Raw genomic sequence first — 458934 nt, forward strand, 5'->3', positions numbered from 1 at the left:
GCGGGAGCTGCACCCGGCCGCCGGGGCCCGACCCACCGCCGTGGCGACCACCGCACCGGGCGGGGCCGGGCGGACGCCGGCCGATCCCACCGGGGAGCGACACTCCGACCGCAGCGGGGGCATCATGACCGAAGTTCCGGCGCAGCGCGGCCCGGCCCGCAGCGGTTCGTCCGGCCCGCAGGTCGCCGACCGGCCGCCGCTGCCGCACCGCCGGCCGCAACAGCACCTCGCCCCCGAGTTGCGCGACGAGGGCCTGCCCGCGCAGAAGCCCGACGCCGCGCCGGCTCCCGCCCGGTCACCCGAGGAGGCCCGGGACCGGTTCAGCAGATACCAGAAGGCCTGGGCCGCCGGCCGGGCGGCGAAAAACGGGGACTCCGCCAGCAGAGACGACCAAGGCAGGAACGTATGACCCACTCGGCATCGCAGAACGATCTGACCTGGATCCTCGACGATCTGGTGGAGGTCCCTGACGTGGTCTACGCGGTCGTCCTGTCCACCGACGGGCTGATCGTGCAGAAGTCCACGTCGCTCCCGCAGGACGCCGGGGAACTGTTGGCCGCCGGCGCGTCTTCCCTGCACAGCATCGCCGCGGGGATGGGCCGCCGGTTCGACAGCGGCCCGGTCCAACAGGTCATCATCGAGTACGAGGGACGGACCCTGTTCGTCGCCGCCGCCGGCCAGAACGCGCGGCTGGCGGTGCTCTGTGAACAGTCCGTCGACATGGGCACCGTCGCGTACGAGATGAGCCGCCTGGTGACCCGCATCGGTGACTATCTCGGCTCCGAGGCCCGCCTCGACGGTCCGCTACTCACCGACCGACCCGGGTCGAAACCATGAGTCACGACATGTGGGACGGCGACGACGAGGCGGAGGCCGGCCGGCTGGTGCCGTTGTACATCCTCGTCAACGGGCGGACGAGCCCCCGCAACACCAGCCTCGACCTGGCCACCCAGGTCATCGCCCTGCCGGCCGACCAGAGTCGGCTGGAACTGGAGTACCGGGAGATCCTGCACCAGTGCACGGGGTGGATCTCCATCGCCGAGATCGGCGCCTACCTGCACCGGCCGCTCGCCATCACCAAGGTGATGGTCGACGTGCTCCACGAGCAGGGGTTTCTGGACATCGGCTCACCGGCGCAGGAGAAGATCGCCGACCGGTGGCTGCTGGAAACGGTTCTCGCCGGCCTGCAGCGGATATAGAAGAGGGACTGATACGCGTGGATCGGAAATCGGTGAAGGTCGTCGTGGCGGGCGGCTTCGGCACCGGCAAGACCACCCTGGTCGGCTCGGTCAGCGAGATCCCGCCACTGGTCACCGAGGAGGTCCTGACCCAGGCCAGCGTCGGCGTGGACGACCTCACCGGCGTGGAGGACAAGTCCAGCACGACCGTCGCCCTGGACTTCGGGCGGATCACCATCAGCAACGACGTGGTGCTCTACCTGTTCGGCACCCCGGGTCAGGACCGGTTCTGGTTCATCTGGGACGAGTTGGCCCAGGGGGCGGTGGGGGCGATCGTGCTGGTCGACACCCGCCGGCTCGGCACCAGTTTCCCGGCCGTCGACTACTTCGAACGGCGGGGCATCCCGTTCGTCGCCGCCGTCAACCGGTTCTTCGGTGAGTGCCCCTACACCGAGGCGGAGATCCGCGCCGCACTGGAACTGGACGAGACCGTGCCGCTGCTGTGGTGCGACGCCCGGGACCGGGCCTCCAGCAAGCAGGCGCTGATCGCGTTGGTGCGGCACGCCCTGTCCCGGCTGCCCACCACCGCCTGAGCGACCCGGCGGGTCCCGTCCCACCGGCTCCGGCCGCGCTGACCGGAGCCGGGCGTACCGGGTTCAGTCGGTGCCGCCGCCCGCCGTCGGAAGCTGCGCCAACCGCACCTTGAAGTGGCGGAGCAGGGGCGGTGACGAGACCACCCGGTAGCCGGGGACCCGACCGGGTTCCTTGGCGATGTCGGCGAGCACGGCGGCCACGTACTCGAAATGGGTGTCGGTGTAGACGCGGCGCGGGATGGCCAGGCGCACCAGTTCGAAGGGGGCCGGGGTGACCAACCGGTGCCGGTCGTCCATCCCGCCGAGGTAGAGCGAGCCCAGCTCGGCACAGCGGATGCCGCCGTCGAGGTAGAGCTGGCAGCCGAGGGCGTGCCCGGGGAACTCCGCCGGGGACAGGTGGGGCAGCAACCGGCCGGCGTTGAGGTAGAGGGCGTGGATGCCGGCGGGTTGCACGGTGTCCACCCCGGCCTCGTTGACCAGCCGGGCCAGCCGGGCGGTGGAGGCGGCCCGCGCCCGCAGGTACGCGGGGTCGACCACCTCGCGCAGCCCCTGGGCGAGCCGTTCGAGGTCGTGGCCGGCCAGCCCGCCGTAGGTGGAGAACCCCTCGGTGGCGATCAGGTTGGCCTCGCACCTGGCGAACAGGTCGTCGTCGCGCAATCCGATGAGCCCGCCGATGGCCGACAGGCCGTCCTTCTTGAGGCTCACCACGCAGCCGTCGGCGAGCCCGAAGGCGTGGCTGGCGATCTGCCGGGGTGTCCAGTCCCGGTAGCCTGGCTCGCGCTGCCCGACCAGCCAGGCGTTCTCGGCGAACCGTGCCGCGTCCAGGAAGAACGGCACCCCGTGCGCGCGGCACAGGTCGCGGACGGCGGTGAGGTTGGCCATCGACACCGGCTGCCCGCCGAGGCCGTTGTTGGTGATCGTGACGAGGACCAGCCCGACCCGGTCGCGTTCCGGCCCGGTGAGCGTGGCGGCCAACGCGTCGAGGTCGATGTCGCCCTTGAACGGGTCCGCGCTGTCGAGGTCGAACGCGGCCGGGCAGGGCAGGTCCCGGGCCTCCGCGCCGGCCAACGTGACGTTGGCCCGGGTGGTGTCGAAGTGGGTGTTGCTGAGGCAGAGCTGGCCCGGTTCAAGCAGGCTGGTGAAGAGCACGCGTTCGCCGGCCCGCCCCTGGTGCACGGGGAGCAGGTGCGGATAGCCGGTGAGGTCGCGTACCTCGTCGCGGAACCGGAACCAGGAGCGCGCGCCCGCGTAGGACTCGTCGCCGAGCGCGGCGGCGGCCTCCTGCGCGGCCGAGGTGGCCCCGGTGCCGGAGTCCGACAGCAGGTCGATGGTGATCTGGTCGGCGCGCAGCTCGAACGGGTTGTATCCGGCGTCCGCGAGGGCCTGCCGCCGCTGCTGCGGGTCGAGGAAGGGGATCGGTTCGACCACCTTGATCCGGTACGGGGGCAGCATCGCGTAGGCGTCGACGGGCACTGTTCGCTCCTCGGTGGACAGTCAGGGGTGTCCCGCGCCGGCCCGGCCGGTCGGGGTGGCCAGCGCCGTGCCGTCGACGGCCAACGGGCGGCGTACCGGTGGGGTCACCCGGTACGCCTCGGCGGACAGGTAGACGGTCACTCCCGGCCGGGGCGCGCCCAGCCGCAACGACAGGTGCGGGATCAACCCGACCCCGTCGCGCAGCGGCCGTCGGGCCACCGCGGCGAGTGCCCGGTCCAGCACGGCGTGACCGAAGCCGTAGCGGTCCAGCACGGTCACCACCCGGTCGTACGCCTCCTCGTCGTCGTCGACGTAGCCGCGGATCGGCACGTAGAGGCTGTAGCCGACCGGCCGGTCGATTCCCTCGACCAGGGTGTAGCTGCCCACCAGGGGAAGACCGGCGAACCGGGTCCGGCCGCCACCGGCCAACTCGACGAACTCGGCGAGCCGGGTCGCGTCCACGTCGTGGACGATCCCGGCGGCCCGGACGACGTCACGCACCTCGGCGTCGTGGTGGGTCAGGTAGAGCTTGACCCGGGCCTGGGCGTCGTCGTGCAGGTCGAGGGCGAAGAACGTCAGCCGGTCCCGGCGGCCCAGTTCGCCCGGCCGGATGCCGTGGTCGAGCATCGCCCGGTGGGACCTGCCGAGCCCGAGTCGGCGCAGCGCCTCGGAGATCAGGCCGGGTGCCCGGTCGACCCCCCGCAGCTCCGGGTTGAGGTAGACCTTGAACTCGGGCCGCCGGCCGTTGCGGAACACCAGTGAGCACCAGAGCGCGAAGGCGCCCTGCGGGTCGTCGGTGGTGAACAGGTCACGGACCGAATCCAGCCGGGACGTGGACAGGCCGGCACGGTGCGCCTGCCGGTCGAGGAACCGTCGGGTGGCGACCATGTTGGCCGACCGGCCGGGTGGTGCGCCCAGGGTCTCGCCGAGAATGCGCACGGTCGGCGGTTCGGTGGCGCTGAAGGCGATGGAGAACTCCACCGGGGTGTGGTCGTCGGCGACGTCGGACGGCCACTGTGGTGGAGCCGACAACGGCTGTGCACCGGCTGGTCCGAGTAGGTCTTCCAGCAGTTCCACCGGTTCTGCCGCAGCGATTCCGCCGGCCTCGCACAAACGCCTCAGCTGGTCGCCCAGACGATCGGAAAGGGACACCTCGTCCATCAATTCCCTCTCCCGATCAGGCTGCCGATCAAAAGAGACCTTAGGAAGCATTTCACGACAAGGTCAAGATTGATCACAACTTGCAATGACATAACGGGAGCGAGACCGGCAAATCACCTCTGACAATCACCCAGAGTTGCGTACAGGATACGTCACACGGAGTTGATGAACGCCGGGGGTCTTCGTTTTCCCGCGTCCCACCCCGGTCGCCGCCGCCGGGTCGGGTGACAACGCCCCACACATCCATGTGCGACACTGGCCGTCACGGTACGAAACCGGTCACACACCGAACGGAAGGGTGGGCGATGGCCACCGCGGCGGCACCATCAGTGCTGATCGACGCGGTCGTCCGCGTCATGAGGAACCTGGCGATCCACCCGCTCGCCCTGGAGATCGACAGCACCGGGGCGTACGTGCTGGCCGCCATGCCCGCGAATGCGCTGCGGACCCGTAGCCGGGGCCCGTACCGGCCGGACGACCTGCCCCCCGAAGCCCTGGAGATGATCGACTGGCTCAGCCTGAAGCTGTCCGTCGATCCCCAGCCGGTCGACGTCACCGTCGAGGGCGGCGGACCCTGGCCCCGCCTGCTGCTGGAGCTGCCCGCCAAGCGGGTCACCGTGCGGTTCGTGGTGCCCGAGGACGCCCCACCCGGATACCAGCCGGAGTCCAACAACATCACGTTGTCGGGTGACGTGAACATCGCCCTGGAGTTCCTGGCCGGTTCCCTGCGCGCCCTGGGCGGTCGGCTGCGCGGCGAGCCACCGATCACCCTGACGCTGAGCTACCCCGACGATCCCCACTACGAACGCAACACCGCCGGGCTGCCGGCGGAGTTCCGGTATCTCGTCCCGCCGGTCGTGGCCGACCTCGCGGTCGACCGCAGCCGGTTCTCCCGCAAGCAGCGGGCCGCCCACGACGACGCGTTGCGCGCGGCGGCGTACGACGACCAGCCGATGGAGCCCGCGACAGGCCGCTGGCTCAGCACCGGGCTCAGCACCCGGCTCGGCTCGGCCCGGTTGCGGGTCAGCCCGTGAAGTCGTAGTCCCAGTCCAGCTCCCACCGCCGGATCGCCGGTCGGAGGTCCATCGACACCAGGCTCCGGCCGTCCGCCGTGAACGCCACGGACGTCACCGGCTCCGGATGACCGTCGCACGTGTGCACGCGTCGTCCCGTCCGCACGTCCCAGATGCGCAGCGTACGGTCCGCGTCGGCGGTCACCGCGTGTCGCCCGTCCGGGCTCACGTCGCACACCTTCGCCTCGGAGGCCAGTTCGCACAGCACCCGCCCGGTCGACGTCTCCCACACCGACACCACCCGCCGGTACGACCCGTCGTGCGCGGGGACGAGCCCGACCCGTCCGTCCCGGCTCAACGCCATCGTGTCGTCCCGGCTCGGCAGGGCGTACCGCCGCCGGCCGGTGTGCACGTCCCACGCGGTCAGCTCACCCGCCGAGTTGACCAGGAGTTGCCGTCCGTCCGGAGTGAACCGCAGCGTTGCCCGCCCGAACCCGACGGGGACCGTGAGCACCGGGCTGCCGGTGCCCGTACGCCACAGCCGGCACGTCCGGTCCTCCGCGCCGACCGATGCGGCGTACCGACCGTCGTCGCTGAGTCGGACCGACACCACCGGCCCCCGGTGCGCCACCATCGTGCGGCTCAGGTGGAACCGGTACAGGCTCCACAGGCACAGGTTCCCGTCGGCGTCACCGACGATCGCGTACCGGCCCGCGCCGTCCAGGTCGACCGCCCGCACCGCGCCGTGGTCGCCGTGCAGTTCCGCCTGCCGCCGGCCGGCCGTCAGGTCCCACAGGTGGGCGGTCCCGGCCCAGTCCGCGCTGACCGCGAGCCGGGCATCGGTGGACAGCACGAGGGTGTGCGCCTTGCCCGTCCGCTCCGGGAAGGTGTGCCGTTGCCGGCCGGTCGGCAGCTCCCACACCCGGATCAGGCCGTCGGCACCGCCGGTCACCGCCAGCTCGCCGTCGACGCTGAGCGCCGGCGCCAGCCCGGCCACGAAGGTGAATTCGCCGCCGCGCAGCTCGTAGCGCTGCCAGATGCCCAGTGGCGCGGTCCGCCGGCCCGCCGTCCGCCCCAACCGTTCCCACAGGTCCCGCAGCTCCGGGTGACGCTCGAACCCGACCAGGTCGCGGGCGGCCCGCAGTTCCCCGGCGGCGTCGGCCGTCCGGCCCTCCCGGTCGAGCGCCTCCGCACGGACGATCCGTTGCCGGACCTGTGCCTCGGCCGCCAGCACCGCCCGCGCCGCCAGCGGCCGCTCGTAGTTCCAGGGGGCACGCAGGTCGGGACGGGCCAGCCGGTGGAGCTGCAGCCCCCCGTACTCGTCCCCGGCCACGACCAGCGCGCCGTCGCCGCTGATCGCCACGCAGCTGAGCGAGAGGAGACCGGCGAACTCCGGACGCAGCCCGTCGGTACGCGTGGCGACGGTACGCAGGCAGCGGCCGGAAGCCGTCTCCCAGACCCGTAGCGGCTGGTCGGCGCTGCCGTACCCGATGGAGACCGCCCGTTCGCCGTCCCCGCTGAGCACGATCGCCGAGTGCCGGTTCACGTTGTTCGGCACCGGCCCCCGCACCCGGTTGGGCCTCGTCTCCCACAGGTGCGCCACCCGGGTCTGGTGCCCGATCAGCAGGGCGTACCTGCCGGACCCGCCCAACGCCACCTGGTCGACGCCGGTCATCCGCATGTCGGCGGACTTGACCAGGCGGTGCAGCCAACGCCCGGTGTCGACCTCCCAGACCACCACACTGCCGTCCCCGGGTGCCGCCGACACCGCCACCGCGCCGTCCTCGCTCAGACCCAGCACGGTGACCTCGGCGGGCTTCTCGTGGATCTCCGGCAGGATCCGGCCCGTCGCCGGGTCCAGCCGCTGGTAGGTGTCCGGCGGATGTTCCAGGGTTCGGCGCAGCCGCCCGTCCACCGTGTCCCGTATCTCGATCCGGCCGTCGTCGTACCCGATGGCGGCCGTGCCCGAGGCGGTGAGTGCCAGTGCGGTCACCGCCGCCCCCCGGTGGGAAGGCACCCGGACGCATCCGCCCCGCGCCAGGTCCCAGCACTCGACCCCGCCCCCCTTGCGGGCGGCGAGCGCGGCCCGGCCGTCCCGGTCGACCGTCAGGGCCGTGACCTCGGCACCGGCTGCGCCCGCACCGAGTTCGGTGCCCACCGGCGGCCCGGTCAGCGACCACGTCCGGAGGACGCCGTCCACGCCGCCGGTGACCGCCACCCGGCCGTTCCCGTCGACGGCGACGGCGGTCACCCGGCCGCGGTGGCCGGGCAGCCGCTGCGACCCGGGCTGCGTCCCGCGCCGGGCCAGGGCGGCGGTCACCTCGGTGACCTCGGGGCCGGCGGGCGCGGCGGCCAGCAGCGGCCGGGCCGCCTCGCCGTCCCCCCGTTCGGCGTGGACGAACCCCAGCAGGTGGTCGGCCCGCCAGTTCTCCCCGGCGATCTCCCGCGCCGCCAGCAGCTCCGCCAACACCTGTTCGTCGGTGATCCGGCCCTGCCGCCACCGGTACAGCGCCCAGTTGTAGACCGCGCCGGGATGGTGCGGGTCGAGGTCGACGGCGGAGCGCCACAGGTGTTCCGACTCCGCCGGCCGGTCGAGGTCGAGCAGTGAGAGCGCCTGGTTGGACAGGCTGCCGGCGAGCAGGCCCGCCGCCGACGGCGGCACCCGTGGATAGCGGACGCCGAGGACGTCGGCGTACGTCCCGGTGACCTCGGTGGCCAGGTCGGCGAGGCTGTGCGGGCGGGTCGACGGGTCGACGTCGAAGCACCGCCGGAGCAGGTCGACGATCCCCGGCGGCATCGGCTGCGCCCCCGGGCCGGTCTCCCCCGTCGCCAGGTATCCGGCGAAGGCCTCTCCCGCCGCCTGACCGTAGCGGCAGGGGCGGCGACCGGCGAACATCTCCCACACGCACAGCGCCCACGACCAGACGTCGGTGGCCCGGGTGAGGGTGACCCGTGCGCCGGCCGCCGCCTCGGCCTGCTCGGGCGAGCAGTAGGCGGGGGTCATGCCACCGAAACTCGCGGCCAGGCTGGCGTCCGTCCCGGTGCCGTCGGCCCCGTCGACTGCGGCGCGGGCCCCGGCCAGCCCGAAGTCGGTGACCTTCGCGGTCCAGTCGCCGTCGAGCCCGACCATGATGTTCGCGGGCTTGACGTCCTGGTGGACGAGGCCCTGCCGGTGGGCGTGGTCGATGCCCCACGCCGACTGCACCGCGAGGTCGAGCGCCCGGGCCAGGAACCCGCCGTCGGGGCCGTCCGGTCCCTCGTGCAGCCGCCCGCTGCGGACCAGGTGGTCCAGTGACCCGCCGGTGACCCACTCGGCGAACACGCAGGGCAGCCCGTCGACCCGGCGCACGTACGCGCAGCTGACCACGTGGGGGTGCAGGCCCAGCCCGACCCAGGTGCCCGCCTCGGATTCGAAGCGGGCCCGCCGCGCCTCGGTGGACAGTTGCTCGGGGCGCGGCACCTTGACGGCGAGTTCGGTGTCCCAGCCGGGGTGCCGCACCCGGTAGACCAGACCCATGCCACCGGCGAGGGGCGCGTCGAGCACTTCGTAGAGATCCAGAATCCGGTCCCCGGGACGCCACGGCATGGTTCGAGCCTGGCACCCCCCGGCACGCGGGACAACCATCGGTTGGTCGCGGACGGTAACCTCGGGGGTCGGGCCGCGTCGTCAGGGAGTGACCGTGAGTTTTCGTTACTACCTCTACGTCAGCGACGCCAAGGTGGACATGCTGCTGTCCCAGATCGACCCGGGTCACCAGCGCAGGCGGGCCGCCGAGTTCAGCGTGAACCTCACCGTCGTCGGGGTGAAGCGCAGCGTCGAGAACCCCGGCACCGACCGGTTGGCCCGCCTGGAACGGGTCACCCGCTACCTGGACGAGCACGCCGACGTCGGTTCCGTGGACGAGCCGGGGCAGTTCTTCCGGGGGTTGCTGCCGATGCGGTGGGGCATCGTCCCGACCACGGGCGAGCTGTCACTCGTCTACTTCGGTGGCCGCACCGACGACACCATCGTCGGCCTCGGCGGGTCACCGTTCCACCTCATCGGCGCGGCCCCGGCGGCCGAGTCCACCGTACGCGGGCTCGTGGGTTCGTCCACGATGCCGGCGCTGCTCGCCGGGCTCGTCGACGAGGAGGCCGAGCCGGTGGCAGGCCCCCCACCCGCCGGGGTGGATGACCCGGACGCGGCCGAGGTGGCGGCGCTGGCCTCGGTGCACCAGGCCGGCACCCGCCTGCGTGGGCCCACGCAGAACGTCGAGTTCATCGCCAAGCGGCTGCTCCACGGGCCCAGCCCGTACCCGGAACTCGACGGGCGGCCCGGCATGACCGTGCTGCTGGGCAGCCCGTTGTACGTGGCGCTGGTCGACTGACCGGGCGGCCGGGCGTGGGCACCGACGACCCCGGGGCCGGGCGACCCGCCGGGGCGGTGCCGGCTCCACCGACCGTCACGGTGACCGTCCGGGTCGGGTCCACCGTCGACACGTACGTCTTCGACCACCGCACCTCGGTCGTGGTGGGGCGGGCCGCCGACTGCGGGATCCGGGTCGACGACGGGCACCGACGGGTCTCCCGCCGGCACTGCCGGCTCGACATCGATCCGCCGCAGGTGTGGGTACGCGACCTCGGCAGCCGGCACGGCACCTGGCTCGACGGCCGGCCCGTCGACGACGGGCGGCTCCTGTCGGCCGGTGACGAGGTGTGGATCGGACGCGCGACGGTACGCGTCACCCTTTCCCACGACGGGACGCGGGCGTCCGCGGCGACCGGACCGGACCGGGGTCGGGCCCTACCGGCGATGGCGGCGGCCCCCGCGCCCGGGGTCCCCGGCCTCGACGGCTTCGCCGACCACCGGGTGCTGCGCGAGCTCGGGCGGGGCGGCCACGGTGTCGTCTACCTGGCCCGCCACGAGCCGTCCGGCCGGCTCGTCGCCCTGAAGACGCTGCTCGCCGACCGGGCGGTGGACCCTGCCGCGCGGGACGCCTTCCGCCGTGAGATCGCCTGCACCCGGGGGCTGCGGCACCCCAACATCGTCGCCCTGCACGGCAGCGGTACGGCCGCCGGCGCGTTCTTCCTCACCTGCGAGTACTGCCCGGGTGGCAGCGTCGCCGAGTTGGTGGCCCGACGCGGCGGCCGGCTCACGGTCGACGAGGCGCTACCGATCACGCTCGACGCGTTGGACGCGCTGGCCTACGCCCACCGGGCGGAACTCGCGGTCGTGCTGGCCGACGGCCGGACCCGGACCGCCCACGGCCTGGTGCACCGGGACGTCACCCCGCACAACCTCCTGCTCACCACCGGGCCCGCGGGGGAGGTCGTCACCAAGGTCGCCGACTTCGGGCTGGCGAAGGCGTTCGAGAAGGCGGGCCTGTCCGGGCACACCGGGACCGGTGCGACCGGCGGCAGCCTGGCCTTCCAGCCCCGCGCCCAACTCATCGACTACCGGTACGCCCGTCCGGAGGTGGACCTCTGGGCGGTCACCGCCTGTCTCTACTGGATGCTGACCGGGGCGACGCCCCGGGACTTCCCCGCCGGGGCCGACCCGGTCGCGGTGGTCCTGCGTACCCGGCCGGTGCCCGTGCGGCAGCGGGCCGGATCCGTGCCGCCACGGCTGGCCGGGGTGATCGACGCGATGCTCGTCGACCAGCCCCGGGTCACCGCGACGACGGCCACGGAACTGGCCGACGCGCTCCGGCAGGCTCGCTGAGGGCGGGCCGCGCCGGGGACCGGGCCCGTGACGGCCTGTCCCGCCGGCACCGGGCCACCCGGTCCGGCGGACGGCGGACGACCCGGTCCGGCGGACGGCGGGCGGGTGGGTCCGGGTCACTGCCGGGTCCGGGGCGGTGAGCTGCCCGGACGGGGCAGGCTAGCCTCTGCCGGCATGTCAGCATTCGGCAACTCGCCCAACGTCCTGTTCGCGACGACCGTGACGGCGACCCGGCGACTGTCGCCCGGGTTCGTCCGGGTGACGCTCGGCGACGAGCGGCTGCGGGAGATGGCCCCGTACCAGCTCGACCAGCGGATCAAGATCATGCTACCGGTCGACGGCGGCTACCCGGCCGAACTGCGGGCGGGGCTGCCCGAACAGACGTGGCGACGCGAGTGGCGGGCCATTCACGGCGGTGTGCGCCCGAGGCTGCGCAGCTACACCGCGTACCGGACCCGGCCGACGGCGGGCGAGCTGGACCTGGACTTCTACCTGCACCAGCCGCACGGCCCGGCGAGCGGCTGGGCGGCGGCGGCCCGGCCGGGTGACCGGCTGCTCCTGTCGGGCCCGCACGTGGCGGCCGGCCAACCCGGGTACGGCGTGCAGTGGGAACCGGGGCCGGCGACGCGGGTGCTGATCGCGGCGGACGAGACGGCGTACCCGGCGGTGCGCGGCATCCTGTCCGGCCTCGGCCCGGGGGTGCGGGCGACGGTCCTGCTGGAGGCGGGCGACGCGGCGGATGCCGCCCCCCTCGACGACGTGACCGCCGGCCACCGGGTCGAGGTCCGGCTGCGGGGCGATGCCCGGGGCGGGACGACACTGACCGGGCTGGTGGCCGACTGGCTGGCCGGCCACGGCCGGGCGGCGGCGACCGCGGGGACGGACTTCTACGCCTGGACAGCTACGGAGAGTAGTCAGATTGCCATGGTGCGTCGGCTCTTCACCGAGGCGAACGTTGATCTACAGCAGGTGCACACCCAGGGCTACTGGCACGACCGGCCGGCCCGTGACGAGATCGATGATTAGGTAATGCTAACCTAAACATCGCCGTGAGTAATCACTGTCAGTAGCCAGACGGGAACCTGCACCATGCGCACGCCGACCCCTCGAACAATCCGCCGACGACTCCTCGCCCTCACCGTCGCCTCGGCGGCGGTGCTCGCCGTGGCCGCCTGCGGCTCCGACGACTCCGACCCGGCGGGCAGCGTCGGCGACACCAGAACCGTCGAGCACGCACGCGGCAAGACCGCCGTGCCCAACAAGCCGACCCGGGTCGTCGTCCTCGAACCGGTCCAGCTCGACACCGCCATCGCCCTGGAGATCACCCCGGTCGGCGCGGCCGTGCTCAACGAGGCCGCCGGCGTGCCCAGGTACCTCGGCGACAAGGCCGCCGGCATCACCACCGTCGGCACCGTCCAGGAACCCAACGTGCAGAAGATCGCGGCCCTCAAGCCCGACCTGATCATCGGCACCGAGTCCCGGCACTCCGCGCTCTACCAGCAGCTCACCGACGTCGCCCCGACCGTGTTCATGGCGTCCCAGGCCGACCCGTGGCAGGACAACGTGAAGTTCACCGCCACCACGCTCGGCGGCGCGGACTCCGCCGACAAGCTCCTCACCGGCTTCCAGCAGCGGTGCGCGGACATCGCCAGGAAGTTCGGCACCGCCGGGAAGACCGCGCAGCTCATCCGCCCCCGCGACGGCGTCCTCACCCTCTACGGGCCCACCTCGTTCGCCGGCAGCGCCCTGGAGTGCGTCGGCTTCACCACCCCCGAGCGCGACTGGGAGGACTCCATCTCGGTCGACGTCTCCCCGGAACGGGTGCTGGAGGCCAAGGCCGACCACGTCTTCGTCACCACCGTCGACGTCAACGACCGCAGCACCATCCCCGCCTCGGTCACCGCCAACGCCGCCGCCTTCCCCCGCCTGCACCTCGTCGACCAGTCGTTCTGGATCACCGGGGTCGGCACGGTCGGCGGGAAGGTCGTCCTCGACGACCTCGAACGCATCCTCACCGCGTCGAGTTGACCGCCACCACACCCGCCCGCGCGGTACGGCCGGACACCGGCCGTACCGCGCGTCGCCGTACCACCCGGCGGTGGCTGGCCGGCGCGGTCGTCGTACTCGTGGGGTCGCTGGTGTTGTCGGTCTTCGTGGGCGCGAACCCGGTGCCCCCGGCGGACGTCTGGGCGGCGCTGCGGGGCACGGGCAGCGACACCGCGCAGTACGTCGTCTGGGGGCAGCGCCTGCCGCGTACCCTCGCCGGGCTGCTCGTCGGGGCCGGGCTCGGCGTCGCGGGCGCGCTGATGCAGGCGTTCACCCGCAACGCGCTCGCGGAACCGGGCATCCTCGGCGTCAACGCCGGAGCCGCCGCGTTCGTCGCCGCCGGCATCGCCTTCTTCGGGATCACCTCGCCGGCCGGCTACATGTGGCTCGCCCTGCTCGGCGCGCTCCTGGTCGCCGTCGCCGTGTACGCCGTCGGCGGCGCCGCCGACCTGCGGGCCACCCCGACCCGGCTGCTGGTGACCGGGGTGGCGACCGGTGCCGTGCTCGCCGGCCTGACCACCGGGATCACCCTCACCCACCCCGACACCTTCGACCGGATGCGCGGCTGGAACGCCGGCAGCCTGCTCGAACGCGACACCGCCGTGGTGCTGCCGGTGCTGCCGCTGATTGTGGCCGGGCTGCTCGCCGCGCTGGTCGCGGCCCGCAGCCTCAACGCGCTCGCGCTCGGCCCCGACCTGGCCGCCGCCCAGGGCGTCAGCCTGGTCCGGACCCGACTGCTCGTGCTCGGCGCGGTGACCCTGCTCGCCGGTGGGGCGAGCGCCATCGCCGGCCCCATCTCGTTCGTCGGGCTCGTGGTGCCGCACCTGGTGCGCTGGGGCGTCGGCACCGACCAGCGCCGCATCCTCGCCGGGTCGCTGCTGGCCGGCGGGATGCTGGTGCTGCTGGCCGACGTGCTCGGCCGGATCGCCGTGCTGCCCAGCGAGATGCCCGTCGGCATCGTCACCGCGTTCGTCGGCGCGCCCATGCTGATCGCGCTGGCCCGACGCCGACGGGCAACCGCGCTGTGAACCGGCCGGTCCGCCGCACCGCCGGGGGTCGCCGGCTGATGCTCGGCACCGACCACCGGCACGTGACCGTCGGCGTACGCGAAGCCGCCGTCTGCGCCGCCGCCGCGCTCGTCGTCGCGGCGCTGGCGGTGACCGGCCTTTGGCTGGGTGACTTCCCGCTGCGCCTCGACGAGGTGCTCGGCGTGCTCGGCGGCCGGATCGACGGGCTGACCCGCACCGTCGTGCTGGAGTGGCGGCTGCCCCGCATCGCCGCCGCCGTCGTCTTCGGCGCGGCCCTCGGCGTCGCCGGGGCGATCTTCCAGACCATCACCCGCAACCCGCTGGCCAGCCCGGACATCATCGGCCTGGCGAACGGCTCGTTCACCGGCATGTTGATCGCCCTGCTGCTGCTCGGCGGCGGCTGGCACCTGCTGATGCTCGGCTCGCTCGCCGGTGGCCTGCTCGCGGCGCTGGCGATCTACCTGCTCGCCTACCGGGACGGGCTCTCCGGGTTCCGGTTCATCGTCGTCGGGGTCGGCGTCTCGTCGATGCTCGCCGCCACCAACACCTGGCTGCTGCTGCGCGCCGACCTGGAGACGGCGCTGTTCGCCGCCGCCTGGGGCGCCGGCTCGCTCAACACCGCCACCGCCGACGTGGTCTGGCCGGCCGCCGCGATCATCCTGGTGCTGCTGGCCGTTACCCCACTGTGGGCGGCGGCCCTGGCCCAGCTCGAACTGGGCGACGACGTCGCCGCCGCCAGCGGAGTCGCGGTCGACCGCGACCGCGCCGTCCTCGTGGTCATCGCGGTCGTCCTGGTCAGCGCCGTCACCACCGTCGCCGGCCCGATCTCCTTCGTCGCCCTGGCCGCCCCGCAGATCGCCCGCCGGCTCGTCCGGGCGCCGGGCCTGCCGCTCGCCGCCACCGCCGGGGTCGGGGCGCTGCTGCTGCTCGGCGCCGACCTGATCGCCCAGCACGTGATCCCGCTGACCGTGCCGGTGGGGGTGGTCACGGTCACCCTCGGCGGCGCGTACCTGCTCTGGCTGCTCGTCCACGAGATCAGGAGGACCCGATGGTCGACCAGCTGACCGCGCGGCTGCGGGCCGAGAACGTCACCCTCCGGTACGACCAGCGCACCGTCAGCGCCGACCTGTCGTTCGCCGTGCCCGACGGCTCGTTCACCGTGCTCATCGGGCCCAACGCGTGCGGCAAGTCGACGCTGCTGCGGGCGCTGTCCGGGCTGCTCCGCCCCGCCGGGGGCCGGGTCACGCTCGACGGAGCGGACCTGGTCGACCTGCCGGCGAAGGAACGCGCCCGCCGGCTCGCGCTGCTGCCGCAGACCATGACCGCGCCCGAGGGGATCACCGTGCGCGAACTGGTCGGCCGGGGCCGTTACGCCCACCAGCGGGTGCTGCGCCGCTTCTCCCACGCCGACGAGGAGGCCGTCGAGTCGGCGCTCGACTCCACCGGCACCACCGACCTGGCCGACCGGCGGGTCGACGAACTCTCCGGCGGGCAACGCCAGCGCGCCTGGATCGCCATGGTGCTCGCCCAGGAGACGCCGCTCGTCCTGCTCGACGAACCCACCACCTACCTGGACGTGGCACACCAGATCGACGTGCTCAACGTGCTGCACCGCCTGGTCACCCGGGGACGCACCGTGGTGGCCGTGCTGCACGACCTCAACCACGCCGCCCGGTACGCCACCCACCTGGTGGCGATGCGCGACGGCCGGATCGTGGCCGAGGGCGACCCCGCCTCGACGGTCGACGCCGGGCTCGTCGCCGAGGTGTTCGGGATGTCGAACCAGGTCGTCCCCGACCCGGTCACCGGGGCGCCGATGGTCGTACCGGCCGACACCCGGGAACCGGCCGCCGGGTGAGGTGGGCGACGGGAGCCCGGCCGTCGGGGCCGCCCGCAGGCGTACCCGACCGGGAGGGCGTGGTCGGGTAACCTGTGGGCGAACGGGCCGCTAGCTCAATGGCAGAGCTGAGGACTTTTAATCCTTAGGTTCAGGGTTCGAGTCCCTGGCGGCCCACCGACCGATGTTATCCAACCCTCGACCTGCGCTTCTCGGTTCGCATGCCGCCTCAAGGTATAGCCTGAGCTATAGTTGGCTCATGCCTCACGGCCCCGCCCATCGCTGGGCGATCAGAACGACAGGCGATGTCCGCGACTGGTTGCGCTCGCTTCGTCAGACCGATCCGGCAACGTACCGGTCGGTCAACGTAGCGATCGACATGCTCGCGGAGACCGGTCCGGGCCTGGGGCGTCCGTTGGTCGACACACTCAGAGGTTCGAACATCGGCAATCTGAAGGAGCTGCGACCAAGGTCCGGGCGGGACGTCGCCATCCGGGTTCTGTTCGTCTTCGATCCCTGGTCGCAGGCGGTGCTGTTGGTGGCCGGCAACAAGGCCGGCGACTGGTCTCGATGGTATGAGGAAGCGATCCCGGTCGCCGAGGTCGCGTACGAGGGCTGGCTCGCCTTTGAGAGGAAGCGGAGGGAGGGCTGATGAGCGACTTCCATAACTGGGACGACATCCGTGCCGACTTGCACGACGGGGACGACGACGCGCTCGATGTGGAGCGCGCCCGCACCGAGGCGTGGGTCAGCGCGTTCCACCTGGCCGAGGAGCGCAAGCGTCTCGGGCTCACCCAGCGGGAGGTTGCCGAGTTGATGGGGGTCACGCCCGGTCGGGTCAGCCAGATCGAGAACGGCGACTTGGAGGCCAACGAGGTCGCGACCCTGAGCCGGTACGCGCGGGCGCTAGGCGCCCGGATGAGGATCATCTTTGACTACGGCAGCGATCTCCGTCAGATCGCCTGATCCTGCGCCGCCGGGCCGACGAGCCGCGCTCCCGACCTGCGCACCCGCAGCGGCAACGGGTCACCGGCGATGGTCGCCGGTTGGTTCGCATGGTGGTACCTCCGGCCCACCGAAACGGATACCGATCGAAGGGGCCGATACACGGAATTGCGGGCCACGACGGCTAAGCAACCGGTGCCCCTCGGAATTGGGGGCGACCAGTGGACGAGTTGCCTGGGCCTGTCGCGGGTAGCAGGCGTGGACCGAGCTGTCCGGTCACACCGTGAGGACGTCGACGTCGTACAGCGCTATCGATGCGTCGCGGGATGCGAGGGTCAGCCCTTCGGTTATCGCCTGTGCCACCAGCATGCGGTCGAAGGGATCGCGGTGATGCGATGGCAGGCGGCCGGCGGTAACGGCGTGGGCGTGGGTCACCGGGAGCTCCCGGAAGCCCATGTCCCTCACCCGCTCTGCAAGGTCAGGCGGTCCGGCGAGTTTCCCGGTGCTCTGTTTGATGGTGATCTCCCACAGGGTGACCGGGGAGAGAAAAATGTCCGGCTCGTGGCGTAGTTGGTCGAGCAACTCGGCGCTGAGGGTCGAGTCGCCGGTGATGGCCCAGAGCGCGACGTGAGTGTCCAGCAGCAGGTTCATGCGCCGATGCCGAAGTCGTCGGCGATCTCCGCGTTGGTCTGTGGTGAGTCCCAGTCGCCGGAGAGGTCCAGTTGGCCGGCGAGGGAGCCGATTGCGGTGCGGTCAGCCCGCCGGACCAGCGGTACGACCTTCGCCACCGGGGTGCCGGCCCGGTCGATGATGATCTCCTCGCCGTGTTCCACCCGTTCGATGATGCGCGACAGATGGGTCTTGGCGTCGTGCATGTTGTAATGCACCGCCTCAGCCGCCATGGCGCAACCTCCCCCTTAGCTAAGTAGTTAGTTTAGCGCGCCCGGCCCCATGCATCAGCAACCTCGGGTGCCCAGGACCGCCGGTCGCCGGACGCCGTCCGGGTCCCGTGCCGGGGAGAGGTGAGCGTGGCGTCCCACTCGCTTCCGGTGCTGTGGACGGGTCACCCGCATGGGTTTCCAGGCGGCCCGCCACGAGTGGCGGGTGTCGCCCGCGCGCTCACTGCGGCACCGAGCTGCGGTGGACCGGGCAGCCCCCACCGCCCGAAGTGTGAGTTCAGGCGCGGCTGAGCCGCCACCGGGTGGGATGCCCGGTGAGCCGCACCGGCTCCCGCAGCCGGGGTGTCGCTGTTGACTCGGAACGGGTGACATGGTGTGCTCCCTGCGTTAGCGCTAACGACAACCATAATCATTATGAGCATGAGGAGCACCCATGTCTCTCACCGTGCCATCCGCCCTGCTGGAAGCCGCCGAGGCGGGCCCCGTCGACGACCGGGACTTCGTCGCCTGCGTCCGGGAATCGCTGCCGTACGCCTGGCAGACCGTGAGCCGGGTCGTCGCCGACCTGGAGTCGTCCGGTGCCGACCGGGCGGACAACGTCGTACCTCCGCCCGGTGACGCCGAGCGGGGGCAGTTGCTGCGCGCGATGGCCAGCGACGCCATCCGGGCCAGCCTGGAACGCCACTTCGGGGTGAAGCTGGCCTTCCAGAACTGCCACCGGGTCGCCGCGTTCCGTCCGGCGGCGGTCGATTCGGAGTCCTACCGCCGGTTCGTCTCCACCCGGGGCCAGCTCCTGAACCAGTCACCCGAGCTGCGCAACTGCTGACCCGCCGCCCGGGTGCGCCGGACCGGGAACAACCGTCCCGGTCCGGCGCACCCGGTGGCCCTGGTCGTCAGCGGGCGCAATCCGCGCAGGTGCCGAAGATCTCGAAGGTGTGCCCGACCTCGGTGAAACCGTGCTGGGCGGCGACCTGGTCGGCCCACCGCTCGACCGCCGGCCCGGCCACCTCGACGGTGCTGCCGCACCGCCGGCAGACCAGGTGGTGGTGGTGCCGGCTCTGACTGCACCGGCGGAACAACTGCTCGCCGCCGGGCAGCCGGGTGGAGTCGATCTCCTGGGCATCGACGAGCAGTTGCAGGGTGCGGTAGACCGTGGTCAACCCGACCCGGGCCTTGCGGGCCACCAGCATCTGGTGCAGCTGCTGCGCGGTGTGGAAACCGTCGACCTCGCGCAGCAGCGCCAGCACCTCGCCGCGCTGACGGGTGTTCCGGGTCACGTTCGGCATCGCCTGGGTCACCGTACCGCCGTCTCCGCTCGTCGCCCCGGCCCCGCCCGGCGGCCGTCGCTGCATCCCGCCCCCACCGGTCCACGCGGAGGCCGTACCCATTATGCGCTGCGGGTACGGGCACCCCACCGCCCGTGGTGGGCCCGGGACGACGACCGCCGGGGGCGGGTCAGGCCACCGCCGCGACCGGGGCCAGGGACGCGTGCCGCGACCGAGCGACCACCGCCAGCTCGGTGGCCGGCACCAGCTCGTACCCGGGCACTCCGGCGCGCAGCACGGTGAGCAGCTTCTGCCCGGTCACCGTGCAGGTCCTGCCCCGCGCCGCGAGCAGCGCCGGCACGTCCGCGAACGAGCCGGTCACCACCACCGCGCCGGCCACCCGGAGCGTGGTCAGGCCCTCGGCGGCGAGCACCGCCTCGACGGCGTCCGGGTCGTCTCCGGTGAGCACCACGGAACGGGCGTCGGCCACCACCGCGTACGCCGGGTCACCGGTCGGGCCGATCACCGAACCGACCCGGAAGTCACCGGTGTTCAGCCGGCAGGTGACCGTCACGCCGTGCCGGGCGGCCAGCTCCACGGCCCCGGAGTGCAGCACCTTCGCGCCGGCCCGCGCCATGGTCACCACGTCGGCGTACGCCAGGGTCGGCAGCAGTCGCGCCGCCGGGACCTGCCGGGGGTCGGCGTCGTACACACCCTCCACGTCGGAGTGGATGTCGCAGCCCGGCAGCCGCAGCGCGGCGGCGACCGCGACTGCGGACAGGTCGGAGCTGTTCTTACCCAGCCAGGTGGGGCGCTGGTGGGCGTCGGCCGCCTGACCGCCGGGCAGCACCAGCGCGTCGGCGGCGGCCAGGTGCCCGTGCAGGTAGACCGGGTCGACACCGGTGAGGGCTGCGGCCTGCCCACCCGCCGGGCTGCTGGCCAGGCCGGTGTGGTGCGGCGGCAGCAGTTCGACGCGCAGACCGGCGCGTTCCAACGCGATCCGCAGCAGGGCCGCACCGACCGTGTCGGCCAACGGCAGCAGGCCGAGCAGGGCCGGGCTGCTGACCTCGGGGTGCAGTTCGGTGGCGAGGCGACGCAGTTCCTCGGTGGCCCCGGGCATCCCACTGGTGACGACCACCAGCTTCTCGCCGTCGCGCACCCGCCCGGCGAGGTGGGCGGCGACGGTGTGGAAGTGCTCCGGCCCGGCGAAGCTGGAACCGCCGAACTTGACCACCCGTACCCGGCTCACCGGATCCCCCTCGCCACCAGCGCCTCCGCGATCTGCACCGCGTTCAGCGCGGCGCCGATCCGCAGGTTGTCCGCCACCAACCAGAACGCCACCCGGTTCGGGTGCTCCGGGTCGACCCGGATCCGCCCGACGTGCACCAGGTCGGCGTCGTCGAGGGTGCGTGGGGTCGGCGGCCGGTCGGCCCACACCCGGACCTCGGGCTCACCGGCCAGCAGCGCGGCCAGATCCCCGGCGTCGACCGGCGCGTCGCAGTCCACCACCACGGTCTCGCTGTGCCCGTTGAGCACCGGCACCCGGACGCAGGTGGCCGTCACGTCCAGCGTCGGGTCGCGGAGGATCTTGCGGCTCTCCTGCCGCATCTTCTGCTCCTCCAGCGTGAACCCGTCGGCGAGCAGCGTGTCGATCAGCGGGATCACGTTGTACGCCAGCGGCACCCCGAACGCCTCGACCGGGCCGGTCCGGGTCGGGTCGTCGGTCGCGGCGGCGGCCTGGGCACGCAGTTCCGCCATTCCCCGGTTACCCCGGCCGGAGGCCGCCTGGTAGGTGCTGACGGTGACCCGGCGCAGGCCGTACCGCTGACGCAGCGGAGCCAGCAGGCGCACCAGCGGAATGGTGGAGCAGTTCGGGTTGGCGATGATGCCGCTGTCCGGCCGCCGGTCCAGCACGTCCGGGTTGACCTGCGGCACCACCAGCGGCACGTCCGCCGCCATCCGGAACGCGTTGGTGTTGTCGATGACCAGGGCGCCCTGGGCGGCGGCTCGACGGGCGTGCCGTTCGCTGACCCCGGTGCCGGCGGAGAAGAACGCCAGCGCCACGTCGGAGAAGTCGTACCGGTCGAGGTCGTGGACGGTCGCGGTGCCGCCCGGCACGTCGATACGGTGCCCGGCGGAGCGCGCCGACGCCACCGGCACGCACTGGCCGACCGGGAAACCCCGTTGGACGAGCAGGTCGATCAGGGTACGACCCACCGCGCCGGTGGCCCCGACGACGGCGACCGGCAACGCGGCGCCGGTGGCGGCCCGCAGGTCGGTCTCGGGAAGAGCGGGGGTGTCGGTGGAGGATGTCACGTCAGCCCTGCTTTCGAAGGACGGAGTGGGGTGACCCGGCCTCGTCGACGGTCACCAGAGGAGTGGGTGCCCCGGTCGCCACCGGCACCTCGGCCGGTACGGGCACCTCGGGCCCGGTCGACGCGTCGCCGGGCCCGGCGTTCGGCCCGCGGGCGGCCAGCGGTTGCCAGCGCAGCGTCACCCCGAGGCTGGACAGCACGATCAGCACGATGCCGACGATCTCGGCGAGGGTGGGCCGGTGGGCGTAGACGACGACGTCGCAGACGATCGCCACCGCCGGATTCACGAACGCCACCACCGCGATGGTGGAGCTGGGCAGGTGCGGAACGGCGGAGTAGAGCAGGTGGTAGAGCACGCCGGTGTGGAACACCCCGAGCACCGCCAGCCAGATCCAACTGCTCGCACCCGGTGCCGGCAGCGCGGCGAAGCGGACGAACGGCAGCAGCAGCGGGATGCCGATCAGCACCTGGATCAGTGCGGTGATCTGCGGCCGTACCCCCTTGAGCTGCTTTGCGGCGATGGTGGCCAAGGCGTAGAGGACGGCGGCGGCCAGCGCGTTGAGGATGCCCAGGAGCTGCCGGGAGTCCAGTCCTCCGCCGCGCAGCGCCGTCCACAGTTCGGTGGTCAGTACCAGCCCGACGAAGGCCAGCACCACCCAGCCGACGTTGGCCCGGGTGAGCCGTTCCTTGAACAGCAGCGCACCGAGGAACAGCACGTAGAACGGCTGGGTGTGGTAGACGACGGTGGTGATGGTGATCGACGTCTGCTCGAACGAGGAGAACAGGAACACCCAGTTGAACACCAGGCAGACCCCGCCACCGGCGGCGAGCAGCAGGTTGCGCCGGGTCAGCCCGGTGTCGCGGAAGTAGCCGCCGACCAGGCAGGCCACGGCGAGGGCGACCGCGCCCAGCACGCACCGGGCGAAGACCACGTTGAACGCCGGCTGCCCGGATTCGAGGACGAACACCCCGATCGTGCCCCAGCCCGCCATCGCGACGATGATCTGGACCATCGGTGTCCTGCTGCTGCGGTGGTTCTCCATCGTGTCCCTTCCGGTTGCGGTCGCCGCCCCCTCGGCTGCGGCCGTGCTCAGGCGAACGGCGGGGCGTACATCAGGCCGCCGCGCGTCCACAGGTCGTTGAGGCCGCGGGGCACGTCGAGACCGCTGGCCGCGCCGAAGCTGCGGTCGTACACCTCGCCGTAGTTGCCGACCTGACCGACGGCGTCGCCGATCCAGGTCCGCGGCAGGCCGAGCGTGTCGCCGAGGCTGGCCTGCGCCTCCAGCAGCGCCGACGCCGCGCCCTGGCCGACGGTGGCCGAGGTCAGGCCCTCCTCCTCGGCGGCGATCAGCGCGAAGATGATCCAGCGGACCGTCTTGAGCCAGTGCGAGTCACCGTCGGCGACCGCCGGGCCCATCGGCTCGCGGGAGATCAGCTCGGGCAGGACGACGTGGGCGTCGGGGTCCGGCAGCCGGGTCTTCTCGGCCGCCAGCACCACCCCGTCGCAGACGTACGCGTCGACCGCGCCGTCGCGGTACCCGACGAGGGCGTCCGCCGCGTCCGGGTACGGCACCACCTCGACCTCGGCGTTCAACGGCGCGTAGTAGCGGGCGAGGCTGGCGGCGCTGCTGGTGCCGCCGAGCACCCCGATCCGGCGTCCGGCGAGCTGCGCGGCGGCGGTGACACCGGACGCCCGGGGCACCAGGAACGCCCCGCCGTCATAGCAGGTGGTGGCGACGAAGGTGGCCCCGAAGCCGGCCTCCCGGCTCACCGTCCAGGTGGCGTTGCAGGTGAGCAGGTCGATGTCGTCGCCGGCCAGGGCGGGCATCCGCTGGTCCGGGGTCAGCGGCACGAACTCGACCGCGTTGGCGTCACCGAGCACGGCGGCGGCCACCGCACGGGCCGTGTCCACGTCCAGGCCCTGCCACCGGCCGTCGGTGTCGGGGGCGGACAGGCCACGGATGCCGGTGCTCACCCCGGCGCGCACCGCGCCGTGGCGGCGGACCCGGTCGAGGCGGGCGGTCGTGCTGGTCAGGACCGAGGTCATCGGGTCTCCCTGTCAACGGGCCGGGCTCAGGGCCGGCGTGGTCGGCTCGGTGGTCGGGGTGTCGAAGCGGCGCTGGTTGAAGGCGAGCATGTCGATCAGTTCGGCCGAGCCGAGGTCGGCGGCGTGGCCGGTGGCGGGTCGCAGCGGCATCCGGCCGGTCCGGGTCCAGCGCAGCGTCCCGTCGGGTTCGACCCGGCTGCGGGCCTGGTTCGCGTTCTCCGGGTGCAGGCAGAACGGCACGTCGAGCAGGCCGGTGCCGAACGCCGCGGCGAGGGCGGCACCGGGCTCCGGGTGCAGGTCGAGGACGGCCTCGACGAGCAGCCGGGCCTCCGCGTACGCCGGGGAGGCGGCCGGGTCGAAGGACTGCCGGGTCGGTACGGCGCAGCGGGCCGCCTGGGCGGCGGCGAACTCCAGGGCGGCGACGTTCTCCGCGACGGTGGGGATGCGGAACGCCTCGGCCGAGGTCTTGACGATCAGCCGGGCGGCCCCACCGGTCACGGCGAGCCGGACGCTCTCCGCCAGGATCTCGGCGGCACCGGCCGGTGTGCGGGGGAACAGCCCCATGAACGTGTAGACCACCAGGTGTACGTCGCAGTCCGGCAGGAACTCGGCGGCCAGGTGCCGCAGGGCCAGCAGCGCGTCCAGGTCCTGCCCGGGGTTGGTCTGCTGGGCGAAGCTGAGCGACAGGCTGCGCACCCCGTGCCGGCGGAAGAACAGACCCTCCAGGATGCCCAGCGCGACGAGCAGGGACGGCGGGCAGAGCTGGCCGAGCATGCAGCCGGCGAAGCTCTCCAGGTGGGCGCCCCGCCCGTCGCCCACGGTGGCGAGCAGTTCGCAGCAGGCCGCCCACTCGTCGACCGCCGCCCGCAACGGCACCCGGCTGTAGGGCAGGCAGTACGAGACGGGCCCGCCCTCGGTGGCGTCGAGGCCGGCGTCGAGCAGGGCGTGGAAGATGCCCAGCGGCAGCGCCGACCCGTGTCGTACCTGGACCGGGAAGTCGTCGGCGGTGATGTCCTCCAGCATCGCCCGGGTCATCACCGCCCCGTGCGCGACCAGCGGATAGCCGTTGAGGTCGTGGCCGTGCACCAGGGCACGGGCGGCGCTGGCGTGGTCGCCGACCCGGGTGAAGCTGTCCAGGGTGAGGGTGCCGGCGGTGGTGGCCCGGGCGGCGCGGACGGCGAGCAGGCCGCCGCGCATCTGTTCGGTGGTGGCGAAGCCCATCCGGGGCTGCACCACCAACCGACCGGCGGCCTGGTTGTCGGCCACGTACGACGCGAACCGTCCCCGGGTCACACCGGACTCGCGGCCAGGTGCGGACGGGCGTGCAGGGTGTGCAGGTGGGCGCGGAAGTCGTCGACGGCCCGGTCACCGACGAAGACGCCGGTGTACCCGGCGTCGAGCAGGGCGGGCACGTGCCGTTCGTCGGCGGACCCGGCCACGCCGAGGTTGCCGCCGATCACGACGGGGGTGGTGTGGTCGTGCCGGCGCAGCCGGCGGATCAGGTGCCCGCCCTCGACCGCGCCGTGGCCGTTGACGGTGCTGACCACGACCAGGTCGGGCGTGTGCCGCAGGTGGGCGGCGACGAGTTCGTCGGTCGGCGTGCAGGCGCCGAGGTTGACCACCCGGAAGCCGTGCTCCTCCAGCAGCAGGTGGAGGTAGACCAGGTTCCAGGTGTGCGAGTCGGAAGGAATGGTGGACAGGACAGCGACCGGTGCGTTGGCCGTTGAGAGGCGCATGCCGAACTCCAGGACACTTCGCTAGCGGAAAATCGTCACGGAAAATGGGCACGGCTGATCCGCCGCGGCCTCCGGTCGGAAGCACGGCGAAAGGTGCCGTTCCATGGTCAGAAAGATGATCTGGCTAGCTCAGGCCCGCCATTGCATTGAACACCGCAACTCCCCGTAAGTGGGTGTCTCACACATCTGTCGGTCGCCGAGTCTAGGACGCGACCAGAACCCTGACAAGCAATGTCCCGGTTCACTTCCGGCGGGTCGCCATCTATGGACACGGACGGTAGCCAAATCGCCACCGCCGATGCGCGCGCGGCCCACCCGCGCCACCTGCGGGCCGCTTCCCACCAGCGCCGCCCGGCGGGCCGGCCGCGACCCGCAGTAACGCATGGTGACCGAAGCAATCCATCCCTCCGTTCCGCATCCTGAGATCGGGTCGGCCGCGCCCCCCGCCGCACCCGACGACCACCCGCCACGGAGTGACCCACATCATTCCCGTCACCGGTCGCTTCCCCGCCGCTCACCCGGGGGCCCGGAGCGCCGATCCGACACGTGTTCGGCCCGGCCGGATACGCCCGAGCGAGCCGGCGAACCGGCCGCCGCGGATCACCATTCCCGAATTGCGGGACACTTGAACAGGTCAACTGATGACTGCGGGTCACGGATGACACCCCGCCGATGGCCAGGGAATAGATAAGGCGCGATGGGCTGCGACGCACGGTGACGAGCCGACCCGGGGCGAAGAGACGCATTGCACGGCCTCCGCAACCGACCTATGGTCTACCCGCACGCCTGATCGACAGTGATCATTGCGGCACTCATAGTCACCGGCGCCGTCGCGTCACGGGGGTTCCCCGCACCGCGCGCAGCCGACGAACATCCGGTCGTCGTCGACCGTCCCCGTGCCGTCGCCGCCATTGCGCGGTGACCCGGCACGCCCTCAGGAGGAGGTTTCCGTGTTGGGTGCGAAAGGCCGTCGCGAATTGTTCGCGGTGCACGGTGAAATCGAGGTGAACGCCACCGGTCAGCACATCTACGAGGTGGTCAGCGACCTGGCGGGAAGCGGCCGGTGGAGCCCGGAGTGCCGGGGCGGGAAATGGATCTACGGCACTCCCGGAGCGGTCGGTGCGGTGTTCCGGGGCGACAACGTGCGCAGCGACGACGTGGTGCCCTGGGCACCGGTGGTCCGGGGCAGGTGGCAGACCACCGCCGAGGTGGTACGCGCCGAACCCGGCCGGGTGTTCGCCTGGGCGATGCGCAACAGCGCCGGCGAACGGCAGGACAGCGTCTGGTCGTTCGAGATCGACGCCGCCCCCGGCGGCAGCCTGCTCACCCACCGGTTCCGGATGGGCGAGGCGACCGAGGGCATCCGGGGCATCACCGCCGGCCTCGACACCGAGGCGACCGAGCGGTTCTTCACCCAGTGGACCGAGAAGCTGCGCGGCGACATCGGGCTGACCCTCGCGCGGCTGAAGACCTACCTCGAACAGCCCTCCGGAGGACGGTAGCCATGCTGCTGCAACGCATCGCCAACCAGGGAATCCGACTCGGCACGGTGTTCGACCGGGCACTCGCCCGGCACCCCGCCAACCTGCTCATCCTCGACCACGACCTGGACGTCGCCCCGGAACTCGGCCGCCGGATCGCCATGGCCGAGCTCGCGGACCTCGTCGACGACCTCGCCTCCCGGCTCTGGGCGGCGCGCATCCGCCCCGGCGACCGGGTGGTCGTCTACAAGTCGGACGGGTTCGACATCCCGCTGCTCGCCGTCGCCGTCGCCCGCATCGGCGCGGTACCGGTGCTGCTCTCCCCCAAGCTGGACGGCGCGACGGTCGCCGAACTGCTGCGCCGGGCCGCCCCGGCGTACCTGCTCACCGACGGGACGAAGTTGACCGGCACCCTGCCCGAGGGCGTCGGGGAGCTGGCCGACGGGGTGCTGCTCGCCGCCGGCACCCACCCGGCGGGCACCGCGCTGGCGGAGCTTGCCGGCGTACCCCGGGTCGCGCCGGTGACCATGCCCGCCGACCACCCGTCGCTGGTCACCCACACCTCCGGCACCACCGGCATCCCCAAGATGGCGGTGCACACCGGCCGGTCGCTCCAGGCCCGGTACCGGCCGCAGGCCACCATCGCCGCGCTGGTCCGCCGCCGCGAACCGCTGCTGCTGCACGTGTCGTTCGTGCACTCCCGGGCGATCAGCGCGATGACGCTGGCGCTGTCGCGCGGCGTACCGCTGATCGTGCTCGCCGACGACGACCCGGCGCGCGCCGCCGAAATGCTCACCCGGTTCCGGCCCGGTGTGATCGAGGCGCACCCCAACTCGTTCCTGCGCTGGGAGGAACTGGCCGACGACCCCCGCCGGCCGCTGGCCAGCGTCCGCTACTTCAGCAGCACGTTCGACGCGATCCACCCGCGCACCATCCGCCGGATGCTCGCCGCCTCCGAGCACCGCAACCCGAAGTTCGCCCAGCTCTACGGCCAGAGCGAGACCGGCCCGGTGGTCGGTCGGACGTACAGCAGGCGGTGGGAGCCGGAGCACGACGGGCGCTGCGTCGGCGTGCCGTTCCCCGGCATGACCGACATCCGGGTGGTGTCGGTCGACGGCCGACCCCCGACCCGGGAGTCGCCGGGTCGGATCGAGGCCCGTAGCGACGGACGGGCGGTCACCTTCCTCGGCGAGCCGGAACGCTACGCGGCCCAGGTCGACGGCGGCTGGTGGAAGATGGGCGACGTCGGCTACCGCACCCGGTGGGGCTGCCTGCACCTGCTCGACCGCGAGGTCGACGTGGTGCCCGGTTTCGGCAGCACGCTGGTCGCCGAGGACCACCTGCTGGCCCGGATGACCGACCTCACCGAGGTGATCATCGTGGGCACCGGGGGCCGGCCGGTGCCGGTGGTCTGCACCCGCGACGACAAGCCCCTCGACCTCGACGCCTGGCACGCGGCGGCCCGAGGGCTGCCGCCGATGGCCGACCCGGTGCACCGCCGGCTGGCCGACCTGCCGCACACCGCCACCACCAAGATCAAGCGGCTGGAGCTGGCCCGGGCACTCGTCGCCGAAGGGGTCGGTCGGTGAGCACCGTCGGCGCGGCCCTGGTCACCGGCGCGGCCGGCGGGATCGGCGCCGAGGTGGCGCGGGCGCTGGCCCGGCGCGGCACCCCGGTCGCCGCCGTCGACAGCGACGCCGACCGGCTGCGGGCAACCGTGGACGAGGCCCGTTCCGCCGGGCTGCCGCTGACCGCGTACCCGGCCGACGTCCGCTCGGGTGCTGCGGTACGCGACCTGGTGGACACCGTCGAACGGACGCTCGGACCGATCGACGCCCTGGTCAACGCCGCCGGGGTGCTGCGCCCGGGCGAGGCCCGCACGCTGACCGAGGAGGACTGGCAGCTCACCTTCGCGGTCAACGCGACAGGGGTGTTCCACACCTGCCGGGCGGTGGCCGACCGGATGGTGCCCCGCCGGCGCGGCACCATCGTCACCGTCGCCTCCAACGCCGCCGGCACCGCCCGCGCCGGCATGTCCGCGTACGGCGCGTCCAAGGCGGCGGCCACCGCGTTCACCAAGGCGCTCGGGCTGGAACTCGCCAGGTACGGCATCCGGTGCAACGTGGTGGCCCCCGGCTCCACCGACACCCCGATGCTGGCCGCGCTGCTGCCCGACGACGCCGCCCGGCGCTCCACCATCGGCGGGGTGCCGGAGGCGTACCGGGTGGGCATTCCGCTCGGCCGGATCGCCGACCCGGCTGACATCGCCGCCGCCGTGCTGTTCCTCATCTCCGACGACGCCCGGCACATCACCATGCAGCACCTGACCGTCGACGGCGGCGCCACGCTCGGCGTCTGAGCCCGACCGAGGAGGCAACCGTGGGCATCCCGGACACCATCCGGTACGACCTGCCCGACCTGCCCGGCAACACCGTCGGCTGGGTGCCCGACCCGGCCCGCGCGGTGCTGCTCGTCCACGACATGCAGGGCTACTTCCTGCGCCCGTTCCCGCCCGACGCGCAGCCGGGCCGGGCCCTGCGGCACAACGCGGCCCGGCTGCGCGCCCGCTGTGCCGAGCTGGGGGTTCCGGTGGCGTACACCGCGCAGCCGGGCTCGATGACCCCCCTCCAGCGGGGCCTGCTCGCCGACTTCTGGGGGCCGGGGATGACCGCCGAGCCGCAGCAGCGCCGGGTCGACCCGGCGCTGGCCCCCGCCGTCGGGGACTGGGTGTTCACCAAGTGGCGCTACAGCGCCTTCCACCGCACCGACCTGCTGGACCGTATCCGCGCCGCCGGCCGCGACCAGCTCGTCGTCTGCGGCGTGTACGCGCACGTCGGCGTGCTGGCCACCGCCTGCGACGCGTTCTCGCACGACATCGAGACGTTCGTGGCCGCCGACGCGGTGGCCGACTTCACCGCCGAGGACCACCGGATGGCCCTGACCTACGCGGCGAACCGGTGCGCCGTGGTCGCCGACACCGACACCCTGCTCGCCGCGCTGTCCGTCACCACCGCCGCCCACGCCTGACCACGGGCCGGACCGCACCCACCGTCGCATCCCCGACCGGCCGGAACCCCGCACCGGCCGGTCGGCCACCCAACCACCACGAGAGGAGGCGGCCGATGTCCACCCAGCACCGACCACCGTCGTCCGACCCGGTCCCGCTGCCACCCGCCGACCGCGCCGGGTGCCACGGACCGTTCGCCCTGCTGCACCGGCCGTACGCGCACGAGTACGGCTGGGTCGACGTGCTCGCCGGGCCGGTCGCCCCGGTCGACCGGCTGGCCGAACTGCCCCTGCCCGATCCCGCCGGTTCCCCGGCCGGCGAGGACCTGCTGGTGCTGATCCCCTACCGGCAGCTCGCCGAGCGGGGGTTCGCCGCCCCCGACGACGGCACCCCGCTGCTGGCGATGCGGGTCGAGCAGCAGGAGGTGCTGCCGCTGGCCGAGGTGCTGCGGCGCATCCCCGACGGCGAGATCCCGGTCGGCCCCGGCGACTACGACCTGTCCGACGCCGCGTACGCAGGGCTGGTGCGCGCGGTGCTCGACGCCGAGATCGGCAGCGGCCAGGGGGCCAACTTCGTCCTCAAGCGCACCTGGATCGCCGACCTGGGCGGGGACCCGCTGACCGCCGCGCTGCGGTTGTTCCGCCGGCTGCTCGCGGCGGAGAACGGCGCGTACTGGACGTTCCTGGTGCACACCGGCGACCGGACGCTGGTCGGGGCGAGCCCGGAACGGCACGTCAGCCTGACCGGCGGGCGGGCGGTGATGAACCCGATCAGCGGCACCTACCGGTACCCGGAGTCGGGGCCGACCCTGCCCGGCGTGCTCGACTTCCTCGCCACCTCCAAGGAGACGGCCGAGCTGTTCATGGTCGTCGACGAGGAACTGAAGATGATGGCCCGGCTCTGCCCGGACGGCGCCCGGGTCCGGGGGCCGTACCTGCGGGAGATGGCCCGGCTCGCGCACACCGAGTACCTGGTCGAGGGGGAAACCGGCGCGGACGTGCGGGACGTGCTGCGGGAGACGATGTTCGCCCCGACGGTGGTCGGCAGCCCGTTGCAGAACGCGACCCGGGTGATCGGCCGGTACGAGCCGACGGGCCGCGCCTACTACAGCGGCGCGCTGGCCCTGATCGGCCATGACGGGGACGGCCGCCGGACGTTGGACTCGACGATCGTGATCCGTACCGCCGACATCGACTCCGGTGGGCGGCTGCGCCTGTCGGTCGGTGCCACGCTGGTGCGCGACTCGGACCCGGTGGCGGAGGCGGCGGAGACCCGGGCGAAGGCCGCCGGACTGCTGACCGCCCTGCACGCCCAACCAGTCGGCCGGCTGGCCGGGCATCCGGGGGTGCGGCGGGCGCTGCGGCGACGCAACGAGCGGGTCGGCCGGTTCTGGTTGGCCTCCGACCAGCCCGGCACGGGGGGCCCACACCGGGCCGGCGACGCCGATCCGCCGCTCGACGGCCGGCGGGTGCTGGTGGTCGACGCCGAGGACACCTTCGCCGTCATGCTCGGCCACCAACTGCGCTCGCTGGGGCTGGACGTGACGGTACGCCGGCACGACGAGCCGTTCACCGTCGACGGGTACGACCTGGTGGTGCTGGGGCCCGGTCCGGGTGACCCGCGCGACGACGCCGACCCGAGGGTGCGGCTGCTGCGGGAGACGATCGGCTCGTTGCTGGCCGGTCGCCGTCCGTTCCTCGCCGTGTGCCTGAGCCACCAGGTGCTGTGCGACCTGCTGGGTATCCCGCTGCACCGGCTGCCGGTGCCCAACCAGGGGGTGCAGAAGGAGATCCGGCTGTTCGGCGTGCCGCACCGGGTCGCCTTCTACAACACCTTCACCGGCCGCTGCCCCACCTCGCTGCTGCCGTTGGGCCGGTACGCCGAGACGGTGCAGGTGAGCCGGGATCCGGCGACCGGTGACGTGTACGCGTTGCGGGCGGCCGGGTTCGCCTCGGTGCAGTTCCATCCGGAGTCGATCCTGACCGAGGACGGGGTGGGCATCCTGCGGGAACTGCTGCGGGTCCTGCCGAAGCCGGGCGCGGCGCGGATGCTCTCGGCCGTCGGCGTCGACTTCCGAAGCTAACCAGGACGTGTATTATCCAGGTTGTGCGGATGAGCGAGCAGGTCGAGTGGGGGCTGCACTGCTGCCTCACGCTCGCCTGGATCGGCGGCGAACACCCGATGCCCGCCGTCCGGCTCGCCGAGTGGTTCGAGCTGCCCCCGGCGTACCTCACCAAGTGCCTCCAGGCCCTGACCAGGGCCGGCATCCTCCAGTCGGTGCCCGGCGCGCGCGGCGGGTTCCGGCTCGCCCGCCGACCGGCGGACGTGACCGTGATGGACGTGACGGTGGCGATCGAGGGGGCCGACAACCCGTTCCGGTGCACCGAGATCCGCCAGCGCGGCGCGGGGGTCGACCCCTCCGCGCCGGAGTTCCGCACCCCGTGCGCCATCAGCACCGTCATGCACCGCGCCGACCTGGCCTGGCGACGCGAGCTGGCCGGCCACACCCTGGCCGACCTGCTCGCCTCGGCACCGGCGGAAGCGGCCGAACGCACCCGTCGCCGCTACGCGCTGCTGCGCGGCTGACGCCCCGCCCGCGACCGCCGGGGAATCGTCGGCCCGCGCACCCGCCGGCCACCGGTCCACCCGCGACCGCAGCACCGGTCGCCGGGCCGGACGGGCCCCGCCGCCGGCCAACTGGTCGTCCACACCCGACTCCCGTGCCCGGCGCGCTCCGCCGCGCCGCCGCATGCCGTCCCGCATCCGGAGACCCCATGTCCCACCTGCACACCCGCACCGGCCCGGGGCCGGCCACCACCGCCGGGCCCGGTCGGGGCCTGCGCTTCACCCTGATCCTCGCGGCCGGCACCTTCGCCGTCGGCACCGACGCGTTCGTGGTCGCCGGGCTGCTCCCCGACATGGCCGCCGCGCTACGCGTCTCCACCGCCGCCGCCGGGCAGTCGGTGACGGTCTTCGCCATCTCGTACGCGGTCCTCGCCCCGGTGCTGTCCACGCTGACCGCCCGGCTGCCGCGCCGTACCCTGCTCGTCACCGCGTTGCTGGTGCTCGCCGCCGGCAACCTGGTCTCGGCCGCCGCCGACACGCTGCCGGTGCTGATCGTCGGCCGGATCGTCGCCGCGGCCGGTGCCGCCGGGTACACCCCGAACGCGGGTGCGGCAGGCGCCTCCCTGGTCCCCCCGGCGCTGCGCGGGCGGGCGCTGGCCGTGGTGATCGGCGGGCTCACCGTCGCCACCGCGCTGGGCGTCCCGCTGGGCGGGCTCACCGGCCGGTGGCTCGGCTGGCGGGCCGCGCTCGTCGCGGTGGCCCTGCTCGCGCTGGCCGTCGCGGCGGCCGTCCGGCTGGCGATGCCCGCGCTGCCCGGCGCGGCGGCGGTGCCGCTGCGCGCCCGGTTGACCGCACTGCGCCAACCGGGCGTGCTCGCCGTGCTGCCACTCACCGTGATCGGCATGGCCGCCGCCTACACGGTGTACGCCTTCGCGGTGCCCACCCTCGGCGCACTCGGCGTCGACGCCTACCAGGTCAACCTGATGCTGCTGGTCTACGGGGCGGGTGCGGTCGTCGGCAACGTCGCCTCCGGCTACGCCACCGACCGGTGGGGCGCGGTGCCGGTGCTGGTGGCCGGCTACGCCGCGATGGCCGTCGCACTGGGCGTGCTCGGCGCGCTCAGCACCGTCGGGTCCGCGCCGGTCCTCCCGGTCGCACTGCTCGTCGGCGCGTGGGGTGCGGCGAGCTGGTGTCAGACCCCGGCGCAGCAGCACCGCCTGATCGCCGCCGCGCCGCAGCAGGCCCCGCTGGTGGTGTCACTGAACTCGTCGGCCATCTACCTCGGCATCGGCCTGGGCACCACCGTCGGCGGGGCGACCCTCACCTCCGGCGTGCCCACCATGTACGCCCTCGGTGCGGCCGGAGCGGTGCTGGCCCTGCTCGTGCTCCACCTCGGACAGCGGATCGCCAGGCGTACCCCGGCGGTGACGTCGTGACCGGCGCCACCGGGCCCGGCCGGGGTCCCGCCAGCCGACCGACGCCGGGCGTGGGCAGGTCGGTCGTGCCGGTGTCCCGGGTGGACCGGCCCGGCGCGACGGACACCACGACCGCCGCGTACGTGGACCGCACCGGGCCCGCCGGGACGATCCGGGTCGGCCCGCTGCCCGCACCCGAACCGACGCCGACCGAGGTGCTGGTCAGGGTCGAGGCGAGCCCGGTGAACCGGGTGGACGCCTTCGTCCGCTCCGGCGCGTTCCGCACCCCGCTGACCTTCCCGTTCGTCATCGGGCGGGACCTGGCCGGCACGGTGCTGCGGGTCGGCGCGGCCGTCACCGGTTTCGCCCCGGGTGACCGGGTGTGGTGCAACAGCATGGGTCACGCCGGCCGGCCCGGTGCCGCCGCCGGGCGGGTGGCGGTGCCCGCCGACCGGCTCTACCCGGTGCCCGCCGGGGTGGACCCGTTGACCGCGGTGGCGGTGGCGCACCCGGCGGCCACCGCCTACCTCGGTCTGGTCACCCACGCCCGGGTCCGGCCGGGTGAGACGGTGCTGGTGATCGGCGCGGGCGGCAACGTGGGCAGCGCCGCGGTCACCCTGGCCCGTGCCGCCGGGGCCCGGGTGGTGGCCACCGCGCACCCCCGCGACGCCAACCACTGCGCCGGCCTCGGCGCGGAACCGGTGGTCGACTACCGGGACACCGACTGGGCCGCGCAGGTCCGCCGGGCCTGCCCGTCCGGGGTGGACGTGGTGCTCGACGCGGCCGGGGTCAACGACCTGACCAGCACCGTCGGCCTGCTCGCACCCCGGGGCCGGGTGCTGGTGCTGGCCGGCCTGGGCACCACCCCGACGCTGCCCGCCGGTGAGCTGTACCTGCGCGACGGCGCGGTGCTGGGCTTCGTGATCTCACACGCCACCGTCGCCGAACTGGCCGACGCGGCACGGGCGATCAACGCGTTGCTGGCCGACGGCCGGCTGCGGGCCCGCACCGTCGAGACGCTCCCGCTGACCGCCGCCGCCGAGGCGCACCGCCGCGCCGAGGACGGCCTGCACGGGGTACGCACCCTCCTGCTGCCCACCCCACCCTGACCACCACCGGAGGGCCGGGCGGGGCGGCAGCCCGGCCCGGCCGGGCGTCGTGCGGAGCGGCCGGTGGTCAGCGGCGCAGGCCCATCCCGGCGTAGCCGTGGGAGATCCGCTCCCGGGGTTCCCCGTCGGGTCGCCACTCGGCCACCCGGACCAGCCCCGGATCGACCAGATCGTAGCCGTCGAAGAAGCGCAGCACGTCGGCGTGCGGACGGGGCACCAGCGGGGCGCTGCTGCGTTGGTAGACCGCCCGCCCCTGCCGGGTGGGCAGCGGCGGGGCACCGTCGGCGGTGAGGTGGGAGACGACCAGCGGGCTACCGGGGACGGTCGCGTCCCGCAGCCGGGCGACCGAGGCCCACGGCTGCTCGGCGTCGGTGACGAAGTGCAGCACCGCCACCAGCAGCACGGCCACCGGGCGGTCGAAGTCGATCGCCGCCCGCACGCCGGGATGGGCCAGCAGTTCGTCCGGCCGGCGCAGGTCGCCGTGGACGACGGTGGTCCGCCCGTCGGCCGGCAGCAGCCGCCGGGCGTGCGTGACGGCGACCTCGTCGTAGTCGACGTAGACCACCGTCGAGGCGGGGGCGACCTGACGGACGATCTCGTGCACGTTGCCCTGGGTGGGCAGCCCGGCACCGATGTCGAGGAACTGGCGTACGCCAAGCTCGGCGGCGTGCCGGACGGCCCGGCGCAGGAAGTGCCGGTTTGCCTGGGCGGCGATCCCGGTGTCCGGGAAGATCCGCAGGATCTGCTCGGCGGCGGCCCGGTCGGCGGCGAAGTTGTGGCACCCGCCGAGGTAGTAGTCATACATCCGGGCCACGTTCGGCCCCTGCTCGGCGTCGGTCGGCGCGGTCACCGGCCCTCTCCCTCCACTCGCGGCGTTGCTGCGGGACGACCCACCGCCGGGCGGCGGGCACCCCGCGCCCTGATGTCTAGCACCCGGGGCGACGACATGTTGACCCCGCGTGTCGGCGAGCCGGCAGCGCGCGACGGTCACCTGCCGGTATGACGGTGACACCGACTGTCGGCGAGGAGGCATCCGATGAACACTGCCCGGGAGACCGTGGAGGTGGACCCGGCCCTGTTCCGGGCCGTGTACGACTCACCCGCCTCGCTGCCGGGGCGGCACCGCTGGACCACCCCGGAACACGACGTACGCCGGTTGGAGAAGCTGCTCGGGATGCCGGCGCAGAGCATCGGCGCGCCCCTGTGGGTCAGCGGCGACGAGCCGGACTGCCCCAAGTGCGGACGCCGGGCCACCTGGCTGGACATCGTCGCCTCGGCCCTCAAGGGGGTGCACGACCCACTGATGATCGCCACGGTGATCCTCGGCGACCGCCGGTACGTCAACACCGAGATCCCGGACGCGATCGCCGGGGTGCACTGCCTCGACTGCCACACCCCGGTCACCGGCCTACGCAGCTTCAAGTGCCACAACTGGGCGTACGCGTTCGAGGAGCTGGCGGTGGTGCGGGAGCGGATGCGGGCCGGGTCAGGCCCGCCGGGCGGGCCGCCGACCGTGCGGTGACGGCGGTTCCGGCCCCGGGTCGGGCACCTGCGGCAGGGGCCGGGTGACCGCCGCCGCGCCGGTGACCGTGACGGGCTCCCCGGCGTGCCGCAGGTCGACCGTCGTCTCCGGGTCGGCGTCGGGCAGCTCGTAGCGGGCCCCGTCGCGGGTCAGCGTGACCCGCAGCCGCTGCCCGTGCCAGCGCAGGTGGAAGGCGAGCCGGTCGATCCGGGCCGGCAGCCGGGGGTCGAACGAGAGCACGCCGGTGTCGTCGCGCAGCCCGCCGAAGCCCTCCACCACGGCCGTCCACGCCCCGGCCAGGGCCGCCAGGTGCAGCCCGTCGCCGGTCTTGTCGCCGAGGTCGGCGAGGTCGTGCAGCGCCGCCTCGGCGAACAGGTCGTAGGCCAGGTCGAGGTGGCCCAGTTCGGCGGCGAGCACCGCCTGGGAGCCGGCGGACAGCGACGAGTCGCGGACGGTGCGGGCCTGGTAGTAGGCGAAGTTGCGGGCCTTGTCCTCGGCGGTGAACTCCCCCGGGCAACGTTGCATGGCGAGCACCAGGTCGGCCTGCTTGACCACCTGCCGCCGGTACAGCTCCAGGTAGGGGTAGTGCAGCAGCAGCGGGTAGTCGTCGTCGGTCGTCGCCGCGAAGTCCCACTCGGGCTGCTCGGTGAAACCGGCCGCCTGCTGGTGCACCCCGAGCTTGCGGTCGTAGGGCAGGTGCACCGCGTCGGCGGCGGCCCGCCAGCCGGCGATCTCCGCCGGGTCGACGCCGAGCGCGGCGGCCCGCTCCGGGTGCCGTCCGGCGGCGTCGGCGGCACCCCGCAGGTTGCGCCGGACCATCAGGTTGGTGAAGACGTTGTCGTCGACCAGGGCGGCGTACTCGTCGGGGCCGGTGATCCCGGTGACGTGGAACGCGCCGTCGTCGGACCAGTGGCCGTAGCCGGCCCACAGCCGGGCCGTCTCCACCAGCAGTTCCAGCCCGGTGTCGGCGAGGAACTCCTGGTCGCCGGTGACCGTGACGTAGCGCAGCACCGCGTCGGCGATGTCGGCGTTGACGTGCAGGGCGGCGGTGCCGGCGGGCCAGTAGCCGGAGCACTCCCGGCCGCCGATGGTCCGCCAGGGGAAGGTCGCCCCGGTCAACCGCAGCTCGGCGGCCCGCTCCCGGGCCTGCGGCAGGTGGGCGTGCCGCCAGCGCAGCGCGCTGCGGGCCACCCCGGGCAGCAGGTACGTCAGCACCGGCAGCACGTAGCTCTCGGTGTCCCACAGCACGTGCCCGTCGTAGCCGTTGCCGGTGAGTCCCTTCGCCGCGATGGTCCGGTCGCCGTCGACCCGGCCCGCCTGGAGAAGGTGGAACACCGAGAACCGGACGGCCTGCTGGAGTTCCGGGTCACCGTCGATCTCCACGTCGGCGGTGCGCCACCGCTCGTCCAGGGTGGCCCGCTGGTCGGCCAGGAGCGCGTCGAACCCGTGCCGGTGGGCGGCGGCGGCCTCGGCGGTGACCAGGTCGGCCAACTCGCCGGGGGTGCCGCCGTCGACCGGGGCGCATTCGTACGCGGCGTACTTGGTCAGGCGGAGCCGGTCACCCGGGGCGAGCCGTCCTTCGATGGTCGTGCGCAGCCGGTCCGGGGTGTGGTCGTCGCCGTCGGTGAACCCCGCCGGCACGTCCGTGTCGTGGGTGACCGCGACGGCGACCCGTTGGGCGCTGCGGTCGGTGCGGTGCACCAGCACGCCCCGGTGGCCGTCGGGGCGGTGCAGTTCGGCGTCGAGCGGGTCGGGCACGACGGAGGCGGCGCGGGGGTCGTCGGCGCGTTCGGGCACCCGCTCGTTGGCGAGCACGTCCGAGCAGACCCGAATCTCGACCGGCCGGTCGTCGAGCGGTTCGACCTCGTAGCGGACGGCGGCGACGGCGCGTCGGGGCAGGGAGACCAGCCGGGTGCTGCGGACCCGTACCCCGTGCCCGCCCGGTGAGATCCACTCGGTGCACCGGCGTACCACGCCGGCCCGCAGGTCGAGGGTGCGCTCGTGGGCGCGGACGGTCCCGGTGCGCAGGTCGAGAGGTTCGCCGGCCACCCAGAGCCGGATCAGGGCGGCGTTGGGCGCGCTGATCACGGTGTCGCTCTCCTGCGGGAAGGCGTACCCGTCCTCGGGGTAGCTCTGTCGCCGCCGTTCGTGGAACCCGTTGAGGTAGCTGCCCGGCATGCCGTAGGGCTGGCCCTCGTCGAGGGTGCCCCGCCAGCCCACCCAGCCGTTGGACAGGGCGAAGACCGACTCGGTCTCGCCGAGTCGGTCCAGGTCGGTGGCGGTCCGCCGGATCTGCCAGGTCTGGTCCGTCTGCACGGCGGGGAGGTACCCGGTGGCGGTGGGCGGCCAATCGCGGGGACCGCTGTGAACTCGCTGTGACGGGGGCGAGGATCCGCCCCGGCATCGCGCACCATGTGACCGTTAAACCCGGTTTCCACACCTCGACAGAACTAAATGAGGTATGACACTTTGGTGAGGTGAGCAATGATTCAGACGATTACCACAGGTATTCCTGATATCAGCGAGGAGTGGTACCGCGACGTCGTCGACGTTGCCGGTGCCGTCCCGGCCCCGGTGCAGTGGTTCGCGGTGCACTTCACCGAGGCGGTGATCCTGCTGCTCGGCCTGATGCTGGTGGCCGTCGCCGTGCCCCGGCTGCGCCGACCCGACCCGTGGGGCCGGGCCCTCGCCCTGGTCGCGCCGGCCACCGTCGTCCTGGCGTACGGGTGCAGCGAACTGCTCAAGTCGCTGATCGACGAGGAGCGACCCTGTCGGGGGGCGGTCACCATCCTGGCCGCACCCTGCCCGCCGGCCGGTGACTGGTCATTCCCGAGCAACCACGCCACGATCGCCGGGGCGCTGGCCACCGCAGTCCTGCTGCTGTCCCCCCGGTGGGGTCTGCTGGCCGCCCCGTTGGCGCTGCTCGCCGCGTTCTCCCGGGTCTTCGTGGGCGTGCACTACCCGCACGACGTCCTCGCCGGCCTGCTGCTCGGACTGGCGGTGACCCTGCTGGTCGGCCTCCCGGCGGCCCGACCCCTCGCCGAACTGCTGCGCCGGCACCCCGGACCGGCCACCCGGGGGGTCGACCAGGGTCAGCGGGTCGGCTGAGCGGGGTCAGCCCGCCAGCAGGAGCGTCGCGCAGGTGCCGACGACCAGGAACGGCCCGAACGGCAGGTGGCTCGACCACCCGACCCGGCGGCTGGCCAGCAGCACCACCCCGACCAGCGCCGACAGCAGGAAGGTCAGCACCAGCCCGGTCACCACCGCCCCCCACCCCTGCCAGCCGAGCAACGCCCCCACCCCGAGCGCCAGCTTGGCATCGCCGAGGCCGAAGCCCCGCCGACCGAGCAGCAGTGTGGTGGTGGCGAAGGCCAGGCCGAGCGCCACCCCGGCGGTCACCGCCCGCAGCCACGCCCCGGCACCCGCCCCGGTCGCCGCCGCCACCCCGAGCAACGCCCAGGTGCCGACGGCGGCGGGCCAGGTAAGCCGGTCCGGCAGCCGGTGCACCGCCAGATCCACCAGCACGAGCGGGACCGCACAGCCGAGCCACCAGGCCAGCGCGACCCGCCCGGCCACCGGGCCGTCGACCAGCGCCAGCACCGCCACGGCCACCACCAGCAGCGCCTCGACCGCGAACGGCGCGGCACCGACCCGGCCCGCGCAGGCCGGACAGCGGGCCGTCGGCCCGAGCGCCGGCAGCGGCCGGTCCAGCCCGACCGCAGCGCCGCAGCCGTCGCACCCGGCCCGGTCGGCCACCCCCGGGGGTACGGAGTACCGGGCGACCGCGAGCCGCAGCACCGGTACGACCGCAAGCATCCCGGCCAGCCGCCGGACAACAGACACGGAGCGTGACGTCCGGACGGGGTCGACGTAACGGTCCGGTATCAGCTCGGCGTCCGCAGTGCAGGCCTGCACGTCCCCCGTCCCGTCGGGCGCTTCCGGTGCATCGACGGCTGCCTTCGGGAAGCGGATCGGACCAGCCTGCTCGACCCGTCCCCCATCCTCCGGCGACGCAGGCGGTTCGCCGGCCGGGCCGACCCCTTCGGCGGGTAACGACCCGCGATCGGCGGGCACCGGTGACACCGGTCGGACACCCTGGACATCGCCCACCTTCGGTCACTCCTGCCCATCACGGTGAGTGCTCGGATGAATTGCCTCTGTTGCATCGGCGCACGTCAGCCTATGCTCGCCCCTTGAGTGCGACGCAACCCCGAGCAGCCGCGTCGGACGCCACGACCACCCATTCACACAAGATCCACACAGGTAAATGCCGCAGCACCCGGAATTGTCCGATCGACATCATCCCGGAGTACCGCCGCATGCCCGGAGGCCGCCACGATCGTCGCCACCGGGCGCCACCGAGGAGGGCACGGCAATGCGTACAGGGCGATCCCGCCACTGGACCAGCTGCCTGGTCGTCGCCGTGGTGGCCGCCCTCGCCGGCTGCGCCGACCCGCCGGAGACGACCTCCGCCCCCGCCACCCGACCGGCCGGCGACGGCCGCCCGTCCACCGAGGCGGAGCAGGCGGCCGAGCGGGCCGCGCTGGCCGCGTACGCCGGATATCTGGAAGCCTCCCGGGAGGCGAGCCGGGACAGCGACCCCCGCCATCCGAAGCTGACCCGGTTCCTGGGCGACCCGCTGCTCACCCGGGTCCGGGTGGCGATCGACGACGCCCGCCGGCACGGCGCGGTCCGCACCGGGACGTTGACGTCGGAGCCCTCCGTCACCTCGGTCAGCCTTGACAGCGACCCGCCGACCGTGGAGATCCAGGACTGCCTGGACGCCACCGACTACCGGCTGGTCTACCGAAAGGACAAACGGGTGGTGCCCGGTTCGGCCGGCACCCGGCACCTGGCGACCGCCACCGCGACCCGCTACCCGGACGGCCGCTGGCTGATCAACTCCGGGGCCGCCCACGAGGACCAGCCATGTTGACCCGGGAAGGAACGCCCGTGCCGACCCACGCCGCCACCGTGTCCCCCACCGTCCCGGCCGCCCCCGCGCCCGCCGCGCGCCGTCCGCTCCCATCCGGCCTGCCCCGTCGGGTGCTGGCCGGTCTGCTGCTGGCCGTACTGGTGGCCGTGGCCGCGCCACCCGCCCCGGCGCAGGCCGCCGGCCCGGGGGTGGAGTGCCCGCCGGGCCAGAACGACTGCAGCATCTGGGACGACGACCCGGGCACCCCCGGCGACCCGGGCGGTGACACCGGGCCGGGCAGCCCGAACAGCCCCGGCGCGGCCCCGAAGTGCCAGTGGAACGGCAAGCCGCTGCCCTGCTACAACCCGAACCTCGGCTGGTTCGACAACTCCAGCGGCTGCTACTACAAGGTCGCCGAGCCGCAGGAGGAGGCCCCCGAGGGTCAGGTGTGGTACGTCCGGACCTGCAACGGCGGGGACCTGGGCGACCAGTCGATGGTGCTGCTCGACGGGCCGCCGCCCGGGTTCGGCACCCCGCCCGACCCGGAGGAGCTGGCCCGCCGGGCGCTCGCCTCGATCAGCCTGCTGCCGCCCCGCGCGTCGGTCGCCCCCCGGCGCAGCCTCGGCCCCGGCCTGGTCGGCCTGCCGGTCTGGATGTGGGCCAGCAGCGGCGAGAACTACTTCGGCCCGCTCAGCGCCTCGGCCAGCGACCGGGGCCTGACCGTACGGATCACCGCGCGGGTCCAGCGGATCGTGTGGGACATGGGCAACGGCAGGAAGATCACCTGTAGGGGCCCCGGCACGCCGTACAAGTCGACCGGCCCGAACGCCGGCAAGAAGTCGCCGACCTGCGGCTACGACGGCTATCCCAGGGTCGGCAACTACCGGGTCAGCGCCACCACGTTCTGGAACGTGCACTGGGTCGGCGGTGGCCGCAGCGGCGACATCGCGCAGACCCGCACCAGCGGCGTCGTCGACATCCAGATCAAGGAACTCCAGGTGGTGACCCGATGAGCACCCCGCACGCCACGGTTCTGCGAGCCCCGCAGTCGCGAACGGAGATCGTCCAGTGAGCGCGAGGAGTGAGCCGGTTTTGCGAGCCCCGCAGTCGCGAACGGAGATCGTCCAGTGAGTCTGGCCACCCGCGATGGAGTTCCGGTGGATGCGCCGATCGCCCCGCCCAAGGTGGTCCGGCAGCGCCGTACCCGACCCGGCCTGCTCGGTCTCGCCGTGCTGCTGATCGCGCTGGGTGGCCTCGGCGCGGCCTTCGCGGTCACCTCGGTACGGGCCACCGGCAGCTACCTGGCGATCGCCCGCCCGGTCGAGGTGGGTCGCATCCTGACCGCCGACGACCTGGTCAGCGTGCAGGTCTCCGGGGGTGCCGGGCTCTCCCCGGTGCCGGCGAAGAAGCGCGACGAGGTGGTCGGCAAGCGGGCCGCCGTGTCGCTGGTCCCCGGGTCGCTGCTCACCATGGCGCAGCTCACCGACGCCCCGCTGCTCGGTCAGGGGCAGCAGCAGATCGCGCTGGGCCTGGAGCCGAGCAGGGTGCCGGCCCGCAAGCTGCACCCCGGCGACAAGGTGCTGCTGGTCAGCACCCCGGACGAGGACTCCGACAACGCGCCGTCGTCCACCCGGTTCACCGCCACGGTGATCGACACCCTCACCCCGGAGAACGACGACGTGGTGATCTACCTGGCGCTCGCCGTCCGGGACGTCCCGGCGGTGGTGGTGCTGGCCGCGCAGGAGCGGATCGCCCTCGTGCTGACCGAGGCGGCCTGACCATGGCCATCATCGCGCTGGTCTCGGCGAAGGGGTCGCCCGGCGTCACCACCACGGCGCTGGCCTGCACCCTGAGCTGGCACCGGCGGCTGGTGCTCGCCGAGTGCGACCCGGCCGGCGGCTCGGTGCTCGCCGGGTACCTGGGCGGCCAGCTCGACGGGCCGCGCGGCATCGGCGAGCTGGCCGTGGGTGAGCTGCGCGACGGCAGCCTGGAGTCGACGTTCTGGTCGCAACTGGTCGACCTGGACGCGCCGCGGCGGGAACGGCTGCTGCTGCCCGGTGTGGTGGACCCGGCGCAGGCCGGCAGCGTAGCCCCGCTGTGGCAACGGTTCGCCGACTTCTTCCGCACCCTGGAGAAGGGCCGTCCCGGCTACGACGTGATCGTCGACTGTGGACGTCTACAGGTCTTCGGGCCGCCCTGGCCGCTGCTGCGCGCCGCCGACGTGGTGCTGCTGGTGACCCGGGCGCAGCTTCCCGGGCTCTCCGGCACCCGGTCGATGATCCGGGCCATCGAACGGGACTTCACCCACCACCGGGTGCCCCCGGGCACGCTGCGGCTGGTGGTCGTCGGCGACGGGCACGGCAAGGCCGAGATCGGCAAGGCGTTGGGGGTACCGGTGATCGCCCGGTTGCCGGAGGACCCGCGTACCGCGCAGGCGCTCAGCTTCGGCGGCACCGTCCGCGCCGGACGGCCGCTGATGCGCGCGGCGGCCGGGTTGGAGGCCCCGGTACGGGAGCTGCTGGAGCAACGGCGGGCCCGGTTGGCCTGGCCGGCCCCGGCGCAGGGGGTGCCGGATGCGGTTTGAGCCGGTCTCCCACGACCCGCGTACCCCGCCGCCGGGAGTCACCTCGACGATGCCGCCGCTGGCCCCGGTGAACGGCCGGCGCCACACCCCCGCGCCACCGCCGGCCGCCGCCCCGCCGCCGGCCCCACCTACCGCGCCACCCCGGCCGAAGGTGGACTTCGCGGTGGTCCGCGAGCTGCGCCGGGAGCTGAGCGAACGGCTCACCCAGTGGCAGCGCGGCCGGGAGTTCGACGCCGACGCCGAGGAGGTCGAGCGGGCCCGGCTCGCCGTCGCCGTGGTCTCCGGCTACGCCGACGCGGTACGCCGGGCCGGCACCCCGCTCAGCGCCGACGAGGAACGCACCCTGCTCGACCAGGTGACCGCCGAACTGGTCGGGCTGGGCCGGCTACAGACCCTGCTGGTCGACGACACCATCGAGGAGGTGCACATCCTCGGCTGTGACCAGGTGCGCATCACCCGGCACGGCGGCGGCGTCGACTGGGGTGAGCCGATCGCCGACAGCGACGACGAGCTGGTGGAGATCCTCCAGGCGGCGGCCCGCCGGGCCGGGGCCACCGAGCGGTCGCTGTCCACCTCGAAGCCGACGCTGGACCTGCAACTGCCCGACGGCAGCCGGTTGGCGGCGGTGTTCCTGGTCAGCCACCGCCCGTACGCGGTGATCCGTAAGCACAACACGCTCGACGTCAGCCTCGACGACCTGGCCGGCAGCCGCCCCGACCTGGACGAGATGATCGACCCGCTGCTGCGCGACTTCCTCCGGGCGTCCATGCGGGCCGGGTTGAACATCATGGTCGCCGGGCTGGCCGGGGCCGGCAAGACCACGGTCATCCGGGCGTTGATGGACGAGATCCCGCCCGACGAGCCGTACGTGCTGCTGGAGGAGAGCCGGGAACTGCTGCCGGCCCGCCGCGGCGACAAGCACCGGGCGGTGATGAGCTTCGAGGCCCGGGAGGGGCACGGCGAACGCGGCCTGGACGGTCGGCCCGCCGGCGAGGTGAGCATCGCCGACCTGATCCCGCTGTCGCTGCGGATGGGCGTGCTGCGGATCATCGTCGGTGAGGTCCGGTCCCGGGAGATCGTGCCGATGCTCCAGGCGATGACCACCAGCCGTGGGTCGATGTGCACCATCCACGCCCGTACCCCGGCCGGGGTGAGCGAACGGATCATCGAGCTGGCCCTGGCGCACGGCCGGGAGATGACCGTCGACCAGGCCCGCCGGATGGCCGGCAACGCCCTCGACCTGATCGTCTACGTCACCGTCGAGGACGAGACCGCGATCGGCGGACGCAAGCACCGGTTCGTCTCCCACGTGGAGGAGGTGATCGGGGTCGGCGACGCCAACCGGATCACCACCACCACCGTCTTCGGGCCCGGCCCCGACGGTCGGGCAGTCCCCCGCCACCTGCCGGAACGGGTCCGTGGTCAACTGCTGCGGGTCGGCTACGACGCCCGGCTGCTGTCCCGCTTCATCGAGGCCGGCGCGGGCGCGTGGCGTAGGCCCCGGCACAGCCGCCTCGCCCCGGCGGTACGCCGATGAGCACCATCGAACTGCTCGCGGTGGTCTCCGGCGCGGCCTGCGTCGGCGGGATCGTGCTGGCCGTGGTGGCGCTGTTCGGCACCACCAAGCCGACCCGACCGGCCCGGAGTTCGACCACCGGGCTGCGCCGGCTCTGGCTCGGCTCCGGCACCAACCGGCGGGACCAGCGGGCGCACCAGATGACCCTGGGCGCGGCGGCGGTGGCGGGGGCGCTGGCGTTCCTGCTGACCGGGCTGCCGGTGGTGGGGCTGATCGTGGCGGTGGCGGTGCCGGGCGTGCCCTGGCTGTTCGCGGTGGGCCGGGCCGAACAGCGGGCGATCACCCGGATCGAGGCGGTCGGCGAGTGGACCCGCCGGCTCAAGGACGTCTCCAACACCGGGCAGGGCCTCCAGCAGGCGATCGTCACCACCATCGCCACCGTCCCGGAGGAGATCCAGGAGGAGGTACGGCTGCTCGCCGCCCGCCTCCAGGCCGGCTGGACGGCCCGGTCCGCCCTGCTGGCGTTCGCCGACGAGATCGGTGACCCGGTCTGCGACCAGGTGGTCGCCGCGCTGATCCTGCACCTGACCGACCGGGGCGAGCGCCTCGGCGACGTGCTCGGTTCCATCGCGTCGGCCGCCTCCGCCGAGGTGGCCACCCGGCGCGAGGTGGAGGCCAAACGCACCCAGCCCCGGTTCGCGGTCCGCTTCCTCACCGGGATGACCCTGGCCGTGCTGGCGTACGGGCTGGTCAACACCGAGTACGTCAGGCCGTACGGGACGTTCTTCGGTCAGGTGCTGATGGCGGTGCTCGCCACGGCGTTCATCGCCCTGCTGGCCTGGGTACGCGCGATGAGCCAGCCCCCGCCGCCGCCCCGGTTCCTGCCGAGGCCCGACCCGGCGGAGGTGGTCGCGTGACGCTCAACTGGCAGCTCACCATCGCGGTGCTCGGCGGGGCGGCCATCGGGCTCGGCCTGTTCCTGCTGGTCCGGGAGGCGTTGCCGGCCTCCCCGGCGCTCGGCCCGGCGCTGCGCCGGCTGCACCAGCCACCGGGCACCGCCGTCGCCGCCGGACGCGGACCGGACTGGTTGGGGGGCTTCGCCCGCTGGCTGCGCCCGCCGCACCGGCAGCTCGCCCTGCTCGACCAGACCCCCGAGCAGTACACGATGTCGATCCTGCTCTCCGCGCTGGTCGGGTTGGCCACCCCGACGGTGGCGGGGGCGCTGCTCTTCCTGGCCGGGGTGAGCATGCCGGTGGTCGTACCGGTGCTGGGCAGTCTGGGGTTCGCGCTGGTCTGCGCGCTGCTCGCGCACCGGTCGGTGCTGGCCAAGGCGGACACCGCCCGGGAGGAGTTCCGCGCCGCGGTCTGCACCTACCTGGACCTGGTGGCGTTGCAGCTGTCGGCGGCACACGGCCCGGTGCAGTCGCTGGAACGCGCGGCGGCGGTCTGCGACGGCTGGGTCTTCGCCCGCATCCGGGAGTCGTTGCGGATCGCCCAGATGCAGATGCACTCGCCCTGGGACGAGTTGCAGGAGCTGGCCGAGAAGATCGGCATTCCGGAGCTGGGTGACGTCGGGGCGATCATGCGGTCCTCCGGCAGCGAGGGTGCCCAGGTGCACGAGACGCTGCGCAGCCGCGCCGAGTCGCTCCGGGACCAGATCCGCACCGACAACCTGGCCCGCGCCGAGGGCGTCACCAGCCGGCTGGACATTCCCGGCTCGCTGCTCGTCTTCGTACTGCTGGCCTTCGTCCTCTATCCGTTCATCGCCCGCCTCTGATCAAACCCTCCCCAAGGAGTCCCGCCATGCACCTCGTCACCTTCCTCTACGCGGCCACCGTGGCCCGGCTGGCCGAGCTACGCCGCGAGGCGGATCGGGGCGACAGCCCCGTCCCGACCGCCGTGATCATCGCCGGTCTGGTCGCCGCCGGCATCGCCGTCACCGGCATCGTGTTGACCAAGGCCGAGGGCTGGATGAACGGCATCCCGACCAAGTGACCCGCGTCCCCCTGGTCGGCTCGCGCCGGGACCGGACGGCCCCCACCGCCCGGTCCCGGCGCGCACCCAGGCGCGCACCCGACGCCGGGCGTGCCGTGCCGGCCCGGCTCCGCGCCGCCGGCCGGTCCGCCCGCCGCCGGCTCACCGACGGGGGTACGGACCGGGGGGCCAACCCCGTGGAACTGGCCGTGGTGATGCCGGCGGTGCTGGTGCTGCTCTTCGGCTCCGTCCAGATCGCCGCCTGGTTCGTGGCCCGGTCGACGGCGATGCACGCCGCCCAGAGCGGGGTGAACGCGCAGCGGGTCCTGGAGGCGCCGGCCGGGGCGGGTGAGGCCCGCGCCAAACACTTCCTGGGTGCCGCCGGGGACTGGCTGGTCGGCGCGAAGACCACCTGCGCCACCACCGCGACCGAGGTGACCTGCACGGTCACCGGGAAGTCCCTGAGCGTCATCCCGGCCGTCCGGTTCGACGTCCGGCAGACCGCCCACGGCACCGTCGAACGGTGGACCACCCCGTGACCGCCCACCCGCCCCGGCGCACCGGGCGAACCCGGCGTGGCCTGCTGACCCGCCCCGCCCGGGGGGAACGGGCCGTCACCCCCGCCCCGCGATCCGGCTGCCCCGCCGAGGTGGTCGTGCACGCCGCCGGGCGCACCCCGGGCGACGTGCCGGTGGACCGGGCTGCGGGGCGTACCCGGGGGTCGGTGTCGGTGGAGGTGGCGGTGCTGGCCCCGGCGTTCCTGGCGCTGCTGATGCTGGCCGGGGTGGCCGGCCGGGTCGCCGTCGCCGACGAGGCGGTGGAGGCGGCGGCCCACGACGCCGCGCGGGCCGCCTCGATCGCCCGCGACGCCGGCACGGCGGAGAGCGCCGCGCGGTCGGCCGCCCGCCGGCAGCTCGACTGGCGGGGCCTCAACTGCGCCAGCGCACCCCAGGTCACGGTCTGGGGTTCCACCCGCAACTCCGACCACACGTCGCTGAGCGCGGCGTTCCGGCAGCAACTCGGCGAGCCGGCGAGCGTCTGGGTCCGGGTGAGCTGCACGGTCTCGTTCGCCGGGATGCGCTTCCCCGGGCTGCCGATGGGCGACAAGCGGGTCGAGGCCACGTTCGGCTCCCCGCTGGACCGTTACCGGAGCCGGCAGTGACCGCCCGACCCACCGGTGACGAGGGCCGGATCAGCCTGTTCCTGGCCGTCGCCATGATCGGCGTGCTGGCGGTCATCGGTGTCGCGTACGACGGCGCGGGTCAGCTGCGTACCCTGCAACGCGCCGACGACCTGGCCGCCGAGGCGGCCCGCAGCGGCGGGCAGGTGATCGACCGGGCCGCCGCGATCGAGGGCCGGCCCAAGGTGATCGACGAGCCGGGTGCCCGCGCGGCCGTCGCGCAGTACCTGCGGGGCAACTCCGACGTGACCGGGCAGCAGGTCAGCTTCCCGGTGGTGGCCGGCGAGAAGCAGATCCGGGTACGCGTCACCGTCGTCTACCGCCGGCACCTGCTCGGCCTCATCGGCATGGACCGCACCGTCACCGTGGCCGGCGAGGCGACCGCCCGCACCCTCACCGACCGACCATGAACCCGCTGGCCCGGCGGACCCGTCGGCCCACGCACCCGGTGCCCCCGCACCGGCAGACCGTAGGAAGGAGGGCAGCATGACCACACCGCGTGGTTCCACCGCCCGACGAACCGGCCAGTTGCTCACCGGCTTCGGGTCGCTGGTGGTCCTGATGGCGTTGCTGGTCGGCGCACCGGTGGCGCTGCTCGCCTTCGCCGGCAACCCGCTGCCCGACCACCTGCCCACCCTCGGCGAGGTCGGCACCGTGCTGACCAGCCGGGACGACGGGCAGCTCTTCATCCGGGCGCTCGCGCTGGTGGGCTGGTTCGGCTGGGCGACGTTCGCGTTCTCGGTGCTGGTGGAGATCGGGGCCCAGGTGACCCGCCGGCAGACGCCCCGGCTGCCCGGTATGCGCCGGCAGCAGCGGGCGGCGGCGGCCCTGTTGGGCTCGGTCGCGCTGATCATCGCGGCCAGTCCGGCGGCGAGCGCGGCGGTGACCCTGACCCAGCCGATGCCGGCCGCCGCCGGCACCGGGGTGGCGACGACGTTGGACGCCTCCCGTACCGGCCTGGGGGCCGCCCCCAGCGCCGGCCTCGGTGGCGCCGCCCTCGGTGCCGCCCCCGGCACCGGTCTCGGTCCCGTCCCCGGTGCCGAGAAGCCGGTCTACCGGGTGGCCCGGGGCGACTACCTGGGCGAGGTGGCCGAACGCTACCTGGACGACTTCGACCGCTACCCCGAGGTGGCCCGGCTCAACGACCTGCGCGACGCCGACCGGATCAAGCCGGGCCAGCTCATCAGGCTCCCCGCCGAGGCCGACGACACCGGTGCCCGACGGCACGCCAGCGGCCGTCTCGTCCCGGGTACGCCCCGCAAGCCGTCCCCGCGCCCGCCCGCCACCACCCCCGGCGGCCAGGCCGACCCGCAGCACCAGGGTGCGCCTTCCACCCCGGGCAAGCCGACCGGGCCCGCCGCCTCGAAGCCGACCGGTCCGGCCACCCCGAAGCCGGGGAAGATCGGGCCGGCCGCCCCGCAGACTGCCACCCCGCAGACCGCCCAACCGCCCGCCGAGCGGCCGGTCGGCGTGCCACCGGCGATGGCCGCCGGGGCGTCCCGGGGCACCCCGGACGACCCGATCAACCGGCCGCTGGCCGTGTCGGCGGTACTGGCCGTGGCGAGCATCGTCGGCGCGCAGATCGGTGCGGTGCTCGGCCTGCGTCGCCGCCCCGTCCGGGTGACCGCCGGCCGTACCTCGGCCGCCCGGATCGCCGCCGCCCGGATGTCCACCACCGGTCGCACCCCGGGCCGCTCGATGGGCAGCCGCGCCTCCGCCGCCCGGGACCTGGTCACCGGCCGCCACCGCCGCGACTGACCCGATTCCCCTTCGCCCGTTACCCCCCAACTCGCCCAACCCCGGGCCGCCCCAGCGGGGTCGCCCCAGCGGGGTCGCCCCGGTGATCAAGAAGTTTGCGTCAAGTGATCAAGAGGTTTGCGTCAAGTTGAAGATCGACTTTGACGCAAACCTCTTGATCGACCTCTGAAAGCGAGAGCGGGGCGGGGCGGGGTGGAGGCGGGAGCGGGGTGGGGGTCAGGGGAGGCGGGTCTGTAGGGTGCCGTCGACCACGCGGGTGGGGAGGATCTGCTGGTCGGTGGCGGAGGGGCCGTGGACGACCTCGCCGCCGTTGAGCCGGAACGCCGAACCGTGCCAGGGGCAGACCACACAGGCGTGCCCGTCGATCTCCTGCACCTCGCCCTCGCCGAGCGGGCCGCTCTGGTGCGGGCAGCGCTCCAGCATGACGGTGACCTCGTCGCCGTGCCGGTAGAGGATCACCGAGACGTCGTCCACCTCGCGGGTCACCAGCTCGCGCTGCGGCAGCCCGGCCAGGTCGGCCACCGGCCGCCACCCGTCGCCCATCCGGTGCAGCTCGGAGACGCTCTGACTGACCTGCGCCCCCTGCTTGTACGCCAGGTGCCCACCGAGGTACGCCCCGGCGCTCGCCGCGCCCAGCCCCAGGTAGGCCAGGGCCCGCCCGACGCCGTGCCGGCCGGTCAACCGGGCCGCGAGGGAGCCGGCGTACAGGGTCAGGCCGACGGTGTTGGCGGCGGCGTGCACCAGCCCCACCCGGCGCTGGTCCCGGGAGAGTTCCGCCCAGTCGTTGAGCCCGGCCACGGCGGCGGGAACCGCGCTCACGGTGCCCAGCGCGACCAGCGTGGTGGCCGCGCGACGCTGCCCGGGGAGCAGGTCGACCACTGCGGCGCTGATCCAGGCCCCCACCGGCACCTGCACCATCGCCGGGTGCAGCGGGTGGCCCAGGAAGACGCCGTGCAGCAGGTCGCGTACCCGCTGCGGGCGCAGGGTCGCCTGGACGGCACGCTGCAACCGGTCGCCGGTGCGGTCCAGCGCGGTGGCCTGTTCGAGTTTCGTCAGCAACGCTCGCACCCCGTCCGACTTCCCGCCTGACCGGGTCGCAAACCGGGCGACCGGCACCAATCCGGTGTTCCCGGCTCGATCGACCCAACGGCGGCCAGGTAGCGGTACCGACGCCTCCCGGACACCGCACCATCGCCCCACCAGCGTCGCGCCGACGGACGGCCCCGGCGAGGCCGCGCCAGCGGACGGGGTCAGGATGATCCCCGCGCTCGGGCCCAGCCGAGAAATCGGGCCGTCAGGTTCTCGGGGACGACGTGCCCGTTGAGCTGGGAGAGTTGTGCACCTGCCTCCGCCATCAGGGTGCTCAGGTAGACGAGCAGGCCGGTCCGGTCCTCGCGGTACTCCACCAGCAGGGCGAGCCGGGCGGGTTGGCACGGCCACTCCGCGCCGCAGCCCCGGCACCGCCACAGCGGGCGCATCGGCAGGTGCGGTCGGCCCGCCCGGCTCACGCCGACACCCCACACCGCAGGCCCAGCCGGAACAGCCGCAGGCCCCGCCGGAACAGCCGCCACCAGGACGGAAACCACCCGGACGGGTCCAGGCAGGACGGAGGCCGTCCGGACGGGCAACGGCGACGTGTCGGGGCGCCCGGGCGGCGGTGTGGTCGGCTGTGGTGCGGGCAGCGGTGTCGCACTGTGCGTCTCCTTCCGGGTGGATCGGGGCCGCCCCATCCGTCCTCGGCGGGGCGGCCCCGGGCTGGACGTCGACCGCCGGGTTCCCTCACCTCCACCGGTCGCGCCGCCCTCCGCCACAGCCTGCCTCTTCGTGGTCGGACAGATACACCGCGTAGGCGTATGGTAAGCGGAAATCTGAGACGTCCAATGGAGGAGTCGTGAACGATGCGCTGCGCGCGGCACTCAACGAAACCGGCTACACCGCCGAATCTCTCGCTGAGCGGGTCGGTGTCGATCCCAAGACGGTGGGTCGCTGGCTGAGTGAGGGGCGGATACCACATGCCCGGCACCGGGTGGCCGCAGCGGAGGCGCTCCGGCGGGACATCGTGGACATCTGGCCGGACACTTCAAGACGTCGTGAGCCGGTGTGGTTCCGTCCCTGGCAGGAGATCGAACGCGACGCGCTGTCGCTACGCTCATTCGAGTCCACCGTGGTCCCCGGCCTGCTCCAGACCGAGGCGTACGCCCGAGCCGTCCTGCTCGGGGCCGGCACCCTGCCCCGGGGCGACGTCGACAGGCACCTCGCGGCCCGACTCGCCCGCCAGTCCATCCTGAAGCGCGACGATCCGCCGCAGCTCACGGTGGTGCTCGACGAGACGGTCCTGCGCCGGCCGGTCGGCGGCCGGCAGACCATGCACGGGCAACTGCTCGCCCTCGCCACGGCCTGCGACCAACCGCACGTCCGGGTGCACGTCGTGCCGGCCACCGTCGGCGAGTACGCCGGCCTGAACGGGCCCTTCGTGATCGCCACCAGCCCGGATCACCGGATGGCGGGCTACCTCGACAACCAGCTACAGGGGCAGGTGATTAGCGATCTCGATGACCTCGCCGCCATGATGACAGCGTGGGAGAACGTGCGCGGCGAGGCGTTGTCCCACCGGCAGTCCGTCGATCTGATCACGAAGGTGGCCCAGACATGGAACTGAACCACGCCCGCTGGCGCAAGAGCACCCGCAGCAGCGGCAACGGCGGAAACTGCGTCGAGGTGGCCGACAACCTGCCCGGGGTGATCGCCGTACGCGACTCCAAGGACCCCGCCGGCCCCGCCCTGACCTTCACCCCCACCGCCTGGCGCTCGTTCCTCACCCGGGTCACCGACCGCCCCTGACCCACCCCGTCCCGCCCCCACCGTCGCGCCCGTCGCCCGGTCACGGAGATCCACTCAACGGCGGCCAGGTAGCGGCATCACCCTGCCCCGGACACCGCAACATCGCCCCACCAGCGCCAGCCCCACGCCGGCCCCCACGCGCCCCGCGCGTGCGGGATGCTGGGGGGATGGCGGTGCATGTTGTCCGGGACGGGGCGGTGACCACGGTGATCCTCGACCGGGCGGCGTCCCGTAACGCCGTCGACGGGCCGACCGCGCGGGCGCTCGCCGACGCGTTCCGCGGGTTCGAGGCCGACCCGGACGCCCGGGTCGCGGTGCTCTGGGGTGCGGGCGGCACGTTCTGCTCGGGTGCCGACCTCAAGGCCATCGGCACGCCGAGCGGCAACCGGGTCGAGCCCGACGGCGACGGCCCGATGGGCCCGACCCGGATGGCACTGTCCAAGCCGGTCATCGCGGCGATCTCCGGGTACGCGGTGGCGGGCGGCCTGGAGCTGGCGCTCTGGTGCGATCTGCGGGTCGCCGAGTCGGACGCGGTGCTCGGGGTGTTCTGCCGACGGTGGGGGGTGCCGCTGATCGACGGTGGCACCGTGCGGCTGCCCCGGCTGATCGGCCAGAGCCGGGCGATGGACCTGATCCTCACCGGCCGTCCGGTGCCCGCCGACGAGGCGTACGCGATGGGGCTGGTGAACCGGGTGGTCGCGCCGGGTGAGGCACGGGCGGCGGCCGAGCGGCTGGCCGCCGAGATCGCCCGGCACCCGCAGACCTGCCTGCGCAACGACCGGGCGGCGGTGCTGGCCGGGGCCGACCGGCCCGAGCCGGAGGCGCTCGCCACCGAACTCGCCTACGGGATGGACTCGCTCGCGGCCGACGCGCGGGCCGGCGCGGCCCGGTTCGCCGCCGGGGCCGGCCGCCACGGCGCGTGACCCGGCCCGCACCGCAACCACCCGCCACCCGGCCCGCACCGACCGGAAGCGCCAGCCGGCCTGCACCGGCCGGGAGCGCCGCCCGGCCGGAACCGGGCGGCGCGGTGGCTCAGCCCAGGTCGTCCAGGGCGCTCTGGATGGCCCGGTGGAACGTCGGGTACGCGTAGATCATGTGCCGGAGCTGACTGACCGGTACGGCCGCGTGCACCGCCACCACCAGCGCCGAGAGCACCTCGCCGCCGGCCGGGCCGACCGAGGTCGCCCCGATCAGCACCCCCTGGTCGGCGTCGGCGATCACCTTGATGAAGCCGCCCGGTTCGCTCTTGTGGATCCAGCCCCGGGTGGACGACGACAGCTCGGTGAACCCGACCTGCACGTTGATGCCCCGCTCACGGGCCTGCCGTTCGGTGAGCCCGACCGCGCCCACCTCGGGGTCGGTGAAGGTGACCCGGGGCAGCGCCCGGTAGTCGGCCCTGGGCACCGTGCCGGCGGCGCCGCTGGGACCGGCCGCGCCCATCGAGCCTCCGACCGCACTGGCCGCGCCCATCGCGCCACCGACCACGCTGGCGGTGCCGCTGGCGTCGGGGCCGGCCTGGGCCCGCCGGACCCGGTCGAGCACGTCGGCGACCACGATCGACGCCTGGTACATGGCGATGTGGGTGAACGCGCCCTCGCCGGTGACGTCGCCGACCGCCCAGATCCCGTCGGTGACGTGCATCCGGTCGTCCACCGGCAGGTAGCGCTGCCCGGCGTCGATCCCGACGGTGTCCAGCCCCAGCTCGTCCAGGTGGGCCCGGCGGCCGGTGACCACCAGGAGCTGGTCGGCGCTGAACGACCGCTCACCGGCGTGCACGGTGAACGTGTCGCCGTCGTGGTCGATCCGCTCGGCCTTCACGTCGGTGGCGATCTCCACCCCGTCGGCGCGCAGCGCGGCGGCGGCCACCTCGGACGACTCCGGTTCCTCTAGGGCGAGGATCCGTCCGGACGCCTCCAGCACGGTCACCCGGACCCCGAACCGGGCGAAGACCTGCGCCAGTTCCGCCCCGATCGCCCCACCACCGAGGACCAGCAGGCTCGCCGGCAGCTCCGCCACCTCGATCGCCTGGTGGTTCGTCCAGTACGGGGTGTCGGCCAGCCCGTCGATCGGTGCTATCGAGGGGCGGGTGCCGGTGCCGAGGACGATGCCGTGCCGGGCCTGGAACACCCGGTCACCGACCCGGACCCGGCCGGGGCCGTCCAGCCGGCCGCTGCCGCGCAGGAACCGGCCGCCCTTGCCGGTGAACCGGTCCACGGCGGCCCGGTCGTTCCAGTCGTCGGTGGCCTCCTCCCGGATGCGTTTCGCCACCGCCGTCCAGTCGGCCCGGACCTGCGCCGAGCCGGCCAGCCCGTCGACCCGACGGGCCTCGGCCAGGGCGTTCGCCGCCCGGATCATCATCTTGCTGGGGACGCAGCCCCAGTACGGGCACTCCCCGCCGACCAGGTCCCGTTCGACGCCGACGACGCTCAGGCCGGCCTCGGCGAGTCGCCCGGCCACCTCCTCGCCGCCCACGCCGAGCCCGACCACGACCACGTCCACCAGTTCCGGCTCTGCCATCCCGCCAGCATTGCGCACCGTCCGGGCTCCGGCCACCGCTCCACCCCGGAATTCCCGCCCCGGTGCGCGAGCCGGACCGGGCCGGCGAAACGGAACGGGCTCAGCGCAGCCAGACCGGATCGGCGCCGGGCACCTCCAGCGGTGGCGGGTAGTCGAGGGTGCGGCGGACCTCGGGGGGCAGCCGCCACGGTTGGTGTACGGCCTTGCCGGCGACCGTCGCCAGCTCGGGCACCCAGCGGCGCACGTACCCGCCGTCGGGGTCGTAGCGTTCAGCCTGGCGGACGGGGTTGAGCCCCCGGTAGGGGCGGCTGTCGTTGCCGGTGCCGGCCACCCACTGCCAGTTTCCGGAGTTGTCGGGCACGTCGCCGTCGAGCAGCCAGCGGGAGAAGACCGCGAGTCCGGGCCGCCAGTCGAGGCCGAGCACCTTGGTCAGGTAGCCGGCGGTGATCAGCCGGGCCCGGTTGTGCATCCAGCCTTCGGCGTGCAGTTGGCGCATGCCGGCGTCCACGATCGGCATCCCGGTGCGGCCGTCGGTCCAGGCGTCGAGTGCCGCCGCGTCGTACCGCCAGTCCTCGGTGGCCCCGCGCCGGTACGCCTTCGCCGCGATCTCCGGGAAGGCGGCGGTGACCTGGTGGTAGAAGTCCCGCCAGCAGAGCTGCCGGACGAACGGGTGCCCCCGGTCGGCGGCCCGGTTCGCCACGGTCAGCGGGGACAGGCAGCCGAACCGCAGGTACGGGCTGAGCCGGGAGGTCTCGTCGGCGGCCAGGTCATCGTGGATGTCGTCGTACCGGGCAAGGGTGGGCAACCACCGCGTGAGCCGGTGCCGCCCGACGGACTCGCCGCCGACCGCGGCGTCCGGCGACTCCCCTTTCGGTGCCGCCGGAAGCCGGCCGACGGCGATCCCGGTGGGCAGGGTGACCCGCCGGGGCGCGGCCAGTTCCTCCCGCCACCGCGCCCCCGACCAGACCCGGTGGTACGGGGTGAACACCCGGTAGTGGTCGCCGCCGCCGGGCCGCAGCTCCCCCGGTTCGACGACGGTCACCCCGGGGAACAGCCGCAGGAACATCCGGTGCCTGTCGCACTCGGCGCGCAGTCGACGTTCCCGGCGGTGGGCGTAGCGGCTGACGTCGGCGGACAGCCCGATGCCTTCGGCGTCGACCTCACGGGCGAGCCGGATCGTCTCGGCCACCGGGTCGCCCCGGCGGATCACCAGGTCGCCGCCGAGGGTGCGCAGGGTGTCCCGCAGTTCGACGAGGCACTGGTGCAGGAAACGGTTGCGGTTGGGCGAGTGGCCGGCCAGCGCCGGGTCGAGGACGTACAGCGGCACCACCCGGTCGAAGGCGGCGCAGGCCGTCGCCAGGGCCGGGTGGTCGTGCACCCGCAGGTCGCGGGTGAACAGCACGACCGCCGTACGGCCGCTCACGACACCGCCGGGCCGGGCACCACGACCGGGGTGCCGGTACGGGTGAGCAGCGCCTTCGCCGCCACCGCGAGTCGTCGCCGCTGGGGCACCACGGCCCGCCTGGCGAACACGTCGTAGTCCTGGGCGGCGACCTCGTCGAGGATGCCGCCGTAGAGGGCGTAGGCGGTGCGCATACATGCCTGGGAGGCGGGGGCGAGCAGGGTGATGCCGGGCGCGGCGGCGGCGTAGTGGGCCTGGGCGCGGGTCACCTCGTACTCGATGAGGTCGCGGATGCGGTCGGTGCTGTGGCCGGCGGCCCGCGCGGCGAGCAGGTCCTCGCGGGTGACGTTGAACTTGGCCAGGTCCTCGTCGGGCAGGTAGGTGCGGCCCCGGTCGAGGTCCTCCGCGACGTCCCGGATGAAGTTGGTGAGCTGGAAGGCGAAGCCGAGTTGCCGGGCCGGCTCGCGGGCGGCGACCGGGTCGGAGCTGCCGAGGATGGGCAGCATCATGGTGCCGATGACCGCCGCCGAGCCTTCCATGTAGTCGAGCAGGTCGTCGTAGGTCGGGTAGGTCATGACGGTCAGGTCCATCGCCATGCTGCGTAGGAACGACGCGAAGTCGGCGCGGTCCAGGTCGAACACGGCGATGGTGTGCAGCACCGCCGGTAGCAGCGGGTCGTCGACCGGTTCGCCGTGCAGTCCGGCGACGAAGCGGGCACCCCAGGCGTCCAGGCGGGCGGCGCGTTCGGCGGGCGGCAGGTCCTCGGTGCGGTCGACGATCTCGTCGGCGTAGCGGGTGAATCCGTACAGGGCGTGCACGTGCCGCCGTTTCCATGCGGGCAGCAGCCGGGTGGCGAGATAGTAGGTGCGGCCGTGGTGTTTGTGCAGCTCCTGGGAGCGGGCATAGGCAGCGGTGAGATCGGTGTCCACCCGGGCCTCCTCGGATTCGACGCAGCAATCGACGCAACTCGTAACCCTAGGGTACGCTCCCCCACATGGCCAACGACGCAGTTGCGGGTAATGCGCTCCGCGTCGCACCGGCACAGCCGGGAGCGACGGACGATCCGGTCCGCGGCGTACTGGCCGCTTACGCCCGTGACCTGGTCAACGGGGTCGACGAGACGTTGTCGGCGTTCCTCGCCCGCGAGGTCGACGCGCTGACCGAGATCGACGCAGCGATGGGCGGTTTCGCCGCGACGGCACGCGACTGCGTGCTGGCCGGCGGCAAGCGGGTGCGCCCGACCTTCGCCTACTGGGGCTGGCGGGGGGTGGTGGGCGGCGACGAGCCGTTGCCCACGGTGCTGCCCGCGCTCGCCGCACTGGAACTCCTGCACACCTTCGCCCTGGTGCACGACGACGTGATGGACGCCTCCGACACCCGGCGCGGCCTACCGACCGCACACCGGGCCGCCGCCGAGCGGCACGTCACCGCCGGCCACACCGGTGACCCGCACCGGTTCGGCGAGTCGGTCGCCGTCCTCATCGGCGACCTCTGCCTGGTCTGGGCCGACCGGCTGCTCGCCCACGCCGCCCTGCCGCCGTCCCGGCTCATGGAGGTGCGGCGCTGCTACGACCAGATGCGGGTCGAGACCATCGCCGGGCAGTACCTCGACGTGCTCGGCGAGAACGACGCGGCGAACTGGTCGGTGGACCGGGCGCTGCGGGTGGCCCGCTACAAGACGGCCAGCTACACCGTGCAGCGTCCGCTGCTCTTCGGTGCCTGCCTGGCCGGCACCGACGCCGACGCGCCGCTGATCGCCGCGTACACCCGGTACGGGCTGGCGGTCGGTGAGGCGTTCCAGCTCCGCGACGACCTGCTCGGCGTCTACGGCGACCCGGCCACCACCGGCAAGCCGGCCGGCGACGACCTGCGCACCGGCAAGCCGACCACGCTGCTGATGCTCGCCCGGCAGCTCGCCACCGGCGGACAGCGGCGGGCGTTGGAGCGGGCCGGCAGCCTCACCGGCGCCCGGGAGGTGGCCCGGCTGGCCGACCTCGTCGCCGACACCGGGGCGGTCGCCCGGGTGGAACACATGATCTCCGACCGGGTCGCCGACGCGCTGGCCGCGCTGGAGACCGCGTCGATCGACGAGACCGCGCGCACCGCGCTGACCGGTCTCGCCACCGCCGCCACCACGCGGCGGGCTTGATGGGCAACTTCATGAAGGAGGTGGTCGCGTGCGGACCGTGACGGGACGTACGGACCGGGTGGTGGTCGTGGGCGCGGGCCTGGGCGGGCTGGCGTGCGCGCTGCACCTGGCCGGCAGCGGCCGGCAGGTGACCGTGCTGGAACGCGAACCGGTGCCGGGCGGGCGGGCCGGTCGGCTCAGCGTCGACGGGTACGAGTTCGACACCGGCCCCACCGTGCTCACCATGCCCGACCTGATCGCCGAGGCGCTGGGTGCGGTCGGCGAGGAGCTGCACGACTGGCTCGACCTGACCCCGCTGGACCCCGCCTACCGGGCCTACTACCCGGACGGCTCCACCCTGGACGTGATCACCGACACCACCCGGATGGCGGCCGAGATCTCCCGGGTCTGCGGCCCCCGCGAGGCCGACGGGTACCTGCGGTTCGTCGACTACGCCCGCAACCTGTGGAACTGGGAGCGGGCCGACTTCATCGACCGCAACCTGGACGCCCCGACCGACCTGCTCACCGGCAACCTGCTGAAGCTGCTGGCGAACGGGGCGTTCCGCCGGCTCCAGACCAAGATCAACCAGTTCTTCTCCGACCCGCGCACCCAGCGGATCTTCTCCTTCCAGGCGATGTACGCCGGGCTCGCGCCGCACGACGCGCTGGCCATCTACAGCGTCATCGCTTACCTCGACTCGGTCGCCGGGGTCTACTTCCCGCGCGGCGGCATCCACGCCGTCTCCAAGGGGATGGCCGGCGCGGCCGAGAAGCACGGCGTCCAGATCCGCTACGACACCACGGTCACCCGGGTGGAGACCGCCAACGGCCGGGCCACCGGCGTGGTCACCGCCGACGGCGAGCTGATCGGAGCCGACGTGGTGGTGCTCAACCCGGACCTGCCGGTCGCCTACCGCGACCTGCTGCCCGAGGGTCGGCAGCGGAAGCTGACCTACTCGCCGTCGTGCGTCGTCCTGCACGTCGGATCGACGCAGGGGTATGGGAAGATCGCTCATCACAACATCCACTTCGGACGGTCGTGGAAGGGCACCTTCGACGAGGTGATCGGGCGCGGCGAGCTGATGACCGACCCGTCGCTGCTGGTCACCAACCCGAGCCGGACCGACCCGTCGGTCGCCCCGGCCGGCCGGCACACCTACTACGTGCTGGCCCCGGTGCCCAACCTCGACCGGGCCCCGTTCGACTGGCGGGGTGACCTGAGCCGGCGCTACGCCGACCAGCTCGTCACCACCCTGGAGGAACGCGGGTACGTCGGGTTCGGCGCCGGCATCGAGGTGTTGCGTACGATCACCCCCGCCGAGTGGGAGGAGCAGGGAATGGCCGCCGGTACGCCGTTCGCCGCCGCGCACAGCCTCTTCCAGACCGGGCCGTTCCGCCCGTCCAACCTGCACCGCAGCCTGTCCAACGTCGTCTTCACCGGTTCCGGCACCCAGCCCGGCGTGGGCGTGCCGATGGTGCTGATCTCCGGCAAGCTGGCCGCCAACCGCATCACCGGCGCGGGTCGGTGACCGCGTGAAATCCCGGGAGGGCCATCTCGTCGAGCTGGTCGACGACACCGGCCAGGTGCTCGGCGAGGCCACCGTCGCCGCCGCCCACCAGGCACCCGGGCGGCTGCACCGGGCCTTCTCGGTGCTGCTGGTCGACCCGGACGGCCGGGTGCTCCTGCAACAACGGGCCCGGATCAAGACCCGGTTCCCGCTGCGCTGGGCCAACTCCTGCTGCGGGCACCCGCTGCCGGGCGAGTCCCTGGCCGAGGCGGCCAACCGCCGGCTCGCCGAGGAGCTGGGCACCGGACCGGTGTCGCTGACCGAGGTCGGCGTCTACCTCTACTACGCCGAGGACCCGGTCACCGGTCGGGTCGAGTTCGAGTACGACCACGTGCTCCGGGCCGACGTGCCGGCCGACCTCCCCCTCGGGCCCGACCCGGACGAGGTGGCCGAGCTGCGCTGGGCCGACCCGACCCGGTTGCTGGCCGAGATCGACGCCGACCCGCGCACGTACTCCCCCTGGCTCGGCGGGGTGCTGAGCCGGCTGCTCCACCCGGCCCCGAGCGGTCCCGACGCCCCCACCGGCGGTCCCCGGGCCGCCTCCGCCACCCCGTCCGGCCACCGGGTGGACCACGCGTCGGAGCGGTCGGGTGGTCGATGAGCCGCTGAGCGCGGGGGCCGTGGCACGCCGGCTGGGTGTGGCGGTCACCACGCTGCGCACCTGGCACCAGCGCTACGGCCTCGGCCCCAGCCAGCACGTCCCGGGCCACCACCGGCGCTACACGCCTGCCGACCTGGCCCGCCTGGAGATCATGCGCAAGCTCACCGCCGAGGGGGTCACCCCGGCGGAGGCGGCCCGCTGGGCGAAACAGAGTCCGGTCGTCCCCGGCCCCGGGGTCGCCCCCCGGTTGCGGGCGGGAACGGCCCGCGACGGCGGCGGGCAGACCATCCCGGTCGGCCGGGCCGGCCCGGCGGCCCGGGGACTCGCCCGCGCCGCCATGCGGCTCGACGCGGCGGTGATCAGCGACACGATCTCGCACGCCCTGGCCACCGACGGGGTCGTCGCCACCTGGGAAGGGCTGCTCCGGCCGGTGCTGGCCGGTATCGGGGAGCGGCACGTCGCCACCGCCGGCGGTCTGATCGACGTGGAACACCTGGTGTCCCGGTGCGTCTCCGAGGCGTTCGCGGCCGTCGCCCGGTCCGGCCGGGCCACCGGGCCGGCCCGCATCCTGCTCTCCTGCGCCGACGAGGAGCAGCACACCCTGCCGCTGGAGGCGCTCGCCGCGGCGCTGGCCGAGGCGGGGGTGAGCTACCGGATGCTCGGGGCCCGGGTGCCGGCGGCGGCGCTCGTCGAGGCGGTCAACCGGACCGGGCCGGCGGCCGTGGTGGTCTGGTCGCACACCCGGCCGACCGCGGACCCGGCGCAGCTGTCCGCACTGCTCGCGGTGCCCCGCCGGCCGCTGCTGGTGCTCGCCGCCGGGCCTGGCTGGCGGGCCGACACGCTGCCCGCCGGGGTGGTCCGCCCGGTCGACCTGGCCGAGGCGGTCTCGCTCGCACTGGCCGTACGGGACTCGCTGGACCAGTCGACGGGCGCCGACCGGGCCTGACACATTTCGCTTTCGTGAACTACCGTCGGGGCCGTCCGCGTACCCCATCCCCCGGAGTGACGATGCGTTCACGCCCCGTCCTGGCGGTCGTCCTCGGCCTGCTCCTGCTGGTCGCCGGCTGCGGCGACCAGCACCGGAACGTCCGGCCGGCAGCGGCGCCCGCCCCGACCACGACCGCACCGGAGCCGGCACACAGCCCGGCCCCGAAGCCGGCGCCCACCACCAAGCCGAAGCCCCGGCTCCGGCCGAAGCCCAAGACGCTCCCCGCCGGCCTGCGCAAGGCGACCGGGGTACGCGCCGTGGCGTTGACCTTCGACGACGGCCCCGACCCGACCTGGACGCCCCGGGTGCTCAACCAGCTCCGGGCGAACAAGGTGAAGGCGACGTTCTGCGTGGTCGGCACCCAGGTACGCAAGCACCCTGAGCTGGTGGCCCGGATCGTCCGCGAGGGGCACCAGCTCTGCAACCACAGCTGGCACCACGACGTCGACCTGGGCCGCCGGCCGGTCGCCGACATCCGGGCCGACCTGGTGCGCACCAACCAGGCCATCACCAGGGCGGTCCCGGGCGCGAAGGTGCCGTTCTACCGGCAGCCCGGCGGGCGGTGGACGCCCGAGGTGGTGCAGGTCGCCAAGGAACTCGGCATGCGGTCGCTGCACTGGACCGTCGACCCCCAGGACTGGGCGAAGCCCACTTCCGGGGTGATCTCCGGGCGGATCAGGAGTGCCTCCCGCCCCGGTGCGGTGGTGCTGATGCACGACGGCGGGGGAGACCGGAGCCGCACCCTGGGCGCCGTTCCGAAGGTCATCGGCGACCTCAAGCGCCGTTTCGGCATCGCACCACCCCGCTGACCTGCTACTTTGCCGGGCCGCACCCCGGCGGGCATACCGGTTTGGTCGACCGCCGGGGCATGGCATATGCTTCTCATGCCTCCGGCGGGGCCGGATGGGAGCAAGTCCGCTTGAAGTTGCGAGTGTGCAATGATGGCGGGGCCGCCCTCATCGTCTAGCGGCCCAGGACGCCGCCCTTTCAAGGCGGTAGCACGGGTTCGAATCCCGTTGGGGGCACGGTCCGGCTCAGCCGGAGGCAACAGAGCAAGGTCCTGTGGAGCAGTTGGAGTGCTCGCCGCCCTGTCAAGGCGGAGGTCGCGGGTTCAAGTCCCGTCAGGACCGCCAGCGCCGACGCCGCGTGCACCAATGCGCGGCGTTCTGCGTATCGGGACGCGGCACCCTGTCGGCGGAGAACCCGCCATCCGGGTACCATGTCCCGAAGTACCAGGCCAGGTAGCTCAGTTGGTACGAGCGTCCGACTGAAAATCGGAAGGTCGGCGGTTCGACCCCGCCCCTGGCCACATAGCCTTTCGCCGGGCTACAGAGAGCGGTGACCTGCGGAAACGCGGTCACCGTTTTCGTGTTTCCGGGCCCTGTCCGGCATCGACCACCGCCGTGGGCAGCCCACCTGGGACATTCAGGGGCCTCGCTGCCCACTGGCCGGAAGAGCCGGTAGGCGGCGCTGCGCAGCGCACCCCCAGCCGGTATGGTCCGGGCCTATGGGACAGCAGAAGCCAGATCCGGAGGGCGTCCATCAGGACGTCGACCGGTACTCGCTGCGCTGCACCCTCCTCGTCCCCGCCCCGGCGGAGCAGGCGTTCGCGGTCTTCACCGGCTCGCTGGCCGACTGGTGGGTCCGCGAGTACACCTGGTCCGGGCCGGCGGCGCTCGCCGAACTGGGGATGGAGCCCCGGGCCGGCGGCATGCTCTACGAGATCGGCCCGTACGGCTTCCGGGGCGACTGGGGGCGGGTGCTCACCTGGGACCCGCCGCGGCGGCTCGTGTTCACCTGGCAGCTCGGCCCCGACCGGGTGCCGGTGCCCGATCCGGCGCGGGCCAGCGAGGTGGAGGTGCTGTTCCTGCCGGACGAGTCCGGGCGGACCCGCATCGAGTTGGAGCACCGCCACTTCGACCGGCACGGTGAGGCGGCCGAGGGCTACCGGGCGGCGTTGACCGCCGGCTGGTACGAACTGCTCGGCCGCTACCTGGACACCGTCACCCGGACCGCCCCCGACCCGCACTGAGGGCGGGCGCACGCGGCCGGGGTCCGCCAGCGCCATGCGGGAGGAGGACCGGGCCGGTCAGCGGGGCGGGCCACGCAGGGGCGTCCGGCCGGTCGGGCGGCCGACCGGATCGGGGCCGCCGAGGTCGGCCCGGTGGCCGGCCGCCGCGCCCGCGCCGAATCCGGAGCCGGCGAGCCGGCGGGTCGGCGCGGTACGCAGCCGGGGGTAGACCTCGGCGACCCGACGGGCCACCCGGTCCGAGCGGTCGGCCAGCACCAGCGCCACCGACGGGGTGCCGCGCTCCGCCGCCGCGCCCGCCTCGGCGGCCCGCAGCCGCTCGGCGACCACCCGGGCGAAACCGGCCAGCCAGGAGCGGCGGAAGGCGGCCGGCTGCTCACCGGGCGGCACGGTGGTGTCGGCGAGGCCGTGTGCGGCCTGCACGAGCAGCGAGGTGAACAGCAGTTCGACCCGTTCCAGGTCGCTGGCGAAGCCGAACAGGTGCAGCGTGAACCCGCTGCCGTCCGGTCGGCGGACGCAGCGGCAGCGCAGCGGGTCGGCCACCGCCGCGAGCAGGCCGGCCTTGTCCCGGGCGTACGGGGCGACGACGTCGACCACCCGGTCGCCGACCGGGTCGGTGGTCGGGTCGCGGGCGGCCAGCAGTGCCCGGTCGACGCCGTACCGGGCGATCAGCTCGGCGGCCTTGGCGGTGAACGCGGCCGACTCGGCGGGGGTGCAGGCCGGGTCCTCGGCCTGGGCCAGGAGCTTGCGCACCTTGCTGAGCATCGCCTCGGACATGCGTCACTGGTACCACAGCGGGTTCACGGTTCTGTCACAGCGGAATCGGAGATCGACAGATATCATCGCCACTCACCGCACCCTGTCCGCGACTCAGGGTCCCCCTCTTCCCCTGGAGGCACCACCATGACATCCCGGCCCGCCCGACTGACCGCGCTCGTCGCCACCCTGCCCCTGTTCTGGTTCGGCACCCCCGCCCACGCCGCCCCGGAGACGAACCTCTCCGCGTCGGCCGCCACCTGCTACGGCGGGGCGGTCCGCTCGTACTTCCAGGTCGGCGGGTGGGGCGGGGACGCCGGGCCGTACAAGGCGAGCACCCGCTGCAAGGACGTCAACGTCAAGAACAGCAGCGAGTTCGGCACCGAGGCGTGCGTGGTCTTCATCGACAAGACCAACAAGTGCAACTACCTGACCTACCTGCCGGCGAAGTCGGACTGGATCACCGTCGCCACCAACGTGCGCGACGGCGCGAACTTCAAGGTCCGCTTCACCAACCTGCGCTACGAGTACGAGCCGCTGGTGGCCTACCACGCGTACTGAGCCGCGCCGCCGGCCCTGCCGCCGACGGGCGGTGGGGCCGGGCGGGTCAGCCGGCCCGGCTGCGCAGTGTCGCCACCGCCGAGCCGGCGAGGGTGAGCAGGCAGTCCGGCAGTTGCCCGTCGGCGACCGCCGCCCCGAACAGCGCCTCGCCGGTGTCGGCGTCGTGATTGGCGTACGCGCTGACGAACCGGGCCACCCAGCGGGTGTCGTACCCCGCCTCGTCGATGCCCGGGAAGTCCAGCGCGCAGGCACCGGGAGGCGGCGGGTCACCGACCATCGTCGCGGCCAGGGTCCAGGCGACCGTGTACGCCCCGGCGAGCCCCGACCGGTCCACCACCGCGTCGAATGTGCCGACCACGGCGGCGCCGTCCCCGGTCAGCGCCGAATGGAGTACGGCGGTAGCGTCGGCGAGCGTCTGATCCGGTACGTCGGTCACCTGCGGCACAGTAGGACGCCAGGTCAAGGGGTCGGGCACCGGAAACGGTGACCACCTGCCGGGACGACGTGACGCAGCGTGCGTTGCACTGTCGGGCCGACGACGAGGGCCGCCTCCCTGGTCCCACGGCCCCCGCCGGCACGCTATGGTGCGCACCGGACCTGCGCCGGAGGAAGGACCACCATGCTCGTAACCCGCGGCCCGCGCGCGGCCATCCTGGCGGCCTGTGCGTCGTTGCTGCTCGCCGTCAGCGCGTGCGGGACGACCGACGACAAGCCCGAGGAGGCGGACACCCCGCAGGTGCGCCTGTACGGCACCGACGGCAACATGCTCAACTCCTTCGCCGCCGAGCTGAAGGACCGGGCCGACCTCGTCGACGGCATGAAGGGCACCACCCCGCTCACGCCGCTCAGTGACGACTTCAAGCAGCGGCTAAGCTCCATCGACCCGAAGTTGACCGACTACCTCTATGCGGCGGAGTCGTACGACGCGGTCATGATCAGCGCGCTGGCCGCCCAGCTCGCGGGCAGCACCGACCCGGCCGACATCGCCAAGCAGATCGTCGGGGTGACCACCAACGGCCAGCGCTGCACGGACGCGGCGGGCTGCCTGGCCCTGGCCCGGGACGGTCAGGACATCGAGTACCGTGGCCCGTCGCTGAACCGGGCCGGGTTCACCGATCTCGGCGAGCCGGCCACCGCCAGCTACGCGACCCTGCACTTCGACAACCAGAAGATCAACGACGCGAAGACCGAGTTCGTCGGTGCGGGCGACGAGTCCGGGGTGAGCACCAAGGCCGCGCCGAAGCCGAAGAAGCAGCGGGGTGGGCGCAACGACCGCAGCGACGGCTCCCCGCTGATCCTCGGTGGCCTGCTGCCCAAGACCGGTGACCTGGCCCTGGCGAATCCACCGCTGGCGGCCGGTGTGGCGCTGGCGATCAAGGAGATCAACGCCGCGGGTGGGGTGCTCGGCGACCCGGTGACCTGGTTCGACGGTGACGACGGCACCAACCCGGCCGTCGCCAGGGCCACCGTGGCCTCGCACGTCAGGAACAAGGTCCAGGTCATCATCGGGGCCGCCGCGTCGGGGATCTCCGCCGCCGTGCTGCCGGACGTGGTGGCGGCCGGCAAGATCCTGTTCTCGCCGTCCAACACCGACGCGGGGTTGAGCCAGGCCGACGACAAGGGCCTCTACTTCCGGACCGCCCCGCCGGACAGCCTCCAGGGCCGGGCGCTGGCCGACGTGATTCTCCGCGACGGCCCGCACAGGATCGTGGTGGTGGCCCGCAAGGACTCCTACGGCGAGGGCCTCCAGGAGACCGTCCGTGCCGAGCTGGAGCGGGCCGGCTTCGGCACCGACCGGGTGAAGCTGCTCACCTACGAGCCGCCGGCCGACGCCAAGGCCCCGCCCGTCGACTTCGGCAGCCTGGCCGGCGAGGTCAAGAACTACAAGCCGGAGGCGGTGCTGGTCATCGGCTTCGGCGAGTCCGCCGGACTGATCAGGGCGCTGGCCGACGCGGGCGTGCCGATCCGGCACTGACGCGACGTCGGCGGGGGGCGGCACCGGGTGAGGTGCCGCCCCCCGCCGACGTTCAGCGGGGCCGGCGACGTTCCAGGAAGTCGGTCATCCGGCGGTGCTTCTCCTCGTCCTCGAAGAGCACCGCCTGGCTGACCAGGTCGAGCTGCGGGTGGGCACCGGGCGGGGCGTCCACCGCGAGCTTGGTCAGCCGCAACGCCAGCGCGGAACCCTTCGCCATCTCGTCGAGCAGCCCGTGCGCGGTGGGCAGCAGTTCCGCCGGCTCGGCCACCACCCGGTTGACCAGGCCGATCCGCAGCGCCTCGTCGGCGTCGACCCGGCGGCCGGTGAAGAGCAGTTCCTTGGCCCGGCCCTCGCCGACCAGGGCCGGCAACCGGTGGGTCGCCCCCGCGCCGGCCAGGATGCCCAACCGCACCTCCGGCTGGCCGAAGACCGCCCGTGCCGTACACACCCGCAGGTCGCAGGCGTACGCCAGCTCCGCGCCACCGCCCAGCGCGGGGCCGTCCACCGCCGCCACGCTCGGCATCGGCAGCGCCCGGAGCCGGGCGAAGGCCGCCGAGTTGATCGCGGCGAGCGCGTCCAGCCGGCCCCGCTCGCGGAGTTGACCGATGTCGGCCCCGCCGGCGAAGAGCCCGTCGGTGCCGCCGGTGAGCAGCAGCAGCCGGGGCCGGGCCTCCAGCGCGGCGCAGACGTCGTGCAGGGCGCCGATCAGATCGGCGTCGATGGCGTTGCGTTTCTCCGGCCGGTCCAGCGTCACCACCACCCGGTCGGGCAGCTCCTCCACCCGTAGCCCGCTCACTGCCGGCGACCGTCCTTCCACGTGTAGAAGCCCTGGCCGGACTTCTTGCCGAGCTTCCCGTCGGCGACCATCTCGACCAGCAGCGGCGGCGGGGCGAACCGGTCACCGTAGGCGGCCTGGAGGGTACGGGCGATGTCCAGCCGCACGTCCAGCCCGACGAGGTCGGTCAGCTCCAACGGGCCGACCGGGTGCCGGTAGCCGAGCACCATCGCCTTGTCCACGTCGGCCGGTGCGGCCACCCCGTCGGCGACCATCCGGATCGCCTCCAGGCCGAGGGTCACCCCGAGCCGGGAGGTGGCGAAGCCGGGCAGGTCGCGTACGACGACGGGGTCCTTGCCCAACCGGCCGGCGAGCGCGACGGCCGCCGCGGTGGTCTCCGGTGCGGTGGCCGCGCCGACCACCACCTCCAGCAGGGTCATCGCCCAGACCGGGTTGAAGAAGTGCAGCCCGAGGAAGGACTCCGGCCGGGACAACCCCCCGGCCAGCTCGCCGATGGGGATGCTGGAGGTGTTGCTGCCCAGCAGCGCCGGGTGCAGCCGTTCGGCCTCGGCGAGCACCGAGCGTTTCAGGTCGGCCCGCTCGGGCACCGCCTCGACGATCACCTCCGGTGCCGGGGCGACCTCGGCGAGCGCCTCCCGCAGGGTGACCCGGTCCCGTTGCGCGGCGGCGGCGTCGGCGTCGAGCTTCCCGCGCTGCACCGCCCGTGCGCACAGCTCGTCGAGGCGGATGGCGGCGGCCTCGGCCCGCCCCCGGTCCACCTCGACCAGTTCGACCGCGTAGCCCGCGCCGGCCGCCACGTAGGCGATGCCGAGCCCCATCGTGCCGGCCCCGACGACGACAAGACGACTCATGGACGCTCCCTCACTGCGCACGGTGACGTGCGGGGTCTCCGGCACGCCTGACCGCTCGCTCCGCTGGCTCATGGGTGCGACCCTATGCAGCACCGTTCCCGGCGGCATGCGTGGGGGACCGCCGCACCGGGTACTGACGGCCCCAACGCCAAGGGAAGGAACCAGTCGACATGAGCCAGGCACCGGAGACCGTGGACAGCGGCACCACCGACGGCACGGCGGTCGTGGAGACGCGCGGCGACGAGCGCGTCGACCTGCTCCGCGCCGACACCAACAACGACGGCAAGACCGACGTGTGGGTGGTGGACACCGACGGCGACGGCCGGGCGGACCTGTTCCAGTTCGACACCGACGGCGACGGCAAGGTCGACATCACCATGGTCGACATCGACGAGGACGGCACCCCGGACGAGGTGGTCGACGGCGACGGCGGCCTCCCCCCGGAGCCGCTCCCGCCGACCGTCCAGGTCTGACGCGGGCGCGGGGGCCCGACCGGGCCCCCGCTCACCCGCCGGTCAGGCGCAGGGTGGCCAGGTAGTACGGGGCGTCGCGGTCGTCCACGTCGGTCAGCCGCCACCCGGTGCCCCGGACCAGTTCGGCCAGTTCCTCGGCGGAGCAGACCAGGTAGTCGAACCACTGCGTGCCGAGTTCCCGGTAGCGCAGCCGCAGCCGCAGTTGCCCGCCGAGCCGCCCCCGCTGCCGGTTGCGCTCGTGGTAGCCGGTGTGCACCGGGTCGGTGGTGCCGTAGGGGTCGGTGCCGTGCGCGATGACCTGCGCGCCGGGCCGGGCCAGGGCGGCCAGCGCGGCGAGGAAGGCCGGTGCCCGTTCCCGCCCCTCGAACAGTCCCAGGTTGTTGCCGAGCAGCAGGAACGTGTCGTAGCGCCGGCCGTCGGCGACGTGTTCGTCGACGGTGCCGAGGACGAGGTCCCGCACGCCCCGGTGCCGGCTGACCCGCAGCGCGCCGGGCGAGGTGTCCAGCCCGGTGACGGGGATGCCGCGTTCCTGGAGCACCAGCGCGATCCGCCCGGCCCCGACGCCGACGTCCAGGGTGGCGCCCCGGGCCCGGTCCACGGCCCGGTGGTCGTACGGCTGCCAGTGTTCCGGCCCGTCCAGGTAGTGCGCGGCGGGGGCCCCGTTGACCAGTCCGTCGTCCCGTTCGATGATCTCGATGACCGGTCGGGGCAGCCGCCCGCCGACCAGCGGCCGGGGGCCGATTCCGGTGTGCACCGCGTACGCGTCACGCAGCAGTTCGCCGAACACGTCGCCGAGTCGAGGTTCTCCGGTCACGACCTGCACGGTATCCGGGTCCGTCCGCCGTATCCTGGGCGGCGTGACCGACCTGGACCGCCTGGCGGCGGAGAAGTACGTCCTGTTGACGACGTTCCGCAAGGACGGCCGTGCGGTGGCCACCCCGGTCTGGGCGGTCCGCGACGACGACACGCTGGCGGTCTGGACGGTCGCCGACTCGGGCAAGGTCAAGCGGATCAGGCGGGACGGCACGGTGACGGTGGCCCCGTGCGACGTGCGCGGCCGTCCGCTGGGTGAGGCGGTGCCGGGGCACGCGGTGCTCTGCGGCCCGCAGGAGAGCAGCCGGGTACGCGACCTGCTCAAGCGCAAGTACCGGCTGCTGGGGCGGTTGACCCTGCTCGGCAGTCGGTTGCGCCGGGGCGAGGCGGGCACCGTCGGCATCCGGATCAGCCTGACCGGCCCGCCGGGGTGACCGGGCCCGGCGGGCGGGCTCGCGCGGCGGGCGATCCGAGGGTGGAGACGACTCAGGGGCGGTGTACGTCGCTGCTGCGACGTCCGCCCGCCCCTGAGGTCGTAAACGTTCTGACCGGGTCAGTCCCCCTGGCGCTGCTGGGGGATCTGGCCCTGTAGCAACGCCCGCACCTCCGACTCACGATACCGACGGTGTCCGCCCAGGGTTCGGATCGCGCTGAGCTTCCCCGCCTTGGCCCACCGGGTCACCGTCTTCGGGTCGACACGGAACATCGACGCCACCTCGGCCGGCGTGAGTAGCGGCTCTGGTTCGTGCGTTCGCGATGCCATCGGTCACTCCTCCACATGGATAGACATCGGCCGGGGTCCCGCCGGCCGACGCGTCTCCCATGGTCCGGCTAGTCCCCGATGTCCGACATGGGCCGAACGGCCGAAGGTCCCTAGACGGACGGATGAACCATGCCCGATTTATCTGACTTTTACACGGCAGAAAGTACCTTATTCGGACTCATGATCACGGTTCGTGATGCGTCAACTACGAGCGTGACTCATAATTGACAGAACGAATGGGCGGTATCTGGTCAATTGCACCGCTCCAGCAACTGGATCGCTCGCCACCGCGCCACCAACCGGTCGTACGCCGCCGACGCCTCGTCCGTCTCACCCCGGGAGAGCCCGGCCAGGCCGCCCGCCACCAGCTCCGGCGAGTCGTCCGAGGCCAGTGTCTCGTCGGAGAGCAGCTGCACCAGGCCGCCGTAGTCCAACTCGACCACCGACCGGGGGTGGAACTCCTCCAGCCACCGGGCGGCCTCCTCGACCGCCTCGGTGATCGGCGCGGCACCTATCGACTTCCTGAGCACTGCCAGCGCCCGCGAGGCCCGCCGGCGGGCCTTGGAGATCTCCGTGCGGTAGCGCAGCGCCCGCCGGTCCGGTCGGGTGACCAGCTCCCGCTCGCCCGCCTCGACCAGCACGAACCACCGCAGTGGCACGCCCCAGGTGGCGATCTGCTCGTGCAGCCGGGGCACCCCGTGCTCCAGCACCCGGGCACCGCTGCGCCAGTCCTCGACCACGGTCTTGGCCTGCCCGGCCAGGACCGGCGGGACGAACGCGTCGGCGATCACCGACGGCACCCCTTCCCGGGCGCTCAGGGCCGCCTCGGCCACCCGGACCCGCAGGTTCCACGGGCAGATCAGCAGCGCGTCGTCGACCTCCAGCACGTACGCCTCGTCGGGCAGGTCGGGCAGTCGCGTCCAGCCCGCGCCGAGCGCCGCGATGACCGCGCTCCGTTGCCGGCCCGGCCCCTCCAACGGGGCCACCGCCCGCCCCTCCCGCACGTAACGCCGCCAGTACGACTGACGGTCCCGGTCGAAGGCGGTCAGCGGCTCGTACACGCGCAGGTAAGAAGCGAAGAGCGACGGCACCGCGCGATCCTCCCACGAAACCTCTCACCGGTGCCGCCGCCGTCGGACGCGGCCGGGACACCACCGACGGGCGATGCCCCGGAGCGGACCGGCGGGCGATGCCCGCACGACGGGATCCCGCGCGACGTGGACGGCGGCACGGTTCCCGACCGATATTAGGCTGACCAGCGCCGGCAGCATCCCCGCCGGCCGAGAAGGTCCGCGCCCCACAAGGGCGCACACCGACACCAGGAGCGAGCCATGGGCGTATTCGTGAGCACCGACGACCCCGGACCGGCCGGTCACGAGCAGGTCGTCTTCTGCCAGGACAGGCAGAGCGGCCTCAAGGCGATCATCGGGATCTACTCGACCGCCCTGGGGCCCGCGCTGGGCGGCACCCGGTTCTACCCGTACGCCAGCGAGGAGGCGGCGCTGGCCGACGTGCTGGACCTCTCGCGCGGGATGGCGTACAAGAACGCGCTGGCGGGGCTGGACCTGGGCGGCGGCAAGGCGGTCATCTGGGGAGATCCGGACCAGGTCAAGAGCGAGTCGCTGCTGCGCGCGTACGGACGGTTCGTGCAGTCCCTGGGCGGGCGCTACTACACCGCCTGCGACGTGGGCACCTACGTGGCAGACATGGACGTGATCGCGCGGGAGACCCGGTACGTCACCGGCCGCAGCGTGGAGCACGGCGGGGCGGGGGACTCCTCGGTCCTCACCGCCTGGGGCGTCTTCCAGGGGATGCGGGCCGCCGCCGAGCACGTCTGGGGCAGCCCCAGCCTGCGCGGACGCCGGGTCGGGGTGGCCGGGCTGGGCAAGGTCGGCAGGCACCTGACCGGGCACCTGGTCGACGACGGGGCCGAGGTGGTGGCGACCGACGTCGACCCGCGGGCACTGGAGTGGGCGCGGACCAACCACCCCGGGGTCGCCCTGGTCGCCGACACCTCCGCGCTGGTCGCCGCCGACATCGACGTGTACGCCCCGTGCGCGCTGGGCGGTGCCCTGAACGACGACTCCGTGCCGGCCCTGCGGGCCCGGGTCGTCGCCGGCGCGGCCAACAACCAGCTCGCCCATCCCGGCATCGAGAAGCTCCTCGCCGACCGGGGCATCCTCTACGCCCCCGACTACGTGGTCAACGCCGGCGGGGTCATCCAGGTCGCGGACGAGATCGAGGGTTTCAACTTCGACCGGGCCAAGCTGCGGGCCACCCGGATCTTCGACACCACCCGGCAGATCCTCCGGCTGGCCGACGAGGAGGGGGTACCCCCGGCGGTGGCCGCCGACCGGCTGGCCGAGCGCCGGATGGCCGACGTGGGTCGGCTGCGCGCCATCCACCTGGGCTGAGTGTCCGTCCCGGGCGTGGGAACGGTCCGCGCCCGGGACGGCCACGCCGGTCCGGTTCGGTGCGGCTGTCGGCACCGACGGGCGGGGCACGGGGTAACATGACTTTAAGCGGCTTTTATGATGTTTTGACCGGTGTCACGGGCGGTTCGGCACTCACCCCTTACCGGGTACACTCGGTGACTGCCGGGTGACTGCGACGCGCAGGGCCGGCAGACGGTAACCCGAGGTGCCGAACGGTGGCATCCCCATGTACCGTAAGAGCCACGAGAGATGCCTGACGTCATCGGGGCCCGCCTTCGGGCTGCCCCGCATTCTGTGCGAGGGGGTCGAGCCATGGGGCGCGGCCGTGCTAAGGCCAAGCAGACGAAGGTGGCGCGGGAGTTGAAGTACCACTCCCCGAACACCGACCTCACCGCCTTGCAGCGCGAACTGGCGGGTGCTGGTGGGAAGTCTGAGCAGCACTTCGACGACGACTACAAAGAGTATGTCGACGACGACGATGAGGATCATGCGGACGACGACCCGGACCCCTGGGCTCCTCCGACCCGCTGACCTCCGGTCACACTGAGCACGCGGCAACTCTCCGCGTGCTCACGCATGTGCCCGACCGAAGCAGCGTCACCACCGGCGATCAGGGACCCCGCCAGCCCGGAGCACACTCCGGCCGACCGGCGCGGTCCCTGATCGGTGTGGCCGTGACCCGTCGTCGCACGGCGAGGCCGGGTGTCCCTGCTCAGCGCGGCCGGTTGTTCCAGTTGTAGAACGTCGGGATGTTCTCGAAGTGGTTCCAGGCGCAGACCGCGCCGGCACCCTCCGTACCAGACACCTCCGCGCGCGAACGACGGGCGACCTCGGCCTCGTGGAGCAGGGCGGAGAGTCCCCCAGCGGCCTCCCGCACCCGGTCGGCGACCTGGTCCGGGCCGGCCCCGACCCGCTCAGCGGGCCGGTGACTCGTGGTCTCGGGCATGCTCCAACACTCCCTCCAATAGGCGGATCTTGCTGTTGCGGCAGTGCTCGGTCTCCGTACCGTCGAACCGCCCCTGCTCGAAGTAGCGGTTGGCCGCGTGGCCGCCGCCGCAGAAGCCGAAGTACGGGCAGGACGACCGGCACGCCTCGACGCCGGTGAGGAACTCACCCACCCAGCCCGTGTTCGCCGCTCCGGCCAGGATCTCGGCCAGCGGGGTGGCCAGCACGTTGCCGCTGCTGAAGTCGCCGTAGCGGGCGTCGGAGAAGCCGGCCAGCTCGGGGGAGAGCACGGTCACCGAGCCGTCGTACCCGATCGTCGGAATCGGGTCGAGCTGCCGGGGCAGCAGGTCACCCTCCGCGCCGTCCAGCACCGCCGCCGCATACCGCAGCGACCACTCGACCTCCCGCAGGTGCACCCGGGGCGCCCGCCGCCAGGCCGCCACCAGCTCCGCCCAGAACGCGGTCACCGCCGCCGCGTCGTGCGCGTTGCTGCGGGTGTTGACCCCCTCGGTCTCCTCGATGTTCAGCCCGAGCACGTCACAGCCCAGGTCGAGGAAGTAGTCGTACAGCTCGGTGGCGAGCCCCGGCGTCGGCCGGCTCACCACCGCCAGCGCCGAGAACGGCAGGCCGTGCCGGCGCAGTGCCGCGACCCCCCGGACGATCCGGTCGTACGCCGGCCGGCCGGCCCGGGTCACCCGGTCGCCGTTACGGGCGGCCGGGCCGTCCACGCTCACGCTCACCCGCACCCCGTGCGCGGCGAAGAACGCGCACCAGGCGTCGTCGATCAGGGTGGCGTTGGTCTGCACGTGGTGTTCCACCCCGGCGGGGAACGCGGCGATCAGCGCCGCCAGGTGCTCCCGGCCGGCGGCGAGCGGCTCACCGCCGTGCCAGACCACCGAGAAACGGCCCCGCGCGGCCCACGGGGTCACCGCGGCGGCGACCGCCTCGGCCACCGCCACCGGCATCCGCCGGTCGGCTGCCCGGTGCGGCAGATAGCAGTACGCGCAGTCGAGATTGCACAGCGTCGTCGGCTGCATCACCACGTACGACGGGACCGCCGCGATCCCCCGCATGCCCGTCACGGACCGGCACCGAGCAGCCATCGACCCTCCTCCCCCGTGCCCGAAGTGTCCTTCAGGCTAGGCGGCGACGGCCGCTCGGGTGAACCCCCGACCAGGCAGCCGGCCGAGCGGCCACGCCGCTCAGCCCCGGGTGTGCTGGCCGATCATCTGCACGTTGCCGGTGCCCTCGATGATCTCGCCGGCCTGCCAGGCGTCCACGCCCCGGCCGGCGAGGGTGGCCAGCGCGCGGTCGGCGTCCTCGGCGGAGACGATGGCGAACATGCCGACGCCCATGTTGAACGTCGACTCCATCTCCGGGTCCTCGATCCGGCCCTTGGACTGGATCAGGTCGAAGATCGGCTGCGGCTTCCAGGTTGCCCGGTTGACCACCGCGTCGACGTGTTCGGGCAGCACCCGGACCAGGTTGCCGGGGATGCCGCCGCCGGTGACGTGGGCGATCGAGCGCACCTCCGCCTCGGTGATCAGCTTCAGGCAGTCCTGCGCGTAGATCTTGGTCGGGGTGAGCAGCTCCTCGCCGAGGGTGCGCTGCCGGCCAAAGTCGTCGATCACCACGTCCAGCCGCATCCGGCCGGCACCGAGCAGCACGTGCCGGACCAGCGAGTAGCCGTTGGAGTGCAGGCCGGACGAGCGCATCGCGATCACCACGTCGCCCACCTCGACCCGGTCCGGGCTGAGGATCTCGCTCTCCTCGACCACGCCGACCCCGGTGGCGGAGACGTCGTACTCGTCGGGACGCAGCACACCCGGGTGCTCGGCGGTCTCGCCACCGAGCAGCGCGCAGCCGGCGTAGCGGCAGCCGTCGGCGATGCCCGCGCCGATCTCGGCGACCCGGTCCGGCACGACCTCGCCGGTGGCGATGTAGTCGAGCAGGAACAGCGGCTCGGCCCCGCACGCCACCAGGTCGTCGACGACCATCGCGACCAGGTCGATGCCGATCGTGTCGTGGATGTCGAGCTGCTGGGCGATGACCAGCTTGGTGCCCACCCCGTCGGTGGAGGACGCCAGGATCGGGTTCTTGTACTTCTTGGTGTCCAGCCGGAACAGGCCGGCGAAGCCGCCCAGGTCACCCATGACCTCCGGCCGCCGGGTCTCCTTCACCTTCGACTTGAGCAGCTCGACCGCCCGGTCGCCCGCCTCGATCGACACCCCGGCGTCGGCGTACGAGACCGAGCGTTTGCGGGTGGTGCGGCCGGTCCCCGCCGTCCACGGCTGGCGGTCGCCACCGGCACCGTTCGGGCTGCTTCCTGCGCCGCTGCGCTCGGACACGTAGGTCACGGTTCTCCCCTTTGTGGTTCTCGGTGCCGCGCCGACGGTGGCCGGGCGACCCCGGTGTGCTACGGGCGGTGGGCGGTCGCGCCGCCCGGAGTGGCGACGAGCGGTGTGTGGTGCTCGGAGGAGGCGTCCGGGGCGTCGGCGACCCGCCGGCCCACCCCTTCGAGCACGTGCTTGCCGATCAGGTTCCCGGCCGGCAGGTCGATCGGGTACTCCCCGTCGAAACAGGCCCGGCAGAGCCTGCTCCTGGGCTGTTCGGTCGCGGCGATGAGACCGGGGAGCGAAACGTAACCGAGAGTGTCGGCGCCGATCGAGCGCCGGATGCCCTCGTTGTCCAGCCCGTTGGCCAGCAGTTCGGCCCGGGTGGCGAAGTCGATGCCGTAGAAGCACGGCCAGTTCACCGGCGGGGAGGAGATCCGGACGTGGACCTCCAGCGCGCCCGCCTCGCGGAGCATCCGGACGATCGCCCGCTGGGTGTTGCCGCGCACGATCGAGTCGTCGACCACGACCAGCCGCTTGCCCCGCACGTTCTCCCGCAGCGGGTTGAGCTTGAGTCGCACGCCGAGCTGGCGGAGGGTCTGCGACGGCTGGATGAAGGTCCGCCCGACGTACGGGTTCTTCATCAGGCCGGCGCCGTAGGTGATGCCGGACGCCTCGGCGTACCCGATGGCGGCCGGCGTGCCCGACTCGGGCACCGGGATCACCAGGTCGGCCTCGACCGGGTGCTCCTTGGCGAGTTGCCGGCCGATCTGCACCCGGGCGGCGTGCACGTTGCGGCCGGCGATGGTGGCGTCCGGGCGGGCGATGTAGACGTACTCGAAGAGGCAGCCCTTGGGCTCCGGCGCGGCGAACCGGCTGGACCGCAGGCCCTCCTCGTCGATCGCGATCAGCTCGCCCGGCTCGACCTCGCGGACCACGCTCGCGCCGACGATGTCCAGCGCGGCGGTCTCGCTGGCCACCACCCAGCCGCGTTCCAGCCGGCCGAGCACCAGCGGGCGGACGCCGTGCGGGTCGCGGGCGGCGTAGAGGGTCGTCTCGTCCATGAAGACGAAGCTGAACGCGCCGCGTAGCTGCGGCAGCACCTCCAGCGCGGCGGCCTCCACCGACAGGTCGGGGCGGCTGGCCAGCAGCATGGTCACCAGGGAGGTGTCGTTGGTGGCCCCGTCGTCGAGCAGGCCGCGCTCGGCGACCTCCTTCTGCAACTCGGCGGTGTTGACCAGGTTGCCGTTGTGCGCCAGGGCGATCGTGGTGCCGGAGGTGGTCGACCGGATGGTCGGCTGGGCATTTTCCCAGGTCGAGCCGCCGGTGGTGGAGTAACGCGCGTGCCCGATCGCCAGGTGGCCGCGCAGACTCTTCAGGGTCGGCTCGTCGAACACCTGGGCCACCAGGCCCAGGTCCTTGTAGACCACCACACCCGAGCCGTCGCTCACGGCGATGCCGGCGGCCTCCTGGCCCCGGTGCTGGAGTGCGTAGAGTCCGAAATAGGTGAGGTTGGCGACCTCTTCACCCGGGGCCCAGACGCCGAAGACGCCGCAGGCGTCCTGGGGGCCGGGTCGCTGGGGGTCAAGGTCGTGGCTCAGCCGGCCATCGCCTCGGGGCACTGCCGCTCCCTCATGCTGGTCTGGACTGGCCTGGCGGAGCCGGGGGCTGCTCCGCACCTTTCGGCCCTGGACCACTGTCGTCGCCTGACAGTGTACGCGAACACGAGTCGATACAGAAAGTCACGATCCGCCTCCAACCCGTCACGCCGGCGGGCGGAACGGTGCAGCTAGAGCGGCAGATGGTCAGTGAGATCCGCCCGGTTTCCGCTCACCTGTACGCGACCGTCCGTGACCGCCCGCGCCCACGACAGTCGTCCGGTGGCGAGCGCCAACCAGGTGTCCGGCGCCATCTCCACCACGTTCGGCGGGGTACCCCGGGTGTGTCGGGGACCGGGTACGCATTGAACTGCACCGTAAGGTGGGACACGCACCTCCACCGATCGGCCGGGGGCACGCTCCGCGAGGGCGGTCAGAAGGGTACGGACCGCCTCGCGGTACACCTGCCGGTCGGGCGTACGCCCCTCATCGAGCGCCGTCAGCGCCGCCAGCACCACGGCGGACTTAATGTGCGGAGAGGACACGACGGGACGATACGACCCCTCGCCGCGGAGTGCCACGCTGGCCCCTGGGTCGCGCCGATCCGGTCAGACAAGGCATAGTTGCCGACGGCGTATTCGTACCGTGATGATCCCCGGCCCCCGCCGGGGAGGTCAGACCGGAAGGCGGTGGACGTGTCAACACACCGACGTGCCTGGACGCAGCGGGCCGGTGTGGTCGTAGCGCTGGTGGCCGGTGCCCTGCTCACCGCCCCCGCCACACCCGCCCTGGCAGCCAGTGCCTCCGTCCAGCCCGGGTCGGTGACCGTCAACGCCGGCAGTGACACCACGGTGACCGTTCAGGTCACTCCCGGTGACGGTGACCAGAACGCACAGATCAGTCTGACCGGCCTGCCCTCCGGCGTGAGCTGCTCCGGGTGCGGCCAGCTCAACTTCAACGGCAGCCAGTCGAAGTCCCAGCTGCTGACCCTGCGCGCCAACGACAACGCCGGCGACGCCAGCACCACGGTCACCGTCCAGGTCCGCCCCGACCAGTCCGACCCGGCGACCGCCACCTTCCAGCTCAGCGTCAAGGGCAAGGCCGCGCCGCAGACCACCCCGCCGCAGGACAAGCCGACCGTCAAGTCGATCTCCGGCAAGGTGGTCGTGGCGGCCACCGGCGACGCGGTGCCCAACGCGGTGGTGGGCCTGGAGGACTCGACCGGCAAGCAGTTCAACACCACCAGCGACGGCAGTGGCAACTTCCGGATCACCGGGTCGAGTTCCAATCCGATCGCGCCCGGCTCGATGGTGCTCGGGGCCAGCAAGGACGGCGTCGTCGCCACCAAGCCGATCAGCGCGGGGGCCGGGCAGAGCCTGAGCAACCAGCGGATCAGCCTGGCGTTGAAGGTCGAGGTGAGCCCGAGCGCCACCCCGTCGACCACCGTCGAGGCGACCCCTTCGGAGGAGACGACCGAGGAGACCACCGAGGAGACCACCGAACCGACAGGCGGGCAGCAGCAGGCCGCGTCGCAGGACGACGACAGCGGATTCGGCTCCTTCCTGATCATCCTGCTCGGCGGGCTGCTGGTGGCGGCCGGCGTCGGCACCATCGTGCTGCTCTGGATCCGCCGCAGGAACGCCGACGACGACGGCAACGGACCGGCCGGCGCCGCTGCGGCGGGCGACGTCCCCGGCCCCCGGAGCCCACGCGGCACCGACGACCAGACCCGGGTGGTCAACCGGGTCGGTGCCGGCCCCGACCCGACGATGGTCGGCAGTTCCGCGCTGAGCGACGCGCCGACGATGTTGCAGCGACCGGTCGTCGACGACGTCCCGCCGGACCCGTACGGCGCGCCACCGCAGCCCTACGGCGCACCCCAGGACAACTGGGCCGGCGCCGGCGGCTACGGCGACGAGCCCGGTGGCCAGGGCGGCTACGGCGGCCAGCCGGGCGGCTACGGGGCCGCACCCGCCTCCGGCGGCGGCTACGGCGCGGCCGGAGCGGCGGGTGCCGCCGCAGGCGCGTACGGCGCGGCGAACCCGGCCGGTGGCGGTTACGGCAACGCACCGTCCTCCGGGGGTGGCTACGGCAACGCCCCCGCGTCGAGCGGCGGTTACGGCAACGCGCCCGCCTCCGGCGGCGGTTACGGCGGTCGGGACTACGGGGCGACGGCCGGTGCCGGCTACCCGGCACAGGAGCAGGCCGGCGGCTACGGCGGCGAGCAGCGCTACGACGAGCCCACCGGCCGGTACACCGGCGACAGCACCTCGTACGCGCCGGCTGCCGACCCGTACCCGACGAGCACCTACCAGCCGGAGCCCGACGCGTACGGCCAGCCGGGCGCGGGTGGTGGCTACGGCCAATCCGAGCAGGGCGGCTACGGGCGGGGTGCCGAACCGACAGGTGGTTACCCCGGCGGCGGCTACGGTCAGCAGGCCGGTTACGACGCCGGCCCGGCCCAGGGTTACGGCGGCGGCCAGCGCGGCGGCTACGACCAGCCGACCGGTGCCCACCAGGGCGGCCAGCACGGTGGCTACGACCAGCCGACCGGGTACGACCAGCCGACGGGCGCCCACCAGGGTGGCTACGACCAGCGCGGCGGCGGGTACGACCAGCGCGGCGGCGCCCACCAGGGCGGGTACGACCAGCAGGGCGGCTACGACCAGCGCGGCGGGGGCTACGACCAGCAGGCCGGCTATGGCTCCCCGCAGGGCGGCGGCTACGGCCAGGCCGGCGGCTACGGTGCCGAGCAGCAGCAGGGCGGCTACGGCCAGGAACCCCCGCAGCAGCGCGGCGGCGGGTACGACCAGCAGGGCTACGACCAGCAGGCCGGCTACTACGGCGAGCAGGGCCAGCCGGGTCGTGACCAGCCGCCGTCAGGTCGGGCCCGGCCGGACGGCCCGCCCCCGGAGCGGGGCGGACGCCGCCTCGACTGGCTGGACGACTGACCCACAGGCGACAACGACGACAGTGGGCCGCCCCGATCCGTGTCGGGGCGGCCCACTGTCGTTTCCGGTCGGGGTCAGCCGGCCGAGAAGACACCCTGGCGGAGCACCGGCACCACGGTCGAGACATCCTGCTGCACGGCCGCCTCGACGTCCCCGGCGAAGCCGCTCTCGATCAACTCCCGGCCGGAGACGCAGCCACGTACCGCCGCCGGCACGTCCGGGGTGCTGGCCAGGGCGGCGAGCGTCATCGCCGCCTCCACGGACAGCCCACCGGGCACCCTGGAGACGGCATCCAGCACACTGGCCGCGCCCAGCAGGTCCTCCACCGAGGGACGCAGGGTGCCGTCGGGCCAGCGTTCACCGGCGGCGATCACCCCGACCGGGGCGTCCGTCGTGCCGTACCCCTGGTGGTGCAGCCACCGTCCGACGGCGCGGGCGTTGCGCAGGCAGGCCGCGACCACCGGTCGGCCGGTGGCGCTGGCGGCGGCGCTGATCGCGGAGCCGTTCGGCGACGGCAGCACCAGGTCGGCGACGGCGGGCGCGCTACCCAGGGCCGCCGGGGACAGCGACCACGGGTGCGCGGTGGTGGTCTGCCGACGGCCCACCGCCGCCACCGCACCGACCCGTCGCGCGTAGTCGGCCGCCTGCTCGCCCCAGGGGAACGGGTGGACCCGCACCCCCCGGGCGACCGCGACCTCGACGGCGGTGGTGAACGACAGGACGTCCACCACCACCAGTACGGCACAGACCCGGCCGAGTTCCGCCGCCCCGGTCAGCCCCCAGTCGAAGCGGGCACCCGACCCGGGTTGGACGTGGACGGCCGAGGCCACCGCCTCAGCGCTGATCGGGCGTCGGGCGCTGCCCGTCGCCGGCCTCGGAGGTCGCCGCGTCGGCCTGCGGGGTGGACCCGGTCGTCGGGGCGGCGGGAGCATCCGACGTCGGCGCGGTGCCCGCCGGGGCGTCCGGGGACGGCGCGGAGCCTGCGGCGTCGTCCGCCACGGTGGCGCGGGCCGCCGGATCGTCCGGCACCGGGACGGTCGACGTCGGCCCGCCCGACACCGGTGCGTCGGTCGTCGGAGCGGCCACCACCTCGGCGGCCGGGTCGTCCGCGTCCGCCGGCTGCTGCCGCTGCGGCACGTCCACCGGCTGCGTGGCGGTGGCCGGCGCGATCGTGGTGGTACCCGTGCGGACCGCCTCGACCTGCACCTGGGCCGCCTCCGGGCCGCCGAAGAGCCGGGGCAGGGTCGCGGTGTGCGCGGCCCGCAGCTCGTCCAGGCCGATCCGGAACTGGCCGTGCACGTCCAGGACACCGCTCGCCGGGTCGGTCACGCCGATCTGCTCCCACGGCACGCCCCGCTCGTCGCAGAGGGCGGTGAACGCCTTCTCGTGCCCCCGGGGCACGGTCACCAGCGCCCGACCGGCCGACTCGCTGAACAGGAAGACGAACGGCAGCGAACCGTCGGCGAACCGCTCCGGCACGCCGATCCGGACCCCGACGCCCCGACGCAGGCTCGACTCGACCAGGCTCTGGGCCAGGCCGCCGTCGGACAGGTCGTGCGCGGAGCTGAGGTGACCCACCCGCGCCGCCTCGGCCATCAGCTCGGCGAGCTGGCGCTCCCGGCCCAGGTCGACCTGCGGCGGCATGCCGCCGAGGTGCTCGTGCGTCACCCAGGCCCACTCCGAGCCGGACAGCTCCACGTGGGTGTCGCCGAGCAGGTAGACCTGGTCGTGGTCGCCGTTGGCGCGGGGGACGAAGCCCATCGGCACCCGGTCGGCCACGTTGTCCAGCACGCCCAGCACGCCGACCACCGGGGTCGGGTGGATCGCGGCGGCACCGGTCTGGTTGTAGAAGCTGACGTTGCCGCCGGTCACCGGGATGCCCAGTTCCAGGCAGCCGTCCGCCAGGCCACGGACGGCTTCGGCGAACTGCCACATCACGCCCGGGTCCTCCGGCGAGCCGAAGTTGAGGCAGTTGGTCACGGCGATCGGCTTCGCGCCGGTCACCGCCACGTTCCGGTACGCCTCGGCGAGCGCCAGCTTCGTCCCCTGGTAGGGGTCGAGGCGGGCGTACCGGCCGTTGCCGTCGACGGAGAGGGCGACCCCGAGGCCGCTCTGCTCGTCGATCCGGATCACGCCGGAGTCCTCCGGCTGGGCCAGTACGGTGTTGCCCAGCACGTACCTGTCGTACTGCTCGGTGACCCAGGTCTTGTCGGCCAGGTTCGGCGAGGCGATCATGCGCAGCAGGGTCTCCCGCAGCGCCGCCGGGTTGCTCGGCCGGGGCAGCGTCTCGGCCCGGTCGGCCTGGAGCAGGATCAGGTCGGCCGGCTCCCGCATCGGGCGGGCGTAGACCGGCCCGTCGTCGACCAGCGAGCCCGGCGGCACGTCGACGACCACGTGGTCGTTCCAGGTGACCAGCAGTCGGCCCGGGCGGCCGTCGGGCGCGGGCGGGGTGACCTCACCGATCGCGGTGGCCAGCACGCCCCACTTCTCGGCGGTCTTGAGCACCGCCTCCAGCTTGTCCGGGGTGACGACCAGCAGCATCCGCTCCTGGGACTCGCTGGCCAGGATCTCGTGCGGCTCCATCGACGGCTCGCGCAGCGGGACCCGCTCCAGCCAGACCCGCATCCCGGTGCCGGCGGACGCGGCCGTCTCGGTGAGCGCGCAGGTCAGACCCGCGCCGCCGAGGTCCTGGATGCCGACGACCAGCTCGGCGTCGTACAGCTCCAGGCACGCCTCGATCAGCAGCTTCTCGATGAACGGGTCACCGACCTGCACCGACGGGCGGCGCTGCTCGCTGCCCTCGTCGAAGGTGGCGCTGGCCAGCACCGACACGCCGCCGATGCCGTCCCGGCCGGTCTTCGCGCCGAGCAGCACCACGACGTTGCCGGGGCCGGCGGCGTCCTTCTTCTGCAACCGGTCCACCGGCAGCACGCCGAGGCAGAGCGCGTTGAGCAGCGGGTTGCCCTGGTAGCAGGGGTCGAAGACCAGCTCACCGCCGATGTTGGGCAGGCCGAGGCAGTTGCCGTAGCCGCCGACGCCGGCCACCACGCCGGGCAGCACCCGGGCGGTGTCCGGGTGGTCGGCCGCACCGAACCGCAGCGGGTCCATCACCGCGACCGGGCGGGCGCCCATCGCCAGGATGTCCCGGACGATGCCACCGACACCGGTCGCCGCGCCCTGGTAGGGCTCGACGAAGCTCGGGTGGTTGTGCGACTCGACCTTGAAGGTGACGGCCAGCGTGTCGGAGACCCGGACGACGCCCGCGTTCTCCCCGATGCCGGCGAGCAGCCGGTCGCTGGGCGGGGCCTTCTCGCCGAACTGGCGCAGGTGCACCTTGCTCGACTTGTACGAGCAGTGCTCGCTCCACATGATCGAGTACATGGCCAGCTCGGCCTGGGTGGGGCGGCGGCCGAGGATGTGCCGGATCCGGTCGTACTCGTCGTCACGCAGGCCCAGCTCGGCGTACGGCTGGAGTTCGTCGCCGGTGCCGGCGGCCCGCTGCACGGTGTCCACGCCGTCGGCCCAGTCGGTGGCCGGCGTCGGACCGCTGTGCCGGTCGGCGTCGGCCGGCGGCGCGACGGCCGCGTGCGGTTCCGCCGGGGCGACGCCCGCGGCTGCCCGAACGGCCGGGTCCTGGTGGGTGGTCATGACCTCTCCTCGCTGCGCTCGTACCCGCCGGTGGGGCGGTGGAGCCGACCGATGTTGCCGCCGCGCACCGTCACGCCGGCGTCCCCACCAGGTGCTTGAGCACCGAGGTGAAGAAGCCGAGGCCGTCCAGGGAGGGGCCGGTGAGCGCCTCGACCGCGTGCTCGGGGTGGGGCATGATGCCGACCACGTTGCCGGCGGCGTTGGTGATCGCGGCGATGTCCCGCTGCGAGCCGTTCGGGTTGCCGCCGACGTAGCGGGCGACGACCCGCCCCTCGGCCTCCAGGGCGTCGAGGGTGGCGGTGTCGGCCACGTAGCAGCCCTCGCCGTTCTTGACCGGGATGAGGATCTCCTGGCCGGGCTGGAAGGTGTTCGTCCAGGCGGTGCCGACCGACTCGATGCGCAGGACCTGGTCGCGGTTGCGGAAGTGCAGGTGCTGGTTGCGGGTGAGCGCGCCGGGCAGCAGGTGGGCCTCGCAGAGGATCTGGAAGCCGTTGCAGATGCCGAGCACCGGCAGGCCGCCCCGGGCGGCGTCGACCAGGGTCTCCATCACCGGGGCGAACCGGGCGATGGCCCCGCAGCGCAGGTAGTCGCCGTAGGAGAAGCCACCGGGGAGGACGACGGCGTCGACCCCGTGCAGCTCCGGGTCACCGTGCCAGAGCCGGACCGGCTCCGCGCCGGCGATCCGCACGGCGCGGGCGGCGTCCCCGTCGTCCAGCGAGCCGGGGAAGGTCACCACTCCGACGCGGGCGGTCACGAGTTCGCGTCCGCGGTCTCGTCGGCCTCGACCCGGACCGTGAAGTCCTCGATGACGGGGTTGGCGAGCAGCTTGTCGGCGATCTCCCGGGCCCGGTCCAGGTCCGGTTCGCCGGTGAACTCGATCTCGATCCGCCTGCCGATGCGGACGGAGGCGACGTCACCGACGCCGAGCCGCGGCAGCGCGTTTGCGACGGCCTGGCCCTGAGGATCGAGGATCTCGGGCTTGAGCATGACGTCGACGACGACGCGAGGCACTGGGCACTCCTGACTGTGTACGCAGTTGGGTGCCGGCCCACTACGGGCGAGCGCAGCCAGCGTACCTGGCAGATTCCGGTCCGGACGCACCGGCCGGGCGCAGTTCAGGCAGTGATCGACGTTACCGGTCGCCGGGACGTGTGGTCGAGATCCGTTCGTTGCCGCTCTGATACGGATTTGTTGCCGACCGTCGTCGCGTCGCTCCGACACACCCTACCTGAGCAGGCAATACGCGGCTCAACGCCAGATTTGCGACCGGTATCCGACAAACAGGGACGAGCACCTCCGGGGTCATTCCTGTCACATTGGTTGATCTCGATGACAGCCTTGTGAAGCCGCTCACCGCCCCCTAGCCTCAATCGTCAGTTGTCGATGCCTGGTCGGCGTCCCCGAAAGGCCACCCCCGCCCCGACGTCCGACCCCGCCCGGCCACCCCGGGCCACACCCGAAGGAGTCCCCCCGATGCGCCTCCGCTCCACGCTCGCGGTACTCACCACCGCCCTCGCCGGTGTCCTCGTCGCCGCCTCCGGGGCCACCGCCGCCCCGGCCGGCCCGCAGCCGATCATCGGCGGCAGCACCGTCTCCTCCGCCCCCTGGGCCGCCGCGGTCTTCAGCAACGGGTCGTTCACCTGCTCCGGCAGCGTCATCTCCGCCCAGTGGGTGCTCACCGCCCGGCACTGCGTCAGCGGCACCATGTCCGTCCGGGTCGGCAGCGTCTACTACGCCTCGGGCGGCACCACCCGCACCGTGAGCGCCTCCTACACCCGCTACGACCTCGCCCTGCTGCGGCTGTCCAGCACCGTCAGCAACACCCCGGTCAGCCTGGCCAGCAGCAACCCGCCCGTCGGTTCCACCAACACCATCTACGGCTGGGGCATGACCTGCTACAGCGGCTGCGGGGCCTCCAGCCAGCTCAAGACCGCCTCGGTGCAGGTGACCAGCACCAACGCCACCGACGCGTACGGCGGCCAGGCGATCCGCAGCACCCGGATCAACGGCAACGCGTGGCGCGGCGACTCGGGCGGCCCGCAGTTCTACAACGGCCGGCAGGTCGGGGTCGCCTCCACCGCCGACGGATCGAGCATCCAGAACTACGGCAGCGTCGCGTACAACCGGGCCTGGATCACCTCGACGGCCGGTGTCTGACGGTTACCACCACGGGCGGTGCGGATGGCCGGTCGCGTGCCGGCCGTCCGCGCCGCCTGGTTTTGCAGCATCCGACCAGGTGCGTACGGCACGCTTCGACGCCGTAGCGCTACTGACAGCATCGGAACCGTGCTGGTCGTGACGACGGATCAACTGCCCGGCTACGAGATCCGCCAGATTCTCGGCGAAGTGGTGTCGTCGATGGCGCGGACCCGGAACCCGTACCGCGAGGGGGTCAAGAACCTGCGCGGCGGCGCGTACGACCCGATGGCCCCGGACAACCTCACCCGCTGGCGCACCGACTCGGTGGCCCGGCTCGGCGAGGAGGCCCTGCGCATCGGCGCCAACGCCGTGGTGGGGATGCGCTTCGACAGCCGGGACTGCGGCGAGATGTGGATGGAGATCTGCGCCTACGGCACGGCGGTGATCGTGGTACCCAAGGTCCCCGACGTCATGCCGCACGACCAGCCCCTGGTCGCCGCCGAGACCGCCCACGACCCCGGGTTCGCCGAGTCGCCCGGCGGCATCGCCGAACCGGCGAGCGCCCCCGACCTCTCCTCCGCCGCCGAAACCCCCACCCGGGACTCCTGACCCACCCCACCCCGCTTCCGTCCGCCCCGGGACCCACCCGGCTCCCCGGACCCCACCCGGCCCGCCCCGGGACCCACCCGGCCCGCCCCGATGATCCGACGCCCGACCGGGCCTGGCGGGCGTGATCAAGAGGTTTGGGACAAGTTGATCTCGACAGCTGACGCAAACCTCTTGATCACGAGGGAGGGCCTACGCCGGGCCGGCCTTCACCGGGCGTGATCAAGAGGTTTGGGGCTGGTTGATCTTCATCGGTGACGTAAAGCTCTTGATCACCGGGGAAGCCGGGGGCGGGGAGAGCCCGGGGGCGGGGACAGGATCAGAGGATGGGGGGTGGGGAGTAGGTGGCGGCTTCGGGGTGGGCCGTGACGACCGTGGTGATGCGGCGGGTGATCGCGTCCACCTGGGCCTGGGCGGCGCCGGTGAAGGTGGCGGGGTCGGCGACCAGGGTGTCGATCTCGCTGCGGGTGAGGCCGAGGCGGGAGTCGGCGGCCAGCCGGTCGAACAGGTCGTTGTCGGGGGCGCCCTTCTCCCGCATCGCGAGGGCCACGGCGACCGCGTGCTCCTTGATCACCTCGTGGGCGACCTCCCGGCCGACGCCCCGGCGCACCGCCGCGACCAGGATCCTGGTGGTGGCCAGGAAGGGCAGGAAGCGCTCCAGCTCCCGGCTGATCACCGCCGGGTACGCCCCGAACTCGTCGAGCACGGTGAGGAAGGTCTGGAACAACCCGTCGGCGGCGAAGAAGGCGTCCGGCAGGGCCACCCGGCGGACCACCGAGCAGGAGACGTCCCCCTCGTTCCACTGGTCGCCGGCCAGCTCGCCGACCATCGACAGGTAACCCCGGATGATCACCGCGAAGCCGTTCACCCGCTCCGACGAGCGGGTGTTCATCTTGTGCGGCATCGCGCTGGAGCCGACCTGGCCGGGCTTGAAACCCTCGGTGGCCAGCTCCTGACCGACCATCAGCCGGATCGTGGTGGCCAGCGACGACGGCGCGGCGGCCACCTGCGCCAGCGCGGAGAGCACGTCGAAGTCCAGCGAACGCGGGTAGACCTGCCCGACGCTGTCCAGCACCCGGGCGAACCCGAGGTGACCGGCGACCCGACGCTCCAGCTCGGCCACCTTCTCCGCGTCCCCGTCGAAGAGGTCGAGCTGGTCGGCGGCGGTGCCCACCGGGCCCTTGATGCCGCGCAGCGGGTAGCGGCCGATCAGGTCTTCCAGCCGCTCGTACGCGATGAGCAGTTCCTCCGCCGCCGAGGCGAAGCGCTTGCCCAGCGTGGTGGCCTGTGCGGCGACGTTGTGCGAACGGCCGGTCAGCACCAGGCCGGAGTGCTCGTGGGCGAGCCAGGCCAGCCGGGCCAGCGCGGCCACCACCCGGTCGCGGATCAGCTCCAGCGAGGCGCGCACCTGGAGCTGCTCGACGTTCTCGGTGAGGTCGCGGGAGGTCATCCCCTTGTGCACGTGCTCGTGCCCGGCGAGCGCGCTGAACTCCTCGATCCGGGCCTTCACGTCGTGCCGGGTGACCCGCTCCCGCTCGGCGATCGAGGCCAGGTCGACCTGGTCGACCACCCGCTCGTACGCCTCGACCACGCCGTCGGGCACCGCCACGCCGAGGTCCCGCTGGGCGCGGAGCACGGCGAGCCAGAGCCGCCGCTCCATCCGGACCTTCTCCTCCGGGGACCAGAGGGCGACCAGTTCGGGTGAGGCGTACCGGTGGGCGAGCACGTTCGGGATCGTCGTCACGTACCTCATTGTCTCCTACCCGACGACCGTCGACCTGGGCGGGCCGACCAGGGGCGAAGCAGGCCCGCCCGGCGGGGGTCGGCCGGACCGCTCGGGCCACGGAGTTCGGCGTCAGACCTTCGGGATGTCGTGCACCGGGGCGGTGACCACGATCGTCTTCGTCTGCTTGCCGTGCGCGTTGCGCGCCGTCAACGTGTACGTGTGCCGCTGGACGTCACCGTCGCCACCCGAGCACGGGAAGGTGAGCTCCTCACTGCCGGTCGACGGGTAGTCGTCGCGGTAGACGCCGGGGCCGTCGACCGACAGGGCCACCGAGGTCGCGTTGCCGACCTGCCACTCCATCCGCACTCCGCTACCGGGGATCGGGTTGACGGTGGTGCCGGCCGGACAGCTCGGCTTGCGGGTGACCCGGAAGGAGCTGATGGTGGGGCCGTTCGCCTTCGTACCGGATTTGTCCCCGCCGCTGTCCCCGCCACCACCGGCCGTGGGGCTGCCGGTGGGGTCGGCCTCCTGGATCCCCACGCCCGGGGCCCCGCCGTCGGTGACCGTGCCGGTGTCGCCGGAGCCGGTCCTCGCGTGGCCGGACCCCGCCGGACCGCCAGCCGTCCCGACCCCCGGGGGTCCCTCGACGCGCGGCGTGGTGGCGGCGCAACCGCCGGCCGCGAGCACGCCGGCAAGGGCAACGGCAGCGGTACGCAGCAGGGCACGACCAGGCATGACACTCCTCCACGGGGCACCGCCACCGGGACGTCCGGGCGGGCTGACACCACCGTAGGAAGCCCCGGCAACACCGCCCTGAGCTGCGCGAGCGCCGAGTGTCCGACCACAGTGGTCAGCAGACGCACGGGCCCTGCGCACGTACCCCGGCGAGTATCGAGGACCGTCAGATACGGAACCCGTAACGAAGCTCGTGCAGATGACTTCCCTTGATCAGCACCGACGCCTCGACGGGCTGTGTGGTCGCGGTACGGACCACCCGCAGTTGGCGCAACACAGGTACGTACGGCGGCAGCGCCAGCCTCTCCACTTCCTCGGAGGTCGGCATGCGGGCCGACACGTGATCGACCACCTCGTACTCCGGATGGCCGAGGTCCGCCAGGACCCGGGCGGCTCCACCGCTGATCTTGCGGCGTTCGGCGAGTTCGGTGCCCCGCGCGATCGAGGCCGGATAGTACGACCAGCACAACTCCGTCGGCTCCCCGCCGTGCAGCATCAGCCGCTGTCGGAGCACCACCGTGTCGTCGCTGCCCAGCGCCAGTAGCCGCGCCACCTCCGGGGAGGGCTCCACCTCCTCGACGGCGAGCAGACGGTAGTTGATCCCGCTCGGCCGCGGCACCAGGTACGCCGAAGCCTCCATGACAAGAGGCTGGCGGTCACGTACGTAGACGCCTCTGCCCATCTCACTGCGCACCGATCCCTCCGCCTTCAATGCGGCAAGCGCCCGTTGGACAGTTGCCGTGGCAGCGGCATACCGCGTCGTCAAGGTGGGGATCGACGGCAGTTGAGAGCCGGCAGGAAGATCGCCAGACATGATGCGGGCCCGAAGGTCGGCCGCGATCTGTTCATGCCGAGGACGGCCGTCGCCTTCGCTGGCCATGTGCCGCTCCCTCGATCCGCTATTCGACGATCAGTTCGTACCGTAGGCGCCGGCCCTGCGGCACCATCGTCATGACGCTCAACTCGACAGGCACGCCCTCGGCGGTGCTGAGTAGCCGGGTCAGCCCGAGCACCCACTCTCCGGACGCCAGCCCGAGGGCGCTCCGCTGGGATTCGGTGGGCTGCCGGGTGTAGACGTCCTCTGTGACCCGCCCGGGACGATAGCCCAGCTCGGCGAGCAGGCTGACCGCTCCTCCCCGAATTTTGCGGGGCTCGCTCAAGGCAGTGCCACGAGCGATCGAGGCCGGGTAGTAAGAGTCGGTCAACTCGACGGGTTGCCCGTCGAACATCATGAGCCGCCGTCGAACGATGACCGGCGTGTCGGCATCCACCAGCAGCGCTTCCGCCACTTCAGCCGCTGGCGGCATCTCCGCCACCTCCAGCAGTTTCTGGGTGCCGAGCCCGCCCTGCTGCGCCGCCTCGGCAGCCCACGCGTCCCCACCTTCGCGCGATCGAGGCGTCACGTAGGGCATCGAGACACTGATCCACTCGGGGTGACTCACCTTCGGCTCCTCTGCACCAGCACTGGCCAAGGGTAGTTCAGCAGAAACGATCCACCCACCCATCCTTGATGCCTTATTGGATAGGCAGTAAGGTTGTCGACGCCAGTGAAGCTGCCCTGCGTGCATCCGCGAACGACGGGAGTGGAAGTTGGGCGTCTATCGGTCGACGAACAGCCACGTGTGGCACCGAGACGAGGCGGCGGCGGTTGCCGCACACCACATCCTCGACAGCCACGTGCCCGATCCGGACGAACACCTCTGCCTGGTCTGCCTGGTACCAGGGCCGTGTCAACCGGCGAATGCGGCGGCGAACCGTCTGGTCGAGCTGGGGCGGCCGGTGCTGTCGCCCGATCAGCCTCGTCGGCGAGCCGGCTGGCGGGGCTGGTTCGGGCCACCGCGACAGGGCACGCCCCGGCAGGCACCACTACTGACCTTCGCCTGGGTGCTCCGCCTGTACGCAGCCGCCAATGGACCGCACTGCTCGGTGTCATCATGACCGCCCGGCCGGTGGTCCCGTTCGGGATCGGCGACGTGGTGACGGTGGCCGAGCAGCACTACTGCTACGGGCTCGGCACCCTGACCCTACGGATCGTGGAGGTGGGCCGCCGGGAAGAACACAGCGACGGCCTGTGGATCCGACTGCGTGGCGTCGAACTACGTCATCCGTCCGGGGCACGGCAGCGGCGGGTGCTCGCCCGCCTGGGGGCGATCCGGATCCTGCCGGTGCCCGCACTGGGTGCTCACGTACCGGCCCGTCCCAGCTGGCAGTGCACCGGATGCGGCGAGCCCTGGCCCTGCCGGGTCCGGCGCGACCGGCTACTCGGCGAGTACGCGGACGATCGCGCCGCCCTCGGCGTCTACCTCGGCCTGCAACTGGTCGAGGCGTTGACGGACCTGAGCCGGCAGCCGGCGGGCGACCTGCACACCCGATTCCTCGGCTGGCTGCGAACGAGGTGAGCCGGTACGGCAGCGGGCAGCGCCCACTCAGCGTTCCAGGATGGCGGTGACGCCCTGCCCGCCGGCCGCGCAGATCGAGATCAACCCCCGGCCGCTGCCCTTCTCGGCGAGCAGCTTCGCCAGGGTCGCCACGATCCGGCCACCCGTGGCGGCGAACGGGTGCCCGGCGGCCAGCGACGAGCCGGTGACGTTGAGCCGGTCCCGGTCGATCGCGCCCAGCGGGGCGTCCCGCCCCAACCGGTCCTTACCGAACTCCGGCGACTCCCAGGCCGCCAGGGTGGCCAGCACCTGCGAGGCGAACGCCTCGTGGATCTCGTAGAAGTCGAAGTCCTGGAGGGTCAGCCCGGCCCGGTCCAGCATCCGGGGCACCGCGTACGCGGGGGCCATCAGCAGCCCCTCGTCGCCGTGCACGAAGTCCACCGCCGCCGTCTCCGACCAGGAGAACCAGGCCAGCACGGGCAACTGGTGCTCGCGTGCCCACTGCTCGGAGGCGAGCAGCACGGTGGACGCGCCGTCGGTCAGCGGGGACGAGTTGCCGGCGGTCATGGTGGCCTGCCCGGCGTCCGGGCCCCGGGTACCGAAGACCGGCCGGAGCGCGCCGAGCTTTTCCAGGCTGGTGTCGGGGCGGAGGTTCTGGTCCCGGGTCAGCCCCAGGTACGGCGTCATCAGGTCGTCGAAGAACCCCCGCTCGTACGCGGCGGCGAGGCGCTGGTGCGAGCGCAGCGCCAGCTCGTCCTGTGCCCGCCGGTCGATCTGCCAGCGCAGCGCCGTCCGGGCGGCGTGCTCGCCCATGGACAGTCCGGTTCGGGGTTCGGCGTTACGCGGCAACTCGGGCCGGAACGGCTGGTGCGGGCGGAGCTTCGCGGCGATCTTCAGCCGCTCGCCGAGGGTCCGGGCACTGTTGAGCTTCAGCAGGGTGCGGCGCATGTCCTCGTTGATCGCCAGCGGCGCGTCGGAGGTGGTGTCGACGCCACCGGCGATGCCCACGTCGAGCTGCCCGAGGGCGATCTTGTTGGCGACCAGGATCGCCGCTTCCAGACCGGTGCCGCACGCCTGCTGGATGTCGTACGCGGGGGTGTGCGGGTCCAGCTTCGAGCCGAGCACCACCTCCCGGGTCAGGTTGAAGTCCTTCGAGTGCTTGAGCACCGCCCCGGCGACCACCTCGCCGACCCGCTGCCCGGCCAGTCCGAACCGGGCGACCAGCCCGTCCAGCGCCGCGCCGAGCAGGTCGGCGTTGGACGCGCTGGCGTACCGGGAGTTGGACCGGGCGAAGGGGATGCGGTTGCCGCCGATGACCGCGACCCGCCGGATGCTCTGCACGATCCCGCCTCCGTTTCAGGACTTGCCCACAACCTACTGGCCAGTAGGCTACGCCTATGACCGACAGGTACGCGAGCTTCGTCCAATCGGGGGCCGGCCGCGCGCTGGTCAAGCGCCTCGGGCTGCCCGACCCACCGCGACTGCGCCGGTACGCCGTCGGCGATCCGCTGCTGCCCGGCCCGGTCCTGCTCGGGGCGGCCGACGGATCGAGGCTGGCGGTGCAGGTGGGCCGGCTGCTCCTGGACGCCGGGATCGAGCTGCGCGACACCCCGGCGGGCAGCGCCCCGGACCCGGCCACCGGCCAGCCGCCGAAGAACGGGGCACTGGTCTACGACGCCACCGGCATCACCGACTCCACCGGCCTGCGTCAGCTCTACGACTTCTTCCACCCGCAGGCCCGCTCGGTGCTGCCCAGCGGTCGGGTGATCGTGCTGGGCACCCCGCCCGCCGAGTGCGGCTCACCCCGGGAGGCCACCGCCCAGCGGGCCCTGGAGGGGCTGACCCGCAGCATCGGCAAGGAGTTCGGTCGCGGCGTCACCGCCCAACTGGTGTACGTCACCCCGGACGGGGACGCCGGCACCCCGACCAGCCTGGAGGCGACCCTGCGGTTCCTGCTCTCCGGCCGTTCCGCGTACGTCTCGGGGCAGGTGGTCCGGGTCGGCACCGGGCCGGCCGCCGTACCGGCGGACTGGGACCGGCCGCTGGCCGGGCAGGTGGTGCTGGTCACCGGCGCAGCCCGGGGCATCGGCGCGGCGGTGGCCCGGGTGCTGGCCCGCGACGGCGCGCAGGTCGTCGCGCTGGACGTCCCGGCGGCCGGCGACGCCCTCGCGGCGGTCGCCAACGAGATCGGCGGCACCGCCGTACAGCTCGACCTGACCGGCGCGGACGCCCCCACCCGGCTCGCCGACCACCTGGCCGACCGGCACGGCCGGGTCGACGTGGTGGTGCACAACGCCGGCATCACCCGGGACCGGACGCTGGGTCGGATGGACGCCGACCGGTGGGACGCGGTGCTCGACGTCAACCTCTCCAGCCAGGAACGGATCAACGACGTGCTGCTGGAGCGGGGGCTGATCCCCGGGGGCGGACGGCTGGTCGCCGTCTCGTCGATCGCCGGGATCGCCGGTAACCGGGGGCAGACCAACTACGCGACCAGCAAGGCCGGGGTGATCGGCCTGGTCGACGCGCTCGCCCCGGCGCTGGCCGGGCGGGGAATCAGCGTCAACGCGGTCGCCCCCGGGTTCATCGAGACCCGGCTGACCGCCCGCATTCCGCTGGTGATCCGGGAGGCGGGCCGCCGGATGAACAGCCTCGCGCAGGGCGGCCTGCCGGTGGACGTCGCCGAGACGATCGGCTGGTTGGCCTGGCCGGCCTCGGCGGCGGTCAGCGGTAACGTGGTCCGGGTTTGCGGCCAGAGTCTGCTGGGGGCGTGATGGCACGGCGCAGGAACCGACCCGAGGAGGCCGGCGACGGCGAACTGTCGGTCGGCGACCTGATCGAGGGGCCGACCGAGGTCATCTCACCGGCTGCGCTGGCCGCCGCCCGCGCCGCCGGCCCGGCACCGGACGCGGGCGTCGACGAGACCCACGACCTGTCGGCGTACGCCACCCGGGACCTGACACCGGACCTGGCGGCGGCCGGCACCGAGGACCTGACGGGCCGGCCGGGCGGCCACGACGGCGGGCCGGCGGCCCGACCCCGGGTGGTGCTGCCGGGGCTGCCCCGACCGGGCGCGCTCTACCGGCGGGCGCTGCGCGACGCGGTGCCCGGCATCGGCCGGTCCCGCCGGCCGGACGCCGCACCCCCGGTCGAGCTGGCCGTCGCCGGGGTCACCGTGGACCGGGCCCACCTCGCGGAGTACGACCGGGTGTGCGGCTTCCGGTTGGCCGACACGCTGCCGGCGACCTACCCGCACGTGCTGGGGTTCCCGCTGGCGCTGCGGTTGATGACCCTGCCGGAGTTCCCGTTCCCGCTGGCCGGGGTGGTGCACGTGGGCAACCGGATCACCGTCCACCGGCCGGTCCCGGCCGACATGCCGTGGGACTTCGTGGCGTACGCCGGGAATCTCCGGCCGCACACCCGGGGGCGGCAGGTCGACGTCGTCCTGGTCGGCTCGGTCGACGGCGAGGAGGTGTGGCGCGGGGTGTCGACGTACCTGGGCCGGGAGCGCGGGGCCGGCGGGGGTGCCGGGCGCGACCCCGGTGAGCGGCCCGCGCCGCCGGCCGCCACCGCGCACTGGCGGCTCACCCCCCGGGTGGGTACGGACTACGCCCGGGTCTCCGGGGACCACAACCCGATCCACACCTCCCGGTTGGGGGCGCGGCTGTTCGGTTTCCCCCGGCCGATCGCGCACGGCATGTGGAGCAAGGCCCGTTGCCTGGCCGCGCTGGAGGGCCGGCTGCCGGAGGCGTACACGGTGGAGGTGGCGTTCAAGCTGCCGGTGCCGTTGCCCTCGACGGTGGCGTTCAGCGCCGTCCCGGGTTGGGACTTCGCCCTGCACGACGCCCGGACCGGCCGCCCGCACCTGGTGGGCACCGTCCGCTGAACGACGCACGGCGGTTGCCCACCGCCACTTCGTCAGCTAAGTTGTTCTCAGATCGAGTAATTCTCAACCTGAGAGGGATGCCGTGAACGAGCAGGACTTCCTCGCCGGGTACGACCCCAGCGCCTACCCCGCGACCGCGGTCACCGTGGACGTGGTGGCGCTGACCATCCGCGAGGGCGCGCTGCACCTGCTGCTGATCCGGCGTGGCCAGCCCCCGTACCAGGGGCACTGGGCGCTGCCCGGCGGGTTCGTCCAGCCCGACGAGGACCTCGCCACCGGGGCCCGCCGCGAACTCGCCGAGGAGACCGGCCTCGGCGGCGACCGGCTGTGCCGCGTCCACCTGGAACAACTCGCCAGCTACGGCGCGCCGGAGCGGGACCCCCGGATGCGGATCGTCTCCGTCGCCCACCTCGCCTTCGCCCCCGACCTGCCGGACCCGGTCGCCGACAGCGACGCCGACGAGGCCGGGTGGCTGCCGGTCACCGCCCTGCCCAGCCGGCAGCTCGCCTTCGACCACGCCCGGATCGTCGACGACGGGCTGGAGCGGGCCCGCTCCAAGCTGGAGTACACCCCGCTGGCCACCCGCTTCCTCGGCCCCGAGTTCACCATCGCCGAGCTGCGCGGCGTCTACGAGACGGTCTGGGGACACCCGCTGCACGCCGGCAACTTCCACCGCAAGGTGCTCTCCGTCCCCGGCTTCGTCGAGAGCACCGGCGGCAACACCGAACGCGGCGGTGCCCGGGGCGGTCCCCGGGCCCGGCTCTACCGGTCCGGCGACGCCCGGCTGCTGCACCCGGCGCTGCTGCGCCCCGCCCGGGAGGAGACCGTCCGGTGAGAACCGACGAGGCGATCCGGCTGGTCGCGGCGGCCCGCACCGACGCCGACCTGTTCGGCGTCGACACCCCGGCCCGGCGCTACCGCGAGCTGGTCGCGGCCCTGCACCCCGACCGGCTGGGCGCGCTCGACGCCCGGGTACGCGCCGCCGCCACCGACGCCTTCGTCCAGGTCACCACCCGCTGGCAGGCGACCGGCACCCCCGACCCGGCGACGGTCGTGCTCGGCGGGTACCGGCTCGGGGCGCCCGCCCACGCCGGTGACCTCGCCGACCTCTACGACGTCGGCGCGGACCGGCTGCTCAAGCTTCCCCGCGACCCGGCCGACAACGACCTGATGGCCCGCGAGGCGTACGCGCTGCGGCAGATCGAGGACCGCGGCGACCCGCGCCACCTGCCGTACGTGCCCCGGTTGGTGGACAGCTTCCGGCACCGTGACGCCGCCAGCGGGGCGGAACGCCGGATCAGCGTGCTCGCCGCCGTACCCGGGCTGCACGACCTCGATGCGGTACGCCGGGCGTACCCCGACGGGCTGGACGCCCGGGACGCGGCCTGGATGTGGCGACGGCTGCTGGTCGCCCTCGGCCTGGCCCACCGGGCCGGCGTGGTGCACGGCGCGGTGCTCCCCCGGCACGTGCTGATCGAGCCGGACGCGCACGGCGTGGTGCTCGTCGACTGGTGCTTCTCCGCCGTCGACGGCGGCACCGTCCCGGCGCTGGTCCCCGGCCACGAGGACTGGTACCCGCCGGAGGTCACCGCGCGGCGGCCCGCCGGCCCCGGCACCGACCTGGCGATGGCCGCGACGTGCATGAGCTGGCTGATGGGCGACCGCGCCCCCCGTGAACTGCGCGCCTTCGCCGACGGCTGCCGCCGCCCGGCGCTGGCCGCCCGACCCGACGACGCCTGGCGACTGCTCGGCGAACTCGACGAGGTGCTCGACCGGCTCTACGGGCCGCGCACCTTCCGACCGTTCACCCTCAACCCCTAGGGAGGCTGCCATGGGCAGCGGAATCTGGTCCACCGACGTGTACGACGCCGCCGACCGCTACCGGAAGAAGAAGGGCACCAGCGCCTTCTCCTACAGCGACAGCGGAGCCCGCACCGTGCACCCGGCGCTCGACCCGCGCGGCGCGGTCCGGGAGAGCCGGGACTCCGCCGAGCACCCGCAGTCGACACCCATCGCGGTGCTGTTCGACGTGACCGGCTCGATGGGGCACGTGCCCCGCACCCTCCAGGCCAAGCTGCCGCAACTGCTCGGGCTGCTGCTGCGCCAGGGCTACGCCCGCGACCCGCAGGTGCTGTTCGGCGCGATCGGCGACGCCACCTGCGACCGGGTGCCGTTGCAGGTGGGGCAGTTCGAGTCGGACAACCGGATGGACGACGACCTCGGCCGGATCGTGCTGGAGGGTGGCGGCGGCGGTCAGATGACCGAGTCGTACGAGCTGGCGATGTACTTCATGGCCCGGCACACGGTCACCGACAGCTGGGAGAAGCGGGGCCGGCGCGGCTACCTGTTCATCATCGGCGACGAGCTGGCGTACCCCCGGGTGAACCGGCGGGAGGTGGGCCGGCTGATCGGCGACGACCTCGGCGAGGACGTGCCGCTGCGGCAGATCGTCGACGAGGTGACCCGGCGCTGGGACACCTACTACCTGCTCCCCGCCGGCAGCCACTACGCCGGCAACGCCAAGATGCTCGACTTCTGGCGGGACCTGCTCGGGCAGCGCGCCGTCATCCTCGACGACCTGGACGCGGTCTGCGAGACCATCGCGCTCACCGTCGGCCTCGGCGAGCAGGCCATCGACCTCGACGAGGGGCTGCGCGACCTGGACCGGGCCGGCTCCACCGCCGGCCGCACCGTGTCCAAGGCGCTGGCCCCGCTGGGCGGCGGCCGCCGCGCCGAGGTCTCCACGCTGCCGGCCACGTCGCGCCGGGCCGGTGGGGTGACCCGGCTGTGACCGCCCTCCCCGACCCCGGACAGCCCGGCCGGCACGTGATCGTGGTCGACCTCGGTTACGGCGACGCCGGCAAGGGCACCGTCGTGGACTGGCTCTGCGCGACCCGCCACGTGCACACCGTGGTGCGGTTCAACGGGGGTGCGCAGGCCGCCCACAACGTGCTGCTGCCCGACGGCAGGCACCACACGTTCGCCCAGTTCGGGGCGGGGACGTTCCGCCCGGGGGTGCGTACCCACCTGGCCCGGCAGCAGGTGGTGGACCCGCTGGCGTTGGCCGCCGAGGCCGACCACCTCGCCTCGGTCGGGGTGCCCGACGCCCTCGACCGGCTCACCGTCGACGGGGAGGCGCTGCTGGCCACGCCGTACCACCGGGCGGCGAACCGGCTCCGGGAGATCGCCCGGGGGGCCGCCCGGCACGGCTCCTGCGGGCTGGGGGTGGGCGAGTCCGTCCGGTACGGGCTCGCCCACCCCGACGAGGCGCCCCGGGTGGCCGACTGCCGGGACCCGGAACTGCTGCGCCGCCGGCTCACCGCGCTGCGGGACCGGCTGACCGCCGAACTCGGCCCGCTGGACGCCCCGCCGGTGTCGGACTGCCTGCCGGCGTTCACCGCCTTCGCTGACCGGGTGGCGATCGTCGACCGGTCGTACCTGGCCGGGGTGCTGCGGGCGGGGACCTGCGTCTTCGAGGGGGCGCAGGGGGTGCTGCTGGACGAGTGGCACGGCTTCCACCCGTACACCACGTGGAGCACCACCACCTTCGCCAACGCCGAGACGCTGCTCGCCGAGGCGGGGGCGGCCGGGTCGGCGTACCGGCTGGGGGTGGTGCGGACGGTGACCACCCGGCACGGGCCCGGTCCGCTGGTCACCGAGGACCGGTCGCTGCCGTTGACCGACCCGCGCAACCCGACCAACCCGTGGCAGGGCCGGTTCCGGTTCGGTCACTTCGACGCCGTCGCCCACCGGTACGCCCTGGACGTGGCCGGCGGGGTGGACGGCCTCGCTCTCACCCACCTCGACCTGACCCGCCCCGACCCGGCCCGCCCGGCGCTGAGGCTGTGCCGCCGCTACGACGGGACCGACCGGTTGCCGCCCGGCCCGCCCGGTGACCTGGAGCGGCAGGCGGCCCTCACCGCCCGCCTGCTGACCACCCGCCCGGTGTACGACGCCCCGCCGACCGACTGGCCGGCGGCGGTGTCCGAAGCGCTGGCCGCCCCGGTGGTGCTCACCTCGCACGGCCCCACCGCCGCCGACAAGCGGGAACACGGCAGCTCCGCCGCCGATCCGCTGCCGGTTCCCCAGCCGGCGGCCTGATCCGGCGACTGGGCCCCCGGCCGGGGGCCCAGCGTCGAGCATGAGGGCATGCAGTCGGTGCTCGACCTGCTCCACCACACCGTCACCTCACCCTGGGTGTACCTGGTGATCTTCGTGGTGACCGCGGTCGACGCGTTCTTCCCGGCGGTGCCCGGCGAGACCGTCCTGATCACCGCCGGGGTGTTCGCGGCAAGCGGCGAGCCGAACCTGGTGGCCGTGATCGCGGTGGCGGCCCTCGGCGCGCTCGTCGGCGACCACGTGTCGTACGGCATCGGTCGGGGCGGCGGCGCGGCGCGGCTGGCCCGGCTGCCCGACGGCAGCCGCCGCCGCAGCGGCTCGGACTGGGCCCGTCGGGCGGTGGACCGGCGGGGCGGCTCGATCCTCACCACCTCCCGCTTCGTGCCCGGCGGCCGGACCGCCGTCACCCTGACCATGGGTGCCGTCCGGTATCCGCTCCTGCGCTTCCTGGTGTTCGACGCCGTCGCCGCCACCGTCTGGAGCCTGTACTGCGGGCTGCTCGGCTACTTCGGTGGGCTGGCCTTCGAACGCGATCCGCTGCGGGGGCTGCTCGTCGGCGTCGGGCTCTCGCTGGCCGTCACCGGGTTGTTGGAGCTGGTCCGTTGGATGCGCCTGCGGGCCCGCCGTCGCGCCGCCGCCCACCGCTGACCCCGTTGCGCCGGGACCGGCGGGGCCACGGGCGGAGCCGGGACCGGCGGGCGGGGGCGGTCAGTCCGCCGGGGGACGCCAGGTGACGCCGTCGAGGAGCTGGGCCGCGCCGAGCCAGGCGACGTTCATCATCCGGGTGGCGGTCTTCTCCGGCTCGGCCTCCGGGTGGTCGGCGAGCCAGTCGGCCAGCGACTCGCTCGCGCCGACCAGGGCGTACGCGACGACCTCCAGCTCGGTCGCGGCGACCTCCCGGCCCCGGACGCGCAGCGCGTGGTCGAGCATCCCGGCGACCACGTCGACCAGCCGGGCGCGCATCGCGGCCAGCTCGGCGGCGAACGGCTGGGAGCCGCGGGCCTGCCGGTAGAGCACGGCCCAGCCGTCGCGGTGCGCCCCGACGAAGCCGAAGAAGGCCCGCAGGCCGCGCCAGAGCCGCTGGTCGGGCGGCAGGTCGGGGGCGGCGGCACCGGCGATCGCCAGCATCATCCGGGCGGTCTCCCGGTGCAGGCAGGCGATGAAGAGTTCCTCCTTGGTGCCGAGGTAGGCGTAGACCATCGGCTTGGAGATGCCCGCGTCCTCGGCGATCTCGTCCATGCTGGCGGCGTGGAAGCCGCGCCGGGAGAAGACCTTGACGGCCGCGTCGAGCATCTGCTGCTCGCGTACGGCCCGGGGGAGGCGCTTGAAGCTCGGCGTGCTGGACACCCTTGCGAGCATACCTACTCGTGCGTAAGGTTACGCGGGAGTAACCAGAACCGGTCCGCCCCGAGAGGTGCAACTTCCATGACTGACTTCGACCCGGCCAACTTCGCCAACTTCGGCCCGAAGGAGTTCGCCCAGCTGGTCAAGTCCACCCCGGACGACAAGATCGCCGAGGTGATGTCCGGCGACCTGCGCGGCAAGGTGCTCAGCGAGGTCTTCGGCCGGATGCCGCAGATCTTCCGCGCCGACCGTGCCGGTGCCACCAACGCGGTCATCCACTGGAACATCACCGGCCGCCCCGACGGTGGCGCCGACACCTACGAGATCGTCATCGAGAACGGCACCTGCACCGTCTCGGAGACCCCCACCCGCGACCCGAAGCTCACCCTCAGCATGGGCCCGGTCGAGTTCCTGCGGATCGTCTCCGGCGGAGCCAACCCGGTGATGATGTTCATGACCGGCAAGCTGAAGGCCAAGGGCGACCTGGGCCTGGCCGCCAACATCGCCAACCTGTTCGACATCCCCAAGGCCTGACGATGGCCGAGTTCTCGCTCGACCTGAACGAGGAACAGCGGGACCTGCGGGACTGGGTGCACGGCTTCGCCGCCGAGGTCGTGCGCCCGGCCGCCGCCGAGTGGGACGCCCGGGAGGAGACCCCCTGGCCGATCATCCGGGAAGCGGCGAAGATCGGCCTGTACGGCTTCGAGTTCCTCGCCACCTGCTGGGCCGACCCCACCGGGTTGTCCCTGCCGATCGCCAGTGAGGAACTCTTCTGGGGCGACGCCGGCATCGGGCTGAGCATCTTCGGCAGCTCGCTCGCCGTCGCCGCCATCTACGGCACCGGCACCCCCGACCAGATGGTCGAATGGGTGCCGCAGTGCTTCGGCACGGTTGACGAACCCGCCGTCGCCGCGTTCTGCACCACCGAACCGGAGGCCGGCTCCGACGTCGCGGCCATGCGCAGCAGAGCCGTCCACGACGAGGCCACCGACGAGTGGGTGCTGAGCGGGCAGAAGGCGTACGCCACCAACGGCGGGATCGCCGGGGTGCACGTGGTCACCGCCTCCGTCGCGCCCGACCTGGGCTCGCGCGGGCAGGCCGCGTTCGTCGTACCGCCGGGGACGGCCGGGCTGCACGCGACCCGCAAGCTCAAGAAGCTGGGGCTGCGCGCCTCGCACACCGCCGACGTCTTCCTCGACGACGTCCGGGTGCCCGGCCGCTGCCTGCTCGGCGGGAAGGACGCGCTGGACGAGCGGCTGGCCCGCGCCCGGTCCGGCCATCGGGCCAGCGGCCAGGCCGCGATGCGCACCTTCGAGCTGTCCCGGCCGGCCGTCGGCGCGCAGGCGCTCGGTGTCGCCCGCGCCGCCTACGAGTACGCCCTCGACTACGCGAGGGACCGGGTCCAGTTCGGCCGGCCGATCATCGAAAACCAGGCCGTCGCGTTCGCCCTGGCCGACATGAAGACGGAGATCGACGCCGCCCGGCTGCTGGTCTGGCGGGCGGCCTGGATGGGCCGGAACAACCGGCCGTTCACCGCCGGCGAGGGCTCGATGTCCAAGCTCAAGGCGGGCGAGGTGGCCGTCTCGGTGACCGACAAGGCGGTGCAGCTCCTCGGCGGGGCCGGCTTCCTGCGTGACCACCCGGTCGAACGCTGGTACCGGGACGCCAAGATCTACACCATCTTCGAGGGCACCTCCGAGATCCAACGGCTGGTCATCTCCCGGGCCATCTCCGGCGTCCAGATCCGCTGACCGTCGCCACCGGTCGACCGCCCGGTCACCGCCCGTCCACCACGGGCGACGCCGACTGGGCGGTCGGCCGTCAACGACGCATGATCGGAAAGGAATCCCTGGTGAGGGCCCCGGCCGGCCCCACGTCGCACCCCGAAGGAGGTCGCCGGATGGACCTGCCGTTCATCGTGGCCACACTGACCAGGCGGGGACTGCTCACCCCCGGGCACCCCGTCCGGGTCGCCTCACAACTCGCCGCGCTGCGCCAGTGGGGCTGGGGCATGGCCGGCGAACTGCGGCAGGCCGCCGCCCGCGACCCGGGCCGGGTCGCCGTCGTCGACGAGCACGGCCACGAACTCACCTACCGGGAACTGCTCGACCGGGCCGAACGGCTCGCCCGGTCGATGCGCAGCGTGCTCGGCGTACAGGCCGGGGACCGGGTCGGGCTGCTGTGCCGCAACCACCACGGGCTGATCGAGGGCATCGTCGCCGCCACCCTGCTCGGCGCGGACGCGGTGCTGGTCAACACCGGACTGTCCGCCGCGCAGCTCGCCACCGTCGCCGAGGAGCAACGGCTGCGGTTGCTGGTGCACGACACCGAGTTCGCCGAGCGGGTCCTGGGTGTCCCCGCCGAGGTGCACCGGGTCGACGAACCCGGCCTCGACGCCCTGGTCGCCGCCGCGCTCCCCGCCGACCGGCTCGCCCCGCCCGCCCACGACGGCCGGACCATCGTGCTGACCTCCGGCACCACCGGCACACCCAAGGGTGCCCGCCGGCCCGTCCCGAACGGCTTCGGCCCGCTGGTGTCCATCATCGACCGCATCCCGCTGCACACCCACGACACCGTGCTGATCGCCGCCCCGATCTTCCACACCTGGGGGTACGCGGCCCTCCAGGTCGCCTTCGCGCTGCGCGCCACGATCGTGCTGCACCGCCGGTTCGACCCGGCCGCCACGCTGGACGCACTCGTGACCCACCGGTGTCAGGCGCTGTTCGCCGTACCGGTGATGGTGCAGCGCCTGCTCGACGTGCCGCCACCGGAGCCCCGGCCGGCGCTGAAGGTGGTCGCGGTCAGCGGCTCGGCGCTGCCCGGCGGCCTCACCACCCGGTTCATGGAGACCTACGGCGACGTCCTCTACAACCTGTACGGCTCCACGGAGGTCTCCTGGGCCGCCATCGCCGGCCCCGCCGAGCTGCGCCGGGCCCCCACCACCGCCGGTCGCCCCCCGCACGGCACCCGCCTGGAGATCGTCAACGACGACGGGAAACCGGTGCCGGCCGGGCGGGTCGGCCGGATCCTCGTCGGCAACGAGATGCTGTTCGAGGGCTACACCTCGGGGGCCCGCCGGGAGATCCACGACGGGCTGCTCGACACCGGTGACCTCGGCCGGGTCAACGCCGACGGGCTGCTCTTCGTCGACGGCCGTGCCGACGACATGATCGTCTCCGGCGGGGAGAACGTGTTCCCGTCCGAGCTGGAGGACCTGCTCACCCGGCTGCCGCAGGTCCGTGAGGCCGCCGTACTCGGCGTACCGGACCCGCAGTACGGGCAGCGGCTGGCCGCGTTCCTCGCCCTGCACCCCGGCGAGACCCTGGACCCCGAGGCGGTACGCGAGTACGTCCGGCGCTACCTGGCCCGGTTCTCCGTACCCCGGGACGTGATCTTCGTGAAGTACCTGCCCCGCAACGCCACCGGCAAGGTGCTCACCCGGGAACTCCGCCGCTACTACGGCTGATCCTCCCCGGGTGGTCCCCCGAGCCGACGATCGGGGTGCGGCGGGGGACTCTCCCCGATGTCGCCGCTCCCCGTGACCGGCAGGCTCGACGCCATGAAGATCATGAATCGACGGGCCGTGCTCGTCGCCTCGACGCTCGGTGCCCTGCTCGCCGTCGCAGCCCCGGGGACGCTCGCCGTCGCAGCCCCCTCTCCCGTCTCCGCCGGTGACCGGCGCGGGGCTGCGGGCTGCCGGCCCGGCACCCTCGACCCGACCCCGGTCCGGCAGGCGATAGCCGGGTTACCCGACGCCGACGCGACCAGCGCCCAGGTCCGGATCACCACGCCCGACGGCTGCTGGACCGGCACCACCGGCGTGCGGGACCTGCGCGGCCGGACCCCCGTACCGCCGCACGCCCGGTTCCGGGTGGGCAGCGTCACCAAGGCGTTCACCGCCGCCATCGTGCTGCAACTCGCGGCCGAGGACCGGATCGACCTCGACGCGTCGGTGCAGCGGCTCCTGCCCGGTCTGCTTCCCGCCGACTACCCGCCGGTCAGCGTCCGGCAACTGCTCGACCACACCAGCGGCCTGCCCAGCCCCCGCGTGCCGGACGACATCGAATGGCAGCTCGCCCACCGGTACGACAGATGGACCCCACGACAGCTGGTCCGGCTCGGGCTGGAGAACCCCCGCGAGTTCGACCCCGGCACGAGGCAGCACTACACCAACATGGGTTACATCGTCGCCGGGCTGCTCATCGAGAAGGTCACCGGTCACCCGTTCGCGACGGAACTGGACCGGCGCATCGCCCGGCCGCTCGGCCTGAAGGACACGTACGCGCCGGGCGACGACCCGCGCCTCCGGGGCCCGCACGCCCACGGGTACCAGGCGGTCGTCCGCGACGGTCGGACCGAACTGGTCGACGTCACCACCTGGAGCCAGACCTTCACCCCGGCCGCCGGCAACGTCATCTCCAGCCTGACCGACCTGGACACCTTCCTCACCGCGCTGTTCGCCGGCCGGGTCGTGCCGCCGGCCCAGCTCGGCACGATGTTCACCCTGCCGGGCGTGCCGGACGTCGGTGGCGGGCCGGCCCGCTACAGCGCCGGGCTCACCGCGTTCCCACTGCCCGACGGCGAAACCCTGTGGATCAAGACCGGCTCCCGGTACGGCTACCTCGCCGGGGTCGCCTCCACCCGGGACGGCCGGTTCCGGGTGGAATACTCGATCACCAGCACCGACGCCAAGGGCGAGGAACTCAGCGCCACCGCCCAACGGGTCATCGCCGCCGCCCTGTCCCTGCTCTGACCGCCGACCCGACGGGGCACGACCCGACCGGGGCCGGCACTGCGGGCCGTTGATCGCGGTGGTGGTCGGGCCGGGAGGGTGGCCGGCCGCTCCCGTGTCGTGCCACGCCCGGCGTCGGGCGGGCGCTCCGGCAGTCGCCCCGGCTGTGGTCAGTCCGGAACGGTGATCCGGCCGTCGATCGCGGTGGCGGCGATGTCGGTGCGGTGGTGCGAGCCGGCCAGCTCAATGCCGCGTACCAGGGCGTAGGCGGCGTCCCGGGCGGCGGTCAGGTCCGGCCCGGTGGCCGTACCGCAGAGGACCCGGCCGCCGGCGGAGAGCAACGCGCCGTCGGCGGCCCGGCGGGCGGTACCGGCGTGGATGACGCCCGGGTGGTCGGCGCCGGTGATCACGTCACCGGTACGCGGGGTCGCCGGGTAACCCTCGGCGGCCACCACCACCGTGACGGCCGCACCGTCCCGCCACCGCAGCGGCGGGTGCGCGGCCAGCGTTCCCGTCGCCGCAGCGTGCAGCAGCCCGCCCAGCGGGGTCTCCAGCAGCGCCAGCACCACCTGCGTCTCCGGGTCGCCGAAGCGGGCGTTGAACTCGATCACCCGGGGGCCGGCGGCGGTGAGCGCCAGCCCGACGTAGAGCAGCCCGGCGAACGGGGTGCCCCGGCGGCGCATCTCGGCCAGCGTCGGGTGGACCACGTCGGCCAGCACCTCGTCGACCAGGCCCGGCGGTGCCCACGGCAGCGGCGCGTACGCCCCCATGCCGCCGGTGTTCGGGCCGGTGTCGCCGTCACCGACCCGCTTGAAGTCCTGCGCCGGCAGCAGCGGCAGGGCCGCCTCACCGTCGGTCACCACGAACAGGGAGACCTCGGGGCCGGACAGGTACTCCTCGATCACCACCCGACCGCACTCCTGCGCGTGCCGCAGCGCGACGTCCCGGTCGTCGGTGACCACCACGCCCTTGCCGGCGGCCAGCCCGTCGTTCTTCACCACGTACGGCGTGCCGAACTCGTCAAGCGCCCGCCCGACGCTCTGTGCGTCCGTGCAGGTGTACGCGCGGGCGGTCGGCACCCCGGCCGCCGTCATGACCTCCTTGGCGAAGGTCTTGGAGCCCTCCAACCGGGCCGCCTCGGCCGACGGACCGAAGACGGGGACACCCTTGGCGCGTACCGCGTCGGCGACCCCGGCGACCAGCGGGGCCTCCGGCCCGATCACCACCAGGTCGGCACCGACCTCCACGGCCAGCGCCGCCACCGCGGCGGGATCGGCCGGATCGACCTGCCGTAGCTCCGCCACCCCCGCGATCCCCGGGTTACCGGGTGCCGCGAACAGGACCTCGACCGCCGGATCCCCGACCAACCCCAGCGCGAGCGCATGCTCCCGCCCGCCACCACCCAGAAGAAGTACGCGCACGGCGACGAATCCTACCCACCACCCCCACCCTCCCCTCCCCCCTGCCCCGCACCCCCGCCCCGCCCCCGCCCCGCCTCTCCCGCCCCGCCCCGGCTTTCCCCGGCTTTCCCCGGCTTTCCCCGGTGATCAAGAGGTTTGCGTCACGTTGAAGATCGACTTTGACGCAAACCTCTTGGTCAACTGACGCGGAGCTCTTGATCACCGAACGAGGGGGCGGGCCGGGTGTGGGGTGAGCCGGGCGTGGCGCTCGACGAGCTAGGGGCGGGAACGGGTGAGGGCCATGGCCTGGCGAACGGTGTGCGGGATGTAGTCCGGGCGCAGCGCGTCGGACCAGGTGAACCGGAGCACCCGCCAACCGGCGTTGACCAGGCGGTTCTGTCGGCGACGGTCGGCGAACAGGGCCTCCGGGGTGCCGTGTGGGCCCGCCCCGTCGGCCTCGGCGATCAACCGCGCCGCCCGCCACCCGAGGTCACCGATGCCGAGCAGGTGACCGTCCCTGTCCCGGACCTCCTGTTGCAGCACGTCGGGCGGGACTCCGCCGTCGACGCAGCGCAGCCGCGACCAGGTCTCCAGTGGTGACTGGGCGCGGCCGTCCACCTCGGCGAGGTGGCCACGGGCGGCTGTGGCACCCCGGCGAGCCCGGACGAGTGCCGGCGCGGTGGCCAGGTCCTCCGGGGTGACGAGCCCCCGGTTCAGCGCCGAGTCGAGTACGGACACCGCCGGGTACCGGTCGAGCCGGAGAATCATGTCCGTCACCGTGCGCAGCGGCGAGGTGGTGGGAATGCCGGCCACGTCGACGACGTCGCCCGGGGCCACGGTGAACTGGTGGACGACGAGCACGGGTTCGGTGTGCCGTTGCGGCCGGGGCCGGTCCACCGGCACCGACACATGGACGGCGGATCGGCGTGGCCCGGCGATGTCGTGCAGCGCGAGGGCACTGTCGAGGACGGCGAAGGCTCCGGGGCCGAGGCTCGTCACCGCCGCCCGGATGCGGGCCCGCCAAGCGACCGCGTCCGGTGGCTGCCCGGCGGGGGCGTAACAACCACGGGACAGCCGCGTCCACCGCCCGGAGCGGCAGAGTTGCCGGACATGGTCGCGGGTCAGCCCGGCCGCGAGGGCCTGCGACGCGGTGACCATGCCGTCCTGCCCGAGGGCGACCCGACGGAGAATTTCGAGCGGCATCACCCTGCCACCCTCACGCCCTACCCGCCCCCACTTCCACCCCTGTGGATAACCCTGTGGACAACCCCCGGGTTTCCACAGGTGATCAAGAGGTTTGCGTCACCGGAAGGCGAATCCGTGACGCAAACCTCTTGATCATCGGGGCACAGCGGGACCGGGCACAGCGGGGCCGCGCGCAGAGCGGGGAGGGGAAGCGGGGAGGGTCAGGGGAGGAGAGGGTGGCGGACGACGTTCTCCTCGCGGCCGGGGCCCACGCCCACCACGCTGACCCGGGTGCCGGTGATCTCCTCGATGCGGGCGATGTAGCGGCGGGCGTTCTCCGGCAGCTCGTCCTCGGTGCGCGCCTTGCTGATGTCCTCCCACCACCCGTCGTGCTCTTCGTAGATCGGGGTGGCGTGGTGGAAGTCGGTCTGCGTCATCGGCATGTCGTCGAAGCGCTCACCGTTGATCTCGTACCCGACGCAGAGCGGGACCTTGGACAGACCGGTGAGCACGTCCAGCTTCGTGACGACCAGGTCGGTGACGCCGTTGAGGCGGCACGCGTACCGGGCCACGACGGCGTCGAACCAGCCGCACCGGCGTTCCCGGCCGGTGGTGGTGCCGTACTCGTGGCCGACCTTGCGCAGGTGCTGGCCGTTGTCGTCGAACAGCTCGGTCGGGAACGGTCCGGACCCCACCCGCGTGGTGTACGCCTTGCTCACCGCGATCACCCTGTTGATCGCGGTGGGCGGGATGCCGGCACCCACGCACGCCCCACCGGCCGTCGGGTTCGACGAGGTCACGAAGGGGTACGTGCCGTGATCCATGTCGAGCATGGTGGCCTGGGCACCCTCCAGCAGCACCGTCTCGCCCCGGTCCAGGGCGTCCCAGAGCATCACCCGGGTCTCGGCGATGTACGGCCGCAGCCGCTCGGCGTACCGCAGGTACTCCTCGACGGTCTCGTCGACGTCGATCGCCTTGCGGTTGTAGACCTTGAACAGCAGCTGGTTCTTCTCGCGCAGCGCGAGTTCCAGCTTCTTGCGCAGGATGCCCGGGTCGAGCAGGTCCTGGAGCCGGATGCCCATCCGGGCGACCTTGTCGCCGTACGCCGGGCCGATGCCGCGCCCGGTGGTGCCGATCCGGGCCGAGCCGAGGTAGCGCTCCACCACCCGGTCCAGCGCGCGGTGGTGCGGCATGATCAGGTGCGCGTCGCCGGAGATCCGCAGCCGGGACACGTCCACCCCACGCTCGGCGAGCCCGTCGATCTCGGCGAGCAGCACCTTCGGGTCGACCACCACCCCGTTGCCGATGACGATCATCGCGCTCGGGGAGAGCGCGCCTGACGGCATCAGGTGCAGTGCGTACTTCTGCCCGTCCGGCGTGATCACCGTGTGGCCGGCGTTGTTGCCGCCGGAGTAGCGCACGACGTAGTCGACCCGCTCACCCAGCAGGTCGGTAACCTTGCCCTTGCCCTCGTCGCCCCACTGAGCACCGATGAGCACGATCGCTGGCATCTTTTCCGCCTCCAGAAGGCTCGGGTGCCAGGTGGCGACCGGTTGGCGAGCCCGGGGTGTCAGGCTAACAAGTAGAAACGGCGTGGCCGGCAGGGGTTCACGTCGCGAGGCAGGAGGCCCGCAGTGTACGACGTGGTGCTGCTCACCCTCGGCTCCGAGCGGGACGCTCCCGGCGGGGGCTGCGGCAGCGGCGACGCCTGCTGCGGCGGTGCTGCCGAGGCCACCGGGAAACCGGCCGGGCCGCCGGAGGGAGAGCGCTGCGAGACGCCACGCGTACCGGTGCTGGCCTGCGCGGACGCGTTGACCGCGCGGGGTGCCCGGGTGGAGACCGTCGTCGCCCGCTCCGACGCCGGGGTCGACGAGGTGCTGGCCCGGCTGGACGCCCCGGCCCGCCCCGACGGCCTCACCTGGCCCGACCCGGACAGCAAGGTCCGGCTGGTCGTCGCCGTCGCCAGCGACGCCCAGTTGCGCGCCGTCGTGCGTCGGCTCGTCCGCCGGTACGCCCCACCGCCCAGCCGCCGGCCCGCCGAGCTGGCCGGCAACCGTACGGTGCCCGACCTGCCGCCGATCGGCGTACTTCCGCTCGATCCTGCCCGGGGTGGCCCGCACCGTGACCTGGCCGCGCAGCTCGGCCTGCCCCGGGACCCGGCGGCGGTGGCGGCGGCCGTGCTCGACGGCGGGGTACGCCGGCTCGACCTGCTGCGCAACGACGGCGGTTCGGTGACCCTGGACGGGGCACTGCTCGGTGCCGCCGACGAGGCGGGCCGGCCGCTGCACTGGCGGGGTCGGGTGGAGGTGGACGACGCGGTGCTCTCCGACGGCGCGGACCCCATCCTGGCCTGCGCGATCGGCAACGCCGGCGGCTACGCCACCCTCGACTCGCTGCCGCTGCTCACCGCCCCCGATCCGGCCGACGGCCGGGTGGAGGTCGCGGTGGCCGTTCCCGTGCCCACGCGCCCGAGGTTGGGTAGGAAGAAGAAGATCCGGTACGAGGTCCGGCGGGCCCGGGGCCGGGCGGTGGCGGTGATCCCCCGGGACGAGCGGGTGCCCTTCCTCGACGACGGGGTCGAGGGTGAGCTGAGTCGCAAGCGGTCCTGGTGGACCGAGCCCGGGGCCTGGGCGGTCTTCACCGGCTGACCGTTCCCCGCGTCCGTCACCCGGCGTAACGGGAACGGGACGGCCTATCCTCGGCGGGAGGAGTGGGGAGGATCCGTGGTGGACGACAACGCCGACCGGGCCGGACAGCCCGGCCAGCAGCCGGGGCCGGAGCGGGACATCGAACCCCTCTGGCCGCCCGACCCCGTCGAGCCGGTGCCGCACTGGGCCGCCGAGCCCACGCCGGTCTACCCGCCGACGGCGTACCCGTCACTGGCGGCGGAGGTCGCGCCCCTGCCGACCGACGGCGGCTGGGCCCCACCCGGCGACGGCTGGGTGCCCGACCTGCCGGAGCCGACCCCCTCGACCCGCCTTCCCCCGAGCTACGACGACTCCCCCGGCTACGACCCCCCACCCGGGTACGACCCTGCCGGGCACGCCGCCCCGGCGGATCGTGCCGGTGCGGGCCGGGTGACCGCACCGGCCGGTGGGGCGGGTCCGGGCCGGACCGGGCGGGTGGATCTCGACCTGCCCTTCACGTTGGACCCGTCGCTCGGCGGTCCCCCGGCACCGCCGGCCCCCGTCGCTCCGCCGCCCGGGTCCCGGCCCGGACCCGGCGCGTCCACGGCTGCCGCGCCGGTCGGGCCGGGACCGTCGACGCCGGCCGTTCCACCCGCCGGGCCAGGTCACGAGCCCGGACCGTCGACGGCGGCTGCTCCGACGCCCCCGCCGAACAGTTCATCCCGTCCCGTCCCGCCATCGCCGCCGCGCAACGGGAGCGTCGTGGCCCACGGAGATGACCCGACCGAGTTGAATCTCGGAAGGTTCGGACCCCCGACGGGGCCGACATCCTCCAAGATCCAGCAGGCCGGTCCGGCGGTCGCGGCGGCGGTGCCGGCACAGGCCACGGGGCGGGGCGAGTCACCGTGGGCATTGCCGCCCCAGCGGCTCTCCACCGGGGCCGACGAGCCCGACCGGGCCACCGGTCCGGCCACCGCACCGGTACGCGGGCCCGACCACCCGCAGGCGCCGACCACAGCCGGCGGAACGCCCCATCCGGCACCTGCCGGGCCGCCGTCGCTCCCACCGACCGCACTGCCGCCGGTCGCCGGCCCCGGAGGGTTCCGAGCCACCCCCGGCGACGCCGGCCGGGATGATCCGGAACCGGGCCGGCCCGAGCCGGGCGGGCCGACGCCACCGGGCCAGCCCGAGCAGCCGGCACCCGGCCTGTCGCTGCCCGAGCAGCCGGCACCCGGTTACCCGACGCCCGGACAGCGACCCGGACCGGAACAGCCGGCCGCCGGACCGTCGCAGCCGCCAGGGCAACAGGCCGGACCACAGCAGGCAGCGGGGCAGTCGGCTCCGGGACCGCAACCGGCGGAACAGCCCGGACCGGGGCAGCAGGTGACGGGCGGGTGGTACCGGCCGTCCTGGCCGGAGCCGTCGACCTCGGGCGGGACACCTCCGGCGTCCCCGTCCGCGCCGGTCTATCCCGATCCGCTCGCCCCGGTCAGCTATCCCGAGATGGGGTGGTCGCCGGAGAGCGGGATCGCGCCGACCGCCGAGGACTTCGCCCGCCGCCGGCAGATCCGGCCGGCCGAGCCGGTCGCCACGATGGGCGTCCGGGCCATGGTCAACAGGATCGGCCTGGTGAAGCTCCCCCCGGGGCAGCACGAGCAGGAGGTGAAGCGGGACATCGAGATGGTGCGCCGCAACTTCGGCGGGCTGCGCCAGGTGACCGTGGTCAATCCCAAGGGTGGGGCCGGCAAGACGGTGGCCATCCTGCTGCTCGCGATGACCTTCGGGCAGAAGCGCGGGGGTTACGTGCTGGCCTGGGACAACAACGAGACCCAGGGCACCCTGGGGATGCGGGCGCAGCAGGACTTCCACTCCCGTACGGTGCGCGACATGCTGCGGGACCTCGGGCAGTTCCAGGGGCCGCACGGCCGGATCGGCGACCTGTCGCAGTATGTCCGCTCGCAGGGCGAGGGGATGTTCGACGTGCTCGCCTCGGACGAGTCGGCCACCGGGGGCGAGATGCTGACGGCGGCGGCGTTCGCCGAGATCCGCGAGGTGGTGAGCCGGTTCTACAAGTTGATCTTCGTGGACACCGGGAACAACGTCCGGGCGCAGAACTGGCAGGCCGCGATGGACGCCACCGACCAGTTGGTGGTCACCATGTCGGCCCGTAACGACTCGGCGGAGACGGCCGCCCGGATGCTCGACCACCTGGAGCAGAGCGGCCGGCACCGGCTGGTCCGGCAGGCGGTGACGGTGGTGTCGATGCCCCCGTCACGTAAGGAGATCGACCTGCCGGCCATCCAGGAGCACTTCGCCGCCCGGACGAGGGCGGTACTGCTCGCGCCGTACGAGCGGCTGATCGACACCGGCGAGCCGATCCGGTACGGCGGGCTCTCCTCGGCCACCCGGGACGCCTGGCTGAAGATCGCGGCGGCGGTGGCCGAGGGCCTCTGACCCTGCTCGGCCGGTCCGCCCCGACGGTCGTCGGGGCGGACCGGAGACGGGCCGGTCAGGTGCTGGCGAGGGCGTCCCCGGCGGCCGGGTCGCAGTCGCGGAGGAACTGGGCACAGCGGGCGGCCTCGTCCGCCTCGCCGATCTCCCCGGCGGCCCGGGACAGCACGTAGAGGCAGCGCAGGAATCCCCGGTTCGGGGTGTGCGACCAGGGGACCGGGCCGTGCCCCTTCCAGCCGCTGCGCCGCAACTGGTCCAGGCCACGGTGGTAGCCGGTGCGGGCGTACGCGTACGCCGCGACCACCTGGCCGGCGTCCAGGGCCCGGGTGGCCAGCGCCGCCCAGGCCGCACTGTGCGTCGGGAAGCGGGCCGCGACCTCGGCGTACGCCTCGTCGGTGCCCTGCTGTGCGGCGGCGGCCAGCGCGGCGTCCGCATCGTCGTGCGCGGGCAGGAGAGTGGCCGGAGGCTCAGGCAACAGGTTCTGCATCGCCCCATTCAACCCGCTTCGCCCTGCGGGGCGCGAGGGGGTCGGGTGGGTACGCTGGCTGAACGGTGGAGGTCTACGTCACGTCGGGACCCTACCGGGTGAACCGTCGGCCCCGTCGGGTGCACCCTCGGCCGACCGTACCGGCCCTGCGGCCCATGCCACCCGAAGATATTTTCCACTACAACTATTGGTCCGGAGCCTCCCCAGGACCCGGTTACGCAGGAGCCCGGCGGCCTCGGTCGCCGGGCTCCTGTCGTCGGTACCCCTGCCCCGGTGCGCGGTGGCGGGGTGGGGGCAGGATGGCGGGGTGCCCACCCCACCTCCCGCGGACGTCATCGCGCCGCACGACACCAGTCATGACGAGATCGAGACCCGTGCCGAGTTCGACAGGCACCTCGCCGCCGACAGCCTCGCCGGGCTGACCGTGCAGGGTCTCCGCCTCGACCTCGACCCCGTCCCCGACCTGACCGCCACCGACGTGGCCGGCACCCTCTTCGTCGGCTGCCGGTTCGCCGGCCGGGAGGTCGGCGCGGACCTGGTCCGGCGCGGCGCGAACGTGGTGCCGCCCTTCTCCGGCCTGCCGTACCCGACCCAGCCGGCCCATCTCTACACCCCGACCGACCTGGCCGAGGGGTTCGCCGATGCCGGGTTCGCCGGGATGTACGACACCCGGGTCTACGACCACTTCCGCACCCACGGTGGCGCGCTGCCGGACGTGAAGGAGGCGCTCGGCCAGCGGTTGCACGACCACGGCGTGGACAACGCCCTGGCCGACGCGACCCGGACCTGGCTCGCCACCCACGGGCCGCAGTCGGTGGTGGGGGTGATGGGCGGGCACGCGGTGCCGCGCGGCAGTGTGCCGTACCGGATGGCGGCGGTGCTGGGCTGGGAGCTGGCGCGGGCCGACCGGCTGGTGGTGACCGGCGGCGGTCCCGGGGTGATGGAGGCGGCCAACCTGGGCGCGTTCCTGTCGGCCTGGCCGGCGCAGGAGCTGAACACGGCGATCGACCTGCTGGCGGTGGCCCCCGACTTCACCGACCACGACCGGTACACGGCCGCCGCGCTGGCCGTGCGGGACCGCTACGCGGCGACCGTGCCGCAGCAGCGCGGCCCCGGGCTGGACTGGGCCCGTTCCGGCGGACTGGCCATCCCCACCTGGCTGTACGGGCACGAACCGGCGAACCTGTTCGCCGGGCGGATCGCCAAGTACTTCTCCAACGCCATCCGGGAGGACACCATCCTGCGGCTGGCCCGGGGCGGGATCGTCTTCGCGCCCGGCCGGGCCGGCACCGTGCAGGAGGTGTTCCAGGCGGCCACGAAGACGTACTACGGCACGGACGGGGCGAGCGGGGCGTACGTCTTCCTCGACCGGGCGTACTGGACCCGGGAGTTGCCGATCGAGTCGTTGCTGCGGCCGTTGTTCGCCGGGTCGCCCTTCGGTGACCTGTCCGGCAGCCTCCACCTCACCGACGACGTGCGGGAGGCCGTCCGGGTGCTCACCGCGACCGCCTGACGCCGACGGCCGGCCCCCCGCGCGGGGGGCCGGCCGTCGGTCGGGTACGTCAGGTCACTTCATCCGGGTGCCGGTGGAGCGCAGGTGCTCGCACGCCTCGACGACCCGGGCGGCGAGACCGGCCTCGGCCAGCTTGCCCCAGGTACGCGGGTCGTACTGCTTCTTGTTGCCGACCTCGCCGTCGATCTTGAGTACGCCGTCGTAGTTGCGGAACATGTGGTCCGCGACGGGCCGGGTGAAGGCGTACTGCGTGTCGGTGTCGATGTTCATCTTCACCACGCCGTAGTCGAGCGCCTCCCGGATCTCCTCCAGCAGCGAGCCGGAGCCGCCGTGGAAGACCAGGCTGAGCGGCTTGTCCTTGCCGTACTTGGCGCCGACCGCCTCCTGGATCTGGTTGAGGATCTCCGGCCGGAGCTTGACGTTGCCCGGCTTGTAGACGCCGTGCACGTTGCCGAAGGTCAGCGCCGCCATGTAGCGGCCCTTCTCGCCCAGGCCGAGCGCCTCGACCATGGCCAGGCCGTCCTCGACGGTGGTGTAGAGCTTGTCGTTGATGGCGTTCTCGACGCCGTCCTCCTCGCCACCGACGACGCCGACCTCGATCTCCAGGACGATCTTGCCCTTGGCGGCCTCGTCGAGGAGCTGGGCGGCGATCTCCAGGTTCTCCGCCACCGGCACGGCCGAGCCGTCCCACATGTGCGACTGGAACAGCGGCTCCTGGCCGCCCTTCACCCGCTCCTGGGAGATCGCCATCAGCGGCCGGACGAACCCGTCCAGCTTGTCCTTCGGGCAGTGGTCGGTGTGCAGCGCGATGTTGACCGGGTACTTCTTGGCCACCTCGTGCGCGTACGCGGCGAACGCCACCGCGCCGGTCACCATGTCCTTGACCGACGGGCCGGACAGGTACTCCGCGCCACCGGTGGACACCTGGATGATGCCGTCGCTCTCCGCGTCGGCGAAGCCCTTCAGCGCCGCGTTCAGGGTCTGCGACGAGGTCACGTTGATCGCGGGGTACGCGTACCGGCCGGCCTTGGCCCGGTCCAGCATCTCCGCGTAAGCCTCGGGGGAAGCGATGGGCATGTGAAACGCTCCTTACTTACCGCTCTCGGCCGCGCTGGCCGCTGTCTTCCGTCGGTGCGCCGGACCGCGCTGTCCACCGTCGGCAGTATCCCGTAGGAGGCCGCGGCGGACACAACCGCCCCGGTGACCGTCCACCGCCCGGCCTCACCGGGTCTCCCGGCCGTCCGGCACGGCGACGCTGATCAGCCAGGTCACCACGGCCATCACGATGGCACCCCAGAAGGCCGGCCAGAAACCGTCCACCCGGAACGACAGGTCCACCGCGCGCGCGATCCGGTCGGTCAGCAGGAACAGCAGGGCGTTCACCACCAGCGCGAACAGCCCGAGGGTGAGCAGGTAGAACACGCAACCGACCACCTTGATCACCGGCTTGAGCACCGCGTTGACCACACCGAAGATCAGCGCCACCACCAGCAGGGTGAACGCGGTGTTCGCGCCGTTGCGCCCGGAGACGTCGACCCCCGGCACGATCAGCGTGGTGACCCACAGCGCGATCGCCGTGATCACCAACCGGATCAGGAAGCCCACCGGCCCATCCTGACACCGCCCGGCGTCGCCGGTGGGACGTTCCCGCGTTCCCGCGCCCACCGGGCGACCTCAGCCGCCAACCCGTACGGTGGGGTGGACAGGCCGCCGCAACCAGGGAGGGACGATGGGTCAGCCCGACGAGGACTTCACCCCGAGCGACCACCTCGACCCGCAGGAACGCGACCTGGAGGCAGAGCCGGCCGACGCGGTCGAGCAGGCCGCCGTGATCGGCCCGGACGAGACCGACGCCGAGCCGCACCGGGGCCTGGAGGTCGCGGACTGGGACGCCATGGAACAGGCCCGGGTGGTCACCGCCGACGAGGACGACTACCGCTGACGGTGCGGGCCGGCCCCCGGCGGTGGGCCGCCACGGGAAATGCGGACGACGCCGGATCGGCCCCGCTGGGATCATGGGCGCGTGCTGCTCACCCTGACCACCACCCACCAGCCGGCGACCGATCTCGGTTACCTGCTGGTCAAGCACCCCGACCGGGTGCAGGAGTTCGACCTGCCGGCGGGCACCGCGCACGTCTTCTACCCGGAGGCGACGGCGCAGCGGTGCACGGCCGCCCTGCTGGTCGAGGTCGATCCGCAGCGCCTCGGGGTGGGTCGGCGGCGGGCGGCGTCCACCCCGGAGAGTTTCACCCTCGGGCAGTACGTCAACGACCGCGCCTACGCCGCGTCCAGTCTGCTCTCCTCGGCGCTGTCGACGGTGTTCCGCTCCGCGCTGCGCGGGGTGTCCCGGGAGCGCCCGGAGCTGGCCGGCGCGGCGATCCCGCTGAGCATCCGGGTGCCGGTGCTGCGCTGCCGGGGCGGCGCGGAGCTGGCGGTACGGCTGTTCGCCCCACTCGGCTGGACGGTCACCGCAGCCCCGCTCCCGCTCGACGAGCAGCACCCCGGATGGGGTGACAGCCGGTACGTCGACCTCTGCCTGTCCGGCACGGTCCGGCTCGCCGACGCCCTCAACCACCTGTACGTCCTGCTGCCGGTGCTGGACGACGCCAAGCACTACTGGGTCGCCCCGGACGAGATCGACAAGCTTCTGCGGGCCGGGGCGGGCTGGTTGGCCGACCACCCGGAGCGGACGTTGATCACCCGGCGTTACCTGGCGCACCGGCGGGCGTTGGCCGGGCGGGCGATGGCCCGGCTGGCCGAGTCGCGGCTGGCCGACGTACCCGTGCCGGACGACAGTGTCGACGCGGCCACCGGCCCGGCGGACGGCGCGTCGACGGTCGCCGATCCCCGGCGGGCGTCCCTGGCGGCGCGACGGCGCGAGGCGGTGCTCGCCGCGCTGGCGGCCAGCGGTGCGACCCGGGTGGTGGACCTGGGGTGTGGCGGCGGTGCGCTGCTCACCGGGCTGCTCGCCGACCGGCGCTACACCGAGGTGGTGGGGGTGGACGTCTCCACCCAGGCGCTGGCCGTGGCCGCCCGCCGGCTGCGGCTGGACCGGCTGCCCCAGCGGCAGCAGGACCGCATCCGGCTGTGGCAGTCGGCGTTGACCTACCGGGACGACCGGTTGCGCGGCTACGACGCGGCGGTGCTGATGGAGGTCGTCGAGCACCTGGACCCGGCCCGGCTGCCCGCGTTGGAGGACGCCGTGCTGGGTCACGCCCGGCCGGGCACACTCGTGGTGACCACCCCGAACGCGGAGTACAACGTGCGGTACGAGGGGCTGCCGGCGGGCCGGTTCCGGCACCCCGACCACCGGTTCGAGTGGACCCGTGCCGAGTTCGCGGCATGGGTGGACCGGGTGGCCGCCGAGCACGGCTACACGGCCACGATCAGCGGGATCGGTGACCGGGACCCCGAGCTGGGTCACCCCACCCAGCTCGCCGTCCTCACCGCCGTGGCCGGCCGGGAGACGACCCGATGAGCACTCTCGACATTCCCGAACTCGCCCTGGTGGCGCTGGTCGGCGTCTCCGGCTCGGGCAAGTCCACCTTCGCGGCGCGGCACTTCGCGCCCAGTCAGGTGCTCGCCTCGGACGCGTTCCGGGCGATGGTCGCCGACGACGAGAACGACCAGTCCGCCTCCGCCGACGCGTTCGGGGCGCTGCACCATGTGGCGGGGGTCCGGCTGCGGCGGGGCCGGCTCACCGTGGTCGACGCGACGAACCTCCAGCCGCACGCCCGCGCCGGGTTGGTCAGGGTGGCCCGGGACCACGACGTGCTCCCGGTGGCGATCGTGCTGGACGTGCCGGAGGCGTTGGCCTGGGAGCGGACCCTGTCCCGTGCCGACCGGACGCACGGCCGGCAGGTGCTGGCCCGGATGCAGCGGGACCTGCGCCGGTCGTACGGGCAACTGGCCCGGGAGGGGTTCCGCAGGGTGCACGTGCTGCGCGGGGTACAGGAGATCGACGCCGCGCGGATCCGGCTGGAGAAGCTGTTCAACGACCGGCGGGAGCTGACCGGGCCGTTCGACATCGTCGGTGACGTGCACGGCTGCCGGGCGGAGCTGGAGGCGCTGCTGACGCGGCTGGGCTTCGTGCTGCACCGCGACGACGCGGGTCGTCCGGTGGACGCGGTGCACCCGGCTGGTCGTACCGCCGTCTTCGTGGGTGACCTGGTGGACCGCGGCCCGGACTCGCCCGGCGTGCTGCGCCTGGTGATGGGCATGGTCGCGGCCGGGCACGCGATCTGCGTGCCGGGCAACCACGAGCACAAGCTGCTGCGCAAGCTGCGTGGCCAGGACGTCAGGCTCACCCACGGCCTGGCCGAGACGATGGACCAGCTCGCCGCCGAGGACCCGGCGTTCGTGGCCGGGGTGGCGACCTTCATCGACGGCCTGGTCAGCCACTTCGTGCTGGACGGCGGCCGGCTGGTGGTGGCGCACGCCGGCCTGAAGGAGGCCTATCACGGCCGCGCGTCGGGCCGGGTCCGCTCGTTCGCGCTCTGGGGCGAGACCACCGGCGAGACCGACGAGTACGGCCTGCCGGTGCGCTACCCGTGGGCGCGCGACTACCGGGGTGCGGCGACGGTCGTGTACGGGCACACCCCCACCCCGACCCCGGAATGGATCAACAACACGATCTGCGTCGACACCGGTTGCGTCTTCGGCGGGAAGCTCACCGCGCTGCGCTACCCGGAGCGGGAGCTGGTCGCGGTCGACGCCCAGCGGGAGTGGTACGCCCCGGCGCGGCCGCTGTTCGCCCCGACCCGCCCGGACACGGTGCTCGACCTGGCCGACGTGACCGGGCGCCGCCGCCTGGAACACGCCTACGGCACGCTGACCGTGCCGGCGGAGAACGCCGCCGCGGCGCTGGAGGTGATGAGCCGGTTCGCGGTGGACCCGGGTCGGCTGGTCTGGTTGCCGCCGACGATGGCGCCCTGCTCGACGTCGACCGTGCCGGGGTTCCTGGAGCACCCGACGCAGGCGTTCGAGGACTACCGGTCGGCCGGCGTGCAGCGGGTGGTGTGCCAGGAGAAGCACATGGGCTCCCGGGCGGTGGTGCTGGTCGAGCGGGAACCCGGCCGGTTCGGCGGTGGGGTGGTGCACACCCGTACCGGTCGGCCGTTCTTCGGTCCGCCGCTGGACGGGGAGCTGCTGGACCGGGTCCGGGCGGCGGTCGGGGCGGCCGGGTTGTGGGACGAGCTGGGCACCGACCGGCTGTTGCTGGACTGTGAGCTGCTGCCCTGGTCGGCGAAGGCGGCCGGGCTGATCCGTGAGCAGTACGCCGGGGTCGGGGCGGCCGGACGGGCGGCGCTGCCGGCGGCGCTCGCCGCGCTGGACTCGGCGGCGGCCCGGGGACTGCCGGTGGCCGCGCTGCGGGACCGGATGGCGGCCCGGCGGGCGGAGGTCGACGGCTACTCGGCGGCCTACCGCGCGTACGTGGCACCCACCGACGGGTTGCGCGGGGTGACGCTGGCGCCGTTCGCGGTGCTGGCCGGGGCGACGGTGACCTTCACCGACCGGGACCACGGGTGGCACCTGGCGTTGGCCGACCGGCTCTGTGCGGCCGACCCGGAGTTCTTCACGCCGACCCGACGCCAGGTGGTGGAGCTGGACGACGAGGCGGCGGTGGCGGCGGCCACCGGGTGGTGGTCGACGCTGACCGCGGCCGGCGGTGAGGGGATGGTGGTCAAGCCGTACGCCGGTCCGGCCGCCCGGTCGGCGCGCGGTTCGCTGCTCCAGCCGGGGATCAAGTGCCGGGGCCGGGAGTACCTGCGGATCATCTACGGTCCGGGCTACACCGATCCGGCCCAGCTCACCGCGCTGCGTCGCCGTTCGCTGGGACGCAAGCGGGGTCTGGCGCTGCGCGAGCACGCGCTCGGCCTGGCCGCCCTGGACGCCTACGCCGCCGATGCGCCGCTGTGGCGTCGGCACGAGTTGGTCTTCGCGATCCTCGCCTGCGAGTCGGAGCCGGTCGACCCCCGGCTCTGACCGCCCGTCCACGCCGGGACGGGCGGGCGGGGGTGGACCTTCGGGGTGGATCCGCCGGCCGTTCGGCCCATTCTGCCGCCACCCGTCGGCGTGGGACGCCCGGCCGGGGACGAACTCCTTAGGCTGCGGCGACCGCCGTAGCACCTCCTCAGGACAGGATCCGCTGATGCGCAAGCACGCGACGCGTCGATGGCTGGCCGGACTTGCGGTGGTGGGTGCGTGCGTCGTCGCCTCCGCCGCTCCCGCCCCGGCCGCCCCCGCCAGCCCCGGAGCTTCCCCCGACGTGGCCGCGGTGGCCGGGTTCGCCACCTCCGCCAACAACGTCACCCTGGCTCCCGCCGGGCCCGACAGGACGGTGGTCCTGCGGGCGCTGGGCGAGAAACTCCAGGACAGCTACACCATCACCGTCGACTACGGCGCGGTCGACGCCTTCGCCGAGGTGAGCGGTTCCGCCGCCTCGGCCTGCACCCGTACCGGCACCGTGCTGACCTGCCTGGCCTACCAGGAGGATGCACCGGACCTGCTCTCGTTGTCGGTACGCCCGCGCGCGGGTGCCCCGGTGGGTCGACAGGGCCTGCTCCGGTTCACCGTGGCCACCGGCAGGTCGGGTACGAGCACCACCACGTCGACCGTCCTCGTCGGCGAGGGGGTCGACCTGGTGGCGGGTCCCGCGGTGACGCTGACCGGTGGTCCCGGTGCCCGGCTGCCGGTGGGGCTGTCGGTCGGCAACCAGGGGGCCGAGACCGCCCGGGGCGCGGTGCTGCTCGTGTCGGCGATGTACGGCCTCACCCCGTCGCAGCGCTACCGGAACTGCCGCTACGGCAGCAGAGGCGGCCTGACCAACTTCACGCCGAACCTGTTCGTGTGCACCTTCGACGACGAGATCGCGCCGGGCCGGGTGTTCCGGGTCGGCGGCGGATTCGGGGTCACCGTGCCCGGCGACGTCTCGGCACCGAACACCCAGACCGGTACCGCCACCTGGCTCACCCCGCAGGACTGGGCGGACCAGCAGCCCCGGTACACGCTCGACCAGCAGGGCACGGGTGAGGTGCTGCGACTGGAGCAGGTCGGCACCCGGCTGCCCGACGGCGCGTCCCGGGCAGCGCAGACCGACGTCGACCCGGCCGACAACGACACCGCCATCGCGTTGACCGTCACCGGCAACCAGCGGGCCGATCTGGCGGCTGACGAGGTGCGGATCACCGCCAGGGTGGGCCAGACCGTGCCGGTCACGATCGGTTACACCAACCGGGGACCGGCCTCGTCGTCCAACGGCGGCCGCGACTTCTACACGATCGTCAAGATGACCGTGCCGAAGGGTGTCACGGCCGTGAAGGCCCCCGGGAACTGCCTCGACGCCGACATCCAGGACGAGCAGGGTGGCCGGCCGGGTGCCCGCGCCTACCTCTGCTACCAGTACGACGTCATCCGCAAGGGCGGGAAGGTGGCCCTGCCGTTCTCGTTCCGCATCGACCGGGCGGGTGCCCTGACCGGCAGCACGGAGCTGCTCTACGGCCCGACGACCACGACGGACCTCGACCCGCGCAACGACACCGCGAAGATCCTGGTGAACGCCGGCTCGGGTGGGCAGGGCGGGGACGACGGCACGCTGCCGATCACCGGTTCCCCGACCGCCCTCGTCGCCGGGGTCGGCGGGGTGCTGCTGCTGGCCGGGGTGGGCAGCTACCTGGCGGCGCGGCGTCGCCGGGCGCGCTTCGTGGCCTGACCGGGCGGGTGGCGGCGATATCCCGGCCGGAGGGGCGCGTGCCGCGACCGGCGGTTCGCGGGCTCGGTATGGTGTGTGGCCGTGGACACAGGTGAGAAGACGCGGGTGGTAGCCGAGACGGTCGCGCTGAACCCGCTCGACCCCAAGGATCTGCTCCAGACCTTCGGACTGATCGGCGTGTGGGTGATCCTCTTCGCCGAGACCGGTCTGTTGGTGGGGTTCTTCTTCCCCGGTGACTCACTGCTCTTCCTGGCCGGGGTCGCCGCCTCGCCGGTGGCCGACGCGATCTTCGGCGGCGGCACCCGGCTCTCGCTGGCCGGGCTGCTGATCGGTGGGCCGATCTGCGCGATCGTCGGGGCCCAACTCGGGCACTGGCTCGGTGCCCGCTACGGCCGGCGGATGTTCGACCGCCCCAACTCCCGCCTCTTCAAGAAGGAGTACGTGGAGAAGGCGGAGTACTACTTCCAGAAGTTCGGCCCGGCCAAGGCTGTCGTGCTGGCCCGGTTCATTCCGATCGTGCGGACGTTCCTCAACCCGGTGGCCGGGGTGCTCGGCATGCCGGCGAGGCAGTTCCTCCTCTGGAACGTCGTCGGCGCGATCCTCTGGGTGGACGGCATCCTGCTGATCGGCTACCTGCTCGCCGATCAGATCTACAACGCCATCGGCGACAAGATCGACAGGTACATCCTGCCGGTCGTCGCGCTGATCATCCTGCTCTCGGTGCTGCCGATCTTCTTCGAGTTCCTCCGCGACCGCCGGGCGCGTCGACGCGGTGAGGCCGTGGCCGTGATCACCGCCGCGACCGCGGTCGGCACGATGGAGGCCGTCCGGGACGCCGTCGAGCACCACCACCACGACCAGCCCCGGCAGCCGCACCCCGGGCAGCCCTCCGGCGGCTCGCAGCCGTACGGCCAGCAGCCCGGCCACGACCAGCGGTTCCCGCCGCAGACCTACGGGCAGCGCCCGCCGCGCGACGGTGGGCGGTACCCGGACCAGGGGCAGGGCCACTGAACGGCGAACGGCCGGCCCTCGGGGAGAGGACCGGCCGTTCGCGTACGCGTACGCCACCGCGGGCACGGTGGTTCGATCAGCGAACTGACCGGTGACGGACAGCCGTCACCACCCGATGACGCCACCCCTGGTCCGCCATCGGACGTCGCCCCTGGACGGGACGAACGGGTGCAGTCAGCGGGCCTTCTTGGTGGCCCGCTTGCGCGGCGGCGTGAGGAGGTCGGCGATCGTGGCGATCGCCGACGGCACCAGCCGGTAGTAGGCCCACACACCACGCTTCTCCCGCTCCAGCAAGCCGGCCTCGGTGAGGATGCGGAGGTGGTGGCTGACCGTCGGCTGCGAGAGGCCGAGCGGCGCGGTGAGGTCACACACGCACGCTTCGCCCTCGGGCGCCGACTGGATCAGGCTGAGCAGCCGCAGCCGGGCGGGGTCGGCGAGGGCCTTGAGGACCCCCGCCAGCCGCTCGGCGTCGGCACGTTCGATCGGCTCGCCGGCAAGCGGCGAGATCTGAGGCATGGTCATTTCAGCCAACGCAGTTCCCACGTATTCCATCCTTCCACCAGCAGCATCGATCCGCCTGCATATCAGCAGATACGAATCGGCAAATTTTTACGCCACAAGGCCGAGGTCAGCCAACGTATAGGCCGCCCGATACGGCAGTCCGGCGGCGCGTACGACGTCGCTGGCGCCACGATCGACGATCACCGCCACGCCCACGACCTCCGCCCCGGCCTCGCGTAGAGCTTCGACGGCCGTCAACACGCTGCCGCCCGTCGTCGAGGTGTCCTCCACCGCCAGTACCCGCCGGCCGGCCACCTCAGGACCCTCGATCCGCCGTTGGAGACCGTGCGCCTTGCCGGCCTTGCGGACGACGAAGGCGTCCAGGGGTCGATCGGTCTCCGCGGCGGCGTGCAACATCGAGATGCCGATCGGATCGGCACCCAGGGTCAACCCACCGACCGCGTCGTAATTCCAGTCGGCGGTCAGCTCCCGCATCACCCGACCGACCAGGGGAGCGGCCCGGTGATGGAGAGTCACGCGACGCAGATCGACGTACCACTCCGCCTCCCGCCCCGAGGAGAGCACGACCCGGCCATGGACCACAGCCAGGTCAGTGATGAATTTACGCAGGTCGTCGTGGTCCCCCATGGCGATAGAGGGTACTGCTCAAGTCTGTGGGTGGTGTGTGCGGCCCACCCGGACCGACCGTGCGAGCCCTCGATGACTGGCGATGGACAGCTACGCTGCGCGACCGCACCGGCAGAGTTGCGCTGCCACGCCGAGGGTACCGACGCGTCGACCGGCACCGCCCGCAGCTCACTGCCCGGCCGGGTCGACCTGTCCGCGCCGGTCCCGGAAGGCACCGCGCAGCAGCCGCCGCGGCACGTGCCGCAGACTCGCCACGGCCAGCTTGTACTTCCAGTCGGGAACGCTTACGGTTTTGCCTTTTCGCAGGTCACGCAGGGCTTCGGCGACCACATCGTCGGCCTTGAGCCAGATCCACCGCGGCATGCCGGACATGTCGATGCCGGTGCGTTCGTGGTAGCCGGTGCGGGTGTAGCCGGGGCAGAGCGCCATCACGTGCACCCCCGCCGCGCGGGTCGACTGCCCGATCGATTCGCTGAAACCGGTGACCCATGCCTTGCTGGCCGGATAGGTGGAGCCCGGCATCACCGGGCCGAAGCCGGCAACCGAAGAGACATTTATCACTGTCCCATTACCGCGCCTCGTCATGGGCCCGAGCGCCGCGTGGGTCAGCCGTAGTACCGCGTGCACGTTCAATCGGAGCAGCCGCGTCTCGTCGGCGACGGTGGACCGCAGAAACGGCTGGTTCAGGCTCAATCCGGCATTGTTGACCAGCAGGTCCACCGGGTCGCCGGTGGCCAGTCGCCGTTCCACCCGGGCGCATCCGTCGTCGGTGGACAGATCGGCGGAGATGACCTCCACCCGGTTGCCGTACCGCCCGGTCAGCTCGGCGGCGGTGGCGTCGAGCCGGGTGGTGTCCCGGGCCACCAGGACCAGGTCCCAGCCCTCCGCGGCGAGTTGCCCGGCGAACGCCGCGCCGATCCCTGCGGTGGCACCGGTGATCAGCGCGCACCGGCCGGGCACGGTTCGGTCGACGGTCACGGTTGCTCCTCGGCGGGACGGTGGACCACATCAGGCCCGGGGGACGGGTAGGGCGCGGCGGTGAACGAGGAAGGCCCCGATCCGGGTCGCGCCGGCCACCGGCCACTGAACCAGGTGTTCGCCGGCCGCAGGGCCAGCAGCACGGCCACCACGAGGTAGCCGAGGGCCTGGGCCACCGAGACGCCCGCGTTCACCGGCACCCACCACGAGGGGTAGGCGTCGTCGAGGGTCGTGAAGAGGTCGGCCACCCCCTGGTCCCCGCTACCCAGCCGCACCGGCCTGACCCGCTGGCCGACCAGCACGGCCAGGGCACACCCTCCGGCGAGCAGGCCCAGCCCGCAGACCACCCAGACGCCGACCCGGGCCGCCCGTCGCCGGGCGAGCAGCCCACCGGCGAGGCCGACCAGCAGCAGCGCCACCAGCACCGTCAACACCGCCGCGGCGACCGTGCCGAGCCGCAGCAGCCGGACCAGCCCGTCGACGTCGCCCGGGTCGGCGTCGGTGCCGGCGGCGGCGCTCCGGAACCGGTCGATCGTGCCACCCAGGGCGAGCAGGCTGGTGACGGCGTAGACCCCGGCGGCGAGCGCCATCAACCCGAGCAGCGCCGCCGCCCCGGTGACCACCGGCGGGCGACGGTCCGGCACCTGATCCGGGTACAACACGACGATTCCCTCCGGTAGGCGTCGGTGTGCAACCTACTCGGAGGGAATCGTCGGTGTCGCTGTTACGCGCCCGTCAACTGCCGGCGGGGCGCTGCGGGTCGTCCGGGCCGCTGTCTCCGGTGGGCCGGTCAGGCTCCCCACCCGACGGCGGCGACCAGGACGGGCCGTCGGACGACTGCGGCTGGTCCGGTACGCCGGGGGTGGCCGGCGACGGGCCGGGGGCACCGGGCTGGCCGGGCGTACCGGGCTGCGGGTAGTCCGGCGTCGCCGGGTAGCCGGGGGTGGGCGGGTAGCCGGGCGCGGCCGGGTAGGTGGCACCCGGGACCGGCGGCTCCCAGCCCGCCTTGGGCTTGCGGAAGAACTCGTTGGACTGCGGCAGAGCGAGCAGGATCAGCGCCGCCAGCAGGGCGAGCAGGCTGACCACCCCGAGCAGGGTGCTGACCGGGTTGTACCAGGACGGCAGCACGGCGCTCATGCTGCGTTCCAGTTCCTCGGCGCTCGGCGCGTCCCCGGAGGTGGAGCCGGTGGAGCCGCTGAAACCCGCGGCGCCGTTGACCAGCCCACCGCCGACGCAGCAGACCATGATGCCGCCGACCACCCAGGTGGCGATCCGGCTGCCGTTCTTCCCCCGGTTGTTGAAGATCGCCAGGACGACGAGGGCGAGCGCGATCAGCAGCAGGACGGCGGACGCGGCGACGGCGAAGACCACGACGGCGGTGCCGAGGCCGTCGACCTCGCTCGCGGTCCCCTCGAAGGCGTCCTCGAACGCCTGGCGCAGCTTCCCGCTGATCGCCAGGGTCAGGATCAGCCCGATCAGTTGGAGCACCGCGAAGAACATCAGCAGGTAGCTGGAGAGCGTCACCAGACCCGGACGGGTCCGGGCGGGCGTGCTGTGGGAATCGACCATGATTCTCCTTCCTAGATCACCGCACCACGGTAACGTCCGCAGTCCCGTCGCACCGGGTACGACGGAGCCGTACCCGCTGGTCGAACCGCCGAACCACGGCTGTCGGGCACCGACCGGGACCGGCCGGGGCCGTCGGGGTCACGACTGGCGGACCAGTCGGCGGTGCTCGGCGGTCACCACGGCGAGCAGGAGCAGGTCCACCGCGAGCCCGGTCACCGCGCCGAACTGGTTGACCGTGAAGTTGAAGATCTGCCCGAACAGCAGGTCGACCAGGAGTGCCAGTTTGAACAGCCGGAACGCGGCCCGCCGGTCGTTGCGGAGCAGGAACGCGGCCCGGATGCTCAGCACCCCGGCGACCACCGCCGACGCGGACACCCCCAGCACCGCGCCCCACTCGCCGAGTTGGTCCAGCTCGCCGGTGACGCCCTCGGTGACCACCGCCACCACCGTCGCCACCGGCTCGACGACCAGGTAGGCCACCACCAGCAGGACCACCCAACGTTGGGCGGTCAGCCGGATCAGCGCGGCACGCAGCCGGTCCACCCAGGGCTGCCAGAACCGCCGCGGCGGTGGTTCCCGGCGCGGCACCACGTCCAGCAGCGCGGACACCCCCGACTCCACCTCCGGGCCGGCACCCCGGACCAGCCGCAGGGTGGCCGCCCGCTGCCGGTCGGTGAGCCCCCGGCCGACGCCGCCTACGATCACGTCCAACGCGTTGGCCACCCGTTCGCCGGGGGTCGGGCGCAGCCGTTCGCGCAACGCCTGGGTGATCACCACCAGCAGGGCGAAGACGGCGTAGATGATCCCGGCGGCCGGCCGGTAGAAGTAGTCGGTGCCGGCGGTGACGAACTTGCCGACCTCGTCGATGAACAGGCCGAAGCCGATCCCGGCGAGCACCGCCCCGGTCATCCGGGCGGGCCCGCCGAGGAAGACCAGCGCGACGCCCAGGCCGACGGTCATCAGCAGGCCACCCCAGAGCACATGCGCGATGTGCAGGCCGCCGCCGCCGAGCTGCGGGTAGCCGGTCGCCCGCAGGAACGCCCGGGTGACCAGCACCGTCGCCACCCCGGACAGCACGAACGCCTGGAGGTACGCCGCGGCGTCCACCGCACGCGGTGGCAGCCGGCGGCGCAACGACGGTGACATCATTTCCGAGGCTAGTAGCCGCGCCACTCGCTGCGGGCGTAGTCGAGCACCCTGGGGCGCAACAGGGTGGAGGCGGGCACGTCGAGGCGGCCCCGGTCGGCGGGGAAGGCCGCCGCCGCCCGCAGCACCGCCGGGTCGAGGAAACGCAGCCGGGGCGCGTCGGCCGGCAGTTCCAGCGGCGGCGGGGTGCCGCCCGGGGCGGCGAGCACGAACCCCCAGTCACCGAACGACGGCACGTCGACGTGGTACGGCACGGTGGCGAAACCGGCCGCCCGGATCGACGCCTCGATCGACCAGTACGACCGGGGCGCGAAGTACGGCGACCCGGACTGCACCACCAGCCGGGCGCCCTCGGCGAGCACCGAACGGATCAGGGCGTAGAACTCGACGGTGTAGAGCTTGGCGGTGGCCGTCTCGTCCGGGTCGGGCAGGTCGGCGACGACCACGTCGAAGCGTTCGCCGGCGGTACGCAGCCAGTTGAACGCATCGGTGTTGAGCACCCGCACCCGGGGGTCGTCGAGGGAGCCGCCGTTGAGCGCGCGTAACTGCGGCTCGGAGCGGGCCAGCGCGACCACCGCCGGGTCGAGGTCGACCACGGTCACCCGGCGTACGTCCGGGTAGCGCAGGATCTCGCGGACGGCGAGCCCGTCGCCGGCACCGAGGACCAGCACCTCGCCGCGCGGGCCGCGCATCGCCGGGTGCACCAGCGCCTCGTGGTAGCGGTACTCGTCGATCGAGCTGAACTGGAGGTCGCCGTTGAGGAACAGCCGCAGGTCGGTGTCGGGGTGGCCGACCTCGCGCACCGAACGGGTCAGCACGATCTCCTGGTAGCGGGAGCGTTCGGCGTGCACCACCGGGTCCCGGTAGAGCTGCTGGCGGCTGGTCACCTCGAAGTCGGCGGCGGTGACCCAGGCGTACCCCAGGCAGAGGGCGACCACGACGGAGCCGGTGCCCAGCACGAGCCGGGCCCGGCGGCTCAGCTCGGCGCGGAACACCGTGCAGACCAGGGCCAGGCCGGCGACCGCGTTCACCGCGCCGACCACCAATGCGCCCTTGAGCTGGCCGAAGACCGGGATCAGCAGGAACGGGAAGGCGAGCCCGCCGAGCAGCGCGCCGACGTAGTCGGCGGCGAACAGGTCGGCGACCGCGCTGCCGGCGGCCTGCTCGCGGATGCGTTGCAGCATCACCATCAGCAGCGGGATCTCCGCGCCGATCAGCAGGCCCAGCACGAACGCGGTGCCGACCAGCGCCGGGCCGTACAGGTCGAGCCAGGCGAACGCGGCGTAGAGGCCGAGCACCGACAGGCCGCCGAGCAGGGCCAGGGTCAGCTCGATCACCGCGAACGCGGCGGCGGCCCGGGGTTGCAACGGCTTGGCGACCAGCGCGCCGACCCCCATCGCGAAGACCATCACGCCGAGCACGATCGACGCCTGCCCGACCGTGTCGCCGATCAGGTAGCTGCCGAGCGCGACCAGGGCCAACTCGTACACCAGGCCGCAGGCGGCGCAGACGAAGACGGCGAGCAGCACCGCCGCGCGGGCCAGCCGCCAGCGCGGCCGGACCGCCGGGGTGTCGTCGACCGTGGTCACCGCGTCCCCCGGGGACGCCCGGCCGACGCCGCCGCCCGCTGCCGGCCGCGCTGGACGAACCCGACGGTGATCAGCAGCGCGGCGACCAGCAGCAGGCCGGCGGTGGCGAGCAGCCAACCCCAGCGGTCCCGCAGGAAGTCGCTCCCGGCGTCCGGCAGCGCGCCGGCCGGCGCGGCCGGGTCGGCGGTCGGGGTGGCGGCGGGCGGGGCGACACCGGCCTCGGCGACCAGCAGCGGCAGCGTCACCGCGGCCCGGCAGATCGCCCAGCCGGGATCGTCGACGAACGTGTCGGTGTCCAGCCCGAACCGGCCCAGCCCGCTCTCCACCGCCCACAGGTCGGCCCGGTCGAGGTCGTCGGAGCCGGAGACGGTGACCGTCGCCCAGTCGTTGCTCTCGCTGCTGGACGAGGTGTACATGATCCGGGCCCGGACCTCCACCCAGCGCGGGCAGCGGGCGTCCCCGGTCACCGGTACCCCGTCGCCGAGGTTGGAGCCGACGCTGACCTCCGCGCCGGACGACCGCTCCAGCCGCCAGCCGTAGCAGATGCCCTGGCTGTCGGCCGCCTGCACGAGCAGCGGCACGGTGTCGGCGCGCTCGTCGGCCGCCGGACCGGGCACGGTGGTGCCCCCGGAGTCCCGGTTGAGGACGCTGCTGCCCACGCAGACCAGCGCCATCACGCCGAGGACGAGCCAGACGACCCAGGCGCCCGTGTTCTGCTTCGCCTTCGCCGGCTGCTTCGCCGTGGTCCGCTGAGCCGGCTGCTTCGCCGTGGTCATCAGCTGATGGCGGCGGCGATGATCGCGCCGGTGGCGAGGTGCACCATCGCCGACACCCAGACCGCCGGGTGCGGCTGCTGGTCGACCAGCAGCGTGCCCAGCTTGCCCGGGGTCAACGCGTCGAGCAGCACGAACGCCAGGGCCATGATGACCAGCCCGACGATCCCGTACGCGGCGGCACCGACCAGGCCGAGCAGGAAGTCGTCCTCGCTGGCGGCGATCGCGGCCACCACGATGATGCCGACGCCGGCCAGGTTCGAGGTGAGCAGCAGCGCGGCGTTACGGTTGCGTTCGGTCCAGATCAGCTCGTGGAGCTTGCCCGGGGTGGCCACGTCGACCAGCACGTAGCCGACGGCCATCAGGACGACACCGACCACCCCGTAGGCGAGGGTGACCAGCAGGTCGGTGACCAGGTTCTGCACAGCGTGCTCCAGGGGTTCGTTCGGTCGGGATCGGTACGCGTCACTTGCCGGAGCCGGGGCCGCCACCACGTACCGTGCTGCCCCGCCCCCAACCCCAGTGGTTGCCCACCGTCGAGTGGTAGCGCGGGTACGCGGTGCGCATCCGCTCCAGCAGGATCACCGAGCCGGCGGCGATCGGCAGGATCACCAGCGAGTCGTCGTCGTAGCGCAGGTAGACGCCGCTGCCGTCGACGTACTGGTCGGCCGGCTTCCAGGCGTCGGTGACGTCCTTGGCCACCTGGCTCGGGGTCCGGTTCGAGGTGTACGCGATGGCGTCCCGCCCGATGTCCCGGCTCGCCGCCCGGGTGTAGCGGTCCTCGATGTAGCCCCGGGGCGAGAAGTTGCCGTAGAAGATCGCGAAGGCGGCGACCAACGCGCCGACGACCGCGAAGGCCACCCCCACCACGAACCAGCGTCGGTACGTCACGGTGTCTCCTCCGTTCGCGACTGCGGGGCTCGCAAAACCGGCTCACTCCTCGCGCTCACGGTGTCTCCTCCGTTCGCGACTGCGGGGCTCGCAAAACCGGCTCACTCCTCGCGCTCACGGTGCCTCCTCCGTTCGCGACTGCGGGGCTCGCCGATCGTGCGGGAGCGTCACCGCCGTCTCGGTCAGGACAAGTTCGTTGGTCTGGGGGTACGCGTGCCAGGTGCGCCAGGCCACCGTCCCGTCCGGCGCGTCGGGGCGTACGGCCAGCGCGGTCACCGCGTCCGGGTCCCCGGGAAAGACCCCGACCAGGGCGTACGGGTCGTCGGCCAGGTCGGCGCGGAGCGCGGCGATCCGGGTGTGCAGTTCCCCCTCGGCGGGGCGCAGCACGGTGGCGGTGAACCGGTAGCCGCCCGCCTCGTCGTGCAGGTCGCCGGGCAGGTGCGGGGGTCGACCGGGCAGGCAGGCGACCGTCTCGACCAGCGCACCCGTCCCGACGGACCGGCCGGGGGCGGTCGCCGCGGCATCGGAGTCCGGGACGCTCAGGACGACCTGGTGGGAGGCGCCGAGCAGGCGCAGCCGCAGCCGGACGTCACCGGGCAGGGTCAGGTCACGGACGTGCAGGGCGGGGCGTTCCGGGCCACCGAGCGCCAGGCTCAGGTCGGCCGCGCACGTGTCGACGTACGGAGTGTCCAGGCTGACCAGCACGATCAGGACCCCTCCGGGCCGGACTGCGGGTACACCATCACGTCCGCGCGGTGCAGCCGCTCACCCCGGCCCACCTCCCAGCCGGCCTCCCCGTACGCCTCGAAGGAGAGCCGCTCGCCGCCCTGACCCCGGTAGTCCTGGTAGCGGACGGTGCCGTACGGGTCGAGGCCGGTGCTGCCGGTGGCCGAGTAGCGGGCCTGACCGGACTCCTCCCAGGAGTAGCGGCGGCCGGCGAAGTCGAGGGTCGGTGCGCCCGGGGTGATCGTCGCGGCCGGCTCGGCCGTCCAGAGCACCAGCTCCAGGTCCGGGTCCTCCTCGACGGAGAGCCAGCGCTTGTCGCCCTCGACGGTGTCCAGCAGGTGCTCGGCCCAGCTCCAGCCGCCCTCGACCAGGTGTACCGAGCCCCGGACCGCGTAGGACACGCCACGGATCTCGACGATGTCGCCGGGCTTGAGCTTGCGGGGGTCACCGCGCAACGCGTCGGAGTCGGTGTCGCGGAACGGGTCCTTCGCCGGTGTCGGGCGGGCCGGTTTGCGGCTCCGGCTGTAGGCCACCGCCGCCACCACGATCCCGGCGACCCCGATCAGACATCCCAACGCCGCCACGACGTACGCGACCGAACCGTTCACCCCGACCACCTCCCCAAGTGCATCGGCGGAGACGGTAACAACCCCGCGCACCCCGCGCACCTGGGGAAACTCAGCGAATTCTGAGTGAGCGGTCAGCTACTCATTGTCCCTGTCGGGAGGTGGGCCGGCCAGCCGGTCGGCCGCGTACCCACGCAGCGTGGTGGTGCCCATCGTGCAGCCGGTGAAGGTGGTGAACTCGGCGTCGTCGTCGCCCAGCGCCGTCCAGGCCGCCCGGGCCGCCGCCGGGTCCACCCGCTCCAGCAGCGTCGCCGCGTACGCCCGCCCGGCCGGCGACCCGTGCCGCAGCAGCCAGTCGACCTGCTCGCGGGCCTGCCGGGGGCGCTGCGCGAACGCCTCCCCGACCCGCCGGTACGCCTCGGTCGCCGGCAGCAGCGTGCCGGCGAACCCCACCCCGCCGAAGGCGACGGTGTCCGCCCCGGCGAGTTCCCGCACGGCGGCATCCAACTCCGGATCGCCGCTCTTCTTCCGCATCCCGAACATGCCCCCTTCCTTTCCCCGCCCCGGCACCGGCCACCCCACACCCGCACTACCCCACCCACCCCACCGCGCCCCGCACTCAGCCCCGCCCAACCGCAGTGATCAAGAGGTTTGCGTCACCGGAGAGCGCTCCGGATGACGCAAACCTCTTGATCGTCGGGGCGGAAGGGCCGGGGCAGAGGGCGATCAAGAGGTTGGCGTCAGGGGAAGGCGCTCTCGTGACGCGAATCTCTTGATCACCGGGGCGGTCGGCGGGGAGGGAGGCGAGGCGGGAGAGAGGGCTGCGGTGGACGGGCCGACCCCGCCGGGATGGCGGGGCCGGGCCGGTGGGTTCGGGGTCAGGCGGCGGTGACGGTGAGGCCGTCCTTGTCGTCGGACAGGTCGACCCGCACCGTGTCGCCGTCCCGGACCGCGCCACCCAGCAGCGCCTTGGCGAGCTGGTCGCCGATGGCCGACTGGACCAGGCGACGCAGCGGCCGGGCACCGTAGATCGGGTCGTACCCGTGCTCGGCGAGCCAGGTCCGGGCGGCTTCGCTGACGTCCAGCGTCAACCGGCGGTCGGCGAGCCGGCGGCGCAGCCGGTCGAGCTGGATGTCGACGATCGACCGCAGGTCGTCCCCGCGCAGCGCGGCGAAGACCACGATGTCGTCGAGCCGGTTGAGGAACTCCGGCTTGAAGTGCGAGCGGACCACCGCGAGCACCCCCTCCCGGCGCTGCTCGTCGGCGAGCGTCAGGTCGCTGATCACCGACGACCCCAGGTTGGAGGTGAGGATCAGGATCGCGTTGCGGAAGTCGACCGTACGACCCTGACCGTCGGTGAGCCGGCCGTCGTCGAGCACCTGGAGCAGGATGTCGAAAACGTCCGGGTGGGCCTTCTCCACCTCGTCCAGCAGGATCACCGAGTACGGCCGGCGGCGCACCGCCTCGGTGAGCTGGCCGCCCTCCTCGTAGCCGACGTAGCCGGGCGGGGCACCGACCAGGCGGGCCACGGAGTGCTTCTCGCCGTACTCGCTCATGTCGATGCGGACCATGGCCCGCTCGTCGTCGAACAGGAACTCGGCGAGCGCCTTGGCCAGTTCGGTCTTGCCGACGCCGGTCGGACCGAGGAACAGGAAGCTGCCGGTGGGGCGGTCCGGATCGGCGACGCCGGCCCGTGCCCGGCGTACCGCGTCGGAGACGGCACCGACGGCCTCGGCCTGACCGACGACGCGGCTGCCCAGCGAATCCTCCATCCGCAGCAGCTTGGCGGTCTCGCCCTCCAGCAGCCGGCCGGCGGGGATGCCGGTCCAGGAGGCGACCACGGCGGCGATGTCGTCCGCGCCGACCTCCTCCTTGAGCATCGCGCCGTCGGCCTGGAGCCGGGCCAGTTCCTCCTCCGCCCTGGCCAGGTCGGCCTTGAGCGCGGGGATCCGGCCGTAGCGCAGCTCGGCGGCGCGTTCCAACTCGCCGTCGCGTTCGGCCCGCTCGGCCTCGCCGCCGAGGCGTTCCAGCTCCTCCTTGGCGGTGGACAGCTTGGTGATGTGGCTCTTCTCGGTCTGCCAGCGCTCGGACAGGGCGGTGAGCTGCTCGCGCTTGTCGGCCAGCTCCTTGCGCAGCCGGTCCAGCCGCTCGGCCGAGGCGGCGTCGGGCTCCTTGGCCAGCGCCATCTCCTCGATCTCCAGCCGGCGGACCGCCCGCTCGATCTCGTCCACCTCGACCGGCCGGGAGTCGATCTCCATTCGGAGCCGGGACGCGGACTCGTCGACGAGGTCGATCGCCTTGTCCGGCAGGAACCGGTCGGTGATGTAGCGGTCGGACAGCGACGCGGCGGCGACCAGGGCGGCGTCGGTGATCCGGACGCCGTGGTGCACCTCGTAGCGCTCCTTGAGGCCGCGCAGGATGCCGATGGTGTCCTCGATGGTCGGCTCGCCGACCAGCACCGGCTGGAACCGGCGTTCCAGGGCCGGGTCCTTCTCGATGTGCTCGCGGTACTCGTCGAGGGTGGTCGCGCCGACCATCCGCAGCTCGCCGCGCGCCAGCATCGGCTTGAGCATGTTGCCGGCGTCCATCGAGCCCTCGCCCTTGCCCGCGCCGACTACCGTGTGCAGCTCGTCGAGGAAGGTGATGACCTGCCCGTTCGAGTTCTTGATCTCCTCCAGGACCGACTTGAGCCGCTCCTCGAACTGGCCCCGGTACTGCGCACCGGCGACCATCGCGCCGAGGTCGAGCGAGACCAGCTTCTTGTCCCGCAGCGACTCCGGCACGTCGCCGGCCACGATCCGCTGGGCCAGGCCCTCGACGATCGCGGTCTTGCCGACGCCGGGCTCGCCGATCAGCACCGGGTTGTTCTTGGTACGCCGGGACAGCACCTGGATCACCCGACGGATCTCGGAATCCCGCCCGATCACCGGGTCGATCTTGCCGTCCCGGGCGCTGGCGGTGAGGTCGACGCCGTACTTGGCCAGCGCCTGGTAGGTCTGCTCCGGGTCGGCGGTGGTGACCCGCCGGTCCCCGCCGCGCACCGTCGGGAATGCGGCGACCAGGTTCTCCTCGGTGGCCCCGGCGGACTTCAGCGCATTCGACACCGCGCCGCCCACCCGGGCCAGGCCGGCGAGCAGGTGCTCGGTGGAGGTGTACTCGTCGCCGAGCGGCCGGGCGATCTGCTCGGCGGCGCCGATGGCGTTGACGAACTCGCGGGCCAGGGTGGGTTCGGCGATGCTGGACCCGCGGGCGGCGGGCAGCGCGTCGACCGAGCGCTGTGCGACCCGGCGCAGCTCGGCGGGGTCGGCACCCACGGCGCGCAGCAGGCCGGCGGCGGTGGAGCCGTCGGTGTCGAGCAGGGCCAGCAGCAGGTGCCAGGGTTCCACGGTGGCGTGACCACGCTGGTTGGCCAGCGCGACCGCACCGGTGATGGTTTCGCGGCTCTTGGTGGTGAGTCGTTCCGTGTTCATGGGCTCCCCCGGGATCGGCGTGTCCACTAGTAAGAGACACCACCAGAGTTGAGCCTATTCCGCTCAACTCTGCCAACGTGACATGGGTCACACTGCCGACCGGTCGGAGTGGGCCGAGGTGGGATCAACGGGACAGGCGGGTGGCGTTCGGTGGCCGGCCGGGCAGGCGGGAGGTGCACGGGGTTTCATGGTCGGCCCGGAGCACACACCGGCGACCGGTCCCCAGCCGGTTGTCGCAGAAGACGCGGTGGCGTACCCCCTGATCGTCCTCGGCGGAGACGGTGGTCTCGCCGGGGTCGACGTGAGCGAGGAAGGCCAGCGAGCGGGCCGCCGTCCGGGCCAGCACCTTGGCCCGCGCCAGATCGGGGGCGACGACCGGCAGGTGTACGACGTACCGCCCGGTCACGCCTCCCCACCCGCCCGACCCTGCTCAATGTCGCTCCAATGGCGGTGTCGCGATGGCTCGGACACCGCAATATCGCCCCAACTGAGTTGACCAAGGTCGAGGTTCGGCGGTGGGTGCGGTGACTCGTACCCCATGACGCTCCCTTGCTGGACAGTTAGGTGTCGCGGTACTGAAAGGGCAGCCCGGCCGGACTGCCCACCCTGCCGTCGCAGCCCACACCTCGGCGGTACGACGACAGGGCCGACGGCGTGGTCGGGACGGGCCACGGGGGATGCCCGCCCCGACCGCCTGAGCGCCCCGAGTGCCATCCGGGGGCGGTCACCTCGAACCTACAATTGGTACCGGTTGTAGGTAAACGACCCACCCACAATTGCTTGAGGTTGGAGGTGCGAGCGTGATCAGATAGGCGTGCCATCCGGGGAGTGACGCATGCCCAAGCAGCAGTACCAGGTGCTCGCAGACGAGCTGAAGAACAAGATCGATTCGGGAGAGTGGCCGCCCGGCACCAAGTTGCCGAGCAGGTCGCAGTTGTGCACGGAATACGGCGTGTCGGACACCGTGGTCGGCAAGGCCATGATGATCCTGCGCGCCACCGGCCTGACCGAAACCCTGGAAGGGGTCGGGGTCTTCGTCGCCGCACCCGCTGAGGCCTGACCCTGAACGGGCCGCCCGGCCCCGCAGGGTTACCGACCGGCGAGCCGGCGACCACAGCCGGTGCCGGGCCGTAGAACGCTCGCGAGCAGGGCAGACGTCCGACAGGCCGAGGTGGAGGGCAGGGTATAGCCTCTCGTCCGTGCGAGTACGTGTCGAACAGACCGCCCTACCGGGAATCGGCGTCCGTCATGATCTGATGACGGAGTCCGGCCGCCGGCTCGGTGTGGTCTCCCACCGCAATGGCCGCCGCGACCTGGTCCTCTACGACCCGGACGATCCCGACTCCTGTCAGCACGACATCCCGCTGACCGACGACGAGGCCGAGGCACTTGCCGACATCCTCGGCGCGTCGCTGATGCTGGGTCAGCTCTCCGGTCTGCGCGAGCAGGCGGCCGGGCTGCTCACCGAGCAGATCGCCATCCCGGCCGGGTCGAAGTACGTCAACAAGCGGCTCGGTGACACCAAGGCACGCACCCGCACCAGCGCCTCGATCGTGGCGGTGCTCCGCCACGGCGAGGTCAACGTCTCGCCCGATCCCACCTTCCGCTTCGCGGCCGGTGACGTGGTGGTCGTGGTCGGCACCCGGCAGGGTCTCGACGGGGTGACCGCCATCCTCGCCGACAGTGACCCGGACGGCTGAGGCGGATGCACGAAACCACAACCCTACTGGTCGAGGTCGGCGCCCTCCTCCTGCTGCTCGGGCTGCTCGGTCGGCTCAGCCGCCGGTTCGGCGTCTCCCCCATCCCGCTCTACCTGCTCGCCGGCCTCGCGTTCGGCCACGGCGGTCTGCTGCCGCTGGCCGCCAGCGAGGAGTTCTTCGCCGTCGGCGCCGAGATCGGCGTCATCCTGCTGCTGGTCATGCTCGGCCTGGAATACAGCGCAAACGAGTTGGTCGGCAACCTGCGCTCGGCGGCGCCGGCCGGGCTGATCGACGCGGTCCTCAACGCCCTGCCCGGGTTCGGCTTCGCGCTGCTGCTCGGTTGGGGCTGGGTGGCGGCGGTGGTGCTCGGCGGCATCACCTGGATCTCGTCCTCCGGCGTGATCGCCAAGGTGCTCGGCGACCTCGGCCGGGTCGGTAACCGGGAAACCCCGGTCATCCTGTCCGTGCTCGTCATCGAGGACCTGGCCATGGCGCTCTACCTGCCGCTGGTGACCGCGCTGCTGGCCGGCGTGGGCCTGGTCAAGGGCGGGATGGCACTCGGCATCGCGGTGCTCACCGTGGTGGTCGTGCTGGTCGTCGCCATCCGCTTCGGCCATCTGATCTCCGCCGCCCTGTCGGCGAAGGATCCGGAGGCGCTGCTGCTCGGGGTGCTCGGCCTGACCCTGCTGGTGGCCGGGATCGCCGCCCGGCTCCAGGTCTCCGCCGCCGTCGGGGCGTTCCTGGTCGGCATCGCCCTGTCCGGGCCGGTGGCGCACCACGCCACCGAACTGCTCTCCCCGCTGCGGGACCTCTTCGCCGCCGTCTTCTTCGTCTTCTTCGGCCTGGTCACCGACCCCCGGGACATGCCGCCGGTACTCCTGCCCGCGATCGTGCTGGCCGTGGTCACCATGGGGACGAAGCTGGCCACCGGCTACCTGGCGGCCCGGCGGGCCGGGATCGCCGAGCCCGGCCGGTGGCGGGCAGGTTTCGCCCTGATGCCGCGCGGTGAGTTCTCGATCGTCATCGCCGGTCTCGCGGTCGCCGCCGGCACCGTCGAACCCAGGCTGGCCGCGCTCGCCACGGCGTACGTGCTGATCACCGTGATCACCGGCCCGATGCTCGCCCGGCTGCCCGACATGCGCTGGTTCAAGCAGCGGCTGCGTCGGCGGATCGCCGCCCAGCACCCCCGACCGGTACCCGCCACCGATTGAGTTTCGCCTGGCCAGGCCGACCGCACGGGTCGGCCTGGCCAGGGCATTCGTTGCCGAATTGCTTCCCGGCAGGTCTTCCGCCGGCCGGGTGACGACGGCTAGCGTTGCGCCCCAGCAGGCCAGGGTCTCGCGGGCGGACGGAGACATCCCGCGGGCGTGAGCGGGAAGGTTGCCGGTGAGCGCGCACGGTCCGACGTTCCGCGGCTTCGCCAACCCCGTCGACCCGTCGCCCGCGGAGTTGCGGGCCTGGGCGTACCAACCCGACTCGGTGCCGTTGACCTCGCTGCCCCAGGACTGGGACCTGCTGGTGGCGGGTGACCACCTGGTGCTCACCCTCTTCGATCTGGCCCGGGACCCGGCCTGCCCGGCCCGCCGGTTCGCCCTGCACTGCCTCTACATCTACGCCGCCGACGGCATCCGGACGAAGTTCCGCGCCCACCCCCGGCGTCGGTTCCGCAAGCTGGTGGAGCAGGCCGAGCGTGACGGTGACGAGTTGCTGCGCAACTGGGCGCACAACAGCCGGATGCTGCTGGCCCGGCAGGAACTCTTCACCTACCACGACTGGTGCGAGGGTGGCCTGGTGCGGGACAACCGCCGCCTCGGCTGACGTCGCGCTCGGCCGGACCCGCCCCACCACGCCCGGACGGCGAACGGGCCGGGACCCCCCGTGGGTCCCGGCCCGCACGTCGGCGGATCGTCAGCGTTGCGGTTCGCCCTGGTTGCCGCGTTTCGGCTCGGCCTGCCCCCGGTTCGCCCTCCGGGCGTCCCGGTCGGCGAACCTGCCGTCCTTCACCGTGTCGGAGAACGTGCGCCGGGTGACCCGGTCGAACTTCTTCCGGACGTTCTCGGCCACCTGGTTGAGCCGCTCCTCCGCCTGCCGGGCCACCTTCTTCGCCGATTCCGCCACGGTTCCCCCCGCTGTCGGAGTCCGGATTGGTCCGCTTGCGCCTGATTCACAGGTTAACGGGACAGCCCTGCTCCCGGCGGCGGAATGCCTGAACCCCGCCGGCCGGATCACTCCGGATACGCCGAATAGCGGCATCCCGTCCAGGGGATGCCGCTATCCGCGCCCAGAGGCGTTGATCATGCCGGGCCCGTACGGCGACGGTGCCGGACCACCCGCCCAAGTATCGATCATGCCGGGCCGCTGCGGCGGGGACGCCAGACCACCAGCGCCGTCGAGGTGCGGCTGGTCGGCACCAGATCGCCCCGGGAGAAGCCACTGGCCAGCGTCTCCAACTCGGCGATCCGCCGGTACGCGGCGTCCAGCTCCGCCTCCAGCCGGGCCACCCGCTGCTGGGCCTGCTCCACCAGGCGTTCCAGCCCGATGATCCGCTTCACCCCGGCCAGGTTGACACCCTCGTCCTGGCTGAGCCGCTGCACCTCGCGCAGCAGGACGACGTCCCGCACGCTGTAGCGTCGGCCGCCACCGGCCGCCCGGCCGGCCTGCACCAGGCCGAGCCGGTCGTACTGGCGCAGCGTCTGCGGGTGCATGCCCGCCATCCGTGCCGCTACCGAGATCATCAGCACCTTGGCCTCGTAGGCAGGGTCACCCGAACCGACGAACCCGTCCGACATCCCACTCACCTCCGCACCCGTCCACCGGTCAACCGACCCGACGCACCCGCGCGTCGAGATGTTCCCGGGCCGCCGGTGGCGTCGCGTCGGCGAACGACTCCAGCGCCGCCCGCGCCTCGTCCGACACCGTCGCCGGCACCACCACGTCCAGCGTGACCAGCAGGTCGCCGGCCCGCCCGTCCCGTCGTACGACACCCTTGCCCCGGGCCCGCAGCACCCGCCCGGACGGGGTGCCCGGCGGCACGCGCAGGGTCACCGCGCCGTCCAGCGTGGGCACCCGCAGGTCGGTGCCGAGCACCGCCTCGGCGAAGGTGATCGGCACGGCCAGTGTCAGGTCGTCACCGGTACGCCCGAACAGGTCGTCCGGGCGCACCTTCACCTGCACGAACAGGTCACCCGCCGGCCCACCACGCTGCCCCGGCTCGCCCCGACCGGCCAGCCTGATCCGCTGCCCGTCGGCCACCCCGGCGGGGAACCGGACGTTGAGCGTGCGGGTCTTGGTGACCCCGCCGGTGCCCTGGCACTCGGGGCACTTCTCCTCGACGACCGTCCCGACGCCCTGGCAGTTGCGGCACGGCTCGGAGAAGCTGAACGACCCCTGGTCCCGGGTGGTCACCCCGGCACCGTGGCAGACCGGGCAGGCCGTCGGCTGGGTGCCCGGCTTCGCGCCGTTGCCGTGGCAGGTGTCGCAGACCCCGGGGGCGCGCAACGTCAACGGCAGGGTGACGCCCCGGACGGCGTCGCCGAAGTCGAGCGCGACCTCGGCCTCCACGTCCCGGCCCCGGGCCGGGCCACGCGCCCGGGTCGGGCCGGTGCCCCCGCCGCCGGAGAAGATCGAACTGAACAGGTCGGTGAAGCCGCCGCCACCGAACCGGCTGTCCCCGCCGCCACCGCCGCCGAACAGGTCGGAGACGTCGAACGGGACCCCGCCGGGCTGACCCGCACCACGGGCGCCCCGACGGAACGCGCCCGAGCCGAACAGCGAACGCATCTCGTCGTACTCGCGGCGTTTGGCGTCGTCACCGAGCACCGCGTACGCCTCGGAGACGGCCTTGAACCGCTCCTCGGCCTTCGGGTCACCGGGGTTGTGGTCCGGGTGCGACTCCCGGGCCAGTTTCCGGTACGACTTCTTGATCTCGTCCGAGGAGGCGGACTTCTCCACGCCCAACGTGGCGTAGAAGTCCTTCTCGATCCAGTCCTTGGAACTCACCGGTCCACCCCCTTCCGTGAGATGTGGCCCGGTCGCCCCGCCCGCCTTCCGAGGCGGGCGGGGCGACCGGATGGCCGTGCACTATTCCGGGTCGGCGACCGCGACCATCGCCGGCCGCAGCAGCCGCTCGCCGAGCAGGTAACCCCGACGCATCACCTGCACGCAGGTGGGCTCGTCGACGTCCGGTGAGGTCTGGTGCGCGACCGCCTCGTGCCGGGTCGGGTCGAACGGGTCGCCCTGCTCACCGAAGGGCGTCAGGCCGAACTTGCCCAGCGCCGTGGTGAGCTGCTCGGCCACGGTGCCGAACGGCCCGACCAGGTCGCCGTGTTCCCGGGCCCGGTCCAGGTCGTCCAGGATCGGCAGCAGCGCGGCGAGCACCGAGCCGGTCGCCTGCTCCTGGACCACGCCCCGGTCCCGGTCCACCCGCTTGCGGTAGTTGGCGTACTCCGCCGACACCCGCTGCAGGTCCCGGGTCCGCTCGTCCAGCTCGGCCCGGAGGGCTTCCAGCTCGGCACCGAGCGGGGAGCCCGGGGTGCTGCCGTCGACCGGCTGCGCGGGGGCGTCCACCACCGGCGGACCGGTCGGTGCGGGGCCGTCGAGGGCGGTGGCCTCGGCCTCGATCTCGTCGACCACCACCTCGGACTCCTCGACCAGCCCCTCGGCCGGGACGTCGGCCCCGGCATCGGCGGCGGCAGGCGTCTCCTCGGTCTTGCCGAGCTTGCGGTTGTCCCGGATGACGACCCGCGGCCCGTCGTCGGCGGGCGCGGAGCCACCCGGCGTCGACCCGGAGGTGTCCGGGTCGGCGGCTCGTGGCTTCTCCGTCATGCGACTACCTCGTTCCCTGTGCGGTGGCGCGGACCGTCACTTCTTGTCCTCGTCGACGATCTCCGCGTCGACCACGTCGTCCGGGCCGCCCGCCTTCGGGGCACCGGCGGCACCGGCGGCACCCGCGCCGGCTCCGGCACCCGCGCCGGCCGCGCCCGGTTGCTCACCCTGCTCGGCCTGCTGCGAGTAGAGCAGCGAACCGGCCTGCTGGGAGACCTGGGCGAGCCGCTCGTGGGCCGCCTTGATCTTCTCGATGTCCTGGCCGCCGAGCGCGCCGCGCAGCTCGCCGAGGGCCTCGTTGAGCTGCTCCCGGTTCTCCGTGGGCAGCTTGTCACCGCTCTCGGCGAGGAACTTCTCGGTCTGCCACTGGAGCGCCTCGGCCACGTTGCGGGTCTCGGCCTCCTCCCGGCGACGCTTGTCGTCGTCGGCGTGCTCCTCGGCGTCCCGGCGCATCCGCTCGATGTCGTCCTTCGGCAGCGACGAGCCGCCGGTGATCGTCATCTTCTGTTCCTTGCCGGTGCCCAGGTCCTTGGCGTGCACGTTGACGATGCCATTGGCGTCGATGTCGAAGGTGACCTCGATCTGCGGCACGCCGCGCGGCGCCGGCGGGAGGCCGGTCAGCTCGAAGGTGCCGAGCTTCTTGTTGTACGCCGCGATCTCGCGCTCGCCCTGGAACACCTGGATCAGCACCGACGGCTGGTTGTCGTCGGCCGTGGTGAAGACCTCGGAGCGCTTGGTCGGGATGGTGGTGTTGCGCTCGATGAGCTTGGTGAAGATGCCGCCCTTGGTCTCGATGCCCAGGCTCAGCGGGGTCACGTCGAGCAGCAGGACGTCCTTGACCTCGCCCTTGAGCACACCGGCCTGCAGGGCCGCGCCGACGGCGACGACCTCGTCCGGGTTGACGCCCTTGTTCGGGTCGCGGCCGGTGAGCTGCTTGACCAGGTCGGTCACGGCCGGCATCCGGGTGGAGCCGCCGACCAGGATCACGTGGTCGACGTCGGCGATCTTGATGCCGGCGTCCTTCACGGCCTGCTCGAACGGGCCCTTGCAGCGGTCCAGCAGGTCCTGCGTCATCCGCTGGAACTCGGCGCGGCTGAGCGTCACGTCCAGGTGCAGCGGGCCGGCCGACCCGGCGGTGATGTACGGCAGGTTGATGTTGGTGGTGGTCGCCGCCGACAGCTCGATCTTGGCCTTCTCGGCCGCCTCGCGGAGCCGCTGCAGCGCCATCTTGTCCTGGCCGAGGTCGATGCCGTGCTCGCCCCGGAACGTCTTCACCAGGTGGTCGATGATCCGCTGGTCCCAGTCGTCGCCGCCGAGCTGGTTGTCACCGCTGGTCGACTTGACCTCGACGACGCCCTCGGCCAGCTCCAGCAGGGACACGTCGAAGGTGCCGCCACCGAGGTCGAAGACCAGGACGGTCTGCTCCTTGGAGCCCTTGTCCAGCCCGTACGCCAGGGCCGCCGCGGTCGGCTCGTTGACGATCCGCAGCACGTTGAAGCCGGCGATCTCGCCGGCCTCCTTGGTGGCCTGGCGCTGGCCGTCGTTGAAGTAGGCCGGGACGGTGATCACCGCGTCGGTGATCTGCTCGCCCAGGTAGGCCTCGGCGTCCCGCTTGAGCTTCATCAGCGTGCGCGCCGAGATCTCCTGCGGAGTGTACTTCTTGCCGTCGATGTCGACGGTCCAGTTGGTGCCGATCTCCCGCTTGACCGAGCGGATGGTCCGGTCCGGGTTGGTCACCGCCTGGCGCTTGGCGACCTCACCGACGAGCACCTCGCCGTTGCGGGCGAACGCGACGATCGACGGGGTCGTCCGCGAGCCCTCAGCGTTGGCGATGACGGTGGGCTCACCGCCCTCGAGAACGCTGACGCAGGAGTTCGTCGTGCCGAGGTCGATACCGACCGCACGTGCCATCTTCGCTTCCTCGCTTCGTAACGGGTGGGCAGGTCAGAGGGCCTACCCGGCGGGTCGCCCGGAGCGACCGCACCACAAGTTGAGTGAACTTGACTCAATAGTGCCACGCGATCGCCAAAGTGCAAGTCGAGTTGAGCCGACCCGACGCAACCTGACCGTTACTACCCTCCGGTTGTCTCTGTTGCATCGGTCGGGCACGCTTTAGCGGTGACGACGCACGGCGATCCCGCCACCCGGTCCGGCGCGCCCACCGTCGCCGCCCGCACCGGGCCGTCGGAGACCGACGAGACGCCGCCCGGCCCCACCGGAGACGGCCTGCCCGCCGCCCTCACCGGCCTGCGGGCCGCGATCGGCGCGGCCCGGTTCCCGCTGGCGCTGCCCTCGGCCGAGCCTGCCCGGCACACCGGCCGGGCGCTGACCGACCAGCTCGACGACTACCTGCTGCCCCGGCTGGCCCGGCTCGACGCCCCGCTGCTCGTGGTCGTCGGCGGCTCCACCGGCGCGGGCAAGTCCACACTGGTCAACAGCCTGGTCCAGGCCCGGGTGAGCGCCGCCGGGGTGCTGCGCCCCACCACCCGCTCCCCGGTGCTGGTCTGCAACCCCGCCGACGCCGCCTGGTTCCGCCAGGGCGACCTGCTGCCCGGCCTGACCCGCACCAACGAGCCCAGCGAGGACCCAGGCACCCTGCACCTGGTCACCGCCCCCGCGCTCGCGCCGGGGCTGGCCTTCCTCGACGCCCCCGACATCGACTCGGTGGTCGACGCCAACCGCGCCCTCGCCGGTCAACTGCTCGCCGCCGCCGATCTCTGGCTCTTCGTCACCACCGCCGCCCGGTACGCCGACGCCGTCCCGTGGGAGCTGCTGCGCGCCGCCCGCTCCCGGGGGGCGTCGATCGCCATGGTGCTCGACCGGGTGCCCCCCGAGGCCGCCGACGAGATCGCAGCCCACCTGTCCGAGATGCTCGCCGCCCAGGATCTGGGCGCGGCGCCGCTGTTCGTCCTGCCCGAGACCTGGGTCGACGGCCAGGGGCTGCTGCCCGACCGGGTGACCGCGCCGCTCGGTGGCTGGTTCGCCCGGCTCGCCGCCGATGCCGAGGCCCGCGCCGCCGTGGTCCGGCAGACCCTGGACGGCGCGCTCGCCTCGCTGCACCCCACGGTGGAGGCGCTCGCCGACGCCGCCGACGAGCAGGTGGCCGCCGCCGACGCGCTGGACGACCGGGTCCGGGCCGCCTACCAGGGCGCGCACCGCACCGTGACCGAGGGGCTGAAGGACGGCCGGCTGCTGCGCGGCGAGGTGCTCGCCCGCTGGCAGGAGTTCGTCGGCACCGGGGAGTTCTTCCGGACGCTGGAGGCCCGGATCGGCCGGCTGCGCGACCGGCTCGTCGCCGCGGTCACCGGCCGGCCCGCCACCCCCGCCACCGACCTGCGCAACGCCATCGAGTCGCAACTGGTCATCCTGCTGCGCGGGGTCGCCGCCGAGGCGGCGGAGCACACGTACACCGCCTGGAAGGCGCACCCCGCCGGGGCCGCACTGCTGGAGCCGTCGCTGGCGCACGCCTCGGCCGACCTGCCCGAACGGGCCGAACGGCTGGTCCGTGACTGGCAGCGGGCCGTGCTGGAACTGGTCCGGGACGAGGGCGGCGACCGGCGGTTCGTGGCCCGTACGGCCGCGTACGCGGTCAACGCCACCGGGCTGGCCGTGATGATCGCCGTCTTCGCCTCCACCGCGTTCATCCCCACCGGCCTGGAGGTGGCGACCGGGGCGGGCACCACGGTCGCCGCGCAGGCCGTGCTCCAGGCGATCTTCGGCGACCAGGCGGTGCGTACCCTCGCCGCGAAGGCCCGGGGCGACCTGCTGGAGCGGGTCCGCGCGCTGCTCGACGAGGAGGCGGCCCGCTACCTGGCCCGCACCGACGCCGCCCGGCCCGGCCCGGAGGCCGCCGCCGGCCTGCGCCGGGCCGCCGCCCGGGTCGAGGTTGCCCGGCACCGCAGCGGCCTCGCCGACCAGACCGGCCCGGCGCTACCGACCCCGACCCCGACCCCCGAGGACGGCATCCGGTGACCAACATCGTCGGCCGGATGCGCGAGGCGCTCCGGGGTGACCAGCGTGTCGACGCCGATGCCCTGGTGGCCCGGCTCGACGCGGTGCGCCGCTTCCTCGACGCGGTCGACGGCGAGGTGCCCGACACCCGGCTGGTCGGCGCGCACACCCTGGTCGAGCGGGCCGGCACCCGGTTGTCGCTGTCCCGGGACCACACCGTGGTGGCGCTGGCCGGGGCCACCGGCAGCGGCAAGTCCAGCCTGTTCAACGCCCTGGCCCAGCTGGAACTCTCCCCGGTCGGGGTGCGCCGGCCCACCACCGGTGTCGCGCACGCCTGCGTGTGGGGGCCGCTGGACGGCGGCAACCGGCTGCTGGACTGGGTGGGCGTGCTGCCCCGGCACCGGTTCGTCCGGGAGAGCGCGCTGGACGGCGACGACGAGTCCGCCCTGCACGGGTTGATCCTGCTAGACCTGCCCGACTTCGACTCGGTGCAGCGGTCCCACCGGCTGGAGGTGGACCGCCTGCTCGGCCTGGTCGACCTGGTCGTCTGGGTGGTCGACCCGCAGAAGTACGCCGACCGGGTGATCCACACGAGCTACCTGCGCGAGTTCCACCGGCACCGGGACGTGACGGTGGTGGTGCTCAACCAGGCCGACCGGTTGCCCCCGGCCGAGCTGCCCCGGGTGCTGGCCGACCTGCGCCGGCTGCTCGACGTCGACGGGCTCGACGGGGTGCCCCTGCTGGCCACCACGGCGGTCGAGCCGGACGGGATGACCGGGCTGCGGGAGGCGCTGGAGCGGGCGGTGTCGGACCGGCAGGCCGCGCTGCGCCGGCTCTGGGGCGATGCCGACACGGTGACGGCCGCGCTGGGGGAACTGGTCGCCGTCGAGGCCCCCGGGCACACCCCGGACGCGGAGACGATCCGCACCCTGGACCGGGCGCTGGCCGACGCGGCCGGGGTGCCCACGGTGACGGGGGCGGTCGAGGGGGCGTACCGGCAGCGGGCCGGTGCCGCGACCGGCTGGCCGCTGGTCCGCGGCTGGCGGCGGCTACGCCCCGACCCGCTGCGCCGGCTGCACCTGCCCGGCCCGGCGACCGACCCGCAGCAGCCGGCGCAGGCCCCGCTCGCGGCGACCTCGGTGCCCGAACCGACGGCCGCCCAGCAGTCCGCCCTCGGGCTGGCCATCCGCGCCGTCGGCGACCGTTCCGGCGCGGGCCTGCCCGCCCCCTGGCCGGCAGCGGTGACCGCCGCCGCCCGGTCCCGCCTGGCCGACCTGCCGGACGCGCTGGACGCGGCGGTCGCCGGCACCGACCTGGGCATGGAACGCCGGCCGCTGTGGTGGCGGCTGGTGGGCGGTGTCCAGTGGCTGGTCACCCTCGCCGCCGTGGTCGGGCTGGGCTGGCTGGTGCTCGGGTACGCGCTGCGCGCCCTCGGGCTGCCGGCGCTGGAGTACCCCCGGGTGGGCGAGACGCCGCTACCCACCGTGCTGCTGCTCGGCGGGTTGCTCGCCGGTCTGCTGGTGGCGGCGGTGACCGGGCCGGTGATCCGGTGGGCGGCCCGGCGGGCCCGGCAGCGGGCCGAGGGGCGGCTCACCGAGGAGGTCGCCCGGGTCGGCGCGGAGTACGTCCTCACCCCCGTACGCGACCTCGTCGACCGGTACGCCCTCGCCCGCCGCGCCTGGCAGGACGCCGCCGGCTGACCGTCCGGCGGGGAACACCCCGGCCCGGCGTCCATCGACGGACACCGACCACCGGCCGGCGAACGCGGACGTCGGCACGGGTGTCCGGGGCGGCGCGGCGGCGTAGGGTCGTGCCATGGCCACGCCACAGACCCCCTACGACGCGGTGCTGTCCGCCGCCCGCGACGTGACCAGGCTGGACTGCGCGCTCGACGCCGAGATGCTCGGCACGGCGCTGCTGGGCAGCGTCTACGCGATCGCCGAGACCGACCGGGAGACGGCGGTCCGGGAATTCGTCTCCGGTTTCCTCGCCGCCACCTCCCGCCGCCGTACGGCCGCCGCCACCACCATCCGGCAGGTCTTCGCCGCGCTGGTCCCGACCGCCGAGGGCGCGGCGAAGGTCCGCCCCGGCGCGCAGGCGCCGGCCTGGGCCGGCCAGCTCGGCCGGGTCCACCTCACCGGCACCTGGTCCTACGGCGACGTGTACGGCGACCAGACCTCCTACCTGGCCACCTTCGCCTACGACGACGAGTCGGGCGGCCCGGAGCACGCCCTGGTCGCGCTGATCGACCACAACATCGGCATCACCAAGGACGTCTTCGTCGGTGGTCCCGCCGAACGCATCCTCGCGCAGGTCCGGCAGATGTGCGCCGACGACGACCTGACCTGGTTCCGGGAGGAGGACCCGGCCCGGATGCACGGCGAGGTGGGCCGCCACCTGGAGATCACCGACGACCTCGGCGACCTGCCCGCCGAAGGTTCGCTCGCCACCGACCGGGCGCTGGTCGGGGCACGGTTGGCGGTGTTGCCGCAGGCGAGCGCCGACACCGCCGGCTGGCCCACCGAGCCGCTCTCCGGCGACGAACGCACCGCGCTGGTCCGGGCCTTCCTGGCCGCCCCCGAGGCGGCCCGGTACGGGCTGAACACCCTCGACGGCGACGCCGAGCTGGCCTCGCTGCACTTCTGCCTCGGCCTGCTCTTCGACCACGCGGCGAGCTTCCCGGACGCCGATCCGTTGCGCTGGAGCCCGGCGGTGGCCGGGCTGTTCCTGCTCGACTGGGTGCACCGGCGGGCCGTGCTGGACATGGACGACGCGGCGATGCTGCCCCGGGTGCTGCGCGCCTGGACGGCGTTCGCGGCCCGGCGACGCGGGCTGCCCGAGCGGGCCGTCACCCAGACCGACGAGGCGATCGAGGAACTGGTGCCGGAGTTCGCCCGGCTCTATTCGACAGGCGAGCGGCGTAGCCCGGCGACGGCGGCGGTGGCCCAGTTGATGGCCGACGGCGTCGACCCGGACGACCCGGTCGCGCTGGACGCCTGGATCGAGGCCAACCGGCAGCGCCTCGGCGACGACACCCCCTGACCGGCCGACCGCCGGTCAGGGCTCGACCAGGGCCAGCCGGCCGGGGGCGACGTCGAGGCGGACGCGCTGGCCCCAGCGCAGCGTCAACCGGTCGGTCTCCAGGCCGTCGGCGAAGGCCACCAGGCCGTCGGACTCGGCGGTCAGCTCCAGCGTGTCGGTGCCGTCGAGGCGGCCGGCGACCAGGTCGGCCCCGGTGACCGGGGACGGCCACGCCTCCCGGACGAACCAGCACAGCGCCGGCTCCTGCGGGGCGGGGAGCGCGACGGTGGTCGGTCGACCCCGGGCGATCGAGGCGCACCAGCCGGTGGCCCCGGTGCCGGTGCCGACGACCACCCCGGAGGACGACTGCCGCTCCCGGCGGGGTCGGCCGTCGGAGGTGACGTCGAGCAGGTAGCGGGCCGACTGGTGGGAGGGGTGCCCGACGTACACCTCGTTGAGGCCGACCAGTTCCTGGCCGTCGTCGAGGGTGGCCCGGACCATGGCCCGGTGCCGCAGCGGCGCGGTCCCGGCCACCACCGCCGGCAGCAGGGCGGCCACCTGGTCGCCGGTGCACCGGACCAGCACCCCGGCGTTGCGGCCCGGCTCCGGGTCGACGCCGACGACGGGTTGCCCGCTGAGGTACTTCGCCACGTTGGCGACCAGTCCGTCCGGCCCGACGGCGACCACGACGTCCTCCGGCCCGAACAGGAACCGGGGCAGGTCGTCCCGGTTCACCGTGCCGCGTCGCCAGTCGGCGGGGACGGCGGCCCCGACGGCGGTCAGCGCCGCCTGGAGTGCCTCGTGCCGGTCCACCACCTCGGCCAGGTCCCGCCCCCGGGCGCGCAGGTACCACTGGGCCGCCGCCCGGGTGCCGTGCCGGGCGAGCAGTTCGTCCAGCTCGCTGGGGCGACGGACGACCACCACCCGGGGGGCCAGGGTGGCGCTCACCGGTCGACCGTCCCGGTCGGGCCGGTGAGCGTCCCGGTCGGGCCGGTGAGCCGGCCGAGCAGGTCGGCGAGCAGGTCCGGGGTGACCGTGAGTTGGCCGATCGGGGGGAGCTGACCGGCGAGTTCCCGGACGGTGAGGGCCTGGAGGACCGCCGGCGGCAGTTCGGCGTACGTGGCCAGTTTCGCCGCCTCCGCCTCGGCCTCGGCGGCGCCGACGGCGCGTACCGTCTCGGCCTTGGCCAGGGCGAGCGTCCGTTCCTTGTCGGCGGTGCCGGCGGCGAGCAGGCGCTCCTTCTCCGCCTCGGCGGTGGCGAGCACCCGGGCCCGCTCGGCGGCGGCGGTGTTGGCGACCTGTTCCCGTTCCGCCTTGCCGTGGGCGGCGGCCAGCTCGGCGGCGGCGTCGAGTTCGGCCCGGCGGCGGGCGTTCGCCCCGTGCTGCTCGACGAGCTGCTGCTCCCGACGGGCCAGTTCGATCTTGTTCTGGAGTTCGTTCTCGGCGATGCCGCGTTCCTGCTCGACGGCCTGGGCCCGGCGGGCGTACGTGGCCCGGTCGGCCTGCACCTGCACGGCCTCCCGGGTGGGGGTCTGCAGGGCGCGTTCCAGTTCCGGTTCGGGCCGGACGGCGACGACCCGGGCGCTGACCACGGCGACGCCGATGTCGGCGAGCCGGGGCTCGGTGCCGAGCGCGGCGGAGACCGCCTCCCGTACGGGTGCCACGGTGGTCAGCGCCTCGGCCAGCGGGACCCGGGCGAGCAGGTCGAGGGCGGGCTGCTGGGCCAGCTCGGCCAGCAGCGTGGCCACCTGGTCGAGGGGGCGGGAGCGGGCCCGGCCGGTGCGCGGGTCGACCGAGAAGTCGAGCCGGGCGGCGGCCAGCGCCGGGTCGGCCACCCGGTAGGTCACGGTGGCCTGGACGGTGATGTCGGCGAAGTCGCCGGTACGGGCGTGGAAGAGCAGCGGCAACTCCCGGTCGTCCACCGGCACCTCGCTCAGCACGGCGGTCAGCGGCCGGTACCAGAACGACTGGCCGGTGCCCTCCCGCCTGACCCGCCCGGCGACGTGCAGCCGGACCCAGTTGGTCGGTGTCCCGCGCAGGTGGCGCAGGAAGAGTCGTCGCGTCACGTCGGCCATGGCTTCACCCTCCCTTTTTCGTCTCCACGACGATAACCATCCTGATAGGTTATCGTCAAGGTGGTGATAAAACGATGACCGACTACCCGCCCTTCGCCGTGACCGTCGACCTGGTGGTGCTCACCGTGCGCGCCGACGCGTTGCACCTGCTGCTCGTCCGCCGGGGCATCCCGCCGGACCAGGGCCGGTGGGCGCTGCCGGGCGGCTTCGTCGGCATCGACGAGGACCTGCCCGACGCCGCCGCCCGGGAACTGACCGAGGAGACCGGGCTACCGGAGCCGGTCGGCCACCTGGAACAGCTCGGCACGTACGGCCGACCCGGCCGCGACCCGCGCGGACGGGTGGTCACCGTGGCCTGGCTGGCGCTGCTGCCCGACCTGCCCACCCCGGTCGCCGGCTCGGACGCCGCCTCGGCCGAGTGGATGCCGGTCAGCCGGCTCGCCCCCGGCCAGCTCGCCTTCGACCACGACCTGATCGTCGCCGACGGCCTGGAACGGGCCCGCGCGAAGCTGGAGTACACCCCACTGGCCGGTGCCTTCTGCCCGCCCGAGTTCACCGTGGCCCAACTACGGGCGGTCTACGAGACGGTCTGGGGCACCCGGCTGGACCCGCGCAACTTCCACCGCAAGGTCACCGGCACCCCCGGCTTCGTCAGCCCCGTCGGCCGTGCCACCGAAGGCGACCGGGGACGGCCCGCCCAACTCTTCCGCCGGGGCCCGGCGACCCGGCTCCACCCACCCATGCTCCGCCCCGAACCCTGACGGCCCCGCGTGCCGACCGCCCGGCGGCGGGACGCTCAGGACAGCGTCGCGAAGACCAGCCCGGCGACCAGGGCGCCCACCAGCCCGCCGGTCACGACCTGCGCGACGGTGTGGTCGCGCAACCGCACCCGGGACCAGCCGACCAGGCCGAGCAGCGGAACCGCCGGCAGCAGCCGGGGGCCGAAGGTGAGCACCAGCACCACCAGCGTGCCGGCGGCCACCGCCGAGTGGATCGACATCTTCCACCGGTGACTGGCCGACACCGCCACCACCAGACCGACCACCCCGGTCGCGACCAGGGCCAGCACCGGGCGCGGTGCACCGAGCGCCGCGAGCAGGGCCAGCCCGGCGGCGGCCGACACCAGGCCGAACAGCAGCGGCACCCGGCGTTGCTCACGCCGACCGATGTGGTGGTCGGTGAGCCGGCCCCGCCGCACCCCGTTGAGGACGTACGCGAACGGGATGCCGGCGGCGAAGACCGTGGCGAGCAGCCCCCAGGCCAACCCCCGGACGCCACCCGCGCCGTGCCAACCGATCACCAGGGTCAGCCCGGTGACGAGCACGGCCGGCGCGGTCACCTCGGTCACCCACCGGGCCACCCGGACCGCTGCTCCCACCGACCCGACGGGGGCCCGACCGGGGACGGACGGAACGTCGCGGGCCGGGGGTGGTCCGGGGTCGCCCGCCGGCCGGTCACCCCCCTCGTCGCGCGTACTCAGCGTTCCGCCCCCGCATGTCGTGCCGGCTGGTCCGTCGCGCCGGGTGGCCGGCGGCGTGCGCACCGTGGACGGTTCAGCCGGCGTCGTTCGTCACCGTACCGTCCGGGTCGGTGCCGTCGTGGCTGGTCGGCGCGGGTATCGCGGGCGTCTGCGGCGTGGGGGCCGGGGTGGCCGGAGGGCGGTCGACCGGGGTCGACGCACCCGTCGGTGGCGTGCCGGTACGCGGCACGCGACGGACCTCGTCCCGCGGCTGGACGGGACGGGGGGCCCGGGTCGGGATGGCCGTCACGGTGGGCCGGGGACGCGGGGTGGGGACCACGGTGACCGTGACGGTGGGACACGGTCCGGCCGTCGGCCCCGGGGTCGGATCGGGTTCCAGGGTCGAGGTCGGGCCGGGCGTGGGTACCGGCGTGGGGGTGTCGGAGGGGGCCGAGGTCGGCGACGGGTCCGGGGGCGGTTCGGAGAACGTGGTCGTCGGCTCGGCGCTCGGTTCCGCGCTCGGGCCCGGTTCCGCGCTCGGGCCCGGTTCCGTACTCGGGCCCGGTTCCGCGCTCGGGCTCGGTGCGGTACTCGGGCTCGGTGCGGTGGGGGTGGGGTGGGCAGGGGCCGGGGCCGGGGCGTGCGTCCGGGGGACGGGACGGGGGGTCGCGGCGGGGACCGCCGGGGGCGGCGCGGGACGGTGGGTGCCGCCGGTGCCGTCGGTGCCCGGGACGGCGGCCGGCGTGGGTGGTGGGGGCGTGCCGGCCGGGCCGGTCGGCGGCAGGGCCGGCTGGCCGGTGGCGGGCACCGGGACGACGACCGGCCCGACCGACGGGGTGGGCAGGAACGGGGTGCCGTTGTCCGGCAACGCGGTGCTGCCCACGGTGGCGGAGCCGGCGCTGATCGCGGCGAGGACGGGCATGGAGGCGGCCCCGGCGAGCAGGGCGACGGTGAACAGGTAGCCCCGGTGAGGTGCGCCCAGGCCCGGGGCCCGGTGGACGCCGATCATCCGCCGGTAGCTGCCGCCGCCGGCCCGGTGCCGCCCGAGGAGGGGGATCGGAGGACCGTCACCTGGCTCGGACACCGCACACTCCCTCGTCGACCTGGACGTGTTCGCCGGCGGGCAGCACGGATCAGAACGGACATTATTCGCCAAACGCCCACCAGTACCGGTCAGCTTGACCCAGTGACGCCCAGTTCACCAGGCACCACAGCGTGTCGACACACAAAAAGTCCGTCACCCGACCGGCACGGTCACGGCGGCACGGCCGCGCCACGACAAAAAAGTCCACGGGTCACCAAGCGGACATGTCACCACCGGCGGGAGGGCCATACTGTGGGGCCGCTCACCTCCTCTGCAATCATTCAGGCACGACGGCAACGCAGCCGCCCCTCCGCGTACCCCGTGGCAGGCACGGCTGGTGGCCGACGCTCCCGAACCGGGTTCGACCCATGGATCCGGCTCAGGTCGTGCGGCAACCCCCACCGGGGCCAGGCACGACCGCCAGGAACCAGTCCGGCAACAGCCGGGCCGGCGCACGTTGTGCGCGGACGGGTGACCCCCCGGCTCGGGCACAGACACGACAGGGAGAGACGGATGGCAAAGGGCGACCCTGCGGTCTCCAGCCGCGGCCGGCGAGCCGCACCCCGGTCCCGGCGGGCCACGACCGGCGAGCCGGAACTCGTACAGCTGCTCACCCCGGCCGGCGAGCGGATCGAGAGCGCGACCGGCCCGGACGGCACCGAGTACCGCGTCGACTTCACCGACGACGAGTACCGCGGCCTCTACCGCGACCTGGTGCTGGTACGCAAGCTCGACGCCGAGGCGACCGCGTTGCAGCGGCAGGGCGAGCTGGGCCTGTGGGCCTCGCTGCTCGGCCAGGAGGCCGCCCAGGTCGGCTCCGGACGGGCGCTGCGCAGCCAGGACATGGCCTTCCCGACCTACCGGGAGCACGGCGTCCTCTACTGCCGGGGCATCGACCCGATCATGCCGCTCGGCCTGTTCCGCGGCGTCGACCAGGGCGGCTGGGACCCGAACGAGTTCAAGTTCAACATGTACACGATCGTCATCGGGGCGCAGACCCTGCACGCCACCGGGTACGCCATGGGCGTCCACATGGACGGCCGGACCGGCACCGAGGACGGCGAGGCGGTGATCGCCTACTTCGGCGACGGCGCCACCAGCCAGGGCGACGTCAACGAGGCGTTCGTCTGGGCCAGCGTCTTCAACGCCCCCCTGGTGTTCTTCTGCCAGAACAACCAGTACGCCATCTCCGAGCCGCTGGAACGCCAGACCCGGGTCCCGCTCTACCGGCGGGCCGGCGGCTTCGGCTTCCCCGGTGTCCGGGTCGACGGCAACGACGTGCTCGCCTCGTACGCGGTGACCCGGCACGCGCTGGACAACGCCCGGCTCGGCCAGGGGCCCAGCCTGATCGAGGCGTACACCTACCGGATGGGCGCGCACACCACCTCCGACGACCCGACCCGTTACCGGATCGCCAGCGAGGTCGAGGCCTGGCAGGCCAAGGACCCGATCGCCCGGATGAAGGCGTTCCTCGACAAGCAGCAGCTCGCCGACGCCGACTTCTTCGCCGAGGTCGACGAACAGGCCCGCACCGAGGCGGTGCACCTGCGCGAACGGGTGCTCGACCTGCCCGACCCGCAACCGGTCAGCATGTTCGACCACGTCTACCCGCACGGCTCGCCCGAGTTGGACGCCCAGCGGGCCCAGTTCAGCAGGTACCTGGAGTCGTTCGAGGGGAGCGCGCACTGATGGCCACGGAGACCCTCACCCTGGGCAAGGCCCTCAACACCGGTCTGCGCCGCGCCCTGGAGAACGACCCGAAGGTCGTCATCATGGGCGAGGACGTCGGCAAGCTCGGCGGCGTCTTCCGGATCACCGACGGCCTCCAGAAGGACTTCGGCGACCAGCGGGTGATCGACACCCCGCTGGCCGAGTCCGGCATCATCGGCACCGCCGTCGGCCTGGCCATCCGGGGCTTCCGGCCGATCTGCGAGATCCAGTTCGACGGCTTCGTCTACCCGGCGTACGACCAGATCGTGTCGCAGGTGGCCAAGATGCACTACCGCTCGCAGGGCAAGGTCACCATCCCGATGGTGATCCGGATCCCCTACGGCGGCGGCATCGGCGCGGTCGAGCACCACTCCGAGTCACCGGAGGCGTACTTCGCGCACACCGCCGGGCTGAAGGTGGTGACCTGCGCCAACCCGCAGGACGCGTACGTGATGATCCAGCAGGCCATCGCCTCGGACGACCCGATCGTCTTCCTGGAGCCCAAGCGCCGCTACTGGGAGAAGGGGCCGGTCGACCTGGACGCCCCGCTGTCCGGGGCGTACCCGCTGCACGCCGCCCGGGTGGTGCGGCCGGGCACCGACGCCACCGTGCTGGCGTACGGCCCGATGGTGCGCACCGCGCTGGACGCGGCGACCGCCGCCGCCGAGGACGGCCGGGAGCTGGAGGTCGTCGACCTGCGTACGCTCTCCCCGCTGGACCTGACCGCCGCGTACGAGTCGGTGCGGCGCACCGGCCGGTGCGTGGTCGTCCACGAGGCCCCGGGCAACCTGGGGCTGGGTTCGGAGATCGCGGCCCGGATCACCGAGGAGTGCTTCTACTCCCTGGAGTCCCCGGTGCTGCGGGTCACCGGCTTCGACACCCCCTACCCGGCCAGCCGGGTGGAGGAGGAGTACCTGCCCGACCTCGACCGGGTGCTCGACGCCGTCGACCGCACCTTCGGCTGGTGAGCGCGGTGTCCCGGATCAAGGAGTTCAACCTGCCCGACCTGGGCGAGGGGCTGACCGAGGGCGAGATCCTCGCCTGGCTGGTCAAGGTGGGCGACGTCATCGAGCTGAACCAGCCGATCGTCGAGGTGGAGACGGCCAAGGCGGCCGTGGAGATCCCGGCGAAGTGGGCCGGTGAGGTGCGCTCGATCTTCCACCCGGAGGGGAGCACGGTCGAGGTCGGCACCCCGATCATCGCGATCGACACCGACCCGGGTGCCGGCCCGGTCGAGGAGTCGACGACCACCGCCGCCGGCTCGGACCTGCCCACCCCCTCGGCCGCCTCCCTGGCCGCGGTCCAGGTCGCCCCGGCCGAGGGCATGGTCGAGCCCGGCCTGATCGGCGGCGTGGCCCCGGGTGGCCGAACGGCCGTCCTGGTCGGCTACGGCCCCCGCACCACCCCCGCCAAACGCCGCCCCCGCCGTCCCCCCACCCCCACTCGCGCCGATCATGGAGTTGTGGTGGGGGACAAAAGCGTCCCTGTAACCGCAGAACCGGCACCACGAGTCCATGATCGACGGAGCGTGGGTGGTGCGGTGCTGGCGAAGCCGCCGGTGCGCAAGCTCGCCAAGGATCTCGGGGTCGATCTCGCCGCGCTGGTGGGGTCGGGGCCGCTGGGGTCGATCACGCGGGAGGACGTCCGGCGGGCGGTGGCGGGGAGCACGGCGATGGCCGAGCCGGCGGCGGTAACGTCACCGACCACCTCGGCCGCGAGCTTCGGCGCGGACCGTGAGCAGCGCATCCCGGTCAAGGGGGTACGCAAGCTCACCGCCGAGAACATGTCCCGTTCGGCGTTCACCGCCCCGCACGTCACGGAGTTCCTGACCGTGGACGTGACCCGGACGATGAAGGCGCTGGACCGGCTGCGCGGGCGGCGGGACTGGCGCGACGTGCGGGTCTCGCCGTTGCTGCTGGTCGCCAAGGCGGTGCTGCTGGCGGTCCGGCGGCACCCGATGGTCAACTCGACCTGGGCCGGCGACGAGATCGTCGTCAAGGAGTACGTCAACCTGGGCATCGCGGCGGCCACCGAGCGCGGGCTGATCGTGCCGAACATCAAGGACGCCGGCCGGCTCACGCTGCGTGAGCTGGCGGATGCGTTGACGGGTCTGGTGCAGACGGCCAAGGCGGGGAAGACCTCCCCGGCGGACATGTCCGGCGGCACCCTGACGATCACCAACGTCGGGGTGTTCGGGGTGGACACCGGCACCCCGATCCTGCCGCCGGGCGAGTCGGCGATCCTGGCCTTCGGCGCGGTCCGTGAGCTGCCGTGGGTCCACAAGGGCAAGGTCAAGCCGCGCCAGGTGACCACGCTGGGGCTCTCCTTCGACCACCGGATCATCGACGGCGAGTTGGGGTCGAAGTTCCTGCGGGACATCGGGGACTTCCTCGCCGACCCGGAGGCGGCGCTGCTCGCCTGGACCTGACCGGCGACGTTCCGGCCACGGCCGGTGTGCACAGGGTGAACGCCCGGCACACCGGCCGTTGTCGTTGAGGGAAGAAATAGTGGCCAGATCGCTCTCTGGCCTACGATCCTTAGGCCCGTGTTGCAGCTCACCTAATAATCGATGGCAACCACCGCCCGATGGGTGTTCAATGGAGTCATCAAGGGGCTGACAACCGAATAGCCGGAGGAGAGACCACCATGAGCATGATCGAGCGAATCCGCACCCGTCGTGACGCCAACCGTCGGGCCCGTGCCATCGAGCACGCGCTGCGCTCCGCCAACTCGCCGGCGGTCCGCGAGGAGATCCTCGCGATCGCCCAGCGTCACATGAGCTGACCCGGCACCGACTTTCCTCTCCCTCCTCCAGACCGATGACCCGCCCGGGCTCCGGGCGGGTCATCGGCGTTCCGGACCCGTTGAGACCGGGATTCCACCTCGCCACGATGCCCGGTACGGTGGTTCCGGTCGCCACCCGCCGACCCGGACACCGATCGCGACGGATGGAAGCCGATCGACACCGTCCGGCGACGCGGAGTGACGGCCGGTGCTGCATGGGGGCCGCGCGCGCGTACCGGATACCGTGCGGGGAGACCGCACGGCCGAACCGCCGGGCACCGGCGACCCGGCCGACCGGACGGACGGCATCGGCGGCCGACATGTGATGGAGGAGGCGCACCCATGACGTCCGAGGGCCAGCACCGTCCCGGCCAGGAGCCGGGCGAGGCGCCGCCGGGCTCCGGTGGACCGGCGCCGTACGGCGACCGGCAGCCCCAGCAGGACCCGGGGTACGGCGTCCCCGCCACCCCCGACCTCGGCTGGGCCCCACCACCCCCCACCGGCCGGGCCAACCCGCCCGCTCCGTCCTGGCCGGCACCCGACCAGCCGGCGGCCTGGGGCGGCGCGCAGGTTCCACAGCAGTCCGAGCCGACCGAGGCGTGGACCCCACCGCCCGGCGGGGCACCGCCCACCGAGGCGTGGACCCCACCGGCCGGCCCGCCGCAGCCCGCCTGGGCGGGGCAGCCCGAGCAGCCCGCCTGGGCCGCCGCGCCCGCACCTGCCGCCGGAAAACCCGACTCCTCCCCGCAGCCCGGTTGGGCACCGTCGCACGAACCCGGCTGGGCGCAGGCCGAGCAGCCCGCACCGGCCTGGGCGCAGCCGGAGACCGGTGCCCGGGGTGCCGCCCGGGTGCCGCAGCCGGACAACCCGGCCGGCGGTGGCTGGTCCCCGCCGGCCGACCCCGCCCCCACCTCTCCCGCCGGCTGGTCCGGTCAGGACACCCCCGCGCGGGAAGCGACCCCGGGTACCAACGGCTGGGGCACCGCCCCCGCACCGCAGCAGGACGACCCGGCCCGCTCCGGCGGCTGGCCGGCCGACGACCGCGCCGACGCCGACCGCGCCGGGGCCGAGCCGGCGCGCGGTGGCTGGCCGGCGGGACCGCAGGACGGGCCCGGCAACTCCGGCGGGTGGGCCACCACCCGTGGACCGTCCCGCCCCGACGAGGCGCACCGCCCCGCCGGCCGGGCCTCGGTGCCCGTACCGGCCCCGGCGGAGCCCACGAACCAGACGGCGGCCTGGCCGCAGCCGGAGGCCGGCGCGCAGGCGGCGGGCAACGCCGCGGGTGCCGACAGCCGGTCCACCGAGGACGATCCGGCCCGCTCGGGTGGCTGGGCCGCGAACCGGCCCGGCCCGGACGACGCCGGCCGCCCCGGTGACTGGCCGAACGGCACGCGGGACGACCGGCAGCCGTCGTGGGGTGCACCGGCCGAGCCCGCCACGGCCCGGTGGGAGGGTCAGCGGGAGGAGTCCACCCCCGACGGCTGGCCGGGCGGCGTTCCCGCCCGCGCCGACCAGTCGCGTCAGGACGACCCGGCGTCGGGTCAGGAGTGGCCGGCACCGGTCGCGCAGCGGGGTGCGGCCTCCGTACCGTCGCCGGAGCGCCCGGAGTCCGGGGCCGCTTGGGCGGCACCGGAGCAGCCCGCACGCGCGTCCGCCCCGGTCTCGGCACCGGACGGACCGCCCGCCTGGGCCGGCAACGACCACCAGCAGCCGCCGTGGCCCGGGGCCGAACGCCCGGTCGTGCCGGAGGGCGAGCCGTGGGCACCCGAGCAGGCGTGGGGTCGCGCCGAGCCCGCCGGCCAGCCGGCCGACGGCGGTTGGGAGCCCCGCCGTGGCGACGACCAGCCGATCTACCAGCCGGGGCCGGCTCCCGGCATCTCCCCGGCCAACAAGGTGCCGCTCCCTCCGCAGGAGCAGCGCGTGCCAGGTGCCAGCCTGGCCGCCGCGCCGCCGGCCGACTACGTGCCGCCGGCCCCGTTCGGGGGACCCGACCAGCAGCCGCAGGGCCGCGAGGCGGCCGGTTGGGGCGCGCCGGAGCAGCCGCAGTTGCCGGCCGGCCCGGCCCTGCCCGCGCAGCGGCTTTCGCCCGAGTCCGAGGGTGCCGGCCGCGCCCCGGCGCCGACGGCCGACGCCGGGGAGCCCGGTGCGGTCGGCCGCGCCTCGGCCAGCGCCTCCGTGCCGACGGCCAGCCGGGTCGCACCCCCGAGCGACCAGGCGGCACACCCGGCCGGCCCGGTCGTTCCACAACCCCGGGTGTACGGCCGGCCGGCCCGCCCGGAGCCGCCGGAGGAGGCCGACGAGCACGACCCCCGCCGGCCCGAGCAGCACGATGCCCGGTTCGCCGACCAGGACCGCACCCGGTTCGACGGCCCCGAGCAGCCCCGCTTCGACGACCAGGACCGGACCCGGTTCGACGGTCCCCGCTTCGACGAGCCGGAACGGCAGCACGGCTTCGGCGGTGACGCGCCGTCGTCCGCGCCGCCGGCTGCCCCGCCCGCGTTCGGTGGCGGCATCCCCGCCTTCGCCGACCCGGCGGGCAGCAACCGGCCGATGAACGGCACCCGTCCGCACGGGCCGGCGGACCGGCCGGCCGAGCCGTTCGGGGCCGGCCCGACCAGCGGCGCACCGGCCGGTGCCGCACCCGTGCCGGGGTACGGCCACCCGGCGCACGACCCGGCCCACGGTGGGTACGCCTCCCCGTTCCCGCCCGCCGGGCAGCAGTTCGGGCCGGCTGGGCAGCCGTCCGGCGCCACGGGTTGGCCGGGTGAGCCGGAGCAGGGGCAGGGGCGTTTCGACGCGTTCAAGCCGGAAGCCGAGCCGGAGCAGAAGGCCGAGCAGCCGACGCCGAAGGTACGCAACGGGCGGGTGCTCGCCCTGGTGCTGATCGTGGCGGTGCTGATCCTGGCCGTCCCGCTGGGCCTGCTGATGCTGCTCGGCAAGATCGGTTCGGACGACGACAAGCCGGCCCCGTTCAACCCGGCCGTCGGTTCCTGCGTCAAGCAGTCCGGCACCGGCGCGAGCGCGGCGAACTGCGACGAGCAGGGTGCCTTCACGGTCGTCTCCAAGGTGGACGCCAAGGAGAAGTGCACCGACCCGACCCAGCCGCACGTGGTGCTGCAGGGTGGCGGGGTCGACCGGGTGCTCTGCCTCAAGCCGGCCGGCCAGTAACGGCGTACCGACGGCGGGGGCCCGGCTGGACCGGGTCCCCGCCGTCGGTGTTTCGGGCCGTGCGGAGTGGGCAGTCTAAGAGGACATTGACGTAGCCCGAGGAGGTCACCCCATGGCAGGCAACGAGAACGAGGTCAACCGCAGCGCTCGCAGCGGCCGCTTCGTCACGGAGGGCACCACCGAGCGGGACCCCCGGCACACGACCACGGAGCAGGTCGGCAACGGCGGGGAGCAGGAGGTCCACCGCAGCGCGAGCACCGGCCGGTTCGTCACGGGGACCACCGCCGAGCTGCACCCGTCGACGACCGAGACCCAGCACGTCTGACCGACCGGCCCACCACTGCCCTCCGCACCGGCGCGGGGGGCAGTGTCATGTCCGGGCACCGAGCTGCACGCACGGGGTGCGCGCGCTGGCCAGGACGCTGCGGTTGTCGGCTGCCGTGATGTCGACGGTGACCGACACGCAGCCCTTCGTGGTCCGCAGCACGTTGCCGAACACGCTGTACACCTGACTCTTGATCATGAACGGATAGTCGAACCGGCTGGATGCGCCGTCGGCGGGGCGGGTGGCCGCCAGCCGGATGGTCGCCCCGGTCGGCACCCGCTCGGTGGAGACGAACAGTGGCCAGGCCGCCTGGCAGCGCGGGGAGTAGCGCAGGGTGAGACTGCCGTAGTTCGGCCGGGTCGGGTCGGGGTCGGGCACCGGGACGGTCTCCCTGCTGACCGCGTCCACCTGGCAGCGCTCCTCCTGCGGGTCCGCCCCGTCAGGGGCCGGCGTGCCGCCGGCGGCTGCGGCGTCGGTGGGTGCCGGGCCGGAGGCGTCGACCGCCCGGTCCGCCGGACGGTTCGTCCGGGTTTCCCGGTCGGCGATCATCGGTACGACCGAGCCGGCGACGAGCACGGTGAGCCCGGCCGCCGCGACCAGTGCCCACCGGGGCACGGGTGTGCGAGGGGCCGCCGTCCGTGGTGGCGACGGCGGTGACGCCGACACCGACTCATCCGACGGTCCGTCGGCTGCCGGCCCGACGGGGGCTGGCCTTTCGGGGGCCGGTCCGCCGGGCCGGTCCAGTGCGGCCTCCCGGTGCCACCGGGCCCGCCAGGCCGCCTCGTCGCCACCGCAGGCCCGGACGAAGGCCAGGGTCAGCTCCAGCGACGGCAGGCGGGTGCCGGAGAGTACCCCCGCCAGCGCGGTGTGCGAGTAGTGGGCGGTGACCGACATCCTGCGCAGTGACGGCTGCCCGGCATCGCGCCGGAGCCGGGCGAGATCAGCGACGAACTGGTGGTGCCGGACTTCGTCGGCAACCTGATCGCCGACTCGTCCGCTTCGACCCGTCATGGACCCTCCCCTGCATGTAAACCCTGGTGTCAACGCACGTCAAGCCAGTGCTTTACAGGCGGGTGCCACGACAGGATCGACCCCGGAGCAGCCACCCGCCGGATAGGTGCCGGTAAATATGATCTCACGGCGAGTGTCGGGCCTGACACGCATCCGTTCGGCTCGAAATCGACGTTCGCCCCGGGGATACCGCATCGCACGGACCACCGTCCGACGGGTACGCCGCACCACCTCCGGTGCGGCGCCGACCTCTCGACAGGAGAACCGCGTGTACCAGCCGAACGGCTCGAACCCCCCGGGCCGCACATCCCGCCGAGCACTGCCGAGGTTCGTCATACGGGTCCTCGCCGCCTGCGGCGTCACGGCGATGGTCCTGGTGGGCACGGCCGCACCGTCGTTCGCCGGCATCTCCGGCTACAGCGTCGCCGGCACGGGCGGCGCCGGCCTGATGGTGCGCACCAGCCCCTACGACGCCAACGCCGGCTCGGTGGCGCTCCTTGCCGACGGCACCGGGTTCGTCGCCGAGTGCGCGGTACGCGGGCGCAACATCTCCGGCAACTCGGTCTGGCACCGGATCAGCTCCCCGGCCAGCGGCTGGATCAGCGACTACTACACCAACACGCCCGGGTTCAACCAGTACCTGCCCGGTGAGCCGGAGTGCTCCACCACCCCGCCGCCGACCGGCACCCGCGAGGACCGGGCGATGGCCTGGGCCCGGTCGGTCATCGGCCAGGCGTACACCAACGGGGACCTGGGCGACTCCAACCACCCGTGGGACGGTTGGTGCGACAACTTCGTCGGGCACGCCTACGGTCGGGCCGCCAGCGGTTACGCGTCGGCGATCGTGCACTACAACGCGCTGCTCTCGCGCGGCATGATCCGCACCACGGGCACCCCGCCGTCCGGCGCGCTGGTCTTCTACGCCGCCGCGTCGATCAACGGGTACTACGGCCACGTGATGCTCTCCGAGGGCAACGGCAACTACATCACCTCGGCGGCCACCGTCCGCCGCGTCTCGCAGAGCTGGCCCGGTGCGCCGTACCTCGGCTGGTCCTACGCCGACCCGGAGTGGACCGGGCGCTGACGCCCCCACCCCACCCGGCTCCCCTTCCGGTCGTCCGCTGAAAGGATCCTGATGCGTCTCCCCCTTCCCACCCGCGCGGCCCGGCGTGCCCTGCGCCTGGCCCTCGGCCTGACGCTGGTCGCCGCCGTCGGCGTCGGTGTCATGCCCACCCCCGCCACCGCAGCACCCGCCGCCACCGGCCCGGCCGCCCAGGCCGCGCCCGCCCCCCGCCCGGCCGACCAGGCCAAGCCGGCCAGCGTCGGTGGCCCCGCCATCGGCGCGAAGGCGAACCGGGTGGGCGTCAACGCGGTCGGTATCGACCTGTGCGCCCAGGTGGCGTACGCCGCCGGCTTCCGGAACAACCCGCTGGTCACCGCCGTTGCCGTGGCGATGGCCGAGTCCTCCTGCAACCCGTCGGCGGTCGGCAGCAACGGCCCCACCGCCGGTTGCCCCAACGGTTCGCTGGACCGGGGGCTGTGGCAGATCAACAACTGCTACCACCCCACCGTCACCGACAGCTGCGCCTACAACTCCCAGTGCAACGCCAACGCCGCCTACAACATCTCCAGCGGCGGCAGCAACTGGCAGCCCTGGTCGACGTACAACAACGGGGCGTACGCCGGCTACCTGTCCGCCGCGCAGGCGGCTGTGGCCCGCCTGGGTGGCACCGGCGACCCGCCGGCCGTGACGGGCACGATCCTGGCCAACCCGTCGCTCAACATCCGCACCGGGCCGGGCACCACCTACAGCATCGCCGGTTCCGTCAACTACGGCGCCACCGTGCGGATCGCCTGCTACACCTTCGGCGAGTACGTCAGCGGCGGCTACTGGCCGTCGTCCACCTGGGACCGGATCACCAACCCGGCGACGGGCGTGACCGGCTACGTGGCCGACACCTGGGTCAACACCACCTACGACGTGAAGACGATGGTCGGTCGCTGCTGACCGTTCCCGTCCGGGGCCGCGCGGGTGAGGTTCGTACCCTGCCCGCGCGGCTCAGCCGTGACCGCCCTCTTGCCCTTCCCGCTGGCGCGGCGGCCGCACCCCGCCGGGCGCGGCGGCGGCGACCCATGCCTCACCTGGAGACCGGTATTCCTGACAGGCATAAATATGACTGACAGGCATAACGGTGTACGCCGGTATCACTCCCCCCCTGCGGCGGCCGGCAATCGCGGCCCGCACTCACGTTCGGCGGGACCGGGCAGTGTTACGGTCGGCGTGAAGCTTTCATGTCGACCGATGGAGGCCCGAATGGGTCGCGGATCGTTTCCCTCGGGACTGGCGCGGTCGTTCAACGCGCGGATCATGGCGCTGCGGTCGTCGCCACGCTGGGGGCGGTTCCTCCGGCGGCACCTGGCCGTGGTCACCTACACCGGTCGCCGTTCCGGGCGGACGTTCAGCACGCCCGTCGCGTACCGGCAGACCGGCGACACGGTGGTCATCCAGGTCGCGATGCCCGACGCCAAGCAGTGGTGGCGGAACTTCCTGGGCGAGGGCGGCCTGATCTCGCTGAACCTCGACGGGGTCGACCGGGCCGGGCACGCGGTGGCCCGCCGCGACGACCGGGGCCGCGTCACCGTCACCGTCGACCTGACCCGCTGACGCTGGCGGCCGTCGTCCGGGTCACGATGCCCGGTCGGTCCAGGGCGACGGGTGGCCGGTCGATCAGACCCGATCAGGGACTCGGGCGACGAATGCCCGCCAAGCTTCGGGAGTGAAGGCGAGAGCAGGGCCGTTCGGGTCCTTGCTGTCCCGTACGCCGACCACAACGCGCAGATTGTCGGCCACCTCGACGCAGTTGCCGCCGTTGGTGCCGGACCTCGTGGACTTGCGCCATCGCGCGCCGGTCATGTCCATTTCTCCGCCATTTCCTTGATCAGACTCAGAGACGGCCTACGGGGAAGCGCATCCCGCAGAACCGCCTCCCAGGTCTTCTGGAGCGTAGCAATCTCGGTTGTTCCGCTGACGGTCTGCGATCTCACCTGATGATCGATGTGGCCGACGGTGGTCTCATCAGGCATCGTGGCGAGGATGAAGCCGCCTTGCAAGCCAGGGTAGAGCCCGGCATCGTCCGCGACGATGTGAATTTGGACGTGCGGGAGTTCGGCGACAGAAGCAAGGTGATTAACTTGCTCGCGCATCAGGGGCCGGTCGCCGTTGACCGTCCGGCGAAGCACAGCCACGTCAAGAACGACCACCACGTGCGGCGGGTCCTCCCTACTCAGGATCGACTGGCGCTCCATCCTGGACCGGACTCGGTGAGAGACTTCCTCAGCGCCGAGTAGGCCGCTGGCCCGAAGCGTCGCCTGCGCGTACGTCTCCGTCTGAAGGATGCCGGGGACGAAGGCTGGCTCGTACCATCGCAGGGCCTTGGCCTGATCTTCGAAGTTGATCCACTCACGTAGCCATACCGGAGCCATGTCGAGCGCTGCGAGTCTTTCCAGAAGTCGCCCGAACATGCCGCCCGTCCTGAGCGCCTTGTCGATCGCCGCCACGTAGTGCTCTGTGGGCGGACGAGTGCCCGTCTCTACCGCGCTGACGTGTGTGCCTGAGTAGCGGATGAACTTGCCGAACTCACCTTGGTTCATTCCCCGCGACGTCCGAGCATGGCGCAACTCGTCGAGCAGGATCTCCGCCGCCGACATGCTCACATTCCCCAAGCCTCCCCCAATACCCGACGGACTTACGTCAATCGGCCTTCAGCAGCGGTATCGCATCCTGTCGGCGGCTCTCCATGTTGGCCGATTTGCTTCCGAGACTAGGGCTTCGCCGACGAGAGTTCCACCAACGAAACCGCTGTTGACGCCCGCTGCGACGGAACGGTTTCGGCGGAGGGGGCACTGGCCTCCTCCCATTGACATCGGACAGAGGGGACCACCGTGCCGACGGACGACAAGCCGAAGCCCGCTCCGAAGCCCCAACCCGAGGATCATCTCACCCAGCTCGACAGCGGCCGGTCGAACAACCTCACCGACCGCTTCCTGTCCTGGGCACAGCCACCCGACCGCTGAGCCCTTCGTGCGACCCGTCGGCAGGCGGTGCGGCACGATGGGGGCATGAGCGCACGGGTACGGGCACCAGAGCTGCGGGGTCGGGGCTGGTTGAACACCGGTGGGCGGGAGCTGAAGCTCGCCGACCTACGGGGAAAGATCATTCTGCTCGACTTCTGGACCTTCTGCTGCATCAACTGCCTGCACGTGCTCGACGAGTTGCGCCCGCTGGAGGAGAAGTACGCCGACGTGCTGGTCGTCGTCGGGGTGCACTCGCCGAAGTTCGAGCACGAGAAGGACCCGGCCGCGTTGGCTGCCGCCGTCGAGCGGTACGGCGTGCACCACCCGGTGCTCGACGACCCCGAGCTGGACATGTGGCAGCAGTACGCGGCGAAGGCGTGGCCCACCCTGGCGGTGGTCGATCCGGAGGGTTACGTGGTCGCCACGATGGCCGGCGAGGGCCACGCCGAGGGGCTGGTCCGGCTGGTCGACGACCTGATCGCCACCCACGAGGCCAAGGGCACCCTGCACCGGGGCGACGGGCCGTACGTGCCGCCGACGCCGCCGGAGACGACGCTGCGCTTCCCCGGCAAGGCCGTGCTGCTCGACGGCGGCAACCTGCTGGTCTCCGACTCGGCCCGGCACAGCCTGGTCGAGCTGGCCCCGGACGGCGAGACGCTGATCCGGCGGATCGGCTCCGGTGAACGGGGTCGGGTCGACGGGCCGGCCGCCTCGGCGGGCTTCGCCGAGCCGCAGGGGCTCTGCCTGCTGCCCGCGCACGTCGCCGAGGTCGCCGGCTACGACCTGCTGGTCGCCGACACGGTCAACCACCTGCTGCGCGGCGTACGCCTGGACACCGGCGAGGTGACCACGGTGGCCGGCACCGGCCGGCAGTGGCGCTCCACTGTCGACGACCACGCCCACGACGCGCTCTCCGTCGACCTGTCCTCCCCGTGGGACCTGGCCTGGTACGACGACCGGGTCATCGTGGCGATGGCCGGCATCCACCAGCTCTGGTGGTTCGACCCGATCAAGCGGACCGCCGGCATGTGGGCGGGCACCACCGTTGAGGCGCTGCGTGACGGCCCACTGGCCGAGGCGTGGCTGGCCCAGCCGTCCGGCCTGTCCGTCTCGGCCGACGGCGCGCGGCTGTGGGTGGCCGACAGCGAGACCAGCGCCATCCGCTACGCGCAGAACGGCGTGCTCGGCACCGCCGTCGGGCAGGGGCTGTTCGACTTCGGGCACGTGGACGGGCCGGCCGACCTGGCGTTGCTCCAGCATCCACTGGGGGTGTGCGCGCTGCCCGACTCCTCGGTGCTGATCGCCGACACCTACAACGGCGCGGTACGCCGCTTCGACCCGGCGACCGGCCTGGTCGCCACGGTGGCCGACGGGCTGGCCGAGCCGAGTGACCTGGTGCTCACCGCCGACGGCGGGGTGCTGGTGGTGGAGTCGGCCGCGCACCGGTTGACCCGGCTCGCCCCGGGCGCGTTGACCGCCGCCGGGGCGGACACCGTGGACGGTCCCCGGCACCGGCTGGAGCGCAAACCCACCGACGTCGCGGCCGGCGAGGTGACCCTGGAGGTGATCTTCACGCCGGCGCCGGGGCAGAAGCTGGACGAGACGTACGGGCCGTCGACCCGGCTGGTCGTCTCGGCCTCACCGCCGGAACTGCTGGTCGACGGGGCGGGCACCGGCACCGAGCTGTCCCGCCGACTGGTGGTCGACCCGGCCGTGCCGCAGGGGGTGCTCCAGGTGACCGCCCAGGCCGCCACCTGCGACGCCGACGTCGAGCACGCCGCCTGCCACCTGACCCGGCAGGACTGGGGCGTCCCGGTGCGGGTGGTCGACGACGGCGCGACCCGGGTCCCGCTGGTGCTGCGCGGCCTGGACACCTGACGCGAGCGGTCAGGCGAACGGGGTGGGGGTGACCCCGGCGTCGATCAGCGCGGCCCGCACCAGGGCCGCCGAGGCGACCGCGCCGGGGCTGTCCCCGTGCAGGCAGATCGAGGCGACCGGGCACGGCACCACGGTCCCGTCGACCGCCACCACCGTGTGCTCGGTGGCCATCCGGACCGCCCGGACGGCCACCTCCTCCGGGTCGGTGACCAGCGCGCCCGGCGCGGTACGCGGCACCAGCGCCCCGGTGGGCAGGTAACCCCGGTCGGCGAATCCCTCGGCGACCACCCGCAGTCCCGCGCCGACGGCGAGCTGGGCGAGGGTGGAGCCGGGGGCGCACAGGATCGGCAGCTCGTGGTCGTACCCGGTGACGGCGGCGACCACGGCGGCGGCCTGCACCTCGTCGGTGGCCGCCGCGTGGTAGAGCGCGCCGTGCGGTTTGAGGTAGCGGACCCGGGTGCGGTACGGCCGGCAGAACGCGTCGAGCGCCCCGAGCTGGTAGGTGACGTCGTCGCGCAGTTCGTCGAAGCCGTACGCGATGTGCCGGCGGCCGAAACCGGCCAGGTCCCGGTAGCCGACCTGCGCGCCGACCGCGACGCCACGTTCGGCGGCGGCGGCGCAGACCCGCCGCATGGTCGACGGGTCGCCGCCGTGGAAGCCGCACGCCACGTTGGCGGAGGTGACCAGGTCGAGCAGCGCCTCGTCGTCGCCGAGCCGCCAGATGCCGAATCCCTCGCCGAGGTCAGCGTTGAGGTCCATGGAACCTCACCGTAGTCCCCGGCCGGGCCTGCGCGAGCCCGGTCACGTCGTCCACCACGCCGATCACCGGGTAGCCGCCGGTGGTCGGATGGTCGGCCAGGAAGATCAACGGTTGGCCGTCGGCGGGCACCTGCACCGCCCCGAGCACCACGCCCTCGCTGGGCAGTTCCCCGGCCACCGCGCGGGGCAGCACCGCGCCGACCAGTCGCGCGCCGACCCGGTCACTGACCGGGCTCACCGTGTACGCCGTGCCGAGCAGCAGCGCCATCGCCCCGGCGGTGAACCAGTCGGCGCGGGGGCCGGGGCGCAGGGTCAACCACAGCTCGTCCGGCACCGGCCGGCCGACGGTGAAGTCCACCGGGGCGGGCGGCCCGCCCGGTCGTCCGAGCGGGAGCAGGTCGCCGTCGCGGACCGGGGGCGGGCCGAGGCCGGCGAGGGTGTCGGTTGACCGGCTGCCGAGCACGGGCGCGACGGCGATCCCCCCGTCGACCGCGAGCCAGTTGCGCAGCCCGTGCCGGGGCGTGCCGATCCGCAGCACCGCGCCCGCCGGCACCGCCAGCGGCCGGCCTACGTCGCCGGGCCGCCGGTCGACCCGGACGTCGACGTCGGCCCCGGTCACCGCCACCGTGCCGGCCCGGGTCAGCCGCAGCTCGCACCCGCCGAGGGTCAACTCCAGACCGGCGGCGTCCGCCGGGTTGCCGACCAGCCGGTTCGCCAGCGCCAGCGCCGCCGGGTCGAGCGCCCCCGACCGGGGTACGCCGAGATGCGCCCACCCGGGCCGCCCCAGGTCCTGCACGGTGGTACGCGGTCCCGCCCGCCGTACCTCGATCGCGCCTGCGGTTGCCTGCGGTGCGGTCATCCGGTCACCAGCCGGACCCGGGTGCCGGGGGTGAGGGTGGCGGGTGGGTCGGCGGACACGTCGAACAGGGTCAGCGTGGTCCGCCCCACCAGCAGCCAGCCGCCCGGCGACGCGCCCGGGTAGATCCCCGCGTACGGCCCGGCCAGGGCCACCGAGCCGGCCGGCACCCGGGGGCGCGGGGTGGGCAGTCGGGGCACCGCGTACTGCGGGGGCAGCCCGGTCAGGTAGGCGAAGCCGGGGGCGAACCCGCAGAACGCCACCCGGAACTCGGTGCCCGCCAGGCGGTGCACCACCTCGGGTACGGTCACCCGCCAGTGCGCGGCGACCCGGGGCAGGTCCTCCCCGTCGTACACGGTGGGCACCTCGACGGTGGTGACGTCGGCGGCGACGGTGGCCGGGCCGGGGGTCCAGCGGGCGATCCGGGCAGCCGTCGACTCCGGGTCGGGCACCCCGTCGAGCAGGACGGTGCCGGCGGCCGGGACGATCTCGGCGGCGGTCAGCTCGCCGGCTTCCCGGCGTCGCCACAGCTCGGTCCGCCACTGCTCCACCTGGGCAGGGTCGTCGCAGTCGAGCAGGAGGGCGTGCCGGCCCACGGGTCGGATCCGCATTCCGCCATACTCTCCGATCGATGCGCCGTCCAGGGCAGGTGGACCCGATCCGGGCCGTGACGGGTCGCACTACCTAGAAGTAACCTACGGTGCCGTAACCTGTTTGCGTGACCACCTCCGCACCGCTTCGACTCAAGCCTGTCGACATCGGTAAGCCCCGGATGCGCGGCTGGCTGCACACCTACGCGTTCTTCGTCGCGCTCGTCTGCGGCATCGTGCTCAGTGCGATCGCGGCCACCCGGCCAGGCTGGACACCCCTGGTCAGCTGCCTGATCTACAGCGTGACAGTCTGCGGCCTGTTCGGCACCAGCGCCCTCTACCACCGCCGGGTGTGGTCGGAGCGCGGCTACCAGATCATGCGCCGGATGGACCACTCGATGATCTTCGTGTTCATCGCCGGGACGTACACCCCGCTCTGCGTCCTGCTGCTCGACCGGTCGACGGCCGTCCTGATGCTCGGCCTGGTCTGGGGCGGGGCGTTGGCGGGTGTCGCCGTCAAGCTGATCTGGCCGCACGCCCCGCGCTGGGTCTCCGCGCCGCTCTACCTGGCCCTCGGCTGGGTGTCGGTGGCGATCCTCCCGCAGATCCTGCGCCAGGGCGGGGTCACCGTGCTGGTGCTGCTCGCCGTCGGCGGGGCGATCTACAGCATCGGTGCCGTCTTCTACGCGCTGCGCCGGCCGAACCCGTGGCCCACCGTCTTCGGCCACCACGAGTTCTTCCACGCCTGCACCCTGATCGCCGCCCTCTGTCACCACATCGCGATCTACTTCGCCCTCTTCGCCTGACCCCACCTGATCTCAAGAAAGAACCGCAGACAGTTCGAGGGCCCCGCGCCGTTGCGGGGCCCTCGAGTTCGTGGGGTGCGGGACGGTCAGACCGGGTAACCCGAGCCGCGCGTCTCGCGGTACTCCTCGCGCACCACCTGGCCGCCCTGCACCGGCACGACCCGGTCGGCGACGACCTGGTCCTGCCGCACCGCAGTGGTGACGACGGCCCGGCGGCGGCTGTTCCAGAAGTAGAGGGTGGTCAGCAGCCCGACGACGCCGGCGAGCATCAGCACCCAGCCGACCACGTCGAGGTTGAGCCATCCCAGATTGGCGTCGACGGCGAACGCGAAGATCGCGCCCACCGCGATGAGGAAGATGCTGGCACCGATGCCCATGACGTCGCCTCCTTGGCTGTCAGCTGGCGTTACCCACCCGCCACGGCCATCGAGGGCATCGATGAGCGAGTGGCATCCATCGACTTACCCAGGCGACACCCGCGCCAATCAGGCAAGCTGGTGCAATGACCGACGGCGAGGCCGAGACACGGACACTGGTGCTGCTCCGGCACGCCAAGGCCGAACAGCCCACGACCGGCCCCGACGTGGAGCGCAGGCTCACCGCACGCGGTCACGCCGACGCCGCCGCCGCCGGGGCCTGGCTGGCCCGGCAGGGTCTGCTCCCCGACGTGGTGATCTGTTCGGCGGCCCGCCGCACCAGGCAGACCTGGCACGACGTGGCGCTGGGCATGACCGGGTCCGAGGGTGGCCCGGCGGGGACGGCTCCGGTGGTGCGGTACGCCGCCGCCGCGTACGAGGCACACCCGGACGACCTGCTCGACCTGGTGCGGACGGTCGAACCGGAGGCGGGCACGGTGCTGCTCGTCGCACACAATCCGGGCGTCTCGCTGCTCTCGGCGCTGCTCGACCCGGAACGGGCCGACCGGGAGGGGCTACGGACCAGCGACCTGGTGGTGCACCGCACCGGGAAGCCGTGGACGGAGCTGACCCCCGGCGGCGCCCCGATCGTCGACCGGCACACCGCCCGCGGCTGACCGGGCGGGCCAGCGACCTTGCCGGGACCGGCCCGGTCGTCCCCCGGCACCTCCCGTCGGGCCGGCGGATCGCGCGCGGTGAGGAGGGGTCGGGCGCGGTCAGGACGGGGGCGCGGTGGGCGGCGGCGGGTCGGGCGGCGGCGGCATCATCGCGGTCGGGTGGGAGAGCCGGTTCTCCTCGACGATGAGCGTGCGGGCCCGCTTGCGCCGGTCCTGCCAGAACCACAGCGTGGTGAGCAGTACGGCCAGCCCGGCCAGGATGAACACCCAGCCGACCGCGCGCAGGTCGATCCACCAGACGTTGGCCCGGATGGCGAACGTCATGATCGCGCCGAGCGCGATGAGAAAGATGCCGCTACCAATACCCATGTGCGCTGCACTCCCCCGTGCGGTGGCCGTTGGGCGTGCCCTGACGACGTGGTCCGCGCGGCTTACCCGCCCAGCCTCCCGCCTACCGGGGTTGGGGCGGGAAATCCGGGTGTGGTCAAAACAAAGGGGCCGATACTGCGGTATCCCGACGATCGGATACCGCAGTATCGGCCCCTTTGCGTATCACCCGCGCGCCGGCGGGTCGGGCGGCGGAACGGTCAGGCCGGGATCAGAACGCCTCCTCCGGGAGGTCCATGATGTCCAGGTCGGCACCCTCGATGATCCGGCGGTCCGCCCCGATGCGGGGGAGCACCTCGCGGGCGAAGAACCGGGCGGCGGCCACCTTGCCGGTGTAGAACGCCCGGTCGGTGGCGGAGACCTCGCCGGCCAGCGCCTTCAGCGCCACGTCCGCCTGCTTCTGGAGCAGCCAGCCGACCACCAGGTCGCCGAGGGCGAGCAGGAAGCGGCGGCTGCTCAGACCCACCTTGTAGAGGCTGCGGGCGTCACCGCCCTGGGCCTCGCCCAGCCAGCCGGTCAGCACGCCGAGGATGTTCTGGATCTCGCCGAGCGCCCGGCCGAGCGCCAGCCGCTCCTCCTTGAGCTGCCCGTTTCCGGCCTCGGTGGTGATGAACTCCTGGATCTCACCGGCGACTGCGGTGAGCGCCCGGCCGTTGTCCCGGACGATCTTCCGGAAGATCAGGTCGAGGCTCTGGATCGCGGTGGTGCCCTCGTACAGGGTGTCGATCTTGGCGTCCCGGACGTACTGCTCCAGGGGGTAGTCCTGGAGGAAGCCCGAACCGCCGTAGGTCTGGAGCGCCTCGTGGCCGAGCAGCTCGTACGCCCGCTCCGAGCCGACGCCCTTGACCAGCGGCAGGAGCAGGTCGTTGACCCGCTTGGCCAGCTTGGTCGCCTTCTCGTCGCCGGCCGCCTCGGCGATCGCGACCTTGTCCTGCCAGCCGGCGGTGTAGCAGACCAGCGCCCGCAGGCCCTCGGCGTACGACTTCTGCATCAGCAGCGAACGGCGCACGTCCGGGTGGTGGGTGATGGTGACCCGGGGGGCGGTCTTGTCGGCCTGCTGGATCAGGTCGGCGCCCTGCACCCGGTTCTTCGCGTACTCCAGGGCGTTGAGGTAGCCGGTGGACAGGGTGGCGATCGCCTTGGTGCCGACCATCATCCGGGCGTACTCGATGATCATGAACATCTGCCGGATGCCGTCGTGCTTGTCGCCCAGCAGCCAGCCCTTGGCCGGTACGCCGTGCTCGCCGAAGGTCACCTCGCAGGTGTTGGAGACCTTGATGCCCATCTTGTGCTCGACGTTGGTGGCGAAGACGCCGTTGCGCTCACCCAGCTCACCGGTCTCGGCGTCGAAGTGGAACTTCGGCACGACGAACAGCGACAGCCCCTTGGTGCCCGGCCCGCCGACGCCCTCCACACCGACCGGACGGGCCAGCACGTAGTGCACGATGTTGTCGCTCAGGTCGTGCTCACCGGAGGTGATGAACCGCTTCACGCCCTCGATGTGCCAGGAGCCGTCGGGCTGCTGGACGGCGCGGGTGCGCCCGGCGCCGACGTCCGAGCCGGCGTCCGGCTCGGTCAGCACCATCGTGGAGCCCCACTGCTTGTCGATGAAGAGCTTGGCCCACTTCTGCTGCTCCTCGGTGCCCTCGACGTGCAGCACGTGCGCGAAGGAGGGGCCGGAGGCGTACATCCAGACCGGGGCGTTGGCGCCGAGCACGAGTTCGGCGAGCGACCACCAGAGCGCGCGCGGGGCGCTACTGCCGCCCAGGGACTCGGGGAGGTCCAGCCGCCAGAACTCGGAGTCCATGAACGCCTGGTACGACTTCTTGAACGACTCCGGCAGCGGCGCGGTGTGCGTGGCGGGGTCGAAGACCGGCGGGTTGCGGTCGCTGTCGGTGTAGCTGGCCGCAAGGTCCTCGCGGGCCAGGCGGTCGACCTCGGAGAGGAAGCTGCGGGCGGTGTCGACGTCCAGGTCCGTGTACGGCGCCTGGCCGAACGTCTGGTCCGCCCCGAAGACCTCGAACAGGTTGAACTCAAGGTCCCGAAGGTTGCTCTTGTAGTGGGTCATGTTCGCTGGCCCCGCTTCCGGACAGGTGTTACCGATCAGTAACCCCCACTGTATTACTCACGGGTAGGCAGCGACAACCCGGCGCCGGAAGTGACGGCGGTAACACACCCGGTGGTTCAGCTCTCGGCCGCGCCGACCTCCCACGAGGGCACCGCCACCGTCACCCCGCTCCGGGGGCCGGTGTACTCCATCAGGACCAGGGCGATGTCGTCGTCGAGCCGGCCGTGCACCCATTCGACAAGCGCGGTCTCCAGGGAGGCCAGGCCGTCGCCGACCGTGCCGTGACCGAGCAGCCGCCAGGCCCGGTCGGCGGTCGGGAAGAACTCGCCGTCGCGCCGCGCCTCGCCGAGGCCGTCGGTGAACAGCAGCAGCCGGTCCCCCGGCTCCAGCCGCTCGACCCGGGGCCGGACCACCGGCATGAACCCCAGCGGCGGGGCGGGGGCGGGCGGCTCCAGCGGGATCACCGCACCCCGGCGCAACAGCAGCGGCGCCGGGTGGCCGCAGTTGACGATGGTCAGCGTCCCGCCGCGCTCCTCGACCACGGCGGCGGTGACGAAATCCTCGTCCCCCACGTTGCGGGCCACCGCCCGGTCCAGGTCGGCCACCACCGCCCGCAGGTCGGGCCGCTCGTACGCGACGTGCCGGTAGGAACCGAGCACGATGCTGGCGAGCCGGACCGCGTCCAACCCCTTGCCCCGCACGTCCCCGATGATCATCCGGACGCCGTACGGGGTGTCGATCGCCTCGTACAGGTCGCCGCCGATCTCGGCGGTGGCCGTGGGGGAGATGTACCGCGCCGCCACCGCCAGGGTGCCCACCTGCGGGCCGAGCGGACGCAGCACGGCCTGCTGGGCCACCGAGGCCAACCTGGACAACTCGCCGATCCGCTCCACCTGCCCCTGCCGGACCGCCGCCACGCTCGCCGCCACCACCGTGGCGACGGCGATCCCGACCAGGGACACCGCCGTGGGCAGTTCCATCGCCGGATCGGCCACCGCGAAACCCGCCCCGACCAGCAGCGCGAGGAAACCCACCCCGGCCACCGCACGCCACGAGGCGAAGCCGGCGGCCAGGATCGGCGCCACCGTCATCAGCGCCACGTAGTGCACCGCGCGGCCGTCGGCCGACTCGATCGCCGAGACGAGCGCGAGCAGGCCGACGGCCGCGCCGACGCCGGCGCGGGACCCGGGACTCAGTGGGCCTCGGCCCAACTGGAAGGCATGTTTACGTACGTGGGACAGCATGCCTGATGGAACCGGACCGGAGAATGAACCTAGCCCCACGATTGAGGGTGTTCTACCCGGCCGGCCCGCTGCTGCCACCGTTCGCCGTCAGCCCAGCACCTCGTACCTGACGGTCAGCGCACCCACGTCGACCGAGGCGATCGCGGCGAAGGCGGCCCGGGACAGGTCGATGCAACGTCCGTCGATGAACGGGCCACGGTCGTTGATCCGTACGGTGACGGACTTGCCGTTGGCCGGGTTGGTCACCCGGACCTTGGTGTTGAACGGCAGGGTCTTGTGGGCGGCGGTCATCGCGCCCGGGTCGAAGTTCTCCCCGTTGGCGGTCAACTGACCCTCGTCGTAGAAGGACGCGCCGCAGGATCCGCTGTCGACCACGGTGCTCTTCGGCGTCGCCTTCTTCGTGGTGGCGGACGGCTTGGGCGCGGCCGTGCGCGGCTTGCTCCGGGAGGCGGCCTGGGTCCGGGTGGCCTTCGGGCTGGCGGTGACCGTGGGCGACGGGCTGGCGCTCGGGGAGGCGGTGACACTCGGGGACGGGCTCGGTGTCGGCGCGTCGGTGGTGGCGGGGGTGCTGGGGACGACCGGGTCCACGACCACGGTGGCCGGCGCGTCGTCGGCGGTCAGCTGCACCGCGCCGACGGTGCCGCCGACGGCGAGCGCGACACCGAGCGCGGCGGTGGCGGCGATGCCGGCGGGCGAGGAGAAGATCCGGGTACGGGAGTGCCTGCCGACCACCGGCTCGGTCCTTTCGTATGCCTGCATGACGGGTCGGACCGTAACGAGAGAAGCACTTCCGAAGTCAACGTGATCATGGTGGTATGCCCTGAATTACAGTGATACGTGTGACCGATCAGCCGAGGACCGCTGGGCCGCACGGGCCAGAATGCCACCGATGGCATTCACCACCGAGGATGTGCGCATGACCGCCACGCTGCGTGCCCGCCTCGCCGAACTGTTCGCCTGGATCGATCCGGGGCCGGGCAGCAGCCACCTGGTCAGCGACGTGTCGCGTTGGTGGCGGGACCCACAGGTACTGGTCGCACTCGGTCCGGCCCTGGTCGAGCTGTTCCGCACCGACCGGCCCACCGTGGTCGTCGCCCCCGCGGTGACCGGGCTGATGCTCGGGCCGCTCGCCGCGACCGCCCTGGGCGTCGGTTTCGTCCCGGCCCACAAGCCCGGCGACGGACGCCTCCCCGCCGGCCCGCTGACCTGGGCGCAGAGCCCACCCGACTTCCGGGGCCGGCAGGTCGACCTCGCGGTACGCGACGACCGGCTCGGCGCGGACGACCGGGTGCTCATGGTCGACGACTGGGTCGCCACCGGCGCCCAGGTGCGGGCCGTACGGGACCTCTGCGCCGCCCGGGGCGCGCACTGGGTCGGCGTCGCCGCCGTGGTCGTCGACCTGCCCGGACCGGTCGCCGCCGAACTGGGCGTACGCGGGCTGCTCACCCCCGCCGACCTGCCCTGAGCAGCGGCGGGGTCAGCCCGGCCAGGTGGACCGCACGAACTCGTCGACCGCCGTGCAGACCTGCCCGAGCACCTCGGCCGAGCGGGCCAGCGGGCCGGGCACCAGCAGACCGTGGTCGGCGCCCGGCACCTCCAGCACGTGCGGGGTGAGCCGCCGCGCCACCGCCCCGTTCCACGCACCGTCGGCCGTACCGCCGACCAGCAGGAACGGCGCGGACGCCCGGTCCAGCGCCGCCACCACCTCGGGCCGGTGCAGCAGCGGCGTCAACCAGATCGCGGCCAGCCCACGGTCGGCGGCGAGCGGCGCGGCCAGGGTGCCGAGCGACTTGGCGACCAGCAGATCCGTCGGTGTCTCCAGGGTCGGGGCGACCTGCCCGGCGACCCAGTCCATCGCCACCGACGGGGGCGCGCCGTCCGTCCCGATCCCCTCCGGCGGCTGCCAGCCGATCTCGTGGACGTCGAAGCCCGCCCGGCGCAGGCCCTCACCCGGGTAGGCGAACAGCGGATAGTGGGTGTCGTAGCCCCGGCCGGGGACGAGCACCGCGCGTCGGCCCATGGTTCCTCCCGTCGTCGGACCCACCGTAGCGACGACGGAGCCGGCCGTGGGGGCGTCGAAACCGGGCGACGGACGATCGGCACGGCGGTAACCTCGGCCGCATGTGGCCACGGATCGGCGGACTCCGCGCGCTCGCCCTCGGCACCCCCGGCGAGCTGCGCACCACGCTCAACACGCTGGTGCTGGCCGGGGTGAAGACGGCCACCGCCGGCCTGCTCACCGAGTACGCCGACGAGAACGAGGAATTGGAGCACGTCGGCGAACGGCTGGCCCTGGTCGACGACCGGGACGCCCTCGTCGGGGTGGTCGAGGTGACCGGGATCGAGGTCGTCCCCTTCGCCGGGGTCTCCTGGGACTTCGCCCGCTCGGAGGGGGAGGGGGACCGGTCCATCGAGGACTGGCGGGCCGGGCACGCCGGCTACTGGGCGCGGGTCGGCACCCCGGTCACCGACGACACCGAGATCGTCTGTATCCGGTTCCGGCTGGTCTCGGCCGGCGACGGCGGAACAGCCACCGGCGACCTCGGCACCTGAACCGTCCCCCGGGGTGACACCCGTCAGGCCGTCCGCAGCTCCGGCAGCAGCCGGGTGGCGACGTCGGCCAGGACCGCCTCGTCGCCCGCGTACCAGCTGCTGGCCCGGGGCCAGTGGGTGATCACATCGGTGAAGCCGAGCGCCGCCGCCCGCGCCACCTGCTCGGCGAAGAAGTCGGCGCTGCGCAGCGAGAAGACCGGTGCCGAGTCCAGGGAGAGGTAGCGGGGCAGGCCGGCCGGGTCCCGGCCGACCTCGTCGAGGGTACGGTCCATCCGGGCGCAGAGCGTCGCCACACCGTCCCACCAGGCCGTCAGATCCTCCTCACCGGTACCGGTGGTGACCCAGCCCTGACCGAACCGGACGGCCAACCGCATCGACCGGGGCCCGTTGGCGGCCATCACGAACGGCACCCGGGGCTGCTGCACGCAGCCCGGGTTGTTGCGGGCGTCCACCGCGCTGAACCAGTCGCCCTGCCAGGTGGTGCCGTCCTCCCGCAGGATCAGGTCCAGCAGTTCGGTGAACTCGCCGAACCGGTCCACCCGTGGCCGGGGCGGCAGCGTCTCCCCACCCAGCACCGCCGAGTCGAAGCCGATGCCACCCGCGCCGAGGCCCAGCAGCAGCCGCCCACCGGAAATGTCGTCGAGGGTGGTGACCTGCCGGGCGAACGCCGCCGGATGCCGGAAGTTGGGCGAGGCGACCAGGGTGCCCAGCCGGACCCGTTCGGTGACCATGGCGGCGGCGGTCAGCGTCGACATCGAGTCGAACCAGGGACCGTCGACCAGGTCCCGCCAACCCAGGTGGTCGTACGTCCAGGCGTGGTCGAAACCCCACTCGTCCACCTGCTGCCAGCGCCGACGCGCCTCCGGCCAGCGCTGGTCGGGAAGGATCACGATGCCAATCCGCATGATCGCCAGCGTACGTCCCGCCCCCGGCCCCGCCGTTCCCGCGCTGCCCGCTCCCTTTCCGCGCCGGGTGCCCGCGCGCACGCGGGTCAGTCAGGCCGGACCTGCTCCCCGGTCTGCGGCCACGGGGTGGCCTGCAGCGCGATCGGCCGGTAGGCCAGCGCGCGGTCGACGACCTCGGCGGCCGTCAACTCCGGGGTGGTCGTGAAGATCAGATCGGAGACGTCCGGGCAGGCGAGGTCGCGTCCGAGTCTGTCCAGCCAGTCGTTCAGCTCGCCGTCGTCGGCATAGTCGAGCCGCCTGATCCGCCCGACGAGGGCGACGGCCTCGTCCCGGGTCAGCTTCGCCGGCACGGCGACCTCCTCGGAGCATGGTCGATGGCACCCCACATGATCCTCGGCGGGGAAGTGTCGAGGTTTTCCGCCGTGGCCGTCATCCAGGTCGGCCCGGGAGCGCGGGTCGGGTGGTCCTGGCGCGTCCTTTCGAGCTGATGTCGTCAACGGATCGGGCGCGGTGAGTGGGGCGTGACAGGTGGCCCGGCGGATGGCAGGCGACGAACGGCGTGCTGTGCTGACGTCGACACCGCTTCGGCCGTCGGTGTGAATCGTTCACGTCATCAGGTCTAAAGGACCCGCACGTGTGTATCCGCTCCCCCCGCAATACTGGCCCCGACGGCTTCAGGCCGCCGGGGTCACCGCCTGGGTGGCGTCAGCCCTGACAACTCGCCGGCCGGAGCCACTTCACGCGGGTGTCCAGTTCCGGTGCGGTGTGTGGGGGTGCGATACCGCTCCGCCGGATCACGAGCCCTGGTGGAGGTCGGTCGGGCATGTCATCATTCAGTGAGCGAAACGTGACTCGATATGGGGTTCCCTCGTCAGTGCCCGACCACCGGGCCTGAAGCGAGGGCGCTCCATATCGGCGCCACGTAGCGCTGACGAAAAATGGGCCAGAGGAGCGAAGGGAGACGTAGCCGCGACTTCAGGGTCGCACGCGGTACCCCGGGCACCTGCCCCTGCGTCCCGCATGCCCGCTCGTCAGTACAGCTACGTAAAGGATCAACGCCTTGAACTCGGAGACGATCCACGCCTTTGGCGTGCTTTTGCTCCTACTCGCCGGGATCATCTTCCTTTCGTTCGTCGCCTGGCTCACCTTCTGCTACGCGATCGCCCGCCTGCCCAACGGAGAGGTGCTCGTTCGGCAAACCCCGAAGGTCATCGAGGCATTCGACATCAGGAGCTGGGGAGATGTGCTGCTGCCCTGGCGGATCATCACGCGCGGCCTTCACGGGATCGCCGTGTTGGCAGCCAGAGACCCCGGTGGTGTGAGCGGCGAACCGCAAAGCCAGCAGGCGAAAGTGGCTGCCGGCCCCACCGACCAAGGGCCGTCGCCACCACCGCTGACCGGCCCGTAAGCGCCTGCCATCGGCACGGTGCGCCCTGATTAGCCACTGAACATCGAAGGCCCTGACTCGGATTCGCATCCTGGTCAGGGCCTTCGTGGTGGAGCGGGTGACGGGAATCGAACCCGCACTGTCAGCTTGGGAAGCTGATGTTCTGCCATTGAACTACACCCGCAAGCGGCACCACTGTACCTGAGGTGACCACGCCCGCGCACCCGGGCACCCCCGCGCGTCGCCGACCACCAATCGTGATCATCGAGACACTCAGGGTGCAAAGGAAACGGTCAGATGTTTCACACAAGCAGCTTGGGGACGTTCTCAAACGTGTCGATCAGTTGTAACGTCACCCCCACGTTCACGACCTCGGTGCGACATACCCCCTGTCGCGCCGCCAGAAAGAGGTGGGCCCATGGGACTGCGTCCCAACCTGCTGACCCGGCGTGCTGCCGGTGTCGCATCGACGACCTTCGCGCTGCTGTTGAGCACCGCTGCGGTGGGCGTCGTACCTGCGGCTTCCGCGTACTCCGCAGCCCCCGACAACACGTCCTGCGCGGAGCCGGCCGACGCCCACGCCGACGTCCACTCCGACGCCCGCGTCCGTGGCGGCAGCAAGGCCGCCCACAAGCGGCACGACCCGAACGAGCTGACCGCCCAGCAGGTCCAGGATCGGGAGGCGGAGTTCGCCGCCGCCCTGCGCAACGCGAAGCTGCGGTCGAAGTCCAGCTACCGCACCGGATCGACCGAGGGCACGACGGTGGCGCTGGCCGCGATCAACGTCCCGGTCGTCGTGCACGTCATCCAGCGGGACAGCACCCGGGCCGGGGGCAACATCCCCGACTCGATGATCAACTCGCAGATCAGCGTGCTCAACCAGGCGTACAGCGGTGCGACCGGTGGGGCCGCCACGGGTTTCACCTTCCAGCTCCAGAAGATCAACCGGGTCACCAACGCGTCGTGGTACCCGATCGTGCAGGGTTCCTCGGCCGAGCGGGCGATGAAGACCTCGCTGCGCACCGGCGGCAAGAACACCCTCAACATGTACCTGGGTGAGCTGAGCGACGACCTGCTCGGCTGGGCGACCTTCCCCAAGCGCACCCTGGACGTGATGGACGGCGTCGTGGTGCTCGGCGAGTCGTTGCCGAACGGCACCGCCACCAACTACAACCTGGGCGACACCGGCACCCACGAGGTCGGCCACTGGCTGAACCTCTACCACACCTTCCAGGGTGGCTGCTCGGGCTCGGGCGACGGCGTCTCGGACACCCCGGCCGAGCGCGAGCCGGCCTACCAGTGCCCGACCGGTCGGGACACCTGCACCGCGACCGGCAAGGACCCGATCACCAACTTCATGGACTACACCTACGACTCGTGCATGTACCAGTTCACCGCTGGGCAGGCGAGCCGCATGGTGAACGCCTGGAGCGCGTACCGCGCGTCGGCCTGACCCGGGCTGGCACGACACAGCGTCAGGTGCCGGCTCCGTCCCTCAGGGACGGGGCCGGCACCGTCGTTTCCGGGTCAGGCGGCGGTGCGGCGGGTGTCGAACCCGTGCCGGCCACGCCGCGACGGTCGCTGGTCGGGCAGGCCGGCGACACCCTGCCGACCGGGCACCGGGTCGAGCCAGACCTGCACGGCGGGACGCCCGGCGTCGCCGCTGAACGGGCCGCCGTGCTCGCGCCGGGTGAGCATGGCGACGTCGACACTGAACTCGAAGAGCCGCCAGTCGACCTGGGGCGCGGCCCGACCGATCTCGGCCACCAGCGCCACCCGGGCCGGATCGGTCACCGGCTCGGCGCGACCGGCGACGTACGCCTCGTCGTCGCTCTCCTCCGGCGGAAACGAGTGGAGCGCGTAGCGGCCGTCGCGTTCGAGGTCACGCCGCTTGGGCGAGTCGACGACGAAGCAGAACAACCCGCCGTCGGTGACCAGCGGGCAGACCGGGTGCACCCGGGGACCGCCGTCGGCGCGGACGGTGGCCAGGTAGCCGAAACCCGACCCGTACTGCTGGAGGAGAAGGCGGATCCCGTCGGCGAGGCGGGGCTCGTCGGCGGCGAATGCGGACCAGGATGCCATGCGGTCATCCTATCGAACAGGCGTTCGAAAATCAGTCCGACACGCAGGTCGAACGGCCCGACGTACGCCTCGGGGCCGGCGACGACGCCGGCCGGTGGGGCGGCCCGGTGGGCGGGTCCGGCCGGGGCGCTGGATATGGTGTCCCGATGCTGCTCTCCGACCGGGACCTCGTCTCCGAGATCAAGGCGGGCGCGCTGGCGCTGGAGCCGTTCGAACCGAGTCTGGTGCAGCCCTCCAGCATCGACGTGCGCCTCGACAAGCTGTTCCGGGTGTTCAACAACCACCTCTACACCCACATCGACCCGTCGGTGCAGCAGGACGACCTGACGTCGATGGTGGAGGTGCCGGCGGGCGAACCGTTCGTGCTGCACCCGGGCGAGTTCGTGCTCGCCTCCACGCTCGAGGTCATCTCGCTCGGCGACCAGCTCGCCGGCCGGTTGGAGGGCAAGTCGAGCCTCGGCCGGCTGGGCCTGCTCACCCACTCGACCGCCGGTTTCATCGACCCGGGCTTCTCCGGCCACGTCACGCTGGAGCTGTCGAACGTGGCCAACCTGCCGATCACCCTCTGGCCGGGCATGAAGATCGGCCAGCTCTGCATCTTCCGGCTCTCCTCGCCGGCCGAGCACCCGTACGGCTCCGCCGTGTACGGGTCGCGCTACCAGGGCCAGCGGGGGCCGACCCCCAGCCGCTCCTGGCAGAACTGGCGCACCTGGCCCATCGGCTGACGCGGCGTGCCGTGTCCGGGCCCCTGAGCCGGGGCCCGGACGTGGTGGCTCAGCCGGGTCGGCCGTAGCTGTTGACCGGCCCGTCGTCGACCCGCTTCATCGTGATCGGTTTGCCGGCCTGGGAGGCGTGCACGACCCAGCCGCCCCCGACGTACATCCCGACGTGGTGCAGGTCGGAGTAGTAGAAGACCAGGTCGCCGGGGCGCAGGTCGGCCCGGCTCACCCGGTCGGTGACCTGGCGCTGCTGCCGGGCGTTGTGCGGCAACGACACCCCGGCCTTCGCCCAGGCCGCCATGGTCAGCCCGGAACAGTCGTAGTTGTTCGGGCCGGCCGCACCCCACACGTACAGCTTGCCGATCTGGGCGCAGGCGAACTTGACCGCCGTACCGGCCGGGCCGCCGGGGTAGCCGGCGGGGCACGGGGCCGGGCGCAGCTTGCCGCCGCCACCGTTGCCGTAGACCTTGAGCCGCAGTTTCTGCAACCTGTCGATCTCGGTGTTGATCTGCTTCTTGCGGGCCGCGAGCTGCGCTTCGGTACGGGTGAGCTGGGCGACCATCTCATCCAACGGCGCCTTGGTCGCGGCGAGTTCGTCGCGTAGCCGGGCGACCTCCTGCACCTCGCGCTGCTGGCGGCTGGCGAACCGGTCCAGCAGCCCCAACTGCTCGACCACCTGGCTCGGGCTGCGGCTGCCCAGCAGGGCGTTGACGGTGGAGACGTTCTCGCCCTTGTACGCCTGCACGGCGAGGCCGCTGACCTGGTTCATCGCCTGGTCGACGCGGCGTTGCAGAGGGGCGATCCGCTTGCCGAGCGCGTCGGCCTGCCGGCGCTTGGCGGCGAGGTCGATGCGGGTGGCGTTGTGCTGTTCGATGAGCGGTTCGAGCTTGTTCCAGTCCTGGTCGATCTGCCGTTCGATCTCGGCGACCGAGGGGTCGGCGTGCGCCGCCGTGGGGCCACCGGTCAACACGACAGCGGCGGCGGCCAGGGTGGCGAGGGTGGTGGTGAAACGGGACCAGCGTGGGCGCGGCACCGTCGTGTCCCGGGCGACCTGGGTCGACCGGTGCGACGGTGGCCGCGGGGCATGGTGTGCCACCGGGCTCCGGGCTCCTTCTTCCTCGACCGCCTACCGGGTTAGCTGACGGGTTCGGGCGGGAAGGGAGCGCCCTACCGCGGTGGTCGCGGATTCACCCCGGCGTACCTGGGTCCCCGGCTCGCCCGGAGGCGACTCGGCGGTGTCGGCCGACGCCACCCCGGGCGGGGCGGACCTGGTGCCGACCGACGATTGACCAGAGTAGAGACGGTCGTTATCGATCCGCAACCCGCCGTGCCGGCACACTCCGTGACCGGAAAACACGCACCCCCCGGCCCGATGGGCCGGGGGGTGGCGTCTGCGCTGGTCAGGGGCGGCGGAAGCCGGCCACCGGCATGTAGTTGATGCTGGTCACCTGGACCGGCTTACCGGTCCGGGGCGCGTGCACCATCATGTCGTTGCCCAGGTAGAGCCCGACGTGGTGCAGGTCGCTGAAAAAGAACACCAGGTCCCCGGGGCGGGCCTCGGAGCGCGGGATGGCCTTGCCCTCGTTCCACTGCGCACCGGTGAAGTGGGTCAACGAGATGCCGGCCGCCTTGTACGCGAACTGGGTGAGCCCGGAGCAGTCGAACGAGTTCGGCCCGGTGGCGCCCCAGACGTACGGGTCACCGACCTGCGCGCAGGCGGTCGCGATCGCCGTCCGGGCGGCGGAGCTGACCACACCGTTGATCGTGGGGCAGCCGTTCACCTTCACCGTGGTCTTCGGCATCGCCGCCTGCAACCGCTTGATCTCGGCGTTGATCTGCGTCTTCTTGGCCGCGAGATCCTTCTCCTGCTTCACCTCGGCGGCGATCAGGGCGTCGAGCTTCTGCTTCTCGGCGTCGTACTTGCGGCGCACCACGAGCACGGCCTCGACCTCCCGGCGCTGCTCGGCGGCGAGCCGGTCCAGGATGGTCAGCTGCGCGGCGAGGGTGCCCGGCTTGGTGGTGGTGAGCAGCGCGCTCAGCTCCTGCGAGGGGCCGGACTTGTAGTAGCGGGAGGCGAGGTCACCGACCCGGCCCAGGGCGAGTTCGCTCTGCAGGGCCAGCGGCTCGATCTTCTTCTGGAGGTCGGCCGACTTCTTGCGGTTGACCTTGAGCTGGGCGCGGACCTTGTTGTAGTCCTCGATGGTCGGTTCGAGCTGCTCCCACTGCTTGTCGAGGGCCGCCTCGATCTCCTCGGGCGACGGCGCGGCGTGGGCCGGCGCAGCGAGCATCCCGGCACCGACGGCGACCGCCGCGACCAGGGTGAGCAGGCGGCGGGCGACCCGCCGGAGGGCTGCCGGCCGGGCGGGCGGCTGGCCCTGGACGTGACGGTGAGGGGGCATGGTTGCCACCGGCGTCGACTCCTTTGCAACCGACCGCCGGGCGCCTCGCTAAGGGGAAGAAGGAGGCAGACGTCCCACAGCGGCCGGTGCAACATTAGGGGCAGTCGCGGTGGGGAATCAAGGCGGGTGGTCACTCCATCACATCAGTGCAATCGCTTGCACACAAAGGGTGTCCATTCAATTTCCAACGATGGCAGTCAATACGTCGTCGAGCGTGACCACGCCCAGCGGGCGGCGACCGTCGCTGACGAGCACCATGTGCCGCCGCTCGCGTCGCATCGCCAGCAGCAGATCGGCCAGCGTACGGTCCGGCGGGACCACCGCCAGCGGGCGGTAGACCTCGGCCGGCACCGGCGCACGACGGGCCACCCCGGCGTATCCGAGGACGTCCTTGACGTGCACGAACCCCAGCACCCGGCGGGTGGAACGCTGCACCACCGGGAACCGGGACCGGCCGGTGCTGGTGGCCAGCACCTCCAGCGAGGCCGGTGAGACGTCCTCGGCCACCGTGGTCACCGTGGACCAGGGCTGCAACGCGTCGGCCGCCGTCCGGTCGTGCAACGCCAGCGCCCCGGTGATCCGGGCGTGCTCCTCGGCGTCGAGCAGGCCCTCGGTACGGGCCTGGGCGACCAGCCCGGACAGCTCCTCGGCGGTGAAGACCGTCTTGACCGCGTCGGTCGCCTCCACTGCCCACAGCCGCAGCACCTGCCGCGCCGCCCACTTCATCGCCAGCAGCAACGGCTTGGTGGCCAGGCAGAACGCCAGCATCGCCGGCCCCAGCCAGAGCGCCGACGGCTCCGGCCCGGCCAGGGTGATGTTCTTGGGCACCATCTCGCCCACCACGGTGTGCAGGAACACCACCACGGCCAGGGCGATCAGGAAGGAGACCGGGTGCACCGCGCCCGCCGGCAGCAGCACCGCGTGGAACACCGGCTCCAGCAGGTGGGCCAGGGCCGGCTCGGCGATCGCCCCCAACCCGAGCGAGCAGACGGTGATACCGAGCTGCGCCCCGGCGATCATCAGCGGGATCTGGTTCATCGCCGACAACGCCCACCGGGCCCGCTGCGAGGTGGCGGCCAACGGCTCCACCACCGTACGACGCGACGCGATCAGCGCGAACTCGCTGCCCACGAAGAACGCGTTGCCGAGCAGCAGCACCACCGCGACCAGCAGCTCAGTCATCGGCGTCCGGCTCCTCGGGACGGACCACCCGCACCTGTTCGATCCGGTGCCGCTCCACCTCGACGACGGTGAACGCGTAGCCGTCCGCCCGGGTCGTCTCGCCCGGCAGCGGGATGTGCCCCAACCGGGCCATCAGGAAGCCTGCCAACGTCTCGTACGGGCCCTCGGGGAGCCGGAAGCCGGTCTGCTCGAACAACTCGTCCCCGCGCAGCACCCCGTCGACCAGGACCGTCCGTTCCCCGCCCGGCACGGTCAACCCGGTGTCGTGGGCGTCGTCCACGGTGGCCGGGTCGAACTCGTCGGCGATCTCCCCGACCAACTCCTCGACCAGGTCCTCCACGGTCACCACCCCGTCGGTGCCGCCGTACTCGTCGACGACGATGGCCAGGTCGGACCCGGCGGCCTTCAGCGCCGCCAGCACGCCGTCGAGGTCCAGGCTCTCCGGGACGTACACCGGCTCGCGGGCGACCGAGGCGACGGTGGTGCGGGCCCGCGCGGCCAGCGGCACCCCGAGCGCGTCCGGCACGGCCGCGACCCCGGTGACCAGGTCGAGGGTCTCCTCGAAGACGGGGAACCGGGTGCGGCCGGTCCGCCGGGACAGGTCCAGCAGCTCGGCGACGGTGGCGGTGGCCCGCAACGCGATCACGTCCACCCGGGGGGTCATCGCCTCGGCGGCCCGCTTGTCGCCGAAGCGGATGGTCCGGCGCAGCAGCATCGCGGTGTCCGGCGGCAGCGCGCCCGCGCGGGCCGAGATGGCCGCCAGCAGCCCGAGTTCCTCCGGGGAGCGGGCGCTGGCCAGTTCCTCCTGCGGTTCCACCCCGAGCTGGCGGACCAGCCGGTTGGCCGAGTTGTTCAGCCCTCTGATCAGCCAGCCGAAGGCCCGGGAGAAGGCCCGCATCGGCCCGGCGGTGGCCAGCGCCGCCGGCATCGGCCGGGCCAGCGCCAGGTTCTTCGGCACCAGCTCACCGAAGAGCATCGAGATCAAAGTGGCCAGCGCCAGAGCGAGCAGCGGGCCGAACCGGTCGGCACCGCCCAGCGGGGCCAGCAGCGGGGCGAACAACCGGGACAGCGCAGGCTCGGCCAGGTAGCCGGTGAGCAGCGCGGTGAGGGTGATGCCGAGCTGCGCCCCGGAGAGCTGGAAGGACAGTTCGCGCAGCGCCCGGCGTACCGTCCCGGCGGTGGCGTCGCCGGCCTCGGCCCGCCTGTCGATCTCCGCCCGGTCGACGGTGACCAGGGCGAACTCGGCCGCGACGAAGAACGCGTTGCCGGCGGTCAGCAGCACGAAGCCGGCCAGGGGCAGCAGCGTGCCGAGCAGCAGTGAGTCGATGGGTGTGATTGTTTCAGATCCGCCCCCGGCGGTCACCGAGGCGTGGCACACGGTCACCGGTGTCGCCGCCGGGCCGCTCCCGGGCAGGGTTCGCGCTGCGGGGTTAGCGTGGACGGCATGGCGCCGCTCACCCTCGCTGACGAACTGGTCCTGCTCGCCTACGACGACAACGGCGTGAACCGGCTCGGCCGGCCGCACCTCGACTACGGGCTGTCCGGCGCGGTGCTGCTCGAACTGGCGCTCGCCGGTCGGGTCGAGGTGACCGACGACCGGCTGGTGGTGACCGATCCGACGCCGGTCGGCCACCCGGTGCTCGACGACGCCCTCGCCCGGGTGGCCGCCGACGGCAAGCGCCGCCGGCCCAAGGACTGGATCAGCCGGCTGGCCAAGGGGCTGCCCGACCGGGTGCTGTCGGGCCTGGTCGACGCGGGGGTGCTGCGCCGGGATTCCGACCGGGTGCTGCTGGTCTTCCCGCGTACCCGCTACCCGTCGCCGACCGGCGCACAGCCGGCGGCGGAGACGGCGGCCCGGCAGCGGATGGTCGACGCGCTGCTCGCCGACGGCCCGGTGGAGGCCCGGACGGCCGCGTTGCTCGGTCTGACCCGCGCGGTGGGGCTGGACCGCAAGCTCTTCCGGGAGTTGCCGAAGGAGCGGCTGAAGGCCCGTACCGCGGAGATCGCCGACGGGGACTGGGCGTCCGCAGCGACGAAGAAGGCGATCGAGGAGACCCAGATGGCGATCATGACGGCGACCACGGCCGCCACCACCGCCGCCATCATCACCACCACGACGTCCTGACCGTCGCCACGGCGGTGGCACCGGTGGGTGCCGCCGCCGTCGTGCGTCCGGCCACAGCGGCGGTACGGCCTCAGCCGGTGGTCGGCGCGGTCTCCTTCTCGCCCGGTGCGGTGTCCGGTTTGACCGAGCGCAGCAGCACGCTGGCCACGTCGACCACCTCGACCTGCTCACCGGCACCCTTGCCGTTGACGCCGTCGTTGAGCATCGTCGAGCAGAACGGGCAGCCGACGGCGACCGTCCGCGCCCCCGTGGACATGGCCTCCTCGACCCGGTCCACGTTGATCCGCTTGCCGATCTTCTCCTCCATCCACATCCGGGCACCGCCGGCACCGCAGCAGAAGGAGCGCTCGCTGTTGCGCGGCATCTCGGTCAGGGTGCCGACGGTGCCGCCACCGCCGCCGATGGCGCTGCCGAGCACCTCGCGCGGGGCGGCGAAGACCCGGTTGTGCCGGCCCAGGTAGCAGGGGTCGTGGTAGGTGACGCCGCCGTCGACCGGCTGCACCGGGGTGAGCCTGCCGGTGCTGACCAGGTGGGCCAGGAGCTGGGTGTGGTGTACCACCTCGAACTCGCCGCCGAGCTGGCCGTACTCGTTGCCGAGGGTGTTGAAGCAGTGCGGACAGGTGGCGACGATCTTGCGCTTGGCCGGCTCGCGACCCTCGAACGCTTCGTTGAGGGTCTCGACGTTCTGCTGGGCGAGCATCTGGAAGACGAACTCGTTACCGATCCGGCGGGCCGGGTCACCGGAGCAGGTTTCGCCCTCGCCCAGGATGGCGAACGAGACCCCCGCCTCGTTGAGCAGGGTGGCCACCGCGCGGGTGGTCTTCTTGGCCCGGTCCTCGAACGCGCCGGCACAGCCCACCCAGAAGAGGTACTCGAAGTCGTCGACCTCGCCGACCCGGGGCACCTCGAAGCCCAGCCCCTTGGTCCAGTCCTCGCGGGTGTTCTGCGGGGCGCCCCACGGGTTGCCCTTGTTCTCCAGGTTGCGCAGCATCACGCCGGCCTCGGACGGGAAGCTCGACTCGATCAACACCTGGTAGCGCCGCATGTCGACGATGTGGTCGACGTGCTCGATGTCGACCGGGCACTGCTCGACGCAGGCCCCGCAGGTGGTGCAGGACCACAGCACGTCCGGGTCGATGACGCCACCGGCCTCGGCGTCGCCGATCAGCGGCTTGTCGGCCTCGGCGAGGGTCAGCACGTCGAGGTGGGCGAGCTGCGCCGCGGTGGCCTTCTCCTCGCCGGTGAGGTCCTTGCCGCCACCGGCCAGCAGGTAGGGCGCCTTGGCGTACGCGTGGTCGCGGAGGCTGAGCACGAGCAGCTTGGGCGACAGCGGCTTGCCGGTGTTCCAGGCCGGGCACTGCGACTGGCAGCGCCCGCACTCGGTGCAGGTGCTGAAGTCGAGCAGGCCCTTCCAGGTGAACTGCTCGACCTGGGCGACGCCGAACTGGTCTTTCTCCGGGTCGGCCTCCTCGAAGTCGAGCGGCTTGCCGTTGCTCGTCATCGGGCGCAGCGGGCCGAGCCCGGAGCCGGCCGGCCGGGCCGGCTCGCGCTTGAAGAAGATGTTGAAGAACGCCAGGAAACGGTGCCAGGCGACGCCCATCGTCACGTTCAGCGCGATGACGATCAGCCAGGTCATCGAGATGGCGATCTTGATGAGGGCGGCAACGCTGACGCCGGCCGGCCAGGCGGGCAGCAGCGCGCCGAGGGCGTGGCTGACCGGGGTGGCCCAGAGCGGGTACTCGAAGTGGTCGGTGGCGACCTTGAAGCCACGGATCACGAACCCCATGACCAGCACGGCGAGGACGACCGCCTCGACGAAGTAGCCCTGCCACATGGTGGAGCCGGTGAACCGGGAGCGCCCGCCCGGCCGGGTCGGCCGGTTGCGGACCCGGATCGCGATCAGTACCAGGATGCCGACCGTGCCGAGCACCGCGATCACCTCGGTGACCAGGCCGTAGACGGCGAGGCCACCGATCAGCGGCAGGCCGCCGGTCGGTGAGACGACCTCGAAGTACGCCTCCAGCACGAGCAGCGACAGCACGATGAAGCCGACCATCACGAACCAGTGCGCGGCCCCCACCACGCCCCAGCGGAGCATCCGGGTGTGGCCGGCCGTCTCGACAAGCATCGTCTTCGCCCGGGTGCCCTTGTCGGCGAACCGCTCCGGCGCGGGTTGCCCCAGCCGGATGACGGCCACCATCTTCAGCACCGCGCGTACCGCGAGCCACACCGCCACGGCGGTGATGGCGGCGGCGAGGACCGTGGTGACGATCTGGACGCTGCCCATCGAGTTGGCCTCCCGGTCTGCTGCCTGTCGAGCGGCTCGGCGACCGGGGGCCGGCTCAGGGGGTGGCCGGCGTGCCGCCGCCGCGCCCCCGACCGGACCGGTCGATGACCTCGCTCCGCTCGGTCATGCAGTGCAGCCTACGCGAAAGTTACCCGACGGTAACGTGAGTCTTCTCGCACCAGGCCACGCCGCCCTGCGGACACCATAGGGCTCCCGACGCCGAAGCGCCGGGTTGGGGCCGTCCGGGGTGACCTGGGCCGTGTCGCGGGAAGCGCCGGAGCGCCGCGCTCAACGCCAGCGGGAGAGCAGGACCAGCGAGCCCACCATCGCGCCGAAGCCGACCGCGAGGTTCCAGTAGCCCCACGAGGCGACCGGGTACTCCTGCTCGGAGAGGTAGTAGACCACCAGCCAGCCGATGCCGCCGACGATCAGCGCGACCGCGATCGCCGGCAGCCACACCGGGCTAGGCTTGCGCGTCGCCGCCGTCGTCGTCGGACGAACGTCCGTCGGCGGGGTGTACACCTTCTTCTTACGGACCTGAGACTTGGGCACGACGCTCTCCAGAGGGGTGACGACCTCGTCCGGCCTGACAACCGGGCGCGGGGGCGACGGTCCATGGCCAATAATGTTCGACAGCTAGCGTAGTCCGGAAGGCCGCTCCAGGCCATGAATGGGGTCGATCCGGTGCACGCGGTGACCGGTTTCGGGCGCTCGACGCGACGCCGGTGACCGCCCCGGGGTCGTGACGGGCGTCACCACACGACGGGAGAGGAACGCTCGGTGGAGTACACATCCGGTGCGGCGTCCTGGCAGAAGGCCATGCGCCGGGCGGTCGCCGCCTTCCTGCCCCGCCGCCCCCGGCAGCGTCGGCCGGGCTGGTCGGTCGGCGTGCCGCTGATCGCCGCCGCGGCCGGGCTGCTCTTCACCACCACGGCGACCACCGCCGGCGGCACCGCCCTGCGCGAGGACCGCCGGCCCCAGCTCACCCAGCTCATCGAGGACCGCCGGGAACAGGTGGCCGAAAGCGAACTGCGGGCCGCCCGGCTGCGCGCCGACGTGGAGGGCGAGACCGCCGCCCTGGCCGACACCGACGAACCGATCAAGGAGCAGCGCGACCGCGCCCGGGCGCTCCAGCAGGCGGCCGGCTTCACCGCGCTCGCCGGGCCCGGGGTGACCGTCGAGCTGAACGACGCCCCCCGGCGCAGCGACGGCACCCTGCCCAAGGGGGCCACCAACGACGACCTGGTCGTCCACCAGGGTGACGTGCAGGCGGTGGTCAACGCGCTGTGGGCCGGAGGTGCGGAGGCCATGTCCATCATGAACGTCCGCGTGCTCTCCACCAGCGCGGTACGCTGCGTCGGTAACACCCTGCTGCTGCACGGCCGGGTGTACTCGCCACCATTCAAGATCGTAGCAATCGGCGATCCCGCTGCCCTCCAGCAGGCCCTCGCCGGCTCTCAGGGAGTCGGGTTGTTCAAGCAGGCGGTCGACCACTACCAGCTCGGTTACTCCGAGAACGTCGGCTCCGTCACCGTGCCCGCGTTCGAGGACTCGACGGCGCTGCGATCGGCGACGGTGCCGCGATGACCCCGCAGGGCGGGGGCCCGCGCCCCGGCGACCAGCACGACGGGCCGACCGCCTTCCTCCCCCCGGTCGACCGGTCCACGCCGCCGGCCACCGCCCGCCCGACGCGCGCCCACCCGCAGCCTGCCGGCCCCTGGCCCGCCCCGGTGCTGCCCACCCGCCAGCCGCCGCCCGCCTGGCCGGGCCGACCCTCCCGGCCGACGTCCGACGACCGGCAGCAGCCGCCGGGCGGGCCCGGTCGCCCCGCCCCGCCCGCGCCCCCCGGTCAGCAGCCGGGCCGTACGGTCGACCCGGCGGCGACGGCGCTGCTCCCGGTGCTGCCGGCCCGGCCTACCGCACCGGCGATGGACTCCACCGCCCTGATGGGCGCGGTGCCCCCCGCCCCCGAACCCGACGGGTCCGGCGACCCCGTCCCACCTCCGCCCCCGCCCCGCCGGGGTGAACGGGTGGTGCAGCTACGCCCGGAACAGACCGGGGAGGGCTACAAGAGCGTCTACTCGGAGCTGACCCGGCCCACCTTCGCCTCCCGGCTGCGCACCGGCGTCCGGGTCAGCGGCGAAGTGCTGATCACCTTCGGCCTGGTGGTGCTCCTCTTCGCCGGGTACGAGATCTGGGGGAAGTCCGCCCTGGTCGACGCCCACCAGAGCAAGCTCAACCAGCAGCTCGCCCAGGCATGGGGCCCGACCGGCGACCCCACGGTCAGCCCCGGGCCGACCAAGGCGGTCGCCCCGCCCGAGGGCCAGCCGATCGCCGGGCTCCACATCCCCAGCCTCGACAAGAACTGGGTCGTCGTCGAGGGCGTCACCCAGGAGGACATCCGGTACGCCCCGGGCCACTACCCGAAGAGCGCGCTCCCCGGCGAGGTCGGCAACTTCTCCGTCGCCGGGCACCGCAACCGGGCCACCTTCTGGCGGCTGGACGAGCTGAAGCCCGGCGACGCGATCCTCCTGGAGGGCAAGCAGGACTGGTACGTCTACAAGGTGTACCAGTCCCGGATCGTCCGCCCCGACCAGGTCGAGGTGGTCGCCCCGGTGCCCGGCGAGCCGAACGCGAAACCCACCCGCAGGCTGCTCACCCTCACCACCTGCAACCCGAAGTTCGACAACTACCAGCGGCTGATCGTCCACGCCGAGCTCGACCGTACGCAGCCCAAGTCGCAGGGCCCGCCGCCGGAGCTGGAGGGCTGACGATGTACTCCTGGATCTGGCGCAAGCTGCCCTTCGGGTTGCCCGGCAAGCTGGCCGGCTCGGTGCTGCTCGCCACCGCGACGGTGGCGCTGCTCTGGTACGTGGTGTTCCCCTGGGCCGAGCCGCTGCTGCCCTTCGACGACGTGCAGGTCACCCAGGACTCCGGCAACCCGGGTGGTGACTCCGCGGTCGACCCGGACGCGCCGGCCGGCGACGGGCACGACCTGCCGTACGACACCGACCGGAACAACACCCCGCCCGCCCCCTCCCCAAGCCGGTGAGCCCATGCGCATCCTCGTGATCGACAACTACGACTCCTTCGTCTTCAACCTCGTGCAGTACCTCGGCCAGCTCGGGGTGGAGTGCGAGGTCCGGCGCAACGACGAGATCGACGTCGCCGAGGTCGGCCGGGTCGGCGCGGCGGGCATCCTGCTCTCGCCGGGGCCGGGCAGCCCGGACCGCGCCGGCATCTGCCTCGACGTCATCCACCGGTACGCCGGCGAGCTGCCGATCTTCGGCGTCTGCCTGGGTCACCAGGCGATCGGGGAGGCGTTCGGCGGCACCGTCACCCGGGCACCGGAGCTGCTGCACGGCAAGACCTCCGAGGTGCGGCACCACTCGGTCGGGGTGCTGGCCGGCCTGCCCGACCCGTTCACCGCCACCCGCTACCACTCGCTGGCGGTGCTGCCCGAGACGCTGCCCGACGAGCTGGAGGTCACCGGCTGGACGGCCTCCGGCGTGGTGATGGCGATGCGGCACCGGACGCTGCCGATCGAGGGGGTGCAGTTCCACCCCGAGTCGGTGCTCACCGAGGGCGGCCACCTGATGCTGGCCAACTGGGTCGCCGCCTGCGGCCACCCGGAGGCCCTGGAGCGCGCGCCGGAGCTGGTCGCCGAGGTCGATGCCCGCCGCCGGGCCGCCTTCGCCACCCTCTGACGGACCGCCGCACCGACCCTCGTCCACCCGCCCGTCCCGGATCGGCCCGGCAGGCCCCGCGCCGGCCGTGACCCCCGACAGGCTCGGCCCGGTCACTGCGGACCGGGCCGGCTGAGCGGGGGTACGGGTCAGTCGCCGTCGTTGCGGAACGGTGGGGTGGGTAGCGGGAACCCGCCACCCGTGCCGTCGCCGGGCGGCGTGGTGGTCGGCGCCGGCGTGGTCGGCGTCGGCGGCGTCGGCGACTCGGTAACCTCCGGCACGCTCACCACGATGGTGACCGTGCTCCCCTTGGCCTTCTTGGTGCCGGCCTTCGGGTTCTGGCTCTGCACCTTGCCGGCCTCGTCCGCCGGCACCTCCGAGCCGAGTTCCGGGTTGACCTTGAACCCGGCGTTCTGCAGGGTCCGGGTGGCCTCCGCCTGGCTGAGGTCCTCGACGTCCGGCACCTCCCGGACGTTGCCCCGGGAGACGGTGAGGGTCACCTCGGTGCCCTCCGCCACCTTTTCGCCCTCGGGCGGGGATACGTCGAGGACGATGCCCTCGCTCTCCTCGCTGTCCTTCGGCACGACCTTGACCTTGAACTTGTCGTCCTTGAGCCGGGTCTCGGCGCTCTCGACCTTGCTGCCCTTGAGGCCGTTGGGGATGCTGACCTCGGGCTTGCCGCCGCACAGGCTCACCGTCACCTGGCCGTTCTCCTCCAGCGCGGTGCCGGCCGGCGGGTCCTGCCTGACCACGGTGCCCACCTTGCAGGTGCTGTCGAAGACCTGGTCACCGGTCGCCGGCACCAGACCGGAGTTGCGGATCTCGGCGAACGCGACGTCCTGCGTCTTGCCTGCCAGATCGGGCACCGGGCTCTTCTTCGGCTCCTGACCGTTCATCAGCAGCGCCGCGACCAGGGCGATCACCGCCAGGACACCGACCGCCGCGAACGCCGCGATCACCCACGCCGAACTCTTGCGCCGCTGCGGGTCACCGACCCGGGCCGGGATCTGCCGGGTCTGCTGGCCGACCACCTGCGTCGGGTAACCGCTCGCCGCCGCGGCCATCGGGGTCGTCTCGTCCTGGCTCAGGACGGGGGTGGCCATCACCGGGCGGCCGGCGGCGGCGCGGAGCAGGTCGGCCCGCATCTCACCGGCGCTCTGGTAACGGTTGAGCGGGTTCTTCGACAGCGCCTTGAGCACGATCGCGTCGATCGCCGGGGTGACGTCCGGGTTGATGTCGCTCGGCGTCGGCGGGGCCTCCCGCACGTGCTGGTACGCCACGCTGACCGGGCTGTCACCGACGAACGGCGGGTGGCCGCAGACCAGCTCGAACAGCACGCAGCCGGCGGCGTACACGTCGGAGCGGGCGTCGACGGCCTCGCCGCGCGCCTGCTCGGGGGAGAGGTACTGGGCCGTGCCGATCACCGCGCTGGTCTGCGTCATCGTGGTGGCGCCGCTGGCCAGCGCGCGGGCGATGCCGAAGTCCATCACCTTGACCTGGCCGGTCTGGGTCAGCATCACGTTGCCGGGCTTGATGTCCCGGTGGATGATCCCGTGCCGGTGGCTGAACTCCAGGGCCGCGCACATGTCGGCGCAGATCTCCAGCGCCCGGCGCGGCTGGAGCCGCCCCTCGACGCCGAGGACCTCCTTGAGGGTCCGCCCGTTCACGAACTCCATCACGATGAACGGCAGGGTCTCCCCGGTCGGGGCGGTCTCCTCGCCGGTGTCGTAGACGGCGACGATCGCCGGGTGGTTCAGCGAGGCGGCGTTCTGCGCCTCCCGCCGGAACCGCATCTGGAAGGTCGCGTCCCGGGCCAGGTCCGTCCGGAGCATCTTGATCGCGACGTCCCGACCGAGCCGGAGGTCCCGACCGCGGTGCACCTCGGCCATGCCGCCGTAACCGAGCAGCTCGCCGACCTGGTACCTGCCACCGAGCAGGCGGGCCTGGGCTGTCATCGCGTTCGTCGTCCTTCGCTCGTCGTCGTCTCGCCGGCACCCGGTCCGAGCCGTACCACCCGACGGTACGACGTCCCGGCCGGATCGTCGCGTCCGAGGGCACTCAGCGCGCCGGACGTCGTACCCGGCGCACCTGGGTCGGTGGCCAGGTTGCCCTGCCGGCTCGCGTACGCGAGCACACCGGAGCAGACCAGCACCAGCACCGCCAGCAGGATCGCCAGGGTCACCATGCCGGACCGTGAACGGGCAGGTGGGGCGGGGGGCGGGAGGGGCTGTCGGGCGTACCCGGGCCGGTCGGCACGCAACTGGGCGGGCGGCACGGAAGCCGCCCCACGGGGCTGCTGCGGGTAGGGCCGGGTCATCGGGGTGGCCTGGACCGGCGGACGCTGCGGGGTCACCGGCGGCGGCTGCGGGTGCCGGGCCGCGACCGGCGGCCGGGCCTGTCCCCCCATCGGCGGTCGGGCCTGCCCGCTGATCGGGGGCCGCGCCTGCCCGCTGACCGCCGGCCGGTGCGGGTGGACCGGCGCGCCGGGCTGCTGCCGGGGTACGGCGGGCACCTGGGCGCGGGCCATCGGGCCGGCCGGGGAGGCCGGCGCCCCGGAGACCGGGCCACCGGAGACCGGGCCGGGGTGTCCGCCACCGGCGCGGGCCTGCTGGGACAGGGCCTGCTTGGCCTGCCGGGCGACGGAGGCCAGGGCGGCGGCACTGGGCCAGCGGTGGCCGGGCTCCTTGGCCATCGCCCGCTCCACGATCGCCTTGACCTGGGGCGGGATGTCCCCGGGCAGCGGCCGGGGAGTGTCCCGCACGTGCTTCATCGCGATTTCGAGCGGGTTGTCACCCTCGAAGGGCCGCCGGCCGGCGAGACACTGGTAGGCCACCACACCGAGGGCGTAGACGTCGGAGGCGGGCGTGGCGACCGCGCCGGTGGCCTGCTCGGGGGAGATGTACGAGGCGGTGCCGAGCACCGACCCGGCGGCAGTGAGCTGGCCGACCAGCTCGGACCGGGCGATGCCGAAGTCGGTCAGCACCAGCGTGCCGTTCGGCCGGACGAGCAGGTTGCCCGGCTTGACGTCGCGGTGCACGATGCCCTTCTCGTGGGCGGCGTGCAGCGCGTCGGCGGCCTGGGCCAGCAGGGCCATCGTCCGGGCCGGGGTGAGCCGGCCGACCCGACTGAGCGTCGCCGACAGGGCGTCACCCTCGACGTACTCCATCACCAGGAAGGCGATCTCCTGGTCGCTGCCGAAGTCGTAGACGTCGACCACGCCGGGGTGGTTGATGGTGGCCATGGTGCGCGCCTCGCCGCGGAACCGTTCGGCGAAGCCGGGCTCGTCGAGCAGTGCCGGGAGCAGGCTCTTCACCGCGACCGTACGGCCCAGCACCTGGTCGGTGCCGCGCCACACGTCGCCCATGCCGCCGCTGGCGATCCGCTCGTCGAGACGGTAGCGGTTGCCGAGCTGCACCCCGGGGCTGAGCATGTCAGCGGCCCCCCGCATCGGCGATGGCCGCCTGCATGATCTTGCCACCGATCCGGGCCGCCTCGGCGCTGCCGCCGCTGCCGGCCTGCTCCAGCTCCACACAGACCGCGGAGACGGCGTTGCCGTTCTTGTCCAGGGCGAAGCCGATGAACCAGCCGTGGTCGGGGCGGTCCGGCGCGGACTGGGCGGTGCCGGTCTTGCCGCCGACGGTGTAGCCGTCGATGGCCGCCGAGCTGCCGGTGCCGTTCTTCACCACGCTGACCATCATGTCCCGCAGGTCGTCGGCGACCTGGCCGCTGACCGGCTGGCGCAGCTCCCGGGGCTGGGCGTTGTAGTAGCTGGTGGTGCGGTCCGGCCCGAGGAGCTGCTTGACCAGGTAGGGGCGCATCTGCCGACCCTTGTTGGCGACCGAGCCGGCGATCAGCGCCCCCTGCAACGGGGTCATCCGGACGTTGTTCTGGCCGATCGATGACTGCGCCAGCGCGGCGGGGTCGGTGCCGCCGTCGGGGTTCTGCATGTCGCCGGTCCGGCTGGCCGCCACCGGCAGGCCCCCCTCGCCGAGTTGCCCGACGGTGAGGTCGTCCTGCTCGAAGCCGAACTGCCGGGCCTTCTCCTTCACCGTGTCCGCACCGAGCCGGACGCCGAGCTGGGCGAAGCCGGTGTTGCACGACTCGGTGACCGCGTCGATCAGGGTGACCTGCGCCTCCGGGCAGATCGACGCGGCGGCGTTGCGGATCTCCGTGCCCGACGTCGGCGGGGTCCAGCTCGGCCCGGCCGGGATCTCGGTGTCCTTGCCGACCCCGTTCTCCAGCGCGGCGGCGGCGATCACGATCTTGAAGGTGGAGCCGGGTGGCAGGGTCTCCGACAGCGCCCGGTTCTTCAGCGGGCCGTCCGGGTCCTGCTCGTACTTGTTGTAGGCCGCCGAAGCCACGTTGGTGTCGTGGTCGACCAGCGGGTTCGGGTCGAAGCTGGGCATCGAGACCAGCGCCTGCACCGCACCGGTACGCGGGTCGATGGCGATCGCCGCGCCCTTCTTCACCCCGTTGCGGTTGTTGCGCAACTGCTCGTACGCGGTGTCCTGGGCGCGTTTGGAGATGCTCAGCAGCACGTTGCCGCCGCCGCTCTCGTCGCCGGTGAACATGTCCTTGATCCGGTTGCCGAGCAGGGCGTCGCTGGTGCCGGCGAGGAAGTCGTTCTCCAGCCGTTCGATGCCGGTGTCGGCCAGGTTGACCGGCTTGTAACCGAGCACGTGCGCGTACTTCGTCCCCGCCGGGTAGCTGCGCTGGAACCGCAGCTTGCCGCCGGTTTCCTTGCTGGTGGCCACGGCGGTGCCGCCGGCCTCGATGTTGCCCCGCCGACGCTCGTACTCGGCCACCTGGACCCGGCCGTTGTAGTCGCTGTTGCGGTATTCGTCCGCCTTGTAGGCCTGGATCCAGTTCAGGTTGGCGAAGAGCAGCCCGAACAGGACCATGACGACGACGCCGACGCGGCGCAGGGGCGCGTTCACGGGCGGATCACCTCCGTGGGAGCACCGTGCAGCTGTTCCGGCGGCCCGCCACCGGGTCGGCCCGCCGGGCCGCCGCCCTGGGCCACCGGCCGCCGGGCGGCGTCGGAGATGCGCAGCAGCACCGCGATGAGCAGCCAGTTCGCCATCAACGACGAACCACCGGCGGACAGGAACGGGGTGGTCTGACCGGTCAGCGGGATGAGCTTGCTGATCCCGCCGACGATCACGAACACCTGTAGGCCCAGGGTGAAGGCGAGACCACCGGCGACCAGCTTGCCGAACGAGTCCCGCACCGCCAGCCCGGCCCGCAGCCCCCGCTCGACGATGAGCAGGTAGACCACCAGCAGGGCGGTCAACCCGAACAGGCCGATCTCCTCACCGATGCCGGCGAAGATGAAGTCGTTCTGCACCTCGGGGATCTCCAGCGGCTCCCCGGCACCCGGCCCGGAGCCGAACAGGCCACCACTGCCCAGGCCGAGCAGCCCCTGCACCAGTTGGTAGCCCCGGTCGTACGGCTCGGCGAACGGGTCGAGCCAGATTTCGGCACGGGTGTAGAAGTTGGCGAACGGGCCACCCACCGTGCCGCCCAGCACGTAGGCGAGGTAGGCGCCGCCGAAGAACAGGACCAGACCGATCAGCAGCCAACTGACCCGTTCGGTGGCGATGTAGAGGGTCACCACGAACATGCCGAAGTACAGCAGCGAGGTGCCGAGGTCCTTCTCGAAGACCAGGACCAGCAGACTGATCAGCCACACCCCGAGCACCGGGCCGAGATCCCGACCGCGCGGGAAGTCGATGCCGAGGATGCGGCGGCTGGCCAGTGACAGCACCTCACGCTTGCGGACCAGGTAGTAGGCGAAGAAGACCAGCAGCGCCAGCTTGGCGAACTCACCGGGCTGGATGCTGAACCCACCCACCCTGATCCACAGCTTCGCGCCGTTGATCTCGGAGAACCGGCCGGGCAGCACCGCCGGGATCATCACCAGCACGATGCCGGCCAGCCCCAGCGTGTACGCGTACCGGGAGACCGCCCGGTGGTCGCGCATCAACACCAGCAGGCCGGCGGCGAGGATCACCGCGGCCAGCGTCCAGGCGAGCTGCCGCCCGCCGGTGCCGGCGAAGATGGCCAGCGTCTCCCGCTCGGCCGGGGCCGCCTTGCCGAGGTCGAGCCGGCGCAGGAAACCCACCCCGATGCCGTTGAGCAGGGCGACCGCCGGCAACAGGGCCGGATCGGCGAACGGCGCGAGCCACCGGATCACCAGGTGCATGCCGAGGAAGACCAGCCCGAGCGCGGCGGCCGGCATCCAGAAGTCGCGGGTGACGGTGTCGAGCAGGTTCGCCTCGACGATCGCCCCGTACGCGGCCACCAGCACCATCGCCAGCACCAGCAGGGACAGTTCGGCGTTACGCCGGGACCGCGCCAGACGTACGCCGGGCCGCTCGCCCGTCGTGGCGGGCGAGACTACCGGGTGGGCCGCTGCGGTCAAGGAGGTGTCCCTCGGATCTCAGCCGACGGTCACTCGGGCGACCGGCAGCCCGCCGGGTCTCCGGCCGGCGGAACCGCGTCGGAGACCGAGGCGTCGGGTGTGGTGGGCGGCGTGGGAGTGCCGGTGGCGCCCGGGACCCCGGTCACGCCGGGGCTGGGTGAGCCCGGGACGGCCGGTGCCGACGGGTTCGCCGGCACGGGTGAGCCGGTGACCAGCGAGGGTACCGGCGGGCAGACCGGCTTCAGGTTCGGGTTGGTCGGGTCGTCACTGGTCAGTTCGGCCAGCCGGCGCAGCGCGTCCGGTCGGCTCTTGGCCTGGATGCCCTGCTTGACCTGCTCCTGGGCGGCCAGGGTGAGATCGTCGAGCTTGGCCTGGCTGGTCGAGTGCACGCTGGACAGGTCGAGGCCGGCCACCTGGCCGGGGACCCCGCGGAAGACCGCGAGCTGCCCGCTGTCGGTCGCCCCGACGTAGTACTGCCGCTGGGTGTAGCTCCAGCCGGCGAAGAGGCCGCCGCCGAGGATGACCAGCAGGGCCGCCAGCATCGCCGCGGTACGCAGCGGCCGGCGCGGGCGTTCCGGGTCGTCGTCCCGGTTGGCCGCCGGCTCCTCCGGCGCGGGCGGGCGCGGCGCGGACAGCGCCGAGGCGCGGGCGGCCGGGGTCGAGTCGTCGGCGGCGGTGGCCATGCCCCGGTCCCGGGCCGCGGCCCCGCCGACGATCGGGCTCGCCTCGACGATGTCCTGGTCGGTGGCGTCCGCGATGATCACGGTGATGTTGTCCGGGCCGCCGCCGCGCAGGGCGAGCTGCACCAGCCGCTCGACGCACTGCTGCGGATCGGTGTACTCGCGGAGGCTGTCGCCGATGGTCTCCGCGCTGACCACGCCGGAGAGGCCGTCGCTGCAGATCAGGTAGCGGTCGCCCGGCAGCACCTGCCGGACGCTGTACTCCGGGTCGATGTCCCGGCCGTCGAGGGCACGGGTGAGCAGCGAGCGCTGGGGGTGGCTGCTCGCCTCCTCCGCGCTGATCCGCCCCTCGTCGACGAGCATCTGGACGTAGGTGTCGTCCTTGGTGATCTGGGAGAACTCACCGTTGCGCAGGAGGTAGGCCCGCGAGTCACCGATGTGGACCATGCCGAGCTTGCTGCCCGAGAAGAGGGTCGCGGTGAGCGTGGTGCCCATCCCCTCCAGCTGCGGGTTGGCGTCCACCGTGTCGCGGAGCTGCTGGTTGGCGGTGCCCACGGCCGATCGCAGCGCGTCGACGAGCGCGTCCCCCGGGACGTCCTCGTCGAGCGGCGCCATGGCACCGATGACGATGTTGCTGGCGACGTCACCGGCGGCCATGCCGCCCATGCCGTCGGCGACGGCGAGTAGCCGCGGCCCGGCGTAGACGGAGTCCTGGTTTCCGTCTCGGATCAGACCGCGGTCGCTGTGGGCCGCATAGCGCAGGGTCAGAGTCATGGCCGTAATTCGAGAGAGGTGCGGCCGATACGGATCGGCACGCCGAGGGGGACGGGGGTTGGTCCGGTGACCTTAGCGCGATCGAGGTACGTGCCGTTAGTCGAACCGAGATCCTCGACGAACCACTGCCCGTCCCGGGGCACCAGCCGGGCGTGCCGGGCGGAGGCGTAGTCATCGGTGATGACGAGGGTGGAGTCCTCGGCACGGCCGATGGTGATCTGCGCTTCGCCGAGGGTGATCCGGGTGCCGGCGAGTTGGCCGGCGGTGACCACCAACTGGTGGGCGGCGCGGCCCCGTTTCACCTTCGCCGGCTTCGCCGCCTGCTGTTGGGTGGAGGCCCCGACCGCGCGCGGCGCGGCCACCAGCCGCCCCGACCGGGCACCCGCGAAGAGATCCCGACGGATGACACCGACCACCGTGAACACGAAGATCCACAGCAGGATGAGGAACCCGAACCGGGCGACGGTGATGACGAGTTCCGGCAAGGCGGGTCAGCCGTCCACGCGGAAGGTCAGCGTCGTGGTGCCGAGCTGGATCATGTCGCCCGGGTTCAGGGCGACGGCCGAGACCCGCTGGCCGTTGACCATCGTGCCGTTGGTCGACCCGAGGTCGGTCAGCACCACCTGGCCGCCGTCGAAGTCCAGCCGGGCGTGCCGGCGGGAGATCCCGACGTCGGGCAGGCGCAGGTTGGCCTGGTCGCCCCGGCCGATCACGGTCGAGCCCATCTGCAACGGATAGGTACGGCCGTCACCGGAGACCAGCCGGACGTTGCGCGCACCGCCGCCGTGGCCGGGCGGCGGGCCGTAGCCGCCCCCCTGGTCGTACGACGGGTAGGCCGGCGGACCGGGGTCGTAGCCGCCCGGGGAGGAGACCGGAGCGACCTCGCCGCCGGTGTAGACCTCGGCGGTGACCCGGAACATGCCGGTGTCCAGCCCCTCGCCGCGCTCGACCTCGACGATCACGTCGCCGTAGACCGTCCACGCCTGCTCGCCGATGAACTCCGCCTGCGACTGGGCCAGCTCCTGGGCCAGGGCGGCGGCGTACGGCGCCAACCGGCTGTGGTCGTACGGGGAGAGATCGATCACGTAGCGGTTCGGCACCAGGGTGCGGCCACCAGCGAGGATGGCCTTGTGCGCCTCGGCCTCCCGCTGCATGGCGTTGAGGATCTCCACGGGGTGGACCACCCCTTTGAAGACCTTGGCGAAGGCCCCTTCTACCAGGCCTTCCAGACGCTTCTCGAAGCGTTGCAGCACGCTCACCGGCTCCTCCTCGGGTCCCGAGGACATGATGGTATCTGGACGGCGCGCATGCAGCTCGCGCGCCGCTCGGCCACCGCGCGGCGGCCCGTTCGGAGCGGCCCTCCGGACCGTGCTACTCTTTCGTCCGCCACGAAGGGTGACCGCTCGTAGGAACGGTAACCGGTCGAGGCGAGACCGCAGGACCGGGTAGGATGTTCCGGGCCCGCCGGAGACGGCGGGTTCGACGCGAACTACGACGTTCGAGGGTCGTGCCACGGGGATGTGGCGGAATGGCAGACGCGCACGGTTCAGGTCCGTGTGTCCGAAAGGACGTGGGGGTTCAACTCCCCCCATCCCCACCACCAGACGAGGGCTCCGCAGTAGCGGGGCCCTCACTTCGTATCGGGGCGTACCGGACGTCAGGCTATGCTCCGATGGTTTTTTCCAGCCTCCTACCTTGACCAGGAGTGTCGTGTGAGTGTCGCGTTGGTGACCGGGTCGGGCGGTCTGATCGGTTCCGAGGCGGTCCGGCACTTCGCCGGGCTCGGCCTGGACGTGGTCGGCATCGACAACGACATGCGGCAGGAGTTCTTCGGCGCCGAGGCCTCGACCGCGTGGAACGTACGGCGGCTGACCGACGAGCTGGGGTCGGCGTACGCGCACCACAGCATCGACATCCGCGACCGGGACACCCTCGGCAAGCTCTTCGCCCGGTACGGCCGGGACATCGCCGTGGTGATCCACACCGCCGCCCAGCCCTCGCACGACTGGGCGGTGCGGGACCCGTTCACCGACTTCGACGTCAACGCCGGCGGCACCCTCAACATCCTGCAGAACGTGCGGGAGCACTGCATCGACGCGCCGGTGATCCACTGCTCGACGAACAAGGTCTACGGCGACCGCCCCAACAGCCTGCCGCTGGTGGAGCAGGAGACCCGGTGGGAGATCGAGCCGGGGCACCCGTACGAGCAGGGCATCCGCGAGGACATGTCGATCGACGCCTGCCTGCACTCGGTCTTCGGGGCCTCCAAGGTCGCCGCCGACGTGATGGTGCAGGAGTACGGCCGCTACTTCGACATGCGGACGGCCTGTTTCCGGGGCGGCACGCTGACCGGCCCGGCGCACTCGGCGACCGAGCTGCACGGCTTCCTCGGGTACGTGATGCGGGCCAACATGGAACGCCGCACCTACAAGATCTTCGGGTACCAGGGCAAGCAGGTGCGCGACGCCATCCACAGCTCGGACGTGGTGTCGGCGTTCGAGGCGTTCTTCCGGGAGCCGCGCTCGGCGGCGGTCTACAACCTGGGCGGCGGCCGGCACTCCAACACCTCCAACCGGGAGGCGTTCGCCCTGGCCGAGGAGATCACCGGCCAGGAGATGATCACCGAGTACGTCGACGCGAACCGGATCGGCGACCACAAGTGGTGGATCGGCTCGAACGAGGCGTTCCAGGCCGACTACCCGGGCTGGAAGCAGGTCTACGACGTACCCATGATCATGCGGGAGATCTACCAGGCCAACGTCGACAAGTGGGTGCCGGGGGCATGACCGGGCAGGGCAAGCGGAACGTCCTCGGCGTCCTGGTCGACGCCACCGACTACGCCTCGGCGACCGAGCAGGTGGTCGCGGCGGCCCGGGACCGCCGGCCACTGGCGCTGACCGCGCTGGCCGTGCACGGCGTGATGACCGGGGTGCTCGACCCGGCGCACAACGCCCGGCTCAACTCCTTCGACGTGGTCACCCCGGACGGCCAGCCGGTGCGCTGGGCGCTCAACCTGCTGCACCACGCCGGGCTGACCGACCGGGTCTACGGCCCGACGCTGACCCTGCACGTACTGCGCCGCTTCGCCGACGAGGGCCTTCCGGTCTACCTGTACGGCTCGACCGAGGAGACGTTGGCGAAGCTCATCCCGGCGCTGGAGCGGATGTTCCCGGCCCTGAAGATCGCCGGGGTGGAGCCGTCGAAGTTCCGCGCGGTGCAGCCCGGCGAGGACGTCGAGATCGCCGACCGGATCCGGGCCAGCGGCGCCCGGCTCGTCCTGGTCGGCCTGGGCTGCCCCCGCCAGGAGGTCTTCACGTACGCGATGCGGCCCCTGCTGGACATGCCACTGATGGCCGTCGGCGCGGCCTTCGACTACCACGCCGGCCTGCTCCGGCAGCCGCCGCCGTGGATGCAGCGGGCCGGCCTGGAGTGGTTCTGGCGGCTCGGCCTGGAGCCGAAGCGGCTCTGGCGGCGGTACGTCATCCTCAACCCGGCCTACCTGACCCGCCTGGCCGGCCAGAAGACCGGACTGTGGAAGGCCCGTCCGCCGGCCCCGGCCACCGAACGGCCGGCCACCTTCGCGGTCTGATCCGTCCACGACGGACGACCGGCCGGTACGACGACCCGGTCGGTTCCGTACCGTGGGGCCGACCGGCCGGGACCCGGCCACCCCTACGGGATGCTCCGGGGTGGGAACAGGGGCTCGTCCCGGATTCGCCGCCCGCCGTTGTGGGCAAGGCTGTGTCCATGGTTGGGCATCTCATCGTGCTGCTGTCGATCGCCGCCGTCTGGCTCGCCACCGGCGTCGTGGCGGACGGCCTCCCCCGGCTGGACCGGGCCCGCGCCCTGCGACGGCGTACCGGATGGCTGCTCGGCCTCTCCGTGGCCGGGCTCGCGCTGACCGCGACGGTGCTGGTCGCCGGCACGATCAGCGGCGGGGACACCCCGGTCGACCGGGCCGCCGGGCAGCTCCCGCTGGTGGCGGTGCCGGCGCTCGCGGTGGCCGCCTGCACGGTGCGCCGGGTGCGCAGGCTGCGGGCCGGGGCGGGCGCGTTCACCGCCGCGCCGGAGACCCCCGCGCCGTACGGCCTGCGGGCCGCCGCCGGTCACCCGTTGATCGGCCTGCCCGTGCAGGTGACCGCGCTGGCCACCCTGCCGGGCCTGTTGCGGGCCGGTGGGCTCGATCTCAGCGCCGGCAACGGGGTCACCGGGGTGGCGCTCACCGTCGGTGGGTTGGCCATCCTCGCCATCGGGGTGCGCCACGGGCTGCGGCACAACCGGCTCGCCGAGCGGACCCTGCCGGGCACCCGCCCCGCTCTGGCCGGGCTGCCCGCCTCATCGGCCGCAGCCGGCTCCCTGCACGTATAGCAGTTCCAGGATCGCCCGGGTCGCCTCGAACCACCGGTCCAGCCAGCCGGGCGGCGGGACGCTGCCCTTGGGCGGCAGTTCCAGCAGCAGGCCCCGCAGCAGCGGGTGGTCGATCAGCGGCTCGGAGGGCTCCATGGGCCAGCCGGCCGGTCGGAACGACGGCTCGGCGAACGGGCCCTGGTGGGACGAGGGCAGCGACAGGGGTCCACCGTGCTCGGACCCGGGGTAACCGTCGCGGCCCGACTCGGGGTCACCGGCACCCACCTCGGTGAGCATCGTGTCGCGCCGGGCACTGCGGTACTTCCCGCCGAACCGTTCGGTCTTGCCGGGGCCGTGGGTGAGGTTGTCTGAGCCGATCGTCGTCATCTGCGTATCGCCTGCCTCGCTCGGTTGCCGCCACCTGCGGCGGATCGTCGACCAGCGCCGTACCGAGGGGTTCAACGACCCGGGGCGGAAGTGGCGACGGGCCGGCCGGGGACTGTCCCCGACCGGCCCGCGGTCAACGCCACGCTGCGTTGGTCAGTGTTGGCCGAACGCGCCGTTCCGAGCGTCGGCGACGAAGGCGTTCCATTCCCCGGGGGCGAATACGAGGGCGGGACCTGTCTTGTCCTTCGAGTCCCGTACCCCGACCGCCCCGATCACGTACGCCACCTCGACACAGTTGTCACAGTTCGGCCCACTCTTCGAGCTCTTGAACCAGGTCGCCTGCGTCAGGTCCTCGGGGAACCTCTTGGTCGCCATTTCCACAACGGCTCCTCTGCCAGTTCTGCGATGTGTGCTATGGACTCCTCCGGCTCCCGGGCTGCTGCTCGAATGTGATCGAAGATGAAGCTGTACTTCTGTAGCTCGTCGCTCTTCTCCAGGAAGAGCCCACCCGTGGCGTTCTCCGCGTACACGACATCCGGATCAACCGATTCGGGAAAGCTGAGAATGGTGAAGGTCCCGTCCATGCCGGCGTGCGCCCCCACCTCGAAGGGCAGGACCTGCAACGTCACGTTCGGCAGTTCGGCCACCTCCACCAGCCGCCTGAGCTGGTTCCGCATCACCACGTCACCGCCCACCGGCCGACTCAACACCGCCTCATCGAGCACCACCCACAGATCGACCGGATCGTCCTGGGTCAACAACGACTGACGGCCCAGTCGGACACGCACCCGTTGTTGCACCTGGTCGGCGGTGAAGTCCGGGCGGGCCGCCTGGATCATCGCGCTGGCGTACTCCTCGGTCTCCAGCAGACCGGGCACGACCTGCTGCTCGTACGCGCGGATGGAGTCGGCCGCCGCCTCCAGGCCGACGTACGCCCCGACGAGCACGGTGCTGTAGGGGTGCCACCACCCCTTCTGCCGCGCCTCGCGGGCGATCTGCACCAGTTCCTCGCTCTCCGCGCCCACCACCCCGTAGATGCGGAGCATGTCCCGCACGTCACGGGGCGTGACGGAGGTGTGGCCGGTCTCGATCCGCGAGATCTTGGAGGCGGAACACTCCAGTTGCTCGGCGACGACCTCTATGGTGATGCCGGCACCGTCGCGCAGGCGGCGCAGCTCGGCCCCGAGCCGACGACGCCGGATGGTGGGGCTCCGCCGTTCGCTCATCGCGTCGCCCCAGGTGCCGATGACGGGGGAAGCTGGTGCCTCGCGCTCACCCGGTTACCTCCGGTCGGTCGCGCCTGCGTCCACACCCGCCGGGGGCGCGACCGACGGACGGCGGGCGATCGTTCGCGGCAAGGGGTGGAACCGGTCGTCGACCGGCCGCGGCGGGCGGAACCGCGTCCAGTGTGCCGCTCCGGAGACGGCGTGATCAAGCGCCCGGTTCACGTGTCGCCCTCACGTATCGGCAAAAGTCGACGTGCAACTTGCATCCCGCATCACACTGATGCACTCTGTCCGTATGGTTCGAGTCACTCACCGTTCCCGGTCGATTTCCCGGTGTGATCACCGCACCGGGCTCGTCCGGCCGGATGGATGCCCCGGGCCGCAGGAATCCACGAGGCCCGCCCCGGGTTGATGACCCCGCCGCTGCACGCCCGAAGGCTGCGGCGGTGGGAGCGGTAACACCCGTGAGCAGCCGGGTGATGGCCGGGTGGCGCGATCCACCACCAGCGGGTACGCCCCCGGCCAGCACCACATCGAGCACCGGCCCGCGAGGCACAACCCCGTCGCCGGACCCGCATCCGTCCCCGTTCCGCACCGACCGGCCCCGCGACGCCGGCCATATCCTCCCAGGAGCCCATGTGCTTCCCCGCTCCGGTGACGTTCTGCACGTGACCCGCGCCGCCAGTGTGCAGTTCCTCCGACCGATCACCTTCCGGGTGATCCGGGTGCTCGACTGGCCGACGTACGACGGCTGGCTCTGGCTCGACGGCTACCAGCTCAACGCCGCAGGCGACGCGGTCAGCCGCCGCTCGATCTTCGTCCAGCGGGCCGGGCTGACGCAGCTGCGGGCCGCGGCCGTACCCCGTCAGCACACCGCACGGTCGCGCCGACCGGTCAACCGCGCACCGATCGCGGTGGGCTGACTCCCCGAATACCCGGCCGGAGGGCGTGCCGCCACCATAGAATCGGTACGCCCACCCCGGCGAAGTCTCCACCCCGCGCGTATCCGGCCCCTGAACCTGGGATGGCCATGGTCTATCTGCCCGCCGCGCGGCGGCACCACAGGTCCCGCCTCAGACCCGCATTCGGGCTGCTGGCCCTGATCGGCGTGGTCCTCACCCTCGTGGTGGTGACCCGCTACCCGGCCGAGTCGGCCACCCGGCTCGCCGAGCCGGTGCCGGCCCCCGAGATCACCGTGGCCGAGTCCACCGACGCCCCGGTCACCGACGACGCCGACGGTACACAGCCCGATCCGGCCCCACCTACCGACGGGCGTACCCGCACCCCGCTCGGGGCAGACATCGGCGGGGCCGAAGACCCGCCCGGGGACGCTCCGCGGATCGAGAACGACCCGGCGACCGGGGACGACCCGGCGGCCGGTCCCGGTGGAGGTGCCGCCGCCGGTCCGGGGACCGCGCAGTCAGGCGTCGGCGGTGGCGGTGCGTCCGCGCTCGCCCAGCCCCGGAACCCGTCGGACGACCGGCAGACCGTCGCCCGGTCACTGTTCTACTCCGGCCTGCTCGGGCTGGCCATCTCCCTGGCCGGTCTGGGCATGGTGGGGGCCAGACGCCGGATGTGGTGAGCCGGGCGGGTCACCCGGTGGGGGTGGCGGTCGGGGTGGCGGTGCCGGACGGCGACGCCGACGGCTCGGCGGCCACCACCAGGGTCACCTCGTCCCCCGGCGACACCGTCTGACCCGCACCCGGATCGGTGGACAGGACGGTGCCGGGCGGCCGGTCCGACTCCCGCGTCTGCACCCGGGAGGACAACCCGAGCCGCCCCAGCAGGGTCTCCGCCGTCTCCTGGGAGAGGCCGACCAGCGGCGGCACCGGAATTCCGGCGGCCTCGGTCGTCGGCGCCGTGGTCGGTGGGGTCGTCGGCGGCCCGGTGGTCGGCGGGGTGCTGGGTGGTGCGGTGGTCGGGGCGGCGCCCGTCGTCGGCACGGCCGTCGGCGGTGGGGTCGGTGTCCTGTCCGGCGAGGTGTCCACCGCCCGCAGGACCAGCCAGATCCCCAACCCGACGAGCCCGAGCAGCACGAGCCCGAGCACGCCCAGCAGGATCGGCGTCCACCAGCGTCGGCCGCGCTGCTCCTCGGCGTACCACTCGGCCGGCTCACGCTGGTCGTTCGCCCGTGCCGGTGGCACCCCGGCCCGGCCGGACCAGACCGGCGCGTCCGTCGCACCGGGCGGCGGCGGTCCGTCGGCCGCCGGCAGCGGGCGGGTCGCGTCCACCGGCTCCTGCCGGGCGGTCGCGTCGTCGGGTGGACGGGGTAGTGGGCGGGTCGCGTCGTCGGCGGGTGGGTCCTGGCGGTCGTCGCTCATCGCACGTCCTCTCGCCACCTGGCGGACGGCGGGCGCTCGACCCACCGGGCGAGGCCCCGGGCCGGCGCGGCGGTCGTGGCACTCGCCCCACCACGGTAGCGGCCGACGCCGGTCATCACCGGTACCGGCGCGGCGACCCGCCCGTCAGGGCGTCGGCGTCGGTGTCGGCTCGGCGGTCGGCGTCGGTCGGTCACCGCAGGAGATGGCGACCTGGTCGTTCCAGTGTGCGGTCGCGTCGGCCGCAGGCACCTGGGCGGTGACCTCGCCACGGTTGCCGGTGGGATACCGGGGGAACAGGCCCACCTCGCCCAGTTCGTCGGCGGCGTCGTCGCAGTCCTCGCCGACCAGGTCCGGCACCTCGACCTCGGGTGCCGGCCCGCTGACCTCCACCCGCACGGTGGTGCCCGGCTTCACCGACGTGTCCTGGGCGGGCACGGTACGGGTCACCGTCCGGCCCGACCCGGTGCCGAACACCAGCCGCCAGCCGAGCTTGCGGTCGTGCAGGGTGTCCCGCGCCTTCTCGAAGTCGAGCCCGACCAGCCGGGGCACGGTCAGCCCGCCACCGGGGGCGGCGGGTGGCGGCGGGGTGGTGGTCCGCACGGCGGTCGGTCCGGCGGTGGTCGGCTCGTCGACCGGGGTGGACGGTCCGCTGGCCGCCGCTGCCGGGGTGGTGCCGGTCTCCGGGTCGCCGGGGTCGGCCAGCACCCACCCGACGGTGCCCCCGACGGCGGCCAGCAGGACCGTCGCCAGGGCGCCGCCGAGCAGCAGCCTGCCCCGGCCCGGCCGGTCCCGGTCCGCAGTGTCCTGTCCGGTGTACTCGTCGTCGTCCATGCCGCTCCCCCGCCTCGTCCCCGAAACGGTACCGGCCGCTGCCCAGCGGTCACCGGCCGTGCTGCGGCGCTCGTCCGACTCGCCGCCTCGACCAGGGAACGCTACAGTCCCGGCATGGCGGGACGGGGCTGGGGAGGATCGGTGCTCACCGCGCTGGGCGTCGCCGCCGGTGTGGGCGCCGCGCAGCTGGGCTTCGGCTACGGCCTGGGCATCATCAACTGGGCGCCGGCCGACGCCGGCGCCACCGAGCCGTCCTGGTTCGCCAGCCTCGCCTGGGCGACCTGGATCGCCGCCGTCTCCACCGTCGCCGGGGCGGTCTGCGCCCAACGGCTGCACGAACGCAGCGGGGACGTCGCCGCAGGTGGCACCCTGCACCGGGTCACCCTCGCGGTCGCGGGCGCGGTCGGCGCGCTGATCACCGTCCTGCTGGTCGCGGTGCCGTCCCGGGCCGCCTCCGTACCGGAGACCTTTTCGCCGCAGACCGTCGCGGCCGGCTACGCCGGGGTGGGTGTACTGGTGGGGTTGGTGGTCGCGGTCTGGGCGCTGCACTCGCGGGCCGCCGCGACGAACGTGATCGCCACCGTCGGCTGGCTGTGGTTGCTGGCCGTCGTCTCCGTCGTCGACGGGGTACTCGCCGGTCGGGGACTGACCAGCGCCCAGCTCGGCATCTGGCAGATCGCCCAGGACAGCCCCCGGTTCTGGTGGCGGGACCACCTCTACTGGCCCGGAGCACTGCTCGCCCTGGGCTCGGCCCTGCTGATCGGCGCGTCGGCCGCCCGACGGGCCGCCCGGACGCCCGAGCTGCGGCTCGGTGCGGTGGTCTCCGGGGCCGCCGGGCCGCTGCTCGTCGCGGTCGCCTACTTCCTCGCCGTGCCCCGGCTGGCCACGATCTCCCCGGCCCAGGTCTCGGCCCACCTCGTCGCGCCGTACGCGGTCATCGTCGGCGCGGCCGGTTCGGTGCTGGTGGCCTCGCTCGCCCAGCGGGCCGAGCGACGGGCCGCCGCACGGACCACGCCCCCGGTGCCGCACCCCCGCACCGGGGAACCGGACGACCTGCCGGCCGGCACCGCCGCACCCTCCGAACCAGACGACCCCGGTCGGGGGGCGGATCACCCGGCGGCCGACCACCCAGGCCCCGGCGACACCTCGGAGGTCACTCCCGGGCCGCCCGCCACCCCCGGCCCGGCGGACGACGCGGCCGGGGATGCCCCGACGCCGGTGACGGAACCCGGTGGCGATTCCCGGCCCCCGGCCGTGGGCCGGGCCCGGCCGGTCCGCCGGGGTCGCAGCAGTGCCCCGCCGGCTCCGCCGTCCGGTGCGGCCCCGGCCGGCCCGGTCACCGACCAGCGCCCCGGTTCGGCGGACGGCGGGCAGCAGGGTGTCGACCAGGGGGGTGGGCACGCGCCGACGGGACCGGGCCCGGTGCCCAAGCCCCGCACCGGACGCCGCACCCCCTGACCGGGGGACGGCCCCCGGCCGGACGTGACGCCGGGTGCCGGCCCCGCCCACCGGGTGGCCCCGCCCACCGGGTGGCCCCGCCCACCGGGTGGCCCGGTCCGTCGGGTGGGCTCAGTCCACCGGCCAGGTGTGCACCGGTTCGTTGCTGCGCTGGAGTTCGGCGTACCGGTTGGCCATGTGGCGCAGCGCCGCGTCCCGGTCCAGGTTGCGGTGGCGTTGCGCCGCCCACACCGTCTCGGTCTGCCAGACCGCCCCGTTGCGGCCGGTACGGCAGCGCTGCTCGATGATGTCGAGCAGCCGGTCCCGTTCGGCGGGGGCGACGCCGAACCGGTCCAGCCCGGTGGCCGCCTTCGGCAGCAGGGTGTCGAGGACCAGCTTGGTGACCGGCACCTCGCCGAGGCGGGGCCAGTGCAGTACGGCGTCCATGCCCCGGCGGGCTGCGGCGTGGAAGTTCTCCTCAGCGGAGCTGAAGGTGAGCTGGCTCCAGATCGGCCGGTCGGATTCGGCCAGCCCGCGCGCCAGCCCGAAGTAGAAGGCGGCGTTGGCCAGCATGTCGACCACGGTCGGCCCGGCCGGCAGCACCCGGTTCTCCACCCGCAGGTGCGGACGGCCGTTCATGATGTCGTACACCGGGCGGTTCCAGCGGTAGACGGTGCCGTTGTGCAGCCGCAGCTCGGACAGTTGCGGGACGCCCCCGGCGTGCAGCACCTCGACCGGGTCCTCGTCCGCGCAGATCGGCAGCAGCGGCGGGAAGTACCTGACGTTCTCCTCGAACAGGTCGAAGATCGAGGTGATCCAGCGTTCACCGAACCACACCCGGGGGCGTACCCCCTGGGCCTTCAACTCGTCCGGGCGGGTGTCGGTGGCCTGCTGGAACAGGGCGATCCGGGTTTCGGCCCAGAGTTGCCGGCCGTAGAGGAACGGGGAGTTCGCGCCGACGGCGACCTGGACGCCGGCGATGGCCTGGGAGGCGTTCCAGTAGTCGGCGAAGCTGTCCGGTGCGACCTGGAGGTGGAACTGGAGGCTGGTGCAGGCGGCCTCGGGGACGATCGAGTCGGTGTGCGTCCGCAGCCGCTCGACCCCCCTGATGTCAAGTTCGATGTCCTCGCCCCGGGCGCCGACGATCTGGTCGTTGAGCACCCGGTACCGCTCGTTGGTGGAGAGGTTGTCGGCCACCAGGTGCCGTTCGGTCAGGGTGGGCAGGATGCCGACCATGACGATCCGGGCGTCCGACTTGGCCGCCCGCTCGTCGGCCCGGTTGAGGCTGCTGCGCAGGTCGGTCTCGTAGTGGGCGAAGCCGGCCCCCTCGATCAGCCGGGGTGCCGCGTTCAGTTCCAGGTTGAACTGTCCCAGTTCGGTCTGGAAGAGCGGGTCGGCGATGGCGGCGAGGATCTCGTCGTTGCGCATCGCCGGTTCGGCGTCCGGGTCCATCAGGTTGAGTTCGATCTCCAGACCGGTCATCGGCCGGTCGGCGTCGAAGCCGAAGTCGTCGAGCATCAACGCGAAGACGTCCAGGCAGCGCCGCACCTTCTGCCGGTAGCGGACCCGGTCCTCCCGGGAGAACGCGCCCTGCTCGACGTCCCTACCCATGTTTCCTCCAGGCGTGAGACGCGCGGGACGGTGACCGTACCGGCGCGCAGTGTGAACCACCATAAGAGCGCCCACGCGCCGGGGCCAGTGCCCACCGGGTATGCGCTGTCCCGCTTTCCTACCCAGCGGCCGTCCACCAGCACCGGATGTCGCCGTCGCCGGCCAGTGACAATCCGCACGCGCAGACGCCGAGGCCCCCGCTCGCGGTGAGCGGGGGCCTCGGCGTGCCGGGCTCAGGCCTGCCGGATGGCCTCGCCCTCGATCTCGATCTTGATCTTCTTGCCGACCAGCACGCCGCCGGTCTCCAGGGCGACGTTCCAGGTCAGGCCGAAGTCCTCGCGGTCGATCTCGGTGCTGGCGGTGAAGCCGAACACGTCGGTGCCGAACGGGGTGCGGCCGACACCCTCGAACTCGACCTCCAGCTCGACCTGGCGGGTGACGCCCTTGATGGTCAGGTCACCGAGCAGGACGAACTCGTTGCCGTCGTGGGACTTCACGGCGGTGCTGCGGTATTCCAGCGTCGGGAACTGCTCGACGTCGAGGAACTCGGGGCTGCGCAGGTGGCCGTCCCGGTCGGCCTGGGCGGTGTTGATGCTGGCGGCCTGGATGGTGGCGGTGACCGAGGACTGCAGCGGGTCCTCGGCGACGGTGATGGTGGCGGTGGCGTCGGCGAACTCGCCGCGTACCTTGCTGACCATCATGTGCCGGGCGACGAAGCCCACCCGCTTGTGCGCGGCGTCCAGCAGGTAGGTGCCGGCGGCGGGGATGGTGAGGCCGTCCCAGTCGCGGGTAACCGACTCGGTGCTGGTCATGTAACTGCCCTCCGGAAGATTGTTTAGTAGCCCAACGACTGCCTGAGCAACTATAGCCGCAGCAATATTCCCCGTGTCAAGCACTGTTAGGATGGCCAGGTGGACGAGACTGTGTTCGACGACCCCCGGATCACCGCCGTCGGCCTCCTGGTCGAGGCGCACGCCGGGCTGACCGCCCGGTTCACCGCCCAGTACGAGGAGCACGGTGTCTCCGCGGTCGAGTTCGAGGTGCTGATGCGCCTGGCCCGCTCCCCCGGTAACCAACTGCGGATGACCGACCTTGCCGCCCAGACCTCCCTGTCCACCAGCGGCGTCACCCGGGTGGTGGACCGGATGGAGCGAGACGGGCTGCTCCGGCGTCGCGCCTGCCCGTCCGACCGGCGCAGTTCGTACGCGGTGGTCACCCCGGCCGGCATGCAGCGGCTGGACGAGACCCTGCCCGGCCATCTCCAGATCATCGAGCAGTGGTTCACCGGTCAGCTCGAACCCGACGCCCTCGCCGCCATGCTGGAGGGCCTGCGCCGGGTACGCGACGCCGTCCACCCGGGGGCGACCGCCGGCAGCACCGACCAGGCGCCGACCGACGAGCCGCCGTCGCGCTGCTGACCGCCCGCCAACAGGACGCCGGGACGACCGGCAGAAAAAGCGGCAGAACTCGTCGGACCCACCGGTCACAGAGCCGCCGATCGCCGCAAAACGGACGGCCCGGCTGGCTAGCCTTCATCGCGCGGGGGAGCACCGGGGGGTGCTGGCGCGAGCGATCGAGCGAGGGGTTTGACCAGGGGGCCCGTTCGCTCGCGCCACCCCCGCGTCTAGCCCAGCAGGCGTTCCTCGTCCGGCAGCAACCGGATGCCGCCGCGTCGGCACGTCTGCGCCAGCCGTTCCCGCACCTCGGCGGAGCCGGTGCTCACGGCCAGCCCGACCAGGGCTTCGACCATGTCCCGCCGGTCCTGACCGGCGGCACCGGCAGCCTCCGCCACCGCGAACCACTCCGCCGCCAACTCCCGGTCCCCCCGGTGCTGGGCCATGGTGCCCTCGATCAGCGCGCAGACCGACTCCTCCGCCCGCACCGGCCCGCCCCCGCCCGGACGCCCCCCGGCCACGCCCGCCTCCGACCGGGACCCGGGCGGTGACGGACGACCGTCGCAGCGCAGCTCGGCCAGGATCTCGGCGGCCTCGTCCAGCCGACCCGACCGGGCCAACGCCAGCCCCACCGTGCCGAGCACCCGCCGCCGGTGCCCCGGATCACCCACCCCGGCCAGCGCGGCGACCACCCGCCGGCCCTGGTCCACCGCGTCACCGTGACGGCCCTCCAACCGGGCCACCTCGGCCAGGTCGGCACGGGCCAGCAGGCGCAGCCGGGGCTCCCCGCACTGGGCGGCCAGCCGGTCCACCGCGGCCAGCCGACGCCGGGCCGCCGACAGGTCGGCGAGGCGGACCTCGTGCCAGGCCAGGTGGTGCTGGGCGACCGCCATGTCCCGGGTCCGGCCGTGCCGGGTGGCCAGGGTCAGCACCGCGTGCGCCTGCTCGGCCGCCTCGTCGTACCCACCGGTCGCGACCAGCAGGGTGCCGAGGACCGTCCGCGCCGCCAACTCCCCGGCCACGTCGGCCCGCCCGGCGAGCACCGCGAGCGCGGCACGGGCGGCCGGCAACTCCTGCGCCGCCGCGCCGTGCTCGGCGGCCAGCCGGGCCACCCCGAGCAACGCCCAGGCCCGCAGCACCGGATCGGCGTCGGCGGTACGGGGATCGGCGAGCAGCCGGCAGAGCCACTGCCGGCCGCTGACGTCCCGCCCCCGCATCCGCCACCAGCGGCTCAGCTCGGCGGCCAGCCGCAGCGCGGTGACCGGATCGTCCCCGGCGGCGTGCGCCAGCGCCGCGCCGATGTCGCCGGTCGCCTCGTCGAGCTGACGGACGGCCGCCGGCTGTCGCGCCCCGACCAGGTCCGGTGCGACACGCGTCACCAACCGGGTGATCACCACGGCGTGCCGGCGACGGACGGCGGTCAACTCGCCCCGGCCGGCGGCCTGCTCGACGGCGTACTCACGGACCGCGTCGAGCAGCCGGAACCGCAGTGGCCCGGCACCCCGGACGCTGAGCAGGCCCAACTCGACCAGCCGGTCGAGCAGCGGCACCGGGTCGACCACCACCGACGGGTCCGGGTCGTCGGCGAGCAGTTCCTCGGCCAACTCCACCGACCACCGGTTGGCGAACACCGAGAGCCGGCGCAGCGCCGCCTGCTCCCACCCGTCGAGCAGCCGGTAGCTGGTGGCGACCGCCTCGCGCAGGGTCACCGCGACCGTGGACCGGGCCGGGTCGTCGGTACGCCCCGGCGGCGCGGCCTCCCACCCCCGCCCGCCGAGATCCGGGCCGGCCAGGTCGAGCACCCGGTCGCCGTACCGGTCGAGCAGTTCGGGCAGGTCGAGGATGCGACCCCGGGCCGCCATCAGCTCGATCGCCAGCGGCAGGCCGTCGAGCCGGCGGACCAGCGCGGTGAGGGCGGGCAACTCGTCCGGGCCGGGTGGTTCCGGGCGGACCCGGGTCAGCCGGGCGGTGAACAGGGCCGCCGCCGGCCACCGGGCCAGCTCGTCCGGGTCGACCACCCCGGCGGGGGGCACCTCCAGCGGGGCCACCGGGCGGACGAGTTCGCCGGGGACACCGACCGGGTGCCGACCGGTCGCCACCACCCGCAGGGTGGGCACCGCCGCGACCAGCAGGTGCACCGCCTCGGCCACCGGGTCCGGGGCCCGTTCGACCGCGTCGACCAGCAGCAGCGCCGGGCGGCCCCGCAGCCGGGCGGCCAGCTCGGCGAGCCGGGCCGCGCCGAGCACCGCGCACGCCGCGGCGAGCACGTCGCCGGCGTCGGAGCCGGTGCCGACCAGCACCCCGGCCACCCCGCCCGGGTGGGCGTCGGCCACCGCGTGCGCCAGGGCCAGGGCGAGCGCGGTCTTGCCCACCCCGGCCAGGCCGACCAGGCTCAGCACCGGCGGCCAGCCGTCGCCGGTCAGCAGAGCGGTCAGCTCGTCGAGTTCCCGTTCCCGGCCGATCAGCTCGACCGGCGGGGGCAGCGCCATCGGCGTACCCGGGAGGTCGGGGTCGCGGGGAACGGTGCCGGCGGGTGTGCGGTGCGGCAGCCCGGCGACGCCCGGGGCGGCCGGGACGGCCACCGCCCGGCCCCGGGCGCTGGCGAGGAAGCCGGCGCGCGCCGCGCCGGTCAGGCCGAGCGCCCCGGCGATCAGCTCGGCGGTGGTGCGGTGCGGCCGGTGGGCCCGGCCGCGTTCCAGGTCGCGGACCGTCCGCACGCCGACCCCGGCCCGCTGTGCCAGGTCGGTCTGGGTGAGACCGGCGGCCAGGCGGTGGGCCCGCACCAGCTCCCCGATCGGGGTACGACCACCCGCGGGCGAGTGATCATGATCGGGGGTCATGGGCAGGAAGGGTACGGACGGGATACGACGCCGGGCAGCCCTTCGTCGGGCTACTGACGAAGGGCTGCGGATACCCGACAGAGCACCGTTCCCGCCCGGGGGCGGACCCCGTGCGGGGGTACGGTCACAGGCCCAGGTCGCGGGCGATGATCATGCGCTGCACCTCGGAGGTGCCCTCGCCGATCTCCAGGATCTTGGAGTCCCGCCAGAACCGGGCCACCGGGTACTCGTTCATGAAGCCGTAGCCACCGTGGATCTGGGTGGCCTCCCGGGCGTTGTCCACCGCGACGGTGCTGGCGTGCAGCTTGGCGATCGCCGCCTGCCGCTTGAACGGCTCACCGGCGAGCATCCGGGCGGCGGCGTCGTAGTAGGCCAGCCGGGCGGTGTGCGCCTTCAGCTCCATGTCGGCGATCTTGAACTGGATCGCCTGGTAGTTGCCGATCGGCCGGCCGAACGCCTGGCGCTCCTTCGCGTACTTCAGCGACTCGTCGACGCAGCCCTGGGCGAGGCCGACGGCCAGCGCGGCGATGGCGATCCGCCCCTCGTCGAGGATCCGCAGGAACTGGGCGAAGCCCCGGCCCCGCTCGCCGAGCAGGTTCCCGACCGGCACCCGGCAGTCGTCGAAGGTCAGCTCGTGGGTGTCCGACGCGTTCCACCCCACCTTCGAGTACCCCGGCGCGACGGTGAAGCCGGGCGTCCCCGACGGCACGATGATGGTGGACAGCTCCTTCGAGCCGTCCGGGTTGGTGCCGGTGACCGCGGTGACGGTGACCAGCGCGGTGATGTCGGTGCCCGAGTTGGTGATGAACGCCTTCGACCCGTTGATCACCCACTCGTCGCCGTCCAGGACGGCCCGGGTCTGGGTGCCGCCCGCGTCGGAGCCGGTGCCCGGCTCGGTCAGCCCGAACCCCGCGAGGGCCTCGCCGCTGAGCAACTTCGGCAGCCAGCGGGCCCGCTGCTCGTCGGTGCCGAACCGGTGGATCGGCATCGCGCCGAGGGAGACCGCCGCCTCCAGGGTGATCGCCACGCTGGAGTCGACCCGGGCCAGCTCCTCCAGGGCAAGGCAGAGCGCGAAGTAGTCACCGCCCATGCCGCCGTGCTCCTCGGGGAAGGGCAGGCCGAACAGCCCCATCTTGCCCATCTGCCGGACGATCTCGTACGGGAAGGTGTGCCGCTCGTAGTGCTCGGCGATCACCGGGGCGACCGCCTCGCGGGCGAAGTCCCGCACGCTGTCCCGCAGCGCCTCGTGTTCCTCGCTGAGCCGGAAGTCCATCGGTTCCTCCTGTACGGGTGCCGCCCCGGGCGCTCGTGACGCCGGGGACGACGGATCGGGTGGACGACCGGTCGGACCCGGTCGACGGCGGTGGCGGTAGCGGTAGCGGTGGGTCGGTGCCGACCGGTCGGGCCGGCCGGGGACGGGTCTCCCGTCGGTCAGACCGGGGTGACCCCGTGCCGTCGCCGGGAGAAGTGCCGGTCCTTGCTGCGGGCGGCGGCGAACCGGCGGACCAGTTCGGCGCGCAGCTCGTGTGGTTCGACGATCGCGTCGATGACCAGCTCACTGGCGAGCCGCACCACGTCGATGTCCCGCTCGTACTCGGCCCGCCTGGCGGCGACGAAGGCGGCCCGTTCGGCCTCGTCGGCGATCGCCGCGATCTTGTTGGCGTAGACGGCGTTGACCGCCGCCTCGGCTCCCATCACCGCGATCTTCGCGGTGGGCAGGGCGATCGTCGCGTCCGGCGCGAACCCGGGGCCGGCCATCGCGTACAGCCCCGCACCGTACGCCTTGCGGACCACCACGCAGATCTTGGGTACGGTCGCCTCGGAGATCGCGGTGATCATCTTGGCCCCGTGCCGGATGATGCCCTGCTTCTCCACCGCGCTGCCGACCATGAACCCGGGCACGTCGCTCAGGAACAGCAGCGGCACGTTGAACGCGTCGCAGAGCTGCACGAACCGGGTCGCCTTGTCGGCCGAGTCGACGAAGAGCACCCCGCCCTTGAACATCGAGTTGTTGCCGACCACGCCGACGACCTCGCCGTTCAGCCGGCCGAAGCCGACGGTCAGCTCCCTGGCCCAGAGCGCCTGGATCTCGAAGAACGAACCCTCGTCGAGCAGGCCCTTGACGTACCGACGCATGTCGAACGCCTGCCGCTCGCTGGCCGGCACCAGCGCGGCGAGGTCGGCCTTCTCCGGCGCGGCGACGGCCGGCGCGGCCGGCGGTTGCTGCTGCCAGTTGGCGGGCAGGTAGGACAGGTAGGTCCTCACCACGTCGAGCGCGTCGGCCTCGGTCCTACACAGGAAGTGCCCCACGCCGGACTCGGCGCAGTGCACCCGGGCCCCGCCCATCGCCTCCAGGGTGGTCTTCTCCCCGGTGACCATCTCGACCATCCGGTCGGAGCCGAGGTACATGCTGGCGTTGCCCTCGACCATGGCCACCACGTCGCAGAACGCCGGGATGTACGCCCCACCGGCGGCGCTCGGCCCGAACAACGCGCAGACCTGCGGGATCGCGCCGGAGGCGCGGACCTGGTTCCAGAAGATCTTGCCGGCACCCCGGGGGCCGGGGAAGAGGTCGACCTGGTCGGTGATCCGGGCACCGGCCGAGTCGACCAGGTAGACCATCGGCACGCCTGTCGAGTAGGCCCGCTCGATGATCCGGATGATCTTCTCGACGGTGCGCGCGCCCCAACTGCCGGCCTTGACCGTGGAGTCGTTGGCCATCAGGCAGACCGGACGGCCGTCGATGGTGGCGGTGCCGGTGACCACCCCGTCGGCGGGCAGCCCCTCGGCCAGGGCGTTGGCGTAGAGCCCGTCCTCGACGAAGGAACCCTCGTCGACCAGGAGGGCGACCCGTTCGCGGGCGAACAGCTTGCCCTTGCCGGCGTTCGCCGCGTGGTACTTGTCGGCGCCGCCGGAGCGGGCCCGCTTGCGTAGCTGCTCCAGTGCCTCACCGTCGAGCGTCACGCCGACCCCCTCGCCCCGCGCCTCGTGGACGCGCCCGACCGCCATGCCGCCGTGGGCGTCGTGGTGGACGCGCCGACCGGCCTGAACGATCGTTAGGTTAGCGCATCCCGGCCCCGCCCGACCACCCGACCGACTTCCGCCCTGGATATTGATAGTCAACTATCGATGTGGCTACGCTCCAGACACCCCCTCCGGATTGGAGTGAGCCATGAACTCACGCGTCAAGCGCCTCGCCGTCGCCGCCCTGGCGACGGCGACCGCGACCCTCGGCCTCACGGTCGCCAACCCCGCGCCCGCCTCCGCCGCGATGACCATCTGCTACAACACCAGCCAGGCGCCCAGCTACGCGGGCATCGCCAACCAGGCCGCGTCGATCTGGAACAACGCCACCACCAACCTGACGCTCACCGCGAACTGCGGCACCAACCTGCGGATCTACCAGATCACCGGCGGCGGCTCGTACGCCCAGCGCACCAGCCTCGGCAACGGCCGGGTCTACATCGACACCCAGCAGGCCGCCCAGTACAGCCCGCTGCGGATCATGACCCACGAGATCGGGCACATCCTCGGTCTGCCCGACAACTACAACGGCAACTGCGCGATCCTGATGTCGGGCGGCAGCGCCGGGACGAGCTGCACCAACCCGTACCCGAGCACCGCCGAGGCGAACCGGGTGAGCAACCTGTTCGCCGGCACCCTCAGCGCCAACGACCGCCGCAGCAGCACCGGCGGCCAGGTCTTCAAGGACAGCTGGCCGGGTCTGCTCAGCGTGGGCTGACCCACGACGTGACCCGACGGAGGGGCCGGCACCGCGCCGGCCCCTCCCCGCGTCTCCCGGGCCTTTCGGGGGTCGCGCGATGCCGCCACGACGGCGTCGTAGCGGCATCGGCGACCTGTCGACACCGCTACGGGGACGCAACGGAGTCGATCAACCGGGTCGTCCCTCAGCGGGCGGTCAGCCGGGTACGCGGGCCGGCCCGCAGCACCCCCGACGGCAGCCGCTTGCCGAGCAGTTCCTCGGCCAACTCGGCGACCCCGATCAGGGCGTCCAGGTCGATGCCGGTGTCGATGCCCATGTCGTGCAGCATGTGCACCGCCTCCTCGGTGGCCAGGTTCCCGCTCGCCCCCGGCGCGTACGGGCAGCCGCCGAGGCCGCCGACGCTGGCGTCGAACTCGGTGATCCCCAGTTCCAGGGCGGTCAGCAGGTTCGCCAGCGCGGTGCCCCGGGTGTTGTGGAAGTGCAGCAGCACCGGCACGTCGGGCTCCCGGTCGCGGACGGCGGTGACCAACTCCCGGACCCGTCGGGGCGTACCCATGCCGGTGGTGTCGCCGAACGCGACCCGGTCGGCACCGTCGCGGACCACCCGCTCGACGATCCCGGCGACCCGCCCCGGGTCGACGTCCCCCTCGTACGGGCAGCCGAAGCTGGTCGCCACGATCACCTCGGCCCGCGCCCCCGCACCGTGCAGCAGGTCGATCAGCTCGGCGATGTCGTCCAGCGACTCGTCGGTGGAGCGGTTGACGTTGCGCCGGTTGTGCGTGTCGCTGGCCGAGACCACCACCTCGATCTCGGTGAATCCGGCGGCCAGGGCCCGCTGCGCACCCTTCGTGTTGGGCACCAGCGCCGAATAGCGGACCCCCTCGGCCCTCCCGGCCTGCCGCCACACCTCGTCGGCGTCGGCCATCTGCGGGATCGCCCTGGGATGCACGAACGACACCGCCTCGATCCGGCGCACGCCGGTGCCGGAGAGGGCGTCGAGCAACCGCACCTTGGCCCCGGTGGGGATCGGCTCCTCGTTCTGGAGCCCGTCGCGGGGCCCGACCTCGCGGATCGACACCGCCGCTGGCATCTGACTCATGGTCACCTCGCTGTGACATCGGGTCGCCGGAGGGTGGTCCCGGTCCGCCGCCCCTCGTGGGGACGACGACCGGTGACGCCGGACGACCGGTGGTCCCCCCAGGGAACCACCTGACCGACCGCCACCGCCACGCCGCCGGGGGTGTCGGGTCGACCCGACGATCCCCTCCGGGCGGAGGTCACCGGCCCGCCCGCCCCTCCACCAGGTCGGCGGCGGCGCGCACCACCGCCGCGACCGCGCCCGCCCAGGCCACCGCGTCCTCCCGGCCCAGCACCAGCGCCATCGCCACCGCGCCCTCCGCGTACAGCGACATCGACCGCAGGTGCCGGCCCAGCCGACGAGGGTCGGGACGCGGGCACGCGCCGTCGGTCGGTCTTCCGCTTCCCATGTTCTCCGCTCCCGGGCCGCATGACCGGCGATGGCGTCTCCACCGCCGGGTGGCACGTCCGGCTCCCGTCGCACGGCCGCCGGCCGACTGCCGACGGACGTGCGGTGACGGGACCGGTCGTACGACGGGCCCAACGACCGGTCGGGCCGTGCCGCACGCCGCCGTGGCCGGGCAGCGCCGGGCGGGCGGCCAAAGTGGACCATCCGGGGACACCTGCCGGGCACCGACCGTCCGCCCCGGGCCCGGACCGTCCAACCCGGACAGCGCCCCGCCCTACCCGGACAACGACCCGGCCAGAAACTGACCACGGACACAGGCCGGGACGCCCACGATTTGGGGATGGAGGGTACGAATACCTTCCCGGGTCAGACAGCTCCGCACGAAAGGTCCGCCCATGCTCTCCGACACCAGTACGCCGACCCCGGTCCGGGGACGGCACCAGCGGCACTGGCTCGTCCCGCGCGAGCACCTGGCCGCCGGATACGCGGCCCGGTACGGTTCGCCGGCGGTGTCCGAGTACGCGCTGGCGGTCCGCGACCTGGTCGAGCAGGCCCCGGAGATCGGGGCGGTCGACACCTGGAGCAGGTTGGCCGAACGGATCTGCCGCGACCGGCCGGGCCGGGACCGGGACACCTGGCGCAAGCGACTGTCCCGGCACTTCACCACCGAGACGAAGGGCCCGCCGTGGCAGACGGTGGTGCTGGTGGTCGAGTGCACCGTCGCACCCGCCGACCGGCAGGCCACCCTGCGCCGGTTCGAACGGCTCTACGAGGCGGCCCGGGGTGAACCGCCGACGGACCGTCGACCGACCGACGGCCGGGCCCACCCGCACGGCCCCGGGGAGCAGGCGAACAGTCCCGACGGGTCGACCCCCACCACGGACGACGCCGGTCGGGTCATCGCCCAGCTCCGCTCCGAGAACGCCGTGCTGCGGCGCACGCTGGCCGCCCGGGAAGCCGAGAACGACCTGCTGCGGGCCACTATCAGGGCCACGAACCGGCCGGCCCCGAACGGACGTCCCCACCCGCCCGTCGACGGCGGCGACCACCCGCACGACCCGCCGGGACGGCAGGCGGCCCTGCCCGACGCTCCGGCGCGCAAGGACCGCAACCCGGGGCACTTCCCCGTCGGCCCGACCCCGACCAACGACGCTCCGGCCGGCCGGCACCGGCCGGCCCGGATCGACCAGGTGACCCCCCGCCTCGACGTGGTCGGCATCGCGGCGCACCGTCCGCACCTGCCCGGCGGGGTACGGCCGGCCTGACCACGGGGTCAGGGTCGACGGACCCCGTGGTCAGGCCGGGCCGGGGTCAGCGCATCCGGCCGACGATGCCGGTGTCGTAGTCGCCGGAGACGAACTCGTCGTTGGTCAGCAGCTCGGCGAAGAAGGGCAGGTTGTTCTTCGGTCCGGCCACCGCGAAGTCGGCCACCGCCGTCCGGGCCCGCTCGATCGCCTCGGCCCGGTCCGCCCCGGTGACGACGAGCTTGGCCAGCAGGCTGTCGTAGAACGGGGTCACCGTGTTGCCGGCGACGTACCCGGAGTCGACGCGTACCCCCTCGCCGGTGGGCTCCACCCAGGTGCCGATGACGCCGGGTCCGGGCAGGAACCGCTTCGGGTCCTCCGCGTTGATCCGCAGCTCGATCGCGTGGCCGCGCGGGGTCAGCGCGTCCGGGTCGAAGGTCGGTGGCAGGCCGGCCGCCACCCGCAGCTGCTCCTCGACCAGGTCGACGCCGTAGACCAGCTCGGTCACCGGGTGCTCCACCTGGAGCCGGGTGTTCATCTCCAGGAAGAAGAACTCCTGCGTGGCCGGGTCGAGCAGGCATTCGACGGTGCCCGCGTTGCGGTAGCCGACCGCCTCGCCGGCCCGCACGGCGGCGGCCAGGAACCGGGCCCGCAGCTCCGGCGACACCGCCGGGGAGGGGGACTCCTCGACCAGCTTCTGGTTGCGCCGCTGCACCGAGCACTCCCGCTCGCCGAGCGCCACCACCCGGCCGTCGGCCAGGCCGAGGATCTGCACCTCGACGTGGCGTACCCGGGGGAAGTAGCGCTCGATGAGCACCGAGCCGTCGCCGAACATCCGCTCGGCGAACGCGCGGACCTTGTCGTACTCGGTGCGCAGCGCGGCCTCGTCGGCGGCCACCGCCATGCCCATCCCGCCGCCACCGGCGGCGGCCTTGACCATCACCGGGTAGCCGATCTCCGTGGCGGCGGCGACCGCCGCGTCGAGGTCGGTGGCCGGTTCGGTGGTGCCGGGCGCGACCGGCACTCCGGCCGCCGCCATCAGGTTCCGCGCGTTGATCTTGTCACCCATCGCGGTGATCGCGTCCGCGCCGGGCCCGACCCAGACCAGCCCACGGGCCTGCACGGTACGGGCGAAGTCGGCGTTCTCCGACAGGAAGCCGTAGCCGGGGTGGACCGCCTGCGCGCCGGTGGACTCGGCGGCGGCCAGGATCGCCTCCACGTTGCGGTAGCTCTGGGCCGGGTTCGCCGGTCCCACGCACACCGCCTCGTCGGCCTCGACCACGAACGGCAGGTCGGCGTCGGCCTCCGAGTGCACCGCGACCGCACGGACGCCGAGCCGCTTCGCGGTACGGATGATCCGGCGGGCGATCTCGCCCCGGTTGGCGACCAACAGCGACTCGATCATGTTTCCTCCAGCGTCCAGGGTGGGGACGTTGCTCAGCGTCCGGGGTGGGGACGGATGCCAGGAAACCACGGTCGGGCCGGCGGCCACGAGTCGGGCGAGCGGGTCAGGAGTCGGTCTCGGCGAGCAGGGCGGCCGACGCGGCGGCCCGCAGCAGCGCCGCCCGACGCCGCCTGTCGACCTCGCCGCCGAGGAACGGGGTCGAGTTCATCAGGCCGAACGCGGCGTGCGCCAGCACCCGCGCCTCGCCGTCGGGCAGCCCCGGGTGCAGCGCGGTCAGCACGGTCACCCACTCCTCGACGTACAGCCGCTGGAGCTTGCGGATGCGGCGGCGCGGCTCGTCCGGGAGGCGGTCCAGCTCGTGCAGGTGCAGGGCGATCACGGCCGGGTTCGCCAGCGCGAAGTCGACGTGGAAGTCGATCAGGGACTCCAGCGCGCCACGCGGGTCGCCCGGACGGCTCGCCGCCCGGTCCCGGCCACCGTCGAGCAGCCCCTCGCTGACCGGGATCAGCGCGGCGGCCAGCATCGCCTCCTTGCCGGCGAAGTGGTGGTAGAGGGCGGGGCCGGTCACCCCGGCGGCCGCACCGATGTCGTCCATGGAGACCCCGTGGTAGCCGCGGGCGGCGAAGAGCCCGACAGCGATCTCCAGGATCTCGTCGCGCCTCGACCGGCGCCGGCCCGCGCTGCCTGCGCTGCCCCTAGCCTGCTGCCCCACAGTCACCTGGCAAGCGTAGACCTCGACCCGGACACCGGGGTCCCTCGGTTACCCGCGGGTTCACCAGGCGGACAGTGGCCGCCGGGCGGGGTGCCGCCGGCTGCGGCGCTGCGCGAGGTAGGTGCGGGCGAGCATCGCCCCCTCGCTCTCCCCGAGCGCACAGCGCCGTCAGCCGGGCTCGCGGTCTGCGCACGCCCTGCCTCCTCACCAGGTAACCGGTTCTTCCCCAGCAGGTTCCCCCGCCCGACGACCGCGTGTCGGGTCTACCGCCGAACTACCGCCGACCGGGCGGGGGCGCGACGCAATTGGGCGGATGTTGCGGTGTCCCGAGGCTGGGATACCGCAACATCCGCCCAAGCGCGACCCAGCCGGGCGCGACCGACCCGGCGGAGGGTTGGTCAGCCGGCCAGGCCGCCGGGCTGGTCGCCCCGGACCACGGGGGCCCGGACCAGGTTGCCCCACTCGGTCCACGAGCCGTCGTAGTTGCGTACCTGCGGGAAGCCCAGCAGATGGTGCAGCACGAACCAGGTGTGGCTGGACCGTTCACCGATCCGGCAGTAGGCCACCACGTCGTCGGCGGGGCTCAACCCGAGCTGGTCGGTGTAGATGGCCCGCAGCTCGTCGGCCGACTTGAAGGTGCCGTCGTCGTTCGCGGCGGACTTCCACGGCTTGCTCACCGCGCCCGGGATGTGCCCGCCGCGCAGCGCGCCCTCCTGCGGATAGTCGGGCATGTGCAGCATCTCGCCGGTGTACTCGCCCGGCGAGCGGACGTCGACGAGCGGCCGGCCCGCCGCCACGTGCGCCATCACCTGCTCCCGGTACGCCCGGACCGGCGCGTCGTTGCGCTGCGGCACCGGATAGTCGGCGCGCGGCCGGACCGTCTTCTCCCGGGTCAGCTCACGCCCCTCGGCGATCCACTTCTGCCGGCCGCCGTCGAGCAGCCGCACGTCGGGGTGACCGAACAGGGTGAACACCCACAGCGCGTACGCGGCCCACCAGTTGAAGTTGTCGCCGTAGAAGACCACCGTGTCGTCGCGGCCGATGCCCTTGGCCGCGCACAGCTCGGCGAAGCTCTCCGCGTCCAGGTAGTCCCGGGTCACCTGGTCGTTCAGCTCGGTGTGCCAGTCGACCTTGACGGCTCCCGGGATGTGACCGGTGTCATAGAGCAGCACGTCCTCGTCGGATTCGACCACGACGAGGCCCTCGTCGCCGAGGTGTTCGGCCAACCATTCGGTGGTGACCAGCCGCTGCGGGTCGGCGTACGACTGGAGGCGGGGATGCGGATCACTCGGCACAGACATGAGCCCCAAGTTACGCCGGAATCCGCGGCACCGACCGCCCAACGGCACCGGACCACCGCCGCCCGTCCCCGCCGGTCGGCGCACCCGTCCAGCGGGCCGGGCGGCCGAGGGGCCGGGCCGGTCAGGTGCGGCGGTGCACCAGGCGGCCGGCGACGACGGTGGCGAGGCAGCGGCCGTCGTCGGCGAAGACGGCCAGGTCGGCACGGCCACCGACGGTGAGGGCCGGGGGCCGTGCCGCGTCGAGGACGGCCACGTCGTTGCGGGCCACCGCTGCCCGTAGCGCCGGGTCGGTCAGGTGCGCGGCGAGCACCGCGCCGACCCCGACCCGCAGCAGCGCGTGCACCCGTTCGCGCGGGCTGGCCGCCGGGGGCAGCGGCCCGTCGTGCACCAGCGCCGGCCCGAGCGTGCCGGGCCACCGCCGCACCCGCACCGTCGGGTACGCCTGCGTCAGCTCCCCGGCCGGACCGACCGCCTCGATCCGGTCCCCGTCGACCAGCACCGCCCAGCCCGACAGCGACCCACCGTCGCCCGGGGCCGGCTGACCCGAAGACGGCCCGTCGTCCCGGGTGAGACGCAGCAGGGGGGCGGTGTGCAGGGTGCGCACGTCAGTCGGAGACCGGGCCGAGGACCGGGCGCTTCGCGGTGACCGTGTCGCCGGAGGACCGGCCGGTGAGCCGGCGGGTGATCCACGGGGCCAGGTGCCGGCCGACCCAGCTCAGGTCGGCGGCGCGGGCGGCGAGCCACGGGGTGGCGGCCGGGTGCTCCGGCACCAGCAGCCACTCCTCGTCGCAGCCCACCCCGAGCGCGGTCAGCACCTGGGCGGCGACCCGCCGGTGCCCGGCGGCGGACAGGTGCAGCCGGTCGGGGCTCCAGAGCATCGGGTTGAGCCGGTACGTGTCGTCGGCGAACAGGTCGACCAGGATCGCGCCGTGCCGCTCGGCGGTCTCACCGACGACCCGGTTGACCAGCTCGATCCGGGGCGAGACGAGGCGTTGGCCGGGCAGCCGGGCCAGCACGTCGGCGAACCGGAAGAGGATCACGTCGGCACCGTTGGAACGCAGTCGGGCCACCACGGCGTCGAACCGGGTCGCCAACGCGTCCGCGTCGAAGGTGCGTCGCAGCACGTCGTTGCCGCCGGCCGCGAAGCTGATCAGGTCGGGCTTCATGGCGAGCGCGGCGGGCACCTGCTCGGCGACGACGCTCGGGAAGAGGCGGCCCCGGATGGCCAGGTTCGCGTAGCCGAAGTCCGGCCCTGCCTCGGCGGCCAGCCGGGTCGCCACCAGGTCCGCCCAGCCCCGGTAGGTGCCGTCCGGGTACGCGTCGTCCATGCCCTCGGTGAAACTGTCCCCGACCGCCACGAAGCTTCGCCAGCGCACGCCGCCCCCTCATGCCCTCGTCGACCGCGGCGACCAGTGTGTCACCGGCCGACCGTCGCCTGTCGCCGCCCACCGCCCGAACGTGGCACAGGTCATCGACCGTCACCCCGCACCCTTGATCGACTCGCCTGGGCCGGCGTCGATCGACTCCTTTGGGTCGACATAGCGGTATCCCGCACCTTCGGACACCGCTATATCGGCCCCGTGCCGCCGCCCGGCGGGGGCGGGGTGGCCGGTCCCCGGCGGTAGGGGGCCCAGGCGACGAAGCGTTCGAACAGGTCACGTGGCGTCGGCCCGTCCTGCGGGTTCAGCCGGAACAGGTCGTGGCTCGCCTCGTGGTAGAGCCCGGACAGATAGACGGCCAGATCGACGGGCTGTGCGTCGTACTCGATGCGGAGCAGCAGCCGGGCCTCGGCGCACGGCCACGGGCCGCCGCAGGCCCGGCACACCCACAGCGGTCGCAGCGGCAGGTGCGCCCGGCCGCCCGGCGGATGGGAGCGGGGCCGGTCGGCGTACGGGCCGAGGCGGGGCACCGGAAACGGACGGGAGTTCACCGGTCTCGACCTCCTGATGGCGGTGGGACGGGGCCGCCCCTGCACGGGGGAATCACGGGCGGCCCCGCAGCGGGCCGGACGGAAGGCGACCCGCTGGTGACATTCTGGTGATGAGACCACTACTCTCGGAAGGCATCGACGCCGGCTCGGGCGAGGCCGGGTCGACGGCGAGGGCCGCCCGGTCGGACCGGGGAGGCGGCCGGGACGATCGTGGAGGACGTGTGGAAAGTGAACCGACCGCCGACCTGATCCGGGCACAACTACGCAGACTGCGGCTGCACGCGGAGCTGAGCCAGGAGGAGTTCGGCAAGCTGGTCCATTTCTCCGGCTCGCAGATCTCCGCCATCGAGTTGGGCCAACGCCCGTTCGACAGGCTTTTCCTCAAGCGGGCGGACGAGGTCCTGACGACCGGCGGGCTGCTCACCTCGCTGCTCAGGCTGGCCGAGCGCTACTCGCAACCGAACTGGTTCCGGCCCTGGCTGGAGGCCGAACGCCAGGCACAACAGCTCTGGTGTTACCACCCGACGCTCGTACCGGGTCTGTTGCAGACGGAGAACTACGCCCGTGCGGTGATCCGGGCCGACGACATGCTCAGCGACGACGAGGTGGAGCGGCGGCTCGCCGTCCGGTTGGACCGGCAGAGCGTACTCAGTCGTCCCCAGCCGCCGAAGCTGATCGCCGTGGTCGAGGAGGCGGTGCTCCGGCGCGCGGACGAGAGCTTCCGGGGCCTGATGGTGCAGCAGATCGCCCATCTGTTGGAGTGCGTCGACCAGCCGAACGTCAGCATCCACGTGATACCCGCCGAGGTCAGCACCCACGTGGGTCTCGCCGGCCCGTTCACGCTGGCGCTCGGCAACGACAGCGGTTGGGTCGGTTATCTGGAGAACCAGCTCGACGGCACCACGATCGACAAGGACGGGGAGCTGACTATCCTGATTGCACGGTGGGAGAGCGTCCGTAGCGAGGCCCTGCCCCACAACCAGTCGGCACTGCTGATGAAGGAAGTGATGACGTCATGGAGCTGACCGGTGCCACCTGGCGCAAGTCCACCCGCAGCGGCAACAGCGAGTGCGTCGAGGTCGCCGACGGTCTGCCCGGCGTCGTCGGGGTGCGCGACAGCAAGGACCCGGCCGGGCCCGTCCTCACCTTCGACCGCCGGGCCTGGCGCTCGTTCGTCGCCGCCACCGGCAAGGGTGTCGGCACCCACTGACCCGTCCCGGCCCACCGGGGCCGGTGGGGCCACGACCGGGGCCGACGGCTATGCCAGGCGGTAGACGGAGACGTGGGAACGGGATTCGGCGGTGAACTCGCCGCCGGTCCAGTCCGCGTGCCGGCTCTCCAGCGTGAACCCGGCGAGCTGCCCCATCAGGTCCAGCTCGGCGGGCCAGACGTAGCGGTGCGGGGTACGGAACAGTTCCGCCTGCCGGCCGTCGCCGAACCGGAAATGGTGGGACACCACGTGCTGCGTCAGCACGTCGTAGGTGTCCAGGCCGACGTAGCCGGGTTCGGAGTGCCACACCACCGCCTGCTGACCGGGCGGCAGTTTGCGCAGCTCGGGCACCCACAGTTCGACGACGAACCGGCCACCGGGGGCGAGGTGCCGGGCGGCGTTGCGGAAGCAGGCCACCTGCTCGGCCTGGGTGAGCAGGTTGGCGATCGTGTTGTAGACCAGATAGACGAGGGAGAACTCACCCGGGGCGGCGGCGGTCGCCATGTCACCGGCGACCACCGGGATGGTGTCCGCGTCCACCTTGGTGCGGAGCTGCGCGATCATCGGGGCGGACAGCTCGATGCCGGTGACCGGCACCCCCCGGGCGGCCAGCGGGACGGCGACCCGGCCGGTACCGATGGCGAACTCCAGCACCGGCCCGGCACCGGCGAGCGCGGCCAACCGGTCCACCGTCGGCCCCAGCACCTCGGCCGCGAACATGCCCTCGCCCGGGGTGTCGTAGTGCCGGGCAGCCTCGGCGTCCCAGATCTCCTCCTGCCGCATGCCCCGATGCTCACCGCCCCGGAAACCCATGTCCATCGAATTACCCCCACGCCACCCCGCGACCCCTCGTCCTCTCACCCCGCCCTCTCGCCCTCTTGATCACCGCGAAACGGGAGGGGCGGGGCGGCGGGCGGGAAAGGGATCGCTGGGTTCGGGGTGTGGCCTTACGCTGCGTCGATGTTGCTTCGTACGTCGACCATGCTGCTGCGGACCCTGCGCGAGGACCCGGCGGACGCGGAGGTGCCGAGCCACCGGCTCCTGCTGCGCGCCGGTTACATCCGCCGCGTCGCCCCGGGCGGGTACGCCTGGCTGCCGCTGGGCAAACTGGTGCTGGACCGGGTCACCGAGATCGTCCGGTCGGAACTGGCCGCGATCGGCGACCAGGAGGTGCACTTCCCGGCGCTGCTGCCGGCGGAGCCGTACCGGACCAGCGGCCGGTGGACGGAGTACGGCGACGACATCTTCACCCTCACCGACCGGCGCGGCGCCGAGCACCTGCTCGCCCCGACCCACGAGGAACTGGCGACACTGCTGGTCAAGGACCTGGTCTCGTCGTACCGGGACCTCCCGTTGACGATCTTCCAGATCCAGACGAAGTTCCGCGACGAGGCCCGCCCCCGGGCCGGGCTGCTGCGCGGGCGGGAGTTCCTGATGAAGGACGCCTACTCGTTCGACCTGGACGACGACGGCCTGCGCGCGTCGTACGCCCGGCACCGGGCGGCGTACCAGCGGGTCTTCGACCGGTTGGGGCTGGCGTACTCGGTGGTGCGGGCGGTCTCCGGGGCGATGGGCGGCTCGGCCTCGGAGGAGTTCCTGGCCGGCACCCCGGTCGGCGAGGACACCTACGTCGGCTGCACGGCCTGCGACTACGCGGCGAACACCGAGGCGGTGACGACCCCCGCCCCGGCCGGCGGCGACCCGGACTCGCACCGCCACGCCGAGGTGCACGACACCCCCCAGACGCCGACCATCGCCGCGCTGGTGGCCCTCGCCAACGACCGGAAGCTCGCCGGGCGGCACGACTGGACCGCCGCCGACACCCTGAAGAACGTGGTGCTCGCCGTACGCCGGCCCGGCGCGGACACCCCCGAGGTGCTGGTGATCGGGCTGCCCGGCGACCGGGAGGTGGACCTCCGGCGGGTCGCGGCGGCCCTGCACCCGGCCGACGTGGCGGTCTTCGACGACTGGGCCGCCCACCCCGGGCTGGTCCGGGGCTACCTCGGGCCGCAGGTGCTGGCCGAGCTCGGCCTGCGCTACCTGGTCGATCCCCGGGTGGTCACCGGCACCGCCTGGCTGACCGGGGCCAACGAGCCGGGGCGGCACGCCACCGACGTGGTGTGCGGGCGGGACTTCGTCCCCGACGGCACCATCGAGGCGGCCGAGGTCCGCCCGGGCGACCCCTGCCCCGCCTGCGCCGCCGCCGCTCCCGGCGGCACCGGCACCGCCCGCACCGGCGGCGGCGAGCTGACGATCCGGCGCGGGATCGAGATCGGGCACATCTTCCAGCTCGGCCGCAGGTTCACCGACGCGTTCGCCCTCGACGTGCTGGGCGCGGCGGGCAAACCGGTCCGGCCCACCATGGGCTGCTACGGCATCGGGGTGTCCCGGGCGGTCGCGGCGATCGCCGAACAGCATCACGACGAGCGGGGGCTGGTCTGGCCGGCGGCGGTCGCGCCGTGTGACGTACACCTGGTGGTGGCCGGCAAGGGGGCGCAGCTCGACGCGGCGCTCGACCTCGGCGGCCGGCTGTCGGCGGCCGGCCTGCGGGTGCTCGTCGACGACCGGGCCACCGTCTCGGCCGGGGTGAAGTTCACCGATGCCGAGCTGATCGGCATCCCGTGCGTCGTCGTGGTCGGCCGCCGACTCGTTGACGGGTACGTCGAGGTGCGCGACCGGGCGACCGGCGGACGCGACGAGGTGCCGTGGGACGGCCTGGCCGACCACCTGCTGAGTCGGGTTCGCGGCAACGGGGTGTAGCGGACGCGCCACGGGGTACCGAAGTCGGATCGACTACGGGTGTTGTACGGAGGCTCTCATGTACCGGGTCAGTGACGTGATGACCAAGCAGGTGGTCTATCTGTCGGCGGAGACCACTCTGGACGAGGCGGCCAGGGTGATGAAGGAGGCCGATATCGGGGACGTGGTGGTCACCGACGGTTCCACGCTGGCTGGTCTGCTGACCGACCGGGACATCGTGGTCCGGGCGGTGGCCGAGTGCAGCGACCCGGCCAGCACCTCGATCGGCTCGATCATCACCCGGGAGGTGGTGATGATCGAGCAGCACGCCACGGCCGGCGAGGCGGTGGCGTTGATGCGCGAGCGCAACATCCGGCGCATCCTGGTCTGTGACAACGAACGCAAGCTCGTCGGCATCGTCTCCCTGGGTGACCTGGCGATGCAGCTCGACCCCAGCTCGGCGCTGGCCGACATCAGCGAGGGCGCCCCGAACAACTGAGCCGGGCACGACAGCCGGCAGTGGGGACGACGGCCGGGGCGCGCGGATGACGTGGCCGGGGGCAGGTGGACCCACCCCCGGCCCCAGCGGTGACCCCGGCCGGCGCCGACCGTCGGGCAGGGACGACAGGGGACGGCGGTAGCCTGGCGGAATGCCCGAGATGCCGACGAAGCTGGCCGAGATCGTCGAGGAGTTCGCCGACGCGCCCCGCGACGTGGTGCTGGAGATGCTGCTGGAGTACGCCGACGTGGTCCCGCCGCTGCCGGCCGGGGTGGACCGCGACGACCTGGAGCAGGTCCCCGAGTGCCAGACGGCGTTCTTCCTGCGCGCCGAGGTCGCCCCGGACGGCACGGTGACCACCGTGTTCGACTGCCCACCCGAGGCACCGACCACCCGGGCGTTCGCCGGCATCCTCGCCGAAGGGCTGGCCGGGGCGAGCGCCGCACAGGTGCTCGACGTGCCGGACGACCTCTACCAGCGGATGGGCCTGGCCCAGGCGATCAGCCCGCTGCGGGTACGCGGCGGCACCGCGATCCTGGCCCGGCTCAAGCGGCAGGTACGGGAACAAGCGGGCTGAGCTGGGGGTTGTCTCCGGTCATGGAGATCGAGATCTACGCCGACGTGGTCTGCCCCTGGTGCTACATCGGCAAGCGCCGCCTCGAACAGGCCCTCGCGTCGTACGACGGCGAGGTGACCGTCAGGTACCGGCCGTTCCAGCTCGACCCGTCACCGGTGACCACGCCCCGGCCGCTGCTCGACGCGCTGGCCGCGAAGTTCGGTGGCCGGGAGCGGGCCGAGTCGATGGCCGGTCAGGTGACCCAGGTGGCCGCCGGGGTGGGGCTGACGTTGAACTTCGACCGGGCGGTGAGCGCCAACACCTTCGACGCGCACCGGCTGGTCCGGTTCGCCGACGAGCACGACCGGGCGGGTGAGCTGGTCGAGGCGCTCTACCGGGCGCACTTCACCGACGGGGTCGACGTCGGCTCGCCGGAGGCGCTGGTGGCGTTGGCCGCCTCGGTCGGGCTGGACGAGACCGGGGCGCGCGAGTACCTGGCCTCGAACGCCGGCCGCCGCGAACTGGCCGCTGACCTGAGCACCGCCCACCAACTCGGGGTGACCAGCGTGCCGACCTTCGTCCTCGCCGGCAAATACGGCGTCACCGGCGCGCAGGAACCCGAGACGCTGCTCGCCGCCCTGACCGAGGTCGCCCAACGGGAGTCGACCGCCTGACACCCGGCGGGAGTCGGCCGCCTGACGCCCGACCACGCCGGGGCGGCATCGACCGGCACGATGTTTCACGTGCAACAACATCGATGAATAGTAATGGCTAGGCCGGCCGGGCCAGGCCTTCCACCACCCTCGCCCCGGGCAGCGCGCCGAGCGCCGGCCCCGGCAGGGCGATCTTGCTGTGTCGCACGCCGGAACCGATGATCACGTGCGGGGTGGCGATCACCCGGGCGTCGACCAGGATCGGCCAGGACTCGGGCAGCCCGATCGGGGTGATCCCGCCGTACTCCATCCCGGTCGACTCGACCGCCTCGGCCATCGGGGCGAAGCTCGCCTTGCGGACGTCCAGCGTCCGGCGGACCACCCCGTTGACGTCCGCCCGGGTGGTGGCGAGCACCACGCAGGCGGCGTACCGGATCTCACCCTCCCGCTTGCCGGCGATCACCACGCAGTTCGCCGACACGTCCAGCCCCACCTCGTACGCCGCGCAGAACGCCGCCGTGTCGGCCAGGGTGGCGTCGATCGGGGCGACCAGCACGGCGTCGACGTCGACGGGGGCCTGTGCCGGCCACGCCGTCAGCGCGGCGGCCACCGGCGCCGCCAACAGGTCGGGGCGGGTCCGGGCGGGCTCGGTCTGCAAGGTTCCCATCACGGCAGCGATCCTCGCACCCCGGGCCGCGGGCCGCCCGTCGGGCCACGCCCGCAGGCCACCGGGGATGCCGCCACGGGTCCGGCAGGTCAACTGCCGCCGAGGAAGGAGTTCTCCCGCAGGAACGCCCGGTCGTCGGCCGACGCCGACTGCGCACCCCGCAGCACCTGGGGCCGGCGGGCCTCCAGATCCTCCATGCCGTGTCGCACGGCGAGACGGATCACCCCGTAGAGGAAGACCAGGCCGAAGACGTAGAGCAGCACCGTGACGACGAAGACCACCATGGCGTCACGGTAGGCAGGCCCGGAACCCGTAGCAGGCTCATCTTCGGCCGTTCCCCCATACGTGTCGGCCGGATGATCGGCGGCACGCCGAGCACCCGGGCGCGTCCTCACTTCAGCAGGTCGACGACGGTCAGCACGAGGAAGAACCCCACCACCGCCTCGCTGATGATCCACGAGTGCCGGTCCGCCCAGTCGCGCATCCGGGGCAGCACCCGGTCCGCCCGGTCGCCGAGCAGCAGCAACGCCAGCAGCGGCAGCGCGAGCAACAACAGGGTCAGCAGCACGAACGGCACCAGGTGCCACCACGGCAGCCCGTGCCGGGCGGCGGTCGCCCCCACCGTCACCATCGTCAGGTCGTCGGAGGGCATCACCACGAACAGCAGCAGGCCCAGCCGGAACGCGTACCCGAAGCCGGCGTGCTGGAGGCGACCCATCCACCCGGGTTCGCCGGCCGAGTGCCGCCGGAGGAACACCACCACCGCCAGCACCACCAGCAGTGCCAGCACCACCCAGTCGATGACCGTCTCGACCGGCTTGCGGCCACCACCCCCGCCGCCGCCCCCGGCCGCGCCCCTGACCAGCCGGAAGACCAGCCAGGCGAGGGTCGTACCGGGGGCCACCACGACCGCCGCGCCGGCCAGGAAACCCGCCGACGCCCGCCGGGGCCGGTCACCGGAAGCGAGGAAGACCGCCGCCACCAGCTGCGTACCGGCCACCATCACCACGGCCATCGGCAGGATCGTCAGGAAGTTCATCGCCCACCATCCTCGCCGTCGGCACGGCCGGCCCGGCGGGATTCGCCCGGATCAGACGCTCCGCTCCCCGGCCGGCACCACCCGGCCGGCGAGCAGCGCGCCGAGCAGCGCACACGCCACCGCCACGGCGAGCGTCCCCGCGTACCCGGCCGGGCCGGGCGTCGTCCCGGCGGCGAGCACCGTGCCGGTCAACGCCAGCACGGTGGCGGTGAACAACGAGTCGGCCAGTTGCAGGGAGGAACTGTTGCGGCCCTGCTCCTCGGGGGCCGACAGGGCCAGCGTCAACACCGACAGCGACGGGAACGTCAACCCCATCCCCAACCCCGCCACCGCCCAACCGGCCACCCCGACCGCCACCGGCACCGCCGGCCAGACGGTGAGGGCGACGGTGGCCGTGCCCCCCGCCACGCAGGCCAGCCCGAGCCGGGGCAGGGTCGCCGAGGACCGTGGCGGCGGCAGCCGACTCTGCGCCCAGGAACCCACCGACCAGGACAGCGCGCCGACGGTCAGCACCAGCCCGGCGGCGGTCGGCGAGAAGCCGCGTTCCCGGGACAGCATCAGCGGGATGACCACCTCCGCTCCCGCGAACGCCGCCGCCGCCAACCCGCGCAGGCCCACCACCGTCGGCAGACCCCGGGCCACCCGCAGGAACCCCGCCGGCAACAGCCGGGGCGCGCAGACCCCCAGGCCGGCCAGGGCCACCGCCACCAGGGTCACCGCGAGCACGCCGCGCTGCTGCCCCCCGTGGTGCAGCAATGCGGCGCTCACCCCCGCCCCGGCCGCCCACCCGATCCGGGCCGCCGCGCCCGCCGCAGGCCCGGCCGGCGGCGGGCGGTGCAGCGTCCGCAGGCCCGACTCGACCAGCAGCACCGCCGGCAACGCCACCACCGGTACGGCGAGGAAGACCCACCGCCAGCCCAGGTACTGCACGATCAGCCCGGCCAACGCCGGCCCGACCAGCGACGGTACGACCCACGCCGCCGCGAACGCGGCGAACACCCGACGCCGCAGCTCCTGCGGGTACGCCTGCCCGACCACCACGTACAACGCGACGGAGAGCAGGCCGGAGCCGAAGCCCTGCACCGCCCGGCCGACCACCAGGGTGCCCATCGCGTCGGCGCACCCGGCGACGAACAGGCCGGCGACGAACAGGCCGACCCCGGCCCACATCGGCCCCCGGGGGCCCCGGGCGTCGCACCAGATCCCGGAGAGCACCATGGCCAGCACACCGGCGGCGAACGAGCCGCCGAAGGCGAGCGCGTACAGCCCCAGTCCGTCCAGCGCGCGGGCCACCGTGGGCATCGCGGTGCCCACCGCCAACGCCTCGAAGGCGAGCAGCGACACCAGGGCGACGCTGCCCACCGTCATCGCCCGCAGGCGCGGGTCGTAGAGGCGGGGGGCCGGCGTCAGGGTGGCGGTCACCGGGGGACACCGGGTGGCAGGTCAGACATGCGCCCAGCCTGCGACCTGCACCCGGGTTCAGGTCAAGGGTGAGCCCGGTCTCGTCAGGCCGACTCCAGCGCCTCCCCGAGCCCCTTGGCCAGCCCCGACAGGTGCTGGTCGGCGAGCAGGTGACCGGCGGTGATCACCAGGGCGAGCGGCCACTCGATGACCTGGAGGGCGGCGAGCACCCCCAGCCCGGCGTAATAGGCGATCTTGTCCGGCGGGGGCACCGCCACCTCGCCCAGCATCGGCACCTCCACCCGCCGGGTGTACGCCCGGACCATCTCGTGACCGCCGCTGAGATGACGCGTGATCGTGCTCATTCCGGCCTCCCTGCCGCTCGTCGGGTCGTCAGCGGAATTCCACAGGCACCGCCGTCCATGCCCCGCCACCGGCGGAAACTTCCCTCGGCCGGGGGGCATAACGGACGTCCGACCGGGAAGCCAGGCCGCCTGACGAACGTGGGAGGCGAGATGGGGTACGGCGGCAGCGGGCGGGACCGATCCGCCCGTACCCCTCGATGACCATGCTGGGCCGGGTCGCCGGCCGGGTCCTCCCGTCGGTGCCGGTGCCGCCGCTGCTCGGCGGGGCGTCCCGTACCGTCGGTTCGGCCGCCGGCCGGCTGGCCAGGGTGGCCGGGTTGACCCGCCGTCGGGTCTGGTCCCGCGACGGCCGGCACCACATCGAGGTGCACGGCGTCTGCCAGGACGGCGGCGACCGGCTGGCCTGCCAGGTCGAGGCGGCGTTGGAGCGGCTGCCCGGGGTGGCCTGGGCGCGGGTGAACGCCCCCTCCGGCCGGGTCGTGGTGGCCGTCGAGGACCCGAAGCCGAAGCTCGCCACCCTGATCGACACGGTGGCCCGGGTCGAGCGGGTCTGCCCGCACGAGCCGGACCCGGAGATCCCGCCCCCGCACCCGCCGGAGGACGGGCCGCGTACCCCCCGGACCCTCGGCGCGCTCGCCTCCGACGCGCTGGGCCTGACCATCTCCGCCGCCACCCGTATCCTGCCGTTCACCCCGGTACCGGGCGAGGTGGCCGGCCTGCTCACCGCCGTCGACCTGCACCCGAAACTGCACGACCTGGCCGGCCGGGGCTGGCGCGCCGACCCACGCGCCGAGGTGCTGTTCCCACTCGCCGAGGCGGTCGTGCAGGGGCTGACCGGCGGCTGGGCCGGCATCGTCCTCGACGGCGCGCAACGGATCGTGCAGTGGGGTGAGGCCCGCGCCCAGCTCGCCGCGTGGACCCGGGCCGAGCCGGGGCTGACCGGTGACCCGCGACGCGCCGTCGCCCGGTCACCCGGCCCCGGCCGTCCCTGCCCCCGACCCGACGGCCCCGTCGAACGGTACGTCTCGACGATGCTCGCCACCGGGGCCGCCGCCGGGGCCGCCGCGTGGCCCGTCGCCGGCCCGAAGCGGGCCGCCGCGCTCGGGCTCGCCGCGCTGCCCAAGGCCCCCGGCAGTGGCCGCGAGGGGTACGCCGCACAACTCGGCCGGGTGCTGGCCCGGCGCGGCGTGATCGCGATGGACCGCAGTGTGCTGCGCGAACTCGACCGGATCGACACGGTGGTGCTGGACGCGGTCGTGCTCGGCTCGCCCCGGGGTGTCCTCGCCGACCTGGCCCCACTGGCCGGCACGGACACCGGGGAGGTGGCCGGCCGGGCGTTCGCCCTGTTCGACCCCGACCATCCGGACGAGACCCACGAGGACGACGGTTGGCGACTCGGGCCACTGGCCGGACTCGACGCCGCCGACCCGGGGGACACCCCGCAGAGCCGGCGGCTGCGCGCGACGGACGGTCCCCTGCTCGGCCTCGCCCACGGTGACACCCTCGCCGCCGTCGTCCGGGTCACCCCCGAGCCGGCGCCCGGCGTCGACGCGCTGCCCGCCGCCGCCCGGCACGCCGGCCTGCGCCTGGTCGTCGCCGGCCCCGACCCGCAGCGGTACGGCTTCGCCGACGCAGTGCTGCCCGGCGGGGACCGGCTCGCCGGATCCGTCCGGGCCCTGCAACGCGAGGGGGCGGTGGTGCTGCTGGTCTCCGGCGACCGGGCGGCGCTGGCGGCGTCCGACTGCGGGCTCGGCGTGGCCGCCCCCGACGACCTGCCCCCGTGGGGTGCCCACCTGCTCGTCGGCACCGACCTGCGGATTCCGGCACTGCTGATCGAGGCGGCCGGGGTGGCCCGGCGGATGACCGGGCAGAGCATCCGCCTCGCCATGGCCGGCACCGGACTCGGCGCGCTGGGCGCGTTCACCGCCGCGCCGACGCAGCTTCCCGGCCGTAGCCTCGCCGCCGTCAACGGCGCGGCGGCGCTGGCCTTCGCCAACGGGGTGTGGCGGGCCCGCCGGCTACCCGACCCGGCCGCGGCCCCGGCACCGGCCGCCACCGCCTGGCACCTGATGCCGGTCCCGACCGTGCTGCGCCACCTCGACACCGGCCCGGACGGGCTCACCGACGCCGAGGCGCGACGCCGGCACCGCGTCGACCCGGACCCGTCGGCCGGGCCGGTCGGCCTGTTCCGGGCGTTCGTCGACGAGCTGGCCAACCCGCTCACGCCGGTGCTGGCCGCCGGTGCCGTCCTGTCGGCGGCGTTCGGCTCACTGGTCGACGCGGCCCTGGTCGGCGGCGTGGTCGGCGGGTCGGCGCTGGTCGGGGCGGTGCACCAGCGCAACACCGACCGGGCGCTGGCCGAGCTGCTGTCCCGCTCGGCGGTCACCGCCAGGGTGCTGCGGGACGGTGCGGAACGGGTGACCGCCGCCGAGGACCTGGTCTGCGGCGACGTGGTGATCCTCGGCCCCGGGGACGCGGTGCCCGCCGACTGCCGGGTGCTCACCGCCGACGGTCTGGAGGCCGACGAGTCGTCACTGACCGGTGAGTCGCTGCCGGTACCCAAGGGAGCCGCCCCGGTGGTCGCCGCCGCCCTCGCCGACCGCGCCTCCATGCTGTACGAGGGCACCACCGTCGCCACCGGCCACGGCACCGCCGTCGTGGTCGCCACGGGTGCCGCGACCGAGTCGGGCCGCAGCCTCGCGCTGGCCCGGCAGGCTCCACCGGAGAGCGGGGTGGAGGCCCGGCTCGGCCGGCTCACCCGCTCGGCGGTCCCGCTGGCCGTCGCGTCGGCGGTCGCGGTGGCCGGGGCGGGGCTGCTGCGGGGCGTACCGCTGGGGCAGACGGCGGCGACCGCCGCGAACCTGGCCGTGGCGTCGGTGCCGGAGGGGTTGCCGTTCCTGGTCAGCGCGGCCCAGCTGGCCGCCGCCCGACGGCTGGCCGAGCACGGCGCGCTGGTCCGCAACCCGCGCACCATCGAGGCGCTGGGCCGGGTCAACGTGCTCTGCTTCGACAAGACGGGCACCCTCACGGAGGGCCGGCTGCTGCTCGCCGGGGTCGGTGACGGTGACCGGTTCGCCCCCGTCGACCGGCTCGACGACGAGCTGCGCCGGGTCCTCGCCGCCGGGCTGCGCGCCACCCCGTACGCGGACGATCCGCAGGAGTTGCCGCAGCACACCGACCGGGCGGTCCGGTATGGCGCACGGCAGGCGGAGACGACGGAGCAGACCGGTGCGCACGGGTGGACGGCGGTGGGTGGGCTGCCGTTCGAGCCGTCCCGGGGTTACCACGCGACAGTCGGGCGGACCGCCGACGGCCTGCTGCTGAGCGTGAAGGGTGCCCCGGAGACGGTGCTGCCCCGGTGCGGCGCGTGGCGGCTGCCGGGCGGCCGGGACGAGCCGCTGGACGACGGACGACGGGAGCGGCTGCACGGTGTGCTCGCCGACCGGGCCGGGGCGGGGCACCGCATCCTCGCCGTCGCGGAGTGCCGGGTCGGCGCCGAGACGGTCACCGACGACGAGGTACGCGGACTGGTCTTCGTCGGCTTCCTCGCCCTTGCCGACGGGATACGCGACAGCGCCGCCCCGGCGGTCCGCCGGATCAGGCAGGCCGGCGTGCACACCATCATGATCACCGGGGACCATCCGGCCACCGCCGAAGCGATCGCGTCGGCGATCAGCCCGGATTCCGACGGTCAGCGGGTGGTCACCGCAACCGACCTGGACCAGTGGGACGACGCTGAGCTCGGTGAACGGCTCAGCCGTACCGACGTGGTGGCCCGGTGCACCCCGGCACACAAGGTACGGATCATCCAGGCGTTGCAGAAGTGCGGGCGGACCGTGGCGATGACCGGGGACGGCGCCAACGACGCCCCGGCGATCCGGCTGGCCGACGTGGGCATCGCCCTCGGCCAGCGGGGCACCCCGGCCGCCCGCGCCGCCGCCGACCTGGTGGTCACCGACGACCGGCTGGAGACCATCATCGCCACCCTGGTCGAGGGACGGGCGATGTGGTCGTCGGTACGCCACGCGCTGAGCATCCTGGTCGGCGGCAACCTCGGCGAGATCGCGTTCAGTGTGCTCAGCGCCGCCGTCACCGGCCGGTCGGCACTCAACGGCCGGCAACTGCTCCTGGTCAACCTGCTCACCGACCTGGCGCCGGCGCTGGCCATCGCCGTCCGGCCGCCCGACGCCGACCACGCCGACGGCCTGCTCCGCGAGGGGCCGGACGCCTCCCTCGGCGGCACCATGACCCGGGAGATCGGGCTGCGCGCCGCCGCCACCACCCTCGGGGCGACCGCCGGTTGGACGGTGGCCCGGTGGACCGGCCGGGAACGACGCGCCGGCACCGTGGCCCTGGTCTCGCTGGTCGGCACCCAGCTCGGGCAGACCGTCCTGGCCGGGGGCACCAGCCCGACGGTGCTCGCGTCGACGGCGGCGTCGGTCGGGGTGCTCGCCGCCGTGGTGCAGACGCCCGGGGTGAGCCAGTTCTTCGGCTGCACCCCGCTCGGCCCGGTGGGGTGGACCATCGCCGCCGGGTCGGCACTCGGCGCAACCTTCGCCAACGGCACGCTGACCCGGCTGGTGGAACACCTGCCGGCCCGGGGCCGGCCTGCCGGCCCGCCGCCGGCGGGCTAGACCTTCGGCGGGGTCATCGGGGGCGGATCAGGCCGGGGGCGGGGCTCAGGCCGGGGGCGGGGCTCAGGCCGGGGGCGGGGCTCAGGCCGGGGGCGGGGACCAGGTGGCGGCGGCGCGACCCAGCCGGTCGTTGACCGCCCGGCCGACCCCCTCGTCGGGGGCCGGTTCGGCGAGGATCTCGGTCACCCCGGCCGCGTCCAGCCGGTGCAGCGCGTCGAAGAGGCGGGCGGCGGCCTCGGTCACGTCACCGGCGGGCGACAGCACCTCCACCGCCGCGTAATCCGCCGCCGGGGCCGACCGGAAGGCCAGGTAACCCCGCCGGACGCCGTCGTCCGGTGCCGGCACCGCACCCCGCACCACCCGCAACGGGGTACGCGGCGCGTAGTGCGCGGCCAATGTCCCGGGGGCGACCGGCTGCCCGGAGCTGCCAGCGCGGACGGTCACCGGGCCGACCGCCGCGACGAGTTCCTCCACGGCGAGCGCCCCGAGGCGCAGCACCACCGGCTGCGGGCCACGCGCGTCCACGATGGTCGACTCGATCCCGCACCGGGTCGGGCCACCGTCGAGCACCACGTCGACCGCCGCACCGAGCCCGCGTACGACGTGCTCGGCCCGGGTGGGGCTGAGCTGCCCGAACCGGTTGGCGCTCGGGGCCGCCACCGGCACCCCGGCGGCCCTGATCAACGCACGGGCGGACGCCTCGTCGGGCACCCGCACGGCCATGCTGTCCAGGCCGGAGGTGACGATCGGCGGGATCACGGCCGGCCGGTCCACGATCAGGGTGAGCGGCCCCGGCCAGAACCGCTCGGCCAGCGCCGCGACGGTCGGGGGCAACGCGCCGACGAGGGCCGGCAGGTCGGCGACGTCGGCCAGGTGGGTGATCAGCGGATCGAAGCTGGGCCGCGCCTTCGCCTCGAAGATCCGCGCCGCGGCCCGGGCGTCCAACGCGTTCGCGCCGAGCCCGTAGACCGTCTCGGTGGGGAAGGCCACCAGCCCGCCGGCCCGCAGCACGTCGGCGGCCTCGGCGATACCGTCGTGTTCGGCGGGAAGGACGCGGGAGTAGCCAGTGGTCACCACACGACGCTAGCCTGCCGTCGGTGCGCGTGGCGGGCCGGTCTCCGCCCAGCAGACGCCGCCCCGGAACTCGACGCCCGGGATGGCGTCGACGACCCGGGTGACGTCCGCGACGGAGGCCAGCGCCCGGGTGAGGTCACCGCGCAGCTCCGCGCTGGCGAACACCAGGTCGTCCTCCTCCCGCGCCCAGTCGATGTCGGCGGCACGCAGCTCGGCGACCGCATGGTCGGTCAGCGCGGCCGGATCGGTCACGGTGACGTCGATCCGGCAGTAGAGCTGGAGACGGCGGCTGCCCGGGTCACCATCGGTCGCCATGCGGCTCAGCGGCTCCGACGGGAGCGGAGCAACGCCCAGACGCCCCCGCCGATGGCCAGCACCGTGGGCACCAGGCAGCAGAGCATCAGGACGGCCAGGTGCCACGGTCTGAGTGCTCCCATTTCGGGAAGGCTAGAGGACGCACGCCGACCGCGCCGCCCCGCGCGGTCGGTCGCGCTGCGGAAGAATCGCCGGCATGCTCCGCTCGCCGCGTGCCCTCCTGCTGGACTTCGGTGGCGTCCTGGCCGATGCGCCCCCGCAGCCGCCCGCCCCACCGGAACTCGTCCGACGGCTCTCCCTGCTCGTCGACGGCGCGGTGTCCGAACGGCAGATCGCCGCCGACCTGACCGGGGGCGCGCGACGGTACTCGGCCTGGCGCGACGACGCGGGCCGGACGGCCGACCCGGTGGAGCTGCCGCACTCCCGGGTGTGGGCAGAATTCGTCACCGGATCGTGGCCCCGCCAGGCCCGCGACGCCGTCGACCGAGAGGCGACCCCCCTGTCGTACGCCTGGACGTGGCGCGCGGACTGGGCGGTGCGCCCGGGTATCCCGGAGGCACTGGAAGCGGCCACCGGGGCGGGCCTTCCGCTGGCCGTGGTGAGCAACACCCTCTGCGGTGCCGCGCACCGGGATTTCCTGGCCGCCGCCGGGCTGGCCGGGTCGTTCGCCGCCCAGTTCTACAGCGACGAAGCCGGCCCCCGGAAGCCCAACCCGCGCCTGGCGCTGCTGGCGGCGGAGGCCGTCGGGGTCCCGATCGGTGACTGCTGGTTCGTCGGGGACACCCTCGGTCGGGACGTCGAGTGCGCCCGCCGGGCCCGGGCGGGGGCGGCGATCCTGATGCGTTCCCCCCGTACCGACCGGGAGCCGCCACACCCCGCTGTCGTACCGGACGCCCGGGTCGAGGACGGCTACGGTCTGCTGGCCCTGCTGCGTCGGGCCTGAGCAGGTTCCGGTCCTTCCTCCCGCCTCTCAGCCGGGATCGCTGCCTAGCTCTGCCCCAGCGTGTCGTCCACCGACGACGCCCCCGCCACGTGGTGGACCGCGACGACGGCGTCGCGCGGCAACGCCGAGTAGACGTGCGGGAAGGAACCGCCGTCGGGGGTGTCCTCCCAGCGCACCGCCGCGCCGAGCAGCCCGGCGTCGAGGGCGACGACCACGAGCGCCGGCTCCTGCGCGAAGAACCGCAGCGCGGTCGCACCCACCTGCTCGCGCGAGGAGCAGTGGATGAAGCCGCTGCTGTGGTCGAACGGTGAGCCGTCGAAGCGCCCGGCGGATTCGAACTCGGCCCACTCGGCGGGCAGAAGAATCTTGTAAATCAGCACGACCCAGGGTGGCAGACGGCCGGCTGATCCGCAGCTGCCGCAGCCCGTCAGCCGCCCGTCTGTCGGCGGGCTCGGCTGTACGGGTGGGCCCGTACTACCGTCCGGTGTCCTCGCCCCGTAGCACCTGAACAGCGGCCACTACGTCCGTGACGGTGCGATCAGGTGGGGTGAGCGTCGCCGGCCAGTCCTTCCCCCGGCTGACCCACAGGGTGGCAAGCCCTGCTGCGCGACCGTCCTCGACGTCGAGCACCGGACTGTCACCGATCGCCCAGCCCCCGCCGCGCAGATCGAGACCGCACCCACGGGCCGCCATCTCGAAGATCTCGCGTGCCGGCTTCCGGATGCCCACCTGTCCGGAAATTGTCCAGGCATCGACGCACCGGTCCAGTCCAGTACGCCTGATCTTGCCCAACTGGTTGTCCGCCTGGCCGTTGGTCACGATCGCGACGGTCCAGCCATCGTCGCGCAGTAGCGTCAGCGCCCCCAGCACTTCTTCGGGGCACGTCACCAGTTCCGGCATCCGGCGTCGGTACTGCCCCCACGTGGTGTCCCCTGCTGCCAGGCCGAAACGGTCCGTCACCTCGCCGAAAAACCAGTCGCGGGGCACGGAACCGTCCTGATCAGTAGTGATCAGCCAGGCCAAAGCCTCTTCCGACAGGCCGTGATCGGCGCAGAACTCGACCGCCCAGCGCCGGAACGCTTCCGAACGGTCCACGAGGGTGTTGTCGAGATCGAAGAGCGCCAACCGCTGCATGGTCAGCAACCGTACCGGCGGGTGAAGCCAAGCCCTTCGTCCCGAACGCAGTACGGCGCACCCCCACTTCTTCGGCTGCGGTACCGCTGGGCCCTCAGACTCCGACTCTGCCCTGCCTGCGGATGAGGAGCGGTGGGCGGCTCAGCACTGCCGGGCTGGTCCGGTGCTCACACCGGAGGTCCTCCAGGCGTGCACCGCAGCCTGATTCGCAGTCACGCCCGGACAGGAGATGGCATGAGCAGCTTGGCTGGACGGATGGCTGCACTCGGGGCCGAGGGTCAACCGGTGTTCGTGCTGGTGGAGCCCAGGGGACTCGAACCCCTAACCCCTGCCTTGCAAAGGCAGTGCTCTGCCAGTTGAGCTAGGGCCCCCGAAGGCGGGTCGAGCCGCCGGGTGCTGGCTGGTCAGCGCAGGTCGGGCGAGGTGGTGGCCTCGTGCCACAGGGCGCGCTCGTCGTTGGATTCCTTGACCTTCTTGGCCACCACAGCAGCGACGCCGATGATGCCGACCAGGAACAGAAGCTTCTTGAACATGGGGCGACCCCTCGCGCTCGACTCGACTGCCCGTCGGAACGGTGTGCGGTGGGGCTAGCTGGAATCGAACCAGCGACCTCAGAGTTATCAGCTCTGCGCTCTAACCGACTGAGCTATAGCCCCGCGTGGCGACGAGCAAGATTAACCCATCGCGTCGTCCGCTCCCAAATCGGGGTGGCCGACGCTCCCGCGCCTTCCCGACCGTACCGGTCGGCGCGCGACCGGGCGAGCCCTTTCCCCCGGTCCTGGGGCCGGAGATCCACCCCCGTGACGGGGAACAGCGGCATCGGGCGGCCCGGACACCGCTGGATCGGCCCACGAGCGGGCAAAAGCCGGACGAGCGGCCCACGAGCGGGCACGAGTCGGGCCGGGGATGCACGACGCCGGGGCGGCCGCTGTTCGCGGCGCCCCGGCGTCGGGTCGGATCAGTCGCGCTCGGCGAGCGTCAGCTCGATCCCGCCGACCAGGTCGGCGCAGACGTTGTAGATGAACGCCCCCAGCGTGGCGAGCGCGGTGAACAGCACCACGTTCACCAGCCCGACGAGGGCGGACGTCAGGATGACGCCCTTCGCGGTGATCTGGAAGCCGCTGTTGGTGCCCTGCCCGCCGCTGGCGCTGACCAGGTCGGTCAGGCTGTCGTTGACGCTCTGGAACACGCCCATCGCGTCCAGCGCGAGGTAGAGCACCGAGGTCGCCACGACCACCACGATGAACAGCACCACGGAGACGGCGAAGGCGAACTTCATCACGGACCACGGGTCGATCCGCTTGAGGTTCAGCCGGGCCCGGCGCGGCCCCCGGGAGGCGGCCGAACTGACCGAGGTACGCGCGGCGCGTACCGCGTCACCCACCCGCGCTGCACCGACGGCGGCTGCGCCACCGATGCCCGGGGGCAGACCGCCACCGTTGGCGGGGCGGGCGGTGTCCGGACTCGGCCGGAAACCGCCCACCTTCGGCTGGGTGCCTGTCGTGGACGGGGAGGTGGCGGCCCCGACCGTGATCGGCTGTGTCGTGTTGCTCGACCGGGCCGCCGCAGCCACCGGCTGGGTGGCCGAGGAGGGCGCGTCGGTGCCCGTCGGCTGGGGCTTCTCGGTCGTCCCCGAGTCCTCACCGGGCTTGTCCGGCGGCGGTGCCATGCCGGGTGCCCGGGTGAACTTCGGGGCAGGCGCGTCGGCGGGGACGGTGGCCCGACCCACGGCGGCGCGGCCGGCGGGGGTTGTACCGCTCTTGGCGGCCTCCTCGTCGACCGGGGTGGCCGAGGTCCCCTTGTTCCCCGACTTCGCCTGTGTCTCCGTCATTCAACTAGTCCTGTTCGTCAGGCTCGTCGGCATTGCGAGCAATCGCCACGATAGTCACGCCGTCCGGGAGGTCCATCAGCTTGACCCCCATTGTGTTCCGGTCACGGGTACGGCGTACAGGCTTCACCGGAGTCCGGATGACACCGCCGTTACTGGTGATCGCGAACAGCTCGTCGTCCGGGTCGATCACCACCGCGCCGACCAGACCACCGCGGCGCTCGGTGATCTTCGCAGTCAACACGCCCTTACCTCCCCGGCCCTGAACCGGGTATTCCTCGATGGGGGTACGTTTCGCGTATCCCCCGTTGGTGGCCACCAGGACGTCCAGGCCCTCCCGGACGACCTCCATGGCCAGCAGGACGTCGTCGTCGGTGAAGCGCATGCCGATCACACCCGAGGTGGCCCGGCCCATCGGGCGCAGCGCCTCGTCGGAGGCGTTGAACCGGATCGCCTGAGCCTTCTTGGAGACGAGCAGCAGGTCCTCCTCCGGTGCCGCGAGCACGGCACCGACCAGCTCGTCCTCATCGCGCAGGTTGATCGCGATGACGCCGCCGGACCGGTTGGAGTCGAACTCCTCGAGTCGGGTCTTCTTCACCAGGCCGTTTCTCGTGGCCAGTACCAGGTAGGGGGCCACCTGGTAGTTCGGGATTTCGATGATCTGCGCGATCTGCTCGTCCGGCTGGAAGGCGAGCAGGTTGGCCACGTGCTGGCCCTTGGCCACCCTACTGGCCTCGGGCAACTCGTACGCCTTGGCCCGGTACACGCGGCCCTTGTTGGTGAAGAACAGAATCCAGTCGTGCGTGGAGCATACGAAGAAGTGGCTGACGATGTCGTCCTGCCGCAGCGTCGCGCCGCTCACTCCCTTGCCGCCGCGCCGCTGCGAGCGGTAGAGGTCGACCTTGGTGCGCTTGGCGTACCCGGTGCGGGTGATGGTGACCACCACGTCCTCGCGGGCGATGAGGTCCTCCATCGAGACCTCGCCGTCGAACGGGATGATCTTCGTACGCCGCTCGTCGCCCCACTTCGCGACGATCTCGCTGAGCTCCTCGGAGACGATCTTCCGCTGCCGCTCCGGCTTGGCGAGGATGTCCTTGAGGTCGGCGATCTCCAGTTCGAGCTTGGCCAGGTCGTCCAGGATGCGCTGCCGTTCCAGGGCGGCCAGCCGGCGCAGCTGCATGTCCAGGATCGCGGTCGCCTGGATCTCGTCGATCTCCAGCAGCCGGATCAGGCCCTGCCGGGCGTCGTCGACGGTGGGCGACCGCCGGATCAGGGCGATCACCTCGTCCAGCGCGTCCAGCGCCTTGGCCAGACCGCGCAGGATGTGCGCCCGCTCCTCGGCCTTGCGCAGCCGGAACGCGGTCCGCCGCCGGATCACCTCGATCTGGTGCTCGACGTAGTACCTGATGAACTGGGCCAGGTTGAGCGTGCGCGGCACCCCGTCGACCAGGGCCAGCATGTTGGCGCCGAAGGTCTCCTGGAGCTGGGTGTGCTTGTAGAGGTTGTTCAGCACCACCTTGGCGACCGCGTCGCGCTTGAGTACCAGCACGATCCGCATGCCGGTACGCCCGGACGACTCGTCCCGGATGTCGGCGATGCCGGCGAGCTTGCCCTCCTTGATCAGCTCGGCGATCCGCTCGGCCAGATTGTCCGGGTTGACCTGGTAGGGCAGCTCGCTGACCACCAGCGCCGGCCGGCCCCGCTTGTCCTCCTCGACCTCCACCACGGCGCGCATCCGGATCGACCCGCGACCGGTCCGGTACGCGTCCTGGATGGCGGACTGACCGACGATCAGCCCGTGGGTGGGGAAGTCCGGACCCTTGACGATCTCCAGCAGCGCTTCGAGGGTGGTCGCCTCGTCGGCCTCCGGGTTCTCCAGGCACCACTGCACCGCCGCGCCGATCTCGCGCAGGTTGTGCGGCGGGATCTTCGTGGCCATCCCGACCGCGATGCCCTCGGAGCCGTTGACCAGCAGGTTGGGGATGCGCGACGGCAGGATGGTGGGCTCCTTGGCCCGGCCGTCGTAGTTGTCCTGCAGATCGACGGTGTCCTCGTCGATGTCCCGCAGCATCTCCATCGCCAACGGGTCCAGCTTGCATTCGGTGTTGTGGCTGACGAAGCCGTCGGAGACGAAGGAGTGGTCCTCGGTGTCCACCCGGACGCTGTAGACCGGCTGCACCCCCGCGTCGGCGACCTCGGCCACCTCGGCGTAGTAGAACCGTCCGTCGACCAACGGCTCGACCACGTCGAGCACCTCGGTGTTGGTGATCCGGGCGGCGATCTCGTCGCGGTCCCGCTCCCAACGCTCGATCCGGTCGACGTTGTGCCGGCGCAGCCAGTCCCGCTCGGTGAAGCGGGTCGCGCCGTGCTCGCGGATGAAGTCGCCCACCAGCGGCACGTGGTCGCTGGACAACGCCGTGCTACTCGCCGGCACCTGAGCCAGCTCGGACTCCAGCTTGGCCTGCTTACGGCCGAGGAAGCCGACGTGCGCGGCGAAGATCCGGGCGTCGCGACGGTTGGTCACCACGACCTTGATCTCGCCGTCGTCGTACCGGGTCTGTCGGCTGATCACGCCGAACTCCAGCAGCAACTGCTGGACCTCGCGGGCCAACCGCCCGCTGCGGGTCGAGTACGAGACCTGGATGGTGTTGCGCGGCAGCAGCGACGAGGAGCCGTCACCCTCGAAGAGCGCCTGGAGGAACGCCCGCTTGATCGCGGCCGGCCCCCGCCACACGAACTCGGGCACGAACTTCGCGGCGCTGCGCGCTCCGGCCAACTCGCCGAGGACGCTGGCGCGCAGCGCCGACAGGTCCTGTACGTCCAGCTCGTGCAGGGTGCTGCCGGAGGCGATCACCCGCTCGCTGACGTACCGGGGGCCGCCGACGGCCAGGTCGTAGGCGGCCACGACGCGCAGGAAGTAGTCCCGGTCCACGTTGTTGAAGCCCGCGCGGGCCGCCGAGACCCAGCCCTCCGACACGAACGCACCGGCGAGCACGGCCGCCTCGACGTGCTCCAGCATCGGGTAGCCGATCTCGTCCGGCACCGTCCGCTGAAGCACCACCCGGTCACCCGGGGAAATCTCGGCGAGCAGCTTCCAGAGCAGGGTCGGCACCCCGGCCACGTCCACCAGGCAGAGCACCGGGTGGTTGTGGGTGCCGGTCAGCTCGTACCCCTCGCGGGTGCGCAGTCGCAGCGTCGGGTGCTCGCCGGAGTGGAAGAACTTCGACGCGCGGACCAGGTCGCCGTTGCGGTCGCGGACCTTCAGGTCGACGTCGGTCTCACTGCTCGGCGCGGCGTCCGGTACCACGTCGCCGATCCGGACGCTGCCGTCGGCGGTACGGATACGGACATCTGCGGTCAGACAGTATCTCATCGCGGCAGCCGGGTCGTTACCCGGCGAGCCGAAGTTGCCGTTGCCGTCGACAAGCGGGTAGCGCAGCGCCCACGGCTGGGCCATCCGGACCAGCGCGTCGTAGATGGCCGAGTCGCCGTGCGGGTGGAACTGCCCCATCACGTCCCCGACGACCCGGGAGCACTTCACGTAGCCCCGGTCCGGCCGGTAACCCGAGTCGTACATGGCGTAGAGGATCTTGCGGTGGACCGGCTTGAGCCCGTCCCGTACGTCCGGCAGGGCCCGCCCGACGATCACGCTCATCGCGTAGTCGAGGTACGAACGCTGCATCTCGACCTCGAGCCCGACCGGCTCGATCCGGTCGTGCTGGACGACCGCCGCCAGTGTCTCGGGGGTCTCCGGCTCGTTCGGGGTGGACTCGGGAGTATCGGTCACTGTTAACCCTTATCAGACTCAGAGTCGTGTTCGTGCTGTGGATAACGCTGTGGAAACCGGCCAGGCTGTGGATAACCCGGTGGACGGCGGCCGGCCGGTGGGGCACCGGCCGGCCGTACCGTCAGATGTCGAGGAACCGCACGTCCTTGGCGTTGCGCTGGATGAACGAGCGGCGGGCCTCGACGTCCTCACCCATCAGCACGCTGAACAACTCGTCGGCGGTGGCGGCGTCGTCGAGGGTGACCTGACGCAGGGTCCGGGTGGCCGGGTTCATCGTGGTCTCCCACAGCTCGGGATAGTTCATCTCGCCGAGACCCTTGAACCGCTGGATGTCGTCCGGCTTGGCGTTGGGCTTCTTCTGCTGGCGCAGCGCGATCAGCCCGTCCCGCTCCCGGTCGGAGTACGCGTACTGGGCGTCGTCGCCCTTCCTGTTCCACTTGATCTTGTAGAGCGGCGGGGCGGCCAGGTAGACGTGACCCAGCTCGACCAGCGGACGCATGAAGCGGAACAGCAGGGTGAGCAGGAGCGTCTGGATGTGCTGACCGTCGACGTCGGCGTCGGCCATCAGCACCACCTTGTGGTACCGCAGCTTCTCCATGTCGAAGTCGTCGTGGATGCCCGTGCCCAGGGCGGTGATCAGCGCCTGGACCTCGTTGTTCTTGAGCACCCGGTCGATCCGGGCCTTCTCCACGTTGAGGATCTTGCCGCGGATCGGCAGGATCGCCTGGGTACGCGGATCACGGCCCTGCTTGGCCGAGCCGCCGGCCGAGTCGCCCTCGACGATGAAGACCTCGGACTCACGCGGGTCGGTGGACTGGCAGTCGGCCAGCTTGCCGGGCATCGAGCCGGACTCCAGCAGCGACTTGCGGCGGGCCAGCTTGCGCGCCTGCTGGGCGGCGATCCGGGCCCGCGCCGCCTGGGACGCCTTCTGGATGATGGTCTTGGCCTCGGCGGGGTTGCGGTCGAACCAGTCGACCAGCCGGTCGTTGCAGACCCGCTGCACGAAGCTCTTGACCGGGGTGTTGCCCAGCTTGGTCTTGGTCTGGCCCTCGAACTGCGGGTTGGCCAGCTTGACCGAGATGATCGCGGCCAGCCCCTCGCGGATGTCCTCGCCGGAGAGCTTCTCGTCTCCCTTGAGCAGCTTGCGGTCGGTGCCGTAGCGGTTGACCACGCTGGTCAGCGCTGCCCGGAAACCCTCCTCGTGGGTGCCGCCCTCGTGCGTGTTGATCGTGTTGGCGAAGGTGTAGACCGACTCGCCGTACGACTCGTTCCACTGCATGGCGATCTCGACCGACATGCCCTCTTCCTCGGCGGCGAACTCGACGACGGTCTTGTGCATCGGGTTCTTCGAGGCGTTGAGGTGCCGGACGAAGTCGGAGATGCCGCCCTCGTAGAAGAAGGTGACCTCGCGGGGCTTGCCCTCCTCGCCCTCGGCGACCCGCTCGTCGAGCAGGTGGATGGACAGGGCCCGGTTGAGGAAGGCCATCTCCTGCAGGCGGCGGTAGATGGTCTGGAAGTCGAAGTCGACCGTCTCGAAGACGTCCGGGTCGGGCCAGAAGGAGACCGCCGAGCCCGTGCGGTCGGTGGTCTCGCCCTTGTCGAGCGGCTCCGGCTTGGAGTTGTGGTACTTCTGCCGCCACACGTGGCCGGACTTGTGGATCTCGACGGCCATCCGGGTGGAGAGGGCGTTCACCACGGAGACGCCGACGCCGTGCAGACCGCCGGAGACCGCGTACGCCTTGCCGTCGAACTTGCCGCCCGCGTGCAGCACGGTCAGCGCGACCTCGACACCGGGCTTCTTGAGCTTCGGGTGCAGGTCGACCGGGAAGCCACGGCCGTTGTCGGTGACCCGGACCCCGCCGTCGGCGAGCAGCACCACGTCGATGGTGTCGCAGTAGCCGGCGAGCGCCTCGTCCACCGCGTTGTCCACGACCTCCCACACCAGGTGGTGCAGGCCACGCTCGCCGGTCGACCCGATGTACATGCCGGGTCGCTTGCGGACCGCCTCCAGACCCTCGAGGACGGTGATCGACTCTGCGCCGTAATCCTGCTTGTCCTGCGCTGCCACCCTCGGCCACTTTCTCGCACCATCCGCGCCGGGGCGCGGGGGCGCGGGTTCGGCGGACAGGACGCGACGTCGGCGTGCACGGGTGACGGCCCCGCAGGGCCGTCGCGGATCGTGCGCGCCGGTCGCCGCGGTTGCCCGCGGATCGCGATCGGCCAGACCCGACCCGGGACGTTGATCAAGGGCCGGTGAGGGCCCCCGTCCGTCGCACCGCGTCAGGTCGTCGTCTCAGCGTCAATCTTACTGTGCGCACACGACATAACCGCCACTCGGCACCCCTTGAAGGCGGCTCAGACCCTCGTAGCGGGCCGAATCTCGCTGTCCGCGACTCCCCCTACACGCCCCGGTCCGGTCTCCGTGCCCGCCGCCACCGGATAGTCCGGCTCGCCGGGTGGCGCGGGGTCGCGTCGGGTGGTGGTCGTACCGTAGCTTTGCGGCGCGCGACGAAGTCGCTCGTCTTGATCTTTTCCACCCGTAACCGGGACGATGGACCCGATCGATCCGACACGTGCTCTCGAGAGGTGACACCAGATGGGGCTGGACAATGTCGCGGTGCACTGGCCGCGGACCGGCCGCTTCTACGACCCGGTCGCGCCGGCCGAGTTCGTCGACTTCGGCGAGATCGTCGACATTCCCCGCATCTCCGCGCCGACCGCCGCGCTCGCCGAGCACATCGCCAAGACCGGCACGGTCCGGGCGACCGCGTACACCGAGCTGGTCGACCTGATCCTCGGCCTGGAAAATGTGCTCTACGCCACTGACGCCGCCGCCGAGGACGAGGATCCGGTGATCGACCCGGACGGCTGCGCCTGGATCGCCGACGGGGTGGAGAAGTTCGTCGCCCAGCACCGGCCGCACGGCGAGACGGTGACCTTCGAGTCGGTCAGCGAGGTGCTCCGCGCGCTGCTCGGTGACGGCCGCCTGGCCGAGCAGCAGTTGCGCTGGCTGGGCAGTCGGCTCGACCGGCTGCGCGACGAGAACGGCGACCCGCCGCAGTGGGACTTCACCTGCGCCGAGCTGGGGGTGCTGGCCGCCTTCTACCGGCGCTGCGCGGACCGGGGCTTCGCGATCTACGCCGACGCCGAGCCGGGTCGTCGTCCGGGCCCGCAGCCCTGAGCGGGACCCGGTTCTAGGGGTCGTCCGGCGTCGGTGCGGAGGTGACCGTGCCGTTGGCGGCGGCGATCACCCGGGTCAGCGCCGCGTGCAGGTCGCGTAGCTCGGCCAGCGGCAGCCCGAGCCGGGCGACGACCGCCGGGGGGATCTGCTCGGCCTGTGCCCGCAGCGCCCGGCCGGTCCCGGTGAGCGACACGGCGAGGCTGCGTTCGTCGGCCGGGTCCCGCTCCCGGCGTAGATAGCCGGCCGCCTCCAGCCGCTTGAGCAGGGGCGACAGGGTGCCCGGGTCGAGTTGCAGCAGCCGGCTCAGCTCCCGGACCGACAGCGGCGCGTGCTGCCAGAGCGCCAGCATGACCAGGTACTGCGGGTGGGTCAGCCCCATCGGCTCCAGCAGCGGCCGGTAGACCGCGACGACGCCCCGGGCGGCGACGGAGAGCGCGAAGCAGACCTGCTCCTCCAACGCCAGCGGATCCCCGTCGGGCGGTCCGTCCACGTGTGTTCCTCCTCGTCGCCGTTGCGATGCTACCAATGATTGGTGTACCAATTATTTGTACACCAAGCTTCGAGGAAGGGTCGGTTGCCGATGAGCGAGGACAAGCCGGCGGCCAAGGCCCCGGGCGAGGGTGGCCGGCTCCTGGCCTGGGCGTTCAAGAATCTGGCCGGCCCGCCGGAGGTGGCCGGCGCGGTGCAGGGCGGCTCCCGGCAGGCCCGCGACGCCTGGAAAGAAGACCTGGAACGACGCAAGCAGTGGAGCCGCGAGCAGCGGGAACGCAAGCGCGCCGAGCGGGAGGCCCGCCGTGCGGAACGGTGAACCTCAGCCGTAGGTGTCGCGTGGTCCCCGGCCGCGCACCCGACGCGGCCCCCGCGACCAGGACGGCGCCGCCGGCCCGTGGATGTGCAGCTTGCGGACCACGTTGTGGCCGACCTCCCCGGCGATCCGCTTCAACAGCGACCCGGCGAGCAGCCGCAGCTGGGTGGCCCACGCGGTCGACCGGGCCTCCACGGTCAGCTCGCCGTCCTCCAACTTGACCGGGCGGCTGTGCTGGGCGATCTCCGGCCCGACGACCTTCTCCCAGGCGCCGAAGACGGTCGCCTCGGCCGCCGGCTGCTGCCAACCCCGCGCCTTCATCAGCCGTTCCAGCACCGCGCCCAACGGCTGCGGGTCACGCGGGTCCGGCCCCGGCCCGGAGTAGCCGCGCAGCCGCCGCCCACCGCCGTCGGCCGCGCCGGTCACCCCCGGTCGCCGGGTGCGGGCCGCCGCCTCCCGCCGGGCCCGCGCCGCGTCCAGCACCGCCCGCGCCAACTCCGGCCCGCTCGCCCCCGCAGCCGCGCCGCCGGCCGCAACCGCCGAACCCCCGGGCGCGGCGTCCGCGTCGCCGCCCGCCGGTCGGCCCCGCGCACCCTCCGCGCCCCCGCCGACTCCCCCGGGGGTACGCGCACCGCGTGCCCCGCCCGGGGCGGTGCGCCCCGGGCGTCCCGTCGACCCGGTGGGCTGCTCCGGTTCAGTCGACACGCCGGACCGTCCCCTCCCCGACTGCGTACCGGGCGCCGCGCAGGGCCACCGGGACGTCGTCGTCCACCGCACAGGTCACCAGGAGCTGACCGGCCCCGCCGACCAGCTCGGCCAGCCGCTCCCGGCGACCCGCGTCCAGCTCGGCGAAGACGTCGTCGAGCACCAGCACCGGTTCGATCCCGTCGGCGCGCAGCAGGTCGTACCCGGCCAGCCGCAGCGCCAGCGCGTACGACCAGGACTCGCCGTGGCTGGCGTACCCCTTGGCGGGCAGCGGGCCGAGGGTGAGCACGAGGTCGTCGCGGTGCGGCCCGACCAGCGTGGTACCCCGCTCGATCTCGGCCGACCTGGACTCGGCCAGCGCGGCGGTCAACGCCCCGGCCAGCACCTCCCGGTCGGTGCCCACCCCGGTCAGCTCCACCGACGGCCGGTACGCGATGCCCGCCGCCCCGGCCCCCGCCGCCACCGCGTCGTACGCCTTCGCCACGTGCGGGGTGAGCGCGGCGACCAGTTCCAGCCGGCCGGCGAGCAGCTCGGCCCCGTGCCGCGCCAGGTGGGCGTCCCAGACCGCCAGGGTCGACAGGTCGCCGCCACGCGACCCGCCCGTCTTACGGGCCAGGTACGCCGTACGCAGCAGGGCGTTGCGCTGCTTGACCACCCGGTCGTAGTCGGCGCGCACCCCGGCGTACCGGGGCTGGCGGAGCACCAGCAGGTCGTCGAGGTAGCGGCGGCGTTCCGCCGGGTCGCCCCGGACGAGTTCCAGATCCTCCGGGGCGAACAGCACCAGCCGTAGCGCGCCGATCACGTCCCGGGCCCGCCGGGCCGGGGAACGCCCGAGCCGGGCCCGGTTGGCCTTCCCGGGGACGATCTCCAGCTCGATCAGCAGTTCCCGGCCGTCGTGCACCACCGCGCAGCGGATCACGGCGGCGGTCGCGCCCAGCCGGACCAGGGGGGCGTCGGTGGCGACCCGGTGCGAGTCCAGGGTCGCCACGTAGCCCAACGCCTCGACCAGGTTGGTCTTGCCGACGCCGTTCGCGCCGGTCAGGACGTTCGGTCCCGGCTCCAGATCGAGGCCGACCCGCCCGTACGAGCGGAAGTCGACCAGTTCGAGCCGGCGGACGTACACAGCCTGTGGATGCCGCTCAGCGCTTGTGCACGGCGTGCCCACCGAACTGCTGGCGCAGCGCGGCGACCGCCTTCATCGCGGGCGAGTCGTCCTGCCGGGAGGAGAACCGGGCGAACAGGGCGGCAGTGATGACGTTGAGCGGGACGGCCAGCCGGATCGCCTCGTCGACCGTCCAGCGCCCCTCACCGGTGTCGTCGGTGTACCCGGTCAACGTGGCCAGCTGCGGGTCCTCGTCCAACGCCCGGTCGAGCAGGTCGAGCAGCCAGGACTGGACGACGGTGCCCTCCCGCCAGGACTTGATGATCCCCGGCACGTTCGTCACCATCTCGGCGGCGGAGAGCAGCTCGAAGCCCTCGGCGTAGGCGTGCATCAGGCCGTACTCGATGCCGTTGTGCACCATCTTGGCGTAGTGGCCGGCGCCGACCGGGCCGGCGTGCACGAAACCGTGGTCGCCGGCCGGCTTCAACGCCTGGAAGATCGGCATCAGGTGGTCGACGTGCTCCTGCGCGCCGCCGACCATCAGGGCGTAGCCGTTCACGTTGCCCCAGACACCGCCGGAGACGCCGACGTCGACGTACCCGATGCCCCGCTCGGCCAGCCGGGCGGCCCGGGGCGCGTCGTCGCTGAACCGCGAGTTGCCGCCGTCGATGATGATGTCGCCCTCGCCCAGCACCTCGGCGAGCGCGTCGATCGTCGCGTCGGTGACGGCGGCGGGGACCATCACCCAGACCGCCCGGGGTGACTGGAGCTTGTCGGCCAGCTCGGCGAGGCTCGCGACGTCACTGCGGTCGGCGTTGCGGTCGTAGCCGACGACCTCCTGGCCGGCGGCGCGCAACCGCTCGCGCATGTTGCCGCCCATCCGGCCGAGTCCTACCAGGCCGAGCTGCATCTGCTCCTACCTCCGTGCGTCCGGGTGCTGCCGGTGCCGATCAGCGGGACACGCGGATCGGCATGATGAGGTACCGGTACCCAGGGATGACCTCGCCATCCTCACCTGCGGGGGAAATCACCGCCGGCTTGAAGGCGTCCACGAAGCGCAGCAGGGCGTACTGGGCCCCCAGGTTGGCCAGGCCGTCGATCAGGTACTGCGGGTTGAACCCGATGGTCAGCGGCTCGCCGGTGAAGGTGGCCTCCATCGCCTCGCTGGCGCGCGCCTCCTCGGTGCCGCCGGCCTCGACGACCAGGCCGTCGGAGCTGAAGCTGAGCAGCACCGGGGTGGTCCGCTCGGCGACCAGGGCGACCCGCTTGACCACCTCGATCAGGGTGCTGACCGGCACCCGGGCCTCGGCGTTGCTGGTGGCCGGGAAGAGCGAGCGGACCGGCGGGTAGTTGGCCCCGTCGAGCAGCCGGCTGGTGGTGCGCCGGGTGCCGCCGGAAAAGCCGATCATGCCTTCGCCGGCGCCGCCCTGGGACAGCGCCATGGTCACCTGGCCGCCGAGCGGGCCGAGCGCCTTGGCGGTGTCGTTCAGGGTGCGGGCGGGAACAAGCGCGTTGATGCTGATCTCGGGGTCGTCCGGGTTCCACTCCATCTCGCGCAGCGCGAGCCGGTAGCGGTCGGTGGCGAGCATCGCCAGGGTGCCACCGGAGAGTTCCAGCCGGACGCCGGTCATCATCGGCAGCGTCTCGTCCCGGCCGGCGGCGATGGCCACCTGGCCGACGGCGGCGGCGAACGCGGCGGCCTCCACGGTGCCGGCGCTCTCCGGCATCTCCGGCAGGGCCGGGTAGTCCTCCACCGGCATGGTGGGCAGGGTGAAGCGGGCACTGCCGCAGACCAGCTCCAGGTGTGCGCCGACCGCGGCGATGTCCACCGGCTTGGCCGGCAGTGCCTTGGTGATCTCGGCGAGCAGCCGACCGGAGACCAGGGCGGCACCGTCCGCGTCGCCCTGCACCTCGACGGTCACCTGGCTGGAGACCTCGTAGTCGAAGCCGGAGACCTGGAGGTTGCCGTCGGTCACCCGCAGCATCACCCCGGCGAGCACCGGTACGGACGGCCGGCTGGGCAGGCTCTTCGCGGTCCACGCCACCGCTTCGGCGAGCGCGTCGCGCTCCACTCGGAACTTCATCAATGCCTCCGCGTCGACGTCAGCGACAACTCTCTCATGCCGACCGCTGCCCACCGTCCCGCCCGACCGTGCGGGTACCCATCGCACCTTAGGGCGCGTGGGCATCGGCTGTGCGCCCGACCCCGTGCTTCCGGTGCCGGGGTGACTGCCGACGGCAGCGCTGCGGCCCGATCCACAGGAAGTCCAACGGTGATGATTGGTTTTTGATTCTTCAGAAGAGATAACTCATCGTCTTCATCGCACCTGTGCAAACTGTGGGTAACTCGCGTCGTCGCAGCTCAGACACGTTATCCACCGGTGGGTTCGCTGTGGAGAACCGGGGGGTAAACCCGGTCGGTGGTCCACAGGCACCCGGTGTCCCCAGAGTTGTCCACCGTTGTCCACCGGTTGTCCACCGGTAATCCACCGGGTTTACCCCCAGCGCTGTGGACAACCGGTCGGGCCCGGACCGCCGTCGTCCCCAGAACCTTCAACAGGTTGCCCACAGGCCCACCGTCGTCGGTGGACAACGCCGAGGTTGTCCCCAGCCGTCCACACCCTGTCCCCAGGGTTTGTCCACAGTCTGTGGGTAACCGGCTCCGGACTGAGCGTGGTTATCCACCGGTTGTGGAACAGGGGCTGTGGACAACCGGGCGGTCCTGTGGACAAAAAAGACGGCGTCACGCGCCGATCGTGGCCCCTCGACCCGGTCGAGGGTCAACCTCGCCGGGGCGTACCGCCACGCAAACGCCCGGCCGAGGGGATCGGCCGGGCGTCGGTGGTGCGGCGGGAGTGGCGTACGTCTCAGGTGTTCTGCTTGATCCGGTTGGTCAGCTCGGCGATCTGGTTGTAGAGCGAGCGCCGCTCGGCCATCTGCTGGCGGATCTTCCGGTCGGCGTGCATCACCGTGGTGTGGTCGCGTCCGCCGAACGCCTGCCCGATCCGGGGCAGCGACAGGTCGGTCAGCTCCCGACACAGGTACATCGCCACCTGCCGGGCGTTCACCAGCACCCGGGAGCGCGAGTGCCCGCGCAGGTCCTCCAGGCTCACCCCGAAGTACTCGGAGGTGGAGATCATGATCTGGTCGGCGGTGATCTCCGGGCCGGTGCCGTCGGGGATGAAGTCCCGCAGCACCTCCTCGGCCAGCGACAGCTCGACGTTGGAGCGGGTCAGGCTGGCGAACGCGGTGACCCGGATCAGCGCCCCCTCCAGTTCCCGGATCGAGTTCGACACCCGGGAGGCGATGAACTCCAGCACGTCCGGTGGGGCGTACAGCCGCTCCTGGGCGGCCTTCTTCTGCAGGATCGCGATCCGGGTCTCCAGGTCGGGCGGCTGGATGTCGGCCAGCAGCCCCCACTCGAACCGGGTCCGCAGCCGGTCCTCCAGCGTCGCCAGCTGCTTCGGCGAGCGGTCGGACGTGATCACGATCTGCTTGTTCGCGTTGTGCAGCGTGTTGAAGGTGTGGAAGAACTCCTCCTGGGTCCGCTCGCGGTTCTCCAGGAACTGGATGTCGTCGATCAGCAGGATGTCGACGTCGCGGTAGCGGCGCTGGAACGCACTGGTCTTGTCGTCCCGCAGCGAGTTGATGAAGTCGTTGGTGAACTCCTCGGTCGAGACGTAGCGGACCGAGCGGGCGTTGCCGAGCGTCTGGGCGTAGTGCCCAATCGCGTGCAGCAGGTGGGTCTTGCCCAGCCCCGAACTGCCGTAGATGAACAGCGGGTTGTACGCCTTGGCCGGCGACTCGGCCACCGCGACGCTCGCCGCGTGGGCGAACCGGTTGGACGAGCCGATGACGAACGTCTCGAACATGTACTTCGGGTTGAGCCGGTTGCCACTGGACTCCGTACCGCCGGGGCGTCGGTCACCGGCACCGGGGCGGTGGTCGACGCCGGCCCGACCGGGCCCGCTGTCGGTGGCGCCGTCGCGGGCCAGGCCGCGCGGACCCTGCGGGTCACGTGGCGCGCGCCCCTGGTCCCGGTACGCGGGCTCGTAGCCGCGCGGGTCGACGTCCGGTCCGGGGGGCCGGTGGCGTTCCTCGCCACCGTGCCGCTCGGGGGCGGGGTGGCGCGGCGGCTCGGTGAAGGCGACGCCGAAGAGGGTGTCCTGGCCACCGTCCCGGCTCGCCGGGACCCGGGGCGGGCGGTGCCCGTCGCGTTCCGCCGGCCCGGCCGGTGGCGGCTCCGCCCCGGACTGCTTCGGCGGCCCTTCCTCCCGCTGGTACGGCGGCGCCGCCTCCCGCTGGTACGGCGGGTCGGGCTCGTCGTAGGCCGGCGGCCGGAAGCCGGGATGGTCGTCGACGGACGGTCCGGTCACCACCGGGGCGGCCTCGGGCCCGCTGCGGTAGACGGTGCCGGCCGGTCGCCCGGCGGCGTCCTCGGCGATCCGCACGGTGACCGCGACCTGGATCGGTCGGCCCAGCCGACGGGTGAGCGCCTCGGTGATGGCCGGCCGCAGTCGGGACTCGATGACGTCCCGGGTGAAGGCGTCCGGCACCGACAGCAGGGCGGTGTCCTCGACGATCGCCCGCAGCCGGGTCAGCCGGAGGTAGGCGCGCTGCTGGGCGGAGATGATCTCGTCGGCGAGTTCGTCCGTCGCCGCGGTCCACACCGCGGCAAGGTCGATCGTTCCGGCCACCGTCGTGCCACCCCCTCGCCTCTGCTCCCGGCCGCCGCTGTGGTCCAGCGGATCGTGCCGGGCCCGCCACCGCGTTCGAGCGGGTGGTACCTCTCACCCACCGGACGGCTGACCGGCCGGCATCCACAAGTTATCCACAGCCTGTGTGTACCGACCGATTGTGGCCGCCCGCCGGACGCGGGTCGGACCTGCCCCCCTTGTCGGGGAGGGCGTTGAAGCGGGTTCACCGTGCCGAACGATTCACTGCCGGGTCCGGTCTTGCGCTCCGAACGACAACCCGAACCTGAAGCTGACCGCAAACGCGCACGGTAACAGCGACGGCCGGCCGCCATCAACCGACGCCCCCGTCGGGATCGGGACGTGGGGCCGGATCGGCGGTGCTGCGACCCCCCGGAGCCGCAGCCCAGGGTGGTTTGACGGTCATTGCCCCCCTGCGTAGGCTGGAGGGGCTGCTCTGTCGCCCTCTGCTAGGGTGATGGGTGCTTGCTGTCCGTGGTCGCCGCCTCGCCCCGTCGAGGTTCCGTGCCGCCGGGCAGCGCCGATCGGAGGCCACCGCCGAGGTGGTCTGGTCCACCAAACGACCCCGGGCGAACCCGCACCGGGGACGTACGAAAACGGAGAGCCTGACGTGAGCAAGCGCACCTACCAGCCGAACAACCGCCGGCGCGCGAAGACCCACGGCTTCCGGCTGCGCATGCGCACCCGGGCCGGCCGCGCCATCCTGTCGACCCGCCGCGCCAAGGGCCGCGCCCGCCTGTCGGCCTGAGGCCGACCGGTCCGGGGACGTGGACAGTCGTGCTGACGGCCGCACAGCGACTGCGGCGTAGCACCGACTTCGCCGCAGCGGTCCGGGGTGGTCGACGTGTCGGTCGTGGCGCCGTCGTCGTCCACCTGACACTGCCGGCGACCGCCACACCCGCGGCCACACCCCTCGGGACAACCCCGCCGGAGCCGGCGCGGACCACCGACCCGGAGTTGATCTCCGAGTCGAGCCGCGCCGGCTTCGTCGTGTCCAAGGCCGTCGGTCCCGCCGTGGTACGCAACAAGGTCCGCCGCCGGCTGCGGCACCTGGTCCGCGAGCGGCTCGCCACGCTGCCGGCCGGCAGCACCCTGGTGGTACGCGCCCTGCCCACCGCGGCCGGGACGCCGTACCCCCGGCTGGCGGGCGACCTGGACGCGGCCATCGCCGCCGCCCGGCAGCCCCGGGGCCGGAGGGCGCGGTGAGCAGCAGCCCGATCGTGCCGCCGCGCCGGAGCATGGGTGCCCGGATGCTCAGTGGCCCTATCATCGCGTACCGTCGTTGGATAAGTCCGGCGTTGCCGGCCCGCTGCCGGTTCTACCCGTCGTGCAGTGCCTACGCCCTGGAGGCGGTGACCCGTCACGGTGCGTTGCGGGGAGCCGGCCTGACGGTCCGGCGGCTGTCGCGCTGCCACCCTTTCCACCCTGGTGGACACGACCCGGTGCCGGAGCCGGGCCGCCGCCGACGCGCCGACGTGACTGGAGTCTGAGAATTGAGTCTCGACTGGATCTACTACGCGATCTCGTGGATCCTGCTGACCTGGCACTCGGCGTGGGACGCCATCGGGGTGCCGGTCGACGCGGTCCTCGGCACCAACTGGTCGTGGATTCTCGCCATCGTCTTCCTGGTGGTCACCGTCCGGGTGATCCTCTTCCCGGTCTTCGTCAAGCAGATCAAGTCCCAGCGGGCGATGCAGGCGCTCCAGCCGAAGGTCAAGGAGCTCCAAGAGAAGCACAAGGGTGACCGGGAGACGCTCCAGAAGGAGATGATGGAGCTCTATCGGAAGGAAAAGGCCAACCCGCTGATGGGCTGCCTTCCGATGTTCCTCCAGATCCCGGTCTTCCTGGGCCTCTTCCACGTGCTGCGCCGGCTCGACCCGGCCAAGGAGGCCAAGAGCCTCTACGGCTGGACCGCCGAGCAGTTCGACAGCGCCTCCAGCGCCAAGATCTTCACCGCCCCGATCGCCGGCAAGTTCGGCTCCACCGCCGACGAGCTGGCCCGGCTCGGCGCGAACGGCACCACCGTGAAGGTGATCGCCGGCATCCTGGTCCTGGTCATGATGGGCACCACCTACCTGACCAGCCGCCAGATGATCCTCAAGACCGGCTGGGCCGAGGACCCGCAGCAGCGGATGATCCAGCGGCTGATGCTCTACGGCATCCCGCTGTCCCTGCTGGTCTCCGGCTCGATCTTCCCGATCGGTGTGATCATCTACTGGGTCACCAACAACCTGTTCACCCTCGGCCAGCAGCAGTGGGTGCTCCGCAAGTTCCCGCCGCTGGTGACCAACAAGGGGGTCACCGGCGGCAAGGCGACGACCCCGGGTGGCCGGAACCCGGTGCAGCCGGCCAAGTCCGGTGGTTTCCTCAACCGGAACAAGCCCGTCGCGCAGGTGCCGGCCAAGCCGGCCGCGCCGAAGGTCGCCGGGCCGAAGCCCGGTGCCAAGCCGGTCAACCCGAAGAAGGGCCCGGCCAAGCGCCAGGGTTGAGCCGCCGGGCTGCCGTCGGTCGTGCCGACGGCAGCCCCCGGTACCGCGCAGCCGCCGTGACGGCCGGCGCCGGACCGGACCCGCCGCGCCCGACGCGGCGGACGGGACCGCCCCCACCAGACGTGCCCGTGTCGAGCCGGCCCCTTCCGCCGGCCGCCCCGGGAGACCAACGGACCCGACGGTCCGGCCGAGCTAGTACGGAGATGACACCGTGACCGACACCAGCATCCCCAGCGCGGACGCCCCGCTCGACGAGGAGACCGTTCCGACCGCCGCGACCGGTGAGGGTGAGCCCGCCGACGGCGGCAAGGAGAAGAAGTCCGCCGGCGAGGGCGAGTTGTTCGCCCAGAGCGAGATCGCCGCCGACTACATCGAGGGTCTGCTCGACATCCTCGACTACGACGGCGACATCGACGAGTTGGTCTCCGGTGGCCGTCCCGTCGTCGAGGTGGTCGGTGGCCGGTTGCAGAACCTCGTCGGCCAGCGGGGCGCCACCCTGGAGGCGCTCCAGGAACTGGCCCGGCTGGCCGTGTTCCGGCAGACCGGTTCCCCGAGCCGGCTCCTGCTCGACGTGGGTGGCTACCGCGCCACCCGGCGTAAGGAACTCGCCGCAGTCGCCAAGAACGCGGTGGAGAAGGTCAAGGAGCACGGCGAGCCGGTCCGGCTGGAGCCGATGTCGGCCTTCGAGCGCAAGTGCGTCCACGACGTGGTCAACGCGATGAGCGGCGTGGAGAGCGAGTCCGAGGGTGTCGAGCCGACCCGACGCATCGTCGTCCGGCCCGCGGACTGAACTGGTGCCCACCGACGACGTCCCGACCGATACCGCTGCCGGCCCGGGTGCAACGCCACCCGGGCCGTCGCCCGAGCGGCCCGTACCCTCGGCGCAGGACGCCGCGCTCCCGACCGGGCTGGCCGCCGCCGCGCGGACCCTCTTCGGGGACCGGCTCGACCTGGCCGTGCGGTACGCCGAACTGCTCGCCACCGACGGCGTGGTACGCGGCCTGATCGGCCCCCGGGAGGCACCCCGGATCTGGGACCGGCACCTGCTCAACTGTGCGGCTGTCGCCGAGCTGATCCCCGGGAACGCCAGCGTGATCGACGTCGGGTCCGGTGCCGGCCTGCCCGGGATGGTGCTGGCGATCGCCCGTCCGGACCTGAACGTCGTACTGGTCGAGCCGCTGGCCCGGCGCACCTCGTTCCTCGTCGAGGCGGTCGAGCGGCTCGGACTGGCCAGGACCGTCCGGGTGTTCCGAGGGCGGGCCGACGAGGCGGCCACCGGAGCGAACGGTGTCGGCCCGTTCTCCGCCGACGTGGTCACCGCCCGCGCGGTGGCACCGCTGGACCGGCTCACCACCTGGAGCCTTCCCCTGGTCGTCCGTGGTGGACGACTGATCGCCCTCAAGGGGGCCTCCGCGGCGGATGAGATCGTCGAGCATGCCGGGGCGGTCGCCGCGCTCGGCGGAGGCGAGCCGACGGTACGGCTCTGCGGTGCTGATCTCCTCGACCCGCCCACCACCGTGGTGGAGATCGTCCGGGAGCGGGTGGTCCGCGCCCCCGGCGTGAAGATGGCGCCGAAGCGGTCGCGTGGAGGCCGTAAGCGCGTCCGTTGACCTGACCTGTCGGTGTCGAGCGCCGCGCGGCGCGGTGGGCTGCCCGACGGGCGGGGACCACCCGACCGTCCGGACAACGAAGATGGACCCGCCGCGCCCGTCCCCCGTAGGCTGACCGCGCGTCGATAGTGTGGGGCGGGCGGATGTTCGGGTGCACCGGATACCGATCGCCCACGCCGGGCCGTACGCCCTGCGGTGCGAGCGCGTGTACGGCAAGCGAGACGGGGTGCGGACCGACCATCCGGAGCGGGTAGGGATGACAGGTGCATGACGACGGCAGGTACGACGACCCATGGGTGAACCGGCCCGAGGGGCCGGGCTCAGGCGTGGACCCTGTTTCACGTGAAACCGACCATCAGCCGGGCTGGACGACCGGTGGGCAGCCCACGATCCGACCGCCGGAGCACGATCCCGGGGTACGCCGGGAGCCGCCCGCGGTGGGTGCCGCCCGTCCGGTGCCCGAGTCGTACGTGCCACCGCCCTCCGTGCCGTCCGGCCCCGACGGGCGGCCGGTCAACGCTCCGGACGACCGGACGACCACCTCGGTACGACGGAACGCGGGGGTTCCCTCGCGCTTCGAGGCACCGGTGCACGGCAACACGCCACCGGTGCCCGCACAGCCCCATCCCGGCGCGGTGCCCGATGCCGTGACCATGGTCGGCGCTCCCGCTCCCGGGGCCGTCGATGCGGCGGACGCCGCGTACGTTTCACGTGAAACCCCGACGCGCGAAGAGGATGATCCACCGTTGGCTATGGAGGCGATGCGCGCCGTGCAGATCCTTAATCCGAGTGGCGAGGTGACCATGCCCCGTCCCGAGCGGACCCGGGTGATGTGCGTTGCCAATCAGAAGGGCGGCGTGGGCAAGACCACGACCACGGTGAACCTGGCGGTGGCCCTGGCCCTGCACGGAAACCGCGTGTTGGTGGTCGACCTCGACCCGCAGGGCAACGCTTCCACCGGGTTGAACGTCCCGCACCACACGGGCGTGCCGGATGTCTACGACTGCCTGATCGACAGCGTGCCGCTGGCCGAGGTCGCCCAGGAGGTGGAGGGCATCCCCAACCTGTGGTGTGTGCCGGCGACCATCGACCTCGCCGGTGCCGAGATCGAACTGGTCTCGGTGGTCGCCCGGGAGTCCCGACTGAACCGGGCGATCGAGGCCTACCCGGGGCACTTCGACTACGTGTTCATAGACTGCCCGCCCTCTCTCGGCCTGCTGACAGTCAACGCTCTGGTGGCTGCCCAGGAGGTGCTGATCCCGATCCAGTGCGAGTACTACGCGCTGGAGGGGTTGAACCAGTTGATAAACAACATCAATCTGGTACGCCAGCACCTGAACCCGAAGCTCGCCGTCTCCACGATCCTGCTCACCATGTACGACCGCCGTACCCGGCTGGCCGACGCCGTGGAACAGGACGTCCGCAACCACTTCGGCGACAAGGTCCTCCAGGCTGTCATCCCCCGCAACGTCCGCGTGTCGGAGGCCCCGAGCTACGGACAGTCCGTGATGACCTACGATCCCGGATCGCGGGGGGCTACGAGTTACTTCGAGGCCGCCCAGGAGATCGCCGAGCGCGGTGCCAAGGAGCCGGTGAACCGGAATGCGTAGTGCGGACGAGTCGCTGGGAGGCGTCGTATGAAGAACCGTCCCCGGGGCGGTCTGGGTAGAGGGCTCGGTGCGCTGATCCCGACCGGGCCGGTGCAGGAGAGCAGCACGGCCACGGCGACCATGCCCGTGGAGGTCGACCCGGCGCGTCCGGTGATCGAAACGTCCGCCGATCCCGTGAACCCGACCCCGTCGATGCCCACCCCGACGGTCGGTGCACCGCCGCAGCCTGAGGAACCCCAACTCAGCCCGGTGCCCGGTGCGCGCTTCGCGGAGATTTCCGTCGACGCGATCGTGCCGAACCCCAAGCAACCCCGGCACGTCTTCGACGAGGAGGCGTTGGAGGAGCTGAAGACCTCCATCCAGGAGGTCGGCTTCCTCCAGCCGATCGTCGTACGTCAGCTCGACGGCGAGAAGTACGAACTCGTCATGGGTGAGCGGCGTTGGCGTGCCGCCCAGGCGGTCGGCCGGGAGAGCATCCCGGCGATCGTCCGGGAAACCAAGGACGACGCGATGCTCCGGGACGCGCTCCTGGAGAACATCCACCGGGCCAACCTCAACCCGCTGGAAGAGGCCGCCGCGTACCAGCAACTGCTGGAGGAGTTCGGTGCCACCCACGAGGAACTGGCCCGCCGGATCGGACGCAGTCGCCCGCAGATCTCGAACACGATCCGACTGCTGAACCTGCCCCCACAGGTCCAGCGGCGGGTGGCTGCCGGTGTGCTGTCGGCCGGTCATGCCCGCGCGTTGCTCAGCCTCGACGAGTCGGAGGCCCAGGAACAGCTCGCCCTGCGCATCGTCGCCGAAGGACTCTCCGTACGGGCCACCGAGGAGATCGTCGCCCTGGCGCTCAGCGACGGCCCCACCAGGACGCCGGCTGCCAAGCGCCGGGCCAAGCCGCATGCGCCTGCACTGACCGACCTGGCCGACCGGCTCTCCGACCGGTTCGACACCCGGGTGAAGGTGGACATCGGTCGGAGCAAGGGAAAGATCACGATCGAGTTCGCCACGGTGGACGATCTGGAGCGGATCGTCGGCCTCATCGGCGTCGGCGAGGAAGAGCAGGCAGGACCCGAGGACTGACGACAGTCCGACTGCCGGGTCCGGTACGGCCCGTCCGTCAGCCTGTGCCGCAGTCGTCATTTCCGGCCGCGTGCCCGCCCGGGTGCGCGGCCTGTTGCTTGTCCCGTGGAGCTGTCGGGTCGTGGGGGCTGGCGGTCGGCCGGTCCGAGAGGACCAGGGCACTCGGTGTGCGGGAGCCGGGAACACGGTCCCTCCGTCCCCGCGCATGCGTCGGGTGGACCCCTCGTCACCGCCACCGTCGGCAACTGCCTGCCCGCGGGGCGGCCTGAAGACGGGGAGGTCCGAGGGAAGGGAAGTCAGAGCTTTCCGACGGGAGTGGTGAACGGGTGCAGCCGAGCGGAGGGCTGCTCCGTAACGGCGTGCTCGGCTGCCGTTGAGGATGGCAGGCTTCGGCAGCGACGCCAACGAGTCACTTCCGACGGACCAGTTTCACGTGAAACCGGGGTCTGGCGATGGGGCCCGACGCGCCGATACCGCGGGGGAATCGTGCTCCGGTGAAAGCCCGACCAGAAGGTCGGCGCCGTCAGCGGAAGCTGTGGAGGGGCCACACCTGGAAGGTGGCGAGACCACCCGGCTCCGTGCCTCCGGTACCGGGGCCAACGATGGCGGACGGTGAGACACCGGGTTGGACGAAGCGGGCAGGGGCTGTGAGTGCCGGGCCGCGCAACCAGAGTCCCGCTGGCCCGTCGTCTGACCGGGCGCAGCTTGCGTGGAAGCTGGGCCGAGTTCGGCCTGACGCCGGTCGTGACGGTGGCCCGGGTCCGAAGGGCGGCGTGCCCCGTCACGAACCGGGGTTCCCAGCGACTGACAGGCAGGAGCACGCCGCCCGAGCAGTTCGGGCCGGTGGGGCTCGACACCGCCGACCAACGCGACACCCGCATCGGACCTACTTGTGGGCTGACCTGATGTGGGGGATGCCAGCGGGACAGCCGCGCGGCGGCCGCCCCGACCGTCGGGGTGGCCTGCGGGCCGCTCAGATGGCCTGGATCACGATGACTGCCGCGACCCACAGTGGGTTCCGTCCGGGAGGCGCAGAGGTCGGCACGATTGATCTGAGAGCTCCCGCCGGCCGGCTACGCCCGACGGGGCGCCGCGAGAGCGACCAGACGCGCCTGATGCCGCAACGTTTCACGTGGAACAGCGGGCTCCCAGGATGCATGATCACCCGCTGCCCGCTGCCCGCTGCCCGCTGTCCGCTGTCCGCTGTCCGCTGCCCGCTGTCCGCTGCCCGCTGCATTGAAGTGGACCCGACGCCCCGATGTCGGCATCGACCCTCCGGCGGCATCCCCCGCTGCCACCCGGCCGGCCCCCGGCCGCCCACCGCCGTTACGTGCGACCCTGATGTCACCACCACTGGCAGGATCTCGCGGCGGCGACACGGGTGGTGCTTCACCCGTCAGGCGGCGGATGGTGCCGAGAGCCAGTCCGCACCACCGAGACGCAGCGTCAGCCCATCCGAGCCCGGCCACGCCGCCCCGGTGTTGTTTCACGTGAAACCCGTGGGCCGGTCCTCACCCCTGCCGCCGCGAAGCCGTGGTGAGAACCGGCCGACGGGGAAGGTGATCACTGGCCATACCGAACCGCCCGGTCTCCTGGAGGCGGACAAGCACCGACGCGTGAATGGGCGATCCCAGGTCTCCGTTGAAGGAAAAGCGACGGCCGCCCAGCAGCCCGGTGAACCTCTCGATCGTTGAGGAAGACGGACCCCTGGTTCCTGTGAACAGTGCTGTGGATGAAGCACCAAAGTTATCCACAGAAGTTTTCCACAGGCTGCACTCGTTTCACGTGAAACAGCGCGTCAGAACGCTTCCCGGCCTGTGGATGACGGGGTGTGCTGGTGATCTCATCAGCCTGTGGACAACCGTCCTTCAGCCCCTCGGCGTCACCCCGTCCGTCGCCTCCCGCTGGCTGAAATCCCCTCATGATCAGCGGCGTTCGGGGTAGGGACAGCGGTCCCCGTCTCGGTTAGGGTCAGCGTCGTGCACGACACCCCTCCCCCCTCGGTTCCGGACTTCACCCAGTGGCCGTCGTTCCCCTTCGAAGGTGACCTCCGGGTCAAGCAGCTCGACGAGCCGGTAGCGGTCGAGCCTCCCCGCAAGGGCGAAGGGCTCCGGGAATGCATCGCCTGCAACGCGCCGGACGACGCGTACATCTGGGTGGGTGAGCGCTGGCGGGTGCGGGCGATGGACCGTCCCACCGGCCTGCCGATGGTCCTCATCCTGGAGTCACGGTCCCACCTCGACCTGGGCGACCTGCCCAACCTGCTCGCCGCCGAACTCGGGGTGATGACGGTCCGGCTGGAGCGCGCCATCCGCTCGCTGGACGGTGTCGCCCGGGTGCACGTGAACCGGTGGGGCGACGGGTCCGCCCACCTGCACATGTGGTTCCTGGCCCGGCCGTACGGTCGGCTCCAACTGCGCGGCACGTTCCTGTCGCTCTGGGACTCGATCCTGCCCCCGATCTCAGAATCCCGGTGGCGGGAAAACCTCGCGCATGTCGCGGCCTGGCTGGCCGAGTTCGGTGGACGCCCGCTCGCCGAGCCGCCGCGCATCCAGTGGCAGACGCCCTCCAGTATCGCCGCGCAGTCGTCGGCCGAGGCCGCGGCGGCAGCCGCCGACGAAGCCGTCTCGGTGATCGAGTCGGCGGAGGAGACCCCGCTCCCGGTCACGGAGAATGCGCCCACCCCGGACCTGGCCACCGGGTCGGGAGGAGCCTCGGTCGACACCGTGGCGGAACACGCGGCGTCGGGGGGAGGTACGGCGGAGGAGCCGGGCAACGGCACCCCGGGCGACGACCCCGAGCCGGAGACCGGCCGGGACGCCGACGGTCAGCCCGCCGAGGCCGCCCACCCGGACGGCGGGTCCGAGGGCACCGGTACCGATTCGGCGTCGAGCGGTCCCGACGGTCCGGCGACGGAGATCACCGGGACCGACGAGCCGGCCGGAACCGGGAAGGGTAGCGGCGGAACCGGGGAGGACAGCAGCGGAACCGTCACCCGGGACACCGTCCGACACTGACGAAACGCCGGCCGCAAGCCGGCCTACAGCGGCGGGTCAGGAGCGGCGGGCGGCGGCCCGACCGACGAGCGTGCCGAGGACCTGGCCGAGGTCCAGCCCGGCCGCCTGAACCGCCAACGGCAGCAGCGACGTCTCCGTCATCCCGGGTGAGACGTTGACCTCCAGCACGTGCGGCTGACCGTCCCCGTCGACGATCAGGTCGACGCGGGACAGGTCACGCAGCCCGAGTGCGGTGTGCGCGGCCAACGCCACCTCGGCCACCGCACCGGCGACGGTCGGGTCGAGTCGGGCCGGCGCGTGCCAGGTGGTGCGGCCGGCGGTGTAGCGGGCCGCGTAGTCGTACACGCCGTTGCGGGGGACGATCTCCACCGGCGGCAGCGCCTGCGGTCCGTCGCCCAGGTCGAGCACGGACACCGCCACGTCCATCCCGGCCACGTACCGCTCGACCAGCGCCGTCGAGTCGTACGCGAAGCAGCCGACCATCGCGGCCGGGAGCGCGGCGGCGTCCCTGACCACGGCGGCGCCGAGGCCCGAACCGCCCTGCGTCGGCTTGACCATCAGCGGCAGCCCCAGCCGGTCCACGATCCGGTCGAGCACCGCCACCGCACCCAGCTCGGAGAAACGGTCGTGCGGCAGGGCCACCCAGTCGGGGGTGGGAATGCCGTTCTCCCGCAGCACCGCCTTCGCCGAAGGCTTGTCCCAGGCCAGCCGGGCGGCCCGTGCGTCGCAACCGACGTAGGGCGCGTCGCAGAGGTCGAGCACGCCGCGCAGCGAACCGTCCTCGCCGGTCGCGCCGTGCAGGGCGATCACCACCGCGTCGGGCGGGTCGGCGGCCAGCGCGGGCAGCAACGCCACGTCGGCGTCCCGCAGCTCCGCCTCCACGCCGGCGCTGCGCAACGCGTCGAGGACCCGCCGGCCGGACCGCAGGGAGACGTCCCGCTCGTAGGACAGGCCACCGGCGAGCACGAGCACGTGCAGGTCGGAGGCGGTAGAACCGGTCACGAGGGAGCGCTCGACGGGGGTGGCAGCCATGCCGGAATCATGCCAAGTCGGGGCCGGGGGCGTCCGGACCACCCCGCCGGCTCCCGGTCGGGGTGACCGCCCCGAAGACCTGCCGCATGGCCAGCTCCTGTTCCATCACCCGGGCCAGCCGGCGCACCCCCTCGCGGATCCGCTCCGCGGTGGGGAAGGAGAAGTTGAGTCGCATGTTGCCGGCACCGGTGCCGTCGGCGTAGAAGCCGGTCCCCGGCACGTAGGCGACCCGGGCGGCGATGGAACGCGGCATCATCGCCTTGGCGTCCAGCCCGTCGGGCAGGGTGGCCCAGACGAACAACCCGCCGGCGGGCCTGGTCCAGGTGGTGCCCTCGGGCATCTGGTCGTGCAGCGCGCCGAGCAGCGCGTCCCGCCGCTCGCGGTAGACCTCCCGGTAGACCTTGAGCTGTTCCCGCCAGGGCATCGTCGACAGGTACGTCGAGACGGCTGCCTGCGCGAAGGCGCTGGGGCAGAGGATCTGCGCCTCGCTGGCGATGACCAGCTTGTCGCGGACGGCGTGCGGGGCGAGGATCCACCCCACCCGCAGCCCGGGGGCGAAGGTCTTGGAGAAGGTGCTCAGGTAGAACACCCCGTCGCGGCGGCGGGCCCGCAGCGGCGTGGGCGCGTCACCCTCGAAACCCAACTGGCCGTACGGGTCGTCCTCGACCACCAGCAGGCCGGCCCGCTCGCAGATGTCGAGCACCCGTTCCCGCCGCTCGTCGCTGAGCGTCACGCCGGCCGGATTCTGGTAGGTGGGGATGGTGTAGAGGAACTTGACCCGACGGCCGGCGCGGGCCTGGTCGGCGATGGCCACCTCCAGGGCCTCCGGGATCAGCCCGTCGTCGTCCATCGGCACGTGCACGACCTGGGCCTGGGCGGCCTGGAACACCCCGAGTGCGCCGACGTACGTCGGGCCCTCGGCGAGCACCACGTCACCCGGGTCGAGGAAGAGCCGGGCCACCAGGTCGAGCGCCTGCTGCCCGCCGACGGTGACCACCACGTCGTCGGGGGAGGCACCGCAGGAGGCGTCGATGCCGGAGAGCGCCATCACCTCGCAGATCCGTTCGCGCAGCTCCAGGCTGCCCTGGCCGATGCCGTACTGGAGGGTGGTCGAGCCGAGTTCGGAGCCGAGCCGGCCGAGCATCTCACCGACCGCGTCGAGCGGCAGCGCGGCGATGTAGGGTGCGCCACCGGCGAGCGAGACGACCTCCGGCCGGCTGGCGACCGCGAAGAGGGCCCGGATCTCCGAGGCGGTCATGCCCCGGACCCGCCGGGCGTACCGGTCGGTGTAGTCGTCGAGCGTCGTGCCGGTCATGACATCACCTCGATCGGGTGTCGGTCGGGCTCCCGCCCGCTGGGGTACCCGCGGTGCCGGCGACCATGACGGCGCGGGACGCCGGTCGGCCGATCGTAGTCCCCGTTCGGCGGATCGCCGGTCACGATCCGGGGCGGGTCCACATCCCGGACGTCCCGTCCCCGTCCCGGGTGGCCATTCGCGCGTCCCCTCCCGTACGGTCGCCAGTCGGCGTACGATCGCTCGTCGGGGACGCAGCGGGCGATGCTGCCGCTGCGGGCTGGTCTCGCCTCCGAGCCAAAGTGTGGGGATGCTCTGATGTCGCGACGTCTGGTCAGTCTGACCCTGGACACCCTGGAAGACCTGCCTCGGCCGTGCCGGCAGTGCGTCTACTGGGAGCTGGATCCGGTCTCCGCCGAGCGGGCCTGTGCGAACGGCGACCCGGGGCTGGAGAAGGAGGCGTGGGTCTCCCAGACGCTCCTGGAGTGGGGTTCCTGCGGCAAGCTGGCGTACGTCGACGGGATGCCGGCCGGGTTCGTGATGTACGCGCCGCCGGCCTACGTACCCCGGTCGATGGCGTTTCCGACCTCGCCGGTCTCGGCGGACGCCGCGCTGCTGATGACCGCCAACGTGGTGCCCGCCTTCGCCGGGGGAGGGTTGGGCCGGATGCTGGTGCAGGGGGTCGCCCGGGACCTGACCAAGCGGGGTATCAAGGCGATCGAGGCGTTCGGCGACGCGAAGTTCGGTGACGAACCGGACGACACCCGGGCCTGTGTCGCCCCGACCGACTTCTTCCTCTCGGTGGGCTTCAAGACGGTCCGCCCGCACCCCCGCTACCCGCGCCTGCGGCTGGAGCTGCGCACCGCGCTGAGCTGGAAGTCCGACGTCGAGTACGCGCTGGAGAAGCTGCTCGGCTCGATGAGCCCGGAGAGCCTGCTGCGGCCGGTGCGTCCCGCCCCGGCCACCCGCTCCAGCGCCGGCTGACCGGGCCGCCGACCCGGGCCGCGCCCGGCTCAGTCGCGGACCGCGCCGGCCGCCACCACCGCGCGGAGCGCGCTGACGTCGATCGAGCCGGTCGGCACGTCCCGTTCGACCGGGAAGAACATCCGCTGTACAGCCGCGACGAGCGCCTCGACGATCCGGTCCCGGAACCGGGGGTCGACCAGCCGGGCCCGGTCCTGCGGCGAGGTCAGGTAGCCCACCTCGACCCGCACGGCGGGCATCCTGGTCAGCCGCAGCAGGTCCCACGCCTTGGCGTGGGTACGGCAGTCGCGCAGCCCGGTCCGCGCGACGATCTCCCGCTGTACCAGCCCGGCGAGCCGTTCCCCGGTGGCCGAGGTGACGCCGTTGTCGGTGCCGTAGTGGTAGGTGGCGACCCCGTCGGCGGCCGGGTTGGCGTGGCCGTCGGTGTGCAGCGAGATGAACACGTCGGCACCGAGGGAGTTGGCCAGCTCCGCCCGGTCGATGTCCGGCAGGCAGGTGCGGGGCGCGGGGCCCCGGGTCAACTGCACCCGGACGCCGGCCGCGGCGAGTCGCCCCTCCAGCCGGCTGGCCAGGTCGTGCACCAGGTCCGCCTCGGTCCAGCGCAGCGTCCCGTCGGGCACCACCACCCCCGGGTCGGTGCCGCCGTGGCCGGGGTCGATGACCACGGTGCGCCCGACCAGGGTCGGCCCGGACTGTCGGATCGCGTCGGATTCGCGCAGCCACTGGGGGCGTCCGCCGACCACCTTGCGGCCGAGCCGACGCAGCGCGCCCATCGTGTACGGCCCGCAGGAGCCGTCCGGTTTCAGCCCCACCTCACGCTGGAACTGCGCCACCGCCCGCGCGGTGCGTACGCCGTAGACGGCGTCCGCGCCGCCGACGTCGTAGCCCATCTCCAGCAGGCGTTCCTGTAGCGACCGGACGTCCTCGCCGATCAGCGGGTCGGGCACCGCGTGGTAGAGGGTGCGGGCGCCGAGCCGCCAGCGGGCGGCGTCCAGGGCCCGCCACGTCTCGGCACCGACCCGCCCGTCCGCGCTGAGTCCACGGGACTGCTGGAAGGCCCGGACGGCCCGTTCGGTGGCGGCGTCGAACTCGTCGCCGGGTGCGGCGAGAAGGTCCAGGCCGGTCAGGACGGCACGGATCTCGGTCACTGCCGGTCCGCGGTCACCGGGTCGGATCGGACGCACGCAGGACCCCCTCAGAGGTTGGCTGCCGGGCACCTTCGCTTGACGGCCACGCTTGCGCGTCCGGTAGGACCAGCGCTTACGGAGCGTACCGTGACCGGTTGCCGTCGGCCGGGGGTTCGTGCAGGTCAGGAGCCCGAACGGCGGGAACCCCGCACCCGGTGGGGTGCGGGGTTCCCGGTGGTGGAACGGGGTTACAGCGCCGACTCGATCAGCCGGACCAGCTCGCCCTTCGGCTTGGCGCCGGCGATCGACTGCACCGGCTCGCCGTTCTTGAAGATGGTGAGGGTCGGTACGGACATCACCCGGTAGGCGCGGGCGGTCTCCGGGTTCTCGTCGATGTTGAGCTTGACGATGGTGACCTGGCCGGCCATCTCGCCGGCGATCTCCTCCAGCAGCGGCGAGACCTTGCGGCACGGCCCGCACCACTCGGCCCAGAAGTCCACCAGGACCGGCTTGTCGGACTTGAGCACGTCAGCGGTGAAGCTGGCGTCGGTGACGACCTTGGTCGCTCCCACTATTGACCCTCCTTCTCAGTTGTGGCGTTGCAGTCGTTCAGCTCAGGGTGGCGATGAACCGCTCGGCGTCGAGGGCGGCGGCGCAGCCGGTGCCGGCGGCGGTGATCGCCTGCCGGTAGGTGTGGTCGACCACGTCACCGGCGGCGAAGACGCCCGGCACGCTGGTGCGGGTGCTCGGCGACTGCACCTTCACGTAACCCTCGTCGTCCAGCTCGACCTGGCCGCGGAAGAGTTCGCTGCGCGGGTCGTGGCCGATCGCCACGAAGACGCCCGTCACGTCGAGCACCTTGACGTCGCCGGTGTGCACGTTACGGACGCGGACGCCGGTCACCTTGCCGTCCTCGCCGAGCACCTCCTCGACGGTGCTGTTCCACTCCACCCGGATCTTGTCGTTGCTCAGCGCGCGGTCGGCCATGATCTTGCTGGCCCGGAACGAGTCGCGCCGGTGGATGATGGTGACCGACTCGGCGAACCGGGTGAGGAAGCTGGCCTCCTCCATCGCGGAGTCGCCACCGCCGACCACCACGATGTGCTGGTTGCGGAAGAAGAAGCCGTCGCAGGTGGCGCAGGACGACACGCCGTGGCCCAGGTACTCCTGCTCACCCGGCACACCCAGCGGACGCCAGGCCGAGCCGGTGGAGAGGATGACGGCCTTCGCCCGGTAGGCGGTCTGCCCGACCCACACGGTGCTGACCGCGTCGGAACCGGTGTCGCCGGTGTCCTTCAACTCGACCCGGGTGACGTCGTCGGTCAGGAACTCCGCACCGAACCGCTCGGCCTGCTTGCGCATGTTGTCCATCAGCTCGGGGCCGAGGATGCCGTCGGCGAAACCGGGGAAGTTCTCCACCTCGGTCGTGGTCATCAACGCACCGCCGGACTGCACACCCTCGATCACGAGTGGCTTGAGGTTGGCGCGTGCGGCGTAGACCGCCGCCGTGTACCCGGCCGGCCCGGAGCCGATGATGATCAGGTTGCGGACCTCGTCCACTGCCGTCTCCCGATGTGTGTGTACGACATCGGCGGCGCACCGACGTCGATCCGAGCGCCGACGGTTCAACGACGTCGGCGGCTGACTTGCAGAACGTCATCGTACGAACCGGGGATTCCCGGACCGGTCGTCCGGTGGGTCACGTCACGCGATGCGGGACGAGCGGTGACCGGGCCCTCACCCTACCCGCGACTGGTAGCGGGTGTCCGCGCCGGACCCCGGCACACCGCACTCCGCGCCGCTCACCCACGCCCACCGTGCCCCGGTGGAATCGGCGAAGTGGACGACCAGCGCCGGCTCGCCGTTGAACGTGGCGTAGTCGACCACCTCGACGGTGACCGGCCCACGCTGGTGCGCGGACGCGATGTCGGCGAGGCAGGCGTCGAGCGCCGCCCGCCCGGTCAGCCGGTCCAGCCCGGCGGGGGCGGCGAGCCGTTTGCTCTCCGGCGCGCCGGGGCTGATCTGGGTGGTGACCCCCGGTTCGTCACCGGGCCGCAGCCCCGGCGGGGTGACGGGTTGGGCCAGCGGGGCTTCCGTGGTGCCCCGCAACGTCGACGGAGACCAGTCGACGCCGCTGCGCCGGGTCTCGCCGCTGAACCGGAACCCGCGCTCCGTGCTCTCCTGCGCCGGGCCGGCCATCGAGGTGGGCGCGTCCCGGTCGGCGGTGCCGTCGACCAGGTGGGCGACGCCGAAGCCCACCGCGGCCAGCGACGCCGCGGCGAGGGTGACCGGCCCGGCGAGCCGCGCCCAACGTCGCCGCCGGCCGGGGCCCGACGGATCGGCACGCCCGTCGGGGGTACGCCGGCCACCCGGCTGCGTAGGCACGGCCGCCCCCACCTGCCGGATGTCGCCCGGTGCGGCCGGTCGTGCGGCCCGGCGGGGAGTCGCGTCGTCCTCGGCGGGCGGGTCGGCAGCCGGACCGGCACCGGCGAGCACGGCGGTGAGCCGCTCCACCACGGCCAGTGGCATCTCCGGTGCGGCGGCGCCCCAACCGGCCAACGCGTCGTGCACGCGGGCCACGGCGGGCGTCAGGACGGCGTGCGCCTCGGCCCAGGCCGGGTCCTCGGCCACCAGGCGGGCGACGACGGTGTGCTCCGGGGTGCCGTCCAGTGCCCCGCCCACGTAGTCGGCGAGCAGGTCGTGGTCGACCTCCCTGAACTCCCGGCCCGTCACTGCTCCTCCTGGATGGCGTCCCGCCGGGCCTGCCCCGACCCCGATCGGACGCCGCTGGCCGGCTGCCGGTTCCCGGGTGTGACGTCGGGAACGTCCCGCCCCGTCCGGCGGGACCCGTCCGCCGTGGTCGACCCGACCGGGGGCTGGTCCCCGCCGGTGCGCAGGTGCCCCAGCACGCCGGCCAGGCGGGCCCGGCCCCGGGCACACCTGCTCTTCACCGTGCCCTCGGCCACGCCGAGGATCCGGGCGACCTCGGCGACCGGGTAGCCCTGCACGTCCACCAGGATCAGCGCGGCCCGCTGCTCGACCGGCAGCCCGGCCAGCGCCTGGCGTACGACCAGGGCGGTGTCGTGGTCGGTGGCCGGGGCGGTCGGTTCGACGCCACCGGTGCCCCGGGCGTCGTGGTCGCGGTTGCCGTCGGGCAGCGGGACGGTGGGGTGCGCCTGCCGGCGGCGGAGCCGGTCCAGGCAGGCGTTGACCACGATCCGGTGCAGCCAGGTGGTGACGGCGGAGTCGCCCCGGAACCGGCCGGCGGCGCGGTGGGCGGACAGCAGCGCGTCCTGGAGGGCGTCGGCCGCCTCCTCCCGGTCGCCTGTGGTCCGCAGGGCCACCGCCCAGAGCCGGTCGCGGTGCCTGTGGAAGAGCGCGGTGAAGGCGTCCCGGTCACCGGCGACGTGGGCGTGGAGCAGGTCCAGGTCGGTGGTCTCGGGGTGCGGCACCACGGCCGACGCCGGCCCACCGGTCGCCGGGTCGGGTGACTGCCCGCCGCGACCGACCATCACCACGTCCGGCGGAGGCGGTGACGGGGTCGCGGCCGGCGGATCACGATCCCTGGACCGCGATCTCCTGGACGCCCAGCTTGAAGCCCCGCTCGGTGGAGGGCAGCTCGGTGATCCAGAAGAGCAGGTACTGGTATTTCTGCTCGGGGTCGAAACCGTCGAAGGCCATCTTGGTGCCGTCGTGCTGCTCGAACGGCTGGCCGATCCGCGTCTTGAAGCCCTTGACCAGGTCCTTGTCGCCCTGCGAGGTGGACGGGAAGTCGCCGTCGCCGGTGAACAGCGCGGCGGAGACACCGGAGTCCGACAGGGTGGCGGTGAGCGACTTGACCGTGTGCGGGGCACCGAGGTCGATCCAGACCCCCATGCCCTTCTTGTAGTTGCTGAAGTTGGCCGAGTAGTAGGTGTCGGTCTCCCAACCCTTGTCCTCGTCGCCGTCCATCATCTTCTCGGCGTCGTCCAGCTCGTTGCGCTGCCGGCTGTCCGGGTCGATGATCCGGATGTCCTGGATGGCGAGCTTGCGCACCACGGGGGCCGGGGTGGCGTCGCCGGCCGGGGCGCTGATGGAGGGGCGGGCCACCGGCTCGGTCTCGGGGCTGTCGTCACCGCCCAGGGTGGTGATGCCGATGAGTAGGCCGACGAGGGCGACCGCCAGCAGCCCGGCGATGCCGATCGCGACCTTCCGGCCGCCCGCGGCGGCCAGCGGTGAACGGTCCTCGACGCCGTCGGCGGTGAACCGGATGGTGCCGGTCTGGTCGAGGAAGTGGTCCTCGGCGGGGATGTCGAGGCGACCCAGCTCGGCGGAGAGCACGTCCGACGACGGCGGGGCGATCTCGGCGTCGAGCAGGTCCATCGTCAGGTCGTCGAGGTACGCCGGTACGCCGGCCCGGACCTGCCGGGGGGCGGCGATGGCGCCGCTGGCGTCGCGGACGGCGTCCGGGATGGCGGCCCGGCCGTGGCCGGCGGTCGCGCCGCGCAGCGGGGCCTCGGCGTGCGGCCAGTGCCCGGTGAGGGCGAAGTAGAGGACGCCACCCACCGCGCGGATGTCGGCTTCCTGGCTGTCGTCGCCGTCGGTGCGGGCGTCGGCCAGGACCACCCGGCCGTCGTCGCTGATCATCACGGTGCCGGGGTGCACGTTGCCGTGGACCATCCCGGTGGCGTGCACAGCGGCGAGGGCGCTGGCGACCGCGTTGCCGACGGCGGTGGCCCGGGCCGGGTCCATCGGCCCCTCGGCGACCAGCTCACGCAGGGAGCGGCCGTCGACCCACTCCCGGACGACGTACGCCCGGACGTCCTCGTCGATCGCGTCGTAGACGCCGACCAGGTTGGGGTGGATGACCCGGCTGGCCGCCACGGCTGCCTGGAGCATCTCGGTGGCCGAGTCGCCGCCGGGGTAGCGGAGCACCACCGCCACGGGCCGGCGCAGGATGACGTCGACCCCCCGCCAGACCAGGCGCCCGGCGCTGTCGTTGTTGATGTGCTCGACCAGCTCGTACCGCTCGGCGAGGATCTCACCGGCCATGGGAGCACCGAAGGTCATGACCGGAGGAGCAGTTTCCTCCGCCTCCTGACCCTCGCCGACCTGGGTCACCCGTCCTCCCTCGGTGATCGTGTCGATCGATGGACCCGCGCTGCTGGGCATGTGGCTTCCCGCTCCGCCGTCGCTGGAACCGACCGGCGGCGTCGACTCGGGCGTCGGCCACCTGCCGTGTCCGTCGACAGCGACCTTACCCGGACCGCCCGTCATACCGACATGTCATCTTCCCGCCGCGCCCCACGGCCTGTCGCATATGAGGTGGAAAGTCCGTTTAATGCCGCTCTCTCCCGCGTTGCTGACACATGTACTGGCCAATCTAGACGCCCGTCGCAAACCGCCGGCCTCCGGGCCGACCCACCGGAGCGAACCGGTGTCGACAGGTCTGGTTCCCGCCGAACGGTGATACATGCTCAGCCTTACGGTTGGTTATCCACAGCCCTTTACGGTGACTGAGCGGGCAATCACCAAGTTATCCACAGGCGTGTCCCCAGGCTGGTGATCCTCGTTCACACTGCGTGTCCCCTGCCCGGTTCCGGGCTGGCCGGCGGCTCAGCGGCCGAGCCGCCGGCGCACCATCGCGACCACCTCGGTGATCTCGCCGATCCGCAGCACCATCGCCAGGCCCAGGTACGTCCCGCCGATCACCGCCCCGCCGAGGACCAGCCGCACCGCCGCCGCCGTCCAACTCAGGTTGCCCGGGTCGCCGGGCAGCAGGTTGACCACCAGCAGGCCGACCAGCGCCGCGCCGAGCGCCGCCACCAGCACCTTGCCCATGGTCCGCATGATCCGGCCCAGTCCGATCCGGCCCACCCGGGGCCGCAGCAGCATCGCCGAGAGCACCGCCGCCGCCACGTACGAGATGGCGTTGCCGAGCATCATGCCGGCCGCCGCGAAGGTGGCCGAGAAGGCGACGAACACCCCGATCTGCACGGCCACCCGCAGGATCACCACCGGGATGTTGACCAGGGCCGGGGTGCGGGTGTCCGGCAGCGCGTAGAAGGCGAAGGTGAACAGCTGGCTGATCGCGAACGGCACCAGGCCCAGCGCGGCGACCAGCAGCACCAGCGAGGTGGCCAGCGCGTTGTCACCGGTGAACGCGCCGTACCGGAAGACCACCACGGAGACCGGGCCGGCCAGCACCGCATAGCAGACCGCGATCGGGGCCAGCACCGCCGTCACCATCCGGGTGCCCCGGGACAGGTCGGCGGTGACGTCGGCGAACCGGCCCTCGGCGGCGGCGGCGCTCATCCGGGGCATCAGCGCCGTGATGATCGAGACGGCGATGATGCCGTGCGCCATCATCAGCAGCAGGAAGACGTTGTTGTAGATCAGCAGGCCGGCGTTGCTCTCGTCGCCACCGGCGGCCCGGGTGAGCAGGTTGACCACCACGAACAGGCCGAGCTGGTTGACCGCGACGTAGCAGAACATCCAGCCACCGAGCCGGGCCAGCTCGCGCAGGCCCAGCTCGCGGAAGTCGAACCGCAGCTTCCACCGGAAACCCACCTTGCGCAGCGCTGGCAGCAGCCCGGCCGCCTGCACCGCCACGCCGAGCAGGGTGCCCCCGCCGACCAGCAGGATGCGGTCCCAGCCGATGTCCTCCGGGCCCAGCGCCTTCGCCCCGTACACCACGATGTAGAGACCGAAGGTGCCGATGACGACCAGGTTGTTCAGGATCGGCGCCCACATCGGCGCGGCGAAGTGCCCCCGGGTGTTCAGCACCGCCGCGATCAACGCGCTGACGCCGGTGAAGAACAGCATCGGCAGCATCAGGTACGACAGGTTGGTGACCAGGCCCGTGTAGGCCTCGTTCTTGCCACCGGCGTAGAGCGTGGTCAGGGTCGAGGCCAGCAGCAGGGCCAGCACCACGGTGACCGCGAGGGCCAGCACCGCGAGGGTCAGCAGCCGCTGGGCGTACGCCTCGCCCCGGTCCGGGTCGGCCTTGCTGCGGCGGACCAGCACCGGGATCAGCACGCTGGTCAGCACGCCGCCCAGCAGGAACTCGTACACCTGGTTGGGCAGGAACTGGGCGGTGGTGAACGCGTCGCCGACGGCGCTGCCCAGCGCGGCGCCGATCATCAGGTTCCGGACGAAGCCGGTGCCCCGGCTGACCAGGCTGCCGACCGCCATCACCGCGCTGTTCGCCGCCGCGCTGGTCTCGGCGACCACCTCCTGCGGCGGCGCGGTCGCCTCCACCCCCGGCTGGTTCAACGGCTCGGCGGAGATGAAGGTCGCCCCGTCGTACGGCCGGGGCCCGTCGCCCCCCTGCGCGGCGTTCGCGCTGCGGTAGAGCCCGCCGCTCATCTCCAGCCTCCCCGGGGTACGACGGAGCCGGCACCGGTCCGCACGTCCATGACCATAGTCAACCCGTACCCGACATCCGCGCCCGGCGGATCGGTTCCCGTCCCCGCCCGATAGGCTGGCGATCCCATGTCCGAAGCCTCCACACCCCACGCCGCCGCACGCCGTGAACTCACCACCGTGCAGCGCAACGCCGTCGCCGAACTGCTCCGCGTCTCCCCGGTCGCCGACGAACTGGGCCGCCGGTTCGCCCGCGCCGGGCACGAACTGCACCTGGTGGGTGGTTCCGTCCGTGACGCCCTGCTCGGTCGGCTCGGCGACGACCTGGACTTCTGCACCGACGCCCACCCCGAGCAGACGCTACGGATCGTCCGGGGCTGGGCCGAGTCGATCTGGGAGACCGGTCGGGAGTTCGGCACCATCGGCTGCCAGCGCGACGGCCTCCGGCTGGAGGTCACCACCTTCCGCGCGGAGGCGTACGACCAGGTCAGTCGCAACCCCGTCGTCGAGTACGGCACGAACCTCACCGACGACCTGAAGCGGCGGGACTTCACCGTCAACGCGATGGCGGTCAGCCTCCCCGACCACCGGTTCACCGACCCGTACGGCGGGCTGGACGACCTGGCCGCGAAGATCATCCGTACCCCGGGCACGCCGGCCGAGTCGTTCGGCGACGACCCGCTGCGGATGCTGCGGGCCGCCCGGTTCGCCGCCCAGCTCTGCTTCGCCGTCCACCCCGACGTGCGGGCGGCGATGGTGGCGATGGCCGCCGACCTGGACCGGATCACCGCCGAGCGGATCCGCGACGAGTTCACCAAGCTGCTGTGCGGCGCCGACCCGGTCACCGGGCTGCGGCTGCTGGTCGACACCGGGCTGGCCGACCGGTTCCTGCCCGAGCTGACCGGCCTCAAGCTCACCATCGACGAGCACGCCCAGCACAAGGACGTCTACGAGCACACCCTGACCGTGGTGAGCAACGCGGTGTCGTACGAGACGGACGGCTGCGACTTCGTGCTGCGGATGGCGGCGCTCATGCACGACGTGGGCAAGCCGGCCACCAAGGCGGTCGGTCCGGACGGCCGGGTCAGCTTCCACCACCACGAGGTGGTCGGCGCCCGGCTGACCAAGAACCGGATGAAGGCACTGCGCTACCCGAAGGACGTCACCGCCCAGGTCACCAAACTGGTCGGACTGCACCTGCGGTTCTACGGCTACGGCCGGGGCGAGTGGACCGACTCGGCCGTGCGCCGCTACGTCACCGACGCCGGTGACCTGGTGGACCGGCTGCACAAACTGACCCGCTCCGACTGCACCACCCGCAACCGGCGCAAGGCGGCCCAGCTCGCCGCCGACTACGACGCGCTTGAGGAGCGGATCACCCGGATCGCCGCCGAGGAGGACCTGGCCCGGGTCCGGCCCGACCTGGACGGCAACGCGATCATGGAACTGCTCGGGGTGCCGCCGGGGCCGGTGGTCGGCCGGGCCTGGCAGCACCTCAGGGAACTGCGGCTGGAACGCGGCCCGCTCGACCGCGACGAGGCCGAGGCCGAACTGCGGCGCTGGGCCGCCGAGCAGGGCCTGAGCTGACCTGAACGACACAGGGGCCGCCCGGCGCACCGCCGGACGGCCCCCCGTCGTACGGTCAGCGGGCCTCGACCGCGCTGCCCTCGACCGACGCCTTGCCGTTGGCCGGGGACACGGCCGACGCCGCGCCGAGCTTGGCGAGCAGGCCGGCCAGGTCGATGCCGGTGAGGTCGGAGCCGAGCTGGAGGCCCTGGGCCACGTTGCCGGCCACCGACTTGGTCAGCGACGACGCCCCGTCGGTCGAGATCACCGTCATCTTGTCGATCGCGCCGATCGGGGCGCTGGCCGCCTCGACCACCTGCGGCAGCACCTTGACCAGCAGGTCGAGCACGGCCGCCTCGCCGTACGCGGCGAACGCCTCGGCCTTGCGGGCCATCGCGTCGGCCTCGGCCTGACCCCGGGCCAGGATGGCCGTGGCCTCGGCCTGACCCTCCCGCTCGACCGCCTCGGCGATCGCGGACCGCCGGCGCTGCTCGGCCTCGCCCTCCTTGGCACCCTCGATGGCGTTCGCCTCGGCCAGCGCGGCCCGGCGGGCCCGCTCGCCCTCACCGGTGAGCCGGGACTGCTCGGCGGCGGCCTGCGCGGCGGCGATGGTGGCCTGCCGCTGCGCGTCGGCGTTGAGCACCGCCGCGTTGCGGGCCGCCTCGGCCTCCTGCTCCACCTTGTACCGGGCGGCGTCGGCCGGCTTGCGGACCTCGGTGTCGAGCTGCCGCTGCTTGAGTTCGGCGTTGCGCTCGGCGACCTTCTGCTGCTCGGAGAGGATCGCCTGGTCCCGCTCGGCCTGGGCGAGCGGCCCGGCCGCCGCCGACTTGGCCTTCGCCGCGTCGATCTCCGCCTGGATGGCGGCCTGCTTGAGCGACAGGTTCCGGTTGGCCTCGGCGATGGCCTCCTCGGCGAGCAGCCGCTCCTGCTCGGCCTGCTGCCGGGCCCGCGCTTCGGCGATCGCCGCGTCCTTGAGCACCCGGGCCGCCTCCGGCCGCCCGAGGTCCTGCAGGTACGACCCCTCGGCCAGGATGTCCTGGAGCTGGAAGGTGTCCAGCACCAGCCCCTGGTTGGTCATCGAGTGCTCGGCCTCCTCGGCGACCGCGTTGGCGAACGCCGCCCGGTCCCGGATGACCTCCTCGACGGTGAGCCGGCCGACGATGGAGCGCAGCGCGCCGGCCAGCACCTCCCGGGTGAAGTTGTCGATCTCGTCCTGCTGGTGCAGGAAGCGCTGGGCGGCGGCGCGGATCGCGTCCTCGGTGCCGCCGACCTTGACGATGGCGACGCCGTGCAGGTCGGCCCGGATGCCCTGCTTGCTGACCGCGCCCCGGATGCCGACGTCGATGCGGCGGCTGGACAGGTCGAGCGACTGGAGCTTCTGCACCACCGGCAGGACGAAGACCGACGCACCGAGGACGACCTTCTGGCCGGAGTTGTCGGTGGACCGGCCGCCGTCGGCGGTCTGCGTGGTCCGACCCTTGCGGCCGGTGACGATGAACGCCTCGTTCGGGCCGGCCACCTTGATCCGGGAGAGCACGAACAGCACGAGGACGAGGGCGAGGACGACCGCGCCGACGATGGCGATGAGCAGTGGCATGGGGGTTCCGTCTCTGCGAGAAGAGGGGTCAGTAGGTCTCGACGTGCACGCTGGTCTCGCTCAGCGTCTGCACCACGAAGATCTGCGCGCCGAGCGGGATGGGCCGGTCGGCGCGGGCGTTGAGTTTCACGGGTTGACCGGCGACGCGGACCCGTACTTCGCCGTAGCCGGCGTCCGGGATCGGGGTGACCACCAGGCCGAGCGCGCCGACCAGGTCGTCGCGGGTGGGGGTGGCGTCGGTGCGCATGTCGCGTGCCGCCCGGCTCAGCCGTCCCGCCAGCCACGCGGTGGGCACCGCGGCGAGCGCGCCACCCCCGACCGCCGCCGCGATCATCCCCGGGGTGCCCCCACCGAGCAGTTCGTTGACGATGGCCGCGCCGAAACCGAACGCGCCGAGGAAACCGGCGACCGCCTCCACGGAGACCGGACCGTCGACGTCGGGATGACCGAAATGCAGGATTTCGCCGCCGAGTAGGGCGAGCGCCAGCACGCCGACGCCCGCCCCACCGATGATCAGAAAGATGAGCGTCCCCGTGGCCACGACCTGCACGGTAGCGACCCGGCGCAACGTTCCGCGTGATCATTTGGGGGCGACGGACACCGTCCGTTCGGCCAACTCCGTCGGCAGCGGCAGCCGTTGCAGCTCGTGTCCGGCGGGGTCGGCGAGGACGACGTCCCGGTGACCACCCGGCCGCCGGTAGAGCAGCCGGTCGTCGTCGACCCAGGCGACCTCGGCCACCGGGAGCGTGCCGAGCACCGTGCCGGTGACCGCGTCGACCAGCAACGGCTCCCGCTGCCCCTGGACCACCACCCGGGTTCCGTCGGGCGACCAGGACCACGGGCCGGCCGGATCACCGGGGATCTTCACGAACCGGGTCGGCCGCCCGTCGTCGGCGGAGAAGAACTGCACCCCCCAGCGCGGATGGCGGATCTGCTCGGACCGGGGCGCGAAGCTGTCGGTCAACGGCAACGTCACCTCCCGGCCGTCCCGGGTCCAGGTGAAGGCGCAGCGGTCGGTGCACCGGTATCTGACCGGGTCGATCCGGTACTCCCGGTACCGCCCACCGACCTCCAGCACGCCGAGACGGTTCACCCCGCCCCGCAGGACGGTCACCGCCAACCGGCGGCCGTCCGGCGACCACTGGACGTCCAGCGCCCCCCGGACCGGCTGCCAGCGCAGCTTTCCGGTGGCCGCGTCGGCGAGACCGAGCTGGCCGGGGCGCCGCTCGTCCCGCACGGCGGTGACCGTGCCGGCGGGTGCCGGCCACACCTCGGCGTACCCGCCGGCACGGACGTAGCGGGACCGGGTGCGGTCCAGCACGTACCCGGTGCCGCCGCTCACGCCGCCGGTGACCACCCAGCCGCCGGGCAGCGCCAACGGCCGGGCCGGCCAGTCGGCACCGGGAGCGGGCAGCAGCGTCGTGCCGGGGGTGGGGCTCGGCGTGGGCCGTACCGGTTGGACCGGGCGCTCCGGCCGGAGCAGCACGAACGGCACCACCAGCGCCACCGCCGCCACCACCGCCGTGCCGACCACCGCGATCCGGCGTCGGGTGCGCAGCCGCCGGCCCCGGGCCAGCGCAGCCAGGGCCAGCCGGGGCGACGGCTGCGCCTCGTCGGCGAGATCGTGTACGGCGGCCCGCAGCGCGTCCTCCGCCCGTCGGCTCATCGCTTCACCTCCGGGCTGCCGATGAGATCGTCGAAGGACGGCACCAGCTCCCGCAGCCGGGCCAGCGCGCGGGAGGCCTGGCTGGCCACCGTGCCGGCCCGGCAGCCGAGGATCGCGGCGGTCTGCTCGACACTGAGGTCCTCCAGGTAGCGCAGCGTCAACACCGCCCGTTGCCGGGGCGGCAGCGTCCGGAGCGCGTCGCGCAGCAGCATCCGCAGTTCGCTGTCGTGGCCGCTGTCCCGGTGCCCGGGCCGCTCGGGCAGGACGGGCATCGGCACCTCGCGTCGCCGGGCCAGCCGTCGCCAGCCGGAGACCTGGTCGTGGTAGAGGATCCGGCGCACGTACGGCTCGGCGTCACCCCGGATCCGGGGCCACCGGGCGTACGCCTTGGCCAGCGCGTTCTGCAGCAGGTCCTCGGCGGCGTGCTGGCTGCCCGCCAGCGCGTACGCGACGCGCAGCAGCGCGTCCCCCCGTTCGTTGACGAACGCGGTGAACTCCCCGTCGGTGCCTTCGGTCACCGCTCACCTCCGTACCGAAGACGCCCGGCGGCGGGGAAACCTTGCACCGTCCACGGGTGTTTCGTCGCCGTCGGCCCGGTGGGGTGCCCGGTGACGCCGGACGGCACGTCCGGCTGGTCCGACGTGGTGGGCCGATCCCGGGCCCGACCCCCGCCCCCGGCGTCGGTCGGGACGGGAAGAATGGTCGGCATGCGCTGGACCGTGCTCGACTCGCCGATCGGGGAATTCTCCGTCGCCACCGACGGGACGGCGGTCTGCGGCACGCACTTCGGCCGGGCCGCCTCGGCCGACGACGAGCCCGCCGACGGGCTGGCCGGCCGGGCGGTGGCGGAACTGCGGGCGTACTTCGCCGGTGAGCTGACCGGGTTCACCGTGCCGGTGACGGTGCCGCGCGGCTCCGACTTCGAGCGCGCCGTGTGGCGGGAGATGACCCGCATCCCGTACGGGGAGACGCTCACCTACGGCGAGGTGGCCCGGCGGGTCGGCGACCCCGGCGCGGCACGTGCGGTCGGGGTGGCCTGCAACCGCAACCCGGTCCCGGTGATCGTGCCCTGCCACCGGATCGTCGGTGCGGGCGGCAAGCTGGTCGGCTTCGGCGGCGGCCTGCCGCGCAAGGTGACCCTGCTGGAGTTGGAGGCCCGGGTCGCCTTCGAGCGGAGCTGGGGCTGACCGCTCTCGATATCCCACAGCTCTGACGTGCTCTTTTCGTTGCCGGTCTATCGCAAAGACAAGTGCGCCGGATAACTGTCTCGCGAGTAGGGCTTCCGTGATCAGCCAGGTCTATCGTGACTGATTGAGCGTCAGCTCGATCAGCCGATCCTGCCCTCGCGAAAAATGTCATTGAACTGACAGCCGAAAACCCGTACTGGGAGGGGATGTTCCGGCCGGATTCATGGAGAGTGGGCGGGCAGAAATCCAACCCGTTCATTTTCGCCGGAGAGGGCTGCTTCGTTGCCGCAACACGAGTACTTCAACCGCAAACTCTGTATCTCCGTCGACGCGGAAGGCTATGGCAGGCGGGACGACCGCGCGCAGCAGGACATGCAGGAGGCACTGCTCCGGATCCTGGCGGCGGCAGCCGGCCGGGCGCACCTGGACCGCGCGACCTGGACCCGGCAGGGGGTCGGGGACGAGGAACTGTCCCTGATTCCGCTCGGACCGGGCGAGCCCCTGGTGGTCGACGACCTGCCCCGGCAGCTCGACGCCGAGTTGTCCCGGGTCAACCGTGGCCGATCCCCCGAAAACCGGATCCGGCTGCGGATGGCCATGAACGTCGGGGTCGCCTACCCCGCCGACAACGGGTTCGCCGGTCAGGGCGTGGTCGTGGTGAGCCGACTACTCAACTCCACCCCGGTCCGGCGGGCGTTGAAGGTCGCCCGGACGGCGAATCTCGCCCTGATCGTCTCCGCCGGGCTCTTCGACGACGTGGTGTGCCAGGGGCACACCACCCTCGGGCCGGGCGACTTCCGCCGGGTCGACATCTCGGAGAAGGAGTACCAGGGCCACGCCTGGCTTCGGGTGCCCGGCGTCGATGTGAACACCCTCGATCTCTCCGCAACGACCGACGGCGTGGCGGAGGCGACCGATCCGGCCGGCGCGGCGTCGGCGGCAGCCGACCGGTCCGATGGTGCGACCGCGCCGACGCCGCCCGCCGCAGCGGTGATGAACAGCTTCCACGGCGAGGTGGACGCCCGGTACGCCACCTTCGGCTTCTCCGGTGGCGCCCGTGGTTGACAACAGCGGTGGCCCGCCGGACAGCTCAGCTCGCCAGCACTGGGCGGGTGCCCGCCACACGGTCGGTGCCGAACACCCGACCGATCCGGCTGCCGGCCCCCAGGGAGGCGGTCCGTCGGGGGCGGCAACGGGGTCGGACCAACCGGCGGCGGGCGGGGCGGAGACGCCCGGTGCCTCCGGTGGCGAGACCAGCGGCCCGCTCGGCCCGGTCGACGACGAGGTCGACGAGGCCGACCAGAGGTACGGCGCACGCGTCATCAACAAGTTCTACGGTCAGGTGCACGCCGCCCACGCCACCTTCGGGGTCACCGGTGGTGGTATGGCCACCCCGACCCTGGTCGGTCGGTTGCGTCTGGCCGACATCACCCACGCACTGCGCTTCTACACCCGCCCCGAGGGTTTCGCCGATGCCCTGGACCGGCTTCGCCGTACGCACCTGACGCTGCTCGTCGGGGCGGAGGGCACCGGCCGCCGGAGCGCGACCTTCGCACTGCTGCGCGAGATGACCGGCGCCGGAATGCAGTTCACCGGGCTGTCGCCGGCCATGACCCTGGTCCAGTTGGCCGAGTACCGGTTCGTCGCCGGACGCGGCTATGTCGTGTTGGACTGGCTGGGCGAGCAGCGGGACGGCGCGGTGCAGGCGTTCGACGCGGAGCGGCTCAGCGAGCGGCTGGAACAGGCCGGAGCCTTCCTGGTGATCACCATCGAGCCCCGGGCCACGGTCCAGCGTGCCCTTGCGCGCTACGCCGTCGAATGGCACTGCCCCGACTCGCTGGCGGTCCTGGACGCCTACCGGGCCGGTCCCGGCGCGGTGGCGCTGACGGAGCAGGACTGGGACCGGGTTCGGCAGCGGGTCGCCGACCTGAGCCGGCCCGGCGAGGTGGTCCGCCTGATCGACCGGCTGGCGCAGGGGGTGACGGCGGCCCTCGACGAGGCGGCGCGGAACGCCCGGCATCGGGTGACAGAGTGGTTCGACCAGACCACCGACTGGGACGAACTGCTGATGGTGGCGGCGCTCGCCTTCGCGTACGAACTTCCGGAGCGGGTCTTCGAGGAGGCGCACGCCCGGCTGCGGGAGATCGATCAGGCAGAGCTGCCGCGTCCGCTCCTGTCGGGGCAACCCACTGCGTCGTCCCCGGTTCTACGTGGCCGACGCCGGCTGGACCGGGAGGGCGGCATCGTCATCCGGCAGGACGGGACCACCCTCGACGAGGGCCTGTTCGGCCGGGAGCGGCGCATCGTCTTCACCGATCCGGCGATGCGTGAACATGTGCTGCGGGAGCTGAACGAGTGTGACTACCAGCTCTGGCGGCCCCTGCGGGAGTGGATGCACGAGCTGGCGGCCAACGGCAATCTGGACGTCCGACTCCAACTCGCCCTCGGGGTCACCCTGCTGGCCCGTAACCGCAGCGCCACCGCCGAGGCCGTCGAACTGCTGAGCCGGTGGTCGGCGGGGCTCGCTGCGGAACGCTTCACCGCCGTCTCGATCGTCTCCTTCATGGCCGGCGACGACGTGCTCGCACCGGTCGCCCTGCGTATCGTGCTCGATTGGACCGAGCGGCGGGGGGCCAACCGGGCGGTCACGGCGGCGATGGCGCTCGGTGGCCCTCTCGGGGTGCGCTACCCGACCGAGGCGGAGCGCTGGCTGTGGCACCTCTCCACCCGGGGGCAGCGGATCCGTCAGGTCGCCGTCCGGTCGCTGGGACTGCTCTTCTGCACCACCGCCGCCGATCCGGACGGTGCCGTCGCGCTCATCGAACGCCTGCACGTCCGGCTCTGCCGGACCCTGGAGCGGGCCGAGGACCTGGACAGCGGCGGGCACGCGATCGCGGCGGTTCTGGAGATCCTCTCGGTCGAGCACCTCGACCGGGCCGAGCCGATGGTGGCGTACCTGCTGCGGGAACGTCCGGCGGTCACCGGGACGGTCGGCGCGCTCTGGGCCGAGGTGCTGCGCAGCCTGCCCCACCGGGGCGCGGCCATGGACGCGCTCCGCACCACCCTCGGCGCGCTCGCACACACCCCGGATGCCGCCGACGCGGTCGGCACGCTGGGGGATGCCGTACGGGAGAAACTCCCGCCGCAGGAGTGTGCCCTGCTCCGGCGGGACCTGGAATGGGCCCTGCGGAACCCGCTGGGCGACGCCGCCCGGTACCGGCCGGTGGTTGCCACGCTGCTGAGCGCGTTGACCGCGCCGTCGCCGGGCCGGCCGAGGGTGCCGGCTCGCTCCGCCCAGCGCTGACCCCCACACCGGTCGGACCGACATGGGTCGACCTCGAACCGACACCAGGGAAGGAAATTCTTTCATGGGATATCCCGTGCTCTTCGAGAAGACGCTGCCGGTGGTGCCGCGTCGACTTCTGTTCACCGCCCGGCGTGACCGGGCCGACCTGCCGGACCTGCCCCCGGGGGCGGTCTACGTCTTCAAGGTCGACGGCCGGCAGCGGCTCTACGGCGACCGACACGTCGACCTTGCCGACCCGACGGTGGTCGAGGCGGTCGCGGTCAGTCTGGTGCTGCGCCGGCCGTCGCTGATCACCGCGCAGTTCACGATCCCCTCCACCAGCGCGGCCGACGACTTCTCCGTCGCGGCGACCTTCCGCTGCCAGGTGCTCGCACCGGAGGCGGTCGCCGAGTCCGGGCTGAGCGACCTGGCCGCGCTCCTCACCAGCCACCTGGCGCAGGACCGGGACCTGAAGACCCTGGGACTGAGCTACCGCATCGACGACATCAACGAGGTCCGTCGGGTGGTCGACGCGCAGATCACCGCGTACTGCACGCTGGTGCCGCCGAACGTCCGGGGTATGTCGATCGAGCTCAACTCGGTTGTCGTGGACCCCTCCCGTGACCTGCGCGAGCAGAGTCGCCGGATCAGGGACAAGAAGTGGCAGCACGACGAGGGCCGGCTCGACATGGCCTGGCAGGACATCGAGGTCCAGCGGTACCGGGACCTAATCGCCGCCGGCCCGGCCTACGTCGACGCACTCGGGATCGCCCGGAACGAGATCAACGTGGGTCAACTCTCCGAACGGATGCACGACGACGACCGGGAGCGCCGTCAGCAACTCGGTGCCACCCTCCAGATGATGGTCGACCGGGGCTACTTCGACCGGATGCCCATCGACCCGGTGCGGCTGCTCGACGAGGTGGCCGGACGCAGCATGGGCGCCGTCCCGTCACGCATGCTCGCCGAGGGCACGGAGACCGTCGGCGCGGTGGACGCCGGCCCCCGGGCCAGACCCGCCGCGGAGCGTGACACCGAATCGACCGAGCCCGACCCGATCCCCAGCGAGGAAGACATTGCCTGACCAGCAGAACCTGTCGACCGACCGTCGCCTGAGTCCGCCCCGGCTGCTGCGCGCACTCGCCGGCGTGGACGAGTCCCTGCTCCGGGAGGTCTGGCACGAGCGGGCTCGGCACACCGCCCTCGGTGGGGTGGTCCTCGGCACGGCCGTGATCGCCGGGTGCTCGATGTTCGTCGCGGTCAGCCAGTCACTCGGCGCGGTCTCCCTGCTGCCGCTGTTGCCGGCGCTGCTCTGGGCGTTGTTCGTGCTGAACCTGGACCGCCTGCTGGTCACCAGCATGGTGGGCAGCGCCCGACGGTTCGGTTCGCTGATCATGCGGCTCACCGTGGCGCTGATGTTCGGGTTCATCATCGCCGAACCGCTGATCATGCGGATCTTCGAGACCGCGATCGAGCAGCACATCCGGGACGAGCGGAGCGCCCAACTCGACACCCTGCGGACCAACCTGGTCAAATGCAACGGCGAGGACCGGGCGATCTCCCCGACCGCCGAGGTCTCCCCCGAGTGCCGGGACTACACCCTCACCTTCGCGGTGACCCCCGGCTCGACCCAGCGGGAACTCGCCGGAGTCCGCAGCGAGGTGGCGGCCCTGACCAAGGTGGTCACTGCGGACAGCGCCACGCTCAAGAAACTCGAGAACGACGCCATGCGGGAGTGCGGGGGCGGCGGCAGCGCACGGGACGGGTTCAGCGGCCGGCGGGGCGACGGTGAGCTCTGCCGGCTACGCCGGGAGGCCGCTGAGAAGTTCACCAGGACGAGCCGGGTGGGGGAGAACACCATCAAACTGGCTGCGCTGCGGGACCGGCTCGACGGACTGCAACGGAACCTGGGCACCGCCCGCGCCGATTTCGAAGCCGACCGGAACACCCGGATCGATCAGCGGGTCGCCGAGGCCCGCAGCCACCAGGGCCGGATCGGCTTCCTGGAGCGGATGGACGCCCTGCACACCCTCTCCGGCAGCAGTTTCGCGCTCTTCGTCGGCACCTGGGCGATCCGGCTCTTCTTCGTAGCCGTCGACTGTCTGCCGGTGGTGGTCAAGTTCTTCGGCGGCACCAGCGGCTACGACGAGGTGTTCAAGCTCCGGGCCGGGGTGGCCCTGCGGACCTTCGCCGAGCGGATGGCCACCGAGGAGCGGCGGCTGGGCGAGGGGTACATGGCCGAACAGGACGAGATCGAGCGCCGGTCCCGGATGAGGCGTGCCGAGCACGAGATGTCACTGACCGAGCACGAGGTGGGACTGCACGCCCGGCGGGGAGACGCGGTCAGCGCGTACGCCGCCGAACTGCTGCGCGGGGCCGGCCGCCGGCCGCAATCCGCCGCGACCGACCCCGTGCCGCCTCTTTCCGGCACCGACGGGCTCCAGGCCCGTCACCAGAATCTCCGTGACTACCACGACGAGCCCGAGGGCCCGGCGGAGTCCCGCCGTGGCGGCACCAACGGCACCCACCTGAGCGGTCTGCTTCCCTGAGCACGCCCGTCAGGGCGGTACGTCGAGGGCCGGGTCCGAACGGACCCGGCCCTCGACGGTGCGGTGGTCGGCGCGTCAGCGCTCGACGTCGCCGGTGATGAAGCCCTCGACGGCGGCGTGCGCGTCGTGGTCGGCGTACTGCACCGGCGGGGACTTCATGAAGTACGAGGAGGCCGACAGGATCGGGCCACCGATCTTGCGGTCCAGCGCGATCTTCGCGGCCCGGACGGCGTCGATGATGACGCCTGCCGAGTTCGGCGAGTCCCACACCTCGAGCTTCAGCTCGGCGTTGAGCGGGGTGTCGCCGAAGGAACGACCCTCCAGCCGGATGTACGCCCACTTGCGGTCGTCCAGCCACGGCACGTGGTCCGACGGGCCGATGTGTACGTCGCTCTTGACCATCTCGTGCGGGATCTGGGACGTGACCGACTGGGTCTTCGAGATCTTCTTCGAGACCAGCCGGTTGCGCTCCAGCATGTTCATGAAGTCCATGTTGCCGCCGAAGTTGAGCTGGTAGGTGCGCAGCAGCTCGACGCCCCGGTCCTCGAACAGCTTCGCCAGCGCGCGGTGCACGATGGTGGCACCGACCTGGCTCTTGATGTCGTCGCCGACGATCGGCAGGCCGGCGTCGGTGAACTTCTGCGCCCACTGCGGGTCGGAGGCGATGAAGACCGGCAGCGCGTTGACGAAGGCGCAGCCGGCGTCGATCGCGGCCTGGGCGTAGAACTTGGCCGCCTGCTCGGAACCGACCGGCAGGTAGCAGACGACCACCTCGGCGCGGGCGTCGCGCAGCGCCTTGACGACGTCGACCGCCTCGGCGTCCGACTCCTCGATGATCTCGCGGTAGTACTGGCCCAGGCCGTCGAAGGTCGGGCCGCGCTGGACGCTGACGCCGGTGGGCGGCACGTCGCAGAGCTTGATGGTGTTGTTCTCGCTGGCGACGATCGCCTCCGCGAGGTCCATGCCGACCTTCTTGGCGTCCACGTCGAACGCCGCGACAAAGTCCACGTCCGAGACGTGGTAGTCGCCGAAGGTGACGTGCATGAGACCCGGGACGCGGTCGTTCGGGTCGGCGTTGCGGTAGTACTCCACGCCCTGCACGAGGGACGAGGCGCAGTTACCCACACCGACGATGGCGACGCGGACGGAGCCCATAGCGTCTGCCTCCTTCTTCTTCATCACGGCCGCTCTTTCCTGGACTCTCCAGGCGGAGGCGGGCTGTTGTTGTCTCGTGGACCGTCGGCCACCCCGGGTCGCGGGGCGGTCGGGGCACGGCCGGAGCGCTCGTTGGCGATGAGCTCCTCCAGCCAGCGGACCTCACGCTCGCAGGCGTCGAGGCCGTGGCGTTGCAGTTCCAGGGTGTACGCGTCGAGCCGCTCGGCCGCCCGGCCCAGCACGTCCCGAAGTCCTTCGCGACGTTCCTCGATCGTGCGCCGGCGGCCCTCCAGGATGCGCAGCCGGGTCGCCTGGTCGGTGCGGGCGAAGAACGCGAAGTGCACGCCGAAACCCGTGTCGTCGTACGTCTCCGGTCCGGCCTGCGCGATCAGTTGGGCGAACCGTTCCTTGCCCTCAGCGGTGATCTTGTAGACCACCCGACCGCGCCGGCTGGTCAGCGCGGGAACCTCCTCGGCGGTGGCCGGGGCGTCGGCGGCCTCGGTGATCCAACCCGCCGCCTGCAACCTGCGCAGGGTGGGGTAGAGCGAGCCGTAGCTGATCGCCGCCCGGATGGCGCCGAGCTTGGCGGCGAGCTCCTTGCGGAGTTCGTAGCCGTGCATCGGGGACTCCTGGAGGAGGCCGAGGATGGCGAGTTCCAGCACGGGCCACCCTTCCCCTGCCGTCGGGGCGGAAGGTCAACCGCCTCGATGTATCGGACCGATACATCGCACGTTAGTACCTCGATCGGTGTCCGGGCAAACCCCCGTTGCGCGCCGGCCTCTTCACGGATCGTGACGGTGGTCGCCCCACCCGACCGGAGCGCGTACCCTTTCCCGCATGCGTACGTCTCGCCAGGTGGTCGACTACTCGCTGCAGAAGCGGGCAGTGCTGCGTGACCTCCACGCCGGGCGGGTCGGCACGTACGACGTCTGCGACGCGTCGCCGTACCTGAAGAACGCCGCCCGCTTCCACGGCGAACCGACCGACGAACGGTGTCCGATCTGCCGGAGCGAGAACCTGACCCACGTCCACTACATTTACGGGGACGAACTCAGGCAGTCGGCCGGCCAGGCGCGCTCCCTGGCCGAATTGCCCGTGTTGGCGATGACGCTGCGTGAGTTCCAGGTCTTCGTGGTGGAGGTGTGCCTCGGCTGTGACTGGAACCATCTCGTCGAGCAGTTCCTGCTCGGCCGGGACGGGCTGGCCGAGGGCGGCCCGGAGCAGGGTGCGGCGGACGCCGCGACCACTGCCACGCAGGGGCGAAGGCGAGAGGCGCAACGGTGAACCTGGCTGATCCGGTCGATTCGGGTGGCGTACGACACAGTCACCGTGACCGGCGGCACCTCGGCCCGAATGGCCCGAATGATGTGGAATTTGCAGCGCGTCCCCGGCTCCGCGCCGGCCTCCCGACGCGTGTGTCAACTCACGGCAACCCGGTGGTGACGCCCCCGCGTCCCACCGCGACCGGCAGGGTGTGAGGAATGAACTCGTACGGCGATCCCAGTTCCCCGCGTGCGCGGGCCCAGGTACCGGGTTCGAACGGCGGCCCCGGACCGGGGGCGGACGACGGGTACCCCCGGCGGGGCGGTGACGCCCGGGGCGCGGCCCCGGCGGGCCGGGCCCCGGTCGGCGGTGCCGCGCCCACCGGGCGGGCCTCGGCGGCGGTCCCCCCGCCGCGCGCCACAGGTGGCGCCGCCGGATCGGCCTCCGTCGGCCGGGCCGTCCCGGGCCGGGCCTCCGTGCCGGTCTCGCCGGCCGGGCCGGGTCGGGCCTCGGTGCCGGTCTCCCCGGCCTCGCCGGGATGGGGTGGCCCGGGTCGGGCGTCGGTGCCGGTCTCCCCGGCGGGCGGGCCGGCCGGCCGGGCGTCGGTGGGGACGGCCTCCGCGGGCCGGGCCAGCGTCGGCGCGGCCTCGGTCGGCTCCGCCGGGCGGGCCTCCGTGGCGCGGGCCGGCGTCGCCCAGGTCAGCGGCGGGCCGGGTGGCCCGAACGGGCCGAACGGGCCGGGTCGTGGCCACGGCGGTGCGGGTGGCGGGCGCGGACGCGGTCCGGGTGACCCGGACGCGCTGGCGCGGGCGAAGCGGCGCAAGCGGATCAACCTGTTGATCGCCAGCTTCGCGGTCTTCATCATGCTCGCCGGCCTCGGCGTGGTCGGGTTCACCTACTACTCCACCACCGTCGTGCTGCCGAACCAGATCAAGCTGCCGCTGGCCACCACCATCTACGCGAGCGACAACAAGACGGTCATCGCCAAGGTGGGCGAGCAGAACCGCACCTTCGTCTCGATCAACCAGATCCCGCAGCACATGCGCGACGCGGTGGCGGCGGCGGAGGACAAGAACTTCTACGAGCACGCCGGTGTCGACTACAAGGGCATCGCCCGCGCCGCCTGGAACAACCTCTCCAACGGCGACAAGCAGGGTGCCTCGACGATCACCCAGCAGTACGCCCGCAACGCCTACGAGAACCTCCAAGACGACTCGTACGCGCGGAAGGTGAAGGAGGCGATCGTCGCCTCCAAGCTCAACGATCAGTTCACCAAGGAACAGATCATGGAGCACTACCTCAACACCATCTACTTCGGTCGCAACGCGTACGGCATCGAGGCGGCGGCCTGGGCGTACTTCGGCAAGTCGGTCTCGAAGGTCGACGTGGCCGAGGCCGCCGTGCTCGCCGCGTTGATCAAGCAACCGGAGCCGAGCGCCACGCACAAGGGCTTCGACCCGTCGATCAACCCCACCGAGGCCAAGGACCGCTGGGACTACGTCATCAAGAACATGATCGAGATGCGCTGGGTCGACGCCCCCGGCCGGCCGGCGCATCCGACGGAGTACCCGACGAAGACGTTGCAGACCCCCAAGGAATCCCGGTCGGGCGTCAAGTTCGGGGTCAACACCCCGATCGGCAACGTCATCAACTACGTGTCGGCGGAGATGCGGGAGAAGAAGCTCTGCACCGACAACGACGCGGAGGTGACCGAACGTAAGCCGCGCTGTTCGGCGATGCTCCGCGAGGGCGGTTACCGGATCAGGACCACCATCGACAACAAGGTGCAGAAGGCCGTCACCAGCGCCGCCCAGCGCAGCACCAAGGGCTCCGAGCTGGACGGCGCCCGCAAGAACCTGATGGCCGCCGTGGTCTCCATCGACCCGCGCAACGGCCGGGTGCTCGGCTACTACGGCGGGGACGACGGCACCGGCACCGACTACGCCGGGACCAACACCGACACCAACGGCAACGTCACCGGTGGGCACTCGCCCGGCTCCAGCTTCAAGATCTACACGCTGGCGGCGGCGCTGGAGGCCGGCAAGTCCGTCGAGTCGCGCTGGAAGGGCCGGGCGTTCACCCCGGAGGGCGTGGAGTTCCGGGTCAGCAACGCCGGCAACGACAACCCCAAGTGCGGGGACTCCTGCACGCTGCGGGAGTCGACGCTGCAGTCGTTGAACGTCCCGTTCTACCACGTCAGCCTGGACATCGGGCCCGACAAGATCGTCGACATGGCGGCCAAGGCCGGTGTCAGGATGATGTGGCAGACCAACGTGAGCCCGCCCAAGGGGCACGACCTGACCAAGGAGAAGGCCGCCGACCTGGCGCCCGACCCCTTCTACCACGTGGTCGCCTACGGCCAGTACCCGATCACCGTGCTCGACCACGCCAACGGCATCGCCACCTTCGCCAACAAGGGCATCTACAACAAGGCCCACTTCCTGATCTCCGCCGAGAAGCAGAACAAGGAGACCGGCAAGTGGGAGAAGCTCGGCGGTGAGCAGCTCAAGCCGCAGCCGCGGATCAACCCGGACGTGGTCGCCGACGTGACCGACGTGTTGGAGGCCTACCCGGGCCGGATCAGCCATTCCCTGGCGGACGGCCGGAAGTCGACCGCCAAGACCGGCACCTGGGAGCTCAAGGAGGGCACCAACCAGAACGGTGACGCCTGGACTATCGGGTACACCCCGCAGCTCGCCACCGCCGTCTGGGTGGGCAACAAGGGCAAGCGGGAAGCGATCAAGCTGAACAACGGCGACAACATCAGCGGTGCCACCATGCCCGGCGAGATCTGGGAACGGGTCATGAACGGCGCGCTCAAGGGCGAGGACAAGCTGGACTTCCCGCCGGCGGCGAACGTCGGTGACCCGGAGTCCGGCAACGGCACCCCGCCGCCGCCCCCGCCGCCGCCGTCGAACCCGAACGGCCAGAACTGCGCCCCGACCGACCTGCAGTGCCTCCTCGGCGGCGGCAACCAGGACGGCAACAACCAGGGTGGGAACCAGGGCGGCAACCAGGGTGGGAACCAAGGCGGCAACCAGGGTGGGAATCAGGGAGGGAACCAGGGGGGCAATCCACTGACCCCGCCCAACCAGAATCTCCCCGGCCAGAACGGCGGGAACGGCGGCGGCCTGCTGCCGACCCCACGCGCCCGGGACTGAGCCGAACCCGCACCGACGAGCGTCAATGCCGCTGCCGGCGACCTGCAGACCTGCGGTCGCCGGCAGCGGCATGTCGCGGGTGGGATGGTCCGCGTCGGGCGAACGGATTCCGCACCGCGACATGCTGCTCGTCCGGGAGCCATTCATAGGGCAGGATGCATTCTCATGAGCACCCAGCCGACGGCCGGCATCGACGACGCCGGGAGCAGCGACCACCCGTCCCGATCGGACGGCTTCGTCCGAGGCGTCTCCGAGGCGATCGGCGGGCCGCTCGGCGACCATGCGGTCGCCGTCGACCGGCCCGCCGGCCGGGAGAGCCGGTTCTGGACGGCCGCCCGGATCGTGCTGGCCCTGGCCTGCCTGACCCTGGCCCTGCACTGGGTGCAGAAGGCGCCCTGCCAGAACGGTGCCTGGCAGAACAACATCCAGTACACCCGGATGTGCTACACCGACGTGCTGGCCCTCTACTACGCCGAGGGCCTGCACGAGGGCAAGGTCCCCTACCGGGACCACCCGGTGGAGTACCCGGTGCTCACCGGCTACATGATGGGCGCGCTTGGCCTGCCGGTGCACTCGCTGGGCGTCGACGACCCGACGATCAACCAGGGCCGCTGGTTCTACAACGCCAACGCGTTGACCCTCAGTGCGCTCGCCGTCGCCACCGTCGGGGTGATCCTCGCCCTGCGCCGTCGACGACCGTGGGACGGAGCCCTGTTCGCCCTGGCACCGGCGTTGTTCCTCACCGCCACCGTCAACTGGGACTTCCTCGCCATCGGGCTGGCCGCCTTCGGGCTGGCCGCCTGGGCGAAACGACAACCCGCCCTGGCCGGCGTCCTGCTCGGTCTCGGCGGCGCGGCGAAGATGTGGCCGCTGTTCCTGCTCGGCCCGATCCTGATCCTCGGCCTGCGCGCCGGTCGGCTACGGGCCGCGCTCACCGCCGTCGCCACCGGCCTGGTCGCGCTGGTCGCGGTGAACCTGCCGACGGCGATCCGCTACCCCGACAACTGGGGACGGTTCTTCGAGCTGAACACCACCCGACCCATCGACTGGGGCACGCTCTGGTACATCGGGCGGTACCTCGACGGCAAGGTGAACACCGGCGCCCCCGGCGACCAGGGCCCGTTCCAGTGGCTGAACGCCAACATCCCGACCCTCAACAACCTGTCGTACGCCCTGTTCGGGCTGGCCTGCATCGGCATTGCCGTACTGGCGCTGCGGGCACCCCGACGGCCCCGGCTGGCCCAACTCGCGTTCCTGGTGGTGGCCGCCTTCCTGATCTTCAGCAAGGTCTGGTCGCAGCAGTTCGTGCTCTGGCTGCTGCCGCTGGCGGTGCTCGCCCGTCCCCGCTGGGGGGCCTTCCTCGCCTGGCAGTTCGCCGAGGTGTGCTACTTCGCCGCCTTCTACGGCGAACTGCTCGGCTCGGCCACCAGCCGGCCGGTCTTCCCCGAGGGGGTCTTCGTGCTGGCCTCGTCGCTGCGGCTCGGCACGGTGGTGGTGCTCTGCGTCCTGATCGTCAAGGACATCCTGCACCCGGAGCGCGACGCGGTCCGCCAGACCTACCTCGACGATCCGGACGGCGGCGTGCTCGACGGGGCCCCCGACGCCCCCTGGCTGGACAGATTCCGCCGCAAGACCCCCACCCCCGAACCGGAACCAGCCCCCACCCCCGCCTGAAACCACTCAACCCCAACCCCCACCCGGACGTGCTGGTCCGGGACGCCCATGCGCCCGGCAGACCCCCACCGCAACCCCGACCTCAGAGACGGAACACGACGGCGTTGCCGACCTGCTGGCGGGTGATGCCCAACTGTTCGACCGGCGCCTCCACCGTCACCTCCCACGGCGTACCGACGATCTGGTCCCGTAGCACCACCACGTTGCGCACGCCGAGGGTGCGCAGGTAGTCGACGCTGGTCTGGTCGGGGAAGGCCGCCGACACCCGGCGTACGTCGTCGAGCTGCTTCGGGGTGAAGCCGCTGCCCCCGTTGACCACCTGCTGGAACCGGGTGGTCGACCAGAGCATCACCGGCTGGTCCTGGTTCTGGCCACTGGGCAGCACCAGCAGCGGACCCTCCACCGTGCGCATCGCCACCGGCTGCTCCGGCACGACCGGGTGCGGGGTGTCGTTCAGCCCTTCCACCAGCACCAGCAGCAGCGGCAGCAGGGTGACCGCCCGCAGCCACGGCGACGGCCGGGCGGGCACCCGGTCGGCGCTGATCTCGCGTACCCGTCGGGCGAAAGCGCTCACCGCACCGGCCGCGAGCAGGCCGAGCAGCAGCGTCGTCCAGAGCATCATCCGCCCCGGCGTACGCAGCCCGTTGAACCCCGGCAGGTGCTCGAACAGCGGGGCGTAGGTGAAGGTGCCGTCGAAGAACCGGGTCCCCATGGCCAGCACCATGGTGACGATCACCCCGGCGAGCATCAGCAGCCGGTGCCGCAGCCGCCACACCGAGAAGAAGAGCCCACCGGCCGCCAGCGCGTACAGCACGAAGCCCGGCAGCAGGGTCATCTCCGGATGCCAGGGCAACGCGGCCCGCGCCCCCTCGTGCAGCCCGCCCCAGATCCACGACTCGGCGGGCGCGGTGAAGAAACCGCTGGCCGGCGGCGAGTAGACACCGATGTCGCCGAGCGTGCGTTCCGCGTTCGGGTGTAGCTCGGCGACCTTGAAGTACGGCACCGCCAGCAGCGCGCCGACGGCGGCGAAGAGCAGCCCGCCGACCAGGTCGGCGATGAACAACCGACGACCGAAGGGCCGCCGCGCGCCCCGTAGCCGCCGCCAGAACCACACCGCCGCCGAGACCAGCAGGGTCAGCGCGAGGACGTACGCGAACACCAGGCCGATGCCGAAGCCCAGGCTGAGCTGCCAGGCGGCCACCACCCACCCGGCGTACGCCCAGCCGGCCCGGCGGCGTTCGGGGCGGTAGCCGTGCCGCAGCGACCAGCCGTGGCCCCGGGCCAGCATGGCCAGCGCCAGCGGGATACCACCGTTGGAGACGATGTGCAGGTGCCCCGCCTGGGCCAGCAGCCAGGGGGCGTAGGTGTAGCTGACCCCGGCGACCGCCGAGCCGATCCGGCCCGCGCCCAACTGCCGGGCCAGCACGTACGCCCCGAAGGTGGCCATCGCGTGGGCCAGCACGAACATGATGTTGTAGCGGAGCACCGCGGCGTCCGGGCCGGTGCCGAGCAGGCCGGCCGGGGCGTACCCGAGCAGCATGTCGGAGAAGGCGAAGCTCCACGGCTCCGGGAAGAACGTGTTGGACTGGAACAGCTGCCCCGGGTTCGTCCGCAGGGCGTGCCCGGACCAGGCCATCTGCCAGGCCTGGAGACTCGGATCCCAGTAGTCCTGGGGGAGCGTGTAGAGCGGGTAGCGCAGGGTGGGCCAGGTCAGTCCCACGGCCAGGGCGAGCGAGGCGAGGACGGCGAGCGTCCACTCGTGCACCAGGAACCGGCCGGTGGCGCGGACGGCGCGTCCGGGGCGGCCGGGCACCGGCTCCGGCGCGGGCGCGAACGAGGTCCACGGATCGGCCTCGGCGGCCGGCTCCTGCCGCTCCGCTCCGCTCCCGGCCGGCTCGTCGCTTCGGTCCTTGCCGGCCTCGTCTTTCCCGGCCTTGTCCTCGCCGGGGTCGTCCTTCTTCGCCTCGTCCGTGCCGGCGTCGTCCTTGCCGGCCCTGCTTCTGCGGAACATGTCCTTCCAGGTCCTGCGCCTGCCGGTCTGGTCGGGCGTAGTGCCGGTCTGGTCGGCTGCCGCCGCTGCGGGCTTCTCCGTCGTCGTCCCCGCCAGCTGGGCCTCTGCGCCGGACCCGGCCGGCTTCAGGTCGGAGTCGGTGGTCGGGGGTAGCCCGTTACCGTCCGGCTCGGAGCTGTCGCGCGCGTCGGGCGCCGGCCGGTCCTGCGGCGATCCCGCCCCGGGGGTGGGGTCCGTGCCGCCGGTCTGCCGTGAGGGTGGGCTGCCGCCCGTCGCGTTGGTGGTCATCGCCGTTCAGGCCCCCGTGCCGAGCTGTTCGCGGAGGAAGGCGATGTCCGCGCCCTGGCCGGTCGCCCCGCCGGGGGTCTCCACGATGACCGGGGCGTCGGCCGCCCGGATCACCGCCACCAGCAGCTCCGGGTCGATGGTGCCGCCGTCGAGGTTGTCGTGCCGGTCCTGGCCGGAGTTGAACCCGCCCTTGGAGTTGTTCGCGTGCACCAGGTCGATCCGGCCGGTGATCGCCTTGACCCGGTCGACCAGGTCGAGCAGTTCCTCGCCACCGGCGTACGCGTGGCAGGTGTCGAGACAGAAGCCCACCTCGTAGTCACCGAGGGCGTCCCAGAGCCGGGCCAGCGCGTCGAGCCGCCGGGCGCAGGCGTTGTCGCCGCCGGCGGTGTTCTCGATCAGCACCGGGACGGGGAACCCGCCGGAGTCGGCCGCGTACGCGAAGGTCTTGCGCCAGTTGTCGAAGCCGACCGCGAGGTCGTCACCGGCGTTGACGTGGCCGCCGTGCACGATCAGCCCCCGGGCGTCGAGCTGCGCCGCCGCGGTGGCGTGGCCCAGCAGCAGCTTGCGGCTGGGGATGCGGATCCGGTTGTTGAGGGTGGCCACGTTGATGACGTACGGGGCGTGGACGTAGATGTCGACCTCGGCGGCGCGCAGCCGGTCGGCGTCCTCCCGGGGTTTCGGGGCCTTCCAGCCCTGCGGGTCGGAGAGGAAGAACTGCACCGCCTCGGCGGCACGGGTGGCCGCCTCCGCCAACGGGTCGGCCTGGTCGACGTGGGCTCCGATACGCATGCAGGCGAGCCTACGTCCCGCCCCCGACGTGCGAGAGGTGACGGTCGCGGGCAAGTCGCGCCCGTCCGCCGCCGCGCGGAGCGTACGGCGTCACCGGTCGGGGCCGGCGATCGTTGAGGGGAGTGGAACAGCCGGACGAATAGTTTCAATTCGGCTATCACGTGACGATCGTCGTTGTATCGTCAGATAACAACAGGATGAAGCTCCGCGGGGTGTCCTCGATCCAACCTCATCGGTGTGGTCGTTCCTCCCCAGGTCCCACCCAAGGAATGCGGACGGGACGCCCCGCGGCCCCGTGGACAGGGGTCCGCCGTCAGCCTTCGGGTGTCGCGGCGGACCCCTGTCGCCGTCCCCCGCCCCTCACCGCCGGCCGGCCGGGTCGACCTGTCCGGGGGTGATCGTCGGGACCGGGTATCCTGGTCCGGTTGTCCGCGTCCGGCCGGGTTCCCCCGGCGCGGGGCGGGCACGACGCACGACCTCCTGCCACGGAAGGACCGTGGCCGCCTAGCCCACAGGAGGTGAGCACGTCTTGCGTCACTACGAAGTCATGGTGATCCTCGATCCCAGTCTCGAGGAGCGCACCGTCGCCCCGTCGCTCGACACGTACCTGAACGTGATCCGGACCGCGGGTGGCTCGGTGGAGAAGACCGACGTGTGGGGCCGCCGGCGCCTCGCGTACGAGATCAACAAGAAGGCCGAGGGCATCTACGCCGTCGTCGACCTTCAGGCGACGCCGGAGGCGGTGGCCGAACTCGACCGCCAGCTGCGGCTGAACGAGTCCGTGCTGCGCACCAAGGTCATCCGGCCGGAGATGCGCTAAGCATTCAACCCGGTTCGCCCGGATCAGCCTCGTCGGAGATGTCGCACGGTTCTGAGAACCTGTACGACGCAACGATGAGTGCGCGAGGAGATGGTCATGGCAGGAGACACCACCATCACGGTCATCGGCAATCTGACCGATGACCCCGAGTTGCGGTTCACCCCGTCCGGTGCGGCGGTCGCCAAGTTCCGGGTCGCTTCGACGCCCCGGTTCATGGACAGGACCACCAACGAATGGAAGGACGGCGAGCCGCTCTTCCTGGCCTGCACCGTGTGGCGGCAGGCGGCGGAGCACGTCGCCGAGTCGCTCCAGCGCGGCGCCCGCGTGATCGTCTCGGGACGGCTGCGTCAGCGGTCGTACGAGACCCGCGAGGGCGAGAAGCGCACCGTCATCGAGCTCGAGGTCGACGAGATCGGCCCGTCGCTGCGCTACGCCACGGCGAAGGTGCAGAAGATGTCGCGCTCCGGTGGCGGCGGCGGTGGCTTCGGCTCCGGTGGCGGTGGCAACCAGGGCGGCGGCGGAGGCAACTTCGACGACCCCTGGGCGTCTGCTGCTCCGGCCCCCTCCTCCCGCGGTGGTTCGGGCGGCAACTTCGACGAGGAGCCTCCGTTCTAATGGCGCCGAGCGCCCGCGATCGCAAACCAGGAGCACGTGCAATGGCCAAGGCTGCGGCACTTCGCAAGCCGAAGAAGAAGGTGAACCCGCTCGACAAGGACGGGATCACCTATATCGATTACAAGGACACCGCGCTGCTGCGCAAGTTCATCTCCGACCGCGGCAAGATCCGCGCTCGGCGGGTGACCGGGGTCACCTCCCAGCAGCAGCGGCAGATCGCCCGTGCGGTCAAGAACGCCCGCGAGATGGCGCTCCTGCCGTACACCGCCACGGCCCGCTGAGAGGAGGCACCGACATGAAGATCATCCTGACCCAGGAAGTTTCCGGTCTCGGTGCCCCCGGCGACATCGTCGAGGTCAAGAACGGCTACGGCCGTAACTACCTGCTGCCGCAGGGCTTCGCGATCAGCTGGACCAAGGGTGCGGAGAAGCAGGTCACGGTCATCAAGCGGGCCCGCTCGGCCCGGGAGATCCGCGACCTCGGCCACGCCAACGAGGTCAAGGGCCAGCTCGAAGGTCTGAAGGTCAGCCTGAAGGTCCGCGCCGGTGACGGCGGTCGGCTCTTCGGCTCGGTCACCCCGGCCGAGGTCATCGACGCCGTCAAGGCGGCCGGTGGCCCGACCCTCGACCGCCGTCGGCTGGAGATGCCCGGTCACATCAAGTCGACCGGCTCCTACCCGGTGAAGATCAAGCTGCACCCCGAGGTGTCCGCCACGTTCGACCTCAACGTCGTCCAGGGCTGACCTCACCGCACACGGCACCACCCGTCGTGGCCCGCACCGGCATCCGGTGCGGGCCACGACGCACTTCCCACCGGGCACGGCCCCACAGGGGCCTCGGCACCGCCCGCTCAGCCGATCGGCTGACCGGTGACCGCACTGATCATCACGGTGGACAGGCCGCCGCCGACCACCGCCGCCGCCAGCGCCACCGTCGCCGGCCGCCAGGTCGTCCCGACCCGACGCAGCAGCACCGCCACCACCAGGCTGCTCAGCAACGACAGACCGAACCGGGGGCCACCCGCGACCAGCGAACCCAGCGCGTGGGTCCGCGGCGGCTCACACCCGCCCCCGCTGATGTCCGTGACACAACCGGCTGGCGGCTGACCGTCCAGGGTCAACAGCCACAGGAACACCAGCACCGCCGGCACCAGGTAACAGGCGGCCGTGTAGACCAACGGACGCAGCGGACCACCCGGGTCCGGGTCGAGCAGGTCGTCCTCCAGACGACGGTTCCACGAGCCGGCGCCCACCGAGCCGATCCGCTCCCGCAGCGAGGACGCCGACGCCGCCCGTCCGGGCACCGACGCCGCCCGCCGGGACGCCGACTCGGCCCGACGGCCCGGAGCCGCCCGGGGACGCGGCGCGGTGTAACCCACCACGGGGGACCGGGGCGCCGACGTCGGCGGGTCCATCCAACGGGGGTCGTCGCCCGCCAGGCGGGTACCCGACCAGAAGCCCTCCGGTTGCTCGCCCCACGGCCAGCCCTCCCCGGTGACCGGCTGCGACGACCGGGGCGGCACCGACCGTTCCCACCGGTCCCCGTCGCCCGCGTCCCGCCGGTCGGGCCCACCCCGGTCCCACGGGTCGACGCCCGCGCGGTCCGGCCGGTCGACCCGGCCCGGATCCCGGCCGTCCCACCCGTCACGGTCCGTGCCCACCGGACCCCACCGGCCGACGTCCGTCCGGTCCCACCCGGCGGTGTCGGTGAACCGGCCCCACTGGCCGGTGCTGTCGCTCTGCCCCCACCGCGACGACCCGCCGAGCCGGTCCCACCGGTCGTCGGTGGCGGGACTCTGCCAACCGTGCACACCGGAGGCGTCCCACGGGTCCACCGCGGGGCGGTAGTCCGGTTCCGGCTCGGCCGACCGGCTCCACGGGTCGGCCGCCGGACGGCTCGCCGGGTCGGTCAGCGGCCGGGCCCACGACTCGTCGGTGTTGCGTCGCCGACGCCGGGGCGGCTGCTCGGGAACGGCCTCCACGGGCAGGTCGGAATCGTCACCGCCGGACCAGATCACCTCCGGACGACGCGACGACGCCCGGCGCGGACGGGCCGTCGGGGCCGCCCCGGAGACCGGCTCACCCTCGTCGGCGTCCGCCCGCCGGCTCCCGACGTATCCCTGCTCCTGCTGGGGGCGGTCGAAGGTCCACTCGCGGGTGTGGTCGTCCGAGCCGGGGCCCGCGCCGATCGCCCGCGCCTCCCGGCGCTCGCTCTCCCGCCGCCGCCTGGCCGCCCGCCGGCCCACCCCGGCAGCCCGGCGGGTGTCGTCCTCGTCGTCGTCCGGGGCGGCGTGCCGGCCCCGTCCGTCGGCGTGCGCGATGCCCGACTCGACCGCCCATCGCGGCAGGTAGGCGTCGACAGGCTCCTGCTGGCCACGCTCGACCGCCCGACGCCGACTCGGCGTACGGTAGCGGTCCGTCGAGGAATATGAATCCGACGGAACCGGGTCGCCGAGGTCGTCCCACGGGGCGATCGGCTGACGCGCGCGCGGGCTGCCCTCCCCGCGCTCCCAGTCCCGGTAACTCACGGCCGGAGCGTGACCCTTCTCAACCGAAAGTGCAATCCGCTGTCCAGGTGTAGCCGTTTCGCAGAGATAGTACGGGAAGACCGACCCAAGAGCCTTACCGGAAAATATTCGTCCACAGGGTGTGGATAGTGAAACCGCAGCTCACAGCGTTGTGGCCCTGAATTCCCCCACAGTTTTCCACAGGCTGTGCACACGCTGCGCACATGGTTGTCCACGCGCGTCCACAGGTTGTCCCGAGGCTCATCCACCGCGCCGGTTGAGGGTCTGACCTCGCGGTCCGTATCGTGGGGCACCGACCGGTCGCGCGATGGCCCCCCGATCGACCTGACCGGACGGTGTCACCGCCGGCGTACCGCCGGGGCAACCGCGACGCTGTGGAGGGGGAACCGTGTCGATCACCGACGACATGCGGGCGGAGCCCCGGGTCGCGGGGACCCCGTCCGCCCCGCCGCCCCGCGACGGCCAGTTCGACAAGACCCCACCGCAGGACGTCGCCGCCGAGCAGTGCGTCCTCGGCGGCATGCTGCTCTCCAAGGACGCGATCGCCGACGTCGTCGAGATCCTCAAGTCCACCGACTTCTACCGGCCCGTCCACGCCACCATCTTCGACGCGATCCTCGACATCTACGGTCGCGGTGAGCCCGCCGACGGCATCACCGTGGCGGCGGCCCTGGCCGACTCCGGGGACCTCGCCCGGGTCGGCGGCGCCCCCTACCTGCACACCTGCATGGCGGCCGTACCGACCGCGGCGAACGCCTCCTACTACGCCCGGATCGTCAGCGAACGCGCCGTGCTGCGCCGCCTGGTCGAGGCGGGCACCCGGATCGTGCAGCTCGGCTACGGCACCGCCGCCGGTGGCAGCCGGGACGTCGACGACGTCGTCGACCTGGCCCAGCAGGCGGTCTACGAGATCACCGAACGGCGGGTCAGCGAGGACTTCGCGGTGCTCGCCGACATGCTCCAGCCCACCCTCGACGAGATCGAGGCGGTCGGCGCGCAGGGCGGCGTGATGACCGGCGTGCCGACCGGCTTCACCGACCTGGACCGGCTGCTCAACGGCCTGCACCCGGGGCAGCTCATCATCGTGGCCGGCCGCCCCGGTCTCGGTAAGGCGCTGGCACTGGACACGCCGCTGCCCACCCCGGACGGCTGGACCACCATGGGCGAGGTCGAGGTCGGCGACCGGCTGCTCGCCGCGGACGGCACGCCGACCACCGTCACCGCCGCCTTCGCCGTGATGCACGGGCGGCCCTGCTATGAGGTCGAGTTCTCCGACGGCAGCGTGATCGTCGCCGACGCCGGGCACCTGTGGCGGACCACCACCCGGACGCGGGCCCTCGCCCCGGCGGGCGGCACGCCGGCCGACGCGGCCCAGGACCCTGCCGAGGACGGCGTGCTCACCACGGCACAGATCGCGGCGACGCTGCGTACCGGGCCGGAGGGACGCCCCCGCCACGCCGTCGCCACCTGCGCCCCCCTGCAACTGCCCGAGCGGGCGGTGCCCATCCCCCCGTACGGCCTGGGTGGCTGGCTCGGCGACGGCCGGGCCGACCCGGGGCACCTGGCCGCATCCTTCCTGACGACGCTGCGGGAGATCGGTGTCCTCGCGGACAAGCACATCCCCCGCGACTACCTGCGCGGCTCCGAGGCGCAACGTCGGGCGCTGCTCGCCGGGCTGATGGACACCGCCGGCACCCTCACCCCGACCGGCGAGCACCGGTACACCGCGGTCTCGCGGCGGCTCGCCGGCGACGTACGGGAACTCGTGGTGGGTCTCGGCTACCGCTGCACGCTGACCGAGCAGCCGGCACCCGGCCGGACCGGGACCACGTACACGGTCGCCTTCGCCACCCCGGACGCCGTCTTCCGCCGGGAGCCCAGGGCGTCCGCCGAGGCCGTCCGCCTGCGCACCGACCCGGGTGTGCGGTACGTGGTGGACGTCCGGCCGGTGGCCAGCGTGCCGGTGCGGTGCGTGACCGTCGACAACCCGGACCACCTCTACCTGGCCGGCCGGTCGATGATCCCCACCCACAACAGCACGGCCAGCATGGACTTCGCCCGTAACGCGGCGATCCGGGCCAACCAGGCCGCCGCCATCTTCTCGCTGGAAATGAGCAAGGTCGAGATCGTCATGCGGCTTCTCTCGGCCGAGGCGCGGGTCCCGCTGCACGTGCTGCGCAGCGGTCAGCTCTCCGACGACGACTGGACCAAGCTGGCCCGCTGCATGGGCGAGATCAGCGAGGCGCCGCTGTTCGTGGACGACACCCCGAGCATGAACCTGATGGAGATCCGGGCGAAGGCGCGGCGGCTCAAGCAGAAGCACGACCTCAAGATGATCGTCGTCGACTACCTCCAGCTGATGACCTCACCGAAGCGCACCGAGAGCCGGCAGCAGGAGGTCGCGGACCTGTCCCGTGGCCTGAAGCTGCTGGCCAAGGAGGTCGAGTGCCCGGTGATCGCGGTCAGCCAGCTCAACCGTGGTCCCGAGCAACGCACCGACAAGCGACCACAATTGTCCGACCTGCGGGAGTCGGGCTGTCTGACCGCGGAGACCCGACTGATCCGGGCCGACACCAATGCGGAAGTCACCATGGGCGAGCTGCTGAAGGCCGGGACGAGGGAAATCCCGGTCTGGGCGCTCGACGAGAATCTGCGGTACTCGCCCCGGACCATGACGCATGTCTTCCCCAGCGGTCGGCGCGAGGTGTTCCGGCTGACCCTCGCGTCGGGGAAGCAGATCGACGCGACGGCGAACCATCCTTTCCTCACCTTCGCCGGGTGGGTGCCGCTCGGTGAGCTGGCTGTCGGAGCGCGGCTGGCTACGCCGAGACACCTGCCCCCGCCGCTGGCGATCCGGCCGTGGGTGGAGGCGGAGGTGGTACTGCTCGCGCACCTGCTTGGTGACGGTTCGTTCGTCAGACGCCAGCCGATCCGGTACGCCAGCAGGGACGAGGAAAACCTGGTGGCAGTGGCCGAGGCCGCGAAGCACTTCGGAATCAGCGCCGTACGGGACGAATACGAGGCCGCCCGGGTCACGACGCTCCGGCTGCCCGCACCGTACCGACTGGCCCGTGGACGGCGTAATCCAATTGCAGAATGGCTCGACGGGCTGGGGCTCTTCGGGCTGCGTTCGCACGAGAAGTTCATTCCGCAGGCGATCTTCAGTATGCCCAAGGAGCAGGTCACGCTTTTCCTGCGCCACCTGTGGTCGACCGACGGCTCGGTCCATGTCAACAAGTCGGGTAGGGGCGGACGTGTCTACTTCTCCTCCACCAGTCGCAGAATGCTTGAGGACATCTCCCGGCTCCTCCTGCGGTACGGCATCACCGCACGCCTCAAAGTCGTTCCGGTAGCTGACCACCGTCCCCAGTACACCCTCGACATCTCGGGCCGGGACGACCAACTGCGGTTCCTGCGGGAGATCGGGGTGCACGGGGAGCGCGCCGTGAAGTGTGAAGCGCTGCTCACGGTGCTGGAGACGGTCGTGGGCAACACCAACGTCGACACGGTACCGACCGAGGTGTGGAGCCGGGTTCGGGACGTCCTAGTGGACCGGGGCATGAGCCACCGGGAGTTCGCCCGGGCCATCGGTACCCAGTTCTGTGGAAGCGCGCTGTGGAAGCGCGCACCGAGCCGATCCCGACTGGCGAAGATCGCCTCGGTGCTCGACGCCGCCGACCTCGAACTGCACGCCACCAACGACATCTTCTGGGACGAGATCACCTCGATCGAGTCACTCGGCGAGCAGGACGTTTTCGACGCGACGGTACTCGGCACCCACAATTTCGTCGCCAACGGGATCGCCACCCACAACTCGATCGAGCAGGACGCCGACGTCGTCATCCTGTTGCACCGCGACGACTACTACGACAAGGAGTCGCCGCGCGCCGGGGAGGCGGATTTCATTGTTGCCAAGCACAGAAATGGGCCCACCGACTCGATCACGGTGGCGGCGCAACTGCACCTGTCCCGCTTCGTCGACATGGCGATCGTCTGACCCGACGCCGGCCGGTGACTCAGCCGAGTAGCGGGAACCAGCCGGCGGCCTCGCCCAGCGCCACCCGGTCCCGGTCGGTCAGCGGCTCCCGACCGGTGGCCTTGCCCAGGTAGGTCAGGTCGTCCCAGTCGGCGGGCCGGACGGTGTCGTCGCTGAGCAGGCCGTCCATGGTGGCGACCGCGACCGCGACGGCCAGCACTCCGGGTGGCGGCGCGTCGGGCAGGTCGGGCACCAGGTCGAGGTGGTGCACGACGGCCTCGGTGGTCAGCGTGGCCAGGAAGTCGGGCACCCGCAGTACGTGCCCCTGGGTGGTGACGCAACCCTGCGGATCGGCGGCACCCGCCGCGCGGACGGCGGCCGGGGCGGTGTCCGCCCAGATCCGGACCACGCCGCCGGGCCGGTCGAAGGCGGCGGCCGAGCGGCGGACCCACCACGCGTGCCGGGCCGCCGCGTCGGGATCGGCGCCGGCCGGGAACGAGCGCCAGTAGCTCACGTCGTCGGTGTCGGCCGGCCCGGCGGCGTGGCTGGCCAGCGTGACCAGCGCCCGTTGGGCGTCGTAGAGCAGGTGGAAGAGCAGGTCGGCGACGAGCCAGCCGCGACACCGGGTGGGACGTTGCAGGGCGTCGTCGTCGAGGTCGGCGACCACCCGGGTGATGCCGTCGTAGGCCTGCGCCAACGCGGTGTGCTGCCGGACGAACGTCATGCCGTGCAGCGTCGCACGCCCGGCGCGGTCCGGCATCCGGACCCGCCACCGCCGGCCGGAACACGCACGGCCGGCAGTGGCGGCCGGGCGCGGGAGGACCCGGCCCGGCCGTCGACGGAACCGGTCAGCCGAACATCTCGTCGAGGAAACCCTTGTGCTTCTTGCGCTTGTAGTGGCCGTGGTAGCCGTGGTGCTGCGGGTGGCCGTAGCCACCCTGGCCGCCGTACGCGGGCTGCGGCGGGTAGCCCGGCGGGGGCGGCGGCACGGCACCGTAGCCCGGCTGGTGGCTCGGGGCGGGCGGCGGTGGGGGCGGCGGCGGATATCCGCCCGGCGCCTGGACGTGTTGCTGACCGGGAGCGGCCCCGCTGCGCTGCCGGTTCCAGTTCGCCTCGGCCTCGAACAGCTTTTCGAGTTCGCCGCGGTCCAGGAAGATCCCCCGGCACTCGCCGCACTGGTCGATGACGACTCCGCTGCGCTCGTACTGGCGCATATCTCCGTGACACTTGGGACAGGTGAGCTGCATCGTTCGACGGTACCCGGTCCGTGCAGCATTCAGGCGGTGGCGATCAGCGCCGAGATCACCTCGTCGTCGTCGACCTCGTGGAAGTCGTCGTAGTAGGCGCTGACCGCGGTGAAGCCGACCGGGTGCTGCGCGCAGAGCACCTCGTCGGCCTCGGCGGCGAGCATCTCGTACGCCTGCTGTGCGCCGACCGGCACCGCGACCACGACCCGCCGGGCACCGAGCCGCCGGGCGACCTGCACGGCGGCGCGGGCGGTCGCACCGGTGGCCAGCCCGTCGTCGACGATCACGGCGGTACGTCCGGTCAGGTCGAGCGGGGGGCGGCCGTGCCGGTAACGGGCCTCCCGGCGGTCGAGTTCGGCCTGTTCACGGTGTTGCACCTCGGCGCGGTCGGCCGGGTCGAGCGGGGCGGCGACCTGGTCGTTGAGGACCCGGACCCCACCGGGGCCGAGCGCGCCGAAGGCCACCTCGGGTGCCCCGGGCAGGCCTAGCTTGCGGACCACCAGCACGTCGAGCGGTACGCCGAGCCGGTCGGCGACGACCCGGGCCACCGGCACCCCGCCGCGTACCAGGCCCAGCACGACGACGTCGGGTCGGCCGGCCAGCGCGGTGAGCCGTTCGGCGAGGCGACGGCCGGCGTCGACGCGGTCGCGGTAGCTGCTCATGTCCTCAGGTCTACGCCCTGCGGGCAGGATGCGTCGGGAACTCGGCGGAACCGGTGCCGGCCGGGTGGTGAGGGCGGCGGCCCAGACCAGCAGGGCGATCGGGTAGAGCAGGTAGCCGAAGCGGGTGGTCGGCATCAGCAGGATCGCGGCGAGCAGGCCGTACCCGCAGACCAGCGCGGTGGCGGCGGCGGTGCGGGGCGGGCGGCGGACGAGCCGGACGGCGATCGCGGCGCCGACGGCGACGAGCAGCGCGGCGGCGACGACCCGGCCGCCGGGCAGGGCGGTGGCGATCAGGTGTCCGGGGAACGGGGACTGGGCGGGGCTGGTGACCTGGCCGTGGCCGAGCGGGAAGCGCAGCACGTTCTCGACGAGCGCGTCACGGTCGACCAGCAGGGCGGGGATCAGGGCGAGGGCGGGCAGCCCGAGCGCACCGGCCGCCACCCGCAGCCCGGCCCGTCGGGTCGCCCCCCAGAAGATCAGGACCAGCGCGACCGGCCAGGCGAACAGCTTCAACGCGCCGGCCAGCCCGACCGCCAGCCCGGCCCCGCCGGGCCGGCCGGTGGCGGCGAACGCCAGTGCCAGCAGGCAGAGCGCGAGTACGGGCAGGTCGTCGCCGCCGGTGGCGAGGGTGAGCGCGCAGATCGGCAGGACGGTCGCCGCCTGGACGCCGCGCAGCACCGCCGGTGCCCCGGCCGGTCCGCCGGTGGACGGGTCGGGTCGGCGCAGCGCGAGCACGGCCCACGCCAGGGCTGCGGCGGTGATCAGCGCGAACCAGACGCGGGAGTCGGTCCACCAGATGTCGGCGGCGGCCCGGGGCAGCCCGAACAGCGCCATCCCCGGCTGGTAGGGGGTGTAGCCGAGTAGCCGTTCGTCGGCGGGCAGCGCGGCGATGGCGTCCGGCCCGAGGTAGGGGGTGCCGTGCTCGGCGAGCCGGATGCCGGCCTGCTCGACCACCACCACCTCCTCCTGGGCCCGGTCGGTGCGCCCGCCGGCCCGCTGCCCGGCCTGCACGATCAGCGGAAGCAGGGCGGTACCGGCCCAGGCGATGACGGTGACCACGGCGCGGGCGGTGGTGCCGGCCAGCCCGGGTCGGTGGCGGCGGAGGAGGAACTGGGCGGCGACCAGGATCGTCGCGGCGAGGTAGCCGACGGCGGCGACGCCGCCCCAGGCCCGGTGCGGCGGCAGGGTGGAGGTGGCGGCGGTGACGGCGGCGAAGATCGCCGAGATCAGGTAGAGGCCGAGGTCGAGGGCGAGTCCGCCGGCTGCGGTGTCGACGGCCCGCAGGCGGCGGGCGGCACGGTCGGCGGCGGTCACGCGGGCAAGTGTGGCAGACCCGTCGAACGGTTCCGGGCGGGCTGGCGGCGGCCGGGGGTGCTGAGCCGGATGACCGCGCCGGTGTCGTGCAGCGGGGTGGCGAGACTGCCGGGGCGGCCACCGGAGCCCCGTTGCAGTGCGGCGAGGAGGGTGCCGGCCGGCAGTGGGCGGGCGAACAGGTGTCCCTGGCCGGCGGCGCAGCCGAGCGACCACAGGGCCCGGCGTTGCGGTTCGCTCTCCACGCCCTCGGCGACGACGGCCAGGTCGAGGCTGCGGCCGAGGTCGAGGGTGGAGCGGATGACGGCCGCCGCCTCGGCGGAACTCTCCATCGCGGTGACGAAGCTGCGATCGATCTTCAGCTCGTGCACGGGGATGCGGGAGAGCAGGGAGAGTGACGAGTAGCCGGTACCGAAGTCGTCCAGGGCGAGCCGGATGCCGGAGTCGCGCAGCCGGTTGAGCACCCGGTCGACCACGTCGAGTTGGCTGAGGGTGAGGGTCTCGGTCAGCTCCAGGACGAGCCGGTCCGGGGGGAAGTCGTGGGCCTGGAGCCGGGCGAGCACCGCGCCGGGGAACCGGGCGTCGAGCAGGCTGCGGGGCGAGACGTTGACCGAGACGGGCAGGTCGAAGCCGGCGGTCCGCCAGCCGACGGCGGCGACGAGCGCCTGGTCGAGGATGGCCTCGGCGAACGCGGGAAGCATGCCGGAGCGTTCCACCGCCTCGATGAAGCGCAGCGGGTCGATGACCCCGTGCCGGGGGTGGTGCCAGCGGGCCAGCGCCTCGGCTCCGGTCACTTCGCCGGTGCCGAGGTCGACGATGGGCTGGAAGTTGACGGTGAACTCGTGGTCGGCCACCGCGCGGGGCAGTTCACCGCCGAGGGTGAGCCGGCGCAGGTCGGCGGTGTCCCGGGTGGGGGCGTAGGTGGCGATCCGTTGGCCGGCCCGCTTGGCCTGGTACATCGCGACGTCGGCGCGGCGCAGCAGTTCGGGCATGCCGCCGGTGGCGGGGGCCGCCGCGATGCCGCCGCTGGCCTCCACGCTGATCCGCATGCCGTCCACGTCGATCGGTTCGTGCAGGGCGCCGAGCAGGGTCTCGGCCCGGTGGGCGGCGACGGCGGGGGCGGGCAGGTTGCGCATCAGCACGGCGAACTCGTCGCCGCCGAGGCGGGCGACCAGGTCCTCGTCGCGGGCGGCGGTGCGCAGCCGGTCGGCGACCCGCATCAGCACCTGGTCACCAGCGGCGTGGCCGAGGGTGTCGTTGACCTCCTTGAAGTGGTTGAGGTCGATCAGGACGAGGGCGGTCACCCCCTCGGCGTGCCGGGTGCCGAGCTGTTCGGTGCCCCGGTCGAGCAGTTGCCGTCGGTTGGCCAGGCCGGTGAGGGCGTCGTGGCTGGCGGCGTGGGCGTGTTCGGCGGCGACCCGGGCGAGTTCGGCGTACGCCTGGGCGTTGCGGACGGCGGTGCACAGCGCGGAGGCGAAGGTGCGCAGGGTGTACTGCTCGCGTTCGTTGAGCCGGACGGGCCCCCGGAACCGCAGCCGCAGCATCCCGACGTCGACGGTTCGGTCGTGGCCTTCGAGGCGGGCGGGCAGGACGGTGCCTTCGATCTCACTCGGGGTGCCGGACGGGCCGTCGTAGGTGATCGTGCCGCTCGCGCCGCGGACGGTGCGGCCGGCGTCGCGCAGCTCGATCTCGACCTCGTCGGCGGAGAAGAGTTCGGTGGCCTGGGTGACGGCGGTGGTGAGGACCTTGTCCAGGTCGACCACGTTGAGCGCGTCGGTGGTGCGGGCCAGCCGTTGCCAGGCCTGTTGCTCGGTGCGGGACTTGACCTGGTTGGAGTAGAGCAGGTGCAGGCTGAGCACCAGGGGTGGCACGGCGAGCAGGAGCCGGGGGTCGGCCTGGAGGATGGCCAGGGTGACGGCGATCAGGACGAACCGGGCCAGCGCGCTGGTCAGACGCAGGCCGAGGTCGTCGGAGAAGAGCCGGGGCAGGGGGGTGCCGGTGGCCATCGCGATGACCGGCAGGGTGAGCAGTTCGTCGAGGACCACGGCGACGACGTAGGCGAGCCCGATCATGCCGATGGCGTTCGGCAGGTCGGTGTCCTGCGGCGACCAGCCGAGGGTGTGCAGCGCGACGCCGCCCGCCGCCGCCAGCAGCATGCTCTTGGCGATGCCGAAGGTGGTCTTCAGCGGTCCGCGCTTCATGGACAGCAGGGCGACCGCGACGCCCGTCCCGGTGGTCAGGACGACCAGGGGCGCCGGTGCGACGGCCAGCCCGAGGACGATCGCCGTCTCGCTCCAGGAGACCGCGTGGACGGTGGCCCGGATGCGGATCTGCCAGTTGATCCGGACGCTGAGCGCGGCCATGAAGGCCAGCGCGACGGACCGGGTGAGGTCGCCGCCGGTGAGGTCGAGGTGGGCCAGTTGGTAGAGGGAGACGACCGCCGCTGCGGTGGCCACCACGCAGACGAGGCCGACGTGCAGCGTCAGCTGCCGCTCGGCCTCCGTCTTGCCTTCGTCCGGTCGTGCCACCGTGTCCTCGACAACCACTCCGTGTCGCTGAGCAGAGGCCAAGGCTACGTGGGGTCACGCCGCCACCACAATCGTTCAGAGCCACTCGTGTGCGGACATCGCGTTCGCCCTCCCCTGATGGTTGTCGCCGACCCTTGCGGTCGGGATCTGACAGGGGACAGCCTAAGGGCGGTTAGGCCGTTTTTGGAGGTATAAATGTAACTATGAGCGATAGGTGAGAATTGAGTGCACCTTGGTGACTTTCCGTTTCCGCGGGGAAACGGAGTGCTGAGCGCTCCCGACGGTTCTCGTTAACGCTAGATAATGGTGCAGACGGTGGCCCCGCGACATCGGGCGAGAGGGGTCGTTTGCCGTACGTCGAGGTGACCGGCCAGGTGAGTGCGACAGATCACCCGATTGTGGAACGCAGCGTAGTCGTCTCGGCGCGGTGGTGCCAACGTGGGCGAAGTGGCCCGGTGGCGATTCGCAGCCACGACGCGACGGAGGGTTTCTCGGGTGTGACGATCTCGCGCGTGATGGTGTTTCCCGCTCTACCGTCGACACGAGAACCTATTAGTGGCGGCCGATGAAATCGACGATGAACCACCGATCACGAATCGTCCCCGCGCGCTCGGCACTCCTGTTCCCGGGTCGCCGTCACGCCCGGACGTACCCCCGGATCGGAGCACACCGCTAGGCTCGCTGACGTGACCGATCCCGCGCAGCTCAGCCACGTCGACGCCGCGGGCGCGGCCCGCATGGTCGACGTCTCCGCCAAGCCGGTGTCCGGCCGGATCGCCGTGGCCGCCGGGCGGCTGCGCACCACCGTCGAGGTGGTGGAACTGCTGCGCCGCGACGGGCTGCCCAAGGGCGACGCGCTGGCCGTCGGCCGGCTCGCCGGCATCATGGGCGCCAAGCGCACCCCCGACCTGATCCCGCTGTGCCACCCGATCGCCCTGCACGGCGTCACCGTCGACCTCGAACTCACCGACGACACCGTCGAGATCACCGCCACCGCCCGCACCGCCGACCGGACGGGGGTGGAGATGGAGGCGCTGACCGCCGTCGCCGTCGCCGGGCTGGCCCTGATCGACATGGTCAAGGCGGTCGACCCGGCCGCCGCCGTGGACGGCGTCCGGGTGTTGAGCAAGTCCGGCGGCAGGACCGGCGAGTGGGTCCGCCCGCAGGACCGGCCGTGATCCGGGCCCGGGTCGTCGTGGCGTCCAATCGGGCCGCCGCCGGGGTGTACGCCGACACCAGCGGGCCGCTGCTCGTCGCCGGCCTGCGCGAGCTGGGCTGCCAGGTTGACGAGCCGGTGGTGGTGCGCGACGGCGAACCGGTCGGCGAGGCCCTGCGCGCCGCCCACGCCGACGGGATCGACGTGGTGCTGACCAGCGGCGGCACCGGCATCAACCCGACCGACCGGACCCCGGAGGTGACCCGGGCGCTGCTCGACCACGAGATCCCCGGCATCGCCGAGGCGATCCGCGCGTACAGCCGGGACCGGGTACCCACCTCGGCGTTGTCCCGGGGGGTCGCCGGGGTGCTGGGCCGGATGCTCGTGGTCAACCTGCCCGGCTCGCGGGGCGGCGCGAAGGACGGGTTGGCCGTGCTCGGGCCGATCCTCGGCCACGCGGTCGACCAGTTGCGCGGCGGCGACCACTGACCGCACGCCCGGCGCGGCGGCGATAGGCTCGCGGGGGTGTACGCGTCCCGTTCGAACGGAGGCCCCCGGTGAGCACGGAAACCGCCGCCGCCGCGGCCCAGGTCGCCGCGCCGCCGCCGGCCGGATGGGAGGAGGCCCGCTCCCGGGTGTACGCGGTCGGCCTCGCCGCCGCCCTGCCGCCGGTCCAGCGGGCACTGGCCGACGCCGACGGGTACACCCTGGCCGCGCCGTTGAAGACCCGGACCGACCTGCCTGCCTTCCCCACCTCCAGCGTCGACGGCTGGGCGGTACGCGGGGCCGGCCCGTGGGACGTGGTGGGGCGGGTGCTCGCCGGGCAGACGCCGGCCGGGCTGACCGCCGACGGCACCACCGTGGAGATCGCCACCGGCGCGATGGTCCCCACCGGGACGACCGCCATCCTGCGGATCGAGGACTCGCGGCGTACCCCGGACGGCCGGGTGACCGGCACGCCACGCCCCCATCCGGAGTGGCGGGAGCCGGGCGAGGAGGCGGTGGCCGGTGAGGAGCTGGTGCCGGCGGGCACCCCGGTCGACCCGGCGCTGATCGGGCTGGCCGCCTCCTGCGGGCACGACCAGCTCACGGTGCGCCGCCAACCGCGTGCCGCACTGCTGGTCTTCGGCGACGAACTGCTCACCGCCGGTCCGCCCGGGTCGGGCCGCGTGCGCGACGCGCTCGGCCCCGCCGTGCCGTCGTGGTTGCGTCGCTACGGCTGCCAGGTGCGGCCCTCCGACGTGGTCGGCCCGGTGGCGGACACCCTCCCCGCCCACGTGGCCGCCCTGCGCGGGGCGCTCGCCGGGGCCGACCTGGTCTGCACCACCGGCGGCACCATGCACGGTCCGGTCGACCACCTGCACCCCGCGCTGGAGGCGCTGGGGGCCGACCACGTGGTGAACACGGTCGCCGTGCGGCCCGGCTTCCCGATGCTGCTGGCCCGGCTGGTCGACGCCGACGGGCGGGTGCGTTTCGTGGCCGGGCTGCCGGGCAACCCGCAGTCCGCGGTCGTCGCACTGGTGTCACTGGTGGCGCCGCTGCTCGCCGGGCTCCAGGGTCGGGTCCTGCCGGCGCTGCCCCAGGCCACCCTCGCCGAGCCGGTCCCCGGTCGGGGGGACTACACCCACCTGGCGCTGGTCCGGCTGGACCGGGCCGCCGGCACCGCCCACCCGGTCCGCCACGTCGGGTCGGCGATGCTGCGCGGGCTGGCCGGCGCCGACGGGTTCGCGGTGATCCGGCCGGGCACCTCCGGCGAGGTAGGGACCCGGGTGCCGGTCGTGCCGCTGCCGTTGCTGCCCGGGGAGCGTACGTGGTGACGACCGGCCCGACGACGGCCCTGCTCGCGGTCACCGACCAGCCGTTGGACCTGGCCGCGCACGAGGCGGCGGTGGCCGACCGCCGGGCCGGTGCGGTGGTCTCCTTCCAGGGCGTGGTCCGCGACCACGACCACGGCCGACCGGTGACCCTGCTGGAATACGAGGGCCACCCGAGCGCCGTCGAGACGCTGCGCGCGGTGGCCGCCGAGATCGCCGCCGACCCCGACGTCTACGCGGTGGCCGTGTCGCACCGGATCGGCCGGCTCGACATCGGAGACGTGGCGCTGGTGGCGGCGGTGAGCACGGCACACCGGGCGGCGGCCTTCGCGGCCTGCGCCCGGCTGGTCGACGAGGTGAAGGCGCGACTGCCGATCTGGAAGCGGCAGGTCTTCGCCGACGGCACCGAGGAGTGGGTCAACTGCCCCTGAACCCGGCGTCGCGAGCCGTCGGGGAGCCAGCCGGGGTCGGCTGACCGCGGTGGAGCGGGACGGGCGGGGTCAGCGGCGGCCGGCGGCGGCGCGGGCCGGCCGGTCGGCGTAGAACGCGGGTTCGGCACCGGGCCGCCACGGCAGGGCGGCCACCAGCACGATCAGCGCCAGCGCGAGCGAGTTCTCCATCAGCGCGCCGAACAGGCCGTTCTGGTAGTGCGACACCTCGGGGAGCTTGTGCTCGTACGGCCAGATCGGTGAGATCAGGAAGAGCAGGTACAACCCGAGCGCCGCCACGCCGTGCCGCAGCCCGGTCAGCGTCGGGTACCAGATCGGCGGGCGCAGCCCGCTGACCCCCGGCGGCCCGCCGAACGCCTGCTGGCCGGTGCGCAGCGACAACCCCCGGCTCGCCTCGCGGCGACGTACGGCGGCGTCGGCGAGCACGACGATCGCCGGGATGACCCAGACCAGGTGGTGCGACCAGGAGATCGGGCTGATCACGTTGGCGGTCAGCCCGACCAGGGTGAACGCGGTCAGCTCGTCGCCGTCGGCGCGGGCGTTGGCGGCCCGGGACAGCCCGACGGCCAGGATCAGCACCGAGAACGCCAGCCAGAGCAGGCCGGGCGTCTCGATCGAGTCGTAGAGCCGGGCCAGCAGGCCGGCCAGCGACTGGTTGGGCGTCATGTCGGCGGCCCCGACCCGTTCGGTCTGCCACAGCACCCCGCCGAAGTAGGCCCGCGACTCGGTACCGACCAGGGCGAAGCTTCCCAGGGTGACGCCGATGGTGGTGCCGACGGCGGTGGCGGCGACCCGCCACTGCCGGGTGATCAGCAGGTAGGCGATGAACAGCGCCGGGGTGAGCTTGACGGCGGTGGCCAGGCCGATGCCCATGCCCGCCCAGGAGCCGCTGTAGAGCAGCCGCAGGAACGGGCCGTCGGTGTCGCGCCCGTGGGTGCCCCGTCGGGAACGCCAGCGCAGACCCACCAGGTCCGCCATGATCAACGCGAACAGGAGCAGGTTGACCTGGCCGTACCCCAGGGTCTCCCGGACCGGTTCGATGGCCGCGGCCATCGGCGTGGCGATGGCCACGGTGAACCAGAGCGGCCAGCCGAGCCGGTCGACGATCGGACGCAGCAGCGCGGCGAGGATCACCGCCAGGGCGGCGATGCTGCCGGCCGCGTTGATCCACCCCGCCGCCTCGACCGGTAGCCCCGCCATCGGCAGCATGGCCAGCGCGGCGAAGGGCGGGTAGGTGAAACCCAGCGTGGTGGTGGGCGCGATGAACTCGTACAACTCGTGCCCGCTCGCCCACCACACCACCGCACCGTGGTAGATCTTCATGTCGAAGAAGTTGTACGGCCGCCCGAAAGCACCGATGGCGAGCCATGCGGCATAGGCGACGGCGGCCACGATGCCGGTCCGTACGACTGTCCTACGATCGATCCCACGCGTTGCGCGACGCACCGGGGCGAGGCGGTCCGCACGTCTACCGACGGTCGTCGGCATGCCGTGGCCACCCCCGTACCAAGGTCGTCCTACCCGTCCAGGTCCGGTAGGGAGCCTAGAACGGCGCCTCACGTTGCTGCCTCCCGCGTTATCCGACCGTGTCCGATCCCACACCAGTTTTTGACATTTCCACCGCGTTAACGGGTGTCGGGCGGTTCAGGTAATTCGTGGCCTTGCGGGGGGTGATGGCCTGATCGATGCAGGTCAGCCGGGAAGCCGACGGGCGGCGGCGGCCGACCGGACGGCGATGCGGGCCTCCCGGCGCGCCGTACGCATCGCGCGCCTCACCGAGCGTCGGGAGTGGCCGATGCGGTGACCGGCCCGCCAGCGCAGACCCGGCCTGCCCTCGGTGTCGGCGGCGGCGAGCAGCAGACCACCGAAGAGCCCGAGGTTCTTCAGGAAGTGCACCTGGTTGTTGTTCCGGGTCGCCGGATCGTCGTTGCTCCAGAAGGGGTGACCGGCAGCGGTGGTGGGTAGCAGCGTACCGGCCAGGACCAGCGCGGCCGGACGGGTGAGCTTTCCGGTGGCCAGCATCAGCCCGGCGGTGAACTGCACGGCGGCGTTGGTCCGGATCAACGTCTCGGTGTCGGTGGGGAACTGTGGCGCGACCTGCTGGATCAGCGGGGTGATCCGGTCGGTGACCGGCTTGGCCGCCGGGACGAGCCGGTGGGGGTGCTGAAAGTTGCGGGCGCCACTGACCACGAAGATGCCGCTCAACATGACACGGGCGAGGGAGCGCACGGGTTTCATTGCTCAGTCATACCCCGTTTGACGCCCCGCTATCCGGGCAATGGCCGATCCGCGGTGGTCCGTGTGTCGACGGTCCGAATCGGTGCGTCGACCCCCGCCGAGGGCCGGCGGCCGTGCGTACCGGCAGGCGGCGGCGGTGCGCCACGCCGAACGGAGCGACCGTCGCTGATGGACGGGCTCCGACCGGTAACGTCGCGCGGGTGACGACCCTTCGGCTGCGTCCCGAGGGCCCGGCCGACGCCGGCCCGGTCCGCCGGGTGCTGGCCGCCGCCTTCGCCCGCCCCGACCGCACCACGCCCGGTGAGGTGGCGCTCGTCGACGACCTGCGCGGCAGCGCGGCGTGGCTGCCGGAACTGGCGATGGTCGCCGAGTACGGCGGCGAGGTGGTCGGGTACGCGCTGCTCACCCGGGTGCACGTCGAGGCCGACCGGGTCCGCGTCCCGGCGCTGGTGCTCGGGCCGGTGGCGGTCGCCCCGCACCGGCAACGGGTCGGGCACGGCACGGCGGTGGTGCAGGCCGCGTTGGAAGCCGCCACCGAGCTGGGCGAACGGCTGGTGGTCGTGCTCGGCGACCCGGCGTACTACAGGCGTTTCGGTTTCACCCGGGCCGACCGGATGGGGCTGGTCAGCCCCTGGTCGGGGCTGGGGGAGCCGTGGCAGGCGCTCGTGCTGCCGCCGGAGGTCAGCGACGCGCCGCCGCCACCACGCGGCGAGGTGGTCTTCCCACCTCCGTGGTCCCGGGTCTGACCCGGCAGGATCACGACGGCTGGGTACGCAGGTAGCGGCCGAAGTGCGGAACGGTGAACGCGACCGTGCCACGCTCCCCCGAATAGATCAGCCCCTTCTTGATCAGCGCGTCCCGGGCCGGGGAGAGGCTCGCCGGCTTGCGGCCCAACGCGCGGGCGATCTCGGCGGTCGGCACCGCGGCGTCCATGTCGTCCCGACCGCCGCCGTCGGCCTCGCCCGCCACCTGGGACAGGGTCGCCATCGCCCGCATGTACTCGCGTTCGGCCGGCGTGGCCCGCTCGAACCGGGAACCGAAGAAACCGACTGCCAGCTCCGCCTCCGCCTCCGGCGCGGCGACCCGCACGTCGGCGGCGGTGATCGGGGAGCGGGGCGCGTGGTCCCAGGTCGCCTTCCCGTACGCCTGCACGAAGTACGGGTAGCCGCCGGACGACTCGTAGAGCAGGTCGAGGGCCTTCTGCTCGTACTCCACCTGCTCCCGCTCGGCCGGCGCGCACAGTGCCTGGTCGGCGGCGATCCGGTCCAGCCGGTCGATCCGCAGGTAGCGGAACAGCCGCTCCGAGTACGACTTGGCGGCGCTGAGCACCGCCGGCAGGTGCGGCAGGCCCGCGCCCACCACGATCAGCGGCGCGCCGAGCTGGGACAGCTCGTGGCAGGCCGCGCAGAGCGCCGAGACGTCCTCCGCACCGAGATCCTGCATCTCGTCGATGAAGACGGCGACGCCGGTGCCTACGTCCCCGGCGACCGCCGCCGCGTCGGTGAGCAGCTCCACCAGGTCGATCTCGATGTCGCCGGAGTCGGCCCGGCCGCTGCTGGCCGGCACGTCGATGCCGGGCTGCCACCGGTCGCGTAACCGGGGGGCCGCAGCCCGTCCGGTGGTCGGTGCGCTGCGCTGCGCGAACGCCTTGAGTACGCCGAGGAAGGCGTCGATCCGGTCCGGGGCGCGGTGCCGGGGGGCCAGTTCCCGGACCGCCATGTGCAGGGCGGCGGCGATCGGCCGGCGCAGCGACTGGTCCGGCCGGGCCTCGATCTTGCCGGTGCCCCAGAGCTGGTTGATCGCCTGCGAGCGCAGGGTGTTGAGCAGGACCGTCTTGCCGACCCCCCGCAGGCCGGTGAGCATCAGGCTGCGTTCGGGGCGCCCCCGGGCGATCCGTTCCAGCACCACGTCGAAGACGTCCAACTCCCGCCCCCGCCCGGCGAGTTCGGGCGGGCGCTGGCCGGCGCCCGGCGCGTACGGGTTGCGGACCGGATCCACGCATCGCACAGTATCGGGCCCTCTAGCCCGCGGACTAGAGATGCGTAGACGGGGCTACCGGCGTGTCGCCGACCGCCCCTCGACCGGAATATGGGGCTGTCTAGCATCCACGCTAGACAGCCCCATATTCTCCTGTTCAGCTCCGTTTGCGCAGGCAGAGCACGTAGTCGAAGAGGTCCACCGAGTTGTCGTGCACGTAGTTGGCGTTCGACTCCGGCGCCAACGACCGGCACCGCTCCCCGTTCGTGGACGCGGGAATGCGCAGCAGCACCTCGTAGGTGTTCGGGCCGCACGGCACCTTGCGGAGTTCGGCGTCGCTGGCCGTACCGTCGTTGACCACGCAGTCGCCCTTGACGATCTGTTCCGCCCTGGTCGGCGTGGGGGTCGGCTCCGCCGTCGTCGGTTCCCCGGTCGGGTCCGGAGCGTTCGTCGGGGTGCCCTGCGTCGGCCCGTTCCCGGTGGGGGTGGCGGAGTTGCCCGTCGGGGTCGCCGGCTCGTCGCCGTCATCGGAGGCCAGGATGAACCAGCCACCCACCCCGAGGCACGCGCAGAGCAGCAGGACCACCACCAGCCCGAGGATCAGCGCGATCCGGCCGCCCCGCCCCTTCGCCGGTGGCGGGGGCGGATACCCGGGCACGGGCTGCCCCGGGAACCCCGGCGGCTGCTGTCCCGGGAAGCCGGGCGCAGCCTGACCGGGATAGCCGGACGTGGGCGCGGCGGCTCCGGGGAATCCGGAGGACGGTGGTGGCGTCGACTGGCCCGGGTAGCCGGAGGTCGGTGCGGCGGCTCCGGGGAATCCGGAGGACGGCGGTGGCGCGGCCTGGCCGGAGTGGCCGGCCGGTGGGGGCGGCGCCGGTGCGGCGAACGCGCCCGCTGCCGGCGCGGCCGTCGGCCCGGCGGGCGGGAACGGCCCCGGCGGCGGGTAACCGGCCTCCGGGGACGCCGCCGGCTGACCGGTCGGCGGCAGATAGGTGTCCGGCGGTGGGTAGCCGGCTCCGGAGGTGGGCGGCGGGTAGCCGGCCCCCGATGTGGACGGCGGTGGGTAGGCCGCCCCTGACGTGGGCGGCGGCGGGTACCCCGCTCCCGACGTGGGTGGGGGCTGGGGAGCCTCCGATGCCGGCATCTGCGTGGTCGGGGAGTAGCCGCCGGCCGGTGGTGGCGGGGCCGGCTGGGCGGCTCCCGACACCGGCAGTCGGGTGGTCGGCGGTTCCGGTGACGTGGCGATCGCGGTGGTTGCCGCATCACCGGTCACGGGGGCCGTCGGCGGCTCGCTGCGCAGCGCCGTGGTCGGTGCGTCGTCCGTACCGGCCCGGATCGGCGCGGTCGGCGGTTCCGGCGGCGACGCGGCCAGGGGGGAGGTCGGGGGTTCCTCCACCGCGGGGACGGGGGCCGTGGCCGGCTCGCCCGTCTCCCGCGACACGGGCATGGTCGGCGGCTCCGGGTCCTGCGCCCGGACCGGCGCGGTCGGCGTCTCGTCGGCGGTCGGTGGGACCGGGGCGGTCGGCGCGGTGGGTGCCTCGTCCTGGTTACGGGCGAAGGGAGCCGTCGGCGCATCGTCCGGCCCCGACGGGATCGACGCCGTCGGCGCGTCCGCGTCAGATGCGACTCCCCCGGACGCGGACCCGGCGAGAGGCGCGGTCGGCGGCTCCGGCTCGGACCGGCCGAGGGGCGCGGTGGGCGGCTCGGGGTCGGACCGGCCGATGGGTTCCGTCGCTGGCTCCGGGGAGATCGGCGCGGTGGGCGGCTCGGAGTCGAAGGGCTCGGTGGGTGGCTCGGACTCGGAAGCCGTGGGCCGGTTTTCCTTGTCGGGACGGCCGGAGTCGGGTGGGCCGAAGGTTGACAATCTCTCTCCAGGGGTGGGCTCAGCGCTGCTTCAGGCAGAGGACGAAGTCGAGGGTGTCCAGCTCGCTGTCGAAGAAGTACCAGTTGGTGTAGCCCTCCACCACGCCGCACTTCGCCTCGGCGTCCCTTTCACCACTGGTCGCCCCGTCGAAACGGCGGAGCACCTCATAGGTCTTCGGAGCGCACGCGGTGATCAGCAGTTTGGGCTTGCCACCGGCCGGGCCCTCGTTGCGGACGCACTGGCCCGCCCTGACGAACCGGGGGTCGGCCGACGAGGCGGGGGCGGGCGTGGTGGCTGTCGGGCCGGAGGTCGCCCCGTCCGGCTCGACCGGTGTCGTCGGCAGGACGGCCTCGGTCGTGGACGGTGATCCGTCGTCGTCACCCAGCAGGTACCACAGGATGCCACCGCCGACGACCAGCACCGCGAGCACGACCAGCACCGCGACCAGTGGACCACGACCGCGTCCCGGCGTCGGAGCATCCGGGTACGCCGCCGGCCCGCTGACCGCGTACGGATCCGCCGATCCGTACTCCCCCGGCTGCCGGTACGACGGGTCGTACGACGGCTGGGACGGGACCGCCGGGGGCTGCTCCGGCGCGGGCGGGCTCCAGCGGTCGTCCGGGCGTCGCCCACCCCACGGTTCCGGGGAGCCCCCCGGTGGTCCGTAGTTCGCCATGCCCGTCCTCCCGCGTGCCGAGATGCCGGTTATCCGGAAGACGCCACCGACGTGGTCACCGTAGCGTGGTCCTGCGATGACCTCACCTCCCTCGGCCGCGACACCCGCTCGACCAGCCCTGATCTGGACGGCACTGATTCTCGTCTACGTGCTGTGGGGTTCCACGTACCTCGGCATCCGGGTCGTGGTGGAGTCCATGCCGCCGCTCGGGTCGGCCGCCGCCCGGTTCGGCGGTGCCGCGCTGGTGCTGGCGGTCGTGTTGCGGCTGCGCCGCGGCAGGGGAGCGCTGCGGGTCGACCGCCGGCAGCTCGGTTCCGCCGCGCTGGTCGGGGTGCTGCTCCTGGCCGGGGGCAACGGGCTGGTGGTGCTCGCCGAGTCCGGTCCGTCCGGGGTGGCGGTGCCGTCGGGGATCGCCGCGCTGCTGGTGGCTACCGTCCCGCTGCTGGTGGTGCTGCTCCGGACGGTCACCGGGGACCGCCCGCCGGGGTGGACGTTCGCCGGGGTGACGCTGGGCTTCCTCGGGCTGGTGCTGCTGGTGCTCCCCCGGGGCGGGTCCGGTGCGGTGCCGCTGGTCGGGGCGTTGACCGTGGTCGCGGGGGCGGTCTGCTGGTCGGTGGGGTCGTTCCTGTCCAACCGGCTGCGGATGCCCGCCGATCCGTTCGTCGCCACCGTCTACGAGATGGTCGCCGGGGCGGTGGCCCTGGTCGTGCTGTCGCTCACCCGGGGTGAGCTGCGCGGGTTCTCCCCGGGGCAGGTGACCGCCCGATCCTGGCTGGCGCTGGCGTACCTGCTGGTGGCCGGGTCGCTGGTGGCCTTCACCGCGTACGTCTGGTTGCTGGCGAACGCCCCCATCTCGCTGGCAGCGACCTACGCGTACGTCAATCCGGTGGTGGCGGTGGCGCTCGGCGCGCTGCTGGTCGCCGAGCCGGTGACCGGTCAGGTGCTGCTCGGCGGCGCGGTGATCGTGGCAGGTGTGGCGCTGGTGGTGACCACTGAGCGGCCCCGTCGTCCCGCCGTCGACGGGGCGGTCCCGGAGCCGTCCCGCCGGTAACGTCGACGGCCGTGCCTCCCGGCCCGCCGACCCCGAGCCCGCTGCCCGGTCTGCCGACCCCGGGCATGCGCTCCGGCAGACCGGCCCTGAGCGCGCTGCCCGGCCTGTCGCCGGCCGTGCGTAGCCCGGCGACCTGCCGCCGGGAGCCACGATGACCGGGGCGTCGATCGGCCTGGTGACCGTGGCGGCGGTGCTCGGTGCGTTGGCCGGCCTCGCCGCGCCCCGCATCGCGCGCGCCTTCCCACCGTCCGCGACCCCGCCACCGTCGCGGGCCGGGCAGGGCGCTTCCCCACCGGCCGGGGAACCCGGGCACGGCACTGCGGTCGTGGTGGTGGGGGCGGTAGTCTGCGGCGGGTTGGCCGCCGTGCGTGGCCCGGAGCCGGCACTGCCGGCGTTCCTGCTGGTGGCGGCGGTGGGAGTGGTGCTGGCGGTGGTGGATCTGACCAGCCTCCGCCTGCCCGACCCGCTGGTCGGTGCGGCCGCGCTCGGCGGCGGCACCGCACTGACCGTGGCCGCCGTCGCCGCCGGGACTCCCGGCCGTCTGGCGCTCGCGCTGGCCGGTGCCGCGCTCTCCTTCCTGCTGTACGTGGTGCTGGCACTGCTGCCCCGGTCCCGGCTCGGCTTCGGCGACGTGAAACTGGCGACGGTGCTCGGCCTGCCGTTGGGCTGGCTGGGCTGGCCCGCCCTCTGGCTCGGCCTGTTGCTGCCGCACCTGCTCAACGGGGTGCTGGTGCTGGCACTGCTGGCCGCCGGCCGGGTACGCCGGGACACCGCCCTGCCGTTCGGCCCGGCCCTGCTCACCGGTGCCTGGCTCGCCGCTCTCCTGGCCTGACCGCCGCCGGACGGGCGGCGGGCCGGCGGACAGCAATGTCACGCAGCGAGTGGTGTCAGCGTGGGCGGATACCGCCACGTCGACCCCGTAGGCGGTCGTGGCCCTGGCCGTCCGATCGACGGGCCGTCAGATCAGGCGGAGCTGACGGTCCTTGGGACGGCGTGGCTCGGCCTCGCCGAACCGTTCGAACAGGCCCGGGTCGACCACGTCCAGGAACGGCGACGGCCGGCAGTCGCGTTCCGTGCCGTGCCGGACCCGGCGGGCCGCGTGGCTGACGTAGAGGCGGTCCTGGGCGCGGGTCAGCCCGACGAAGAACAGCCGCCGCTCCTCGGCGATCGCGTCGTCGTCGGGCGCCGAACCGGGCCAGCGCAGCGGCAGCAGCCCGTCCTCGACGCCGACCAGGAAGACCACCGGGAACTCCAGCCCCTTCGCGGCGTGCAGGGTGAGCAGGGTGACCGCCTCGGCGCGCGGGTCCAGCGCGTCCACCTCGGCCCCGGTGGCGAGCTGGGAGAGGAAGAGTTCCAGGTCGTCGCCGCAGCGCCGGGCCAGCGGGGTGAGCAGGTCGACGGCGGTCCGCACGTCCTCGGGGCGTACGGTGCCGGCGGCGTCCAGGGTGGGGGCGGCGAACCGCTCGGCGAGCACCTGGCCGGCGGCCCTGACCCGGGCGGGCAGCCCGCCGGTGGTGCCGTCGGCGTGCCGCAGTTCCCGGGCGATCGCCAGGACACCGGGCCGGTCCCGGAGCCGGTCGTGCGACCGCTTCTGCACCGGGATGTTGGCCCTGGCCAGGGCGTCCACGATCGGGGCGGCCTGCGCGTCGGTGCGGTACAGCACCGCGATGTCGGAGAAGGACAGGCTGGTGGACCGGCCGTCGATGCGTCCGGAGTCCAACGACCGGTGGGACAGGCCGCCGACCAGGTCGTCGACGGTGCGTACCACGAAGTCGGCCTCGTCGGCGACGGACGCCGCCGGGTAGCGGCCGACCAGGGGGGCCTCCGGGTCGAGCCGGGCCGGGTCGAGCCGGCGTCCCCGGACCAGCGACGACGGCGCGATGGCCTGGACGGCGGCGGCGAGGATCGGGGCCGACGAGCGGTAGTTGCGGTTGAGCCGGACCAGCCGGGCGTCGGTGAAGTCCTCGGAGAAGCGCAGGAAGTAGCCGACGTCGGCGCCCCGGAACGAGTAGATCGCCTGGTCCGGGTCGCCGATCGCGCAGAGGTTGCCGTCGGCGGGGCTGAGCAGCCGCAGCAGGTCGTACTGGACGGCGTCGACGTCCTGGTACTCGTCGACGAAGATCCACCGCCAGCGTTCCCGGTAGTCCCGGACCAGCTTCTTGTCGCCCTTGAGCAGCGCGACCGGCAGGGTCAGCAACTCGTCCAGGTCGACCAGGTCCTGCTTGCGCAGCAGCGCCGTGTAGCGGGCCGGGTCGTCGCCGGCCTCCGCCTTCGCCGCCGCACGTTCGGCGTCGTCGGCGATCCGGAACCCCTCCGGCAGCCCGGCCGCGGCGGCGTTCTCCCGCAGGATCGTCAACCCGAGCGAGTGGAAGGTGCCGACGGTGACGTCCTCGGCGACCGGACCGAGCAGCCCGTCGAGCCGGTGCCGCAGCTCCTCGGCGGCCCGCCGGGTGAACGTGATCGCCAGGCACTGCTCGGGGAAGACGTTCAGCTCCGCGCAGAGGTAGGCGATCCGGTGGGTCAGCGTGCGGGTCTTACCGGTGCCCGGCCCGGCCACGATCAGCAGCGGGCCGCCGGGCGCGGAAGCGGCCACCCGCTGCATCGCGTCCAACCGGTCCAGCAGGCCGGTGCCGACCTCCTCCATCCCGGCGAGCATCGGCTCGAACGGCTCGTGCGGCGACGGCGTCGAGGCGATCGGTGGCGGTGGCGGGGTCGGCGCGGGCTTCGGCTTCGGCTCGGCCTTCGCCGCCGCCGGCCGCTTGGCCTTCGGTTTCGCCGCCGGCTCCGTCGGCCTGCGCTGCGCCGGCACCGGTACGTCGAACAGCGTCTCCTGCCCCGATCCGGCGGCCCCGCCCAGCTCGGCGGGGTCGAAGAGGGTGATCACCCCGTACTCGCCGTCGTAGCCGGGCACCCGGCGCACGTCGCCCCGGCGCAACCGGCCGATGCCCTCGGCGAGCAGCTCCCCGCCGACCCGGCCGATCTCGTCGACCGGGGTACGGGTGAGGATGTCCAGCTCCGGGCCGAGCGCGGCGACCAGCTCGTTCAGCTTCCCCTCGACCTTCTTGGACCGGGGCCCCACCTTGTTGATCTCACCGAGGATCTCGGCCAGCGGCACCAGGTGGGTCACCTCACGGGCATGCTCGGGACGGTGCCCGTCCGGCCGGTCGGCCAGTTCCTCGACCCGGCTGAGCACCCCCACGGTCAGCGGCTTGCCGCACTCCGGGCAGCGCCCGCCGGCCGCCCGGGTCCGCTCCGGTGCCCAGTTGACGCCGCAGAGCCGGTGCCCGTCGGCGTGGTACTTGCCCTCCTCGGGGAAGAACTCGACCGTCCCGGCCAGCCCGTCACCGGTCCGCAGCGCGTCGCGGATGGCGAAGTAGTCGCGGGCCGACGAGAAGACGGTGGCCTCCCGGGCCAGGGCCGGCGGGGAGTGCGCGTCGGAGTTGGAGACCAGCCGGTAGCGGTCCAGGCTGCCGACCCGCCAGTTCATCGCCGGGTCGGAGGAGAGCCCGGTCTCCACCGCGAAGATGTGCTCGGCCAGGTCGGCGTAGCAGTCGGCGATCGCGTCGAAGCCGGATTTCGAGCCGAGCGCGGAGAACCACGGCGTCCAGATGTGCGCCGGCACCAGATAGCCGTCTTCGCTGGCGTCGAGGGTGATCTCCAGCAGGTCCCGGGAGTCCAGGCCGAGGATCGGCCGGCCGTCCGAGCCCAGGTTGCCGATCCGGCCCAGCGCGGTGTTGAACCGGGCCACCGCGTCGAGGTCGGGCAGGTAGATCAGGTGGTGCACCTTGCGGGTCCGGTCGTCCCGCTTGTAGATGGTGGAGATCTCCACGCTCAGCATGAACCGGACCGGGTCGGCCTCCGCCGAGTCGGCCAGCCGGGGCGGCAGTCGCCTGGCGATGTCCGCCTCGGCCTCCGGGCCCAGCCGGTACAGGCCGGGCTCGGCCGGTTGCAGGGTCTCCCGCAGGTGGTCGTACCAGGCGGGATGGGTGAAGTCCCCGGTGCCGAGCACCCCGATGCCCTTGCGTCGGGCCCACCAACCGAGGTTGGGCAGGGTGAGATCGCGGCTGCACGCGCGGGAGTACTTCGAGTGGATGTGCAGGTCCGCGACGAACGGCGGGACGCCACCAGGGGGAGCGGCGCTGAACGGAGGCACGCCGCATCCTGTCACGGCCGGTCCACTACCCGCCCGCCGCCACGCGTACGCGTGAGGAGAGCAATCCGGTGCTGGACTCCACCGGCCGGACGCGCTATGTGCGCGACCCCGGGCCGGCCGGGCAGGTCACGGGGCACGCAGCTCCACCAGGGTCACCTGCGGCGGTGCGCCGACCCGGACCGGGGGACCCCAGAAACCGGCCCCGTTGGTGACGTAGACCTTGGTGCCGTCGATCTCGCCGAGGCCGGAGACCACCGGCTGCTGGAGCTTGACGGCCAGGTTGAACGGCGCGAGCTGACCACCGTGGGTGTGCCCGGAGAGTTGCAGGTCGACGCCGAACTTCGCCGCCTCGCGGGCGGCGACCGGCTGGTGGGCGAGCAGCACCACCGGGCGGCTGACGTCCCGGCCACCGAGCGCGGCGGTGAAGTCGGCAGGACCGGCGACGCCGGTGCCGTCGGCGGTGACGTCGTTGATCCCGGCCAGGTCGAGCACCCCGCCCCGGGCCCGGATCTCCTGCCGCTCGTTCTGGAGGACCCGCAGGCCGAGCCGGTCGACCTCGGCCACCCACTCCTCGACCCCGGAGTAGTACTCGTGGTTGCCGGTGACGAAGAAGCTGCCGTAGCGGGAACGCAGGTCACGCAGCGGTTCGGCGGCCTCGCCCAACTCGGCGACCGACCCGTCGACCAGGTCACCGACGACCGCGACCAGATCGGCGTCCAGTCGGTTGATCATCGCGACGATCCGCTCGGTGTGCGCCCGACCGCGCAACGGGCCGAGGTGGATGTCGGACACGGTGGCGATGCGCATGCCGTCCATGCTGCGGGGGAGCTTCGCCAGCGGGATGCGTACCCGGTCGAGCTGCGGCGGACCCACCGCGGTGCGGACCCCGTACCCGGTGATGCCGGCGGCGGTGAGCCCGGCGAAGATCGCGGCCCCCCGGGCGAGCAGCAACCGGCGCGACTCGTCGTGGTCGGGGCGGTCCACCGCCTCGGCGGCCGGCGGGTCGGCGCTGCCGGCCGCACCGACCAGCGCCGGCTCCGGGGCGGCGGTGGTCGCCTCGGCGGCGGTGCTGCGGCGACGCAGCACCAGCCGGGCGACCGCCATCGGCACCTCCAGCACCAGCAGCACGATCAGCAGGTAGAACATGACCGCGAGCCAGAGGTAACCGGGCCAGGCCAGCCAGAACGCCCCGGCGACCTGGGTGCCGGCCATCGTCGCGGGGACGAGCACCGCCAGCACCAGCGCGACGACCGTGCCGACCCGCCGCCACCGGCCCGGCCCGGTGGTGTCCTTGACCAGCCGCTTCCAGAGATAGAAGTGGATCAGGCTGGTGATCAGGCCGATCGTGCCCACGAACCCCAGAATCGCCAACACGGCAGCCCTTCCTCAGCCGCCCGCGAAGGGAGGCAGCACGTCGATCGTGGCCCCGGCCGGCAACGGTGTCTGCCGATCATGGCAGGCCACCCCGTCGACCAGGAAACTCGCCACCTGGAGCACCGCGGCCAGCCGGGGGCCGTGCCGGTGGGCGAGTTCACCGAGCAGTTCGTCGAGCGGGCGGCCGGCGGATGCGGTCTCCTCGCTGCGGCCGGCGGCGGCCCGCGCCCCGGCGAAGTACCGGACGGTGAGGTCCACCTCAGCCTCCGATCGCCGACATCGGCCGGACGGGTTGCAGGAAGGTCGGGTCGTCGATGCCGTGCCCGGCCCGTTTGACCACCGTGGCCGCCTGCCAGCGGCGGGCGATGTCGGCGTCGTCCGCGCCGGCCCGCAGCGCACCACGCAGGTCGGACTCCTCGGTGGCGAACAGGCAGTTGCGGAGCTGGCCGTCGGCGGTGAGCCGGGTCCGGTCGCAGTCGCCGCAGAACGGCCGGGTCACCGTGCCGATCACCCCGACCCGGGCCGGTCCGCCGTCCACCAGCCAGGTCTCGGCCGGGGCGGCACCCCGGTGCGCCGGGTCGGGGGTGAGGGCGAACCCGGCGGCCAGCGACGCGAGGATCTCGTCGGCGGTGACCATCGTGGCCCGGTCCCAGCCGTGCTGGGCATCCAACGGCATCTGCTCGATGAACCGCAGCTCGTAGCCGTGGTCGAGGGCGAACCGCAGCAACGCCGGTGCCTCGTCCTCGTTGACCCCGCGCATCAGCACCGCGTTGACCTTCACCGGGGCGAGCCCGGCGGCGGCGGCCCCGGCCAGCCCGGCCAGCACGTCGCCCAGCCGGTCCCGCCGGGTCAACGCGGCGAACCGGGCCGCGTCGAGGGTGTCCAGCGACACGTTCACCCGGTCCAGCCCGGCGGCGCGCAGCGCCGGAGCGAGCCGGTCGAGCCCGAGACCGTTGGTGGTCAACGAGATCCGGGGCCGGGGGGTGAGCGCGGCCACGGCGGCGACGATGCCGACCAGCCCCGGCCGGATCAGCGGCTCGCCCCCGGTGAACCGCACCTCGGTCACCCCGAGCCGCTGCACCGCGACCCGGACCAGCCGCACGATCTCCTCGTCGGTGAGCAGTTGCGGCCCGGCCAGCCAGGGCAGCCCTTCGGCGGGCATGCAGTAGGTGCAGCGCAGGTTGCACTTGTCGGTCAGCGACACGCGCAGGTCCCGGGCGATCCGGCCGTACCGGTCGACGAGGACGCCGGCGGTCGTCGGGGCGGCGGTCACCCGTCGACCGTAGCGCGGCCGACACCCCGCAGCGCCGCTCGGGCGGCACCGACGACCGCATCGCGGTACGCCCCACCGAACAGGGCGGTGTGCACGAGCAGCAGGTGCAGTTGGTGCAGCGGCACCCGTTCCCGCCACCCGTCGGCCAGCGGCCACGCCTCCCGGTAGCCGGCCATGATCCGGTCGTGGTGCGGCGGGCCGCCGAAGAGCGCCAGCTGGGCCAGGTCGGTCTCCCGGTGCCCGCCGTGCGCCGCCGGGTCGACCAGCCACACCCGCTCGTCGGCACCCCAGAGCAGGTTGCCCGGCCACAGGTCGCCGTGCAGCCGGGCCGGCGGTTCGTCGCCGCCGAACTCGCCGATCCGCGCCACCACGTCTTCGACAAGCGCGGCGTCCGGGCCGTCGAGGGCACCGCCGTCGACCGACATCCGCAGGTACGGCAGGAGCCGTCGCCGGGCGAACCAGTCCGGCCACGGCCCGTCGTCAGGGGTGTTGTCCTGCGCGAGGGTGCCGATGAACCCGGGCCAGGCCGCCCCGAACCGGTCGGCGCCGGCCCGGTGCGTGCCGGCCAGCTCCCGACCGAACCGCTCGGCCGCCTCGGGCGTCGGCTCGCCGGGGTCGACCCAGTCGAGCGCCAACAGCTCCGGCAGCGCCACCACCACCTCCGGTACGGCCACCGCGCCGGCCTCCCGCAGCCAGCGCAGCCCGGCGGCCTCGGTGTCGAAGAAGCCCACCGGTACGGGTCGACCGGCCCGCTCCGGCCAGGTCTTGGTGAAGACCGAGTGGCCGTCGTCCAGGGTCAACCGGGAGGCCACGCAACTGTCCCCGCCCGCCACCGGGGTCTCCCGGATGCGCTGGTGGGTCAGGAAGGTGGGCAGGTGCTCCGGGTGCGCCCGCAGGTACGCCAGGTCCATGAGCGCAAGGTATCCGCTCGGACCGACCCCGGTGGGCCGCGTCGCCTCCGGAATCGCGTCGACCTGCATGAACACTCTCCGTATCTGTGGATAACTCGCGTGTCGTCCACAGGGCCTGTCGGCGCTGGGGCCGCCCGCCGCACGCTGCCGGACATGAACGCGACCGACCGCCCCCGGCTCACCGTCCGCTCGCCCGCCGACCTGATCACCGCCGTGCCGTACCTGATCGGCTTCCACCCCGTCGACAGCATCGTGGTGGTGGCGATGCGGGGCCGGCGGATCGTCTTCGCCGCCCGCGCCGACCTGCCGGGACCGGGCACCGACCCGGCCCTGCCGGCCCGACATCTCGGCGACGTGATCGGCCGGCAGGACGCCGAATCCACCACCGTCATCGGGTTCGGCCCGCCCGAACGGGTCACCCCGGCGGTGGACGCCGTCCGGTCGGCGCTGGCCGACCTCGGCCTGCCCGTGCTCGACGCGCTGCGGGTGACCGGTCGCCGCTACTGGTCCTACCTCTGCGAAGCGCCTGACTGCTGCCCACCCGACGGCACCCCGTACGACCCGGACGCCAGCCAGGTCGCCGCCGCCGCGGTCTACGCCGGCCAGGTGGCGCTCCCCGACCGGGCGGCACTCGCCGCGCAGGTCGCCCCCGCCGGGGGCGTCGACCGGGCCGCCCTGCGTCAGGCCGGTGACCGGGCCGAACGCCGCCTGCTGGGCCTGCTGGAGGCGGCTCCCGACACCGACGGGTCCGGCGAGCGGACCATCCGCAGGGCCGGCACCACGGCGGTACGCCAGGCGCAGCACCGGCACCGGCGCGGCGACCGGCTCACCGACGACGAGGTGGCCTGGCTGACCCTGCTCCTGACCCACCTGCCGGTACGCGACCACGCGTGGGAACGCACCGACGGCCGGGAGGAGGACATCGCCTTCTGGGGTGAGGTGCTGCGTCGCGCCGAGGAGGAGTTGGTGCCCGCCCCCGCCTGCCTGCTCGCCTTCGCCGCCTGGCGGGCCGGCCAGGGTGCGCTCGCCGCCGTGGCCCTGGAGCGGGCGCTGACCGTCCGCCCCGACTACACCCTCGCCCGGCTCCTCGACGATCTGCTGCGGCGCGGTGTTCCGCCGTCCGACCTGGACGGGTGGCCGGCCGTGACCGAGCCGGAGGTGCTGCGCCGCCGTCGTCGCCGGCCCCGCCGCCCCCGCTGACCCAGCGGCCCCTGAACTGGCGGCCCTGCTGACTCGGGCGGGCCCTGCCGGCCCCGTCGGCCTGCTGATCTCGGCGGCCCGCCGGCCTCGATGGCCCGGCCGGCAGCAGGGTCACTGCCGGTGAGGAGGGTCGGGGCTAGGTGGTCTCGGAGAGAGGTATGACTGGCAGTCATATTTATGCCTGACAGGAATACGGCTGTCAGTGGCATGGTGTTGGAGCGGACACGGTCGGCACCTGCCGGGTCGTTCCCTGACGCGACATGCCTGCCCTGGATCTCGGGGCAGGCATGTGTCACCGGGCAGGTCGGTCAGGCGCGATCGGCCAGCCCGGCGACGAACGTGCGCCACGAGGTCGGGGCGAACGTCAGGGCCGGCCCGTCCGGGTCCTTGGAGTCCCGCACGGCGACCGCTTCGGGAAGGTTGTCGGCAACCTCGACACAGTTCCCACCGCTGGTGCCACTTCGGGTGGACTTCCGCCACGTGGCGTTACAGAGGTCCACGTTGGCTCCCAACTTCCTTCAACAGATCGATGGATCCGCCGACGCGGAAGGGCCTCGTTCCGGACGTTCTCCCACCGCGCTTGGAGCGTAGCCAACTCATCATCCTTCGCGCGGTACGGCGATGACCTGCCCGGACTGCTCGCCCTCCCGCTGATCCCTCCCCCGCTGCCCGAGTCGACAACGGTTGCCGGTGGATTGTGGAGAGTTGTTGCGGCCCTGGCGACAAGAAATCTCCACGATCACGCCGCCCGACCGACGACCCCGCCACGAGTCGGCCGGCCGCGAGCGGGTCAGGGTGTCAGGGGGTGACGCGGTGGGTGCCGGTGTAGACGTTCATGGTCCGGCCGCGCAGGAAGCCGACCAGGGTCAGCCCCGCCTCGTCGGCCAGGTCGGCGGCGAGGGTGCTCGGCGCGGAGACCGCCGCCAGCAGCGGCAGCCCGGCCATCCACGCCTTCTGGGTCAGCTCGAAGCTCGCCCGGCCGGACACCATCAGCAGGTGTCCGGACAGCGGCAGCCGTCGTTGCCGGACCGCCCAGCCGACCACCTTGTCCACCGCGTTGTGCCGGCCGACGTCCTCGCGCAGCACCACCAGTTCCCCGTCGGGGGTGAACAGGCCCGCCGCGTGCAGGCCGCCGGTGCGGTCGAAGGCGCGCTGCGCGGCGCGCAGCCGGTCGGGCAACTCCGCCAGCAGCTTCGCCGGCACGGTGAGCGGGTCGTCGGCGACGGTGAACCGGGACCGGGTACGGATCGCGTCGATGCTGGCCTTACCGCACACCCCGCAGGAGCTGGTGGTGTAGAAGTTGCGCGCCGGGTCCGTCGCCGGTGCCGGCACGCCGGGGGAGAGCACCACGTCGACCACGTTGTACGTGTTGGGTGTCTCCACCCCGGAGCAGAGCTGGGCGGTGTGCACGTCGGCGTCGCTGCGGATCAGCCCCTCGGTCAGCAGGAAGCCGATGGCCAGGTCGAGGTCGTCCCCGGGGGTACGCATGGTCACCGCCAGCGGGCGGCGTCGACCCGGCCCGCCGGGGCCGACCCGGATCTCCAGCGGTTCCTCCACGGCGAGCGTGTCCGGCCGGCGCAGCGCCACCCGGGCGTCGTCCGCCGCGTCGAGGTCGATCCGGAGCACGCTCCGCCGGTCAGTGGCCCGTCCCATCCCGCCATCCTGCCCCGCCCGCCCGGCCCCCCGCACCCTGACCACCCTGGCTGCGGCCCCACCGCGCCCACCCGGCCGTCCCCGACCGCCGTCCCCGGCCGTCCCCGGCCGCCGGCACCGCCCGGCCGTCCCCGGCCGCCGGCACCGGGGCGTCGGCCCGGCAGCCGGGGACGGGACGGAACCGGGAGGCCGCGCGACCGGAGCACGAGGGTCGGGCCCGGCGGCTACCGTGGCCGGGTGACGGCGTACGCGGCGGTGGTGCTGGCCGGTGGGGCGGCCCGCCGGATGGGCGGGCTGGACAAGCCGGCGGTGCCGGTGCACGGCCGGCCGATGCGGGACCTGGTGCTCGCCGCCGTCGCCGACGCCGTACCCCGGGTGCTGGTCGGCCCGGGTGGGGCGCTGCCGGCCGACGTCCTGGTGACCCGGGAGGACCCGGCCGGCGGTGGCCCGGTGGCCGCCGCGTCCGCCGGGCTGGCCCTGCTCGGTCCCGGTACGACGGTCGTCGCCCTGCTCGCCGCGGACCTGCCGCTGCTCACCCGCCCGGCCGTCGGCGCGCTGCTCGGAGCGCTCGCCGCCGAATCCGGCCCGGCGGCGGCGGACGGCGTCTGCCTGGTCGACGACCGGGGGCGACGCCAGCCGCTGTGCGGGGTGTGGCGGGTGCCGGCGCTACGCGCCGCTCTGGACCGGGTCGCCGCCCGCCGAGCCCGGGCTGGTGCGCTGGCCGGGGCGTCGATGCGGGAACTGCTGGGGGAGCTGACGGTACGCGAGCTGGCCTGGTCCGCTGCCGGCCCGCCACCGTGGTTCGACTGCGACACTGACTCCGACGTACGCCGGGCGGAGGAGTGGACGCGATGACCGTGCTGGACGACTGGGTGACGGCGGCCTGCGCCGAGCTGGGTCTCGACCCGGCCGAGGTGTCGGTGCCGACCGTGCTGGACCTGGCCAGGGACGTCGCGCACCAGGTGCTACGACCGGGTGCGCCGGTCACCGCGTACCTGCTGGGGGTGGCGGTCGGACGCGGCGCGGACCCGGCAGCGGCGGCGGCCCGGCTCAGCGGGCTGGCCGCCCGGTGGCCGGTGGAGCTGAGCGGCGAGCGCCCCACCTCCTGAGGGCGGACACCGGCGTACGACCCGGTGCGCCGTGCCCCGGGCGGGGGAAGGGCGACGGGGACAGGCGGGGTTGTCCGATGCCGGTCGCGGTGGATTCGTTCTCCGGCCCGCCTGGGTATGGTGACCTTGACGGACGGAGGCGATCATGACGGCGGACCACCCCTCGAAGCCGACCGGTGACCAGCCCGGCACCTCGCCGGCGCACCACGACCACCACGAGTCGGTCCTGCTGGAAGAGCCGAGCACGGCCGACCTGCGGGCCAAGGTCACCGAGGCGTGGCGGGAGTTCGCCCGGGCGCTCGCCGAACGGCTGCGCGAGCTGCCCGCCGGGGCGCAGCTCGAAGTGACCCTGGACCCGACCGCCTCCGGCACCGGCGACGCCGTCTACTCGGTCAGCGTGGCCGTGGGTGAGCAGGGCCGGCTGTCCGCGCGGGCGGTCGGCAACGCCACCCTGCCGCAGGGCTTCCGGCTGGACCGCGCCGCGGTGGCCGACATGATCGCGCTCGGCTGGTCGCCGCCCGGCGTGGTGGCGGGCTCCGGCGAGCACTTCGGCCTGGACGGGTCGACCGGGGACGCCAGCAAGCTGGCCGGGCTGCTCTCCCGCACCCTGCGCGACGTGTACGGCGCACCGCACCCGGCCTTCCTGGTCTACCTCAGCCAGGGCGCCGAGGGGGAGCCGTTGCCGATCGAGGCGCTCGGCACCGCGCGCAGCGAGTTCGGCCCCGACCGGGACGTCGAGGCCGACCTGGACGAGGCGTTGGCCGCCGCCGCGAGCGCCCAGAGCGACGAGCAGGAGGTGCTGGACCTGCCCGAGCGGGTCCGGACCGTGGTGTCGACGATGCTCAAGTCGACCGCCGACCACCTTCAGATCGACTCCGACGGGGACATCAACATCCGGGCCGGGTCGGCGATGGTCTTCGTCCGGGTGCGGGACAACCCGCCGCTGGTGGACGTCTTCTCGCCGGTGCTGACCGAGGTCGAGCCGACGGAACGGTTGTACGTGAAGCTCTCCGAGCTGACCAACCGGATGCCGATCGGCCGGTTGTACTGCGCCGACGACACGGTGTGGGCGTCCATCCCGGTCTTCGGGCGCAACTTCCAGGCCACCCACCTGATGCTGGCCGTGCAGGTGATGACCGGGCTCGCCGACGAACTTGACGACCGGTTGCACGGCGAGTTCGGCGGCAAGCGGTTCTTCGGCGAAGGCGACAAGCCGAGCCGGGGCGAGGGCGGGCACCGCACCGGCATGTACCTCTGATCCACCGCCGCCGCGCGGGGAGCACCGGCCTGCCGGCCGGGTGTCAGGGGGTTGACGGGCCGACGCCTGGCGACTCGACCAGCCGGGACAGCACGATGGTGCTCCGGGTGGAGGTGACGAACGACTCCGCCCGGAGCCGTTCCAGCGCCTCCTCCAGGTGGGAGATGTCGGCGGCCCGCAGGTGCACGAGCGCGTCGGCCTCACCGGAGACGGTGTACGCGCCGACCACCTCGGGGTGCCGGCGGGCGGCCACCCCGAGCTGGGTGGGTGTGGTCCGGCCGGCGCAGAACAGCTCGACGAACGCCTCGGTGGTCCAGCCGACGGCGGCCGGGTCGACCACGGCGGTGAAGCCCCGGATCACCCCGCTGGCCCGCAATCGGTCCACCCGTCGCTTGACCGCCGGAGCGGAGAGTGACACCCGGGCGCCGATGTCCGCGTACGAGGTTCGGGCGTCCGCCACGAGCAACGCAATGATTCGCTGGTCGACCGCGTCTATCTGCAACGTTCCGCCTCGGGGAAGCAACGGTTCTGGCTGTTACCAAAGTTCTACGCTACCTACCCTTGGTCACCGTGAACCAGCAGCGCGTGCCGCGAAAGCGGACATATCTCATGTGTGCCCCGGAGCATTTCGCGGTCAAGTACGCCATCAACCCGTGGATGGACCTCACCGTCGGCGTCGACGTGGCACAGGCCGTCGAACAGTGGGACCGGCTGCGGGACACGCTGGTGGGCCTCGGTCACGACGTACACGTGCTCACCCCGCAGCCGGGGCTGCCGGACATGGTCTTCGCGGCCAACGGCGCCTTCGTGGTGGACGGGACGGTCTACGGCGCGCAGTTCAAGCACGAGCAGCGGGCCGCCGAGGCCGTCGCGCACCGGGAGTTCTACCAGAAGCACGGCTGGCACTTCATCGCGCCGAGCGAGACCAACGAGGGTGAGGGCGACTTCGCCTACCTGCCCGAGGCGCACGGCGGGCTGATCCTCGCCGGGCACGGGTTCCGCACCGAGCTGCCGGCGCACGCCGAGGCGCAGGAGGCGCTGGGGCGTCCGGTGGTGTCGCTGCGCCTGGTCGACCCGCGGTTCTACCACCTGGACGTGGCGCTCGCCTCGATCGACGACGGCAACGTCGCGTACTTCCCGGGGGCGTTCTCGGCGGCCAGTCAGCGGGTGCTCGCCCAGCTCTTCCCCGAGGCGGTGCTCGCCGACGACGAGGACGCGCTGGCCTTCGGCCTGAACCTGGTCAGCGACGGGGCGAACGTGGTGCTCAACAGCGACGCGACCCGGCTGGCCGGCAAGCTCCGGGCCGCCGGCTACACCCCGGTACCGGTGGACCTGGCCGAGCTGAAGAAGGGCGGCGGCAGCGTGAAGTGCTGCATCGCCGAGCTGCGCCCCTGACCGACCCCGGCACCGGGTAGGGCCGGTCCCGTCGGGGCCGGCCGGGTGCCGGGCGACTCAGCCCAGCGTGGCGATCTCGTTGATCAGGACGTTGGAGAGCAGCCGGCCGTCGAACTGCACCTTGCGCAGGTACCACTTCTGCTGCGGGGTGCGCGGCTGGTTGAACTGCCACGGGCCGCGCGGGCTGTCGATCTGACCGATCTTGCCCAGCGCCAGGTTGACCTGCTGCGCCGTCGGCTCGGCACCGGCCAGCCGGATCGCCTTGTCGAGCACCTGGGCGGCGTCGTACGAGGCCATCGCGTAGGTGGTGGGCGAGACGTTGTAGGTCTTCCGGTAGGCCGAGGCGAAGATCCGGTTGGCGTTGTTGTTGAGGTCGGCCGAGTAGTTCAGTGCGGTCTGGATGGTGCCGGCCTTGAGGCTCTCGTCCGCGTTGACCAGGGTGGAACGCAGGTCGGTGAGGATGTTGCCCTCGGTCAGGAAGCCGGGCGCGTAGATGTCACCGAACCAGCGGCTGCGACGCAGTTGCCTGATGAACTGCTCACCGGCGGTGCCGGAGTAGAAGCAGAAGATCCCCTCCGGCTGGCGGCTGAGCGCCTCGTCGATCTGCGCGCGGAACTCGTTGTCGCCCGGGGTGGGGTTGGCGGTGGTGAGGATGGGGTCACCGATGATCCGGGGGTCGTCGGTGCCGAAGCCGTCCCGGAAGCCGTTGATCACGTCCTGGCTGGCGGTGCCCTCGGGGGCGACGATGGCGAGCCGGCTTCCGGTGGGAAGTGTTCGCCGCAGGTACGACCCGAGTGCCCGGCCGGGCTCGTCCAGCACGTACGACGTCCGCCAGATGTAGACGACGCTCTGCAGGCTGGGCGGGGAGGCGTTGGACCCGATCAGCGGCACCCGGGCCTTCTCCACCGCGTCCCGGATGCCGGACATCACGGTGGAGCTGACCACACCGGTCATGGCGAGCACGTTCTGGGCGAGGAGCTTGTCGACGGCGGCCTGGCCGCTCTTGGCGTTGTCGCCCTCGTCGACGGCCACCACCGTCGTCGGGTGGCCGCCGAGCTGCTGCCCGTTCATCGCCAGGAAGAGCTGGAAGCCGTTCTCGATGTCGATGCCGATCGTCTTGCCGTCGCCGTTCTCCGGCCGGATCAGCCCGATCCTGATCGGCTTGCCCGGGGGCGGCGTCTCGGTGTCGTCCGTGCCGCAGGCGGCGACGAGTCCGGTCGTGCCGAGCGCGGCCAGCAGTTGAAGGGCCCGCCTGCGGTTCATCTGCGACACCGAAATCCTTCCGGAAGCATTGCCGGGCGTCACCGCCCCTCCGGCGTTCTACCTGGTGGGCGACCCTGCGTCAATGGATCTTGATCTTCAAGCAACGACTGCAACGCAGCCCTTACCTGCGGCCAGGCCGCCGACAGCGGGTCGATCAACCCGAAGTGCTCGCATTCCGGCAGCTCAATGAGGGTGACCGGGGCACCGGCGGCCCGTGCGGTGGCAGCATATGACCTGCTCAGAGCGGCCGGCACCTGGCGGTCCCTCCCCCCGTGCAGGATCACCGTCCGTGTCTGTCGCGGCACCGAACGGCAGGGGTCGGCCACCGCGTACCGCTGCGGCTGCTCGGCCGGGCCGCCGCCGAGCAGCGCGGCCACCGCCCCCGAATCCAACCCCAGCCGGTACGCCTCGGCGAGGTCGGCGACCGGGGCCAGCGCCAGCACCCCGGCCACGTCCTGCGGGGCGTGCGCCGCCACGTGCAGCGCGAGCTGCCCACCTGCCGAGTGCCCCAGCAGCAGCGGCGGCCCCGGCGCGACCAGCCCCGGCAGCGCCTGCGCCACCAACCCGGGCAGCGCCGCCACCCCGGCCCGGACGTCGGTGAGCGTGTTCGGCCAGCCGCCGCCCGGCTGGCCGGTGCGCCGGTACTCCAGCTGGGCCACCGGCCAACCCGCATCAGCCAGGGCGGCGGCGAGCGGGCCGGTGTGGGTGCGGTCGTACCCGGCCCGCCAGAAGCCCCCGTGCACCACCGCAACCAACGGCCGGACCGGACCACCACCGGCCGGCCGGCGCAGGTCGACGAGCTGCTCGGGCTGGACGCCGTAGGCGACGGTCAGGTCCGGCGGCGGGGCGGGCCGGCTGAGCACCGCCCGGGGGTCGTGGGACATGCCGGCGACGGTAGCGCGGCCGGTGGCGGTCCGGGTGGGTGCGACGGGAGCGGGTGGGTAAAGATGGGGCCATGACCGAAGCGCACCCCACTGGACAAGCTGACGAGCCGGGCCGCCCCGACGGGCAGTCGGGCACCGTGGTCGTGGTCGGCCCCGACGGCCGCCCGGTCGGCACCGTGCAGGCCGACGAGGCCGGCGAGGACCCGACCCGCCTGGTCGAGCAGCCGGCCAAGGTGATGCGGATCGGCAGCATGATCAAGCAGTTGCTGGAGGAGGTCAAGGCCGCCCCGCTCGACGACGCCAGCCGGCACCGGTTGCGGGAGATCCACCAGCGCTCGATCGTCGAGCTGAAGGAGGGCCTCGCCCCCGAGCTGCGCGAGGAGCTGGAACGGCTCTCGCTGCCGTTCGCCGAGGACCAGGCACCCAGCGAGGGTGAGCTGCGGATCGCCCACGCCCAGCTCGTCGGCTGGCTGGAGGGGCTCTTCCACGGCATCCAGGCCACCCTGGTGGCCCAGCAGATGGCCGCCCGGATGCAGCTTGAGCAGATGCGCTCCGGTGGCCGCCCCGCCCTGCCCAGCGGCCCCGGCGCGATGATCCCCGGGATGCCCGGCATGGGCCAGCCCGGTGGCGAGGGCCACAACACCGGCCAGTACCTCTGACCTCAGCCCACCCCGAAGACCTTCTCCAGGTACTCCGCCACCCCGTCGGCGGTGTTCGCCCCGGTCACCTCGTCGGCGATCTCCAGCACGGCGGGGTGGGCGTTGGCCACCGCCACCCCCCGCCCCGCCCAGGTCAGCATCGGCACGTCGTTGGGCATGTCACCGAAGGCGAGCACGTCGGCCTGCGCCACCCCGACCCGGGCCGCGTACCAGGCCAGCCCGGCGGCCTTGGTCACCCCGGCGGCGGAGATCTCCACCAGCCCGCTGTACGACGAGTGGGTCGCCTCGGCCAGCCCCTCCAGGGCCCCCGCCACCACCTGTACGAAGGCGTCCGGGTCCTGGGTGCCGGCGCGGGCCAGCAGCTTCACCGCCGGCACCGAGGCCAGCTCCTCCGGCGACTCGACCGCCCGGATGGCCTCGTGGTCGGCGTCCCAGCGCAGCGGGTAGTGCGCCTCGTGCCGCATCTCCCGGCTGTCCACGATCTCCACCGCGAAGCTGACCTCCGGCACCGCCGCCCGCAACCGCCGGGCCACCTCGGCGAGCAGTTCCGGGGCCAGCGGGTCGGCCCGCAGCACCTGGTCGGTGTCCGGGTCGTACACCACCGCGCCGTTGGCGCAGACCGCCGGCAGCGGGGCTGCGAGCTGGTCGTACACCAGTTGGAGCCAGCGGATCGGGCGGCCGGTGACCAGCACGACGGGGATGCCCGCCGCGGCGATCCGCTTCAGTACCGCAGCGGTGCGGGCGCTGAGCCGACGCTCGTCGCCGAGCAGGGTGCCGTCGATGTCGGTGGCGACCAGCCGTGGTGTCTCTGCCATCACCGGGAGAGTAGCCGGTCGAGGTAGACCGCCACCCCGTCGTCGTCGTTGCGCAGGGTCACCTCGTCGGCGGCGGCCCGCACCAGCGGATGCGCGTTGGACACCGCCACCCGGGACCAGCCGGCCCAGGCGAACATCGGCAGATCGTTGGGCATGTCCCCGAAGACCAGCACGTCCGCCGGGTCGACGCCGAGTCGCTCGGCGACCACGGTCAGCCCGCTGGCCTTGTCCACCCCGGCCGGGGTGATCTCGACGAAGCCGAGACCGGCCTGGGTGAGGGTGGCGACCTGCGGCGGGACGATCCGGCGGGCGGTGGCCAGCAACTCGTCCACGTCGTGGTCGGCGGTCCGGACGAACGCCTTGATCACGTCGAGGGCGAGACATTCCGCCCGGGTGCGCGACTCGAACAGCTCCGGGTAGGGCCAGGACGGGTGGTAGTCGCCCCAGAGCGGCGCGTCGTGCTCGTCGGAGCCCTCGACCATGACGGTCAGCGGGCCGACGGCGGCCTCCAGGTCGGTCAGCAGGCCGGCGAGCACCTCGGCGGAGAGGCGCTCGTCGCGCAGCACCACCGGGCCGGCCGGGTCGCTCTGGTCGACCACGCAGCCGCCCCCGGCCATCACCAGGAAGTCGGCGGCCCGGATGTCGTTGCGGGTGAGTTCCTTCAACCGGGGGCCACGGCCGGTGGCACCGACCACCGGGATACCGGCGGCCCGCACCCGGTCGAGCACCCCGTGGGTGTACGCCGAGACGGTGTCGTCGCTGCGCACGAGCGTGCCGTCGAGGTCGGTGGCGATGAGTTTGGGCAGTCCCGGGCGGGTCATCGTTCCTCCTTGCCCGCCGCCGTCCGTACCGGTCGTCCGACCCGGTGTGACGGCGGGCAGCAACCGTACCTCGCCGCCCGGGTCGCCACCACGGCTTCCGGGCGAATCAGCAGGCAACACCCGGTGACCGCCGCGCGGCGGTCCGGCGGGGCTCAGGGGTGCGGTTCGCGGCGGGCGAACGGGACCGTCGGGGTGACGGTCAGGCCGGTGGGCGCGGCCGGCCGCCCGTCGGCCCCCGCCGGGTCGACCCTGTCCCGGTCCACCGCGTCCGGGTCGGCCCGCGGCCCGGCGGCCCCGGCCGGCGGACCGTCCGTCGGCGCGACGGCGGTGAGCAGCGCCGCCCCGACCAGCGCGACGGCGACGAAGGCCATCACCAGCCCCCGGCCGTAGTCGACCCGGAACCCGTCCTCCGGGGAGTAGAACAGCGCCCGCTGGCCCGAGTCGTCCAACGAGAAGGCGGTGACGGTGAGCAGGACCGCCAGCGCACCCGCCACCGCCAGCCCGGCCACCCGGGCGTCGTGCCGGACCGCCGGCCGCCCGCGCAGGGTCAGCGCCACCGCGACGCTGAGCAGCAGGAGCCCCACCAGGTACGCGATCCCGAAGCCGCCCACCTCGGCCACGCCACCGGGCACCCGGATGGTGCCGCTGCCCTCCGGGCCACCGTTCGGCACGGTCATCACCAGCCACTCCCCGGCCGTCGAGGCCGTGGCCGCGACCGCGCCGAGCAGGGCCAGCACCGGGGGCAGCCGCCGGTCCCGGCGCAGCGCGGCGGGCCACTGCCCGAACCGGCCGCCCGCCGGTCGCTCGGGGGCACCCCACTCCAGCACCGAGGTGTCGTCCGAGAGCACCGAGGTGTCGTCCGAGCGGTCGTCCTGTCTCGGGATGGGGAGATCCTGGGACATCGGCCACCTTCCGCGTCGCGGGCCTGACCCGCATCATCCCACGCCGGCCCGCCCCGGGCCGGCAGCGCCGGGGGTCCGAAGCGGTGCCGGCCGGGCCTGCCGGCGACCGGCGGCCTCGCCGGGTCGGTCGCCGCGGGCGGGGCTTTCGACTAGCGTTCGGGTATGCCTATCCGTACCGCATCCGCACGTTGGCAGGGCAACCTCACCGAGGGCGCCGGGACCGTCCGCACCGGCAAGGGCGGCCTGGAGGGGAACTACTCCTTCAAGTCGCGCTTCGAGGAGGGCGAGGGGACCAATCCGGAGGAGCTGATCGGGGCCGCCCACGCGGGCTGCTTCTCGATGGCGCTCTCCAAGCAGCTCGCCGACGCCGGGGTGTCCGGCACGTCGGTGGAGACCACCGCGAAGGTGCACTTCGACAAGACCGACGCGGGGATGACCGTCACCCGGATCGACCTGGAGACCGTCGGCCAGGCCCCGGGTCTGGACGAGGCCCAGTTCACCAAGCTGGCCGAGGCCGCCAAGGAGGGCTGCCCGATCTCCCGGCTGCTCTCCCCCGGCGCGCAGATCAGCCTCACCGCCCGCCTCGCCTGATCCGTCCCGTGCGCGGTCCGGCCCGGGCGGGCCGGACCGCGCACGGGGTACCGGCGGCATCCCGCAGGACCGGTGGACCCCCGGCCGGTCGGGCACAATGGGTGAGGTGCCCGTGGAGATGAGCCGTGAACGCTTCGAGGAGCTGGTCGGCGAGGCCCTCGACGAGGTGCCCGAGGAACTGCTCCGGCTGATGAGCAACGTGGTCATCCTGGTCGAGGACGACCCGCCGCCCGGGGAGGACCTGCTCGGCCTCTACGAGGGGCACGCGCTTACCGAACGCGGCTGGAACTACTCGGGCGTGTTGCCCGACCGGATCTTCATCTACCGCCGGCCCATCCTGCGGATCTGCACCACCGAGGACGACGTGGTCGACGAGGTGGCGGTGACCGTGGTGCACGAGATCGCCCACCACTTCGGCATCGACGACGAGCGGTTGCACGCGCTGGGCTGGGGCTGAGCCCGCCACCCGCCGGCCGGTCGTCTGCGCACACCTGACCGGTTCCGTGCTCGGGGCCGGGCCGGCGCGCCGCTCGGCCGATGCGGCGGGTTGCGGGGGCTGCCTACCGTGTGGTGAGCACACCCCCAATCAGGAGGAAGACCCAATGCGCAGCGCGCTGTTCTCCGCGGAGAACCTGGAGAAGGAGTCCGCCCAGCCCGGCATGCGGCTGCAGAACTCCAAGATGTTGAAGATCGAACTCAACGGTGAGGCGATGGCCCGGGTCGGGTCGATGGTCGCCTACCAGGGGCAGGTGCAGTTCCAGGCGTTGGGCTCGGGCGGCATCGGCAAGTTCATCAAGCAGCGGCTCACCGGCGAGGGCGTCCCGCTGATGAAGCTCAGCGGCCACGGCGACGTATTCCTGGCCGAGCTGGCCAAGGACGTGCACATCATCGACCTGGAGCCGGGCGACGCACTGTCGATCAACGGGTCCAGCGTGCTGGCCTTCGACTCCACCCTGTCGTACGACATCAAGATGGTCGGCGGCGCGGGGATGGCCTCGTCGGGCCTGTTCAACTGCGTGTTCAGCGGCTACGGCCGGATCGCCATCACCACCAAGGGCACCCCGGTCGTGCTCAACGTCGACGCGCCCACCTACGTCGACCCGCAGGCGGCGGTGTGCTGGTCGGCCAACCTCCAGACCGGCTACCACCGGGCCGAGCAGCTCGGCCTGGGCACCCTGCTCGGCCGCAGCACCGGTGAGGCGTTCACCATGAGCTTCGCCGGCCAGGGCTTCGTCGTGGTCCAGCCGTCCGAGGAGCCGCCGGTCCAGGGCAGCGGCGGCCAGCAGCAGCAACAGGGCCTGCTCGGCGGCCTGCTCAGCTGACCTTCGACGACGTGGGGGCGGTCCCGGCCGGGACCGCCCCCACGTCGTCTGCGCGGCCCGCACCCGGTGCCGCGTCGCCGCCGGAACCCCGCTGCGGGGGCTCAGCTCAGCTCGCCGGCGCGCAGCCGGGCCAGCCAGGCCGCCGCGTCGGTGTAGTCGGTGTCCGAGAGGCCGGCCGGCGCGGGCACCGGCCGGTCACCCGCCGCGTCGGCCCACCGGTGCCGGGGGTACGACCCGAGGAAACGCACCTCGGCACAGACCCGCCGCAGCCCCTGCAACGCCTCGCCGAGTCGGGCGTCGGCGACGTGACCGGTGCAGTCGAGGAAGAAGACGTACCGGCCCAGCGCCTCCCCGGTGGGGCGGGACTCGATCCGGGTCAGGTTGACCCCCCGCACGGCCAGCTCCATCAGCACCGACAGCAGCGCGCCCACCCGGTCGTGGGCGATGGAGACGGCAAGCGACGTGACGTCGTCCCCGGTGGGCGGCGGGGGCGGGCCGGGGCGGGACAGCAGGGCGAACCGGGTCACCGCGTCCGGGTGGTCGGCGATCTTGTCGGCGAGCAGGGTCAGCCGGTGCCGGGCCGCCCCGATCGGGGCGCAGATCGCCGCGTCGTACTCGCCGCCGGCCGCACCGGCCGCCGCCGCGCCGTTGGACAGCACGTCGATCACCGTGGCGTCGGGCAGGTGCGCGCGCAGCCAGTTGCGGCACTGGGTGGACGCCTGCGGGTGGGCGGCGACGCTGCGCACCCCGACCAGGTCGGTGCCGGGGCGGGCACCGAGCACGAACTCCACCGGCAGGATCACCTCGCGGGTGATCACCAGCGGGTCCCCCTCGGCCAGTTCGTCCAGGGTCACCCCGACCGCACCGCCGATCGAGTTCTCCATCGGCACCAGCGCCGCGTCCGCCTCACCGGCCCGTACGCTCTCCAGCGCCTCGCCGACGCTGCGGGCGGGCGTGCGGCTGCCGCGCTCGGCGGCCGGGACGGTACGCAACGCCTGCTCGGCGAAGGTGCCCTCGGGGCCCAGGTAGACGTAGCGGGTCGGCGGTGTTCCGGGCATGCCGCCCAGCCTACGCACCCGGTGGCAGCCCGGTCCCGGTGTCGCAGGCCAACGTCCGGATGGCGGGCGGCGCGACCGCCTTCACCTCGATCGAGCAGACGTCCGTACCGGCGGTGACCAGCCGCAGCGCGCCCGGCTCCCCCCGGCTGACCGCCTGGAGTTCCTCGTGCCCGCTGACCGACAGCACGGTGTACTGCCAGCCGTCGGCGCACAGCGGCCCGTCGACGGCCCGCACCGACACGTCGCGGGGCAGCACGTTCCCGCGGAGCAACCCGATCACCCGGTCGGCCGAGGGACGGCCGGCACACGCCTCCGCGACCGCCGCGACCGTGGGGGTCGGTAGCGTCGACGTCGGGGGCAGGGTGGGGGTCACCGGCAGGGCGGGGGGCGTCGTCGTCGGCGGCAGGGTCACGGCCGGCGTGGGCGGGGCGACCGGGGCCGGCAGTTCAGGCTCGGGCGGGGCGGCGCAGCCGGTGAACGGCGACACGGCCAGCAGGGCCACGGCGAGCCGGGCGGCGACCGGCCGCCGGTACGGGGGACGGTGGGCGGGGTCAGGCGGCACGGGCCGGTCCTCGGGGGATTCGGGCGCGGGGGCGTCGCGACGGGGGCCGACCGTCAGGACCGTGGGAGGGGGCCGGTCGTGTGGCCGGTGGGGTGAGCCCATCGTAGGAAAAACCGTCTGCCCGGTGAAGGCCGGCGCGACGCCCGCCGCCGCCCGACGCGGGGCGGCTCGGCGTGGGGCGGCTCGGCTTGGGCGGTGCCGGTCAGATCGGGGAGAAGAAGGTGAGTGAACCGGTGACCGAGCCGCCGGTGAGCATCGGGGTGGAGACGGCGTCGACGGTGGCGTAGGTGCTGGCGTCGCCGGCGGGCTGCACCCGCAGCAGGCCCCGGGCCAGTCGACCGGAGTGCAGGGCGAGCAGCGGGGGGATCTTGTCGGTCTCCTGCTCGGGCAGCTCGTGCCGGGCGGCGGTGAAGTCGAGCAGCCGCAGCCCTCCTTCGAGCAGCGGCAGGCCGACCACGTCCTCGGGGGCACCGAGGCAGAGCAGTTCGCAGCCGGCGGCGGAGATGGCCACCACGAGGGTGTCGGCGTCGATCAGCAGGCAGGGCTCCTCGGCGTGCGAGACGCTCGCCGACCACTTCCCGACGTTGTCGCACCCCGGCCCTGTCGGCGTCCGCGCCGCCGGCACGAACACGTCCGGGAGCGAGAGTTCGACGTGGGCCACCGCGCCTCCTAGGTACACCGACGGTCTGTCCACGCTAGCCGGTCTTCGTGACGGTCGCCGACCGCGCGGGAGCCACCGGCCGCCGGTGGAGGGGACAATTGCCCTGGTGGGCGGCCGGCGACGGCGCGGACCGGCATGTCGGGGGGACCGGTACCGCGGGGCGTCGCCGGTGACGTTACCGGCGACCCGCCGGCTTGTCAGCGGCCGTTCGGCCCTCGTCGTACCACCGGTAGTCGCCGGTGGGACGGTACGTGCCGTTGTGCCAGGTCTGCGGGGCCTGGGCGACCCGGGACAGCTTCTCGGCGGTGGCCGGGCTGATCCGGTTGCCTCCGGCGACGAGGAGCCGGTCGAGCTCCCGGTGGGTCGCCATCATGCAGTCCTTCGGCAGGCCGTAGACGCTGATGACGCCGGAGCCGACGAAGGTCAGCACCGGCGTCACCGGGATCGGCAGCCCGACCGCCTGGGTGAGCGCCTTGCTGGCCCGCTTGGCGTCCCGCCGGGCCTCGGCCACGTACGGCGGGCGCTTGCCGTTGATCTGCACCACGTCCCCGGCGACCAGCACCCGGGCCCGGCCGTGGTCGGCGATGCTGACCGCGAAGAGCCCGCTGGGGCCGATGGCGAGGAACCCGGCGCGTTCGTCCTGGCCGTGGTCGCGCAGGACGTCGGAGACGTCGGTGCGCGGCCACTCGATGACGTGCCAGGCGGGGCCCAGGTGGTCGAGCTGACCGAGCGCCCGCGCACCGGCGGCCTCCAGCCGGCGGGCACCCCGCTCGGCCCGGCGTCGACGTGCCCACTCCAGTGGGGTCGGACGTACCGGGTCGAGGGCCGCGGACCCGTCAGGACGGGGGTGCGGCACCGTCACGGGCGGCAGCGCCCGGGTGGGTACGGCTCGACGAGCGGGAAAGACAGTCATCGCGACCTCCGGCAAAAGGTCCCTCGAAAGTTATGTTCTCACTACCCTACGTCGCCACTGTGGGGGTACGGCAAGTTGGAGCGCCGGAATGAGTGCGGATGAATGCCATATTCATCCGCAGTTCTTCCGCTGAAGATCGTTCAGCACTGCCCTACGCTGCGGGGGTGACCCACTACGTGGACAGCGAGGTCGGTCGACTCGGCACGGTGCTGTTGCACCGACCGGGCCGGGAACTTGCCCGCCTCACCCCCCGCAACAACGACTCGTTGCTCTTCGACGCTATCCCATGGGTCGGCCGGGCCCAGGAGGAGCACGACGCCTTCGCGGCCGAGCTGCGCGGACGGGGCGTGGAGGTGCTCTACCTCGCCACCCTGCTCGCCGAGACGCTCGCCGTCGCCGAGGCCCGCGCCGAACTCACCGAGCACGTGCTCGCGTCGCCCCGGCTGGGCGACACCCTGCGCCGCCGGGTCGCCGACCACCTCACCTACCTCGACCCCGCCGCGCTCGCCGACGTGCTCATCGCCGGCCTCGCCCACGAGGAGGTACGGATCAGCGCCGAGCGCCCCGGCGGTCTGGTCTGGACGATGATGGACCGGCACGAGTTCGTCATCGACCCGCTGCCTAACCTGCTCTTCACCCGGGACTCGTCACTGTGGATCGGCGACCGGGTCGGGGTCACCAGCCTCGCCATGCCGGCCCGCCGCCGGGAGACCACGCTGACCGACGCGATCTACCGGCACCATCCCCGCTTCGTCGGCACCCGGGCCGTCTACCACCCCGGCCTGGAGCACCTCGAAGGCGGCGACGTGCTGCTGCTCGCCCCCGGGGTGCTCGCCGTCGGGGTGGGCGAGCGGACCACCCCGGCCGGTGCCGAACGACTGGCCCGGCAGGTCTTCGCCGCCGGCCTGGCGCACACCATGCTGGTGGTGCCGATCGCCCAGGAACGGGCCACCATGCACCTCGACACCGTCTGCACCATGGTCGACGTCGACGCGGTACTGATGTACCCCAACGTGGCCAGCATGCTGTCCGCGTACACGGTGATCGCCGGACCGGACGGCGAGCCCCGGGTGGACGGCCCCGCGCCGTTCCTGCGCGCGGCGGCCGACGCGATGGACCTCGACCAGCTCCGGGTGATCGACACCGGCCTGGACCCGGTGACCGCCGAACGCGAGCAGTGGGACGACGGCAACAACACCCTCGCCCTGGCCCCCAGGCTCTGCGTCGGCTACGAACGCAACGTGGAGACCAACGCCCAGCTGGAGCGTGCCGGCATCGAGGTCATCCCGATCGCCGGTTCGGAGCTGGGCTCCGGCCGGGGCGGCCCCCGCTGCATGTCCTGCCCGCTGGTCCGCGAGCCGCTGCGTCCGCCGGCCGGCTGAGCCGCCCACCCGGGGCGGCCCGGCCGGCGGCCTAGCGGAGGGTGAGCTGGCGGCCGAGCAGGCCCTGACGGGCCCGGCGGCCGGCGGCGTCCAACGGCTCCTTCTCGGCCAGCGCGTCGGCGTAACGCTTGGCGAACGCGGCCACCGGCTCCTCCCACTCGGCGGCCGGGACGTCCTCCGGCAGGTCCCACACGGGTGCCAGCCGGCCGTGCGCCCGGAACATGCCGGCGAACTTCGTGCTCTCGCCGAGGGTGAGCGCACCGGCGGCGGAGAGCCGCGAGAGCGCGTCCAGCGCGGCGTCCTCGTCGTCACCGAGCACCCAGCGCACGTGCGCCTTCTCCGGCACCTGGCACCAGTAGGCGGCCCGCGCGGCGGCCAGCTTCACGGTCGGGTAGATCGCCGCGTTCGCCCGCTCCAGGGAAGCCTGCACGGTCGGGTCGTCGGCCGCGCCCGGGTCGAGCCAGAACTCGAACCCGTCGTGCATCGTGATCTCCAGCGGGCCGTCCACCAGGATGTCCTGCAGGCGCGGGCCGGGGCCCGGCAGCGGCGGCACCGTCACCGCCCCACCCGGCTCGGTACGCAGCGCGCAGAGCAGCGCGTCGGCCAGGTCCCGGGAGACGTCGCCGGACTGCTGGTGCCGCTGGAGGCCGATGAACACCCGACCGTCCGGCTTGGTCATCGCCGGGGCGGCCATCGGCAGCACGGTCGCCAGGGTGACTGGGCGGTCGCCGTGCTCCTCGACCAGCTCCGGGGTGAGCCGCAGCGGTGCCGAGGCCGCCGGTACGAGTTCGCGCAGGGCGATCCACTCCGGCTCGTCCACCAGCCCCTCGAACGGACGGGGGACGAAGACGTCCCGGATCTTCTCCCGGCGGGGAGCGGCCTCGGCGCGCTGGTTCTTTCGACGCTTGCTCACGGCGAGACAGCCTAGAGCCCGCAGGGCGGCGGTGGGGGAAGGACCCGCCCCGGTCAGCCGGCGGCGACCAGGTCCGGCCGGCAGTCGGCGGGGTCGAACTCGGCCCAGACGCTCTGCCCCAGGCCGTCCCGGTCGACCCCCCAGCGGCTGGCCAGCCCGGCGACGATGTGCAGGCCCCGGCCGTCGACGGCGTCCGTGCCGGCGGCCCGGATCCGGGGGCCGGCCCCGGCGCCGCCGTCGGTCACCCGGACGGACAGGCCCGGCCCGGTCCGGGTCGGGCGCAGCCGCCAGGCGACCCGGACCACCCCGCCGGGCAGCGGGTCGGCGTGCCGGACCGCGTTGCCGACCAGTTCGGCCAGGACGGCCACCATGTCGGCGAGGAGCGGTGGGGGCACCAGGTCGGCGAGTTCGTCGGCGAGCCGGTGCCGGGCCAGCCGCGCGCCGGTGGCGTGGTGGGGGACCACCACACACCACGAACGCTCGGCTCGTCCCGTCGACACCCCGGCTCCTTCCCGGCCCGTGCCCGCGGTGGGCCGTCCGGCCCACCGGCGGCTCACCCGCGGGGGAGCCGCACCTCTGCGACGGTACCGCCACCGTCGCGTGGACGTAGGGATACCCATCCATTCTGCTGTTCAACGATCCGGCGGACGAGATAGAGGCCGAGTCCGGCACCCGGATACGCCCGCCGGTCGCCGGACTCGCCCTGCCAGAACCGGTCGAAGGCGCGTTCGACGTGCTCCGGGCGGATGCCCACCCCCCGGTCGGCCACCCGGAACGACACGGTCTGCCTGTCGGCCGACGCGAACACCTCGATCGGGGAGTCCGCCGGTGCCCACTTGCCCGCGTTGGTGCACAGCTCGGTCAGCACGGTGGTCAGGCTGCGCCGGTCCCCGAGGGCCTTGGGCAGGTCGGCCGGCGCGTGCAGGAACAGGCGTCGGCGCAGGTCGCCGGGGAGGTCCAGGACCGCCGCGCGCAGCGCCTCACCGAGGTCGAACGGGACGGCCGGCTCGCCGTCGGAGCGTACGTCGGTGGCCGAGGTGAGCAGCCGGTCGACCAGCCGGGCCAGTTCGTTGGCCCGTTGACCGATCACCCGGGCCGCCTGCCGCCGGTCGTGGTCGGTGAGCGACTCCCAGTGGTCGGTGAGGGTGTCGGCGTAGCCCTTGATGACGGTGACCGGGGTGCGCAGCTCGTGGCTGGTGACCGCGACGAAGAGGTCCCGGTCGGACTCCCGGCGTCGCTGGTCGGTGATGTCGCGGAAGGTGATCACCCGTAGCGTGCCCGGCCCGACCAGCTCGCCGGTGGTGATCCGCAGCCACCGCCCGTCCGGGAGCTGGTGGTCGAGCAGCTGGCCGGCCGGCGGGAGCGGGAACGGCAGCGGCCGGTTCATCGCGTCACCGGCGCTGCGCCCGGTGACCTGGGTGGCGGCCGGGTTCCACAGCCGGACCCGACCGTCCCGGTCGACCACGGCCAGGCCGTCGGCCAGCGCCGCGACGACCGGGCCGTCGCCGTGCACCGGCAGGCCGCTCTGGTCGCCGTACATGTGGGCGATGCAGGAGGCGAGGTAGCCGAGGGTCGCGTGCTGGACGCGGTCCTCGGTCTCGTCGTCGTCGGCGTAGAGGGCGTGCAGGGTGCCGACGGTGAGCCCGTTGAGTTCGGCGCGGGCGACGATCATGCGGCGCAGGCCGTTGCCGACCAGTTCCGCGGCGAGCGGACCGTCGAGGCGGTCCAGCCGGGCCTGCCGGACCCGGGGCCCGGTGAGCAGGCAGACGGTGGCCGGGTCGGAGGCGGGCAGCGGGCGGCCGATGGTCCACTCGGCGCAGCCGCTGGCGGCGATCACCCGGCCGCCGGTCGGGGCGAACTCGACGAAGGCCACACAGGCCGCGCCGAGCGTGGGGCGGGCCGCCCGGAGCAGCGAGGTGAGCACCGGCAGGCCGGCCTCACCTGAGTTGATCATCTCGATCACCGCGCCGTGGTCGGCGATGAGGGTGGCGAGATCGGGGCGCTCCGGCATGCCCCGAGTCTGCCCCGTACCGGGCGGTTCGGGCACCCCCCGCAGGTCACCCGGCTCGGGCAGCCGGTGCCGGCCCCAACCCCCGGCGTCGGCCGGGGACCGGTGTGAGCCGGGCGTCACCGGCCCAGCCGGGCCAGGGTGTGCGCGGGCCGGTCGGTGATCACCCCGTCCACCCCCGCGTCGAGGACCAGCTCCAGGTCGGTCGGTTCGTTGACCGTCCAGACGTACACCGGGTGGCCGGCGGCGCGCAGTGTGGGCACCAGCTCCGGGCGGGCCCGGACCAGACCGATGCCCGGCCCGGCGATCCGCGCCCCGAACGGCAGCCGGCCGAGCCGCAGCCAGCGCGGCAGCACCTCCAGCAGCAGCACTGTCGGCAGCGCCGGGGCCAGTTCACGCACCCGGCGTACCGCCAGCGGGGAGAACGACATCACGGTGACCTGCACCGGGTCGTCCGGGCCCGGCTCGGCCAGCCCGTGCCGACGCAGCATGGTCACCAGCCGGCGCTCGACGTCCCCCCGGTAGCGGGACGGATGTTTGGTCTCCACCAGCAGCTTGACCGGGCGGCCGGCGTCGCGGACGGCGGTCAGCAGCCGGTCCAGGGTGAGCAGCCGGGTACGGGTGTCGTCCGGCGCCGCGTCGTCGTCGGCCGGCGCGCAGCCGGGGTGCCAGGAGCCGAAGTCCAGGGTCTCCAGCTCGGCCAGGGTGCGGGCGCTGACCAGGCCGTGACCGTTGCTGGTCCGGTTCAACCGCCTGTCGTGTACGCAGACCAGGTGCCCGTCGCGGGTCAGCCGGACGTCGCACTCCAGCCCGTCGGCGCCCTCGTCGAGGGCCCGCAGGTAGGCCGCCAGGGTGTGCTCGGGCAGGTCGGCCGACGCGCCCCGGTGCGCGAAGACCAGTGGATCAGCCATGCCGAGCCGCTCAGATGACCTGGCCGGGCTGCCCGTCCCCGGTGACGACCGGCCTGCCGACGGCCGCCCACTGCCGCATCCCGCCGTCGGCGTTGCGGACCTGCTCCCAGCCGTTGCCGAGCAGGTAGCCGACGACCTGGGCGGAGCGCCCGCCGGAGCGGCAGATCACCGCGACGTCGCGGTCGGTGGGCACCTCGGCGAGCCGGGCCGGCAGTTCCATCATCGGTACGTGGTGCGCGCCGGGCGCGTGGCCCGCCGCCCACTCGTCGTCCTCGCGGACGTCGAGCAGGTAGGTGTCGTCGTCGATCGCGGTCACGGGGACACTGGGAACCTGGGATCCGAACACGGTCGAAAGCCTAGATCCTCGGTGCCGTCGGCGGCACGTCGGCGCTCGGCGTGGCGACCCGTCGGCGGGTGTACGGCATGACGGTCAGAGCCGGTTGACCCAGCGCGGGTTGGCCCGGGACCAGTCGGGTAGCCGGTCGGTGCGGACGGCCTCGAAGAGCCCGCCGCCACCGTTGTCGAGCACCACGTACGAGACGCCGTCGATGGTCTGCGGGTAGGACGGGAGCTGCACCCCGCGCAGCGCGTCGGCGGGCAGCGAGCGCAGGGCGAACAGCAGCTCGTCCAGGGGTACGCCGTTGGTGTCGACGGTGAGCGCGCTGCCGACCGCCCGCAGCACCCGGTCGAGTTGCACCGGGTCGGTGCGCAGGTGGGTCTCGCCGGCGCGGTCCATCATCGCCCGCAGCATCTGCTGCTGGTGGCGCTGCCGGTCGTAGTCGCCGTTGGGCAGGTCGTAGCGTTGCCGGGCGTAGTCCAGCGCCCGTGCGCCGTCCATCTGCTGGCAGCCGACCGGGAAGACGACACCGGTGTGGATCGAGCGGACCTCGGTGTCGACGCACATCCGGATGCCGCCGAGCAGGTCGATGACGCGTCGGAAGCCGGCGAAGTCGACCAGCGCCGCCCCGTCGAAGCGGATGCCGGTGAGCCGGGTCAGGGTGGCCGAGAGCAGGCGGGTGCCGCCCTCGCCGCCGCCGCCGTGCTCGTACGCTGCGTTGATCTTGTCCTGGCCACCGGCGTAGCCGACGCCGTCGGGGGGGATGGCGACCAGCAGGTCCCGGGGGACGGAAATCAGGTACGCCTGCCGCAGGCCGGGCGGCACGTGCACGATCAGGATGGTGTCCGACCGCTGGTCCGCCCCGGCTGCGCCGGGGCGTCGGTCGGAGCCGACGATCAGGTAGTTGATCCCGGTGTCCAGGTCGGTGCGGGCCTGCCGGGCGTCGGGGGAGAGCAGTTGCTCCTTGCTGACCGTGCGGTCGTAGCGGTGGGCGAGCAGCCGCACCCCGACCACGGCGAGCCCGGCGAGCAGCACCAGGGCGAGGCCGACGCCGAGCAGGGCCCGTGGCCAGCGTGCCCTGCGCCGGCCGGGGGGCGGTGTGCCCCGCCCCCGGTCGGATCGCGCTGACCTGGCCGTGACGTCCTCCCCGTGGCCGCAACGTGAATATCTCTCACGTCAGGCTACGGGGGTTTGACCGGCTCCCGGGCCGGTTCGCCGCGACTACCGACCGGTCACTTACGGGTGGACAGCACGCTCGGGTTGGCGTACACGAACTCGGCCAGCTTGTCTTCCTTGATCGCCTGGAACATGTCAAGCGTCTGCTGGCTGAGCGCCTCGCGGTTGTTGGCGTTGCCGTTGAACGTGCCGCCGTTGGTCCGCAGCATGGTCAACTCGTTGGCGGTGACCCCGCGCATGGTGAACACCAGGTCGGCCACCGGCACGCCCCCGGTGTCCAGGATGAACGCCTTGCCGGCCGCCTTGATCAGCTGGTTGACCTTGACCGGGTTGGTCAGCATGCCCTTGTCGGTTGCCTTACGGGCCATCGCCTTGATCAGCTGCTGCTGGTTCTGCTGCCGGTCGTAGTCGCTGTTCGGCAGGCCGTAGCGCTGCCGCGAGTAGTCGAGCGCCTGGAGGCCGTTCATCTCCCGGCAGCCCTTCTTGTAGACCACCGGGGTCATCGGCCGGCCGGTCTTCTTGGCGTCCGCATTCCACATCTGCTTGCCGTCGACCATCATCATGTGGTGCGACTTCACCTCGTGGCTGACGCAGATGCGCACCGTGCCGAGGGTGTCGATGACGTTCTTGAAGCCACCGAAGTTGATGATCGCGGCCCCGTCGAAGCTGACCCCGGTCATGTTCTTGATGGTCTGGGCCATCAGCTGGGCGCCGCCCTCCCAGCCGCCGCCGTTGCGCGCGCCGGCCTGGAACGCCGCGTTGATCTTGTCGGTGCCGCCCTTGAACCCGCTCTTCTTGAACGGCGGGATCTGCGCCTCGGTGTCCCGGGGGATCGAGACCAGGTACGCCTGGTCGTGGCTGGCCGGGATGTGCAGCACGATGATGCTGTCCGAGCGGACGTCGTCGGCGGCCCAGCGCTCCCGGGCGTCCACGCCGAGCAGCAGCATGTCGATCGGCCCGTCGAGGTTGGCGCCGCCCTCGGCCTCGGTCTTGCCCGCCCCGCCGAGCAGGTTGCGCTGGGCGATGTTGCCGGTCGCCTGACTGATCAACGCCTTGCTGCCGACGATCGCCACGCCGCTGGTCAGCATCAGCACCGCGCCGAAGACCACGGTCAGCCGCGCCCAGAGCGGGTCCTTGCGCCGGGCACGCTTGCGGGCCGTGGCGGAGGGCCGACCGCCGCGACCGCCCGGTGACGGGACGGCGGCCGACGCCCGGTAGGGGTCGGCGCTCGGTGGCGACGGGCGGGGGCTGGTCTGAACCGGCATGCGTGCTCCAGCTCGCGTGATCGGGGGGCGGGACCACTTTACGTACCGCTTCCCGGCAAGGCGAGGTCGTCACACGCACAAATCCCAGACAACCTGACCTTTAGCCCCATGATTCATCCGTTCGGGCGAATCGATGCGACCGGACGGCCGTTGGCGTCCGATGATCAAGCGTTCCGGAAACGACCTCTGATGACGTTCGTCGAAACCTGCCCGACACACGGGGGCGGACCGCGTCGGCCCGCCCCCGCACCCGCGACGCCTCAGTTGCCGTTGCCGGCGGCCGCCTTCTTGTCGGCCGCCACCCAGTCCGCCATCGTGTCGGCGGACATCGCCTTGTACATCGCCAGTGCCTTCTCCCGGTCGGAGACCACCACCGACTCGCCGTTGATCGTGTCGCTGCCGAGGTTCGGGCTGGTGAGGAAGGTCAGGTTCTCCCCGCGCAGGTTGCGGAACTGGATGGCCATGTCGCCGAGGGAGAAGTCGTTGTCGACGGTCACCGCGTCGGTCACCGACTGGAGGAACGCGTTCAGCTTCTTGGGGTTGGTCAGCGTGCCCGTGCTGGCCGCCTTGTCCATCAGCGCCCGCAGGAACTCCTGCTGGTGACGCATCCGGGCGAAGTCGCCCTGGGGGAACTGCTTGCGCTGGCGGATCCAGTCCAGGGCCGTCGCGCCGTCCATGTGCATGGTGCCCTTGGTGAACTTCCGGTACGGCTTGTGGATCGAGGTGATGCTCCGCTCCACCTTCAGGTCGACCCCGCCGAGGGCGTCGGTGACCTCCTTGAAGCCGCCGAAGTCGATCGCCATCACGTTGTCGATCCGGACGTCGGTGAAGCACTCCACGGTGCGTACCGCCAGCGGCAGGCCACCGAAGGCGAACGCAGCATTGATCTTGGCGCGCTGACCGGAGTCGCAGGCCGCGCCCGCGCTCTCGGGGATCGGCACGTACAGGTCACGCGGGACGGAGACCAGGTAGGCCGACTTGTGGTCGGCCGGGATGTGCATGACGATCAGCGTGTCCGCCCGCCACTCGCCCGGCTTGTCGACCGCCGCGTCCGGGTCCCGCGAGTCCGTGCCGACCAGCAGGATGTTCAGCGCCCCGTCGACCGCCTTCGCCGGCCGGCCACCGGTGATCTCCGAGAACGGGTCGGTGCGGGCCAGGTCCTCGTTGAGGTTGCGGGTGTAGAACCAGGCCCCGATCCCGCCGAGCAGCGCCACCACCAGCACCGTCACGCCGGCCACCAGGGCGATCCGCCCCCAGCGCGGGCGCGGTCCACGCCGACCGTGGTTCCCCGGCCCGCCCGGCCCCGGGGGTGTGCCGGGCCCACCCGGCCCGCCCGACCGGGGCTGACTCTCCTGGTGCGAGGGGTACCACTGCGCGTCGGACTGCCGGGCGCGCCCGGTGGGGCCCCGGTCGGCGCCGGGCACCGGGGCCCGGCCCGCGCTGCGGTGCAGGTAAGGGAGCGAGGCGCCGGCTGACGAGGTCGCTGACATGCGTTTCAGCGTACGTAGGCGGGTCGAGCGTTGGCTGAATGTGAAGCCCGCCGGCCGTCCCGCGTGGCGCGGGGGAGCTACCCTAGCCGGTCGCGGAAATGGTCGATGGTGCGTCGCAGGCCCTCCTCGGGCGAGACCTCCGGCTGGTATCCCAGCAGGTCCCGGGCGAGGGTCAGGTCGGGGCGGCGCATCTCCGGGTCGTCCGCGCTGCGGGTGACGTAGGTCACCTGTGACGTGCTGCCGGAGAGTGACACGATCGTCTCGGCGAGTTGCCGCATCGACATCTCGTGTTCGGTGCCGCAGTTGATCGGGCCGGTCTGCGTCGAGTCGAGCAGCAGCAGGATGCCGCGCACCAGGTCGTCGACGTAACAGATCGACCGGGTCTGGTCACCGGTGCCGTGCACGGTGATCGGCTCGCCGCGCAGCGCCTGGGAGATGAAGGTGGGGATCGCCCGGCCGTCGTCCGGACGCATCCGCGGGCCGTACGTGTTGAAGATCCGGACGATCGCCGCGTCCAGCCCCCGGCTGCGGCGGTAACCCATTGTCGCCGCCTCGGAGAAGCGCTTCGCCTCGTCGTAGACGCTGCGCACCCCGATCGGGTTGACGTTGCCCCAGTACGTCTCCCGCTGCGGGTGTTCCTTCGGGTCCCCGTACGCCTCGGAGGTGGAGGCCATCAGGAAGCGGGCGTCGTCGGCGACCGCGCGGTCGAGCAGGTGCAGGGTGCCCACCGACCCGACCCGGAGGATCTCCACCGGCAGCTTCTCGAAGTCGGTCGGGCTGGCCGGGGACGCCATGTGCATGATCGCGTCGAACCGCTGCGCCAGGGCCGGGTGGTGGGTGGGCAGGCCGTCGGAGATGTCCGCCTCGACCAGGGTGAATCGGGGGTGCTCGGCCAGGTGCGCGACGTTGTCCTTGGAGCCGGTGACGAAGTTGTCCAGCGCGACCACCGTGCACCCGCGCTCGACCAGGGCGTCCGCCAGGTGTGACGGCACGAACCCGGCACCGCCGGTGACCAGGACACGGTGACCGTTTCCGAACCGCTGGGCAACCTTCATGGCGGCCAGCCTACTTCTCCCCGCTGCCCGGGGCCCGGTCGACCCGAGGTCGGGCGCGTCCCGTATCCCGCCCGGTGGGCGGCTCTCCGGGGTGACCGACGGGTGGGCCCCCGACGCGAGCGGTCGCGTCGGGGGCCCGTGGTGCCGGTCGGTCAGTGCGCGCCCGCGCCGGTGAGGGCCCGCACCTCCAACTCGGCGTACTTGTCCTCGTCGTGCTCCTTGGAGATCACCGTGCCGAGCCAGCCGCAGAGGAACCCGAACGGGATGGACAGCAGACCCGGGTTGGACAGCGGGAACCACTGCCAGTCGTGGTCCGGGAACATCGAGGTGGGTGCGCCGGAGACGACCGGCGAGAAGAACACCAGGAACACGGCCGAGACCAGGCCGCCGTAGATCGCCCAGACCGCGCCCGAGGTGTTGAACCGCTTCCAGAACAGGCTGTAGAGGATCGCCGGCAGGTTGCCGGAGGCGGCCACCGCGAACGCCAACGCCACCAGGAAGGCCACGTTCAGGCTCTGCGCGTAGATCGACAGGGCGATCGAGACCGCGCCGATGACCAGGGCCGAGATTCGGGCCACCCGGACCTCCTGGCGTTCGGAGGTCTGCCCCCTCTTGATCACGTTGGCGTAGAAGTCGTGCGCCAGGCTGGACGACGAGGCCAGGGTCAGGCCGGCGACCACCGCCAGGATGGTGGCGAACGCGACCGCCGCGATGATCGCCAACAGGGTCGCCCCGCCCAGGTCGCCGCCGAGGAAGGACTTGCCCAGTTCCTCGGCGAGCTGCGGCGCGGCGGTGTTGCCCGCCTTGTCCTGCGCGATGATCTCCTTGCCGCCGACCAGCGCCGCGGCACCGAAGCCCAGGGCCAGCGTCAGCAGGTAGAAGGTGCCGATGATGCCGATCGCCCAGAGCACGCTCTTACGGGCCGCCTTGGCGGTCGGCACGGTGTAGAAGCGGATCAGGATGTGCGGCAGGCCGGCGGTGCCGAGCACCAGGGCGATACCCAGCGACAGCAGATCCATCTTGTTGTAGAAGGTCTGGGTCGAGTTGCCGGCCACCTCGACGCCGTACCGGAGCCCGGGTTCGAGGAACGCGCTGCCCTTGCCCGACGTGGCGGCGGCGTCACCGAGCAGCGCCGACAGGTTGAAGTTGTACTTCGCCAGCACCAGTACGGTCATCACCAGCGCGCCGGACATCAGCAGGAACGCCTTGACGATCTGGACGTACGTGGTGCCCTTCATGCCACCCACGGTCACGTAGATGATCATGAGGGCGCCGACCATGATGATGGTGGCCACCTTGGCGGTGTCGGCGTCCATGCCCAGGAACGTCGTGCCCGGCTTGATTCCCAGCAGCAGCGCGACCAGAGCGCCCGCGCCCACCATCTGGGCCAGCAGGTAGAAGATCGACACGGTGATGGTGGAGACCGCCGCCGCCGTACGCACCGGCCGCTGACGCATCCGGAACGCCAGCACGTCGGCCATCGTGTAACGGCCCGAGTTACGCAGCAGCTCCGCCACCAGCAGCAGTGCCACCAGCCAGGCGACCAGGAAGCCGATGGAGTAGAGGAAACCGTCGTAGCCGTACAGCGCGATGATGCCGGCGATGCCGAGGAACGACGCGGCCGACATGTAGTCGCCGCCGATCGCCATGCCGTTCTGGAAACCGGAGAAGGACCGGCCGCCGGCGTAGAAGTCGGTGGCTGTCTTGGTCTGCCGGCTGGCCCAGATCGTGATCGCCAGCGTCACCGCCACGAACACCAGGAACAGGGTGATGGTCAGGTTGCGGGCGGTGCCGCCGCCCGCCTCAACCGCGAGGACCGTGTTCACGGGTCACCTCCCCGATCTCGGCGCGGATGCGGTCGGCCGTCGGGTCGAGCTTGCGGTCGGCGTACCGGGAGTAGAGCCAGGCGATGAGGAACGTCGAGACGAACTGGAGCAGCCCGAAGATCAGCGCCACGTTGATGTTGCTGCCGAAGAGCTTCGTGCCCATGAAGTCCCGCGCGTAGGCGGAGAGGATCACGTAGAGCGCGTACCACAGGAAGAACGCGACGGTCATCGGGAAGACGAAGCTGCGCAGCGCGCGGCGCAACCCGACGAACTCGTCCGACCGTTGTACGGCCAGATAACGCTCCGCCGCCGAGTCGGCCGGGGCGGGCGTGGGTGTGTCCGTGGACATCTGTGGATCACCACCTTCACAGGCATCGGGAGTTTCGCGCACCGTAGAGAGCGGCCCGCCTGCAGGAAAAGGTGCAGATCGATCCCGGCAGTCCCCTGCGCCGAACGGTCCCCCACCTGCGCCCAGTGACCCACGTCACCCCGCTCACCGGACGATCCGCACGCGGACCGGGCGCGGACCGGGCGATGACCGGGCGATGATCCACCCGCCTGGGCCGAAGTTGCGCTATCCGCCGGCCAGGATGCCGCTATATCGGTGACGTTGCGACGCCACCCCGGCCCCGCACGGGCGGGGCTGGTCAGGGAAGCTGGTGGTAGCGGCCCCGGTGGTGCAGGAGGGGCGGGGTGTCGCCGACGATCTCGACCGTCTCGATGGTCGCCTCGACGAGGAGGGCCCAGCCGTACTCCCGGGCGGTGTCCAGGCGGCAGCCGGCCCAGCTCCCGGCGTCGGCGGGTACCGGCCCGTAGGGCGTGTCGGTCCACGCGTCGGTGGCGAACAGCCCACCCGGTGAGGGGAAGAGCCCGGCGAACCGGTCGGCGAGCTGCCGGTGGGACGGCCCGAGCGGGGCCACCGCGAACCGGCCCGCGTCCTCGATCGCCGGCCACAGGTCGGCCTCGGGGTCGATCAGGCCGAGCAGCCGGTCCGGCTCGCCCTCGGCGACCAGGGTTGACGACACGGTCAGCCCGGCCGGGCCGGGAGCGGTCCAGAGCGTCACCGGCGCGGCGAGCCGCCCCCGCAGCCGACGGGCCGGCGAGCGTTGCCCGGTCGGCACCGCGAACGGGTCGGTGTGGTGGATCTCGGCACCGGGGTTTGGATTCACGTGAAACATTGTGGCCCCCGCCCCGTCCCGCAGTGCCGGGTCGGGGCGGGAGGCGGCCGATTTCCCATGGTCGTCTACGCCTGGGCGATCACGACACGCCGATCCGGTACCGCTCACGCGTAGGCGATCACCGGAACTCCCCGCCGGGCGGGCGCGGGCCCAGCCGAGAAAGCGTTCGTGCAGGTCGGCCGGCCGGGCGTGTCCGGTGAGCTGGCCGAGCTGGTCGCCGGCCTCCACCATCAGCGCACCCAGGTAGAACAGCAGGGCGGTCCGCCGGCCCCGGTACTCGACCAGCAACGTGAGCCGGGCCGGCTGGCAGGGCCAGGGCGCGCCACAGGCCCGGCAGCGCCACAGCGGTCGCATCGGCACGTGCGGCACGAACCGTCTCACCACCTGCCCCGCCCCACGCCGCGCCGACATTCCCGGTACGCCAGGAAGGATCTCGGAGAGTTCCGGCCTGCCTGGGTGCCGTTTCCCGCCAAGATCCGGGCCGCCTCGCGCGGGGAGTGCGAGTGGCCGTGGCCGGTGCGGTGCTGCGAGCGGCACACGGTGCCGAGCGGGACCGATGGTCTCGACCGGGTGGGCCGGCCACGTGGCTGCGGCACGGAAGCCTCCTTCGCGGGGTGGGGGCCGCCCCGGCCGCAGGTGGCCGGGGCGACCCGCGCAGGACCGGTCGCCGGGACGCTGCCTCCACCGACCTGGCCGCGTGCCCTCCACCCTGGACTCGGTGGCCGGAGCAGGGGAGGATGCCAGCGATTACTACGGAGCGCATTCGCGTACTTACCGGATAGGTGAGTGATGAACTTCGAGATGTGGGTCCGGGCGTTGAAGGCGGCCAGAGCCGGTGCCGGAGTGTCCCAGGAGGGCCTGGCCGGCCTCGTCAAGTGGAGCCCGTCGTTGATCGCCGCGATCGAGACCGGTCGCCGCCGGCCGACCATGGAGTTCGCCGTCGCGGCCGACGAAGCCCTCGGCACCGGCGGCCTCCTCGCCGGCCTCCTCACCGACCACGAGGGGGAGCGGGCACCGTCATGGTTTCTGCCCTGGCAGAGCTACGAGGCCCAAGCGGTCCGGCTGCGTAACTTCGAGCCGTGTCTGGTACCCGGGCTGCTCCAGACCGAGGACTACGCGCGGGCCATCTTCTCGGCCGGCGGGCTCCAGCGGGACGAGCGGGTCGAGGAGCTGCTCGCGCTCCGGATGAGCCGACAGGCGGTACTGGGCCAGGACGACCCACCCGAGTGTGTCTTCGTCATCGACGAGAGCGCGTTGCGGCGGTCGATCGGTGGGCCGGCGGTGATGGATCGGCAGCTCGGACGGCTGCTGGAGGCCGCTCAGCTGCCCCATGTGCGGCTCCACGTGCTGCCGCTCGATGCCGGCGCGCACGTCTCGCTGGGCGGCGGGTTCGTGCTGGCGGAACTGCCTGGGAGCGAGCAGGTCCTGTGTCTGGACAACACCGCCCGTGGGCAGATCGCGGACCATCCGGAATGGATTCGACTGATGCTGCGCAAGTGGGAGAGTCTGTTGGGTGAGGCGCTGGCCGAGCGCGCCTCGCTCGATCTGGTCAACAAGCTGAAGGTGACCCCATGACCTCTGACGAGCCATGCTGGCGGACCTCGTCGCGTTCCGACGACTCCGGTAACTGTGTCGAGGTGGCGGACAATCTGCCCGGGGTGGTGCTGGTCCGGGACAGCAAGGACCGCTGTGGCCCGACGCTCCACTTCACCCCCGACACCTGGCGTTCGTTCGTCACCTCGGCGGGAACCGCCGCCGGGCTGAAGGGACCACGGGCGTGCCGCTGAGCGCCGATGACCGGCTGGCGATCCACGAACTCGTCGCGCTGCACGGCCACCTGATGGACGACGGGGCGTTCGACCGGTTGTCCGAGCTGTTCACCGACGACTTCGCCTACGACGTCACCGCCTACGGGTTCGGCGTCCTGCGGGGGTATGCGGCGTTCGCCGAGGCGGCGCGGACCCTGGGCGACGGCAACCCGCTCGGCCACCACGTGACCAACGTCGTGGTCAGCGAGGACACCGACGGCACCGTCCGGGTCCGCTCGAAGGGGCTCGGCGTGCCGGTCGACGGCCCGGTGGGCACCGTGGTCTACGAGGACGTGGTCCGTCGGGTCGAGGTGCAGCCCCCGGCAGGGACGGCCGGTGCGCAGCGGCCGGGGGCGGGTTGGCGGATCAGCTACCGGAGGGTGGTCCCGCGTCGTCGACCGCTGCATCCCGAGGGGCAGGGTCAGCACCCCGAGGGGTGAGGTCCGCCTCCCGGGGTGTGCCGTCCGGCCCGGCGGGCAGGGTGGCGCGGGCGGCGGCCAGCACCTGCGGGTCGGCGCAGCCGGCCGCGTAACCGGCGATCCGGCGGCGGATGTCCCGGGTGAGCAGCCAGACGCCGACCCGGTCGGCGACCGGCCGCAGGAACGCCGGCCGGCAGCGGAAGCTGTACCGCCAGGTGGCGACCGTGTGGCCCGGTTCGGGTGCGGGGGCGAACCGCCAGCCACCGGCGAACATCTCGAAGAACCACGGGCCGCGCACCATCTTCATCCCGACGTTCGTCGGCGGGGCGAAGGAGACGTACTCACTGACCATCGTCAGGCCGTGCCGGGACCGGGTGAAGGTACGCACCCCCCGGCCGGGGCGGGTGGCCCCGTCGACGAAGTGCTGCTCCCGGACGAACGGGTCCCACCGGTAGCGCACCGGCGCGACGGTCTGCGAGACCGCGAACGCCACCTCCGGCGGGACCGCGACGGTGGTGACCGCCTCGACGACCGGCATCAGCGGCGGGGGGTCACGGTCGACAGCAGCTCCGGCATCCGGCGGTCCAGCACATCCCCGGCGAGGTACGCCCCGAGCAGCGCCGCCCCCACCCCGTACGCCGCGCCGACCGGCAGGGCCAGCCAGAGCCAGCCGTCGCCGAGCAGCCCGGCGGCCACCACCATCGGTACGGCGGCAGCCGCCGAGCCGACCATGGACAGCAGGGTGAGCATGCTCTTGGCGACCCCGGAACCACCGTTCATCGCGAACGGGTTGCTCGTCTCCGGCAGCGAGTACGCCCCGAGCACCGAGATGATCCCGTTGATCGCCAACCCCACCCCGTACGAGGCGAGCAGCGCGCCCGCCGCCACCCCGAACCATTCCGGCCGGCCGAGCACCCCGCTGATGATCAGGGAGACGACGCCGAGCATCGGCAGCACGTACACGGAGAAGGCGGTCATCCGGGCACGCAGCTCCAGCCGACCCGGCACCCCGGCCACGACGTTGGCCGCGTAGGCGCTGCCGTCGAAGCCGAACTGGTTGGCCAGGGTCACCGAGGCGAGCACGCCGACGAAGAGCATCGAGATGCTGAGCAGCACCGGCGACGGGTCCCCGGTGGCCTCGAAGCCCTCCTCGCCGACGGCGAACCCGGCGCCACCGAGGTTGACCATCACCGGTACGAAGATCCCGACCACCGCGATGGTGATCAGGTTGGCCCGTCGTCGGGCGTCCCGCCACCAGTAGCGGCACTCGCGGGCGACCAGCGCGCCGAACCGGTCCCGGCGCGCCCAGCCGACCGCCCGGGGGAAGAGTTGGGCGACCGCGCCGCCGGTCGGTGCCTGGCGGGCCTTGGTCGGTGCGGCGCTCGCCGCGCCGACCATCGCCGACTCCAGCGACCGGGACCACCACAGCAGCAGCGCGCCGATGGCGACCGCGGTGATCAGCAGCTTGACCGGAACCGCCCAGGCGCGGCCCTCGGCCACGTCCAGGCCGATCGTCCAGGGTGCGCCGAACGGGGTCCAGCCGACGATCCGGGCCACCCCGACGAGCCGGTCCCAGTCGGCGGTGCGTACCGCGGCCAGCACCACGAGCTGCAACGGGCCGAGCGACGCGGCGACCACGGCGAGCAGCACAGCGGCCAGGTCGCGCACCCGGCGCGACCGCAGCATGGTGGCGAACGCGCTGGTCACCGCGCGGCTGGCGGCGACGCAGAGCAGTACCCCGGCGACCACGCCGACGGCGGCGACGACCCCGGCGACCGCGCCGCCGAGCAGCGCGGCGCTGACCACCAGCCCGGTGACCGCGACCAGCACCGCGAACACCGGGACGCTGACCAGGGCCGCCGCGAACAGCCCGGTGACCAGGGTGCGGCGGGACAACGGCAGCAGGGCGAACCGGGCCGGGTCGAGGGTCTCGTCGACGCCGAAGAAGACAAGCGGCAGCAGCAGCCAGCCGAGCACCAGCACCCCGCCGCCGAAGGCCGCCGCCATCACCGCGTACCGGGGTTCGTCGGCGAAGCCGGGGGCGGCGAACATGAGGAAGCCACCGGCCGCGAACCAGAGCCCGACCAGCACCCCGGTCACGAACAGGGCGATCCGCCAGCCCTGGCCCCGGAAGTTGTTACCCATCACCCGCAGCTTGAGCCGGACGAAGTGGCGGGGGGAGACCGCGCGGACCCGGGTGGGGGGCGCGGGCGCGGTCACCGGGACAGCCACGCCAGCTCCTCACCGGTCGCCGTCCGGCCGCCGACGACCTCGACGAAGACGTCCTCCAGGGACCGGTCGCCGCGTACCTCGGCGAGGGTGCCGACCCGCTTGATGGTGCCCTCGGCGAGGATCGCCACGTGCGAGCAGAGCCGCTCGACGACCTCCATCACGTGGCTGGAGAAGACCACCGTCCCGCCGCCGACCACGTACCGGTGCAGGATGTCGCGGATCAGCGCCGCCGACACAGGGTCGACCGCCTCGAACGGCTCGTCGAGCACCAGCAGCCGGGGGCCGTGCAGCAGGGCGCAGGCCAGGCCGATCTTCTTCTTCATGCCGGCGGAGTAGTCGACCACCAGGGTCCGGCCGGCGTCGGTGAGGGCCAGCACGTCGAGCAGTTCCGCCGCCCGCTGGTCGACCACCGCCGGGTCCATGCCGCGCAGCAGACCGTGGTACGCCAGCAGCTCCGCGCCGCTGAGCCGGTCGAACAGCCGCACCCCGTCGGGCATGACGCCGAGCAGCCGTTTCGCCTCGACCGGGTCGCCCCAGACGTCGTGGCCGAGCACCCACGCGTTGCCGTGGTCGGGCCGCAGCAGGCCGACGGCCATCGACAGGGTGGTGGTCTTGCCGGCGCCGTTGGGGCCGAGCAGGCCGTAGAACGAGCCGGCGGGGACGGCCAGGTCCACCCCGGCGACCGCCACCTTGCCGTCGAACTGCTTGGCCAGGCCACGGAGTGCCAGCGCAGGGTGTTCTCCAGTCATGCCTCGACCGTATCCGGGCCGGGCGAGGGGCCGCTCCCGCCAGGGGACGATCCCGGATCATCCCGCAGACGGACGACCTGGCAGGGGTGGTTCCGGGAAGACGAGGGCCGATCGGGACGAACGATCAGGAACGGAGCGACTCGGGGGCGTGCAGGCGGAGCATGGTGACGCCGACGTCGACCGGGGTGCGGCGGCGGGTCGCCATCGACACCGCGATCATCACGGTGAAGGCGAGCGGCACCGTCCAGGCGGCGGGCTGGGTGGTGAGGGTCGCCGGCCAGCCGGTCAGCGGCGGCCCGAGCACGGTGACCAGCACCGCGCCGATCGCCGCGCCACCGCCGACCAGCACCCCGGCTGCCGCGCCGAGATCGGTCAGCCCGCGCCACCAGATGCCGAGCACCAGCAGCGGGCAGAAGCTGGACGCGGCGACCGCGAAGGCCAGCCCGACCACCTGGGAGACGTCCAGCCCGGAGACGTTCAGCGCGAGCACCGCCGGCACCCCGCCGGCGATCACCGTGGCCAGCCGGAAACCGCGTACCGAGCCGCGCCCCAGCACGTCGGTGGAGATCACCCCGGCGACGCTGGTGAGCAGCCCGGACGAGGTGGACAGGAAGGCGGCGAACGCCCCGGCGGCGACCAGGGCGGAGAGCAGCCGCCCGGTGACGCCGTCGCCGAGCGCCGCCTCGGGCAGCAGCACCACCACCGCGTCGGTCTGCCCGCTGACCAGCAGTTGCGGGGTGTAGATCCGGCCGAGTACGCCGTACAGCGTGGGAAGCAGATAGAAGACGCCCACCATGGCCAGCACCACCAGGGTGGTCCGCCGGGCCGCCGCGCCGTCGGGGTTGGTGTAGAAGCGCACCAGCACGTGCGGCAGTCCCATGGTGCCGAGGAAGGTCGCCAGGATCAGCGAGTAGGTGGCGAACAGGCCCCGGTCGTCGTCCCCGGCGGCGCTGGGCAGCAGCCAGTCGGTGGCTCCGGTGGCGACCCCGGACACCTCGGGCACCGGGTCACCGGCGGCGAAGCTCAGCTCGTCGCCGGGGCGTACCTCACGGATGGTGCCGTCGGGGAAGGTGAGGGCCGCGTGGTGCTCGACCACGACGGTGGTGGCGGTGCGGAACGCCGGTCCGTCGGGCGGCGTCACCGCCGGGCGGGCGTCGGCCTGCCACTGCAGGGCCAGGAAGATCGCGGGTACGGCGAGCGCGGTCAACTTCAGCCAGTACTGGAACGCCTGCACGAAGGTGATCGCCCGCATCCCGCCCAACGCCACGTTGGTGGTGACCACCGCGGCGACCAGCAACGCCCCCACCGGGTACGGCGAGCCGGCCACCGTGGCCAGGGTCAGCCCGGCCCCCTGCAACTGCGGCACCAGGTAGAGCCAGCCGATGAAGATGACGAAGACGGTGGCCAGGGTGCGCAGCCGGCGGGAACCGAGCCGCAGCTCGCAGAAGTCGGGCAGGGTGAACGCCCCGGAGCGGCGCAGCGGCGCGGCGACGAAGAGCAGCAGCGCCAGGTAGCCGGCGGCGAAACCGACCGGGTACCAGAGCACGTCGACGCCGTACTTGAGGACCAACCCGGCGATGCCGAGGAAACTCGCCGCCGACAGGTACTCCCCGCCGATGGCGGCGGCGTTCCAGGTCGGACTGACCGTCCGGGAGGCCACCAGGAAGTCGGAGGTGGTCCGGGCCAGGCGTAGTCCGTAGAAGCCGATGCCGACGGTGATCAGGGTGACCGCGACGATCGCCGGTACGACGTACCCGTTGCCCATCTCAGCGTTCCGGTCGCTGGACGAGGTCGACGAAGTCCTGTTCGTTGCGTTCGGCGAGCCGCACGTACGCCCAGCCGACGGCGATGAGGAAGGGGAACGAGACCACCCCGAGCAGCAGCCAGGGCAGGTTGACGCCGAGCACGGTGACCCGGCCGACCGGGGGTGCGATGGCGAACAGCCAGGGCAGCCCGCCCAACCCGACCAGCACCAGCAGGCTCAGCCGCAGGGCGAGGGTGAGCTGCGCCCGGACCAGGCCCCGGACCAGTGCCTCACCGACCCGGGTCTGCTGGGTCAGCTCGGTGCGGGTGAGGGCGGCCCGGGTGTCCCGGCGGGAGACGCCGGCCAGCACGATCCGTACCCGTCCGGTCGACCGGGCGGCCGGCGGCCCCGGGTCCACCGGTGGCGGTTCGGGGTCGTGGTCGGCGGTCACCCGGGCAGTCTCGTCGGCCCCACCCGAATGTCAAGTGTCGTCCACCGGGGGTGTGGACAACCTGTGGACAAGGCGACCGGCCTGTGGATGACGGTGGGCGACCTGACGACCACCATGGCGTTACGTCTGATTCGTCCTCACCGGAACGTCACCTGGAGATCATCTGTAACGGCCTTGCCGGCATTGACCCAGGCCCCTACGCTGGGGCAGCCAATCCCTTCCTCTTCGAACACGGGGTCTCTATGCGCAAAATTCGCACTCTCCTCGGCGTCGGTCTCGCCGGAGCATGTGCACTCGCCGTGGTGCCGGGTACGGCCTCCGCGGCTCCCGCCTCCGCGCCGCTGCAGAAGGCGGCTGCCCTCGACGACGTGACCGGCGCCTACTACCCGGTCTCCCCGGCCCGGCTGCTGGACACCCGCAACGGCACCGGTGCCCCGGTCGGCAAGATCGGCGCCGGCAAGAAGGTCGACCTCCAGGTCGCCGGCCGTGGTGGCGTACCGGCCAGCGGCGTCGGCGCGGTCGTGCTGAACGTGACCGTCACCGGTCCCAGCGCCGCCAGCTTCCTCACCGCGTACCCGACCGGTGAGTCCCGCCCCACCGCCTCCTCGGTGAACTTCGCCAAGGGCTGGCTGGGCTCCAACAACGTCACCGTGAAGCTCGGCTCCGGTGGCAAGGTCTCGGTCTACAACAACAGCGGCTCGACCGACGTGATCGTCGACGTGGTCGGCTTCTACGCGGGCGACAACAGCCTCACCAACCGGGCCGGCGGCCAGTACGAGTGGTACCTGCCGACGCGGTACTGGGACAGCCGGGAGGACCCGGAGGGCAAGCCCCCGGCCGGTCAGGTGCTGGAATACTCGCTCGACTTCGGGGACTACAACCCGCACGTCACGTCGTTCGTCCTGAACGTCACCGCGGTGTCGCCGGCCAAGTCCGGCTTCCTCACCGCGTGGTCCGGCAAGGGCACCCGGCCGGGCGCCTCGACGGTGAACTACCTCGCCGGCAAGAACGTGCCGAACCTGACCTTCGTGCAGACCACCCCCTGCACCGGCACCGAGCAGAACGAGTGGTGCATCCCGGGTGCGCCGAAGTTCAGCATCTACACCTCGCAGGCGGCGCACGTCCTGGTCGACCTGGTCGGCGTGGTCGACGACGGCGACTCCCCGTACGGCATGCGGTTCGCCCCGCTGAGCCCGACCCGGATCGTGGACAGCCGCTCCAACCTGGGCATCTCCGGGGCCATCCCGGCGGGCGGCACCCGCAAGGTGACCGCGCCGGCCGAGCTGGTCACGCCCGACACCGATGTGCTGGCGATGAACGTCACCGCCGTCACCCCGACCAACAACACGGTCATCACCACCTGGCCGGCCGACTTCGACGGCGTCGGCAAGCCCGACACCAGCAACCTGAACCCGTACGCGGGCCAGGTCGTCTCCAACGGTGTGCTCGGTGTCATCGGCCCGAACTACGCGTTCAACGTCAACAACCTGTCCGGCAGCACGCACCTGGTCGCCGACGTGGTGGGCACGTTCTACTACCCGGAGGCGTCCACGGCCAAGTCGGCCGCGTCGCTGAAGGGCGGCAAGGCCAAGCCGAGCGCGGTTCCGGGCTCGAACCGGAGCTGACCGACAACAGCCACGACGGCTGACCGTCAGCCGTCACCGCAGAGCGCCCCGACCGTGCGGTCGGGGCGCTCTCGCGTTGCGTGATCGCCGGGCCCGTGCCAATGGACGGACCGGCTCAAGCGCTGGTCGACGGCCCGGTAAGAGCGCAATGCCCTTTCTTGGCATTCCGTCGATACGGCCTTGCCGCCCGTGATCACCGCCCATAGTGTGTGGTCCACAATCACTCTTCCTTCTTCACGGGGTAATGCATGCGCATTTTTCGCGCTCTACTCGGCATGAGCATTGCCGGGGCCTGTGCGCTGGCCGTACTGCCGGGGATGGCGCTGGCCGCGCCCACCGCGCCGTACACGGTCCTCACCGTCGATGTCGGGGACCAGACCGGCGGCTATCCGATCAACCGGTCCGACGTCTTCGACCGCGACAACTCCACCGTCTCCGTGGTCGCGCAGAGCAACGACCGGCTGGCGGTCGACACCAACCGGGCCGGCTCCTACGTACGGCTCACCATCCAGCCGCCGGCCGGCGAGCAGTGGACCGCCGGTCAGACCTACCAGGCGACCTGGCAGGGCGACGGCGGCACCGCCTCGATGGACCTGGCCTCCGACGGGCGCGGCTGCGGCCACGTCACCGGCTGGATCAAGGTGCGGCAGGCCGACCGGGACAGCGACACCGGCCTGGTGAACGCCTTCGCCGCCGCCTACGAGTACAGCTGCCGGGACAGCACCTACTACACCGGCACGGTCAGCGGTGAGCTGCGCTGGAACTCGTCAGTGGACTATGCGGTCGCGCACGGCGAGCCCAACCCGGTCAGCTTCAACTACCAGGAGATCGCGGTGCCCAGCGCGGCCCGGACGGTGACCTTCCGGTCCGTCGGCAGCGCCCCGGTCACCTTCGGGGCGGCCAGCCTCGGTGGTCCGACGCCCGAGGCGTTCGCGCTGCTCGACTCGAACTGCACCGGCCGGACGCTGACCCCGGGGCAGACCTGCACGGTCTCGGTCGCGGCCAACCCGACCAGGGAGGGTGTGCAGCAGGCGAGCCTGCTGCTCGCCGATGACAGCGCCTCCGGCACCCGGCGCGTGCAGTTGGCCGTGGAGGGCTTCCGGGGCGTCACCGGCAGCTACTACCCGCTGGCGCCGAAGCGCCTGATGGACACCCGTTCCGGGTTGGGCGCGCCCAAGGCCAAGATCGGCCCGGGTAAGAAGGTCGACCTCCAGGTCACCGGGCGGGGCGGGGTGCCGAGCAGCGGTGTCGGCTCCGTCGTGCTGAACGTGACGGTCGTCGGCCCGACGGCGGGGAGCTTCCTGACCCTCTACCCCGCCGGCCAGAGCCGTCCGACCGCGTCCTCGATCAACTTCGCGAAGTCGTGGCTCGGCTCGAACAGCGTCACCGTCAAGGTGGGCTCGGGCGGCAAGGTATCGGTCTACAACCACGCCGGGTCGACGGACGTCGTGGTCGACGTGGCGGGCGTCTGGGCCGGGAACAACTCGCTCTCCAGCCGGGGACAGGGCGGCCAGTACCAGTGGATCAAGCCGTTCCGGCTCTACGACACCCGGGACGACGGCGCTCCCCTGCCCGCCAACTACTACATGGAGAGTTGGCTCAGCTTCGGCAGCGTCAACGCCAACGTCAGGGCGCTGGTCGTCAACATCACCGCCGTCTCGCCCCGCAAGGCCGGCTACCTGACGGCCTGGAACGGGCAGGGGGACGTGCCCACCGCGTCCACGGTCAACTACCCGGCGGGCAAGGTGGTACCGAACCTCGCCATCGTCGAGACCGTCGAGTGCACCGAGTGCGGCGGCAAGCGGGCACCGCAGTTCGCGGTCTACACCTCGCAGACCACCCACCTGGTGGTGGACGTGGTGGGCGTGATCGACGACGGCACCGTTCCGGACGGCCTGCGGTTCACGCCGATGTCGCCGACCCGGATCGCGGACAGCCGGATCGGCCAGGGCCTGCCGAACGTGCTCGGGCCGACCGCCGTCGGCAAGGTCACCGCACCGGCGAGCATGCTGACCCCCAGCACGCAAGTGCTCGCGATGAACGTCACCGCGGTCACCCCGACCAGCAACACCGTACTCACGGTGTGGCCGGCCGACTCGGCGATGACCCGGCCCACGGCGAGCAACCTCAACCCGGCCGCCGGGCAGACCGTCTCCAACGCGGTGCTGGGCATCCTCGGTCCCACGCAGGGCTTCAACGTCTACAACCACTCGGGTAACACCCACGTGGTCGCCGACGTCGTCGGCACGCTCTGGGTCTACCCGGGTACGGCTACTCCGCCCACGAGCCGGGCCACGACCCCTGGCAGCAGGCTCAAGGTGACCGACTCCGGCGTCGGCGCTCCCTCCCCGCGCTGACCCGCGACGCGGCGAAGGGCATCCCGGCCTCGGTCGGGGCGCCCTTCGCCGTTCATGCCAGGGGGCCGATGTTGCGGCATCCGGGCACCCGGTCACCGCAACGTCGCCGACATTGCGACGATCAGCCGCCGGCGCGACGATCATGGCCGCACCCGGGTCAGCGGTTCCAGTCCTGTTTGGCGGCGCGGACCAGCTTGTCCTTCAGCTCCCGGGTGTGCCGGCGGCTCACCGGCAACTCGGCGGCGTCGATCAGCACCACGTACCCCGAGTTGACCAGGCGCAGCTCCGCGATCAGCCGCAACTGCACCAGGTACGACCGGTGGATGCGCACGAAACCCGCGTCCGCCCAGCGTTCGGCGAGGGTGGCCAGCGACACCCGGACCAGGTGCGACCCGTCGGCGGTGTGCAGCCGGGCGTAGTCACCCTGTGCCTCCACCCAGCGCACCGCCGAGCGGGGCAGCATCCGGGTCGTCCCGGCCAGCTCCACCGGGATCGTCGGGTCCTCCTCGGCACGGGCCAGCGCCGCCGGGTGCGACGGCACCACCCGGGAGCCCATCACCCGGCGCAGCGACTCGGCGAGCCGTTCGGCGCGTACCGGCTTGCGGACGTAGTCGGTCGCACCCAGGTCGAACGCGTCCACCGCCCCGTCGTCGTACGCGGTGACGAAGACGATCGCGGGCGGCCGGGCGAACCGGCGCAGCACCCGGGCCAGTTCCATGCCGTCCAGGCCGGGCATCCGGATGTCCAGGAAGACCACGTCCACGTCGGTGTCCCGCAGCACCCGCAGCGCCTCGGTGGCGTCCCCCGCCGTGTGCAGCCGGGCCACCCGGGGATCGGCCCGCAGGTGGTACGCCAACTCGTCGAGCGCCGGTGGCTCGTCGTCGACCGCCAGCACCCGCAGGAACCCGGAGGCGTTCACCGCGCCGCCCCGCTCGCTCACGCGCCGGCCCGTACGCCCGGGTGGAACTTCGGAATCCGCAGGCTCACCTTCGTACCCGAACCGGGGCCCGTCTCGACGACCAGGCCGAACCCGTCGCCGAAGACCGAGCGGAGCCGCTCGTCGACGTTGGAGAGGCCGACGTGCTGGCCCGGGTCGTCGGTCGGGTCGCTGCCGGCCCGGGTCAGCTCGGCGATCCCCGCGGTCAGCGTGGCCGGGTCCATCCCCACTCCGTCGTCCTCCACCGTGATGTGACACTCGGCACCCGCGTCCCGGGCCTCGATGCTCACCATGCCGGTACCGGGCTTGCGCGACAACCCGTGCCGCACCGCGTTCTCCACCAACGGTTGCAGGCACAGGAACGGCAGGGTCACCGGCAGCACCTCCGGGGCGATCTGCAACCGCACCTGCAACCGGTCACCGAACCGGGCCCGTTCGATGGTCAGATAGCGGTCGATGGAACGCAACTCCTCGGCGAGGGTGGTGAACTCCCCGTGCGCCCGGAACGAGTACCTGGTGAACTCGGCGAACTCCAGGATCAGCTCCCTGGCCCGCTCCGGGTCGGTGCGCACGAACGACCCGATCGCGGTCAGCGCGTTGTAGATGAAGTGCGGGCTGATCTGCGCCCGCAACGCCCGGATCTCGGCGCGGGCCAGCCGTTCCCGGGACGAGTCCAGTTCGGCCAGCGAGAGCTGGTTGCCGGCCCAGTGCGCGGTCTCCAGGGTGGCCTGCACCAGGCCCGGTGCGGGTGGCCCGTCGGCCACCGCGACGAGTGCCCCCACGACCCGGCCGTCGGCCGACAGCGGCGCCACCACCGCCCCCCGGACCAGGCAGTCCACCCGGTCGCAGTGCAGTTCCGACTCGCCCAGCACGGTCGACCGGCCGGTCTCGGCCACCCGCCGGGCCGCCGCGAGCAGTTGCCCGCCGTGGTGCCCGCCGCGCCCGTCGAGGGCGAGCAGCGTGTCGGCGTCCGTCAACGCCAGCCCGGCCGCCCCCACCAGGGCCCGCAGATGGCGTACGGCCTTCGCCGCGCCCGCCGGGTGCAGGCCGGTACGCAGCGGCTCGGCGGCCAGCCCGGCGGTGTGCAGCACCTCGTAGGTGGCCCGTTGGGTGGCGGTGGCGATGCCCCGTCGACCGCGTAGCCGCAGCGCCGCCCAGAGCGCGGCGGCGAGCGCGGTCACCAGCGAGACGACGCCGACCACGGCGGAGAGGTTGCCACCCACCCCGCGATCCTGGCCTGTCCGGCCCGCCACGCCAAGGGGTTCAGTACGCGCCCTTGCGGGCCAGCACCACACCGACCGTGCGCCACAGGATGCTCAGGTCGTACGCCAGCGACCAGTTGTCGACGTAGTAGAGGTCGAGCCGGACCGCCTCGTCCCAGGACAGGTCGGAGCGGCCGGACACCTGCCACAGCCCGGTCATCCCGGGGCGGACCAGCAGCCGCCGCCGTACGTCGCCGAGGAAGTCGCCGTCGTCGGCGGGCAGCGGACGCGGCCCCACCAGCGACATCTCCCCCCACAGCACGTTGATCAGCTGGGGCAGTTCGTCGAGCGAGGTGGCGCGCAGGAAGCGGCCCACCGGGAACACCCGGGGGTCCTGCTTCATCTTGAACAGCATGCCGTCGGTTTCGTTCTGGTCGACCAGGCCGGCGAGCCGTTCTTCGGCGTTGACGTACATGGTGCGGAACTTCCACACCCGGAAGGTCCGCCCCTCGTGGCCCACCCGAGGCTGGCGGAAGAAGACCGGCCCGGGGTCGGACAGCCGGATGGCCAGCCCGATGGCGAGGAAGACCGGGACGAGCAGCAGCAGGCCCAGCCCGGCGGCGATCCGGTCCATCAGGTTCTTGGCCAGCAGCGCCGGCCCGGACAGGGTCGGCTCCTCCACGTGCAGCAGCGGCAGGCCCTCGATCGGGCGGATGTGCACCCGGGGGCCGGCGATGTCGGTGAGCTGCGGGGCGACCACCAGGTCGACGCCGGAGCCCTCCAGTTGCCAGGCCAGCCGGCGCAGCTCACCCGGTTCGGCGCTGGCCGAGCCGCAGACCGCGATGGTGTCCCCGCCGACCTCCCGCACCAGGGCCAGCACGTCCCGCCCGGCGTACACCGGGACGGGGGTCTGGATGCCCCGGGCGGCGGCGTACCCGTCGGTGATGTGGATGGCCACCGGCACCAGGCCGGCGCTCGGGTTGCGGGTGACCGCCGTGTAGACCTCCAGGCACTCCGGCAGGGTGCCCACCAGCACCATCCGGTGCCCGGCGTGTCCGGCTCGACCCCGGATGCGGTGCAGCACGAACCGCGCGGTGATCCGGAAGAGGAGCACCAGCACCAACGCCCCGGCCAGGGCGAAACCCACCGTGTAACGCGAGAGGTCGGTCTTGGTGGCGAAGGCGACGAACGACACGGTCGCGGTGACCGCGACCCCACCCCGGATGACCCGCTTGTACTCCTCCGGGCCGAGGCCGAGGTAACGCCGGTCGTAGGCCCGGTTGCCCCACAGGGCCACCAGCCAGCCGAGCGGCACCAGCAGGAAGACCACGGTGTAGAACCAGGTCGGGTCCGCCTGCGCGTTGTAGAAGCCCGCCCGCGCCTGACCGAACGCCTCCTGGGCGATCCAGTCGGCCAGCACCACGGCGGCGAAGTCGAGCAGCAGCAGCGCCGCCGTGTACGGCCGGTGCCAGCGGGACACCCGGCGTCGGGCACGAGCCCAGGCCGACCGGGGCACCCCGTTGTGCGACGGCGGTGTCGGCGGCTGGATCTCGAAGCTGTCCACGTGCCGCACGAGTCTGCTCCGGCCTGTGTTGGTTACCGGGCGCTGGAGGCTTGTCGTCACCTCAACCCATGTCCTCCCGCATGACACGCGCCGCTCACTCGCCGTGAGGGGCCCGGGTCGCCCACCGTTCCAGTCTCCCACGCTGGCAGCGGGTCAAACGCGGAGCCGGGGGGCTTTGCGTATGGCGTTGCCGATGGGGAACCGGCCGACTTCACGTCAGTTTTCGAAGCCGGGGACCGAGCCACTATACCGATGGACGGCCGCCGGGGTAGAGCGCGGACGGGGACGTTCCGCGCGCCAGGGACGATACCTCTCCGTAACAATGGCGCGATGTGACTCACCGTACGAGACGGGACAACCGACGGTCAGCGAGCGGTTTTCCTCCGGTCTGGCACGTCGGGCAGTACTGGAGGCTGGAGTCGGCGAACGAGACTTCCCGCACGGTGTCGCCACAGACCGGGCAGGGCAGTCCGGTGCGGGCGTGCACCTTCAGCCCGGAACGCTTCTCGCCCTTCAGCTCCGCCGCCCGGTGCCCGGCCGAGCGGCGTACCGCGTCGCCCAGCACCGTGCGGGTGGCGGCGTGCAGGGTGGCGAGCTGGTCGTCGGTGAGCCGGTCGGTGATCGCGAACGGGGACAGCTTCGCCGCGTGCAGGATCTCGTCGGAGTACGCGTTGCCGACCCCGGCGAGCACCGCCTGGTCGGTGAGCACCCCCTTGACCTGCCCCCGCCGGCTGCGCAGCCGTTCGGTGAAGGTGGCCAGGTCGGCGTCGAGCGCGTCCGGCCCGAGCTTGGCGACCCCGGGGACCTGCGCCGGGTCGGTCACCAGGTACGCGGCGAGCTTCTTCTGGGTGCCCGCCTCGGTGAGGTCGAACCCGGAGCCGTCGTCGAGGCGTACCCGCAGGGCGATCGGGCCCTTGCCGGGGCGCAGCGGGGTGGTCGACGGGAACGCCTCCCGGTAGTGCAGCCAGCCGGCGCGGGCCAGGTGCACCACCAGGTGCAGGTCACCGTCGAAGATCACGTCGAGGAACTTGCCGTGCCGCCGGGCGTCGGCCACCGCCCGGCCCGACACCGCCGTGGGCGCCGGGTCGTACGTCTTCAGGGCGCTGATCGCGGCGACCTCGACCCGGTCGACGCGTCGCCCCACGGCACGCTCACGCAGGTACCCCGCGAGCGCCTCCACCTCCGGTAGTTCGGGCACGAGCCAACGGTAGCCTTCTTTCCCGTGAGAATCGTGGTGGCGCACAACCGGTACCGGGAAGCCCAGCCGTCGGGTGAGAACACGATGGTCGACTCGGAGATCGGGCAGCTCACCGCGGCCGGGGTCGAGGTGCTGCCGTTCATCCGCAGCTCGGACGAGATCCCGTCGATGCCGAAGTCGGCCAAGGCGCTGCTGCCGATCTCACCGATCTACGCCCCGCGCGCCCAGCAGGACCTGTCCCGGCTGCTCACCGAGCACCGGCCGGACGTGCTGCACCTGCACAACCCGTACCCCCTGCTCTCGCCGTGGGTGGTGCGGACCGCGCACAAACACGGGGTGCCGGTGGTGCAGACGGTGCACAACTACCGGCAGGTCTGCTCGTCGGGGATCTACTTCCGCGACGGCGTCATCTGCCAGGACTGCAAGGGCCGGGCGCTGGCGGTGCCGTCGATCGTGCACCGCTGCTACCGGGATTCCCGGGCGCAGAGCGCGCTGATGGCGGCCACCCTGGCCGTGCACCGGGGCACCTGGCGTTCGGTGGACCGGTTCATCGCGCTCACCTCGGCCATCGCCGACCACCTGACCGACTACGGCATCCCGGCCGAGCGGATCGTGGTCAAGCCGAACGCGGTACCCGACCCGGGCGCACCCACCCCGCTCGGCGACGGTTTCCTCTATCTGGCCCGGCTCACCCCGGAGAAGGGCCTCGACCTGCTGTTGGACGCCTGGCGGCGGCACCCGGTGGGCAGCCTCGGCACGCTGCGGGTGGCCGGTGACGGCGAGCTGCGCCCGCTGGTCGAGGCCGCCGCCGCCGAGCGCGCCGACGTCGTCTACCTGGGCCAGCTCGACCGGGCCGGGGTACGCGCCGCCGTCGAGGCGAGTGCCGTGGTGATCGCCGCCTCGATGTGGCACGACGTCCTGCCCACCGTGATCATCGAGGCGTTGGCCAGTGGGCGGCCGGTGCTCGGCACCGCGCTCGGCGGCATCCCGTACCTGGTCGGCGCGGACGCCCCGCACGAGCCCGCCGGCACCGGCCCGGCCGCCGTCGCGTCGGCGGTCGCCGGCCACGCCCCGCCGCCGGCCGGTCCGCCGGCGGTCCCGGTCGGCCTGGTCGGCGGCACCGCCGGCTGGGTGGTCCCGCCGGACCCGGCCGCGCTGGCCGCCGCGCTCCCGGTCGCGCGGGCCGGTGCCGCGCTGCTGTCCGCCCCGGCCCGGCTGCGGTACGAGCAGACCTTCCACCCGGACGTGGTCCTCAAGCGGCACCTGGCCATCTACGCCTCTCTCACCCGCGCCAACTGACTCCGCTGCCGCCAGCGGCAGACCACGCGCGATCCTGCCAAGATCTCCGCGCACGGCGGTCGGGGAGGGCGCTCGGGCGTGTCGCGGCTGGTCGGCATAGCTACGTGAAGCGGTATGACTGGCTGGCATATTTATGCCTGACAGTCATACCGCTCTTCAACACATGTGTCTCTTGGCGCTCTCCTCGGCCGTGCGGACAGCGGCGGCGGCGTGGATGACGTCGCGGGCGGCGGTCGCCACGCGGCACCCTGTAGTCCGGCAGACCCGGCAGCGACCATTCGGGTCGGTGCGGTGGGCGCGGAGGACCGCGCGGGCGGTGAGGACCAACCGGTTGCGGATCTGCGCCAGCGACAGGTGCGGCGCGGTCATGGTCAGGTCACCCCGAGGGCGGCGGCGAGTGTGACGATCGTGGCCGGGGCGTGCGGGGTGCGGGCGACCTGAGCGAGCACCTCCCGGGCGGCGGGCCGATGGCGTACCTCGGCGGGGGCGATCCGCTCGGCGTCGGCGAGTACCCGGCCGGCGTTGGTCGAGTCGTCGGCCTGGAGGTAGGCGCGGGCGGCGTCGATCAGGTGCGCCGCCCGGTGTTCCAGCGGCAGCCACCGCCAGGCGTCCCGCCGGGTCGCCCGCTCGTGCCAGGCGACCGCATCGCCGGCATCGCCCAGGTCGAGGGCGGCGGCGGTACGGGCGAGGTCCACCGCGGTCGGCCCGAACGCCGTCCGGTGATGGTCGTGGCCGTCGCCGACCTGCGCGGCCATCCCGGCGGCCTCGTCGAGGAGGTCGGTGGTGGCGCGGTCGTCGCCCCGGCGGGCCGCCCCCAGCGCGGCCTGCACCAGCAGGGTTCCGCACAACGACAACTCGCCGGGGCCGCCGTCGTCGGGGCCGAGCAGGGCGATCCGGTACGCGGCGGCGAGTGACGCCGACACCGCCGCGCGGGCCCGCTCCGAGGCACGGAACACCTGGCAGAGTTGCACCGTGGCGGCGGCCACCAGCAGGGGATCGCCGGCCCCGGTGGCCATCGCCCGGTCGGCGGCCAGCCAACCCAGGTCGACCTCGCCGAGCTTCACCAGCAGCGACGCGGTGAGCCGGTACACCTCCACCAGCAGCGGCCGGTTCGACTCGTGATCGTCGGCGGAGATCCGCTGCACGCCGGCCAGCAGACCCGGCAGCACGTCGACCACCTGCGGGTACCTGGCGTACTGGAACTGCACCCAGGCGTGCCCGACGTCCCGCACCACCCGGCCGGCCGGCACCGCCGGGCGGATCGCCGGTCGCCCGAGCGCGATCTCGTACGTCGACAGGGCCGCCCGGATCCGCTCCACCCCTTCGATCCGCGCGGTCGTCGTGGCGGGTCGCGCGTCCCGGCCGAGCAGCACGGCGGTGTCGATCCGCAGCACGGCGGCGATGTCCCGCAACGTCGACACCTTGTCCAGCGACCGGACACCCCGCTCGATCTTGTCCACCCACGATTTCGACCGACCGAGCCGGTCGGCGAACACCATTTTCACCTCGCATGACACCAGCCTGCTCAACCACCTGAACCGGGACGAGGTCTGGCTTACGGAGAAGCAGCTTGACGGCTCCACCCGACTCGGCGCGCTCGCCGAGTTCGCCGGTGAGCGGGTGCGGAAATCGCAGAACCTCGAAAGCGCCTACCTGCACGGCCGGTTCGGCGCGCTTCCTCAAGTCGACCAGACAGAGTTCCTGCGGGCGCTCGGCCTGATCGGCTGACAAGACGATGAGCCCACGCCGCCGGGAAACGAAACCCCTCAAGCGCACCGTCGCTCGACGCCCAGAATTGCGCACGGTCGTCGTGTTCTGCGAGGGCAAGAACTCCGAGCCCGACTACATCAACGGGCTGAAGAAGCTGCCCGAAATCGCGGACAACACCGCCCTCAACCTCGAAATCCACCCCGACCAGGGCGTCCCGCTCACACTCGTGCAGATGGCGGCCGACCGCCTCGCCGACCCGGAGGTGGACGAGTGCTGGTGCATCTTCGATGTGGAATGGCCGAAGAACCACCCCAACCTGCATCGCGCCAAGCAACTCGCTCAGGCCAAGGGTGTCGGGCTGGTGATCTCGAACCCGTGTTTCGAGCTGTGGCTGATCCTGCATCACAGCGTGCACACCAAGTTCGTCGACACGGCCGAAGCCGAGAAGATGAGCCGCAAGCTTGACGGCCGCACCGGCAAGAGCATCGACAGCAGCATCTATATGCCGCTGCGAAAGCAGGCCGCCCGCCGGGCCGAGCAACTCGAAAAGCGTCACGACAACAACGGCACCGCGTTTCCCGACGACAACCCGTCCTCCGGCATGCATCACCTGCTACGGGCACTCGGCGCAACGTAGCCGGCGGCCCGGTGGCCCGGGTCTGCTGGGGCGAAGTAGCGGTGTCCGGGCGCGGTCGAAACCGCTACTTCGCCCCAACTGAGTCGATCATCGTGGGACGGATGGTGGACCCGGTACGGCCGGCGAGTGGCTACCCGACGCATGGTGACGGATGCCCACGACAGGCCGGTTCCGGAAGCGGCTGGAGGTAGGCAGCGGTTCCTCGATCTGCTGGACAAGGCGTCGAGAATGACTCCGGGCGCCGTCGGCCACATCCTCGGGGCCCGCGGTTCGGAGCACTGCCGGCGGGCTGGCCGTCACGATCGACGATCTGACCGACACGACGCGTAGTTGACCTGGATGACTGCGCTTCCGCACCGGAAGCTAGGAGACGTCGAAGAGCCGGAGGCCGTCGTGCTCGGCGAAGTCGACGTAGTCCTTGTCGTTGAAGGTCGCCAGCGGCAGCCGATCGACGAGACAGTACGCCGCGATCCAGGAGTCATTCGTCGGTCGGGGCCGCCCGCGATGCTGCGCCCGAGCCTGAAGCTGGCCCCAGGTCGTCGCCACCGCCTCGTCGAAGGGGAGCAGCACCACGCCGGTTCGCCACTGCGCGAGGTCGGCCAGCTTGCGTGGCCCCCAACTCCTCAGCGCAGTCCAGTTGGTCAGCTCCCCGAGCGTGACGAAGGTGATGCACAGGGTCTTACCGACCAGTCGGGTACGGAGCCTGTCGGGTAGCCGGCCGCGCAGAATGGCGATGCGACGTCATTGTCCAGGACTACCAGGCTCACGCGGCGTTGGTCCGGCGGGAGGCATAGAGATCAGCGAGAAAGTCGTCCAGCTCGTCGTCGGACTCGAACAGGCCCGGCCGTGCGAGGTCGTCGACGGAGGCGATCGGCCGGACACCCTGGCGACGGGCAATCTCCTCAGCCTGTACGTGCTCAGCGGTCGGCCACTCAGGCATCTGCTCGGCGCTGCTCGACATCCCGGCTCACCTCCTGCGTCTTGGACCGTCGCCTATTCTCGCATCGCTGACGTCCAGGCGTCCGCATGTCACGGCCAACTGTCAGTCGTCTTCCGTCACACCTAACCGCGCGGCTGTGGCCTGGCCTGTTGCCATGGCGACGAGCCGGGCGGTCCGCGCCGGGGCGTCAGCTGGAGGCTCCTACGGGCCTTCCGCGCGTTGCTGGCGGATTTGTCGAAGAAGGGCGGTGTCGGCCTCGAGGCCGGGGTGACCGACCTGCCGGTCGAGGTCGACGACCTGTTCGAGTTCCCGGATCGCCTGGTCGAGGTCACCGCCCGCCCGGTGGACCAGGGCGATGTTGTACCTGGTGGTGGCTTCGCCGGCCCGGTCGCCGACCTCCCGCCGGATGGGCAGGACCAGGTGGAAGTGGTCGAGGGCCCGCTGCCGGTCCCCCAGCCTGTTGTACGCCGCGCCGATGTTGTTGAGGATGGCGGCCTCACCGGCCCGGTCACCGACCTCCCGGGTGATGGTGAGGGCCCCGTGGAACTGGTCCAGGGCTCGCTGGAGATCCCCAGACTCGACGTACGCGTCGCCGATGTTGTTGAGGACGGCGGCCTCACCGCCCCGGTTGCCGACGTCCCGCTGAATGGTGAGGGCCTGGTGGTAGTGGTCGAGGGCCCGCCGCCGGTCCCCCAACCTGTTGTACGCCGTGCCGACGTTGTTGAGGGTGGTGGCTTCGCTGGCCCGGTCGCCGACGTCCCGTTGGATGGTGAGGGCCTGCCGGTAGTGGTCGAGGGCCCGGTGTGGATCTCCCAAGCGGCTGTAGACGGTGCCGATGTCGGTGAGGATGGTGGCTTCACCCGTCCGGTCGCCGACTTCACGGGTGATGGTGAGGGCCTGCCGGTAGTGGTCGAGGGCCCGTTGTGGGTCTCCCAGGCTGCTGTGGACGCCGCCGATGTTGTTGAGGGTGGTGGCTTCGCCGGCCCGGTCACCGACCTTCCGTTGCAGGGGGAGAGCCTGCTGGTAGTGGTCGAGAGCCCGCTGCCGATCCCCCAGGCTGAAGTACACGTGACCGGTTTTGCTGAGGGTGGCGGCTTCGTTTCCCCGGTGGCCGGCCTGCCGGTACAGGATCAGGGCCTGCCGGTAGTCCTCCAGCGCCGGCCAGGGCCGACCTGTCGCCGACCGCGCCCATCCCCGGTCGTAGAAGGAGCCGGCATCCGGGCCCAGGGTCAGGGTCGCGGTGGCCATGGCCTCGACAGCCGCGAACCGTGAGGTGGGCAGCCACACCCGGCTCACCCGGTCACCCACGTCGCGGGCGATTCCCGGCTGCCGCCCGGCGACCGCGAGCCGGTGCACCTCGACCCAGCGGGCAACGGTGGCTGTCACAGTGGGGACGGGACGGAGTCGTGCTGTTTCCCGATCAGCGGTCCCCGATCCCACCACGCTCCTCCTGACGCTCCCTGTTGCCGCAGACCGTGGCACTCGGCGCTCGGCGGTGCGCCGATCGTGAATGTTCTACCCCGCAGGGAGGCGGCCGTGAGTCGGAAAGCCGTCACCCGAGGCGGGTTCACGCAGCGGTCCCGGGACACGAAGGAAACGTACAGTAGCCACCCGAGGTCCACCGTCGATCGCCCGGCGGCGGACAATCCCGGACCGGCTCGAAGGCGTATCAAAGAAGACGCGGGAAACGCCACAGTGGAGGTTTCCGGGACGTAGACCGCGAGCCGCGCGGCGGAGCTGTGGGCCGCACTGACCTGACCACCACGACGGGGATGGGCAGATGAGCACCTTCGACCTGGAGGTCTTCGCGCAGACCTCGAACCACTACGAGCTGCGGCTGTCCGCCGCCGGCCAGCCACCCCGGACCCGCAGCCTGGACCGGGCCGCGGTCGACGAGCTGATCACCCTGGTACGCCGCGACTACAGCACCGACGCCACCGCCTACAAGGTGTACGGCGCGACCCGGCTGGCCGAGCTGGGGACCCGGCTGGCGGAGTTCCTCGACGGCGACGAGCGGTGGCTCACCCCGATGCTGGCCCATCCCGCCGGGGCGGTGCTGCGGATCAGCGCTGAGCAGCGGCTGCGGCACCTGCCGTGGGAGTTGCTGGCCCGGGAAGAGGCCTTCCTGACCGTGGCCGGGCGGGCGCCGCTGTTGCCGGTCCGGGCGGTCGGCGAACACGCGGCGTTGCCCGGCCCGGTCGCGCCCGGCAACCGGCCGTTGCGGGTGCTGTTCATGGCGGCCTCACCCGAAGGTGTCGAGCCGGTGCTCAACTTCGAGGGCGAGGAAGCGGCGATCCTGGCCGCGACCCGACGCACCGGCACCGATCTGGTCGTCGAGGAGAGCGGCACCCTGGAGGGACTACGGTTCCTCGGCCGCGACTACGGGCCCGGCCACTTCGACGTGCTGCACCTGAGCGGGCACGCCACCACCGCCGGTGGGCAGCCGGTCTTCCTGCTGGAGGACGAGTACGGTGCGCCCACCAGGGCGACGGCCGACCAGCTCGCCGAGGCGATGCAGGGCCACTGGCCGAGGCTGGTGTTCGTCTCCGGCTGCCTCACCGCCGACGCCCCGGAAGGCGGGGTGTTCCCGTCGATGAGTGAGAGCCTGGTGCAGGCCGGTGCGCCGGTGGTGCTGGGCTGGGCGCTGCCGGTCGGGGACGTCTCCGCCACCGACTTCGCCGCCGCGCTCTACCAGGCCCTGGCCGACGGAGGGTCGTTGGACCGGGCCGTCGTCGCGGCCCGTCGCCACCTGTTCCACGACAGGAAGAGCAGCTACTGGCATCTGCTCCGCGTCTACGCCGACCGGTCACCGCTGGCACCCCTGGTCACCCCACTGCACACCAAGGGTCGCAAGCGGTTGCAGGTACGCGCCGCCGACCAGCAGTTCCTGGACCCGCAGACCCAACTGTCCCGGGTCGCCTCCCGCGCCGAGTTCGTCGGCCGGCGGCGTGTCATCCAGCGCTGCCTACGCGTCCTGCGGCAACCCGCCGACACCCCCGGCGCGGCCCAGGGCCTGCTGCTGGCCGGCATGGGCGGGCTCGGCAAGAGCAGCCTCGCCTCCCGGCTCCTGGAACGCATGCCCACCCACCAGCGCGCCGTCTGGTACGGCCGGGTCGACGCCATCAAGTTCCGCGAACTCACCAGCAAGATCCGCTTCGACACCCTCGACCAGAGCATCGAGGCCACCATGCTGCTCGACAACGAACAGGTTCCCCTGTCGATCCGGCTGCGGCACCTGCTCGACGTCGACGGGCCACTCGGCGACACGCCCTGCCTGTTCGTGTTCGACGACTTCGAGACCGGCAACCTCGACACCCGCGACGACGGCAGCCGGGTCCTCGCCCCGGCGATGGCCGAGATCCTGCCCGCCCTACTGGCCGCCATCCGCGACACCGGCAGCCCGAGCCGCGTCGTCATCACCAGCCGCTACCGCTTCCCCACCCCGGCCGGCACCACCCTCGCCGTCGAGGCCCTGGAAACCCTCACCCCCGTCGAGCAGACCAAGAAGATCGCCAACCTGACCAACCTGCGCCCCGAATCCACCATCAACCCCACCATCCGGATCCGGGCGATCGAGACCGCAGCCGGCAACCCCCGCCTGCTCGACTGGCTCAACCGCATCATCGGCGACGCCACCCTCGACGTCGACGGCCTGCTCGCCGCCATCGAGGGCGAAACCGACCGGTTCCGCCGGGAGACGGTCCTCGCCGACAACCTCCTCGACTCCCAACCCCTCGAACTGCGCCGGATGCTCGCCAGGATCAACGTCGTCGAACTACCGATCCCCGCCGCCACCGTCCACGCCCTGCACCCACACCCCGACGCCGCCCGACACCTCCAACGGGCCGTCGAACTCGGCCTGCTCGAAGAGGGCACCGACCCCGACACCCAGGAAGCCCGCTACTTCGTCTCCAACGTCCTGCACCCCCTCGTCCGTCCCCTGCTCACCGACGACGAACACACCGAGGCATGCGCTGCCGCCGCGCGGTCCCTCTACCAGCTCTGGGTCCTCGATCCCGCTGCCGCCGATGTCCACTGACCCGCGATTCCTCGCCCGCTGGGTCGAGGTGCACCGGCTCGCGGTCGCCGGCCGACAGCCGGAGATCGCCCGGGATATCGGCGACCAGGTGTGTCGGGTGTGGCTGCGTACCTCGCGTTTCGCCGATGTCGAGGCCATGGCCACCGCGACGCTCACCCTCGGCCCGGATGCGGGCGCCCACTACCAGCGGGGTTGGGCGCGGTCGGCAACCGGTCGACCCCGGCCTGCGCTGGAGGACTACCAGCATGCCCTGGTCATGTACCGGCAGGCCGGCCACCTGGGCAACGAAGGCGTCACCCTGAACAACACCGGCAACGTGTACCACAGCCTGGGGGACTGGCGGCAGGCCCTGGACCATTACCACCGGGCCCTGCCCATCCAGCGGGAGGTGGGTGATCGGGCGGGCGAGGCCGTCACCCTGAGCAACATCGGCAACGTACACATCAGTCTGGGGGATCGGCGACGGGCCCTGGAGCACTTCCACCGGGCCCTGCCCATCCTGCGGGAGGTGGGTAACCGGGCCGGTGAAGCCGCCACCCTGCACAACCTCGGCAGTGTGTATGACCGCGTGGGGGATCGGCAGCGGGCTCTGGACTACTTCCACCAGTCTCTGCCTATCCGGCGGGAGGTGGGTGATCGGGCGGGCGAGGCTGTCACCCTGAGTAATGTCGGGAGTGTGTACGACAGTCTGGGGGATCGCCAGCGGGCTCTGGACTACTTCCACCGGGCCCTGCCTATCCTGCGGGAGGTGGGTGACCGGGCGGGCGAGGCCGTCACCCTGAACAATATCGGCACCGTGTACAACGGCTTGGGGGATCGCCAGCGGGCTCTGGACTACTTCCACCAGTCTCTGCCTATCCGGCGGGAGGTGGGTGATCGGGCGGGCGAGGCTGTCACCCTGAGTAATGTCGGGAGTGTGTACGACAGTCTGGGGGATCGCCAGCGGGCTCTGGACTACTTCCATCAGGCCCTGCCTATCCTGCGGGAGGTGGGTAACCGGGCGAGCGAGGCCGTCACCCTGAACAACATCGGTAACGCGTACGACGGCTTGGGGGATCGGCAGCGGGCCTTGGACTACTTCCACCAGGCCTTGCCTATCCGGCGGGAGGTGGGTGATCGAGCGGGCGAGGCCGTCACCCTGAACAACATCGGGAGCGTGTACGACGATTTGGGGGATCGGCAGCGGGCCCTGGACTACTTCCACCAGGCTCTCCCCCTTCGGCGGGAGGTCGGTGACCGGGCCGGCGAAGCGGTCACCCGGTTCAACATCGCGATGGCCCACCGGGCGGACGGTGACCTCGACCAGGCGATCCGCGAACTCGAACGCGTCGTCGACCTCGACCGGCAGGTCGAGCACCCCGACCTCGAAGCCGACACCGCCGTCCTCGAACAACTCCGCCGGGAACGTGCCGAAGGCCACCCGTCCGGACCGCCCACGGAACCTGACGGCAACGGCGTCAGCGGATGATCCGCACCACCTGCTCGGTTTCGGCGTACTCGCAGTTCGCGCCCGGGCAGGCGGAAATCCAGGCGGACAACAGGGCCTCTCCGGCGCGGAACGGGACACCCGCGACGTCGGCCGGGATCAGCGCCGACAGGGGTTGCGTCTGCCCGGTGCAGGTCCAGGTGCGGTACTGCGGGACGGACCCGTGGGCGATGCGGTTACCGACGGCCTGGGTGATCGTGGCGCGCAGCTCGCCGGAGGCACCCTCGTCGCAGCTCACCACGTAGTCCAGGCGCACCCCGGCACCCTTGGCGACAAGCGTCACCGAGCTGATCTCGAGAGCGGGGGCGGCGGCGACAGCGGGTGCCGCACCGGCGAACACGAGCATCGGCGTCGCCAGGGCAAGAATCATGGCAGTCGACCGGCGTGAACGTGACATCGCGGGGGCTCCGTCTCCGATGGCCCCGCCCACGATGGACGGAGAGTGACCGACTCGTATCATCGAGTTTCGTCACTCGTCGGGTCAACGCTTCCCGGACAGCTACCGCACGGTAAGTCCACTTTCCGGGAGCACCCGATCCCGTCGACAGTGCGGCCCTACAGCGAGGCGCGGGCCGAGAAGGCGATGCTGGCCAGCAGGAACCCGCCGTTGACCACCGTGAACGCCACGACCACCCAGAACACCAGCGCCGGCACGAGCATCAGCACCAACCCCGCCACGAAGATCACCGCGCCGTAGTCGCGGACCAGCTTGACCAGGCGTACCGGCAGGGACGTCGAGGTGACCATGCTGGCGGCGTTCGGGCCGGCCTGCATCACCGAGGTCACCAGGTTGACCATCCAGGTGCCGGCGAAGGTGGCCACCAGCCAGGTCGGCGTGGAGGGGCGCTGCGCCACGGCGGTGGCGGACAGGGCGGCGACCAGGGCGATCTGGGCGGCCACGTCGCAGAGCACGTCGACCCGGGCACCGGCCGCGCTGCCCTGACCGGTCACCCGGGCGAGCTGCCCGTCGGCGCAGTCCAGGGCGTACGCCACCTGCCAGCCGACCAGCGCGACCAGCCCGACCACCCACGCCGGGACGGTACCGGCGGCGACCCGGTCGGCGAGCGCCACCACGGTCACCGAGGCGGCCAGGCCGAGCACCAGGTTGGTGATGGTCAGCGCGGTCGGGCGCAGTCCGAGGCGCTGGGCGATGAGGGCGAAGACGGCACCCAGCCACTGGCTGACCGATTCGCTGAACAGGCCGCCGCCCCGGTTGACCCGGTGGAAGTCGGCAACGGTGGGACGGGGTTCAGCCACTGTGGTCGCGGAGTGCACCGGCGTAGTCTGCCAGCCGCTCCCGCGTCTCGGTAACCGACATGGCCAGGTGCTCCAGGATGGTGTACCGGTCGGGGCGGGTGGCCGGGGCGAACTGCACCGCCTCGACGAACTGGTCGTCGGTCAACCCCACGTCGGCCGGGTGCCGTGGCAGCCGGTGCCGGCCCAGGCAGGCCGCCATCTCGACGAAGCGCCGCTCGTCACCGCGCAGGAACGTGCAGAACAGCGCGCCGAGCCCGGCCAGCTCGCCGTGCGACGAGGTGCCGGGGAAGAGGGCGTCGACGGCGTGCATGATCTCGTGGCAGCCGCCGCTTGCCGGTCGGCTGCTGCCGCAGACCGCCATCGCCAGGCCGCTGGAGATCAGCGCCTCGGCCAGCACCGTGACGAACGCGTCGTCGGTCATGTCGCCGGTGTGCGCGAGCACCGCCTCCGCGCCCATCCGGGCCAGCGACGCGGCGAGGCCGTCGACGGGTTCGCCGCGTACCTGGCGGGCCAGTTCCCAGTCGGCCAGGGCGCTGATGTTGCTGACCACGTCGCCGATGCCGGCCCGGTTGTGCCGGTCGGGGCCGGCGGCCACGAAGTCCAGGTCGACGATCACCGCGATCGGGATGTGCACCCCGTAGGAGCCCTTGAGGCCGCCGGTGATCAGGCTGGCGACGGGGGAGGCGATGCCGTCGTTGGCGAGGCTGGTCGCCATGGTCACCATCGGCAGGCCGCGCCGGGTGGCGGCGTACTTCGCCACGTCGATGGTCTTGCCGCCGCCGATGCCGACCACCGCGTCGTACGAGCGTTCGCGGAGCTTGCCGCCCAGCTCGTCGGCGGCGTCGAGGGTGCCACCGGCCACGGTGAACACGTCCGCCGAGCGCAGCGACGGCCGCAGCAGGTCGGCGATCTGCCCGCCCTGACCCGGGCCGACCACCACCGCCACGTCACCCCCGGCGGAGATCCGCCCGTCGGCGAGGATCGTGGCCAGGTCGGCGACCGCGCCGCGCCGCACGTCGATGTGCAGCGGGGTCAGGATGGTACGGGCTAGTAGCGGCACGCGATCTCCCGCGCCCGGGTCAGGTCGTCGTGGTTGTCGACCTCGACCCAGGAGACGTCCCCGATCGGCGCGGCCCGCACCTCGCCGCCCCGGTCGGCGAACTCCTGGTAGCCGTCCTCGTAGTAGAGGTTCGGGTCCCGCCGCCAGGTCGCCTCCAGCGCGTCGGCGAGCGCCCCGGCCACCTGCGGTTCGATCAGCGTCGCGCCGATGTACTCCCCGTACGCCTCGCCCGGGTCCATCAGCTTGGTGATCCGGGTGAGCTGGCCGGCGGCGTCGAAGGTGGTCTTCATCTCCTCCTCGGCCAGCGCCTTGAGGGTGTCGACGGCGAGCAGGATGCCCGGCCCGCGCTCGGCCAGCAGGGTCTTCTCCACGCTCACCGGGTGCACGGTGTCCCCGTTGACCAGCAGCACGCCCCGGGCGAAGTGCTCCCGGGCCAGCCACAGCGAGTAGGCGTTGTTCCACTCCTCGGCCTTGTCGTTGTGCACCAGGGTGAGGGTGACGCCGTACTTCTCCTGAAGGGCCGCCTGCCGCTGCACGACCGCGTCGGCGGCGTAGCCGACCACGATCACGATCTCGGTGAGCCCCACCTCGGCCAGGTTGCGCAGCGCGATGTCCAGGATGGTGGTCTCACCGTCCACCGGCACCAACGCCTTGGGCAGGGTGTCGGTGTACGGGCGCAGTCGGCGTCCCGCACCGGCCGCGAGCACCATCCCGATCATGCGGGGCCTCCCTCGTACGACTCCAGGTCACCGTGGAGGATAGCCCCGCGTGACCGGCCGGCCGCCGTCAACCGGGAGTTCACCCGGGCCGGCCGGGGGTTCAGCCGGGCAGGGCGGCCAGGTCGGCGAGCACGCCCAGCCGCTCGTCGGCGGTCAGCGTCGCGTACGGGCCGGCCGCCCGACGGTCGGTCTCCAGCTCGATGGCCCGCCGTTCCGGCCCGTCCGGCAGCTCGCCGACGCTGGTGGCGGTGTGCCCGGCGGCGGTCCACGCCTGCGCGTACGCGTCGGCCCGGTGGTAGCGCAGCGCGCCGATCCGGTTCAGCAGCAGCACTCCCGGCGGGGTGCCGTCCGGCTCGTACGGCGGGGCGACCGCCGCGAACGCGGGCCCCGGCCCGGCGTCCGGCTCCCCGGCCAGCAGCACCGCGTACGCCACCACCCGCCCGTACGCCTCGACGAGCCGGCGCACCCGGTCGTCGTGCCCGGCCCACAGCTCCTCGGTCACCTCGGCGTGCACCTGGTACAGCTCGGTGAGGAAGTCGACGCCGCGTTCGGTGGCGGTGATCCCGCCGTCGGGTCGGCGGGCGATCGTGCCGTGGGCGACCTGCTTGTCCAGCGCCCGTTGGCAGGTGGCCGGGTCGCGGTAGCGGTTGACGGCGGCGAAGCCGGCCCGGTCGACGGTGCCGCCCGGCGCGGCGAGCCGGGTGCGGAACTCCACCAGGAAGCCGGTGGCGGCGGGCCCGCCGTACCGTTGGCTCAGTTCGGCGCCGCCGCCGTCGCGGCCAGCGAGCATCCCGGCGACGAACGCCCGCTCGACCGCCGGGGCGACCAGCCCGGCGAAGCGGTGCGGTGCCAGCTCGACGCCATCGTCCGTGATCAACGCGCCGGCGCTGCGGAGGGGCTCGGTGGGCACGCTCCGACAGTAGCGAGCGCGGGCCGGCCGCGCCGATGTCCGGTCCCGTCCCGACCTGCACCGGAGTCGACCGGTTCGACCCTTACCACCCCGTGCGGCGTGCCCGCATGTTGAACTTGGCGTGTATGCCGGCCGGAGCGGCCCGGCCAGGCCCTAGGCTCGTGCGCATGACCGCCGAGCAGCTGATCTCGTTCGCCCGTGGCGCGCCCTCGCTGGACATCGTGGATGTCGAGGGGCTCAAGGCCGCCGCCGTCCGTGCCTTCGACGCCGACCCCGCCGGGGTCACCGCCTACGGCACCTCCGTGGGTTACCCGCCCTTGCGGAAGTGGATCGCCGAGAAGCACGGCGTCGAGGCGGATCAGGTGCTGGTCACCAACGGCTCGCTCCAGGCCGACGCGTTCCTCTTCGACCACCTGGTCCGGCGCGGGGACGCCGTGGTGGTGGAGCGTCCCACGTACGACCGGACGCTGCTCAACCTCCAGCGGATGGGCGGCGAGATCCACGGCGTGGGCATCGAGCCGGACGGCCTGGACACCGCCGAGCTGCGCAAGCTGCTGGAGTCCGGGGTACGCCCCCGGCTGGCCCACGTGATCCCGAACTACCAGAACCCGGCCGGGGTGACCCTCTCCCTGGACAAGCGCCGTGAGCTGCTCGACCTCGCCGCCGAGTACGGCTTCACCATCTTCGAGGACGACCCGTACGCCGACATCCGGTTCCGGGGCGAGCCGCTGCCGTCGATGCTGTCGATGGACACCCGGGGTGTGGTGGTGCACGCGTCGAGCTTCACCAAGACCGTCTGCCCCGGGGTCCGGGTCGGTTACCTGGTCGGGCCGGCGAGCCTGATCGCCGACATCGCCAAGAAGGCGACCAGCCTCTACATCTCGCCGGGCATGGTGTCCGAGGCGATCGTGCACCAGTTCTGCGTCTCGGGTGACATCCAGCGGTCGATCGCCACGGTGTCGTCGGCGCTGGGTGAGCGGGCCGGGGTGCTGGCCGAGTCGCTGCGCCGGCACCTGCCCGAGACGACCTTCGTCGAGCCGGACGGCGGCTACTTCCTCTGGGTGGAGTTCCCCGACGACGTGGACGTGGACCGGTTGGCCCCGGCCGCCGCCGAGCGGGGTGTCGCCGTGGTCAAGGGCAGCGACTTCATGGTCGACGGTGGGCGGCACGCGCTGCGGCTGGCGTTCTCCGCGGTGACCGCGGACCGGATCGACGAGGGTGTGCGCCGGCTCGCGGACGCGGTGGCGGCCGTCCGCGGCTGAAATATCTGTCGGGTTTCTGACAAAAGTGCGACGTCGGCCGGTCGAGGGCTCCCCTCGACCGGCCCGGCGACCCACAATGCTGCGAGCGTCACTCACGTTCGGCCGGTGACCCGGTCGTTCCCGCCGGACGGGCTGGGCGACGCGGCAGCATTACCCCCGCCCCCAGCGGTGCCGGGTGGGTCGGGTCGCCCCCTCACCCCCCTGAACGCGGTCCGACCCGCCCGGCGCCCACAGCCGTGATCCCGGCGGCGGCGTAGCCTGCAAGCCGCAGCAGGACACCCGGGAGGGGGAACGCCATGACGGACCGGGCGGCACGGGAGCGGTCGGCGACACTCCACGGCGGTCGGGTGCTGAACCCCCGCGCCTGGGTGTCCCCGGTGCGCGCGATGTCCCGCATCCTCAACGCCGACGGTTCCCCCCGTACCCCCGCGCCCGCCGGCCCGGGACGCAGCGGGGTGGTCGACTGCGGCCTCTACGTCGACGGCGAACGCCGCCCCGGCCAGTGGCAGTACGCCGAGGCGCTGGCCGCCGCCCGCGACGAACGCGACGGGTTCGTCTGGCTCGGGCTGCACGAACCGGAACTGGCCGAGATGACCGCCATCGCCGAGACGTACGGCCTGCACGAACTGGCCGTCGAGGACGCGGTCAAGGCCCAGCAGCGGCCCAAGCTGGAACGCTTCGGCGAGGTCAGCTTCCTGGTGCTGCGGACCGCCCGGTACTGCGAGCACACCGAACTGACCGAGACCTCCGAGGTGGTGGAGACCGGCCAGGTGATGCTCTTCATCGGGCCGAACTTCCTGATCAGCGTCCGGCACGGGGACGCCTGCCGGCTCGCGCCCGTCCGGGCCGACCTGGAGGCCAAGCGGGACCTGCTGCGGCACGGCCCGTGGGCGGTGGCGTACGCGATCACCGACCGGGTGGTGGACCTCTACCTGGAGGTGGCCGACCAACTGGAGGACGACCTCGACGTGCTGGAGGCCGACGTCTTCGACCGGCAGAGCAGCGGCCGCATCCAGCGGATCTACCAGATGAAGCGCGAGCTGGTGGAGTTCAAGCGCGCGGTGATGCCCCTGCAACGGCCGCTGCTGACGCTCACCGCCCAGGTCAACCGGGAGGTGCCGCAGGAGGTACGGCGGTACTTCCGCGACGTGCAGGACCACCTAAGCCGCACCGTCGAGCAGGTCAACTCCTACGACGACCTGCTCAACTCGATCCTCCAGGCCCGGCTGGCGCAGGTCACCGTCGACCAGAACAACGACATGCGCAAGATCGCGGCGTGGGCGGCCATCGCTGCGGTCTGGACCGCGTTCGCCGGGGTCTACGGCATGAACTTCGAGAACATGCCCGAGCTGAAATGGACGTACGGCTATCCGGGGGTGCTCGCGTTGATGCTCGCCATCTCGCTGGCGCTCTACCGGTGGTTCCGCCGCAACGGCTGGCTCTGAGCGCTCCTGGTCAGCCCGGTCAGTGGGCCGGGACAGCCGCCGGGGTGGCCGCCGCCATCAGCTGCGAGACGGTGACGAACTCGAAGCCCCGCCGCCGCAGCCCGGTGATCATCGCGGCCAGCCCCCGGATCGCGACCAGCCGGTCCACCGGCCCGGTGTCGTGGGCGAGCAGGATGGTGCCCGGGTCACAGGAGTCGACGACGTAGTCGACCAGGCCGTCCGGATTCCGGGTGAACCGGGATTCGAGCATCTGCCGGTTCCACAGGACCACCTGGTAGCCGAGGTCGTTGGCGGCGAGCAGGGTGCTGCCGGCGAGGTGCCCGTACGGCGGGCGGAGCAGGGTGGGCTCCCGGCCCCAGAGCCGGGTCAGCTCGTTGTGCGCCCGGCTGATCGCCGTGCACGCCTGCTCGTAGGTCATCTTCGCGAGGTCCTGGTGGGCCCAGGTGTGGTTGCCGACCTCGTGACCGTCGAGCCGGTGCGCCACCAGCCGGCCGTACTCGCGGGCGCGGCGGCCGACCATGAAGAACGTGGCCGGGGTGTCGGTCTGCGCGAGGATCGACAGCACCCGGGGGGTCCAGTTCGGCGCGGGCCCGTCGTCGAAGGTGAGCGCGACCAGCCGGCGGGTGGTGTCCACGCTCCACACCACGTCGACCCGGGACGACCGGGGCGGGGTGCGCCGGTCGGCGTGCACGGTGGCGGCGTACCCGCCGTAGACGGGCAGTTTGCTGTCGGCGGTCGCCTCCGCGTACCCGAACTCGCCGGTCAGCGCCACGCCCGCACCGGCCAGGGCGGCGGCGGTGCCGGAGAGCACCCGCCGCCGGGACAGCGCCCGGTCACGCCCGGCCGGGCGCTCGGCGGACTGGTCCCGGCGCACAGTCGGGGGAGCGCCACTCGGCTCCGCAGCCGGACGCTCCGGGTCGGTGGTCGGCGACATACGAGCACTGTAGGAGCCGGACGCCCGCCGGGTGGGCCCGTAACGGTCGGGGAGAACCCTGAAAAATCCTTACGTTGCCCCGGGGGTCGGAAGCCGGCTGCGGCGCGGGACGACCGGTCAGGTCGTCGCCGCGCCGCCGACGAGGTGCGGGGGATCAGCGCCGGGTGCTGGACGTGGTCTTCCCGGTGTCGAGCGCCTTGCCGAGGTCGTCGGCCGGCCGGCCGGAGACGTCGGTGGCACCCTCGGCGACCGAGGGGACCTTGTCGTTCGGGTGGATCACCGGCTTGCCGGCCGGGGTGCCGGCCGCCACGGCGGAGCTGCCGACGCCGGTGGCCGGAGTGGCCGAACCGGTGGGCGTGGTGCCGCCCGCCGACGGGGTCTCGACCACCAGGATGTCGACATCGTCGCGGGGGGCGTCGACGCCGGCGGTGGCCGACGCGGCGGCGGTGCCGGCGGTGGAGGCACCGGAGGTCGACGACGGGACGGGGGCGGTGCCGATGCCGCGGGTCGGGTCGTACTCGGCCCACTCCTGCTGCTCGCGGCGGCGACGCAGGGCCATCGCGCCGGCCACCCCGGCGACCGTGCCGGCGACCAGCAGGCCCGCCATCATGCCGCGCGAGGTCTGCTTCTTCTTCCGGGCCTTCGGGCTCTTCGCCTTGATCTTCTTGGTCACCTTGGCCTGCTTGGCGGCGGCGGCCTTCTTGCCGGCCACCGCCTTGCCGGCGGCCTCGGCCTGGGCGTTGCGCACCGCCAGGGCCACCGGGGCGAGCGCCGCGGCCGTCGTCGCCAGGCCGCTGGAGGCCCGGTCCCGCACCGCGACCGCGGTCGGCGCGACGGCACTGCGGGCCGACTGGACCCGCGGACCGACCGTGGCGCCGGCGCCCTTCGCCGCGTGCGTGGCGGCCTGCCTCAGGTGACCGATGCCCTGGTGCAGCTCGACCTTTGCCAGCTGCCCCTGGGTCTTGCGCCGCCCGATTCCAAACACGGTCCCACCTCCTGGGAGTTGTTCCTTCGTCATCCTCTACCACCGGATGCCTCCGCACTGCCAGATGGGGCACATGGGAGGATCCGCATGGAACTGACCAACGAGTGAGGAGTACCCGTGGCCGAGGCTGTCTACGCCACCTTGCACACCAACGCTGGCCCGATCCGGCTGGAACTCTTCGGCAATCACGCTCCGAAGACGGTTCGTAACTTCGTCGACCTGGCCGAGGGCAACAAGGAATACACCGATCCCCGCACCGGTCAGCCGGGCAACGGGCCGTACTACGACGGCACCATCTCGCACCGGGTGATCAGCGGTTTCATGATCCAGATGGGCGACCCGACCGGCACCGGCCGGGGTGGCCCGGGTTACACGTTCGCCGACGAGTTCCACCCGGAGCTGCGCTTCGACCGGCCGTACCTGCTGGCGATGGCGAACGCCGGGCCGGGCACCAACGGCTCGCAGTTCTTCATCACCGTCGGCCCGACGCCGCACCTGAACAACCGGCACACCATCTTCGGTCAGGTCGCCGACGAGCAGTCGGCGAAGGTGGTGGACTCGATCGCCAACACCCCCACCGGCCCGAGCGACCGGCCGTTGCAGGACGTGGTGATCGAGCGGGTCGAGATCGAGCGCACCGGGGCCTGACCGCGGCTGCGAGGTACCTTTGCACGCATGACTGAACGCTCCGGGCCGGCCGGCGACGCCACCGGTGGGTCGGTGCCGACCACCCCGGTCTGCTACCGCCACTCCGACCGGGAGACGTACCTCAGGTGCTCCCGCTGCGACCGGCCGATCTGCCCGGACTGCATGCGGGACGCCCCCGTCGGCCACCAGTGCCCGGAGTGCGTGAACGAGGGACGCCGCAGCGTACGGCCGGCGCGTACCGCCTTCGGTGGCGGTGCCGCCGGCCGTCGCGGTCTGGTCACCCGCACCCTGATCGCGCTGAACGTGCTGATGATGATCGTCTCGGTGCTCAGTGACCGGGGCGGCGACTCGCTGATCGGCGGCTCCGGGTTCGGTGGCCTGCTCGGTGGCGGCACCCCGCTGACCCAGTGGGGTTCGGTGCTCAGCTACGCCTCGTACGTGCCGTTCGGCGAGGCGCACGGCGTCGCCTCCGGCGAGTGGTACCGGCTGGTCACCGCGATGTTCCTGCACTACGGCGTGGTGCACCTGCTGCTCAACATGTGGGCGCTCTGGGTGCTCGGGCGGGAACTGGAGGCCCTGCTCGGGCCACTGCGCTTCCTCGGCCTCTACCTGATGGCCGGGCTCGGCGGCAACGTCGCGGCCTACCTGTTCAGCAGCCCCAACACCGCCTCGGCAGGTGCCTCGACGGCGATCTTCGGGCTGTTCGCGGCGGTCTTCGTGCTGATGCGCCGGCTCGGCCGGGACACCTCGGCGATCCTGCCGATCCTGGTGATCAACCTGATCTTCACGTTCACCGTGCCGGGCATCTCCATCCCGGGCCACGTGGGCGGGCTGATCGTCGGGGCGCTGATGGCGCTCGTGCTGGCGTACGCCCCCCGGATGCGACGCTCGGTGTTCCAGGCCGCCGGTGCGGGGGTCATCCTGCTCGCGCTGCTCGGCCTGGTGGTCGTCCGTACGGTGATGCTGCTCGGCTGAGCGGGTCCTGCCCACGCCTGCTGTCAGGGGCGGGCGGCCCGGACCTCCTCGGCCACGTCGGCAGGGGGCGCGCCCAGGTCGGCCCGACCCAGCAGGTGCAGGGTCTCGCCCGCGTCGATCTCCAACGTCTCGCCGGTCAGCCCGAACCGGGTCCGCCGGTCCACGGTGACCGCCTCCACCGCCGGCCACGGCAGGTGAAGCCGCCCGGCGTAGCCCCGGACGACGGTGATCCCGTCGGCGTCCACCGCGAGCCGGACCGGGGCGAGCAGGTCGCGTACCGCCCAGGCGACCAGGCCCACGGCGGCGACGACGGCCAGGGCCAGCCGGACCGGGTCGCCGTCGGCGAGCAGCAGTCCGAGGGCGACCAGCCCGACCGCGCCGGCCAGCTTCACCGCCGGAACCGCCCGGGGGACCCGCCACTGGCGGGCCGGAGACGTTGGTGGATGCACCGTCCCAGCATGCCAGCCGCACCGGGTCGGTCCCGGCGACGCGGGGGGCGGACCGGCGGTCGGGGACGTAGTATCGACACAGCCGAAGTTACCGGGGAGTAGTCATGAGTGACGCAGTCATCGTCGGTGCGGTGCGTACCCCGGTCGGGCGACGCAAGGGCGGGCTGGCCGAGGTGCACCCGGTCGACCTGTCGGCGCACGTGCTGCGCGCCCTCGCCGACCGCACCGGCATCGATCCCGGCCAGGTCGACGACGTGGTCTGGGGCTGCGTGTCCCAGGTCGGCGAGCAGTCCTGGAACGTCGCCCGCAACGCCGTGCTCGCCGCCGGCTGGCCCGAGTCGGTGCCCGGCACCACCCTCGACCGGCAGTGCGGCTCCAGCCAGCAGGCCCTGCACTTCGCCGCCGCGACGGTCGTCTCCGGGCAGGCCGACCTGGTGGTGGCCGGTGGGGTCGAGTCGATGACCCGGGTGCCGATGGGGTCCAGCGTCGGCGACGGCATGCCGTTCAGCGACCGCATCCGGGCCCGCTACCGGGGCGTCGAGGGCTTCGCCGACGACCAGCCGCTCCCGTTCAACCAGGGGGTCGGTGCCGAGCTGATCGCCGCCCGCTGGCGCTTCTCCCGTACCCAGCTCGACGAGTTCGCGCTGGCCAGCCACGAGAAGGCCGCCGCCGCGCAGGACGCCGGGGCGTTCGACCCGGAGCTTGCCCCGGTGCCGTGCAGTGACGGCCGCTCGTTCACCGCCGACGAGGGCATCCGCCGGGACACCTCCCTCGCCGCGCTCGGCGAGCTGAAGACCCCGTTCCGCGCCGACGGGGTGGTGACCGCCGGGTCCGCGTCGCAGATCTCCGACGGGGCCGCCGCGCTCGCCGTCACCACCAGCGAGTGGGCCGGCCGGCACGGTCTGCGCCCGCTGGCCCGGGTGCACACCGCCGTGGTCGCCGCCGACGACCCGGTCGCCATGCTCACCGCCCCCATCCCGGCCACCGCGAAGGCGCTGCGCCGCGCCGGCCTGGGCATCGAGGAGATCGGCGTGTACGAGGTGAACGAGGCGTTCGCCCCGGTGCCGCTGGCCTGGCTCGCCGAGACCGAGGCCGACCCGCAGCGGTTGAACCCGCGTGGCGGGGCGATCGCGCTGGGGCACCCGCTCGGCGCGTCCGGTGCCCGGATCATGACGACGATGCTCCAGCACATGCGGGACAACGACCTCCGGTACGGCCTGCAGACCATGTGCGAGGGCGGCGGCATGGCCAACGCCACCATCCTCGAACTTCTCTGACGCCGCCCGCCCGCGCTTCCCGCAACGGGGCCGATGTTGCGGTGTCCGGATGGCCTTGATGCCGCCACATCGGCCCCGTTGCGATCCCCCCGGCCTCCCCGCCGGGGCGGGAAAATGGGGGGTGTCGGGGTGGGCGGGTGGCCTACTCTGCGCGGCGTGACGATCGTCTCCGTGGCCCCCGGATGGGCCGACCCGCAGTGGCGGGCCACCGCGCTGGACTGGGTGACCGGGCACCTCGACCGGCTCGGCCGGCGGGTCACCGGCCCGGTCGAGGCCCGGCAGCGCCCCTGGTCGCTGGTCTGGCAGGTGCCCACCGACGCCGGGCCGTACTGGTTCAAGGCGAACAACCCCGGCACGGCGTACGAGGCGGTGCTGCTAGCCGAACTGCCCCGGTACGCCCCCGGTCGGGTGCCCGACCCGGTGGCCGTGGACCCCGGGCGCGGCTGGTCGCTGCTGCCCCACGGTGGCCCGTCCCTGCGTGACCTGGCCGAGCCGGACCCGGGCCGGTGGGCCGACGTGCTGGCCGCCTACGCCGATCTGCAACGGACGGTGGCTCCCCGGGCCGACGACCTCGTCGCGCTCGGCGTGCCCGACCATCGGCCGGCTGCCCTGCCGGCCCTGCTCGCCGACCTCCTCGACGACCGCGCCGCCCTCCTCCTCGACCCCGCACCCGACGGCACCGACACCCGCTTGGCACCCGGAGACGACGGCGACGGCGCGACCCGCCCGGCCGCCGGGGCCGACGGTGTCGGGGTCGACGGCGACGGTGGCGGGAGCGACGACGGTGGGCTGGACGCGGCGACCTACGAGCGGCTGCGGGCGTACCAGCCGCGCTTCGCCGACGACTGTGGGCGGCTCGCCGACACCGGCATCCCGGCCAGCGTGCAGCACGACGACCTGCACGACGGGAACGTGTTCGCCGCCGACGGCTACCGCTTCTTCGACTGGGGCGACGCGTCCGTGGCGCACCCGTTCGGCACCCTGCTGGTGACCCTGCGTTCGGTGGCGCACACCTACTCGCTGCCCGAGGGGGACCCGGTGCTGCTCCGGCTGCGGGACGCCTACCTGGAGGCGTGGACCGACCGGTACGACCGGGCGGCCCTGCGGGAGGCCGCCGGGCTGGCCGTACGGGTGACCACGGTGAGCCGGGCGCTGTCCTGGCGGCGGGCGCTGGCCACCACCGACCCGAGCCGCGCCGGGTACGCCGACGCGGTGCCGGGTTGGCTCGGCGAGTTGTTCGCGCCGATGCCCGTCTGACGTCCCGCGCCCCCGGACAGCGGCCGGTACGGAAAGACGCACCGGTGGTGCGACCCGGGGGAGTGGAAGTTCCAAAAGTCGACAGTGACCCACATCACCCCTGGTCACGGCTCGTTGGCCAGGTATGGACGTCTTCTCGCGCACCTTCCTCCCGGCCGCCGCCGAGACCGGGCTGGCGGTCCAGACGGTGAGCCGGCACATGCCGGTCTTCCGCCAGTGCGTCGGGTCGGGGGACGCGACCATCCTGGTCGCCCGGTGCGCCCGCCCCGACCGCCCGGTCGACGGCGACTACCTGCTGCTGCTCACCCACCGCCGGCTGGTGGTCACCCGGCAGACCCGGGTGCTGCACCGGCTGCGCCTGCACCTCAACACCGAGCTGCGGGAGCTGAGCAACGTCACCTGGAGCCCCGACCCGCGCGCGCAGGCCGTCGAGCTGGCCGCCACCGCGATCGACGGGGTACGCGAGCGGTTCGTCATCCGTACCCAGCACCCGAAGCAGGTGTGGCAGCTCGACACGCTGCTGCACCACGCGTTCCGGACCCGGCTGCGCCGGCCCGAGGAACGGGTCGTCGCCACCATCGGTGACGCCCCACCCGTCGCGCCGGCCCCGCTGCTGCGCCCGCTGCCGGCCCGCTGACCGGGTTCTTACCTGACCCGAACACGGCCGTCCGCACCGCCCCACGCCGGGTCGGTCATCATGGGCCGGTGACCGTCGATGCCACCGCACCACGTGGGCTCGTCCTCGTCGTGGAGGACGAACCGGCCATCGCCGACCTGGTCCGGCTCTACCTGGGCCGGGACGGGTTCGGCGTACACCTGGAACGGGACGGCACGGCCGGGCTGGCCGCCGCCCGCCGGCTGCGCCCGGTGGCCTGCGTCCTCGACATCACCCTGCCCGGCCTGGCCGGCACCGAGGTCTGCCGGCGGCTGCGCGAGTCCGGCGACTGGACCCCGGTCATCTTCCTCACCGCCCGCGACGACGAGGTCGACCGGATCGTCGGCCTGGAGTTGGGCGCGGACGACTACGTGACCAAACCGTTCAGCCCCCGCGAGCTGGTGGCCCGGGTCCGGGCGGTGCTGCGGCGCACCGCCGGCGCCCCCGACGGCGCGGACCGGCCCCGCACGGTCGGCCCGGTCACCATCGACCCGGCCCGGCGCACGGTGCTCGCGGCCGGCGCCCCCGTCCAGCTCACCTCCACCGAGTTCGACCTGCTCGCCCACCTGATGGCCCGCCCCGGCCGGGTCTTCACCCGGGAGGAACTGCTGGCCGGGGTCTGGGGGTACGCGGCGCACGCCGGCACCCGTACGGTCGACGTGCACGTCGCCCAGGTCCGGGCGAAGCTCGGCGCGGCCAGCGTGATCCGCACCCACCGGGGCGTCGGGTACGCCGCCGATGGCTGAGCCTTCCGCCCCCCGCCGGGGCACCGCCCCGCGCCGTCGCCGCTCCCTGCACACGCTGACCGCCCGCGCGGTGCTGGTCACCTGCGCCGTGGCGCTGGTGTCGGTGCTGGTCACCGCCCTGGTCGCGGTCCCCCTGGCGGTACGCGGGGTGGAACGCCGCGACCAGGAGGCGCTTGCCGCGCAGGCCCGGCTCGCCGCCGACGTGCTGAAGGTCCGGCCCAGCCGCCAGCGCGACGCGGCCGGCGACCGGCTGATCCGCCAGCTCAAGGACCAGCAGATCGAGGTGTACGTCGTCCAGGGCGGGCTGGCCGACCGCCCCGGCCTGCCCCGGCAGGTGGTGAACCGGATCTCCGCCGGCCGGGACGTCTCCGGCCGCCGGTTCGTCAACGGCCAACGGACCCTCGTCGAGGGTCGGGCGCTGCCCGGCGGGGAGGGGGTGGTGCTGACCCGGGCCACCCCGCAGGGGCCGTGGCGGCAGGTGCTGCGCGCGCTGTGGCTGCCGCTGCTGGCCGGGCTCACCGCCGGGGCGGCGGCCGGGCTGCTGCTCGCCCGCCGGCTGGCCCGCCCGATCCGGCACGCCGCCACCGCCGCCGCCCGGCTACGCGCCGGTGACCGGGCCGTCCGGGTGCCCGTCGAACCGCCCGACGAGGTCGCCGACCTGGCGTACGCGTTGAACGGACTGGCCGCCGCGCTGGCCACCAGCGAGGGCCGGCAGCGGGAGTTCCTGCTCTCCGTCTCGCACGAGCTGCGCACCCCGTTGACCGCGATCCGGGGGTGGGCGGAGGCGCTCGCCGACGGGGTGATCGGCGCGGACGAGTCCACCGCGACCGGTCGGACCATGCTCGCCGAGGCTCAGCACCTGGACCGGCTGGTCGCCGACCTGTTGGCGCTGGCCCGGCTGGAGGCGGTGGACTTCCCGCTGGAACCGGTGCCGGTGGACCTCGCCCGGCTGGCCGCCGACGCCGAACGCACCTGGTCGGAGCGGTGTGCGGCGGTCGGCGTGCCGTTCCGGCTGGAGACGCCGGGCACAGCGGTGCCCGCGTACACCGATCCGGGGCGGATCCGGCAGGTGGTGGACGGGCTGCTGGAGAACGCGCTGCGGGTCGTACCGCCGGGGGCGCCGGTGGTGCTCGCGGTCCGGGCGGCCGGTCCCGGGCCGACCGCCGGTGGGCTGGTCGAGGTTCGCGACGGCGGACCGGGCTTCACCGACGACGACCTGGCGGTGGCCTTCGAGCGGGGGGCGCTGCACGAGCGTTACCGGGGGGTCCGCAAGGTGGGCAGCGGGTTGGGGCTGGCGTTGGCCGCCGGGCTGGTCCGCCGGCTCGGCGGGGAGATCGTCGCCGGGCACGCCGCCGAGGGTGGTGCGGCGTTCACCGTCCGGCTGCCGCCCGTCCTTACCTGACCCGAACATCGGCCTGACCCCGCGCCCATCGGCGTCCGCGAGGCTGGTGGCATCACGGACGAGAGGACACTCATGGCACATCGGGGAATCGCCGTCGCCGCCACCTCGCTGCTCGCGGCGCTCACGTTCGGCGTCGCCGGCTGCGGGACGGCCCAGGTCGCGCAGGACGGCACGAAGGCCGCCGTCGTCGACGTGGCCGCAGCGTTGGGCGTCGAGGGACAGGCGCTGGCCGCGCTGGGCCTCGATCCGGTCGAGTTGGACCTGCTCGCCGCGCCCGCCGCGTCGACCACGCCGTCCCCGCAGGCCGGGGACAAGGGCAAGCGTGGCGAGCGGGCGAAGGAGCTGCGGCAGCGCCGGCAGGCCCGGGTGAAGCTGGGCCGCAACGGCCTGCACGGCGAGGCGGTGGTGCAGACCAAGGACGGCACGAAGACCGTCGTCGTGCAGCGCGGCGAGGTGACCGCGATCGACGGGGACTCGGTGACGGTGAAGTCCACCGACGGCTTCACCCTGACCTGGAAGCTGGGCGACCAACTGCGGGTGGTCGAGCGGCGGACCACCGTCAAGGCCAGCGACGTCAAGGTGGGCACCAAGGTCAACGTGGCCGGGGCCAGGGACGGGGACGCCAGCGTCGCCCGGCTGATCGTGGTGCCGATCAAGCAGAAGTGACCCGTGGGGGACCGGTCGGGGTCGGCGTGGACCACCACGCCGGCCCCGACGTGTGTTCCCCGTGGCTCAGCGGTTCGGTGGCAGGGCGTAGCCGACGTGGTCGCGGTACCCGATCGTCCAGCCCGCCGGGACGAACCGGGCGCACTGGGTGCGGGGGCCGGTGCAGACGATCGCGTCGACCGAGGTGGGGTCGGCCGGCGGCCGGTCGGGCAGCACCGACTGCAACGCCACCAGCTCGGGTGACCGGCCGTCGTCGTCGCGCAGCAGCAGCCACCAGGGGTACTCCCAGTTGTCGTTCTGCTGTACCAGGCCGATCCGTCGGGCGTCGCTCGCCCGGACCGCGGAGGCGGCCCAGCGGAACTCGTCGGCCCACTGCGGCCGGCGCAGGAACCGGGTGTCCCACTCGCCGGTGGTGAAGACCGAACCCGTGCCGACCAGCCGGCGGGGGAAGCCGTAGGACAGGGCCAGCACGCCGGCCAGCGCGGAGGTGGCCAGCACGGTCACCACCAGCCCGGCGGCCACCGACAGGCGGCCCGCCCCGGCCCGCCGCCGCAGCACCACGTCGACCCAGAGCCCCGCCAGAGGTACGGCCAGCACCAGCGCGTACAGCAGCAGGCGGTTCCCCCACGGCTGCCACTTGATCATCGCGGTGTGCAGGACCACCGCGCCCACCACCACCCCCGCGTACGCCCGCAGCGTCCCCGCCCGGCCGGGGACGACCCGCCGGGGCCGGGCGAGCGCGACGACCGCCCCGACCAGCGCCAGCGCCCCGGCCAGCGGGAAGGCCACCCGGTCCTCGTCGGGGTACCAGGCGGGCACCGGGAAGACCTCCCGGCCGAACGTGATGGCCCGGTCCTGCGGGTCGACGCCGATCGCCCGGGAGCCGTCCATGATGGCCGAGGCGGTGCCGGCGCGCAGCGGGGCCAGCGGGGTATCGAACGCGGTGTGTCCGATCCGCAGCGCGTTGACCAGCACGGCGGCCGGGTCGTGCCGTTCCATCGGGATGGACTCCCGCAGCCGGGGCGGCCCCAACGGGTGACCGAACTCGGCGGTCTCCCGGGCCAGGAACGGCCCCACCACCGTCGCCGCGACCAGCAGCACCAGCAGCGAACCGCCCACCGTCCGGGCCACCTGCCGGGCCCCGGTCGGCGCGGCCCGGTCGGCGGTGCCCGCGGCGGGCCGGCGGGCCAGCCGGAGCTGGGCCAGGCCCCAGAGCAGCAGCAGCGGCCCGACGGCGATCAGCCCGCTGGTCTTGGTCAGCGCGGTCAGGCCGGTGGCCGCGCCGAGCGCCAGCGCGTCGGTCAGGCCGGCCCGGCGGTGCAGCCCGTCCAGCACCAGGGTGGCGGCGCAGGCGGCCCAGGCGGCGGCGACCAGGTCGGTCTGGGTGCTGGTCGCCTGGAGGGCCACCATCGGCGTGGTGGCGAGCAGGAACGCGGTGACGAGCTGGGCCCGGCGGCCCCCGCCGAGCTGGGCGGTGATCCGGGTGGCCACGAGCAGGCAACCGATCCCGGCGGCCCACTGCACCAGGTTGTGCAGGGTGTCCCCGCCGGTGAACAGGCGCAGGTGCAGCAGCAGGTATTCCGCGCCGGGCGGGATGGTCACCTGCCGGTGGATCGCGGTGGGCCAGAACTCCAGGCTGCCCTGGGCCACCCAGTGTTCCACCTTCGGCAGGTGGTACGTCTGCGAGTCGAAGTTGTTCGGCTCGGCCAGCAGCGCCACCACCAGCTCGATCAGCACCACGGCGAGCACCGTGCCGGCGAGCAGCCGTTCGCCCCGGGTCGCCGTACGCCGGAGGTGGGTCAGCCGGTCCGCCCAGCCGGTCAGCAGCGCCGCGACGCCGCCCCGGACGGTGGCCGGGGCATCGGCCGGCGGCGGTCCGGACGCCGCGCCGAGGGTCGGGTGGTCCGCCGGTGGACCACCCACGGCTGCGCCGACCAGCACCGCCCGCCGGCTGCCGGCGACGGCGGCCGGGGGTGCGCCGGGGTCGCGTCGCCGGCCGGCCGCCACCGCGAACCCGGCGACGAAGAGCAGCCAGACCAGGGCGAAGGCGGGCAGGGTGAGCGCGTCGAGGGCGCCCAGCACCTCCACGGTCAGCACGGCGAAGGCCCCGGTCAGCAGGGCGGCCCGGACCACGCCGAGGCGGTGCGGGGCGACCACCCCGGCGGCCCGGGGGCGCAGGAGGGCGGTGAGTAGCACGAGCGCCGCGACGGGGGCCGCCACGAGCATCCAGCCGGCTGCCGACATGGGCGGAAGTAAACACCATTTCCCGCGATGACCGGGTGCCGGCCGGTCCGGTGGCTACCGATAACGGGCACCCGCCACCACGGTGGCGACCCTCGCGCGGCTGACCTGCCAGGCTAGGCTATGCCCGACTTACTGTCGCCACCGTGGAGATTCCCGTGAAGCTCTCGATCCTCATGCCGGTCTACAACGAGGAAGAACGCATCGCGGATGCCCTCAAGCAGGCATTGGCGGTCGATTATCCGTGCGAGATCGAGTTGGTCGTGGTGGACGACGGCAGCCGCGACGGCACCGGGGAGATCCTCGGCCGGGCGGACGACTCGCGGCTACGGGTGATCACCCACCCGCGTAACGCGGGCAAGGGCGCGGCGATCAGGACGGCCGTGGACAGCGCCGAGGGCGAGTACATGGTCATCCTCGACGCCGACCTGGAGTACGACCCGCAGGACATCCCCCGGTTGCTCGCCCCGGTGCTCGACGGGCGGGCCACCGTGGTCTACGGCAACCGCACCTTCGGTAGCCACAGCGCCTACAGCTTCTGGTACGTGATGGGCAACAAGGGCGTCACGATGGCGGCGAACGTGCTGTTCAACTCCTACATCGGCGACCTGGAGACCTGTTTCAAGCTGATGCCTGTCGAGCTGTACCGGTCGCTGGGCATCCGGTCCCGGGGTTTCGGGATGGAGGCGGAGGTGACCGGCAAGCTGCTGCGCCGGCGTATCCGCCCGTACGAGGTGCCGATCAGCTACCGGGCGCGCGGGCGCGAGGAGGGCAAGAAGATCACCTGGAGGGACGGGGTCGAGGCGATCTGGATCCTCGGCCGGGAACGCACCCGTCGCCGTCCCGCCCACCCGCCCCGCTGACCCGCCCCTCCCGACTCGCCCGCGGTCATCCCGCCGGGGTCAGGAAACCGCCGATCGCCCGGCGCAGCCCGGCCGGGTCGAGGCCGTGCCACCGGTCGTGGTCCTCGGCGGTGCCGTAGCGCCGCAGTTCCGCCCGGCCCACCCCGAGGCCGAGCAGCCGGTGCGGCCGGTCGGCCAGCGCCTCGGCCACCACCCGCGTCGAGGTGCCGGCCAGGTAGGGCTCCACCACGATCACCTCGGTCGCGGCCAGCGCCCGCAGCCCGGTCACGTCGAACGGCCGGGGCCGGTGCGTGTAGGCCACCGTCACCGGTAGGCCGGCCACCGCCGCGAGCGCGGTGTCGAGCACCGGACCGACCGCCACCAGCAGCGCCGCGCCCGGCCCGGCGTCGCGGACCACCTGCAACCCACCCGCCTGCGGGTACGCCCGCGTGTTGCTGCGCAGCGACAGTCGCAGGTAGGTCGAGTGCTGCCCGCAGACCGCGTCGTGCAGCAGGTCGGGCACCTCGTCGGGGTGGCCGGGCACGTGCACGGTCCAGCCGTGGAGGGTGTCGATCAGGGCGACGTCGGCCGGGGCCAGGTGGGTCCGGCCGGCCTCCGCCCGGTCGTACGACGCGCCGATGCTGACCAGCACCGCGCCGACGCCCTGGTGGTCGAGGTCCAGCTTGATCTGCTCGTACGCCCGCTCGACGAGGAACGGGGCGTAGCTGTGCACGATCGGGCGCTGCCCGGCGAGGGCGAGCCCACCGGCCACCCCGATCATCAACTGTTCCCGGATGCCCACGTTGACCACCCGGTCCGGATACCGTCGGCCCGCCTCGGTGAAGGCGTCGGCGGAGATGTCGGCCAGCACGATCGTGGTCCGGGGGTCGTCGAGGAACCCGGTGGCGCTGGCGACGAAGGTGTCCCGCATGGTCATGACCGGCTCCCCGGGGTCGGTCCGTCGACGGGCGGGGTGTCGACGGCGACGACGACGTGCGGGCGGTGGCCGTCGTGGCCGGTGAGGGCGGCGTGCAGGGCGTCGTGGTCGTGTCCGTCGACGGTGGCGGCGGTCCAGCCGTTGACGGTGAACCGGCTGGCCACCCCGCCCGGCCAGCCGTGACTGGCAGACGCGTTGTCGACCACGATCGCGGTGAGCCCGGCCAGGCCGGTGGCCCCGGCGTACGCGATCGCCTCGTGGTTGGAGCCCTCGTCGAGTTCGGCGTCGCCGAGCAGGACGTACACCCGGGGGGTGGTGCGGCCCTGGGCGCGCAGGCCGAGCGCGGTGCCCACGCCCAGGCCGAGGCCGTGGCCGAGCGAGCCGGAGCCGATCTCGACGCCGGGGACGAGGGTGCGGTCGGGGTGGCCGCCGAGGCGGCTGTCGGGCCCGCCCGCGTCGTCGAGCCAGTCGACGGGGATGAACCCCTTGGCGGCGAGTACGCCGTAGTAGCCCGCCACGGCGTGCCCCTTGGAGAGCAGGAAGCGGTCGCGGTCCGGGTCGTCGACGGTGGCCGGGGTGACCCGCAGGACCCGGTCGTAGAGGACCCAGTGCACGTCGACGGTGGAGTACACGTTGGCGTCGTAGGTGCCACCGGCGCGGATGCGTTCCAGCGGCGCGACGACGGGGGCGGGCAGGGCGTGGCCCCGGGGGTGGGTTGCGGTCGATGTGGTCATGACGTTAGCGTGCTACTTGAAGTTAACTTCAACTCAAGGGCAGTGATGCACGAGTCACTCACCATCGGTCAACTCTCCGCGCGCAGCGGGGTGGCCCAGTCGGCGCTGCGCTACTACGAACGCCTCGGGCTGATCCACGCCGAGCGCACCGGCGGCAACCAACGTCGCTACGCCCGCACCGAGCTGCGCCGGGTGGCGTTCATCCGGATCTCCCAGCAGGTCGGCATCTCGCTGGACGAGATCCGTGCCGCACTGGACTCGCTGCCCTCGTCCCGCGCCCCCAGCCCCGACGACTGGGCCGCCCTGTCCCGCACCTGGCGGGAACGGCTGGACGAACAGATCAAGCTGCTCGGCAAGCTCCGCGACGACCTCGACGGCTGCATCGGCTGTGGCTGCCTGTCGTTGCAGCGCTGCACCCTCTACAACCCGGGCGACCGGCTGGCCGGCGAGGGCCCCGGCGCCCGCCTGGTGCTGCCCCGCCGGGACGGCCCGCGTCCGCCGGCCTGAACGCCCCGGGTCTGCGCCCTGCTACGCCTGCTCCGTCCGGCGGTCCCGCCGGGGCACCTCGTGGTCCGGCCGGACCGTCACCCGGTGGTGAGCAGCACCTTGCCCACGTGGTCGCTCGACTCGACCAGCCGGTGCGCCTGCGCCGCTTCGCGCATCGGCAGCCGCCGGTCCACGATCGGCCGGACCGCGCCGGCCTCGACCAGCGGCCACACCTGCTCCCGTACGCCCCGGACGATGTCCGCCTTGTCGGCCAGCGGACGGGACCGCAGCGCGGTCGCCGCCACCGACGCCCGCTTCGCCAGCAGCGCGCCCAGATCCAGTTCCGCCTTCCGGCCGCCCTGCATGCCGATCACCACCAACCGGCCGCCGTCGGCCAGCGCCGCCACGTTCCGGCCCAGGTAGGACGCGCCCATGATGTCGAGGATCACGTCCGCACCCCGCCCGTCGGTGACCCGCCGGACCTCCGCCACGAAATCCTGCTCGCGGTAGTCGACCGTGTGCGCGGCCCCCAGCTCCCGCAGCCGGTCGTGCTTGGCCGACCGGGCGGTCGCCACCACCGTCGCGCCCAGCGCCGCGCCGAACTGCACCGCGAACGTGCCGATGCCGCTGCCGCCGCCGTGCACCAGCAGCGTCTCACCCTTGCCCAGGTGGGCCACCCGGACCAGGTTCGACCAGACCGTACAGGCCACCTCGGGCAGCGCGGCGGCGTCGACCGGGTCGACACCGGCCGGCACCGGCAGCAACTGCCCGGCCGGCACGGCCACCCGCTCGGCGTACCCGCCGCCGGCCAGCAGCGCGCACACCGGCTGACCCACCGCCCACCCGGTCACCCCCGCGCCGACCGCGCCGATCACCCCCGAACACTCCAACCCGGGGTACGCGGGCGCGCCCGGCGGCGGCGGATACTGCCCCTGCCGCTGGAGCAGGTCGGCCCGGTTCACCGCGCTGGCGGTCACCTCGACCACCACCTCACCCGCGCCGGGCTCCGGGTCGGGCACCTCCGCCCAGACGAGCGCGTCGGGTCCACCGGGTGCCGGGATCGTGATCGCGTGCATGGCCCAGTCTTACCCGATCCGGGCCGGGAACCACGCCGGTCTGTCGACAACCGCCATCCGGGCAGGTCCGGCCGGCAATATCCACCGGCCGTCGCCGGGGGCGGTCCACCGCTCGCCCACGACGGCCGGAATTTCGGCCACAGTGGACCATCCGGGTGAGGTCACGCTGGTCATGCCAGGGATCAAGGACCCCTCTCCGGTATGCCGAACCCCGCCCGACGGCGATGGGCCGGCTCGTCCGGACGCGGTTCGTGGCAGACTAGGCACAGGCCGCGCACCCCCGGGTGGCGGTTCGGGAGGGTTCGCCTAGTGGCCGATGGCGCTGGTCTTGAAAACCGGTAAGGCAGCGATGTCTTCGTGGGTTCGAATCCCACACCCTCCGCATCCAGAGCCGCAGCGACGCTCCCTGACCAGTGCGGACGCCGGCAGGGGGCGTTTCGTCACTTCGGATCGGTCCCACTTCGTCGCATTGGGTCGTCCCGTTTCGCTTGTCGGGTCGCATTCGTGTCGGCGTCACACGGCTTCCTCGGTGGTCCTGCGCCGCTCCGCTCCGGTGCTGACACCGGCCGCAGCCGCAGCGGCGTGGGCATCAGCCGCGTGGAGTGAGACTGTGCCGATACGTGGTGGTGCGGCCTCTGCCGCCGTCCTGGTGCACGAGACCACGGTTGCGCAGGCTTCGGAGGGCCTTGCGAATGTTGGGCCCGGTCAGGTCGAGGATTGCCTCCAGTTGGGCAACGGTTCTCGGTGCGGGTCCGAGCGCGTCATAGATGCGTAGCTCGGTGGCGTTGAGGTCCGGGCTCGTGGAGTTTGCTGCGGGACCCCGGAGCAGCACGGTGAACCTGATGTTGGTGTCGACGTACTGCGCCGGTGGCAGGGCATGGTCTGACAGTTCGTGAGCAATCGTGGGGATGCCGCTGGCGAGGGCCTCGATGACCCGGCCGCCGGTGGCGGCCGACCGGACGTGTTGGCAGATGGCCACGAGGAGCCCGTTGCGGGCGGAGGTGACGGCGTCGTGGCCGAGGCGATCGACAGTGATGCCGTACAGGCCACCCGGGTTGGTGATGACGAGACGGTCGCGGCGTAGCCGTACCTCGATGGCGAAGGCCTGTGACCAGTGGTCGAGGTCGCGGTGGATGAGAGCGTTGGCGATGATCTCGCGAAACGCGACCAGGGGGTAGGTGGGTCGATCAGTGACACTGCCATCGGGGTTGGCGACGATGACCGTGTCGAACGTGCGGCGCGCCCAGTCGAGGGCGGTGTCGAGCATGCGGGGAATGGGCCCTGTGATCGTGATCTGGTTGCGGGCCCGCGTTCCGGGAGGGTCATGGGGCAGGGGTTCGGCGGAAGCCTGAATGACGTAACGGGGAAAGAACTGCTGTGGGTGGACACCGAGGGCGAGCAGGCCGGCCGTGGTGGGTCGACCTCTGCTCACGGTGACTCCAGCCCGACGCAACAACTCGGCGTCGTCGGTGAAGCGCCCCAGTCCAGTGGCGTCCCGCTCTCGTACCGTCGCCAGGAATGAGGCGACCAACTGCGGATCGAGGTCGTCGAAGCTGGCACCGTCAACGGGCTGGCGATCGAACAGCGGTGGTCGCCGGGCGGTGAGGAAGCCTTGCGTCTCCAGGTCGGAGAGCGGAAAGTCGCCATCGTAGCCGCGAAGATAGGCGGTGCCCGTGGCGGTGACTCGACACGGTTTCGCCGAGGGGTCACATTCGTGGACCCGGGCGACGATCACCGGTTTCCCGTCGACGACGCCATCGTCGATGGACAGGCGCACCGGCGGTGTGTATGCGCGGGCCTTGGTGGCGAGGCCCTGCTTGAGGAGCTGTGGATCGGCGAGTGGCACCGGGCGGAAGCCGGTACGTTCGTCCAGGCCCAGGATGATCGTCCCACCACCGGGAAGGTTGGCCAGGGCGCTCAACGAGGAGGTCAGCGATACAGGCAGTCCGCCTGCGGCAGCCTTGACCTCGACACCGGTCGTGTCCCCGCCAGATGCACGCAGCGTCTGCACCAGGTCGGCTAGGTCCTCGGTCATGGCGCGAAATGTAACTGCGCGTGAGTTACATTTCAAGCTTTTCGGGTTACATTTGGGGTGTGTCGTACGGAGGGCTGGAATCCGTACCGGGGCGGGGACCGGTAGGTCAGTTCTGGCCGGGGCTTGCTGTGGGTAGTCCTGCGTCCTTGGCGCATTCGAGCAGCCGTCGGTCGTAGGTGACGAAGGCGGTGAGTGCCATGCCGGACTCGTTGGTCAGCACGTGGGCGGTGGCCAGGTGGATGGCGTCGAGGCTGCGGAGCGTCGGCTCGGCGAAGGCGGCTGCGGTCGCCCGGATCGTGCTGTCGATTTCCAGGCGGAACACCCGTCCGACGGCGGTCGGCACGCCGATCAACGCCTGCGGGGCTGACCGGCGCAGAGCTCTGGGGACTTCCACCTCGACGAGGGCGGAGGAGACCAGGGGTACGTCGTCGTGCGTGTTGAGCCAGGCGACGAGGTCGGTGCTGCATTCCTTCTGCCGGACCAGCTTGATGATGGCGGCGGAGTCGAGATAGATCACCAGCGTTCGTCGTCGCGCATCGCGGCGAGCGAGGCGGCCACGTCCACGTTCTCGTCGCCGAGCTTCGGTGGTAGCGGCACGGGGCCGCCACCGGTGGGGGCGACGGCCCGTCCTGCCGACACCAGTTGGCCAACACCGACCGGTCGTCGCTCACCGGGACGAGGCGGGCGATCGGGCGGCCGCGATCGGTGATCTCCAGGGTTTCGCCGCCACTGACCCGGGCCAGTACCTGGCTCGTGTTCTGGTTCAGCTCCCGGACACCGATACGCTCCATGACCCGAATGTAGAACTAGACGTTCTACCGCTCTAGCTTCTGGCCTTTTCGGGACCGTCGGTCTCAGTTGTTCGGTGCCTACGCCTGCGGGTGGTTCTCGGTTACGTAGGTGCCGCGCTGGGGCATGGTCATGACCAGCCCGCGTTCCCGTAGCAGGGCGATCGCCGCGCGGACCGTGCCGCGCGCCACCCCGTACTCCTGCTGTAGCCGCAGCTCGCTCGGTAGCGGCTTGAGCGGCTGCAACTCCCCCGACTCGATGCGCTTGGTGATCAGGTCGGCGAGCTGCACGTACAGGGGCGTCGGCGAGAACTGGTCGACCATGACGTCAACCTACGGACGACCAGGAAGCTCGGGTCGTCAGGTAAGTACTGTACCTACTGAACAAGTTGAACCTCCTGTACTTTCTGAACCAAGAGCGTTACCGTTTCGCAGGATCGCAAACGTCGGCAGAAGGACCGGATGCTCATGCTGCGCTCGTTGATCACACGTGCCCTGCGCCGGCTGGCTGGCCGTCCGAGTGCTTCCCCACCGTTGGATCGGACCGGTCCCGCCACCGCGTATCCGAATCAGACCGGCGCGTGGGCTCCGGTCCGGAGCACGCCACCCCAGCCCTACCCGCGCAGTGCCATCGATGACTGCCGCTGCCGGGTGGCGGCTGGCCGCCGGGGTGCGGTGGATGCGCGCAGCGGAGTGCCGCTCCTGGTCCAGTCGGCGTGGGACTGCCTGGACCACCACCGCCACAGCCGGTGCGGCAGATGCACCGAGGGCGGCTTCTGCCCGCTGGTCGAGGCCGCCCGTGCCCGGATCAGGGCGTGGCGCAGGCTACGTCACGTCCGGGGCCATCGATGAACGCGCCGCTGCCGGAGGCCGGCGACCTGGTGTACGTCACCCGCGCCGCGAGCGTGTAGTTCGTCAAGCCGATCTCGTGCCGGGTCATCCGGGTGCTCGACTGGATCACCTACGACGGGTGGTGCTGGTTGGACGTCTACCAACTGGACGCCAGAGGCGACGCGGTCGCTCGTCGGTCGATCTTCGTGCAGCCCGTGAAGCTGGAGAGCAGGGCAACCGGTCGGCCGGCCTGAACAGCGGCGACCCCAGGGTGTGCGCCGCCGCCCTGACGCCGGTGGCAGCCGCCCTGTGCCGGCCGGCAGGCAGCCCGGAAAACTGGTCAGGGGACGGGGCTGAGGTGGGCGGCGAGGATGCGCCAGCCGTACCCGTCGTCGTAGGCCCAGGTGCGGGTGTAGCGCAACCGCGCCGCGAACGGCTCACCCGCGAAGGTGCCGCTGACCCGCCCCCGGAAGAACGTCACCCCGGTCGTTCCGGCCACGACCAGCTCCAACTCCTCCTCCACCAGCTCGTCGAGCACCGAGGTGCCGCTGCGGTGGGCGGCCAGGTCGTCGGACTTGCCGAAGGTACGACCGTCCGGCCCGACGGCGATCAGGCGGTCGTCGAGCAGGGCGTCGAGCGCGGCCACGTCGCCGGCCCGCTGGGCGGCCTGGAGGCGGCGCTCCGCCTCCAACAGTTCCGCCTCACGTTCGGTGTCCTGCATGCGCCCTCCCGGTCGTCCGCCGCGTCCCCCCATTCTGGCGGTCCGACGGTGCGCGGTGCTTCCGGTTCGTCGTCCGGGCCCGGCGGGGTAAGAAGGGCAGAGAACATCGCGTACACCGGAAGGACCTTCCCGATGACCCTGGAACGACCGATCGCCCCGGACCCGTACGAGCTGCTGCCGACCGTCTCGGCGTTCGACCTGACCAGCGACGACGTGCACAACGGCGAGCCGATGGACGCCCGGTACGCGCACGGCAGCACCGGTGGCGAGAACGTCTCCCCGCACCTGGCCTGGTCGGGCTTCCCGGCCGGGACGAAGAGCTTCGTGGTGACCTGCTTCGACCCGGACGCCCCGACCGGCAGCGGCTTCTGGCACTGGGTGCTGGTCGACGTGCCGGCCTCGACGACCAGCCTGCCGACCGGCGTACGGGAGGCGGACCTGGGCGGCGCGTTCAGCGTCCGCAACGACTACGGCGACACCGGCTACGGCGGCGCGGCCCCGCCGCCGGGTGACCGCCCGCACCGGTACGTCTTCGCCGTGCACGCGGTCGACGTCGACACCCTCGGCGTCGGGCCGGACGCCAGCCCCGCGTACGTCGGCTTCAACCTGGCGTTCCACACCCTGGCGCGGGCGGTCATCCGGCCGACGTACCAGATCAAGGAGTGACCGGTGGTCCGCCGGTCCCGCGTGCGCGGGACCGGCGGGCGCGCGGTCCGGTCAGCCGGGCACCCGGGCGACGGCGAAGACGGACTGGCCGAACGGCGGCCGGACGAGCTGCTCGGCGGCCTTGGTGGCGGGCAGGACGAGGGTGTCGTACACCTTGACCATCGGGCCCTCCTTCGGCATCAGCCGGAAGACCTTGGTGGCCATGAAGTAGCCGATCAGGCCGAGGGCGTTGGCGTAGTGCATCGTCTCGACCCGCAGCCCGGCCGCGGTCATCGCGTCGCCGAGGGTCTTCTTGGTGTAGCGGCGCACGTGGCCGGTGGCGATGTCGGCGGGGCCCATCGCGAACTGGAACGCCGGCACGATGATGATCACCGCGCCGCCGGGCCGGACCAGGTCGCGCATGCTGCGCAGCGCGCCCACGTGGTCCTCGATGTGCTCCAGCACGTTGTACGACACGGCCGCGCTGTAGTCGCCGCCGCCCGGGTGCGGCAGCAGCATCTCGCGGACCTCGATGGTCGGCTCGTCGACCAGCCGCTCCTTGAGCAGGATGAGCCGGTCGGGGTCGGCCTCGGTGGCGGTGAACCGGGGCACGTGCCGCGCCCACTCCAGGGCGTAGTCGCCCAGGCCGCTGCCGATCTCGATCGGGTCGTCACCGAGGTGGGGCACCGCCAGTTCGACGAACCACCGGCGGTGGTTGACCGCGGTGGCCAGGCCCTCCAGAACCTCTGCCTGGACGCGCTGGTCCCCAAGGATTTCTGCCATGCGTCGATTCCTCACGATATGACTGACCCGCGCCTGGACCGACAGAGTGAATCATCCGCGTCAGGGGCGGAGGAAACGGGGCACTGGGAAGGCCGAAATGTGGTCGGGGGAGGGCACGTGATCGGCGGTCGGCGAACCCGGCACATAGTACGGCAGTACCCGAAACATGTCACGTGACCGCCATAGGCCAACTACGCTCTGAATTGTTATGACTACTGGCGAATCGGAGCGCGGGACCGGTCGGTCCGACGTCGGGGACGCCGGACCGACGCCGGTCCGCCGGGTCGTCCGGCGACACTGGCGGCGGGTGCTCCCGGCAGGCCGTTCGCCGCGTGCCGGGCCGTCGGCGCCGGCCCGTCCGTCGGGCGCCGGGTGGCGGTGGGACGCGTCGGCCGTGGTCAGCTACCTCCTGCTGGCGTTCTGGGTGACCGCCCGGTTCTGGCGCGACCCGGCGGCCGGGGTGCGCGACAACCGGTCGGACCAGGCGCAGTTCGAATGGATGATGGCGCACGGCGCGCGCGTGGTCACGGAATGGAGCTATCCGTTCGCTTCGGAGCGGATGAACGTGCCCGACGGCGTCAACCTGATGGCGAATACCTCGGTATTATCCGTCTCAATCCCGATGACCCCGGTCACTGTCCTCCTCGGGCCGCACTGGTCATTTCTCGTCTTTCTCACCCTCGGAATGGCGGCCACCGGCACCGCCTGGTACTTCTTCCTGTCCCGGGTGGTCACCCGCTCCCGGGGGCCGGCCTGGCTCGGCGCGGCCTTCTGCGCGTACGCCCCGGCGATGGTGTCGCACGCCAACGCCCACCCGAACATCGCCTCCCAGTTCGTCGTCCCACTGATCATCTGGCGCACCCTGCGGCTGACCGAGCCGGGCCGGTGGCTGCGCAACGGACTCCTGCTCGGCCTGCTGATCGTCTGGCAGGCCTTCCTCAACCTGGAGATCCTGCTGATGACCGCCATCGCCCTGGCTGTGGTGGTCGGTGCCCTCGCCATCGGCCGACCGTCGCTGCGCGCGGCCACCCGACCGTTCCTCGCCGGGCTCGGCGTGGCCGCGCTGCTGTCCGCCGTGCTGCTCGCCTACCCGCTCTACGTGCAGCTCTTCGGGCCGGGCTCCTACCACGGGCTGTCCCGGCTGATCCGGGGCTACCGCACCGACCTGGGCGCGTTCGTCGGCTGGTCGCGGGAGTCGCTGGCCGGGGACGCCCGGTCCGCCGACCTGCTGGCCCGCAACCCCACCGAGGAGAACGCCTTCTTCGGCTGGCCGCTGACCGTCCTGACGGTCGCCCTGCTCTGGTGGCTGCGGCGCAGCGCCCTGGTGGTCGGCCTGGCCGTCCTCGGCCTGCTCTTCGCCGTCCTGTCGCTGGGCCGGGAGGTGCAGCTCAACGGGCGTGACACCGGCGTCCCCGCCCCCTGGGCGCTGCTGGAGGACCTGCCCCTGCTGCACTCCGTGGTGCCCACCCGCTGGTCGCTGGCGATCACCCCGATCGTCGGGGTGCTGCTGGCCCTCGGTGCCCAGCGGGCCCGCGACCTCGCCCGCCGGCACCCGGCCGCCCGCCGGCAGATCCGCTTCGCCACGGTGACCGTCCTGCTGATGGCCCTGGTGCCGCTGCTGCCGACCCCGCTGCCGGCGACCCGGCTCGACCCGGTGCCGCAGTTCGTCACCGGCGGCGACTGGCGGCCGTACGTGGCGGGCGGGCGCAGCGTGGTCACGCTGCCGCTGCCCGACAACACCTACGCCGATCCGTTGCGCTGGTCGGCCCGGACCGGGCTGGAGATGCCGCTGGCCCGGGGTTACTTCCTGGCCCCCGACACCCGGCCGTGGTCGCCGGAACCGGATGCCGCCCTGTTCACCGCCCCCTACCGGCGGACCAGCAACTTCTTCGGCGGGATCGCGCGCACCGGCACGATCCCGGCGATCACCGCCGCCGACCGGCGGGCCGCCGTGACCGACCTGCGCTACTGGCGGGCCGGCGTGGTGATCCTCGGCCCGCACCGGCACGCCGACGCGTTGCGCCGGGCGATGACCGCGCTGACCGGCATCACCCCCGTGTGGGACGGCGGGGTGTGGCGGTGGGACGTCCGGCCGCTCACCGGGTGAGGCCGCCGGGTCGCCGGGTCAGGCCGTGCGGACGCAGCAGCCCTGGCAGACCTTCGGGCTGGGCAGGGTGAACGCCAGGCAGCAGGTGCGCCGCTGCACGGTCGGCTCGCCGCCCCGGCCGGGCACCAGCTCGACCAGGTCGGCCAGGCCGAGGGTGCCGAGCAGGGTGTCGATGGTGGCCACCGACGGGCCGGGCAGGGCGTCCGCCGCGCGCAGGATGCCGTGCGCGATCCCCGAGGCCACCGAGCCGAGCAGGGTACGCGCACCGACCCGCACCTCCGCCTGGATCGCGCTGATCATCGGGGCGAGGTGGGCGTCGAGCAGCGAGGCGCGCAGGAGACCGAGCAACTCGGCCTCGTCGGCGGCGACCCGGACGCCGGGCTGGCCGGTGAGGGCGAGCGGGTCACCGGGCAGCACCGCGACGGTCGTCGAGCGGTGCAGGCCCATGGTCAGCAGTTGCCGGTGATCCTCGAAGTGGATCAGCACGTCGGTCGGGTCGAGCAGCGGCACCCGGCGGGCCGAGGCCCAGCCGAGCACCACCGGCAGCGCCGTCCAGTAGCTGTAGGACTTCCAGGCCAGCGCGGCGCAGGCGTGCGGGGTGCCGCCCCAGCGGCGGGCGGCGGCGCGCAGGAACTCGGGCATCCGGGTGCCGTCGACGAGGGTGGTGGCCGGGCTCCAGCCGATGTCGTCGGTGACCACCAGGCCGGGCGCGAGGCCGGGCAGCACGTCGGTGCCGAACATGGCGCGCAGGGTGGCGGTGACCGGGGCGAGTCGGCCGGCGAGATCCTGGCCGGGAAGCACCGCCGTCATCCGGACCCCCTCCCGTCCCGCTCGGCCCGCCACGGGTGGTGGCGGTTAATAAGGCTAGCCTAACCATGCCTGGGCGCTGAGGGAAGCTTCTGCGGAGCTGGATCGGGAGGCCGGGATCACCATGTCCGTTCCGTCGGTACGGATCGGCCCGGTTCGGCTACTACCCGGCTGAACGCGAGGAAAACGCGGGCAATGTCAAGGCATATGTCGGCAACGTGCCAGTTCGGTACAGGGCGATCGGAAAAACGTGAAGACTTGTCATCCCGGCTGCGCTGCGTGAGGAAGCTGATGACGACCTCTCCCCTGGAGCGGGCCGCCGATTCGTTCGCGGCGGAACTCGCCCGGCACCGGACGGGGCGAGGGCTGACCAAGAAACAGCTCGCCACCATGATGGGCTTCGACCCGTCGTACGTGAGCCACGTCGAGGGGCGACGCCACCGGCCCACCGAGGACTTCGCCCGCCGCGCCGAGGCCGTCCTCGACGCCGGGGGCGTCATCTGGCAGCGGTTCCGCGAGTACGACCAGCTCCGCCAGACCCGCGCCACCCCCGGCCTCCGCGAACCCGCACCCCCCGGCCGCTGGCTCCCCCCGGGCACCGGGCTCGTCGTCGAACGGGAGACCGCCACCCTCACCCTGGTCGACGGCACCTACCGGTGCGTGATCCGCCGCCGGCTGCACAACGCCGGCACCGAACCGGTCACCCGCTACCTCGTCCGGGTCGCCGTCGACAGGTGGCCCGACGACCCCGGCCGCTCCAACCGGCACCACCGCGAACACCCGCTCACCTTCGCCGAGCTGCGCTTCCGCGCCATCCACCACGACGACGGCGCCCGCGAACCGATGCACTGGCGGGTCCGCCACGACCGGGACGCGTACAAGGAGATCTGGCTGCTGTTCGAGAACGCCGACGGGCGGTTCCCGCTGCACCCCGGCGAACGCGCCGAGGTCGAGTACGCCTACCGGGTCGGCCGGGTCAAGTGGGGCCCCTGGTTCCAGCGGGCCGTCCGCCTGCCCACCCGGCACCTCGCCGTACGGCTGGACCTCCCGGCGGCCCTCGACCCCCGGGTGTGGGGGGTGGAGACCTCCCTCTCCGCCGACGAGGGACCGCTGCGCACCCCGGTCCGCCGACACGACCGGGGAGACCGGGTCGTCTTCGACTGGTCCACCGACGACCCGCCGCTCAACACCCGCTTCCGCCTCCAGTGGCGGTTCCGGCGGGAGGCCCCCGAGACGCCCCCCGTGCCGACCCGCCCGGCCGACCGGATGCGCGCCCTCGGCATGCTGCCCCCCGAGGCCACCCCGCCCGGCCGACCCGCCCGCCCACTGCACCTGCCCCGGGAGGCCGCCACCGCCCGGGAAGTGGCCGACCGCCTCACCGACCTGCTGACCCGGGCCGAGGAGGTGCACCCGCTCAGCACCGGCACGGGCCTCGCCGCGCCGCAGATCGGCCTGGACGTAGCGGTCGCCGTGGTCCGCCCCGCCGACCGGTCCGCCCCGCCGGTCGTCCTGGTCAACCCCCGGGTGGTCGGGGAGAGCCCGGAAACCGTCGAACAGTACGAAGGGTGCCTCGCCGCCGCCGACCACCGTGGCCTGGTGGCCCGGCCACTGCGTATCGAGGTCGAACACGCCCGCGCGGACGGCAGCCGGATGATCACCTCGTTCGCGTACGGGATGGCCCGGTTGGTCGCCCACGAGATCGACCACCTCGACGGCCGGGCCTGGACCGACCGGATGGCCCCCGGCGTGCCGCTGGTCCCCGTCGAGGAGTACCGCGAGAGCAATGCCTGAACCCTGCCCCGGGCGGTCCGGATGGGCACGGAGGGGACCGGGGCGCGTGCCCCAGGGGGCGGGGGCACGCGCCCCGGTTCGGGGGGAGTAAAGCTCTACAGGTTGCCGAACGTGTCGTACCTGATGTGCTGCGGCGGGACGTCGTCCTCGGCGAGCGCCCGCAACGTCGCCCGGACCATCGCGGCCGAACCGGAGACGTAACAGTCGTGCGACGTCCACGGGCCGTACCGGGCCACCACGTCGGGAACGTCCCCCCGCTCACCGGCGAAATCCGGGTCGTCGCTGCACGACGGGGTCACCGACAGCCACGGGTGGGCGGCGACCAACTCCTGAAGACCGGCCAGGCCGTACAACTCGTCGGCGTGCCGGGCACCGTAGAAGACGTGCACCCAGCGGGCCCGGTTCCAGCCCGCCAGCTCCTCCACCATCGCCTTCACCGGGGCCAGGCCAACCCCGCCGGCCACACACAGGATGTCCCGCCCGGAATCGCGGTCCACCGTCATCGACCCCATCGGGGCGGCCACCCGCAGCAGGTCACCCGGCTTGGTCCGGCGCACCAACGCCCCGGAGACCCAGCCCGCGCCGGCCGGCGTACGGACGTGGAACTCCAGCACGTTGTCGTCGTTCGGCGCGTTCGCCACCGAGTACGTCCGCCACACCCGGGGCAGGTGCCGGGGCACCTCCACGCTGACGTACTGGCCGGCCTTCCAGACCAGCGGGTGCTGCAGGGCGCGGACGGTCAGCACGGCGGTGTCGCCGCCGTACCGCTCGTGGGTGAGCACCTCCGCGTGCCAGTACGGCGGGTTGTCGTCCGACTCCGCCCCGGCCAGCATCGTCGCCGTGATCGCCGCGTACGCGTCCCGCCACGCCTGGTCGTACTCCAGGTTCCAGCCGTCACCGGCGGTGGTACGCAGCGCGTCGAGCAGCGCCACCCCCATCGTCGCGTAGTGCGCCGCGTCGACGTGGTACTTGCGGTGGTCCCGACCCAGCGAACGCAGGTACTCGTCGAAACTCTCCGGGTCGTCCATCACCTGGGTGGCGGTGACGATCGCGTCCAGGATCCGGTCGCCCTGGCCGGTCATCTCCGCCGGGAACAACCGGCGCAGCTCCGGATCGAGCAGGAACAGCCGGGCGTAGAAGCGACCGCTCAGCCGGTCCCGGTCCTCCTCGACCAGGGTCCAACTCTCCTTCAGCAGCCGAGCGAAGTTGTCCACGGGGGGCGGTCCTCCTCCTGACGGCGGATCGGGCCCCGATAGCATGTCCACGGAGCGTGTGCACCGGTCGCACAGAATGTGCGATCGGCTCATCTGGGCCCACCGGCCGGTGCGATCGGGTCACCCCGTCGGGCAGAGTGGTGCGGTGACCGTTGAGCAGCACACCCGCCCGGCATCCAGGCGGGTCCTCGGCACCGAGACCCTGCTGGTCCTCGGCCTGTCACTCGGGCAGTCGGCCGTCTACGCCGTGGTGTCGCTGACCGCGAAACTGACCGCCGACGGGCCGCTGTCGAAGCAGACCGCCTCGCTCAACACCTCGCAGTCCGCCCGCCCCTGGCTCGATCTGACGTACCAGCTGCTCGGCATCGTCTTCGCGCTGCTGCCGGTGCTGCTCGCCGTACACCTGCTGGCGCGCGACCCCGGCGACCCGGCGCGGACCCTCGGGGTGGACCTGCGACGACCCGGGTCCGACCTGGCCCGGGGCGCCGGGCTCGCCGCACTGATCGGCCTGCCCGGCCTGGCCCTGTTCTGGGCGGCGGCGCAGCTCGGCATCAACGCCACCCTGGTCCCCGCCGGCCTGCCGCCGCTGTGGTGGGCGGTGCCGGTGCTGGTCCTCGCCGCCGTGCAGAACGCCGTGCTGGAGGAGGTGATCGTGGTCGGCTACCTGGTCAACCGGCTGCGCCAACTCCAGTGGCGGCTCGGCGCGGTCATCGCGACCAGCGCGCTGCTGCGCGGCTCCTACCACCTCTACCAGGGCTTCGGTGCGTTCGTCGGCAACGCCGTGATGGGCGTCGTGTTCAGCCTGTTCTATCTGCGCACCCGGCGGGTGATGCCGCTGATCGTGGCGCACACCCTGCTGGATGTGGTCGCCTTCGTCGGGTACTCGCTGCTGCCAAAAGACTGGTTCGGCTGGCTCTGACCGCCGATGCCTCCGCTCTCCGGGCGGCCTAGCTGCCGGTCCGGGCGGGCCGGTAGGTGGCCACCGCGCGGGCAGCCAGCAGATCGGTCGCCGCCGCATCACCCGCCGCCGTCGCCAGCACCGCCGCCCCCGGCAGCAGCCGGGCCGCCAGCCGGAGCGCGGCCCAGCCGCCTGCCTGCGCGGCCAAGGGTGCCGCCAGTCGCCAGGCAGCCTCCGCCGCACGCGGCCACGGCCCGTCGCCGGGCCCGTCCGCCGCCCGCGCCGCGTCCAGTGCGGTACGGGCACTGTCCGCGTCCGGGTGCACCCGGGTCAGCACCAGCAGCTCCACCGCCCGCTGCGGGTCGGCCGGGTCCCGGCCGTACGCCGCCGCCACGTGCAGCACCAGCGCCGACTGCGTCCAGAGCACCGCCACCAGCTCGGCCAGCGGCGCGAACAGCCCGGCCACCGCCGCCGTCGCCCCACCCACCCCGGCCCACCTGACGAACCGCCGGGTGGCCAGCCGGGCCAGCCCGTCCGGACCGGCGTCCGGGTACGCCTCGCGCAGTCCGCGCGCCCACTCCCGGGCCTGCGGTCCGATCGCCTCGACGGCCGCCAGGGCCAGCAACTCCGGCGCGAACCCCGGATGGGCCAGCAGCCGGGTCCGGAGCACCGCCAGCTCCAGGCGTCCCGCCACCGCGCCGCCCGGGTCCGCCGTCGCCGACCCGGTGGGCGTGCCGGTGGCGGTCGGTACGCCGACGGGGTCCGGTCCGGCGGGTGGACGCTCGGCGGCCCGCCGCCTCGCGGTCGGGGCGGGTTCCGGAGCGGTGGTCGGTTCGGGGGTGGGTTCCGGTGAAGTCTTCTTCCGTGGGGTCGCCCTGGTGCGGGGCACGGCCCCGGTGGGCGGAACGGTCACCGTCGTCGTTCTCCGCGCGGCCCGCTTCCGTGGTGGTGCGGCCGGTTCGGTCGCCGGGCCCGGCCCGGTCGATTCCGTGTCCGGCCCGGTCGTTTCCGTGCTGGGCTTCGTCGCTTCCGTGTCCGGCTGGGCCGTTTCTGCGTCCGGGTCGGTCGCTGCTGTGTCCGGCTTCGTCGGCGGGGTGACCGTCTCCGCGGGGGTGGCTGTCTGCGGCCGGGTGGCCGGAGCCGTCGGTGGAGGCGTGTTCGCCGTGGCGTCGGCGGGGCCGGCGGCCTGGTCCGGTGGCGGTTGGGGCGGCCCCGTGGTGCTGCCGGGCACCGCGCCCGCCGCCCGGGTGCGGGGGTTGCGTCGCGCGGCCGGCGTCCGCGCGGTCGTGGGGCGGGCCGGAGCGCCGGCTGCGTCAGGCGTCGCGGTGCCGGCGTCGGGTGCCGGTGCGTCGTCCGTGCGGGGCGGCGTCGGTGGGGCGTCCGTCGCGCCGGTCGGCTCCGCTGCCGGCCGGCCCCCGGCCGCACGGCGCGGTCGGGCGGGAGCCGCCGGCGGTGGTACGGGCGACTCGGCGGCAGGCGGTTGGAACAGCACGGCCGGTGCCGCCTTCGTCGGGCGGGCCCGCTTCGGCCTGGGCGTTACGTCGTCGTCGGAGGGCTTCTGCTGCCGGGGCGGCGCGGGCGGTGGTGTGAAGGTCGCCTCCGGCGAGCGGCGACGCGCCCGGTCACTGGCGGGGCGGCGGGGCGGGTCGCTCGGCGGCTGCTCCTGCATGGAACAGGAGCGTAGCCGCGAACGTGACCTCGCACACGTGGGAATACGCCGCGCTGGGCGGTGCGGCGGGGGCACCGCCGCGACCCCCCACCAGGGGATGCCGCCCGTCGGGATAGTCGCTTTGCCCCGGGTGGGGGCGGACCTGTATCCTCGTCCGCGGTGGTCCGCAGGGTCACCGAGGAGACTTCGCCTAGTCTGGTCTATGGCGCCGCACTGCTAATGCGGTTGGGGTCTTAAAGCCCCTCCCGGGTTCGAATCCCGGAGTCTCCGCGCAAAACCGGTTGTGTAGACTGGTCGAGCACCGGGCGCCCGTAGCTCAATGGATAGAGCATCTGACTACGGATCAGAAGGTTAGGGGTTCGAGTCCCTTCGGGCGCACAAGATCGTGAGGGGTCTGACCTGCCGAAATGGCGGTCAGGCCCCTTTGCTTTTCTGTCCCTTGTGCTCGGTGGGTGCTCGTGCGACGAGCATCCCTCACGTCCGGCCCGATCCGGCGGTGTTCCCTCCGATCCCGAGGCGTCTTGATCATGGTTGATCGAGTCGGTCCGCTTGTGTGGCTGGTGGGTTGGGGGCTTCCTGGATAGCGGGTTTCGCGGTGTGCTGTCGGTTTGGCTGGGGTGTCCGGTGCTATTGCGGTGAGTTAGTGTCGGTTTGCCGTTGGTTATGGCGGTGGTGGCCGATGCTTCGATGTCGCTGGAGGGGTTTTCCTCGTGGATCCGCAGCAGCTCAGGGATGTGAAGCGGTCGCTGGGTGGTGCGTTGGCACGGTGGCGGCGGGCGCGTGGGCTGACTCAGGATGATGTGGCGCGGCGGGTGCACAGCACGCGGAGCACGGTGGCGAACGTGGAGTGCGGTCGTCAGGTGGTCGACCGGGTTTTCTGGGCGCAGTGTGAGTCGCTACTCGCGGCCGGTGGTGAGTTGATCTCCGGTTATGACGACTACCGGTCCCTTGAGGTCCAGTTCCGGCGGGACAAGGCCGAGGCGGCCCGCCAGGCCCGGTGGGCAGGCGTGTTGGATCCTGAGGCTCTCGCCGAGACGGCTTCACCCCGGGGGTCTCGGGAACATGGAGAGGCGCTGCTGGCGGAGCTTCGCGGGCCGACGGGCGGCGCGCGGACGGAGGGCGACATGCGACGTCGGGTCGTGCTGCAGCACGCGTTGATCGCTCTGTCCGCAGGGGTGGCGGGGCCGGCTCTGGATTCGATCCGCGCCGGGCTGGCGTCTCCGGTGCTGGGGCAGGAGCCGGCTGATGTCGACGTCGCGGAATGGGAAGAGGTCGCCGAGGAGCACGGGCGCGGACACCGCCCGCTGCCCCGGTTCGGCACCCGCCGAGGCACACGACAACCACCAGGGCTTCTACGTCAACCAACAGACGGTCGAGGACTTCGCACACATCCCCGACCCGCGGCCCGCGCTCCGGCAGGCCCGGGTACCCGCGTTGATCATGCGCGGCGAGTGCGACTTCGTCCCATGGGAGGAAACGTACGAATACCGACGCACGCTGCCGCAGGCGACCCTGGTCTACCTACCGCACACGGGACACGACATCACCTCCGGCCAGCGGGAGGCGTACGACGCGCTGCTCCGCGCGTTCCTCCGCGACGATCCACTGCCGCTGCCGCCCTACACCTCGGCCCGACCCCCGTCGTGAGTCGGACCCCGGCGACGATCTTTCCAGCGTCGGCCCGGCGTCGACGCCACGGGCCATGACGGGGTAGGTGTCCAGCGCGGACAGGCCCAGCCGGGTGGCGCCGCGTTGCCATTGGTCCGTTTCTCCAGGCCGCTCGCCGAACCCGCCGTCGTCGGCTGGAAGCAGACTGGATGAAGATCGTCTACATCCGCCCGCCGGCGCAGGCTGAGGACCGGACTGCTTGGCCTGACAACACCTTTCTGGTGACCGGCTCCGGTCTCGGCGGCAGTGCCTGACCCTGCCTGGTTGCCCTGTGCGCCCGCATCCTGGACCTGCAACCGGGCAACTGGCCGCTCACGGTTGTGGCCGGGTAGCCCGTTTCCCGTATCTGTAGCGTCTCCTGCGCCGAGCCGGCCGGGTGCCGACCGCGTTGGTCGGCACCCGGCCGCTCCGGGCCTGGTCTCTCCCGGCTCGCTGCGGTCACCCGGTAGCGGGGCAGGGTGTAGCTGACCGGGCTGGGCGTACTCCTGTCCCGCCTGTCACTTCGCGCAGAGTGCTGCGTCGACGAGGGCGGCCCGGTCGGCGGCGACAGAGCCGTCCACGACCGATCCGTTGAGCGAGGTGACCACCAGGGTCGCCGCGCGACCGTCGTCGGTGGCACCGTCGACCGTCGAGTAGCCGGGGATGTCACCACCGTGGCCCCACGCCACCCCGCCGCAACTCAACGGGGTACGGAAGAGACCGAGCCCGTACCTCAGGTCCGATTGCGGATCGACGGCGACGGTGGTCCGCATCTCGGCCAGCTGAGCGGGTTTGAGCAGTCTGCCGGCCAGCAGGGCCCGCAGGAACGTGTTGAGATCGGCCGGAGTGGAGATCAGTTGGCCGGCGGCCCAACCCCAGCTCGGGTCCATCCGGGTGAAGTCGAGCAGTTCGCCGGTGGTTTCGTCGATCTGGTAGCCGTGGGGATGCCGGCCGCGGATGTCCTCCTCACCGACCCCGGGAGCGTAGGTGTCGCGCAGGCCGATCCGCTCGATGACCCGGGTGGTGACCAGTTCGTTGAACGGCCGGCCGGTGACCCGTTGGGCGATCAGACCGGCCAGCAGGTAGTTGGTGTTGCTGTAGGACCAGTCGCCGGCCGGCCGGCCCTGCATGGCGTTGGCCATGTCGAGCAGGTCCCGGGGCTCGAAGTAGATGTGCTGGTACGGCGGGATGTCCGACTTGCTCTTGAACATCGCATCGGTGTAGTCGGGCAGGCCGCTGGTGTGTTGCAGCAGATGGCGGACCGTGATCGCACGGGGATCCACACCGGGGCTGCGCACCAGACCCGGCAGGTACGTCTCGACCGACTCGTCGAGCTTCACTTTCCCCTCGCCGACGAGCTGCAGCACGACGACGGAGGCGAACATCTTGCTGGCGCTGCCGATGCGTACCTGCCCGTTCTTCGGCACCTTCGCGCCGGTGCGCAGGTCGCCGACCCCGGCCGTGTAGTGCTGGGTCCGGCCGCGACGGTCCCGGACGGCGGCCAGCGCCCCCGGGTGCCGGTCGGGTCCGACGACCTTCTCGATGCGTTGCCCGATAGCGTCGGGACGGGTCTCGGCCCAGGCGGCGCCGACCGGACCGGCGGCCGTGAGACCGCCCGCCGCGATCACCGCGGTCGTCGCCATGGCGACGACCCGGCGCCGCGACCGGACGGGCCGGCGTACTCGGGTGAGGTGAGTGGGCATGGCAGGTTCCTCCTTGACTGGGTACGGATGACGGCGGGTCGCCGCCCGTGCCGGTTGGCCGGACATTCCGGCACGGGCGGCGGTCGCCCCGTCAGTGGCTTTTTGGGGGACGGGATCGGGTCGGTTGACCGGCGACGGCTACCTGCCGGCGCACAGTGCGGCGTCGAACGCGTCCAGCACCTGGAACACGCCGTCGGGGACCGGGCTCGACTCGGCGGTCACCACGATGGTCACGGCGCGACCGTCGGCGGTGATGGCGGTACGGCTGGAGTAACCGTCGATGTCGCCGCCGTGCCCCCAGGCGCGACCACCGCAGGAGAGGTCGAACCCGGTGGTGCCGAGACCGTAGTGCCACACCAGATCCGGAAGTGCCTCGCCACCGGGGAGGAAGACCTTGCTGTCGCGCATCTCGGCCAGGGTCGAAGGCTTGATCAGCTTGCCGTTCTGCAGCGCCACCAGGAACTTGTTGACGTCGCTCGGGGTGGCGATCATCTGTCCGGCCGCCCAGGCGATGGAGGGGTCCACCTGGGAGGTGTCGCCCCACTTCGTCGTCTCCGGGTCCGGCAGGTAGCCCTTGGCGTACGGCTGGCGGATGGTCTTGTCACCGGCACCCGGCCAGTACGTCTCGCTCAGCCTGGCCGGCTTCAGGATCTTGTTGGTGATCACCTCGCCCAGCGGACGACCGGTGACCCGCTGCACCAGCAGACCGGCCAGGATGTAGTTGGTGTTGCGGTACTGCACCTGCCCGCCGGGGGCCGGGGCGTGCGCCGGCTGGGAGAACGCCGAGTCGAGCATGTCGCGCGGCTCGTAGTACCTGTCGCCCCACTCGGAGACGTCCGGCAGGTGGTACTCGGGCAGGCCGCTGGTCATGCTCAGCAGGTGGCGGACCGTGATGGTTTGCCCGTCGAAGCCCTCCCCCCGGACCAGCCCCGGCAGGTAGGTCTCGATCGGCTCGTCCAGCTTCACCCTGCCCTCGTCCACGAGTTGCAGGACGGCGATGGCGGTGTACATCTTGGTGTTGCTCGCGATCCGGACGTAGCCGTCGGTGGGCACCTTCGCCTTGGTGCGCGGGTCGTTGACACCGGCCGTGTAGTTGGTGACGCGACCCTTGCTGTCCCTCACCGAGACCAGCGCTGCGGGGGCGACGCCGGCCTTGACCAGCGCATCGAGGCTGGCCTGGACGGTGTCCTTCGTCGGCCGGTGGGCCTGCGCCGCGTCGGCGTACTGGATGCCGGTGCCCGCGAAGCCGACCAGTGCGACGAGGGCCACCGCAGCGCGGCGACGACCGGCGTCGAACCACTTGCGCGGGGTCGCGGTGGCGGTGCCCTTGTCCGGGCCGGGCACTTCGGTCTGTTGCGGTGACATGGAACCTCCTGGTGAGTGTTCGGATCGGGCGCCCTGTGCGCCGATCCACGGAGCCGACGACGACTCGTCGGTACTCGCGACGAACTGGCTGGCGGTCACTCCTTGATGCCGATGCTGTCGACCGGCGGCGTGCGCAGGAGTGCGCTGACGGGAGCTACGGTGGTGACCAGCGCGAGCAGCTTGACCTGTCGGGTCGTCACGCCGACCAGGCGCAGCAGCACCAGTTCACGGCCCCGGGCCAACGCTGCCATGATCATGGTTCTGGCGGCGGCGAGGGCGGCGAGCGCCATGAGGATCGTGACGCCGCCGCTCAGAGCGACAAGGGTGGCGACCGCGCTGCCGATGCGGTGGCGCAGCATGCGCAGGGCGAGCATCAGCATGACTCAGCTCTCCGGGTGACGAGCTGGCGGCGGCCGAGCCACGCCAACTGCTCGGCGATCTGCTCCGCACCCGGCCGGGCCATGTTCCGCACGATCCGGCCATCGGCCAGGACCATCACCCGGTCGCCGTACGAGGCGGCCACCGGGCCGTGGGTCACCATGATCACCGTCTGCTGCGAGTCGTCGACCACCGAACGCAGCAGCGTCAGCACGTCAGCTGCGGTCTGGGTGTCCAGCGCGCCGGTGGGCTGGTCACAGAAGATCACTTCGGGACGCATCGCCAGCGCCATCACCGCAGGGAACGTGCCGTGGCGGAAATCCGCGTCGACGCCGGCGAGCGCGGTGACCGCCTGCGGTCCGGAACCGTAGGTGTGGGTGAGCTGAACTACCCGGACCGCAGAGTCGGCGACCTGTCCAGCGCGGACGGACATCTGGGCCAGCCTTTCCATGTCGCCAGAGGACGATTACCTGGAAAAAGGTATGGCCAGAAGGGCTTTCGGACGATCCAGCGCACTGGCCAACCGGGGTACAGCAGGCTGTACCAACCGCGGCCTGGTGAACGACTACCTCATCCCGCAGCTGGGTCACATCCGGATGCGGAGGTTGCGTACCCGGATGCGCAGCGGGCGATGGACCGGATTTCGCACCGCCATGTCCGAGGTGGACGGCTGATTTCTGCGGGCACGCTGAACGGTATTCGTGCGGTGCTGCGTAGCGCGTTGTCGGCGGCGCGGCGGCAGGGGGTGATCGATCGGAATCTGGGTCGGGGGCTGCGGTTGCCGAACGGGGCGCGGCCGCGGGCGGTGGTGTGGGACGCGGAGCGGGAGAAGGCCTGGAACGACACGAGGGTGCGGCCTCGGGTGGCGGTGTGGGGGCTGCATCAGGTCGCGGTGTGTTTACGTCCTGGCCTGCGGCTTCGTGGTGGTGGGCATCAGCTGCCGCAGCAGCCGACCTGCGCGCCGGAGGGTGCGGTGTCGAGGGTGACGAGGTTCAGCGGCGCGGCGAGCAGCCCGCCGGAGATGCCGGTGGCCAGCCCGCGTCCGGTCGGCTCAGCGGCCGGCGCGGGTCCGCAGCAGTTGTCGCCGGTGGCGGAGTCGTCGGGGTTGCTGTTGCACACCCCGGTCTCGGGCAGGTCGAGCTGGACGTCGCGGGCGGTGGTCCAGTCGCCGGCGAGGGCGGCGACGACGGAGCGGACCTGCTCGTAGCCGGTGGCCATGAGGAACGTCGGCGCGCGGCCGTAGCTCTTCATGCCGACGGCGTGGTAGCCGGGCTCGGGGTGGGCGAGTTCGTCGACGCCGTGCGGGGGGACGGTGCCGCAGGAGTGCTCGTTGGGGTCGATGAGCGGGGCGAGGGCGCGGGTGGCGCCCATGACCGGGTCGAGGTCCAGGCGCAGTTCGGCGGCGATCCGGTGGTCGGGGCGGAAGCCGGTGGCGGCGACGACCCGGTCCACGGTGACCGATTCCTCGCTGCCGTCGCCGTGGCGCACCACGACGGCGACGCGGCCGTCGGCGGGGGTGAGGGTGTGCACGGAGAAGCCGGTGAGTAGCCGGATCCGGCCGGCGTCGACGTGGCCCCGCAGCCGGGAGCCCAGCGCGCCGCGGGCGGGGAGGGCGTCGGCTTCCCCGCCGCCGTAGGTGCGTGCCGGTGAGGTGGTGCGGATCGCCCAGGTCACCTCGGTGTCCGGGTGCTCGGCGGCGAGGTCGGCGAGGGAGAGCAGGGTGTTGGCGGCGGAGTGGCCGGCGCCGACGACGAGGGTGTGCCGGCCGGTGAACCGGTCGCGGTCGGCACCGAGCACGTCGGGCAGGGCGTGCTCGAGGTGCGCGGCGGCGTCGGTCTCGCCGCGGGCGGGCAGGCCGGAGGCGCCGAGGACGTTGGGGGTGCCCCAGGTGCCGGAGGCGTCGATGACCGCGCGGGCGAGCAGCTCCTGGTCGTCGGTGAGGCGGATGAGGAAGGGGGTGGTGTCGCGGCCGGCGGTGCGCAGCCGGTCGAGGCCGAGGCGGCTGATCGCCTCGACCCGGGCGCCGTAGCGCAGGTGCGGCTTGAGCTGCGGCAGTTCGGCGAGGGGCTGGAGGTAGTCGGTGGCCAGGTCGGCGCCGGTGGGCAGGGCGTCGAGGTCGGGGGCGACCCAGCCGGCGTCGTCGAGCAGCCGCCGGGCGGCGGGGTCGATGTCGTAGCGCCACGGGGAGAAGAGGCGTACGTGGCCCCACTGGCGCACCGCCGCGCCGGCGGTGTCGCCGGCTTCGAGGACGAGGAACGGCAGGCCGCGCTCGTGCAGGTGGGCAGCGGCGGCCAGGCCGACGGGGCCGGCGCCGATCACCACGACCGGAAGGGTGTCCAGGGCGCTCATCAGGCGACTCCTCTGCGTTGATAACTGTCGAACCACTGAGGTGGAAGGCGGCCCGCGTATCGCAGGCCGGAGGTGGGTCAGGTGATGGTGGGGCTGCGGCGCTCGATCAGCACCACGTCGCGCCAACGGCCGTGGTGGCGCCCGACACGTTCGCGGACGCCGACGACCCGGAACCCGACCCGCTCGTGCAGGGCCAGGCTGGCGGTGTTCTCGGGAAAGACACCGGACTGGACGGTCCAGATCCCGGCGGCCTCGGTGGACGCGACGAGGGCGTCGAGCAGCAGCCGGCCGGCGCCGCGACCCTGCGCGGCGGGGTGCACGTAGACGGAGTGTTCGACGACCCCGGCGTAGACCGCCCGGGCGGAGGTCGGTGACGCCGCCACCCACCCGAGCACGACACCGCCGGCGGCGGCCACGAACCGGTGCGCGGGCAGCCGAGCGGCATCGAAGTCCGCCCAGGCCGGCGCGGTAGTCTCGAAACTGGCGTTGCCCATGTCCAGGCCCGCCTGGTAGACCGCCAGGACCGCGCCGGCGTCCGCCGCGGTCATCGGCCGTACGGCCACACCCGCCCGAACCGCCGCGCCGGTCGGGCCGTCACCGTCGTCAGCCATCATGGTCACGCACCCGCCCGCCTCTGTCTCGACGTCCGTCAAATCAGAGAGTTGCACGCTGGTTAGAAGGATGTCAACCTAGAGGCATGTCTAAGCAGACGGCGCCGCTCGTCGCCATCGACCTCGACGCGGCAACCTCCTGCTGCCCGCCGCTGACGCAGCGGCGGGTGCCACCGGAGGCGGCGGGGGCTCTCGCGGCGGCGTTCAAGGCGCTCGGCGACCCGGTGCGCCTGCAGTTGATGTCGATGATCGCCTCCGCCGAGGGCGGGGAGGCGTGCGTCTGCGACCTCACGCCGGCGTTCGACCTGACCGGCCCGACGATCTCCCACCACCTCCGGACGCTGCGCGAGGCCGGCCTGGTCGACGCCGAACGTCGCGGCACCTGGGTCTACTACCGTGCTCGGCCAGGCGTGCTGCGCCAGTTGGCGTCCCTGCTCTCGGTCGAGCCCGCCGGGCCGTAACACCCGCGACGACCCCCGCGCAGGAGCCCCGGGAGGGTCGAACCGCCGCTTGTCCCCGGACGTCGAGCCTCGTCGAGCGAACACCTTGGCGACCGCACTTGGCTCAGCTATGATTGAGTCAATGAACGTTGAGCTTTATTCTCTGGTGGGGAGGGCGCGGATACACGCCGCGCTCGGCGACCCGGCGCGGTTGGCGATCGTGGACGCGCTCACCCTGGGCGACGCGTCCCCCGGCGAGATCGCCCACATCCTCGACCTGCCCACCAACCTCGTCGCCCACCACGTCAAGGTCCTCACCGAGGCCGGCCTGGTGGTCAAGGGCCGCTCCGAGGGCGACAAGCGCCGCACCTACCTGCGGCTCCGGCCGGAGTCCCTCGCCGCGCTGACCCCACCGCCGCTGACCGGCGTCGGCCGGGTGGTGTTCGTCTGCACCCGCAACTCCGCCCGCTCCCAGCTCGCCGCCGCGCTCTGGCAGGACCGCACCCACACCCCGACCGCGTCCGCCGGAACACACCCGGCCAGCCGGGTGCACCCCCGTGCGGTGGCTGTCGCCGGCCGGCACGGGCTGCGCCTGGACCCCACCGCCACCGCCCACGTCACCGACGTCGTCCGCGACGACGACCTGCTCATCGCCGTGTGCGACAACGCCCACGAAGACCTCACCGGACCCGTCCGCCCCCGCCTGCACTGGTCGGTGCCCGACCCGGTCCGCGTCGACACCGACGAGGCGTTCGAGGCCGCGTTCGCCGATCTCGCCGCCCGTGTCGACCGGGTCGCCCCCGCCGTCACCACCGCCCCCGGCGACCGCCATGACTGACACCAGCGCCCATCCCTACGACGAAGTGTCCATCGACCAGCAGGCCGCCCTGCGCACCGCGGTCGCGTTCATGGCCGAACGCGGCCGGGTCCGCCATCTCCTCAACGACCTGCACGTGCCGGCCAGCCGATAACCAGCCTGCCCGGAGCCTCCGGGACAGCAACACCATGGGAGACAACAGACTGATGACCATCACCCAGTGGCGGCGCCTGCTGGCCGAGTTCACCGGCACCGCCCTGCTGGTCACCGCCGTGGTGGGCTCCGGCATCATGGCCGCCACCCTCTCCCCGGACGACGTCGGCCTGCAACTGCTGGAGAACTCGATCGCCACCGCGTTCGCCCTCGCAGTGTTGATCCTGATCTTCGGACCGGTCTCCGGCGCGCACTTCAACCCGGTCGTCTCCGCCGCCGACTGGTTCCTCGGCCGCCGCGCCGGCACCGGCCTCATCCCCCGCGACCTCGGCGGGTACGTGGGGGCGCAGGTGCTGGGCGCGATCGCCGGGTCGGTGCTGGCGAACCTGATGTTCGACCTCGCCGCGGTGGACTTCTCCGGCAGGGACCGCGCCGCCGGGCCCCTGTGGCTCGGTGAGGTCGTCGCCACGGCCGGCCTGATCCTGCTCATCTTCGCCCTCGCCCGCTCCGGTCGCGCCGCGGTCGCCCCCGCCGCCGTCGGTGCCTACATCGGCGCCGCCTACTGGTTCACCTCCTCCACCTCGTTCGCCAACCCGGCGGTCACCATCGGCCGGGCGTTCACCGACACCTTCGCCGGCATCGCTCCCACCTCAGTGCCCGGATTCGTCCTCGCGCAACTCGTGGGCCTCGCCGTGGGCGTCGGCCTGCTCGCCGCCCTCTACCCCGACGCCGGCACCGCCGCCGACCAGGTCGTCGTCCCCACCGACGAGGACGCCGCCGCCGGTCGTCGCCCGTGACAACCCCGTACGGCGGCAGCGGCGCGCGGCCCGACGCCGGCTCGTCAACCGCCGCCATGATGCCGGCCCTCACCGGACGCTCGACCGCAACAGTGACCCGGCCCCTGTTCCCCGAACCCGATCACCTGCCGGTCAACCGGCCCTCGCACCGCATGGAAGGCACCTCATGAGCGACAAGCCCAGCGTCCTGTTCGTCTGCGTCCACAACGCCGGGCGCTCCCAGATGGCCGCCGGCTGGCTGCGCCATCTCGCCGGCGACACCGTCGAGGTCCGCTCCGCCGGCAGCGCACCCGCCGAGACCGTCAACCCCGCCGCCGTGCAGGCCATGGCCGAGGTCGGCATCGACATCACCGACCAGACCCCCAAGCTCCTGGAATACGAGACCGCCGAGTCGTCCGACGTGATCGTCACCATGGGCTGCGGCGACGCCTGCCCCGTGTTCCCCGGCAAGCGCTACGAGGACTGGAAACTCGAAGACCCCGCCGGCAAGGGCGTCGAGTCCGTGCGCCCGATCCGCGACGACATCCGCATCCGCGTGGAGAAGCTCCTCACCGAGCTGCGCCCCACCGCCTGACACCACCCCGGGCGGCTCACCCTGAGCAGGAGCCCCGCGTGTCCGACGCCCACCTGAGCCGCCTGAGGCACGGCCCCTGCCGGCCGGGCCTCAGGCCCCCGGCCGGGGCCTATCCGCTCCGAGGCGGGCGACGGTGGCCGACTCCCACCCGAAACACGGTGATCCTGCCCTCGTTCACCAGCCAATCGACGGTGCTTGCTGCAACGATGCAGGACGTGGCTACTGTGAAGACCGCGACGCCCGCCATCTCGCCCCTCGCCGGCGAGCCGATCGAGCGGGCCGACGCCGAACGGCTCGCCGGAGTGCTCAAGGCGATCGCCGACCCGGCCCGGCTGCGACTGCTCAGCCTGATCCAGTCCGCCCCGCAAGCGGAGGCGTCCGTCAGCGACCTCACCGCGCCCCTCGGCCTCTCCCAGCCGACCGTCAGCCACCACCTGCGCATCCTCACCGAGGCCGGACTGCTCGAACGCGACAAGCGGGGCGTGTGGGCCTACTACCGTCTCGTGCCGTCCGCCATCGCCACGATCGCCGACCTGCTGACCCCACCGCGTAAGCGAGCGATGAAGAAGACCCGCTGACCGGCGCCATCCAAGACCGCCGTCGCCTTCGACCTGGCGGGCGTCACGTGGTGCTCCGTCGGTGCCGGTCGGCCCGGCGGGACGGGCCGGCGTTCCCCGACACCCGCGACGGCCGGACCACCCGGCTGGACACCCTGACGGTCGGCACGGCCTTCGCGTACGTGTTCGACCTGGGCGAGGACCGGACGCACCCTGTGCACTGTGTGTCGCCCCGACGCCGCGGCCATGGCGGCGGGGCTGTCGCAGCCGCCACGGGCCTCACTGCGGTTGGGGCGATCTGCCCGATCAGTACGGACGCCGCCACGCCGAGGACCCGGTCAGCCCCGCTCCACCGCCGTCGCCCCGCGCCCCCGGTGACCCGTTTCACCTGATCAGCGCCGGGCGTTAAAAGGGCGTCAAGAAACCGCCGCGCGGCGTGATGGTTGCGTTAACGACCCTGTCCAGCGGCGGTCCGGGGCGTTTTGATTGCCCGGCGCGGCCGGATGGCGGTCGTGGCGAACTCATTTCCAAGAGGGGTCAGCCGTGTCTGACGTGGTGTTCGTTGTGTTGACGGTGGCGCTGTTCGCAGCGCTGGCCCTCGTGGTGAGGGGCGTGGAGAAGCTGTGAGCGCCGTCAACGCCGTCGGCCTGGTGCTGGCGATCGGCCTGGCCGTGTTCCTGGTGGTCGCACTGCTGTTTCCGGAGCGCTTCTGATGGCCATGACAACAGCCGGTGTCATCTTCGTTCTGTCCCTGGTCGTGGCCCTCGTCGTGGTCTACCGGCCGTTCGGGGACTACATGTTTCGGGTGGTGTCCGGGCCGGGGCAGTCCCGCGTCGAGCGTGGCGTCTACCGCCTGGTCGGTGTCAACCCGACCGCCGAGCAGTCCTGGGGCGTGTACGCGCGCAGTGTGCTGGCTTTTTCCACCGTCTCGATTCTCTTCCTCTACGCCTTCCAGCGCCTCCAGAACCACCTGTGGCTGTCGCTGGGCTTCGACCCGGTGGTGCCGCACGGCGCCTGGAACACGGCGGTGTCGTTCGTGACCAACACGAACTGGCAGTGGTACTCGGGCGAGTCGACCATGGGGCACCTGGTGCAGATGGCCGGCCTGGCGGTACAGAACTTCGTCTCCGCCGCGGTCGGTATCGCAGTCGCCGTGGCGTTGGTCCGGGGCTTCGCCCGCAGCCGCACCGGCGAACTGGGCAACTTCTGGGTTGATCTGACCCGGATCACGCTGCGGATCCTGCTGCCGATCGCGGTACTCGGCGCGCTCGCGTTGATGATCGGCGGCGCGGTGCAGAACCTCTCGGGCGGCACCGAGGTGACCACCCTGACCGGTGGGAGCCAGACCATCACCGGCGGGCCGGTGGCCAGCCAGGAAGTGATCAAGGAGCTCGGCACCAACGGCGGCGGCTTCTACAACGTCAACAGCGCCCACCCGTTCGAGAACCCGACCACCTGGACGAACTGGATCGAGATATTCCTGATCCTGCTGATCCCGTTCAGCCTGCCCCGGGTCTTCGGCCGGATGGTCGGGCAGAACCGGCAGGGCTACGCCATCGCCGCCGTGATGGCGATCCTCGCGTCGGCCAGCATCACCCTGACCAACATCTTCGAACTGAGCGGACACGGCACCGTCCCGCAGGCGGTCGGAGCAGCCCTCGAGGGCAAGGAGGTCCGCTTCGACGTGTCGAACTCGGCGACCTTCGCCGCCGCCACCACGCTCACCTCGACCGGCGCGGTCAACTCGTTCCACGACTCGTACACGGCGCTGGGCGGCGGGATGTTGCTGGGCAACATGATGCTCGGCGAGGTCGCCCCCGGCGGTGTCGGCGCGGGCCTGTACGGGCTGCTGGTCCTCGCGGTGATCACGGTGTTCGTCGCCGGCCTGATGGTCGGGCGTACGCCGGAGTACCTGGGTAAGAAGATCGGCTCCCGGGAGATCAAGTTCGCCTCGCTGTACTTCCTGATCACGCCGATGCTGGTGCTGGTCGGTACTGCTGCGGCCTTCGCCACCGGCAACAACTCCACCGCGCTCAACGTCGGTCCACACGGGCTCTCCGAGGTGCTGTACGCGTTCACTTCGGCCAGCAACAACAACGGCTCGGCTTTCGCCGGCATCACGGTGAGCACCCCATGGTGGAACACCGCCCTCGGACTCTGCATGCTCCTGGGCCGCTTCCTGCCGATCATCTTCGCGCTTGCTCTGGCCGGCTCGTTGGCCCGCCAGGCACCTACCCCCGCCTCCGCCGGCACACTGCCGACCCACCGTCCGCTGTTCGTCGGGATGGTCGTCGGCGTCACGGTGATCCTGGTCGCGCTGACCTTCCTGCCCGCCCTCGCGCTCGGCCCGCTGGCCGAAGGGCTGTGACCACCATGAGAGAGAAGGACATGACCACGTCCACGCCGGCACCGCACGGCGCCGCCGACGCGGCCACCGCCGGCACCCCGGCCACCCGGGGCAACCGGGTAGGCGGCGGCCTGCTCGACCCGAGGCAACTGTTCAGCTCCCTACCGGACGCACTGCGCAAGCTCGACCCACGCACCCTCTGGCGCAACCCGGTCATGCTGATCGTCGAGATCGGCGCGGCCTTCACCACCGTCCTCGCGGTAGTCGACCCGTCGGTCTTCGCCTGGGGGATCACGATCTGGCTGTGGCTCACCGTGCTCTTCGCCAATCTCGCCGAGGCGGTCGCAGAGGGTCGCGGCAAGGCTCAGGCCGCCACTCTGCGCCAGGCCAGGAAGGACACCATCGCCACCCGCCTGGTGGGCTGGACGCCCGGCGCGGCAGCCGACCGCTACCAGGAGCAGGCCGTCCCTGCCCCGGAGTTGAAGCAGGGCGATGTCGTTCTGGTCGAGGCCGGCGGCATCATCCCCGGTGACGGGGACATCGTCGAGGGCATCGCCAGCGTCGACGAGTCCGCGATCACCGGCGAGTCCGCCCCGGTCATCCGGGAGTCCGGCGGCGACCGCAGCGCCGTCACCGGCGGCACGAGGGTGCTCTCCGACCGCATCATCGTGAAGATCACCCAGAAGCCGGGAGAAAGCTTCATCGACCGGATGATCGCCCTGGTCGAGGGCGCGAACCGGCAGAAGACCCCGAACGAGATCGCGCTGAACATCCTGCTCGCCGCGCTCACGGTCATCTTCCTGCTGGCCGTGGTCACCCTCCAGCCCCTCGCCATCTTCGCGAAGGGCTACCAGGCCGCCGCGCCGGACTCCGGTGCGATCACCGACGCCGGCGTCACCGGCGTGGTGCTGGTCTCCCTGCTGGTCTGCCTGATCCCCACCACCATCGGCGCCCTGCTGTCGGCCATCGGCATCGCCGGCATGGACCGCCTCGTGCAGCGCAACGTCCTCGCGATGAGCGGCCGGGCCGTCGAAGCGGCCGGGGACGTCAACACCCTACTGCTCGACAAGACCGGCACGATCACCCTCGGCAACCGGCAGGCCGCCGAGTTCGTGCCCGTCGAAGGCGTCACCGCCGCGACGGTCGCCGACGCCGCGCAACTGTCCAGCCTCGCCGACGAGACCCCCGAGGGACGCTCGGTGGTCGTCCTGGCGAAGAACGAGTTCGGACTGCGCGAGCGAGAGCCGGGACTGATGCCACACGTCACCTTCGTGCCGTTCACCGCCCAAACCCGGATGAGCGGCGTCGACCTCGTTGCCGGGACCGGGGACGGCCCGGCGCGCCAGGTCCGCAAGGGCGCCGCCGCCGCGGTGATGAAGTGGGTACGCGACAACGGCGGGCATCCCACCACCCAGGTCGGGGAGATCGTGGACGCGATCAGCGGGACCGGCGGTACGCCGTTGGTCGTCGCCGAGCATGTCGAGGGTGAGCCGGCCCGCGCCCTCGGCGTGATCCACCTCAAGGATGTGGTGAAAGCCGGCATGCGCGAGCGGTTCGACGAGATGCGCGCCATGGGCATCCGCACCGTGATGATCACCGGCGACAACCCGCGGACCGCGAAGGCGATCGCCGACGAGGCCGGCGTCGACGACTTCCTCGCCGAGGCCACCCCGGAGGACAAGCTCGCCCTCATCAAGAAGGAACAGGAAGGTGGTCGGCTGGTCGCGATGACCGGCGACGGCACCAACGACGCCCCGGCGCTGGCCCAGGCCGACGTGGGAGTGGCGATGAACACCGGCACGTCGGCCGCCAAGGAGGCCGGCAACATGGTCGACCTCGACTCCGACCCGACCAAGCTCATCGAGATCGTGGAGATCGGCAAGCAGTTGCTGATCACCCGGGGTGCGCTGACCACCTTCAGCATCGCCAACGACATCGCGAAGTACTTCGCGATCATCCCGGCCATGTTCGCCGGCATCTATCCGAGCCTGGACACGCTGAACGTCATGCGGCTGGCCAGCCCCGAGTCGGCCATCCTCTCGGCGGTCATCTTCAACGCGATCGTCATCGTCGCGCTGATCCCGCTCGCGCTGCGGGGGGTGCGCTACCGGCCGGACGCCGCGTCGAAGCTGCTCAGCCGCAACCTGCTGGTGTACGGCCTCGGCGGCATCGTCGTGCCGTTCGCCGGCATCAAACTCATCGACCTGCTCATCCAGTTCGTCCCGGGGATCTGACATGCGACTTCCCACCTGGCTGGCCCAACACCTCGCCGCGCTGCGCGCGCTGCTGGTTCTCACCGTCCTGCTCGGCCTGGTCTACCCACTCACCCTGGTTGCCGTCGGGCGGCTGCCCGGACTGGTCGGCAAGGCCGACGGCTCACTGCTCACCGCGAACGGCAGGACCGTCGGCAGCGCGCTGATCGGCCAGTCCTTCACCGACGCCGACGGCAACCCGGTCCCGCGCTACTTCCAGTCCCGGCCCTCGGCGGCCGGCGACGGCTACGACCCGACCGCCACCGCCGCGTCCAACCTGGGTCCGGAAAGCGTCGTCGACACCCTCTCCAACGATCCGGAGAAGTCCTCGGAGAGCCTGCTCACGGCGGTCTGCGCCCGCAGCAGGGCCGTGGGCGAGCTGAACGGCGTGGACGGGCGTCGGCCGTACTGCACCACCGACGGGGTCGGCGCGGTGCTGGCCGTGTTCCGCGCGGACGGGTTGACCGGCCCGGTTACCCGGGTGGTCAGCGTCAACCAGGTCGCCCCGGCCACGCCGTTCGTCACCTCGTGGCAGGGCGTGCCGGTCGAGCTGGCCAAGCCGGACGAGGATTACGTCGCCGCCGGTGGGCTGATCGTCCCGGTCCGGGGCGAGGCCCCGGCCAGGCCGGCGGTGCCGGCCGATGCGGTCACCGCCAGCGGCAGCGGCCTCGATCCACACATCAGTCCGGCCTACGCCGAGATCCAGGTGGCCCGGGTCGCACGCGAACGCGGCACGGACCCGGCGACGGTCCGCCGTCTGGTCGGGGAGCACACCACCGGCCGGTCGCTCGGCTTCATGGGGGAACCGGTCGTCAACGTCCTGGGGCTCAACGTCGCCCTCGACGAGCGGTTCCCCGTTCGCTGACGCGCGTCGCCTCGGGCAGGGTCGAGCCGTCCGGCCCTGCCCGAGACGTCATCGACCGCGTCGGTCGAGTTCGCCGAACCGGTGCCCGACACGGCCCACGAGCGGCCACGACCAGAGAGGATCCTCGGCGTGCCACGAGGAGAACTTCGCATCTACCTGGGTGCCGCTCCCGGCGTCGGCAAGACCTACGCCATGCTGGAGGAGGCTCATCGCCGCGCGGAACGCGGCACGGACGTGGTGATCGGCTTCGTCGAGACCCACGGCCGCGCGCACACCGCCGCCATGATCGGCGACCTTGAGTTGGTGCCGCGCCGGACGATCACCTACCGGGGCGCCGAGTTCACCGAGATGGACCTCGACGCCGTACTCGCCCGTCGGCCCGGGGTGGCGGTGGTCGACGAGCTCGCCCACACCAACGTGCCGGGCTCCCGCAACGACAAGCGCTGGCGGGACGTCCAGGAGCTGCTCGACGCCGGCGTCTCCGTGCTCTCCACGGTCAACGTCCAGCACCTGGAGTCGGTCAACGACGTCGTCGCGCAGATCACCGGCACCACCCAGCGGGAAACCGTCCCCGACGAGATCGTCCGGGCGGCCGAGCAGGTTGAGCTGGTCGACATGACCCCGGAGGCGCTGCGTCGGCGGATGGCGCACGGCAACATCTACCGACCGGACAAGATCGACGCGGCGCTCGGCAACTACTTCCGGGTCGGCAACCTCACCGCGCTGCGCGAGCTGGCCCTGCTCTGGCTGGCGGACAAGGTCGACGAGCAGCTCGACGCGTACCGGGCCCAGCAGGGCATCTCCGAGACGTGGGAGGCGCGGGAACGGGTGGTGGTCGCGCTGACCGGTGGGCCGGAGGGGGAGACGCTCATCCGGCGGGCCGCCCGGATCGCTGCCCGCAGCAAGGGCGCCGACCTGCTCGCCGTGCACGTCGCCCGCAGCGACGGGCTCGCCGGGGCGGACCCGGCCCAACTCGCCCGGCAGCGCGTGCTGGCGGAGAGCCTCGGCGGTACCTACCACCAGGTGCTCGGCACCGACGTCCCGGCGGCGCTGCTCGACTTCGCCCGGGGCGTCAACGCCACCCAACTGGTGCTCGGGGCGAGCCGGCGGGGTCGGTTGGCCCAGCTGTTCTCCCGGGGGGTCGGGGTCACCACCACCGCCCTTTCCGGCGCCATCGACGTACACCTGGTCACCCATCCCGAAGCGGGGCGCGGCCGGCGGACGGCCGCTGTCCCGGCGGCGCTGTCCCGCCGACGCCGACTGCTGGGATTCGCGCTGGCCGGGCTGGGTATGCCACTGCTCACCCTGCTGCTGTGGGCGCTGCCGGATCTCACCCTGACCAACGACATCCTGCTGTTCCTCGCCGGTGTCGTCGGCGTGGCGCTGGTGGGCGGGCTGTGGCCGGCACTGGTCGCCGCGCTCGGCGGCTCCCTGCTCCTGAACTGGTTCTTCACCCCGCCCTACAACACCCTGACCATCGCCGAGGCGGACAACCTGCTCGCCCTCGGCGTCTTCGTCGGTGTCGCACTCGCGGTGAGCTGGGTGGTCGACGTCGCCGCCCGCCGTACCCGGGAGGCCGCGCGGGCATCCGCCGACGCCCAGACCCTCGCCACCGTGGCCGGCGGGGTGCTGCGTGGGCAACGACCGCTTCCCGCCCTGCTGGACCGGCTCCGGGAGACCTTCGGTCTGCGTGCGGTCAGCGTCCTGGAGCTGACCGCCGAGGCCGAGGGACGTCCCGGCCGGTCGCGTGAGGCGGGAGCCTGGCGCGTCGTGGCCAGCGTGGGAGAGGCCCCGGCCACCAGCCCGGGCGCGGGGGAGACGACGGTGCCGGTCGACGACCGGCTGACCGTCGTGCTCGCTGGCCGGCGACTTGAGGCCGCCGACCGCCGGGTCGTCGAGGCGTTCGCCGCCCAGGCCGCCGTGGCCCTACGGCAGGAGCGGCTCGCCGAGGAAGCCGCCACCGCCCGGCCACTGGCCGAGGCCGACCGGATGCGCACCGCGCTGCTCGCCGCGGTCAGCCACGACCTGCGTACCCCGCTCGCCTCGGCGAAAGCCGCGGTGAGCAGCCTACGAAGCCCCGACGTCGAGTTCGACGCCGACGACCGCGACGAGCTGCTCGCCACCGCCGACGAGTCGTTGGACCGGCTCGGGCGGCTGGTGTCGAATCTGCTCGACATGAGCCGACTCCAGGCCGGCGCGCTCGGCGTACGCGCCACCGCGATCGGACTGGAGGACGCCGTGCCACGGGCGCTGGACGAGCTCGGACCGGCGGCGGCCGACGTCACCACCGACATCCCCGCCGACCTGCCGGCCGCGCTGGCCGACCCGGGGCTACTGGAACGGGTACTGGTCAACATCGTCGCCAACGCGCTGCGGCACAGCCCGCCCGGGCAGCCGCCCACCATCACCGCCAGCGCCCATGCCGGGCAGGTGGAACTGCGGGTCATCGACACCGGGCCGGGTATCCCCGTCGATCAGTGGGAGCACGTCTTCCTGCCCTTCCAACGCCTCGGTGACCGGGACAACCAGACCGGCGTCGGCCTCGGCCTCGCGCTGTCGCGCGGTCTCGCCGAGGCGATGGGTGGCGGCATCACCCCCGAAACCACCCCCGGCGGTGGACTGACCATGGTGCTGCGGCTCCCCGCAGCAGCGCAGACAACGTCGGAGGAGATACCGGAATGACCCGGATCCTCGTCGTCGATGACGAACCGCAGATCCTGCGTGCCCTGCGGATCAACCTGCGAGCCCGCGGCTACGACATCGAGGTCGCCGGGACCGGCACGGACGCTCTGAAAGCCGCCGCCGCCCACCCGCCCGACCTGGTGGTGCTCGATCTCGGGCTGCCCGACCTCGACGGCATCGAGGTGATCCGGGGCCTGCGCGGCTGGGCCACCGTGCCGATCATCGTGCTGTCCGGCCGGGCCGGCAGCGAGGACAAGGTCGCCGCCCTCGACGCCGGTGCCGACGACTACGTGACCAAACCCTTCGGCATCGATGAACTCCTGGCCCGCATCCGCGCGGTCACCCGCCGCCTCGCGACTGCACCGGCAGACGCCGCCTCAACCCCGGCGACCTCTGCTCCCCGGGTCGGCCGACACACCGTCAACCTGGTCGACCGCACCGTCACCCACGACGACGGCGTCGAGGTGCGGCTCACCCGCACCCAGTGGGCCATGCTCGACAAGCTGCTACGCCACCCCGGCAAGCTGATCAGCCAACGGCAGCTGCTGCATGACGTGTGGGGCCCGGAGTACCAGAACGAAACCAATTACCTACGCCAGTACATGGCCCAACTGCGGCGCAAGCTCGAAGACGACCCCGCCCGCCCCCGACACCTCATCACCGAACCCGGCATGGGCTACCGCTACCGGCCCTGACCAGCCGCATCAGCGATCCTGTCGGGGTCGTCGCCATCGGCCCGGGTACGGCGCGTACCCCCCTGGTCCGGCGAAGTCAGATGTCGACAGCCGGACCAGGGGGGGCGATCACGTCACAACGTGGCGACCACGACCCCGGCGGCCCGGGCGATGAGGGTGTTGTCGTAGTCGGCGTCCTTCGTGTCGTGGCTGGACAGCACCGCGAGGACGATCGGTGGTCGGTTCGGGGGCCAGAGCACCGCGATGTCGTTGCGGGTGCCGTAGCCGCCGGCGCCGGTCTTGTCGCCGACGATCCAGCCGTCGGGGACACCGGCGCGGATCAGTTCGTCGCCCGTGGTGTTGCC

The 458934-nt window shown here is 72.8% G+C and carries 440 protein-coding genes, 11 tRNA genes, 6 pseudogenes and 1 riboswitch (2 of these 458 cut by a window edge); of the genes and pseudogenes, 216 read left to right on the top strand and 241 right to left on the bottom strand.

What is annotated here, in order from left to right; all coding sequences use genetic code 11:
* The 4 genes in view from ACN260_RS28035 to ACN260_RS28050 are tightly spaced (at most 11 nt apart) and all read left to right on the top strand, a layout consistent with a single transcriptional unit that may run on beyond the window.
* Positions 1–409, top strand: partial view of a nitrate- and nitrite sensing domain-containing protein gene (locus ACN260_RS28035; RefSeq protein ID WP_422753801.1) — the 3' end only. 2000 nt of this gene lie to the left of the window's left edge; the window shows 409 of its 2409 coding nt (coding positions 2001–2409); its start codon lies beyond the left edge, outside the window; it ends in the stop codon at positions 407–409.
* Positions 406–837: a roadblock/LC7 domain-containing protein gene (locus ACN260_RS28040; protein WP_204925689.1), complete on the top strand. Its 432-nt coding sequence runs from the start codon at positions 406–408 to the stop codon at positions 835–837. The genes ACN260_RS28035 and ACN260_RS28040 overlap by 4 nt, the downstream gene beginning before the upstream one ends.
* The gene (locus ACN260_RS28045) at positions 834–1199 is read left to right on the top strand and encodes a DUF742 domain-containing protein (RefSeq protein ID WP_422753802.1); all 366 of its coding nucleotides are present in this window, start codon (positions 834–836) and stop codon (positions 1197–1199) included. Before ACN260_RS28040 ends, ACN260_RS28045 begins: the two co-directional genes overlap by 4 nt.
* An 11-nt stretch (positions 1200–1210) precedes the next feature.
* Entirely contained in the window at positions 1211–1771 is a 561-nt protein-coding gene (locus tag ACN260_RS28050) for a GTP-binding protein (RefSeq protein WP_422756852.1), read from the top strand.
* A 63-nt stretch (positions 1772–1834) separates the two neighbouring features.
* Here ACN260_RS28050 and ACN260_RS28055 read toward each other — a convergent pair whose 3' ends face one another.
* Positions 1835–3244 carry a tryptophanase gene (locus ACN260_RS28055; RefSeq protein ID WP_422753803.1) on the bottom strand — a complete coding sequence of 470 codons (1410 nt, stop codon included), beginning with the start codon at positions 3242–3244 and terminating at the stop codon, positions 1835–1837.
* A 21-nt stretch (positions 3245–3265) separates the two neighbouring features.
* A complete protein-coding gene (locus tag ACN260_RS28060; RefSeq protein WP_422753804.1) occupies positions 3266–4405 on the bottom strand; it encodes a tryptophan dimethylallyltransferase family protein in 1140 nt (379 codons plus the stop codon).
* A 305-nt stretch (positions 4406–4710) separates the two neighbouring features.
* On the opposite strand from ACN260_RS28060, the gene ACN260_RS28065 reads away from it, so the two are divergent.
* A complete protein-coding gene (locus ACN260_RS28065) occupies positions 4711–5439 on the top strand; it encodes a hypothetical protein (protein ID WP_422753805.1) in 729 nt (242 codons plus the stop codon).
* On the opposite strand, the gene ACN260_RS28070 is transcribed toward ACN260_RS28065, so the two are convergent.
* On the bottom strand, positions 5429–9004 hold the full coding sequence (locus ACN260_RS28070; protein ID WP_422753806.1) for a protein kinase domain-containing protein: 3576 nt from the start codon (positions 9002–9004) through the stop codon (positions 5429–5431). The two genes, ACN260_RS28065 and ACN260_RS28070, sit on opposite strands and share 11 nt — an antisense overlap.
* A gap of 94 nt (positions 9005–9098) precedes the next feature.
* Here ACN260_RS28070 and ACN260_RS28075 point away from each other — a divergent pair, with 94 nt between their 5' ends.
* From ACN260_RS28075 to ACN260_RS28120, 10 genes are all read left to right on the top strand, one after another.
* Positions 9099–9785 carry a DUF7019 family protein gene (locus ACN260_RS28075; RefSeq protein WP_422753807.1) on the top strand — a complete coding sequence of 229 codons (687 nt, stop codon included), beginning with the start codon at positions 9099–9101 and terminating at the stop codon, positions 9783–9785.
* A 14-nt stretch (positions 9786–9799) separates the two neighbouring features.
* Positions 9800–11119, top strand: a complete 1320-nt coding sequence (locus ACN260_RS28080; RefSeq protein WP_422753808.1) for a protein kinase domain-containing protein — start codon at positions 9800–9802, stop codon at positions 11117–11119.
* Positions 11120–11293: 174 nt separating this feature from the next.
* On the top strand, positions 11294–12145 hold the full coding sequence (locus tag ACN260_RS28085; RefSeq protein WP_422753809.1) for a siderophore-interacting protein: 852 nt from the start codon (positions 11294–11296) through the stop codon (positions 12143–12145).
* 63 nt (positions 12146–12208) lie between these two features.
* Positions 12209–13147, top strand: coding sequence for an ABC transporter substrate-binding protein (locus ACN260_RS28090; protein ID WP_422753810.1), 939 nt, complete (start codon positions 12209–12211; stop codon positions 13145–13147).
* The gene (locus ACN260_RS28095; RefSeq protein ID WP_422753811.1) at positions 13144–14193 is read left to right on the top strand and encodes a FecCD family ABC transporter permease; all 1050 of its coding nucleotides are present in this window, start codon (positions 13144–13146) and stop codon (positions 14191–14193) included. The genes ACN260_RS28090 and ACN260_RS28095 overlap by 4 nt, the downstream gene beginning before the upstream one ends.
* Positions 14190–15257: a FecCD family ABC transporter permease gene (locus tag ACN260_RS28100; protein WP_422753812.1), complete on the top strand. Its 1068-nt coding sequence runs from the start codon at positions 14190–14192 to the stop codon at positions 15255–15257. The genes ACN260_RS28095 and ACN260_RS28100 overlap by 4 nt, the downstream gene beginning before the upstream one ends.
* The gene (locus tag ACN260_RS28105) at positions 15254–16051 is read left to right on the top strand and encodes an ABC transporter ATP-binding protein (RefSeq protein ID WP_422756853.1); all 798 of its coding nucleotides are present in this window, start codon (positions 15254–15256) and stop codon (positions 16049–16051) included. The genes ACN260_RS28100 and ACN260_RS28105 overlap by 4 nt, the downstream gene beginning before the upstream one ends.
* Positions 16052–16135: 84 nt before the next feature.
* Positions 16136–16207, top strand: a tRNA-Lys gene (locus ACN260_RS28110).
* 82 nt (positions 16208–16289) lie between these two features.
* Positions 16290–16682: a type II toxin-antitoxin system RelE/ParE family toxin gene (locus ACN260_RS28115; RefSeq protein ID WP_422753813.1), complete on the top strand. Its 393-nt coding sequence runs from the start codon at positions 16290–16292 to the stop codon at positions 16680–16682.
* Entirely contained in the window at positions 16682–16996 is a 315-nt protein-coding gene (locus ACN260_RS28120) for a helix-turn-helix domain-containing protein (protein WP_422753814.1), read from the top strand. Before ACN260_RS28115 ends, ACN260_RS28120 begins: the two co-directional genes overlap by 1 nt.
* A gap of 255 nt (positions 16997–17251) precedes the next feature.
* Here the strand turns inward: ACN260_RS28120 and ACN260_RS28125 are convergent, their stop codons facing one another.
* Both ACN260_RS28125 and ACN260_RS28130 read right to left on the bottom strand, forming a co-directional pair.
* Positions 17252–17626, bottom strand: coding sequence for a type II toxin-antitoxin system VapC family toxin (locus ACN260_RS28125; RefSeq protein ID WP_422753815.1), 375 nt, complete (start codon positions 17624–17626; stop codon positions 17252–17254).
* Entirely contained in the window at positions 17623–17877 is a 255-nt protein-coding gene (locus ACN260_RS28130; RefSeq protein ID WP_422753816.1) for a type II toxin-antitoxin system Phd/YefM family antitoxin, read from the bottom strand. The genes ACN260_RS28125 and ACN260_RS28130 overlap by 4 nt, the downstream gene beginning before the upstream one ends.
* 430 nt (positions 17878–18307) lie before the next feature.
* Here ACN260_RS28130 and ACN260_RS28135 point away from each other — a divergent pair, with 430 nt between their 5' ends.
* Positions 18308–18700 (top strand): SCO5389 family protein, encoded by a 393-nt coding sequence (locus ACN260_RS28135; protein WP_422753817.1) that lies wholly within the window; start codon positions 18308–18310, stop codon positions 18698–18700.
* A gap of 67 nt (positions 18701–18767) precedes the next feature.
* Here ACN260_RS28135 and ACN260_RS28140 read toward each other — a convergent pair whose 3' ends face one another.
* From ACN260_RS28140 to ACN260_RS28170, 7 genes are all read right to left on the bottom strand, one after another.
* Positions 18768–19226, bottom strand: a complete 459-nt coding sequence (locus tag ACN260_RS28140) for a Fur family transcriptional regulator (protein WP_422753818.1) — start codon at positions 19224–19226, stop codon at positions 18768–18770.
* 103 nt (positions 19227–19329) lie between these two features.
* Positions 19330–20388 carry an aspartate kinase gene (locus tag ACN260_RS28145; protein WP_422753819.1) on the bottom strand — a complete coding sequence of 353 codons (1059 nt, stop codon included), beginning with the start codon at positions 20386–20388 and terminating at the stop codon, positions 19330–19332.
* Positions 20385–21455 (bottom strand): aspartate-semialdehyde dehydrogenase, encoded by a 1071-nt coding sequence (locus tag ACN260_RS28150; protein ID WP_422753820.1) that lies wholly within the window; start codon positions 21453–21455, stop codon positions 20385–20387. The genes ACN260_RS28145 and ACN260_RS28150 overlap by 4 nt, the downstream gene beginning before the upstream one ends.
* A 1-nt stretch (position 21456) precedes the next feature.
* A complete protein-coding gene (locus tag ACN260_RS28155; RefSeq protein ID WP_422753821.1) occupies positions 21457–22497 on the bottom strand; it encodes a DMT family transporter in 1041 nt (346 codons plus the stop codon).
* 47 nt (positions 22498–22544) lie between these two features.
* Complete coding sequence (locus ACN260_RS28160) at positions 22545–23501, bottom strand: amino acid ABC transporter substrate-binding protein (protein ID WP_422753822.1); 957 nt, start codon at positions 23499–23501, stop codon at positions 22545–22547.
* Positions 23502–23513: 12 nt separating this feature from the next.
* Positions 23514–24794, bottom strand: coding sequence for a methylaspartate mutase (locus ACN260_RS28165; RefSeq protein WP_422753823.1), 1281 nt, complete (start codon positions 24792–24794; stop codon positions 23514–23516).
* Entirely contained in the window at positions 24791–25237 is a 447-nt protein-coding gene (locus tag ACN260_RS28170) for a cobalamin B12-binding domain-containing protein (protein WP_422753824.1), read from the bottom strand. Before ACN260_RS28170 ends, ACN260_RS28165 begins: the two co-directional genes overlap by 4 nt.
* Before the next feature lie 986 nt (positions 25238–26223).
* On the opposite strand from ACN260_RS28170, the gene ACN260_RS28175 reads away from it, so the two are divergent.
* The 8 genes from ACN260_RS28175 to ACN260_RS28210 all read left to right on the top strand — a co-directional run bounded on the left by ACN260_RS28175 (position 26224) and on the right by ACN260_RS28210 (position 34814).
* Positions 26224–26739, top strand: coding sequence for an SRPBCC family protein (locus ACN260_RS28175; protein WP_422756854.1), 516 nt, complete (start codon positions 26224–26226; stop codon positions 26737–26739).
* Between the two features lie 2 nt (positions 26740–26741).
* The gene (locus tag ACN260_RS28180; protein ID WP_422753825.1) at positions 26742–28307 is read left to right on the top strand and encodes an AMP-binding protein; all 1566 of its coding nucleotides are present in this window, start codon (positions 26742–26744) and stop codon (positions 28305–28307) included.
* A complete protein-coding gene (locus ACN260_RS28185; RefSeq protein WP_422753826.1) occupies positions 28304–29077 on the top strand; it encodes a 2,3-dihydro-2,3-dihydroxybenzoate dehydrogenase in 774 nt (257 codons plus the stop codon). Before ACN260_RS28180 ends, ACN260_RS28185 begins: the two co-directional genes overlap by 4 nt.
* A 20-nt stretch (positions 29078–29097) precedes the next feature.
* The gene (locus tag ACN260_RS28190; protein ID WP_363649971.1) at positions 29098–29745 is read left to right on the top strand and encodes an isochorismatase family protein; all 648 of its coding nucleotides are present in this window, start codon (positions 29098–29100) and stop codon (positions 29743–29745) included.
* Between the two features lie 95 nt (positions 29746–29840).
* A complete protein-coding gene (locus tag ACN260_RS28195) occupies positions 29841–31808 on the top strand; it encodes a chorismate-binding protein (protein ID WP_422753827.1) in 1968 nt (655 codons plus the stop codon).
* A gap of 29 nt (positions 31809–31837) precedes the next feature.
* The gene (locus ACN260_RS28200; protein WP_422753828.1) at positions 31838–32311 is read left to right on the top strand and encodes an RrF2 family transcriptional regulator; all 474 of its coding nucleotides are present in this window, start codon (positions 31838–31840) and stop codon (positions 32309–32311) included.
* Between the two features lie 188 nt (positions 32312–32499).
* Complete coding sequence (locus ACN260_RS28205; protein WP_422753829.1) at positions 32500–33726, top strand: MFS transporter; 1227 nt, start codon at positions 32500–32502, stop codon at positions 33724–33726.
* Positions 33727–33776: 50 nt separating this feature from the next.
* Complete coding sequence (locus ACN260_RS28210) at positions 33777–34814, top strand: NADPH:quinone reductase (RefSeq protein ID WP_422753830.1); 1038 nt, start codon at positions 33777–33779, stop codon at positions 34812–34814.
* Between the two features lie 67 nt (positions 34815–34881).
* Here ACN260_RS28210 and ACN260_RS28215 read toward each other — a convergent pair whose 3' ends face one another.
* Entirely contained in the window at positions 34882–35664 is a 783-nt protein-coding gene (locus ACN260_RS28215) for an SAM-dependent methyltransferase (protein WP_422753831.1), read from the bottom strand.
* Between the two features lie 186 nt (positions 35665–35850).
* Here ACN260_RS28215 and ACN260_RS28220 point away from each other — a divergent pair, with 186 nt between their 5' ends.
* Complete coding sequence (locus ACN260_RS28220) at positions 35851–36336, top strand: hypothetical protein (protein WP_422753832.1); 486 nt, start codon at positions 35851–35853, stop codon at positions 36334–36336.
* On the opposite strand, the gene ACN260_RS28225 is transcribed toward ACN260_RS28220, so the two are convergent.
* On the bottom strand, positions 36301–38652 hold the full coding sequence (locus tag ACN260_RS28225) for a glycoside hydrolase family 65 protein (RefSeq protein WP_422753833.1): 2352 nt from the start codon (positions 38650–38652) through the stop codon (positions 36301–36303). The two genes, ACN260_RS28220 and ACN260_RS28225, sit on opposite strands and share 36 nt — an antisense overlap.
* A gap of 168 nt (positions 38653–38820) precedes the next feature.
* Between ACN260_RS28225 and ACN260_RS28230 the strand changes: the two genes are divergently transcribed.
* Positions 38821–39444, top strand: coding sequence for a phosphatase PAP2 family protein (locus tag ACN260_RS28230; RefSeq protein ID WP_422753834.1), 624 nt, complete (start codon positions 38821–38823; stop codon positions 39442–39444).
* A gap of 6 nt (positions 39445–39450) precedes the next feature.
* Here ACN260_RS28230 and ACN260_RS28235 read toward each other — a convergent pair whose 3' ends face one another.
* Positions 39451–40152 carry a prepilin peptidase gene (locus tag ACN260_RS28235; protein WP_422756855.1) on the bottom strand — a complete coding sequence of 234 codons (702 nt, stop codon included), beginning with the start codon at positions 40150–40152 and terminating at the stop codon, positions 39451–39453.
* A 559-nt stretch (positions 40153–40711) separates the two neighbouring features.
* Between ACN260_RS28235 and ACN260_RS28240 the strand changes: the two genes are divergently transcribed.
* From ACN260_RS28240 to ACN260_RS28295, 12 genes are all read left to right on the top strand, one after another.
* Complete coding sequence (locus ACN260_RS28240) at positions 40712–41272, top strand: hypothetical protein (protein ID WP_422753835.1); 561 nt, start codon at positions 40712–40714, stop codon at positions 41270–41272.
* Complete coding sequence (locus tag ACN260_RS28245) at positions 41266–42264, top strand: hypothetical protein (RefSeq protein ID WP_422753836.1); 999 nt, start codon at positions 41266–41268, stop codon at positions 42262–42264. The genes ACN260_RS28240 and ACN260_RS28245 overlap by 7 nt, the downstream gene beginning before the upstream one ends.
* Positions 42265–42378: 114 nt before the next feature.
* Positions 42379–43029 (top strand): SAF domain-containing protein, encoded by a 651-nt coding sequence (locus tag ACN260_RS28250; protein WP_422753837.1) that lies wholly within the window; start codon positions 42379–42381, stop codon positions 43027–43029.
* A 2-nt stretch (positions 43030–43031) separates the two neighbouring features.
* On the top strand, positions 43032–43835 hold the full coding sequence (locus ACN260_RS28255; RefSeq protein ID WP_422753838.1) for an AAA family ATPase: 804 nt from the start codon (positions 43032–43034) through the stop codon (positions 43833–43835).
* Positions 43825–45372, top strand: a complete 1548-nt coding sequence (locus ACN260_RS28260; RefSeq protein WP_422753839.1) for a CpaF family protein — start codon at positions 43825–43827, stop codon at positions 45370–45372. Before ACN260_RS28255 ends, ACN260_RS28260 begins: the two co-directional genes overlap by 11 nt.
* A complete protein-coding gene (locus tag ACN260_RS28265; RefSeq protein ID WP_422753840.1) occupies positions 45369–46268 on the top strand; it encodes a type II secretion system F family protein in 900 nt (299 codons plus the stop codon). The genes ACN260_RS28260 and ACN260_RS28265 overlap by 4 nt, the downstream gene beginning before the upstream one ends.
* Positions 46265–47128 carry a type II secretion system F family protein gene (locus ACN260_RS28270; protein ID WP_422753841.1) on the top strand — a complete coding sequence of 288 codons (864 nt, stop codon included), beginning with the start codon at positions 46265–46267 and terminating at the stop codon, positions 47126–47128. Before ACN260_RS28265 ends, ACN260_RS28270 begins: the two co-directional genes overlap by 4 nt.
* Before the next feature lie 26 nt (positions 47129–47154).
* Entirely contained in the window at positions 47155–47346 is a 192-nt protein-coding gene (locus ACN260_RS28275; protein WP_422753842.1) for a hypothetical protein, read from the top strand.
* Between the two features lie 95 nt (positions 47347–47441).
* Positions 47442–47864 carry a TadE family protein gene (locus ACN260_RS28280; RefSeq protein ID WP_422756856.1) on the top strand — a complete coding sequence of 141 codons (423 nt, stop codon included), beginning with the start codon at positions 47442–47444 and terminating at the stop codon, positions 47862–47864.
* A 152-nt stretch (positions 47865–48016) separates the two neighbouring features.
* Positions 48017–48487, top strand: a complete 471-nt coding sequence (locus ACN260_RS28285; RefSeq protein WP_422756857.1) for a TadE/TadG family type IV pilus assembly protein — start codon at positions 48017–48019, stop codon at positions 48485–48487.
* Positions 48488–48540: 53 nt separating this feature from the next.
* Positions 48541–48915 carry a hypothetical protein gene (locus tag ACN260_RS28290; protein WP_145922502.1) on the top strand — a complete coding sequence of 125 codons (375 nt, stop codon included), beginning with the start codon at positions 48541–48543 and terminating at the stop codon, positions 48913–48915.
* Between the two features lie 76 nt (positions 48916–48991).
* Positions 48992–50263, top strand: a complete 1272-nt coding sequence (locus ACN260_RS28295; protein WP_422753843.1) for a LysM peptidoglycan-binding domain-containing protein — start codon at positions 48992–48994, stop codon at positions 50261–50263.
* 216 nt (positions 50264–50479) lie between these two features.
* Here the strand turns inward: ACN260_RS28295 and ACN260_RS28300 are convergent, their stop codons facing one another.
* Both ACN260_RS28300 and ACN260_RS28305 read right to left on the bottom strand, forming a co-directional pair.
* Positions 50480–51331 carry a Rieske 2Fe-2S domain-containing protein gene (locus ACN260_RS28300; RefSeq protein WP_422753844.1) on the bottom strand — a complete coding sequence of 284 codons (852 nt, stop codon included), beginning with the start codon at positions 51329–51331 and terminating at the stop codon, positions 50480–50482.
* Between the two features lie 182 nt (positions 51332–51513).
* Complete coding sequence (locus tag ACN260_RS28305) at positions 51514–51771, bottom strand: flavin reductase (RefSeq protein WP_308447882.1); 258 nt, start codon at positions 51769–51771, stop codon at positions 51514–51516.
* A gap of 383 nt (positions 51772–52154) precedes the next feature.
* Here ACN260_RS28305 and ACN260_RS28310 point away from each other — a divergent pair, with 383 nt between their 5' ends.
* The 3 genes from ACN260_RS28310 (at position 52155) to ACN260_RS28320 (ending at position 54027) form a co-directional block, all read left to right on the top strand.
* Positions 52155–52922 carry a helix-turn-helix domain-containing protein gene (locus tag ACN260_RS28310; RefSeq protein WP_422753845.1) on the top strand — a complete coding sequence of 256 codons (768 nt, stop codon included), beginning with the start codon at positions 52155–52157 and terminating at the stop codon, positions 52920–52922.
* Positions 52913–53104, top strand: a complete 192-nt coding sequence (locus ACN260_RS28315; protein WP_422753846.1) for a DUF397 domain-containing protein — start codon at positions 52913–52915, stop codon at positions 53102–53104. The genes ACN260_RS28310 and ACN260_RS28315 overlap by 10 nt, the downstream gene beginning before the upstream one ends.
* A 167-nt stretch (positions 53105–53271) precedes the next feature.
* Positions 53272–54027: a crotonase/enoyl-CoA hydratase family protein gene (locus ACN260_RS28320; RefSeq protein WP_422753847.1), complete on the top strand. Its 756-nt coding sequence runs from the start codon at positions 53272–53274 to the stop codon at positions 54025–54027.
* A 109-nt stretch (positions 54028–54136) separates the two neighbouring features.
* On the opposite strand, the gene ACN260_RS28325 is transcribed toward ACN260_RS28320, so the two are convergent.
* The 3 genes from ACN260_RS28325 to ACN260_RS28335 all read right to left on the bottom strand — a co-directional run bounded on the left by ACN260_RS28325 (position 54137) and on the right by ACN260_RS28335 (position 57952).
* On the bottom strand, positions 54137–55621 hold the full coding sequence (locus ACN260_RS28325) for a dihydrolipoyl dehydrogenase family protein (protein ID WP_422753848.1): 1485 nt from the start codon (positions 55619–55621) through the stop codon (positions 54137–54139).
* Between the two features lie 100 nt (positions 55622–55721).
* Complete coding sequence (locus ACN260_RS28330) at positions 55722–57044, bottom strand: cryptochrome/photolyase family protein (protein WP_422753849.1); 1323 nt, start codon at positions 57042–57044, stop codon at positions 55722–55724.
* Positions 57041–57952, bottom strand: coding sequence for a phytoene/squalene synthase family protein (locus ACN260_RS28335; protein ID WP_422753850.1), 912 nt, complete (start codon positions 57950–57952; stop codon positions 57041–57043). The genes ACN260_RS28330 and ACN260_RS28335 overlap by 4 nt, the downstream gene beginning before the upstream one ends.
* A 65-nt stretch (positions 57953–58017) precedes the next feature.
* Here ACN260_RS28335 and ACN260_RS28340 point away from each other — a divergent pair, with 65 nt between their 5' ends.
* The 9 genes from ACN260_RS28340 (at position 58018) to ACN260_RS28380 (ending at position 64342) form a co-directional block, all read left to right on the top strand.
* Complete coding sequence (locus ACN260_RS28340) at positions 58018–59172, top strand: polyprenyl synthetase family protein (protein WP_422753851.1); 1155 nt, start codon at positions 58018–58020, stop codon at positions 59170–59172.
* Between the two features lie 28 nt (positions 59173–59200).
* On the top strand, positions 59201–60682 hold the full coding sequence (crtI, locus tag ACN260_RS28345; RefSeq protein ID WP_422753852.1) for a phytoene desaturase family protein: 1482 nt from the start codon (positions 59201–59203) through the stop codon (positions 60680–60682).
* 4 nt (positions 60683–60686) lie between these two features.
* Entirely contained in the window at positions 60687–61322 is a 636-nt protein-coding gene (gene idi, locus ACN260_RS28350; protein WP_422753853.1) for an isopentenyl-diphosphate Delta-isomerase, read from the top strand.
* Positions 61312–62268, top strand: a complete 957-nt coding sequence (locus ACN260_RS28355) for a MerR family transcriptional regulator (RefSeq protein WP_422753854.1) — start codon at positions 61312–61314, stop codon at positions 62266–62268. Before idi ends, ACN260_RS28355 begins: the two co-directional genes overlap by 11 nt.
* A gap of 62 nt (positions 62269–62330) precedes the next feature.
* Positions 62331–63119, top strand: a complete 789-nt coding sequence (locus tag ACN260_RS28360) for a polysaccharide deacetylase family protein (protein WP_422753855.1) — start codon at positions 62331–62333, stop codon at positions 63117–63119.
* A gap of 143 nt (positions 63120–63262) precedes the next feature.
* Positions 63263–63335: transfer RNA gene (locus ACN260_RS28365), tRNA-Glu, on the top strand.
* Between the two features lie 31 nt (positions 63336–63366).
* Positions 63367–63443, top strand: a tRNA-Asp gene (locus ACN260_RS28370).
* 102 nt (positions 63444–63545) lie between these two features.
* Positions 63546–63619 (top strand) — tRNA-Phe (locus tag ACN260_RS28375).
* A gap of 198 nt (positions 63620–63817) precedes the next feature.
* Complete coding sequence (locus tag ACN260_RS28380) at positions 63818–64342, top strand: SRPBCC family protein (RefSeq protein WP_422753856.1); 525 nt, start codon at positions 63818–63820, stop codon at positions 64340–64342.
* Positions 64343–64399: 57 nt separating this feature from the next.
* Here ACN260_RS28380 and ACN260_RS28385 read toward each other — a convergent pair whose 3' ends face one another.
* Positions 64400–65116, bottom strand: coding sequence for a DUF2786 domain-containing protein (locus ACN260_RS28385; RefSeq protein WP_422753857.1), 717 nt, complete (start codon positions 65114–65116; stop codon positions 64400–64402).
* Between the two features lie 126 nt (positions 65117–65242).
* Here ACN260_RS28385 and ACN260_RS28390 point away from each other — a divergent pair, with 126 nt between their 5' ends.
* On the top strand, positions 65243–65656 hold the full coding sequence (locus ACN260_RS28390) for a hypothetical protein (RefSeq protein WP_422753858.1): 414 nt from the start codon (positions 65243–65245) through the stop codon (positions 65654–65656).
* A gap of 46 nt (positions 65657–65702) precedes the next feature.
* Here ACN260_RS28390 and ACN260_RS28395 read toward each other — a convergent pair whose 3' ends face one another.
* Complete coding sequence (locus tag ACN260_RS28395; protein ID WP_204928428.1) at positions 65703–66092, bottom strand: hypothetical protein; 390 nt, start codon at positions 66090–66092, stop codon at positions 65703–65705.
* Positions 66093–66275: 183 nt separating this feature from the next.
* On the opposite strand from ACN260_RS28395, the gene ACN260_RS28400 reads away from it, so the two are divergent.
* Entirely contained in the window at positions 66276–67631 is a 1356-nt protein-coding gene (locus tag ACN260_RS28400) for an ABC transporter substrate-binding protein (protein WP_422753859.1), read from the top strand.
* 52 nt (positions 67632–67683) lie between these two features.
* Here ACN260_RS28400 and ACN260_RS28405 read toward each other — a convergent pair whose 3' ends face one another.
* Together ACN260_RS28405 and ACN260_RS28410 are read right to left on the bottom strand one after the other, a co-directional pair.
* Positions 67684–68427 carry an enoyl-CoA hydratase/isomerase family protein gene (locus tag ACN260_RS28405; RefSeq protein ID WP_421484984.1) on the bottom strand — a complete coding sequence of 248 codons (744 nt, stop codon included), beginning with the start codon at positions 68425–68427 and terminating at the stop codon, positions 67684–67686.
* The gene (locus ACN260_RS28410; protein ID WP_422753860.1) at positions 68424–69278 is read right to left on the bottom strand and encodes a 3-hydroxyacyl-CoA dehydrogenase family protein; all 855 of its coding nucleotides are present in this window, start codon (positions 69276–69278) and stop codon (positions 68424–68426) included. The genes ACN260_RS28405 and ACN260_RS28410 overlap by 4 nt, the downstream gene beginning before the upstream one ends.
* A gap of 170 nt (positions 69279–69448) precedes the next feature.
* Here ACN260_RS28410 and ACN260_RS28415 point away from each other — a divergent pair, with 170 nt between their 5' ends.
* On the top strand, positions 69449–69751 hold the full coding sequence (locus ACN260_RS28415) for a hypothetical protein (protein ID WP_204928431.1): 303 nt from the start codon (positions 69449–69451) through the stop codon (positions 69749–69751).
* Positions 69752–69782: 31 nt separating this feature from the next.
* On the opposite strand, the gene ACN260_RS28420 is transcribed toward ACN260_RS28415, so the two are convergent.
* Positions 69783–70565: a class I SAM-dependent methyltransferase gene (locus ACN260_RS28420; RefSeq protein ID WP_422753861.1), complete on the bottom strand. Its 783-nt coding sequence runs from the start codon at positions 70563–70565 to the stop codon at positions 69783–69785.
* Positions 70566–70608: 43 nt separating this feature from the next.
* On the opposite strand from ACN260_RS28420, the gene ACN260_RS28425 reads away from it, so the two are divergent.
* Positions 70609–70998, top strand: a complete 390-nt coding sequence (locus tag ACN260_RS28425) for a PPOX class F420-dependent oxidoreductase (protein WP_422753862.1) — start codon at positions 70609–70611, stop codon at positions 70996–70998.
* 119 nt (positions 70999–71117) lie between these two features.
* Here ACN260_RS28425 and ACN260_RS28430 read toward each other — a convergent pair whose 3' ends face one another.
* On the bottom strand, positions 71118–71327 hold the full coding sequence (locus tag ACN260_RS28430; protein ID WP_007073996.1) for a BldC family transcriptional regulator: 210 nt from the start codon (positions 71325–71327) through the stop codon (positions 71118–71120).
* Positions 71328–71578: 251 nt separating this feature from the next.
* Positions 71579–72418: a hypothetical protein gene (locus ACN260_RS28435; protein ID WP_422753863.1), complete on the bottom strand. Its 840-nt coding sequence runs from the start codon at positions 72416–72418 to the stop codon at positions 71579–71581.
* Between the two features lie 240 nt (positions 72419–72658).
* Between ACN260_RS28435 and ACN260_RS28440 the strand changes: the two genes are divergently transcribed.
* Complete coding sequence (locus ACN260_RS28440; RefSeq protein ID WP_422753864.1) at positions 72659–73741, top strand: Glu/Leu/Phe/Val family dehydrogenase; 1083 nt, start codon at positions 72659–72661, stop codon at positions 73739–73741.
* A gap of 333 nt (positions 73742–74074) precedes the next feature.
* Complete coding sequence (locus ACN260_RS28445) at positions 74075–74293, top strand: DUF3073 domain-containing protein (RefSeq protein ID WP_088641959.1); 219 nt, start codon at positions 74075–74077, stop codon at positions 74291–74293.
* A gap of 181 nt (positions 74294–74474) precedes the next feature.
* Here ACN260_RS28445 and amcA read toward each other — a convergent pair whose 3' ends face one another.
* The 5 genes from amcA to ACN260_RS28470 all read right to left on the bottom strand — a co-directional run bounded on the left by amcA (position 74475) and on the right by ACN260_RS28470 (position 79153).
* Positions 74475–74708 carry a multiple cyclophane-containing RiPP AmcA gene (gene amcA, locus ACN260_RS28450; protein WP_422753865.1) on the bottom strand — a complete coding sequence of 78 codons (234 nt, stop codon included), beginning with the start codon at positions 74706–74708 and terminating at the stop codon, positions 74475–74477.
* On the bottom strand, positions 74677–75780 hold the full coding sequence (gene amcB, locus ACN260_RS28455; RefSeq protein WP_422756858.1) for a cyclophane-forming radical SAM peptide maturase AmcB: 1104 nt from the start codon (positions 75778–75780) through the stop codon (positions 74677–74679). Before amcB ends, amcA begins: the two co-directional genes overlap by 32 nt.
* A gap of 129 nt (positions 75781–75909) precedes the next feature.
* Positions 75910–77064 carry a phosphoribosylformylglycinamidine cyclo-ligase gene (purM, locus tag ACN260_RS28460; protein ID WP_422753866.1) on the bottom strand — a complete coding sequence of 385 codons (1155 nt, stop codon included), beginning with the start codon at positions 77062–77064 and terminating at the stop codon, positions 75910–75912.
* A gap of 59 nt (positions 77065–77123) precedes the next feature.
* Positions 77124–78662, bottom strand: a complete 1539-nt coding sequence (gene purF / locus ACN260_RS28465; RefSeq protein WP_422753867.1) for an amidophosphoribosyltransferase — start codon at positions 78660–78662, stop codon at positions 77124–77126.
* A gap of 167 nt (positions 78663–78829) precedes the next feature.
* A complete protein-coding gene (locus ACN260_RS28470; protein ID WP_422756859.1) occupies positions 78830–79153 on the bottom strand; it encodes a sterol carrier family protein in 324 nt (107 codons plus the stop codon).
* Positions 79154–79333: 180 nt separating this feature from the next.
* Here ACN260_RS28470 and ACN260_RS28475 point away from each other — a divergent pair, with 180 nt between their 5' ends.
* Positions 79334–81589 (top strand): carboxypeptidase-like regulatory domain-containing protein, encoded by a 2256-nt coding sequence (locus tag ACN260_RS28475; protein WP_422753868.1) that lies wholly within the window; start codon positions 79334–79336, stop codon positions 81587–81589.
* A gap of 74 nt (positions 81590–81663) precedes the next feature.
* On the opposite strand, the gene ACN260_RS28480 is transcribed toward ACN260_RS28475, so the two are convergent.
* The 4 genes from ACN260_RS28480 to purS all read right to left on the bottom strand — a co-directional run bounded on the left by ACN260_RS28480 (position 81664) and on the right by purS (position 86248).
* Positions 81664–82419: a 2-phosphosulfolactate phosphatase gene (locus ACN260_RS28480; protein ID WP_422753869.1), complete on the bottom strand. Its 756-nt coding sequence runs from the start codon at positions 82417–82419 to the stop codon at positions 81664–81666.
* A 4-nt stretch (positions 82420–82423) separates the two neighbouring features.
* A complete protein-coding gene (gene purL / locus ACN260_RS28485) occupies positions 82424–85237 on the bottom strand; it encodes a phosphoribosylformylglycinamidine synthase subunit PurL (RefSeq protein WP_422753870.1) in 2814 nt (937 codons plus the stop codon).
* A gap of 70 nt (positions 85238–85307) precedes the next feature.
* The gene (gene purQ / locus ACN260_RS28490; RefSeq protein WP_204928444.1) at positions 85308–85991 is read right to left on the bottom strand and encodes a phosphoribosylformylglycinamidine synthase subunit PurQ; all 684 of its coding nucleotides are present in this window, start codon (positions 85989–85991) and stop codon (positions 85308–85310) included.
* Positions 85988–86248: a phosphoribosylformylglycinamidine synthase subunit PurS gene (purS, locus tag ACN260_RS28495; protein ID WP_088641951.1), complete on the bottom strand. Its 261-nt coding sequence runs from the start codon at positions 86246–86248 to the stop codon at positions 85988–85990. Before purS ends, purQ begins: the two co-directional genes overlap by 4 nt.
* Before the next feature lie 462 nt (positions 86249–86710).
* Between purS and ACN260_RS28500 the strand changes: the two genes are divergently transcribed.
* The gene (locus ACN260_RS28500) at positions 86711–87394 is read left to right on the top strand and encodes a S1 family peptidase (RefSeq protein ID WP_422753871.1); all 684 of its coding nucleotides are present in this window, start codon (positions 86711–86713) and stop codon (positions 87392–87394) included.
* 24 nt (positions 87395–87418) lie between these two features.
* Positions 87419–87985, top strand: a complete 567-nt coding sequence (locus ACN260_RS28505; RefSeq protein WP_422753872.1) for a YbjQ family protein — start codon at positions 87419–87421, stop codon at positions 87983–87985.
* A 316-nt stretch (positions 87986–88301) separates the two neighbouring features.
* Here ACN260_RS28505 and purB read toward each other — a convergent pair whose 3' ends face one another.
* The 4 genes from purB to ACN260_RS28525 all read right to left on the bottom strand — a co-directional run bounded on the left by purB (position 88302) and on the right by ACN260_RS28525 (position 91855).
* Positions 88302–89726 (bottom strand): adenylosuccinate lyase, encoded by a 1425-nt coding sequence (purB, locus tag ACN260_RS28510; RefSeq protein WP_282345306.1) that lies wholly within the window; start codon positions 89724–89726, stop codon positions 88302–88304.
* 111 nt (positions 89727–89837) lie between these two features.
* Positions 89838–90443 (bottom strand): hypothetical protein, encoded by a 606-nt coding sequence (locus tag ACN260_RS28515; protein ID WP_204958519.1) that lies wholly within the window; start codon positions 90441–90443, stop codon positions 89838–89840.
* 166 nt (positions 90444–90609) lie between these two features.
* Positions 90610–91323 carry a GntR family transcriptional regulator gene (locus ACN260_RS28520; RefSeq protein ID WP_422753873.1) on the bottom strand — a complete coding sequence of 238 codons (714 nt, stop codon included), beginning with the start codon at positions 91321–91323 and terminating at the stop codon, positions 90610–90612.
* Between the two features lie 19 nt (positions 91324–91342).
* Complete coding sequence (locus ACN260_RS28525; RefSeq protein ID WP_422756860.1) at positions 91343–91855, bottom strand: GntR family transcriptional regulator; 513 nt, start codon at positions 91853–91855, stop codon at positions 91343–91345.
* A 178-nt stretch (positions 91856–92033) separates the two neighbouring features.
* Between ACN260_RS28525 and ACN260_RS28530 the strand changes: the two genes are divergently transcribed.
* On the top strand, positions 92034–92381 hold the full coding sequence (locus ACN260_RS28530; protein WP_422753874.1) for a hypothetical protein: 348 nt from the start codon (positions 92034–92036) through the stop codon (positions 92379–92381).
* Positions 92378–92842 (top strand): hypothetical protein, encoded by a 465-nt coding sequence (locus tag ACN260_RS28535; RefSeq protein ID WP_204958516.1) that lies wholly within the window; start codon positions 92378–92380, stop codon positions 92840–92842. The genes ACN260_RS28530 and ACN260_RS28535 overlap by 4 nt, the downstream gene beginning before the upstream one ends.
* Positions 92843–92869: 27 nt before the next feature.
* Here the strand turns inward: ACN260_RS28535 and ACN260_RS28540 are convergent, their stop codons facing one another.
* Positions 92870–94162, bottom strand: coding sequence for an acetyl-CoA C-acetyltransferase (locus ACN260_RS28540; protein ID WP_422753875.1), 1293 nt, complete (start codon positions 94160–94162; stop codon positions 92870–92872).
* A gap of 56 nt (positions 94163–94218) precedes the next feature.
* Here ACN260_RS28540 and ACN260_RS28545 point away from each other — a divergent pair, with 56 nt between their 5' ends.
* From ACN260_RS28545 to ACN260_RS28575, 7 genes are all read left to right on the top strand, one after another.
* Positions 94219–95595 (top strand): 3-oxoacyl-ACP reductase, encoded by a 1377-nt coding sequence (locus ACN260_RS28545; RefSeq protein ID WP_422753876.1) that lies wholly within the window; start codon positions 94219–94221, stop codon positions 95593–95595.
* 218 nt (positions 95596–95813) lie between these two features.
* A complete protein-coding gene (locus ACN260_RS28550) occupies positions 95814–96707 on the top strand; it encodes a MaoC/PaaZ C-terminal domain-containing protein (RefSeq protein WP_422756861.1) in 894 nt (297 codons plus the stop codon).
* Positions 96708–96789: 82 nt separating this feature from the next.
* Positions 96790–97542 carry an NUDIX hydrolase gene (locus ACN260_RS28555; protein ID WP_422753877.1) on the top strand — a complete coding sequence of 251 codons (753 nt, stop codon included), beginning with the start codon at positions 96790–96792 and terminating at the stop codon, positions 97540–97542.
* Entirely contained in the window at positions 97539–98528 is a 990-nt protein-coding gene (locus ACN260_RS28560) for a serine/threonine protein kinase (protein ID WP_422753878.1), read from the top strand. The genes ACN260_RS28555 and ACN260_RS28560 overlap by 4 nt, the downstream gene beginning before the upstream one ends.
* Before the next feature lie 10 nt (positions 98529–98538).
* Positions 98539–99498: a hypothetical protein gene (locus tag ACN260_RS28565; RefSeq protein ID WP_422753879.1), complete on the top strand. Its 960-nt coding sequence runs from the start codon at positions 98539–98541 to the stop codon at positions 99496–99498.
* Entirely contained in the window at positions 99495–100808 is a 1314-nt protein-coding gene (locus tag ACN260_RS28570; RefSeq protein ID WP_422753880.1) for an adenylosuccinate synthetase, read from the top strand. The genes ACN260_RS28565 and ACN260_RS28570 overlap by 4 nt, the downstream gene beginning before the upstream one ends.
* Before the next feature lie 48 nt (positions 100809–100856).
* Complete coding sequence (locus tag ACN260_RS28575; RefSeq protein WP_422753881.1) at positions 100857–101474, top strand: DedA family protein; 618 nt, start codon at positions 100857–100859, stop codon at positions 101472–101474.
* Positions 101475–101534: 60 nt separating this feature from the next.
* Here the strand turns inward: ACN260_RS28575 and ACN260_RS28580 are convergent, their stop codons facing one another.
* Entirely contained in the window at positions 101535–102173 is a 639-nt protein-coding gene (locus ACN260_RS28580; protein ID WP_422753882.1) for a TetR/AcrR family transcriptional regulator, read from the bottom strand.
* 78 nt (positions 102174–102251) lie between these two features.
* On the opposite strand from ACN260_RS28580, the gene ACN260_RS28585 reads away from it, so the two are divergent.
* The 4 genes from ACN260_RS28585 to ACN260_RS28600 all read left to right on the top strand — a co-directional run bounded on the left by ACN260_RS28585 (position 102252) and on the right by ACN260_RS28600 (position 106923).
* Positions 102252–102704 carry an SCP2 sterol-binding domain-containing protein gene (locus ACN260_RS28585; RefSeq protein ID WP_422753883.1) on the top strand — a complete coding sequence of 151 codons (453 nt, stop codon included), beginning with the start codon at positions 102252–102254 and terminating at the stop codon, positions 102702–102704.
* Positions 102705–102706: 2 nt separating this feature from the next.
* Entirely contained in the window at positions 102707–103921 is a 1215-nt protein-coding gene (locus ACN260_RS28590; RefSeq protein WP_422753884.1) for an acyl-CoA dehydrogenase family protein, read from the top strand.
* A gap of 149 nt (positions 103922–104070) precedes the next feature.
* Positions 104071–105636, top strand: a complete 1566-nt coding sequence (locus ACN260_RS28595; RefSeq protein WP_422753885.1) for an AMP-binding protein — start codon at positions 104071–104073, stop codon at positions 105634–105636.
* A 93-nt stretch (positions 105637–105729) separates the two neighbouring features.
* Positions 105730–106923, top strand: coding sequence for a serine hydrolase domain-containing protein (locus ACN260_RS28600; RefSeq protein WP_422753886.1), 1194 nt, complete (start codon positions 105730–105732; stop codon positions 106921–106923).
* Between the two features lie 149 nt (positions 106924–107072).
* Here the strand turns inward: ACN260_RS28600 and purD are convergent, their stop codons facing one another.
* From purD to ACN260_RS28615, 3 genes are all read right to left on the bottom strand, one after another.
* The gene (gene purD, locus ACN260_RS28605; RefSeq protein WP_422753887.1) at positions 107073–108323 is read right to left on the bottom strand and encodes a phosphoribosylamine--glycine ligase; all 1251 of its coding nucleotides are present in this window, start codon (positions 108321–108323) and stop codon (positions 107073–107075) included.
* A 255-nt stretch (positions 108324–108578) separates the two neighbouring features.
* On the bottom strand, positions 108579–109505 hold the full coding sequence (locus ACN260_RS28610; protein WP_422753888.1) for a type IV toxin-antitoxin system AbiEi family antitoxin domain-containing protein: 927 nt from the start codon (positions 109503–109505) through the stop codon (positions 108579–108581).
* Between the two features lie 203 nt (positions 109506–109708).
* On the bottom strand, positions 109709–110998 hold the full coding sequence (locus tag ACN260_RS28615) for an adenylosuccinate synthase (RefSeq protein ID WP_422753889.1): 1290 nt from the start codon (positions 110996–110998) through the stop codon (positions 109709–109711).
* A 123-nt stretch (positions 110999–111121) separates the two neighbouring features.
* Here ACN260_RS28615 and ACN260_RS28620 point away from each other — a divergent pair, with 123 nt between their 5' ends.
* On the top strand, positions 111122–112135 hold the full coding sequence (locus tag ACN260_RS28620; protein WP_422753890.1) for a hypothetical protein: 1014 nt from the start codon (positions 111122–111124) through the stop codon (positions 112133–112135).
* Positions 112136–112609: 474 nt separating this feature from the next.
* Complete coding sequence (locus tag ACN260_RS28625) at positions 112610–114568, top strand: chromosome partitioning protein (protein ID WP_422756862.1); 1959 nt, start codon at positions 112610–112612, stop codon at positions 114566–114568.
* A 55-nt stretch (positions 114569–114623) separates the two neighbouring features.
* Here ACN260_RS28625 and ACN260_RS28630 read toward each other — a convergent pair whose 3' ends face one another.
* Entirely contained in the window at positions 114624–115052 is a 429-nt protein-coding gene (locus tag ACN260_RS28630; RefSeq protein WP_422753891.1) for a DUF3151 domain-containing protein, read from the bottom strand.
* Between the two features lie 307 nt (positions 115053–115359).
* Here ACN260_RS28630 and ACN260_RS28635 point away from each other — a divergent pair, with 307 nt between their 5' ends.
* Positions 115360–116565 carry an LOG family protein gene (locus tag ACN260_RS28635; protein ID WP_422753892.1) on the top strand — a complete coding sequence of 402 codons (1206 nt, stop codon included), beginning with the start codon at positions 115360–115362 and terminating at the stop codon, positions 116563–116565.
* A 54-nt stretch (positions 116566–116619) separates the two neighbouring features.
* Here ACN260_RS28635 and fbaA read toward each other — a convergent pair whose 3' ends face one another.
* Entirely contained in the window at positions 116620–117642 is a 1023-nt protein-coding gene (gene fbaA / locus ACN260_RS28640; protein ID WP_088641929.1) for a class II fructose-bisphosphate aldolase, read from the bottom strand.
* A 144-nt stretch (positions 117643–117786) separates the two neighbouring features.
* Positions 117787–118170 carry a phage holin family protein gene (locus ACN260_RS28645; protein WP_422753893.1) on the bottom strand — a complete coding sequence of 128 codons (384 nt, stop codon included), beginning with the start codon at positions 118168–118170 and terminating at the stop codon, positions 117787–117789.
* Between the two features lie 124 nt (positions 118171–118294).
* Here ACN260_RS28645 and ACN260_RS28650 point away from each other — a divergent pair, with 124 nt between their 5' ends.
* From ACN260_RS28650 to ACN260_RS28670, 5 genes are all read left to right on the top strand, one after another.
* Complete coding sequence (locus ACN260_RS28650) at positions 118295–118507, top strand: hypothetical protein (protein ID WP_204928469.1); 213 nt, start codon at positions 118295–118297, stop codon at positions 118505–118507.
* Between the two features lie 81 nt (positions 118508–118588).
* A complete protein-coding gene (locus ACN260_RS28655) occupies positions 118589–120043 on the top strand; it encodes a 3' terminal RNA ribose 2'-O-methyltransferase Hen1 (protein ID WP_422753894.1) in 1455 nt (484 codons plus the stop codon).
* Positions 120040–122550 carry a polynucleotide kinase-phosphatase gene (locus tag ACN260_RS28660; protein ID WP_422753895.1) on the top strand — a complete coding sequence of 837 codons (2511 nt, stop codon included), beginning with the start codon at positions 120040–120042 and terminating at the stop codon, positions 122548–122550. Before ACN260_RS28655 ends, ACN260_RS28660 begins: the two co-directional genes overlap by 4 nt.
* Before the next feature lie 166 nt (positions 122551–122716).
* A complete protein-coding gene (locus ACN260_RS28665) occupies positions 122717–124276 on the top strand; it encodes an LPXTG cell wall anchor domain-containing protein (protein WP_422753896.1) in 1560 nt (519 codons plus the stop codon).
* 75 nt (positions 124277–124351) lie between these two features.
* Positions 124352–125287 carry a VTT domain-containing protein gene (locus tag ACN260_RS28670; RefSeq protein ID WP_422753897.1) on the top strand — a complete coding sequence of 312 codons (936 nt, stop codon included), beginning with the start codon at positions 124352–124354 and terminating at the stop codon, positions 125285–125287.
* Between the two features lie 174 nt (positions 125288–125461).
* On the opposite strand, the gene ACN260_RS28675 is transcribed toward ACN260_RS28670, so the two are convergent.
* From ACN260_RS28675 to ACN260_RS28745, 15 genes are all read right to left on the bottom strand, one after another.
* On the bottom strand, positions 125462–125839 hold the full coding sequence (locus ACN260_RS28675) for an ArsR/SmtB family transcription factor (RefSeq protein WP_007454255.1): 378 nt from the start codon (positions 125837–125839) through the stop codon (positions 125462–125464).
* 57 nt (positions 125840–125896) lie between these two features.
* A complete protein-coding gene (pyrE, locus tag ACN260_RS28680; RefSeq protein ID WP_088641922.1) occupies positions 125897–126436 on the bottom strand; it encodes an orotate phosphoribosyltransferase in 540 nt (179 codons plus the stop codon).
* Positions 126437–126604: 168 nt separating this feature from the next.
* Positions 126605–127414: an SDR family NAD(P)-dependent oxidoreductase gene (locus tag ACN260_RS28685; protein ID WP_422753898.1), complete on the bottom strand. Its 810-nt coding sequence runs from the start codon at positions 127412–127414 to the stop codon at positions 126605–126607.
* Complete coding sequence (locus ACN260_RS28690) at positions 127411–128076, bottom strand: hypothetical protein (protein WP_422753899.1); 666 nt, start codon at positions 128074–128076, stop codon at positions 127411–127413. Before ACN260_RS28690 ends, ACN260_RS28685 begins: the two co-directional genes overlap by 4 nt.
* A gap of 73 nt (positions 128077–128149) precedes the next feature.
* Complete coding sequence (locus ACN260_RS28695) at positions 128150–128983, bottom strand: hypothetical protein (protein WP_422753900.1); 834 nt, start codon at positions 128981–128983, stop codon at positions 128150–128152.
* A gap of 138 nt (positions 128984–129121) precedes the next feature.
* Positions 129122–130105: a hypothetical protein gene (locus tag ACN260_RS28700; RefSeq protein WP_422756863.1), complete on the bottom strand. Its 984-nt coding sequence runs from the start codon at positions 130103–130105 to the stop codon at positions 129122–129124.
* 35 nt (positions 130106–130140) lie between these two features.
* The gene (locus ACN260_RS28705) at positions 130141–131718 is read right to left on the bottom strand and encodes a polyamine aminopropyltransferase (RefSeq protein ID WP_422753901.1); all 1578 of its coding nucleotides are present in this window, start codon (positions 131716–131718) and stop codon (positions 130141–130143) included.
* A complete protein-coding gene (locus ACN260_RS28710) occupies positions 131715–132392 on the bottom strand; it encodes a hypothetical protein (protein WP_422756864.1) in 678 nt (225 codons plus the stop codon). The genes ACN260_RS28705 and ACN260_RS28710 overlap by 4 nt, the downstream gene beginning before the upstream one ends.
* 101 nt (positions 132393–132493) lie before the next feature.
* Positions 132494–132916, bottom strand: coding sequence for a DUF350 domain-containing protein (locus ACN260_RS28715; RefSeq protein WP_204928477.1), 423 nt, complete (start codon positions 132914–132916; stop codon positions 132494–132496).
* Positions 132917–132956: 40 nt separating this feature from the next.
* The gene (locus tag ACN260_RS28720; RefSeq protein ID WP_422753902.1) at positions 132957–133382 is read right to left on the bottom strand and encodes a DUF4247 domain-containing protein; all 426 of its coding nucleotides are present in this window, start codon (positions 133380–133382) and stop codon (positions 132957–132959) included.
* Between the two features lie 114 nt (positions 133383–133496).
* On the bottom strand, positions 133497–134087 hold the full coding sequence (locus tag ACN260_RS28725; protein ID WP_422753903.1) for a DUF2617 family protein: 591 nt from the start codon (positions 134085–134087) through the stop codon (positions 133497–133499).
* A 2-nt stretch (positions 134088–134089) separates the two neighbouring features.
* Positions 134090–134716, bottom strand: coding sequence for a DUF4178 domain-containing protein (locus ACN260_RS28730; protein ID WP_422753904.1), 627 nt, complete (start codon positions 134714–134716; stop codon positions 134090–134092).
* A 96-nt stretch (positions 134717–134812) separates the two neighbouring features.
* Positions 134813–135217 carry a hypothetical protein gene (locus tag ACN260_RS28735; RefSeq protein WP_422753905.1) on the bottom strand — a complete coding sequence of 135 codons (405 nt, stop codon included), beginning with the start codon at positions 135215–135217 and terminating at the stop codon, positions 134813–134815.
* Between the two features lie 335 nt (positions 135218–135552).
* Positions 135553–138144: an ATP-dependent chaperone ClpB gene (gene clpB, locus ACN260_RS28740; RefSeq protein ID WP_422753906.1), complete on the bottom strand. Its 2592-nt coding sequence runs from the start codon at positions 138142–138144 to the stop codon at positions 135553–135555.
* A 124-nt stretch (positions 138145–138268) separates the two neighbouring features.
* Positions 138269–138550 (bottom strand): hypothetical protein, encoded by a 282-nt coding sequence (locus tag ACN260_RS28745; RefSeq protein WP_422753907.1) that lies wholly within the window; start codon positions 138548–138550, stop codon positions 138269–138271.
* Positions 138551–138979: 429 nt separating this feature from the next.
* Between ACN260_RS28745 and ACN260_RS28750 the strand changes: the two genes are divergently transcribed.
* From ACN260_RS28750 to ACN260_RS28765, 4 genes are all read left to right on the top strand, one after another.
* Complete coding sequence (locus ACN260_RS28750; RefSeq protein ID WP_422753908.1) at positions 138980–139204, top strand: winged helix-turn-helix domain-containing protein; 225 nt, start codon at positions 138980–138982, stop codon at positions 139202–139204.
* Between the two features lie 139 nt (positions 139205–139343).
* Positions 139344–139844, top strand: coding sequence for a cation:proton antiporter regulatory subunit (locus ACN260_RS28755; RefSeq protein ID WP_357925039.1), 501 nt, complete (start codon positions 139344–139346; stop codon positions 139842–139844).
* 5 nt (positions 139845–139849) lie between these two features.
* On the top strand, positions 139850–141055 hold the full coding sequence (locus tag ACN260_RS28760; RefSeq protein WP_422753909.1) for a cation:proton antiporter: 1206 nt from the start codon (positions 139850–139852) through the stop codon (positions 141053–141055).
* A 175-nt stretch (positions 141056–141230) separates the two neighbouring features.
* On the top strand, positions 141231–141662 hold the full coding sequence (locus ACN260_RS28765) for a hypothetical protein (protein ID WP_422753910.1): 432 nt from the start codon (positions 141231–141233) through the stop codon (positions 141660–141662).
* Positions 141663–141752: 90 nt separating this feature from the next.
* Here ACN260_RS28765 and ACN260_RS28770 read toward each other — a convergent pair whose 3' ends face one another.
* The 5 genes from ACN260_RS28770 to dnaK form a co-directional block, all read right to left on the bottom strand.
* Positions 141753–141962 (bottom strand): hypothetical protein, encoded by a 210-nt coding sequence (locus ACN260_RS28770; protein ID WP_422753911.1) that lies wholly within the window; start codon positions 141960–141962, stop codon positions 141753–141755.
* Between the two features lie 227 nt (positions 141963–142189).
* A complete protein-coding gene (locus ACN260_RS28775) occupies positions 142190–142633 on the bottom strand; it encodes a heat shock protein transcriptional repressor HspR (protein ID WP_422753912.1) in 444 nt (147 codons plus the stop codon).
* A gap of 28 nt (positions 142634–142661) precedes the next feature.
* Positions 142662–143843 (bottom strand): molecular chaperone DnaJ, encoded by a 1182-nt coding sequence (gene dnaJ, locus ACN260_RS28780; protein WP_422753913.1) that lies wholly within the window; start codon positions 143841–143843, stop codon positions 142662–142664.
* 81 nt (positions 143844–143924) lie between these two features.
* Positions 143925–144668, bottom strand: a complete 744-nt coding sequence (gene grpE, locus ACN260_RS28785; RefSeq protein WP_422753914.1) for a nucleotide exchange factor GrpE — start codon at positions 144666–144668, stop codon at positions 143925–143927.
* 36 nt (positions 144669–144704) lie between these two features.
* Entirely contained in the window at positions 144705–146579 is a 1875-nt protein-coding gene (dnaK, locus tag ACN260_RS28790; protein ID WP_422753915.1) for a molecular chaperone DnaK, read from the bottom strand.
* Positions 146580–146786: 207 nt separating this feature from the next.
* Between dnaK and ACN260_RS28795 the strand changes: the two genes are divergently transcribed.
* The 3 genes from ACN260_RS28795 (at position 146787) to ACN260_RS28805 (ending at position 151661) form a co-directional block, all read left to right on the top strand.
* Positions 146787–148640 (top strand): ABC transporter, encoded by a 1854-nt coding sequence (locus tag ACN260_RS28795; RefSeq protein WP_422753916.1) that lies wholly within the window; start codon positions 146787–146789, stop codon positions 148638–148640.
* 17 nt (positions 148641–148657) lie between these two features.
* The gene (locus ACN260_RS28800; RefSeq protein ID WP_422756865.1) at positions 148658–150319 is read left to right on the top strand and encodes a GTPase; all 1662 of its coding nucleotides are present in this window, start codon (positions 148658–148660) and stop codon (positions 150317–150319) included.
* A gap of 115 nt (positions 150320–150434) precedes the next feature.
* The gene (locus tag ACN260_RS28805; RefSeq protein WP_422753917.1) at positions 150435–151661 is read left to right on the top strand and encodes a hypothetical protein; all 1227 of its coding nucleotides are present in this window, start codon (positions 150435–150437) and stop codon (positions 151659–151661) included.
* A gap of 15 nt (positions 151662–151676) precedes the next feature.
* On the opposite strand, the gene ACN260_RS28810 is transcribed toward ACN260_RS28805, so the two are convergent.
* Together ACN260_RS28810 and ACN260_RS28815 are read right to left on the bottom strand one after the other, a co-directional pair.
* Positions 151677–152588, bottom strand: coding sequence for a hypothetical protein (locus tag ACN260_RS28810; protein WP_422753918.1), 912 nt, complete (start codon positions 152586–152588; stop codon positions 151677–151679).
* On the bottom strand, positions 152585–153715 hold the full coding sequence (locus ACN260_RS28815; protein ID WP_422753919.1) for an SPFH domain-containing protein: 1131 nt from the start codon (positions 153713–153715) through the stop codon (positions 152585–152587). The genes ACN260_RS28810 and ACN260_RS28815 overlap by 4 nt, the downstream gene beginning before the upstream one ends.
* A 74-nt stretch (positions 153716–153789) precedes the next feature.
* Here ACN260_RS28815 and ACN260_RS28820 point away from each other — a divergent pair, with 74 nt between their 5' ends.
* Positions 153790–154476, top strand: coding sequence for an NUDIX hydrolase (locus tag ACN260_RS28820; protein WP_422753920.1), 687 nt, complete (start codon positions 153790–153792; stop codon positions 154474–154476).
* Positions 154477–154511: 35 nt separating this feature from the next.
* Here the strand turns inward: ACN260_RS28820 and ACN260_RS28825 are convergent, their stop codons facing one another.
* Positions 154512–155093, bottom strand: coding sequence for a phosphatase PAP2 family protein (locus tag ACN260_RS28825; RefSeq protein WP_422753921.1), 582 nt, complete (start codon positions 155091–155093; stop codon positions 154512–154514).
* 175 nt (positions 155094–155268) lie between these two features.
* Positions 155269–156258 carry a hypothetical protein gene (locus ACN260_RS28830; RefSeq protein WP_422753922.1) on the bottom strand — a complete coding sequence of 330 codons (990 nt, stop codon included), beginning with the start codon at positions 156256–156258 and terminating at the stop codon, positions 155269–155271.
* Positions 156259–156771: 513 nt separating this feature from the next.
* Between ACN260_RS28830 and pdhA the strand changes: the two genes are divergently transcribed.
* The 6 genes from pdhA (at position 156772) to ACN260_RS28860 (ending at position 164245) form a co-directional block, all read left to right on the top strand.
* The gene (pdhA, locus tag ACN260_RS28835; protein WP_422753923.1) at positions 156772–157947 is read left to right on the top strand and encodes a pyruvate dehydrogenase (acetyl-transferring) E1 component subunit alpha; all 1176 of its coding nucleotides are present in this window, start codon (positions 156772–156774) and stop codon (positions 157945–157947) included.
* Positions 157947–158936 carry an alpha-ketoacid dehydrogenase subunit beta gene (locus ACN260_RS28840; protein WP_402892941.1) on the top strand — a complete coding sequence of 330 codons (990 nt, stop codon included), beginning with the start codon at positions 157947–157949 and terminating at the stop codon, positions 158934–158936. The genes pdhA and ACN260_RS28840 overlap by 1 nt, the downstream gene beginning before the upstream one ends.
* A 5-nt stretch (positions 158937–158941) precedes the next feature.
* Positions 158942–160396 carry a dihydrolipoamide acetyltransferase family protein gene (locus ACN260_RS28845; protein WP_422756866.1) on the top strand — a complete coding sequence of 485 codons (1455 nt, stop codon included), beginning with the start codon at positions 158942–158944 and terminating at the stop codon, positions 160394–160396.
* A 218-nt stretch (positions 160397–160614) separates the two neighbouring features.
* Positions 160615–160752: a hypothetical protein gene (locus ACN260_RS28850; protein WP_168222356.1), complete on the top strand. Its 138-nt coding sequence runs from the start codon at positions 160615–160617 to the stop codon at positions 160750–160752.
* Positions 160753–161094: 342 nt separating this feature from the next.
* The gene (locus ACN260_RS28855; RefSeq protein ID WP_422753924.1) at positions 161095–163920 is read left to right on the top strand and encodes a hypothetical protein; all 2826 of its coding nucleotides are present in this window, start codon (positions 161095–161097) and stop codon (positions 163918–163920) included.
* 112 nt (positions 163921–164032) lie between these two features.
* The gene (locus ACN260_RS28860) at positions 164033–164245 is read left to right on the top strand and encodes a hypothetical protein (protein ID WP_422753925.1); all 213 of its coding nucleotides are present in this window, start codon (positions 164033–164035) and stop codon (positions 164243–164245) included.
* Between the two features lie 45 nt (positions 164246–164290).
* Here the strand turns inward: ACN260_RS28860 and ACN260_RS28865 are convergent, their stop codons facing one another.
* On the bottom strand, positions 164291–165139 hold the full coding sequence (locus ACN260_RS28865) for a DUF2690 domain-containing protein (protein WP_422753926.1): 849 nt from the start codon (positions 165137–165139) through the stop codon (positions 164291–164293).
* A 493-nt stretch (positions 165140–165632) separates the two neighbouring features.
* Here ACN260_RS28865 and ACN260_RS28870 point away from each other — a divergent pair, with 493 nt between their 5' ends.
* The 3 genes from ACN260_RS28870 to ACN260_RS28880 all read left to right on the top strand — a co-directional run bounded on the left by ACN260_RS28870 (position 165633) and on the right by ACN260_RS28880 (position 167921).
* The gene (locus ACN260_RS28870) at positions 165633–166340 is read left to right on the top strand and encodes a hypothetical protein (RefSeq protein WP_422753927.1); all 708 of its coding nucleotides are present in this window, start codon (positions 165633–165635) and stop codon (positions 166338–166340) included.
* A gap of 51 nt (positions 166341–166391) precedes the next feature.
* Positions 166392–167264 (top strand): hypothetical protein, encoded by an 873-nt coding sequence (locus ACN260_RS28875; protein ID WP_422753928.1) that lies wholly within the window; start codon positions 166392–166394, stop codon positions 167262–167264.
* A 306-nt stretch (positions 167265–167570) separates the two neighbouring features.
* The gene (locus tag ACN260_RS28880) at positions 167571–167921 is read left to right on the top strand and encodes a hypothetical protein (RefSeq protein WP_422753929.1); all 351 of its coding nucleotides are present in this window, start codon (positions 167571–167573) and stop codon (positions 167919–167921) included.
* A gap of 63 nt (positions 167922–167984) precedes the next feature.
* Here ACN260_RS28880 and ACN260_RS28885 read toward each other — a convergent pair whose 3' ends face one another.
* Both ACN260_RS28885 and ACN260_RS28890 read right to left on the bottom strand, forming a co-directional pair.
* Entirely contained in the window at positions 167985–168176 is a 192-nt protein-coding gene (locus tag ACN260_RS28885; RefSeq protein WP_204925605.1) for a DUF397 domain-containing protein, read from the bottom strand.
* Complete coding sequence (locus tag ACN260_RS28890; protein WP_422753930.1) at positions 168167–168964, bottom strand: helix-turn-helix domain-containing protein; 798 nt, start codon at positions 168962–168964, stop codon at positions 168167–168169. Before ACN260_RS28890 ends, ACN260_RS28885 begins: the two co-directional genes overlap by 10 nt.
* Positions 168965–169198: 234 nt before the next feature.
* On the opposite strand from ACN260_RS28890, the gene ACN260_RS28895 reads away from it, so the two are divergent.
* Positions 169199–169330, top strand: a complete 132-nt coding sequence (locus tag ACN260_RS28895; RefSeq protein WP_422753931.1) for a hypothetical protein — start codon at positions 169199–169201, stop codon at positions 169328–169330.
* A gap of 45 nt (positions 169331–169375) precedes the next feature.
* Positions 169376–171208, top strand: coding sequence for an NHL domain-containing thioredoxin family protein (locus ACN260_RS28900; RefSeq protein WP_422753932.1), 1833 nt, complete (start codon positions 169376–169378; stop codon positions 171206–171208).
* Between the two features lie 9 nt (positions 171209–171217).
* On the opposite strand, the gene ACN260_RS28905 is transcribed toward ACN260_RS28900, so the two are convergent.
* Genes ACN260_RS28905 through ACN260_RS28915 form a run of 3 tightly spaced genes read right to left on the bottom strand, consistent with a single transcriptional unit; the run spans position 171218 to position 173434 of the window.
* Positions 171218–171967: a LamB/YcsF family protein gene (locus ACN260_RS28905; protein ID WP_357756776.1), complete on the bottom strand. Its 750-nt coding sequence runs from the start codon at positions 171965–171967 to the stop codon at positions 171218–171220.
* A complete protein-coding gene (locus tag ACN260_RS28910; protein WP_422753933.1) occupies positions 171951–172826 on the bottom strand; it encodes a biotin-dependent carboxyltransferase family protein in 876 nt (291 codons plus the stop codon). The genes ACN260_RS28905 and ACN260_RS28910 overlap by 17 nt, the downstream gene beginning before the upstream one ends.
* Positions 172823–173434, bottom strand: a complete 612-nt coding sequence (locus tag ACN260_RS28915) for a 5-oxoprolinase subunit B family protein (protein WP_422753934.1) — start codon at positions 173432–173434, stop codon at positions 172823–172825. The genes ACN260_RS28910 and ACN260_RS28915 overlap by 4 nt, the downstream gene beginning before the upstream one ends.
* A gap of 107 nt (positions 173435–173541) precedes the next feature.
* Here ACN260_RS28915 and trhA point away from each other — a divergent pair, with 107 nt between their 5' ends.
* Entirely contained in the window at positions 173542–174219 is a 678-nt protein-coding gene (gene trhA, locus ACN260_RS28920; RefSeq protein ID WP_422753935.1) for a PAQR family membrane homeostasis protein TrhA, read from the top strand.
* An 86-nt stretch (positions 174220–174305) separates the two neighbouring features.
* Here the strand turns inward: trhA and ACN260_RS28925 are convergent, their stop codons facing one another.
* Positions 174306–174596 carry a DUF6458 family protein gene (locus ACN260_RS28925; protein ID WP_088645703.1) on the bottom strand — a complete coding sequence of 97 codons (291 nt, stop codon included), beginning with the start codon at positions 174594–174596 and terminating at the stop codon, positions 174306–174308.
* A 125-nt stretch (positions 174597–174721) separates the two neighbouring features.
* Here ACN260_RS28925 and ACN260_RS28930 point away from each other — a divergent pair, with 125 nt between their 5' ends.
* Entirely contained in the window at positions 174722–175252 is a 531-nt protein-coding gene (locus ACN260_RS28930; RefSeq protein ID WP_422753936.1) for a SixA phosphatase family protein, read from the top strand.
* A 99-nt stretch (positions 175253–175351) separates the two neighbouring features.
* On the opposite strand, the gene ACN260_RS28935 is transcribed toward ACN260_RS28930, so the two are convergent.
* The 4 genes from ACN260_RS28935 to ACN260_RS28950 form a co-directional block, all read right to left on the bottom strand.
* Positions 175352–175621, bottom strand: coding sequence for a DUF6458 family protein (locus ACN260_RS28935; RefSeq protein WP_067300694.1), 270 nt, complete (start codon positions 175619–175621; stop codon positions 175352–175354).
* Positions 175622–175850: 229 nt separating this feature from the next.
* Positions 175851–177707: an acyl-CoA dehydrogenase gene (locus ACN260_RS28940; protein ID WP_422753937.1), complete on the bottom strand. Its 1857-nt coding sequence runs from the start codon at positions 177705–177707 to the stop codon at positions 175851–175853.
* A 116-nt stretch (positions 177708–177823) separates the two neighbouring features.
* On the bottom strand, positions 177824–178951 hold the full coding sequence (locus ACN260_RS28945; RefSeq protein WP_357924961.1) for a PP2C family protein-serine/threonine phosphatase: 1128 nt from the start codon (positions 178949–178951) through the stop codon (positions 177824–177826).
* 87 nt (positions 178952–179038) lie between these two features.
* Positions 179039–179683 (bottom strand): septal ring lytic transglycosylase RlpA family protein, encoded by a 645-nt coding sequence (locus tag ACN260_RS28950; protein WP_422756867.1) that lies wholly within the window; start codon positions 179681–179683, stop codon positions 179039–179041.
* Between the two features lie 184 nt (positions 179684–179867).
* Between ACN260_RS28950 and ACN260_RS28955 the strand changes: the two genes are divergently transcribed.
* Positions 179868–180416 (top strand): phosphoribosyltransferase family protein, encoded by a 549-nt coding sequence (locus tag ACN260_RS28955; RefSeq protein ID WP_422756868.1) that lies wholly within the window; start codon positions 179868–179870, stop codon positions 180414–180416.
* 12 nt (positions 180417–180428) lie between these two features.
* On the opposite strand, the gene ACN260_RS28960 is transcribed toward ACN260_RS28955, so the two are convergent.
* Positions 180429–180971: an alpha/beta hydrolase gene (locus ACN260_RS28960; protein WP_422753938.1), complete on the bottom strand. Its 543-nt coding sequence runs from the start codon at positions 180969–180971 to the stop codon at positions 180429–180431.
* A 101-nt stretch (positions 180972–181072) separates the two neighbouring features.
* Between ACN260_RS28960 and ACN260_RS28965 the strand changes: the two genes are divergently transcribed.
* On the top strand, positions 181073–181504 hold the full coding sequence (locus ACN260_RS28965) for an ASCH domain-containing protein (RefSeq protein ID WP_422753939.1): 432 nt from the start codon (positions 181073–181075) through the stop codon (positions 181502–181504).
* A 23-nt stretch (positions 181505–181527) separates the two neighbouring features.
* Here the strand turns inward: ACN260_RS28965 and ACN260_RS28970 are convergent, their stop codons facing one another.
* Together ACN260_RS28970 and ACN260_RS28975 are read right to left on the bottom strand one after the other, a co-directional pair.
* On the bottom strand, positions 181528–182409 hold the full coding sequence (locus ACN260_RS28970; RefSeq protein WP_422753940.1) for an LLM class flavin-dependent oxidoreductase: 882 nt from the start codon (positions 182407–182409) through the stop codon (positions 181528–181530).
* 86 nt (positions 182410–182495) lie between these two features.
* Positions 182496–182759 carry an e9imm peptide gene (locus tag ACN260_RS28975; RefSeq protein ID WP_422753941.1) on the bottom strand — a complete coding sequence of 88 codons (264 nt, stop codon included), beginning with the start codon at positions 182757–182759 and terminating at the stop codon, positions 182496–182498.
* A gap of 710 nt (positions 182760–183469) precedes the next feature.
* Here ACN260_RS28975 and ACN260_RS28980 point away from each other — a divergent pair.
* A complete protein-coding gene (locus ACN260_RS28980; RefSeq protein ID WP_422753942.1) occupies positions 183470–183817 on the top strand; it encodes a hypothetical protein in 348 nt (115 codons plus the stop codon).
* Between the two features lie 89 nt (positions 183818–183906).
* Here ACN260_RS28980 and ACN260_RS28985 read toward each other — a convergent pair.
* A tRNA-Gly gene (locus ACN260_RS28985) sits at positions 183907–183980 on the bottom strand.
* A 234-nt stretch (positions 183981–184214) separates the two neighbouring features.
* Between ACN260_RS28985 and ACN260_RS28990 the strand changes: the two genes are divergently transcribed.
* Positions 184215–185249, top strand: a complete 1035-nt coding sequence (locus tag ACN260_RS28990; RefSeq protein WP_422753943.1) for a zinc metalloprotease — start codon at positions 184215–184217, stop codon at positions 185247–185249.
* A 74-nt stretch (positions 185250–185323) separates the two neighbouring features.
* On the opposite strand, the gene ACN260_RS28995 is transcribed toward ACN260_RS28990, so the two are convergent.
* On the bottom strand, positions 185324–185878 hold the full coding sequence (locus ACN260_RS28995; protein WP_422753944.1) for a pyridoxamine 5'-phosphate oxidase family protein: 555 nt from the start codon (positions 185876–185878) through the stop codon (positions 185324–185326).
* A gap of 146 nt (positions 185879–186024) precedes the next feature.
* Here ACN260_RS28995 and dcd point away from each other — a divergent pair, with 146 nt between their 5' ends.
* Positions 186025–186603 carry a dCTP deaminase gene (gene dcd, locus ACN260_RS29000; protein ID WP_422753945.1) on the top strand — a complete coding sequence of 193 codons (579 nt, stop codon included), beginning with the start codon at positions 186025–186027 and terminating at the stop codon, positions 186601–186603.
* 49 nt (positions 186604–186652) lie between these two features.
* On the opposite strand, the gene ACN260_RS29005 is transcribed toward dcd, so the two are convergent.
* From ACN260_RS29005 to ACN260_RS29020, 4 genes are all read right to left on the bottom strand, one after another.
* The gene (locus ACN260_RS29005) at positions 186653–187693 is read right to left on the bottom strand and encodes an NlpC/P60 family protein (protein WP_422753946.1); all 1041 of its coding nucleotides are present in this window, start codon (positions 187691–187693) and stop codon (positions 186653–186655) included.
* Between the two features lie 12 nt (positions 187694–187705).
* A riboswitch (cyclic di-AMP (ydaO/yuaA leader) is annotated at positions 187706–187842 on the bottom strand.
* Between the two features lie 155 nt (positions 187843–187997).
* Positions 187998–188996 carry a C40 family peptidase gene (locus ACN260_RS29010; RefSeq protein ID WP_422753947.1) on the bottom strand — a complete coding sequence of 333 codons (999 nt, stop codon included), beginning with the start codon at positions 188994–188996 and terminating at the stop codon, positions 187998–188000.
* A 177-nt stretch (positions 188997–189173) separates the two neighbouring features.
* Entirely contained in the window at positions 189174–190178 is a 1005-nt protein-coding gene (locus tag ACN260_RS29015; RefSeq protein ID WP_420116703.1) for a hemolysin family protein, read from the bottom strand.
* Positions 190171–191478, bottom strand: a complete 1308-nt coding sequence (locus ACN260_RS29020; RefSeq protein WP_422756869.1) for a hemolysin family protein — start codon at positions 191476–191478, stop codon at positions 190171–190173. Before ACN260_RS29020 ends, ACN260_RS29015 begins: the two co-directional genes overlap by 8 nt.
* A gap of 144 nt (positions 191479–191622) precedes the next feature.
* Here ACN260_RS29020 and ACN260_RS29025 point away from each other — a divergent pair, with 144 nt between their 5' ends.
* Entirely contained in the window at positions 191623–192303 is a 681-nt protein-coding gene (locus tag ACN260_RS29025) for a GOLPH3/VPS74 family protein (protein ID WP_422753948.1), read from the top strand.
* Between the two features lie 70 nt (positions 192304–192373).
* Here the strand turns inward: ACN260_RS29025 and ACN260_RS29030 are convergent, their stop codons facing one another.
* Positions 192374–194590 carry a (Fe-S)-binding protein gene (locus ACN260_RS29030; RefSeq protein ID WP_422753949.1) on the bottom strand — a complete coding sequence of 739 codons (2217 nt, stop codon included), beginning with the start codon at positions 194588–194590 and terminating at the stop codon, positions 192374–192376.
* 288 nt (positions 194591–194878) lie between these two features.
* Entirely contained in the window at positions 194879–195142 is a 264-nt protein-coding gene (locus ACN260_RS29035; RefSeq protein WP_363649779.1) for a cell division protein CrgA, read from the bottom strand.
* Positions 195143–195370: 228 nt separating this feature from the next.
* Here ACN260_RS29035 and ACN260_RS29040 point away from each other — a divergent pair, with 228 nt between their 5' ends.
* From ACN260_RS29040 to ACN260_RS29055, 4 genes are read left to right on the top strand one after another with little or no spacing between them, the layout of a single operon-like run.
* The gene (locus ACN260_RS29040) at positions 195371–196177 is read left to right on the top strand and encodes a DUF881 domain-containing protein (RefSeq protein WP_422753950.1); all 807 of its coding nucleotides are present in this window, start codon (positions 195371–195373) and stop codon (positions 196175–196177) included.
* Positions 196174–197361, top strand: coding sequence for a class E sortase (locus ACN260_RS29045; protein WP_422753951.1), 1188 nt, complete (start codon positions 196174–196176; stop codon positions 197359–197361). The genes ACN260_RS29040 and ACN260_RS29045 overlap by 4 nt, the downstream gene beginning before the upstream one ends.
* A 2-nt stretch (positions 197362–197363) precedes the next feature.
* Entirely contained in the window at positions 197364–197642 is a 279-nt protein-coding gene (locus ACN260_RS29050) for a hypothetical protein (RefSeq protein WP_422753952.1), read from the top strand.
* 4 nt (positions 197643–197646) lie between these two features.
* On the top strand, positions 197647–198297 hold the full coding sequence (locus tag ACN260_RS29055; RefSeq protein WP_422753953.1) for an aminodeoxychorismate/anthranilate synthase component II: 651 nt from the start codon (positions 197647–197649) through the stop codon (positions 198295–198297).
* Between the two features lie 128 nt (positions 198298–198425).
* Here the strand turns inward: ACN260_RS29055 and pknB are convergent, their stop codons facing one another.
* From pknB to ACN260_RS29090, 7 genes are read right to left on the bottom strand one after another with little or no spacing between them, the layout of a single operon-like run.
* Complete coding sequence (gene pknB / locus ACN260_RS29060; protein ID WP_422753954.1) at positions 198426–200231, bottom strand: Stk1 family PASTA domain-containing Ser/Thr kinase; 1806 nt, start codon at positions 200229–200231, stop codon at positions 198426–198428.
* On the bottom strand, positions 200228–201706 hold the full coding sequence (locus ACN260_RS29065; protein WP_422753955.1) for a protein kinase domain-containing protein: 1479 nt from the start codon (positions 201704–201706) through the stop codon (positions 200228–200230). The genes pknB and ACN260_RS29065 overlap by 4 nt, the downstream gene beginning before the upstream one ends.
* Before the next feature lies 1 nt (position 201707).
* On the bottom strand, positions 201708–203213 hold the full coding sequence (locus ACN260_RS29070) for a peptidoglycan D,D-transpeptidase FtsI family protein (protein ID WP_422753956.1): 1506 nt from the start codon (positions 203211–203213) through the stop codon (positions 201708–201710).
* Entirely contained in the window at positions 203210–204700 is a 1491-nt protein-coding gene (locus tag ACN260_RS29075; protein WP_422753957.1) for an FtsW/RodA/SpoVE family cell cycle protein, read from the bottom strand. The genes ACN260_RS29070 and ACN260_RS29075 overlap by 4 nt, the downstream gene beginning before the upstream one ends.
* Before the next feature lie 29 nt (positions 204701–204729).
* On the bottom strand, positions 204730–206154 hold the full coding sequence (locus tag ACN260_RS29080; RefSeq protein WP_422753958.1) for a PP2C family protein-serine/threonine phosphatase: 1425 nt from the start codon (positions 206152–206154) through the stop codon (positions 204730–204732).
* Positions 206151–206639 (bottom strand): FHA domain-containing protein FhaB/FipA, encoded by a 489-nt coding sequence (locus tag ACN260_RS29085; RefSeq protein ID WP_088645730.1) that lies wholly within the window; start codon positions 206637–206639, stop codon positions 206151–206153. The genes ACN260_RS29080 and ACN260_RS29085 overlap by 4 nt, the downstream gene beginning before the upstream one ends.
* Positions 206640–206645: 6 nt before the next feature.
* Positions 206646–207440: an FhaA domain-containing protein gene (locus ACN260_RS29090; RefSeq protein ID WP_088645731.1), complete on the bottom strand. Its 795-nt coding sequence runs from the start codon at positions 207438–207440 to the stop codon at positions 206646–206648.
* Positions 207441–207668: 228 nt separating this feature from the next.
* Between ACN260_RS29090 and ACN260_RS29095 the strand changes: the two genes are divergently transcribed.
* The 4 genes from ACN260_RS29095 (at position 207669) to ACN260_RS29110 (ending at position 210522) form a co-directional block, all read left to right on the top strand.
* A tRNA-Leu gene (locus ACN260_RS29095) sits at positions 207669–207754 on the top strand.
* 64 nt (positions 207755–207818) lie between these two features.
* Entirely contained in the window at positions 207819–208940 is a 1122-nt protein-coding gene (locus tag ACN260_RS29100) for an NAD-dependent epimerase/dehydratase family protein (protein ID WP_422753959.1), read from the top strand.
* A complete protein-coding gene (locus tag ACN260_RS29105; protein ID WP_363789992.1) occupies positions 208937–209743 on the top strand; it encodes a WecB/TagA/CpsF family glycosyltransferase in 807 nt (268 codons plus the stop codon). Before ACN260_RS29100 ends, ACN260_RS29105 begins: the two co-directional genes overlap by 4 nt.
* Before the next feature lie 158 nt (positions 209744–209901).
* Positions 209902–210522, top strand: a complete 621-nt coding sequence (locus ACN260_RS29110; protein WP_422753960.1) for a hypothetical protein — start codon at positions 209902–209904, stop codon at positions 210520–210522.
* On the opposite strand, the gene ACN260_RS29115 is transcribed toward ACN260_RS29110, so the two are convergent.
* The 3 genes from ACN260_RS29115 to ACN260_RS29125 form a co-directional block, all read right to left on the bottom strand.
* Positions 210490–210888 carry a hypothetical protein gene (locus tag ACN260_RS29115; protein ID WP_422753961.1) on the bottom strand — a complete coding sequence of 133 codons (399 nt, stop codon included), beginning with the start codon at positions 210886–210888 and terminating at the stop codon, positions 210490–210492. The two genes, ACN260_RS29110 and ACN260_RS29115, sit on opposite strands and share 33 nt — an antisense overlap.
* A 153-nt stretch (positions 210889–211041) precedes the next feature.
* Positions 211042–211263: a DUF397 domain-containing protein gene (locus ACN260_RS29120; RefSeq protein ID WP_091253343.1), complete on the bottom strand. Its 222-nt coding sequence runs from the start codon at positions 211261–211263 to the stop codon at positions 211042–211044.
* Positions 211233–212114, bottom strand: a complete 882-nt coding sequence (locus ACN260_RS29125) for a helix-turn-helix domain-containing protein (protein WP_422753962.1) — start codon at positions 212112–212114, stop codon at positions 211233–211235. Before ACN260_RS29125 ends, ACN260_RS29120 begins: the two co-directional genes overlap by 31 nt.
* A 638-nt stretch (positions 212115–212752) precedes the next feature.
* On the opposite strand from ACN260_RS29125, the gene ACN260_RS29130 reads away from it, so the two are divergent.
* The gene (locus ACN260_RS29130; protein ID WP_088645737.1) at positions 212753–213037 is read left to right on the top strand and encodes a hypothetical protein; all 285 of its coding nucleotides are present in this window, start codon (positions 212753–212755) and stop codon (positions 213035–213037) included.
* A gap of 101 nt (positions 213038–213138) precedes the next feature.
* Positions 213139–213696 carry a hypothetical protein gene (locus ACN260_RS29135; RefSeq protein ID WP_422753963.1) on the top strand — a complete coding sequence of 186 codons (558 nt, stop codon included), beginning with the start codon at positions 213139–213141 and terminating at the stop codon, positions 213694–213696.
* Positions 213697–213706: 10 nt separating this feature from the next.
* On the opposite strand, the gene ACN260_RS29140 is transcribed toward ACN260_RS29135, so the two are convergent.
* Entirely contained in the window at positions 213707–214435 is a 729-nt protein-coding gene (locus ACN260_RS29140) for a PASTA domain-containing protein (protein WP_422753964.1), read from the bottom strand.
* A gap of 144 nt (positions 214436–214579) precedes the next feature.
* A complete protein-coding gene (locus tag ACN260_RS29145) occupies positions 214580–215266 on the bottom strand; it encodes a PASTA domain-containing protein (protein ID WP_422753965.1) in 687 nt (228 codons plus the stop codon).
* A 114-nt stretch (positions 215267–215380) separates the two neighbouring features.
* On the opposite strand from ACN260_RS29145, the gene ACN260_RS29150 reads away from it, so the two are divergent.
* Complete coding sequence (locus tag ACN260_RS29150; protein ID WP_422753966.1) at positions 215381–216724, top strand: hypothetical protein; 1344 nt, start codon at positions 215381–215383, stop codon at positions 216722–216724.
* Between the two features lie 111 nt (positions 216725–216835).
* Here ACN260_RS29150 and ACN260_RS29155 read toward each other — a convergent pair whose 3' ends face one another.
* Both ACN260_RS29155 and ACN260_RS29160 read right to left on the bottom strand, forming a co-directional pair.
* Positions 216836–218314: a glutamate--cysteine ligase gene (locus tag ACN260_RS29155; protein ID WP_422753967.1), complete on the bottom strand. Its 1479-nt coding sequence runs from the start codon at positions 218312–218314 to the stop codon at positions 216836–216838.
* A 233-nt stretch (positions 218315–218547) separates the two neighbouring features.
* The gene (locus ACN260_RS29160) at positions 218548–219126 is read right to left on the bottom strand and encodes a YceI family protein (protein WP_088645742.1); all 579 of its coding nucleotides are present in this window, start codon (positions 219124–219126) and stop codon (positions 218548–218550) included.
* A gap of 99 nt (positions 219127–219225) precedes the next feature.
* Here ACN260_RS29160 and ACN260_RS29165 point away from each other — a divergent pair, with 99 nt between their 5' ends.
* Complete coding sequence (locus ACN260_RS29165; RefSeq protein ID WP_422753968.1) at positions 219226–219732, top strand: MarR family winged helix-turn-helix transcriptional regulator; 507 nt, start codon at positions 219226–219228, stop codon at positions 219730–219732.
* Positions 219733–219938: 206 nt separating this feature from the next.
* Here the strand turns inward: ACN260_RS29165 and ACN260_RS29170 are convergent, their stop codons facing one another.
* The 3 genes from ACN260_RS29170 to ACN260_RS29180 form a co-directional block, all read right to left on the bottom strand.
* Entirely contained in the window at positions 219939–222548 is a 2610-nt protein-coding gene (locus ACN260_RS29170) for an ATP-binding protein (protein ID WP_422753969.1), read from the bottom strand.
* 124 nt (positions 222549–222672) lie between these two features.
* A complete protein-coding gene (locus ACN260_RS29175; protein ID WP_422753970.1) occupies positions 222673–223821 on the bottom strand; it encodes an acyl-CoA dehydrogenase family protein in 1149 nt (382 codons plus the stop codon).
* Between the two features lie 158 nt (positions 223822–223979).
* On the bottom strand, positions 223980–225512 hold the full coding sequence (locus tag ACN260_RS29180) for an acyl-CoA carboxylase subunit beta (RefSeq protein WP_422753971.1): 1533 nt from the start codon (positions 225510–225512) through the stop codon (positions 223980–223982).
* A 208-nt stretch (positions 225513–225720) separates the two neighbouring features.
* Between ACN260_RS29180 and ACN260_RS29185 the strand changes: the two genes are divergently transcribed.
* Positions 225721–226290, top strand: coding sequence for a snapalysin family zinc-dependent metalloprotease (locus ACN260_RS29185; protein ID WP_422753972.1), 570 nt, complete (start codon positions 225721–225723; stop codon positions 226288–226290).
* A gap of 166 nt (positions 226291–226456) precedes the next feature.
* Here the strand turns inward: ACN260_RS29185 and ACN260_RS29190 are convergent, their stop codons facing one another.
* Together ACN260_RS29190 and ACN260_RS29195 are read right to left on the bottom strand one after the other, a co-directional pair.
* Entirely contained in the window at positions 226457–227371 is a 915-nt protein-coding gene (locus ACN260_RS29190) for a hydroxymethylglutaryl-CoA lyase (protein WP_422753973.1), read from the bottom strand.
* 178 nt (positions 227372–227549) lie between these two features.
* Positions 227550–227759 (bottom strand): hypothetical protein, encoded by a 210-nt coding sequence (locus ACN260_RS29195; RefSeq protein WP_422753974.1) that lies wholly within the window; start codon positions 227757–227759, stop codon positions 227550–227552.
* Between the two features lie 394 nt (positions 227760–228153).
* Here ACN260_RS29195 and ACN260_RS29200 point away from each other — a divergent pair, with 394 nt between their 5' ends.
* Positions 228154–229023, top strand: coding sequence for a hypothetical protein (locus tag ACN260_RS29200; RefSeq protein ID WP_422753975.1), 870 nt, complete (start codon positions 228154–228156; stop codon positions 229021–229023).
* A 46-nt stretch (positions 229024–229069) separates the two neighbouring features.
* Here ACN260_RS29200 and ACN260_RS29205 read toward each other — a convergent pair whose 3' ends face one another.
* The 6 genes from ACN260_RS29205 to ACN260_RS29230 form a co-directional block, all read right to left on the bottom strand.
* Positions 229070–230407, bottom strand: a complete 1338-nt coding sequence (locus ACN260_RS29205) for an acetyl-CoA carboxylase biotin carboxylase subunit (RefSeq protein ID WP_422753976.1) — start codon at positions 230405–230407, stop codon at positions 229070–229072.
* Positions 230408–230510: 103 nt separating this feature from the next.
* A complete protein-coding gene (locus ACN260_RS29210) occupies positions 230511–231125 on the bottom strand; it encodes a TetR/AcrR family transcriptional regulator (protein ID WP_363649744.1) in 615 nt (204 codons plus the stop codon).
* Between the two features lie 392 nt (positions 231126–231517).
* Positions 231518–232420: a sulfurtransferase gene (locus tag ACN260_RS29215; RefSeq protein WP_422753977.1), complete on the bottom strand. Its 903-nt coding sequence runs from the start codon at positions 232418–232420 to the stop codon at positions 231518–231520.
* A gap of 121 nt (positions 232421–232541) precedes the next feature.
* Positions 232542–233024, bottom strand: a complete 483-nt coding sequence (locus tag ACN260_RS29220; protein WP_422753978.1) for an imidazolonepropionase-like domain-containing protein — start codon at positions 233022–233024, stop codon at positions 232542–232544.
* 1 nt (position 233025) lies between these two features.
* Complete coding sequence (locus tag ACN260_RS29225) at positions 233026–233796, bottom strand: SGNH/GDSL hydrolase family protein (protein WP_422753979.1); 771 nt, start codon at positions 233794–233796, stop codon at positions 233026–233028.
* Positions 233797–233987: 191 nt separating this feature from the next.
* Complete coding sequence (locus ACN260_RS29230) at positions 233988–234350, bottom strand: hypothetical protein (RefSeq protein ID WP_422753980.1); 363 nt, start codon at positions 234348–234350, stop codon at positions 233988–233990.
* A gap of 221 nt (positions 234351–234571) precedes the next feature.
* Between ACN260_RS29230 and ACN260_RS29235 the strand changes: the two genes are divergently transcribed.
* Positions 234572–235375, top strand: coding sequence for a helix-turn-helix domain-containing protein (locus tag ACN260_RS29235; RefSeq protein WP_422753981.1), 804 nt, complete (start codon positions 234572–234574; stop codon positions 235373–235375).
* A complete protein-coding gene (locus ACN260_RS29240) occupies positions 235366–235560 on the top strand; it encodes a DUF397 domain-containing protein (RefSeq protein ID WP_422753982.1) in 195 nt (64 codons plus the stop codon). Before ACN260_RS29235 ends, ACN260_RS29240 begins: the two co-directional genes overlap by 10 nt.
* Before the next feature lie 48 nt (positions 235561–235608).
* On the opposite strand, the gene ACN260_RS29245 is transcribed toward ACN260_RS29240, so the two are convergent.
* Positions 235609–236343 (bottom strand): class I SAM-dependent DNA methyltransferase, encoded by a 735-nt coding sequence (locus ACN260_RS29245; RefSeq protein ID WP_422753983.1) that lies wholly within the window; start codon positions 236341–236343, stop codon positions 235609–235611.
* 177 nt (positions 236344–236520) lie between these two features.
* On the opposite strand from ACN260_RS29245, the gene ACN260_RS29250 reads away from it, so the two are divergent.
* The 4 genes from ACN260_RS29250 to ACN260_RS29265 all read left to right on the top strand — a co-directional run bounded on the left by ACN260_RS29250 (position 236521) and on the right by ACN260_RS29265 (position 240028).
* Positions 236521–238320 carry a proline--tRNA ligase gene (locus tag ACN260_RS29250; RefSeq protein WP_422753984.1) on the top strand — a complete coding sequence of 600 codons (1800 nt, stop codon included), beginning with the start codon at positions 236521–236523 and terminating at the stop codon, positions 238318–238320.
* Between the two features lie 58 nt (positions 238321–238378).
* Entirely contained in the window at positions 238379–238798 is a 420-nt protein-coding gene (locus tag ACN260_RS29255; protein WP_204958392.1) for a CBS domain-containing protein, read from the top strand.
* Positions 238799–238949: 151 nt separating this feature from the next.
* Complete coding sequence (locus tag ACN260_RS29260) at positions 238950–239375, top strand: SufE family protein (protein WP_088647203.1); 426 nt, start codon at positions 238950–238952, stop codon at positions 239373–239375.
* Between the two features lie 20 nt (positions 239376–239395).
* Positions 239396–240028 (top strand): DsbA family oxidoreductase, encoded by a 633-nt coding sequence (locus ACN260_RS29265; protein ID WP_422753986.1) that lies wholly within the window; start codon positions 239396–239398, stop codon positions 240026–240028.
* Between the two features lie 97 nt (positions 240029–240125).
* Here ACN260_RS29265 and ACN260_RS29270 read toward each other — a convergent pair whose 3' ends face one another.
* The 5 genes from ACN260_RS29270 to ACN260_RS29290 all read right to left on the bottom strand — a co-directional run bounded on the left by ACN260_RS29270 (position 240126) and on the right by ACN260_RS29290 (position 243479).
* A complete protein-coding gene (locus ACN260_RS29270; RefSeq protein ID WP_204958389.1) occupies positions 240126–240674 on the bottom strand; it encodes a YbaK/EbsC family protein in 549 nt (182 codons plus the stop codon).
* 89 nt (positions 240675–240763) lie between these two features.
* Positions 240764–240958: a hypothetical protein gene (locus ACN260_RS29275; protein WP_422753987.1), complete on the bottom strand. Its 195-nt coding sequence runs from the start codon at positions 240956–240958 to the stop codon at positions 240764–240766.
* A 107-nt stretch (positions 240959–241065) separates the two neighbouring features.
* Positions 241066–241713: a GAP family protein gene (locus tag ACN260_RS29280; RefSeq protein ID WP_422753988.1), complete on the bottom strand. Its 648-nt coding sequence runs from the start codon at positions 241711–241713 to the stop codon at positions 241066–241068.
* 51 nt (positions 241714–241764) lie between these two features.
* The gene (locus ACN260_RS29285) at positions 241765–243135 is read right to left on the bottom strand and encodes an MFS transporter (RefSeq protein WP_422753989.1); all 1371 of its coding nucleotides are present in this window, start codon (positions 243133–243135) and stop codon (positions 241765–241767) included.
* Between the two features lie 83 nt (positions 243136–243218).
* A complete protein-coding gene (locus ACN260_RS29290) occupies positions 243219–243479 on the bottom strand; it encodes a hypothetical protein (RefSeq protein ID WP_088647198.1) in 261 nt (86 codons plus the stop codon).
* A 197-nt stretch (positions 243480–243676) separates the two neighbouring features.
* Here ACN260_RS29290 and ACN260_RS29295 point away from each other — a divergent pair, with 197 nt between their 5' ends.
* Positions 243677–248113 carry an HAD-IC family P-type ATPase gene (locus ACN260_RS29295; protein WP_422753990.1) on the top strand — a complete coding sequence of 1479 codons (4437 nt, stop codon included), beginning with the start codon at positions 243677–243679 and terminating at the stop codon, positions 248111–248113.
* 81 nt (positions 248114–248194) lie between these two features.
* Here ACN260_RS29295 and ACN260_RS29300 read toward each other — a convergent pair whose 3' ends face one another.
* Together ACN260_RS29300 and ACN260_RS29305 are read right to left on the bottom strand one after the other, a co-directional pair.
* On the bottom strand, positions 248195–249187 hold the full coding sequence (locus tag ACN260_RS29300) for an L-threonylcarbamoyladenylate synthase (RefSeq protein WP_422753991.1): 993 nt from the start codon (positions 249185–249187) through the stop codon (positions 248195–248197).
* 9 nt (positions 249188–249196) lie between these two features.
* Complete coding sequence (locus tag ACN260_RS29305; RefSeq protein ID WP_422753992.1) at positions 249197–249502, bottom strand: hypothetical protein; 306 nt, start codon at positions 249500–249502, stop codon at positions 249197–249199.
* Between the two features lie 196 nt (positions 249503–249698).
* Between ACN260_RS29305 and ACN260_RS29310 the strand changes: the two genes are divergently transcribed.
* Complete coding sequence (locus tag ACN260_RS29310) at positions 249699–250445, top strand: HAD family hydrolase (protein WP_422753993.1); 747 nt, start codon at positions 249699–249701, stop codon at positions 250443–250445.
* Positions 250446–250489: 44 nt separating this feature from the next.
* Here the strand turns inward: ACN260_RS29310 and ACN260_RS29315 are convergent, their stop codons facing one another.
* From ACN260_RS29315 to gyrB, 8 genes are all read right to left on the bottom strand, one after another.
* Positions 250490–250825 (bottom strand): DUF952 domain-containing protein, encoded by a 336-nt coding sequence (locus ACN260_RS29315; RefSeq protein ID WP_422753994.1) that lies wholly within the window; start codon positions 250823–250825, stop codon positions 250490–250492.
* A 94-nt stretch (positions 250826–250919) separates the two neighbouring features.
* Positions 250920–251570 carry an HAD family hydrolase gene (locus tag ACN260_RS29320; RefSeq protein WP_422753995.1) on the bottom strand — a complete coding sequence of 217 codons (651 nt, stop codon included), beginning with the start codon at positions 251568–251570 and terminating at the stop codon, positions 250920–250922.
* Between the two features lie 304 nt (positions 251571–251874).
* A tRNA-Ala gene (locus ACN260_RS29325) sits at positions 251875–251950 on the bottom strand.
* Between the two features lie 33 nt (positions 251951–251983).
* Positions 251984–252112, bottom strand: a complete 129-nt coding sequence (locus ACN260_RS29330) for a DLW-39 family protein (protein ID WP_211291697.1) — start codon at positions 252110–252112, stop codon at positions 251984–251986.
* 49 nt (positions 252113–252161) lie between these two features.
* Positions 252162–252235: transfer RNA gene (locus ACN260_RS29335), tRNA-Ile, on the bottom strand.
* A gap of 302 nt (positions 252236–252537) precedes the next feature.
* A complete protein-coding gene (locus tag ACN260_RS29340) occupies positions 252538–253410 on the bottom strand; it encodes a DUF3566 domain-containing protein (protein ID WP_422753996.1) in 873 nt (290 codons plus the stop codon).
* Positions 253411–253414: 4 nt separating this feature from the next.
* Entirely contained in the window at positions 253415–257194 is a 3780-nt protein-coding gene (gene gyrA / locus ACN260_RS29345) for an intein-containing DNA gyrase subunit A (RefSeq protein ID WP_422753997.1), read from the bottom strand.
* A gap of 121 nt (positions 257195–257315) precedes the next feature.
* A complete protein-coding gene (gene gyrB / locus ACN260_RS29350) occupies positions 257316–259262 on the bottom strand; it encodes a DNA topoisomerase (ATP-hydrolyzing) subunit B (protein ID WP_422753998.1) in 1947 nt (648 codons plus the stop codon).
* A gap of 528 nt (positions 259263–259790) precedes the next feature.
* Between gyrB and ACN260_RS29355 the strand changes: the two genes are divergently transcribed.
* The gene (locus ACN260_RS29355) at positions 259791–260375 is read left to right on the top strand and encodes a hypothetical protein (RefSeq protein ID WP_422753999.1); all 585 of its coding nucleotides are present in this window, start codon (positions 259791–259793) and stop codon (positions 260373–260375) included.
* A gap of 13 nt (positions 260376–260388) precedes the next feature.
* Here ACN260_RS29355 and ACN260_RS29360 read toward each other — a convergent pair whose 3' ends face one another.
* Entirely contained in the window at positions 260389–260865 is a 477-nt protein-coding gene (locus ACN260_RS29360) for a MarR family winged helix-turn-helix transcriptional regulator (protein WP_422754000.1), read from the bottom strand.
* Positions 260866–260955: 90 nt separating this feature from the next.
* Here ACN260_RS29360 and ACN260_RS29365 point away from each other — a divergent pair, with 90 nt between their 5' ends.
* Positions 260956–261183 (top strand): hypothetical protein, encoded by a 228-nt coding sequence (locus ACN260_RS29365; RefSeq protein WP_145917177.1) that lies wholly within the window; start codon positions 260956–260958, stop codon positions 261181–261183.
* Positions 261184–261186: 3 nt separating this feature from the next.
* Here the strand turns inward: ACN260_RS29365 and ACN260_RS29370 are convergent, their stop codons facing one another.
* The 5 genes from ACN260_RS29370 to dnaA form a co-directional block, all read right to left on the bottom strand.
* Positions 261187–261885 carry a DUF721 domain-containing protein gene (locus tag ACN260_RS29370; protein WP_422754001.1) on the bottom strand — a complete coding sequence of 233 codons (699 nt, stop codon included), beginning with the start codon at positions 261883–261885 and terminating at the stop codon, positions 261187–261189.
* On the bottom strand, positions 261875–263008 hold the full coding sequence (gene recF / locus ACN260_RS29375; protein WP_422754002.1) for a DNA replication/repair protein RecF: 1134 nt from the start codon (positions 263006–263008) through the stop codon (positions 261875–261877). The genes ACN260_RS29370 and recF overlap by 11 nt, the downstream gene beginning before the upstream one ends.
* 16 nt (positions 263009–263024) lie before the next feature.
* Positions 263025–263897 carry a phosphogluconate dehydrogenase (NAD(+)-dependent, decarboxylating) gene (gnd, locus tag ACN260_RS29380; RefSeq protein WP_422754003.1) on the bottom strand — a complete coding sequence of 291 codons (873 nt, stop codon included), beginning with the start codon at positions 263895–263897 and terminating at the stop codon, positions 263025–263027.
* A 40-nt stretch (positions 263898–263937) separates the two neighbouring features.
* Complete coding sequence (dnaN, locus tag ACN260_RS29385; RefSeq protein ID WP_088643664.1) at positions 263938–265071, bottom strand: DNA polymerase III subunit beta; 1134 nt, start codon at positions 265069–265071, stop codon at positions 263938–263940.
* Between the two features lie 783 nt (positions 265072–265854).
* The gene (gene dnaA, locus ACN260_RS29390) at positions 265855–267684 is read right to left on the bottom strand and encodes a chromosomal replication initiator protein DnaA (protein ID WP_422754004.1); all 1830 of its coding nucleotides are present in this window, start codon (positions 267682–267684) and stop codon (positions 265855–265857) included.
* A gap of 628 nt (positions 267685–268312) precedes the next feature.
* Between dnaA and rpmH the strand changes: the two genes are divergently transcribed.
* From rpmH to ACN260_RS29435, 9 genes are all read left to right on the top strand, one after another.
* Positions 268313–268450, top strand: a complete 138-nt coding sequence (gene rpmH / locus ACN260_RS29395) for a 50S ribosomal protein L34 (RefSeq protein WP_007073824.1) — start codon at positions 268313–268315, stop codon at positions 268448–268450.
* Positions 268451–268479: 29 nt separating this feature from the next.
* On the top strand, positions 268480–268908 hold the full coding sequence (rnpA, locus tag ACN260_RS29400; protein WP_422754005.1) for a ribonuclease P protein component: 429 nt from the start codon (positions 268480–268482) through the stop codon (positions 268906–268908).
* 44 nt (positions 268909–268952) lie between these two features.
* Positions 268953–269192, top strand: a complete 240-nt coding sequence (gene yidD, locus ACN260_RS29405) for a membrane protein insertion efficiency factor YidD (protein WP_204925644.1) — start codon at positions 268953–268955, stop codon at positions 269190–269192.
* A 3-nt stretch (positions 269193–269195) separates the two neighbouring features.
* A complete protein-coding gene (yidC, locus tag ACN260_RS29410) occupies positions 269196–270191 on the top strand; it encodes a membrane protein insertase YidC (RefSeq protein ID WP_422754006.1) in 996 nt (331 codons plus the stop codon).
* A 211-nt stretch (positions 270192–270402) separates the two neighbouring features.
* Positions 270403–270981 (top strand): protein jag, encoded by a 579-nt coding sequence (locus ACN260_RS29415; protein ID WP_422754007.1) that lies wholly within the window; start codon positions 270403–270405, stop codon positions 270979–270981.
* A 118-nt stretch (positions 270982–271099) separates the two neighbouring features.
* Positions 271100–271801, top strand: coding sequence for a 16S rRNA (guanine(527)-N(7))-methyltransferase RsmG (gene rsmG, locus ACN260_RS29420; RefSeq protein ID WP_422756870.1), 702 nt, complete (start codon positions 271100–271102; stop codon positions 271799–271801).
* Between the two features lie 263 nt (positions 271802–272064).
* Positions 272065–273411, top strand: a complete 1347-nt coding sequence (locus ACN260_RS29425; protein WP_422754008.1) for an AAA family ATPase — start codon at positions 272065–272067, stop codon at positions 273409–273411.
* Between the two features lie 27 nt (positions 273412–273438).
* Positions 273439–274491, top strand: a complete 1053-nt coding sequence (locus tag ACN260_RS29430; protein WP_422754009.1) for a ParB/RepB/Spo0J family partition protein — start codon at positions 273439–273441, stop codon at positions 274489–274491.
* A 1979-nt stretch (positions 274492–276470) separates the two neighbouring features.
* Complete coding sequence (locus ACN260_RS29435; protein WP_422754010.1) at positions 276471–277508, top strand: hypothetical protein; 1038 nt, start codon at positions 276471–276473, stop codon at positions 277506–277508.
* Between the two features lie 36 nt (positions 277509–277544).
* On the opposite strand, the gene ACN260_RS29440 is transcribed toward ACN260_RS29435, so the two are convergent.
* On the bottom strand, positions 277545–278540 hold the full coding sequence (locus tag ACN260_RS29440; protein ID WP_422754011.1) for a D-alanine--D-alanine ligase family protein: 996 nt from the start codon (positions 278538–278540) through the stop codon (positions 277545–277547).
* Positions 278541–278547: 7 nt separating this feature from the next.
* Positions 278548–279855 carry a PLP-dependent aminotransferase family protein gene (locus ACN260_RS29445; RefSeq protein ID WP_422754012.1) on the bottom strand — a complete coding sequence of 436 codons (1308 nt, stop codon included), beginning with the start codon at positions 279853–279855 and terminating at the stop codon, positions 278548–278550.
* A gap of 297 nt (positions 279856–280152) precedes the next feature.
* On the opposite strand from ACN260_RS29445, the gene ACN260_RS29450 reads away from it, so the two are divergent.
* The gene (locus ACN260_RS29450; RefSeq protein ID WP_088643653.1) at positions 280153–280818 is read left to right on the top strand and encodes a GNAT family N-acetyltransferase; all 666 of its coding nucleotides are present in this window, start codon (positions 280153–280155) and stop codon (positions 280816–280818) included.
* A gap of 29 nt (positions 280819–280847) precedes the next feature.
* Here the strand turns inward: ACN260_RS29450 and ACN260_RS29455 are convergent, their stop codons facing one another.
* The 7 genes and pseudogenes from ACN260_RS29455 to murJ all read right to left on the bottom strand — a co-directional run bounded on the left by ACN260_RS29455 (position 280848) and on the right by murJ (position 289292).
* Positions 280848–282002 carry an N-acetylmuramoyl-L-alanine amidase gene (locus ACN260_RS29455; RefSeq protein WP_422754013.1) on the bottom strand — a complete coding sequence of 385 codons (1155 nt, stop codon included), beginning with the start codon at positions 282000–282002 and terminating at the stop codon, positions 280848–280850.
* 191 nt (positions 282003–282193) lie between these two features.
* The gene (gene trxA / locus ACN260_RS29460; protein WP_088643651.1) at positions 282194–282517 is read right to left on the bottom strand and encodes a thioredoxin; all 324 of its coding nucleotides are present in this window, start codon (positions 282515–282517) and stop codon (positions 282194–282196) included.
* A gap of 37 nt (positions 282518–282554) precedes the next feature.
* A complete protein-coding gene (gene trxB, locus ACN260_RS29465; protein WP_422754014.1) occupies positions 282555–283505 on the bottom strand; it encodes a thioredoxin-disulfide reductase in 951 nt (316 codons plus the stop codon).
* A gap of 177 nt (positions 283506–283682) precedes the next feature.
* Positions 283683–284678, bottom strand: a complete 996-nt coding sequence (locus tag ACN260_RS29470; RefSeq protein ID WP_422754015.1) for a hypothetical protein — start codon at positions 284676–284678, stop codon at positions 283683–283685.
* Positions 284675–285417 (bottom strand): annotated as a pseudogene (sigM, locus tag ACN260_RS29475) (RNA polymerase sigma factor SigM). Before sigM ends, ACN260_RS29470 begins: the two are co-directional and overlap by 4 nt.
* Positions 285418–285500: 83 nt before the next feature.
* Complete coding sequence (locus ACN260_RS29480) at positions 285501–287096, bottom strand: protein kinase family protein (RefSeq protein ID WP_422754016.1); 1596 nt, start codon at positions 287094–287096, stop codon at positions 285501–285503.
* A gap of 444 nt (positions 287097–287540) precedes the next feature.
* On the bottom strand, positions 287541–289292 hold the full coding sequence (murJ, locus tag ACN260_RS29485) for a murein biosynthesis integral membrane protein MurJ (RefSeq protein WP_422754017.1): 1752 nt from the start codon (positions 289290–289292) through the stop codon (positions 287541–287543).
* Between the two features lie 126 nt (positions 289293–289418).
* On the opposite strand from murJ, the gene ACN260_RS29490 reads away from it, so the two are divergent.
* The gene (locus tag ACN260_RS29490; protein WP_422754018.1) at positions 289419–290876 is read left to right on the top strand and encodes a CCA tRNA nucleotidyltransferase; all 1458 of its coding nucleotides are present in this window, start codon (positions 289419–289421) and stop codon (positions 290874–290876) included.
* Between the two features lie 55 nt (positions 290877–290931).
* Here ACN260_RS29490 and ACN260_RS29495 read toward each other — a convergent pair whose 3' ends face one another.
* The 4 genes from ACN260_RS29495 to ACN260_RS29510 are packed head-to-tail and all read right to left on the bottom strand — an operon-like array spanning position 290932 to position 294636.
* On the bottom strand, positions 290932–292452 hold the full coding sequence (locus tag ACN260_RS29495) for a flotillin family protein (protein WP_422754019.1): 1521 nt from the start codon (positions 292450–292452) through the stop codon (positions 290932–290934).
* Positions 292453–292480: 28 nt separating this feature from the next.
* Positions 292481–293002, bottom strand: coding sequence for a hypothetical protein (locus tag ACN260_RS29500; RefSeq protein WP_422754020.1), 522 nt, complete (start codon positions 293000–293002; stop codon positions 292481–292483).
* 30 nt (positions 293003–293032) lie between these two features.
* Positions 293033–294118, bottom strand: a complete 1086-nt coding sequence (locus tag ACN260_RS29505) for a hypothetical protein (RefSeq protein WP_422754021.1) — start codon at positions 294116–294118, stop codon at positions 293033–293035.
* Entirely contained in the window at positions 294115–294636 is a 522-nt protein-coding gene (locus ACN260_RS29510; protein ID WP_422754022.1) for a SigE family RNA polymerase sigma factor, read from the bottom strand. Before ACN260_RS29510 ends, ACN260_RS29505 begins: the two co-directional genes overlap by 4 nt.
* A 189-nt stretch (positions 294637–294825) precedes the next feature.
* On the opposite strand from ACN260_RS29510, the gene ACN260_RS29515 reads away from it, so the two are divergent.
* From ACN260_RS29515 to ACN260_RS29535, 5 genes are all read left to right on the top strand, one after another.
* Positions 294826–295305 (top strand): methylated-DNA--[protein]-cysteine S-methyltransferase, encoded by a 480-nt coding sequence (locus ACN260_RS29515; protein ID WP_422754023.1) that lies wholly within the window; start codon positions 294826–294828, stop codon positions 295303–295305.
* A gap of 282 nt (positions 295306–295587) precedes the next feature.
* Positions 295588–296370, top strand: a complete 783-nt coding sequence (locus tag ACN260_RS29520; RefSeq protein WP_422754024.1) for a hypothetical protein — start codon at positions 295588–295590, stop codon at positions 296368–296370.
* The gene (locus ACN260_RS29525) at positions 296354–298609 is read left to right on the top strand and encodes a hypothetical protein (protein WP_422754025.1); all 2256 of its coding nucleotides are present in this window, start codon (positions 296354–296356) and stop codon (positions 298607–298609) included. The genes ACN260_RS29520 and ACN260_RS29525 overlap by 17 nt, the downstream gene beginning before the upstream one ends.
* 64 nt (positions 298610–298673) lie before the next feature.
* A complete protein-coding gene (locus ACN260_RS29530; RefSeq protein WP_422754026.1) occupies positions 298674–299675 on the top strand; it encodes a hypothetical protein in 1002 nt (333 codons plus the stop codon).
* A complete protein-coding gene (locus ACN260_RS29535) occupies positions 299668–301140 on the top strand; it encodes a DUF4407 domain-containing protein (RefSeq protein ID WP_422754027.1) in 1473 nt (490 codons plus the stop codon). Before ACN260_RS29530 ends, ACN260_RS29535 begins: the two co-directional genes overlap by 8 nt.
* A gap of 75 nt (positions 301141–301215) precedes the next feature.
* Here the strand turns inward: ACN260_RS29535 and ACN260_RS29540 are convergent, their stop codons facing one another.
* Together ACN260_RS29540 and ACN260_RS29545 are read right to left on the bottom strand one after the other, a co-directional pair.
* Positions 301216–302295 carry an inositol-3-phosphate synthase gene (locus ACN260_RS29540; RefSeq protein WP_364309423.1) on the bottom strand — a complete coding sequence of 360 codons (1080 nt, stop codon included), beginning with the start codon at positions 302293–302295 and terminating at the stop codon, positions 301216–301218.
* Between the two features lie 23 nt (positions 302296–302318).
* Positions 302319–302957, bottom strand: coding sequence for a PadR family transcriptional regulator (locus ACN260_RS29545; RefSeq protein ID WP_204925499.1), 639 nt, complete (start codon positions 302955–302957; stop codon positions 302319–302321).
* A 175-nt stretch (positions 302958–303132) separates the two neighbouring features.
* Here ACN260_RS29545 and ACN260_RS29550 point away from each other — a divergent pair, with 175 nt between their 5' ends.
* The 3 genes from ACN260_RS29550 (at position 303133) to ACN260_RS29560 (ending at position 308393) form a co-directional block, all read left to right on the top strand.
* Positions 303133–303579, top strand: coding sequence for a DUF5318 domain-containing protein (locus tag ACN260_RS29550; RefSeq protein WP_422754028.1), 447 nt, complete (start codon positions 303133–303135; stop codon positions 303577–303579).
* 197 nt (positions 303580–303776) lie between these two features.
* On the top strand, positions 303777–306719 hold the full coding sequence (locus tag ACN260_RS29555) for a transglycosylase domain-containing protein (RefSeq protein WP_422754029.1): 2943 nt from the start codon (positions 303777–303779) through the stop codon (positions 306717–306719).
* A gap of 165 nt (positions 306720–306884) precedes the next feature.
* Complete coding sequence (locus tag ACN260_RS29560) at positions 306885–308393, top strand: glycosyltransferase family 87 protein (RefSeq protein WP_422754030.1); 1509 nt, start codon at positions 306885–306887, stop codon at positions 308391–308393.
* 82 nt (positions 308394–308475) lie between these two features.
* On the opposite strand, the gene ACN260_RS29565 is transcribed toward ACN260_RS29560, so the two are convergent.
* Both ACN260_RS29565 and ACN260_RS29570 read right to left on the bottom strand, forming a co-directional pair.
* Positions 308476–310692, bottom strand: a complete 2217-nt coding sequence (locus tag ACN260_RS29565; protein ID WP_422754031.1) for a hypothetical protein — start codon at positions 310690–310692, stop codon at positions 308476–308478.
* A 6-nt stretch (positions 310693–310698) separates the two neighbouring features.
* Complete coding sequence (locus ACN260_RS29570; RefSeq protein ID WP_422754032.1) at positions 310699–311481, bottom strand: deoxyribonuclease IV; 783 nt, start codon at positions 311479–311481, stop codon at positions 310699–310701.
* 529 nt (positions 311482–312010) lie between these two features.
* Here ACN260_RS29570 and rpsF point away from each other — a divergent pair.
* From rpsF to rplI, 4 genes are all read left to right on the top strand, one after another.
* On the top strand, positions 312011–312301 hold the full coding sequence (gene rpsF / locus ACN260_RS29575) for a 30S ribosomal protein S6 (RefSeq protein WP_088643630.1): 291 nt from the start codon (positions 312011–312013) through the stop codon (positions 312299–312301).
* Between the two features lie 78 nt (positions 312302–312379).
* Positions 312380–312916: a single-stranded DNA-binding protein gene (locus tag ACN260_RS29580; RefSeq protein ID WP_194822166.1), complete on the top strand. Its 537-nt coding sequence runs from the start codon at positions 312380–312382 to the stop codon at positions 312914–312916.
* A 41-nt stretch (positions 312917–312957) separates the two neighbouring features.
* Positions 312958–313197 (top strand): 30S ribosomal protein S18, encoded by a 240-nt coding sequence (gene rpsR / locus ACN260_RS29585; protein ID WP_007073789.1) that lies wholly within the window; start codon positions 312958–312960, stop codon positions 313195–313197.
* Positions 313198–313211: 14 nt separating this feature from the next.
* Positions 313212–313658 carry a 50S ribosomal protein L9 gene (gene rplI, locus ACN260_RS29590; RefSeq protein WP_422754033.1) on the top strand — a complete coding sequence of 149 codons (447 nt, stop codon included), beginning with the start codon at positions 313212–313214 and terminating at the stop codon, positions 313656–313658.
* Positions 313659–313765: 107 nt separating this feature from the next.
* Here the strand turns inward: rplI and ACN260_RS29595 are convergent, their stop codons facing one another.
* Positions 313766–315442 carry a hypothetical protein gene (locus ACN260_RS29595; RefSeq protein ID WP_422754034.1) on the bottom strand — a complete coding sequence of 559 codons (1677 nt, stop codon included), beginning with the start codon at positions 315440–315442 and terminating at the stop codon, positions 313766–313768.
* A 406-nt stretch (positions 315443–315848) separates the two neighbouring features.
* Here ACN260_RS29595 and ACN260_RS29600 point away from each other — a divergent pair, with 406 nt between their 5' ends.
* The gene (locus tag ACN260_RS29600; protein WP_422756871.1) at positions 315849–319439 is read left to right on the top strand and encodes a replicative DNA helicase; all 3591 of its coding nucleotides are present in this window, start codon (positions 315849–315851) and stop codon (positions 319437–319439) included.
* Between the two features lie 19 nt (positions 319440–319458).
* Here the strand turns inward: ACN260_RS29600 and ACN260_RS29605 are convergent, their stop codons facing one another.
* The 5 genes and pseudogenes from ACN260_RS29605 to ACN260_RS29625 all read right to left on the bottom strand — a co-directional run bounded on the left by ACN260_RS29605 (position 319459) and on the right by ACN260_RS29625 (position 325166).
* Positions 319459–320142, bottom strand: a complete 684-nt coding sequence (locus ACN260_RS29605; RefSeq protein WP_422754035.1) for a maleylpyruvate isomerase N-terminal domain-containing protein — start codon at positions 320140–320142, stop codon at positions 319459–319461.
* A gap of 124 nt (positions 320143–320266) precedes the next feature.
* Positions 320267–320665 carry a zf-TFIIB domain-containing protein gene (locus tag ACN260_RS29610; protein ID WP_422754036.1) on the bottom strand — a complete coding sequence of 133 codons (399 nt, stop codon included), beginning with the start codon at positions 320663–320665 and terminating at the stop codon, positions 320267–320269.
* Between the two features lie 29 nt (positions 320666–320694).
* Positions 320695–321327: a phosphoribosyltransferase gene (locus ACN260_RS29615; protein ID WP_422756872.1), complete on the bottom strand. Its 633-nt coding sequence runs from the start codon at positions 321325–321327 to the stop codon at positions 320695–320697.
* Between the two features lie 15 nt (positions 321328–321342).
* Positions 321343–322641 (bottom strand): annotated as a pseudogene (locus ACN260_RS29620) (glycosyltransferase family 87 protein); the annotation flags it as partial.
* Positions 322638–325166: a putative bifunctional diguanylate cyclase/phosphodiesterase gene (locus tag ACN260_RS29625; protein ID WP_422754037.1), complete on the bottom strand. Its 2529-nt coding sequence runs from the start codon at positions 325164–325166 to the stop codon at positions 322638–322640. The gene ACN260_RS29625 and the pseudogene ACN260_RS29620, both read right to left, overlap by 4 nt.
* 686 nt (positions 325167–325852) lie before the next feature.
* On the opposite strand from ACN260_RS29625, the gene moaC reads away from it, so the two are divergent.
* From moaC to ACN260_RS29645, 4 genes are all read left to right on the top strand, one after another.
* Complete coding sequence (gene moaC / locus ACN260_RS29630) at positions 325853–326344, top strand: cyclic pyranopterin monophosphate synthase MoaC (RefSeq protein WP_422754038.1); 492 nt, start codon at positions 325853–325855, stop codon at positions 326342–326344.
* Entirely contained in the window at positions 326341–326811 is a 471-nt protein-coding gene (locus ACN260_RS29635) for a MogA/MoaB family molybdenum cofactor biosynthesis protein (RefSeq protein ID WP_422754039.1), read from the top strand. Before moaC ends, ACN260_RS29635 begins: the two co-directional genes overlap by 4 nt.
* 68 nt (positions 326812–326879) lie before the next feature.
* On the top strand, positions 326880–328139 hold the full coding sequence (locus ACN260_RS29640) for a molybdopterin molybdotransferase MoeA (protein WP_422754040.1): 1260 nt from the start codon (positions 326880–326882) through the stop codon (positions 328137–328139).
* Positions 328136–328567, top strand: coding sequence for a molybdenum cofactor biosynthesis protein MoaE (locus ACN260_RS29645; RefSeq protein ID WP_245854426.1), 432 nt, complete (start codon positions 328136–328138; stop codon positions 328565–328567). Before ACN260_RS29640 ends, ACN260_RS29645 begins: the two co-directional genes overlap by 4 nt.
* A gap of 69 nt (positions 328568–328636) precedes the next feature.
* Here the strand turns inward: ACN260_RS29645 and ACN260_RS29650 are convergent, their stop codons facing one another.
* Entirely contained in the window at positions 328637–330073 is a 1437-nt protein-coding gene (locus ACN260_RS29650) for a glycosyltransferase 87 family protein (protein WP_422754041.1), read from the bottom strand.
* Positions 330074–330277: 204 nt separating this feature from the next.
* Complete coding sequence (locus tag ACN260_RS29655; RefSeq protein ID WP_422754042.1) at positions 330278–330823, bottom strand: DoxX family protein; 546 nt, start codon at positions 330821–330823, stop codon at positions 330278–330280.
* A gap of 200 nt (positions 330824–331023) precedes the next feature.
* On the opposite strand from ACN260_RS29655, the gene ACN260_RS29660 reads away from it, so the two are divergent.
* A complete protein-coding gene (locus ACN260_RS29660) occupies positions 331024–331569 on the top strand; it encodes a GNAT family N-acetyltransferase (protein WP_422754043.1) in 546 nt (181 codons plus the stop codon).
* A 10-nt stretch (positions 331570–331579) separates the two neighbouring features.
* Here the strand turns inward: ACN260_RS29660 and ACN260_RS29665 are convergent, their stop codons facing one another.
* The 3 genes from ACN260_RS29665 to ACN260_RS29675 all read right to left on the bottom strand — a co-directional run bounded on the left by ACN260_RS29665 (position 331580) and on the right by ACN260_RS29675 (position 335340).
* Positions 331580–332821 (bottom strand): AAA family ATPase, encoded by a 1242-nt coding sequence (locus ACN260_RS29665; RefSeq protein ID WP_422754044.1) that lies wholly within the window; start codon positions 332819–332821, stop codon positions 331580–331582.
* Between the two features lie 136 nt (positions 332822–332957).
* Positions 332958–333404, bottom strand: coding sequence for an LppU/SCO3897 family protein (locus tag ACN260_RS29670; RefSeq protein ID WP_422756873.1), 447 nt, complete (start codon positions 333402–333404; stop codon positions 332958–332960).
* A 1279-nt stretch (positions 333405–334683) separates the two neighbouring features.
* On the bottom strand, positions 334684–335340 hold the full coding sequence (locus ACN260_RS29675; protein WP_422754045.1) for an LppU/SCO3897 family protein: 657 nt from the start codon (positions 335338–335340) through the stop codon (positions 334684–334686).
* Positions 335341–335416: 76 nt separating this feature from the next.
* Between ACN260_RS29675 and ACN260_RS29680 the strand changes: the two genes are divergently transcribed.
* Positions 335417–336391, top strand: coding sequence for an EamA family transporter (locus ACN260_RS29680; RefSeq protein WP_422754046.1), 975 nt, complete (start codon positions 335417–335419; stop codon positions 336389–336391).
* A 151-nt stretch (positions 336392–336542) separates the two neighbouring features.
* Complete coding sequence (locus tag ACN260_RS29685; RefSeq protein WP_422754047.1) at positions 336543–337223, top strand: prepilin peptidase; 681 nt, start codon at positions 336543–336545, stop codon at positions 337221–337223.
* Positions 337224–337349: 126 nt separating this feature from the next.
* Here ACN260_RS29685 and ACN260_RS29690 read toward each other — a convergent pair whose 3' ends face one another.
* The 5 genes from ACN260_RS29690 to ACN260_RS29710 form a co-directional block, all read right to left on the bottom strand.
* Positions 337350–340544 (bottom strand): UvrD-helicase domain-containing protein, encoded by a 3195-nt coding sequence (locus tag ACN260_RS29690; protein WP_422754048.1) that lies wholly within the window; start codon positions 340542–340544, stop codon positions 337350–337352.
* Positions 340545–340670: 126 nt separating this feature from the next.
* Positions 340671–341918 (bottom strand): metallophosphoesterase, encoded by a 1248-nt coding sequence (locus tag ACN260_RS29695; protein ID WP_422754049.1) that lies wholly within the window; start codon positions 341916–341918, stop codon positions 340671–340673.
* A 12-nt stretch (positions 341919–341930) separates the two neighbouring features.
* On the bottom strand, positions 341931–342176 hold the full coding sequence (locus ACN260_RS29700) for a MoaD/ThiS family protein (protein ID WP_088643614.1): 246 nt from the start codon (positions 342174–342176) through the stop codon (positions 341931–341933).
* A gap of 1 nt (position 342177) precedes the next feature.
* Positions 342178–343191 (bottom strand): GTP 3',8-cyclase MoaA, encoded by a 1014-nt coding sequence (gene moaA / locus ACN260_RS29705; protein WP_422754050.1) that lies wholly within the window; start codon positions 343189–343191, stop codon positions 342178–342180.
* Complete coding sequence (locus ACN260_RS29710) at positions 343188–344102, bottom strand: fructosamine kinase family protein (RefSeq protein WP_422754051.1); 915 nt, start codon at positions 344100–344102, stop codon at positions 343188–343190. Before ACN260_RS29710 ends, moaA begins: the two co-directional genes overlap by 4 nt.
* A 153-nt stretch (positions 344103–344255) precedes the next feature.
* On the opposite strand from ACN260_RS29710, the gene ACN260_RS29715 reads away from it, so the two are divergent.
* The gene (locus ACN260_RS29715; RefSeq protein WP_422754052.1) at positions 344256–345302 is read left to right on the top strand and encodes a DUF4192 domain-containing protein; all 1047 of its coding nucleotides are present in this window, start codon (positions 344256–344258) and stop codon (positions 345300–345302) included.
* A 308-nt stretch (positions 345303–345610) separates the two neighbouring features.
* On the opposite strand, the gene ACN260_RS29720 is transcribed toward ACN260_RS29715, so the two are convergent.
* On the bottom strand, positions 345611–345802 hold the full coding sequence (locus ACN260_RS29720) for a DUF397 domain-containing protein (protein WP_422754053.1): 192 nt from the start codon (positions 345800–345802) through the stop codon (positions 345611–345613).
* A gap of 298 nt (positions 345803–346100) precedes the next feature.
* Positions 346101–346955 carry a formate dehydrogenase accessory sulfurtransferase FdhD gene (gene fdhD / locus ACN260_RS29725; protein WP_422754054.1) on the bottom strand — a complete coding sequence of 285 codons (855 nt, stop codon included), beginning with the start codon at positions 346953–346955 and terminating at the stop codon, positions 346101–346103.
* 237 nt (positions 346956–347192) lie between these two features.
* On the opposite strand from fdhD, the gene mobA reads away from it, so the two are divergent.
* The 3 genes from mobA to ACN260_RS29740 all read left to right on the top strand — a co-directional run bounded on the left by mobA (position 347193) and on the right by ACN260_RS29740 (position 349322).
* On the top strand, positions 347193–347810 hold the full coding sequence (gene mobA / locus ACN260_RS29730; protein ID WP_422754055.1) for a molybdenum cofactor guanylyltransferase: 618 nt from the start codon (positions 347193–347195) through the stop codon (positions 347808–347810).
* Positions 347807–348064 carry a DUF6457 domain-containing protein gene (locus tag ACN260_RS29735; protein WP_422754056.1) on the top strand — a complete coding sequence of 86 codons (258 nt, stop codon included), beginning with the start codon at positions 347807–347809 and terminating at the stop codon, positions 348062–348064. The genes mobA and ACN260_RS29735 overlap by 4 nt, the downstream gene beginning before the upstream one ends.
* A gap of 145 nt (positions 348065–348209) precedes the next feature.
* On the top strand, positions 348210–349322 hold the full coding sequence (locus tag ACN260_RS29740) for a T3SS (YopN, CesT) and YbjN peptide-binding chaperone 1 (RefSeq protein ID WP_422754057.1): 1113 nt from the start codon (positions 348210–348212) through the stop codon (positions 349320–349322).
* Between the two features lie 43 nt (positions 349323–349365).
* Here the strand turns inward: ACN260_RS29740 and ACN260_RS29745 are convergent, their stop codons facing one another.
* Entirely contained in the window at positions 349366–349824 is a 459-nt protein-coding gene (locus ACN260_RS29745; protein WP_088643606.1) for an Lrp/AsnC family transcriptional regulator, read from the bottom strand.
* Between the two features lie 59 nt (positions 349825–349883).
* On the opposite strand from ACN260_RS29745, the gene ddaH reads away from it, so the two are divergent.
* Positions 349884–350717, top strand: coding sequence for a dimethylargininase (ddaH, locus tag ACN260_RS29750; RefSeq protein WP_422754058.1), 834 nt, complete (start codon positions 349884–349886; stop codon positions 350715–350717).
* A gap of 57 nt (positions 350718–350774) precedes the next feature.
* Here the strand turns inward: ddaH and ACN260_RS29755 are convergent, their stop codons facing one another.
* The gene (locus ACN260_RS29755; RefSeq protein ID WP_422754059.1) at positions 350775–351989 is read right to left on the bottom strand and encodes an ABC transporter substrate-binding protein; all 1215 of its coding nucleotides are present in this window, start codon (positions 351987–351989) and stop codon (positions 350775–350777) included.
* A 29-nt stretch (positions 351990–352018) separates the two neighbouring features.
* Positions 352019–352864: an alpha/beta hydrolase family protein gene (locus ACN260_RS29760; protein WP_422754060.1), complete on the bottom strand. Its 846-nt coding sequence runs from the start codon at positions 352862–352864 to the stop codon at positions 352019–352021.
* A gap of 71 nt (positions 352865–352935) precedes the next feature.
* On the opposite strand from ACN260_RS29760, the gene ACN260_RS29765 reads away from it, so the two are divergent.
* Positions 352936–353523, top strand: coding sequence for a bacterial proteasome activator family protein (locus ACN260_RS29765; protein ID WP_422754061.1), 588 nt, complete (start codon positions 352936–352938; stop codon positions 353521–353523).
* Positions 353524–353525: 2 nt separating this feature from the next.
* Here ACN260_RS29765 and ACN260_RS29770 read toward each other — a convergent pair whose 3' ends face one another.
* The 3 genes from ACN260_RS29770 to ACN260_RS29780 all read right to left on the bottom strand — a co-directional run bounded on the left by ACN260_RS29770 (position 353526) and on the right by ACN260_RS29780 (position 356061).
* Entirely contained in the window at positions 353526–354338 is an 813-nt protein-coding gene (locus tag ACN260_RS29770) for an HAD family hydrolase (protein WP_422754062.1), read from the bottom strand.
* Positions 354338–355159, bottom strand: coding sequence for an HAD family hydrolase (locus ACN260_RS29775; protein ID WP_422754063.1), 822 nt, complete (start codon positions 355157–355159; stop codon positions 354338–354340). The genes ACN260_RS29770 and ACN260_RS29775 overlap by 1 nt, the downstream gene beginning before the upstream one ends.
* 152 nt (positions 355160–355311) lie before the next feature.
* On the bottom strand, positions 355312–356061 hold the full coding sequence (locus tag ACN260_RS29780; RefSeq protein WP_422754064.1) for a hypothetical protein: 750 nt from the start codon (positions 356059–356061) through the stop codon (positions 355312–355314).
* Positions 356062–356223: 162 nt separating this feature from the next.
* On the opposite strand from ACN260_RS29780, the gene ACN260_RS29785 reads away from it, so the two are divergent.
* The 3 genes from ACN260_RS29785 (at position 356224) to ACN260_RS29795 (ending at position 357974) form a co-directional block, all read left to right on the top strand.
* Entirely contained in the window at positions 356224–356652 is a 429-nt protein-coding gene (locus ACN260_RS29785) for an OsmC family protein (protein ID WP_088643598.1), read from the top strand.
* 112 nt (positions 356653–356764) lie between these two features.
* On the top strand, positions 356765–357109 hold the full coding sequence (locus ACN260_RS29790) for a metallopeptidase family protein (RefSeq protein ID WP_194821738.1): 345 nt from the start codon (positions 356765–356767) through the stop codon (positions 357107–357109).
* A 145-nt stretch (positions 357110–357254) separates the two neighbouring features.
* Positions 357255–357974 carry an AIM24 family protein gene (locus tag ACN260_RS29795; protein WP_088643597.1) on the top strand — a complete coding sequence of 240 codons (720 nt, stop codon included), beginning with the start codon at positions 357255–357257 and terminating at the stop codon, positions 357972–357974.
* Positions 357975–358075: 101 nt separating this feature from the next.
* Here the strand turns inward: ACN260_RS29795 and pheA are convergent, their stop codons facing one another.
* The 4 genes from pheA to ACN260_RS29815 form a co-directional block, all read right to left on the bottom strand.
* Positions 358076–359032, bottom strand: a complete 957-nt coding sequence (pheA, locus tag ACN260_RS29800; RefSeq protein WP_204925461.1) for a prephenate dehydratase — start codon at positions 359030–359032, stop codon at positions 358076–358078.
* A 10-nt stretch (positions 359033–359042) separates the two neighbouring features.
* The gene (locus ACN260_RS29805) at positions 359043–359534 is read right to left on the bottom strand and encodes a hypothetical protein (RefSeq protein ID WP_422756874.1); all 492 of its coding nucleotides are present in this window, start codon (positions 359532–359534) and stop codon (positions 359043–359045) included.
* A gap of 262 nt (positions 359535–359796) precedes the next feature.
* Positions 359797–360255 carry a hypothetical protein gene (locus ACN260_RS29810; protein ID WP_204925460.1) on the bottom strand — a complete coding sequence of 153 codons (459 nt, stop codon included), beginning with the start codon at positions 360253–360255 and terminating at the stop codon, positions 359797–359799.
* A gap of 175 nt (positions 360256–360430) precedes the next feature.
* A complete protein-coding gene (locus ACN260_RS29815; RefSeq protein WP_422754065.1) occupies positions 360431–361168 on the bottom strand; it encodes a hypothetical protein in 738 nt (245 codons plus the stop codon).
* Positions 361169–361332: 164 nt separating this feature from the next.
* Here ACN260_RS29815 and ACN260_RS29820 point away from each other — a divergent pair, with 164 nt between their 5' ends.
* Positions 361333–362550, top strand: a complete 1218-nt coding sequence (locus ACN260_RS29820; protein WP_422754066.1) for an arginine deiminase — start codon at positions 361333–361335, stop codon at positions 362548–362550.
* A 31-nt stretch (positions 362551–362581) separates the two neighbouring features.
* On the opposite strand, the gene ACN260_RS29825 is transcribed toward ACN260_RS29820, so the two are convergent.
* The 12 genes from ACN260_RS29825 to ACN260_RS29880 all read right to left on the bottom strand — a co-directional run bounded on the left by ACN260_RS29825 (position 362582) and on the right by ACN260_RS29880 (position 375063).
* Complete coding sequence (locus ACN260_RS29825) at positions 362582–363463, bottom strand: DUF5926 family protein (protein ID WP_422754067.1); 882 nt, start codon at positions 363461–363463, stop codon at positions 362582–362584.
* Positions 363464–363516: 53 nt separating this feature from the next.
* The gene (locus ACN260_RS29830; protein ID WP_422754068.1) at positions 363517–363963 is read right to left on the bottom strand and encodes an ATP-binding protein; all 447 of its coding nucleotides are present in this window, start codon (positions 363961–363963) and stop codon (positions 363517–363519) included.
* A gap of 53 nt (positions 363964–364016) precedes the next feature.
* The gene (locus ACN260_RS29835) at positions 364017–365474 is read right to left on the bottom strand and encodes an ATP-binding protein (protein WP_422754069.1); all 1458 of its coding nucleotides are present in this window, start codon (positions 365472–365474) and stop codon (positions 364017–364019) included.
* Positions 365475–365590: 116 nt separating this feature from the next.
* Positions 365591–366382 carry a glycerophosphodiester phosphodiesterase gene (locus ACN260_RS29840; protein WP_422754070.1) on the bottom strand — a complete coding sequence of 264 codons (792 nt, stop codon included), beginning with the start codon at positions 366380–366382 and terminating at the stop codon, positions 365591–365593.
* A gap of 10 nt (positions 366383–366392) precedes the next feature.
* Positions 366393–366728 carry a rhodanese-like domain-containing protein gene (locus tag ACN260_RS29845; RefSeq protein ID WP_088643589.1) on the bottom strand — a complete coding sequence of 112 codons (336 nt, stop codon included), beginning with the start codon at positions 366726–366728 and terminating at the stop codon, positions 366393–366395.
* An 84-nt stretch (positions 366729–366812) separates the two neighbouring features.
* Entirely contained in the window at positions 366813–367754 is a 942-nt protein-coding gene (locus ACN260_RS29850) for an LCP family protein (protein ID WP_422754071.1), read from the bottom strand.
* A gap of 197 nt (positions 367755–367951) precedes the next feature.
* A complete protein-coding gene (locus ACN260_RS29855) occupies positions 367952–369160 on the bottom strand; it encodes an LCP family protein (protein ID WP_422754072.1) in 1209 nt (402 codons plus the stop codon).
* A gap of 260 nt (positions 369161–369420) precedes the next feature.
* Complete coding sequence (locus ACN260_RS29860) at positions 369421–370650, bottom strand: LCP family protein (RefSeq protein ID WP_422754073.1); 1230 nt, start codon at positions 370648–370650, stop codon at positions 369421–369423.
* Between the two features lie 77 nt (positions 370651–370727).
* Complete coding sequence (locus ACN260_RS29865) at positions 370728–371705, bottom strand: GDP-mannose 4,6-dehydratase (protein ID WP_422754074.1); 978 nt, start codon at positions 371703–371705, stop codon at positions 370728–370730.
* Between the two features lie 152 nt (positions 371706–371857).
* Positions 371858–373531, bottom strand: coding sequence for a solute symporter family protein (locus tag ACN260_RS29870; RefSeq protein ID WP_422754075.1), 1674 nt, complete (start codon positions 373529–373531; stop codon positions 371858–371860).
* Positions 373509–373880, bottom strand: a complete 372-nt coding sequence (locus ACN260_RS29875) for a DUF485 domain-containing protein (RefSeq protein WP_145922406.1) — start codon at positions 373878–373880, stop codon at positions 373509–373511. Before ACN260_RS29875 ends, ACN260_RS29870 begins: the two co-directional genes overlap by 23 nt.
* A 298-nt stretch (positions 373881–374178) precedes the next feature.
* Positions 374179–375063 (bottom strand): flavin reductase family protein, encoded by an 885-nt coding sequence (locus tag ACN260_RS29880; RefSeq protein ID WP_422756875.1) that lies wholly within the window; start codon positions 375061–375063, stop codon positions 374179–374181.
* A gap of 435 nt (positions 375064–375498) precedes the next feature.
* On the opposite strand from ACN260_RS29880, the gene ACN260_RS29885 reads away from it, so the two are divergent.
* From ACN260_RS29885 to ACN260_RS29895, 3 genes are read left to right on the top strand one after another with little or no spacing between them, the layout of a single operon-like run.
* The gene (locus ACN260_RS29885; protein WP_422754076.1) at positions 375499–376284 is read left to right on the top strand and encodes a helix-turn-helix domain-containing protein; all 786 of its coding nucleotides are present in this window, start codon (positions 375499–375501) and stop codon (positions 376282–376284) included.
* Complete coding sequence (locus tag ACN260_RS29890) at positions 376281–376496, top strand: DUF397 domain-containing protein (RefSeq protein WP_281901752.1); 216 nt, start codon at positions 376281–376283, stop codon at positions 376494–376496. Before ACN260_RS29885 ends, ACN260_RS29890 begins: the two co-directional genes overlap by 4 nt.
* A complete protein-coding gene (locus tag ACN260_RS29895; RefSeq protein WP_422754077.1) occupies positions 376487–376957 on the top strand; it encodes a nuclear transport factor 2 family protein in 471 nt (156 codons plus the stop codon). The genes ACN260_RS29890 and ACN260_RS29895 overlap by 10 nt, the downstream gene beginning before the upstream one ends.
* Here the strand turns inward: ACN260_RS29895 and ACN260_RS29900 are convergent.
* The 5 genes from ACN260_RS29900 to ACN260_RS29920 form a co-directional block, all read right to left on the bottom strand.
* Positions 376884–377474, bottom strand: a complete 591-nt coding sequence (locus ACN260_RS29900) for an SRPBCC family protein (RefSeq protein ID WP_422754078.1) — start codon at positions 377472–377474, stop codon at positions 376884–376886. The two genes, ACN260_RS29895 and ACN260_RS29900, sit on opposite strands and share 74 nt — an antisense overlap.
* Positions 377474–379168 (bottom strand): ABC transporter permease, encoded by a 1695-nt coding sequence (locus ACN260_RS29905; protein ID WP_422754079.1) that lies wholly within the window; start codon positions 379166–379168, stop codon positions 377474–377476. The genes ACN260_RS29900 and ACN260_RS29905 overlap by 1 nt, the downstream gene beginning before the upstream one ends.
* Complete coding sequence (locus tag ACN260_RS29910) at positions 379153–379917, bottom strand: ABC transporter ATP-binding protein (protein WP_088643579.1); 765 nt, start codon at positions 379915–379917, stop codon at positions 379153–379155. Before ACN260_RS29910 ends, ACN260_RS29905 begins: the two co-directional genes overlap by 16 nt.
* Positions 379918–380041: 124 nt before the next feature.
* Positions 380042–381682 (bottom strand): cation acetate symporter, encoded by a 1641-nt coding sequence (locus tag ACN260_RS29915; protein ID WP_422754080.1) that lies wholly within the window; start codon positions 381680–381682, stop codon positions 380042–380044.
* A 1-nt stretch (position 381683) separates the two neighbouring features.
* Positions 381684–382079 (bottom strand): hypothetical protein, encoded by a 396-nt coding sequence (locus ACN260_RS29920; RefSeq protein ID WP_422756876.1) that lies wholly within the window; start codon positions 382077–382079, stop codon positions 381684–381686.
* 275 nt (positions 382080–382354) lie between these two features.
* Here ACN260_RS29920 and ACN260_RS29925 point away from each other — a divergent pair, with 275 nt between their 5' ends.
* Positions 382355–383737: a hypothetical protein gene (locus ACN260_RS29925; RefSeq protein WP_422754081.1), complete on the top strand. Its 1383-nt coding sequence runs from the start codon at positions 382355–382357 to the stop codon at positions 383735–383737.
* A gap of 275 nt (positions 383738–384012) precedes the next feature.
* Positions 384013–386094: a choice-of-anchor D domain-containing protein gene (locus ACN260_RS29930; RefSeq protein ID WP_422754082.1), complete on the top strand. Its 2082-nt coding sequence runs from the start codon at positions 384013–384015 to the stop codon at positions 386092–386094.
* 157 nt (positions 386095–386251) lie between these two features.
* Here ACN260_RS29930 and ACN260_RS29935 read toward each other — a convergent pair whose 3' ends face one another.
* The 4 genes from ACN260_RS29935 to ACN260_RS29950 all read right to left on the bottom strand — a co-directional run bounded on the left by ACN260_RS29935 (position 386252) and on the right by ACN260_RS29950 (position 390995).
* Positions 386252–387013, bottom strand: coding sequence for a LytR/AlgR family response regulator transcription factor (locus ACN260_RS29935; RefSeq protein ID WP_088643667.1), 762 nt, complete (start codon positions 387011–387013; stop codon positions 386252–386254).
* A gap of 17 nt (positions 387014–387030) precedes the next feature.
* Entirely contained in the window at positions 387031–388254 is a 1224-nt protein-coding gene (locus ACN260_RS29940) for a sensor histidine kinase (RefSeq protein ID WP_422754083.1), read from the bottom strand.
* Positions 388255–388294: 40 nt separating this feature from the next.
* A complete protein-coding gene (locus tag ACN260_RS29945; protein ID WP_422754084.1) occupies positions 388295–389806 on the bottom strand; it encodes a sugar transferase in 1512 nt (503 codons plus the stop codon).
* A 328-nt stretch (positions 389807–390134) separates the two neighbouring features.
* On the bottom strand, positions 390135–390995 hold the full coding sequence (locus ACN260_RS29950; protein ID WP_088643573.1) for an Fpg/Nei family DNA glycosylase: 861 nt from the start codon (positions 390993–390995) through the stop codon (positions 390135–390137).
* 24 nt (positions 390996–391019) lie between these two features.
* On the opposite strand from ACN260_RS29950, the gene ACN260_RS29955 reads away from it, so the two are divergent.
* The gene (locus ACN260_RS29955) at positions 391020–392294 is read left to right on the top strand and encodes a glycosyltransferase (protein WP_422754085.1); all 1275 of its coding nucleotides are present in this window, start codon (positions 391020–391022) and stop codon (positions 392292–392294) included.
* Positions 392295–392450: 156 nt separating this feature from the next.
* Here ACN260_RS29955 and ACN260_RS29960 read toward each other — a convergent pair whose 3' ends face one another.
* Both ACN260_RS29960 and ACN260_RS29965 read right to left on the bottom strand, forming a co-directional pair.
* On the bottom strand, positions 392451–392663 hold the full coding sequence (locus ACN260_RS29960) for a hypothetical protein (RefSeq protein WP_422754086.1): 213 nt from the start codon (positions 392661–392663) through the stop codon (positions 392451–392453).
* A 2-nt stretch (positions 392664–392665) separates the two neighbouring features.
* Positions 392666–393754, bottom strand: coding sequence for an XRE family transcriptional regulator (locus ACN260_RS29965; RefSeq protein ID WP_422754087.1), 1089 nt, complete (start codon positions 393752–393754; stop codon positions 392666–392668).
* Here ACN260_RS29965 and ACN260_RS29970 point away from each other — a divergent pair.
* On the top strand, positions 393747–394022 hold the full coding sequence (locus ACN260_RS29970; RefSeq protein WP_422754088.1) for an AAA family ATPase: 276 nt from the start codon (positions 393747–393749) through the stop codon (positions 394020–394022). The two genes, ACN260_RS29965 and ACN260_RS29970, sit on opposite strands and share 8 nt — an antisense overlap.
* 7 nt (positions 394023–394029) lie before the next feature.
* Positions 394030–394641, top strand: a complete 612-nt coding sequence (locus ACN260_RS29975) for an RloB family protein (protein WP_422754089.1) — start codon at positions 394030–394032, stop codon at positions 394639–394641.
* 363 nt (positions 394642–395004) lie between these two features.
* Here the strand turns inward: ACN260_RS29975 and ACN260_RS29980 are convergent, their stop codons facing one another.
* From ACN260_RS29980 to ACN260_RS29990, 3 genes are all read right to left on the bottom strand, one after another.
* A complete protein-coding gene (locus ACN260_RS29980; protein ID WP_422756877.1) occupies positions 395005–395376 on the bottom strand; it encodes a PIN domain-containing protein in 372 nt (123 codons plus the stop codon).
* A gap of 28 nt (positions 395377–395404) precedes the next feature.
* Positions 395405–395602 carry a hypothetical protein gene (locus tag ACN260_RS29985; RefSeq protein ID WP_422754090.1) on the bottom strand — a complete coding sequence of 66 codons (198 nt, stop codon included), beginning with the start codon at positions 395600–395602 and terminating at the stop codon, positions 395405–395407.
* Positions 395603–395782: 180 nt separating this feature from the next.
* A complete protein-coding gene (locus ACN260_RS29990; RefSeq protein ID WP_422754091.1) occupies positions 395783–396967 on the bottom strand; it encodes a tetratricopeptide repeat protein in 1185 nt (394 codons plus the stop codon).
* Positions 396968–397361: 394 nt separating this feature from the next.
* Here ACN260_RS29990 and ACN260_RS29995 point away from each other — a divergent pair, with 394 nt between their 5' ends.
* Positions 397362–399620, top strand: a complete 2259-nt coding sequence (locus ACN260_RS29995) for a CHAT domain-containing protein (protein ID WP_422754092.1) — start codon at positions 397362–397364, stop codon at positions 399618–399620.
* Entirely contained in the window at positions 399610–401088 is a 1479-nt protein-coding gene (locus ACN260_RS30000) for a tetratricopeptide repeat protein (protein WP_422754093.1), read from the top strand. The genes ACN260_RS29995 and ACN260_RS30000 overlap by 11 nt, the downstream gene beginning before the upstream one ends.
* Here the strand turns inward: ACN260_RS30000 and ACN260_RS30005 are convergent.
* From ACN260_RS30005 to ACN260_RS30025, 5 genes are all read right to left on the bottom strand, one after another.
* Positions 401078–401476, bottom strand: coding sequence for a hypothetical protein (locus ACN260_RS30005; protein WP_422754094.1), 399 nt, complete (start codon positions 401474–401476; stop codon positions 401078–401080). The two genes, ACN260_RS30000 and ACN260_RS30005, sit on opposite strands and share 11 nt — an antisense overlap.
* A gap of 185 nt (positions 401477–401661) precedes the next feature.
* Positions 401662–402381, bottom strand: a complete 720-nt coding sequence (locus ACN260_RS30010; RefSeq protein ID WP_422754095.1) for a CDP-alcohol phosphatidyltransferase family protein — start codon at positions 402379–402381, stop codon at positions 401662–401664.
* On the bottom strand, positions 402356–403423 hold the full coding sequence (locus tag ACN260_RS30015; RefSeq protein ID WP_422754096.1) for an iron-containing alcohol dehydrogenase family protein: 1068 nt from the start codon (positions 403421–403423) through the stop codon (positions 402356–402358). Before ACN260_RS30015 ends, ACN260_RS30010 begins: the two co-directional genes overlap by 26 nt.
* Positions 403411–404142 (bottom strand): phosphocholine cytidylyltransferase family protein, encoded by a 732-nt coding sequence (locus ACN260_RS30020; RefSeq protein ID WP_357924618.1) that lies wholly within the window; start codon positions 404140–404142, stop codon positions 403411–403413. The genes ACN260_RS30015 and ACN260_RS30020 overlap by 13 nt, the downstream gene beginning before the upstream one ends.
* A 100-nt stretch (positions 404143–404242) precedes the next feature.
* The gene (locus tag ACN260_RS30025; RefSeq protein WP_422754097.1) at positions 404243–405052 is read right to left on the bottom strand and encodes a hypothetical protein; all 810 of its coding nucleotides are present in this window, start codon (positions 405050–405052) and stop codon (positions 404243–404245) included.
* A 167-nt stretch (positions 405053–405219) separates the two neighbouring features.
* Between ACN260_RS30025 and ACN260_RS30030 the strand changes: the two genes are divergently transcribed.
* Positions 405220–406314, top strand: coding sequence for a PLP-dependent aminotransferase family protein (locus ACN260_RS30030; protein WP_422754098.1), 1095 nt, complete (start codon positions 405220–405222; stop codon positions 406312–406314).
* Between the two features lie 296 nt (positions 406315–406610).
* Positions 406611–407759, top strand: coding sequence for a magnesium/cobalt transporter CorA (gene corA / locus ACN260_RS30035; protein ID WP_422754099.1), 1149 nt, complete (start codon positions 406611–406613; stop codon positions 407757–407759).
* A gap of 19 nt (positions 407760–407778) precedes the next feature.
* Here the strand turns inward: corA and ACN260_RS30040 are convergent, their stop codons facing one another.
* The gene (locus tag ACN260_RS30040; RefSeq protein WP_422754100.1) at positions 407779–408693 is read right to left on the bottom strand and encodes a polysaccharide deacetylase family protein; all 915 of its coding nucleotides are present in this window, start codon (positions 408691–408693) and stop codon (positions 407779–407781) included.
* 154 nt (positions 408694–408847) lie between these two features.
* On the bottom strand, positions 408848–409711 hold the full coding sequence (locus ACN260_RS30045; protein WP_422754101.1) for a hypothetical protein: 864 nt from the start codon (positions 409709–409711) through the stop codon (positions 408848–408850).
* Between the two features lie 84 nt (positions 409712–409795).
* On the opposite strand from ACN260_RS30045, the gene ACN260_RS30050 reads away from it, so the two are divergent.
* Positions 409796–410326 carry a peptidylprolyl isomerase gene (locus tag ACN260_RS30050; protein WP_363649536.1) on the top strand — a complete coding sequence of 177 codons (531 nt, stop codon included), beginning with the start codon at positions 409796–409798 and terminating at the stop codon, positions 410324–410326.
* Between the two features lie 27 nt (positions 410327–410353).
* Positions 410354–411301, top strand: a complete 948-nt coding sequence (locus tag ACN260_RS30055; protein WP_422754102.1) for a rhomboid family intramembrane serine protease — start codon at positions 410354–410356, stop codon at positions 411299–411301.
* 23 nt (positions 411302–411324) lie between these two features.
* On the opposite strand, the gene ACN260_RS30060 is transcribed toward ACN260_RS30055, so the two are convergent.
* Entirely contained in the window at positions 411325–411750 is a 426-nt protein-coding gene (locus tag ACN260_RS30060) for a PH domain-containing protein (RefSeq protein ID WP_422754103.1), read from the bottom strand.
* 104 nt (positions 411751–411854) lie between these two features.
* Between ACN260_RS30060 and ACN260_RS30065 the strand changes: the two genes are divergently transcribed.
* From ACN260_RS30065 to ACN260_RS30090, 6 genes and pseudogenes are all read left to right on the top strand, one after another.
* Entirely contained in the window at positions 411855–413027 is a 1173-nt protein-coding gene (locus tag ACN260_RS30065) for a thiolase family protein (RefSeq protein WP_422754104.1), read from the top strand.
* A 156-nt stretch (positions 413028–413183) separates the two neighbouring features.
* Entirely contained in the window at positions 413184–414284 is a 1101-nt protein-coding gene (locus ACN260_RS30070) for an aminoglycoside phosphotransferase family protein (protein ID WP_422754105.1), read from the top strand.
* A 124-nt stretch (positions 414285–414408) separates the two neighbouring features.
* The gene (locus ACN260_RS30075; RefSeq protein WP_204925418.1) at positions 414409–414921 is read left to right on the top strand and encodes a hypothetical protein; all 513 of its coding nucleotides are present in this window, start codon (positions 414409–414411) and stop codon (positions 414919–414921) included.
* Positions 414922–414989: 68 nt separating this feature from the next.
* Positions 414990–415685: a response regulator transcription factor gene (locus ACN260_RS30080; protein ID WP_422754106.1), complete on the top strand. Its 696-nt coding sequence runs from the start codon at positions 414990–414992 to the stop codon at positions 415683–415685.
* Positions 415678–417104 (top strand): annotated as a pseudogene (locus tag ACN260_RS30085) (sensor histidine kinase). Before ACN260_RS30080 ends, ACN260_RS30085 begins: the two are co-directional and overlap by 8 nt.
* Before the next feature lie 55 nt (positions 417105–417159).
* Positions 417160–417753, top strand: a complete 594-nt coding sequence (locus tag ACN260_RS30090; RefSeq protein ID WP_422754107.1) for a hypothetical protein — start codon at positions 417160–417162, stop codon at positions 417751–417753.
* 66 nt (positions 417754–417819) lie between these two features.
* Here the strand turns inward: ACN260_RS30090 and ACN260_RS30095 are convergent, their stop codons facing one another.
* Complete coding sequence (locus tag ACN260_RS30095; RefSeq protein ID WP_422754108.1) at positions 417820–419997, bottom strand: phospholipid carrier-dependent glycosyltransferase; 2178 nt, start codon at positions 419995–419997, stop codon at positions 417820–417822.
* Positions 419998–420152: 155 nt separating this feature from the next.
* On the opposite strand from ACN260_RS30095, the gene ACN260_RS30100 reads away from it, so the two are divergent.
* Positions 420153–420857, top strand: a complete 705-nt coding sequence (locus ACN260_RS30100; RefSeq protein ID WP_422756878.1) for a glycosyltransferase family 2 protein — start codon at positions 420153–420155, stop codon at positions 420855–420857.
* Positions 420858–420882: 25 nt separating this feature from the next.
* Here the strand turns inward: ACN260_RS30100 and ACN260_RS30105 are convergent, their stop codons facing one another.
* Complete coding sequence (locus ACN260_RS30105; RefSeq protein ID WP_422756879.1) at positions 420883–421767, bottom strand: transketolase family protein; 885 nt, start codon at positions 421765–421767, stop codon at positions 420883–420885.
* Between the two features lie 2 nt (positions 421768–421769).
* Positions 421770–422507, bottom strand: coding sequence for a transketolase (locus ACN260_RS30110; protein ID WP_422754109.1), 738 nt, complete (start codon positions 422505–422507; stop codon positions 421770–421772).
* Between the two features lie 45 nt (positions 422508–422552).
* Between ACN260_RS30110 and soxR the strand changes: the two genes are divergently transcribed.
* Positions 422553–423014 (top strand): redox-sensitive transcriptional activator SoxR, encoded by a 462-nt coding sequence (soxR, locus tag ACN260_RS30115; RefSeq protein ID WP_422754110.1) that lies wholly within the window; start codon positions 422553–422555, stop codon positions 423012–423014.
* 77 nt (positions 423015–423091) lie between these two features.
* Here the strand turns inward: soxR and ACN260_RS30120 are convergent, their stop codons facing one another.
* The gene (locus tag ACN260_RS30120) at positions 423092–424069 is read right to left on the bottom strand and encodes an NAD(P)H-quinone oxidoreductase (protein ID WP_422754111.1); all 978 of its coding nucleotides are present in this window, start codon (positions 424067–424069) and stop codon (positions 423092–423094) included.
* A 295-nt stretch (positions 424070–424364) separates the two neighbouring features.
* On the opposite strand from ACN260_RS30120, the gene ACN260_RS30125 reads away from it, so the two are divergent.
* Positions 424365–424451 (top strand) — tRNA-Ser (locus tag ACN260_RS30125).
* Positions 424452–424658: 207 nt separating this feature from the next.
* Here the strand turns inward: ACN260_RS30125 and ACN260_RS30130 are convergent.
* The 5 genes and pseudogenes from ACN260_RS30130 to ACN260_RS30150 form a co-directional block, all read right to left on the bottom strand.
* Positions 424659–426104, bottom strand: coding sequence for an ATP-binding protein (locus ACN260_RS30130; RefSeq protein ID WP_422754112.1), 1446 nt, complete (start codon positions 426102–426104; stop codon positions 424659–424661).
* 106 nt (positions 426105–426210) lie between these two features.
* Positions 426211–426621, bottom strand: a complete 411-nt coding sequence (locus tag ACN260_RS30135; protein ID WP_422754113.1) for a type II toxin-antitoxin system VapC family toxin — start codon at positions 426619–426621, stop codon at positions 426211–426213.
* Complete coding sequence (locus tag ACN260_RS30140) at positions 426618–426743, bottom strand: hypothetical protein (protein WP_422754114.1); 126 nt, start codon at positions 426741–426743, stop codon at positions 426618–426620. Before ACN260_RS30140 ends, ACN260_RS30135 begins: the two co-directional genes overlap by 4 nt.
* A gap of 80 nt (positions 426744–426823) precedes the next feature.
* Positions 426824–426895 (bottom strand): annotated as a pseudogene (locus ACN260_RS30145) (prevent-host-death protein); the annotation flags it as partial.
* A gap of 78 nt (positions 426896–426973) precedes the next feature.
* Complete coding sequence (locus tag ACN260_RS30150) at positions 426974–427216, bottom strand: GntR family transcriptional regulator (protein WP_422754115.1); 243 nt, start codon at positions 427214–427216, stop codon at positions 426974–426976.
* A 524-nt stretch (positions 427217–427740) separates the two neighbouring features.
* Here ACN260_RS30150 and ACN260_RS30155 point away from each other — a divergent pair.
* Positions 427741–427977 (top strand): annotated as a pseudogene (locus ACN260_RS30155) (hypothetical protein).
* Between the two features lie 86 nt (positions 427978–428063).
* Here ACN260_RS30155 and ACN260_RS30160 read toward each other — a convergent pair.
* The gene (locus tag ACN260_RS30160) at positions 428064–428444 is read right to left on the bottom strand and encodes a nuclear transport factor 2 family protein (RefSeq protein WP_422754116.1); all 381 of its coding nucleotides are present in this window, start codon (positions 428442–428444) and stop codon (positions 428064–428066) included.
* Between the two features lie 132 nt (positions 428445–428576).
* Between ACN260_RS30160 and ACN260_RS30165 the strand changes: the two genes are divergently transcribed.
* A complete protein-coding gene (locus tag ACN260_RS30165) occupies positions 428577–429110 on the top strand; it encodes a YbhB/YbcL family Raf kinase inhibitor-like protein (protein WP_194823476.1) in 534 nt (177 codons plus the stop codon).
* A 51-nt stretch (positions 429111–429161) separates the two neighbouring features.
* Here ACN260_RS30165 and ACN260_RS30170 read toward each other — a convergent pair whose 3' ends face one another.
* Entirely contained in the window at positions 429162–429872 is a 711-nt protein-coding gene (locus ACN260_RS30170; RefSeq protein WP_088642340.1) for a class I SAM-dependent methyltransferase, read from the bottom strand.
* Between the two features lie 394 nt (positions 429873–430266).
* Between ACN260_RS30170 and ACN260_RS30175 the strand changes: the two genes are divergently transcribed.
* Complete coding sequence (locus ACN260_RS30175; protein WP_422754117.1) at positions 430267–431979, top strand: hypothetical protein; 1713 nt, start codon at positions 430267–430269, stop codon at positions 431977–431979.
* Between the two features lie 18 nt (positions 431980–431997).
* Here the strand turns inward: ACN260_RS30175 and ACN260_RS30180 are convergent, their stop codons facing one another.
* The gene (locus ACN260_RS30180; RefSeq protein ID WP_422754118.1) at positions 431998–432789 is read right to left on the bottom strand and encodes a hypothetical protein; all 792 of its coding nucleotides are present in this window, start codon (positions 432787–432789) and stop codon (positions 431998–432000) included.
* Between the two features lie 288 nt (positions 432790–433077).
* Between ACN260_RS30180 and ACN260_RS30185 the strand changes: the two genes are divergently transcribed.
* Positions 433078–434577 carry a peptide deformylase gene (locus ACN260_RS30185; protein ID WP_422754119.1) on the top strand — a complete coding sequence of 500 codons (1500 nt, stop codon included), beginning with the start codon at positions 433078–433080 and terminating at the stop codon, positions 434575–434577.
* A gap of 95 nt (positions 434578–434672) precedes the next feature.
* On the opposite strand, the gene ACN260_RS30190 is transcribed toward ACN260_RS30185, so the two are convergent.
* The gene (locus ACN260_RS30190) at positions 434673–435791 is read right to left on the bottom strand and encodes a globin domain-containing protein (RefSeq protein ID WP_422754120.1); all 1119 of its coding nucleotides are present in this window, start codon (positions 435789–435791) and stop codon (positions 434673–434675) included.
* A 145-nt stretch (positions 435792–435936) separates the two neighbouring features.
* On the opposite strand from ACN260_RS30190, the gene ACN260_RS30195 reads away from it, so the two are divergent.
* Positions 435937–436710, top strand: a complete 774-nt coding sequence (locus ACN260_RS30195) for a CPBP family intramembrane glutamic endopeptidase (RefSeq protein ID WP_422754121.1) — start codon at positions 435937–435939, stop codon at positions 436708–436710.
* Positions 436711–436738: 28 nt separating this feature from the next.
* On the opposite strand, the gene ACN260_RS30200 is transcribed toward ACN260_RS30195, so the two are convergent.
* Positions 436739–437602, bottom strand: a complete 864-nt coding sequence (locus ACN260_RS30200) for a hypothetical protein (protein WP_422754122.1) — start codon at positions 437600–437602, stop codon at positions 436739–436741.
* 935 nt (positions 437603–438537) lie between these two features.
* Here ACN260_RS30200 and ACN260_RS30205 point away from each other — a divergent pair.
* The 4 genes and pseudogenes from ACN260_RS30205 (at position 438538) to ACN260_RS30220 (ending at position 440005) form a co-directional block, all read left to right on the top strand.
* Positions 438538–438628 (top strand) — tRNA-Ser (locus ACN260_RS30205).
* A gap of 35 nt (positions 438629–438663) precedes the next feature.
* Positions 438664–438736: transfer RNA gene (locus ACN260_RS30210), tRNA-Arg, on the top strand.
* Positions 438737–439158: 422 nt separating this feature from the next.
* Positions 439159–439218: pseudogene (locus ACN260_RS30215) on the top strand (hypothetical protein); the annotation flags it as partial.
* 385 nt (positions 439219–439603) lie between these two features.
* Entirely contained in the window at positions 439604–440005 is a 402-nt protein-coding gene (locus ACN260_RS30220; RefSeq protein WP_422756889.1) for an alpha/beta fold hydrolase, read from the top strand.
* 518 nt (positions 440006–440523) lie between these two features.
* On the opposite strand, the gene ACN260_RS30225 is transcribed toward ACN260_RS30220, so the two are convergent.
* From ACN260_RS30225 to ACN260_RS30250, 6 genes are all read right to left on the bottom strand, one after another.
* Positions 440524–441648 (bottom strand): serine hydrolase domain-containing protein, encoded by a 1125-nt coding sequence (locus ACN260_RS30225; RefSeq protein ID WP_422754123.1) that lies wholly within the window; start codon positions 441646–441648, stop codon positions 440524–440526.
* Between the two features lie 198 nt (positions 441649–441846).
* On the bottom strand, positions 441847–443073 hold the full coding sequence (locus tag ACN260_RS30230) for a serine hydrolase domain-containing protein (RefSeq protein WP_422754124.1): 1227 nt from the start codon (positions 443071–443073) through the stop codon (positions 441847–441849).
* Positions 443074–443168: 95 nt separating this feature from the next.
* Positions 443169–443453: a hypothetical protein gene (locus tag ACN260_RS30235; protein WP_422754125.1), complete on the bottom strand. Its 285-nt coding sequence runs from the start codon at positions 443451–443453 to the stop codon at positions 443169–443171.
* The gene (locus ACN260_RS30240; protein WP_422754126.1) at positions 443447–443884 is read right to left on the bottom strand and encodes a hypothetical protein; all 438 of its coding nucleotides are present in this window, start codon (positions 443882–443884) and stop codon (positions 443447–443449) included. The genes ACN260_RS30235 and ACN260_RS30240 overlap by 7 nt, the downstream gene beginning before the upstream one ends.
* Positions 443885–444384: 500 nt before the next feature.
* On the bottom strand, positions 444385–445800 hold the full coding sequence (locus ACN260_RS30245; protein ID WP_422754127.1) for an FAD-dependent oxidoreductase: 1416 nt from the start codon (positions 445798–445800) through the stop codon (positions 444385–444387).
* A 77-nt stretch (positions 445801–445877) separates the two neighbouring features.
* Positions 445878–446411 (bottom strand): GNAT family N-acetyltransferase, encoded by a 534-nt coding sequence (locus tag ACN260_RS30250; RefSeq protein ID WP_422756880.1) that lies wholly within the window; start codon positions 446409–446411, stop codon positions 445878–445880.
* An 86-nt stretch (positions 446412–446497) separates the two neighbouring features.
* On the opposite strand from ACN260_RS30250, the gene ACN260_RS30255 reads away from it, so the two are divergent.
* From ACN260_RS30255 to ACN260_RS30310, 12 genes are all read left to right on the top strand, one after another.
* Entirely contained in the window at positions 446498–446872 is a 375-nt protein-coding gene (locus ACN260_RS30255; protein ID WP_422754128.1) for an ArsR/SmtB family transcription factor, read from the top strand.
* A gap of 121 nt (positions 446873–446993) precedes the next feature.
* On the top strand, positions 446994–447689 hold the full coding sequence (locus ACN260_RS30260) for a helix-turn-helix domain-containing protein (protein ID WP_422754129.1): 696 nt from the start codon (positions 446994–446996) through the stop codon (positions 447687–447689).
* Positions 447682–447822, top strand: coding sequence for a hypothetical protein (locus tag ACN260_RS30265; RefSeq protein WP_422754130.1), 141 nt, complete (start codon positions 447682–447684; stop codon positions 447820–447822). The genes ACN260_RS30260 and ACN260_RS30265 overlap by 8 nt, the downstream gene beginning before the upstream one ends.
* A 52-nt stretch (positions 447823–447874) precedes the next feature.
* Complete coding sequence (locus tag ACN260_RS30270; protein WP_422754131.1) at positions 447875–448618, top strand: aquaporin; 744 nt, start codon at positions 447875–447877, stop codon at positions 448616–448618.
* 166 nt (positions 448619–448784) lie between these two features.
* A complete protein-coding gene (locus tag ACN260_RS30275; protein ID WP_422754132.1) occupies positions 448785–449192 on the top strand; it encodes an arsenate reductase ArsC in 408 nt (135 codons plus the stop codon).
* Positions 449193–449398: 206 nt separating this feature from the next.
* Positions 449399–449770 carry an ArsR/SmtB family transcription factor gene (locus ACN260_RS30280; protein WP_422754133.1) on the top strand — a complete coding sequence of 124 codons (372 nt, stop codon included), beginning with the start codon at positions 449399–449401 and terminating at the stop codon, positions 449768–449770.
* Between the two features lie 602 nt (positions 449771–450372).
* Positions 450373–450462 (top strand): K(+)-transporting ATPase subunit F, encoded by a 90-nt coding sequence (gene kdpF, locus ACN260_RS30285; RefSeq protein WP_074475088.1) that lies wholly within the window; start codon positions 450373–450375, stop codon positions 450460–450462.
* Positions 450462–452117 (top strand): potassium-transporting ATPase subunit KdpA, encoded by a 1656-nt coding sequence (gene kdpA / locus ACN260_RS30290; protein WP_422754134.1) that lies wholly within the window; start codon positions 450462–450464, stop codon positions 452115–452117. The genes kdpF and kdpA overlap by 1 nt, the downstream gene beginning before the upstream one ends.
* A 20-nt stretch (positions 452118–452137) precedes the next feature.
* Positions 452138–454330, top strand: coding sequence for a potassium-transporting ATPase subunit KdpB (kdpB, locus tag ACN260_RS30295; protein WP_422754135.1), 2193 nt, complete (start codon positions 452138–452140; stop codon positions 454328–454330).
* A gap of 1 nt (position 454331) precedes the next feature.
* On the top strand, positions 454332–455213 hold the full coding sequence (locus tag ACN260_RS30300; RefSeq protein WP_422754136.1) for a potassium-transporting ATPase subunit C: 882 nt from the start codon (positions 454332–454334) through the stop codon (positions 455211–455213).
* Positions 455214–455342: 129 nt separating this feature from the next.
* Positions 455343–457895: a DUF4118 domain-containing protein gene (locus ACN260_RS30305; RefSeq protein ID WP_422754137.1), complete on the top strand. Its 2553-nt coding sequence runs from the start codon at positions 455343–455345 to the stop codon at positions 457893–457895.
* Positions 457892–458590, top strand: coding sequence for a response regulator (locus ACN260_RS30310; protein ID WP_422754138.1), 699 nt, complete (start codon positions 457892–457894; stop codon positions 458588–458590). Before ACN260_RS30305 ends, ACN260_RS30310 begins: the two co-directional genes overlap by 4 nt.
* Before the next feature lie 113 nt (positions 458591–458703).
* On the opposite strand, the gene bla is transcribed toward ACN260_RS30310, so the two are convergent.
* On the bottom strand, positions 458704–458934 hold the end of the coding sequence (gene bla / locus ACN260_RS30315) for a class A beta-lactamase (RefSeq protein WP_422754139.1). The gene runs 675 nt beyond the window's last position; the window shows 231 of its 906 coding nt (coding positions 676–906); its start codon lies beyond the right edge, outside the window — the gene reads right to left on this strand; the stop codon is at positions 458704–458706.

The organism is Micromonospora sp. WMMD708, from assembly GCF_049315245.1.
Taxonomy (GTDB): Bacteria; Actinomycetota; Actinomycetes; order Mycobacteriales; family Micromonosporaceae; genus Micromonospora; species Micromonospora wenchangensis.

Coding starts and splice junctions, on each gene's coding strand:
- ACN260_RS29880 (WP_422756875.1), bottom strand. CDS start 375,063: ATGCGACCGCTGTGGCGCTGCCGGGCCTGTGGCGCGCCCTGGCCCTGC.
- ACN260_RS28885 (WP_204925605.1), bottom strand. CDS start 168,176: ATGGACATGACCGGCGCGCGATGGCGCAAGTCCACGAGGTCCGGCACC.
- ACN260_RS29490 (WP_422754018.1), top strand. CDS start 289,419: ATGTCCGAAGCCTCCACACCCCACGCCGCCGCACGCCGTGAACTCACC.
- ACN260_RS29540 (WP_364309423.1), bottom strand. CDS start 302,295: ATGGGCTCCGTCCGCGTCGCCATCGTCGGTGTGGGTAACTGCGCCTCG.
- ACN260_RS30230 (WP_422754124.1), bottom strand. CDS start 443,073: ATGTCACCGCAACAGACCGAAGTGCCCGGCCCGGACAAGGGCACCGCC.
- ACN260_RS29835 (WP_422754069.1), bottom strand. CDS start 365,474: ATGCCGGAGCGCCCCGATCTCGCCACCCTCATCGCCGACCACGGCGCG.
- ACN260_RS28520 (WP_422753873.1), bottom strand. CDS start 91,323: ATGGCCAGCGAAGGCGACGGCCGTCCTCGGCATGAACAGATCGCGGCC.
- ACN260_RS29865 (WP_422754074.1), bottom strand. CDS start 371,705: ATGAAGGTTGCCCAGCGGTTCGGAAACGGTCACCGTGTCCTGGTCACC.
- ACN260_RS28610 (WP_422753888.1), bottom strand. CDS start 109,505: ATGCCGCTCGAAATTCTCCGTCGGGTCGCCCTCGGGCAGGACGGCATG.
- ACN260_RS28445 (WP_088641959.1), top strand. CDS start 74,075: ATGGGGCGCGGCCGTGCTAAGGCCAAGCAGACGAAGGTGGCGCGGGAG.
- clpB (WP_422753906.1), bottom strand. CDS start 138,144: ATGAACACGGAACGACTCACCACCAAGAGCCGCGAAACCATCACCGGT.
- ACN260_RS29110 (WP_422753960.1), top strand. CDS start 209,902: ATGGTTGGGCATCTCATCGTGCTGCTGTCGATCGCCGCCGTCTGGCTC.
- ACN260_RS29650 (WP_422754041.1), bottom strand. CDS start 330,073: ATGCCGACGACCGTCGGTAGACGTGCGGACCGCCTCGCCCCGGTGCGT.
- ACN260_RS28935 (WP_067300694.1), bottom strand. CDS start 175,621: ATGGGTATTGGTAGCGGCATCTTTCTCATCGCGCTCGGCGCGATCATG.
- ACN260_RS29910 (WP_088643579.1), bottom strand. CDS start 379,917: ATGACTGGAGAACACCCTGCGCTGGCACTCCGTGGCCTGGCCAAGCAG.
- ACN260_RS29245 (WP_422753983.1), bottom strand. CDS start 236,343: ATGCGGCAGGAGGAGATCTGGGACGCCGAGGCTGCCCGGCACTACGAC.
- ACN260_RS29675 (WP_422754045.1), bottom strand. CDS start 335,340: ATGGCGAACTACGGACCACCGGGGGGCTCCCCGGAACCGTGGGGTGGG.
- rplI (WP_422754033.1), top strand. CDS start 313,212: ATGAAGATCATCCTGACCCAGGAAGTTTCCGGTCTCGGTGCCCCCGGC.
- ACN260_RS30180 (WP_422754118.1), bottom strand. CDS start 432,789: ATGACGGCGGTGCTTCCCGGCCAGGATCTCGCCGGCCGACTCGCCCCG.
- ACN260_RS29190 (WP_422753973.1), bottom strand. CDS start 227,371: ATGAGTCAGATGCCAGCGGCGGTGTCGATCCGCGAGGTCGGGCCCCGC.
- ACN260_RS29530 (WP_422754026.1), top strand. CDS start 298,674: ATGGGATATCCCGTGCTCTTCGAGAAGACGCTGCCGGTGGTGCCGCGT.
- ACN260_RS28255 (WP_422753838.1), top strand. CDS start 43,032: ATGGCCATCATCGCGCTGGTCTCGGCGAAGGGGTCGCCCGGCGTCACC.
- ACN260_RS29255 (WP_204958392.1), top strand. CDS start 238,379: ATGTACCGGGTCAGTGACGTGATGACCAAGCAGGTGGTCTATCTGTCG.
- ACN260_RS28180 (WP_422753825.1), top strand. CDS start 26,742: ATGCTGCTGCAACGCATCGCCAACCAGGGAATCCGACTCGGCACGGTG.
- ACN260_RS29550 (WP_422754028.1), top strand. CDS start 303,133: ATGCGTACGTCTCGCCAGGTGGTCGACTACTCGCTGCAGAAGCGGGCA.
- ACN260_RS29330 (WP_211291697.1), bottom strand. CDS start 252,112: ATGTTCAAGAAGCTTCTGTTCCTGGTCGGCATCATCGGCGTCGCTGCT.
- ACN260_RS30005 (WP_422754094.1), bottom strand. CDS start 401,476: ATGATTCTTGCCCTGGCGACGCCGATGCTCGTGTTCGCCGGTGCGGCA.
- ACN260_RS28905 (WP_357756776.1), bottom strand. CDS start 171,967: ATGGACCTCAACGCTGACCTCGGCGAGGGATTCGGCATCTGGCGGCTC.
- ACN260_RS30170 (WP_088642340.1), bottom strand. CDS start 429,872: ATGGCAGAAATCCTTGGGGACCAGCGCGTCCAGGCAGAGGTTCTGGAG.
- ACN260_RS29445 (WP_422754012.1), bottom strand. CDS start 279,855: ATGACCGGCACGACGCTCGACGACTACACCGACCGGTACGCCCGGCGG.
- ACN260_RS30245 (WP_422754127.1), bottom strand. CDS start 445,800: ATGAGCGCCCTGGACACCCTTCCGGTCGTGGTGATCGGCGCCGGCCCC.
- ACN260_RS28065 (WP_422753805.1), top strand. CDS start 4,711: ATGGCCACCGCGGCGGCACCATCAGTGCTGATCGACGCGGTCGTCCGC.
- ACN260_RS29295 (WP_422753990.1), top strand. CDS start 243,677: ATGACCATGCTGGGCCGGGTCGCCGGCCGGGTCCTCCCGTCGGTGCCG.
- ACN260_RS28195 (WP_422753827.1), top strand. CDS start 29,841: ATGTCCACCCAGCACCGACCACCGTCGTCCGACCCGGTCCCGCTGCCA.
- ACN260_RS29560 (WP_422754030.1), top strand. CDS start 306,885: ATGAGCACCCAGCCGACGGCCGGCATCGACGACGCCGGGAGCAGCGAC.
- ACN260_RS28290 (WP_145922502.1), top strand. CDS start 48,541: ATGATCGGCGTGCTGGCGGTCATCGGTGTCGCGTACGACGGCGCGGGT.
- ACN260_RS30280 (WP_422754133.1), top strand. CDS start 449,399: ATGCAGGACGTGGCTACTGTGAAGACCGCGACGCCCGCCATCTCGCCC.
- ACN260_RS28415 (WP_204928431.1), top strand. CDS start 69,449: ATGAGCCAGGCACCGGAGACCGTGGACAGCGGCACCACCGACGGCACG.
- ACN260_RS28695 (WP_422753900.1), bottom strand. CDS start 128,983: ATGGTCGATTCCCACAGCACGCCCGCCCGGACCCGTCCGGGTCTGGTG.
- ACN260_RS28805 (WP_422753917.1), top strand. CDS start 150,435: ATGGCCACGCCACAGACCCCCTACGACGCGGTGCTGTCCGCCGCCCGC.
- ACN260_RS29265 (WP_422753986.1), top strand. CDS start 239,396: ATGGAGATCGAGATCTACGCCGACGTGGTCTGCCCCTGGTGCTACATC.
- amcA (WP_422753865.1), bottom strand. CDS start 74,708: ATGCCCGAGACCACGAGTCACCGGCCCGCTGAGCGGGTCGGGGCCGGC.
- ACN260_RS28925 (WP_088645703.1), bottom strand. CDS start 174,596: ATGGGCATCGGTGCCAGCATCTTCCTCATCGCGGTGGGCGCGATCTTC.
- ACN260_RS28170 (WP_422753824.1), bottom strand. CDS start 25,237: ATGCGCCTCTCAACGGCCAACGCACCGGTCGCTGTCCTGTCCACCATT.
- ACN260_RS28410 (WP_422753860.1), bottom strand. CDS start 69,278: ATGAGTCGTCTTGTCGTCGTCGGGGCCGGCACGATGGGGCTCGGCATC.
- purL (WP_422753870.1), bottom strand. CDS start 85,237: ATGACCACCCACCAGGACCCGGCCGTTCGGGCAGCCGCGGGCGTCGCC.
- ACN260_RS28220 (WP_422753832.1), top strand. CDS start 35,851: ATGAACACTGCCCGGGAGACCGTGGAGGTGGACCCGGCCCTGTTCCGG.
- ACN260_RS29200 (WP_422753975.1), top strand. CDS start 228,154: ATGCTCTCCGACACCAGTACGCCGACCCCGGTCCGGGGACGGCACCAG.
- ACN260_RS28865 (WP_422753926.1), bottom strand. CDS start 165,139: ATGTCGGTCACCGCCCACTACTCGCACACCGCGCTGGCGGGGGTACTC.
- ACN260_RS28315 (WP_422753846.1), top strand. CDS start 52,913: ATGGAACTGAACCACGCCCGCTGGCGCAAGAGCACCCGCAGCAGCGGC.
- ACN260_RS29030 (WP_422753949.1), bottom strand. CDS start 194,590: ATGGGCAGCGTCCAGATCGTCACCACGGTCCTCGCCGCCGCCATCACC.
- ACN260_RS28115 (WP_422753813.1), top strand. CDS start 16,290: ATGCCTCACGGCCCCGCCCATCGCTGGGCGATCAGAACGACAGGCGAT.
- ACN260_RS29505 (WP_422754021.1), bottom strand. CDS start 294,118: ATGAGCCGACGGGCGGAGGACGCGCTGCGGGCCGCCGTACACGATCTC.
- ACN260_RS29930 (WP_422754082.1), top strand. CDS start 384,013: ATGAGCATTGCCGGGGCCTGTGCGCTGGCCGTACTGCCGGGGATGGCG.
- ACN260_RS28660 (WP_422753895.1), top strand. CDS start 120,040: ATGAGCACTCTCGACATTCCCGAACTCGCCCTGGTGGCGCTGGTCGGC.
- ACN260_RS29710 (WP_422754051.1), bottom strand. CDS start 344,102: ATGGACCTGGCGTACCTGCGGGCGCACCCGGAGCACCTGCCCACCTTC.
- ACN260_RS28245 (WP_422753836.1), top strand. CDS start 41,266: ATGTTGACCCGGGAAGGAACGCCCGTGCCGACCCACGCCGCCACCGTG.
- ACN260_RS28940 (WP_422753937.1), bottom strand. CDS start 177,707: ATGACCCACTACAAGAGCAACCTTCGGGACCTTGAGTTCAACCTGTTC.
- ACN260_RS28385 (WP_422753857.1), bottom strand. CDS start 65,116: ATGTCCGAGGCGATGCTCAGCAAGGTGCGCAAGCTCCTGGCCCAGGCC.
- ACN260_RS30045 (WP_422754101.1), bottom strand. CDS start 409,711: ATGACGAAGGAACAACTCCCAGGAGGTGGGACCGTGTTTGGAATCGGG.
- ACN260_RS28615 (WP_422753889.1), bottom strand. CDS start 110,998: ATGCCAGCGATCGTGCTCATCGGTGCTCAGTGGGGCGACGAGGGCAAG.
- ACN260_RS29290 (WP_088647198.1), bottom strand. CDS start 243,479: ATGAGCACGATCACGCGTCATCTCAGCGGCGGTCACGAGATGGTCCGG.
- ACN260_RS29915 (WP_422754080.1), bottom strand. CDS start 381,682: ATGGGCAACGGGTACGTCGTACCGGCGATCGTCGCGGTCACCCTGATC.
- ACN260_RS28130 (WP_422753816.1), bottom strand. CDS start 17,877: ATGGCGGCTGAGGCGGTGCATTACAACATGCACGACGCCAAGACCCAT.
- soxR (WP_422754110.1), top strand. CDS start 422,553: ATGCACGAGTCACTCACCATCGGTCAACTCTCCGCGCGCAGCGGGGTG.
- ACN260_RS28235 (WP_422756855.1), bottom strand. CDS start 40,152: ATGCTTGCGGTCGTACCGGTGCTGCGGCTCGCGGTCGCCCGGTACTCC.
- ACN260_RS29275 (WP_422753987.1), bottom strand. CDS start 240,958: ATGGTGGTCTTCGTCGTCACGGTGCTGCTCTACGTCTTCGGCCTGGTC.
- ACN260_RS29855 (WP_422754072.1), bottom strand. CDS start 369,160: ATGCCGGTTCAGACCAGCCCCCGCCCGTCGCCACCGAGCGCCGACCCC.
- ACN260_RS28135 (WP_422753817.1), top strand. CDS start 18,308: ATGTCTCTCACCGTGCCATCCGCCCTGCTGGAAGCCGCCGAGGCGGGC.
- ACN260_RS29735 (WP_422754056.1), top strand. CDS start 347,807: ATGACCGTGCTGGACGACTGGGTGACGGCGGCCTGCGCCGAGCTGGGT.
- ACN260_RS30120 (WP_422754111.1), bottom strand. CDS start 424,069: ATGCACGCGATCACGATCCCGGCACCCGGTGGACCCGACGCGCTCGTC.
- ACN260_RS30225 (WP_422754123.1), bottom strand. CDS start 441,648: ATGGCGACGACCGCGGTGATCGCGGCGGGCGGTCTCACGGCCGCCGGT.
- ACN260_RS28930 (WP_422753936.1), top strand. CDS start 174,722: ATGACCGACGGCGAGGCCGAGACACGGACACTGGTGCTGCTCCGGCAC.
- ACN260_RS29925 (WP_422754081.1), top strand. CDS start 382,355: ATGCGCAAAATTCGCACTCTCCTCGGCGTCGGTCTCGCCGGAGCATGT.
- ACN260_RS28340 (WP_422753851.1), top strand. CDS start 58,018: ATGGCCAACGACGCAGTTGCGGGTAATGCGCTCCGCGTCGCACCGGCA.
- pheA (WP_204925461.1), bottom strand. CDS start 359,032: ATGCCCGGAACACCGCCGACCCGCTACGTCTACCTGGGCCCCGAGGGC.
- ACN260_RS28875 (WP_422753928.1), top strand. CDS start 166,392: ATGCGTCTCCCCCTTCCCACCCGCGCGGCCCGGCGTGCCCTGCGCCTG.
- ACN260_RS29090 (WP_088645731.1), bottom strand. CDS start 207,440: ATGTCCTCGGGACCCGAGGAGGAGCCGGTGAGCGTGCTGCAACGCTTC.
- ACN260_RS30055 (WP_422754102.1), top strand. CDS start 410,354: ATGACTGAACGCTCCGGGCCGGCCGGCGACGCCACCGGTGGGTCGGTG.
- pknB (WP_422753954.1), bottom strand. CDS start 200,231: ATGACAGCCCAGGCCCGCCTGCTCGGTGGCAGGTACCAGGTCGGCGAG.
- ACN260_RS28040 (WP_204925689.1), top strand. CDS start 406: ATGACCCACTCGGCATCGCAGAACGATCTGACCTGGATCCTCGACGAT.
- ACN260_RS28085 (WP_422753809.1), top strand. CDS start 11,294: ATGTCAGCATTCGGCAACTCGCCCAACGTCCTGTTCGCGACGACCGTG.
- ACN260_RS30270 (WP_422754131.1), top strand. CDS start 447,875: ATGACCATCACCCAGTGGCGGCGCCTGCTGGCCGAGTTCACCGGCACC.
- ACN260_RS29365 (WP_145917177.1), top strand. CDS start 260,956: ATGAGCGAGGACAAGCCGGCGGCCAAGGCCCCGGGCGAGGGTGGCCGG.
- ACN260_RS29055 (WP_422753953.1), top strand. CDS start 197,647: ATGCGCATCCTCGTGATCGACAACTACGACTCCTTCGTCTTCAACCTC.
- ACN260_RS28515 (WP_204958519.1), bottom strand. CDS start 90,443: ATGCCTGGTCGTGCCCTGCTGCGTACCGCTGCCGTTGCCCTTGCCGGC.
- ACN260_RS29960 (WP_422754086.1), bottom strand. CDS start 392,663: ATGACCGCGCCGCACCTGTCGCTGGCGCAGATCCGCAACCGGTTGGTC.
- ACN260_RS28750 (WP_422753908.1), top strand. CDS start 138,980: ATGCCCAAGCAGCAGTACCAGGTGCTCGCAGACGAGCTGAAGAACAAG.
- ACN260_RS28890 (WP_422753930.1), bottom strand. CDS start 168,964: ATGTCGGCGGCGGAGATCCTGCTCGACGAGTTGCGCCATGCTCGGACG.
- murJ (WP_422754017.1), bottom strand. CDS start 289,292: ATGAGCGGCGGGCTCTACCGCAGCGCGAACGCCGCGCAGGGGGGCGAC.
- yidD (WP_204925644.1), top strand. CDS start 268,953: ATGCTCAGTGGCCCTATCATCGCGTACCGTCGTTGGATAAGTCCGGCG.
- ACN260_RS28275 (WP_422753842.1), top strand. CDS start 47,155: ATGCACCTCGTCACCTTCCTCTACGCGGCCACCGTGGCCCGGCTGGCC.
- ACN260_RS28140 (WP_422753818.1), bottom strand. CDS start 19,226: ATGCAGCGACGGCCGCCGGGCGGGGCCGGGGCGACGAGCGGAGACGGC.
- ACN260_RS28045 (WP_422753802.1), top strand. CDS start 834: ATGAGTCACGACATGTGGGACGGCGACGACGAGGCGGAGGCCGGCCGG.
- ACN260_RS28600 (WP_422753886.1), top strand. CDS start 105,730: ATGAAGATCATGAATCGACGGGCCGTGCTCGTCGCCTCGACGCTCGGT.
- ACN260_RS28505 (WP_422753872.1), top strand. CDS start 87,419: ATGGCCGGTCGCGTGCCGGCCGTCCGCGCCGCCTGGTTTTGCAGCATC.
- ACN260_RS29985 (WP_422754090.1), bottom strand. CDS start 395,602: ATGTCGAGCAGCGCCGAGCAGATGCCTGAGTGGCCGACCGCTGAGCAC.
- ACN260_RS30240 (WP_422754126.1), bottom strand. CDS start 443,884: ATGTCCGTCCGCGCTGGACAGGTCGCCGACTCTGCGGTCCGGGTAGTT.
- ACN260_RS28800 (WP_422756865.1), top strand. CDS start 148,658: ATGCGCGAGGCGCTCCGGGGTGACCAGCGTGTCGACGCCGATGCCCTG.
- ACN260_RS29080 (WP_422753958.1), bottom strand. CDS start 206,154: ATGACTCTGACCCTGCGCTATGCGGCCCACAGCGACCGCGGTCTGATC.
- gnd (WP_422754003.1), bottom strand. CDS start 263,897: ATGCAGCTCGGCCTGGTAGGACTCGGCCGGATGGGCGGCAACATGCGC.
- ACN260_RS29205 (WP_422753976.1), bottom strand. CDS start 230,407: ATGATCGAGTCGCTGTTGGTCGCCAACCGGGGCGAGATCGCCCGCCGG.
- amcB (WP_422756858.1), bottom strand. CDS start 75,780: ATGCGGGGGATCGCGGCGGTCCCGTCGTACGTGGTGATGCAGCCGACG.
- ACN260_RS30165 (WP_194823476.1), top strand. CDS start 428,577: ATGACCCTGGAACGACCGATCGCCCCGGACCCGTACGAGCTGCTGCCG.
- ACN260_RS29555 (WP_422754029.1), top strand. CDS start 303,777: ATGAACTCGTACGGCGATCCCAGTTCCCCGCGTGCGCGGGCCCAGGTA.
- ACN260_RS28060 (WP_422753804.1), bottom strand. CDS start 4,405: ATGGACGAGGTGTCCCTTTCCGATCGTCTGGGCGACCAGCTGAGGCGT.
- ACN260_RS29010 (WP_422753947.1), bottom strand. CDS start 188,996: ATGCCCCCTCACCGTCACGTCCAGGGCCAGCCGCCCGCCCGGCCGGCA.
- ACN260_RS28160 (WP_422753822.1), bottom strand. CDS start 23,501: ATGACCTCGGTCCTGACCAGCACGACCGCCCGCCTCGACCGGGTCCGC.
- ACN260_RS29125 (WP_422753962.1), bottom strand. CDS start 212,114: ATGAGCGAACGGCGGAGCCCCACCATCCGGCGTCGTCGGCTCGGGGCC.
- ACN260_RS29160 (WP_088645742.1), bottom strand. CDS start 219,126: ATGACCAGCACCGAGTCGGTTACCCGCGACTGGGACGGCCTCACCATC.
- ACN260_RS28880 (WP_422753929.1), top strand. CDS start 167,571: ATGGGTCGCGGATCGTTTCCCTCGGGACTGGCGCGGTCGTTCAACGCG.
- ACN260_RS30185 (WP_422754119.1), top strand. CDS start 433,078: ATGACGACCTCTCCCCTGGAGCGGGCCGCCGATTCGTTCGCGGCGGAA.
- ACN260_RS28955 (WP_422756868.1), top strand. CDS start 179,868: ATGACCGCCACGCTGCGTGCCCGCCTCGCCGAACTGTTCGCCTGGATC.
- ACN260_RS29770 (WP_422754062.1), bottom strand. CDS start 354,338: ATGGCAGAGACACCACGGCTGGTCGCCACCGACATCGACGGCACCCTG.
- dnaK (WP_422753915.1), bottom strand. CDS start 146,579: ATGGCACGTGCGGTCGGTATCGACCTCGGCACGACGAACTCCTGCGTC.
- ACN260_RS29440 (WP_422754011.1), bottom strand. CDS start 278,540: ATGGCTGCCACCCCCGTCGAGCGCTCCCTCGTGACCGGTTCTACCGCC.
- ACN260_RS29765 (WP_422754061.1), top strand. CDS start 352,936: ATGACCGAAGCGCACCCCACTGGACAAGCTGACGAGCCGGGCCGCCCC.
- ACN260_RS29250 (WP_422753984.1), top strand. CDS start 236,521: ATGTTGCTTCGTACGTCGACCATGCTGCTGCGGACCCTGCGCGAGGAC.
- corA (WP_422754099.1), top strand. CDS start 406,611: ATGACGGACCGGGCGGCACGGGAGCGGTCGGCGACACTCCACGGCGGT.
- ACN260_RS29840 (WP_422754070.1), bottom strand. CDS start 366,382: ATGGCTGATCCACTGGTCTTCGCGCACCGGGGCGCGTCGGCCGACCTG.
- ACN260_RS28820 (WP_422753920.1), top strand. CDS start 153,790: ATGACCGACTACCCGCCCTTCGCCGTGACCGTCGACCTGGTGGTGCTC.
- ACN260_RS28200 (WP_422753828.1), top strand. CDS start 31,838: ATGAGCGAGCAGGTCGAGTGGGGGCTGCACTGCTGCCTCACGCTCGCC.
- ACN260_RS28320 (WP_422753847.1), top strand. CDS start 53,272: ATGGCGGTGCATGTTGTCCGGGACGGGGCGGTGACCACGGTGATCCTC.
- rpsR (WP_007073789.1), top strand. CDS start 312,958: ATGGCCAAGGCTGCGGCACTTCGCAAGCCGAAGAAGAAGGTGAACCCG.
- ACN260_RS29185 (WP_422753972.1), top strand. CDS start 225,721: ATGAACTCACGCGTCAAGCGCCTCGCCGTCGCCGCCCTGGCGACGGCG.
- ACN260_RS28650 (WP_204928469.1), top strand. CDS start 118,295: ATGGGTCAGCCCGACGAGGACTTCACCCCGAGCGACCACCTCGACCCG.
- ACN260_RS29240 (WP_422753982.1), top strand. CDS start 235,366: ATGGAGCTGACCGGTGCCACCTGGCGCAAGTCCACCCGCAGCGGCAAC.
- ACN260_RS28295 (WP_422753843.1), top strand. CDS start 48,992: ATGACCACACCGCGTGGTTCCACCGCCCGACGAACCGGCCAGTTGCTC.
- ACN260_RS29785 (WP_088643598.1), top strand. CDS start 356,224: ATGCCTATCCGTACCGCATCCGCACGTTGGCAGGGCAACCTCACCGAG.
- ACN260_RS28860 (WP_422753925.1), top strand. CDS start 164,033: ATGGCAGGCAACGAGAACGAGGTCAACCGCAGCGCTCGCAGCGGCCGC.
- ACN260_RS30020 (WP_357924618.1), bottom strand. CDS start 404,142: ATGATCGGGATGGTGCTCGCGGCCGGTGCGGGACGCCGACTGCGCCCG.
- ACN260_RS28585 (WP_422753883.1), top strand. CDS start 102,252: ATGACTGACTTCGACCCGGCCAACTTCGCCAACTTCGGCCCGAAGGAG.
- ACN260_RS29565 (WP_422754031.1), bottom strand. CDS start 310,692: ATGACCACCAACGCGACGGGCGGCAGCCCACCCTCACGGCAGACCGGC.
- ACN260_RS29135 (WP_422753963.1), top strand. CDS start 213,139: ATGGCCATGGTCTATCTGCCCGCCGCGCGGCGGCACCACAGGTCCCGC.
- ACN260_RS28205 (WP_422753829.1), top strand. CDS start 32,500: ATGTCCCACCTGCACACCCGCACCGGCCCGGGGCCGGCCACCACCGCC.
- ACN260_RS28900 (WP_422753932.1), top strand. CDS start 169,376: ATGAGCGCACGGGTACGGGCACCAGAGCTGCGGGGTCGGGGCTGGTTG.
- ACN260_RS29615 (WP_422756872.1), bottom strand. CDS start 321,327: ATGAGCAGCTACCGCGACCGCGTCGACGCCGGCCGTCGCCTCGCCGAA.
- ACN260_RS28735 (WP_422753905.1), bottom strand. CDS start 135,217: ATGTTCGGGATGCGGAAGAAGAGCGGCGATCCGGAGTTGGATGCCGCC.
- ACN260_RS30065 (WP_422754104.1), top strand. CDS start 411,855: ATGAGTGACGCAGTCATCGTCGGTGCGGTGCGTACCCCGGTCGGGCGA.
- ACN260_RS29975 (WP_422754089.1), top strand. CDS start 394,030: ATGAGCCCACGCCGCCGGGAAACGAAACCCCTCAAGCGCACCGTCGCT.
- ACN260_RS29685 (WP_422754047.1), top strand. CDS start 336,543: ATGACCGGGGCGTCGATCGGCCTGGTGACCGTGGCGGCGGTGCTCGGT.
- ACN260_RS29150 (WP_422753966.1), top strand. CDS start 215,381: ATGGCGGGACGGGGCTGGGGAGGATCGGTGCTCACCGCGCTGGGCGTC.
- ACN260_RS29215 (WP_422753977.1), bottom strand. CDS start 232,420: ATGTCTGTGCCGAGTGATCCGCATCCCCGCCTCCAGTCGTACGCCGAC.
- ACN260_RS28910 (WP_422753933.1), bottom strand. CDS start 172,826: ATGACCGCACCGCAGGCAACCGCAGGCGCGATCGAGGTACGGCGGGCG.
- ACN260_RS29025 (WP_422753948.1), top strand. CDS start 191,623: ATGGCGCCGCTCACCCTCGCTGACGAACTGGTCCTGCTCGCCTACGAC.
- ACN260_RS28960 (WP_422753938.1), bottom strand. CDS start 180,971: ATGGGCCGACGCGCGGTGCTCGTCCCCGGCCGGGGCTACGACACCCAC.
- dnaN (WP_088643664.1), bottom strand. CDS start 265,071: ATGAAGTTCCGAGTGGAGCGCGACGCGCTCGCCGAAGCGGTGGCGTGG.
- ACN260_RS30235 (WP_422754125.1), bottom strand. CDS start 443,453: ATGCTGATGCTCGCCCTGCGCATGCTGCGCCACCGCATCGGCAGCGCG.
- ACN260_RS29900 (WP_422754078.1), bottom strand. CDS start 377,474: ATGCCGGTCGTCGAGGCGGTCACCACCGTCGCGGTCCCGCCGGAGGTG.
- ACN260_RS29155 (WP_422753967.1), bottom strand. CDS start 218,314: ATGGGTAGGGACGTCGAGCAGGGCGCGTTCTCCCGGGAGGACCGGGTC.
- ACN260_RS30030 (WP_422754098.1), top strand. CDS start 405,220: ATGACCGCCGAGCAGCTGATCTCGTTCGCCCGTGGCGCGCCCTCGCTG.
- ACN260_RS28915 (WP_422753934.1), bottom strand. CDS start 173,434: ATGCGGATCCGACCCGTGGGCCGGCACGCCCTCCTGCTCGACTGCGAC.
- ACN260_RS29495 (WP_422754019.1), bottom strand. CDS start 292,452: ATGCCACTGCTCATCGCCATCGTCGGCGCGGTCGTCCTCGCCCTCGTC.
- ACN260_RS28565 (WP_422753879.1), top strand. CDS start 98,539: ATGGGCAGCGGAATCTGGTCCACCGACGTGTACGACGCCGCCGACCGC.
- ACN260_RS28240 (WP_422753835.1), top strand. CDS start 40,712: ATGCGTACAGGGCGATCCCGCCACTGGACCAGCTGCCTGGTCGTCGCC.
- ACN260_RS30220 (WP_422756889.1), top strand. CDS start 439,604: ATGTCGACGTCGCGGAATGGGAAGAGGTCGCCGAGGAGCACGGGCGCG.
- ACN260_RS29995 (WP_422754092.1), top strand. CDS start 397,362: ATGAGCACCTTCGACCTGGAGGTCTTCGCGCAGACCTCGAACCACTAC.
- fdhD (WP_422754054.1), bottom strand. CDS start 346,955: ATGGGACGGGCCACTGACCGGCGGAGCGTGCTCCGGATCGACCTCGAC.
- ACN260_RS29050 (WP_422753952.1), top strand. CDS start 197,364: ATGTACTCCTGGATCTGGCGCAAGCTGCCCTTCGGGTTGCCCGGCAAG.
- ACN260_RS29100 (WP_422753959.1), top strand. CDS start 207,819: ATGCTCCGATGGTTTTTTCCAGCCTCCTACCTTGACCAGGAGTGTCGT.
- ACN260_RS29860 (WP_422754073.1), bottom strand. CDS start 370,650: ATGTCAGCGACCTCGTCAGCCGGCGCCTCGCTCCCTTACCTGCACCGC.
- ACN260_RS28595 (WP_422753885.1), top strand. CDS start 104,071: ATGGACCTGCCGTTCATCGTGGCCACACTGACCAGGCGGGGACTGCTC.
- ACN260_RS29105 (WP_363789992.1), top strand. CDS start 208,937: ATGACCGGGCAGGGCAAGCGGAACGTCCTCGGCGTCCTGGTCGACGCC.
- ACN260_RS29270 (WP_204958389.1), bottom strand. CDS start 240,674: ATGGGAACCTTGCAGACCGAGCCCGCCCGGACCCGCCCCGACCTGTTG.
- ACN260_RS30110 (WP_422754109.1), bottom strand. CDS start 422,507: ATGACCACATCGACCGCAACCCACCCCCGGGGCCACGCCCTGCCCGCC.
- ACN260_RS29065 (WP_422753955.1), bottom strand. CDS start 201,706: ATGCTCAGCCCCGGGGTGCAGCTCGGCAACCGCTACCGTCTCGACGAG.
- ACN260_RS30310 (WP_422754138.1), top strand. CDS start 457,892: ATGACCCGGATCCTCGTCGTCGATGACGAACCGCAGATCCTGCGTGCC.
- ACN260_RS29430 (WP_422754009.1), top strand. CDS start 273,439: ATGAAGAACCGTCCCCGGGGCGGTCTGGGTAGAGGGCTCGGTGCGCTG.
- ACN260_RS28710 (WP_422756864.1), bottom strand. CDS start 132,392: ATGGCGCTGGTCTGCGTGGGCAGCAGCGTCCTCAACCGGGACTCCGGG.
- ACN260_RS29310 (WP_422753993.1), top strand. CDS start 249,699: ATGCTCCGCTCGCCGCGTGCCCTCCTGCTGGACTTCGGTGGCGTCCTG.
- ACN260_RS30130 (WP_422754112.1), bottom strand. CDS start 426,104: ATGACCGAGGACCTAGCCGACCTGGTGCAGACGCTGCGTGCATCTGGC.
- ACN260_RS29140 (WP_422753964.1), bottom strand. CDS start 214,435: ATGAGCGACGACCGCCAGGACCCACCCGCCGACGACGCGACCCGCCCA.
- fbaA (WP_088641929.1), bottom strand. CDS start 117,642: ATGCCCATCGCTTCCCCCGAGGCTTACGCGGAGATGCTGGACCGGGCC.
- ACN260_RS28430 (WP_007073996.1), bottom strand. CDS start 71,327: ATGGCATCGCGAACGCACGAACCAGAGCCGCTACTCACGCCGGCCGAG.
- ACN260_RS28325 (WP_422753848.1), bottom strand. CDS start 55,621: ATGGCAGAGCCGGAACTGGTGGACGTGGTCGTGGTCGGGCTCGGCGTG.
- ACN260_RS30255 (WP_422754128.1), top strand. CDS start 446,498: ATGTCTAAGCAGACGGCGCCGCTCGTCGCCATCGACCTCGACGCGGCA.
- ACN260_RS28230 (WP_422753834.1), top strand. CDS start 38,821: ATGATTCAGACGATTACCACAGGTATTCCTGATATCAGCGAGGAGTGG.
- ACN260_RS28970 (WP_422753940.1), bottom strand. CDS start 182,409: ATGCGGATTGGCATCGTGATCCTTCCCGACCAGCGCTGGCCGGAGGCG.
- ACN260_RS28120 (WP_422753814.1), top strand. CDS start 16,682: ATGAGCGACTTCCATAACTGGGACGACATCCGTGCCGACTTGCACGAC.
- ACN260_RS30265 (WP_422754130.1), top strand. CDS start 447,682: ATGACTGACACCAGCGCCCATCCCTACGACGAAGTGTCCATCGACCAG.
- pdhA (WP_422753923.1), top strand. CDS start 156,772: ATGGCAAAGGGCGACCCTGCGGTCTCCAGCCGCGGCCGGCGAGCCGCA.
- ACN260_RS29175 (WP_422753970.1), bottom strand. CDS start 223,821: ATGGACTTCCGGCTCAGCGAGGAACACGAGGCGCTGCGGGACAGCGTG.
- ACN260_RS29715 (WP_422754052.1), top strand. CDS start 344,256: ATGAACGCGACCGACCGCCCCCGGCTCACCGTCCGCTCGCCCGCCGAC.
- ACN260_RS28630 (WP_422753891.1), bottom strand. CDS start 115,052: ATGCAGAACCTGTTGCCTGAGCCTCCGGCCACTCTCCTGCCCGCGCAC.
- ACN260_RS28400 (WP_422753859.1), top strand. CDS start 66,276: ATGCTCGTAACCCGCGGCCCGCGCGCGGCCATCCTGGCGGCCTGTGCG.
- pyrE (WP_088641922.1), bottom strand. CDS start 126,436: ATGGGGGACCACGACGACCTGCGTAAATTCATCACTGACCTGGCTGTG.
- ACN260_RS28545 (WP_422753876.1), top strand. CDS start 94,219: ATGACCGACAGGTACGCGAGCTTCGTCCAATCGGGGGCCGGCCGCGCG.
- ACN260_RS28260 (WP_422753839.1), top strand. CDS start 43,825: ATGCGGTTTGAGCCGGTCTCCCACGACCCGCGTACCCCGCCGCCGGGA.
- ACN260_RS29045 (WP_422753951.1), top strand. CDS start 196,174: ATGACCCCGCAGGGCGGGGGCCCGCGCCCCGGCGACCAGCACGACGGG.
- ACN260_RS29115 (WP_422753961.1), bottom strand. CDS start 210,888: ATGACGACGATCGGCTCAGACAACCTCACCCACGGCCCCGGCAAGACC.
- ACN260_RS28665 (WP_422753896.1), top strand. CDS start 122,717: ATGCGCAAGCACGCGACGCGTCGATGGCTGGCCGGACTTGCGGTGGTG.
- ACN260_RS28995 (WP_422753944.1), bottom strand. CDS start 185,878: ATGGCATCCTGGTCCGCATTCGCCGCCGACGAGCCCCGCCTCGCCGAC.
- ACN260_RS29480 (WP_422754016.1), bottom strand. CDS start 287,096: ATGCCCAGCAGCGCGGGTCCATCGATCGACACGATCACCGAGGGAGGA.
- ACN260_RS29305 (WP_422753992.1), bottom strand. CDS start 249,502: ATGGCGACCGATGGTGACCCGGGCAGCCGCCGTCTCCAGCTCTACTGC.
- ACN260_RS28575 (WP_422753881.1), top strand. CDS start 100,857: ATGCAGTCGGTGCTCGACCTGCTCCACCACACCGTCACCTCACCCTGG.
- ACN260_RS28070 (WP_422753806.1), bottom strand. CDS start 9,004: ATGCCGTGGCGTCCCGGGGACCGGATTCTGGATCTCTACGAAGTGCTC.
- ACN260_RS30075 (WP_204925418.1), top strand. CDS start 414,409: ATGGACGTCTTCTCGCGCACCTTCCTCCCGGCCGCCGCCGAGACCGGG.
- ACN260_RS30260 (WP_422754129.1), top strand. CDS start 446,994: ATGAACGTTGAGCTTTATTCTCTGGTGGGGAGGGCGCGGATACACGCC.
- kdpB (WP_422754135.1), top strand. CDS start 452,138: ATGACCACGTCCACGCCGGCACCGCACGGCGCCGCCGACGCGGCCACC.
- ACN260_RS28855 (WP_422753924.1), top strand. CDS start 161,095: ATGACGTCCGAGGGCCAGCACCGTCCCGGCCAGGAGCCGGGCGAGGCG.
- ACN260_RS30275 (WP_422754132.1), top strand. CDS start 448,785: ATGAGCGACAAGCCCAGCGTCCTGTTCGTCTGCGTCCACAACGCCGGG.
- ACN260_RS29600 (WP_422756871.1), top strand. CDS start 315,849: ATGCGGGCGGAGCCCCGGGTCGCGGGGACCCCGTCCGCCCCGCCGCCC.
- ACN260_RS28850 (WP_168222356.1), top strand. CDS start 160,615: ATGAGCATGATCGAGCGAATCCGCACCCGTCGTGACGCCAACCGTCGG.
- ACN260_RS29780 (WP_422754064.1), bottom strand. CDS start 356,061: ATGTCCCAGGATCTCCCCATCCCGAGACAGGACGACCGCTCGGACGAC.
- ACN260_RS29280 (WP_422753988.1), bottom strand. CDS start 241,713: ATGAACTTCCTGACGATCCTGCCGATGGCCGTGGTGATGGTGGCCGGT.
- ACN260_RS29795 (WP_088643597.1), top strand. CDS start 357,255: ATGCGCAGCGCGCTGTTCTCCGCGGAGAACCTGGAGAAGGAGTCCGCC.
- ACN260_RS29015 (WP_420116703.1), bottom strand. CDS start 190,178: ATGACTGAGCTGCTGGTCGCGGTGGTGCTGCTGCTCGGCAACGCGTTC.
- ACN260_RS29260 (WP_088647203.1), top strand. CDS start 238,950: ATGCCCGAGATGCCGACGAAGCTGGCCGAGATCGTCGAGGAGTTCGCC.
- ACN260_RS28590 (WP_422753884.1), top strand. CDS start 102,707: ATGGCCGAGTTCTCGCTCGACCTGAACGAGGAACAGCGGGACCTGCGG.
- ACN260_RS29775 (WP_422754063.1), bottom strand. CDS start 355,159: ATGACCCGCCCGGGACTGCCCAAACTCATCGCCACCGACCTCGACGGC.
- ACN260_RS29355 (WP_422753999.1), top strand. CDS start 259,791: ATGGGGCTGGACAATGTCGCGGTGCACTGGCCGCGGACCGGCCGCTTC.
- ACN260_RS29145 (WP_422753965.1), bottom strand. CDS start 215,266: ATGGACGACGACGAGTACACCGGACAGGACACTGCGGACCGGGACCGG.
- ACN260_RS29890 (WP_281901752.1), top strand. CDS start 376,281: ATGACCTCTGACGAGCCATGCTGGCGGACCTCGTCGCGTTCCGACGAC.
- ACN260_RS28775 (WP_422753912.1), bottom strand. CDS start 142,633: ATGTCGGACGGGTTCGTCGGTTCGGGTGACCCTGCCTACGAGGCCAAG.
- ACN260_RS29610 (WP_422754036.1), bottom strand. CDS start 320,665: ATGCAGCTCACCTGTCCCAAGTGTCACGGAGATATGCGCCAGTACGAG.
- ACN260_RS30040 (WP_422754100.1), bottom strand. CDS start 408,693: ATGTCGCCGACCACCGACCCGGAGCGTCCGGCTGCGGAGCCGAGTGGC.
- ACN260_RS28525 (WP_422756860.1), bottom strand. CDS start 91,855: ATGCCCTACGTGACGCCTCGATCGCGCGAAGGTGGGGACGCGTGGGCT.
- ACN260_RS28675 (WP_007454255.1), bottom strand. CDS start 125,839: ATGGAATACGTGGGAACTGCGTTGGCTGAAATGACCATGCCTCAGATC.
- ACN260_RS28360 (WP_422753855.1), top strand. CDS start 62,331: ATGCGTTCACGCCCCGTCCTGGCGGTCGTCCTCGGCCTGCTCCTGCTG.
- grpE (WP_422753914.1), bottom strand. CDS start 144,668: ATGACGGAGAAGCCACGAGCCGCCGACCCGGACACCTCCGGGTCGACG.
- ACN260_RS28990 (WP_422753943.1), top strand. CDS start 184,215: ATGGGACTGCGTCCCAACCTGCTGACCCGGCGTGCTGCCGGTGTCGCA.
- ACN260_RS29815 (WP_422754065.1), bottom strand. CDS start 361,168: ATGACTGTCTTTCCCGCTCGTCGAGCCGTACCCACCCGGGCGCTGCCG.
- ACN260_RS29760 (WP_422754060.1), bottom strand. CDS start 352,864: ATGTCCCACGACCCCCGGGCGGTGCTCAGCCGGCCCGCCCCGCCGCCG.
- ACN260_RS30105 (WP_422756879.1), bottom strand. CDS start 421,767: ATGCGGGACACCTTCGTCGCCAGCGCCACCGGGTTCCTCGACGACCCC.
- ACN260_RS30300 (WP_422754136.1), top strand. CDS start 454,332: ATGCGACTTCCCACCTGGCTGGCCCAACACCTCGCCGCGCTGCGCGCG.
- ACN260_RS29885 (WP_422754076.1), top strand. CDS start 375,499: ATGAACTTCGAGATGTGGGTCCGGGCGTTGAAGGCGGCCAGAGCCGGT.
- ACN260_RS29605 (WP_422754035.1), bottom strand. CDS start 320,142: ATGACGTTCGTCCGGCAGCACACCGCGTTGGCGCAGGCCTACGACGGC.
- ACN260_RS29570 (WP_422754032.1), bottom strand. CDS start 311,481: ATGCGTATCGGAGCCCACGTCGACCAGGCCGACCCGTTGGCGGAGGCG.
- ACN260_RS28945 (WP_357924961.1), bottom strand. CDS start 178,951: ATGCTGTCCCACGTACGTAAACATGCCTTCCAGTTGGGCCGAGGCCCA.
- kdpA (WP_422754134.1), top strand. CDS start 450,462: ATGGCCATGACAACAGCCGGTGTCATCTTCGTTCTGTCCCTGGTCGTG.
- ACN260_RS28155 (WP_422753821.1), bottom strand. CDS start 22,497: ATGGAGAACCACCGCAGCAGCAGGACACCGATGGTCCAGATCATCGTC.
- ACN260_RS29450 (WP_088643653.1), top strand. CDS start 280,153: ATGTCGCGACGTCTGGTCAGTCTGACCCTGGACACCCTGGAAGACCTG.
- ACN260_RS28440 (WP_422753864.1), top strand. CDS start 72,659: ATGGGCGTATTCGTGAGCACCGACGACCCCGGACCGGCCGGTCACGAG.
- ACN260_RS30000 (WP_422754093.1), top strand. CDS start 399,610: ATGTCCACTGACCCGCGATTCCTCGCCCGCTGGGTCGAGGTGCACCGG.
- ACN260_RS30090 (WP_422754107.1), top strand. CDS start 417,160: ATGGCACATCGGGGAATCGCCGTCGCCGCCACCTCGCTGCTCGCGGCG.
- ACN260_RS29655 (WP_422754042.1), bottom strand. CDS start 330,823: ATGAAACCCGTGCGCTCCCTCGCCCGTGTCATGTTGAGCGGCATCTTC.
- ACN260_RS28815 (WP_422753919.1), bottom strand. CDS start 153,715: ATGGCCGACGTGACGCGACGACTCTTCCTGCGCCACCTGCGCGGGACA.
- ACN260_RS30150 (WP_422754115.1), bottom strand. CDS start 427,216: ATGGTCGACCAGTTCTCGCCGACGCCCCTGTACGTGCAGCTCGCCGAC.
- ACN260_RS30160 (WP_422754116.1), bottom strand. CDS start 428,444: ATGCAGGACACCGAACGTGAGGCGGAACTGTTGGAGGCGGAGCGCCGC.
- ACN260_RS29170 (WP_422753969.1), bottom strand. CDS start 222,548: ATGACCCCCGATCATGATCACTCGCCCGCGGGTGGTCGTACCCCGATC.
- ACN260_RS30095 (WP_422754108.1), bottom strand. CDS start 419,997: ATGTCGGCAGCCGGCTGGATGCTCGTGGCGGCCCCCGTCGCGGCGCTC.
- ACN260_RS29195 (WP_422753974.1), bottom strand. CDS start 227,759: ATGGGAAGCGGAAGACCGACCGACGGCGCGTGCCCGCGTCCCGACCCT.
- ACN260_RS29680 (WP_422754046.1), top strand. CDS start 335,417: ATGACCTCACCTCCCTCGGCCGCGACACCCGCTCGACCAGCCCTGATC.
- ACN260_RS28090 (WP_422753810.1), top strand. CDS start 12,209: ATGCGCACGCCGACCCCTCGAACAATCCGCCGACGACTCCTCGCCCTC.
- ACN260_RS28760 (WP_422753909.1), top strand. CDS start 139,850: ATGCACGAAACCACAACCCTACTGGTCGAGGTCGGCGCCCTCCTCCTG.
- ACN260_RS29120 (WP_091253343.1), bottom strand. CDS start 211,263: ATGGCGACCAAGAGGTTCCCCGAGGACCTGACGCAGGCGACCTGGTTC.
- ACN260_RS28965 (WP_422753939.1), top strand. CDS start 181,073: ATGTGGCCACGGATCGGCGGACTCCGCGCGCTCGCCCTCGGCACCCCC.
- ACN260_RS28390 (WP_422753858.1), top strand. CDS start 65,243: ATGACATCCCGGCCCGCCCGACTGACCGCGCTCGTCGCCACCCTGCCC.
- ACN260_RS29515 (WP_422754023.1), top strand. CDS start 294,826: ATGCGCTGGACCGTGCTCGACTCGCCGATCGGGGAATTCTCCGTCGCC.
- ACN260_RS28380 (WP_422753856.1), top strand. CDS start 63,818: ATGGGACAGCAGAAGCCAGATCCGGAGGGCGTCCATCAGGACGTCGAC.
- ACN260_RS28265 (WP_422753840.1), top strand. CDS start 45,369: ATGAGCACCATCGAACTGCTCGCGGTGGTCTCCGGCGCGGCCTGCGTC.
- ACN260_RS28535 (WP_204958516.1), top strand. CDS start 92,378: ATGACCGCCCGGCCGGTGGTCCCGTTCGGGATCGGCGACGTGGTGACG.
- ACN260_RS29875 (WP_145922406.1), bottom strand. CDS start 373,880: ATGTCCACGGACACACCCACGCCCGCCCCGGCCGACTCGGCGGCGGAG.
- ACN260_RS29740 (WP_422754057.1), top strand. CDS start 348,210: ATGACGGCGGACCACCCCTCGAAGCCGACCGGTGACCAGCCCGGCACC.
- dcd (WP_422753945.1), top strand. CDS start 186,025: ATGCTGCTCTCCGACCGGGACCTCGTCTCCGAGATCAAGGCGGGCGCG.
- ACN260_RS28125 (WP_422753815.1), bottom strand. CDS start 17,626: ATGAACCTGCTGCTGGACACTCACGTCGCGCTCTGGGCCATCACCGGC.
- ACN260_RS28500 (WP_422753871.1), top strand. CDS start 86,711: ATGCGCCTCCGCTCCACGCTCGCGGTACTCACCACCGCCCTCGCCGGT.
- ACN260_RS29340 (WP_422753996.1), bottom strand. CDS start 253,410: ATGACGGAGACACAGGCGAAGTCGGGGAACAAGGGGACCTCGGCCACC.
- ACN260_RS28840 (WP_402892941.1), top strand. CDS start 157,947: ATGGCCACGGAGACCCTCACCCTGGGCAAGGCCCTCAACACCGGTCTG.
- ACN260_RS30250 (WP_422756880.1), bottom strand. CDS start 446,411: ATGGCTGACGACGGTGACGGCCCGACCGGCGCGGCGGTTCGGGCGGGT.